The 461,373-nt window shown below is 42.4% G+C and carries 399 protein-coding genes, 7 tRNA genes, 1 other RNA gene and 2 pseudogenes (2 of these 409 only partly in view); 188 read left to right on the top strand and 221 right to left on the bottom strand.

Annotation, left to right across the window (positions count from 1 at the left end; translation table 11 throughout):
- From INP83_RS15400 to INP83_RS15420, 5 genes are all read left to right on the top strand, one after another.
- Positions 1-749, top strand: partial view of a sigma-54 dependent transcriptional regulator gene (locus INP83_RS15400; RefSeq protein ID WP_219124965.1) — the 3' portion only. Its footprint begins 607 nt before the window's first position; 749 of the gene's 1,356 nt are visible here — the last part of the coding sequence; the start codon falls outside the window, past its left edge; the stop codon is at positions 747-749.
- Positions 739-2,094 (top strand): PAS domain-containing sensor histidine kinase, encoded by a 1,356-nt coding sequence (locus tag INP83_RS15405; protein WP_219124966.1) that lies wholly within the window; start codon positions 739-741, stop codon positions 2,092-2,094. The genes INP83_RS15400 and INP83_RS15405 overlap by 11 nt, the downstream gene beginning before the upstream one ends.
- Before the next feature lie 110 nt (positions 2,095-2,204).
- Positions 2,205-4,088 (top strand): molecular chaperone HtpG, encoded by a 1,884-nt coding sequence (htpG, locus tag INP83_RS15410; RefSeq protein WP_219124967.1) that lies wholly within the window; start codon positions 2,205-2,207, stop codon positions 4,086-4,088.
- Positions 4,089-4,329: 241 nt separating this feature from the next.
- Positions 4,330-4,845, top strand: coding sequence for a DUF4251 domain-containing protein (locus INP83_RS15415; protein WP_146271097.1), 516 nt, complete (start codon positions 4,330-4,332; stop codon positions 4,843-4,845).
- 29 nt (positions 4,846-4,874) lie between these two features.
- Positions 4,875-5,150 carry a hypothetical protein gene (locus INP83_RS15420; protein ID WP_219124968.1) on the top strand — a complete coding sequence of 92 codons (276 nt, stop codon included), beginning with the start codon at positions 4,875-4,877 and terminating at the stop codon, positions 5,148-5,150.
- Between the two features lie 21 nt (positions 5,151-5,171).
- Here the strand turns inward: INP83_RS15420 and INP83_RS15425 are convergent, their stop codons facing one another.
- From INP83_RS15425 to INP83_RS15475, 11 genes are all read right to left on the bottom strand, one after another.
- On the bottom strand, positions 5,172-6,092 hold the full coding sequence (locus INP83_RS15425; RefSeq protein WP_219124969.1) for a sugar phosphate isomerase/epimerase: 921 nt from the start codon (positions 6,090-6,092) through the stop codon (positions 5,172-5,174).
- 109 nt (positions 6,093-6,201) lie between these two features.
- Positions 6,202-8,802 (bottom strand): glucosidase, encoded by a 2,601-nt coding sequence (locus INP83_RS15430; protein ID WP_219124970.1) that lies wholly within the window; start codon positions 8,800-8,802, stop codon positions 6,202-6,204.
- A gap of 6 nt (positions 8,803-8,808) precedes the next feature.
- On the bottom strand, positions 8,809-9,879 hold the full coding sequence (locus INP83_RS15435) for a dipeptidase (protein WP_219124971.1): 1,071 nt from the start codon (positions 9,877-9,879) through the stop codon (positions 8,809-8,811).
- 21 nt (positions 9,880-9,900) lie between these two features.
- On the bottom strand, positions 9,901-11,013 hold the full coding sequence (locus INP83_RS15440) for a D-TA family PLP-dependent enzyme (RefSeq protein WP_219124972.1): 1,113 nt from the start codon (positions 11,011-11,013) through the stop codon (positions 9,901-9,903).
- Between the two features lie 14 nt (positions 11,014-11,027).
- Positions 11,028-11,492, bottom strand: coding sequence for a RidA family protein (locus INP83_RS15445; protein WP_219124973.1), 465 nt, complete (start codon positions 11,490-11,492; stop codon positions 11,028-11,030).
- A gap of 88 nt (positions 11,493-11,580) precedes the next feature.
- The gene (locus INP83_RS15450) at positions 11,581-12,684 is read right to left on the bottom strand and encodes a hypothetical protein (protein ID WP_219124974.1); all 1,104 of its coding nucleotides are present in this window, start codon (positions 12,682-12,684) and stop codon (positions 11,581-11,583) included.
- 88 nt (positions 12,685-12,772) lie between these two features.
- Positions 12,773-13,561: a hypothetical protein gene (locus tag INP83_RS15455; protein ID WP_219124975.1), complete on the bottom strand. Its 789-nt coding sequence runs from the start codon at positions 13,559-13,561 to the stop codon at positions 12,773-12,775.
- Positions 13,562-13,581: 20 nt separating this feature from the next.
- On the bottom strand, positions 13,582-15,132 hold the full coding sequence (locus tag INP83_RS15460; RefSeq protein WP_219124976.1) for a phosphatase PAP2 family protein: 1,551 nt from the start codon (positions 15,130-15,132) through the stop codon (positions 13,582-13,584).
- 8 nt (positions 15,133-15,140) lie between these two features.
- On the bottom strand, positions 15,141-16,079 hold the full coding sequence (locus INP83_RS15465; RefSeq protein ID WP_219124977.1) for a transporter: 939 nt from the start codon (positions 16,077-16,079) through the stop codon (positions 15,141-15,143).
- A 182-nt stretch (positions 16,080-16,261) separates the two neighbouring features.
- Positions 16,262-16,819, bottom strand: coding sequence for a hypothetical protein (locus INP83_RS15470; protein ID WP_219124978.1), 558 nt, complete (start codon positions 16,817-16,819; stop codon positions 16,262-16,264).
- A gap of 112 nt (positions 16,820-16,931) precedes the next feature.
- A complete protein-coding gene (locus tag INP83_RS15475; protein WP_255563166.1) occupies positions 16,932-17,633 on the bottom strand; it encodes a bifunctional 2-polyprenyl-6-hydroxyphenol methylase/3-demethylubiquinol 3-O-methyltransferase UbiG in 702 nt (233 codons plus the stop codon).
- 35 nt (positions 17,634-17,668) lie between these two features.
- Here INP83_RS15475 and INP83_RS15480 point away from each other — a divergent pair, with 35 nt between their 5' ends.
- The 6 genes from INP83_RS15480 to smc all read left to right on the top strand — a co-directional run bounded on the left by INP83_RS15480 (position 17,669) and on the right by smc (position 25,742).
- Positions 17,669-18,508: an MBL fold metallo-hydrolase gene (locus INP83_RS15480; protein WP_219124979.1), complete on the top strand. Its 840-nt coding sequence runs from the start codon at positions 17,669-17,671 to the stop codon at positions 18,506-18,508.
- Between the two features lie 193 nt (positions 18,509-18,701).
- Positions 18,702-19,562 (top strand): RNA polymerase sigma factor RpoD/SigA, encoded by an 861-nt coding sequence (locus INP83_RS15485; RefSeq protein ID WP_078348167.1) that lies wholly within the window; start codon positions 18,702-18,704, stop codon positions 19,560-19,562.
- A 51-nt stretch (positions 19,563-19,613) separates the two neighbouring features.
- A complete protein-coding gene (nfi, locus tag INP83_RS15490; RefSeq protein ID WP_219124980.1) occupies positions 19,614-20,321 on the top strand; it encodes a deoxyribonuclease V in 708 nt (235 codons plus the stop codon).
- Positions 20,322-20,667: 346 nt separating this feature from the next.
- On the top strand, positions 20,668-21,306 hold the full coding sequence (locus INP83_RS15495) for an ATP-binding cassette domain-containing protein (protein WP_219124981.1): 639 nt from the start codon (positions 20,668-20,670) through the stop codon (positions 21,304-21,306).
- Positions 21,307-21,311: 5 nt separating this feature from the next.
- On the top strand, positions 21,312-22,097 hold the full coding sequence (locus INP83_RS15500; protein ID WP_219124982.1) for a PhzF family phenazine biosynthesis protein: 786 nt from the start codon (positions 21,312-21,314) through the stop codon (positions 22,095-22,097).
- A 99-nt stretch (positions 22,098-22,196) separates the two neighbouring features.
- Positions 22,197-25,742 carry a chromosome segregation protein SMC gene (gene smc, locus INP83_RS15505; RefSeq protein ID WP_219124983.1) on the top strand — a complete coding sequence of 1,182 codons (3,546 nt, stop codon included), beginning with the start codon at positions 22,197-22,199 and terminating at the stop codon, positions 25,740-25,742.
- Positions 25,743-25,796: 54 nt separating this feature from the next.
- On the opposite strand, the gene INP83_RS15510 is transcribed toward smc, so the two are convergent.
- From INP83_RS15510 to INP83_RS15525, 4 genes are read right to left on the bottom strand one after another with little or no spacing between them, the layout of a single operon-like run.
- Positions 25,797-27,341: a S41 family peptidase gene (locus INP83_RS15510; RefSeq protein WP_219124984.1), complete on the bottom strand. Its 1,545-nt coding sequence runs from the start codon at positions 27,339-27,341 to the stop codon at positions 25,797-25,799.
- 54 nt (positions 27,342-27,395) lie between these two features.
- Positions 27,396-28,013, bottom strand: a complete 618-nt coding sequence (locus INP83_RS15515; protein WP_219124985.1) for an HAD hydrolase-like protein — start codon at positions 28,011-28,013, stop codon at positions 27,396-27,398.
- Entirely contained in the window at positions 27,997-28,290 is a 294-nt protein-coding gene (locus INP83_RS15520; protein ID WP_219124986.1) for a hypothetical protein, read from the bottom strand. The genes INP83_RS15515 and INP83_RS15520 overlap by 17 nt, the downstream gene beginning before the upstream one ends.
- Positions 28,290-28,949 carry an ABC transporter ATP-binding protein gene (locus tag INP83_RS15525; RefSeq protein WP_219124987.1) on the bottom strand — a complete coding sequence of 220 codons (660 nt, stop codon included), beginning with the start codon at positions 28,947-28,949 and terminating at the stop codon, positions 28,290-28,292. Before INP83_RS15525 ends, INP83_RS15520 begins: the two co-directional genes overlap by 1 nt.
- Before the next feature lie 157 nt (positions 28,950-29,106).
- Between INP83_RS15525 and sucC the strand changes: the two genes are divergently transcribed.
- The 3 genes from sucC (at position 29,107) to INP83_RS15540 (ending at position 31,794) form a co-directional block, all read left to right on the top strand.
- Entirely contained in the window at positions 29,107-30,297 is a 1,191-nt protein-coding gene (gene sucC, locus INP83_RS15530) for an ADP-forming succinate--CoA ligase subunit beta (protein WP_146271055.1), read from the top strand.
- 221 nt (positions 30,298-30,518) lie between these two features.
- Positions 30,519-31,049 carry a YceI family protein gene (locus tag INP83_RS15535; RefSeq protein WP_219124988.1) on the top strand — a complete coding sequence of 177 codons (531 nt, stop codon included), beginning with the start codon at positions 30,519-30,521 and terminating at the stop codon, positions 31,047-31,049.
- Positions 31,050-31,173: 124 nt separating this feature from the next.
- Positions 31,174-31,794 (top strand): L-threonylcarbamoyladenylate synthase, encoded by a 621-nt coding sequence (locus INP83_RS15540; protein ID WP_146271051.1) that lies wholly within the window; start codon positions 31,174-31,176, stop codon positions 31,792-31,794.
- A 1-nt stretch (position 31,795) separates the two neighbouring features.
- Here the strand turns inward: INP83_RS15540 and trpA are convergent, their stop codons facing one another.
- Positions 31,796-32,566 (bottom strand): tryptophan synthase subunit alpha, encoded by a 771-nt coding sequence (gene trpA / locus INP83_RS15545; protein ID WP_146271049.1) that lies wholly within the window; start codon positions 32,564-32,566, stop codon positions 31,796-31,798.
- Between the two features lie 124 nt (positions 32,567-32,690).
- Here trpA and INP83_RS15550 point away from each other — a divergent pair, with 124 nt between their 5' ends.
- Together INP83_RS15550 and INP83_RS15555 are read left to right on the top strand one after the other, a co-directional pair.
- Complete coding sequence (locus INP83_RS15550; RefSeq protein ID WP_219124989.1) at positions 32,691-34,187, top strand: sodium:solute symporter; 1,497 nt, start codon at positions 32,691-32,693, stop codon at positions 34,185-34,187.
- Positions 34,188-34,281: 94 nt separating this feature from the next.
- Positions 34,282-34,989, top strand: a complete 708-nt coding sequence (locus INP83_RS15555) for a TIGR00730 family Rossman fold protein (RefSeq protein ID WP_219124990.1) — start codon at positions 34,282-34,284, stop codon at positions 34,987-34,989.
- A gap of 55 nt (positions 34,990-35,044) precedes the next feature.
- Here INP83_RS15555 and INP83_RS15560 read toward each other — a convergent pair whose 3' ends face one another.
- A complete protein-coding gene (locus INP83_RS15560) occupies positions 35,045-37,003 on the bottom strand; it encodes a redoxin domain-containing protein (protein WP_219124991.1) in 1,959 nt (652 codons plus the stop codon).
- Between the two features lie 106 nt (positions 37,004-37,109).
- Here INP83_RS15560 and INP83_RS15565 point away from each other — a divergent pair, with 106 nt between their 5' ends.
- Both INP83_RS15565 and INP83_RS15570 read left to right on the top strand, forming a co-directional pair.
- A complete protein-coding gene (locus INP83_RS15565) occupies positions 37,110-38,375 on the top strand; it encodes a TCR/Tet family MFS transporter (protein ID WP_219124992.1) in 1,266 nt (421 codons plus the stop codon).
- A gap of 5 nt (positions 38,376-38,380) precedes the next feature.
- A complete protein-coding gene (locus tag INP83_RS15570) occupies positions 38,381-39,640 on the top strand; it encodes a TCR/Tet family MFS transporter (protein ID WP_219124993.1) in 1,260 nt (419 codons plus the stop codon).
- On the opposite strand, the gene INP83_RS15575 is transcribed toward INP83_RS15570, so the two are convergent.
- The gene (locus INP83_RS15575; protein ID WP_219124994.1) at positions 39,637-40,230 is read right to left on the bottom strand and encodes a DUF502 domain-containing protein; all 594 of its coding nucleotides are present in this window, start codon (positions 40,228-40,230) and stop codon (positions 39,637-39,639) included. The two genes, INP83_RS15570 and INP83_RS15575, sit on opposite strands and share 4 nt — an antisense overlap.
- A gap of 13 nt (positions 40,231-40,243) precedes the next feature.
- Positions 40,244-42,703 carry a bifunctional UDP-N-acetylmuramoyl-tripeptide:D-alanyl-D-alanine ligase/alanine racemase gene (locus INP83_RS15580; RefSeq protein WP_219124995.1) on the bottom strand — a complete coding sequence of 820 codons (2,460 nt, stop codon included), beginning with the start codon at positions 42,701-42,703 and terminating at the stop codon, positions 40,244-40,246.
- Positions 42,704-42,760: 57 nt separating this feature from the next.
- Between INP83_RS15580 and INP83_RS15585 the strand changes: the two genes are divergently transcribed.
- The 3 genes from INP83_RS15585 to INP83_RS15595 all read left to right on the top strand — a co-directional run bounded on the left by INP83_RS15585 (position 42,761) and on the right by INP83_RS15595 (position 43,557).
- Positions 42,761-43,243, top strand: a complete 483-nt coding sequence (locus INP83_RS15585; protein ID WP_219124996.1) for a regulatory protein RecX — start codon at positions 42,761-42,763, stop codon at positions 43,241-43,243.
- A 108-nt stretch (positions 43,244-43,351) separates the two neighbouring features.
- Positions 43,352-43,424: transfer RNA gene (locus INP83_RS15590), tRNA-Gly, on the top strand.
- Between the two features lie 48 nt (positions 43,425-43,472).
- Positions 43,473-43,557, top strand: a tRNA-Leu gene (locus tag INP83_RS15595).
- A 78-nt stretch (positions 43,558-43,635) separates the two neighbouring features.
- On the opposite strand, the pseudogene INP83_RS15600 reads toward INP83_RS15595, so the two are convergent.
- The 10 genes and pseudogenes from INP83_RS15600 to INP83_RS15645 form a co-directional block, all read right to left on the bottom strand.
- Positions 43,636-44,748: pseudogene (locus tag INP83_RS15600) on the bottom strand (acyltransferase family protein).
- Positions 44,749-44,859: 111 nt separating this feature from the next.
- The gene (locus tag INP83_RS15605) at positions 44,860-46,311 is read right to left on the bottom strand and encodes a TolC family protein (RefSeq protein WP_146271029.1); all 1,452 of its coding nucleotides are present in this window, start codon (positions 46,309-46,311) and stop codon (positions 44,860-44,862) included.
- 5 nt (positions 46,312-46,316) lie between these two features.
- Positions 46,317-47,687 carry an HlyD family secretion protein gene (locus INP83_RS15610; protein ID WP_146271027.1) on the bottom strand — a complete coding sequence of 457 codons (1,371 nt, stop codon included), beginning with the start codon at positions 47,685-47,687 and terminating at the stop codon, positions 46,317-46,319.
- A complete protein-coding gene (locus INP83_RS15615) occupies positions 47,680-48,681 on the bottom strand; it encodes an ABC transporter transmembrane domain-containing protein (protein ID WP_146271025.1) in 1,002 nt (333 codons plus the stop codon). Before INP83_RS15615 ends, INP83_RS15610 begins: the two co-directional genes overlap by 8 nt.
- A gap of 137 nt (positions 48,682-48,818) precedes the next feature.
- Positions 48,819-49,169: a hypothetical protein gene (locus INP83_RS15620; protein WP_219124997.1), complete on the bottom strand. Its 351-nt coding sequence runs from the start codon at positions 49,167-49,169 to the stop codon at positions 48,819-48,821.
- 168 nt (positions 49,170-49,337) lie between these two features.
- Positions 49,338-49,916: a YdeI family protein gene (locus INP83_RS15625; RefSeq protein WP_219124998.1), complete on the bottom strand. Its 579-nt coding sequence runs from the start codon at positions 49,914-49,916 to the stop codon at positions 49,338-49,340.
- Between the two features lie 145 nt (positions 49,917-50,061).
- Positions 50,062-50,466, bottom strand: coding sequence for a TraR/DksA C4-type zinc finger protein (locus tag INP83_RS15630; RefSeq protein WP_146271019.1), 405 nt, complete (start codon positions 50,464-50,466; stop codon positions 50,062-50,064).
- Between the two features lie 91 nt (positions 50,467-50,557).
- Positions 50,558-51,382 carry a hypothetical protein gene (locus INP83_RS15635; protein WP_219124999.1) on the bottom strand — a complete coding sequence of 275 codons (825 nt, stop codon included), beginning with the start codon at positions 51,380-51,382 and terminating at the stop codon, positions 50,558-50,560.
- Positions 51,383-51,499: 117 nt separating this feature from the next.
- On the bottom strand, positions 51,500-52,606 hold the full coding sequence (locus INP83_RS15640; RefSeq protein WP_219125000.1) for a mechanosensitive ion channel family protein: 1,107 nt from the start codon (positions 52,604-52,606) through the stop codon (positions 51,500-51,502).
- Positions 52,606-54,390 (bottom strand): glycoside hydrolase family 15 protein, encoded by a 1,785-nt coding sequence (locus tag INP83_RS15645; RefSeq protein ID WP_146271013.1) that lies wholly within the window; start codon positions 54,388-54,390, stop codon positions 52,606-52,608. Before INP83_RS15645 ends, INP83_RS15640 begins: the two co-directional genes overlap by 1 nt.
- Before the next feature lie 171 nt (positions 54,391-54,561).
- Between INP83_RS15645 and glgX the strand changes: the two genes are divergently transcribed.
- From glgX to INP83_RS15665, 4 genes are all read left to right on the top strand, one after another.
- Positions 54,562-56,673, top strand: coding sequence for a glycogen debranching protein GlgX (gene glgX, locus INP83_RS15650; RefSeq protein WP_219125001.1), 2,112 nt, complete (start codon positions 54,562-54,564; stop codon positions 56,671-56,673).
- A 2-nt stretch (positions 56,674-56,675) separates the two neighbouring features.
- A complete protein-coding gene (treZ, locus tag INP83_RS15655; RefSeq protein WP_219125002.1) occupies positions 56,676-58,454 on the top strand; it encodes a malto-oligosyltrehalose trehalohydrolase in 1,779 nt (592 codons plus the stop codon).
- Positions 58,447-62,394 carry a malto-oligosyltrehalose synthase gene (gene treY / locus INP83_RS15660; protein ID WP_219125003.1) on the top strand — a complete coding sequence of 1,316 codons (3,948 nt, stop codon included), beginning with the start codon at positions 58,447-58,449 and terminating at the stop codon, positions 62,392-62,394. The genes treZ and treY overlap by 8 nt, the downstream gene beginning before the upstream one ends.
- An 85-nt stretch (positions 62,395-62,479) precedes the next feature.
- Positions 62,480-62,953 (top strand): VOC family protein, encoded by a 474-nt coding sequence (locus tag INP83_RS15665; RefSeq protein ID WP_219125004.1) that lies wholly within the window; start codon positions 62,480-62,482, stop codon positions 62,951-62,953.
- Between the two features lie 41 nt (positions 62,954-62,994).
- Here the strand turns inward: INP83_RS15665 and INP83_RS15670 are convergent, their stop codons facing one another.
- A complete protein-coding gene (locus INP83_RS15670; protein WP_146271003.1) occupies positions 62,995-63,297 on the bottom strand; it encodes a hypothetical protein in 303 nt (100 codons plus the stop codon).
- A 231-nt stretch (positions 63,298-63,528) separates the two neighbouring features.
- Between INP83_RS15670 and INP83_RS15675 the strand changes: the two genes are divergently transcribed.
- Positions 63,529-65,499: an ATP-binding protein gene (locus tag INP83_RS15675; RefSeq protein ID WP_219125005.1), complete on the top strand. Its 1,971-nt coding sequence runs from the start codon at positions 63,529-63,531 to the stop codon at positions 65,497-65,499.
- On the opposite strand, the gene INP83_RS15680 is transcribed toward INP83_RS15675, so the two are convergent.
- Positions 65,496-65,771, bottom strand: coding sequence for a DUF4342 domain-containing protein (locus tag INP83_RS15680; RefSeq protein WP_219125006.1), 276 nt, complete (start codon positions 65,769-65,771; stop codon positions 65,496-65,498). The two genes, INP83_RS15675 and INP83_RS15680, sit on opposite strands and share 4 nt — an antisense overlap.
- A gap of 108 nt (positions 65,772-65,879) precedes the next feature.
- On the opposite strand from INP83_RS15680, the gene INP83_RS15685 reads away from it, so the two are divergent.
- The gene (locus tag INP83_RS15685) at positions 65,880-66,302 is read left to right on the top strand and encodes a secondary thiamine-phosphate synthase enzyme YjbQ (RefSeq protein WP_219125007.1); all 423 of its coding nucleotides are present in this window, start codon (positions 65,880-65,882) and stop codon (positions 66,300-66,302) included.
- 69 nt (positions 66,303-66,371) lie between these two features.
- Here the strand turns inward: INP83_RS15685 and INP83_RS15690 are convergent, their stop codons facing one another.
- The 5 genes from INP83_RS15690 to INP83_RS15710 form a co-directional block, all read right to left on the bottom strand.
- Positions 66,372-67,550, bottom strand: a complete 1,179-nt coding sequence (locus INP83_RS15690) for an aldose epimerase family protein (protein ID WP_255563167.1) — start codon at positions 67,548-67,550, stop codon at positions 66,372-66,374.
- A gap of 24 nt (positions 67,551-67,574) precedes the next feature.
- Positions 67,575-68,609, bottom strand: a complete 1,035-nt coding sequence (locus INP83_RS15695) for a family 43 glycosylhydrolase (RefSeq protein WP_219125008.1) — start codon at positions 68,607-68,609, stop codon at positions 67,575-67,577.
- Between the two features lie 3 nt (positions 68,610-68,612).
- Positions 68,613-69,482, bottom strand: coding sequence for an HAD-IIA family hydrolase (locus INP83_RS15700; RefSeq protein ID WP_219125009.1), 870 nt, complete (start codon positions 69,480-69,482; stop codon positions 68,613-68,615).
- A 90-nt stretch (positions 69,483-69,572) separates the two neighbouring features.
- A complete protein-coding gene (locus INP83_RS15705) occupies positions 69,573-70,610 on the bottom strand; it encodes a hypothetical protein (protein WP_219125010.1) in 1,038 nt (345 codons plus the stop codon).
- Positions 70,611-70,716: 106 nt separating this feature from the next.
- Positions 70,717-72,075, bottom strand: coding sequence for a glutamine synthetase family protein (locus tag INP83_RS15710; protein WP_219125011.1), 1,359 nt, complete (start codon positions 72,073-72,075; stop codon positions 70,717-70,719).
- An 83-nt stretch (positions 72,076-72,158) separates the two neighbouring features.
- Between INP83_RS15710 and INP83_RS15715 the strand changes: the two genes are divergently transcribed.
- Positions 72,159-72,572: a gamma-glutamylcyclotransferase gene (locus INP83_RS15715; protein WP_219125012.1), complete on the top strand. Its 414-nt coding sequence runs from the start codon at positions 72,159-72,161 to the stop codon at positions 72,570-72,572.
- A 34-nt stretch (positions 72,573-72,606) separates the two neighbouring features.
- On the opposite strand, the gene INP83_RS15720 is transcribed toward INP83_RS15715, so the two are convergent.
- Together INP83_RS15720 and INP83_RS15725 are read right to left on the bottom strand one after the other, a co-directional pair.
- Positions 72,607-73,617, bottom strand: coding sequence for a glutamine synthetase beta-grasp domain-containing protein (locus INP83_RS15720; protein WP_146270985.1), 1,011 nt, complete (start codon positions 73,615-73,617; stop codon positions 72,607-72,609).
- Positions 73,618-73,858: 241 nt separating this feature from the next.
- Positions 73,859-74,380 (bottom strand): hypothetical protein, encoded by a 522-nt coding sequence (locus INP83_RS15725; protein WP_219125013.1) that lies wholly within the window; start codon positions 74,378-74,380, stop codon positions 73,859-73,861.
- Between the two features lie 285 nt (positions 74,381-74,665).
- Between INP83_RS15725 and INP83_RS15730 the strand changes: the two genes are divergently transcribed.
- The 7 genes from INP83_RS15730 (at position 74,666) to rseP (ending at position 83,099) form a co-directional block, all read left to right on the top strand.
- Positions 74,666-76,165, top strand: coding sequence for a malate:quinone oxidoreductase (locus INP83_RS15730; RefSeq protein ID WP_219125014.1), 1,500 nt, complete (start codon positions 74,666-74,668; stop codon positions 76,163-76,165).
- 100 nt (positions 76,166-76,265) lie between these two features.
- On the top strand, positions 76,266-77,216 hold the full coding sequence (locus tag INP83_RS15735) for a glycosyltransferase family 2 protein (RefSeq protein ID WP_219125015.1): 951 nt from the start codon (positions 76,266-76,268) through the stop codon (positions 77,214-77,216).
- Between the two features lie 97 nt (positions 77,217-77,313).
- A complete protein-coding gene (locus INP83_RS15740; protein ID WP_219125016.1) occupies positions 77,314-78,282 on the top strand; it encodes a glycosyltransferase family 2 protein in 969 nt (322 codons plus the stop codon).
- Between the two features lie 30 nt (positions 78,283-78,312).
- Positions 78,313-79,020, top strand: a complete 708-nt coding sequence (locus INP83_RS15745; RefSeq protein ID WP_146270975.1) for a hypothetical protein — start codon at positions 78,313-78,315, stop codon at positions 79,018-79,020.
- A gap of 7 nt (positions 79,021-79,027) precedes the next feature.
- Positions 79,028-80,530 (top strand): GH3 auxin-responsive promoter family protein, encoded by a 1,503-nt coding sequence (locus tag INP83_RS15750; RefSeq protein WP_219125017.1) that lies wholly within the window; start codon positions 79,028-79,030, stop codon positions 80,528-80,530.
- Between the two features lie 42 nt (positions 80,531-80,572).
- Positions 80,573-81,751: a 1-deoxy-D-xylulose-5-phosphate reductoisomerase gene (locus INP83_RS15755; protein WP_255563168.1), complete on the top strand. Its 1,179-nt coding sequence runs from the start codon at positions 80,573-80,575 to the stop codon at positions 81,749-81,751.
- A gap of 16 nt (positions 81,752-81,767) precedes the next feature.
- Positions 81,768-83,099, top strand: a complete 1,332-nt coding sequence (rseP, locus tag INP83_RS15760; RefSeq protein ID WP_219125018.1) for an RIP metalloprotease RseP — start codon at positions 81,768-81,770, stop codon at positions 83,097-83,099.
- Between the two features lie 116 nt (positions 83,100-83,215).
- On the opposite strand, the gene INP83_RS15765 is transcribed toward rseP, so the two are convergent.
- The 5 genes from INP83_RS15765 to INP83_RS15785 all read right to left on the bottom strand — a co-directional run bounded on the left by INP83_RS15765 (position 83,216) and on the right by INP83_RS15785 (position 89,024).
- Complete coding sequence (locus INP83_RS15765; RefSeq protein WP_219125019.1) at positions 83,216-84,010, bottom strand: inositol monophosphatase family protein; 795 nt, start codon at positions 84,008-84,010, stop codon at positions 83,216-83,218.
- A gap of 20 nt (positions 84,011-84,030) precedes the next feature.
- Positions 84,031-85,209, bottom strand: a complete 1,179-nt coding sequence (locus INP83_RS15770; RefSeq protein WP_219125020.1) for a prolipoprotein diacylglyceryl transferase — start codon at positions 85,207-85,209, stop codon at positions 84,031-84,033.
- 31 nt (positions 85,210-85,240) lie between these two features.
- On the bottom strand, positions 85,241-86,560 hold the full coding sequence (gene mtaB, locus INP83_RS15775; RefSeq protein ID WP_219125021.1) for a tRNA (N(6)-L-threonylcarbamoyladenosine(37)-C(2))-methylthiotransferase MtaB: 1,320 nt from the start codon (positions 86,558-86,560) through the stop codon (positions 85,241-85,243).
- Positions 86,561-86,668: 108 nt separating this feature from the next.
- Positions 86,669-87,547, bottom strand: a complete 879-nt coding sequence (locus tag INP83_RS15780; protein WP_146270963.1) for an SMP-30/gluconolactonase/LRE family protein — start codon at positions 87,545-87,547, stop codon at positions 86,669-86,671.
- A gap of 1 nt (position 87,548) precedes the next feature.
- Positions 87,549-89,024 carry an alpha-L-fucosidase gene (locus INP83_RS15785; protein ID WP_219125022.1) on the bottom strand — a complete coding sequence of 492 codons (1,476 nt, stop codon included), beginning with the start codon at positions 89,022-89,024 and terminating at the stop codon, positions 87,549-87,551.
- Positions 89,025-89,125: 101 nt separating this feature from the next.
- Here INP83_RS15785 and INP83_RS15790 point away from each other — a divergent pair, with 101 nt between their 5' ends.
- Positions 89,126-89,584, top strand: a complete 459-nt coding sequence (locus INP83_RS15790) for a DUF4268 domain-containing protein (RefSeq protein WP_219125023.1) — start codon at positions 89,126-89,128, stop codon at positions 89,582-89,584.
- A gap of 46 nt (positions 89,585-89,630) precedes the next feature.
- Here the strand turns inward: INP83_RS15790 and INP83_RS15795 are convergent, their stop codons facing one another.
- Together INP83_RS15795 and INP83_RS15800 are read right to left on the bottom strand one after the other, a co-directional pair.
- Positions 89,631-90,155, bottom strand: coding sequence for a DUF4142 domain-containing protein (locus INP83_RS15795; RefSeq protein ID WP_219125024.1), 525 nt, complete (start codon positions 90,153-90,155; stop codon positions 89,631-89,633).
- Positions 90,156-90,236: 81 nt separating this feature from the next.
- Entirely contained in the window at positions 90,237-92,810 is a 2,574-nt protein-coding gene (locus tag INP83_RS15800; RefSeq protein WP_219125025.1) for a phosphoenolpyruvate carboxylase, read from the bottom strand.
- Between the two features lie 188 nt (positions 92,811-92,998).
- Between INP83_RS15800 and INP83_RS15805 the strand changes: the two genes are divergently transcribed.
- Positions 92,999-95,161: an FUSC family membrane protein gene (locus INP83_RS15805; protein ID WP_219125026.1), complete on the top strand. Its 2,163-nt coding sequence runs from the start codon at positions 92,999-93,001 to the stop codon at positions 95,159-95,161.
- On the opposite strand, the gene INP83_RS15810 is transcribed toward INP83_RS15805, so the two are convergent.
- Both INP83_RS15810 and INP83_RS15815 read right to left on the bottom strand, forming a co-directional pair.
- Positions 95,153-95,626, bottom strand: a complete 474-nt coding sequence (locus INP83_RS15810) for a PRC-barrel domain-containing protein (RefSeq protein ID WP_219125027.1) — start codon at positions 95,624-95,626, stop codon at positions 95,153-95,155. The two genes, INP83_RS15805 and INP83_RS15810, sit on opposite strands and share 9 nt — an antisense overlap.
- A gap of 18 nt (positions 95,627-95,644) precedes the next feature.
- On the bottom strand, positions 95,645-96,295 hold the full coding sequence (locus INP83_RS15815; protein ID WP_219125028.1) for an OmpA family protein: 651 nt from the start codon (positions 96,293-96,295) through the stop codon (positions 95,645-95,647).
- A gap of 304 nt (positions 96,296-96,599) precedes the next feature.
- On the opposite strand from INP83_RS15815, the gene INP83_RS15820 reads away from it, so the two are divergent.
- On the top strand, positions 96,600-98,138 hold the full coding sequence (locus INP83_RS15820) for a M20/M25/M40 family metallo-hydrolase (protein ID WP_219125029.1): 1,539 nt from the start codon (positions 96,600-96,602) through the stop codon (positions 98,136-98,138).
- 72 nt (positions 98,139-98,210) lie between these two features.
- Here the strand turns inward: INP83_RS15820 and INP83_RS15825 are convergent, their stop codons facing one another.
- A complete protein-coding gene (locus tag INP83_RS15825; protein WP_255563169.1) occupies positions 98,211-98,858 on the bottom strand; it encodes a ThuA domain-containing protein in 648 nt (215 codons plus the stop codon).
- Between the two features lie 88 nt (positions 98,859-98,946).
- Positions 98,947-100,659, bottom strand: a complete 1,713-nt coding sequence (locus INP83_RS15830) for a GMC oxidoreductase (RefSeq protein ID WP_219125030.1) — start codon at positions 100,657-100,659, stop codon at positions 98,947-98,949.
- A 141-nt stretch (positions 100,660-100,800) separates the two neighbouring features.
- Between INP83_RS15830 and INP83_RS15835 the strand changes: the two genes are divergently transcribed.
- Positions 100,801-101,643 (top strand): MOSC domain-containing protein, encoded by an 843-nt coding sequence (locus INP83_RS15835; protein WP_219125031.1) that lies wholly within the window; start codon positions 100,801-100,803, stop codon positions 101,641-101,643.
- Here the strand turns inward: INP83_RS15835 and INP83_RS15840 are convergent.
- A complete protein-coding gene (locus INP83_RS15840) occupies positions 101,636-102,721 on the bottom strand; it encodes a major royal jelly family protein (RefSeq protein WP_255563170.1) in 1,086 nt (361 codons plus the stop codon). The two genes, INP83_RS15835 and INP83_RS15840, sit on opposite strands and share 8 nt — an antisense overlap.
- Positions 102,722-102,897: 176 nt before the next feature.
- Here INP83_RS15840 and INP83_RS15845 point away from each other — a divergent pair, with 176 nt between their 5' ends.
- Together INP83_RS15845 and INP83_RS15850 are read left to right on the top strand one after the other, a co-directional pair.
- Positions 102,898-105,228 carry a penicillin-binding protein 1A gene (locus INP83_RS15845; protein WP_219125032.1) on the top strand — a complete coding sequence of 777 codons (2,331 nt, stop codon included), beginning with the start codon at positions 102,898-102,900 and terminating at the stop codon, positions 105,226-105,228.
- A gap of 61 nt (positions 105,229-105,289) precedes the next feature.
- Complete coding sequence (locus tag INP83_RS15850) at positions 105,290-108,517, top strand: DPP IV N-terminal domain-containing protein (RefSeq protein ID WP_219125033.1); 3,228 nt, start codon at positions 105,290-105,292, stop codon at positions 108,515-108,517.
- An 85-nt stretch (positions 108,518-108,602) separates the two neighbouring features.
- On the opposite strand, the gene INP83_RS15855 is transcribed toward INP83_RS15850, so the two are convergent.
- Positions 108,603-108,962, bottom strand: a complete 360-nt coding sequence (locus INP83_RS15855; protein WP_255563171.1) for a GIY-YIG nuclease family protein — start codon at positions 108,960-108,962, stop codon at positions 108,603-108,605.
- Between the two features lie 85 nt (positions 108,963-109,047).
- On the opposite strand from INP83_RS15855, the gene INP83_RS15860 reads away from it, so the two are divergent.
- The 6 genes from INP83_RS15860 (at position 109,048) to INP83_RS15885 (ending at position 113,452) form a co-directional block, all read left to right on the top strand.
- Positions 109,048-109,827 carry a LexA family transcriptional regulator gene (locus tag INP83_RS15860; RefSeq protein WP_219125034.1) on the top strand — a complete coding sequence of 260 codons (780 nt, stop codon included), beginning with the start codon at positions 109,048-109,050 and terminating at the stop codon, positions 109,825-109,827.
- Between the two features lie 88 nt (positions 109,828-109,915).
- The gene (locus INP83_RS15865) at positions 109,916-110,266 is read left to right on the top strand and encodes a Spy/CpxP family protein refolding chaperone (RefSeq protein ID WP_219125035.1); all 351 of its coding nucleotides are present in this window, start codon (positions 109,916-109,918) and stop codon (positions 110,264-110,266) included.
- Between the two features lie 90 nt (positions 110,267-110,356).
- Entirely contained in the window at positions 110,357-111,454 is a 1,098-nt protein-coding gene (locus INP83_RS15870; protein ID WP_219125036.1) for an 8-amino-7-oxononanoate synthase, read from the top strand.
- Positions 111,444-112,055, top strand: coding sequence for a dethiobiotin synthase (bioD, locus tag INP83_RS15875; protein ID WP_219125037.1), 612 nt, complete (start codon positions 111,444-111,446; stop codon positions 112,053-112,055). Before INP83_RS15870 ends, bioD begins: the two co-directional genes overlap by 11 nt.
- 26 nt (positions 112,056-112,081) lie before the next feature.
- A complete protein-coding gene (locus INP83_RS15880; RefSeq protein ID WP_370630623.1) occupies positions 112,082-112,975 on the top strand; it encodes a 3-hydroxybutyryl-CoA dehydrogenase in 894 nt (297 codons plus the stop codon).
- A gap of 183 nt (positions 112,976-113,158) precedes the next feature.
- Positions 113,159-113,452: a YXWGXW repeat-containing protein gene (locus INP83_RS15885; protein WP_146271574.1), complete on the top strand. Its 294-nt coding sequence runs from the start codon at positions 113,159-113,161 to the stop codon at positions 113,450-113,452.
- Positions 113,453-113,559: 107 nt separating this feature from the next.
- On the opposite strand, the gene argS is transcribed toward INP83_RS15885, so the two are convergent.
- Complete coding sequence (gene argS, locus INP83_RS15890; protein WP_219125039.1) at positions 113,560-115,326, bottom strand: arginine--tRNA ligase; 1,767 nt, start codon at positions 115,324-115,326, stop codon at positions 113,560-113,562.
- Positions 115,327-115,483: 157 nt separating this feature from the next.
- On the opposite strand from argS, the gene INP83_RS15895 reads away from it, so the two are divergent.
- The 10 genes from INP83_RS15895 to INP83_RS15940 all read left to right on the top strand — a co-directional run bounded on the left by INP83_RS15895 (position 115,484) and on the right by INP83_RS15940 (position 128,267).
- Positions 115,484-116,926 carry an arginine deiminase family protein gene (locus INP83_RS15895; protein ID WP_219125040.1) on the top strand — a complete coding sequence of 481 codons (1,443 nt, stop codon included), beginning with the start codon at positions 115,484-115,486 and terminating at the stop codon, positions 116,924-116,926.
- Positions 116,927-117,005: 79 nt separating this feature from the next.
- The gene (gene ctlX, locus INP83_RS15900; protein WP_219125041.1) at positions 117,006-117,926 is read left to right on the top strand and encodes a citrulline utilization hydrolase CtlX; all 921 of its coding nucleotides are present in this window, start codon (positions 117,006-117,008) and stop codon (positions 117,924-117,926) included.
- 185 nt (positions 117,927-118,111) lie between these two features.
- Positions 118,112-119,506 (top strand): arginine decarboxylase, encoded by a 1,395-nt coding sequence (locus tag INP83_RS15905; protein WP_146270917.1) that lies wholly within the window; start codon positions 118,112-118,114, stop codon positions 119,504-119,506.
- Positions 119,507-119,646: 140 nt separating this feature from the next.
- Positions 119,647-121,035: a sigma-54 dependent transcriptional regulator gene (locus INP83_RS15910; RefSeq protein ID WP_146270915.1), complete on the top strand. Its 1,389-nt coding sequence runs from the start codon at positions 119,647-119,649 to the stop codon at positions 121,033-121,035.
- Positions 121,036-121,100: 65 nt separating this feature from the next.
- Positions 121,101-122,549, top strand: a complete 1,449-nt coding sequence (locus INP83_RS15915) for a TonB-dependent receptor (RefSeq protein ID WP_219125042.1) — start codon at positions 121,101-121,103, stop codon at positions 122,547-122,549.
- A 63-nt stretch (positions 122,550-122,612) separates the two neighbouring features.
- A complete protein-coding gene (locus tag INP83_RS15920) occupies positions 122,613-123,128 on the top strand; it encodes a DinB family protein (protein WP_219125043.1) in 516 nt (171 codons plus the stop codon).
- Positions 123,129-123,219: 91 nt separating this feature from the next.
- Entirely contained in the window at positions 123,220-124,851 is a 1,632-nt protein-coding gene (locus INP83_RS15925; protein ID WP_219125044.1) for a hypothetical protein, read from the top strand.
- Positions 124,852-124,905: 54 nt separating this feature from the next.
- On the top strand, positions 124,906-126,693 hold the full coding sequence (lepA, locus tag INP83_RS15930; RefSeq protein WP_219125045.1) for a translation elongation factor 4: 1,788 nt from the start codon (positions 124,906-124,908) through the stop codon (positions 126,691-126,693).
- 63 nt (positions 126,694-126,756) lie between these two features.
- Positions 126,757-127,638, top strand: coding sequence for a bifunctional 5,10-methylenetetrahydrofolate dehydrogenase/5,10-methenyltetrahydrofolate cyclohydrolase (locus INP83_RS15935; RefSeq protein ID WP_219125046.1), 882 nt, complete (start codon positions 126,757-126,759; stop codon positions 127,636-127,638).
- Positions 127,639-127,841: 203 nt separating this feature from the next.
- A complete protein-coding gene (locus tag INP83_RS15940; protein WP_219125047.1) occupies positions 127,842-128,267 on the top strand; it encodes a hypothetical protein in 426 nt (141 codons plus the stop codon).
- 17 nt (positions 128,268-128,284) lie between these two features.
- Here the strand turns inward: INP83_RS15940 and INP83_RS15945 are convergent, their stop codons facing one another.
- Positions 128,285-128,617: a Rieske 2Fe-2S domain-containing protein gene (locus tag INP83_RS15945; protein ID WP_219125048.1), complete on the bottom strand. Its 333-nt coding sequence runs from the start codon at positions 128,615-128,617 to the stop codon at positions 128,285-128,287.
- Between the two features lie 3 nt (positions 128,618-128,620).
- On the bottom strand, positions 128,621-129,394 hold the full coding sequence (locus INP83_RS15950) for a hypothetical protein (protein ID WP_219125049.1): 774 nt from the start codon (positions 129,392-129,394) through the stop codon (positions 128,621-128,623).
- Positions 129,395-129,544: 150 nt separating this feature from the next.
- Here INP83_RS15950 and INP83_RS15955 point away from each other — a divergent pair, with 150 nt between their 5' ends.
- Positions 129,545-130,168 carry a 7-carboxy-7-deazaguanine synthase QueE gene (locus INP83_RS15955; RefSeq protein ID WP_219125050.1) on the top strand — a complete coding sequence of 208 codons (624 nt, stop codon included), beginning with the start codon at positions 129,545-129,547 and terminating at the stop codon, positions 130,166-130,168.
- A gap of 39 nt (positions 130,169-130,207) precedes the next feature.
- Positions 130,208-132,115 (top strand): OmpA family protein, encoded by a 1,908-nt coding sequence (locus INP83_RS15960; RefSeq protein WP_255563172.1) that lies wholly within the window; start codon positions 130,208-130,210, stop codon positions 132,113-132,115.
- A 105-nt stretch (positions 132,116-132,220) separates the two neighbouring features.
- Here the strand turns inward: INP83_RS15960 and recQ are convergent, their stop codons facing one another.
- Positions 132,221-134,413: a DNA helicase RecQ gene (recQ, locus tag INP83_RS15965; protein ID WP_219127709.1), complete on the bottom strand. Its 2,193-nt coding sequence runs from the start codon at positions 134,411-134,413 to the stop codon at positions 132,221-132,223.
- A gap of 241 nt (positions 134,414-134,654) precedes the next feature.
- Here recQ and INP83_RS15970 point away from each other — a divergent pair, with 241 nt between their 5' ends.
- Positions 134,655-135,740: a mannose-1-phosphate guanylyltransferase gene (locus tag INP83_RS15970; RefSeq protein WP_219125051.1), complete on the top strand. Its 1,086-nt coding sequence runs from the start codon at positions 134,655-134,657 to the stop codon at positions 135,738-135,740.
- A 211-nt stretch (positions 135,741-135,951) separates the two neighbouring features.
- Here the strand turns inward: INP83_RS15970 and rlmB are convergent, their stop codons facing one another.
- Positions 135,952-136,725, bottom strand: a complete 774-nt coding sequence (gene rlmB, locus INP83_RS15975; protein ID WP_219125052.1) for a 23S rRNA (guanosine(2251)-2'-O)-methyltransferase RlmB — start codon at positions 136,723-136,725, stop codon at positions 135,952-135,954.
- A 284-nt stretch (positions 136,726-137,009) separates the two neighbouring features.
- On the opposite strand from rlmB, the gene dnaB reads away from it, so the two are divergent.
- The gene (dnaB, locus tag INP83_RS15980; RefSeq protein ID WP_219125053.1) at positions 137,010-138,566 is read left to right on the top strand and encodes a replicative DNA helicase; all 1,557 of its coding nucleotides are present in this window, start codon (positions 137,010-137,012) and stop codon (positions 138,564-138,566) included.
- A gap of 116 nt (positions 138,567-138,682) precedes the next feature.
- Here dnaB and INP83_RS15985 read toward each other — a convergent pair whose 3' ends face one another.
- Positions 138,683-139,024, bottom strand: coding sequence for a tetratricopeptide repeat protein (locus INP83_RS15985; protein ID WP_219125054.1), 342 nt, complete (start codon positions 139,022-139,024; stop codon positions 138,683-138,685).
- A gap of 73 nt (positions 139,025-139,097) precedes the next feature.
- Between INP83_RS15985 and INP83_RS15990 the strand changes: the two genes are divergently transcribed.
- The 4 genes from INP83_RS15990 (at position 139,098) to INP83_RS16005 (ending at position 142,903) form a co-directional block, all read left to right on the top strand.
- Positions 139,098-139,835: an electron transfer flavoprotein subunit beta/FixA family protein gene (locus INP83_RS15990; RefSeq protein WP_219125055.1), complete on the top strand. Its 738-nt coding sequence runs from the start codon at positions 139,098-139,100 to the stop codon at positions 139,833-139,835.
- Positions 139,836-139,862: 27 nt separating this feature from the next.
- Positions 139,863-140,840: an electron transfer flavoprotein subunit alpha/FixB family protein gene (locus INP83_RS15995; RefSeq protein WP_219125056.1), complete on the top strand. Its 978-nt coding sequence runs from the start codon at positions 139,863-139,865 to the stop codon at positions 140,838-140,840.
- A 29-nt stretch (positions 140,841-140,869) separates the two neighbouring features.
- A complete protein-coding gene (locus INP83_RS16000) occupies positions 140,870-141,472 on the top strand; it encodes a bifunctional nuclease family protein (protein WP_219125057.1) in 603 nt (200 codons plus the stop codon).
- A gap of 171 nt (positions 141,473-141,643) precedes the next feature.
- Positions 141,644-142,903 (top strand): nucleoside permease, encoded by a 1,260-nt coding sequence (locus tag INP83_RS16005; protein ID WP_219125058.1) that lies wholly within the window; start codon positions 141,644-141,646, stop codon positions 142,901-142,903.
- 66 nt (positions 142,904-142,969) lie between these two features.
- On the opposite strand, the gene INP83_RS16010 is transcribed toward INP83_RS16005, so the two are convergent.
- The 10 genes from INP83_RS16010 to trpD form a co-directional block, all read right to left on the bottom strand.
- A complete protein-coding gene (locus INP83_RS16010; RefSeq protein ID WP_219125059.1) occupies positions 142,970-143,572 on the bottom strand; it encodes a porin family protein in 603 nt (200 codons plus the stop codon).
- Positions 143,573-143,719: 147 nt separating this feature from the next.
- A complete protein-coding gene (locus INP83_RS16015) occupies positions 143,720-145,153 on the bottom strand; it encodes a TolC family protein (RefSeq protein WP_219125060.1) in 1,434 nt (477 codons plus the stop codon).
- A 13-nt stretch (positions 145,154-145,166) separates the two neighbouring features.
- Positions 145,167-145,844, bottom strand: a complete 678-nt coding sequence (locus tag INP83_RS16020; protein WP_146270875.1) for an ABC transporter ATP-binding protein — start codon at positions 145,842-145,844, stop codon at positions 145,167-145,169.
- Between the two features lie 308 nt (positions 145,845-146,152).
- A complete protein-coding gene (locus INP83_RS16025) occupies positions 146,153-148,537 on the bottom strand; it encodes an ABC transporter permease (protein WP_219125061.1) in 2,385 nt (794 codons plus the stop codon).
- A 4-nt stretch (positions 148,538-148,541) separates the two neighbouring features.
- Positions 148,542-150,938, bottom strand: coding sequence for an ABC transporter permease (locus tag INP83_RS16030; RefSeq protein WP_219125062.1), 2,397 nt, complete (start codon positions 150,936-150,938; stop codon positions 148,542-148,544).
- A gap of 69 nt (positions 150,939-151,007) precedes the next feature.
- A complete protein-coding gene (locus INP83_RS16035) occupies positions 151,008-153,425 on the bottom strand; it encodes an FtsX-like permease family protein (protein WP_219125063.1) in 2,418 nt (805 codons plus the stop codon).
- Positions 153,426-153,481: 56 nt separating this feature from the next.
- Complete coding sequence (locus INP83_RS16040; RefSeq protein WP_219125064.1) at positions 153,482-155,908, bottom strand: ABC transporter permease; 2,427 nt, start codon at positions 155,906-155,908, stop codon at positions 153,482-153,484.
- A gap of 215 nt (positions 155,909-156,123) precedes the next feature.
- Positions 156,124-157,305, bottom strand: a complete 1,182-nt coding sequence (trpB, locus tag INP83_RS16045; RefSeq protein WP_219125065.1) for a tryptophan synthase subunit beta — start codon at positions 157,303-157,305, stop codon at positions 156,124-156,126.
- Positions 157,306-157,337: 32 nt separating this feature from the next.
- Positions 157,338-157,961 carry a phosphoribosylanthranilate isomerase gene (locus INP83_RS16050; RefSeq protein WP_219125066.1) on the bottom strand — a complete coding sequence of 208 codons (624 nt, stop codon included), beginning with the start codon at positions 157,959-157,961 and terminating at the stop codon, positions 157,338-157,340.
- 1 nt (position 157,962) lies between these two features.
- The gene (trpD, locus tag INP83_RS16055) at positions 157,963-158,952 is read right to left on the bottom strand and encodes an anthranilate phosphoribosyltransferase (protein ID WP_219125067.1); all 990 of its coding nucleotides are present in this window, start codon (positions 158,950-158,952) and stop codon (positions 157,963-157,965) included.
- A 276-nt stretch (positions 158,953-159,228) separates the two neighbouring features.
- Between trpD and INP83_RS16060 the strand changes: the two genes are divergently transcribed.
- Positions 159,229-160,170, top strand: coding sequence for an ion channel (locus INP83_RS16060; protein ID WP_219125068.1), 942 nt, complete (start codon positions 159,229-159,231; stop codon positions 160,168-160,170).
- A gap of 41 nt (positions 160,171-160,211) precedes the next feature.
- Here the strand turns inward: INP83_RS16060 and INP83_RS16065 are convergent, their stop codons facing one another.
- A complete protein-coding gene (locus tag INP83_RS16065) occupies positions 160,212-160,940 on the bottom strand; it encodes a (Fe-S)-binding protein (protein ID WP_146270857.1) in 729 nt (242 codons plus the stop codon).
- 9 nt (positions 160,941-160,949) lie between these two features.
- Positions 160,950-162,272 carry an MFS transporter gene (locus tag INP83_RS16070; protein ID WP_219125069.1) on the bottom strand — a complete coding sequence of 441 codons (1,323 nt, stop codon included), beginning with the start codon at positions 162,270-162,272 and terminating at the stop codon, positions 160,950-160,952.
- 170 nt (positions 162,273-162,442) lie between these two features.
- Between INP83_RS16070 and rnr the strand changes: the two genes are divergently transcribed.
- From rnr to INP83_RS16085, 3 genes are all read left to right on the top strand, one after another.
- Positions 162,443-164,584, top strand: coding sequence for a ribonuclease R (gene rnr / locus INP83_RS16075; protein ID WP_219125070.1), 2,142 nt, complete (start codon positions 162,443-162,445; stop codon positions 164,582-164,584).
- Between the two features lie 75 nt (positions 164,585-164,659).
- Positions 164,660-165,634, top strand: coding sequence for a polyprenyl synthetase family protein (locus tag INP83_RS16080; protein ID WP_146270851.1), 975 nt, complete (start codon positions 164,660-164,662; stop codon positions 165,632-165,634).
- Between the two features lie 13 nt (positions 165,635-165,647).
- Positions 165,648-167,246, top strand: coding sequence for a M1 family metallopeptidase (locus tag INP83_RS16085; protein ID WP_219125071.1), 1,599 nt, complete (start codon positions 165,648-165,650; stop codon positions 167,244-167,246).
- 156 nt (positions 167,247-167,402) lie between these two features.
- On the opposite strand, the gene rpmA is transcribed toward INP83_RS16085, so the two are convergent.
- The 4 genes from rpmA to INP83_RS16105 all read right to left on the bottom strand — a co-directional run bounded on the left by rpmA (position 167,403) and on the right by INP83_RS16105 (position 170,210).
- The gene (gene rpmA / locus INP83_RS16090; RefSeq protein WP_146269582.1) at positions 167,403-167,825 is read right to left on the bottom strand and encodes a 50S ribosomal protein L27; all 423 of its coding nucleotides are present in this window, start codon (positions 167,823-167,825) and stop codon (positions 167,403-167,405) included.
- 49 nt (positions 167,826-167,874) lie between these two features.
- Entirely contained in the window at positions 167,875-168,183 is a 309-nt protein-coding gene (gene rplU, locus INP83_RS16095; protein WP_146269583.1) for a 50S ribosomal protein L21, read from the bottom strand.
- A 91-nt stretch (positions 168,184-168,274) separates the two neighbouring features.
- Complete coding sequence (locus INP83_RS16100) at positions 168,275-168,697, bottom strand: hypothetical protein (protein WP_255563173.1); 423 nt, start codon at positions 168,695-168,697, stop codon at positions 168,275-168,277.
- A 115-nt stretch (positions 168,698-168,812) separates the two neighbouring features.
- Positions 168,813-170,210 (bottom strand): dicarboxylate/amino acid:cation symporter, encoded by a 1,398-nt coding sequence (locus tag INP83_RS16105; protein ID WP_219125072.1) that lies wholly within the window; start codon positions 170,208-170,210, stop codon positions 168,813-168,815.
- A gap of 45 nt (positions 170,211-170,255) precedes the next feature.
- On the opposite strand from INP83_RS16105, the gene INP83_RS16110 reads away from it, so the two are divergent.
- The 6 genes from INP83_RS16110 to INP83_RS16135 all read left to right on the top strand — a co-directional run bounded on the left by INP83_RS16110 (position 170,256) and on the right by INP83_RS16135 (position 173,761).
- On the top strand, positions 170,256-170,783 hold the full coding sequence (locus tag INP83_RS16110) for a hypothetical protein (RefSeq protein ID WP_219125073.1): 528 nt from the start codon (positions 170,256-170,258) through the stop codon (positions 170,781-170,783).
- 42 nt (positions 170,784-170,825) lie between these two features.
- A complete protein-coding gene (locus tag INP83_RS16115; RefSeq protein WP_146269586.1) occupies positions 170,826-171,326 on the top strand; it encodes an RNA polymerase sigma factor in 501 nt (166 codons plus the stop codon).
- Positions 171,313-171,903, top strand: coding sequence for a hypothetical protein (locus INP83_RS16120; RefSeq protein WP_146269587.1), 591 nt, complete (start codon positions 171,313-171,315; stop codon positions 171,901-171,903). The genes INP83_RS16115 and INP83_RS16120 overlap by 14 nt, the downstream gene beginning before the upstream one ends.
- Positions 171,903-172,421, top strand: coding sequence for a GNAT family N-acetyltransferase (locus INP83_RS16125; protein WP_219125074.1), 519 nt, complete (start codon positions 171,903-171,905; stop codon positions 172,419-172,421). The genes INP83_RS16120 and INP83_RS16125 overlap by 1 nt, the downstream gene beginning before the upstream one ends.
- A 159-nt stretch (positions 172,422-172,580) precedes the next feature.
- A complete protein-coding gene (locus INP83_RS16130) occupies positions 172,581-172,796 on the top strand; it encodes a hypothetical protein (RefSeq protein WP_146269589.1) in 216 nt (71 codons plus the stop codon).
- A 14-nt stretch (positions 172,797-172,810) separates the two neighbouring features.
- The gene (locus INP83_RS16135) at positions 172,811-173,761 is read left to right on the top strand and encodes an aldo/keto reductase (protein WP_146269590.1); all 951 of its coding nucleotides are present in this window, start codon (positions 172,811-172,813) and stop codon (positions 173,759-173,761) included.
- Positions 173,762-173,841: 80 nt separating this feature from the next.
- Here the strand turns inward: INP83_RS16135 and INP83_RS16140 are convergent, their stop codons facing one another.
- Positions 173,842-174,678, bottom strand: coding sequence for a hypothetical protein (locus tag INP83_RS16140; protein ID WP_219125075.1), 837 nt, complete (start codon positions 174,676-174,678; stop codon positions 173,842-173,844).
- Positions 174,679-174,955: 277 nt separating this feature from the next.
- Here INP83_RS16140 and INP83_RS16145 point away from each other — a divergent pair, with 277 nt between their 5' ends.
- On the top strand, positions 174,956-176,263 hold the full coding sequence (locus tag INP83_RS16145; protein WP_219125076.1) for a sorbosone dehydrogenase family protein: 1,308 nt from the start codon (positions 174,956-174,958) through the stop codon (positions 176,261-176,263).
- A 32-nt stretch (positions 176,264-176,295) separates the two neighbouring features.
- Here INP83_RS16145 and INP83_RS16150 read toward each other — a convergent pair whose 3' ends face one another.
- The 5 genes from INP83_RS16150 to INP83_RS16170 all read right to left on the bottom strand — a co-directional run bounded on the left by INP83_RS16150 (position 176,296) and on the right by INP83_RS16170 (position 180,061).
- Positions 176,296-176,814: a hypothetical protein gene (locus INP83_RS16150; RefSeq protein WP_219125077.1), complete on the bottom strand. Its 519-nt coding sequence runs from the start codon at positions 176,812-176,814 to the stop codon at positions 176,296-176,298.
- A gap of 380 nt (positions 176,815-177,194) precedes the next feature.
- Positions 177,195-177,437 (bottom strand): hypothetical protein, encoded by a 243-nt coding sequence (locus INP83_RS16155; protein WP_219125078.1) that lies wholly within the window; start codon positions 177,435-177,437, stop codon positions 177,195-177,197.
- Between the two features lie 34 nt (positions 177,438-177,471).
- A complete protein-coding gene (locus INP83_RS16160; RefSeq protein ID WP_219125079.1) occupies positions 177,472-178,221 on the bottom strand; it encodes an ABC transporter ATP-binding protein in 750 nt (249 codons plus the stop codon).
- On the bottom strand, positions 178,218-179,087 hold the full coding sequence (locus INP83_RS16165; RefSeq protein ID WP_219125080.1) for an ABC transporter permease: 870 nt from the start codon (positions 179,085-179,087) through the stop codon (positions 178,218-178,220). The genes INP83_RS16160 and INP83_RS16165 overlap by 4 nt, the downstream gene beginning before the upstream one ends.
- 2 nt (positions 179,088-179,089) lie before the next feature.
- Entirely contained in the window at positions 179,090-180,061 is a 972-nt protein-coding gene (locus INP83_RS16170; RefSeq protein WP_219125081.1) for an ABC transporter substrate-binding protein, read from the bottom strand.
- Between the two features lie 151 nt (positions 180,062-180,212).
- On the opposite strand from INP83_RS16170, the gene INP83_RS16175 reads away from it, so the two are divergent.
- The 4 genes from INP83_RS16175 to rnhA all read left to right on the top strand — a co-directional run bounded on the left by INP83_RS16175 (position 180,213) and on the right by rnhA (position 181,949).
- Entirely contained in the window at positions 180,213-180,884 is a 672-nt protein-coding gene (locus INP83_RS16175) for a MarC family protein (protein ID WP_146269598.1), read from the top strand.
- Positions 180,885-180,979: 95 nt separating this feature from the next.
- Positions 180,980-181,053 (top strand) — tRNA-His (locus tag INP83_RS16180).
- Positions 181,054-181,175: 122 nt separating this feature from the next.
- Positions 181,176-181,424 carry a hypothetical protein gene (locus INP83_RS16185; RefSeq protein ID WP_219125082.1) on the top strand — a complete coding sequence of 83 codons (249 nt, stop codon included), beginning with the start codon at positions 181,176-181,178 and terminating at the stop codon, positions 181,422-181,424.
- 60 nt (positions 181,425-181,484) lie between these two features.
- Positions 181,485-181,949: a ribonuclease HI gene (rnhA, locus tag INP83_RS16190; protein WP_146269600.1), complete on the top strand. Its 465-nt coding sequence runs from the start codon at positions 181,485-181,487 to the stop codon at positions 181,947-181,949.
- A 61-nt stretch (positions 181,950-182,010) separates the two neighbouring features.
- Here rnhA and INP83_RS16195 read toward each other — a convergent pair whose 3' ends face one another.
- From INP83_RS16195 to INP83_RS16205, 3 genes are read right to left on the bottom strand one after another with little or no spacing between them, the layout of a single operon-like run.
- On the bottom strand, positions 182,011-182,505 hold the full coding sequence (locus INP83_RS16195; protein ID WP_219125083.1) for a metallophosphoesterase: 495 nt from the start codon (positions 182,503-182,505) through the stop codon (positions 182,011-182,013).
- A 2-nt stretch (positions 182,506-182,507) separates the two neighbouring features.
- Positions 182,508-183,206 (bottom strand): tRNA1(Val) (adenine(37)-N6)-methyltransferase, encoded by a 699-nt coding sequence (locus INP83_RS16200; protein WP_219125084.1) that lies wholly within the window; start codon positions 183,204-183,206, stop codon positions 182,508-182,510.
- Positions 183,207-183,932 (bottom strand): glycosyltransferase family 2 protein, encoded by a 726-nt coding sequence (locus INP83_RS16205; RefSeq protein WP_255563174.1) that lies wholly within the window; start codon positions 183,930-183,932, stop codon positions 183,207-183,209.
- A 26-nt stretch (positions 183,933-183,958) separates the two neighbouring features.
- On the opposite strand from INP83_RS16205, the gene pbpC reads away from it, so the two are divergent.
- The 3 genes from pbpC (at position 183,959) to INP83_RS16220 (ending at position 187,570) form a co-directional block, all read left to right on the top strand.
- Complete coding sequence (pbpC, locus tag INP83_RS16210) at positions 183,959-186,352, top strand: penicillin-binding protein 1C (RefSeq protein ID WP_219125085.1); 2,394 nt, start codon at positions 183,959-183,961, stop codon at positions 186,350-186,352.
- A gap of 154 nt (positions 186,353-186,506) precedes the next feature.
- A complete protein-coding gene (locus tag INP83_RS16215; RefSeq protein ID WP_219125086.1) occupies positions 186,507-186,839 on the top strand; it encodes a hypothetical protein in 333 nt (110 codons plus the stop codon).
- Between the two features lie 17 nt (positions 186,840-186,856).
- Positions 186,857-187,570 carry a 3'-5' exonuclease gene (locus INP83_RS16220; protein WP_219125087.1) on the top strand — a complete coding sequence of 238 codons (714 nt, stop codon included), beginning with the start codon at positions 186,857-186,859 and terminating at the stop codon, positions 187,568-187,570.
- 27 nt (positions 187,571-187,597) lie between these two features.
- Here the strand turns inward: INP83_RS16220 and INP83_RS16225 are convergent, their stop codons facing one another.
- The 5 genes from INP83_RS16225 to INP83_RS16245 all read right to left on the bottom strand — a co-directional run bounded on the left by INP83_RS16225 (position 187,598) and on the right by INP83_RS16245 (position 190,083).
- The gene (locus tag INP83_RS16225) at positions 187,598-188,086 is read right to left on the bottom strand and encodes a nucleotidyltransferase (protein ID WP_146269607.1); all 489 of its coding nucleotides are present in this window, start codon (positions 188,084-188,086) and stop codon (positions 187,598-187,600) included.
- Between the two features lie 4 nt (positions 188,087-188,090).
- Positions 188,091-188,252, bottom strand: coding sequence for a hypothetical protein (locus INP83_RS16230; RefSeq protein ID WP_186458695.1), 162 nt, complete (start codon positions 188,250-188,252; stop codon positions 188,091-188,093).
- 60 nt (positions 188,253-188,312) lie between these two features.
- Positions 188,313-189,038: an AAA family ATPase gene (locus INP83_RS16235; RefSeq protein ID WP_219125088.1), complete on the bottom strand. Its 726-nt coding sequence runs from the start codon at positions 189,036-189,038 to the stop codon at positions 188,313-188,315.
- A 93-nt stretch (positions 189,039-189,131) separates the two neighbouring features.
- Positions 189,132-189,213, bottom strand: a tRNA-Leu gene (locus INP83_RS16240).
- A gap of 60 nt (positions 189,214-189,273) precedes the next feature.
- Positions 189,274-190,083 carry a helical backbone metal receptor gene (locus tag INP83_RS16245; protein ID WP_219125089.1) on the bottom strand — a complete coding sequence of 270 codons (810 nt, stop codon included), beginning with the start codon at positions 190,081-190,083 and terminating at the stop codon, positions 189,274-189,276.
- 44 nt (positions 190,084-190,127) lie between these two features.
- Here INP83_RS16245 and hscB point away from each other — a divergent pair, with 44 nt between their 5' ends.
- The 3 genes from hscB to INP83_RS16260 all read left to right on the top strand — a co-directional run bounded on the left by hscB (position 190,128) and on the right by INP83_RS16260 (position 191,109).
- Complete coding sequence (gene hscB / locus INP83_RS16250; RefSeq protein WP_255563175.1) at positions 190,128-190,655, top strand: Fe-S protein assembly co-chaperone HscB; 528 nt, start codon at positions 190,128-190,130, stop codon at positions 190,653-190,655.
- 19 nt (positions 190,656-190,674) lie between these two features.
- Positions 190,675-190,754, top strand: a tRNA-Leu gene (locus tag INP83_RS16255).
- Between the two features lie 70 nt (positions 190,755-190,824).
- Positions 190,825-191,109, top strand: a complete 285-nt coding sequence (locus tag INP83_RS16260; protein WP_255563316.1) for a GIY-YIG nuclease family protein — start codon at positions 190,825-190,827, stop codon at positions 191,107-191,109.
- Between the two features lie 147 nt (positions 191,110-191,256).
- On the opposite strand, the gene INP83_RS16265 is transcribed toward INP83_RS16260, so the two are convergent.
- Positions 191,257-191,802, bottom strand: a complete 546-nt coding sequence (locus tag INP83_RS16265) for a hypothetical protein (protein ID WP_219125091.1) — start codon at positions 191,800-191,802, stop codon at positions 191,257-191,259.
- A gap of 210 nt (positions 191,803-192,012) precedes the next feature.
- Between INP83_RS16265 and INP83_RS16270 the strand changes: the two genes are divergently transcribed.
- Entirely contained in the window at positions 192,013-192,813 is an 801-nt protein-coding gene (locus INP83_RS16270) for a hypothetical protein (RefSeq protein ID WP_219125092.1), read from the top strand.
- A 12-nt stretch (positions 192,814-192,825) separates the two neighbouring features.
- Here the strand turns inward: INP83_RS16270 and INP83_RS16275 are convergent, their stop codons facing one another.
- Positions 192,826-193,578: a DUF481 domain-containing protein gene (locus INP83_RS16275; protein ID WP_219125093.1), complete on the bottom strand. Its 753-nt coding sequence runs from the start codon at positions 193,576-193,578 to the stop codon at positions 192,826-192,828.
- A gap of 81 nt (positions 193,579-193,659) precedes the next feature.
- Complete coding sequence (gene dinB / locus INP83_RS16280; RefSeq protein ID WP_219125094.1) at positions 193,660-194,844, bottom strand: DNA polymerase IV; 1,185 nt, start codon at positions 194,842-194,844, stop codon at positions 193,660-193,662.
- A 70-nt stretch (positions 194,845-194,914) separates the two neighbouring features.
- Between dinB and INP83_RS16285 the strand changes: the two genes are divergently transcribed.
- Positions 194,915-195,517, top strand: coding sequence for a 2'-5' RNA ligase family protein (locus tag INP83_RS16285; RefSeq protein ID WP_219125095.1), 603 nt, complete (start codon positions 194,915-194,917; stop codon positions 195,515-195,517).
- Between the two features lies 1 nt (position 195,518).
- Positions 195,519-196,085: a 2'-5' RNA ligase family protein gene (locus tag INP83_RS16290; protein ID WP_219125096.1), complete on the top strand. Its 567-nt coding sequence runs from the start codon at positions 195,519-195,521 to the stop codon at positions 196,083-196,085.
- 84 nt (positions 196,086-196,169) lie between these two features.
- Here INP83_RS16290 and INP83_RS16295 read toward each other — a convergent pair whose 3' ends face one another.
- The 3 genes from INP83_RS16295 to INP83_RS16305 all read right to left on the bottom strand — a co-directional run bounded on the left by INP83_RS16295 (position 196,170) and on the right by INP83_RS16305 (position 197,935).
- Positions 196,170-197,126: a YpdA family putative bacillithiol disulfide reductase gene (locus INP83_RS16295; protein WP_219127714.1), complete on the bottom strand. Its 957-nt coding sequence runs from the start codon at positions 197,124-197,126 to the stop codon at positions 196,170-196,172.
- Positions 197,127-197,237: 111 nt separating this feature from the next.
- Positions 197,238-197,336: signal recognition particle sRNA small type (gene ffs / locus INP83_RS16300), an RNA gene on the bottom strand.
- A gap of 92 nt (positions 197,337-197,428) precedes the next feature.
- Positions 197,429-197,935, bottom strand: coding sequence for a 2'-5' RNA ligase family protein (locus tag INP83_RS16305; RefSeq protein WP_219125097.1), 507 nt, complete (start codon positions 197,933-197,935; stop codon positions 197,429-197,431).
- A 435-nt stretch (positions 197,936-198,370) separates the two neighbouring features.
- Between INP83_RS16305 and INP83_RS16310 the strand changes: the two genes are divergently transcribed.
- From INP83_RS16310 to INP83_RS16340, 7 genes are all read left to right on the top strand, one after another.
- Entirely contained in the window at positions 198,371-199,024 is a 654-nt protein-coding gene (locus INP83_RS16310; protein WP_146269616.1) for a GNAT family N-acetyltransferase, read from the top strand.
- A 109-nt stretch (positions 199,025-199,133) separates the two neighbouring features.
- Positions 199,134-200,330, top strand: a complete 1,197-nt coding sequence (gene argG, locus INP83_RS16315; protein ID WP_146269617.1) for an argininosuccinate synthase — start codon at positions 199,134-199,136, stop codon at positions 200,328-200,330.
- A gap of 2 nt (positions 200,331-200,332) precedes the next feature.
- Positions 200,333-200,683, top strand: coding sequence for a cupin domain-containing protein (locus tag INP83_RS16320; RefSeq protein ID WP_219125098.1), 351 nt, complete (start codon positions 200,333-200,335; stop codon positions 200,681-200,683).
- Positions 200,664-201,677: an N-acetyl-gamma-glutamyl-phosphate reductase gene (argC, locus tag INP83_RS16325; RefSeq protein WP_219125099.1), complete on the top strand. Its 1,014-nt coding sequence runs from the start codon at positions 200,664-200,666 to the stop codon at positions 201,675-201,677. The genes INP83_RS16320 and argC overlap by 20 nt, the downstream gene beginning before the upstream one ends.
- 107 nt (positions 201,678-201,784) lie before the next feature.
- Entirely contained in the window at positions 201,785-202,915 is a 1,131-nt protein-coding gene (locus tag INP83_RS16330; RefSeq protein ID WP_219125100.1) for an aspartate aminotransferase family protein, read from the top strand.
- 64 nt (positions 202,916-202,979) lie between these two features.
- Positions 202,980-203,930 (top strand): acetylornithine carbamoyltransferase, encoded by a 951-nt coding sequence (locus INP83_RS16335; protein ID WP_219125101.1) that lies wholly within the window; start codon positions 202,980-202,982, stop codon positions 203,928-203,930.
- A 57-nt stretch (positions 203,931-203,987) separates the two neighbouring features.
- Positions 203,988-204,599, top strand: a complete 612-nt coding sequence (locus INP83_RS16340) for an FMN-binding negative transcriptional regulator (protein WP_219125102.1) — start codon at positions 203,988-203,990, stop codon at positions 204,597-204,599.
- Here the strand turns inward: INP83_RS16340 and INP83_RS16345 are convergent.
- Positions 204,596-205,846 (bottom strand): sodium:proton antiporter, encoded by a 1,251-nt coding sequence (locus INP83_RS16345; RefSeq protein WP_219125103.1) that lies wholly within the window; start codon positions 205,844-205,846, stop codon positions 204,596-204,598. The genes INP83_RS16340 and INP83_RS16345 overlap by 4 nt on opposite strands.
- A 36-nt stretch (positions 205,847-205,882) precedes the next feature.
- The gene (locus INP83_RS16350; RefSeq protein WP_219125104.1) at positions 205,883-207,181 is read right to left on the bottom strand and encodes an NAD(P)/FAD-dependent oxidoreductase; all 1,299 of its coding nucleotides are present in this window, start codon (positions 207,179-207,181) and stop codon (positions 205,883-205,885) included.
- A 163-nt stretch (positions 207,182-207,344) separates the two neighbouring features.
- Here INP83_RS16350 and argB point away from each other — a divergent pair, with 163 nt between their 5' ends.
- The 3 genes from argB to INP83_RS16365 are packed head-to-tail and all read left to right on the top strand — an operon-like array spanning position 207,345 to position 209,742.
- Positions 207,345-208,136 (top strand): acetylglutamate kinase, encoded by a 792-nt coding sequence (argB, locus tag INP83_RS16355; protein ID WP_219125105.1) that lies wholly within the window; start codon positions 207,345-207,347, stop codon positions 208,134-208,136.
- A gap of 7 nt (positions 208,137-208,143) precedes the next feature.
- Positions 208,144-208,959 (top strand): pyrroline-5-carboxylate reductase, encoded by an 816-nt coding sequence (proC, locus tag INP83_RS16360; RefSeq protein ID WP_219125106.1) that lies wholly within the window; start codon positions 208,144-208,146, stop codon positions 208,957-208,959.
- Between the two features lie 9 nt (positions 208,960-208,968).
- Entirely contained in the window at positions 208,969-209,742 is a 774-nt protein-coding gene (locus tag INP83_RS16365) for a GDSL-type esterase/lipase family protein (RefSeq protein WP_219125107.1), read from the top strand.
- Here the strand turns inward: INP83_RS16365 and INP83_RS16370 are convergent.
- Both INP83_RS16370 and INP83_RS16375 read right to left on the bottom strand, forming a co-directional pair.
- Positions 209,736-209,936: a hypothetical protein gene (locus INP83_RS16370; protein ID WP_146269628.1), complete on the bottom strand. Its 201-nt coding sequence runs from the start codon at positions 209,934-209,936 to the stop codon at positions 209,736-209,738. The genes INP83_RS16365 and INP83_RS16370 overlap by 7 nt on opposite strands.
- An 80-nt stretch (positions 209,937-210,016) precedes the next feature.
- Complete coding sequence (locus tag INP83_RS16375) at positions 210,017-210,211, bottom strand: cold-shock protein (protein WP_146269629.1); 195 nt, start codon at positions 210,209-210,211, stop codon at positions 210,017-210,019.
- Between the two features lie 389 nt (positions 210,212-210,600).
- On the opposite strand from INP83_RS16375, the gene INP83_RS16380 reads away from it, so the two are divergent.
- Positions 210,601-210,924, top strand: coding sequence for a hypothetical protein (locus INP83_RS16380; protein ID WP_146269630.1), 324 nt, complete (start codon positions 210,601-210,603; stop codon positions 210,922-210,924).
- Here INP83_RS16380 and INP83_RS16385 read toward each other — a convergent pair whose 3' ends face one another.
- Positions 210,925-212,274, bottom strand: a complete 1,350-nt coding sequence (locus INP83_RS16385) for a PhoH family protein (protein WP_146269631.1) — start codon at positions 212,272-212,274, stop codon at positions 210,925-210,927.
- 255 nt (positions 212,275-212,529) lie between these two features.
- Here INP83_RS16385 and INP83_RS16390 point away from each other — a divergent pair, with 255 nt between their 5' ends.
- Positions 212,530-212,793: a hypothetical protein gene (locus INP83_RS16390; protein ID WP_219125108.1), complete on the top strand. Its 264-nt coding sequence runs from the start codon at positions 212,530-212,532 to the stop codon at positions 212,791-212,793.
- A 484-nt stretch (positions 212,794-213,277) separates the two neighbouring features.
- Here INP83_RS16390 and INP83_RS16395 read toward each other — a convergent pair whose 3' ends face one another.
- Together INP83_RS16395 and INP83_RS16400 are read right to left on the bottom strand one after the other, a co-directional pair.
- Positions 213,278-214,036: a TIGR03915 family putative DNA repair protein gene (locus tag INP83_RS16395; RefSeq protein ID WP_219125109.1), complete on the bottom strand. Its 759-nt coding sequence runs from the start codon at positions 214,034-214,036 to the stop codon at positions 213,278-213,280.
- A complete protein-coding gene (locus INP83_RS16400) occupies positions 214,036-215,292 on the bottom strand; it encodes a putative DNA modification/repair radical SAM protein (protein WP_219125110.1) in 1,257 nt (418 codons plus the stop codon). Before INP83_RS16400 ends, INP83_RS16395 begins: the two co-directional genes overlap by 1 nt.
- A 118-nt stretch (positions 215,293-215,410) precedes the next feature.
- Here INP83_RS16400 and INP83_RS16405 point away from each other — a divergent pair, with 118 nt between their 5' ends.
- Both INP83_RS16405 and INP83_RS16410 read left to right on the top strand, forming a co-directional pair.
- Positions 215,411-215,767, top strand: coding sequence for a DUF3140 domain-containing protein (locus INP83_RS16405; RefSeq protein ID WP_219125111.1), 357 nt, complete (start codon positions 215,411-215,413; stop codon positions 215,765-215,767).
- Positions 215,768-215,813: 46 nt separating this feature from the next.
- On the top strand, positions 215,814-216,092 hold the full coding sequence (locus INP83_RS16410; RefSeq protein ID WP_219125112.1) for a UBP-type zinc finger domain-containing protein: 279 nt from the start codon (positions 215,814-215,816) through the stop codon (positions 216,090-216,092).
- 2 nt (positions 216,093-216,094) lie between these two features.
- Here the strand turns inward: INP83_RS16410 and INP83_RS16415 are convergent, their stop codons facing one another.
- From INP83_RS16415 to ribD, 7 genes are all read right to left on the bottom strand, one after another.
- Positions 216,095-216,409, bottom strand: coding sequence for a hypothetical protein (locus tag INP83_RS16415; RefSeq protein ID WP_146269637.1), 315 nt, complete (start codon positions 216,407-216,409; stop codon positions 216,095-216,097).
- 47 nt (positions 216,410-216,456) lie between these two features.
- Positions 216,457-217,146 (bottom strand): DUF6624 domain-containing protein, encoded by a 690-nt coding sequence (locus tag INP83_RS16420; protein WP_219125113.1) that lies wholly within the window; start codon positions 217,144-217,146, stop codon positions 216,457-216,459.
- A 51-nt stretch (positions 217,147-217,197) separates the two neighbouring features.
- Positions 217,198-218,214: a biotin synthase BioB gene (bioB, locus tag INP83_RS16425; protein WP_219125114.1), complete on the bottom strand. Its 1,017-nt coding sequence runs from the start codon at positions 218,212-218,214 to the stop codon at positions 217,198-217,200.
- Positions 218,215-218,329: 115 nt separating this feature from the next.
- The gene (gene mgtE, locus INP83_RS16430) at positions 218,330-219,679 is read right to left on the bottom strand and encodes a magnesium transporter (protein WP_219125115.1); all 1,350 of its coding nucleotides are present in this window, start codon (positions 219,677-219,679) and stop codon (positions 218,330-218,332) included.
- 77 nt (positions 219,680-219,756) lie between these two features.
- Positions 219,757-220,371 carry a YigZ family protein gene (locus INP83_RS16435; protein WP_219125116.1) on the bottom strand — a complete coding sequence of 205 codons (615 nt, stop codon included), beginning with the start codon at positions 220,369-220,371 and terminating at the stop codon, positions 219,757-219,759.
- A complete protein-coding gene (locus INP83_RS16440) occupies positions 220,372-221,250 on the bottom strand; it encodes a DMT family transporter (RefSeq protein ID WP_219125117.1) in 879 nt (292 codons plus the stop codon). It abuts the gene before it with no gap.
- A gap of 11 nt (positions 221,251-221,261) precedes the next feature.
- A complete protein-coding gene (gene ribD, locus INP83_RS16445) occupies positions 221,262-222,311 on the bottom strand; it encodes a bifunctional diaminohydroxyphosphoribosylaminopyrimidine deaminase/5-amino-6-(5-phosphoribosylamino)uracil reductase RibD (RefSeq protein ID WP_219125118.1) in 1,050 nt (349 codons plus the stop codon).
- A 33-nt stretch (positions 222,312-222,344) separates the two neighbouring features.
- Between ribD and prmC the strand changes: the two genes are divergently transcribed.
- Positions 222,345-223,217 carry a peptide chain release factor N(5)-glutamine methyltransferase gene (gene prmC, locus INP83_RS16450; protein ID WP_219125119.1) on the top strand — a complete coding sequence of 291 codons (873 nt, stop codon included), beginning with the start codon at positions 222,345-222,347 and terminating at the stop codon, positions 223,215-223,217.
- A 62-nt stretch (positions 223,218-223,279) separates the two neighbouring features.
- On the opposite strand, the gene INP83_RS16455 is transcribed toward prmC, so the two are convergent.
- The 5 genes from INP83_RS16455 to INP83_RS16475 all read right to left on the bottom strand — a co-directional run bounded on the left by INP83_RS16455 (position 223,280) and on the right by INP83_RS16475 (position 228,395).
- Entirely contained in the window at positions 223,280-223,645 is a 366-nt protein-coding gene (locus INP83_RS16455) for a YtxH domain-containing protein (protein ID WP_146269645.1), read from the bottom strand.
- Between the two features lie 461 nt (positions 223,646-224,106).
- Positions 224,107-224,301 (bottom strand): cold-shock protein, encoded by a 195-nt coding sequence (locus INP83_RS16460; RefSeq protein ID WP_146269647.1) that lies wholly within the window; start codon positions 224,299-224,301, stop codon positions 224,107-224,109.
- Positions 224,302-224,392: 91 nt separating this feature from the next.
- A complete protein-coding gene (locus tag INP83_RS16465) occupies positions 224,393-225,532 on the bottom strand; it encodes a GAF domain-containing protein (protein WP_219125120.1) in 1,140 nt (379 codons plus the stop codon).
- A gap of 298 nt (positions 225,533-225,830) precedes the next feature.
- Entirely contained in the window at positions 225,831-227,027 is a 1,197-nt protein-coding gene (gene lysA, locus INP83_RS16470) for a diaminopimelate decarboxylase (RefSeq protein WP_219125121.1), read from the bottom strand.
- A 57-nt stretch (positions 227,028-227,084) separates the two neighbouring features.
- Positions 227,085-228,395, bottom strand: a complete 1,311-nt coding sequence (locus INP83_RS16475; protein WP_219125122.1) for an aspartate kinase — start codon at positions 228,393-228,395, stop codon at positions 227,085-227,087.
- A 91-nt stretch (positions 228,396-228,486) separates the two neighbouring features.
- Between INP83_RS16475 and INP83_RS16480 the strand changes: the two genes are divergently transcribed.
- Positions 228,487-229,899 (top strand): phosphoglucomutase/phosphomannomutase family protein, encoded by a 1,413-nt coding sequence (locus INP83_RS16480; RefSeq protein ID WP_146269651.1) that lies wholly within the window; start codon positions 228,487-228,489, stop codon positions 229,897-229,899.
- 69 nt (positions 229,900-229,968) lie between these two features.
- Here INP83_RS16480 and xerD read toward each other — a convergent pair whose 3' ends face one another.
- Positions 229,969-230,874: a site-specific tyrosine recombinase XerD gene (xerD, locus tag INP83_RS16485; protein ID WP_219125123.1), complete on the bottom strand. Its 906-nt coding sequence runs from the start codon at positions 230,872-230,874 to the stop codon at positions 229,969-229,971.
- 42 nt (positions 230,875-230,916) lie between these two features.
- Between xerD and aroQ the strand changes: the two genes are divergently transcribed.
- Positions 230,917-231,339, top strand: coding sequence for a type II 3-dehydroquinate dehydratase (gene aroQ, locus INP83_RS16490; protein ID WP_219125124.1), 423 nt, complete (start codon positions 230,917-230,919; stop codon positions 231,337-231,339).
- A 92-nt stretch (positions 231,340-231,431) separates the two neighbouring features.
- Here aroQ and INP83_RS16495 read toward each other — a convergent pair whose 3' ends face one another.
- Complete coding sequence (locus INP83_RS16495) at positions 231,432-232,472, bottom strand: glycosyltransferase family 2 protein (RefSeq protein ID WP_370630574.1); 1,041 nt, start codon at positions 232,470-232,472, stop codon at positions 231,432-231,434.
- Entirely contained in the window at positions 232,469-233,353 is an 885-nt protein-coding gene (locus tag INP83_RS16500) for a lysophospholipid acyltransferase family protein (protein ID WP_219125125.1), read from the bottom strand. The genes INP83_RS16495 and INP83_RS16500 overlap by 4 nt, the downstream gene beginning before the upstream one ends.
- A 35-nt stretch (positions 233,354-233,388) precedes the next feature.
- Between INP83_RS16500 and INP83_RS16505 the strand changes: the two genes are divergently transcribed.
- Genes INP83_RS16505 through INP83_RS16515 form a run of 3 tightly spaced genes read left to right on the top strand, consistent with a single transcriptional unit; the run spans position 233,389 to position 235,598 of the window.
- Entirely contained in the window at positions 233,389-234,000 is a 612-nt protein-coding gene (locus INP83_RS16505) for a WbqC family protein (RefSeq protein ID WP_219125126.1), read from the top strand.
- A 16-nt stretch (positions 234,001-234,016) separates the two neighbouring features.
- Positions 234,017-235,141, top strand: a complete 1,125-nt coding sequence (gene corA / locus INP83_RS16510; RefSeq protein ID WP_219125127.1) for a magnesium/cobalt transporter CorA — start codon at positions 234,017-234,019, stop codon at positions 235,139-235,141.
- Positions 235,142-235,145: 4 nt separating this feature from the next.
- Positions 235,146-235,598 carry a type II toxin-antitoxin system RatA family toxin gene (locus tag INP83_RS16515; RefSeq protein ID WP_219125128.1) on the top strand — a complete coding sequence of 151 codons (453 nt, stop codon included), beginning with the start codon at positions 235,146-235,148 and terminating at the stop codon, positions 235,596-235,598.
- Position 235,599: 1 nt separating this feature from the next.
- Here INP83_RS16515 and INP83_RS16520 read toward each other — a convergent pair whose 3' ends face one another.
- From INP83_RS16520 to INP83_RS16570, 11 genes are all read right to left on the bottom strand, one after another.
- Positions 235,600-235,857: a helix-turn-helix domain-containing protein gene (locus INP83_RS16520; RefSeq protein ID WP_219125129.1), complete on the bottom strand. Its 258-nt coding sequence runs from the start codon at positions 235,855-235,857 to the stop codon at positions 235,600-235,602.
- 98 nt (positions 235,858-235,955) lie between these two features.
- Entirely contained in the window at positions 235,956-236,198 is a 243-nt protein-coding gene (locus tag INP83_RS16525; protein WP_255563176.1) for a DUF3820 family protein, read from the bottom strand.
- Between the two features lie 24 nt (positions 236,199-236,222).
- The gene (locus INP83_RS16530) at positions 236,223-237,143 is read right to left on the bottom strand and encodes an MBL fold metallo-hydrolase (RefSeq protein WP_219125130.1); all 921 of its coding nucleotides are present in this window, start codon (positions 237,141-237,143) and stop codon (positions 236,223-236,225) included.
- A 158-nt stretch (positions 237,144-237,301) separates the two neighbouring features.
- Positions 237,302-239,773, bottom strand: a complete 2,472-nt coding sequence (locus INP83_RS16535) for a glutaminase family protein (protein ID WP_219125131.1) — start codon at positions 239,771-239,773, stop codon at positions 237,302-237,304.
- Between the two features lie 59 nt (positions 239,774-239,832).
- On the bottom strand, positions 239,833-241,251 hold the full coding sequence (locus INP83_RS16540) for a glycoside hydrolase family 125 protein (protein ID WP_219125132.1): 1,419 nt from the start codon (positions 241,249-241,251) through the stop codon (positions 239,833-239,835).
- Between the two features lie 83 nt (positions 241,252-241,334).
- The gene (locus tag INP83_RS16545) at positions 241,335-242,501 is read right to left on the bottom strand and encodes a glycoside hydrolase family 76 protein (protein ID WP_219125133.1); all 1,167 of its coding nucleotides are present in this window, start codon (positions 242,499-242,501) and stop codon (positions 241,335-241,337) included.
- 51 nt (positions 242,502-242,552) lie between these two features.
- On the bottom strand, positions 242,553-243,695 hold the full coding sequence (locus tag INP83_RS16550; RefSeq protein ID WP_219125134.1) for a SusE domain-containing protein: 1,143 nt from the start codon (positions 243,693-243,695) through the stop codon (positions 242,553-242,555).
- Positions 243,696-243,737: 42 nt separating this feature from the next.
- Positions 243,738-245,384, bottom strand: a complete 1,647-nt coding sequence (locus INP83_RS16555; RefSeq protein ID WP_219125135.1) for a RagB/SusD family nutrient uptake outer membrane protein — start codon at positions 245,382-245,384, stop codon at positions 243,738-243,740.
- An 11-nt stretch (positions 245,385-245,395) separates the two neighbouring features.
- A complete protein-coding gene (locus tag INP83_RS16560) occupies positions 245,396-248,749 on the bottom strand; it encodes a TonB-dependent receptor (protein WP_219125136.1) in 3,354 nt (1,117 codons plus the stop codon).
- 263 nt (positions 248,750-249,012) lie between these two features.
- Positions 249,013-249,960: a FecR family protein gene (locus tag INP83_RS16565; RefSeq protein ID WP_219125137.1), complete on the bottom strand. Its 948-nt coding sequence runs from the start codon at positions 249,958-249,960 to the stop codon at positions 249,013-249,015.
- Positions 249,961-250,061: 101 nt separating this feature from the next.
- Positions 250,062-250,649, bottom strand: coding sequence for an RNA polymerase sigma-70 factor (locus tag INP83_RS16570; protein WP_219125138.1), 588 nt, complete (start codon positions 250,647-250,649; stop codon positions 250,062-250,064).
- A 115-nt stretch (positions 250,650-250,764) separates the two neighbouring features.
- Here INP83_RS16570 and INP83_RS16575 point away from each other — a divergent pair, with 115 nt between their 5' ends.
- Both INP83_RS16575 and INP83_RS16580 read left to right on the top strand, forming a co-directional pair.
- Positions 250,765-252,333, top strand: a complete 1,569-nt coding sequence (locus tag INP83_RS16575) for an MFS transporter (RefSeq protein WP_219125139.1) — start codon at positions 250,765-250,767, stop codon at positions 252,331-252,333.
- A gap of 66 nt (positions 252,334-252,399) precedes the next feature.
- A complete protein-coding gene (locus INP83_RS16580; protein ID WP_219125140.1) occupies positions 252,400-253,341 on the top strand; it encodes a hydroxypyruvate isomerase family protein in 942 nt (313 codons plus the stop codon).
- Here the strand turns inward: INP83_RS16580 and INP83_RS16585 are convergent, their stop codons facing one another.
- The 5 genes from INP83_RS16585 to INP83_RS16605 form a co-directional block, all read right to left on the bottom strand.
- Entirely contained in the window at positions 253,342-254,535 is a 1,194-nt protein-coding gene (locus tag INP83_RS16585) for a hypothetical protein (protein ID WP_255563177.1), read from the bottom strand.
- Between the two features lie 72 nt (positions 254,536-254,607).
- Positions 254,608-255,408: an AraC family transcriptional regulator gene (locus tag INP83_RS16590; RefSeq protein WP_219125141.1), complete on the bottom strand. Its 801-nt coding sequence runs from the start codon at positions 255,406-255,408 to the stop codon at positions 254,608-254,610.
- Positions 255,409-255,458: 50 nt separating this feature from the next.
- Positions 255,459-256,340 carry an oxidoreductase gene (locus INP83_RS16595; protein WP_219125142.1) on the bottom strand — a complete coding sequence of 294 codons (882 nt, stop codon included), beginning with the start codon at positions 256,338-256,340 and terminating at the stop codon, positions 255,459-255,461.
- A gap of 102 nt (positions 256,341-256,442) precedes the next feature.
- Entirely contained in the window at positions 256,443-256,868 is a 426-nt protein-coding gene (locus INP83_RS16600; protein ID WP_146269673.1) for a GNAT family N-acetyltransferase, read from the bottom strand.
- A 102-nt stretch (positions 256,869-256,970) separates the two neighbouring features.
- A complete protein-coding gene (locus tag INP83_RS16605) occupies positions 256,971-257,864 on the bottom strand; it encodes an NAD(P)/FAD-dependent oxidoreductase (protein WP_219125143.1) in 894 nt (297 codons plus the stop codon).
- A 131-nt stretch (positions 257,865-257,995) separates the two neighbouring features.
- Here INP83_RS16605 and INP83_RS16610 point away from each other — a divergent pair, with 131 nt between their 5' ends.
- Both INP83_RS16610 and INP83_RS16615 read left to right on the top strand, forming a co-directional pair.
- Entirely contained in the window at positions 257,996-258,919 is a 924-nt protein-coding gene (locus INP83_RS16610; protein WP_219125144.1) for a glycosyltransferase family 2 protein, read from the top strand.
- Positions 258,916-260,091: a glycosyltransferase family 2 protein gene (locus tag INP83_RS16615; protein WP_219125145.1), complete on the top strand. Its 1,176-nt coding sequence runs from the start codon at positions 258,916-258,918 to the stop codon at positions 260,089-260,091. Before INP83_RS16610 ends, INP83_RS16615 begins: the two co-directional genes overlap by 4 nt.
- A gap of 197 nt (positions 260,092-260,288) precedes the next feature.
- On the opposite strand, the gene INP83_RS16620 is transcribed toward INP83_RS16615, so the two are convergent.
- From INP83_RS16620 to INP83_RS16630, 3 genes are all read right to left on the bottom strand, one after another.
- Positions 260,289-260,864: a Crp/Fnr family transcriptional regulator gene (locus tag INP83_RS16620; RefSeq protein WP_219125146.1), complete on the bottom strand. Its 576-nt coding sequence runs from the start codon at positions 260,862-260,864 to the stop codon at positions 260,289-260,291.
- 16 nt (positions 260,865-260,880) lie between these two features.
- Complete coding sequence (locus tag INP83_RS16625; protein ID WP_219125147.1) at positions 260,881-261,237, bottom strand: DUF1330 domain-containing protein; 357 nt, start codon at positions 261,235-261,237, stop codon at positions 260,881-260,883.
- A 140-nt stretch (positions 261,238-261,377) separates the two neighbouring features.
- Positions 261,378-261,851 carry a DUF5655 domain-containing protein gene (locus tag INP83_RS16630; protein ID WP_219125148.1) on the bottom strand — a complete coding sequence of 158 codons (474 nt, stop codon included), beginning with the start codon at positions 261,849-261,851 and terminating at the stop codon, positions 261,378-261,380.
- Positions 261,852-261,955: 104 nt separating this feature from the next.
- Here INP83_RS16630 and INP83_RS16635 point away from each other — a divergent pair, with 104 nt between their 5' ends.
- Both INP83_RS16635 and INP83_RS16640 read left to right on the top strand, forming a co-directional pair.
- Positions 261,956-262,819: an AraC family transcriptional regulator gene (locus INP83_RS16635; RefSeq protein WP_219125149.1), complete on the top strand. Its 864-nt coding sequence runs from the start codon at positions 261,956-261,958 to the stop codon at positions 262,817-262,819.
- An 81-nt stretch (positions 262,820-262,900) separates the two neighbouring features.
- The gene (locus INP83_RS16640; protein WP_219125150.1) at positions 262,901-263,761 is read left to right on the top strand and encodes an NAD(P)-dependent oxidoreductase; all 861 of its coding nucleotides are present in this window, start codon (positions 262,901-262,903) and stop codon (positions 263,759-263,761) included.
- A gap of 27 nt (positions 263,762-263,788) precedes the next feature.
- On the opposite strand, the pseudogene INP83_RS16645 reads toward INP83_RS16640, so the two are convergent.
- Positions 263,789-264,005: pseudogene (locus tag INP83_RS16645) on the bottom strand (helix-turn-helix domain-containing protein); the annotation flags it as partial.
- Between the two features lie 48 nt (positions 264,006-264,053).
- Between INP83_RS16645 and INP83_RS16650 the strand changes: the two are divergent.
- From INP83_RS16650 to INP83_RS16670, 5 genes are all read left to right on the top strand, one after another.
- A complete protein-coding gene (locus tag INP83_RS16650; RefSeq protein ID WP_219125151.1) occupies positions 264,054-264,743 on the top strand; it encodes a response regulator transcription factor in 690 nt (229 codons plus the stop codon).
- The gene (locus INP83_RS16655) at positions 264,740-266,065 is read left to right on the top strand and encodes a HAMP domain-containing sensor histidine kinase (RefSeq protein ID WP_219125152.1); all 1,326 of its coding nucleotides are present in this window, start codon (positions 264,740-264,742) and stop codon (positions 266,063-266,065) included. Before INP83_RS16650 ends, INP83_RS16655 begins: the two co-directional genes overlap by 4 nt.
- 122 nt (positions 266,066-266,187) lie before the next feature.
- Positions 266,188-267,582 (top strand): TolC family protein, encoded by a 1,395-nt coding sequence (locus INP83_RS16660; protein ID WP_219125153.1) that lies wholly within the window; start codon positions 266,188-266,190, stop codon positions 267,580-267,582.
- A 9-nt stretch (positions 267,583-267,591) separates the two neighbouring features.
- Complete coding sequence (locus INP83_RS16665; RefSeq protein WP_219125154.1) at positions 267,592-270,876, top strand: efflux RND transporter permease subunit; 3,285 nt, start codon at positions 267,592-267,594, stop codon at positions 270,874-270,876.
- Position 270,877: 1 nt separating this feature from the next.
- Positions 270,878-271,990, top strand: coding sequence for an efflux RND transporter periplasmic adaptor subunit (locus INP83_RS16670; RefSeq protein ID WP_219125155.1), 1,113 nt, complete (start codon positions 270,878-270,880; stop codon positions 271,988-271,990).
- 295 nt (positions 271,991-272,285) lie between these two features.
- On the opposite strand, the gene INP83_RS16675 is transcribed toward INP83_RS16670, so the two are convergent.
- From INP83_RS16675 to INP83_RS16690, 4 genes are all read right to left on the bottom strand, one after another.
- The gene (locus INP83_RS16675; RefSeq protein WP_219125156.1) at positions 272,286-276,848 is read right to left on the bottom strand and encodes a DUF3320 domain-containing protein; all 4,563 of its coding nucleotides are present in this window, start codon (positions 276,846-276,848) and stop codon (positions 272,286-272,288) included.
- A gap of 130 nt (positions 276,849-276,978) precedes the next feature.
- Positions 276,979-277,464 (bottom strand): ankyrin repeat domain-containing protein, encoded by a 486-nt coding sequence (locus INP83_RS16680; protein ID WP_219125157.1) that lies wholly within the window; start codon positions 277,462-277,464, stop codon positions 276,979-276,981.
- A 14-nt stretch (positions 277,465-277,478) separates the two neighbouring features.
- Positions 277,479-279,689: a catalase gene (locus INP83_RS16685; RefSeq protein WP_219125158.1), complete on the bottom strand. Its 2,211-nt coding sequence runs from the start codon at positions 279,687-279,689 to the stop codon at positions 277,479-277,481.
- Position 279,690: 1 nt separating this feature from the next.
- Positions 279,691-280,239, bottom strand: coding sequence for a ferritin-like domain-containing protein (locus INP83_RS16690; protein ID WP_219125159.1), 549 nt, complete (start codon positions 280,237-280,239; stop codon positions 279,691-279,693).
- Between the two features lie 489 nt (positions 280,240-280,728).
- Here INP83_RS16690 and INP83_RS16695 point away from each other — a divergent pair, with 489 nt between their 5' ends.
- The gene (locus tag INP83_RS16695) at positions 280,729-280,971 is read left to right on the top strand and encodes a hypothetical protein (protein ID WP_219125160.1); all 243 of its coding nucleotides are present in this window, start codon (positions 280,729-280,731) and stop codon (positions 280,969-280,971) included.
- A gap of 208 nt (positions 280,972-281,179) precedes the next feature.
- Here INP83_RS16695 and INP83_RS16700 read toward each other — a convergent pair whose 3' ends face one another.
- The 14 genes from INP83_RS16700 to INP83_RS16765 form a co-directional block, all read right to left on the bottom strand.
- On the bottom strand, positions 281,180-283,288 hold the full coding sequence (locus INP83_RS16700) for an alpha-L-fucosidase (RefSeq protein WP_219125161.1): 2,109 nt from the start codon (positions 283,286-283,288) through the stop codon (positions 281,180-281,182).
- A 285-nt stretch (positions 283,289-283,573) separates the two neighbouring features.
- Positions 283,574-285,004, bottom strand: coding sequence for a BT_3987 domain-containing protein (locus INP83_RS16705; RefSeq protein WP_219125162.1), 1,431 nt, complete (start codon positions 285,002-285,004; stop codon positions 283,574-283,576).
- A 19-nt stretch (positions 285,005-285,023) separates the two neighbouring features.
- Entirely contained in the window at positions 285,024-286,190 is a 1,167-nt protein-coding gene (locus tag INP83_RS16710; protein ID WP_219125163.1) for a DUF1735 and LamG domain-containing protein, read from the bottom strand.
- A 3-nt stretch (positions 286,191-286,193) separates the two neighbouring features.
- On the bottom strand, positions 286,194-287,156 hold the full coding sequence (locus tag INP83_RS16715; RefSeq protein WP_219125164.1) for a glycoside hydrolase family 18: 963 nt from the start codon (positions 287,154-287,156) through the stop codon (positions 286,194-286,196).
- A gap of 30 nt (positions 287,157-287,186) precedes the next feature.
- A complete protein-coding gene (locus tag INP83_RS16720) occupies positions 287,187-288,809 on the bottom strand; it encodes a RagB/SusD family nutrient uptake outer membrane protein (protein ID WP_219125165.1) in 1,623 nt (540 codons plus the stop codon).
- Between the two features lie 20 nt (positions 288,810-288,829).
- Positions 288,830-292,135 carry a SusC/RagA family TonB-linked outer membrane protein gene (locus INP83_RS16725; RefSeq protein WP_219125166.1) on the bottom strand — a complete coding sequence of 1,102 codons (3,306 nt, stop codon included), beginning with the start codon at positions 292,133-292,135 and terminating at the stop codon, positions 288,830-288,832.
- A 183-nt stretch (positions 292,136-292,318) separates the two neighbouring features.
- On the bottom strand, positions 292,319-293,482 hold the full coding sequence (locus INP83_RS16730; RefSeq protein WP_219125167.1) for a FecR family protein: 1,164 nt from the start codon (positions 293,480-293,482) through the stop codon (positions 292,319-292,321).
- Positions 293,483-293,588: 106 nt separating this feature from the next.
- Entirely contained in the window at positions 293,589-294,188 is a 600-nt protein-coding gene (locus tag INP83_RS16735; RefSeq protein WP_219125168.1) for an RNA polymerase sigma factor, read from the bottom strand.
- Between the two features lie 390 nt (positions 294,189-294,578).
- A complete protein-coding gene (locus INP83_RS16740) occupies positions 294,579-296,285 on the bottom strand; it encodes a hypothetical protein (protein ID WP_219125169.1) in 1,707 nt (568 codons plus the stop codon).
- 20 nt (positions 296,286-296,305) lie between these two features.
- Positions 296,306-298,654 carry a hypothetical protein gene (locus INP83_RS16745; protein WP_219125170.1) on the bottom strand — a complete coding sequence of 783 codons (2,349 nt, stop codon included), beginning with the start codon at positions 298,652-298,654 and terminating at the stop codon, positions 296,306-296,308.
- Positions 298,655-298,665: 11 nt separating this feature from the next.
- A complete protein-coding gene (locus tag INP83_RS16750; protein WP_219125171.1) occupies positions 298,666-299,163 on the bottom strand; it encodes a hypothetical protein in 498 nt (165 codons plus the stop codon).
- Between the two features lie 10 nt (positions 299,164-299,173).
- Positions 299,174-301,144: a hypothetical protein gene (locus INP83_RS16755; RefSeq protein WP_219125172.1), complete on the bottom strand. Its 1,971-nt coding sequence runs from the start codon at positions 301,142-301,144 to the stop codon at positions 299,174-299,176.
- Positions 301,145-301,223: 79 nt separating this feature from the next.
- Positions 301,224-303,287: a hypothetical protein gene (locus INP83_RS16760; RefSeq protein WP_219125173.1), complete on the bottom strand. Its 2,064-nt coding sequence runs from the start codon at positions 303,285-303,287 to the stop codon at positions 301,224-301,226.
- Between the two features lie 60 nt (positions 303,288-303,347).
- Entirely contained in the window at positions 303,348-304,652 is a 1,305-nt protein-coding gene (locus INP83_RS16765; protein ID WP_219125174.1) for an LGFP repeat-containing protein, read from the bottom strand.
- Between the two features lie 251 nt (positions 304,653-304,903).
- Here INP83_RS16765 and INP83_RS16770 point away from each other — a divergent pair, with 251 nt between their 5' ends.
- The 5 genes from INP83_RS16770 to INP83_RS16790 all read left to right on the top strand — a co-directional run bounded on the left by INP83_RS16770 (position 304,904) and on the right by INP83_RS16790 (position 312,350).
- The gene (locus INP83_RS16770; protein ID WP_219125175.1) at positions 304,904-305,419 is read left to right on the top strand and encodes a hypothetical protein; all 516 of its coding nucleotides are present in this window, start codon (positions 304,904-304,906) and stop codon (positions 305,417-305,419) included.
- 688 nt (positions 305,420-306,107) lie between these two features.
- Complete coding sequence (locus INP83_RS16775) at positions 306,108-306,848, top strand: sensor histidine kinase (RefSeq protein ID WP_146269706.1); 741 nt, start codon at positions 306,108-306,110, stop codon at positions 306,846-306,848.
- Positions 306,849-306,982: 134 nt separating this feature from the next.
- Positions 306,983-307,585 carry a response regulator transcription factor gene (locus tag INP83_RS16780; protein ID WP_219125176.1) on the top strand — a complete coding sequence of 201 codons (603 nt, stop codon included), beginning with the start codon at positions 306,983-306,985 and terminating at the stop codon, positions 307,583-307,585.
- Positions 307,586-308,650: 1,065 nt separating this feature from the next.
- On the top strand, positions 308,651-310,255 hold the full coding sequence (locus tag INP83_RS16785) for a glycoside hydrolase 43 family protein (RefSeq protein ID WP_219125177.1): 1,605 nt from the start codon (positions 308,651-308,653) through the stop codon (positions 310,253-310,255).
- 22 nt (positions 310,256-310,277) lie between these two features.
- Positions 310,278-312,350, top strand: a complete 2,073-nt coding sequence (locus INP83_RS16790; RefSeq protein ID WP_219125178.1) for a glycoside hydrolase 43 family protein — start codon at positions 310,278-310,280, stop codon at positions 312,348-312,350.
- Positions 312,351-312,631: 281 nt separating this feature from the next.
- Here the strand turns inward: INP83_RS16790 and INP83_RS16795 are convergent, their stop codons facing one another.
- Together INP83_RS16795 and INP83_RS16800 are read right to left on the bottom strand one after the other, a co-directional pair.
- Positions 312,632-312,973, bottom strand: a complete 342-nt coding sequence (locus tag INP83_RS16795; protein WP_219125179.1) for a hypothetical protein — start codon at positions 312,971-312,973, stop codon at positions 312,632-312,634.
- A gap of 445 nt (positions 312,974-313,418) precedes the next feature.
- On the bottom strand, positions 313,419-314,030 hold the full coding sequence (locus INP83_RS16800; RefSeq protein WP_219125180.1) for a GDSL-type esterase/lipase family protein: 612 nt from the start codon (positions 314,028-314,030) through the stop codon (positions 313,419-313,421).
- Between the two features lie 631 nt (positions 314,031-314,661).
- Between INP83_RS16800 and INP83_RS16805 the strand changes: the two genes are divergently transcribed.
- From INP83_RS16805 to INP83_RS16815, 3 genes are all read left to right on the top strand, one after another.
- On the top strand, positions 314,662-315,627 hold the full coding sequence (locus INP83_RS16805) for a hypothetical protein (protein ID WP_255563178.1): 966 nt from the start codon (positions 314,662-314,664) through the stop codon (positions 315,625-315,627).
- A 1,177-nt stretch (positions 315,628-316,804) separates the two neighbouring features.
- Positions 316,805-317,689: an SDR family oxidoreductase gene (locus INP83_RS16810; RefSeq protein WP_219125182.1), complete on the top strand. Its 885-nt coding sequence runs from the start codon at positions 316,805-316,807 to the stop codon at positions 317,687-317,689.
- Positions 317,690-317,754: 65 nt separating this feature from the next.
- Positions 317,755-319,464, top strand: coding sequence for a glycoside hydrolase family 15 protein (locus tag INP83_RS16815; protein ID WP_219125183.1), 1,710 nt, complete (start codon positions 317,755-317,757; stop codon positions 319,462-319,464).
- A gap of 564 nt (positions 319,465-320,028) precedes the next feature.
- On the opposite strand, the gene tal is transcribed toward INP83_RS16815, so the two are convergent.
- The 4 genes from tal to mgtA all read right to left on the bottom strand — a co-directional run bounded on the left by tal (position 320,029) and on the right by mgtA (position 326,552).
- Positions 320,029-321,135, bottom strand: coding sequence for a transaldolase (tal, locus tag INP83_RS16820; RefSeq protein ID WP_219125184.1), 1,107 nt, complete (start codon positions 321,133-321,135; stop codon positions 320,029-320,031).
- 30 nt (positions 321,136-321,165) lie between these two features.
- The gene (locus tag INP83_RS16825) at positions 321,166-321,327 is read right to left on the bottom strand and encodes a hypothetical protein (protein ID WP_186458701.1); all 162 of its coding nucleotides are present in this window, start codon (positions 321,325-321,327) and stop codon (positions 321,166-321,168) included.
- A 1,035-nt stretch (positions 321,328-322,362) separates the two neighbouring features.
- The gene (locus INP83_RS16830) at positions 322,363-323,685 is read right to left on the bottom strand and encodes a carbohydrate porin (RefSeq protein ID WP_219125185.1); all 1,323 of its coding nucleotides are present in this window, start codon (positions 323,683-323,685) and stop codon (positions 322,363-322,365) included.
- 173 nt (positions 323,686-323,858) lie between these two features.
- Complete coding sequence (mgtA, locus tag INP83_RS16835) at positions 323,859-326,552, bottom strand: magnesium-translocating P-type ATPase (protein ID WP_219125186.1); 2,694 nt, start codon at positions 326,550-326,552, stop codon at positions 323,859-323,861.
- Positions 326,553-327,037: 485 nt separating this feature from the next.
- Here mgtA and INP83_RS16840 point away from each other — a divergent pair, with 485 nt between their 5' ends.
- Positions 327,038-327,727 (top strand): response regulator transcription factor, encoded by a 690-nt coding sequence (locus INP83_RS16840; protein ID WP_219125187.1) that lies wholly within the window; start codon positions 327,038-327,040, stop codon positions 327,725-327,727.
- Positions 327,724-329,091, top strand: a complete 1,368-nt coding sequence (locus INP83_RS16845) for a HAMP domain-containing sensor histidine kinase (protein WP_219125188.1) — start codon at positions 327,724-327,726, stop codon at positions 329,089-329,091. The genes INP83_RS16840 and INP83_RS16845 overlap by 4 nt, the downstream gene beginning before the upstream one ends.
- An 85-nt stretch (positions 329,092-329,176) precedes the next feature.
- Here INP83_RS16845 and INP83_RS16850 read toward each other — a convergent pair whose 3' ends face one another.
- From INP83_RS16850 to INP83_RS16900, 11 genes are all read right to left on the bottom strand, one after another.
- Complete coding sequence (locus INP83_RS16850; RefSeq protein WP_219125189.1) at positions 329,177-330,244, bottom strand: cell wall metabolism sensor histidine kinase WalK; 1,068 nt, start codon at positions 330,242-330,244, stop codon at positions 329,177-329,179.
- 75 nt (positions 330,245-330,319) lie between these two features.
- Positions 330,320-330,520 (bottom strand): cytochrome P450, encoded by a 201-nt coding sequence (locus tag INP83_RS16855; protein ID WP_219125190.1) that lies wholly within the window; start codon positions 330,518-330,520, stop codon positions 330,320-330,322.
- A 97-nt stretch (positions 330,521-330,617) separates the two neighbouring features.
- A complete protein-coding gene (locus INP83_RS16860; protein ID WP_219125191.1) occupies positions 330,618-332,612 on the bottom strand; it encodes an ATP-binding protein in 1,995 nt (664 codons plus the stop codon).
- A 519-nt stretch (positions 332,613-333,131) separates the two neighbouring features.
- A complete protein-coding gene (locus tag INP83_RS16865; protein WP_146269722.1) occupies positions 333,132-334,097 on the bottom strand; it encodes a sterol desaturase family protein in 966 nt (321 codons plus the stop codon).
- Positions 334,081-334,287, bottom strand: coding sequence for a hypothetical protein (locus INP83_RS16870; protein ID WP_146269723.1), 207 nt, complete (start codon positions 334,285-334,287; stop codon positions 334,081-334,083). The genes INP83_RS16865 and INP83_RS16870 overlap by 17 nt, the downstream gene beginning before the upstream one ends.
- 3 nt (positions 334,288-334,290) lie before the next feature.
- A complete protein-coding gene (locus tag INP83_RS16875; RefSeq protein ID WP_186458703.1) occupies positions 334,291-334,461 on the bottom strand; it encodes a hypothetical protein in 171 nt (56 codons plus the stop codon).
- Positions 334,462-334,485: 24 nt separating this feature from the next.
- A complete protein-coding gene (locus tag INP83_RS16880) occupies positions 334,486-335,964 on the bottom strand; it encodes a RagB/SusD family nutrient uptake outer membrane protein (RefSeq protein WP_219125192.1) in 1,479 nt (492 codons plus the stop codon).
- A 9-nt stretch (positions 335,965-335,973) separates the two neighbouring features.
- Complete coding sequence (locus tag INP83_RS16885) at positions 335,974-339,105, bottom strand: TonB-dependent receptor (protein WP_219125193.1); 3,132 nt, start codon at positions 339,103-339,105, stop codon at positions 335,974-335,976.
- Positions 339,106-339,637: 532 nt separating this feature from the next.
- Positions 339,638-339,886, bottom strand: a complete 249-nt coding sequence (locus INP83_RS16890) for an Arm DNA-binding domain-containing protein (RefSeq protein WP_219125194.1) — start codon at positions 339,884-339,886, stop codon at positions 339,638-339,640.
- Between the two features lie 249 nt (positions 339,887-340,135).
- A tRNA-Ser gene (locus INP83_RS16895) sits at positions 340,136-340,222 on the bottom strand.
- An 81-nt stretch (positions 340,223-340,303) separates the two neighbouring features.
- The gene (locus INP83_RS16900) at positions 340,304-342,370 is read right to left on the bottom strand and encodes an HD family phosphohydrolase (RefSeq protein ID WP_219125195.1); all 2,067 of its coding nucleotides are present in this window, start codon (positions 342,368-342,370) and stop codon (positions 340,304-340,306) included.
- Between the two features lie 111 nt (positions 342,371-342,481).
- Between INP83_RS16900 and INP83_RS16905 the strand changes: the two genes are divergently transcribed.
- The 16 genes from INP83_RS16905 to INP83_RS16980 all read left to right on the top strand — a co-directional run bounded on the left by INP83_RS16905 (position 342,482) and on the right by INP83_RS16980 (position 362,254).
- Positions 342,482-343,342 (top strand): SPFH domain-containing protein, encoded by an 861-nt coding sequence (locus INP83_RS16905; RefSeq protein WP_219125196.1) that lies wholly within the window; start codon positions 342,482-342,484, stop codon positions 343,340-343,342.
- 1 nt (position 343,343) lies between these two features.
- The gene (locus INP83_RS16910; protein WP_219125197.1) at positions 343,344-343,886 is read left to right on the top strand and encodes a hypothetical protein; all 543 of its coding nucleotides are present in this window, start codon (positions 343,344-343,346) and stop codon (positions 343,884-343,886) included.
- A 6-nt stretch (positions 343,887-343,892) separates the two neighbouring features.
- Complete coding sequence (locus tag INP83_RS16915; protein ID WP_219125198.1) at positions 343,893-344,057, top strand: Arc family DNA binding domain-containing protein; 165 nt, start codon at positions 343,893-343,895, stop codon at positions 344,055-344,057.
- Between the two features lie 75 nt (positions 344,058-344,132).
- Complete coding sequence (locus tag INP83_RS16920; RefSeq protein ID WP_219125199.1) at positions 344,133-345,311, top strand: acetyl-CoA C-acyltransferase; 1,179 nt, start codon at positions 344,133-344,135, stop codon at positions 345,309-345,311.
- A 60-nt stretch (positions 345,312-345,371) separates the two neighbouring features.
- Entirely contained in the window at positions 345,372-346,298 is a 927-nt protein-coding gene (locus tag INP83_RS16925) for a hypothetical protein (protein ID WP_219125200.1), read from the top strand.
- A gap of 102 nt (positions 346,299-346,400) precedes the next feature.
- Positions 346,401-347,897: an MFS transporter gene (locus tag INP83_RS16930; RefSeq protein ID WP_219125201.1), complete on the top strand. Its 1,497-nt coding sequence runs from the start codon at positions 346,401-346,403 to the stop codon at positions 347,895-347,897.
- Between the two features lie 118 nt (positions 347,898-348,015).
- Positions 348,016-348,747 (top strand): polyprenol monophosphomannose synthase, encoded by a 732-nt coding sequence (locus INP83_RS16935; RefSeq protein ID WP_146269902.1) that lies wholly within the window; start codon positions 348,016-348,018, stop codon positions 348,745-348,747.
- Positions 348,748-348,900: 153 nt separating this feature from the next.
- Positions 348,901-349,923, top strand: coding sequence for a Holliday junction branch migration DNA helicase RuvB (ruvB, locus tag INP83_RS16940; protein ID WP_219125202.1), 1,023 nt, complete (start codon positions 348,901-348,903; stop codon positions 349,921-349,923).
- A 170-nt stretch (positions 349,924-350,093) separates the two neighbouring features.
- Positions 350,094-350,681: an RNA polymerase sigma factor gene (locus INP83_RS16945; RefSeq protein ID WP_219125203.1), complete on the top strand. Its 588-nt coding sequence runs from the start codon at positions 350,094-350,096 to the stop codon at positions 350,679-350,681.
- A gap of 89 nt (positions 350,682-350,770) precedes the next feature.
- Complete coding sequence (locus INP83_RS16950; protein ID WP_219125204.1) at positions 350,771-351,961, top strand: FecR family protein; 1,191 nt, start codon at positions 350,771-350,773, stop codon at positions 351,959-351,961.
- Between the two features lie 222 nt (positions 351,962-352,183).
- Entirely contained in the window at positions 352,184-355,612 is a 3,429-nt protein-coding gene (locus tag INP83_RS16955; protein WP_219125205.1) for a TonB-dependent receptor, read from the top strand.
- Positions 355,613-355,634: 22 nt separating this feature from the next.
- Positions 355,635-357,134, top strand: coding sequence for a RagB/SusD family nutrient uptake outer membrane protein (locus INP83_RS16960; RefSeq protein ID WP_146269912.1), 1,500 nt, complete (start codon positions 355,635-355,637; stop codon positions 357,132-357,134).
- An 85-nt stretch (positions 357,135-357,219) separates the two neighbouring features.
- Positions 357,220-359,505 (top strand): GH92 family glycosyl hydrolase, encoded by a 2,286-nt coding sequence (locus INP83_RS16965; protein ID WP_219125206.1) that lies wholly within the window; start codon positions 357,220-357,222, stop codon positions 359,503-359,505.
- A 7-nt stretch (positions 359,506-359,512) separates the two neighbouring features.
- The gene (locus INP83_RS16970; protein ID WP_219125207.1) at positions 359,513-360,688 is read left to right on the top strand and encodes a Gfo/Idh/MocA family protein; all 1,176 of its coding nucleotides are present in this window, start codon (positions 359,513-359,515) and stop codon (positions 360,686-360,688) included.
- A gap of 145 nt (positions 360,689-360,833) precedes the next feature.
- Positions 360,834-361,703 (top strand): polysaccharide deacetylase family protein, encoded by an 870-nt coding sequence (locus tag INP83_RS16975; RefSeq protein ID WP_146269916.1) that lies wholly within the window; start codon positions 360,834-360,836, stop codon positions 361,701-361,703.
- Between the two features lie 80 nt (positions 361,704-361,783).
- Positions 361,784-362,254 carry a nuclear transport factor 2 family protein gene (locus tag INP83_RS16980; protein WP_146269918.1) on the top strand — a complete coding sequence of 157 codons (471 nt, stop codon included), beginning with the start codon at positions 361,784-361,786 and terminating at the stop codon, positions 362,252-362,254.
- Positions 362,255-362,294: 40 nt separating this feature from the next.
- On the opposite strand, the gene INP83_RS16985 is transcribed toward INP83_RS16980, so the two are convergent.
- Both INP83_RS16985 and INP83_RS16990 read right to left on the bottom strand, forming a co-directional pair.
- Positions 362,295-362,570, bottom strand: coding sequence for a hypothetical protein (locus INP83_RS16985; protein WP_146269920.1), 276 nt, complete (start codon positions 362,568-362,570; stop codon positions 362,295-362,297).
- A gap of 60 nt (positions 362,571-362,630) precedes the next feature.
- Entirely contained in the window at positions 362,631-362,999 is a 369-nt protein-coding gene (locus INP83_RS16990; RefSeq protein ID WP_219125208.1) for an STAS/SEC14 domain-containing protein, read from the bottom strand.
- Between the two features lie 90 nt (positions 363,000-363,089).
- Here INP83_RS16990 and queG point away from each other — a divergent pair, with 90 nt between their 5' ends.
- Positions 363,090-364,028 (top strand): tRNA epoxyqueuosine(34) reductase QueG, encoded by a 939-nt coding sequence (gene queG, locus INP83_RS16995; protein ID WP_219125209.1) that lies wholly within the window; start codon positions 363,090-363,092, stop codon positions 364,026-364,028.
- A 145-nt stretch (positions 364,029-364,173) separates the two neighbouring features.
- Here the strand turns inward: queG and INP83_RS17000 are convergent, their stop codons facing one another.
- A complete protein-coding gene (locus INP83_RS17000; RefSeq protein WP_219125210.1) occupies positions 364,174-365,199 on the bottom strand; it encodes a 3'-5' exonuclease in 1,026 nt (341 codons plus the stop codon).
- 103 nt (positions 365,200-365,302) lie between these two features.
- Here INP83_RS17000 and INP83_RS17005 point away from each other — a divergent pair, with 103 nt between their 5' ends.
- Together INP83_RS17005 and INP83_RS17010 are read left to right on the top strand one after the other, a co-directional pair.
- Positions 365,303-367,276 (top strand): DUF3857 and transglutaminase domain-containing protein, encoded by a 1,974-nt coding sequence (locus tag INP83_RS17005; RefSeq protein ID WP_219125211.1) that lies wholly within the window; start codon positions 365,303-365,305, stop codon positions 367,274-367,276.
- Entirely contained in the window at positions 367,273-369,183 is a 1,911-nt protein-coding gene (locus tag INP83_RS17010; protein ID WP_219125212.1) for a DUF3857 domain-containing transglutaminase family protein, read from the top strand. Before INP83_RS17005 ends, INP83_RS17010 begins: the two co-directional genes overlap by 4 nt.
- 4 nt (positions 369,184-369,187) lie before the next feature.
- On the opposite strand, the gene INP83_RS21255 is transcribed toward INP83_RS17010, so the two are convergent.
- The 7 genes from INP83_RS21255 to INP83_RS17040 all read right to left on the bottom strand — a co-directional run bounded on the left by INP83_RS21255 (position 369,188) and on the right by INP83_RS17040 (position 375,484).
- The gene (locus INP83_RS21255; protein WP_255563179.1) at positions 369,188-369,310 is read right to left on the bottom strand and encodes a hypothetical protein; all 123 of its coding nucleotides are present in this window, start codon (positions 369,308-369,310) and stop codon (positions 369,188-369,190) included.
- Between the two features lie 39 nt (positions 369,311-369,349).
- Complete coding sequence (locus tag INP83_RS17015; protein ID WP_219125213.1) at positions 369,350-369,958, bottom strand: C40 family peptidase; 609 nt, start codon at positions 369,956-369,958, stop codon at positions 369,350-369,352.
- Positions 369,959-370,027: 69 nt separating this feature from the next.
- Positions 370,028-370,417: a VOC family protein gene (locus INP83_RS17020; RefSeq protein ID WP_219125214.1), complete on the bottom strand. Its 390-nt coding sequence runs from the start codon at positions 370,415-370,417 to the stop codon at positions 370,028-370,030.
- A 1-nt stretch (position 370,418) separates the two neighbouring features.
- Positions 370,419-372,647: a phosphoribosylformylglycinamidine synthase subunit PurL gene (purL, locus tag INP83_RS17025; RefSeq protein WP_219125215.1), complete on the bottom strand. Its 2,229-nt coding sequence runs from the start codon at positions 372,645-372,647 to the stop codon at positions 370,419-370,421.
- A gap of 134 nt (positions 372,648-372,781) precedes the next feature.
- Positions 372,782-373,618: an energy transducer TonB gene (locus INP83_RS17030; RefSeq protein ID WP_219125216.1), complete on the bottom strand. Its 837-nt coding sequence runs from the start codon at positions 373,616-373,618 to the stop codon at positions 372,782-372,784.
- 153 nt (positions 373,619-373,771) lie between these two features.
- Positions 373,772-374,353, bottom strand: a complete 582-nt coding sequence (locus INP83_RS17035) for a DUF4468 domain-containing protein (RefSeq protein ID WP_219125217.1) — start codon at positions 374,351-374,353, stop codon at positions 373,772-373,774.
- Between the two features lie 72 nt (positions 374,354-374,425).
- The gene (locus tag INP83_RS17040; RefSeq protein WP_219125218.1) at positions 374,426-375,484 is read right to left on the bottom strand and encodes a porin; all 1,059 of its coding nucleotides are present in this window, start codon (positions 375,482-375,484) and stop codon (positions 374,426-374,428) included.
- 533 nt (positions 375,485-376,017) lie between these two features.
- Between INP83_RS17040 and INP83_RS17045 the strand changes: the two genes are divergently transcribed.
- The gene (locus tag INP83_RS17045) at positions 376,018-378,192 is read left to right on the top strand and encodes a glutamine synthetase III (protein WP_219125219.1); all 2,175 of its coding nucleotides are present in this window, start codon (positions 376,018-376,020) and stop codon (positions 378,190-378,192) included.
- 36 nt (positions 378,193-378,228) lie between these two features.
- Here INP83_RS17045 and INP83_RS17050 read toward each other — a convergent pair whose 3' ends face one another.
- Positions 378,229-380,007, bottom strand: a complete 1,779-nt coding sequence (locus tag INP83_RS17050; RefSeq protein WP_146269946.1) for a chloride channel protein — start codon at positions 380,005-380,007, stop codon at positions 378,229-378,231.
- Positions 380,008-380,077: 70 nt separating this feature from the next.
- Between INP83_RS17050 and INP83_RS17055 the strand changes: the two genes are divergently transcribed.
- Positions 380,078-381,259, top strand: coding sequence for an AIR synthase related protein (locus tag INP83_RS17055; protein ID WP_219125220.1), 1,182 nt, complete (start codon positions 380,078-380,080; stop codon positions 381,257-381,259).
- Between the two features lie 121 nt (positions 381,260-381,380).
- Here the strand turns inward: INP83_RS17055 and INP83_RS17060 are convergent, their stop codons facing one another.
- Both INP83_RS17060 and INP83_RS17065 read right to left on the bottom strand, forming a co-directional pair.
- A complete protein-coding gene (locus tag INP83_RS17060) occupies positions 381,381-382,475 on the bottom strand; it encodes an NHL repeat-containing protein (RefSeq protein WP_219125221.1) in 1,095 nt (364 codons plus the stop codon).
- Between the two features lie 35 nt (positions 382,476-382,510).
- Positions 382,511-385,801 carry a carboxypeptidase regulatory-like domain-containing protein gene (locus INP83_RS17065; protein ID WP_146269950.1) on the bottom strand — a complete coding sequence of 1,097 codons (3,291 nt, stop codon included), beginning with the start codon at positions 385,799-385,801 and terminating at the stop codon, positions 382,511-382,513.
- Between the two features lie 334 nt (positions 385,802-386,135).
- Here INP83_RS17065 and lpdA point away from each other — a divergent pair, with 334 nt between their 5' ends.
- On the top strand, positions 386,136-387,524 hold the full coding sequence (lpdA, locus tag INP83_RS17070; protein WP_219125222.1) for a dihydrolipoyl dehydrogenase: 1,389 nt from the start codon (positions 386,136-386,138) through the stop codon (positions 387,522-387,524).
- Between the two features lie 126 nt (positions 387,525-387,650).
- Here lpdA and INP83_RS17075 read toward each other — a convergent pair whose 3' ends face one another.
- The gene (locus tag INP83_RS17075) at positions 387,651-389,285 is read right to left on the bottom strand and encodes a carboxylesterase/lipase family protein (protein WP_219125223.1); all 1,635 of its coding nucleotides are present in this window, start codon (positions 389,283-389,285) and stop codon (positions 387,651-387,653) included.
- Positions 389,286-389,390: 105 nt separating this feature from the next.
- On the opposite strand from INP83_RS17075, the gene INP83_RS17080 reads away from it, so the two are divergent.
- Together INP83_RS17080 and INP83_RS17085 are read left to right on the top strand one after the other, a co-directional pair.
- A complete protein-coding gene (locus INP83_RS17080; protein ID WP_219125224.1) occupies positions 389,391-389,669 on the top strand; it encodes a SelT/SelW/SelH family protein in 279 nt (92 codons plus the stop codon).
- 69 nt (positions 389,670-389,738) lie between these two features.
- Positions 389,739-390,176, top strand: a complete 438-nt coding sequence (locus INP83_RS17085) for an Rrf2 family transcriptional regulator (protein ID WP_146269958.1) — start codon at positions 389,739-389,741, stop codon at positions 390,174-390,176.
- Between the two features lie 2 nt (positions 390,177-390,178).
- Here the strand turns inward: INP83_RS17085 and INP83_RS17090 are convergent, their stop codons facing one another.
- Positions 390,179-391,603: a lipopolysaccharide assembly protein LapB gene (locus INP83_RS17090; RefSeq protein ID WP_219125225.1), complete on the bottom strand. Its 1,425-nt coding sequence runs from the start codon at positions 391,601-391,603 to the stop codon at positions 390,179-390,181.
- Between the two features lie 219 nt (positions 391,604-391,822).
- Between INP83_RS17090 and INP83_RS17095 the strand changes: the two genes are divergently transcribed.
- The gene (locus INP83_RS17095; protein WP_146269962.1) at positions 391,823-392,071 is read left to right on the top strand and encodes a hypothetical protein; all 249 of its coding nucleotides are present in this window, start codon (positions 391,823-391,825) and stop codon (positions 392,069-392,071) included.
- 38 nt (positions 392,072-392,109) lie between these two features.
- On the opposite strand, the gene INP83_RS17100 is transcribed toward INP83_RS17095, so the two are convergent.
- Positions 392,110-392,829 carry an RluA family pseudouridine synthase gene (locus tag INP83_RS17100; protein ID WP_219125226.1) on the bottom strand — a complete coding sequence of 240 codons (720 nt, stop codon included), beginning with the start codon at positions 392,827-392,829 and terminating at the stop codon, positions 392,110-392,112.
- A gap of 134 nt (positions 392,830-392,963) precedes the next feature.
- Between INP83_RS17100 and INP83_RS17105 the strand changes: the two genes are divergently transcribed.
- A complete protein-coding gene (locus INP83_RS17105) occupies positions 392,964-393,518 on the top strand; it encodes a hypothetical protein (RefSeq protein ID WP_219125227.1) in 555 nt (184 codons plus the stop codon).
- 42 nt (positions 393,519-393,560) lie between these two features.
- Here INP83_RS17105 and INP83_RS17110 read toward each other — a convergent pair whose 3' ends face one another.
- The 3 genes from INP83_RS17110 to gatB all read right to left on the bottom strand — a co-directional run bounded on the left by INP83_RS17110 (position 393,561) and on the right by gatB (position 396,941).
- Positions 393,561-394,250 (bottom strand): response regulator transcription factor, encoded by a 690-nt coding sequence (locus INP83_RS17110; protein WP_095704744.1) that lies wholly within the window; start codon positions 394,248-394,250, stop codon positions 393,561-393,563.
- A gap of 104 nt (positions 394,251-394,354) precedes the next feature.
- Positions 394,355-395,467, bottom strand: a complete 1,113-nt coding sequence (locus INP83_RS21305) for a TlpA disulfide reductase family protein (protein WP_219125228.1) — start codon at positions 395,465-395,467, stop codon at positions 394,355-394,357.
- Positions 395,468-395,471: 4 nt separating this feature from the next.
- Positions 395,472-396,941 (bottom strand): Asp-tRNA(Asn)/Glu-tRNA(Gln) amidotransferase subunit GatB, encoded by a 1,470-nt coding sequence (gene gatB / locus INP83_RS17120; protein ID WP_219125229.1) that lies wholly within the window; start codon positions 396,939-396,941, stop codon positions 395,472-395,474.
- Positions 396,942-397,114: 173 nt separating this feature from the next.
- Here gatB and INP83_RS17125 point away from each other — a divergent pair, with 173 nt between their 5' ends.
- A complete protein-coding gene (locus INP83_RS17125; RefSeq protein ID WP_219125230.1) occupies positions 397,115-397,711 on the top strand; it encodes a hypothetical protein in 597 nt (198 codons plus the stop codon).
- A 31-nt stretch (positions 397,712-397,742) separates the two neighbouring features.
- Here the strand turns inward: INP83_RS17125 and alaS are convergent, their stop codons facing one another.
- Entirely contained in the window at positions 397,743-400,382 is a 2,640-nt protein-coding gene (gene alaS, locus INP83_RS17130) for an alanine--tRNA ligase (protein ID WP_219125231.1), read from the bottom strand.
- A gap of 130 nt (positions 400,383-400,512) precedes the next feature.
- Between alaS and INP83_RS17135 the strand changes: the two genes are divergently transcribed.
- The 3 genes from INP83_RS17135 to INP83_RS17145 all read left to right on the top strand — a co-directional run bounded on the left by INP83_RS17135 (position 400,513) and on the right by INP83_RS17145 (position 403,704).
- Positions 400,513-400,848 (top strand): MerR family transcriptional regulator, encoded by a 336-nt coding sequence (locus INP83_RS17135; protein ID WP_219125232.1) that lies wholly within the window; start codon positions 400,513-400,515, stop codon positions 400,846-400,848.
- Positions 400,849-400,908: 60 nt separating this feature from the next.
- Positions 400,909-402,978, top strand: coding sequence for a ComEC/Rec2 family competence protein (locus INP83_RS17140; protein WP_219125233.1), 2,070 nt, complete (start codon positions 400,909-400,911; stop codon positions 402,976-402,978).
- Between the two features lie 78 nt (positions 402,979-403,056).
- Positions 403,057-403,704 (top strand): DUF4412 domain-containing protein, encoded by a 648-nt coding sequence (locus tag INP83_RS17145; protein WP_219125234.1) that lies wholly within the window; start codon positions 403,057-403,059, stop codon positions 403,702-403,704.
- 94 nt (positions 403,705-403,798) lie between these two features.
- On the opposite strand, the gene INP83_RS17150 is transcribed toward INP83_RS17145, so the two are convergent.
- The 4 genes from INP83_RS17150 to INP83_RS17165 are packed head-to-tail and all read right to left on the bottom strand — an operon-like array spanning position 403,799 to position 407,089.
- Entirely contained in the window at positions 403,799-404,407 is a 609-nt protein-coding gene (locus INP83_RS17150; RefSeq protein WP_146270051.1) for a hypothetical protein, read from the bottom strand.
- A gap of 3 nt (positions 404,408-404,410) precedes the next feature.
- Entirely contained in the window at positions 404,411-405,676 is a 1,266-nt protein-coding gene (gene bioA / locus INP83_RS17155; RefSeq protein ID WP_219125235.1) for an adenosylmethionine--8-amino-7-oxononanoate transaminase, read from the bottom strand.
- A complete protein-coding gene (locus INP83_RS17160) occupies positions 405,673-406,122 on the bottom strand; it encodes an NUDIX domain-containing protein (RefSeq protein ID WP_219125236.1) in 450 nt (149 codons plus the stop codon). Before INP83_RS17160 ends, bioA begins: the two co-directional genes overlap by 4 nt.
- Entirely contained in the window at positions 406,112-407,089 is a 978-nt protein-coding gene (locus INP83_RS17165; protein ID WP_219125237.1) for a cation diffusion facilitator family transporter, read from the bottom strand. The genes INP83_RS17160 and INP83_RS17165 overlap by 11 nt, the downstream gene beginning before the upstream one ends.
- A 185-nt stretch (positions 407,090-407,274) precedes the next feature.
- On the opposite strand from INP83_RS17165, the gene INP83_RS17170 reads away from it, so the two are divergent.
- Positions 407,275-408,468 (top strand): pyridoxal phosphate-dependent aminotransferase, encoded by a 1,194-nt coding sequence (locus INP83_RS17170; protein WP_219125238.1) that lies wholly within the window; start codon positions 407,275-407,277, stop codon positions 408,466-408,468.
- 84 nt (positions 408,469-408,552) lie between these two features.
- Here the strand turns inward: INP83_RS17170 and INP83_RS17175 are convergent, their stop codons facing one another.
- The 4 genes from INP83_RS17175 to INP83_RS17190 form a co-directional block, all read right to left on the bottom strand.
- A complete protein-coding gene (locus INP83_RS17175; RefSeq protein WP_219125239.1) occupies positions 408,553-409,095 on the bottom strand; it encodes a hypothetical protein in 543 nt (180 codons plus the stop codon).
- A gap of 366 nt (positions 409,096-409,461) precedes the next feature.
- Complete coding sequence (locus tag INP83_RS17180; protein WP_219125240.1) at positions 409,462-412,650, bottom strand: efflux RND transporter permease subunit; 3,189 nt, start codon at positions 412,648-412,650, stop codon at positions 409,462-409,464.
- Between the two features lie 61 nt (positions 412,651-412,711).
- On the bottom strand, positions 412,712-413,866 hold the full coding sequence (locus INP83_RS17185; RefSeq protein WP_219125241.1) for an efflux RND transporter periplasmic adaptor subunit: 1,155 nt from the start codon (positions 413,864-413,866) through the stop codon (positions 412,712-412,714).
- A 43-nt stretch (positions 413,867-413,909) separates the two neighbouring features.
- Positions 413,910-415,364 (bottom strand): TolC family protein, encoded by a 1,455-nt coding sequence (locus INP83_RS17190; RefSeq protein ID WP_146270065.1) that lies wholly within the window; start codon positions 415,362-415,364, stop codon positions 413,910-413,912.
- A gap of 347 nt (positions 415,365-415,711) precedes the next feature.
- Here INP83_RS17190 and INP83_RS17195 point away from each other — a divergent pair, with 347 nt between their 5' ends.
- The 11 genes from INP83_RS17195 to INP83_RS17245 all read left to right on the top strand — a co-directional run bounded on the left by INP83_RS17195 (position 415,712) and on the right by INP83_RS17245 (position 427,444).
- A complete protein-coding gene (locus tag INP83_RS17195) occupies positions 415,712-416,920 on the top strand; it encodes a pyridoxal phosphate-dependent aminotransferase family protein (RefSeq protein WP_219125242.1) in 1,209 nt (402 codons plus the stop codon).
- A gap of 85 nt (positions 416,921-417,005) precedes the next feature.
- Entirely contained in the window at positions 417,006-418,124 is a 1,119-nt protein-coding gene (locus INP83_RS17200) for a hypothetical protein (RefSeq protein WP_219125243.1), read from the top strand.
- Positions 418,125-418,383: 259 nt separating this feature from the next.
- On the top strand, positions 418,384-419,712 hold the full coding sequence (locus INP83_RS17205; RefSeq protein WP_219125244.1) for an inositol-3-phosphate synthase: 1,329 nt from the start codon (positions 418,384-418,386) through the stop codon (positions 419,710-419,712).
- Between the two features lie 272 nt (positions 419,713-419,984).
- On the top strand, positions 419,985-420,359 hold the full coding sequence (locus INP83_RS17210) for a GtrA family protein (RefSeq protein WP_219125245.1): 375 nt from the start codon (positions 419,985-419,987) through the stop codon (positions 420,357-420,359).
- Positions 420,360-420,374: 15 nt separating this feature from the next.
- Complete coding sequence (locus INP83_RS17215) at positions 420,375-422,924, top strand: DUF5686 and carboxypeptidase-like regulatory domain-containing protein (protein WP_219125246.1); 2,550 nt, start codon at positions 420,375-420,377, stop codon at positions 422,922-422,924.
- Between the two features lie 42 nt (positions 422,925-422,966).
- Positions 422,967-423,680 carry a CDP-alcohol phosphatidyltransferase family protein gene (locus INP83_RS17220; protein ID WP_146270078.1) on the top strand — a complete coding sequence of 238 codons (714 nt, stop codon included), beginning with the start codon at positions 422,967-422,969 and terminating at the stop codon, positions 423,678-423,680.
- Entirely contained in the window at positions 423,677-424,282 is a 606-nt protein-coding gene (locus INP83_RS17225; protein WP_219125247.1) for a DUF4833 domain-containing protein, read from the top strand. The genes INP83_RS17220 and INP83_RS17225 overlap by 4 nt, the downstream gene beginning before the upstream one ends.
- A 5-nt stretch (positions 424,283-424,287) precedes the next feature.
- Positions 424,288-424,917: a sterol desaturase family protein gene (locus INP83_RS17230; RefSeq protein ID WP_255563181.1), complete on the top strand. Its 630-nt coding sequence runs from the start codon at positions 424,288-424,290 to the stop codon at positions 424,915-424,917.
- Entirely contained in the window at positions 424,910-425,848 is a 939-nt protein-coding gene (locus tag INP83_RS17235; RefSeq protein WP_219125248.1) for a phosphatase PAP2 family protein, read from the top strand. Before INP83_RS17230 ends, INP83_RS17235 begins: the two co-directional genes overlap by 8 nt.
- A 199-nt stretch (positions 425,849-426,047) precedes the next feature.
- The gene (locus INP83_RS17240; protein WP_219125249.1) at positions 426,048-426,815 is read left to right on the top strand and encodes a hypothetical protein; all 768 of its coding nucleotides are present in this window, start codon (positions 426,048-426,050) and stop codon (positions 426,813-426,815) included.
- A 65-nt stretch (positions 426,816-426,880) separates the two neighbouring features.
- Entirely contained in the window at positions 426,881-427,444 is a 564-nt protein-coding gene (locus tag INP83_RS17245) for a CAP domain-containing protein (RefSeq protein WP_219125250.1), read from the top strand.
- Between the two features lie 37 nt (positions 427,445-427,481).
- Here the strand turns inward: INP83_RS17245 and INP83_RS17250 are convergent, their stop codons facing one another.
- Genes INP83_RS17250 through INP83_RS17260 form a run of 3 tightly spaced genes read right to left on the bottom strand, consistent with a single transcriptional unit; the run spans position 427,482 to position 429,274 of the window.
- The gene (locus tag INP83_RS17250; protein ID WP_146270088.1) at positions 427,482-427,736 is read right to left on the bottom strand and encodes a DUF1456 family protein; all 255 of its coding nucleotides are present in this window, start codon (positions 427,734-427,736) and stop codon (positions 427,482-427,484) included.
- A 24-nt stretch (positions 427,737-427,760) separates the two neighbouring features.
- On the bottom strand, positions 427,761-428,441 hold the full coding sequence (locus INP83_RS17255; protein WP_219125251.1) for a pseudouridine synthase: 681 nt from the start codon (positions 428,439-428,441) through the stop codon (positions 427,761-427,763).
- A complete protein-coding gene (locus INP83_RS17260; RefSeq protein WP_219125252.1) occupies positions 428,441-429,274 on the bottom strand; it encodes an MBL fold metallo-hydrolase in 834 nt (277 codons plus the stop codon). Before INP83_RS17260 ends, INP83_RS17255 begins: the two co-directional genes overlap by 1 nt.
- Positions 429,275-429,420: 146 nt before the next feature.
- On the opposite strand from INP83_RS17260, the gene INP83_RS17265 reads away from it, so the two are divergent.
- Complete coding sequence (locus tag INP83_RS17265; RefSeq protein WP_219125253.1) at positions 429,421-430,563, top strand: putative sensor domain DACNV-containing protein; 1,143 nt, start codon at positions 429,421-429,423, stop codon at positions 430,561-430,563.
- A gap of 96 nt (positions 430,564-430,659) precedes the next feature.
- Here the strand turns inward: INP83_RS17265 and INP83_RS17270 are convergent, their stop codons facing one another.
- The 5 genes from INP83_RS17270 to fabF all read right to left on the bottom strand — a co-directional run bounded on the left by INP83_RS17270 (position 430,660) and on the right by fabF (position 434,447).
- On the bottom strand, positions 430,660-430,944 hold the full coding sequence (locus tag INP83_RS17270) for a GNAT family N-acetyltransferase (RefSeq protein WP_219125254.1): 285 nt from the start codon (positions 430,942-430,944) through the stop codon (positions 430,660-430,662).
- Positions 430,941-431,579, bottom strand: a complete 639-nt coding sequence (locus INP83_RS17275; protein ID WP_219125255.1) for an alpha/beta hydrolase — start codon at positions 431,577-431,579, stop codon at positions 430,941-430,943. The genes INP83_RS17270 and INP83_RS17275 overlap by 4 nt, the downstream gene beginning before the upstream one ends.
- The gene (locus tag INP83_RS17280) at positions 431,579-432,517 is read right to left on the bottom strand and encodes a ring-cleaving dioxygenase (protein WP_219125256.1); all 939 of its coding nucleotides are present in this window, start codon (positions 432,515-432,517) and stop codon (positions 431,579-431,581) included. Before INP83_RS17280 ends, INP83_RS17275 begins: the two co-directional genes overlap by 1 nt.
- Positions 432,518-432,610: 93 nt before the next feature.
- The gene (locus INP83_RS17285; protein WP_146270102.1) at positions 432,611-433,192 is read right to left on the bottom strand and encodes a Crp/Fnr family transcriptional regulator; all 582 of its coding nucleotides are present in this window, start codon (positions 433,190-433,192) and stop codon (positions 432,611-432,613) included.
- Between the two features lie 16 nt (positions 433,193-433,208).
- A complete protein-coding gene (gene fabF, locus INP83_RS17290; RefSeq protein ID WP_219125257.1) occupies positions 433,209-434,447 on the bottom strand; it encodes a beta-ketoacyl-ACP synthase II in 1,239 nt (412 codons plus the stop codon).
- 164 nt (positions 434,448-434,611) lie between these two features.
- Between fabF and INP83_RS17295 the strand changes: the two genes are divergently transcribed.
- Genes INP83_RS17295 through INP83_RS17305 form a run of 3 tightly spaced genes read left to right on the top strand, consistent with a single transcriptional unit; the run spans position 434,612 to position 436,730 of the window.
- Complete coding sequence (locus INP83_RS17295; RefSeq protein ID WP_219125258.1) at positions 434,612-434,869, top strand: hypothetical protein; 258 nt, start codon at positions 434,612-434,614, stop codon at positions 434,867-434,869.
- A 41-nt stretch (positions 434,870-434,910) separates the two neighbouring features.
- Positions 434,911-435,699, top strand: coding sequence for an NIPSNAP family protein (locus INP83_RS17300; protein ID WP_219125259.1), 789 nt, complete (start codon positions 434,911-434,913; stop codon positions 435,697-435,699).
- A gap of 53 nt (positions 435,700-435,752) precedes the next feature.
- Positions 435,753-436,730, top strand: coding sequence for an SDR family oxidoreductase (locus INP83_RS17305; protein WP_219125260.1), 978 nt, complete (start codon positions 435,753-435,755; stop codon positions 436,728-436,730).
- Positions 436,731-436,768: 38 nt separating this feature from the next.
- Here the strand turns inward: INP83_RS17305 and INP83_RS17310 are convergent, their stop codons facing one another.
- Positions 436,769-437,446 carry a GNAT family N-acetyltransferase gene (locus INP83_RS17310; protein WP_219125261.1) on the bottom strand — a complete coding sequence of 226 codons (678 nt, stop codon included), beginning with the start codon at positions 437,444-437,446 and terminating at the stop codon, positions 436,769-436,771.
- A gap of 69 nt (positions 437,447-437,515) precedes the next feature.
- Entirely contained in the window at positions 437,516-438,949 is a 1,434-nt protein-coding gene (locus INP83_RS17315) for a DUF3943 domain-containing protein (protein WP_219125262.1), read from the bottom strand.
- Positions 438,950-439,288: 339 nt separating this feature from the next.
- On the opposite strand from INP83_RS17315, the gene INP83_RS17320 reads away from it, so the two are divergent.
- The gene (locus INP83_RS17320) at positions 439,289-441,112 is read left to right on the top strand and encodes an ATP-binding protein (RefSeq protein ID WP_146270116.1); all 1,824 of its coding nucleotides are present in this window, start codon (positions 439,289-439,291) and stop codon (positions 441,110-441,112) included.
- On the opposite strand, the gene map is transcribed toward INP83_RS17320, so the two are convergent.
- Entirely contained in the window at positions 441,109-441,873 is a 765-nt protein-coding gene (gene map, locus INP83_RS17325; RefSeq protein WP_146270118.1) for a type I methionyl aminopeptidase, read from the bottom strand. The two genes, INP83_RS17320 and map, sit on opposite strands and share 4 nt — an antisense overlap.
- Positions 441,874-442,033: 160 nt before the next feature.
- On the opposite strand from map, the gene INP83_RS17330 reads away from it, so the two are divergent.
- On the top strand, positions 442,034-442,678 hold the full coding sequence (locus INP83_RS17330; protein WP_146270120.1) for an START domain-containing protein: 645 nt from the start codon (positions 442,034-442,036) through the stop codon (positions 442,676-442,678).
- On the opposite strand, the gene INP83_RS17335 is transcribed toward INP83_RS17330, so the two are convergent.
- The 7 genes from INP83_RS17335 to INP83_RS17365 form a co-directional block, all read right to left on the bottom strand.
- Positions 442,675-443,241, bottom strand: a complete 567-nt coding sequence (locus INP83_RS17335) for a sugar O-acetyltransferase (protein ID WP_146270122.1) — start codon at positions 443,239-443,241, stop codon at positions 442,675-442,677. The genes INP83_RS17330 and INP83_RS17335 overlap by 4 nt on opposite strands.
- 38 nt (positions 443,242-443,279) lie before the next feature.
- A complete protein-coding gene (locus INP83_RS17340; RefSeq protein WP_186458720.1) occupies positions 443,280-443,858 on the bottom strand; it encodes a C40 family peptidase in 579 nt (192 codons plus the stop codon).
- A gap of 103 nt (positions 443,859-443,961) precedes the next feature.
- Positions 443,962-445,005 carry an NAD(P)-dependent alcohol dehydrogenase gene (locus INP83_RS17345; protein ID WP_219125263.1) on the bottom strand — a complete coding sequence of 348 codons (1,044 nt, stop codon included), beginning with the start codon at positions 445,003-445,005 and terminating at the stop codon, positions 443,962-443,964.
- A gap of 106 nt (positions 445,006-445,111) precedes the next feature.
- A complete protein-coding gene (locus tag INP83_RS17350; protein ID WP_255563317.1) occupies positions 445,112-445,939 on the bottom strand; it encodes an oxidoreductase in 828 nt (275 codons plus the stop codon).
- 52 nt (positions 445,940-445,991) lie between these two features.
- Complete coding sequence (locus tag INP83_RS17355) at positions 445,992-446,831, bottom strand: SDR family NAD(P)-dependent oxidoreductase (protein WP_219125264.1); 840 nt, start codon at positions 446,829-446,831, stop codon at positions 445,992-445,994.
- Between the two features lie 84 nt (positions 446,832-446,915).
- Positions 446,916-447,818 carry an AraC family transcriptional regulator gene (locus tag INP83_RS17360; RefSeq protein ID WP_146270132.1) on the bottom strand — a complete coding sequence of 301 codons (903 nt, stop codon included), beginning with the start codon at positions 447,816-447,818 and terminating at the stop codon, positions 446,916-446,918.
- 74 nt (positions 447,819-447,892) lie between these two features.
- Complete coding sequence (locus INP83_RS17365) at positions 447,893-448,882, bottom strand: D-alanine--D-alanine ligase (RefSeq protein WP_219125265.1); 990 nt, start codon at positions 448,880-448,882, stop codon at positions 447,893-447,895.
- 135 nt (positions 448,883-449,017) lie between these two features.
- Between INP83_RS17365 and INP83_RS17370 the strand changes: the two genes are divergently transcribed.
- From INP83_RS17370 to INP83_RS17400, 7 genes are all read left to right on the top strand, one after another.
- Positions 449,018-449,809, top strand: coding sequence for a PASTA domain-containing protein (locus tag INP83_RS17370; RefSeq protein WP_219125266.1), 792 nt, complete (start codon positions 449,018-449,020; stop codon positions 449,807-449,809).
- Positions 449,796-450,098 carry a rhodanese-like domain-containing protein gene (locus tag INP83_RS17375; protein ID WP_219125267.1) on the top strand — a complete coding sequence of 101 codons (303 nt, stop codon included), beginning with the start codon at positions 449,796-449,798 and terminating at the stop codon, positions 450,096-450,098. Before INP83_RS17370 ends, INP83_RS17375 begins: the two co-directional genes overlap by 14 nt.
- 23 nt (positions 450,099-450,121) lie before the next feature.
- Positions 450,122-451,141 (top strand): endolytic transglycosylase MltG, encoded by a 1,020-nt coding sequence (mltG, locus tag INP83_RS17380; protein WP_219125268.1) that lies wholly within the window; start codon positions 450,122-450,124, stop codon positions 451,139-451,141.
- A complete protein-coding gene (locus tag INP83_RS17385; protein WP_219125269.1) occupies positions 451,141-451,548 on the top strand; it encodes a thioesterase family protein in 408 nt (135 codons plus the stop codon). Before mltG ends, INP83_RS17385 begins: the two co-directional genes overlap by 1 nt.
- A gap of 11 nt (positions 451,549-451,559) precedes the next feature.
- On the top strand, positions 451,560-452,540 hold the full coding sequence (locus tag INP83_RS17390) for a YihY/virulence factor BrkB family protein (protein ID WP_146270145.1): 981 nt from the start codon (positions 451,560-451,562) through the stop codon (positions 452,538-452,540).
- An 87-nt stretch (positions 452,541-452,627) separates the two neighbouring features.
- Positions 452,628-452,712 (top strand) — tRNA-Ser (locus INP83_RS17395).
- 196 nt (positions 452,713-452,908) lie between these two features.
- Positions 452,909-453,286, top strand: coding sequence for a hypothetical protein (locus INP83_RS17400; RefSeq protein WP_219125270.1), 378 nt, complete (start codon positions 452,909-452,911; stop codon positions 453,284-453,286).
- Positions 453,287-453,302: 16 nt separating this feature from the next.
- Here INP83_RS17400 and INP83_RS17405 read toward each other — a convergent pair whose 3' ends face one another.
- The 3 genes from INP83_RS17405 to INP83_RS17415 are packed head-to-tail and all read right to left on the bottom strand — an operon-like array spanning position 453,303 to position 458,438.
- On the bottom strand, positions 453,303-453,950 hold the full coding sequence (locus INP83_RS17405) for a response regulator transcription factor (RefSeq protein ID WP_219125271.1): 648 nt from the start codon (positions 453,948-453,950) through the stop codon (positions 453,303-453,305).
- Positions 453,947-455,503 carry a PAS domain-containing protein gene (locus tag INP83_RS17410; protein WP_219125272.1) on the bottom strand — a complete coding sequence of 519 codons (1,557 nt, stop codon included), beginning with the start codon at positions 455,501-455,503 and terminating at the stop codon, positions 453,947-453,949. The genes INP83_RS17405 and INP83_RS17410 overlap by 4 nt, the downstream gene beginning before the upstream one ends.
- On the bottom strand, positions 455,478-458,438 hold the full coding sequence (locus INP83_RS17415; RefSeq protein ID WP_219125273.1) for a CheR family methyltransferase: 2,961 nt from the start codon (positions 458,436-458,438) through the stop codon (positions 455,478-455,480). The genes INP83_RS17410 and INP83_RS17415 overlap by 26 nt, the downstream gene beginning before the upstream one ends.
- Positions 458,439-459,729: 1,291 nt before the next feature.
- On the opposite strand from INP83_RS17415, the gene INP83_RS17420 reads away from it, so the two are divergent.
- Together INP83_RS17420 and INP83_RS17425 are read left to right on the top strand one after the other, a co-directional pair.
- Positions 459,730-460,227, top strand: a complete 498-nt coding sequence (locus INP83_RS17420) for a UpxY family transcription antiterminator (RefSeq protein ID WP_255563318.1) — start codon at positions 459,730-459,732, stop codon at positions 460,225-460,227.
- Positions 460,228-460,283: 56 nt separating this feature from the next.
- Entirely contained in the window at positions 460,284-460,664 is a 381-nt protein-coding gene (locus INP83_RS17425) for a helix-turn-helix domain-containing protein (RefSeq protein ID WP_146270175.1), read from the top strand.
- A 30-nt stretch (positions 460,665-460,694) separates the two neighbouring features.
- On the opposite strand, the gene INP83_RS17430 is transcribed toward INP83_RS17425, so the two are convergent.
- Together INP83_RS17430 and INP83_RS17435 are read right to left on the bottom strand one after the other, a co-directional pair.
- Positions 460,695-460,973 (bottom strand): hypothetical protein, encoded by a 279-nt coding sequence (locus INP83_RS17430; RefSeq protein ID WP_219125275.1) that lies wholly within the window; start codon positions 460,971-460,973, stop codon positions 460,695-460,697.
- 199 nt (positions 460,974-461,172) lie between these two features.
- Positions 461,173-461,373, bottom strand: partial view of a UDP-glucuronic acid decarboxylase family protein gene (locus INP83_RS17435; protein ID WP_255563182.1) — the final stretch only. 828 nt of this gene lie beyond the right edge of the window; the window shows 201 of its 1,029 coding nt (coding positions 829-1,029); its start codon lies beyond the right edge, outside the window; it ends in the stop codon at positions 461,173-461,175.

The following is a 461,373-nucleotide window of genomic DNA, read 5'->3' on the forward strand; positions in this document are numbered from 1 at the left end:
TAGACGTAGGTGCCTTAACCGATTCGCTTTTTGAAAGCGAATTATTTGGCCATAAGAAAGGCGCCTTTACTGATGCCAGGGAAGACCGTATGGGTCGTTTTGAAGAAGCCGAGGGAGGTACTTTATTTTTAGATGAAATAGGTAATATCAGCCTGCAGCAACAAGCCAAACTCTTAACAGTTCTGCAAAACAGGCAGGTAACACGTTTAGGCACAAATAAAGCAGTAGATATCAATATTCGCCTGATATGCGCTACAAATGTGCCTTTGCAGGAGCTTGCTAATGAGAACAAATTCCGTAAGGATTTGATCTATCGTATCAACACGGTGGAGATCAACATGCCGCCTTTACGCAAACGCGCTGAAGATATAGTGGTATTAGCAAGGCACTTCGCTAAAATGTACAGCACCAAGTACATGAAGCCGGTAGCTGATTTTGATAATACCGCTACTAATAAATTACGCAGCTATAGTTATCCCGGTAATGTACGCGAACTGCAGTATACTATTGAGCGTGCAGTTATTATGGCTGATGATAGTTTGCTTAAAGCAGATGATCTGATATTTTCCGTTTTGGAATCGCCTACAGAAAGCATTATCGATGAGGATAATATCCAACTGAGTACATTAGAAAAAAATGCCATTCTAAAAGTAATAGATAAACATAATGGCAATATTACCCGTGCAGCAAAAGAGCTTGGCTTAACCCGCACTGCACTTTACCGCAGACTAAGCAAGTATGATATTTAACAGGTACGAATGGCGGCTGGTGCTGCGTGTTGCTTTACTTTTCCTCGCCATTACGTCTACCGTACTTGTGATATTTGAGCTGCGGCAATATCTGTTTATGGTGATAACTATACCATTGGTGGTTTATTCTATGCTTGATCTTATCCGGTTCAATAAGAAAGCCCAGGATGAGGTAAATCAATTTGTCGAATCAATACACTACCGCGATTTTTCGCGCCACTTTGATGTACGCAAAGCACCTACGGAATTAAAGCCTTTACGTAAAGGTTTTAATGATATCAATACGACCTTCAAGGTTATCAGCCGTGAGCGCGAAACGCAATATCAATATCTTCAGAAAATTTTGGAACTGGTGGATACAGGTATCGTTAGTTATGAGCAAGAGACCGGTGAGATCAGCTGGATAAATGAGGCTTTTAAAACCCTTATCGGCGTTCCGTATTTAAAAACTATTCATTCGCTTGAAAAACGCGAGGCTGTTTTATACCATGATGTGATGAAGCTTAAAGCCGGTGAGGGAAACATCATGACCATTACCCGCGATCAGCAGCAGGTAAAAATGCTGGTAACGGCCAGTGTGATGCGTAGCGAGGATAAGCTTTATAAGTTGATCGCCTTCCAGAACGTGAGCGAGGCATTGGATGAAACTGAATCTAAGGCATGGTCCAAACTATTGAATGTAATGACGCATGAGATCATGAATTCTGTTGCCCCTATTTCTTCGTTGGCCGATACGTTGAAAAACCGACTTGCAGATCCGGAACTGACCGATCGGTTACAAAATATTGATCTTGAAGATATTGGCTTAGGTATAGATACCATCAAACGCCGTAGCGATGGCTTGCTGAAATTTACTGAAAGTTACCGAAGCCTCAACAAGATAACCAAGCTTGATCTTACCCGTATGCTGGTGCGTGATATGTTTGAGAACCTGAACACGCTAATGACGCCGTCGCTGGAGAAAAAGAACATTGAGTTGGATATTATCCTTCGCGATCCTGCCCTTACTATAGAGGCCGACGTAAATCTTTTAGACCAAGTGCTAATCAATCTGCTGGTGAATGCCATAGAGGCCGTAAAAGACCGCGAAGAACCGCAGATAATCCTGCAGGCCGAACAACAAGGTGGCAAACTGTTGGTAAAGGTAATAGACAATGGTGTAGGTATGCCACCAGAACTGTTAGACAAGATCTTTATCCCATTTTTTAGTACCCGCAAAACCGGTACGGGTATCGGCTTAAGTTTATGTAAGCAAATTATGCTTTTGCATAAGGGCAACATCCAGGTTCAGTCTACCGAAGGAAAAGGTTCTGCGTTTATCATGACTTTTCCGGTAGCTTCTTAGGTCAGTACTTGAAGTTCTTATCTGCCAATTTGGCAATGATAAATCCTTTGGAACAGGCATTGATGCTGGGTTTGCATTACAATTAATCAAACTTAAAATTACTCAATACAATGCAAGAAAAAGGAACCATCTCGATACACACCGAGAACATTTTTCCCATCATTAAAAAATTCTTATACTCTGATACCGAGATATTTCTGCGCGAGCTGGTATCAAATGCGGTAGATGCAACACAAAAAATAAAACGGCTTGCCGCCCTTGGTCAGTACAACGGCGAACTTGGCGACCTGCGCGTTGAAGTTGCCTTTGATGCCGACAAAAAGACCATCACCATATCTGATAACGGTATTGGTATGACGGCCGAGGAGATCAAAAAGTACATCAACCAAATAGCTTTCTCAGGAGCTACCGAGTTTATGGAGAAATTCAAAGAAGCCAAAGACGCCAATGAGATCATCGGTCGTTTTGGTTTGGGCTTCTACTCTGCCTTTATGGTTGCTGATAAGGTTGAAATTGAAACTTTAAGTTACCAGGATGGTGCTACCCCTGCACACTGGGTTTGTGATGGCAGTACCGAGTTTGAAATAAGCGACGGTAACCTGGAAGAGCGCGGTACCGAAATTACGCTGCACATCAATGCAGAATCTGAGGAGTTCCTGAACGAACACAAGTTGCAAGAAATTCTTGACAAATACTGCAAATTCCTGCCTGTGCCTATTAAATTTGGCACTAAAGAAGACAGCGTTGAGGACGGTGTTGACGAAGAAGGTAAAACCAAATACACAACGGTTACTGTTGACAATATTATCAACGATACCAACCCTATCTGGACAAAATCTCCTAACGAGTTAAAGGACGAAGATTACCTTAAATTCTACAAAGAGCTTTATCCCTTCAGCGAAGATCCATTGTTCTGGATCCATCTAAATGTAGATTATCCGTTCAACCTTACTGGTGTTTTGTACTTCCCTAAGGTTAAAAACGACTTCGAATTTCAAAAAAACAAGATCAAGTTGTTCTCTCGCCAGGTATTCATCACCGAAGAGGTGAAAGATATTGTGCCTGAATTCCTGATGCTGTTGCATGGTGTTATCGATTCACCGGATATTCCGCTGAACGTATCGCGTAGCTTCTTACAAGCCGATAGCAACGTAAAGAAGATAAACAGCTACATCACCAAAAAAGTTGCTGACAAGCTTGCTGAGCTATTTAAAAACGACCGCAAAGCCTATGAAGATAAATGGAGCGATATTGGTTTATTTGTAAAATACGGCGCTATCAGCGATGAGAAATTTTATGATAAAGCCAAAGATTTCGTTCTGTTAACCAATACGGCTAAAGAAAATTTTACTTTGCCCGAGTACAAAGAAAAAGTTGAAGGTACACAAACAGATAAAGATGGACAGTTAGTTTACATCTACACTAACGATGCCGATAAGCAGGATTCGTTCATCCAATCGGCCAACAAAAAGGGTTACGATGTTTTACTGATGAACTCTCCTATCGATAACCACTTCATTAGTCAGTTAGAGCAAAAGCTGGAGAAAACTTCGCTTAAGCGGGTTGATGCTGATGTTGCCGATAAGCTGATCAAAAAAGATGATGCGCCTGAACACGTGTTAACAGAAGAACAAACCAAACAGGTGAAAGAGATATTCGACAAGGCCATTAACAAACCGGCTTACCGTGTTGAACTGGAAAGTCTGCACCCTGATGAGTTACCTGTCACCGTTACCATGGATGAGTTTATGCGCCGCATGAAAGATATGGCAGCTATGGGTGGTGGCATGGGCTTCTATGGCAACATGCCTGATAACTACAAAGTTATTGTAAATGGCAACCATAAACTGATCAGCCGCATTCTGAACAACGAAAACACTGACGAACAAGCTCAATTGGCTAAACAAGCGTTTGACTTAGCTTTACTATCACAGGGATTGCTTACAGGCGCCGAGCTAACCGAATTTGTTAATAGAAGCGTTAATTTGATATAATACTTTTCAGGATAATTAAGGAAAATTAGACACAAAAGCTACTCGTCGACCGGCGGGTAGCTTTTTTATTATTTATTATTTATGGAATTGCGATTCGGCCTGCATCTTGTAGTAAAAAAATGTACTAATTATGAACTGCAAAGTCGTTATAAACTCAGGTTAATTATCGGTTATTAATTTAAACCTAAACAGCCAACTATAGTCTAATAAATAATTAAGTCATCTTTATAAAGCATTTACAATGAAACGCTTATTAATCATATTCTCTGTCGTATTATCGGCGTTGTTCTGTATTACACAAGTTAATGCGCAAACAACAAAGCCAACCAAAAAGGAACTTAAGGCACAGGAAGTAAAAAATCTGGTAGAGTCGAAAAACTTTGTTTTTAAAGCAACCTTTATGTACCCCATGGGTGGTGGCCAACGTTACCTTGATCGCATCTACGATCTTACCATTGCACCGGATACAGTAACATCCTTTCTGCCCTTTTTCGGGGTAGCTTACATGAATACTGGTTATACTCCAAACGATGATGGCGGAATAAAATTTACATCAACTAAGTTTGATTATAAGGTAGATAATCTCAAAAAAGGTGGGTATCGCATTTTTATCAAGCCAAATGATATAACCAACAGAACGCAAATGTATTTGGAGGTTTATCCTACCGGTTACGCAAATCTTTCTGTTGTTAGCGTTAATAAACAAAGTATCCGTTATGATGGTATAGTTGCAGAAAGGCCAAAACCTAAAAGCTGATACAAGCGTTCAAATTAAAAAGGTTTATTATGTTAAAGATAGATATCCCGCAAACAGGAAGCCCGGCGTTTACAGCTGCAGCCTTTGACCAATTTGATTTACCGACCCCGCCGAATGGTACCGATGCTGAAATAAACGGTGACGTGGTTTTATTATTTGAGGACGAGGAAGAAGCTGTTGACTATTTGGATGAATTGGAAGATTACTCTGCAAGCCTTGATAACGATGCCGAAGCTAAACCATATTTAAATGCACTAATAAACACTATCAGAAATGATGAATTTGTACAGGCTTATCTTCGTTAAGCCTGTACAAATTGCATATTATTAAATTTTGATATTTTTATTAATGTATTGTATGCTTGCGGCTGCGCTGGCAAATGCATCTTTAGGCATATCATGCTCAACAAAAAAGCTTTGCATACCGGCAATTGAAGCAGCAGCAAAAACCGGTTTAAAATCAAGCGTACCACTACCAACAGGCATTATGTTTTCTCGGCTTGCATCAAGGTCTTTAACATGCCATAAAGGGAAACGGCCGGGATGAGCCTTAAATAATTCGACAGGATTTTTACCTGCCTTCATCGCCCAGGCAAGATCAAGTTCCATTTTAACTTTCTTAGGATCGGTTTCTGAAAGTAGCAGGTCATACGGCACGCTACCGTCTACCGCTTTAAACTCCATGTCATGATTATGATAAGCAAATTGCAAACCGGCTTTGGCCGCTGCTTCACCCGTCTTGTTTAAAACAGCGATAGATTGCTTTATCTCCTCGGTAGTACCGGTTGGCGTCATAGCACACACAAGATATTTCAACCCGCCTTCTGCTGCTTCGTCAACCAGCTGCTGCATATTATCGGTAAGGTTAAGCATTGGAGGTATCACCATTGGCTTACCATCGGGCCCTGAAGGCATTTTAGCACCCGCCGGTAATTTAAATGGCGCGCCAAGCACATGGTGCGATTTCCAGGTCAGGCCGAGGTCATTAGCTAATGTTTTAAACTCCTTCGGTTTAAAGCTATAGTAGCCACCCTTTTTGCTGAATGCCGATTCCAATTCTCCATAACCCATCGCTTTGATCTTAGTTAAGGTGCCTTTCACATCATCATCAATTACATTAAAAAATGTAAATAATTGTATGCCTATAGGATGTTTTGAAAATAACGAAGATGCGTTTGCTGATAATACGGCGCTACTAAGTGCAAGTGTACCTGCGCTTTGTAAAAACTTGCGTCTGTTTAAACTCATAATTGATTTAGTGTTTATTTATTACTTGGTAAGTAAATCTAAATCAATAATTTGAAGAAAAGAAATTTAATGTGTCCTTAATACACAATTATTTAGGCGCTAATTTATCCTATTGATACAAACAATTTGCGATCAAACCCGTCCATCCGGTTTGATGTGATGCACCTAAGCCACGCCCGGTGTCACCGTCGAAAAACTCGTAAAATAAAATATTGTCCTCAAAATTAGGATCTGTTTGTACCTTTTCGGTAGTACCGTTAGCAGGCCGGTGACCATCTGCATTGTTAAGGAACAAATTGGAAATACGTCTGTAGATCTCGTTTGCAACTTGATTCAAATTCATCATATTGCCTGATCCGGTTGGACATTCCACCTGAAAATCGTCGCCATAGAATTCATGGTAAGTGTTAAGGCTTTGGATCAACAGATAGTTGAGCGGCACCCACACAGGGCCGCGCCAGTTACTGTTGCCACCAAACATTGGCCCATCGCTATCGCCCGGAGTATATTTAATGCTAAAGAGGTTACCATCAATAGTAATGCTGAACGGATGTTCGAGATGATATTTAGACAATGAACGTATACCGTACGGACTCAAAAATTCATTCTCATCAAGCATGTAGCTTAATAAACCTTTCATCCTATGCCCTCGCAGTAAACTGATCAGGTGCTTGCCGTTTGCGCTTCGCTCGTCCCACCGGGAAACCAGTGCTGCCAGATCCGGCCGGTTATCTTTGAACCATTCCAGCCTGTCGGCAAAGATCGGATTGCTGCTAATGTCCGCATCATCTATCACTTCAGCAGCAAACATTGGTATTAAACCTACCATACTTCGAATACGCATTTTTAATGCGCTGCCATCAGGCATCCGCAACTGGTCGTAAAAGAAGTTGTCTCCTTCATCCCACAAACCTGCCTGCCCACCCTCTCCCAGGCTCGACATCGCTTCGGCTATGTAAATAAAGTGCTCGAAATATTTAGAAGCTATATCCCGGTAAGCTTTATTGGCCTGGGCAAGCTCCGCAGCAATGCTCAACAGGTTTAATGAATACATAGCCATCCAACTTGTGCCATCAACCTGCTCAAGGTGTGCACCGTTTGTAAACTTAGTATTGCGGTCAAACACGCCGATATTATCCATACCCAAAAAGCCCCCCTCAAATATGTTGTTGCCTACTTCATCTTTACGGTTAACCCACCAGGTAAAGTTTAGCATAAGCTTATGGAAGATGCGCTCTAAAAAGAAGGTATCGCCCACGCCGCCGTTAGCTTGTTTGTCCTGCAGATATATTTTCCAGGTAGCCATGGCATGTACCGGTGGATTAGCATCGCCAAAATCCCATTCGTACGCAGGTAACTGTCCGTTGGGGTGCATGTACCAATCTCTTATTAACAGGCTCAACTGATTTTTAGCAAAAGCCATATCAATTCCGGCCAAAGCAATGCAATGGAATGCAAGGTCCCACGCGGCAAACCAAGGATACTCCCATTTATCAGGCATGGAAATAATGTCGCCACGGTTGTTAAAGTGCTGCCATTTGCTGTTACGCGCGTGCAAACGGCTTTGAGGTGGAGCAGGTTCTCCGGGGTCGCCCTTCAACCATTGATGAACATCGTAATAATAAAATTGCTTGTTCCAAAGCAGACCAGCGTAGGCTTGCCGTCTTATCATCGCTTTTTCTGGAGCGTTTTTGGCAGGTAACAAGTTGTTGTAAAACTCATCCGCTTCCGCCTCGCGGGCGGTGAAGAGGTCGTCAAAATCTTTAAAATTAGCGCCTTCATTTGCTGTCAACCTTAGTCTGATCACTTTGCTTTCGCCGCCGACGACTTCAATATCGTAATTGTAAGCCGCACGCGTTCCAACTTTTGCTTTGTTAACTGTATAAGATTGGTTGACGATGTGATTATTTATTCCATCCTTGTAGTATTCCTGTTTGCTATTGATCCCACCAAAGCGGACGATGTTGGTTTCGTTTTCACAAAAGAGTGTTTCTGTGTTGCCTTCTGCTAAAAGACTGTGTATGTCAAGATCTTTATGTATGATGTTTATGCTACCATTACTATCACTTAATTGCGGCTTGTAATCATCATAGCCCCAATCCCATGTATTGCGAAACCAGATAGTTGGCAGCACATTTAGCCTGGCGGCTTGCTTGCCGCGATTGGTAACAATTATTTTGATCAGGATGTCGTCTATACCAGCTTTTGCGTACTCTACCTGCAGATCAAAATATTCATCGTTATCAAAAATACCGGTATCAATAATTTCAAATTCCGGTTTGTTGCGATCTCGTTTTCGGTTCTCTGCCACCAATTGATCGTACGGAAATGCCTGCTGGGGATACTTATACAGCATTTTCATATACGAGTGGGTAGGCGTGTTATCTAAATAATAGTATAGCTCCTTTACGTCTTCGCCGTGATTACCTTCGGCATTGCTTAACCCAAAAAAACGTTCTTTGATAATATGGTCTTGCTTGTTCCAAAACGCTACTGAGAAGCAAAGCAATTGCTTTAGATCACAAATACCTGCAATCCCCTCCTCTCCCCAACGGTATGCTTTACTGCGGGCCATATCATGAGTGATGTAGTTCCAGGCGTCGCCGTTAGCACTGTAATCTTCCCGCACGGTACCCCACTGGCGGTCGCTAACGTAAGGTCCCCAACGCTTCCATCCGGTAGTTTTTAATCGGTCGGCTTCTGCACCCATAATATCTTATTTCCAGGCGTTACGTAGAAAACGTAGCCAGTTGCCATACATCATATTTTCGATATCTGTTTGGCTGTATCCTCTTTTTAATAAAATACCAGGTACTTTTTGCAGGTCTGCGATGGTTTCCAAGTCGTATGGACATTGCTCCCTGCCAAAAGCACCATCCAAATCGGTGCCCATGCCTACATGCAAAGCGTTACCGGCAATCTGGCAAATGTGGTCTATGTGATCGGCCATCACTTCCAAATTACAATTCATTTGTTTAGGATCTGATTGTCCTCTAACCCATCCTGGTACCATCATCCAGGCATCTAAGGCTGCGCCTATAACAGCGCCGCGGTTTATCAATGCCCTTATCATTTCGTCGCTATACTGGCGGTTATGATTAACCAGTGCGCGGCAATTATTATGGCTTGCCCAAACATAGCCGCCAAAATTATCCAGCGCCTGCCAAAAAGCATCATCGCACAGATGAGTGGCATCTAAGATGATGTTCAGCCGCTCCATTTCTTTAAGTAGTTGCAGGCCGTTATCACCCATCACCCCCGTTGCATCGGTTCCGTTGGCATAACGCCCCGGCCCGTAATGCGCGGGGCCTAAAGCCCTAAGTCCATAATTGTATGCCGCTTGCAAGTAGGAAACATCCACGATGGAATCTGCCCCTTCTAAGCTTAAGATATAACCTATCGGCTTATTAGTACTGTCATTATCATTTTGCCACAGGCTTACATGCGACTCTAAAGATGCAAAATCATTTATCTGCACCATTTCGCCCGCATCCTCCATGGCTTTGTACCAAGCAAGTTGCCCCTGGGTTTGCGCCCATGCCTGTTGCGGCGAATGCCACCCGGGCAAATGATTATTAGGCGCAACGTAACGACCTAACTGCGTTGCAACCACCAACCCTATCTTTCCCTTCCTCAACTCCGGCAATGCCACAACGGCTTTAGCCCTGTCGGGTTTGTCAGTTAAACCAACTTCACGCGCATTGATGGCAGCAACCGGTTGCGTCAGGTCGCGGTTCCACTCAAGAGCGTTCATGCTTAGGTCTAAGTGTGCATCTATCGTGAACATATCTTTTGAATCGCTCGAATATTAAATGTTTATCTTTCTATCTCTTGCAATGGTTTTCCACTCACCTGAAATGATACTATCTTCGACGGTGAGAGCCCTTTCATACAGTGCTACCGAAGGGCAAGCATGAAAAGCCAGACCATACAACACATCGCCAACTTTATAGTTATGACCAGCGCCGGCATCAGCTACAAGATGCTCTTCGCTGTGGCTCACAAATTTCAGTTCTGGCGCGTTAAGGAAAAAAACGCGTTCGTTAAGCGGGCGCTCTGCAGACACGGATTTGTGGCCAAGATCAATACAGATCTTAGCTTCATCAGGTAATGAAATTACGCGTGCTATCAACAAAGCAGCCGGTTTAAAGGGCTGTTCGGGGTAGGCATCACCATAGCCTTTATCCCAATACACAAAAGTACCGGGACTAAGCTCTGCATCTTTAATTTCTTTTATAATGGGCATAGTTGGCGAACCTCCGGCTATTAGCAGTGGCTTTTCGAAGCCCTGTTTTTGCAAATCTTTAATTAATTGAAGAACAGGCTGCATCGCTTCATCCGAACGTTTCCGTCTTACCTCAAAATCACTATCATGGATGTGGCCGTCGTAAGCATGCAAGCCTTTCAAAGACAAACCAGGTAAGGCGTTACAACGCGAATATAACGCCAACGCATCTACAGACTTTATGCCTGTGCGGTTCATTCCTATATTCAGATCGATAAAAACCGGGATGATCAGATCATTAGCGATTGCCTGTTCAGAAATTTCAAGTGCGGATTGTTCATTATCCACTAAACAGGAATATTGAGTATCCGTATAAGTTTTTATCACCTCAATAAACCGCTTAAGCTTCGGTCCCGCCGGTTGGTAAGCTAAGAGTACATCCTTAGCTCCGGCCATGCCCAGCATTTCTGCTTCGGCAATAGTGGCGCATTTAAACTTGATTATACCTTTCCGGATCATCAATTTAGCAGCAGCAGCGCTTTTATGGCTTTTAGCATGCGGTCTCAAACGTGCTACATCATCAACCATCGCTTTCAAAAGATCAATATTGTAGCTCACCCTTTCAGGATACACAACAAGTGCAGGTGTATCTAATTCATCAACTTTATCAATGATATACCAATCAGGATTTTCCATAGGATATGCTACGTTTAAACCAGTTCAAACAGCGCTTCTATCTCAACAGGAATATTATCCGGTAATGATCCCATACCCACCGCACTGCGCACGCCAATACCATTTTCTTCGCCCCAAACTTTGGCAAACAACTCGCTCGCCCCGTTAATGATGTAAGGATGGCGTTCAAAATCCGGAGTGCAATTAACCATGCCTAAAACCTTAATTACGCGTTTAATCCTATCCAGGCTACCCAGGTTTTCTTTGATGGTAGCCAGCATGGCCAAACCCACCTGCCTTGCAGCAAGCTTACCATTTTCCATATCAATAGTATCGCCTATACGACCAATAATAAGTGACCCATCGTCCTGCACGGTGCCATGGCCCGACAGATATAGATATTTACCATCAATTAAACATGGTTTATAAACACCAAGCGGTTTTGGCGCCGGCGGAAGGCTTAAGCCTGTTTCTTTGAAGTTTTGTTCAGCAGAGTTCATGGCGGTAAAGCTATTATTTTTACCATCAAATACCAGTCATAAACAAAAAAAGCCGGGAACCACCCCGGCTTTTATAGAACCAATATAATTAAAACTTAAAGGACACACCGAAATTGATAGAGTAATCCGCAAAAGCAGCATCACCTATTACATAGGTGCCTGTTTTCACCGAGTTCTCTTTATCAGTTACACTTTGCTGGCGGTTTCTTTTCAAAGCAACAGGAACGCTCGCAAATAGGTTAACTCTCTTCAAACTGTAGTTCAATGAAGGCTCGACCGATATGATGTAGCCGGGACGACGGAAACCATCACTTTTCCCGATCAGGTCGCGCACCGGGATACCCTCCATACGGCCACCAACTGATGCGGTGAGTGCGCTGAACGAACCATTAAAGGTATAATTTACTCCTAATCGCGCCAGGTATTGATCCGGCACACTCATGATGCTTTCATTAGCAAGTAACGGGCTTAATGTTTCGCGGTAAGTACGTGTGCCGTTTGTGTTACGCGGGTTGGCCATATAATACAAATTGGTGTAACCGCTGAAACGCCCTCCCAGATGCAAAAAGCCATTTAACTCGGCTATGGCACCTACTCCGCCGTCGCCTAATTGGATAGATTGATCTACCGGACGGTTCGACGGTGTTACGTTGTAAAAATAACTGCGATAGTTATAGTCTCCGGTAGGCAATTTAATACCTAAGCCTACCTGAAGATTTCCGTTATGTGAGGTACGCGGATCAAACAACCAGCGATAAGCAACAACGCGGGCATCGCCAAAACCATGTGAGTACGACCTGTGGCGTTCTTTACCGCCGTGCTCATAAAGTGAGGATCGGATGTTTATAAGATACGGGATACCAACAGTAACAGACCAGAAGCGGTTAAAATTACGAGTAAGGCTCAGATCGATAGTATTTTGAAAGTTTACCACTTCGTTATGTAAGGTCTGGCGTTGCTTTTGTTCTTCCGTACCCTTAAAGTGCTTGTAAGAGTGAAAGTAGCGGTAAGCTGATGTAAATACCCAGCTGCTTTCTTTGCCGGGAGTGATACTGCTATCAAGCATAGGATGTTCCATTACAGTGAATGCGCCTTTGCCGCTGATAGCTACACAGCCTTGTGCGTTTGCTTTTACATTGTTAAATATTATAAATATGATAGTGCCCGCAAGCACCTTGTAAATAAATTTCATTTTGTGGGTTTTTAGGTAATAGAATGACAGGCAACCCTGAAGGATTGCAAAAAGGTGATTGGTTGGTTGAAAGTCCCCCTCTAAAAAATCAGAATTTTTTTGATAAGAACGGTATTGTGAGATTTGAAGAAACTTGTTTTAATGAGAGCCATAAAGCTATCAAAGTGCCGTAGCTACCACCGCGCTCTATCCACTCAAATATCTCGTACCTGGGATAAAATAGTTCGGTTGCAGCTTTCCATATAATAAAAATGAGGATCAGGTTGCGGATAGGCTTAAACAACACCAGCACAGCGGCCGTTATCTCGAAAACTCCTGCCATTTGCGCCACTTTTGCCGGTTCTGTAAAGCCGAGCGATGCATATTGCCCAAGCAGACTTTTCTTTTGCAAGAGATTAAGCCAGCCGTGTCCTATCAATAACAAAAAACCAACTGTTTTAAGGCAGTTATAAACCCGCGCCATGGTCTTGGCGTCAATTTCGGCCGCAGGATCTATAAGCTCAAACAAATTTTTAAAGCTCTTAATTCCTCCTGACAGGATAAGCATAGCCAGCGGTGCGCCGAAGTTGCCGGCCCTTTCAATGAACTCCGCAAAAGGCTCGCCTGATGCGGGGCGCAGAAATGCTGTTAACGTTCCCCATACAACCAGCCAAAGCGCAATTGCCCGCATCGGCCTGAAAAGCATGATCAAACCCAAAGCGATATCCGCAGCTCCTACCCACGGCATTAGGGCATAGGCCGCTTTCGTGCCTATGCCGAACACCGCAAAATAATTGCACCAAATCTGCTTAGTAATAATACCGAATGAACCATGGCCAATAAAACACATGGCTATGGCTATTCGTAATACGTAATGGATCTTTTGCTTAGTCTTCATCACCCTGCACTTATATTTTATTAGTTAGCACCATCTGTTTTAGCGCGAGCTATTGCATATTCGCCTACTTTGATACCGGTTTTTAAGCCAACTTCGCAGTCACTGCGGTAGTGAATAGCGCCGTATAATCTTGACATCGCAGCCTCGTTCGCCATTGCCATAAAGTCGTCTTTACGCTCCGGCACCAGGTAGCCTAAAATAGTGGCAGCTGCGCCGCTAAAGTTAGAGTGTCCAGATGTATATGACGGGAAGTTTGGCACGCCGGTAAGGGTCTTTATATCAAGCATATATTGGCAAGGGCGAGGATTAAAGTAGGCGTACTTGGCATCCCAGCATACTATTGCTGCATCCATTTCGGCCATGTTCAATAATGCAAAGTTACGTGCCCAGCGCACTTCGCTTAAATTATGTTTTACAAACTCCTCAGCAGCTATGGTGTTCCAGTGTCCCGGAGGTGTAACTGTACCTACGCCATCTGCCCAAAATGCTACAATGCGCTCGTGTTCGCGGCTGCGGTTCATGCTCATTTGCAACACTTCGTCCGCTTCTTTTTTGAACTCAGGCGAGCTTGTAGAGTATGGCGGAGCCGGGCGCAAAGCAACAACAGTCTCAGGAGCAAATAAGAATGGTGTAACTTTGGTGAACAATGGCAACATTGGCGGGCGTTTTGGCAACTCTAAACTTATCCATGGGATTTGGCCAGTTGCTTTTGTATCTGCTTCCAGTTTATCCCATATCTCTTTCGTACCAATAGCTGCACCGGCTTTATCTGTTCGAGCGCGGGCTAAGAACACATCAGCAACCTGGCGACCTAATGATTCACCTGCGTCCATATCAGAGCGGGCGTTCGCACCGGCCATAATACGGTATAATTTTTCTTCAGCAGCTTTCTGGCGAATAAAATCAAGATCACCCGGGAAAAGTAACTCCATCATCTTAGCAGTAACCCCTGACACCACTGCATCCTCACTTGGGTAAGAAGGCAGGTCAGATTTTGGCACTAAAGCATTAATTGTCGCATCAGTTTTGTAGGGCGCAGGGCGGTTATATTGTTTTTTAAATTTCCAGGCTTGTACCAGTGCGTCGTATTGAGCAGCACTTACATAAGCATAAGCACGGGCAGCGTAAGGCGGATTAGCAAAAGGAAATAATGGATAAGCTAAAGGGTTGGCAGCACTTGGAGCCGGGTAAGTACCATCATCTTTTTGATAAGGCGGTAAGTTGTGTTTAGCAACCAGATCGCGTAAAATCTCGTTCCAGCGAAGTACTGATCCTGCACTCCAGTAAGTAATAATGTCTCGCTGTTCCTTTGTTAAGTTGCGCTGATAGCTTTTAATTTCGTTTAGATCGGCAAGATAATTTGGCGACGTCACAGCATCGGGTGCAGTAACGGTAAATGTAGAAGAGCCGGTCAGAATAGGTTTCCAAGTATCAGCGTTCAGGTCTAAGTTAGCTGGTGCTAACGCCGGGAACTCCATGTTCCGCTCAACAATTTCTTTTTTACAAGATGATGTAAGTACCGATACCGCCGCAAACATCACTGGTAATATATGTAGTAAATTCTTTTTCATCTGTAATATTATTTATCTGATTTTTCTCCTTTGGTTGAGAATACGTAGTAAACACCGCCAAACACGCTTAAATTCTGTCCGTAGTTACGGCCGTGTAATACCCAACTACCGCCTGCCGTAAACTCAAGACCGGGTATAGACTGGAACATGTACTTAAAAATGCTGCCTACCGCCGTTGCCTGCATATTGTTGCTTGGGAATGGCATGTTGTTTTTAGTGATATCAAAGCCACCAATGGTATTCACGTGCGTTAGTGTTGCCTCGGCATTAAATTTTAAGCTGCGATAACCTGTACTGAATAAGAAATTGGTCATGTTTGGCATAGCCACCTGATTGGTGTAGTGCATCTCTGTTGTGAAGTAAGAATCACGATCAATAGTAATATTATCGCGGCGAACGTATTGGCCTGCACCGGCGACAAAGAACCTGCCTACCTGGTAATTTAATAAGCCTCTAACAGCAATGCTTTTGCTGCGCATACCTATAGAAAGCGGAAGGTAATCTGCCTGGTAATTGCCAACCGGAATATTGCCTGATACAATAGCATGCAAGCTAAGTAAACCCGTGCCAACCTCCTGCCTTACAGCCATCCATTTAAAGGCAAGGCTTATGTCCTGGAAACCCTGCTGTCCGCGTAGTGTACCCGCAGAAACATTGGTTTTAACATACGGTACCATAAAAAGTAAATTGATACGGTTGCTTAAACCGTAGTTACCGCCAAGGGCATATACGTTGCTGCTTACAGTACCAAGGTTAAGATTATCGCGTCTAAAGGTGCCTTCCCAGTAGTGGTTCCAGCTATTATGGGTGTAAATGCCGGCTGCACAAAAGTAATTTTTAGGTATCATCAACGCGTCTGACTCGGTTTGAGCCTTGGCAGTTTGGCTTAAAGCCATTACAGCAAACGCACTGATACAATACTTTATATATTGTAAAGTTTTATTCATAAGTGTTTAAAGTAATCGGGATAAAAAGTATCAATAAACACCGGCTGCCAAAAAATCTCACAAATTTGATGGCCGGTGCTTAATTGTATTCTGCGTTATGCATGTACATCTGACACGTTACGACAAAACGTGACGTAGCATTGTGCCTAAGCAGACAAAAAAAATCTTTATATAATTATTAATCAACCAATAAGGTAATTGGGCGGCTTGCCCGGAGATTCGATGTACGGATGGGTTAATACAGAAGATATAAGATTTTCCCTTTGCAGAGAAGGATCATTAAAATTCAGAAAATTGACCTGGGTGACCGGTACATTGTATTCTGATACCGGAGAACTTAGTTTTTTAGCTGATGGCTCCTGCCCTTTCTTAGTTAAAGGCGCATCACTTACATTTTTGGCTATAATGGTGTTAGCCTCAAATAATTTGTTCTTTACTTCGTTGGCCACACAAACAAGGTACATGGTATCCCTGGTCATCTTAACGCCAACATAATTGTAGAAACCGTTTTTTAATTGAACTTGTCCTTGAACTTTTTCATAATCCGGCCAGTCTTGAATGCCCGGCGTGTGAACAGGAACTTTTATTTGCACAAGTTGAGTAGCATCAACCTTGTTTTCGTAGATCTGTTTAACGATCTGCTGCTCGGATCGATGGATGAAATACTCGAAGATAACGGTATACCCACCTGCATTAAACAGATGTACGCTTAGTAGCAATATAGCCAGAAATCTTCTCAACTTTTAGTTATTATTTAGGGTATAACTCCGTAAAAATATCTATTTAAATGGATATAACAAATTTTTACATCTTTTTTCAAGGAAAGAAACTACTGAAACACAACCAACTAAACTATTCCTTATAGCTTACAGGTGTAAGCTTTACAAGATATTGGTCCATATCATCAGTATAAAATACCTCACTAATCCATTCTTCTTCTAAAGCTATTCGCTTTAGTGTCTCATTATCAACATAAAGCCATTTGAACCAATCTGTTTTCTTCCCTTTATAAACATATTGATAAGATATTTCGCCGTAATAATCATCGTTTTGTGGTGGTTGGCCATCATAAAGGTAGGCAACGTCAGATGAGTCGAACAGTAAACATCCGCTGGATTTAAGCAGCGTTTTGGCATGCCGTAAAAATCTACGTAAACCGTCTAAGGTTCCGCATAAGCCAATGCCATTCATCAGCAGCAACAAAGTGTCATATTGCTGATGGCTAAATTCGAAGATATCCCTTGCTAAGGCTTGTTTCACACCGCGTTGTTGCATAATGGCAACTGCCAGGGGTGAAATATCCAATGCCGTAACATCAATGCCTTTATCTTGAAGCATAAGGGCGTGGCTGCCCGCACCTGCACCAACGTCTAATACTGAACCCTTACATTTTTCCAAAGCAATCAATTCCAGATCAGGCATCTCGGCCTCATCCCGAAAATAAACATCAACCGGCATTTCCTCTTTAGGGCCATATTTGTTTTTTATCCAAAGTTTATGCTTGCGGTTATGTTTGTAATGGTCAAAAAGCGCTTGTCCGAAAATGTCATTCACGCTGCAAAGATATTTTTTCCTATAATTGGTACGCTATGAAACTACATACTATAGATACCGGTTTTTTTAAATTGGATGGCGGCGCGATGTTTGGCGTAGTACCAAAATCTCTTTGGCAGAAAACTAACCCTGCCGACGATAAGAACCTGTGCACCTGGGCCATGCGTTGTCTATTAGTTGAGGACGGAGACAGACTGATATTGATAGATACCGGTATAGGCAATAAACAGGACGAAAAGTTCTTTAGCCACTATTATCTGCATGGCGAAGATACAATGGACAGTTCGTTAGCAACCAAAGGTTTTAACCGGAATGACATAACAGATGTGATCTTAACTCACCTGCATTTTGACCACGTTGGTGGTGCTGTGGAGCGTATAAATGACAACCTCACTCCTGCTTTTAAAAATGCCACTTACTGGAGTAACGCACAGCATTGGGAATGGGCGGTTAATCCAAATGATCGTGAAAAAGCATCATTTCTTAAAGAGAATATTTTGCCAATAAAGGAAAGCGGACAGCTAAAGTTTATTGAAGCACAGGATTGTGTAACTTTCAACAACGATGTAAAGATACGTTTCGCTTATGGACATACTGATGCCATGATGTTGCCACAGATAAGCTACAAAGGAAAACAAATCTTATATATGGCAGATCTGCTTCCATCTGTAGGGCATATACCACTCCCATACGTAATGGCATACGATATGTTCCCGATGAAGACACTTGATGAGCGAAAACATTATTGGAAAGAAGCTGTGGACAATGAATATATATTGTATTTAGAGCACGACCCTGTAAATGAATGCTGCACTTTGCAGCAAACCGAAAAAGGAATTAAGTTGAAAGATACCTTTATGCTTAAAGATTTGTAACTTGTGCCTATAAACCGAAATAACGAGGATATCTTGTTAACCACAAAAATTATTCCAAATTCAACATACTAAAATACTTTCTCATTTTAGGGTAAAATACTGGTTTTCTTGTAGTAAAACTGGTTTTTTAACAAACAAATGCGTACTTTTGCACGTTCAATTCTAAATCAAAGAATCGAGGCTAATTAAATAGATGAGACAACTCAAAATAACTCAATCAATTACCAATCGTGAGTCACAATCCCTTGACAAATACTTACACGAAATTGGTAAAGTTGACCTGATAACTGCCGAAGAAGAAGTAATCTTAGCACAGAAAATTAGAGAAGGCGACCAGGCCGCATTAGAACGTTTAACCAAAACAAACCTTCGTTTTGTGGTATCGGTAGCTAAACAATATCAAAACCAGGGACTTACCCTGGGCGACCTTATTAATGAAGGTAACTTAGGCTTAATTAAAGCTGCAAAACGCTTTGACGAAACTAAAGGCTTCAAATTCATTTCCTACGCTGTATGGTGGATACGCCAGTCCATATTACAAGCTATTGCTGAGCAAAGCCGTATCGTACGTTTGCCATTGAACCAGGTTGGTTCGTTAAGCAAGATCAGTAAAGCCTTCTCTAAATTAGAGCAGGAATATGAGCGCGAGCCGTCACCAGAAGAACTGGCCGATATATTAGAGACTACCGTTGATAAAATATCTGATACGTTAAGTAATAGCGGCCGTCACGTATCTATGGATGCGCCATTTGTACAGGGTGAAGAAAATACACTGTTAGATGTATTGGAAAACCAGGAGCCAAATACCGACTCTATCCTGATCAACGAATCGTTGTCAGAAGAGATCAAACGCTCTTTATCTACTTTAACAGAGCGCGAGCGCGAGATAATTGTACTGTTTTTTGGTTTAGGTTCTAACCATCCATTATCTCTTGAAGAGATAGGTGAGAAATTCAACCTTACCCGTGAACGGGTTCGCCAGATAAAAGATAAAGCTTTACAACGCTTAAGGCATACATCGCGAAGCAAGATATTAAAATCATACTTAGGTTAACATAAAAAAGCCTCCCTTAAACAAGCGGAGGCTTTTTTATGTTAAATTGAAATGGAAGACCCAAGCGGTTACGAGCATTTCACTCCAGCCGAAGCAATTGCTCATCAGCAAGAGTTGCGTAAACAGATCAGCATTAAGGAACTGACGTCGCCTATCCGTACCATTGCGGGTGCTGATGTATCGTTCAACAAAAATTCAGAAGTTTTATATGCCGGTATTGTGGTTTTTACGTATCCCGAATTGAAAATTATAAGCACAGCAACTGCAATAGCGCACACAACTTTTCCTTACATATCCGGACTGCTGGCTTTCAGAGAAGTGCCCGCACTCTTTAATGCCTGGAATAATCTCGTTATCAAACCCGACCTGCTGGTGTTAGATGGCCAGGGTATAGCACATGAACGCGGTATGGGCATAGCCACGCATTTTGGATTAATAACTGCCATACCTACTATTGGCAGTGCTAAAAGCAGGCTCTACGGTAATTTTAATGAGCCTGCTGATAAACCCTTTGCCGAAAGCCCGATGTATCATAATAGTGAACAGGTTGGTGTGGCCTTACGAAGCAAAGTGCGTTGTAAACCCATTTATATTTCACCTGGACATAATATCAGTATTCAGCAAAGCGTTGATGTAATTAAAAACTGCATTCGCGGTTATCGCACACCAGAACCAACCAGGCAAGCGCACTTATTAGTGAATAAGATTAGGATAGAGCACGGCAACAGAGGTAATCCGCAATACAATTTATTTGATTGATTTACGTATTGTAAGCAATCAGCATGAAACGCCTAATCACACTCACATTACAGTATTATCGTACGCTGCTTGTTTATAACATAACCTTTACATTTTTATGCATGCTTTTAACAGGTTTTAGCGGCATAAACAATACAGTTTTATTACTTTTTTCAAAAATTATTGGTTTTACAGGTGCAGCAGCTTTGCATTACTATTCATCAGCAAAAACGTACTTCTATTATCGCAACGCTGGCTTACAGTTAAGGCGGTTGTACTGCTATGGTTACTTAACAGACCTCGCTGTGTTTATAATTTTCACTGTAACACTTACAATATGTAGCCATCTGTTTTAAAAGTCGACAGTGTGCAGCTGGCATTTAATGAACGCAAAATATTACAAGATGTACACCTTACTTGTAAACAGGGTGAAGTAATTGGATTGTTGGGTAGGAATGGAAGCGGTAAATCATCATTATTACAGATCATCTTTGGAACGTTAAAAGCATCTTACAAGTATGTAAGTATTGATGACATTTTTATACATAAAGGTTATCACAATAATCGTATAGCTTATTTGCCACAGCATGGTTATTTGCCCGGTAACATCAAAATCAATAAGCTTGCACCAATGTTGGTTGATAACGCTCTTTGGGACGATTTTACCGCTCTAAATATATATAGATTACATGCCCGTAAAACGCCGAACCAGCTCTCAGGTGGCGAGTTACGCCAACTGGAGATGCTGATGATCATCCACAGCAAAGCAGATTTTATTTTACTTGATGAGCCTTTTACTCATATTTCTCCTATTCAGGCCGATGAATTTAAGCCTGTAATACGCGCCTGCGCAAAACGAAAGGGAATTATTATTACCGATCACCAATATTACAATACTTTAGAAGTGAGCGACAAAGTAGTGTTGCTAAACAACGGTTGCACAAAACATATCACCGATAACGAGGAATTAGTTACTTACGGCTATCTTAGCTGTATTAACCGTTAAGCGCGATGACAATACCAATATACCAGGCCGATGCATTTACCGACAAGCTGTTTGGTGGCAATCCCGCAGCGATATGTCCACTTCAGGAATGGCTACCTGATGAGATAATGCAGAAGATAGCCATGGAGAATAACCTTGCAGAAACAGCTTTCTTTGTGAGGAACGAAAATGGTTATTTACTGCGTTGGTTTACCCCTGAATTAGAGATAGACCTTTGCGGCCATGCTACACTTGCCACGGCCCATATTCTATTTACTGAATTGGTTTATGTTGGTGATACCATTAACTTTGATACCGCTAAGGCAGGTACATTAGCGGTAACGCGCGTTGGTGATAAATATTCAATGGATTTCCCATCCCGACCACCTTTTGCAGCTGACATGCCGGATGGTTTGGTAACGGCCTTAGGTAGCACCCAACCTAAAGAAGTTCTACGCTCCCGCGATTACTTCCTGGTTTATGAAACAGAGGATGAGATCAGAAATATGGTGCCGGATCATTCACTGCTGGCCAAAATTGATACTTTGGGTATAATTGTAACTGCGCCTGGTAACAATGTTGATTTTGTATCACGCTTCTTTGCACCCGCTGCAGGTGTTCCCGAAGACCCGGTTACCGGTTCGGCGCACTGTAATCTTATACCGTATTGGGCTGGTAAATTGGGTAAGGATCAACTGCATGCATATCAGATATCGCCGCGTAAAGGCGAATTATGGTGCGAGCTAAACGGTGACAGAACGATGATGGCCGGAAAAGCAGTAACTTATTTGCGCGGCAGCATCGAAGTTTAGGACTTTTATCAATTTAGAACCATTTTGATTTCGCCTTTCAGCTTTAACCCTAAATAGTTACCTTAAGCTTTTGTTTTTTAGAAGTACTTGTCCTGATTAATGCAACTTACTCAATTAGAAATCAAGGGGTTTAAGAGTTTCGGCGATAAGATCACCATTCATTTTAATGAGGGTGTTACTGCTATTGCCGGCCCCAATGGTTGTGGCAAAAGCAACGTTGTCGACGCTATCCGCTGGGTTTTGGGTGAGCAAAGTACACGTATGCTACGGTCTGAAAAGATGGACAACGTTATTTTCAACGGTACCAAAACCCGTAAAGCCGCTAACCTTGCCGAGGTATCACTAACGTTTGATAATACAAAGAACATCCTCCCTACTGATTTTTCGCAGGTTACGCTCACACGCAGATTGTACCGTAGTGGCGAGAGTGAATATCGCCTCAACGATGTGCAGTGCCGCCTAAAGGATATTACAGACCTTTTTATGGATACCGGTGTTGGTGCCGACTCCTACTCTATCATCGAATTAAGAATGATAGACGAGATCATCAACAACAAAGAAGGATCGCGCCGTAATTTATTTGAAGAAGCTTCAGGTATCTCGAAATATAAGCTTCGCAAAAAACAAACCTTCAACAAATTAAAAGATACAGAGGCCGATCTTGAGCGTGTTGAGGATCTCTTGTTTGAGATAGAGAAAAACCTTAAAACGCTTGAAAACCAAGCCAAAAAAACCGAACGTTATTATCGCTTGAAAGAGCAGTACAAAACGCTGAGTATTTCCTTGGCTTCTTTTAGGATTGCCAATTTTAGTCGCTCGCTGGCCCAGATCGAGGAAAAAAAACAAATACAAAAAGTAGAAAAGACAGGTATCGTATCCCAAATAGATACACTGGAAGCCGAACTCCAAAAAAGCAAGGTTGAAAGCATTACCAAGGAGAAGAACCTTGCAGCCCAACAAAAAGCCAGCAATGAATACACGGCTAAAATACGTGCGTACGAAAGCGAAAAACGCATCAAGAACGAGCAACTCAAACATCAGCAGGATAAAGAATCTCGTTTAAAGGACGAGTTAGAGCGCGATAACACACAAAACAAACACGTACAATACAACATTAAGCGCCTTAACGAGGAAAAGCTGCAGGAAGATGAAAACCTACAGACCATTTCAGCGCGTGTGCAGGAACTTAAAGAAGCGGTTGACGAACTACGAGCGCAACAGGCTGAGGCCAGGAACGAACTGAATGAACTTAACGTGGTAAACAACCGTTTGCAAAGCCAGGTTTATAAAGCCGAAAAGGATGTTGACATCCTTAATATACAACAACAGGCACTTGAGCAGGAAAGCCAGCGCAACGTAGAAGATACCACCAATAGAGAAACCGAACTTTCACACTTCAATACTGTTGTTGCCGATCTCCAAAACAGGGTTGAAACCTTACAAAGCGAGTATGAGCTGGCTGTGGACGCGGAAAACAAACTACAGGAGCAAATTACCGAGACCGAAGCATCGCTTAAAATGGTAACTGAAAGCATTGCTGCGAATAGCCGTAAGCTGGATGCCAAACAGAACGAGTATAATTTGACCAAAAGTTTGGTTGACAATCTGGAAGGCTTCCCGGAATCTATCCGTTTTCTTAAGAAAACTACAGGATGGGCTAAAACAATTACCCTGTTCAGTGATATTCTTTTTTGTAAAGAAGAGTTCAGGGTCGCGATCGAGAATTACTTAGAATCGTTTATGAACCACTATGTGGTTAATAATTATGAGGAGGCAATCGCCGCCATCAACCTGTTAAGCAACGCCGCTAAGGGACGGGCGCAATTTTTCATCCTTGATAATTACGAAACCAACGCGCAATCCTCAGATACCAGCTTAATAGACTCTGCCGCTATTCCGGCACTATCAGTTGTTGAGGTAGACGAACGTTACAGACCGCTATGCACTAATCTGCTAAAAAATGTTTACCTCGTTAATGATCACAGCGAGCAGGATATTAACTCATTACCGTTGCCGGAAGGCGTTGTACTAATAGGAAAAAGCGGCAAATTCAATAAATCGCACCATACTATGGCTGGCGGCTCAGTTGGTTTGTTTGAAGGAAAACGTATAGGCAGGGCAAAAAATCTTGATAACCTACTTAAAGAGATCAAACAATCCGAAACACGCATACAGAAATTAAAAAGTGAGTCTGAAGAATTAAACAGCAGGCTGATAGCCTTAAAAGCATCAGGCAAGGCTAATGAGGTTCGCCAGAAACAATTTGAGCTTAATCAATTAAACACTGAGCTGGTTACAGTTAAAACCAAACAGGAACAATACCAAGCCTTTATTGAGAATAGCCTGAATCGTAAGCAAGCCATAGCAGATAAAATTGCCGGGATAAAAGATGAGATATTTAACCTTGGCCCTACCCTTTTAGATCTTAAAGAACAGAAGCAAACGCAAAATGAATTAATGCTGGAGAAACAGGCTTTGTTCAATGAACTCAACGAAGTTGTAACTGTCCGTTCCAACGCCTACAACCAGGAGAATATCCGTTTTCACCAACAGCAAAATAAGGTGTCGGGTTTAGCAAAAGACCTTGATTACCGCGAAACGCAATTAGAGCACCTGGATACGCGCATAAGGCAAAATACTGCCGAGCTGGAGAAAGTGAAAGCGTTTATATTGGAAAATCTGCAACAAACCGGGGATAGCGACGAGAACCTGCTCGAAATGTACGAACAGAAAGAGTCTCTTGAAAAAGGCACCGCAGAAACCGAACAGGAATATTACGCGTGGCGTAACTTAATCACCGAACGCGAGGCCGAAGTGACAAAACTTCGCCAGCAAAAGGATCGCACGGAAGCTGTAGAGAACGAACTTAAAGATGAGCGTAATAACCTAAAAATAGAACTGAATGCTCTTCGTGAACGTTTGTCTGTAGAGTTCAATATCGATATCAATGACCTGTTAGAAATTGAAGTAAATGAAGCCGATAACGAAGACGATATTCGTGAGAAGACTGAAAAAATGAAGCGCCAGCTCGATGATTTTGGTGCTATTAACCCTATGGCGGTTGAGGCATACAATGAGATGAACGAGCGCCATACTTTCATCCAAACGCAGAAGAAAGATCTCGCAGAAGCCAAAGCATCGTTACTGGCCACTATTCAGGAAATTGATGACACCGCCAAAGAGAAATTCATGAATGCCTTTGTATTGGTACGTGAGAACTTTATAAAAGTATTCCGCTCATTGTTCAATGAAGAAGACTCATGCGATCTTACACTTACCAATCCCGATAATCCGCTCGAGTCCGACATAGACATTATTGCACGGCCTAAAGGTAAGCGACCGCTATCAATCAACCAGTTATCGGGCGGGGAAAAAACGCTTACAGCTACAGCCATACTATTTTCGCTTTACCTGCTTAAGCCAGCACCCTTCTGTATTTTTGACGAGGTTGATGCTCCGCTTGATGACACAAACATTGATAAGTTTAACAACATCATCCGCAAGTTCTCTGCTGATTCGCAGTTTATCATTATTTCACACAATAAACGCACTATAGCTTGTACTGATATTGTTTACGGCGTAACTATGGTTGAGCAGGGTATATCCCGTGTTGTGCCGGTTGACCTGCGCGAATTTGCTGATTAACAAAAGAGGCCGAAGATTGATCTTCGGCCTCTTTTGTTAGTTTTACTTATACACTTATTTTTTAGACTGAGGGTGATCTACGACCATGCCTTTGAACTTACGTGCATCAAGTTTGATCCCAAGCGCGTGAGACTCATCTGCACTAAACAAACGTTGGGTAGACAAACTTTGTACTTTAGGACTTGCAACATCAAATGTACCCTGCTTAACATAATTAAGCGCGTACTTAAGTAATTGCTCATCAGGGTCGCCAAAATCTTTGCTTACGTCATCCGCGGCGTATTTACCGGCATAGTCTGCAGAACCCGGTTGCATACCTGCATAATAACCGCCGTTACCTGCCGAGTTTTTAGTCTCAAATTGCGGAATATAAAGTTGGTATTTATTAATATTCATAGCGAAGAAACCAACTGGTTTACCGTAAGTAGTGTTACCAATAAGTTTAACATTACGTTTTGGCAAAAGGTTGTTTATCGTCAACTCGCTTGCTGATGCAGTGCTACCTGTTACTATGAAGAAAATGTTATTTAAGGTAGCCAAGCTACCTAATGATTGCTTTTCAAAATTTTCTGTATTAGTTGCTGCGGTATAATCAAAGGCGTCGAAATAGTTATATAACCTTCCGCTGTTATCTTTTCTAACCTGGTTTTTCAAAATAGTTGCTTTGCCGGTTGCCATTGTTTGGTTAAATACATAGCTAAACATCGGCGTGCCAAAAGCTGACTCTGGCGCCATTAAATTGCTTAGGTATTGAGCTGTTTCAACAGCACCGCCTCCGTTATAACGCAAGTCGATAACAAGGTCTGTTATATTTGCTGCCTGGAAAGTACTGAATGCTGCATCTATCTTAGGCTGGGCATTGCTTAATTGCGTAAAGCTATTGAATACCATATAACCAACCTTTTTACCACCGCCTAAATCAAATACTTTACTGGTGATCACCGGGTTTACATTATAATTTGCTACAGATAAAGACACATCGAAAGTGGTGTTATCCGGCCTTCTCAACGTCATGTTAATGGTATTGCTGTACGCATAAGCTTGTATCAGGAAGCTCACGTTAGCATCGGTTGCCGCAAGATCTGTTTTATCATTTATCTTGATTATCTGGTATCCACGCTTGATACCTTGCGCATCAGCTGGTGAACCCGGATAAACATATTTTACGCGAAGATCATTTGTGCTTGGCCAAAAAGGTGCAAACCCGAAATCGCCGTTGGTGCCACCTATTGAGCCTGCTACAGCTCCCTGATCGATAAAAGAATATTTAGCTTGTCCCGGAGAATCCTCATCATACTCATAAGGTTTGTTCGTTTTCGGGTTTATGGCATACTGCGATAATGCATCAACTTCTTTGCTTAATGCGTTAGCGTCACTTGAGCCAGTGAACGAGCGTGGGTTAAATTTATCGTAAGTTGGTAATGACGTATTCCAATAATAGGTTTGCTGCGCATACAAATACACAGAGTCCTTGATCAGATCAAGTGTCGAGCCGGTCTTTGTCGGGCCGGTAGTGTCGTCCCCCGGGTTAACATTTTTTTTGGAACAAGATGCAAGTCCTATTGTTAGCGCTGCAATAAAGTAAAAGAATTTCCTCATACGTATTTAATGATATTTGAGTTAACGCGTTTGCTATTAGTATATTATCAGTATTTAAGATATAATTTCAGAAGCCGACAAATAGTCGATTCCGCTTGCCTCTGCGCATAATATATCTGTGTTTGATCCAGTGATCATTAACAGGTCCCGCCTCTCTAAATGGTGTTCCTTTAGTAGCAGATCGATTGAATCTGTGTCTGGCTTAGGCCGGGTTTCTTGCGCAAAATAACAAGTTAAATAAGATTCCAAACCGTGCCATTCAACCTGGCGTATTTTATTCAGCTGCATTTGAGGTGTGCCGTTGGTAACTACAAAAAGCTTCTTTCTGTCGGTTACCACCTCTTGCATAAAGCTAAGCATATTCTGGTACAGCAACAACTTAAGCGGCAGCTTTGATGTAAGCAACATGATCTCCAGTTTACTACGATATTTTTCATCAACATCTAACTCGCCAACCAAAGCATCGTAAACAGCATCCTCTCCTTTTGTATTATACGTTGCAATCATCAGCTCGGTTGTCTTCGATGCGTTATTTAATTCAGTATATTCTAAAAGATTGGCAAAAAGATAATAAATCTGGTAATAATAATCTTTGGCGGGGAAAAGCACATTATCTAACTCAAAAATAAACGCCTTTTTGCGGGGATCGATATCGTTATAATTTACAGCCATTAATTAGTTCAATATTGTATTCGCTAAACAATTGCTTTGATATTTGCAACACTTGCCATTCTCTATCATCTAACAGGTAAATGGATTCAACTGAATTATCAAGGCTTAACGTGAGCATTTCGTGTGCGTAGGTGTCGCTGGCTGGGTTTGGAAGTTTAATAATATTGGTGAATGCAGGAATCTCATTGTAATCTCCTAAAAGAATATCTTCCCCAATTAAACTGCCTTTAATTTTAAATGCTTCTGCCGATGTACCGGCGGTTATCAATACTTTCACTAAATGTTAGTTACAATTGAACCATCTTTCATTACTAATGTGCGGTCTGCCATATTTGCCAGGTCTTTGTTGTGTGTTACAATCACAAACGTTTGCTGGAAATCATCTCTTAATTTGATAAACAAGTGATGAAGTTCTAAAGCATTTTGGGAATCGAGGTTTCCGGACGGTTCATCAGCAAATATGAGGGCCGGTTTGTTGATCAAGGCCCGAGCTACTGCAACGCGTTGCTGCTCTCCACCAGAAAGTTCTGCCGGTTTATGGTTATAACGATCTTTCAGGCCAAGCATATCCAAAAGCTCTTTAGCCCTGCTCTCAGCATCAACCCGTGAAACCCCAGCTATAAAAGCCGGAATACAAACATTTTCAAGTGCACTAAACTCAACCAATAAGTGATGGAACTGAAATATAAAGCCTATATGCTTGTTTCTGAAAGCGCTAAGCGTTTTGTTATCATACTTGCTTATTTCTTCGCTATCTATAAAAAGTTGCCCGCTATCGGGAGTATCCAGTGTGCCTAAAATATTGAGTAAGGAACTTTTACCGGCACCGGATGCACCTACAATGGCAACAATTTCTCCTTTTTGTACTTCAAGGTCTACCCCTTTTAAAATATTAAGATTTCCGTATGATTTCTTTATAGCTTGTGCTTTTAGCATGTGCGAATTTAGCGATTAGAAAATAACGTAAAGCTTATAAATTATTAAAATGCAATTAAAGCCATTTGTTTATTAAAATAAATATTGCAAAACTGTAACCGGAGTAGGTTGATGTCTTAAAACAAAATTGTAGTTTTACCGCAAATACTTCGACAATATGAACATTCACGAATATCAGGGCAAAGCGATTTTAAAAAGCTTTGGCGTACGAGTACAGGAAGGCATACTTGCAGAAACAGCTGAAGAAGCAGTTGCAGCCGCACAGAAATTGAAGGAAGACTTTAACTCTGACTGGGTTGTTGTAAAAGCACAAATACATGCTGGTGGCCGCGGTAAAGGTGGTGGTGTTAAGCTGGCAAAAAATCATGATCAGGTTAAAGAATTAACCAACCAGATCATTGGCATGCAATTGGTTACCCCTCAAACCGGCCCAGAAGGTAAATTGGTAAGCAAGGTTTTAGTAGCACAGGATGTTTACTATCCTGGCGAAAGTGAAACCAAAGAATACTATATGAGCGTATTGCTTGATCGTGCTAAAGGCCGTAACATTATCATGTACTCTACCGAAGGTGGTATGGACATCGAAGAAGTTGCACACTCGACTCCTGATAAAATATTCAAAGAAGAGATAGATCCTAAAGTTGGTTTACAAGGCTTCCAGGCGCGTAAAATTGCGTTTAACCTGGGCACCAGCGGTGAGGCTTTTAAAGACATGGTGAAATTTATCACTGCACTTTACAAAGCTTACGATGCTACCGACTCTTCACAATTTGAGATAAACCCGGTATTAAAAACATCTGACAACAAAATTTTAGCAGTTGATGCTAAAGTTAACCTGGATGATAACGCTTTATACCGCCATCCGGATTACGCTGCCATGCGTGATACTGCTGAAGAAGACCCAACCGAGGTTGAGGCAAGCAAAAGCAATCTTAACTATGTAAAACTTGATGGCAACGTTGGTTGCATGGTTAACGGCGCCGGTTTGGCTATGGCTACAATGGATATTATCAAACTTGCCGGTGGCGAGCCTGCTAACTTCCTTGACGTAGGTGGTACTGCAAATGCGCAAACTGTAAAGGCTGGTTTTAACATCATCCTTTCAGACCCTAACGTTAAGGCTATTTTGATCAATATTTTTGGCGGTATAGTACGTTGTGACCGCGTTGCACAAGGCGTTATTGATGCCTACAACGAAATCGGTAACATCCCTGTACCTATCATTGTACGTTTACAAGGCACTAATGCGAAAGAAGCAAAAGAATTGATCGATAACTCTGGCTTGCAGGTATTCTCTGCTATTTTGTTGAAAGAGGCTGCAGAACGCGTTAAAGAAGTGTTAGCGTAGCTAAATATTAGTTACCTGCTTATGAATAGATTAGAAGGCTCCGAAACTCGGGGCCTTTTTTATTACTAAAATGTTAAATGATTGGTAGCGGAAAACATCGTGGCCGCCCTACCGTTTAAACATTGACATCATTGTCTGTTTAGCGTCATTAGATCAAAAACAAAATAGATGTTTAAACATTTAATTTCTATATTTGTCACACACAACAAATAATTACAATCATGACTACAACAAAATGGGTATTAGATCCAATGCACTCAGAGGTTCAGTTTAAAGTTAAACACCTTGTAATATCTACGGTAACAGGTTCTTTCAAAACATTTGAAGGTTCATTAGAAACCGAGAACGACGACTTTACAGATGCGAAAGTTGAGTTTTCTTTAAATGTTGACAGTATTGACACTAACCAAACCCAGCGTGATGAACACTTAAAGGGTGCTGATTTCTTTGATGCTGCCTCTCACCCTAAGATCAGCTTCAAATCAACTTCTTTTACAAAAGATGGAGATGATTATCAATTAAAAGGCGATCTAACTATAAAAGGCGTTACCAAACCGGTTACTCTTGATGTAGAACACGGTGGCGTTGCTACCGATTTTTACGGCAATAATAAAGCAGGCTTTGACGTAACAGGCAAAATCAACCGCAAAGAATTTGGCCTTACCTGGGATGGTATCACCGAAGCAGGATCGGTAGTAGTTGGTGAAGACATTAAATTGATCGCCAGCATCCAATTTGCTAAGCAAGCCTGAGTTGGTTAATTAGTGATTAGTTAATTGGAGATTAGTCTACCGTAAATATTCACAGAAAGCCATTCGTAAAAGCGGATGGCTTTCTCTTGTTAAAACCTTTGATAGTTATATTTGCTTTATAGTTATGCTTTTAAAGATCTATCCTGAAAATCCTAACGAACGCGCTATTGAACAGGTTGCAGATGTGCTGCGTAAAGGTGGCATAATCATCTACCCTACTGATACCGTTTATGGGATAGGGTGCGATATTACCAATCAGAAGGCTATTGAGAAGGTTGCCCGCATCAGGAACATCAAACCCGAAAAAGCCAACTTCTCATTTATCTGCTATGATCTTAGCCACATTTCTGATTATATTAAACCGATAGATAACACCACTTTTAGGCTGTTAAAGAAAGCCTTACCAGGTCCATTTACTTTTATTTTTAATGCAAGCCATGCTGTGCCTAAACTGCTTAGCTCTAACAAAAAAACAGTTGGTATACGCGTACCGGATAATAATATCGCCCGCTGCATTGTAAAGGTATTAGGCAACCCTATCCTATCTACATCTATCCACGATGATGATGAGATAATGGAATATTCTACTGACCCGGAATTGATCTATGAAAAATATCAAGACCTGGTTGATATCGTGATCGATGGCGGTTATGGTGAGAACATACCGTCAACCGTGGTTGACTGCACATCGGGTGACTTTGAGATCATCCGGGAAGGAAAAGGTGTTCTGGAAGATTACTTATAATTTATCCCTTTATAGATTTTATAAATCCAGGAATTTTTTCCAAATAATTCTCCTCTGCTAAAAGTTTTACAAAGGCACTGCCTAATATAGCACCATTGGCATACTCGCAAGCCTTGCTGAAAGACCTGTTATCTGAGATACCAAAACCAATAATAGCCGGATTGTTCAATTGCATATCTTTAATACGTTTATAATAGGCCTCAATGCTATCACTTAGCTTTAAACTACCTCCGGTGATGGATGAAGACGACAACAAATAAATAAAGCTGTTGCTTAAACCATCTATCTTACGAATACGCTCCTCTGAGGTTTGCGGGGTAACCAGGAATATATTGCTGAGGTTGTTGTCTTCGAAATGCTTACGGTATAGGGTTTCGTACTCATACATCGGCAGGTCGGGTACTATAACGCCGTCTACGCCGGCAGCTGCTGCATCTTGGCAAAAACGTTCTACACCGTATTGCACAATAGGGTTTACATAACCCATTAAAAGCACCGGTATGCTAATACTTTTACGCAGATCTTTCAACTGCTGAAACAATATATTTAAAGTCATTCCATTGTCCAAGGCAGTTTGCGAGCTGTGCTGTATGGTTGGACCGTCAGCAACCGGATCAGAATATGGAAAACCGATCTCTAAAAAATCGGCACCTGCTTTCTCAAGCGCTTCGGCAATATCAAGCGTGGTATTTAATTGCGGATAACCGGCTGTATAATAAATAGAAAGCAGATGTTTATTTTTCGAAGCAAAAAGCTGGTTAAGTCGGTTCATGTCCGTAATATCGTTAAAGCTAAATAACTGCTTGCAAAAGTATCTTTTTTGCTATACTGTACACATATTATTTTGCATTGCCAATTGTAAACCCCTACTTTAGGGCGTAACGTAAAACTAAATTATGTCACCCGGAATATTACTGTCATTCATTATCGGCTACTTTTTAGTGCTGATGGTTATATCATATTTCACATCACGTAAATCTTCAGATAACGATACCTTCTTTGTAGCCAACCGCAACTCTAAATGGTACCTGGTGGCTTTCGGTATGATAGGTACTGCCTTAAGCGGTGTAACTTTTATATCTGTGCCCGGTAAGGTTGGCGCACCAAGCGGCGATCAGTTTTCCTATTTCCAGTTTGTGTTAGGTAATGCTGCGGGCTTTATTATCATCGCTACGGTGTTACTACCGCTATATTACCGTATGAAGCTTACCTCGATCTATAGCTACATTGAACATGCTTTAGGTACCTGGAGCTACAAAACGGCTGCCGCTATATTTTTGCTGAGCCGAACCATTGGCTCCTCTTTCAGGCTGTACCTGGTTGTGATCGTTTTGCAGAAATTTATATTCGATAGTTACGGCGTGCCGTTTGGCGTAACGGTGCTTATATGTTTAGCACTAATATGGTCATATACCTTCAAAGGTGGGTTAAAAACCATCATCATCACCGATAGTCTGCAAACCCTTTTCCTGGTTTCATCGGTATTTTTATCTATTTACTTTATTTGCCGTAGCTTGGATATGAGCATTTTCCAGGCAGCTGAAGCTATCAAAAACAGTAGCTATTCAAAGATATTCTTCCTGGATGATTTTATGAGCAGTCATTTTCACCTAAGCAAGCAGTTCCTGGGTGGATTGTTCATTACCGTAGGTATGACTGGCCTTGATCAGGACCTGATGCAGAAAAACCTGAGTTTAAGCAATATCAAAGAAGCACAAAAAAATATGTTCAGCTTTACTGGGGTATTTGTTGTGATCAATATTTTCTTCCTCAGCGTTGGCGCTTTGCTCTATATGTATGCCGCTAAGAACGGTATAACAGTTGCCAAAACTGATTACTTATACCCTACCATTGCCCTAAATTACCTGGGGTTGGTGCCGGCTATGGTATTTATGCTCGGCTTAACAGCTGCGACATTTGCTACTACAGATTCGGCGCTTACTGCGCTTACGACATCATTTTGTGTAGATTTTTTAGGCTTTAATAAACGCAAAGATACTAACAGCAAAAAAATGGTGAACGTAAGGCATTGGGTGCATATCGCCTTTTCCGGCTTGATGTTTCTTACTATTATCGCCTTTAATGCATTAAATAATGATGCAGTGGTAACCGCTATATTCAAAGTGGCATCATACACTTATGGCCCACTACTTGGCTTATACAGCTTCGGTTTGTTTGTAAGTAAACGACAGGTGAATGATAAATTGGTTCCGTTTATTTGCTTGATATCTCCGGCGGTTTGCTACTTCCTGAGCAAGGATTCGAAAGAATTGCTTGGCGGTTACGTGTTTGACAACGAACTGATAATTGTAAACGGGTTAATTACATTTGCCGGGTTGTGGATCACATCGAAAAGAAAAGATGATAAAGCGTTGAGAGCAGAATTTGCTTAACCCCCTCCTTTTAAAACTTAAACAAAAATTTATTGTAATATCTATCTATTTACGGGCCTTGTTAATTGCAAGCTGCCTATACTAAATTTGTAACATGACTGGTGAAGAAAAAATAAGACAAGCGTTTGAGAACAAAAACTGGCAGGAAATTAAAGTAACCGACTCCTGGCAGATCTTTAAAATAATGGCCGAGTTTGTAGACGGCTTCGAAAAGCTGGCTAAAATAGGTCCTTGCGTATCCATATTTGGATCGGCACGTACGCATAATGATAATAAGTATTATAAACTGGCAGAGGACACTGCCCGCCTGCTTACCGAACGTGGTTATGGCGTAATAACCGGCGGTGGCCCAGGTATTATGGAAGCAGGTAACAAAGGCGCGTATGAGGCCGGCGGTAAATCTGTTGGGTTAAACATCGAGCTGCCTTTTGAACAGTTCCATAACAAATATATCGATCGGGATAAGATACTGGAGTTTGACTACTTCTTTATACGTAAGGTAATGTTTATGAAATACTCCCAGGGCTTTATAATCCTGCCTGGTGGCTTTGGAACCATGGATGAATCCTTTGAGGCGATGACGTTAATACAAACCGGTAAAATTGCCCGTTTCCCCATTATATTTGTTGGTAAAGAATATTGGGGCGGCCTGTTTAAATGGGTTGAAGACCGAATGCTGAATGATGAACACAACATCAGCCCAGACGACCTTAATTTGTACCGCGTTGTAGACACCGCGGAGGAAGCAGTAGAGCATGTATTCCGCTTCTACGATAAGTACGTACTAAAACCAAACTTTTAAACAAAAAGAAAGGCGACTCAATCCGGGCCGCCTTTCTTTTTGTTTTTTATCTCAACTATTTAAGCATCGTTACCTTAGATGCATTTGACACTGCTTCGGGGTCTGCAGCCAGATCAACCATGTTGGTTACCTCATCAAGTACAGCATCTGACGAGCCTGAATAACCCACATATTTGAAACGGATATTCCCGTTTTTGTCAATGATGAATTTTGTGGGGATACCCTCAACCTTAAACTGCGATACTACTTTTGATTGACGACCATCCTCTCCTTTTTCGTCCATCAATACATGGAAAGTATATTTGTTATCCGCAATAAACTTTTGAACGTTTAGTTGATAATTATCACCAGTTTCCCAGGTATCAATAAATAGGAATTTCACGTTTTCATTGTCTTTATATTTGTTTACCGCCATTTGCATTCCCGGGAAAGATGCTTTACAAGGGCCGCACCAAGTTGCCCAAAAATCGACAACTACAACTTTTCCTTTAAGGCTGGCCAATGACACTTCCTTGCCATCAAAATCTTTTAAAGCAAAAGCAGGTGCAGGTGTATTGATCATATCTTTAATAAACTTGGCTTTGGCCTTCATCATTTTTTGCTTTTCTAAACCGGCGAGATATTCCTGATAACCGGAGTCGCTGCCTTTAACTTTTTTATAGGCAACAGCTAATTGCTCTTTTAAAGCCACATTGGTTTTACCGGCAATCATTGATTTTTCAATCACTTCCTTAGCTTTAGCATACTGGCCATTGGCATTCAATATCAAAGCATAGTGCTCGTTAATTTCGGCATCTTCCGTTTTGCGGGCGTCATAAACAGCTTGTTGGTATTTTAAGGCCTCTTTGAACTTACCTTGTTTGTACAGTATAAAGGCATATGTATCAGCATACATATTGTAAGTTTCGCGGTTGTTCTCCCTGGCTTGTGCAGGAGACGTGTACATGGATGGCGCTTTATCATTTTTATAAAGATCATCAAGGATATCTAAAGATTGTTTAGATAACGAAGCTGCCTCTTCAAGTCGCTCGCCCTTTTCAACCCAGTTCCAGGCGGTATTATTAAGTGCGCCCGCTAACTGCGATTTATTTTTCACCTCCGTGGCCCATTTATCATACTTTGCAACATTACCGGCTGCAAGGTAAGCAGATGCTATCTGCAGCCTGAAGTTATCCTGTACAGTATTTTCATCATTACTTTCGGGATACTTGGCAATGTAGGCTTTGTATAGTTCCTCTTTCTTGGCCGGGTCGCGCTCGTTGTATACTGCCATACCTGCTTTTGTTTTAGCAACATCTCCGTTAGGGAATTTAGCAACGATGATATTACCTAAAGAATCAGCTTCTTTGGTTTTGCGGGTGCGTTGAAGCAGGTTGTAAGCAAGCGTCATATCTGTTTCTAAATTGCTTTTAGATAATTCGAGCATTTTAGCTATGTACGCTGCTTTATCGGCGTTATCTTTTGACGTACCCACCATTCCCCAATAGGCAGCTCCAAAGTCTTTCTGGCTTTGCGGATAAAGCGTAAACTCTTGTTTATAGAGTTCTTTAGCTGCCGCCTGATTGTTTTTTATTTTAGCAAAGTAGCCACCCATCCCGCTTCCTAACAAATAGGCTTTCATAGCATTGGCACCTTGTACAGGTTTATTGGCTTTGTCATAAACCATGTAAACATAACCGTTCTCTCCGTTGTCATCTACATCGGTGCCGCTGCTTAACTTCACAAATAGCGCTTTTGCATCTGATGGTACTGTAAAATTGCCTGTAAGGTCGTTTCCTTTCTTTTTCAGATCTACATCTGCCACCGGGAACTTTTTATTATCCAAAAAGTAAACCGCAGCTTTAATATCAGATTTGCCATCAAGCGATGTACCGGCAGGGTTGTAACTAAGGTTAATTGTTTCGCCAACAGACGGCGTTTCATCTGATAATGTAAGATGTTTTGATGATTGTGCAAAGGAGTTGTGAATAAACAACATACCAGGCACCGCTAATAACAGGTTTAGAGTTTTCATGGTAACTATATTTTTAGTCAATTTAAATATTTACCATAATATCATCCAAATATTATCCAATAATTAATATTGCCAACAAGAAAATTTATCGTTTCTTTACTTTTCAATGCAGCCAATTTTACAACCTAAAAAGAAACAAGCAGCGCTTAGTTTCATTTTTGTAACCCTGCTGATAGATGTTATAGGTTTTGCCATCATCATCCCGGTTTTTCCTAAGCTTATAGAGGGACTTATCCATAGCGGGCTAAGCGATGCAACCCGTTATTCCGGATATTTACTAATGGCGTATTCCGTAATGCAATTTCTGTTTTCGCCGTTGGTTGGTAACCTTAGTGATAAATATGGCCGCAGACCGGTTCTGCTTTTTTCTTTATTGGGTTTTGGTATCGACTATCTTTTTCTGGCTTTTGCCAAAACCATCTGGCTGTTATTTGTAGGCAGGATTATAGCGGGTATTACCGGCGCAAGCTTTACTACGGCATCAGCTTACATTGCAGATGTGAGCGAACCCGAAAAACGTGCGCAAAACTTTGGTATGATAGGTGTTGCATTTGGCCTTGGCTTTATTATAGGGCCTGTAATTGGCGGCATATTGGGTAAAATGGATACACATTATCCCTTTTATGCTGCTGCTGCGTTGGCGCTCTTAAATGCCGCTTACGGTTTCTTCATTCTGCCTGAATCATTGGATAAGGAACATCGCCGCGAGCTTGATCTGTCTCGCGCCAATCCATTAGGATCGTTAATACAATTAAAAAAATATCCGGCCATATTTGGCCTTGCAGCTTGTTTGTTCATCGTTTACTTTGCCGCCCACGCAGTACAAAGTGTTTGGACATTCTACACGATGGAGAAATTCAAATGGGATGAGGATACTGTTGGATACTCCCTTGGCTTTATAGGTTTGCTGATAGCAGCCGTTCAAGGTGGATTGATAAGGGTGGCCATCCCAAAGCTCGGTCAGGAACGCAGCGTTTGGATAGGTTTGGTACTTTACGGTATCGGAATGGCGCTATTTGGTATGGCAACTAAAAGCTGGATGATGTTTGCCTTTATGATACCATATTCCTTAGGCGGTATTTGCGGCCCAGCGCTGCAAGGCGTAATGAGCAACGAGGTGCCCAAAAACGAACAAGGCGAATTACAAGGCGGCTTAACCAGCTTGATGAGCTTAAGCTCTATCTTCGGGCCGGGCTTCATGACCTACACATTTTACTATTTCACTAACAAGAATGCACCTATGCAATTACCAGGGGCACCCTATTATATTGCATCAGTTTTAATGTTCCTGAGTGCCATCCTTGCAGTGCGTAGTTTTAAGAAAACGAAACAAAGCACGGATAAAAGCTATTATACCGGCAGCATAGACTAAGATACATGACCAAAACTGCTGAACACGGCAAAGCTGCATTAGGATTCATTTTTGTGACCATCTTTATAGATGTGCTCGGCTTGGGTATCATTATCCCTGTTTTACCTAATTTGTTAGAACAGCTTGGCCATGTTGACGTAAGCACTGCCAGCCAGTACAGCGGCTGGCTAACCTTCACTTATGCTACCATGCAGTTTATTTTTGCGCCTGTGCTGGGTAACTTAAGCGATAAAATAGGCCGAAGGCCTGTATTGCTTGTTTCGCTGGTAGGCTTCGGGCTCGATTATGCCCTAATGGCCTTTGCACCAACCATAGCGTGGCTTTTTGTGGGCCGTTTTATAGCAGGTATTGCCGGTGCAAGTACCACTACAGCAACCGCCTACATTGCCGATATTAGCAGTGGCGATAAGCGCGCAGCAAATTTTGGCTTAGTTGGCGCAGCAACAGGTTTGGGCTTCATTTTAGGTATTGGTTTGGGTGGCTTTTTAAGTGGAGTATGGATACGGTTACCCTTTATAGTTGCAGCTTCTCTAGCGCTCATCAACGCAGCCTATGGTTACTTTGTGTTGCCGGAGTCTCTTGCTGATAAAAACAGGAGAGAATTTAATTGGAAACGCGCCAACCCGATAGGATCGTTATTGAGGCTCCGAAAATATTCACGGGCAGTAAGCACGCTGATAACGGCTTACACAATTGTATACATTGCTCAAAAAGCAGTAGAGCATGTGCTACCATTCTACGTAATAGAGAAATTTCAATGGACAACCTACAGTATAGGTGCCTTGGGCATTTTTATTGGCGCTTTGATAGCCGGAATACAAGGCGGTTTGGTAAGATGGACGATACCCAAATTTGGTTTACAAAAGAACATCATGGCAGGCATTGCTTTTTATGGAATCGGACTGGTGATGATATCTGTAATCAACGTTGGCTGGATGATGTATCTCTGTATGATTCCCTATTGCCTTGGCGGCCTTGGTGGTACAGCCCTGCAGGGCTTTATATCAGACCACGTACCGGCCAATGAGCAGGGTGAATTACAGGGAGCCTTAACAAGTTTGGTAAGTGTAACAACTATTATCGGCCCGCTGATGATGACATCCATATTTCATCACTTTACTGCTAAAGGGGCTGCCATTTACTTTCCGGGAGCACCATATCTTTTAGCAGCAATAATGATGTTTATTGCAATTTTACTGGCTTACAGAAGTTTCAAAGGAAAACAAGACTCGCACACCGTTCCTAAAGCCAGTGCACACATTTAGTCCAGACCACTTACACCGCCGGATATAACGAATTTCATTACATCGGCAGCGTTTTTATCTAAAGGTTTTACTTTGTCCGAAGAGATGATCACTACCTGCCCCGCAAACGAATAAGAATAAGGAAAATAAACTGCCACCTCTCCCGGCAAATTAATTTTGGCGAGATCTTTTTGAACAAGAAATCCTATCTTTTTTAAACCAAATTCATTCACCTCAACAATAACCGGCTCATTAAATTTCTTCTCCTCACCCACGAAAGCCTCAGTAAGATCTTTAATGGATGAATAAAGGAATTTAAAAAGTGGCAATCTGTTAAGCCATCTACCGGCCCAGCGTTTAATAGGCTCTGTGATAACATTGGTAACCAATATACCCGCAACAACTACAACTACAATTACTGTTAAAATTCCCAGCCCCGGAATGTAGAGCGGGCGTCCTTTGCTGTCAACCCATAACTCACTGCTCAAATTAAGGGAAGTATCTATGCGCGAAATTATCCAGAAGATGAGAAAAAAAGCAGCCCCCAATGGCACAACTACCAACAGGCCTTTTACAAAATAATTAAGTAAAGCGCGGAAAATACGGGTCATTAGCACAAGTAAATTACTCGTAAAAGTACACTCTTTTTACTCGTTGCGAAATATTTGTAAGTATTTCGTAAGGGATAGTTCCTATCTGTGCAGCTAATTCTTCAATGCGTTGGTGCTCGTTAAACACAATTACCTCATCTCCTTCTTTTACCTCAACATTGCTGACATCAAGCATACACATATCCATAGTGATATTCCCAACAGTGGGCACTAAGGTTCCGTTTATCAGCATTTTACCAACACCGTTACCGAAAGCCCGCAAATAGCCATCGGCATAGCCAATGCGCACAGTAGCGATCTTGCCATCGGCATTAAGGCTTCCACTGCGCATGTAACTTATAGTTTCATTAGCCAACACCTTCTTTACTTGCGATACCGTTGTTTTTAGCGTAGCAATCGGTTGCAAAGCAGTACTCTCACGAGGCACTGCTGCATCAACGCCATATAAACCGATACCTAACCGTACCATATCATATTGTGCATTTGGCCAGCGCGTTATGCCGGATGTATTGCTAATGTGTTTGATAACCGTGTAGCCTAAAGCCTCTTCAATTGCTTTATAGATCTTCTCGAAAGTATTTATCTGATGCAAGGTAAAAAGGTCATGCTGCTCGGCATCACTTGCCACCATGTGAGAATACACAGATTCAACATGAATATAAGGGTTCACTTCCAGCAGGTCGCAAAGTGTCTCTATATCATACTCCTCAAAACCAACGCGGTGCATTCCCGTGTCTATTTTGATGTGTACAGGATAGTTAAGTATTTCTTCTTCCTGCGCAAATTTCACAAACTCGTCCAATAAACTAAAACTATAAATAGCAGGCTGTAATTTATTGGCTACGAGCTTATCATATGCCAATGGTTCAGGATTTAAAACCATTATCGGCAATGTTATTCCCGTTTCGCGCAGGGCAATACCCTCGTCAGTATAAGCCACTGCAAGGTAATCAACCTTGTTATACTGCAATATATTAGCCACCTCAAAAGTACCGCTACCGTATGAGAATGCTTTTACCATCACCATTATCTTAACGCCGGGATCAAGTTTAGCTTTGTAAAAGTTGAGGTTGTTTAAAAGTGTATTCAGGTTTATCTCCAAAACAGTTTCATGTGCTTTTTGTACCAAAGCACGGCTTATCTTCTCAAATTCAAAACTACGGGCCCCTTTTATAAGGATGGTTTCTTCCTGCAAATGCAAACGCGAAAGATCGTTTAACAAAGCCGCTGTGTCTGCATAAAAATGCAGTTGAGATTCACCGAAGAATGATCTGTATTGCCCTAAAGCCTTACCAACACCGATGAACCTATCTACCTGTGCGTTACTCACCAACTGCGACACACGCTTGTAAAGCTCCTCTTCCTGCAAACCGGATTGATAGATATCAGACAGTATTAACGTTTTTTTGTTATGCTGATTTTGTTGCTTTAAAAAGTTGAGAGCTATCTCCAATGATTGGATATCGGAGTTGTATGAATCATCAATGATCGAGCAGTCGTTTATACCGTGTTTAAGCTCCAGGCGCATACTTACTGGTGTAAGGCGCTCTATGCGATCATCGCAAACATCAGGCGAATAGCCTAAAGCCAGCATAGTTGCCCAACAGGTAATGGCATTTTCAACAGATGCTTCATCCCGGTACGGAACAAGGCATTCTATTTCTTCGCCTTTGTAAATAGCACGCATATAATAGCGACCGGATATTGTTGTCTCGCTGAAAACATACAAATTTGCGATATTAAATTTACGGCTCCAGGTAAAGCATTCGCGCCCCCGCATATGTTCCGGGAAGTCTATCAGCAGATCGTATTGATAAATAATTTGTCGGCAATCGTCAAACAAACGCAGTTTCTCTTCAAGTTTCTGCCTTGGGGATTCAAAGCCCTCATCATGCGCAGTGCCCATGTGTGTTAATATACCTATAGTAGGTTGTATTATAGCTTGTAAGCGCGGCATCTCTCCTATAGACGATATCCCGGCTTCGAAAATACCGAGATCATTGCCTTCTCCCATCTGCCAAACTGACAACGGTACACCAATCTGTGAGTTATAGCTTTTAGGGTTACGTACAATGTTATGCTCCGGGCACATCAGTTGATAAAGCCATTCTTTAACAATCGTTTTGCCATTACTACCGGTTATACCTATTACATCGAAACTAAATTGCCTGCGATGATGAGCAGCAAGTTTTTGCAAAGCCGTCAAAACATCGTTAACTAAAAGAAAATTAACGTCGGTAGCAATTATGTCTGGCTTGCGGGTGACTACGAAATTACGAACACCGTAGGTATAAGCTTCGGATATAAACTCATGGCCATCTCGCCTGCCGCTCAAAGCAAAAAAGAGAGTTGCTCCCGGATGATTGATGCGGCGGCTATCTGTCACTAAAAGGCTTATTTGTGAATCTTCAACAATTTCACCGGTAGCGTCAATGATCTGCTTTATCTCGCTAATAGGATAAGTAGCTTGCATGGTACTAAATTGCTTATATTTCTGTAAAGAGAAGAATTTTAACGAATTTTGACATTGATGGATGCTCCAAAAAAAACACGTATCACCAACGTAAACATAGCGAAAGCTAAAGCGGAGCATTATTGCGCTTACCAGGAGCGTTCCCAACAGGAGGTTCGGGATAAATTATATGACTGGGGGCTTTGGCCTGATGCTGTTGAACAGATCATAACCTACCTGATTGAAGAAAACTTCCTTAATGAAGAGCGCTTTGCCAAGGCTTATGTTAAGGGGAAATTCAATCAAAAACAGTGGGGCCGTATTAGGATAAAGCAGGGGCTTAAATTGAAACGGGTATCACCTAACCTGATAAGGAAGGCTATGCTGGTGATTGATGCCGATGATTATATAGCTGCACTTACCAGGCTTATTGAAAAGAAAGCGCCGACCATTTTTGAGAAGGACACCTTTAAAAGGCGCTACAAACTGCAGCAATACGCTATGGGCCGTGGTTACGAGGCCGATCTTATCAGCGATGTTTTGAAAGCCAACGACTTATGAAATACTTTAAAAAAAGTTAACTTTTTACTTGCAGAAACTTCATTTCTCGCTATATTTGCACCACGCAAAACAGAAACGAATTTAGTTTTTGTAGCGCGAGACACCAACGCGAAAGTAGCTCAGTTGGTAGAGCACGACCTTGCCAAGGTCGGGGTCGCGAGTTCGAATCTCGTCTTTCGCTCAAATCCCTCTTCTACAGAGGGATTTATTTTTAAAAGGTTAATCACCTGCTCAGATGGTGGAACTGGTAGACACGCAGGACTTAAAATCCTGTTCCCGTAAACGGAGTGCGGGTTCGATTCCCGCTCTGAGTACAAAACAGAATCGAACAAATAAAGCCTGATATTTGCATATCAGGCTTTATTGTTTTACGGGCGCAAAGTAACTACTGCTTAGAGTTTAACTGACCGTTTTCCCAAGCATCTCCTTACCGGCTCATCATACCATTTGAGCGCAGCATAAGCTAAAGCGATGCTGCCAAATAACATCAATGAGGCGTAAGGCCAGGCTTGCAACAGCGTAACGCCTTTATTATCGCTTATCCAGGCTACGTAAAAGTAAACAAGCGGATAATGCACCAAATAAAGTGGATAAGAAATATCCCCAAGAAATTTACATATCTGGTATTCCCGGCCGTTTTGCAAAACACCGCTTGCTCCCATATAAACTATGAGCGGGAATATGATGATAATACAGGTAGACTCGTAAACGCCATTCATCCAAAGGTGTGCAGCGCCACCGATGCGGGGCATGTAAAGCACTACAGCTAACAAGAAACTGCACATTAAAAATGCATTTTTGATGTAGGCAGGCTTCAAAATCCTGGACATCAGCAATCCCGCTAAAAACGGATAGATTGTCCGCGTAAGTCCCACACGTACTTGCTCTGCATTTAATGTCCAACCGCCGCTAACATCACCGTTGGTGATAGCCAATTGTGCAAGTGCTATTGCCGCTAAAACTACCAATACTGTTAATGCTGTATTAGAAAACTTTCTTATCCAAACGGCATAAAGAATATTGGCGATATATTCAAAAAACAGCGACCATCCTACGCTGTTAAGCGGATGCATCTCCTGCCAGCCGCGAATATCAAGCGGTAATGGTACCGGTAAAACGGTATATCCTATCAACATCACCAGCAGCATCTTTCAAACCGGCACGGTGTGGATCAATGGCCAGATGGTTGAATCTGTGAAATAAAAACCTATTGCACCCAAGGTCATACCCAGTACAACCATTGGTTGCAACCGCATAATGCGACGCTTAAAAAATTCAGTCACCGTCATTTGTCGCCAGCGATCATCGTAAGCATAACCTATCACAAATCCCGACAGTAGAAAGAAAAAGTCAACAGCCAAATAGCCGTGATTAACCAATATGTCCAAATGCCCGGTACCTAAAGGCTCTGTAAGGTGAAAAGTTACAACTATGATTGCTGAGACACCTCGAAGGCCGTCCAAAATGGGATAATGTGGCTTGGTTGATAAGTTTTGGCTACTCATTTATTACACAGTTTTACTGATGCGACTTTTCGCAAAATATAAAATATGGGCAAAAAATGCCGTTTAAAAACAAAAAAGGGCTATCCAGTTTGGATAACCCTTTAAACAAAACTATAAATTTTGCCGCGTTCCGGCCTTATAATACAGTTCAGCAAGGGTTTTCTGATAACCTGCTATCATGCTCTCGCGTTTGATTTTCATATCTAAGAGCTTGCTTTCCCGGCTGTTGATCAGGAAAAGGGTGCTTTCTCCCAGATCAAATTTTTGCAACTCACCGGTAAGCAATATTTGCTGGTTATTAATGCTCTGCACTTGTATACCCAATTGCGACCGGTATGCGTTCAAACTGTTGTAGGAGCCCAGGATGTTGTTATTTATTTCCCTGCCACTTTGCTGCAGATCGTAACCTAACTGTTGTTGTTTGATCTTCACTTCGCGCAGTTTACCACGCTCCTTTCGCAGGAATAAAGGAAATTCAAACTCTAAACCAACTTTATAATTGCGCCAGTTAAAATCGTAATAATCGGGTACGTAAGTGTTAAAATCGCGGCGTGATGAGATAAGTGCGCCCATAATATTGATCTTAGGTTTCATCACTTCCTGCCGGTAACGGCGCTCAATATCTAATTGGGTGCCCTTGGCCCTAAGCTTAACCAGTTCAGGGTGCTGATCTTTAGCTTGAGCAACTAAACTGTCCAGTATGGCATTACCAGGCAAAATAACCTTATCGCCCACTCGTTGCGGAATGGCATTTTGTGGCAACTCTAATGGTACCCCCTGCTCGTTCCATAAATTATTGGATAGCAGTAGTTTTGCGTTCTGTAGTTCTATTGCGCTTTTAGCAAGCTGTATCTCCCTGTCTTGTACGGTTATACTGGCCTCTACAGAATCTATTGGCGGCTTATCCCCTATTAAAGTTTGGTTCCTTACGGCAATAAATCGTTTTTGCGCAAGTTCTACGCCTTCTTTAAGCAAGATGTATTCCTGGTATTTATAATACCATTCCCAATAGTTTTTAACGGCATCATACCAAACGGAGTTGATCTGTTTTACCTTATCGGCTTCTGCATAAGCCACCATGGCTTTTGCCTGCCACAGTGTATTGCGGCGTGCATCAATGAGTAAGCCTTGCCCTAAAGGAATGCTAAGCCCAACGGCAGTAAGTCCGTCAAGACCGGTGCGTGTTTCAGGATTTGTGTATGTACCAACATTTCGGTCATAACCAATTTTTAGATCAGCACCGGCAACGTACAAAGGTATCTTAAGCTCGCTTCCCCAATTGTTGTAATATTCTGTATTCCCAAATAGTTTACGCCCAAAGTCTGCCTTAATTTTAGGATCGAAGTAACCTAAAGATTGCAGGACATTTGCTTTTGCTGCGTCGGTAAGTAATGCTGCCTGCTTCACTACAGGATGGTACTTGAAAACCAGGTCCTGCAGATCAGCCAATGCAAATACGTTCTCAGTATCTGCTTTTGGAGGCGACTGTGCGTGAGCTATACCCACCATCATCAACGCCGCGATAAAAACTGCAGCTATATGTTGTTTCACTTTCGTTGTCATGCTAATTATCCTTTCTTTCCGTCTGTAGCTTTTGCTGCAGGTTCTTTATCAAGGCTTGGTGGGAAACCATTTAACTGACGCCATATCTCATACCATAACGGCACAGAACGAAGGATTATCCGCCCATACACGCCCGATCCCTGGCGTAGCTGTACCGGCCATTCCTCATCATTCTTTGGTACGGGCGTCTCTGGCTTAACCAGCACACGATACTTACCATCACTACTGCTAACCCTGTCAATGGCCCATATTTTACCGGCAAATGTACCTACCGCAACTGATGGCCAGCCTGAAAACTGTACCGATGGCCAACCCTCAAATTGAAGACGCACATCGCTTGTATCTAATATCAAAGGCACATCCATAGCGTTAACATAAAGTTCTGCAGCTATCTTAGGATTTTTAGGTTGAAGTGTGGCAATGGACTCACCTTCTTTGATATTCTCGCCGATACCTGCCTTAAGTGTCTTTACTACATAGCCAGACTGCGGTGCACGCACTACGTAAAGCCCTCTGCGAATAGTAATGTTAGAAATATCATTACGCAATTTGGCTATTTCGCCTTGTACACTCGCTTTGCTTGATAATGCTGAACCCAGATCAGATTGTGCCTTAGCTAACGATTCCTGATACTTAGCGCGAATGTTATCCAGATCAATGCGGGCATTAAGCAGGTTTTGCTTGGAGTTGTTGAGCTTATTTTGCTGACCGATCACTTTGGCCATATCTTCCTGAAGCTTAAGTCTTCGAGTTTCAATATCGGTAAGAGAGAATAAACCATTCTTGTAACCGGCTTCGTACCGTGCCAATCGCGCCTTTGATGTTTCGTAAAAGTTTTGGATAGCCACAAGGTCGGCGCTATCGATCTTCACATAGTTGATAGATTGCTTAACCTTATTTTCAGCAGCTGAAAGCTGGAAACGAAGACCGCTACTTAGTGCAGCCATTTGTGCATTAGTAGCTTCTATTTTCTTCACAGCCGCTTGTTCGCTTCCAATTTTAGCGTTAAGCTGCTCGTCCAGGCGCTTAGGCAATTCAGGGTCAAAGTACGATTGGCTGGTCTCTGAGATCACCAGAATGGTATCACCTTTCTTAACCTCTTGTCCATCGCGCACCGCCCAGTGCTCAATACGGCCACCTATCTGGTTCTGTACGGTCTGCGGGCGGTCTTCGGGTCGTAAGGCTGTTACAGTACCCTTACCTTGTATCGTCTGTCTCCATGGCAACATCAATATAATGATGAATAACACCAGGCAAATGGTCATGATACGGCCCAGTAAACGCGAACCTTTCACATTTATCAACTCATCTTTTGATTGCACAGCAAGGTTTTCCATGTGCTGGTTATGCAATCCTTGTTCGGTAAGCTTAGCCATGTTGTGGTGCTCCTTCCATTTCAAGATCGGTAACTACGGCAAGTTTTTCGCTGCCGGTAACCATATCAAATACAGTGTTCATGTTTGTTAACAGTTTTTCAATTGCATAGCTTATTTGTACGATAATTACCTCTGCGGCTACAAACTGCCCAAACGTCATCTGGCGCTCTACAACAAAGAAAGACCCCAACAACAGCAGCGCGCCCATTAAGATTGTGCGTAGTGCGACAGAGCCCATTAAGTATTTTCTTAATACGCTAAAGTGACTATTACGTGCTGTAAGATATTTAGCGTTGATATCATCAGTAGTTTTTACAACCCTATCCATCATTTCCGGGTTATTACGGTAACTGTCCAGATCACCGGCTACGTCCTCTAAATGCGCAACAAGCTCGTATTTGTAATGAGATTCATCAAGGCTGGTTTCAACACCCTGCCTGTAGTAAAGCAATACGATTACCACTATGGCAATTATTGCCAACAGGCCTACAGCCATAAATACCGGATGATAAAAAGAAAGCAGAATAGCACTAAAAAATACCTGCACAGCAGCAGCCACTATATCTATCAAAAGTTTGGTTAAACCCTTTTGAATTGTAAGAATGTCAAAAAAACGATTAACCAACTCAGGCGGGTGCTCGCCTTCCCATTCTGATTTTTTTATCCGTGGCAAGCGATAGGCAAACTCCATTGAGGCTTTAGTGAAGATCTTCTGCTCAAGAAATTCCACCAAAGTATACTGGCCGATCAAAAGGCAACCGCCTATAACAATACCAATAAGAACAACCGCAATTAAAAGATATGTTGAGCTGTACATTGCACCATTAGATAACAAATTGAAAACAGCGGTTGTACCCAAAGGCAAAGTGAGGCCAATTAGCCCGATAAGTATGGCGTATACAAAAATGTAGTTAATGGTATTACGCTCGTAATGTAAAATGCGTACAAGCCTTTGCCAGGGTGTAACTACATCTACATGCTTATTTTTTTTCATAAAAGAGTTAAAAGCTATTAGTGTGTAAATAGTAAGGGCATCGTCGGTTTATTTGCCGACATTGTAACAAGGTTGTGACAATTTTGTGCGAAAAAATTGTTCACAATTTTGAAAATAATAAAGCTGTTTAAACGGAGCTAACAGACGTTAGGAGGAGGTGTCAGGACAACTTTTAATGGCTCTGTAAAAATGCCAAAGCTGTAAGGTTCCCAGGGAATAGACGAGGTAATGATCCTTGATAAGGAACTAAAGGTGATCTGATAGTTAAAATAAGAATAACTTTTTTTCGAACCTTTTTCAAAACCATCCTCGGCAGAAGACTTGCTATCGTTATTTAGCCTGTTATCACCATCCATCGATTTCTCAGATGCAAATGCACTGTGATGCGCTACACATTGCTCGATAAAAAGATCGCACGACTTAGCCAGGAACACTATAACGAGGAGTAATCCAAGCGAGCGAAAAATAAGCGACCTTTTTAAAAGCATTACTAATTGCATTTTGCGCAAAAGTAACCATTTAATACACTAAGTGTTTGCTCGAATAACTAAAAATATAGCAATATAGACACGAAAATGACCGATTTTACAATTTCTTAAAACACTAATTAAAAACAAATTAGAGACTTATTAGAAAGTGTTAAGAAACAAGTTTTCTCAATCGTCGATTCCTTTGCCTGCTAATATACGGGAGATGTGCTTGTCTATTCTCGCTTCGCGGGTTTTAGCTTGTTTAGCCGATGAGAAATGCAATAGATAGCCTCGCTGCCTACCAGGAGTTAATGATTCAAATGCCTTTTTTAAGTCAGGTAACTCTTTAAGCTTGGCCTCAAATTCATCGGGCATGGTAAATTCCTTGGTCTTCTTGAGCGCTATTTTAAGCCCGGCCTTTTCTACTTCTATCGCTTCGAATATATATGACTTAATTGTCTTTTCTAATTTTACAATATCATCAATGTTGGTAAATCGCATTTGCCTCGCCGATTGTACATTTTTCGTTTGCTGCACAAGCAAGCTATCGGCATCGTTCAGCAACGCGCCTTTAAAGAAAAGCAAAGCGCAGTATCCCTTAAAATCATGGATCAGTACAACATTAGCGCCGTTTAAAGTATAGCAAGGGTGCCCCCATTTCAACTCCTCATTAAGGCTGCTCTGTAAAACAATCGCACGCAGCTTATTTACTTCCTGTTTCCAGGCCTTATCTTTTTCAAAATAGAAATTAACTTTCGGGTTCATTTGGTTAAGTTGATACTCAAATTTAAAATCTTTAGAAGAGAAATGGCAGCTTTTATAACAAAGTTAATTCCTCTCGAAAAAATTTATAAAATAGAAAAGCCGACTTACATAAGCCGGCTTTCATGATAGCAGAATGACCTGATTCTTAGTTTTGTTTCAATTTAGCTTCCATGCTTAATGTGGTATGTGGCACAGCTTTTAAACGTTCTTTTTGTATCAACTTACCGGTAACACGGCAAACGCCGTAAGTTTTATTGGCAATACGCACCAATGCAGCGTCTAATTGCTCTATAAATTTTTTCTGACGACCGGCTAATTGATGTAAACTTTCTTTTTCTAAAGTAGCAGATCCATCTTCAAGAGTTGAGTAAGCAGCTGATGTATCGTCAGTTCCGTTTGGATTACTGCTACCTAAAGATGACGATAGTGCTTCTAACTCTTCCTGAGCTATAGCTTTTTTCTGCATAATTATATCTTTGAATTCCTCAAGCTCTTTGTCTGAGTACCTCGTTCTCTCGCGTGATTCGGTTTGATTTTCCATGATGTCCATAACAGCTGTTAATGTGTAAGGTTTTATAAATCTAAAATTATTAGTATGGTAAAAAACGTTGTATATCAATCACAAAAGCATTTATTATCAGTTAGTTTGGGTACAATAATAAAGGCACGTTTATCAGTTGCGGTTGATTCAAGCTAAGCTTTTTACCTATAAAATAACTATAATGTTGCGAGTGGTTGATCAGTACCAATGCATCGTTTTTCATTGCATGAACTAACACATCGGCCACGGTTGCAATATCATTTGATTTTATGTGATGGAAATTTAGTCTTTCGTAATTACCGCACCCTTTAGCAACCTCAAAAAACACCTGCTTCGCAAAGTCGGTACTCATGTCAGGTATTCCGGAAGCAGCAACGTGGCCAATAAACAGTTCCGTTTTATTAGGGTGTGTTAGCTTACTCAGATAACCTAAAACATCTGTACGGCACCACCGAAGATCTGTGATGTAAGTAAGCCTTTGTATGCTTTTGTAAGACCAATTTGCTGGCAAAACCAACATTGGTACTGATATTTTATTAAGGACAACTTGCAGATCGAGCTGTTTTGCCATAGCATTGGATGTCAGTTCGTGATCTGCCGGTACCATTACCATAGTAATGTTGTTTTGATTGATAAATGACGCAACCGAACTGCTGTCGAGATCCGTGATATCAACTTCACGTATTAACGTTTCATCGCCCTCCGTGTACTGGTTTAAAACATTTAGATAATGAAACAAGTGTTCATCAATGTGATGTTCGTCATCTTCGGTGCCCGAAACCAGGCTTAGTTCAACGCTTTCAGATCTGATAACCTTGCTCCCTATCAATAAACCGGCATTTATGCTTTTAGCAAACATCAATGCTGCCTCCGCTACACTCCTGGCTTCAACGCTATTATCGTTGATAACAAAAACTGATTTCATAAGTAGATAGATAAGTACTTATAAAAACAGCGTAAGTTATATTGGGTTTTAATTAGTAATTAATTTTTTAATATTGATTATCAATACTAAATGACCATTTGAAGACACAATGACGACTTACACATCAGAAGCAAAGCTTTTTTTGAACGCATCGCGAGCGGAATCGATTTGTATTCTATTTTTAGGCAAACTGGCCGGGTAGTTCTGCTGGAGGTATTTGATCAGGTTTTCCCGGATATAGCAACGCAGGTCAAAAGCTATCGATGAATTACGTGCACTAACCAAAGCGCGGAGTTCGATAGTACTTGGTTTAACATCTGTAACCTGTAATATACCAACACGCTTATCCCATAACGGCGTTTCGTTCAATAAGCGTGTCAGTTCGGTACGAAGCGAGTCAATCGGCACCTCATAATCTACATATAAAAATACGGTGCCTAATAGCTGTGATGTAGTACGCGTCCAGTTTTGAAATGGCTTTTCTATAAAATAGTTGATAGGTAGTATTAACCTGCGTTGGTCCCATATATTGAGCACTACGTAGGTAAGGGTTATATCTTCAACCCTGCCCCATTCGCCTTCAACTACCAGTACATCATCTATACGGATGGGCTGTGTAAAAGCTATCTGAAAACCTGCCAGCAAGTTGCCTAATGATTTTTGCGCAGCAAAACCAATAATGATACCGCCAATACCTACACCTGTAAGCAAACCTGCACCCAACTTGCGAACATTATCAAAGCTTAGCAGAATAAGCGCCAGTGTTATCAGGATGATAAGCACAGTAGTGAGTTTGCGCACAAACTGCAATTGCGTGCGCACTTTGCGTTCTTTTAAGTTGTCCTCTTTATTTAAATCGTATTTATAGTAAATAAAGTCTTCAAGAATTTTGATAGCATTGGTAAGCAGCGCTGCAAATGATATTAACAGCAAAATACCTAACCACTTTTTTACATCATCCGCATAATCATCCTTTAATGCAAAATAAGGCAACAGGATGTTAAGCGTTAAAAGCGGTATGAAATGATTAAGCGATCTGCTAAAATGCGTAACAAAAGACCGCAAGAATGAATACTCGGCTTCTTTCCTGTTTTTATAGTAATTCAGCAACAGCTTAACAACAAATTTTACTACGAAGCCTATAGCCAGTACCGCGGCTATGATAATGAGGTTCCATAGAAAATGTGGTACTTGTTTATACCACGCATTAAACTGCCTTTCCATTATAAAAATATTGGCCTGTCTAACTTAACTGCTATACGGTAAGCGGCGTTCATTAAACCTACATGGCTGTACGCCTGCGGGAAATTACCCCATTGGCTGCCGGTCTTTTCATCAACATCTTCACTAAACAGCAATAAGTGATTACAGTATTTCATCAATTTTTCAAATTCGCGCATGGCGTCGTCCATGCGGCCAACGCAGGCAAGTGCCTCTACATACCAAAAGGCACATATCAGGAAAGTTGTTTTGGGCTTGCCAAAGTCATCCTGGTGAATATATCTGAAGAATAACCCACCCTCTGTTTTCAATTCGTTTTCAAGCGCTATAAGGTGGTCTTTAGCTCTTTGCGATGAAGGATCGAGATAATTCATCATGATGAGTTGCAGCGTACTCGCATCAAGGTGCGGACTGCCTGCAGCATGCGTATACACTTTACGTACCGGATCGTAACAACTTTCTATATGCGCTGCTGCCCTGGCTTTTAGTGCCAGCGCACGTTCAACCAATTCTTCGTTGTTTATCGTGAGCGCAATTTTTTCTGCAGCACAACAACCAGCCCATTGGAACAGATTACTATAGCAATGTATGTGCGCTATGTTCCTAAACTCCCATATACCGGCATCCTTTTCATCGATGGTCCGTTCAATTTTATCCAGTATAGATGATATCCATTTATGAGAATCCTTGCGTTCGCTAAAAACAAAACGATGATCTGTGTATAGCGGCAACAAAGAGACCAGTACCTGCCCGTAAATGTCATTCTGGATATGCTCTGATGCCTGGTTACCAATACGTACCGGGCCGTTACCCAGGTAACCTTCAAGATGGTCCATTATCTCTTCAGTAAGATCTTTACGGCCGTCGATACCGTATAGCGGCTGGTACCTGAATGTACTTTCGCCGAAGGAGATATCTGTTACGTAACCAAAATAACGTTCCATCTCCTCAAAATGCCCGATGTGGTTTAATGAGGTAAGCACATAATATGTATCGCGCAGCCAACAATAGCGGTAATCCCAATTACGCCCACTACCCGGAAACTCGGGTAAACTGCTGGTGCTTGCCGCGATGATAGCGCCTGTATCCTCGTACTGATGGATCTTTAAAGCCAAAGCTGAGCGTATTACATATGGCTGAAAGTATCCGGCTATAGATGAGTGCTTGATCCATAGTCGCCAGTAATCAGTGGTTTCACGCAAATATTCCTCAGCAAGGCCAACTAATGAACGGTCTATCTCAACCCCATAATTTAACAGCAGGTAGCGGGTATCGTTAAGCGAAAAATATGCCTGCTCATCCAGGTAGGTTAGCGGGATATTTGAGGTAAGTGTCATGTGTTCATCGCAGCTGGTGTATGCTATTGAATCGCTGCCCAAAGCCCTTGTCCATTTCTTGCGGCCATAGTCGCAAACAGGATCGCAGATGACCCTGATGCGTGGATTACCCTCAAGCGGCTCAATTTTGCGTAGTAAAATAAGCGGCTTAAAATAACGATCATGCCTGCGAAAACGCGGGGCATAATCAGTGATACGATACTTCCCGTTCTCGCAGGTAACCTCTGTGCGTAATATGTTTGTGTTTTCTAAATAGTATTGCTTAGTGGTATATTCTCCCATTGGTTTAATGGAAAATTCGCCTCCTTTATTTCTGTCCAGCATACCACCAAAAATAAACTGACTATCAAAACGGGGCCAGCACATCCATTCAACATTTGTATCTGTACTGATGTGGGCTAAATAGGCACAATTGCCTATGATACCTGTTTGGTAGGTATGTTTTTCCATTTACTGCTTGTTATATCTTAAATATTTCCCTTGCAACAACCATTAGCATCATTTGTTATCAAAAAGCTTAAAGTTTTGATATAATGCAGCAAATGTCAATCGACAATTGTTTCGTAATAAGAAAATCACGATTGCAAAAAACATTTCAGGAATATTATCCTTTAAAAGAACATGAACAAAATCTATCCTGGAAAACCTTATCCTCTGGGTGCTACGTGGGACGGTAATGGCGTTAATTTCGCTTTGTATGCAGATAACGCAACCGGCGTTGAGCTTTGCCTTTTCAATGGTGATGCCCCTGAGGAGAAAATAAAAATAACCGAACGTACGCATCAGATATGGCATTGTTATTTACCTGGTATTAACCCTGGGCAGCTTTACGGCTACCGGGTTGACGGCCCTTACGATCCGCAGAATGGCCAAAGGTTTAATGTCAACAAATTACTTATCGACCCATATGCCAAAGCTTTATCAGGAACGATAGACTGGCATGATTCGCTTTTTGGCTATGAAGTTGGTAATGCTGATGAAGACTTAAGCTACAGTGATACTGACAGTGCTCCGTTTATCCCAAAATCTGTTGTTATTGATTCTGCATTCGATTGGGGGGACGATAAGTTCCCTCGTATTCCTTATTATCAATCTGTTATTTACGAGATGCACGTTAAGGGCTTTACGCAGATGCATCCTGATATCCCTGAAGAGATCCGCGGAACTTACGCGGCTATTGGTCACCCGGCATCAATTAAATATCTGAAAGAGCTGGGGGTTACTGCAGTAGAACTGATGCCTATTCATCAGTTTGTCAATGATCGTCACTTGCTTGAAAAAGGCTTGTCAAATTATTGGGGTTACAACTCTATAGGTTTCTTTGCTCCTGATATTCGTTATGCAGGCAACGTGCCATGCGGCGAACAAGTGCAGGAGTTTAAGCAAATGGTAAAAGAACTGCATAAGGCCGGCATCGAGGTAATATTGGACGTGGTATATAACCATACCGGAGAAGGTAACCAAATGGGGCCAACCCTATCATTTAAGGGTATTGACAATGCATCATATTACAGGTTAGTTGATGATAATAAACGCTACTATAACGACTACACCGGCACCGGCAATACCTTAAATGCCAACCTGCCTAATGTGCTGCGCTACATTATGGACAGCCTCCGTTACTGGATCACAGAGATGCATGTTGACGGATTTAGGTTTGACCTTGCCGCCACCCTTGCACGTGAGTTGCACGATGTGAATAAGTTAAGTGGTTTCTTTGAGATCATTTACCAGGACCCAATTATATCACAGGCTAAAATGATTGCCGAACCATGGGATATTGGTGAAGGTGGCTACCAGGTTGGTAACTTCCCGCCGGGATGGACAGAATGGAACGGCAAGTTCCGCGATTGTATCCGTGACTATTGGATAGGTGCTGATAGTATGCTTGGCGAGTTTGGCCAGCGCTTTACCGGCAGCCCCGATCTTTACCAGGATGATAACCGTCGCCCTACTGCAAGTATCAACTTTATCACCGCACATGACGGCTTTACCCTTAATGACCTCGTTACTTACAATGAAAAACACAACGAGGCCAACGGTGAGGATAACAACGATGGCGAAAGCCACAACAGATCATGGAACTGCGGTGCCGAAGGGCCTACCGATGACCCGGAAGTAAACAAACTCCGCGCCCGCCAAAAACGCAACCTGTTAACTACTTTATTCTTATCGCAAGGTGTACCCATGCTGGTTGCAGGCGATGAATTTGGCCGCACCCAAAACGGTAACAATAATGCCTATTGCCAGGATAACGAAATATCATGGTTAAACTGGGCTGCTGCTGATAAAGAACTGTTGGAGTTTACAAAGCGTTTGATCCAGTTACGTAAAGATCATCCTGCGTTCCGCCGCAGAAGATGGTTCCAAGGAAGGCCGGTTAAGGGCAAAGGCCTGGAAGATATCGCCTGGTTTTTACCTGAAGGTAACGAGATGGAGGAAGAAAACTGGAACCATGACTTTGCTAGATCGTTGGGTATTTTCTTAAATGGTATGGGTTTGCATACAGTAAACAATGTTGGCGAACCGGTTACCGATGATGATTTCTACGTGATCTTCAATGCGCATTATGAACAGTTAGAATATCACATCCCCAATGTATTAGTGAATAAAAAATGGGAGATCATTTTAGATACCAGCAACGATGAAACCACCGATCAGCCCTTAGCTAAAAAAGAAGTGATCACCGTTGAGGGGCGCTCGGTAATAGTACTGCGAAGCAAAGCTAACTGATTATGAAAAATAGGAAGGATCTGGTGCCGGGGATAAAATTTATCAATAACAGCGAAATTTCTGTAGTGCTTTGGGCGCCAAACGCTTCCAATGTTGAACTTGTTTTAGAAAGCGGTAAGTCCTTTGATCTTCAAAAACAAGCCAGAGGATACCATACGCTTATTACAGATGAACTTAAACCCGGCGACCTTTACAAATTCAGACTTGATGGTAAAAAGGAACTTCCAGACCCTGACTCTCGCTCCCAGCCGCAAGGCGTGCACGGATATTCTGAAATAGTAAAGTTAGAATTGCCTACTCAAGCACAGCCAGGCATACCCTTGGCAGATTATATAATTTATGAGTTGCACACTGGTACATTTACGCCCTGTGGGGATTTTAATGGTGTTGTCACCAAATTAAAATACCTGAAAGAACTTGGTGTTAACGCTATTGAAATTATGCCTGTTGCACAATTCCCCGGCGAACGTAATTGGGGATACGACGGAGTATTTCCGTATGCGGCGCAAAGTTCTTATGGAGGTCCACAGGGATTGGCCGACCTGGTAGATGCTTGCCACAAAGAAGGTCTTGCAGTTATATTGGATGTGGTTTACAACCACGTAGGACCTGAAGGAAACTACTTTAACGAATTTGGCCCTTACTTTACCGATAAATATCATACTCCATGGGGTAATGCCATTAACTTTGACGATGCCGGATCTGATGAGGTACGAAAGTATATCATAGAAAACGTTTTGATGTGGTTTAGTGATTTCAAGATAGATGCTTTACGGTTAGATGCTGTGCACGCCATAAAAGATTTCGGTCCTAAACACATCCTGCATGAAATACGTGAGCGTGTGGACGGATTGATGGCGGAAACAGGAAATAAGCATTACCTGATCATCGAATTTGATCTAAACGACAATCGTTTTATCAATCCGCTAATACAGAACGGTTTTGGGATGGATGCACAATGGATAGATGAATTTCACCATGCATTACGTGTAACCGCAGGTGGCGATAAAACCGGCTATTATGCCGAGTTTGAAGGCATTAAACATCTTGCAAAAGCTTACCAGGATGCTTATGTCTACGATGGTGTTTATTCGGAGGGCCGCCAGAAAACATTTGGTACCAAAGCAGATAACCCCGGCGAACAGTTTGTTGTTTTTACTCAAAACCACGACCACGTAGGTAACCGCATGCTCGGCGAGCGAACAAGCAATTTGTTCAGCGTTAATATGCAAAAGCTCATGGCTGCTGCGATAATGGTAAGCCCTTATTTGCCAATGGTGTTTATGGGAGAAGAATACGGCGAGCAAAATCCCTTCTTGTACTTTGTTAGCCATACGGACAAGGAACTCATCAAAGCTGTAAGAGATGGCCGCCGCAATGAGTTTAAAGCTTTCCATGCGGAAGGCGAAGCGCCGGATCCTCAATCGCCGGAGACGTTTGAAAGATCAAAACTAAATTGGGACAGTCTTGAGGAGGCGGATCACCAACAAATGCTTGGTTACTACAAACAGTTGATCGCTTTACGAAAGTCAACTCCGGCTTTAAAAAATAACAACAGAAAACAACTTGAGGTGAGCTGTGACGAGGAAAAACAGATCTTACAATTGCGCCGCTGGCAGGATGTGCAGCACGTTTACTGCTTCATGAATTTCTCCAAAACAGAGCAAACCTTTGAACCACCAGCCGGAGGCAAGATTATTTTCTCTTCCTCATCCGCCGGTCAGCAACCAAAAATAATCAAACCTGAATCAATAATTATTTACGCCAAAGATCATGTTTGACCCTATCTCTACCTACCGGATACAGTTTCATAAAGATTTTACATTTAAGAACCTTGAAGCCATCATTCCCTACCTGACAGATCTGGGTATAAAAACGCTTTATGCCTCCCCTATTTTCAGTGCGGTACCAGGTAGTAATCACGGTTATGATGGCACCGATCCGCTATCTATCAACCCCGAAATAGGGACGCTTGAGGAGTTGAGGGAAATCAGCTTTAAGCTTAAAGAAGCTGGTATAAGTTGGCTGCAGGATATCGTTCCCAACCACATGGCATTCCATTACGATAATAAGTGGTTGATGGATGTGTTAAAGAACGGTCCGCAATCAAAATATAAGGATTACTTCGACCAGAGCCTGGCAGATGGCGCATTCTTTAAAGGGCCTGTTATGGTCCCGTTTCTGGGTGATGATCTGCAAAATGTGATTGATAATGGCGACTTAAGCATAATTAACAAAAATGAGGAATTCTTTTTGGCTTATGCAGACCAGCGCTGGCCGTTGAATAACGCCGCTACGACTGGCTTACAAAAAGCCGATCTTGTCTCCATAAATAAAAATAAAACTCGTTTAGCGGAGCTTGCTTCACAGCAATATTACCGTTTATGCAGCTGGAAGGAAACTGATAACCAAATCAATTTCCGCCGGTTTTTCACGGTAAATAGTTTGATCTGTTTGAACATCCAAAAGCAGGAAGTATTTGATCATTTCCATCAGTTTATTGTTCAACTCATAAATGAAGGTATCATCCAGGGTTTGCGTATAGACCACATTGACGGTTTGTATGATCCCGAGCAATACACAGAACGTTTGCGCCAACTTGTTGGCGATGATGTTTACATTGTAGCTGAAAAGATATTAGAACATGGCGAAGAGCTATCGCAATGGCCTATACAAGGTACCAGTGGCTACGATTTTTTGGCGCAGGTGAATAATTTGTTTACCGATAAAAAAGCGGAAAAAGCTTTTAACAAACACTACCAAAAACTTATTGGGAATTCTACAGCGGTCGAAAATCAGATACACCGCAAAAAGAGGCTGATCCTAACAACCTATATGAATGGTGAACTGGATAACCTTACCAATTATTATTTTGAATTGGGTTTGGGAGATAGGTCGGGAGCCGAGAGGGTAAAAAATTCAATAGCCAATCTGTTGATAGATCTTCCCGTGTACCGTTTTTATGGTAATAAGTGGCCGTTAAATGATGATGAGCAGGACAAACTTGCATCCGTTTTAAAAGATCAAATTGGCTTGTTTGAGTCGGGTACTAATGAAAACTTACTACTGTTTTATCAACGCTGCATGCAATTCAGCGGGCCGTTGATGGCTAAGGGCGTTGAAGATACGCTGATGTATACTTACAACCGCTTTATTGCACATAACGAGGTTGGCGACGCACCAGACGCTTTTGGTGTAACAGCAGATCAGTTTCATCAATTGATGGAGGCACGGCAACAACAATGGCCGCTGGCTTTAAATGGAACATCTACCCATGACACCAAACGAGGCGAAGATGTACGCACCCGTTTAAATGTTTTAAGCCATCTTGGTGATGAGTGGTTTGATAAAGTGAACAAATGGCGTGAGATAAATGCCGGTTTAAAACAAGGTGACGCTCCTGATACCAACGACGAGTATTTTATATATCAAACATTTATCGGCACTTATGCAGGAGGCACTGAAGACCTCGAAACATATAAAGAGCGCTTAAGTGCTTATTTAGAGAAAGTTTTACGGGAAGCTAAAGTACATTCCAACTGGGCATCGCCAAACGAAGATTATGAAAACGCGACAAAAGCGTTTGCCTTGAATCTTCTGGATGATACAAGTCCATTTTGGAAAAGCTTTGAAGCATTCTATAAAAAAGTTGCGCAGTATGGTGCTATTAACTCGTATGCTCAGGTGGCACTTAAACTAACCTGCCCGGGAGTACCGGATCTATATCAGGGCTGTGAACTTTGGGACTTGAGCATGGTAGACCCGGATAACCGCAGACCGGTTGATTATGAGCTGAGACAAAATTTACTGCAGGAAGGCTTCGGCGCTAAAGCATGGATACAAAACGATGGCTCATTCAAACTACACTTACTTCAAAGACTATTGAAGCTAAGATCGTCGATAGGAAATTTCTCTAATGGCAACTATTTGCCACTACAAGTCAAAGGCAAACATGCTAACGACGTAATTGCATTTGCACGTGTTTTCAAAGACCAATGGATCATAACAATTGCACCGCTAACGTTAACCAACGTTGCTGAGAACGGCATTGATAAATATGATGCAAAGCATTGGGCCGACACCATTGTGTTGCTTCCGAATGAAGCGCCGCCACGCTGTAGTGATGCCATCACTGGTAAAGACATCTCGCTTAAAGCAGAGATCAAACTAAAGAAGATCCTGGTAGATCTGCCGCTGACCGTATTACATCTTAAACCGTCAGACAGTGCACGGAGTGCCGGTGTATTGCTGCATATTACGTCTTTGCCTTCTGCATTTGGCAACGGAGATTTTGGCAGCAATGCCTTTGCTTTTGCCAACCAACTAAAGGCTGCTAATCAGCGATACTGGCAAATACTACCGCTTAATGCCGTAAGCGAAACGGATGCCTTTTCACCTTATAGTGGCACGTCAAGTCAGGCTGGTAATTTATTGCTGATAAGCCCGGAGTTATTAGTAAAAGATGGTTTACTTACTGATAATGAGCTGCAGAAGTTTAAAATAATCCCGGGAAGCAAAGTTGATTTTATTGCTGCCGAAAGCGCGAGATTTCAATTACTTGAATTAGCCTGGAAGCATTTCAACACATCCGTTGAAAATAAAACTGCATTTGCTGAATTTTGTAAAAAGGAAGAATGGTGGCTGAACGATTTTGCACTCTATTCGCTTCTGAAAGAGATCAACGACGATGCGCCATGGCAAAAATGGGACAACAAATTTAAACTTCGCGATAGCAAAACACTCAACGAACTTTCGGTTGAACATGAGGAAAGATTGGCTGAATTAAAGTGGTATCAATTTATATTTACCACGCAATGGCACCAACTTAAGGCCTATTGCAATAATTTGGGCATCAAAATATTTGGTGACCTTCCATTTTACATCAGTCATGATTCTGCAGATGTTTGGGCAAATCCGGGGCTATTTGATCTTGACGAAGACCTGAACATGGCAAGCATTTGCGGCGTGCCACCGGATTACTTTAATGAGGAAGGACAACTTTGGGGCATGCCAACTTTTGATTGGCAAAACCTTAAGAAAACAGGTTATGATTGGTGGATAAAAAGGATAGCAAAAAACCTGGAATGGTATGATCTTTTGCGATTAGATCACTTTAGAGCATTCTCGGCCTACTGGAGCGTACCTGCCGAAGAAAAAACAGCTATCAATGGGACGTGGATGAAAGGGCCCGGCAGCGACTTTTTTGATGAGCTTAAAAAAGCGTTCCCTGCCACGCCTTTCGTCGCAGAGGATCTTGGTGAGATCGATGAACTTGTATATGAGCTTAAGGATCGCTACCATCTGCCGGGTATGAAAGTATTGCAATTTGCCTTCGGAGATGACATTGCAAGTTCCCCACATATCAGTCATCAGCATAAGCCTACTGATGTAGTATACACAGGTACGCATGACAATAACACCACCTTAGGCTGGTTTAATGAAGACGCCTATAAAACATCGCTGAAAAACCTGAAAAGATATACCGGCACAATACCAAAGAAGAGTAACATAACTAAAGTGCTTATAAAAGAAGCGTTATCATCTGTTTGTGACTTATCACTAATCCCCATACAAGACTGGCTCGATCTTGATGAAAGTGCGCGAATGAATACGCCAGCCAGTCAATCTGAAAACTGGACCTGGCAACTTACAAAAGACCAGCTTAATGCCCTTCCTTTGAATCGCATGCGCAAGTGGACCATATTTTTCGGCAGGATCTAACAGCCTGATCAGCATCTATTTTTGTCGCGTTCAGCCCCTACCCGGCGTTCGTTTACACCGTATCTTTGGATTATATATATGAATTATGAAAAAGATAATCCCTTTTCTTTGGTTTGATAACAACCTGCAGCAAGCGATGGACTTTTACAAGTCTGTTTTTGACGACTTCAGTATCACTTATACAAACAGCTATAGCAAAGAAGGCCCAGGGCCGGAAGGATGCCTGATGAGTGGACAATTCAGAATGCACAGCCAGGATTTTATGGGGCTTAACGGTGGGCCGCATTTTAAATTCAATGAGGCTGTATCGTTCTTTATCAATTGCGATACACAAGAAGAAATAGATTATTATTGGGAGAAACTCACCGCTGATGGTGGAAAAAAATCACGCTGCGGTTGGCTTAAAGACCCGTTTGGTTTATCCTGGCAGATCTGCACCCCAATATTAGGGAAACTTCTCGCTGATCCGGACAGAGAAAAAGCTGCAAGAGTGATGCAGGCCATGATGCAAATGGATAAGATAGATATCGCCAAGATCGAAGAGGCAGCACAAGGATAAAATAAAAAGAGGCGGGTTTTAAAACCGCCTCTTTTTGTATGCTAATACACCGCGTCCGGTGCTTTGTAATCAAATATGAAGTCTGCTATCTTCTTCAGTTCAGGTATTTTAAGCTTTGTGCCTTTGTACTCCCACTTTTCTTCGTCTTTATCGATACTGATCTCTCCCAAAAAATTAGGATCATTTTCGTCAGTTGGCTCGTTTAGCATGTCTTTATGGGTAAACTTACCCAGGAACCTTGAAGAAAAAATCTTATAGAGTCCGCTTCCCCACACCCCTCTTTCTGCAACAATTTCTACGTGTTTTTCAGTATCTGAATCGGTTTTAAGCTTTAAGATGACCATGTTGTTTAAGATTTATATATTAATGACAAACTATAGCAAATGTTGTTTTTAAACATTCAATTTTTAATGTAAAAATGTGAACATTCATGTTAACGCTGCATTAAATTACAAGATATATCTGTTCACAAATTACTTTAACTAATGTGTAATATGCTTTAAGGTTAGAACTTTACAACAGCAGATATTTTGTATATTTGAAGCCCTGTTGATTGATTCCCATTTAAACATACCGTGAATACTGCCGCGCGTATTTTTCTTCTTTGCGTTATAAGCATCCTCTTTGCGTTATCGGCAAATAAAGGTATTGCGGCTATTCAAAAAATCACCCCGGCTGCAGATACCAATAAGATCGAGCTTTACAATAAACTGGTTTCCAGATACCGATACGATAAGCCCGACTCAGCGGTATTTTACGCCAATCTTGGTTTACAATTAGCCAAAACTACCCACAACAAAAAGGGTCAAGCCGTTATGCTTAACCAGTTAGGCATGATAGATGATAACGTTGGCGAATTTGAGAGTTCCAGGAAAAAATATTTGCAAGCGCTTGAACTATACCGCATTATAGGTGACAGTAAAGGTATGGCTACAGAAAACATCCGGTTAGGTGTAGTAGAGCTGCGTAAAGGTCAGTACGATCGATCAACCGGATTTTTCTTAACTGCCTTAGAACTAAGCCAGCATATTGCCGACAAATTTGGCCAAATGGAAGCTTACATCACTTTAGGTGAAGCTTATGCCGGCCAGAAAAAACATGACCGTGCGTTACAGTACTACCATATAGCTGAGAAATTAAATGCCGGTTTACCGTTTTCTAATCTTTCCCTAAACCTTTTTAACGATATTGCTATCTCCTATCGTGAAACCGGCCGGTTAAACGAGGCTAAGCCTTATCTGCTTAAGGGATTGAAATTAAGTGAGGTACCTAAATACCAGGGGCTCAACATTACGCTGACCAATACTTTAGCATCTGTTTATGCAAAAGGAGGCGACACCATTACTTCTATTAAGCTGCAGCATATAGCCTTGGCCAAGGCCAGAAAGATAAATAACTACATCAGGCAGATACAGACGCTGATGGGGCTTGCAACCACGTATGGTAATATTAATCCGGCCAAATCATTGGCGTACTGGCAGCAAGCTTTAAAACTATCCGAAAGCCGTAAAGCTTACAAGGAACAGGTAGATGAGCTAAACGCCATTGCCAATATTTACGAATTGCAAAGGAATTACCCGGAGGCATATAAAGCTCGCAACAGGCAGTACCAAATAGCGAACGAGTTTTACTATAAAAAAATGAGCAGGCAGATCGTAAGCTTACAAAATGCCTACGAGTTAAACCAGTCTAAAGCGAGAGAGCAACAACTTCGCTTTGATAACAATAAGCGCGATCTGCAGCAGCGTATATCTTACGGCGTAATAGTAGCAGTTTTTATTATCCTGATGGTGCTGGTTTATTTTTACTTCCGCACACGCAAGCTTAATTATCTGCTCAACAAAACCAACGCAGAGCTAAAAGAGTCAAATATGGTTAAAGATAAGCTCTTCTCCATATTAGGCCATGATCTGAGGTCGCCCTTCATTTCGGTGATAAATCTACTCGATATTGTTGATGATGATGACCTGGAGCCGGGCCAGCGCAAAGAGTTATTAAATCAACTTAAAAACAACACCACGGTATCTTTAGAAACTTTGGATAGCCTGCTTCGTTGGGGGCAAAAGCAGATCAAGGGGATACCGATAAATCCATCTGCCTTTAACGGGCGCGACCTGGTGAATAAAGCAGCAACATTTTTAAGTGGCGTTGCAGGAAACAAAGACGTTGTTATTGAAAATAAGGTAAGGGATAACTTGAGCATTTTTGCAGATCCGGATCACTTTGAGTTTATCATCAGGAATCTTTTATCAAATGCTGTTAAGTTTAGCCCTCAAAACAGCAACGTAACCATCTCAGCAGAAAAGCATGACGACCATAAGGTTTCAATTACTGTTACAGACAATGGCATTGGCATTGCCTCCGATAAGTTAGATGAGATATTCGACTTGGGTAATATCAGCACAAGAGGTACCGGCAATGAAAAAGGCACCGGCCTTGGTCTTCTGCTTTGCAGGGAATTTGCCGAAGCAAATAATGGTTCAATTACCGTAAACAGCCGCATAGGTTCCGGATCTTCTTTTACAGTTAACCTTCCATCCGCTTAAAGCGGCTGTTCATTATCGTTGCCGGCAGCAGTCTCGCCTTCTCGTTCTACCGTTAGCGAACATTCACCAACCACTAAGGCTAACGCACCAACAGCAGCCAATATAGGTGCCAGCACGGCAGCTACAACACCTATCGCTAATGGGAAACTCAGTAGCTCTTTGCCTGCTTTATCATTAATAGTGATGCGGGTGATGTTACCCTCTTCTATCAATTCTTTTATTTTGTTAACCAGGTTTTTACCATTTAGGTTAAAGGTCTCTTTTGTTTTCATATTTGTTTGATTACGTCACAGTCAATATGTTACAGATACGTTGCTTATGTTATCCGTTAAGGATCGGTTTAATTTGAACATAATGCAAGATCAGTTTGTATTATTAATATGAAAATATTTCAGCAGATTATTCATTTACCGCAGGCAAGGCGTGGTTTCCATATTATCACAAAAGAAATTACTAACACTTTACCGCAGATAAGCCAGTTAAAAGCAGGAATTCTGCAGGTATTTATTCAGCATACGTCTGCATCGCTTTGTATAAACGAAAATGCCGACCCAACCGTGCGCCAGGATTTTGAAATGTACTTCAACAAGGCAGTCCCTGAGAACGACCCTGATTACCTGCATGATTATGAAGGTGCGGACGATATGCCCGCTCACCTAAAGGCTGCCATGTTAGGCAGCTCGGTAACCATTCCTATCACCAATGGCCGCCTGGCTTTAGGAACCTGGCAAGGCATCTACCTTTGTGAACATCGCGACCATGGTGGTAGTCGTTCCGTTGTTATCACAGCTTGGGGAGAGTGATGTTACCATAAACACAAAGAGACACGAAAATCGTGTCTCTTTGTGTTTATGGTAATCAGTAAAAGCGTATTATTTAACCACGCTGAACTTGTAAATAGATTGCGTTTTATAAGTTTGGCCGGGTTTCAACTCTGTTGAAGGAAAAGTTGGCTGGTTTGGAGAATCAGGATAATGCTGTGTCTCCAGGGCGAATGATGTACGATATTCATCTTTTTTGCCGTGTTTCATCGTATTTTGGCTCTGCATAAAGTTGCCACTGTAAAACTGCAGCCCGGGCTCTTCTGTAAACACTTCCATTTTGATACCGCTTTTGTCACCAATTACTGTAGCTATCGGCGTGCTGATGTCATGTTTGCTTAACACGAAGTTATGGTCATAACCTTTGCCGTTCTTTAACTGCTCGTTTTGCTGATTAATACGTTCGCCAATTTTTGTGGATTTCGTAAAATCAAACGGTGTGCCTGCTACGGCTTCAATTTTACCTGTAGGTATCAAAGTGCTATCTACCGGGGTATAATTATCTGCAGCCATTTGAACTGAGTGATCCAAGATAGTGCCGCTTCCCTCGCCGTTTAAATTAAAGAAGGCATGGTTGGTTAGGTTAACCACCGTGCTTTTATCTGTAGTAGCAGAATAGCTTACTTTCATGGCGTTATCATCAGTTATCTGGTAGGTAACTTTAACGTTTAAGTTGCCCGGAAAACCGCCTTCCATATCTTTAGCAAGGTAGCTTAACTCAAGTGTTGCACTATCTATCTGTTTTGCATCCCAAACCACTTCCTGGAAACCCGGATGACCACCGTGTAAAGTGTTTTGTCCGTTGTTGATAGCTAAGGTGTATTCCTTGCCATCCAGTTTAAATTTGCCTTTTGCAATACGGTTACCAAAACGGCCGATAGTTGCACCATAGTAAGGTTCTTTTGAATTGATAAAACCATCAACGTTCTCAAAACCTAAAACCACATCCGTTAGCTTACCATCTTTATCGGGCACTAACAAGCTTACAACACGCCCGCCATAATTGGTTACCGCAGCCTCCATCCCATTTTTATTTTTCAGGATGTAAAGGTGAGTTTGTTTGCCGTTAATGGTTTTCTCAAATGCTGAAGCCTGAGGTAGCTGTGGTTTGGTTTGGGTACTATCTGTCATGGTTGTTTCTGATTTTTTTGCAGCTTGGTTACAAGCCGTAAACGCTACGCTTGCTGCCAGCATTACTGCCAAAGTTGCTTTATTAAATGTGTTTGTCATAATATGAATTACTAATTTTCTGATTTACTTATCTGATGGTGCTTTCAAAACAGTCCCTTCAGCGACAGGTTCACCAAAGTTTGGTGTGCCATCTGCATTCCAGGTGAATTTTTGCATTCTTGGCGAACGAAAACCGCCACAGCCTTGCCCCGCCTTTGAATTGGCATGATAAATTATCCAATCCTCTTTCCCATCTGCCGATTTGAAGAACGAGTTGTGACCAGGCGCATACACGCTTTTTTCTATTGAACGCTGAAATACGGGCTTGTCAGATTTTTTCCAGGAATCGGCATCCAAAAGATCGCTACCGTAAGATGCGGTAAGCATACCTAATGCATAAAAATCAGTCCAGCAACCACTTGCAGAGTATATAAGGAAAACCTTATCGCCATGAATCAATATTACGGGGCCTTCGTTCACATTAACATGTGGTGGGTTACTTTTTTTACCTAAGTCGCCGTTTTTTTCCCAATCAAACAAGGGGCCCGATATTTTGGAACGCTTACTTTCTATAGTCCACGGATTTTTCATTTTTGCAATGTAAATATCCTGTTGACCGTTGAAATCGCCTTCCCAGCCAGACCAGATCATATATAACTGGCCCCTGTGTTCGAAAACCGATCCGTCTATAGCCCATTTATCAGTGGCATCTCCTACCCGCCCTTTAAAAGTCCACATATCTTTTGTTGGATCTTCAGATGAATTTTCAATTACGTACATCCGGTGATTATTGTTATCCCCATCGTCTGCAGCAAAGTAGATGTACCATTTACCGCTTAGATAATGTAATTCAGGAGCCCAAAGTTCCTTTGAATAGCTTTTACCGGCAGGCGGCGTCCAAACAACTTGCTTCTGCGCCTTTCCAAGATCGGCCATGTTCTTTGTTTTCCAAATAGTCAGGTTGCTGCCGGTAGAATTGGTATAGTAGTAATAATCACCGTGCCTTATTACCCAGGGATCGGCACCTGACGGCAGCAAGGGGTTTGTAAAAGTTTTTTGTTGCGCTGATGAAATTAGCGTGAAAAGCAACATAAAACAACCGATAACAACTCTTTTCATAGATTAAAAATTCAAATCCTCAGGCCCTAAAACTGCACTTTCACAAATATAGGTAGGCACAATGCCTGTGGCCTGTATACGGTTATCTGCATCTTGTGGCAAAGTATTGCCGGATAATACCAATACCGTATCTAAACCAAATTTATTACCGCCAATGATATCTGTTTGAAGCGTGTCGCCGACCATGACAATCTGCTTTTTGCTGATCGGACGGTAGTCTCTTATAAGGTCATAAGCAAACATAAACATTTGCGAATCAGGCTTACCAAACCGAATAAACCTTTTGCCCACTATAGTTTCTATCATTTGCGCTATACCACCAATGGCAATGCTCACATCGTGTTTTGATACCGGGTAAGCGTAATCAGTATTGGCAACAATAGCCGGTATGGTACGCTTGCGCAACAGGTTAACGGTTTTGTTGATATCATGAAACCAATCGAAACCCTCGTCATCCATAAATACCAGCGCATTTACTTTGTCAATATTGGTACTGTCCACATCGCGTACCGGTAGCGTTTTTAAGCCGGCACTTTCTATATAATGCGCAGACTCTTCTGTACCCAAATAAGCCACGTAACCATCATGTACCTTTAATTCCAGGTATTCTTTAGTAAGCTGTCCCGATGAGATTATCCTATCTGCTGATACGCAGTGAAGATCTTTTTTATGATAAGATTCCGCAAGCTGCGCAGGGCTGCGAGAGGCATCGTTTGTAACAATGTAATACTCTTTGCCCTGGGCTTCGAGATAGGCAAATGTTCTTTCTATACCCGGCAGCAAGCCACTATGGGTTTTCAGCACACCAAACGCATCAAAAAAAACAACGTCGTAACGGTCTATAATCGATTTGAAATCCTCAATGCGTTTCATGTTTTAGTTCAATTGTTCATTAGTTTATTGGTTCATTAGTTCATCGTGTAGGGTATTTTAACTACTCACTTAATTAACTTAATCAACCACTCATTCAAGCCCTAACGCCTTTATAATTTTTTCGGCATCGAAATCCCTATCTACTGATGGCAAATATATTTCCATTGCTTCTGCCTGTAATTTCTTTGCATATTGCTCGCTAAAAAAGTATTTACCATCTTTTATTACATAATTAAGAATAAAGAAACGGTAAGCTTCCTTCAAAAAGCGTATCTCATCTGCCGTTATTGGGTTAATTTTGTGATATTCCTGTAAGAACAGTATAAACCGGTCTTCCATCATTGGGCCTATCACGTAACTGAACACGGTACGGTCGCCGGCATCTGATACTACCCTGCTGAAAAAGTAAAAATCAAGCAAACGGTAACTCATCCTAAACCAATCGTAATCCCAGCGCGAAAACAACTCCAAGTCGGCCGTGACCGAGAAATTACCAATGTTCCAGTCGATAAAAACAGGTATGATCTCAAACGAGCTCATGTTATACCGCGACCGGTTTTTCAGGAATTGCTCGCAATGGTATTTCAAAAGATCTACCTGTGCACGGGTGCCAAATTTCTGCTCATCTTTATCTAACTGTCTTTGCAGGTCGTAAATATCTGTTCGAAGTGTTTTTGATGATTTGGGTACCACGTTCTTAACCCTTGAGCAGGCTTTATGGAATTTGCCTATCTGGCTACCCAGTTTTCTGATCATATCATCATCTAACCTGCGGGGCAAACGTTCTGCCATACGGGTTGGGTTGTAAAAAACCACCCAGGCATCATCTTTACCGCTTTTGTAGCGATAGATATAGACCCTGTTATTCTTAAGCAAGGACTTAGACAGCAGATTCTCGAACGGGTACAACAGGTTGTTTGATAGTGCTTGTATAATACGATGATCTTCTTTAAAATGCTCAAACTTGCCAAAGAATGATAGCTTGGCGATAACAATATCATCGTCATCAAAGGTGATGCGGTACACGTGATTTGTAGACACCATTGCACTGATATCATCAACGCTGCGGATCGTCTTAGATTTATCGTAACCCTCCCAGGCCGATCTTATAATTAGGTGAAAGTCCATTTTATGAACCGGGATCGAGCGACCTGATCCCAAGTAATACATTGGTTAATGAGGCTAATATACTATTGTTTACCGTTTTTAAATGTAGATACTACAAATAATCTGATCATATCCCTTCAAAATATCTTTTCAATTCCCAATCGCTCACACTTTTGGCATATTGCTTATGTTCCCACAAGCGGGTTTGAGTAAAGTGTTTTACAAATCCATCGCCAAATAATTCTTTAGCAACAGGAGAATTTTGCATTGCAGTAGCAGCATCAAATAAGTTATTGTGCAGCACACCGTTAGATTTATTCTCATAACCGTTACCCTTTGTTGCGGCAATGTCCAAGTTAAGTTTGTTTTTTATGCCATATAGGCCTGATGCCAGTGCTGCCGCAATAGCGAGATAGGGATTGGTATCTGAGCCGGGTATGCGGGTCTCTAACCGGGTGTTTTTCTCAACTGTATTAATAACCCTCAGCGCTGTTGTTCGGTTATCAATTGCCCAGGTGATGGTAGTTGGCGCCCAGGCACCTTCTACCAGGCGCTTATAGCTGTTAATGGTCGGGGCATACATTGGCAATAAGTGCGGCATACAATAAAGCTGGCCGGCCAGGTACTGTTTATGCAATTCGCTCATCTTGTTTAGGTCTGTACCATTGTAAAATAGGTTCTTACCACCATCCGCCGACCATAAACTTTGGTGGATGTGCCCACTGGAGCCAGGCAAATTTTCATTCCATTTTGCCATAAAGGTTGCAGTTAAGCCATGCTGCGATGCAATTTCTTTCACCGCAGTTTTAAAAAGCACCGCCCTGTCTGCAGCTTCTAAAGTTGGTGCGTGGTGTATAGCTGCTTCGTATACTCCCGGCCCTGTTTCTGTATGTAAGCCTTCAATTAGTATTTGGTATTGGGTAAGCTTATCAAACAAGTCGTTGTAGAATGACCTATTTTGAGAGGGCCTTAATATAGAGTAGCCGAACATACCCGGAGATAATGGTTCCAAATTCCTGAAACCTTTATGCTGAAGGCTCTGCGGTGTTTCATAAAAATTGAACCATTCAAATTCCTGTGCAAATTGCGCTACGTAGCCTAATTCATCGCACTCATTTATTATCTTTTTAAGCAAGCTTCTTGAACATACATCCAATGCCTTTTTATCAGGACCTGTATAATCAGCTATAAAAAAAGGCACATTATCTTCCCAGGGGATCATCCGAAAAGTCGACAGATCGATATAACACTGTTTATCAGGATAGCCGCTGTGCCAGCCGGTCACCTCAACATTATCATAGGGTGCATCGGTGCTATCCCAACCAAAAACCACATCACAAAATCCATAACCACCTTGCAAGCCATCCAGAAATTTTTGTTTGCTGATCACCTTACCACGCAAAATGCCATCTATATCAGCAAACGCAAATTTTATTTTTTGAACATTATTGTCTTTAATATGAGCTATAACCTGGTCTATATTCATTTCAGCTGTATAAAATGCCAATTTAAGATAATTTGGAATAAATTAGGGCTTAAAATCAGTATAAGCCTCATCAGAATTATACCATGACAGACCTTCTCTTTATATATGGCACCTTACTAAACTCTGATAACGAATTTGGATCATACCTTAAACAAAATTGTTCATTTGTAACTTTTGGTCATCTACAAGGACAACTTTACGATCTGGGCGAATATCCCGGCATAGTTATATCGTCAAAAGTCGATCAAGAGGTTTATGGAAGTGTGTTTGAAATGAGGGATCAGCCGGAGATACTCAGACGCCTGGACTACTATGAAAGCGTTGGCCCTGATGAAGAGCAGCCTAATCTCTATCGACGCGAAATACACCCTGTGAAAACCATCAGAGGCATTATGCAAGCCTGGGTATATGTTTACAATAGAAGCGTTGAGTATGCCATCGCTATTCCCGGCGGGGATTACCTAAAGTATTTAAACAAAAAATCCCCCGGTACATAAGCACCGGAGGATCTGTATATCCAGTTTGCAAAGATTAAATCTTGGCAGATTTTACTGTTTTAATTATAACTGCAGCTACTTTGTATGGATCTGCAGCAGAGTTAGGGCGACGGTCTTCAAGGTAACCGCTCCAGTTATGGTCTACAGCGTAAAGCGGGATGCGGATAGATGCACCACGGTCTGACACACCATAGCTAAAGTCGTGGATAGAAGCTGTTTCGTGTTTACCGGTTAAGCGTTGATCGTTATCAGCACCATAAACGGCAATACAATCAGCAACTGCCGGGCGGAATGCTTCACAAACTGCTTTGAATTTCTCTTCGCTGTTTGCGGTACGCAATAAAGTATTAGAGAAGTTAGCGTGCATACCAGAACCGTTCCAGTCTAACTGACCAAGCGGTTTACAATGCCAGTTGATCGATACTCCGTATTTCTCACCTATACGCTCCAATAAGTAACGTGCAACCCAAATTTGGTCGCCGGCTTCTCTTGCGCCTTTGGCAAAAATCTGGAACTCCCACTGACCGGCTGCAACCTCAGCATTGATACCTTCTACGTTAAGGCCTGCTTCTAAACAAGCATCTAAGTGTTCTTCAACAATCTCACGACCGTAAGCGTTGTTTGCACCTACTGAACAGTAGTAAGGGCCTTGCGGACCCGGATAACCACCAGCAGGGAAACCAAGTGGTTTGTTAGTTGCAGGATCCCATAGGAAATACTCCTGCTCAAAACCAAACCAAAAATCGTTATCATCATCCTCAATATGTGCACGGCCGTTTGACTCGTGTGGCTGACCTTTTGAGTCTAATACCTCACACATTACAAGATAAGCATCTTTTCTTTGTGGATCTGGAACTGTAAAAACCGGTTTCAAGATACAATCTGATGAGCCGCCCGGTGCCTGCTCGGTTGATGAACCATCAAAGCTCCAGTTATCCAGATCTTCAACCTTTCCACTGAAACTTTTAACAATTTTTGTTTTGCTGCGCAGGCTTTGAGTTGGTTTGTAGCCGTCAAGCCAGATGTACTCGAGTTTTGTTGCCATTTTTAATGATAAATTTGAATTTTTTAAGTTTAATTATAGTTCCTTATAAAATCAGTCAGTCTTTATGCCGCTAATTTAGAGTATTTTTATAAATCCAATAACTTTTTTGAAAAAATTTATAAAAATCGGAACTAAAAATCTCAAAAATTCAAAAATCATCATTTTGTATCAAAATACGTACATCTTACTATGCTAACATAGCATTTCAATTATTATCTAAATTCTTAACAACTGATTTTACTTATTTTGCAGATGCCACGCCCCAATAACACGTTCTTCGTATCGCTTTCAAGTCGTTAGCGTTCGCAGTAATCTCTTTTTTGCTGTTTTCTTCGAAAAAGTAAAGTTTTCCATTCGTGTTATCGTAAATAAAAGAGGCCAGTGCTTTACCTGATCTATTTTTATTCATAACATCCAGCCTCACCGCATTTGTTGGGCTGCGTTTACTGGTAGAATCGGCTGTGGTTTGGGCGGCCACCCAATTGATCTCATATTTCACATCAGAAGAGTTAGCAGCTAAGCCAGTCTTTTTAAATTCACCTGTTTTTTGTACAACTCCTATCAGGCATTTAATGCACGGGTCTGGTACAGTTGCAAGTTTGGAGTAATTCTTATCGGGATTATTGATTACCGCTACCTTTTTATTCTTGATGGCAAGCGTTGTTTGAGTAGTGTCTTTGTTAGTAGATGGTGATGTTTGCTGCTTACAGGCAAATATGCATGTGGTCATCAAAGCGGCAAAGAACAGCAATATGTTTTTCATGGGCTGCAATGGTTTCAACAATAAACGCTAATGGCCAGTAATTGTGTGTTTTAACCCTGTAGTGGTATTAATTGAAAAATCTTTCATATTTTTTAAAGAAACTATAAAATGAAGCCATTTTCATTAAAAAATTACAATCCTTAAGCGAAAAATTCTGTTAAATTTATTAAAATTGCCTGATTGTATTAAAAAGCTTAGCATAAATTACTTCTGTCATAAACTTTAATAAATACTATCCGTTTTTAAGATGCAGAGCCGAAATTTAGTCGGCATTTATAAACTATCATGAGTAACAGCAATATCGGATCAAATAGTACGGTTGATGTAGTTTTAATTGGCGCAGGTATTATGAGCGCTACGCTTGGCGTTATGCTTAAGCAGTTGCAGCCCGATCTGTCAATAGAAATATTTGAACGCCTTGACACCGTTGCTGCTGAAAGTTCTGATGCCATGAACAATGCGGGTACCGGCCACTCTGCTTTTTGTGAATTAAACTACACCCCCCAACTTAAAGACGGCTCGATAGAAATTACCAAAGCCATAAAAATTGCCGAGCAATTTGAACTGTCCAAAGAATTCTGGTCATTCCTCATAGAGCGGGGCTATGTGAGTAGTCCTGAGAGCTTTATCCGCAAAGTACCTCACATGAGCTTTGTTTGGGGCGACGAAAATGTTGAATATTTGAAAAAACGCCAGCAGGCTTTGGTAAAGCACCACTTTTTTAAAGGTATGGAGTACTCGGAAGACCATGCGCAGTTAGAAAAATGGATCCCCCTTGTAATGGATGGTCGCGACGAAATTCAGAAAGTATCTGCCACTTTTATGGATATAGGTACTGATGTAAACTTTGGCGCCCTAACCCGTAGCCTTATTAGCAAATTAGAACAAAAACCTGGTGTTAAGCTTAGCCTTAACCACGAAGTTGAAGACATAAAACGCAACAAAGACAATTCATGGCGCATTAAAGTGAGCGATCGTGTAAATGGCGGTCAGCGAAAACTTAACGCTAAATTTGTGTTTGTAGGCGCAGGCGGTGGTGCCTTAACACTGCTTCAAAAATCGGGCATACCAGAAAGTAAAGGCTTTGGCGGTTTCCCGGTAAGCGGGCAATGGCTTGTTTGCAACAAACCTGATGTTGTAGCCCGCCACAATGCTAAGGTATATGGAAAAGCATCAGTAGGTTCGCCGCCAATGTCGGTTCCGCATTTGGATACCAGGATGATAGATGGCAAAAAATCATTGCTATTTGGGCCCTACGCCGGTTTTTCAACCAGGTTCTTGAAAAAAGGATCCCTGCTTGATCTTTTCAAATCTATAAAGTTAAACAACATATTGCCGTTATTAGCCGTAGGGCGCGATAACATGGCACTTACCAAATATCTTATATCGCAGGTACTTCAATCTCCTGATGACCGCCTTAAAGCTTTACAGGAATATTTTCCTGAAGCTAAGAAGGAAGATTGGGATCTGGACATTGCCGGTCAGCGAGTACAGATCATCAAAAAAGACCCTAAGCGTACAGGCGTACTTGAGTTTGGTACTGAGGTAGTAACCAGTGCCGACGGTAGCATCTCCGCATTGTTGGGTGCATCGCCGGGTGCATCAACATCAGTACCTATTATGATAACTTTGATAAGTCGCTGCTTTAAAAACTTTATCAATACGCCGCAATGGCAGGATAAATTCAAGCAGATGATCCCGTCTTACGGGCAATCATTGGTTGATGACGAAGCTTTGGCTGATGCTACGAGGGAGCGCACGAGTAAAGTTTTGGGGTTGATCTGATTGAACAAAATATTTGTATATGGATAAAGAAGGCTGCCGTAAAGCAGCCTTCTTATTTTTTTATATTTTTGCAGCTAACCTTACCGCAAGGTTCTTTTAAATGGATATATCAGTAGTAATACCTTTATATAACGAAATTGAATCGTTACCGGAGCTTACCTCTTGGATAAGCAGCGTAATGACAGAAAATAGATTTACGTACGAGATCATACTTGTTGACGATGGAAGTACCGATGGTTCATGGGGAATGATCATGAAACTGCGTGATGGAAACCCGTTTATTAGGGGTTTCCGCTTCAGGCGCAATTATGGTAAATCTGCAGCTTTAAATATTGGCTTTGATGCAGCACTTGGCGATGTGGTAATTACCATGGATGCTGACCTGCAGGATAGCCCTGATGAGATCCCTGAACTTTACCGTCGGGTAAAAGAAGAAAACTACGACCTGATATCAGGCTGGAAAGCTAAACGCTACGACCCTATTTCTAAAACCATCCCAACCAAGCTTTTTAACGCGGCTACCCGCAAAATGAGTGGCATCAAAAACCTGCATGATTTTAATTGCGGACTTAAAGCTTATCGAAACACCGTTGTAAAAAACATTGAAGTGTATGGCGAAATGCACCGCTATATACCTGTATTAGCCAAATGGGCCGGGTTCACACAAATAGGCGAACAGGTAGTTGAACATCGCGCACGTAAATACGGTAAAACCAAATTTGGTTGGAGCAGGTTTATCAATGGTTTCTTAGACCTTTTGTCGATATTCTTTGTTGGTAAATTTGGCAAACGTCCTATGCACTTCTTCGGGGCTATGGGCACGCTTAGCTTTTTTGCAGGGATGATCATTGCCGTTTGGATGCTTGTGGAGAAGGTTTATCTTATAGCTCATCACCTGCCTTATCGCGATGTTACATCAAACCCATTGTTTTATATTGCTTTGGTAGCAATTATATTGGGGTCGCAACTTTTTCTTACCGGCTTTGTTGCCGAATTGGTATCCCGCAATTCAAACGACAGGAATAATTATCAAATAGCTGAAACGATATAGATATGAGATTTTAGATACCGATTATTTAGGTATCCTACATTAGACATTTCAATTAATTCTCATATCTCAAGTCTCGCATCTCACATCTATCTACGAAATGTTTTTTTCCATCATCATACCTTTATATAATCGCCCTCAGGAAATTGATGAATTACTGGAGACACTCACCCGCCAAACCTACAAGCAATTTGAAGTTTTGGTAATTGAGGATGGATCCGTTAATAAAGCTGACGAGATAGTAAAAAAATATACTGACAGGCTTGATCTGCGCTACTTTGAAAAACAGAACGAAGGCCAGGGATTTACCCGTAATTTTGGTTTTGAGCGTGCAAAGGGAGACTACTTTGTGATATTCGATTCAGATTGCCTGATACCCGAGAACTATCTTGAGATAGTAAACAATCACCTCAAAAATAATTGGCTTGATGCTTACGGCGGCCCTGATGGCGCACACGAGTCGTTCACCCCTACACAAAAAGCTATCAGCTACGCCATGACCTCGCCCTTTACCACTGGCGGTATACGCGGCAACAAAAAAGGAATTGGCCAGTTCCATCCGCGCAGTTTCAATATGGGGGTATCGCGCGCCGTATGGGAAAAAGTTGGAGGTTTTATTATTACCCGCCTGGGTGAAGATATTGAGTACAGCATCCGCATACACGCATCAGGTTATAAGATAGGCTTAATACCGGAGGCTGTAGTTTATCACAAACGCCGCACAGATTTTATAAAGTTTTACAAGCAGCTTCATTTCTTTGGTAGGGCACGGATCAATATTTATAAGTTCTTCCCTTCGCAGTTAAAACTGGTACATTTTTTTCCGTCTGTTGTAACACTTGGCATCGTATTTACGATAATAGCTAATGTATTCGCCTGGCGCATTGCCCTGCTGTGTAATACGCCGTTGGCATTTTACATTTTGTTAATATTTTTTCACTCTCTTATTAAGAATAAGTCGCTAAAAATCGCATTTTTGAGCATCATTGCTGCGTTAACTCAACTGGTAGCTTATGGCTTAGGTTTTATGCAGGATTTTTGGAAACGTGTAATTTTAAAAAGGTCGTAGTAGGTTAGTATGTATCACCCGTTTTCGGTTGTGGAGACCGTAAAATCTTCATGGGATATCTTTAGAAAGAATTTCGTTACTATTATCGTTTACTCGGTTATAGCTTTCTTCTTACTCGGTATATTAAGCCTCGTAGCTGGTTTTATTTACGATCCTAAAAATTATTGGGCAGCGATGGTGGTAACCTTTGTTTTAATATGGTTACAAGCATACACAACACTGGGGCTTTACAAGCTTATCTTCACTGTTATCGACAGTAAATATTACGATTTCGAATTTATGCAGGTTATACCAAAAGCTAAAATGGTTGTAAGTTACCTGGTTGTTGTATTCATATTTGCATTTTTAGTTACTAATCTTGGCATAGCTGTGGATTACCTTGATGATAAGCCTAACCTGCAGTTTGCAATCGAATTATTAGCAGGTATAGTTGGGCTTTATCTTGCCTTAAGGGTAATGTTCTTTAATACCTTTATTGTCGACGATGATTCTGGCCCGATCGAATCTATCAAACAAAGTTTTCAGTTGACAAAGGGTTATCTTTTCAAGGTTGTATTGATCTTATTGATCATAATTTTACTGATAGCACTACCGGCTAAACTGTCCCAGTACTATCCAATTATATCAATCTTTATCTTATTCACCTATCCATTTGTAAATATCATACTTGCCGTTACTTATCGCAAACTCATTTACAGCCACCAGGATGTTGATGATGAAATTAACGAAACTGATTAAGCTGTAAATGGGTATCAAAGCATCGTTAAGTAAGGTTTTTGCCTGGTATGTGAACCGGCGGCTTAATTACATGCGCGGAAATGCGCTTGCTTTGCAACAAAAAACATTTAGCCATTTAGTACATGAAGCTAAAAATACCGTCTTTGGTGCCGATCATCATTTTGACACAATTGCGAATTACGAAGATTTTAAAAAACACGTACCTATACGCGATTATGAAGAACTACGACCGTACATAGAACGTGTTGTAAACGGTGAAGAAAATGTAACATGGCCGGGTAAACCTGCATATTTGGCTAAAACATCGGGCACCACGTCCGGCGTTAAATACATTCCCATATCGAAAGAAAGCATGCCGGAGCACATCAAAGCTGCCCGCAACGCCTTACTTAGTTATATCCATGAGACCGGCGAGGCCGATTTTGTAGATGGCAAGATGATATTTCTACAGGGCAGCCCTGTATTGGACGAAAAGCACGGTATACAAACCGGCAGGTTATCAGGCATTGTAGCACACCATGTGCCAGGCTACTTACAAAAAAACAGACTTCCATCCTACCAAACCAATTGCATTGAAGATTGGGAAGAAAAAGTGGATGCCATTGTTGAGGAAACCAGGAATGAGGATATGCGCCTTATTTCGGGCATACCGCCCTGGTGCCAGATGTATTTTGACAGGTTATCTGGGGTATCAGGCGGAAAGAAGATCAAAGACATTTTCCCAAACTTTAAGTTGTATGTACATGGTGGTGTCAATTATCAGCCGTATCGTGCGCGAATGATCGAAAGCATTGGGTTTGATATCGATAGCATAGAAACCTACCCTGCTTCAGAAGGCTTTATCGCTTTCCAGGATTCGCAGAAAGAGAAAGGCTTGCTGCTAATGGTTGATGCTGGCATTTTTTATGAATTTATCCCAAGCGACGAATATTACAACGAAAGCCCAACGCGTATCAATTTAAAAGATGTGGAACTTGATAAAAACTATGCACTTATCCTAAACACAAGCGCCGGCCTTTGGGGTTACAGTATTGGTGATACGGTAAAATTTGTATCGAAGAACCCATACAAGATAGTGGTAACGGGTCGCATAAAGCATTATATCTCGGCTTTTGGAGAGCACGTTATTGGCGAAGAGGTAGAACAAGCTTTGTTAAGTGTTGCTGCCGAAGAAAGTATCGATATTATAGAATTCACGGTAGCGCCGCAAGTTGCCCCAAAGAGCGGTCAATTACCTTACCACGAGTGGTTTATCGAGTTCGGCACCAAGCCTAAAGATATTGCTGCTTTTGCAGTTAAAGTAGATAAGGCTTTACAACAGAAAAATATTTACTATTTTGACCTAATTGAGGGTAACATTTTACAGCCTTTAATAGTCAGAAGTTTAAAAAAAGACGCTTTCATTAATTACATGCGCAGTCAGGGTAAACTTGGCGGGCAAAATAAAGTACCAAGATTATCTAACGACAGAAAGATTGCGGACGAACTTAAAGCTTACATACAGGACTAAATGCGGCATTGCAAAACAGGCAATACGCAAACATGATATTAATTGGATAACAATATAAAAAACATAGCCATCCTTGGCTCTACAGGTAGCATCGGTACACAAACACTTGATGTGATACGTGATAACAAGCAGCTATTCAGAGCTTTTATGATAACTGCACATTCTAACGCTTACCTGCTTATACAGCAGGCTTTAGAGTTTGTGCCGGCTTATGCTATCATTTGCGACGAAAGTAAATATACCGAGGTAAAAGAAGCTTTAGCCCGCTTACCCATCACTGTGTTGGCCGGATATGAGGCAATTAAAGAACATGTTACCCACCCGGATATTGATGTGGTGCTAACCGCTATGGTCGGTTTTGCAGGTTTAGAACCAACAATCAATGCCATTAAAGCAGGCAAGGACATTGCCCTGGCTAATAAAGAGACTTTAGTTGTTGCGGGTGACATGGTAACTGCTTTAGCAAAGCAGCATAACGTAAAGATATTGCCTGTGGATAGCGAGCACTCGGCGATATTCCAGTGCCTTGGGGGGGAGCAGGATAACGCTATAGAAAAGATCATTCTTACCGCATCCGGTGGGCCTTTCCGCGGCAAGTCAGCAGCATTTTTGGCTGACGTAACCCGCGAACATGCCTTGAAACATCCCAACTGGGTAATGGGTGCAAAGATCACGATTGATTCAGCCTCGTTGATGAATAAGGGACTTGAAGTCATTGAAGCCAAATGGTTATTTGATCTGCGGCCTGATCAGATAGAAGTTGTGGTGCATCCGCAATCTATTATTCACTCCCTGGTTCAGTTTGAGGATGGTTCTATTAAGGCGCAAATGGGTTTACCGGACATGAAACTACCCATACAGTATGCGCTTACTTACCCGCAGCGCGTAAAAACTAATTTTAAACGCTTTAATTTCGCCGACTACAGCAGCTTAACATTTGAACAACCTGATATGGAAACATTCAGGAACTTAAAGTTGGCTTTTAAAGCAATGGAGAAAGGCGGTAATATGCCATGTATCATCAACGCTGCAAATGAAGTGGCCGTAGAGGCCTTTTTAAAGAACGAGACAGGTTTCCTGGCTATGAGCGAGCTTATAGAAACTTGCATGCAGCAATTACTTTTCGTAAAGGAGCCTACACTCCAGGACTATTTGAATACTGATAAAGAAACACGCATATTTGCGCAAAATTTAATACAAAGAATGCCGTTAAAGGCTTAACATTTAATAACTACGGATGAGCGTTTTGGTGATGGCAGGCCAACTTATATTGGGCCTTTCAATTTTAGTGATACTACACGAGTTCGGGCATTTTTTGGCAGCCCGTGCTTTCGGAATAAAAGTAGAGAAGTTTTACCTGTTCTTTGATGCCTGGGGTGTTAGCCTGTTCAAATTCAACTACAAAGGTGTTGAATATGGTATTGGCTGGTTGCCATTGGGTGGCTATGTAAAAATTGCCGGTATGATAGATGAGTCTATGGATACCGAACAAATGGCAGGGCCTCCTCAACCATGGGAATTTAGGGCTAAACCGGCATGGCAGCGTTTGATTGTGATGCTTGGCGGTATCATTGTTAACATTATCGTTGGTATCTTCATTTTCTGGATGCTTACCGTGCGTTACGGCGAAAGCTATACGCCAATGTCTACCGTTAAGTATGGTATTGTGCCGGGTAAGATAGGCCAGAAAATAGGGCTTAAAGCAGGTGATAAGATCACGGCGGTTAACGGTAAGCAACTGCAACGTTTTGAGGACTTGGTAAGCTCAAAAGTATTGCTGGACAATACTGTTTTTACAGTCAAACGTGGCGATTCTACTTTTGATGTTACCGTTCCTCCTACTATCCTCAATGAGATATCTGATTATGGAATAGAGGAGTTTATAAGCCTTGTGCCGCGCGGTAAGTTCAGCGTTGATTCGGTGATTGGAGAGGCAAAAAGTATCGGGCTTAAAAGAGGTGACAGCATTGTAGCTGTGAACAAAGTACCTACAGTATTCTACGATCAATTGCAAACGCAGTTAAGCGCCAACAAAGGTAAAACAGTCGATCTGTCTGTTAAGCGTGCAGATAGCGTTTTAGACCTTAAAGCCAATATTGACAAAGAAGGTCACCTGGGTTTCTTCCGTCCGCGTAAAGAGATACTGCCTGATTTAAAGACCATTAAATACGGTTTCTTTCAGGCATTCCCGGTTGGTGCTAAAAAGGCGTGGAGCATGTTTGCTGATAATGCCAAGGGCATCAAAAAGATATTTTCAGGCCAGGTTAAAGCTACCAAAGCTATCTCAAGTCCGCTGGGTATTGCCGAAAAATTTGGCGGTACGGTTGACTGGGTGAGGTTCTGGAGTTTGGTAGGCTTCCTGTCAATGGTACTGGCGTTAACCAACTTGTTGCCTATACCGGGCCTGGATGGTGGCCACACCGTTTTTCTATTGATAGAGATGGTCAAGGGTAAGCCGTTAAGCGATAAATTCCTGGAGCGGGCTCAGATAGTAGGTTTTGTACTACTGATCTCCTTGATGGTATTTGCTTTTGGTAATGATATCGTTAAAATAGTGATGAAGAAATAACGTAGTGAAAAACCTACTTAACAAAAAAGCCAGCTGTACAGCTGGCTTTTTTGTTAAGTAGTGTTCACGTTCACGCCATGAACACTTGTGAACACCGTGAACGCTAATTATTATAATTAAAGGTTAAAATACCTATCAATATAATCCAGCAATTCCTCGGTGATCTTACCATTCGTAGCCACTAATTCGCGCTTTTTCAATACCTCATTATCACCATGGAAGTTAACAACTTCGCCGCCGGCTTGCTGAACAATAACAATGCCTGCAGCTACGTCCCAGGCGTTTAAGTTGTACTCATAAAACGCTTCGAACCTGCCGCAGGCTGTGTAACAAAGGTCTACAGCAGCAGAGCCCAAACGGCGTAATCCGTGGCAGTTACGCATCAGTTCGGTAAATAGCCTGATGTAGCGTTCCTGGTAGCTAAAATCATAATATGGGAAACCGGTTGCTATCAGGCTGTCAGCAACTTTAGGTTTATTGCTCACCTTTATCTCGTTACCATTTAAATATGCAGGAGCGTCGCGATGGGCAGAGAAACATTCATCAAGGTTCACTTCGTAAACTACGCCTAAAACAGGAGTATCATATTCCTGCAAACCTATACTTACCGAAAAGCTTGGCAAGCCATGTATAAAGTTTGTTGTGCCATCAAGCGGATCTATTACCCAATTATAGCGCTCTCCTACCTTAGTTGTAGTTTTCTCTTCTGTAATAAAGCCGGCCTCTGGTAAAATTAATTCCAAGCCTGCAACAATCTTTTGTTCGGCGGTTTTATCTACATAGGATACAAGGTCGTTAAGCCCTTTATATTCTATACGGTCGGCGTCAAAAGTTTTGCGTTCATCACGTATAAACTGACCGGCTTCTTTAGAAACATCTATAACCCGATCAATAATTTGATTGAAGTTCATATGTTATGGTAAATGTAAAATTATGCGTTTGTTGCGCCGGTTTTCTCGTAGCGTTTATTACCAAAGTAAATAAGTAATAAGCCTCCCACAACCATAATTACTGATATCATCTCGGCCTGGGTAAATGAGATACCGGCAACTTTGTACTTGGTGTTAACGCGTATCAGCTCGATAAAGAAACGCTCAACACCAGCCATGATCATGTAAATACCGAAGAAAACTCCAGGTGCTTTTATCTTGTGGCGTATTCTCCAAAGGATTAAGAAAAGTATTAAGCAAACTAGTGTTTCATAAAATGGTGTAGGGAAAACAGGGAGCCTAAGCTCATTGCAATATTTGCCTATGCAGCCGGGGATACGGTTGTCATAATCAGATTGGTCTACATTATGGGGGTATTTAAAGCTCCAAATCCAATCGGGTGCCCAGCTTAACCAATTTGGTTTTGGCTTAAGGTTAGGTATACCCCAATCACCGTCACCAGCCATTTGGCAACCAATACGGCCAAGCCCGTATGATAACATCATACCAGCTGCGCCAATATCTAACATCGTAAATGGTTTTACACCATTCTTATTAGCTATGTAAAGTACGGCTGCACCGCCACATATCAGGCCTCCATAAAAGGTTAAACCACTAAAGCCAACCAGCATACCAATGGGATCTTTCATAAAGGCGTCCCAGTTCTCCAGGGCATTAAAAAGCTTGGCACCTGCAAAGCCGAAAATGGCCGCCCAAAGTAAAATGCTACCCATCAGCTCGTACGGATGTACAGTTACAGCACGTTGCTCGGGTTTTGGTAAAACCTGCTTCTTGTTCTCGTAATATGCCCAATAGGCAAATACAGCAGCACCTAAAACACCACCGATCAGGTTGCCACGTGTTGAAAGCAAAAACGCCTGAGGGTCGTTTACCGCCGCGCTAAAATTTAGCGCAACATCAAATATCTTGTAGAAAATAATAAAACCAAATATGGCGTTACTTATGAGCTCAAACGTAGTTATCCTGGCACCAACTGTGACTATTTTTTGGAATGGGTGAATATAATCCAAGGCTTCTTTACGTTTAAACTCCTGCGTAAAGGCCCAATAAGCTCCCATAAAGGCAATGGCAACAAAGAAACCAAAAGTTTGTACGATCTTCAGAAATTCGAGATGCCACCCTGTTAAATACTCAACAAGGAAATAAAGATTTGGGAACATAGGAGCTTAAGTTTGGAGGCGAATATAATAGTTAATGCACTAATATCTCTTCGCTTTCTGTTATTTCAACATCACCATCCGGTGAAATTGCTGTTAAGTGTACGGCCTTTATCTCATTAACCAACACAGGGTCGTACTTGGCTTTTACCTTAACGTAATTGCGCGTAAACCCGTGCATGTAGCCGTCTTTAATATCTCCCTCAAATAACACCATGTCAGTTTTTCCTAATTGGGTCTCATAAAAGGCACGGCGCTTTTTATTCGAGAGGATGTGCAGCATTTTACTTCTTTCCGCACGGGTTGAGCCCGGTACAGCTCCGCTCATTTCAGCAGCAGGTGTATTCTCGCGTTCAGAGTAGGTAAACACGTGCAGGTAAGAGATATCAAGATTGTTCAGGAAATTATAAGTATCGATAAAGTCATCACGCGTTTCGCCGGGAAAGCCTACTATAACGTCAACCCCAATGCAGCAATGCGGCATCAGCTCTTTTATTTTAGCAACGCGTTCTGCATACAACTCACGACGGTAGCGGCGGCGCATCAAGCCTAAAATTTTGTTGTTGCCAGATTGCAGCGGAATATGGAAATGCGGCACAAAACGCTTTGATGTAGAAACAAACTCGATGATGTCATCGCTAAGTAGATTTGGTTCAATAGACGAGATGCGGATGCGCTCGATACCTTCAACCTCATCCAAAGCTTTAACCAGGTCAAAAAACCTGTCTTCCCGCTGGCCATTACGGATGCCAAAATCGCCGAGGTTTACACCTGTCAACACAATTTCTTTAACACCCGATGCAGCAATTTCCCGGGCTTGTTCAACAGCATTTTCAATAGTGTCGCTTCTACTTGAACCACGGGCTAAAGGTATGGTGCAAAATGTGCACGAATAATCGCAGCCGTCCTGCACTTTTAAGAATGTACGTGTACGGTCACCGAAAGAGAATGATGGCACAAACTCATTTGCTTGAGTTACCGGCTGGTTATAAACAATAGCTTTAGGTTTCTTGGTTAGATCGGTAATATGATCTACCAATTGAAATTTCTCTGCAGCTCCCAGCACCATATCAACCCCCGGTATCTCGGCAATTTCCTGAGGCTTAAGCTGTGCATAGCAACCAACAATGGTAACGAATGCCGAAGGCGATATTTTAAGCGCCTCTTTTACTATTTTCTTACACTTTTTATCTGCATTCTCAGTGACCGAACAGGTGTTGATCACAAAAACGTCGGGCGTGTCAGTAAACTCAACCGTATCGTAACCAGCATTGGTAAATAACCTGCCGATAGACGAAGTCTCGGAGTAATTGAGCTTGCAGCCAAGTGTATAAAATGCGACTTTCTTATTCATTTGGAAGCCGCAAAGATAAGATTTTTAAAGATTAGTTGATCGCTGAGTAAATACTGCTTGTTAATAGAAGTGTAAAGATTTGTACAGGGTTGTTTCTCCAGGCTAAAACTACTCCACTCCTCTTACTTTCATTCTCATTATATAAATAGCCTTCGATGCGGTGATGAAAAGCGTTTTTCGGTCTTTGCCGCCGAAGCACAGGTTAGCAGTCCATGGCTCTGGGATATCAATATGACCTATCTGCTCACCTTTCGGGCTGATGATGGTTACACCCTTTCCTGCCAAATAGAGATTGCCAAGTTCGTCTAAAGTTATACCATCCGTTGTTTCGGAGCAAAAAAGCTGCCTGTTGGTAATGGTGCCATTTGCTTTGATTTCGTATTTATAGACCTTACCAGCACCAATATCTGCTACAAACAAATGTTTGCCATCCGGTGTGCCTACAATACCGTTAGGCTTTACCAAACTATCCAATACAATGGGCTTGCTTATTCCTTTACTCAAAAGAAATAATTTTTGTCCACTCATTTCTGACTTATTACGTGTCCAGTAATCGCGCTGAAAATATGGGTCGGTAAAATAAATGTTGTCGTTTTTATCTATCCAGAGATCGTTAGGCCCGTTAAATAATTTACCCTCGTAATTTCGCAACAGTACCTTTACTTTTTTCTTCGGATTGATCTGCCATAGCTGGTTATGCTCATCCGCGCAGGCTACAAGGTTGCCTTTACTATCGAAGTAGGTACCATTTGCCCGGCCGGCTTTATCCATAAAGAGAGATAGCTTGCCGTTGATGTCGTACTCCCAGATCTTGTTATTTGGCTGGTCAGTAAAAAAGATATTACCGCGCTTGTCAACAGAAGGGCCTTCGGTAAATTCAAATTGCCTGGATATCAACTGCGGTTTGGTGGTAACATCAAACAAATGGCTTGGTTGCGCAAATGCCTGCAGGCTTAGGCAGCAACACAACCAAATGAGCAAACGCATATTAAATTTTAGATGCTTCCTTATATAGCCCAAAATCGCTTAAAGCAATACTTGCTGCCGCCTTAGTTACTCTAACGCGTACCTTTTGGGCAGTAACTTTATTATCAAGCTTTATCAATCTGTTACCCCCGATGCTGGTTGCAGTGGCAATTTCTTTCCATTTCCCATCTTCCCAGGCATCTACTGCAATGGCATCAATACGCTGTCCAAGCTTGATATTTTCGCGCAGGCGTATCACGTCGAACGTTACGGGCTTATGCATATCGGCAACTATGTTACCGGTTTTTACGTTATCATCTGTAGCCCAATAGGTATACCGGTCGGCATCCGTTAAATTTTTTGAACCATATTTCGCAGCATTCTTACCGCGTACGTTACTTGCGGTAATGGTAGCACCTTGGGCCAGGTTTTTTGCAAAGGTATTTTTGATGATATTGCCGAATGTTTTTAGCGAAGCTACATCATTGGCGCTAAGCTGACCTGTTTTATCGGGCGACAAGCCCAAGTCAAATGCCGCGCCACGGCCATAGCTGCTGTAGAAAAGATCTAATAGCTTTTCGGGGGTTTTAACGGAATCATCCTGGCGTTTGTGATAAAACCATCCGGGACGAAGCGCTACGTCGCACTCAGCCGGCATCCAGTATTTACCATCGCGTTGGCCCTCTGTGCCTTCGGCATCTTTAACAAAACCATTTCCCGGCTTTTTACCGGGCTCAGGTGCATGGGGTGTGTAGGTAGCCCAGCAAGTTTCGCCGGCTTTACCTTCTTCGTTGCCAACCCAGCGTACATCAGGGCCAACATCGCCAAATATTACGGCGTTTGGCTGCAACTTACGGGCAATACCCCAGGTGGTATCCCATCCATAGTAATTAGAACGGTCTATCTTTCTTACTTCTCTTGCGCCGCCGTAGTAGCCGTCGCCGCCGTTAGCACCGTCATGCCAGGTAATAAACAGCGGGCCGTAATTGGTGTACAGCTCCTGTAATTGCTTGCGGTAAACTTCTGTAACGTATTCTGGTTTGCCGTAAAGGGCGCTATTTCGGTCCCATGGTGAGCAGTAAACGCCCATCTTCATGCCCAGTTTATCACAAGCCTGGCGATACTCGCGCACAATGTCGCCTTTACCGTTCTTGTACGGACTTTTTGAAATATTATGATCGGTAGTCTTTGTCGGCCATAAACAAAAGCCATCATGGTGTTTTGCTACAACTATGATACCCTTAAAACCGCCTGCTTTAGCTGCGGCTACAATTTGCATAGCAGAAAAATTTGACGGATTAACGATCTTTGGATCTTCATCGCCATAACCCCATTCTTTATCTGTATAAGTAGCTGTGCTCCAATGTACAATGCAATACATACCTATTTCTTGCCAGTTCAACTGCCCTTTTGAAGGCAACGGACCAAAAGGCTTGGGAGCAGGTTGGGCAAAAATCAACGAAGGCAGCAACAATAACAGCGCAAATAAAGATTTCATAGCAGGATATAAAAAATAAGGGTTGATGCGCTAAAGTAACATTTAAAGGCAAATAATTGGCATTACGGGCATTTTCTTTTATGTTAGCCGCCCTTTTAAACATGTATAGTAAAGAACAAGCATCTCAGTTAAGACAGGCATTCTGGACGGCTTTTGGGCAGTACATGTCGCCCATATTATCTGCCGAAGGGTTGCGTGCAAACTGGGTTAATTATAAAACAGGTGCAAAACATATCTACTTCAGGATGCAGGCCGATAATAAGAGCGCTTCTATTTCTATAGACATTACCCACCCTGATATAGAACTGCAGGAACTCTACTATGAGCAACTTGATAGTTACAAAGCTATATTGCATGGCACCCTCGGCGAGGACTGGAACTGGCAGTTGCATGATGTTGATGAATACGGTAAAACCGTAAGCAGAATTTTTAAAGAATTGTCGCCCACAAGTATCTACCAACAAGAAAACTGGCCCGAGTTGATATCCTTTTTTAAACCTCGTATTATAGCCTTGGATGATTTTTGGAGTGACGTTAAATATGCGTTCGAAGTATATTGAGGTTGGGCAAAAAAAACAGTCTACGTCAATATGACACCCAAGTGCATTATTTAAGATCAGTACAAATATTCTCCGCTTTTTGGAAATGGCTTTGCAGTTTAGGTAGTGTTTGCTTGGCTAAATCCTGCACGTCACCATCGGTGGTTTCGGCAGCGGCTTTAAATAACTTTATAGCCTTTTCGTTGTAATTAACTATAACCTGAGCGTATGCTTTATCAAAAGCCTTGCCCTTCTTAGCTGATAAACTTTTTACGGCATCGTTATGAATGCTGCTTAGCGTATCGCTCAAAGTGATCTTATCGGCTTTGGCCATTTTTTTTAGCTGGGCATCTGCATCTGTATGGTCGGCAATGATATGCTTAGCCAACGAAACTAACGAAGTATCTTTCGTATTCTTGAGGGCAAGCTGCGAGATTGCAATCTCTGAAAGGCCATCCTCATGAGCGGTTTGCATAAACACACGTTCATTATCATTGATAGCTTCTTTATTGTAATTTTTGCCCTTACGCTCATTACAAGCCAGAATTTGGAGGAGGGTAACCAAAACAAGTATAGCGCCTAATCTTCTCATGCAGGTTTTATTTACTACCTACCTAACAATAAAGGCGCTATACAGTTTCAGCGGTTGGCTATATATTTTATTGGAAAAGTTTTAAGCCAGGTTGCGGCCGGCATTAACTATACCATATACTGTACGAATAACCAGCTTGTTATATATGCCTATCAGTTCCTCATCATCAGTTTTATTGATGCATTGCAATGCATAATGCTGGATGATAACCAGCGGTAATACAATACGTTCGCGCACGGCAATAGAACGCCTGTCAACCGGGAACTCCTCCATCAGAACCTTCGTTTCGGTCAGTTCTAACAGCATTTGTTTAGTTAGTTCATATTCTGCTTTAAGGCCTTTCCAAAATTTGGCAAATTTCTTGTCCTGCTCCATATATGCTGTTACCCTGAAGTCTGACTTCGACATCGACATCATACAGTTATCCAGCATGGTTTTAAAGAAACCTGACTTATAATACAAATCGCGCACATCTTCCCAACTGCCGTTATCCTTCATCTTCTTTAAAGCGGTGCCTACGCCGTAAAAACCGGGAATATTTTGCTTTAACTGGCTCCATGATGTAACAAAGCTGATTGCGCGAAGGTCCTCCAGTTTTAATTTTGCACCCGCATTGCGTTTAGTTGGCCGGCTGCTGATATTGATTTGGGATAATAGTTTCAACGGACTATATTTTTCCAGATACTCGAGGAATAGCGGATGCTCCCGCAGATCTAAAAACAGCTTATGGCTGGTTTCTGCCATATCAGCTATCAGCGCCTTATGCTTGCTATCCAAAAGATCATGGTGATTTGGATGCAATGCTGATGTTATACCTGCGCTGATCAATTGCTCCGTATTAAATCTTGCCGTTTCAACAGAGCCATACTGTGAGCTTACGGTCTGGCCCTGTATGGTAAGTTGGATATGGTCATTAGCGATCTCCTTACCCATTGAAGCATAAAACTTGTGGGTTTTACCACCACCACGGGCAGGTGGGCCGCCTCTGCCATCAAAAAACGCCAGTTGAATGCCATGTTTGCGCGCCATTGCAGTAAGCTCTACTTTAGCTTTATAGATGCTCCAATTAGCCATCAGGTAGCCACCATCTTTAGTGCTATCGCTAAACCCAAGCATGATGATCTGCCTGTTGCCTCGTTTTTTCAGATGGCTTTTGTAGAACGGATGGGTATACAAGCGCTCCATTACTTCGCTGGCATGTTTAAGATCGTTAACGGTCTCAAACAATGGCATAAAATCAATGCTTAGCTTATCCTTTTCCCAGCCACTCCAAAGGTGAAGAGCGATCAGTTGAAGTATATCTGATGCTTGCTGGCAGTTACTGATGATGAAACGCTGGCAACCTTTTTCGCCGTTGCTGTGCTGAATCTGTTTCATCAGCCTGATGGTGTTCAGGGTATCCTGTATCAAAGGTTCAGCGTTATCCGGGCATTTAAAATCGGCCTGGTTAAATGGGAGGCTTTTCAGCTTGGCAACCTCGTCCATTTCGGCATAATTCTTTGGTACACCGGTGTAAACCTTCTCAGTGGTATATTTAAACACATCACGCAATACACGGCTATCCTGCCGTATATCTAAAGTGGCAAAGTATGATCCAAATAGCTTAACCTTTTCTATCATACTTTCAACAATGTTTACAAACAGCCCATCATGGTTGTTGATAAGCGTATCGCGCATTTCGCGCAGTGTTTGTAATAAATACGGTTGCAGGTTTTCGGGGTTTTCTTGTTGATTAAATGCATTGTCATAAAGCACCTTTTCCAACGAAGTAATGGTATCTGTTAGGCCCCTAAAAGTTATTCGGCGTTTAAGGTTTCTGAAATCACGATAATAACAACGGAAGATGATCTGCCTTAGCAAGGTGGCAACCTCACGGGTGGTATCCGTAGTTACATTGGGGTTACCATCGCGGTCGCCGCCCGGCCAAAAGCCAAGCTCAAGCACATTCGGGTTGCCCTCAATATCAAACTCATCTTCCAGTTTAGACTGGATCGATGATAAGGCATGATAAAATATGTTCTCAAGAAACCACACCAAACTGCGGGCTTCGTCAACCGGTGTGGGTGATTTTTTATTGAAGAAAGGTGTTTTACCCAATTGTTGTAACAGTACGTCTATGGTAGCTATATCATTACTTCTCAAAGCTTCTATCATATCCGTCATGATACCTAATACCGAATCCGGATAGAACTGCGTTGGGTGTGCGGTAAGCACCAACCGTAATGAAAAGTCCTGTAGCTGTTTGCTGATGTTTGCCCTTGCGTCTTCGCTTTGTGCGGCTTGCTGTATAAGGCTTTGCAGGCTGCCGGTATCATCCTTGTTAGTGATCTTACCAAAAGATGAATCTTCAATAGCATCAAACAAAACAACCTGTCTTTCAATATATTGTATAAATCGAAATAAACGATTTAATTCTTCCCCGTGATCTACACCCGGAACATATTTTTTAAAGAATGAGTCGATAATATCGCCCGGCGATTGCTGTTCAGCGGCGCCTTTTTCGCAATGGGCACTAAAAAACGGGAGCAACTGCCCTATCTCCTTCACCTGGTAGAAAGGCAGCGTTTGGAACAAACTGTTGTAAAGCTCAAATCGTTTTACAACTTCCTGGTTAAAAACGGATTCTTTCTGACTAAGCCTAAGCGTTGATGGCATAATGGTACAGGTTTATAGTGTTACTTGGTATTAACGGGGTCAATTTAATAATCCAAACTTAAATTATCTCAAAAACTGCAAAATTTATAATGTTAAGGTTATTTTAATGCAATATTGATTATTGCAAAACCTTAGCCGTTTTATTTGTTTAATTTTGCAGCATAAATATAGCGCCCAACAATAAGTAAATGAAAAGCCATCAGCGGGAAATAAAAAGCTTTTTCTACAGCCAGTATTTTTCTGATGGTCTCCGCATGTCAATAGGTATCCTGGCACCTGCCCTCCTGATGCTTAAGTTAGGGCATTTTGATGAAGGGCTTACCATGTCTTTAGGTGCCCTTTGTATATGCACCATAGATAGCCCCGGGCCTTTAGCACACAAGCGCAACGGAATGCTCATGGGGAATGCCATACTATTTGTGGTTGCCATGATAACCGGGTATGCCCGGCTAAACTTGATCGCCCTTGGTTTTGAAATAACATTCTTCGCATTCCTGTTTTCGCTGCTTACGGTTTATGGTAATAGAGCTGCCTCTGTTGGCACCTGCGGATTGCTCATTATGATATTTATGATGGACAGGCATGTGCCGCCACCGCAAGTGCCTGTTTATTGCCTTACGGTTTTAGCCGGCGGCGTTTGGTACATGTTGTTTGCAATAGTATTTTTTGGGATACGGCCCTACCGCGCCGCACAGCAGACACTCGGCGAGAGTATTGCTGATGTGGCCAATTTTTTGCGTATTAAAGCCGATTTCTATGATAGCCGCACAGATATTGATGAGAATTACCGCAAACTTGTGCTGAGCCAGATACAGGTAAGCAACCATCAGGATGCCGTACGAGAGATACTATTTAAAAGCCGTGTATTGGTAAGGGAATCTACCGCTGCAAGCCGTGTCTTGGTGATCACCTTTAATGATCTGGTAGACATGTTTGAGCAAATAATGGCTACCCATTACGACTACAATAAGATCCGTGAGAATTTTGAGAATACCGGTGTTTTAGCTGACATTAATGCGTTTTTGCATTTAGTTGCCGATGATCTTGACAATATCGGGTATGCCATATTAGCTAACACAAGACCCGAGAAACTGCATAATTTTGATCTACGCCTTGAGGTTTTAAAAAAGAAGATAGACGAGGTTGGCGCAGATGAAAATGTAAGCAGCAACCTGATCCTAAAAAAGATTCTGATCAATCTGCGCGATCTCAGTAAGACCATCACCAACATCTATAAATATTATCATTCAAAAGCATCAGACGGTTTGGTGCAAAAGATAAATGATGTTGAGTATTCAAAATTTGTAGCCCACCAGGATTTTGCGCCCCATATACTTTTCGATAATCTAACCTTAAGCTCCGGTGCATTTAAGCATGCTTTGAGGGTATCGTTGGTATGCCTTGTAGGTTTTATCACGGCAAAGAATTTTTCTCTTGGCGGCCATAGCTATTGGGTTTTGTTGACCATTATTGTGATATTAAAGCCCGGCTTCAGCTTATCTAAACAACGCAATTATCAAAGGCTGATCGGTACTATCGTAGGTGGGATAATAGGGATAGTTATCCTATACTTTGTGCCTGGTAAAACTGCACAATTCTGGATCTTGGTTGGCCTAATGATAGGCACTTACAGCTTCTTAAGGCTTAACTATGTTGTGTCGGTAATATTTATGACACCCTATGTGCTTATCCTGTTCAAATTCCTTGGCCTTGGGCACCTTAATATAGTACAAGAGCGTATTGTTGATACGCTGATAGGCTCCGGCATTGCTTTTATTGCCAGCTATCTTATTTTCCCGACATGGGAGTTTCAGTTGGTGCAGGAAAGTCTCGAGCATGTGCTTACCGCGAACATCAATTATTTGCGGAAGGTATCCGACAGTTTATCAGGCAGAGAGGTTTCTGTCACCGAGTATAAACTGGCCCGTAAAGACGTTTATGTAAATTCTGCCAACCTATCGGCGGTGTTTGAGCGAATGACCTCTGAACCAAAGCGCATGCAGCGAAACATCAAAGACCTGCACAAGTTTGTTGTACTTAATCACATTTTGGCATCATACACAGCAAACATAGCATCCGCATTGGTTATCAACCGCCCGCAAAACCTGCATCCTGATATGCAAAAGTCGGTAAAGAAAAGTATTGCAGTGTTACGGGAAGCTATCAACCGTATGGCCGGAAAAGTTGAAGAGATTAAACCCACAGATGAACCTATTAAACCTTTAAATCATCCGCAGGAAATTTTACCGCAGCCATTAACCGCTGATGAGAACCTAATGAAAGAGCAATTAGGATTCATCAATAAGGTAGCAGTTGATCTCGCCAAGATCACTGATAGCGTGTTAAGATAGATCGGGCTCTCGTTTAGAGAATATTTTAGTTTGAGAAACATTCAGTGAGCCGGGTTTTATAGGCGCGTCACGCTCAGGAATATCTAACGCCCGCCTGATGTCGTCATCAGTATGTTTATTTATTAAACGGCCACGCTCATACAAAGGCAAATATTCTAAAGTTGTGGTGCTCACGTCAGGTAGTTTTACAATATCTTTCTTCTCATCAAACACTGCAATATCTATAGGTACTATCACACGGCCGTTTTCAAGATCTACATCGTTACTTTCCATATCTAAGATGATATAACGCACCTTGCGGGTTTCTGAATTAAATAGCAAATCAGAAACTTCTCCAACTTTATTTTGATGAGTATCATGCACATCCCAGCCTAAAATATTTGGTTGGTTATCAGCTACCTCAAAATCGCTATTAGTTAATTCTTCAAGATAATCGTAATCATTTGTGTTGTCTGCAAAATCCATTTCTGTGATAATTAAATTTTACTGTAATGCTTTACCGGGAAAAGCAACAATTTCAACGCTACGGTTTAAAACCCCGCCTTTATTTGCTCCGTCAGTACCCAAGGGCTGTTGCTCGCCCACCGAATGTATTGAGATCTGGTCTTCAGGCAAACGGCCAACTTTTGTAAGCCAATCCTTTACCGCGAGAGTCCTTGCTGCACTAAGGCTTTTATCTGCTGCTGCGCCTCCGGTAGAATCGATGTGGCTATAAACACCAACGTTGGCATCCTTATATCGCTTTAGTATCGACTTAGACACCTCCCTCAACGTAGCTTCTGATGAAGGCATTATTTTACTTTCGCCTTTCTTAAAAAGCACATCCTCGCCAAGGCTATAAATAGTGTAGCGGTCGTTAGCCTTAACGACAATAGCTGTATCAGTCACCTCATCATAATTATATTTTGGAATATTAAAATCTATCGAATTCCAGTCCGGCGGGGTGGTTGCGATTGCGTTACTGTCAAGTTTTGTAGTATCAGTTTTTGTTGTGTCGCTTTGATCAGCCTTTAACGGTGAGCTTTTATTGCAACCTTTATATAGTAAAACTGCCGCACCTGCAGCAAGAATGATAAATATGATCAACAGCCAGGCAGAGCTCTGCTTTTTAGGCTGTACATCTAATTGTGCCATTGTTTGTGATTTAGTTTAAAACACCTTATCATAAACCACGCCAAAACACATGAGATGTGATGCTTAAGTTACATAACTAATTGATAAACATAATATTACGTTATTTTTTTATGTAAACACGTACTTTGTAAAATCATGATAATTAATTGATTTACAAATACTTAAATATATTCCTGATTTCAGGTGGACAGTGTTATACATCCGTGTTTTCTCTTTACGTCGTCTGGACTATAGTAATGTTACAACAATCATCGACTGTAATTTGCTACATTCGTAGCTATAACTAAGCCCTATATCAAACGATATGAAAAACTTTAACAAACTCTTTATTGCTGCAGCCCTCTGCATAAGCAGTTCTGCATTTGGGCAGACTAAGAATGCGGTGGTTGATAACATTGTAAAGGAAGCTACCGAAAACTCCCAACTTCAAACCCTTGCCCACGAGCTATTAGACGGCGTTGGCCCAAGGCTGGTTGGTACCCCTCAATTTGACCAGGCCGGCAAATGGGCGCTGGAAAAGTACAAAGCCTGGGGTATAACTGCCCGTCAGGAAAAATGGGGTGATTGGCGTGGTTGGGAACGCGGCATTTCACATATTGATATGGTATACCCGCGTGTTCATACCATTGAAGGCACACAACTGGCTTGGAGCCCCGGCATGAAAAAGCCTGTTACCGCCGAAATCATCCTGCTTGCCGATGTAGCCGACTCTACTGCATTTGCAAATTGGCTGCCTAAAGTAAAAGGAAAATTTGTAATGATCTCCATGAACCCGGTTAGCGGCCGCCCTGATGATAACTGGAAGGAATTTGCCTTAAGCGGCTCTTTCGACAAAATGAAGGCTGAACGCACCGCACAATCTGATGCATGGCGCAACCGCATTAAAAAAACAGGTTACACCAGCCGCACGTTACCACTTGCTTTAGAAAAAGCCGGTGCCGCAGGTATTATCACCAATTATTGGTCACAAGGTTTTGGTGTAGATAAGATCTTCGCTGCTTATACTAAAACCATTCCTACGGTTGACATAGCGCTTGAAGATTACGGTTTGCTTTATCGTTTAACGGAAAAAAATGAGAAACCACGCATTACCATCCATACAGAGTCGAAAGAGTTAGGTGCAAAACCAACCTTTAATGTTATTGGTGAAATAAAAGGTGCCGAGAAACCTAACGAATACGTGATGCTATCGGCACACTTCGATTCGTGGGATGGCGGTACAGGCGCCACCGATAACGGTACCGGCACTTTAACCATGATGGAGGCTATGCGTATTTTGAAGAAAGCCTATCCAAAGCCTAAACGTACCATTTTGGTTGGCCATTGGTCGAGCGAAGAGCAGGGACTTAATGGTTCACGTGCTTTTGTGGAAGATCACCCCGAGATAGTTGCTAACCTGCAGGCTTTGTTTAACCAGGATAATGGTACCGGCCGCGTAGTAAACATTAGCGGACAAGGTTTTGCCAAAGCAGCGGATTTTATAGGCAAGTGGCTTGATGTTGTTCCTGATACCATTCGTCACCAAATAAAAACGAATTTTCCTGGCGCACCGGGTGGTGGTGGTTCTGATTTTGCTTCTTTTGTTGCTGTAGGTGCTCCCGGTTTCTCTTTGGGTTCAAACAGCTGGTCGTATGGTAATTATACCTGGCATACCAACCGTGATACTTACGATAAGATAGTTTTTGATGATCTGCGCAGCAATGCCATCTTAACCGCCATATTGGTGTACATGGCATCGGAAGATCCGAACAAATTACCACGCGATAAAGCTACAGACAGCAGCGGCCAAACCATCAAATGGCCTGAGCCTGCTAAAGCTAACCGCCATGGTGGTTTTGAATAATGTAATTGAAACATCAACAAAAAGCCCGGGCCGTAATACGGCCCGGGCTTTTTATTTAAAGGGGTTTAATTGCTATTTTTCTCCTATTGCATATTTTATGCCGCCCAGCAAGTGCTGTAAAAACAGCGGCTCGCTATATGATGCATCTGTATGACCCAGCGCTGTATAAAAAGCCCGGCCACCATCATAACTATGATACCAGGCCATTGGGTGGTTATCCCCGTTTTCGCCACCGGTATAGCTTTTCTCATCTATCTTGATCAGCACATGCAAACCGTCAGCTATCCATTTGTAATTATACCATTCATCCAAACGTCGCCAGGTTGCTGGCAGATGTTCAGTCGCGATAAAATTCCTGTCTACAACTTCTAAGTTAGCCTCCTGCTGCTTGCTGGGATGGCTTTTAAAATAAGCGCCTACCAAATTGCCATACCATGGCCAGTCGTATTCGGTATCGCTTGCTGCGTGAACGCCCACAAAGCCACCACCTTGTTTGATGTACTGTTCAAAAGCTGTTTGCTGCTCGGGGTTTAAGACGTCCCCTGTTGTGCTTAAAAAAATAACTGCTTTATATTTTTTTAGATTGTTAAGCGTAAATAGTGCAGCATTTGTGGTGGTATCCACATCGAAATTGTTCTGTTGGCCCATTCTCATGATCGCTGGTATTCCAACCGCTATAGACTCATGATGGAAGCCTGCAGTTTTAGAAAATATAAGCACCCGTGGCTTAGCGAAACCAAATGTTACAGCAGTTATTAAAACAAGGGATATAGATACAACGATTTTTTCATGTTTTACAAATTGATAATTAACTGATTCCGCCTTTTTTCAGTTCCTGCACTGCAAAATTAGCAGCACGGGCGGTAAGTGCCATGTATGTGAGTGAAGGATTTTGGCAGGCAGATGAGGTCATGCAGGCGCCATCTGTAACAAATACGTTTTTAGCATCCCAAACCTGATTATGCATGTTTAACACGGAGGTTTTTGGATCGCGGCCCATACGAGCGGTACCCATCTCGTGGATGCCGTCACCAACGTTATGTCCGCTATCATGCGTTTCAACATTTTTTACACCTGCTGCCTCAAGCATTGCCTTTGCTTCCTGCACGATATCTATGCGCATCTTACGCTCGTTATCTTTGATCTCAGCATCCATTGAAAGCACCGGCAAACCCCATTTGTCTTTCACTTTAGGGTCAAGCGTTATCTTGTTCTCGTGGTATGGCAAAAGCTCGCCGAAGCCACCAATGCCCATTGTCCATGCGCCCGGTTCTGCAATGGCATCTTTGTATTTTGTGCCAATACCGTACTCGGCTATCTCTCTGCTCCAGCCCTGCCTGCCCGCCGAACCCTGGTAACCAAAACCACGCAGGTAATCGCGTTTATCGTTACCTATGTTGGCAAAACGGGCAACGTAAACACCGTTTGCCCTACGGCCGAAATAATATTTATCCTCATAGCCTTCCACCATTCCGCTGGCGCCAAGGTTATAATGGTGATCCATAATGTTATGCCCCAATTCGCCGCTACTACTGCCCAAACCTTGCGGCCAGATATCGGTAGCCGAATTCATGAGCACCCAGGCACTATTCAAAGCCGATGCATTAAGGAATACGATCTTAGCATAATACTCATAAGTTTTGTTTGTCTCGGTATCAAGCACCTCTACGCCCTTAGCTTTTTTGGTGTCTTTATCATACAAAACCCTGGTTACTATGGATTGCGGCCTAACCGTCAGGTTGCCGGTTTTCATAGCTGCGGGCAAAGTAGAAGCCTGCGTGCTGAAATATCCGCCAAATGGGCAACCTTCCCAGCACCTGTTACGGTACTGACAATTTGTACGGCCATTGTAAGGGACAGTAATATTTGCCGACCTACCGATGATCATGTGTCTGCCAAATTTCTTTTTAATGCTCGCTGCAACATCTTTTTCTACAACGTTAAGATCCATTGGCGGTAAGAAATGGCCATCGGGCAGGTTGGGTATGCCTTCCATGGAGCCGCTAACACCGATGAATTTCTCCACATGATCATACCATGGTGAAATATCTTTATAACGTATGGGCCAATCTATAGCCCAGCCGTCCTTTGCATTGGCTTCAAAATCTAAATCGCTCCAGCGGTAGCTTTGGCGGCCCCACAAAATAGACCGGCCACCCAAACGGTAAGAGCGCCACCAGTTAAATGGTTTCACCTCCGTGTAAGGTGCCTGCTTCTCGTCAACCCAGGCATCCATAATAGGTTCGTAAGCCCCCCAATTACGTGATATTACCGGGCGTTCTTTACGTTGAGCAAGAGTTACATTTCCACGATGTTCAAACTCCCACGGTGCCTTTTGCGCAGTTTTGTAGTCTTTGATGTGCTCGTAGTTTTGTCCGCGCTCAAGCATGATGGTTTTAAGGCCAAGTTCGGTAAGTTCTTTTGCAGCCCAGCCACCACTAATGCCCGATCCTACTACAATGGCATCATAAGTGTTATTGGCAGCAGCTTTTAAATTGAGGTTAGCAGAATTATTTTCCATTACTTAGGGTTTAAAACCGGCTTGCAGATACCGGTGTGTGAATTGGTTAAAACAATACTATCAATTAAAAGCCAATAAATCAATTGTTAAATAAACAATTATCGTTCTTGATGATATTGATGCCTTCTAGTAGTTTTGTTTATGCATCGCATTTCACAACTTATCATCTATCCAATTAAGTCATTAGGAGGCATTGAATTAACCAGTGCCAAAGTAACCGACCGCGGCCTGGAGCACGACCGCCGCTGGATGTTGATCGATGATGATAATCGTTTTCTTTCGCAACGTGAATATGCGCAACTTGCCCTGTGCCAAGTGAGTCTCGAACATCATGGTCTTAAAGTTACTTACACGCCCGACGAATCATTTATAACTATACCGCTTAAACCTTTAAAACAGGATACCCTTGAGGTAACTATTTGGGATGATACGTGTATCGGTCAGTTGGTTAGCGATGAGGTTGATGGTTGGTTTACAGAAAAATTGCGCAAGGGATGCAGGTTGGTTTATATGCCTGATGAAACCCACAGGCAGACCGACCTACGCTATACCAGTGAAGGTATGGTAACTTCATTTTCTGATGCCTATCCCCTCCTATTGATAGGCCAGTCTGGTTTAGATGACTTGAACACACGTTTAGAAGAACCGCTGCCAATGAACCGTTTTCGCCCAAATATCGTGTTTACCGGCGGTTCACCCTACAGCGAAGACTTGATGAACCACATCCAAATTAACAATTTGAATTTCTACGGAGTTAAACTTTGCGCACGCTGTATTATGACCACTATTGATCAGCAAACTTTAGCCAAAGGCAAAGAGCCGCTAAAAACCCTCGCTAAATATCGGCGTAAAGACAACAAAATCCTTTTCGGACAAAACATTGCCTTAACTGATACGGGTGTTATCCATGTTGGCGATGAACTTACGGTTTTATCGATGCATACCGAGGATCGTTTTATAATTAACGCCAACCCTGCTATTTAGGTAGCTTAACCTTGTAAACCCTAAAAGGATAGGATATCATATTTTTACCGGTATTGTACTTTGGCAAACGGTTCATCTGCGAAGCGCTCAGGTACAAATAACCATCGTTGCCTATACCGAAAGAATCCGGCCATATCAACCGGCTATCTGTTACCAGTGTCTTCACTTCGCCGTTCGGTTTAACATATTGGATGGACTTATCAACGGAGTTACTCAGGTAGATGTAACCCCTGCTATCAGCGATCATACCATGGCAAACGCCAGTCTCTGCAACCGTTTCAACCTTGCTGCTCAGATCGGCATCTGCAAGCGTAACGTTAGCCAGATATTCAGTAGCTATGCGATATAATTTGGTTTGGTTGATTGCCCTAAAATAAAACCACTTATTATCATGCGTCAGCGCAATCCCATTAACATTCGATACAAATGGCTTGCCGCTACCATCAACTACATCTTTTCCATCAAGGTGCAATTTAAATCCGGGCGTTGCAAGGGTACTTTTATCGTTGCGCAAAACTATGCGGCTTTTGCCGGTGTTAAGATCGAGCACTACAATAGCTTTCAAACCGGGATCAGACAGGTAAGCTAATTGCTTGCTGTTATCGATGCACATATCATTTAGCGCACTTTCGCTTTTTGGCAGATCACCAAAATCATATATTCGCTGCACTTTGTTATCATCAAGCGATATTTTGATCAGTTTGAATCTACCTTCCTTCTTTTTGTTATCGCCAATTACAGCTGCACTTCCGCCTGGTGCAGAATCAAGCACCCAAAGGTTATTCATATTGTCGGCATACAAATCCTGTACATTCACAAAATGCGTCTCGGTTTGTGCGGTATCAACCTTGTTCCATTCTTCATTTGGGAAAGGCACGCGTTGTCCGTTGACTATTTCCGTCAAGCCATACAAATACGGCTCGGAGTGAGGGAAAGAAACAAACAGCCTGTTACTTTTTGGAGCAACGGTAACGCCTATGGGCTGGTTTTTACCGAACTGGGCAACCTCGATCAATTGTTGGGCGTTAGCAGCTCCAATAGAGGCGGAAAGTATCATAGAGAGGATTGTACGTTTCATACTGATTAATACTTTTAAAATCAGCATTTGGTTTCGCCTTAATCGCAGTTGCTGAGCTCAAAACATTTTTTCCTTTCAAAATCCTTAACTTAAAATTTACTTGTTAAAATTGCGTTGTTTACTTTTGGCAGCCGCCCTGGCTATGAATTGGGCGTATTATTTTACATCTTTATCCAATGTTCAAAGAAATAAAGAACCGGTACTTAAGATATTTCGCAATCTTTGTTTACGCTATCATCATATTTTTCTGTGCTATTGAACTGAACTTTCTTTGGCTGTTTGGTTACTCGCCTGATATGAAGGACATCAAGCAACCTTCTATGTCGCTGGCTTCAGAAGTTTACACCGCCGACGGGAAATTGATCGGCCGCTTTTATAAAGAGAACCGTTCCCCTGTTGAATACAAAGCTATTTCACCCAATATCATCCACGCCCTTGTAGCTACTGAAGACGCGCGTTTTTACAAGCATAATGGTGTAGACTTTATTGGCTTTTTCGGCAGTTTACTATCAACTGCAAAAGGCGACCGCCGTGGTGGTAGTACTATTACACAGCAGTTAGCCAAAAACCTTTTTAGTACCCGCAAACGCAAATCACAGGGTATTATAAGGCACATACCTGTGCTTAAAACCATTGTTTTTAAATGTAAGGAATGGCTTACAGCGTTTAAGATAGAGCGCCAGTACAGCAAGGAAGAAATCTTAACGCTTTATTTGAATACCGTCCCTTTTGGTAACAATACGTTCGGGATTAAGACGGCTACTTTACGCTATTTCAATAAGATGCCGAATGCCGTTAACCCGGCAGAGGCTGCTACGCTTATAGGTATGCTTAAGGCTACATCAACCTATAACCCGCGTACCAACCCAGCGAGATCACTAGAACGCCGCAATGTGGTTTTAAGTCAGATGACCAAATATGGCTATTTAAAACCAGAGGATTACAAAGCCGAAGCAGCTAAACCTATCGGTCTTGATCTGAGTTATATTGACAACACAGGCGCAGGCGATTCTTATTTACGCCATGCTGTTGAAAAATGGCTGGACAAGTGGTGTAAAGACAATGGCTATGACCTCTACGAAGATGGATTGAAGATCTACACCACCATCGATTCTAAACTGCAGCAATACGCCGAAGAAGCTGTAGACCAGAAGATGAAGATGCTGCAAAAGCGTTTCAATAATCTTTGGGGCAACAAAAACCCATGGCGGGATAGTAAAGGCGTAGAAATAAAAGATTTTATATTGAAGAATGAACAGCGCCTACCTATTTACAAACTTTTAAACAAAAAATACAACGGCGATACTACCAAAATAAACGACTATTTTACTAAAAAGAAGCGGATGACAGTGTTTACCTGGAAAGGCGACCAGGACACTACTTTCTCAACTGTCGACTCGATAAAATATTACGCTAAAATACTGAATACCGGCATGATGACTATGGAACCATCAACCGGAAAAATTAAAGTTTGGGTGGGCGGTATTAACCATAAATACTTTAATTACGACCACGTTAATCAGGCTAAACGCCAGGCAGGTTCAACATTTAAGCCTTTCGCTTATGTAACCGCGCTTGATAACGGTTTTACACCTTGCGATAAATTTACCGACAAACCCGTCACCATCAAATTTAAGGATGAGGGCAAAGATGATGTATGGGAACCTAAAAATGCTGATTTCCACTTCTCCTACCGCGAAATGTCTTTACGTTGGGCAATGGGTAAATCTGTAAACTCTATTACCGCGCAGGTTACCGAACATGTGGGCTGGGATAAAATTGTGCAATATGCCCATAAGATAGGTATTGAGAGTTACCTTAAGTCGGTACCATCGGTTTCTTTGGGTTCAAACGATGTGTCTGTTTACGAAATGGTACGCGCTTACAGCACGTTCCTGAACAAAGGAGAAAAAGTAGACCCTATTCTTGTTGAAAAGATTACCGACCAGGATGGCGATGTGATAAAAGAATTTAAGCTTAAATCTGAGCGTGTGCTAAGCGAAGAAACGGCTTGGCTGATGCTTTACATGTTCCGCGGTGGTATGGAAGAACCGGGCGGTACTTCCCAAGCGCTTTGGGAATATCCGGGCCTTTGGAAGAAAAACAACCAGATAGGCGGTAAAACAGGTACATCATCAGATTATGTAGATGGCTGGTACATGGGTATCACAAAAGACCTGGTAACCGGTGTTTGGGTAGGTGCTGATGACCGAAGCGTGCACTTTACCTCATCAGAAACGGGCGAAGGTTCACATACCGCACTACCAATTTTTGGCGCCTTTATGGAGAAGGTATACGCTGATCCAAATTCGGGTTACACATACGGGCCGTTCCCAAAACCCTGGGTAAAGATAACTAAGCAGTATAATTGTCCTTCACCAATTATACGCGAGGAAGAAACAACAAGCGACAGTACGGAAATGCCTATGGACACAACAGCAGCACCTGTTACAACACCGGCTCCCGAAGAAACCGCACCTGAAAGCAATCCACCACAATCTAATTAGTAAGCAGGGTTTAATTATCAGTTGCGTTTTTAATAAATTTACCGGATCCTTAACTCACTGTATGAATAAACGTTACCTCTATCTGTTGAGCGTTAAACATATTATAGCATTGCTGTGCCTGTTTATGGCAGTAATTTTTTGCAACTCGGCAAAAGCCCAATACTTTGGACAAAACAAAGTCCGCTATAAAAACCTGGATTTCAAGGTTTATAAGACCCCGCACTTCGAGATCTATTATTACATGAAAAATGATAGCCTAATTAAGCGGTTTGCACAGGAAAGCGAGTTGTGGTACACTCTGCATCAACAAATATTCAGGGATACATTTAACAGGCCAAACCCTATCATTCTTTACGCTAATCACCCTGATTTTCAGCAGACCACTGCTATTGATGGGGAAATTGGTGTTGGTACCGGTGGCGTTACCGAAGGTTTAAAGAACCGTGTAGTAATGCCGATAATGGAAACCAACCAAACCACGCGGCATGTTTTAGGGCACGAGTTGGTGCACGCTTTTCAATACCATATCCTCTTAGGCCGCGACTCATCAAATGCAGAGAATATCGGCAACCTGCCGTTATGGATGGTTGAGGGTATGGCCGAATACCTGTCCATAGGTAAAAAGGATGCGTATACAGCCATGTGGATGCGCGATGCCTATCTTAACAATGATATCCCTACGGTAAAGGCCCTTACCGAGAGTAACAAGTATTTCCCGTATCGTTACGGCGAAGCTTTTTGGTCGTTCCTGGGTTCTACATATGGGGATACTATCATTGTTCCGTTTTTTAAGAATGTCGCACGCTTTGGTTTGCAATACGGTATACGCCGCACGTTTGGTTACGATGATAAAACGCTTTCTAAATTGTGGCAAAACTCCATTACCAATACCTACAAACCATTATTGAAAGATACAGTTCAAAAACCTGTTGGTTTAAGAATTATAGATGATAAAGTAGGCGGCGATCTTACCGTTGCGCCGTCTGTAAGTCCGGATGGAAAATACCTGGCCTTCCTGTCTTCAAAAAACCTGTTCAGTATTGATCTTTTCCTGGCAGATGCAAAAACAGGCCGCATAATAAAACAGCTCACCAGTAAAACATCAAACACGCATATTGATGAATTTAACTTTATAGAATCTGCCGGTACATGGTCTCCGGACGGACGTAAATTTGCGTTCAGTGTATTTGCCAAAGGCCGAAACAGGATGCTTGTGGTAAGTGTGCCTGATGTCCGCACAATTGATGATGTATCGATGGGGAAAGCCGAACAATTCAGTAACCTTTCATGGTCGCCGGACAGAAAGAGCGTAGTTTTCCAGGGTATGTCTGAAGGGCAGAGCGATCTTTATCTTTATAATTTCGATAGCAAACAGGTTAAACAGCTTACCAACGATAAATACTCTGATTATCAGCCCAATTTTTCTAAGGACGGAAAAAAGATAATTTTCAGCAGTGATAGAGCAACTTATGATAAGTCGTTATCGCAGGCTATAACGTTTGACTTAGCAGAACTGGATATTGCTACCGGCAAAGTGACCAACATCAAAGTATTTGATGGTGCCAACAATCTTAACCCGCAATACTCGTCTGATGGTTCGCAGGTATACTTTTTATCCAATCGCGATGGCTTCCGCAACCTTTACCGTTACACCTTCGCCAACGGCAAAGTTGAACAGCTTACTGAATTGTTTACCGGTATTTGCGGTATTACAGAGTTTTCGCCTGCGTTGAGTGTTTCTAATAACAATGATGTTGTTTATTCTTACTACCGGGCTCAAAAATATTCGGTTTACAACGCAAAGGTATCGGATTTTAAATCGGTAACGGTTGATCCCAACAGCATGGATTTCACGGCAGCTTTGCTTCCACCTCCCAAAGCTGTAGGTGTTGACCTGATAAACAGTAACCTGAATAATTATTTAGCTTACCGAAAGATCCCGGTGGATTCAATAAAGTCTATTCCTTACCGCCCTAAGTTTAAACTTGATGCCTTGGCCAGCAGTGGTGTTGGTGTGGGCGTAAACAGCGTTTACGGCGCCGGTTTATCAAGCGGCATACAAGGTGTGTTTAGTGACATTTTGGGGAGAAACAAGATCTACGCAGGTGCTGCCGTTAATGGTACTATATATGATTTTGGAGCTTCATTTTTATACTTACACCAAAAAGGCCGCTGGACATTTGGTGCAGGGGTGTCACATATTCCGTATCAATCCGGCTTTTACGGTTATGATTTTACAACCCGTTCCATAAATGGTAAGGACGTTCCTGTTTACGAAGAAAAGACGGATATCATTCGCACATTTGAAGATGCGGTGCAAGGTGTGGCCTCCTACCCTTTTTCAAGAACTTTACGCGCCGAATTTGGTGCAACCGCATCACGTTATTCATACCGTGTTGACAGGTACAGCAGTTACTACAGCTACGTGACCGGTCAGGATGCTAATGGCAATCAGTTCACCACCATCGGAAACCAGGTAGATTTCCAAAAGCGAAAAATATCCCGCGAAGAGTTTCTGTCAGAAAATGGGATTGATCTAAGGGCTTTCCAGATCTATGCTGCAAGTGCTGCATTAGTTGGCGATAATTCCTATTTCGGTATAGCCGCGCCGCTGGGTGGTCACCGTTTCCGGCTTGAGGCTGAATATAACGTAGGTACTTACAAGTTCTTCTCTCCAACCGTCGACCTGAGAGAATATGTGCGGGTAGCGCCGGTTACCTTTGCTGCCAGATTATATGGCTACGGGCGCTTTGGAAATACAAGTAACAACTTATATCCACTGTATTTAGGTTATCCTTTCCTGATACGTGGTTATGAGTCGCAGACATTTTATAACTCAAACAAACCAAACACTAACGGATTTACGATAGATCAGTTATCGGGTAGCAGAATTGCAGTTGCAAATTTCGAGATGCGTTTACCATTTACGGGCCCGGAGAAATTGGCGGCTATAAAGTCTAAATTTTTGTTTACCGACCTTAACCTGTTTTTTGATGCAGGCTTGGCGTGGAACGGCGGGAACGAGATCAAGTTTCAGCGCGGGCCAGATGCGATAGGTCAACAGCCGCTTACTGATCAAAATGGCAATCCGGTAAAAGACGCCAACGGTAATGTATTAACGCAGACTATATATAACACTAATCAGCGTGTGCCTGCGTTAAGCGCAGGTATCTCACTAAGGATGAATTTGTTTGGCGCAATAATACTTGAACCTTATTATGCCATACCATTTAACCGTAGTGATATTAAAGGTGGCGTATTTGGCTTAAACTTTACACCTGGTTGGTAGAAAGTTATGAAGCATTTTATACAGTTAAGGCGTTCATCATGATCGCCTTTTTTATTTTAGGTACCGTGTAGATCAATAAATTTAATTACGCTACCGCTCTTCTGCTGGGTTGTATGGAGGGACGGCTGTAAAGCGTTGGCCTTGTTCTTTGTCCGCTTTCGTATTTAAGGCCTGCAGTAAGATCTATCCAGTCAGTATTAACCGCGCGGATCATTTTCTCTTTTTGCGGGCGTGTAAAAGTACTTAGAACCTTAAAGCGCTCCATGGCCTGTTCTTCGGTGTTTATCTCTTCAAAATATACTAATCTATTTAGCTGTTGAGCACTGTCAAAAAACAAGGTTGGCATATCACCATAAAATTTAATGGTTTTTAAAAGATCTGTGCACATTCCTACGTGTAAATTCTTGCGGTTTCTGTCTGTGATGATATATACGAACCTCTTCATTTGGTAAAAAAATTTGCTGATTGTAAAATAATTGCTAACTTTATGAGCATAAAATTACTAAACATTTTAGCATTTCCAAATTTTTATGTCAAAAATTTCATCAAATATTAAATTTCTTAGGAAAAAGAAAGGGCTAACACAACAGCAATTTGCTGACCAGGTGGGTATAAAACGTTCATTAGTAGGTGCTTATGAAGAAGAGCGTGCAGAGCCTAAATATGAATTACTAAAACAGTTAGCAATATTTTTTGACATATCAATTGATGATTTTATCAACGAAACCATTGATGAGAAATGGGCGCCAAAACCAAAAGGCAATCCTGCAAACCTAAGAGTGCTAAGCATTTCTGTAGATAAAGATGACAATGAGAACATAGAACTTGTGCCTATGAAGGCGAGCGCCGGCTACCTTAATGGCTATGCTGATCCTGAATTTGTAGCGCAACTACCTAAGTTCTACCTGCCAATGTTTAAGCAAGGCACCTACCGTGCTTTTGAGATAAAAGGTGATTCAATGCTGCCTTTACAATCAGGCACTATTATCGTCGGCGAATACCAGGAGAATTGGTCTGATGTAAAGGTTGGCGAAACTTACGTATTCATTACTAAAAGTGATGGTGTGGTTTACAAACGTGCGGGTAATAAATATAAGGAAGGCCGCAAGCTAAAGCTGATATCAGATAACACTGTGTATGACCCTTACGAGATAGATGCAGAAGACCTGCTGGAGGTTTGGAAGGCCAAAGCCTATATCTCTACCCATTTGCCTCAGCCTACGCCGGAGCCAACAATGGAAAGCCTCACCAGCATGATGGCGCAGATGCAACGCTCAATAGCAAATCTTAACAATAAGGATGTTAACTAATTACAGCAACAATTAAGTTACATGGCTGCAGGTTAAACTAATGCCAGCTATCTTTATCATACTATCATTTAAAACAAAAAACATAGAGATGAAAAAGATTATGATGATCTGCTTGCTGGTATTAGGTGTATCGGCAGTTAGCCACGCTCAAGGCCGTATGAGAATGAGCCCTGAGGAGCGTGTTAAGCAAATGAAAGAAAAATTAAACCTTACTGACGACCAGACAACTAAAATTACCGCCATTTACCAGGCACAGGCAAAATCAATGGATAGCCTGCGAAATGCAGGTGGCGATATGCGCAGCCAGATGCGCCCAATGATGCAGTCCACTAATGATAAAGTGAAAGCCATTTTAACCCCGGAGCAAGCTGCAGCATGGCAAAAAGAAATGGATGAGCGCCGAGCCCGTATGCAAAATGCTGGCGGTCAGTCCAACTAATATTAAATTAGCTTATAAAGAGCGGCCTTAGTGCCGCTTTTTTTATTTTAGCACAAATTTTGAAAAGATTTGTCCAAAGCGTTAACATATATGCAGTCCAAATTGGAGCAGCGCGCTGCCATGGGTTCATTACGTTCGCTAAAGTCCGAAAGCAGTCTGATAGATTTTTGCTCTAATGATTACCTGGGTTTTGCACGCTCCATAGAATTAAAGGAGTTGATTAGAAAAGAAACAGACGGTAATCACGCTTTAAACGGTTCAACAGGTTCTCGTTTAATATCCGGTAATTTAAAATATACCAAAGAACTCGAAAAGCAGATCGCAGAATTTCACAACGCTGAAGCCGGCTTACTTTTTAATTCAGGTTATGATGCCAATATAGGGTTATTCTCTTCCCTGCCGCAAAAAGGTGATACCATTTTACATGACGAGCTTATCCACGCCTCTATAATTGATGGTGCCCGCTTAAGTTTAGCCAATCGGTACAGCTTTAAGCATAATGATGTTGGCAGCCTTGAAGCAAAGCTTAAGGTGGCCAAAGGAAATTGCTATGTTGTAGTCGAGAGCGTTTATTCTATGGATGGTAATGAGCCGCCTTTACAAGAGATCGTTGAATTGACAGCTAAATACCAAGCCAATTTAATTATTGATGAGGCACATGCTGTTGGCCTGTACCCTGCCGGTTTAATAAGCCATCTGGGTTTGGAGGATAAAGTTTTCGCACGTGTCGTAACATTTGGTAAAGCCATGGGTGTACACGGAGCCGTTGTATTAGGGACTGATCTGATGCGCAACTATTTGATCAACTTTGCACGATCTTTTATCTACACAACTGCCGCTTCTTTTAATCAAGTGGCGTCTATTAAGATGGCTTATGAGCTTTTAAATCAATCAGAAGAAACGGTGCAGCGTTTAAAAGCTAACATTGCTTTGTTTAAACAACATGTTTTTTCTTCGGCACTTATAGAAAGTAATAGTGCGATACAATGTATTGTTTTGTACAGTAACGATAAGGCAAAAGCGGCTGCAATGTCTTTACAACATGAAGGCTTTGACGTGAGGGCGATCATGAGCCCAACCGTACCATTAGGCGCAGAACGCATACGTATTTGTTTGCATGCCTTTAATACTGCAGAAGAAATAATCAAGGTAGCATCAGCTATAAATATTATTATAAATGAGCAATAAAATATTTGTGACCGGTATTGGCACCGGGATTGGTAAAACATTGATCTCTGCCATTTTAGTTGAGAAATTAAAGGCTGACTATTGGAAACCGATACAATCCGGCGATCTGCATGACTCAGACACGCTAAAAGTAAAAAGCCTGGTAAGTAATGATAAAACGATTTTTTATAACGAGGCTTATCGCTTAACGCAACCCTATTCACCGCATAAATCTGCGGCTTTGGATGGGATAACCATTGACGAAAAAACTATTATTGCCCCCCAAACTGAAAACACCTTGCTGATAGAAGGCGCGGGCGGTTTAATGGTGCCGCTAAATGGCCACGCCATGATCATTGATCTGATAAAACAATTGGATGCATCGGTTATACTGATTTCTCAAAATTATTTGGGCAGCATTAATCACACTTTATTGTCTGTCGAGGCATTGAAAAGCAGAAATATCAACATAAAAGGCATTATTTTTAATGGTGAAAAAAATGCATCTACGGAAGATTACATCATTGATTACACGGGTCTGCCCCATCTTGGTCGTGTGCCTTCGTTGGAAACCATCGATAAGCTTACAATAATTGATGCAGGGAACTACATTTCGTTATAAATTAAGGATGTTTGTGTAAACCAATGATGAGCATGAAAAACATTACAGTTATCGGATCGGGCACTATGGGTAACGGCATTGCGCATACATTTGCGCAAAATGGCTTCAGCGTGTCGCTTGTTGATATCAATGAAGCTGCACTGCAAAGAGCGCTGCAAACCATTGCCGGTAACCTTGATCGCCAGATTAAAAAAGGGACTATAGATGAACGAGTAAAAACCACTACACTCGCTAACATCAAAACCTATACTGATGTGGCAGAAGGCGCTGCTCATGCCGATCTGGTTGTTGAAGCTGCAACCGAAAATCGGGATATAAAACTCAAACTTTTTAAACAGCTTAGTGAAATTTGCAAGCCCGAATCTATCCTGGCATCAAATACATCATCCATATCAATTACTGAAATAGCCGCAGTTACCAGCAATCCTGCCAATGTGATTGGTATGCACTTTATGAACCCGGTGCCTGTGATGAAACTGGTAGAGGTGATACGTGGGTATGCTACAACTGATGCTGTGACCAAAACCATAATGGAATTATCGTGCCAACTGGGTAAAGACCCTGTTGAGGTGAATGATTATCCCGGCTTTGTGGCCAACCGGATATTAATGCCGATGATAAACGAGGCCATTTACACCTTATTTGAAGGCGTGGCCGGTGTAAATGAGATAGATACAGTAATGAAATTGGGTATGGCCCACCCTATGGGCCCGCTGCAACTGGCTGATTTTATTGGCCTTGATGTTTGCCTTGCCATATTGAAAGTGTTGCACAACGGCTTTGGCAATCCAAAGTATGCGCCTTGTCCGCTTCTTGTAAATATGGTTACCGCTGGCCACCTTGGCGTTAAAAGTGGAAGCGGTTTTTACCAGTATGCTGCAGGTAGTAAAGAACTTGTAGTAGCTGAGAAATTTGCATAAGTGGCATTAACCGCGCGGTGATAACAAAATTCAAAGTATCTTAAATCGATAATTGCCGTTTTAATGATGCCTCCCGTAACAAATTGCTGGCTATTTTTGATTCCTGCTTGTTAACTTTAAATCCCAGCTATCAATTTAAACCATTTTATTTCTTAAACGTCTTATATTCAAATTACATCACAGATGAAGACGATAGAAAAATTTGGATTTGTGGCAGCAATAGCGGGGTCGCTGTTCTTGTCATCATGTGCCAGCGACTATTATGTAGCCGATCAGCCTGTTGAGCCAGTTTATGTACGCCCCGCTCCACCTTATGCCGGTGCTTATTGGGTACCCGGAGAATGGGCATACCGCCGTAACAGGTATGTATACGTAAACGGTTACTACACCCGCCCACACCCTAACCGTGTTTATGTACAAGGCAGTTGGTACCGCAGCAATCGTGGTTATGCCTGGCGCAGAGGACACTGGAGATAATTTGTACGAGATAAAGAGTTAGAGTCAAAATTTTAACTTTTAAAAAAAAGTCCCTTGCTTACCGCAAAGGACTTTTTTATTGTCTTATTTTTCTTGAATCTATAAAATCACATTCGTTCTGGTACTTCTATTCCTAAAAGTTTCATACTTCGATTAATAACGTTTGCCGTTGCTGCAGATAATTGCATCCTAAATTGTTTAAGATCTTCTGTTTCGGCCTGGTTTATGGATTTTTCATGGTAAAACTTATTATAGTTTTTAGCCACCTCATAAACATAGTTAGCAATTACAGCCGGACTATGCCCCTTAGCTGCCTCTATTATAGTTTCCGGGAACTTTGTTAAGCTAACGATCAGATCACGCTCTACACCATCTAACTCGTTGGTTAGCGTAGGCGTTGCCCCGGTGTAACCTGCTTTAGCCAAAACAGACTTGATACGTGCGTGCGTATATTGGATAAATGGACCTGTATGACCTTGAAAATCTACAGACTCATTAGGATCAAATAACAGGCGCTTCTTGGGGTCTACCTTTAGCAGGAAATACTTTAGAGCACCCATACCGATGGTGTGGTACAAGGCATCTTTTTCACTGTCTGATAAACCTTCAACTTTGCCTGCTGCATCCGTTTGTTCTTTGGCCGTGCTGTACATATCAGCCATCAGGTCGTCTGCATCAACAACTGTTCCCTCCCTGGATTTCATTTTTCCCGACGGAAGATCGACCATGCCGTATGACAGATGGTTCAACCCTTTTGCCCAGCTCTTACCTAATTTATCAAGGATGAGGAACAGTACTTTAAAATGGTAATCCTGCTCGTTGCCCACCACGTAAATAGACTCATCCATGTGGAAGTCGTTGTATTTAAGTTGTGCGGTGCCCAGATCCTGGGTAATATAAACCGAAGTACCATCAGTACGAAGAACCAGCTTTTGATCAAGGCCATCCGCTGTAAGATCTATCCAAACAGAGCCATCTTCCTTTTTAAAGAAAACACCTTTTTGGAGGCCTTCTTCAACTATATCTTTACCTAAAAGGTAAGTATCGCTTTCGTAATAATATTTATCAAAGCTTACGCCTAAGGCTTTGTAGGTTTCAGCAAAACCATCGTAAACCCAGCCATTCATCGTTTTCCAAAGGCTGATCACTTCTTCGTCTCCAGCCTCCCATTTCTGCAACATTTCCTGCGCTTGCTTTATCAAAGGGGCATTTTTCTTAGCTTCCTCTTCAGTCTGCCCTTCTTCAATCAGCTCGATTATTTGTTGTTTATAAGCCTTATCGAACCATACGTAATATTTACCGGCAAGGTGGTCACCTTTTAAGCCAGAGCTTTGTGGTGTTTCACCATTCCCGAACTGCTGCCAGGCCAGCATACTTTTACAGATGTGGATACCCCTGTCATTAACCAGGTTAGCCTTTATTACCTCATAACCAGCCGCAGACAAAATCTCAGAAAGTGAAAAACCTAACAGGTTATTACGAATGTGCCCAAGGTGCAGCGGTTTGTTGGTATTTGGCGATGAATACTCAACCATCACTTTTTTGCCGTTCGGTTTCGCAACTGCAAAATCATCAGTAAGGATAGTATTATTTAGCTGCGCCACCCAATACTCATCGGCTATGGAAATATTAAGGAAGCCTTTTATAACGTTGCAAGATGCTACTTCGTTAACGTTAGCATTTAGATATTCACCTATCTCGGTACCGGTTTGCTCAGGTCCTTTGCGCGATACTTTTGTAAATGGAAACGTAACTACGGTTACCTGCCCTTCAAACTCCTTGCGGGTTTCCTGCAGGTTTACAGCATTAGCATCAATATCGGTTTGATACAGGTCCTTAACGGCTTTAATAACGGCCTCAATAATAAAATCCATCGCGCAAAATTAATAATTTGTTTGGTTCATGGTTCATGATAATAGTTCATGGTTAAGATAACGTGACAATGCATTGCTAAGAACAACTAACCATCAACTATGAACTGCTATCCTCTCGGCAAAATTTCCTAACTTTGTTAGTGAACATAACCTATTTATGCTGCCTGTAAACAACGATTTTAAACTTGATGTAACCTCTGAAATTGGTAACCTTAAAGCATTACTTGTACACAGCCCAGATAGCGGCCTTGGTAAAGTGGTGCCATCTAAAGCACAGGATTGGTTGTTTGAGGACATTGTTCACCTGGAAACCATGCGCCGCAAGGAGTACGATTATTACATTAAGTTATTGATGTATTTCCTTGATCCAGATAAGATTAAAGGCAAACTGAGCGAAATCGACAGCGCCGCAAGCGATCGGGCCTTTTTTAAACCGGACAATGCCGGTTTTCACAATTCTGATAAGGTGATCGAGATTCAAACCCTGCTAAGTGATATACTGAAGCAGGTTGATATTCGAAAGAAATTGGTGGCTTCGGTCTGCGCGATAGAGAATTGCACCTATCGTTTGCAATTGCAATTAATAGATACCGATCCCGTTGAATTGGCCAAGATATTTATCTCCGGTTCGTTAAACGATGATACCATGATCTTTGCGCCTATCCCTAACTTGATATTTACACGGGACATTGGCATTGCCATCAACAATTTTATGTTGCTGAACAAGCCGGCGAAAAAGGCCCGCTCACGAGAAACTTTGCTGGTACGCTATATTTTCTTTAACCACCCGTTGTTTGCAGCATATCGTGATAACATACTGGAAATACCTGACACCGTGCAGCATTTTTTACGCCCGGGCGAAGAACAAGAGCAAAAAACCACACTTGAGGGTGGCGACGTAATGATGGTTAGTCCGCAGCATTTGTTGATAGGCTGTAGCGAGCGTACCTCAATAAGCGGTGCCAATGAAGCTATAAAGCTGCTGTTTGCGAATAACGTGGTAAACAAGGTTACCGTTGTAAAAATACCGCACAAACGCGATTACATGCATATTGATACGGTGTTTACTCAGGTTAAACGTAACACATGGGTAATGCTAAAATCTTTATCTATTACTGAGCCTGCACAATCAGAACATGAACCCATCAATTGGTTTGCCGACAAAAAAGATAAAGATAAGCCGGAAATAGTGCAATTTGAGAACGGCCAAAAGCCACGCACTTTTGATAGTCTTGAAGACCTTTTAACAGACATAAGTAAAAATGACCTGGGCTGCGCCGGCGATGTGAAATTTATTTATTCTGGTAACAACGAGTTTCCTTTTGATGCCCGTGAGCAATGGACAGATAGCTGTAATTTGCTGGCGTTAAAAGACGGCGTTGTATTAGGCTACGATCGTAATAACAAAACTGTTGAAGCTTTTAAAAAGAATGGCTTTAAAGTGCTCAATGTAAAATCAGTTTTACAAAAGCTGGAGAACGATGAGCTTGATCCTACGACTATGAAAGACACGCTGATACTAATGCCCTCGGCGGAGCTTTCTCGCGCACGCGGTGGTTTCCATTGTATGAGTATGCCATTGACGAGAGAAGCAATTTAATAATTGGTTCACTGGTTCAATAGTTCATTGGTCTTTTCAAAATGCTATTAACCTAATACACCAATAAACAAATGAACTAATGAGCCAAAGTACATCCAATATATTGATGATCCGTCCGGTAGCATTCGGTTTTAATGCTCAAACGGCAGAAAGTAACGCCTTTCAGAATAAGGATGACGACCAACAAGCAGTACAGCGAAAAGCGATAGCTGAGTTTGACAACTTCGTACAGATACTTCGAGATAATGGCGTAAATGTTATCGTGATAAATGATACACCTGAACCGCATACACCTGATTCCATATTTCCCAACAACTGGGTTTCGTTTCACGATAATGGCGATATTATCCTTTACCCAATGCAAGCCGAAAATCGGAGGCTGGAGCGCCGTGAGGATATCATCGGGCAATTAGAGGAAAGCTTTGCGGCTAAACACGTGATAGATCTAAGTCGTTTTGAACAGAAGAATGAGTTTTTAGAAGGCACGGGGAGTATGGTGTTAGACAGGCCAAATAAAATTGCCTACGCCTGTTTATCGCCACGTACTAACGCGGAAGTGTTAAAAGCATATTGTGATTATACAGGCTATAAAGCGGTAACTTTTGACGCCTTTGACCAGAATGGACAAGCCATTTACCACACCAATGTGCTTATGGCCTTGGGCACCGCATTCGCAGTTATTTGTTTAGATAGCATCAGTGATACGTCTGAAAAAGAACTTGTTATAAAATCACTACAAGATGCGGGAAAGGAAATTATCAATATTACTTTCGACCAGATGAACCACTTTGCCGGTAATATGCTGGAAGTGAAAAACACATCCGGCAATACGCTTATCGTAATGTCAAAGGCTGCATTTGATTCGTTGACTTCGGGACAAAAAAGCGCTCTTGAAAAATATGGCAAGTTGGTTTATGCTGATATAAGCACCATTGAAACCAATGGTGGCGGCAGCGCCAGGTGTATGATGGCAGAAGTGCATTTGCCCTCAATTGACTAAGGGTATATAAGTCTTTGAAAAAAATTTGCGCCACTGCGTTCGCAATACCTTTATAAGGCGCCAGGTTGCTAAACTAATAACGTAAATTTCCATCACTAATAAATTACATTGTACCTATAATTTGCCGCAAATTTTTTGGCAAATAATCCGTTAAAAAATTACATTTTTGCCAAAAAAATCAGAGAATGCAGAGTTACCAGGAATTTCTTGATCTGAGCGTTGGTTTTCCACAGGAAGGTTTTGAGATAATAGAGGACGAATTATACTTTAACGACCTCAATTTGATGGAGATGATTGAAACGTATGGCACTCCCCTGCGCTTCACTTACCTGCCCATGATCAGCAAGAAGATACAGCAGGCTAAACTGCTTTTTCAGCAGGCTATCATAAAAAACAACTATCGCGGTAGCTATAAGTATTGCTACTGTACCAAAAGCTCGCACTTTAAGCATATCGTAGAAGAAGCGCTACGCAATGATATCCACCTGGAAACATCATCAGCTTTTGATATGCCGATGATAGATGCTTTGGAGAAGAAAGGCGCCTTAACAAAAGACATGACTGTTATTTGTAACGGCTTTAAAACTTTCCAATACAAGCAGTACATTATTGATATGCTCCACGATGGTTTCCATAACATTATACCTGTTTTGGACAACAAGGAAGAATTTAATCTCTACGATGATGAAGTCGAATTAGATACGCCATGTAACCTGGGTATACGCATAGCGGCTGAGGAACAACCTGACTCGCAGTTTTACACTTCGCGCCTTGGTGTGCGTATGGAAGATGTGATAGATTTCTATCACAACAAAATAGAAAACAACCCAAATTTCCAGGTTAAGTTGCTGCACTTCTTTATCAACTCAGGTATTTCAGATACACCTTATTACTGGAACGAGCTGGAGAAATATGTAACGCTTTACTGTAAATTCAAAAAGGTTAATCCGCATTTGGATACTTTGGATATTGGTGGCGGCATGCCTTTTAAAGACTCGCTGGTGTTTGATTTTGATTACGAGTACATGATCAACGAGATCGTGAGCCGTATTAAAGAGATCTGCGCCGAACATGACACTATTGAACCGGATATTATTACTGAGTTCGGTAAATATACTGTTGCAGAGGCTTCCGGCATTTTATATAAAGTGCTTGGTCGTAAACAACAGAACGACAGAGAGAAATGGCTGATGCTGGATGGCTCGTTCATTACCAACCTGCCTGATGTTTGGGCGTTAAATCAAAAATACATTCTGTTACCAATCAACAATTGGGATAGTGAATACGAGCGCGTTAACCTCGGTGGTATAACCTGCGACGGGCAGGATTATTATAACCAGGAAGCACATATGAACAGCGTGTACATGCCTAAGACACGTAAGGTGCAGTACCTTGGTTTCTTTAACACCGGTGCCTACCAGGAAGTATTGAGCGGTTATGGTGGTATACACCATTGCCTGCTGCCATCTCCTAAGCATGTAATTATACGCCGCAATCGTGATGAAACCTTTAATTTTGAGGTTTTTGGCGAAGAACAGAACAGTAAGCAAGTATTGAAGATATTAGGTTATACCACTTAAGATTTGCATAATCTTCATAAAAAGCACTGCATTTTGCGGTGCTTTTTTGTTTTTAAGCCGCAAAATAAACGGTGTTTAAAAAACTATACATTTTTTATATTAGTCGCAAAACATTACGCCTAAAAAACAGTTTACAACACATGGCTAAAATCTTAATCATCGATGATGAAAGGGCTATCCGCAGCACCCTTCGCGAGATACTTGAATACGAAGACTACACAGTTGAAGATATAGACAACGGGATTGATGGTCTTGAGCTGATCCGCAAGAATGACTACGACCTTGTACTGTGCGATATTAAAATGAACCGGATGGACGGCATGGAGGTATTGACCGAAGGCCTGCTCATTAAACCAGATCTGCCTTTTATAATGATATCAGGCCATGGCACGGTTGAAACTGCTGTTGAAGCCAGCAAAAAAGGTGCGTTTGACTTTATTTCTAAACCACCAGATCTTAACCGTCTTTTAATCACCGTACGCAATGCATTAGACCGCGGTAGTTTGGTTGTTGAGACCAAAACGTTAAAACGCCGTGTATCAAAGGTCCGCCCTATCCTTGGCGAATCTCAGGCTATATTACGCATCAAAGAAACTATTGAACGTGTTGGCCCTACAGATGCACGGGTACTGGTTACCGGTGCCAATGGTAGTGGTAAAGAGCTTGTAGCCCGTTGGCTGCACGAAAAATCGAACCGTTCAAACGGGCCTATCATCGAAGTAAATTGTGCTGCTATTCCATCAGAATTGATCGAGAGTGAATTATTTGGACACGAGAAAGGTTCGTTCACGTCAGCTATCAAGCAACGCATTGGTAAATTTGAATCTGCAAACGGTGGAACGCTATTCCTCGATGAAATTGGCGACATGAGCCAATCTGCACAGGCGAAAGTATTGCGCGCTTTGCAGGAAAGCAAAATAACCCGTGTGGGTGGCGAAAAAGAAATAGATGTAGATGTACGCGTTGTTGCGGCAACTAACAAAGACCTGCTTAAGGAGATTGAAGACGGTAATTTCCGTATGGACTTGTATCACCGTTTAAGCGTTATTCTTATACACGTACCGCCATTGGTGGAGCGTAAAGATGATATCCCATTGCTTACGCAAAGCTTCCTGGACGAAATATGTAACGAGTACGGCATGCCTACTAAAAAGATCTCGGAAGCTGCCCTTGAGGAGATGAAGAGATTGCCTTGGACAGGTAACATACGCGAGTTAAGGAACATGGTAGAGCGTTTAATCATCCTTAGCGATAAGACCATTACTGATGGCGACGTTAGGGCTTTTGCTAACCCTTCTGCCCCGGTCACCGCTTCTGCCGCTGCCGAATCTGCTGCAGCTGCACCGCAGACAGACTATGATAAATTCACTAACTTCCAGGAATATAAAGATTACGCAGAACGCGAATACATCAAATTTAAGCTGGAGAAAAACAACTGGAACGTATCCAAAACCGCTGATGATATTGATATACAGCGTAGCCACCTGTATAGCAAGATAGAGAAGTTTGGTTTAAAACGAGGCGAATAAATAAAACATTTGGCTGCGAAGCCCGGTAGTAATATCGGGCTTTTTTATTTTGGTAACTTTGCATTATGGCTACATCCGCTACAAACGATATCCACAGAAAAGACATCAGTACGAAGCAAAAAGCGCTAACCGTTAACCTCGACCCCAAAATATACGGCTCCTTTGCGGAGATAGGCGCCGGGCAGGACGTTGCTGCGCATTTTTTTAAAGCCGGTGCCGCTGCAGGTACTATCGCCAAAACCATGTCAGCTTATGACATGATATTTTCCGACTCCATTTATGGGGTTCAGCAGGCCCGCAGGTATGTAAGCGAATCTCGCCTGATATCAATGCTTAACCATGAATATAGCCTGGTGATGGAAAGGCTATCTGCCATGCGTGGCGAAACTACTACCTTTTTTGCCTTTGCGGCAACCTTTGCTGCGCTCAATTATCATAAAACTAATGATGGCCACGGGTGGATGGGTCTGCGCTTCCAGATGGAGCCAAATGGTGATTTTCATGATGTGATTATCCACGTTAATTTGTTAGATAACGACAACAACCTGCAGCAGCAGGCAGCCGGGATATTAGGCGTTAACTTAATGTACGCCTGCTTTTATTATAAAGACCACCCAACGGTTTTCCTTGAATCATTGATGGATGATCTGAGCAGGGATCGTATACAGATCGATATGATCCGCTTTGAGGGGCCCGGCTTTGATAAGATAGATAATCGCCTGATGAGCTTGCATTTAGTTACATTAGGTTATACTGATGCTGCATTGTTTGGCCCGGATGGGAAAAACCTGCAACCATCAGAAGTACTGTACAAAAAACATGTGGTAGTTGTTCGTGGCCGTTTCAGGCCTTTGATCAACGTGCATCTGGATATGATCAACACCGGAGTAGAAAAATTCATGTCAGAGCCGGACATAGACAGGGATAAAGTTACCTTGATAACTGAACTTACGCTGCAGGCCTTAAAAGAGCGCGACGCAGATGATACTGCTGAAATCGACGAAAAAGACTTTCTGGATCGTGTAGACATCCTTTGTTCTTTGGGACAAACGGTATTGATCTCCAACTTTCATCAATATTACAAGTTGGTGTCTTACCTATCGAAAATTACAAAGCTAAAGTTGGGCGTAGTTTTAGGTTACCCCAACCTTGAATATATCTTTTCAGAAAACCATTACAAAAACCTTCCGGGTGGTATTTTACAGGCATTCGCAACATTATTCAGTCGGGAGGTTAAGTTGTTCATCTATCCTACCCTTCGCGATGGCGAAATATGGAATAGTAAGAAATTCTCCTTGCCACCCCACCTCATCGATCTTTACGAATATCTGCTTGTCAACAATAAAATTGAGGACATTGAGAACTATAATAAGAATAATTTGCAGGTAGAAACAGATAGCGTATTGGAGATGGTTAAAGCCAATCAGGCCGGTTGGGAAGATCACATGCCGGTAGAAGTTTCGGCCATGATAAAAATGAGGAACCTGTTTGGCTACGGCACAAAAAACGAATAAGTTTCAGGGGATTGTTGTTATCTTAGTTAACGAAAACTAAATTCACCTAACAGACTAACAATCATGAAAAAATTATCACTTGTGCTGGTAATGCTATGCTTTGCCTGCACCTCGTTTGCACAAATGACCAAAGACCAGATAGTGGCCGAGTGGCAGCGCGCTAAAAAATACACCCAAGCCTATCTGGATGCTATGCCTGCAGATGGTTACACATTTAAACCAACGCCTGAAGTGCGCTCATTTGCAGGCCAGATGCTTCACCTGGCAAACGCCAATTACTTTTTCTTAAGCACTATTGCTGGTAAACCTGTAGATATGAAAAATGATCTTGAGAAAAACACCCCACCTACCAAAGAGGCAGTTACCAAAGCGGTTAATGATAGCTATGATTTTGCTATCAACGCTATACAGGGCATGACGGAGGATCAATTTAAACAAGAAGTTAGCATGGGTAAAATGAAAACGACAAAGGGTGTTTTACTGGCCAAAGCCTTTGAACACCAAACACACCACCGTGGCCAAACGACGCCTTATCTGCGTTTAAAGGGCGTTACTCCTCCTAACGAGATGTTGTTTTAAATTAAAGCATAAACTAATATTTGAAAGCCATGTTCTTAAACAGCACATGGCTTATTATTTGCATTTTCCGGCTAATAAACGAACACTTATAATGACATTTTCTGTTTGCTGCAAATATCTTTTCCCGCTTTCTGTTACGCTCATGAGCTTCTCGCGATGCCGATCGCAGCAGCCTGTTAAATTGGTAAAAGATACCGTTGCTGTTATCAAAGATAAACCGATTGCGGCATCAGATACTGCAGGTAAGCCACCGTTAAAAAACATGTTCGGCATTAACGCTTACGAATGGAATTTTGAGGAAAATCCCAAAGCGCCAAATGATCGTAACCATATTTACGAAGAGAACATGGCCATCATCAAGAGCTTTAGCGCTGTGCGCCATTACTTAAACTGGAACAAGTTAGAAAACACGATGGGCGATTACACCTACAATCCAACAAACAATGGCAGTTGGTATTACGATGTAATGTATGAGCGCTGCAAGAACGATGGGATATTGGTTTTGGCGGACCTTAAGAACCTGCCGGTTTGGGTGATGAATACATATCCCGAGGATGATCGCGACGATGAGAATGTACCAGCTTATTACAAGGCTGATCGAAGTAAGCCTGCGTCCTACATCGATCAGGCGCGCACAGCGTTTCAGTTTGCAGCAAGATATGGCTCAAACACAGCTATTGACCCTAAATTAGTTAAAGTTGATAGTAAGCCGCGCTGGACTAATGACGTAGTTAATACCGTTAAGATTGGGTTGGGCTTGATCAAATACATTGAATGCAACAACGAGCCCGACCGCTGGTGGAAAGGTGACAAAGCAACCCAAACACCGGAAGAGTATGCTGCTAACCTTTCAGCCTTTTACGATGGGCATAAACACACGCTTGGCGCAGATGCAGGCGTAAAGACCGCAGACCCTAACATGCGGGTGGTAATGGGCGGGCTTGCCACCGCAGACACTAATTACGTAAAGCGAATGATCGCCTGGTGCAAAAAGTTTCGTGGTGTAAAGTCGGATGGTAGCGTTGACCTTTGCTTAGATATAATTAACTATCACTTATATGCCAATAATGGGAGTGTTTTTACACACCAACGCGCAAGTAATGGTATGGCGCCCGAGCTTACAGAATCTGGCCGTGTGGCAGATGGATTTGTGAAACTGGGCAACAAAATGAAGCGCCCGGTTTGGTTAACCGAGACGGGGTATGATATAAATCCTGAAAGTTACCAGCACGCACCGGCAATTGGCAAAAAATCGGCTCTGCTTACTCAAGCCGATTGGACTTTACGCAGTGCATTACTTTACATGCGACATGGCATTGATCGTTTATTCTTTTACCAGCTATTTGATGCTGCACCGAATAACTCCGGCCAGTACATGACATCCGGCCTTGCAGAAAGCCTCAAACGTCGCCCTGCCGCAGATTACGTTTTGCAAGCGGGCAAGCTTATGGGCAATTACAAATACGTTAGTACAATTAACGCCGATCCTTTGGTAGATAAATATATATCAGATAAGAGCATTATTTATGTACTTACTGTGCCAGATCAAAAAGGCAGAACTGCTGATTATACCCTGCCTGTTGCAAAAGCTTCGAAAATCAACTTATATACACTAATGCCCGGCGCTGACAAAATGGACAGCAAGGAAATAAACGTTATTGATGGAAAGCTAAAGATTACGGTAACAGAAACGCCGCAGTTTGTTCAATTCAGCACCAATTAAATCTGCTTGGAGGTATGCCAATTTATCCGCTTAAAAACGTACTTTTGCGGCTGAATGAAGCACATCCGTAACTTTTGTATTATTGCACATATTGACCACGGTAAAAGTACCCTTGCCGATAGGTTGTTAGAATATACCAATACCATTACCCAGCGCGAAGCACAGGCCCAACTACTTGATGATATGGACCTTGAGCGCGAACGTGGTATAACCATTAAAAGCCACGCCATACAAATGGATTACGAGCTTGATGGGCAGAAATACGTTTTAAACTTAATTGATACACCCGGCCACGTAGACTTTTCTTACGAGGTATCACGCTCAATTGCAGCCTGCGAAGGTGCGCTGTTGATTGTTGATGCATCACAAGGTATACAGGCGCAAACCATATCTAACCTTTATCTTGCTTTAGAAAATGATCTTGAGATCATTCCTGTTCTCAATAAAATGGACCTTCCCGGTGCTATGCCCGAAGAAGTTAAAGACCAGATAGTTGATTTGATTGGTTGCAAACGCGAGGATATTCTTGCGGCATCTGGCAAAACAGGCATGGGTGTGCATGATATTCTGCGTGCCGTTGTTGAGCGTGTCCCTGCCCCTGTCGGCGACCCGGATGCGCCGCTGCAGGCCTTGATCTTTGATTCGGTTTTCAACTCATTCCGCGGCATAATTGCATACTTCAAAGTAGTTAATGGTAAGATCCGCAAAGGGGATAAAGTTAAATTTGTTGCTACCGAGCGCCAATATAACGCTGACGAGATCGGTACTTTAAAACTGAATCAACTTGCCAAAGATGTTATCAAAACCGGCGATGTAGGTTATATCATCTCAGGCATCAAAGAAGCCAAAGAAGTAAAAGTTGGTGATACCATTACCAATGTCGATCGCCCTTGCGCTGCCGGGATACAAGGTTTCGAGGAGGTAAAGCCGATGGTGTTCGCGGGCATTTACCCCGTTGATACAGAAGATTACGAAGAGCTTCGCGAGTCGATGGCGAAGTTGCAGCTTAATGATGCCTCACTGGTTTTTGAACCGGAATCATCTGCAGCCTTAGGCTTCGGTTTCCGATGCGGTTTCCTGGGTATGCTGCACATGGAGATCATCCAGGAGCGTTTAGAGCGCGAGTTTAACATGACGGTTATTACAACCGTTCCCAACGTATCTTACATTGCATATACCACTAAGGGTGAAGAACTGCTGGTAAACAACCCAAGTGACCTGCCAGATCCATCCAAAATGGATTTTGTAGAGGAACCTTACATTAAAGCTACTATTATCACTAAATCGGAGTTTGTTGGCCCGGTAATGTCATTGTGTATACAGAAACGTGGTATGATCATCAATCAGTCGTACCTGACCTCAGATAGGGTTGAGCTTGTTTTTGAGATGCCAATGGGCGAGATCGTATTTGATTTTTATGATAAATTGAAAACTATCTCAAAAGGTTATGCTTCGTTTGATTATCATCAGATAGGTTACCGCCAGAGTGACCTTGTGAAATTGGATATCCGTTTGAATGCCGAACCGGTTGATGCATTATCATCATTGATACACCGCAGTAACTCATATGATTTTGGTAAAAAGATCTGCGAAAAGTTAAAGGAGCTTTTGCCCCGCCAACAGTTCGAGATCATTATACAGGCATCTATCGGTGCAAAAATCATAGCCCGGGAAACGGTAAAAGCTATGCGTAAAGACGTAACTGCTAAATGTTACGGTGGTGATATCTCGCGTAAGCGTAAATTATTAGAGAAACAAAAAGCCGGTAAAAAACGAATGCGCCAGGTAGGTAACGTAGAGATACCACAAAGCGCGTTTATGGCGGTACTGAAATTGGATTAAGAACTTATCGACGAAGGACAAAGGATTTTCTTTTGTCCTTCATCTTTTATCAATATTCACAAAATGCAATTACTCGACGGAAAATACGTATCGGAAAAACTTAAGGGCGAAATTGCCGAAGAGGCAGCTAAAATTTTGCAGCGTACCGGCCGTAAGCCTCACTTGGTGGCGGTTTTAGTAGGCCATGATGGCGGAAGCGAAACCTACGTTGCCAGCAAAATGAAAAATTGCGAAAAAGTAGGTTTTAAATCTACTTTAGTACGTTACGAGGACACAGTATCTGAAGAAGAACTGCTTGCAAAAGTAGCAGAGCTAAACGCCGATGCCGATATCGACGGTATTATTGTTCAACTTCCGCTTCCAAAACATATCGATCCTGAGAAGGTAACCGAACGCATTGATCCGAAAAAGGATGTAGACGGTTTTCATCCTGTAAACCTTGGCCGTATGCAACGCAATCTGCCTTCGTTTATCCCCGCTACACCTTATGGCATTACCTTAATGCTTAAAGAATATGGTATTGAAACAGCGGGCAAGCACTGTGTGGTAGTTGGCCGCAGCAATATCGTAGGTTCGCCTATGAGCATTTTGATGGCGCGTAACACTACACCCGGTAATTGCACAGTAACCATTTGCCACAGCCGCACCCCTGATATTAAAAAGTTCACGCTTGATGCAGACATACTTATAGTTGCTATCGGTAAAAAGAATTTTATCACTGCCGATATGGTGAAAGATGGTGTTGTTGTTGTTGACGTAGGCATGAACCGAGAAACCTCAACCACTACAAAGTCAGGCTTTAAACTTTATGGCGACGTCGATTTTGAAAATGTAGCACCGAAAGCTTCATGGATCACCCCGGTTCCGGGCGGCGTTGGTTTAATGACGATCATCGGCCTGCTTAAGAACACATTGGCTTCTGCGAATAAGGAAGTTTATCAATAAATTATTGCCTGTAATAACCGGCTCGCGACTGTTGTAGTAGAAGTTATGCGTAAGTTGATAAACTTTTGATTTACTGATTTTTGGAAAAAAAAACCGCTTTGGTTGTATATAATCCGCTTTTTTTGTATCCGTTTAACTTGTTTTTTCGTAAAACGAAGTGATGATTTGACCTATCGGTCGATAATTCCCCATCAATTCGTTACATGAAAATTGTTCTTTCTTTTCTATTCGTTCTATTTGTTTATAATGCTTTCGCTCAAACTCCTCAGGGTTGCATCATCGTATACCCTTATGGCACAGTACCGGCTTATCCAAATGTTTATGGGACTTTGCTGACCGGTGTCTCTGTACCAACAACCCAAGCTGCTGATATACAAGGCAAGCCGGTCTACAATGGAAATATTTCAAGCCCACCCGGAAACTACGCATGTTATATTAATCCAAATCCTACTTCAAAAAGAGAATGCGCTGTTAGAGGTGGCACCTCTTCATCTAATTATGTTTGGTACGGTGGTGTATTCGCTCAGAATTATTACAAATGCCCTATAGACGATTATTTGTTTTTATTGATGTTGCCAATTATTGGTTTGGGTCTATATTTCCTAAGAAAAAGGCAAATTATTTTTTAAATTTCTTTTGAAAGGATTTATTTTCCGAATACTTTGTTCCAGAAAGATTCGATGCCAACGTATAGTTGACCATCTCTAACTTCAATAGGATAAGTTTCAATAAAATCATTCTGCCCTGGATTACCCCTGCCCGTTTGCAAATCATAACCATAGCGGTGAAACGGACAAATGATCTTGCCATCCTTACACCAGCCACCGCTTAGTTCAGCGCCGGCATGTGGGCAAATTGCGCCAACACCGTAAAGAGAATCTTGGTAATTGACGATACAAATATTTTTACCGCCAACTTTAACCTTCTTAATAAATGGCTCAGATGATTGTTTTATATCAGGAACTGCATACCATTTCATCCCCTAATAATCAACTTTAAGGTTCATCAATGAAGGGTCTTTCATGATGTCGTCCATGTTGGTTATAAGCGTTACCTGCTTCCGGTCGGCAGAGAGGATGGCTTTAGGATTGCTTACCTTTTTTACAGGATGTGCAAAATTCATCACCACCTTATAGGGCATATCAATTAGCATAGCCTTTGCAGCAGCGAATGTCGATTTAGTTTTCTGTAAAAACTTTCCAAATTTGATCTTATCTATTATGCGTGAGAAACTGTGCGGCGTAACTTCATAAACATAATAATCCTGCCCGGCAACAAAGCGCTGTACAGAAAAAGCATTGGTATTTTTAGATGCCTTTTTAGGATCTATCAGATCAACCGCCGGCGTATTTACGGAAACTGTAGAGATATGCTGAAGATAATATTGCAGTTCGGCAGGCGTTTTAGCAACGTGGCTCATACTAACCTGCATAACGCCTTTGTTTAGCTCCATCTTTACCGAAAGGTCGCTGCTTTTGGCCATAGCAGCCTCTTCCGCATTTAGCTTGGCTGCCGAGCTATCAGGCAGTGCATCATAAAAATTAAGCGTGGTATCTTTAGCAAGGCTGAACTGTGGTGTAGCCCTTACCGAATCAGTAACCAGGTTCATTAGGATAGAAACCGCTTTACTCATATCAAAGCCATAAACAACCTTGCATGATCCATCTGCCTGGAAATCGTAATGTTCCTCAATATCAACGCATGAGCTTAATCCTAACAACGCAACAAGCAACATTGGGATGTACAACTTTCTCATACGCAGTATTTTTTGTAATTATAAATATTTTAGCTGAAAGGTAAAAGCCCAAGTGTAAGCTTAAAATTATCTGCATAATATCATTTTAAAGCTTTTACCCTTCGCCTTTAACCTTTTACCTTCAAAAAACTTACCTTTGCACCCTTAATTATGGCACACCAGGTTCCGGAAGATGGCACATTGCTTCCTTTAATGGAAGAGTTTTACACGATACAGGGCGAAGGATACAACACCGGTAAGGCAGCGTATTTTATCCGCCTCGGCGGGTGCGATGTAGGTTGCCATTGGTGCGATGTTAAGGAAAGCTGGGATGCTGAGCTGCATCCGCTTACGCTCTCAGATACGATAGTTAAAAATGCCATGCAGCACCCATCCAAAGCTGTGGTGGTTACTGGCGGCGAGCCGCTGATATATAATCTTGATTATCTTACCGGCCAACTACAACAGAACGGCATCAAAACGTTTATAGAAACATCGGGTGCTTATCCCCTTTCAGGCAGTTGGGACTGGATCTGTCTTTCGCCTAAAAAGTTTAAGGCACCTACCCAACAGGTTGCCAACAAGGCCAATGAGCTAAAGGTCATCATCTTTAATAAATCTGATTTTGCTTTTGCAGAGCATCATGCCAGCCTGGTTGGGCCTGATTGTAAATTGTACCTGCAGTCTGAATGGTCAAAACACCAGGAAATGACGCCGTTGATCGTAGATTACGTAATGGCAAACCCCCAATGGGAAATTTCGTTGCAAACACATAAATACCTCAACATTCCATAGTCTTTTTGAAACATAGCGCATCAATTAACGTATAGGTTGATGATGCAAAAATTCTGCTTTCTTATATTCACTTTTTGCCTGGTTGCTGTTTCTGTTTTTGCGCAGGATAAACGTTATAGCACCAACAATCAGGAGGCCATTAAAAATTTTGCGCTTGCTAACCAAAGTATAGATGACCATCTGTACGATGAAGCTATCTCCTTACTACAAAAGGCCGTTGATGCCGATAGTAAATTTATTGAAGCACATGCGCAACTTGGAGATGTTCTGCGGATGCGAAGGATGTACAAACCGGCGGTAGAGCAATTCCAGAAAGTTATCACCCTTGATCCGGAGTTTAACAAAGGTATCTATCTAAAAATCGCTGATAGTGAGATTTCGCTTGCCATGTATGAGCCAGCCTTACATCACCTCGAAAAGTATGTAACCTATACCACTAATACTCCGCAAAATATTTCTTATGCACAAAAGCTAATTGCAGATTGCAAGTTCAGCATACAGGCCATTGCCCATCCGGTAGCTTTTAAGCCGATTAACATGGGGCCCGAGATCAATACTGCTGATGATGAGTACCTGCCCGTTGCCACTGCAGACGAAGCTGAATTGATATTTACCCGTAAAATCAACAACAACGAGGACTTTTACAAAAGCATGAAAGCTGACAATAAATGGCAAAAGGCCACTTATCTCAGCAATATTATCAATACGCCAATGTATAACGAGGGCGCGCAATCTATCTCGCAGGATGGTAAGTACCTTTTCTTTACAGGATGTAACCGCCCCGATGGTTTAGGCAGGTGTGATATCTATATTGCCCAAAAACGTGGTGACGATTGGGCCAAGCCTTTTAGTATTGGTGCGCCATTAAATACCAGCGGATGGGAAGCGCAGCCATCCATAAGTGCAGATGGACGAACCATGTATTTTGTAAGTAACCGCAAAGGCGGCTACGGGGGTTATGATATCTGGAAATCTCACCTTACAGATAAAGGCTGGAGCGAGCCTGAGAACATGGGCCCCGGGATCAATACGGCTTATGATGAGCAATCGCCATTTATTCACCCGGACGATAGCACGTTTTACTTTTGCAGCAGCGGCTGGCCGGGTTTGGGTGCTAAAGATCTTTTCGTTAGTAGATTAGGTAAAGACGGCAAATGGCAGAAGCCTGAGAACCTGGGCTATCCCATTAATTCGTCTGGTGATGAGAACGGTTTAACACTTACTGCAAATGGTAGTTACGCCTTCTTTGCCTCAAACGCGTTAAAAGGTTACGGTGGTTTCGATATCTATACCTTTGAAATGCCTGAGCGTATTCGCCCTAAAGTGGTCACTTACGTTAAAGGTACTGTACTGGACAAAAAAACAAAAGCGCCACTGGAAGCTGCCGTTGAGATCATTGATCTGCAAAAGGACTCTCCTGTTTACCAGGATTACAGCTCTGAAGATGCTGGCGAATTTTTGGCTACGTTGCCGACCGGTAAAAACTATGGTTTAAATATTTCGCGGGAAGGCTATTTGTTCTATTCGGATAATTTCTCGCTTATTGGTTTAAAGGATAAAAAAGCTTTTAACATAACCGTATCGTTATCTCCTATTGAAGTGGGCAATAAAGTGATCTTGAAGAACATTTTCTTTGATACAAATAAGTTTGATCTTAAACCGGAATCAAAGGCAGAACTTCAGAAGCTGGTAGAATTTATGGAAGTTAACCCTACCATCAAAATTGAGATCTCAGGTTTTACAGATAACGTGGGTAACAAAGACCCTAATCAAACCCTCTCAGAGAAACGAGCTAACTCAGTATACCAATATCTTGTCTCAGCAAAAATAAAGGCTGATCGTCTGGTTTATAAAGGTTATGGTGAAACACAGCCTATAGCAGATAATGCAACAGAAGAAAACCGTGCGTTAAATCGTAGAACAGAGTTTATGATAATTGCTAAATGAGGTAAAAGCTGAAAGGTAAAAGGTTTTAACTTACATTGGTTTAAACAAGAAAGGCCTGAGCATGTTGCTCAGGCCTTTCTTGTTTATCCTTTAACCTTGACAAGCTTAATTCCCTAACTCGCTCATGAACTTGATACGCATTAGTTGAACTTCTTCGCGGGTGTAGTCGTCAGAGCCTAACTCGGCAAGTGCAGAATCTATGGAATCGCACTCGGCAGTTTTAAAGTAATCAAATACTTCGTCCTGCTTGTCCTCATCTATCACTTCGTCTATATAATAGTTAAGGTTAAGCTTGGTACCCGAGTTTACGATGGTTTCAACCTCTTTCAATATCTCCTCATAAGTAAGGCCTTTTGAAGCAGCAATATCCTCAAGCGCCAAATGGCGGTCGATATTCTGAATGATAAACACCTTAAGTGCCGATTTATTAGCTGCACTCTTGATCACCATATCAACCGGGCGGTCAATATCATTATCCTCAACATATTTCTTGATAAGATCGATAAAAGGCGCGCCAAACTTCATGGCCTTACCGGCACCAACTCCTGATATTTGCTTCATCTCATCCGTACTGATAGGATAATGCGTACACATTTCCTCTAATGACGGATCCTGGAAAATAACAAATGGAGGTAAACCTTTTTGCTTAGCTACTTTTTTACGCAGATCTTTAAGCATCTGCAACAGCTGCGTATCAAGCGCTCCACCTCCGTGTTTAGGGCCTTCATCGCCTTCATCAGCATCCGTAGGGCCCATATCACGGTTAAGCAGGAACCTGATGCTGTAAGGATTTTCAATGAACGAATTGCCTGCTTTTGTTAAATGCAGCAACCCGTAATTATCTATGTCCTTAGAAACGAAATTATTCAATAAAGCTTGGCGGAGCAGTGAGTTCCAAAGGTTTTCGCCACGCTCTTTACCGCAACCAAAGGCCTGCAGTTTATCGTGCTCGTAACTTTTTACCTGTGCATCATCTTTGCCCATCAAGATGTTGATGATGTGCGCATCATCAAATTTTTCTCCTGTTGCTTTAATCAGGCTTAAAACACAATGTAAATGCTCTTCGCCGTCGAAATGAGTTTTAGGTGCACAGCAATTATCACACATGTTGTTGCAACCAGCTTCGTTAAAGTTTTCACCAAAATAATGCAGTAACTGCTTACGGCGGCATACTGATGATTCGGCATAGTCAATAACTTCCTTAAGTATCTGGGTGCCTATTTCACGTTCGGCTACAGGTTTATCTTTCATAAACTTCTGCAGCTTATCAATATCCTTTTCAGAGTAGAAAGCAACACAAACACCCTCGCCACCATCACGGCCGGCACGGCCGGTCTCCTGGTAATAACCTTCCATGCTCTTAGGCATATCGTGGTGTATTACGTATCTTACGTCGGGTTTATCTATACCCATACCAAAGGCTATGGTAGCTACAATAACCTCCACATCCTCCATCAGGAATTTGTCTTGCGTATCCGCACGCACCTTAGGGTCTAAACCGGCGTGGTACGGCAAAGCCCTAACGCCGTTAAGGTTAAGCGCCTCGGCAACTTCCTCCACCTTTTTACGGCTAAGGCAATATATAATGCCAGATTTACCTTGGTTTTGCTTTACAAACTTTACAATCTCTTTAAGTACCGTGCGTTTAGCCCTAACCTCGTAAAACAGATTTGAGCGGTTAAAAGATGATTTAAACACCGTGGCGTTATTCATCTGCAGGTTTTTCTGGATATCCTGCTGTACTTTAGGCGTTGCGGTAGCGGTTAAAGCGATGATTGGAATGTCATCGCCAATATTGCTGATCACCTGGCGTATCTTACGATACTCAGGCCTGAAGTCATGCCCCCATTCAGATATACAGTGAGCCTCGTCTACGGCAACGAAAGACACATGGTTTAATCTTAAGAAATCAATGTTCTCCTGCTTGGTTAAAGACTCCGGTGCAACATAAAGCAGTTTTGTTTTGCCGCTTAACACATCGTCTTTAACTTTTAATATATCTGATTTGGTTAATGAAGAGTTAAGGAAGTGTGCAATACTATCAGACCCGCCGAAAGCTCGTAGCTGGTCTACCTGGTTTTTCATTAGTGCTATTAGCGGAGAGATCACAATCGCTGTGCCCTCGCTCATAAGTGCGGGTAACTGGTAACACATAGATTTGCCACCACCGGTAGGCATAATCACAAATGTATCGTTCCCTGCTAAAATATTGGTGATTATCGCTTCTTGTTCTCCCTTAAAATTATCAAAACCGAAAAAATTTTGGAGATTATCAAAGAGCGACTTTTTTGTCTCGATCATTGCTTGATTGCGCGTTTTGGAAATACGGTTGAAAATACAAAATTCTAAGTATAAACGGCTGTTCATTTCAAAAAATTATACTGAAATGATTATTCTTTTTGAAAACAATTTACCGATTTAAACATTTAATGAAAAGTAAAAAAACGGCTGAAATTATTTAGTTTTTCGATGTTTTGAAATCTCAAATTAATGTACATCTTTAGCCCGGATTTTGCCAAATTAAAATCTATCGTTTAGAATGAATAACAACTACTACGCCATCATTATGGCAGGCGGCATCGGCAGCCGTTTTTGGCCTATAAGCCGCACCTCACACCCTAAGCAGTTTATTGATATTTTAGGTACAGGAAAAACCCTTATTCAAAATACCTACGAGCGCTTTTTAAAAGTTTGTCCGAAAGAGAACATCTACGTTGTTACCAACGAAAACTATACCGACCTGGTGAAACAACAATTGCCGGATATGGCAGATAACCAGATACTCACCGAACCTGTTATGCGTAACACCGCGCCCTGCGTAGCATACGGTTGTTTCAAAATTGAAAGCTTGAACCCTGATGCTGCCATTGTGGTAGCACCATCAGACCACCTGATATTGGATGAAGCAGCATTTATAACGGCGATAGAGAAATCGTTAAAGACAGCTTCAGAGAACGACCTGTTGATCACTTTGGGGATAAAGCCATCTCGCCCTGATACCGGTTATGGATATATCCAATACACAGATGAAACACTTAATGATGATTTCCATAAGGTGAAGACCTTTACAGAAAAGCCAACATTGGAACTGGCTAAAACCTTTATCCAAAGCGGCGACTTTTTATGGAACGCGGGTATCTTCGTATGGTCTGCTAAAGCCATTGTAGATTCTTTTAACCAGCACTTGCCGGAGATGCACGAGATATTTGCAGAGGCCCGTTCTGTTTACAATACCGATGAAGAAAAAACATTTGTGCACAAGGTTTACCAACGTTGCATCAATATTTCTATCGATTACGGAATTATGGAGAAAGCACCTAACGTTTACGTACTACCTTCAGAATTTGGTTGGAGCGACCTGGGTACCTGGGCATCTATCTATCAACTGGCCGAGAAAGATTATGTTGGCAACGCCGTTATCCCAGCTGATAAAGTGATCATGTATGACTCATCTAACTGTATGGTGAATGTTCCGGAAGGTAAATTGGTAATTATCAAAGGCCTGCATGATTTTATTGTAGTAGAGTCTGATAACATACTAATGATCAGCCCAAGATCTGAAGAACAAGGCGTAAAACAAGTAGTTGCTGACGTGAAACAGCAGTTTGGAACAAAATACGTTTGATAAGCGAATCACGACTTTTATAATCAAGAACCAAGATAAAGGCCCGACAATTTTTAATGATCGGGCCTTCTTATTTTATCTTGTTTCATAATTTTAATTCACTGTTTCTATTTAGCGACAAAGCGCTGCCTTATAGCTTTACATAAATAGTGATCAGAGATATGTGATTACAGATCAGTTAAAAATGCAACTGATCTCTTATCACAGATATCTAATTAGCTGCGGCGAAGCCGCGCTGCCTTATAGCCTCATATAAAATTATTCCCGTTGATACCGATACATTAAGAGATTCTATTTCGCCGTACATCGGTATTTTGGCAAGATGGTCGCTAATACGGATGATCTCATTTCGGATGCCGTCCTCCTCAGAACCCATTACGATAGCAGTTGGCGCGGTATAATCAGGCGTGTAAAGATAATCGGTAGTTTTCTCGGTACAGCAAACCAGTTGCAAGCCCGATTCTTGTATAAATTTTACCGTTTGTATAAAATTATCATGGCGGCAAACCGGAATTTTATACAATGCCCCTGCTGAAGTTTTGATAGCGTCGGGATTTATCTGCGCAGAACCACGTGCCGGCATTACAATGGCATGCACACCCGCACATTCTGCCGTACGTGCTATAGCACCCATGTTGCGCACATCAGTAATGCTGTCAAGTATAAGTAGCAGTGGCACCTCTCCTTTTTCAAATATCTGAGGAATTATGTCTTCTATCTTTTGATACGTTATCGGCGATATAAATGCAATAGCTCCCTGGTGGTTCTTCATGGTGATGCGGTTGAGTTTCTCTACCGGCACCTGCAGGGCTATAATGTGATGTTCCTGAAGTACTGCCTTAAGCTCGTTTAACAATGGCCCGCCAAGACCACGCTGTATGTAAAGCGACTCGATTTCTTTACCTGCATTTATGGCTTCAATTACGGCTCTGATGCCAAAAACCAATTGGTTACTTTCTCGTGCAGGTTTAGAATTATACGTCATTATCTGTAAAAAAATTTCGTCAAAAGTACTCATATTAACTGATTAAACCAGTACATTAATGAACCGTGCCTTTCCATAAGGTGCAGAGTTGTTAACATGATCCAACAATTATCAACACAATTAATAACCAGATACTTGCGGCGTTATTAACACGTTTTAAACATTTGGTGTTAACTATTAACCGCGAAAATTATAGCGCTGATAATGTTTCTGTTGAAACCTAAATACACTATGTGGATGAATTATGAGCATGCGCCAGTAAAATTTGTATATTTTTGTTTGCTATGATTTTTGAGAACGATTCCCCTAATTACAAAGCCAACACCGGCGAGCGCAGAGCACGTTTCACCAATGCGCTTCCGCAGAATAATATGGGCAAAATACCGCCGCAAGCCCTTGATTTGGAAGAGGCTGTGTTGGGTGCTTTGATGCTGGAGAAAGATGCCCTTTCATCAGTAATTGACGTTCTTAAACCCGAAGTGTTTTATGATATCAGGCACCAGAAGATATTTGCTGTAATAGCACACCTTTTCGAAAAAACTTCTCCCGTTGACATTCTTACGGTTACTGCACAGCTTCGCCAAACGGGTGAGTTGGAAATGGTAGGCGGAGCTTATTACATCACCGAATTAACCAACAGGGTTGCTTCTGCTGCAAATATTGAGTATCACTCGCGTATCATCATTCAAAAATTTATCCAGCGCGAACTGATACGTATATCAACTGACATTGTAACCAATGCTTACGAGGATACCAGCGACGTGTTCGACCTGCTTGACAAGGCTGAGAAAAACCTCTTTGAAATAGCGCAAAATAACCTGCGTCGCGATTCGCGCAAGATGGATGACCTGATGCAGGAAGCGCTACGCGACATCGAGGCGCTTAAAGACAAGCAAGATGGCCTTACCGGTGTTGCCTCTGGCTTTACGGAGCTTGACCGTATGACCTCTGGCTGGCAAAAATCCGACCTTGTGATCATTGCGGCCCGCCCTGCTATGGGTAAAACGGCTTTCGTACTTAGTTGTGCCCGTAACGCGGCGGTTGACTTTGATAAGCCTGTTGTAGTGTTTTCGCTCGAGATGTCGTCTGTACAGTTGGTGAATCGTTTAATTTCCGGAGAAACGGAAATTGAGCAGGAAAAGATCCGCAAGGGTACATTAGAAGAATGGGAATGGCAGCAACTGCACTCAAAGATAGGCAGGTTGGAGCAGGCCCCGCTTATCATAGATGATACCCCATCCCTTAACATATTTGAGTTCCGCGCTAAATGTCGTCGTTTAAAATCTCAGCATGATATCCAACTGATCATTATTGACTACCTGCAGCTGATGCATGGTAAAAGCGATGGTAAAGGTGGTAACCGCGAGCAGGAAATAGGTAGTATTTCGCGTGCGCTTAAAACCGTGGCAAAAGAGCTTAATGTGCCTGTAATTGCACTATCGCAGTTAAGCCGTGCCGTAGAGAGCCGCCCTGGTGGATCGAAACGCCCCATGTTGTCTGACTTACGTGAATCCGGTTCAATTGAACAGGATGCAGATATGGTATTGTTCCTTTACCGCCCAGAATATTATGGTTTGGATGTGGATGAAGATAACAATCCTACCCAAGGTGTTGGTGAAGTTATCATCGCAAAACACCGTAACGGCGAAACTGGTCGCGTAAGATTGAAGTTCGTTGGTAAATACGTTAAGTTTACCGACTTGGAAACAAACATGGACGGCTTCCCCCCTATGAATGCAGCTTTCTCGGGCTTAACACCAAACCAAGATTTTGATAAACCAAGCAACTTCATCATCCGCCCGTCACGCATGGACGATATGGAGGATGAGCCGCCGTTTTAATTTAGAATCAAGAACCAAGATACAAGACAAAAAGCCGCTAATGTTTTATAAGCGGCTTTCTTATTTATCTAATTTTAAAAATCCTGATTCTTGTGTCCTGACTCTTGATCTAAAAATCAATAATAATCGTCATCATCATCAAAGCCCACGAGATTATTATAAACCCCCTGTAGCTCTGATAATGCATGCATATCACGTTTAGCACGGGTCACCTCAATCCCTTTTTGGTAGATGGCTATCGCATCATCACGGCGGTTTAGCGCCTCATACAATTTGCCTAAATGATAGTACGTTCCTGTATAATTTGCGTGATTGTTTACCAGGTCTTCATAATAAGCCAGAGCCTTCTGCGTATCATTTAAACGCAGATATTCTGTTGCCAGTGCGTATTTCAAAAACTCATCATTCGGCTCATTTTCTATAAAGGCCAACAGCTTCTCTAATCTGCTTGTGTCCATTTCAAACTCGTTCTTTTTTAACTAAATTTGCCCGTAACCCTAATCAAATACCTATAAAAACCAATTATATATTATGAAAGTATTGGTATGTATCAGTAACGTTCCGGATACCACGACAAAAATAACCTTTACCGATAACAACACGCAATTTAATACCAACGGCGTTCAATTTATTCTTAACCCATACGATGAGATTGCGCTTGCGCGTGCTATTGAACTAACTGACGGCGGTAAAGGTTCGGTAACTGTGATAAACGTTGGTGATGCTTCAACCGAAGCCACTATTCGCAAAGCCCTGGCCATTGGCGCAACTGATGCCGTGCGGATCAACGCCAAACCGCATGATGCCTGGTACGTTGCTTACCAGATAGCTGAGTATGTTAAACAAAATCCTTTTGACCTGATCCTGACCGGCCGCGAATCCATTGACTACAATGGTTCTAAAGTTGCAGGTATGCTGGCCGAATTACTTGACATTCCATCAGTTTCCATCATTAAAAAATTGGATGCTACTGATAGCGAAGCCACCGTTGAGCGCGAAATAGAAGGTGGCAAAGAGGTAATAACCCTCCCCCTGCCTTTTGTAGCCGGCACAGCTGAAGGCGTTGCCGAGCCAAAGATTCCTAACATGCGCGGAATAATGAGTGCGCGCACCAAACCGCTTACCGTTGTTGAGCCGGTAGAAGTGCCTACAACTTCGGAGATCATCAGCTATGAAACGCCTGCGCCACGCGGACAGGTTACTTTGGTACCAGCCGATGATACAGCCAAACTGGTTGAGTTACTTCACAGCGAAGCCCGCGTTATTTAATTTATTTATAACTACCAACAGATCAATATGTCAGTTTTAATATATGCTGAAAATGCCGATGGCAAATTCAAAAAATCGATATTCGAGGCTGTGTCTTATGCCAAAGCCATTGCCGACCAAAAGAGGACCAACCTTGTAGCCATTTCCATTGGTGATGTTGCTGCCGATGAGCTGGCCGCACTTGGCAAATATGGCGCAGAAAAAGTGTTGAATGTAAGCAACGATAAACTTAAGAACTTTGTAAACCAGGCTTATGCATCGGTAATTGCAGAAGCAGCGAAAGCGCAAGGTGCAGACATAGTTGTTTTGTCAAACTCTTTTAGTGGCCGTGGCCTTGCTCCCCGGGTTGCTGTTAAACTACAAGCCGGTGTTGCCGATGGCGCTGTTGCCTTACCGGAGCAAAACGGTGGCAAGTTCACAATTAAAAAGACCGCTTTCTCCGGTAAAGCTTTTGCCGTGGTAGAACTTACCTCAGCCAATAAGGTTATTGCACTTACCCCAAACTCTTACAAGGTTGTAGAAACAGGTGGCACCGCGCAGGTTGAGGATTTTACCGTTGAAACTAAAGAATCCGATTTTAAGCAGATGCTTAAAGAGATCGTTCGATCTACAGATAAAGTTTCCTTACCTGATGCCGAAATTGTTGTTTCAGCCGGCCGTGGCTTAAAAGGCCCTGAGAACTGGGGCATGGTTGAAGAACTGGCTGATCTGCTTGGCGCAGCTACAGCATGTTCCAAACCTGTATCAGACGCAGGCTGGCGCCCCCACAGCGAACACGTTGGTCAAACGGGGATCGCTGTAAGCCCTAATCTTTATATTGCCATTGGTATCTCGGGGGCAATACAGCACTTGGCTGGTATCAGCTCGTCAAAAGTTATTGTTGCAATAAACAAAGATGCCGAAGCGCCGTTCTTCAAAGTAGCTGATTACGGCATTGTAGGCGATGCTTTTGATGTATTGCCCAAACTTATTGCTGCCGTAAAGGAGTATAAAGCATCAGCTTAAAGTGTATATTTGCAGTGATGGGTAACGACATGAAAAAGATCGAGCTGGACATTGTTGGGCTATCTTACAGCCAAACACAATCCGGCGCTTACGCTTTGGTTTTGGGCGAGGTAAACGGCCGCAGACGGTTACCAATTATTATAGGCAGTTTTGAGGCGCAAGCTATTGCTATTGAAATTGAGAAGATGACGCCAAGCCGTCCGCTTACACATGATCTTTTTAAAAGCTTTGGCCAGGCGTTTAACATCAACATACAGGAGATCATTATCTACAACCTGGTTGATGGTATCTTTTATGCTAAACTGGTTTGCTTTGATGGCAAAAAAACAGTTGAGATAGATGCCCGCACATCTGATGCCATCGCGGTATCTGTGCGGTTTGACTGTCCTATCTATACATACGAGTTTATCCTGTCAACGGCAGGCATTGTGATAGAGGGTAACGATTTTGTTTACCTTGAAAACATTAATGAAACACCGGAAGATAAGACCGCAACACACTCTGCAACAGGATCTTATACTACTTTAAGTGAAGAAGAACTTAAGATAAAGTTACAGGACGCACTGGCTGAGGAGGCTTATGAAAAAGCCGCAAAAATAAGGGACGAATTGAATAAGCGTAAAGCATCATAAATAAAAAAGGGAAGTGTAAACTTCCCTTTTTTATTGCGCTACATACTCATCTTAAATTATAACGTATCAGATCTGTAAATCGAAAATTAGTTAATTACAGTTTCATAATATTTCGTTAATTTTCGCCTTTGTTTAAACATTGATTATTACTGACTTTACCGCCTGAGCTCTATGAATATTAAGTTTCGCTTAATACTGATGAACTTTATGCAATTCTTTATTTGGGGAGCCTGGCTGCTAACCATTGGTGCATATTGGTTTCAAAATAAACAATGGTCTGGTGCGCAATTTGGCGCAATATTTTCTACTATGGGCATCTCCTCTATCCTGATGCCTACCCTTACCGGAATCCTTTCTGACAAATTCATAAATGCCGAAAAGTTATACGGCATCATGCACTTCTTAGGCGGTTTAACATTATGTATTCTGCCCATGATAACAAACCCGGTAACTTTTTTCTGGGTGATGCTGGTTAATATGGCTTTCTATATGCCTACACTATCTTTATCAATTACGGTCGGTTATTCGGCTTTAAAAAGCCAGGGTATTGATATCGTTAAAACCTTCCCGCCTATCCGTACATGGGGAACGGTTGGTTTTATTGTTGCATTGTGGACAGTAAGCCTAACCCATAACGAAACATCGGCTAATCAATTCTATATATCTGCAGCGGTGGCTTTTGCATTAGGGATCTATGCCTTCACTTTACCGAAGTGCCCGCCGCTTAACAAAAAAGCAGACAAAAAAACGCTGGTAGATGTATTAGGGTTAAACGCCTTCGCTTTATTTAAATCACCCCGTTTTGCTATTTTCTTTGCTTTCTCGCTTTTGTTAGGCGCTGCTTTACAATTAACCAATGCATATGGCGACACTTACATTCATGATTTTAAAAATGTACCGGCATATCAGAATACTATCGCTGTAAAGTATCCGGCAATTATCATGTCTATCAGCCAGATCTCTGAGACATTATTTATCCTGGCCATTCCTTTCTTCCTGCGCAAATTTGGTATTAAGTATGTAATGCTGTTCAGCATGCTGGCATGGGTGCTTCGCTTCGGTCTTTTTGCCTTCGGCGACCCTGCTAATGGCTTGTGGATGATCATCCTATCCTGTATCGTTTACGGTATGGCGTTCGATTTTTTCAATATATCCGGCTCCCTTTTCGTAGAAACACAAGCTTCACCTGAAATTCGCGGCAGCGCACAAGGGCTATTTATGATGATGGTGAATGGGTTCGGTGCACTGTTCGGCAGCTTTGCAAGTGGTGTTATCATAGACAAGTATTTTACACTTGCCAACAACACTAAAAACTGGCACGGCATCTGGATCACATTTGCGCTTTATGCCCTGGCCATTTCAGTAGTTTTTCCTTTTGTTTTTAAATACAAGCATAACGCAGCTTTAAAACATGCTATAGAGCATGCATAAATTTTATATAACAATAAAAAAGCCGGTGTATTTAAATACACCGGCTTTTTTGTGATTGTAAATGTCTTACAAAAACGCGTAACCTAAGCTCAGGTTAAATAAGCTTACACGGGTTTTATAGTTGGTAGAACCATCAAAATACTCTTGTTTAGTTAAACCAGCTTCATATCGTAAATCGATCGAGAACCTTCTGATATCAACACCTGCACCAGCAGTTAACGCGAAGTTTGAATCTTTATAACGGAAAGCAGTTGCCTGGCTTACAGCGGTACCAAAGTTATTGTCTTTATTAATAGCGAACGACAATAGCGGACCTGCGTAGAAACGGCCGCCTAAACCAAATGCGCCAACTTTGCCGCCTAACAATAAAGGCACATCTATACTGGTAAATTTGGCAGAACCAATTTTTACATTGCTGCTGTTAATATCAACGTTTTTGCTGGTGATGTATAACTCCGGTTGGAAGTTAAAACCAATAGCACCAAAACGAGCCCAGAAACCGGCAAGGTAACCTGCACGGTTATCAGAACTGAAAGTACCATTATTGTTTGATAGGCTCGATAAGTTAACACCGGCTTTGGCACCAAATTGCACCTTAGGTAGCAATTGTGCTTTGCTTATTGTGGTAAATGCAGCAAATAAGCTGAGGGTAAGTAATAATTTTTTCATCGGTTTTATGGATTTTAGGGTTTAACATAGTTTGCAACATTTTGTGTTGTTGCTGCAATTTTATTTATAAAATATTTTTGATAAATATAAAAAGTCCGGACAAGTGAATCTCTCATCCGGACGATATTGTTATAAGGTTATTTGAGTTTACAGTGATAATCGGCCCTGGTAATAATCTAATATCTTGTTGTAGATATAGCAATCGTAACGTGCATTTATCAAGTTAAAGTTTGCACGGTCAAGATAGTTTTTAGCTAATACATAGTCTACGGAGTTAAGCACACCGGCATTGAAACGTATCTCGGCAATACGGAAAGACTCTGCATAGGCCTTCACCTGCTCCTGCAAAGCATTAAACCTATTGTATGCTGATTCCATGTTCAGGTAAGCCTGTTCAACATCCTGCCTAAGTTTGATCCGTGTATTTTCCTCAACGGCTTTGTAAGTTTCAAGATCAAGTTTAGCCTTAGCTACTTTATTGCGATTTTGGAAATAATTTAAGATCGGGATCCTGACGCTTATTCCAACTTGAGTACTATAGTTGTTTTTAAACTGATCATAGTAGCCAATGCTGCGGTTATCAAAGTTTGCCTGCGTTGACAATACGGGTTGCTGACCGGCTGCCGTGTTAATATACTGTCCGGTGTTAACCACGCTGGAGTCTCTAAATACAGAGCGCTGTGCAGCGCTCGAATAATTAGTGTATATACCGCCAAATAACGATACTGTTGGATATAGAACACCTTTGGCAACACTAACTGCTTTTTCAGCGCTTTTACGTCGCAGTGTGGCTGCTTTAACCAAAGCCAGTTGATTTAAAGCTGTTGAATATATAGTCTCAGAACTTGCGTCGGTTTGTTTAGAGAGATTTTGCGCATCAACAGGTGCCAGCGTAATACCTCTTCGATATGGTATATTCAATATCTGCAGTAAATTAAGCTTCGAGGTTTCAAGGGTTGATACCGCATTTACATAAGATAGTTGGTTATCGCCATAAGTACCTTTAAGATCATAAAGATCTGATGGTGTTTTGTTAGCACCCTTCTTCTCCAATATCTCAAGGCGGTCTACCTGTTGTTTAGCTACCGCCAGTTGTTTTTTTGCTTGCGATAACAATTCATTATTATCCAACACCTGCAAATAAGCAGTAATAACATTGATGGTTACCAGATCTTTAGCCTGTTGGAAATCCATTTTACCGGCTTCGTAAGCTAAAGATGCCTGTTTGATACGGTTAAGGTTTTGCAAACCACTAAACAGGGTAAGATCACCGCTAAGGCTGTAGTTTCCGTAGGTTAACGATTGATTGACATATGTGTTGGTAAACGGGTTAATGTTACGACCATTGTTGATACCATGATCAACCTGTGCGTTTACTGATGGCAGTAAATATTCTTTTGCTTGGTTGTTATCAATTTTAGCTGATTGGGCCAGTATATTGCTTTTTTTAACATCAAGATTATTCTTGATAGCAATATCTATGCATTGCTGCAGGTTAAGTACGCTATCAGCAGTTTGCGCTTGTACAAACGCCGGCGAAAGTGCTATTAAGGAAACAAGTAAAAATTTAGAGTATCGCATTTTGTATTATAGTTCAGAGGTTTTTGATGGACTCTACCCTTCCATCCAGCAGGTTTATGATACGCGAGCCATATTCAGCGTTTTTTTCAGAGTGCGTAACCTGGATGATGGTAACGCCGTCTTCTTTATTCAGCTTACGGAACAATTCCATTATCTCCTCACCCTGTTTTGAGTTAAGGTTACCGGTAGGCTCATCAGCCAATATCAATTTCGGTTTAGCTATTAAAGCGCGGGCTATACCAACCAATTGTTGTTGGCCTCCTGAAAGCTGCGCCGGGAAGAGATCCTTTTTGCCTACTATTTGAAACCTGTCAAGCATATCGGCAACCATGGCTTTACGCTCACTGCCTTTTACATCCTGATAGATCAAAGGTGTTTCGATATTCTCGGCAACGGTAAGTTCGTCAATAAGATGGTATGCCTGGAATACAAAGCCGATGTATTGTTTGTATAAAGCCGAGCGTTGCTTCTCTTTAAGCTGATGTACGGGTTGTTCTACAAAGTAGTGGTAGCCGCCTGATGGCTCATCTAACATGCCTATGATGTTAAGCAATGTAGATTTGCCTGAGCCTGATGGGCCCATGATCGAAACAAACTCGCCCTCTTCAACATCAAGGCTGATGTCGTTAATAACGTAGTTTTTGTTTCCGCCTACCTGGTAATACTTTGAAATGTGCTGCAGTGATAACATTTTTGATTAATTGTGATTGATGAATTAATGGGTTGTTTGTCCCGCAATTTCTTAAACTGTTTTGGTATTGATAAGTGAATTATATACCAAAGTCATAATTAATTGTATTTCAATACTTTATATTGAATTTATCAACATCTAACTGTACGCTTATGTACATGATGCGTACGGTTATGATACAGTATTGCGCGCGTAGTGATCAGAGATTGCGTGATTAGAGATTAGTTGGGGCGCGTATAAATTAAAAGAGGTTAAACTTTTAAGTCTAACCTCTAATTAACTGATCTCTGATCTCTAATCAACAAGCTCTATTCAGAGCGCAAACTTTTCACCGGATTGGTTAACGCGGCGCGTATAGCCTGAAAACTGATGGTTGTTAATGCCACTACTACTGCGAGGGTACCGGCCAAAGCAAACACCCACCATTGTATCTCAATCCTGTAGGCGAAATCAGCCAGCCACTTATGCATAAAATACCATGCTATTGGCGTAGCAATTAAGAATGATATTATTACCAGCTTCATAAAATCTATCGATAGCATATTTACGATGCCAGTTGTAGATGCGCCTAAAACCTTGCGGATACCGATCTCTCGGGTACGCTGGTAGGTTGCATATGATGCCAGCCCTAATAAACCCAAACAAGATATTGCAATTGCTAAGATGGCAAAGTTGAAAAACAACTTCCCAAAACGTTGTTCGCTTCGGTACTGGCGGTCAAAAAATTCATCAAGGAAATAATAGGTATAAGGCTTGTTAGGTACGTATTGCTTCCACTTGGTCTCAATTTGAGATAAGGTTGAAGGTAGGTTAGCAGCGCTTAGTTTTACAGACACCTTGTTTAAGGCCTTCATCTCCACCCGCATAGTCAGCGGGTCAATTTTTTCCTGTAATGATCGATAGTGAAAATTCTTCATTACGCCCACTATCTTACCTTCACGGCCCCATTGTTTAAACCTGCGTCCGATCGCTTTTTCGGGCGTGGCATAGCCAAACAGCTTTGCTGCCTCCTCATTGATGATCATGGCCTGGGCAGTATCGGTATTCATAAAATCACGGGAGAAGGGCCTTCCGGCAAGTATTTTGATGCCGTAGTTTTTGATGTAATCAAAGTCAACAAAATAAAGTGCAAGGTTAGCTACCTGCAGGTCGCCTTTGCTATTCTCTATCTCGGAATAAGCACCGTTTTCACCACCACCAGGCACACTCGAGGACAACGTAGCTCCCTTTACGCCGGGCAAACCGCTGATTGCCTGCCTAAAAGCATCCTGGCCAGGGTCGTTATCGGTTTCCAATACCAGTGTCTGGTCTTTAGAAAAACCAAGATCCTGGTTGCGCATGTAATTCATTTGATCGTATACCACAATGGTGCCGATGATAAGTGCAATGGAAATACTGAACTGTGCAACCACAAGTGTTTTTCGCAGTATGTTACCCTTTGTGCCGGTAGAGAACCTCCCCTTAAGAACAGATACCGGCCTAAATGATGATAACACCAGCGCGGGATAAACTCCGGCTAATAAACCTATCACCACCGATAAGCCAAACAAACCGGCAATATATCCAGGTGTAGTAAAGATACCCTCACTTACAGTTTTACCCGCCAGCTGGTTAAATAAAGGCAGCAGCAATGCAGATAAGGCTATTGTTATGAAAAAGGCTATCATACACAGAGCCACAGATTCGCCGATAAATTGTGCGGCCAATTCGCCCTTTGCAGCACCCACAACCTTGCGTATACCCACCTCCTTAGCCCGCTCAACAGACCTCGCTGTAGTAAGGTTAATAAAGTTTATACAAGCTATCAATAAGATAAATACTGCAACAATGCTAAAAATATAAACGTTACTCATGCTACCTACTTCCTGCCCGCCGCGGGTGGTGTGTAAGTACACATCTTTCATCGGCTCTAATAAAAGCTTAGCAAACATCTTACTTTCACGTGCATCCTTACCGTTATGTTTTTCCATGAACGGTGGAAACTTTGCTTCCAATGCTTTATAATTAGAACCGGGCTTTAATAACAAGTAAGTATTTGCACCATAGTTCCCCCATTGTTTATCAATATCCGGACGAAATTTTTGGGTAAGTGAAGTCATGGAAATCAAAAGATCCGCATGAATTTGCGAATTGCCTGGCATATCTTTCATCACGCCGGTTACTACTGCCGGCACGGCATCACCAGACATCAAAACCGTTTTTCCGATCGGGTCAGCATCTCCAAAATACTTCTTAGCTGTAGTTTCACTGAATACAATACTGGCAGGCGCAGTTAAAGCAGTATTTACATCACCTTTCAAAAGCTTAAAATCGAATACTTTAAAAAAGTTAGAATCGGCCAGCATGGCGTTATCTTCCTGAAATTTAATATTATCCTTACGAATCAGATAACCGCTTCGTTGCACACGTACAAATGCCTCTATTTCTGGAAATTCAGGTTTAAGATTTGGGGCAAACGCCCATGATGTAGCATCGGTATTAATGGTTTCTGACGGGCTTTTAATATCCGTAACCAGGCGGTAGATATTATCTACCTTAGTATGGAACTTATCATAGCTCAATTCAAAAGCTACATACATAAAAATGAAGAAACAGGCGGTAATACCTACCGAAAGACCTGTAATATTGATAAATGAAAACACCTTGTGTTTCCAAAGATTGCGTAAGGCTATTTTAAAATGGTTCTTTAACATGTGATTATTCGTTTCTTAGGCTTTTAACAGGATTAACTATAGCTGCTTTTATGGATTGATAACTGATAGTTGCAACCGCGATAAACAGGGACGATAACGCTACAATTGCGAATGCGCCCCAAGTTACATTAATGCGGAATGCGAAGCTTTGCAACCAGTGATTTACGGTGTACCAGGCAAGCGGCCAGGCAATAAGATTAGCAATTAGCACCAGTTTTACAAAATGGCTGGTAAGTAATACCACAATACTTTTTACCGATGCCCCCAACACCTTACGCACGCCAATCTCCTTGATTCGTTTCTCGGCAGAGAACGATGCGAGGCCAAATAAGCCGAGGCAAGATATCATGATGGCTAACACGGCCAGTACGCCTACTATTTTGCTTACCTGTGTGTCGGCCTGGTAAACTTCAGCAAAGTGGTCGTCAAGAAACTGGTATTCAAAAGGGTAATCGGGATTGATCTTTTTCCAGGTGGCTTTGATATACTCAAGGGCTTCTTTTGATTTACCTGCTTTTAGCTTTACTGATACAGTATTAAATCCCCATTGATCCTGGTTAACTATAAAAAGATTCTCAACTTTATAATGCAACGAGTTAAAGTTAAAATCTTTGGCAATACCTGTTATCACGCCCAAAGAGTCATACCCAAACCGCTGCCCTATCAGAGATGATAAAGGTGCTTTAGAATGATCTTTCAGCAACTCTTTCGCCATCGATTCGTTCACAATGTATTGGTGGCCGTTGGCTGATTTTTCAGAAGAGAAGTTTTTACCTTCAACCATTTTGATGTTATAAGTGCGCAGATAATTATCATCGACAACCAATTGAGTGGCAGCCAATTCGCGCAAAGCGTCATTATTATATTTAAAGGAAACGCCATTTTGATCAAGGTGGCTACCTAACTGATCTTGCGAAGCCGTAACATCTGCTACAAGAGTATTACCCAGTAACTGCTGCTTAAATAATTCATAATTACGGCCGGAGATATTATCAAGCGGAATGTTCACGATCTGGTCGCGCGTGAAGCCGGGATCTTTATCCTGCATAAAGCGCAACTGCTTAACCACAAACACGGTGGCAATCATCAGAAATACGGCGCTTGTAAATTGGGCCACTACCAACACATTGCGCAGGGCGCCTTTATTTTTGCCGGTTTCAACAGAACCTTTTAAAACCTTTACCGGTTGAAAAGATGACAGGAAAACCGCAGGATATATCCCGGAAATAGTACCCACAAACAAGGCTCCTGCAATAAGCAAAAAGATAAAGCCGGGATTACCGGTGATATTAAGACTGAGGTCGCGCTGGCTTAAATTATTCACAAGCGGCAAAGAAATCTCTACAAGCACAATTGCTAAAACAAGTGCCAGCAATGATAGTAACACAGTCTCTGCTAAAAACTGGATAGCCAATTGCGGCCTGTTGGCACCTATTGATTTTCGGATTCCAACCTCCTTAGCCCTGTCAGCAGAACGGGCGGTGGATAAGTTCATGAAATTAACACATGCAATAGCCAGCACTATTAAAGCAATCAATGCAAACAGATTAGTAGCTTTTCTATCAAACTTCTGATAGTTGAGATAATCCAAACCAATATCTGCTGACGCAGCATGTATATCTTTTAACGGCAGGTAAAATAGTTCATAATATTTCCATCCGTCGCCCTTCATGTGTTTCTTTAAAAATGCCGGCATCTTTCCCTCAAAAACAGTAAGTTTGGTGCCGGGCGTTAATTTCAGGTAGGTATTTAACCAGTTACCTCCCCAGTTATCCATCCATTTCTGGTGTATACCTGCTAAAGAGTAAAGCGCATCAAATTGCAATTGAGAATTTTTAGGGCAGTTGGCCATAACAGCAGTTACCATAAAGTTTATGGTATCGCCGCCGTAGTGGTTAATAGTTTTCCCTAAAGGGTTTTCATTACCGAATAATTTTTGAGCGGTCTCTTGTGTAATAGCAATGCTATTTGGTTTTTCAATGGCGTCCTGCGCGTTCCCTTTCAATACTTTAAAATTGAATATTTTTAGAAACGAGGAATCAACCGCAAATACCTGTGGTAAAAACACCCGCTTGTCGCGGTTGGTCATCTGGTATTTTTTATCCCACTTTACCCTTGTGAATTGTTGCACTTCCGGGAAATCGGCTTTTAAAGATGGCCCCATCGGGAACATCGATAAGCCTACTTTCTGCGAGGCAGCCATACCCGGAAATTTTTGCACTTCACTAATCCTTACAATATTATCGCCATGAAAATTGTCAAAGCTTTTTTCATAGGCAACAAACAGCAATATCACAATGCAGGCAGCCATACCAACGGCCAGGCCAACAATGTTTATTACCGACGATACCTTGTTTTTCCAAAGGTTTCGCCAGGCGATCTTAAAGTAGTTTTTTATCATAAAGGTAAATCGTAAAATAATTAGATCCTAAAAGTGCGGTTACCAATTGCTATCTATAATTTATCATCTTTAATCAGCTCGTAAACTCTCAGCAGGATTAATAAAAGCTGCTCGTACTGACTTGAAACTAATGGTTATTAACGCAAGTACCACAATGCTTGCCCCGCCTAAGCCAAATGCCCATACCGGTATACTAACGCGGTATGCATAATTCTGCAGCCAGGCATTCATGGCGTACCAAGCTATCGGGGAAGCTATTAAAAACGCTACCAATACCAGCTTGATGAAGTCGACTGATATTAATGTAACGATGTCTTGTACGCTTGCACCCAACACCTTTCTTATCCCGATCTCTTTTATCCGCTGCTCGGTAGCGAAGGCAACAACACCAAACAAGCCTATGCAAGCCAGGAAAATGATGAGTAAGCTGAAACAAGTAAACAGTTGCTGTAATTTAAAATCAGCGCGGTATTGCCTGTCAATCAGATCGCTTACCCAATTATATTTGAAAGGTCTTGCAGGGTAATAACTTTTATAAAGTTTGTTCACAGCTTCCAGCACATGCTTGCCGTTACCCGGAATTGTTTTGATAAGCATTGCCCCGTAACGCTGATCCTTTATGGCCTGTATAACGGTCGGCTTGACCTTGTTGTGGAGCGATTCACTATAAAAATCAGAAACGACACCTACCGGCATACCTTCAAACTTGCCGGCAAGAGTATTGATCTTAAGGCCCATTAATTTGGCTGTATACGCTGTTGCTAAAATTGGTTGGCTGGTTATCAGCCTTTTGGTTTCAGGATCGGTAACACCCCCCATTAACGAATCCTGACTTAGCGCGTCGGCATTTGTATTTCTATCAAACAGTCGACCTTTCCGGAGCCTAAAGCCCATAATGTAAGGCAGATCGGCATCACCTTGAATAAAATACAGCGTTACGTTTTTTTTGTCAAGTTTTACACCACGCGACATTGAACCCGACCCTGATGAAGGATACCAATTAGTGATACTGGCACCCGTAACACCTGGTATTTGTTTTACCGTATTTTTAAAGCTTTCTCCTGTTTTGCCCCAGTCTGTAAAATCTATATTAACAAGGTTGCTTTTATCGAAACCCAGATCGCGCTGGCTCATAAAATCAACTTGATAACGTACCACAAGAGTGGCAATGATAATAGTAGCTGATATGGTAAATTGGCCAACTATCAATGATCTTTTAAGCAAGTTTAAACCACCGCTTGTTGGTAGCTTGTCTCTAAAAATCACAGTTGGCTTGGGTTTGGATAAATACCAGGCAGGATATAACCCGGTTAGCAAACTTACCATTGCAACACCAGCGATAGCGATAAATAGAAATGCCCCGTTGAAAAGATTGATGACCAAAGGATGACCGAGATAAACCTCAACGTATTTGATCAGTATAGGATATAGTATTACCGCAATTGCAAAAGATAACGCAAAAAACAGCACCGACTCTGCTAAAAAGCGGGCAATGATCTGAGCGGTACCCGCGCCAAGTGCTTTTCTAACACCTGTCTCCCGTGCACGTGTGAACACCCTTGAAATGGTCAGGTTGATAAAGTTAATGCAGGCTATAATTAATAATAAAGCAGCTATCACCGCAAAAATATAAACGTTACGGATGTTGCCATGCACTTCCTGCACCGCAGGAAAATCAGATCTTAAATAAATATCTTTTAAAGGCTGGAGTCTGAATAAATAGTCTAATACCTTTCCCTTGTAGTTCACCGCGTACCACTGATTAACTTTTTTAGTAAAAGCTTCAATGTTTGTTCCGCGCTTTAACAGCACATATTGCGGCTCAAACGTGTAACCTTCATTAATGCCCGGTATGCGATTATCCTGAGCCCGGTATTCGTTGAGCGTGATCACATCGGCCTGTAAATGTGAGTTTTGCGGTAAGTTTTCAATTACGCCGGTAACGAGGTATCTCTTCGGATCTCCGAACTCAGGAACGTTCTCGATCACTTTACCAACGGCTTCCTTATCCTTAAAATATTGCTTGCGCATCTTTTCGCTTATAACGATATTGGTATAACCCTTTATAAATTTTTTAGGATTTCCTTCAAGTACTTTTGTATCAAACATATTCCAAAAGGTAGGTTCGGCACGTAGCACCTTAAGGTTTATTCCTTCCTCATCAGTGGTAAGCTTAAGCCGGCTATGGATAACAGATATCCTGCAATAATCTTCCGTTTCAGGCAGGTCACGTTTCAATGAAGGCCCAAGCCCTGAGAAAGTAGCAGGTTGCGGGGCCTCGCCCTTGATAACATTACTTACGGATAGCACACGATAGATACGATCGCCTTTCGACCACTGTTTATCATATGATAACTCATCAATAACAACCGTGGAAACGATCAGACAAGCCGTTAGGCCTACACTCAAACCAATTACGTTGATAAGGGAGTAAGCCTTTTGCTTAGCGAGACTGCGCCAGGCGATCTTAAAGTAGTTTTTTATCATGAAGGTAATGTTAAATAAACAAGTCATTCCCGAATTTCAATATGACTTGTGCGTGATCACTCGCTTCTTAAACTTTTTACAGGATTTACCAATGCTGCTTTTGTTGCTTTATAACCAACCGTTAGCCATGCTATGAAAATAGATGTTGCCATTGCCAAGATGAATACCCCTGCAGTTAAAGGAATACGGTAAGCAAAGTTTTGCAGCCACTGGCTCATCATATACCAGGCAGTTGGCATTGCCAGCACAAAAGAGATACCTATCAGTATCATAAACTCTTTTGAGAATAGCAGCACTATATTGAACACTGACGCGCCAAGTACTTTACGCACGCCAACTTCTTTGGTGCGCTGTACGGCCATATACGATACCAAACCATACAAACCAAGGCATGAAATAAAAACAGCTATAAAGGCGAACAATTTATAAACCAGGGCCAACTGGTTTTCCTGCTTATAGAATTGCGCAATATTCTCGTCCAGGAAATAGCCGTTATAGGCATATTCAGGATAGGTTTTTTCCCAAAGGCTTTGGATTGTTTTAGCAGTGCTGCTTAAATTTTTCGTTTCTATCTTAACCGCAACTTGCGATAGTACCGATCTTTTTGATGAGATGGCTATCGGTTTCACCTCATCGCGCAGCGAATTGGTTTTAAAATCTTTAACCACACCTACTATTGGTGAGAAGGTTTTGGCGCTGCCCAATTTCATGGTTTTACCAATAGCATCCTCTGCCCTCTTTATACCAAGCTTGTGTATAAAAGTCTCATTTACAACAAACTGGTTTGTAGTATCGCTTTTATCAAACCCTTTGCCTGCAGCAAACTTTAACCCGAAAGTTTTAAAATAATCATTATCGCCAAACTTCAGGAAAGTATTGAAGTCGGGATCTTTCATAGAATTATTATAGTAAAAGTTCGATCCCGAGTTGTTTTCAGATGATGGTGCATCAGAAGCAAAACTTACCGATTTTACATTAGGATTTTGAAGCAAATTGGCTTTAAATGATTCCATCTTGCTCAAGCTGATGCTATCAGTATACCCCGGTAGCACCAATACCGCTTCTTTATTAAAACCGAGGTCGGCTTCATTCACAAAGTTCATCTGGTTAACGGCAACAATGGTACCTATGATCAACAATTGTGCAATGGCAAACTGGGCCACTACTAATGCCCTGCGCAACGGGATGCCCCCAATTGATGCTGCTGTGATCTTGTTTTTTAAAGCCAGCACCGGTTTAAAGCCCGATACCACCAACGCAGGATAAATACCTGAAAGCAGAACAACAACAATAAATGTTATAACCAAAAACAATACTGTGCCAGCGCTTAGCAAAGCAATATCATCAGGCACGCTGGCAATGTTTTTCAAGTGCGGTAAAGCAATTTTAGCCAATGCAAAAGCAAGTAATATGGAGAATAATATTACCAGCATAGTTTCGCCTAAAACCTGTGCTACTAGTTGTGAGCGTGTACTGCCTAATACCTTGCGGATACCAACCTCTTTTGAACGACCAACTGACTGCGCGGTAGACAAATTGATGAAGTTGATAGACGCCATTAAAATAATAAGGATACCAATAAAACCTAAGGTTTTAAGTGTTGCTTTACTGGTTAAATGATCGCCAAGGGTATTGCCTACTTTGGTATCAAAATGCAGTTCGCCAAGCGGCTGCGCTATGTGTATGCGGGTACTGTTTGTCTTTTTCTCTGTTGCTTTTTTTGTAAAAATGTCTATCTGTTTTTGAAAGGCATCCTGCGACATGGTTTGAGGTAGCAGCGCGAATATCTGGTGGTTGCTGCTCAGTGATCCCCATTCAGTTGTGTAGCCATAAAGGTCGCCTGCGTTTTTCCAGGTGATATAAGATACCAGGACTTTAAGCGGTATGTCCGTGTTACTTGGTACATCTTCAATAACGCCTGCCACACGCAAGGTTATCGAATTATCTATTTTGATCGATTTTCCGTTTGCCTCTTTCCAGTCGCCAAAATATTTATCGGCAGTAGCTTTTGATAATACTACCATATTTGGCTGCGATAAAACGTTTTTATCTCCGCTAAGCCATTTTGCAGTAAATATGTCGAAGAACTGCGGCTCAGTAAACATTACACCAATCGGCTCAATGAATTTTTTGTCGCTGGCAGACACGCCGCCGCCATTACCTAACACAGTGAATTGGCTGCCATTGCTTGAGTTTACCGCGGCGAATTTTACCTGCGGCATATCTAAACGAAAACCTTCTAAACCAGGCACCGATACACCTGGGTTATAATTTACATTACCTTCCTGCTTTTGCTCGGTTATAATGTGATAAATGTTCTTGTAACTGGTATTAAATTTATCGTAACTGGTTTCAAACTGCAGAATTACGAATATCATCAGGCAGGCAGCGATGCCTACTGTTAGACCTGAAATATTGATAAATGAGTAAGCCTTATGACCAAGGATGTTTCTCCACGCGATCTTGAAATAATTTTTCAGCATTGTGATGGTATTTGCTTAACAAAGTTAAAAGCCATACCAAAAGTTTAAATAATTGATTTACAGATACTTATAATGCATATACAATGTACGTGCTGTACGCAAGTGTAACAGCATGTGTACGGTTATGATACAATGGCAGCAATTAATCAAGGGTTTAAGATCAGAGATCAGGAACTTACCAATCTCTAATTAACTTATCTCCAATCCTTCAGCCTTTAAAATCCAAAATGCTTAATGTATGTGTTCAGGTCTTTATCACCGCGGCCGGAGATACAGATAACCACGTTATCATCTTTCTTAAAGGTCATCTTTTCCAGATGGGCCAAGGCATGGGCTGTTTCTATGGCCGGTATAATGCCTTCTAATTGGCAGCAAAGCAGCCCGGCATTTAATGATTCCTCATCGGTGATGCTAACGTATTGAGCGCGATTAACTTTATACAAATGCGCGTGCTGCGGGCCAATGCCGGGGTAATCCAAACCGGCTGATATAGAATAAGGCTCTATAACCTGGCCGTCGTCGCTTTGCATTAAAATAGTACGACTGCCGTGCAATACACCCTCTTTGCCAAGCGCAGTAGTAGCGGCAGAGTGCCCGCTGTTCACACCCTTGCCTGCAGCTTCTACAGCTACTAACTTAACATCATCGTCATCCAGAAAATTATAAAACATGCCCATTGCATTGCTGCCGCCACCAACACATGCCAGCACGTATTGTGGTAGTTCGCTGCCGGTGTGTTCTTTGAGCTGTACTTTAGTTTCAGCAGATATGATGGACTGAAATTTGGCTACCATCTCCGGATAAGGATATGGCCCCACCACTGAGCCGATGATGTAATGCGTATCCACAGGGTTGGCTATCCAATCGCGCAGAGCCTCGTTAGTTGCATCCTTCAGCGTCTTACTGCCGGATGTAGCAGGTACAACTGTTGCTCCTAACATTTTCATGCGGGCAACGTTTGGTGCCTGGCGCTCCATATCTATCTCGCCCATATACACAATGCACTCGATGCCCATTAAAGCGCAAACTGTCGCTGTTGCAACCCCGTGCTGGCCGGCACCTGTTTCAGCAATAATGCGTTTTTTGCCAAGGCGTTTAGCAAGCAATATTTGCCCAATAGCATTGTTTATTTTATGCGAGCCGGTATGGTTCAGATCTTCTCGCTTGAAGAAAATATTTGCACCATATTTTTCAGAGTAGCGTTTGGCGTGGTATAAAGGCGAAGGACGGCCAACGTAATCCTTCATCAATTGGTCAAACTCCGCTTTAAAATCAGGGTCATCCAATATTTTCAGGTATTCGCGGCGCAATTCTTCAACATTGGGATACAACATCTCAGGTATGTATGCTCCACCGAAATCTCCGTAATATCCTTGTTCGTTTACTCCGTACTTCATGTTTAATTGTTGAATTAGTGATTGAGTGAATGTTATCTTCTACTTTTCACCTCAATAAATGCTTGTTTTAGTTTATCAATATCTTTAAGTCCTGGCGATAGCTCGAACCTGCTGTTTAGATCTACGCCATAAAACGCCGGGTGCTTAATTTTTGCTACCTCGCCGATGTTCTCGAGGCTCAAGCCGCCTGATAAAAAGAAAGGCACATCCAATTTGTACTGAGTTAATATATCCCAATCGAATGTTTTACCTGAGCCACCATGGGAGGGTGTTTTAGTATCGAATAGAAAAAGATCGACACTTTCTTTGTATGCTTCCAACTGCCCAAAATCAAAGTCATTATCTATACCAAAAGCTTTGATAACCTCAACTTCGTGTTTGAACAAAGCACAAAAATCAGGCGATTCATTTCCGTGTAACTGTATAGCATCAAATTTATATTTGTAGATCAGTTTGCTTATCACATCAGCAGCCTCATTGACAAAAACACCGGTTTTAATTATATCTGCGGGTATGTGATATAAGGTCTCTTCGTTAAGGTCACCGATAAACCTGGGCGATCTATCATAACATATAAACCCCATGTAGTCGGGGTTTAAAGCGCCGACTGCTTTAATATTGTCTTCGAATTTTAAGCCACAAACCTTGATGTGCATTTTAATTAGCTAAAAGTGTTTTAAAACTGTTCAGCGCTTTTTTGCTTACCAATGATTCTTCGGCTTCGTAAAAACAATCAGCAAAGCTGGTATCAGGTTTAATGGTTTTGATGGCCATGGCCGCGTTGCTTAATACCACGCTGATTTGTGCACTCGTTGCTTCATCATTAAGTACTTTCATAAAAATATCAGCCGATTCGCCAACGGTATGCCCACCGGTTATCTGATCTTCTTTAAGCTTTTCGAAACCCAGCGATTCAACACTTGTAACTCTTTCACCTTCTGATGAAAAAGTTTTGAAATCACATGTTAATGATATCTCGTCATAACCGTCAAGCGCATTCAAAATGGTGTACTTTACGCCAGATTTTTGGTACAGATACGCATAGATACGGGCAAGCTCCAGGTTAAATACGCCTACCATCTGGTTTTGCGGCTTTGCCGGATTTGCCAGCGGGCCAAGCATATTAAAGAATGTTTTTACACCCAGCTCCCGGCGAATAGGTGCTACAGTTTTCATGGCCGGGTGAAAAAGCGGAGCGTGAAGGAAACAAATGTTCGCCTTGTCAATGCTTTGCTTAAGCTTGTCTCCATCATTAGTAAAAGTGTAGCCCAAATGCTCCATCACGTTTGATGAACCACACCCTGATGATACACCATAATTGCCATGCTTTGCCACTTTATAACCTGCGCCTGCAACTACAAATGATGCAAGTGTTGAGATATTAAAAGTGTCTTTACCGTCGCCACCTGTACCGCAAAGGTCAATCAATTCGCCATTTTGCAGGTCTACCGGCAAACAAAGCTCCAGCATGGCATCACGGAAACCTTCCAGCTCGTTAACGGTAATGCTGCGCATGCAATAGGCAGTCATAAAAGCAGCCATTTGCGAGTTGTTAAACTTGCCGGTAGCGATGTCTTTCAATATATCTCTCGACTGCTCACGGGTGAACGTCTTATGTTCGAATAAATGATTGAGTATCTGTTTCATTGGGTAATAAAAAAAGGGTTGCCATGTGGCAACCCTTCCTGAATATCTTTATAAAAAACAAAAAATGAGGTTGCCTTACGATAATTCGTTAAGCCACCACCAGTTATTGTTTAATTGTACTTTCATGTTGTTGTGAGGCAAATATGGAAATTGTTTTTACCAAATGCAAGAGGTATTTTACAATGTGTGAATGAGTGATATATCGGATGAGCGATTATCTTTATTATTGAGCTATTCATTCGCATCTTTGTAATCAGTCCTTCCATCAAATATTAAATGATTCGCGAACAAAAAATAAATCCTGAGAACGACCTTGGTTTTGGGCCGCAACCGGTTATCAAAAATCAGCCTTTGCTTAATAAGAATGGCACCGTGAATGTAAAACGCAAGGGCATGTCGCGGTTTAATACGGCTGATACTTATCATACGCTTATCACCATGAGCTGGACTAAATTCTGGTTGGTGGTACTCAGCGGCTATTTATTTACCAATCTCGTATTTGCAGGTATTTATGTGGCCATTGGCCACAGCAGCCTTGATGGTACTTCTGGAGGTAATGGCATGAGCCATTTTTTAGATGCATTCTTTTTTTCGGCACAAACCATTTCTACGGTGGGTTACGGGCATATCAGCCCGCAGGGTGTTGTTGCAAACAGTGTTGCTGCATTTGAATCGATGTTAGGTTTACTGGCATTTGCGCTGGCAACAGGTTTGCTTTACGGGCGCTTCTCCAGGCCTACTGCCAAGATAGTGTACAGCGAAAATCTTTTGGTGGCCCCTTATCATGGTGGCCGCCGCGGATTGATGTTCAGGCTTTGTAACATCCGTAAAAATGTACTGATAGATCTGGAGATTGAAGTGGTATTCTCCTATAATGAAATGGTAGACGGCAAACCATTGAGGCGATTTTTCCCGTTAAGCCTGGAACGTAAAAATGTAAGTATGCTCTCGCTTAACTGGACGGTGGTGCACCCATTGAATCAGGATAGCCCGCTGATAGATATTACCCGGGAAGATTTTGAAAGAGGCGAAGCAAGCTTTTCAGTTCTGCTTAAGGCGTTTGATGATACCTTTTCACAAACAGTACATTCGCGTACCGCCTACCAGGCTAACGAAATGGTCTGGGGCGCTAAATTTGTACCTATGTTTCAACGCGATGAAGAAGGCAGGATCGTTTTGGATATGAGCAAGATCAATACTTTTGAGGCGCTAAGTTAATGAGGGCTAATCTGTAAGCGATCAGCCGAGGTACAAATCTCTTATATGTTTCCCCAGCCGTTTGCCAATACATCTGCAATATGCATTGTTTTTAAGGCGATGTTATTCTTATCTATATAACCCTGCAAATGCAACAAGCAAGAGGCATCGGTTGATATAATGTAATCAGCACCAACAGATAGCGCATTATCTACTTTTTGCTGAGCCATAGCAGAAGCAATTGCGTCAAACTTTACAGAGAAGGTGCCACCGAAGCCACAGCAAGTTTCCCCGGCGGGCAGGTCAACTACTTCCAGTCCGTGTACCTTTTCCAGTAATTGACGCGGTTCTGCCTTAATGTGGCACTCGCGTAGGCCCGCGCAGCTATCGTGATATACTGCCCTGCCATCCAGTTCGGCACCAAAATAATCTACCTGCAGAATGTTAACCAGGAAATCGCTTAGCTCGTAAATATTACTTTGGATATTGCGGCATTTATTGTGTGATGTAGTGTTGGTGAACAGATCGTTATAATAATTACGAACCATCCCTGTACATGAGGCCGACGGTGATACGATAACACTATCTTCTTTAAAATCATTAAGGAATTTGCTGGCCACAGTTTTGGCATCGTCCCAAAAACCCGCATTAAAAGCAGGTTGACCGCAACAGGTTTGTTCGGGGTTATAATTTACCCGGCAACCCGCCTTCTCTAACACCTTAACAGTATTAAAAGCAGTTTCGGGGTACAACTGGTCTATAAAACACGGAATAAACAGATCAATGGTCATCGGCAGAAATTATCTCGCGCTAAAGTCCGTATTTTTCTTTAAAATCCTTTCAGTCTTTAACAACGAAAACAATATTAACAAACCTATAATAAAGAAAGTCCCTAATACCAGGGTTGAATTTCGCATGCTGCCGGTCATCTCTTCTATAAATCCAAAGCTGAACAAACCACCTACAATCGCCAGTTTTTCGGTAACATCATAAAAGCTGAAAAACGATGCTGTATCGCTGATGTTCTCAGGCAAGAACTTTGAATAAGTTGATCTGGAAAGTGATTGTATCCCTCCCATCACTAAACCCACCACTACGGCTACTACGTAAAATTGTGTTGAGCTCGTAGTAAAATAAGCGGCTACACAAACGCCTATCCATATGAAAACCACAAAGATCAATATCCGTACGTTGCCATATTTATCAGACAAGCTGGACATCAGTGTTGCACCAACAATAGCTACTAACTGGATAATAAGAATTATAGATATTAATGCAGAGGTTTCCATTTTCAATTCTTTAGCGGCAAAGCCTGTAGCAACCAGCATAATGGTTTGTACCCCCATCGAGTAAAAGAAAAACGCTGGCAAAAAGCGTTTTAGTAAAGGCATGGTTTTTACCTTTTGCCATACTTTACCTAACTCCTCAAATCCACCTTTGATAATATTTTTATGGTGTGATTGCGCGTTAGGACTACCCTTTGGCAGTATACTAAATGGAATAAGGGCAAAACCTATCCACCAGATACCAACCAATAAAAACGATATCCGGGCAGGTAACGATTTATCTGTTATACCAAAGATCTCGGGCTTTAATACAAAGGCGAAGCACACCAGTTGCAACAAGACGCTGCCAATGTACCCAAAGGTGAAACCCTTGGCACTTACCTTATCCTGCATATCGATGGTGGCTATCTCCGGCAGGTAGGAGTTATAAAAAACGAAACCGCCGCTATAGCCAATGGCCGCCAAGGCAAAGCAAATTACGCCTAACTCTAAAGTTGATGCCTTAAAAAAGAATAATCCGCAGCAAGCCAGGGAACCCAGCAAAGTGAAGAATTGCATAAATATCTTTTTGTTGCCCCGGTAGTCGGCAACTGCGCTTAAAACAGGCAGCAGGATAACCATTATCAGGTAAGCGGCAGCAAGGGCGTAATCAGTGAGGGCGGTGTTTACAAAGCTCAATCCAAAAAAATTGACTTTATTACCTGTGGCTTCATTTTGGGTGATAGCTACATAATACGCAGGGAAAATAGTTGATGTGATGACAAGATTATACGCCGAGTTGGCCCAATCAAACATGGCCCAGGCGCGGATGGTTTTAGGGTTATTTTTTGCTTCCATTGCTTTTTAAAAGTATGCAATTTTCGGCTTTTACAAAATATCAGTACTAACAGCATCTCGGCAAGTCAGATTAAGTTGCCTTTTCCGCTAACAATAGACATTTCAAAACTGTTATGTTTGCATTGTAATTTTTAGCGGATACGATTAGTATCTTAGCGCAACAACTATCTATGTCAAAAAAGAAAAAGAAAAATAAATCGTCTATAGACCAGGTGCTAACGCAAATGGTTTTAGACATATTTGAGCAGAACGGCAACACCCCACTTAACTATAAGCAGGTATCCGCAAAACTAAACGTCCGTGACCCCGAAGCACGGGCCGTTATCAATGATATCCTTGATGAAGAGACCTTTAAAGGTGTGCTTAAGGAAATATCTCCGGGCAAATTTCAATTACTTGAGCTTAAAACCTTTGTAGAGGGTAAAGTTGATCTTACCAACGACGGCTCTGCCTTTATTGTTACCGACGACGAGTTTGAAAGCGATATCTACGTTGCCCCTCGCAAATTGCGTAATGCATTAAATGGCGATAGGGTTAAGGTTTACGTTTATGCCAAAAGCCGTGGTAAACGTAAAGAGGGTGAGATCATAGAAATACTGAAGCGCCACAAAATGGAGTTTACCGGTGTGGTGCGTTTATCAGAACATTATGCCTTCTTCCTGGCAGACGACAGGAAGATGATGCACGATATCTTTATCCCGCTAAGCGAACTAAATGGTGCCAAGAATGGCATAAAGGCCGTTGCAGAGATAACCGACTGGCCTGCCGGTGCTAAGAACCCGGTTGGGCGCATTAAACATGTACTGGGCCAGCAGGGCGAGAACGATACCGAGATGAACGCCATATTGGCTGAGTACGGTTTTCCTTTGACTTTCCCTGCAGAGGTTGAGTATGAAGCAGAAGCAATAACCGATGTTATCTCAGAAGAAGAGATCGCCCGTCGCCGCGATTTTAGGGATGTACTTACCTTTACTATTGACCCGTTTGATGCCAAAGACTTTGATGACGCCTTATCTTTTAAAAAATTGGACAACGGCAATTACGAAGTTGGCGTGCACATTGCCGATGTAGCACACTATATTATCCCCGATTCTGCTTTGGATAAGGAAGCCTACGAGCGTGGTACATCCGTTTATCTGGTGGACCGCGTAATTCCTATGCTGCCCGAGCGGCTATCAAACGGATTATGCTCACTTCGCCCCAATGAAGATAAACTTTGTTTTGCAGCTGTTTTTGAGCTTGACGAAGAAGCGAATATTCACAACGAGTGGTTTGGCAAAACGGTTATACACTCTAACAGGCGTTTCACGTACGAGGAAGTACAGGATGTAATAGAAACCCAACAAGGCGACTATACTGAAGAAATATTAAAGCTGAATGCGTTGGCCCATAAACTTCGCGACCGCAAATTTAAAGCCGGCGCCATAAGTTTTGAAACTACGGAAGTTAAGTTTAAGCTGGATGAAAACAGCAAGCCCATTGGCGTTTATGTAAAGGAACGTAAAGATGCACACAAACTCATTGAAGACTTTATGCTATTGGCCAATCGTAAGGTTGCCGAACATGTGAGCAAAATGGGCAAGGGCAAAAATAAATACACTTTTGTTTACCGCGCACACGATTCGCCTAAGCCGGATGCATTGAATAACTTCGCGCAGTTTGCAGCAAGGTTCGGTTACAAGATCAATACCAAATCAGATAAAGAGATAGCGAAATCGCTTAATTTCCTGATGGAGGACGTTGAGGGTAAAATGGAACAGAATGTGCTTACACATCTAGCTATCAGGTCAATGGCTAAGGCCATCTACACAACTAAAACTACCAGCCATTACGGCCTGGCATTTTCTCACTACACCCATTTTACCTCGCCTATTAGGCGATACCCCGATGTGATGGTTCACAGGCTATTATTCCACTACCTTGATGGTGGCAAAAGCGCTAATGCCGACCATTACGAGGAGCTTTGTAAACATAGCTCGGCAATGGAGAAACGTGCTGCCGATGCAGAACGCGCATCTGTTAAATATAAACAGGCAGAATACCTGCGCGACCAGGTGGGCAATGTGTTTACCGGCATTATCTCGGGCGTAACAGAATGGGGTATGTATGTAGAATTGATTGAAAATAAGTGCGAGGGCATGATTCGCCTGCGAGATATTACAGACGATTTTTATACCTTAGACGAAAAGAATTACGCCATTATCGGCCAGCGTAAAAAGAAGATATACCAACTGGGCGATGAGGTAAAAATTAGGGTAAAAAATGTTGATCTGACCAAAAAGCAGATAGACTTTACCCTGTTAAACGAATAACATTTTATAATGATTTAGTGACTTAGCGGTGGAAGATCTATCTCCTCCGCTAACTACTCACCAATCACGCCCTGAATGAGACAACTCGACGAACTGCAATCGCTGATTGCCAATTCCGTAGCCGATCTTAAATTCCCCACATACCCGGCGGAGTTATATGAGCCTATCCAATACATACTTGCATTAGGCGGAAAGCGTATGCGCCCTGCCCTACTTTTAATGGCCTGTGACCTTTTTGGGGGCGATGTGAATGAAGCACTCCCTCCCGCCCTTGCCATCGAGGTGTTTCATAACTTCACGCTGATGCATGATGACATTATGGACAATGCTCCAAAACGCCGAGGTAAAACAACCGTACATGAAAAATGGAACAGTAATGTAGCCATTCTTTCGGGAGATGTGATGCTTATTGAAGGTTATAAGCTGATGATGCAGGTGCGCGAAAATATCCTGCGCACCGTCCTGGATATTTTTAATGACACAGCTGTTGGTGTTTGCGAAGGCCAGCAGTTGGACATGACATTCGAAACAAAGATAGATATCAGCATCAAGGAATACATCAACATGATCCGACTGAAAACGGCCGTTGTGCTGGGCGGAGCACTTAAAATTGGTGCTTTGATAGGCAATGCGGATGTTAGGGATGCGGAACTACTTTCGGATTTTGGCATTAATTTAGGTATCGCATTTCAGTTACAGGATGATATTCTTGACGTTTATGGCGACCCGGAGAAATTTGGCAAACAAGTGGGCGGCGATATTATCTCTAACAAAAAAACGTATCTATTGATCAAGGCGCTTGAACTGGTCGAAGGCACAGATGCCCAGGAACTCGATCAATGGGTTACTTACAAACAATTTGACGCCGCGGAGAAAGTTGCAGCAGTTACCGCTATCTACAACAAAGCCAACATACGCCACTATGCAGAAACTGAAATGCATGCTTATGCCGATAAAGCTTTTGCTGCTTTAGACAAATTAAACCTCCCCGAAGAAAACAAGCAATACCTGCGCGATTTTGCTGATGGGTTGTTGGTAAGGGAATATTGATATTATAATCACAATGAAAAAAAATCTGTTTACATACGCTTTTGCTTTATGCTTAAGCGTTTTTTGTTTTAAGGTAAACGCCCAAACCTCCGGCGGTAAACTAAAACCGGAGCAAGCTATCATGGATGTTCGCCATTACAACATAGCGATCAATTGCAACTTCCAGGAGAAATCTATCGATGGAAATACCACTGTTGATGTGATCATGAAACAGCCAACAAAAACGCTGGTACTTGATCTGCTGGACTCCCTCCGTGTAAGCGATGTAGCGGTTAATGGCAACAAAGAACCGTTTGAACATAAGAACGGCCTCATCACCATCAACCTTAATAAAGAACTTCCTGCAGGCAAAGCGGCTATAAAAGTAATTTACAGCGGCAAGCCACGCATTGCTAAAAGACCACCATGGGACGATGGTTTCACTTGGACTCAGGACTCAACCGGTCACCCCTGGTTGGCGGTTACGGCAGAGCAAACCGGCGGCAAAATCTACTTCCCTTGCAAAGATCATCCAAGCGATGAACCTAACGAAGGCGCTGATATGTACATAACCGTACCGGCAGACCTTGTAGTTGCCGGCCCGGGTTTGCTTAAAGGCGTAAGTAAAAAAGGTGGTACAGCTACCTATCATTGGCAAACCAAATATTCTATTAACAATTACAGCCTGGTTTTTAATGCAGGCGATTATACAGTCGCTAAAGGTTCATACAGATCTGTTGCAGGCAACACAGTACCTGTACAATTTTATGTCTTAAAAGAACATGCTGCACAAGGGCCTCACCTGGTTGAAATGGTGATAAAAGCGGCGCAGGCTAAAGAAAAGTATTTTGGCGAATATCCCTGGGCTAAAGAAAAACTGGGTATTGTTGAAACACCTCACTTGGGTATGGAACATCAGAGCATGAACGCTTACGGTAATAAATTCAGGTACACAAAAGTTGGTGGACAGGACTTTGACTGGCTGATGTTTCATGAATTTGGACACGAGTGGTGGGGCAATAAAGTTACCGCCCGAGACTGGGCCGATTACTGGATCCACGAGGGTATTGACACCTATGCTGATGCCCTGCCTATATTAGATCTGGAAGGCCGACAAGCGTATATAGATCGTTTTAAAAGGTCGGCCTATGGTATCCAAAATAAACAACCAATAGTCTTAGGTAAGGACATTGATGAAGCATCAGCTTACAATGGTGATATTTACAGCAAGGGCGGTTTCTTTATGCATACACTCCACTATGTAATGGGCGATACCTTATTCTTTAAAACGTTAAAAGGCCTGGCCACCGACCCGCAATTCACTTACGACCATCAGAACGTTACTGATGATGTTGAACAATACTTTAGCAAAGCCTACGGCCAATCATTAAAACCCTTGTTTGATATGTACCTGCGTACCACAGATAAGTTAGAAGTAGATGTGAAAGCCCGCCCCGGCGACAGCTACCTAATCAAGCTACAAAACATCAGCATGACTTTGCCGGTAGATGTGGTTACAGACAAAGGCAAACAACGCATGATGTTATCGCCGCAAGGCCAAACAGTTGCCAGTAAAACTATTCCGGTAATAGATCCTGATAGCTGGTATTTGAAGAAAGTGGTATTGGAGTAGCCACTTATTGTCAGTCTGAGCTCGTCGAAGACTAATCCTGTCGGTTAATGGTTCGACAAGCTCACCATGACAAATAATTCATCATCACGCCTTAAATAACAACAAAAAAGCCCCGATCATTTTTGACCGGGGCTTTTCTATATCTGTAATTGAAGATTACTCTGCAGCAGCTTCTTCAGCAGTATCAGCAGCTTCTTCTTTCTTTGCTTTTGGAGCAGCAGCTTTCTTAGCTTTTGGAGCCTCTTCAGCTACCGGAGCTTCGACAGCTTTTGCCTCTTTTTTTGCAGCCGCTTTAGGAGCAGCAACTTCAGCAACTGGTGCATCTTCTAAAGGAAGTACTGATACGTATGAACGGTTATCAGCTTTCTTTTTGAAAACAACTTTACCGTCGATAAGAGCGAATAAAGTATGGTCTTTACCGATACCTACATTAAGGCCCGGGTTGTGTTGTGTACCACGCTGGCGAACAATGATGTTACCTGCAATAGCCGGCTGACCACCAAAAATTTTGATACCTAAACGTTTGCTATGCGATTCGCGGCCGTTTCGTGAACTACCGGCCCCTTTTTTGTGTGCCATTTCTTAATATTTTTAACAGGAATTAAATTCCCGCAAGTTTAAAATCTAATTATAAAGTGATACCAGTGATCTCGATCTTGGTGAATTGCTGACGGTGACCGTTTTTCTTTTTGTAACCTTTTCTTCTTTTCTTTTTGAAAACGATTACTTTATCACCTTTTAAATGAGACACGATCTTAGCTGATACCTTAGCGCCTTTTAAATCAGAACCTAATTTAAATTTACCTTCGTTCTCTGCTAACAACACGTTGTCAAATTCAATATTAGCGCCTTCGTCTCCTTGTAAACGGTGTACAAAGATCTGCTGGTCTTTCGCAACTTTAAACTGTTGCCCGGCTATACTTACTATTGCGTACATTGTTGATTAATTATTGTTTTAAATTTTGAGGTGCAAATATATGCATTAATATGTAAATAAGAAACCTTAATTTATTTTTACTTCCAGGGCTTTATTTGATATTTCTGAGCCTTGCTTCATTCTCATCAAGTTTCTTTTGTATTTCCTTTATCAGGCGCTCGTTGGCATCTTTCAGCTTCTCATTACCATCATAGGCCTCATCATAAACTACACGTTTGGTTTTGCGCTTGTACTTATACTCTATAATGTAACGCATTGAGCGTTCTTTGGGGTCTTTCTTGATTTCGTTTGCGGGGAAATCCCAGAAACCAAGCTCAGCAGCTTTGCGGTGCAGATAAAGCAGATCATCTTTGCTCAGGTTCATGTGCATTTTCACCACAGAATCTTTACGGTTCACAAACTGGTAATCGCCGGTTGCAGAATTGTACTTGTTTAGCAAACTGTCATTAAAACCATATTCCAGTTTCAAGCTTTCAAATTCGGCAAATTTATAGGGTGCGTTCTTAACCATCATACCGTAATAGTAAACACAATACAGCATAAACGGCACAACAACACTTAGAAGAAGAAATATTTTTTTAGCGCGATTAGACATCGTTATTTAATTATCGAATCATTGATTTAGTGGATTATAATTCAGCGGCATCCTCAGATTGCGGGCCCAGCTCTCCTTCCCATTTGCTTACTACTGCCGTGGCCATTGCGTTACCCAATACGTTAGTAGCAGAGCGTCCCATGTCGAGTAAAGGATCAATACCTATTAATAAAGCCAAACCCGCCTCGGGGATGTTGAACATGGAAACGGTACCTGCGATCACTACTAATGATGCACGCGGCACACCTGCAATTCCTTTACTGGTGAGCATAAGTACTAATAGCATAGATAGCTGATGCTGAAACGAAAGATGGATATTGTATGATTGTGCTAAGAACAATGAAGCGAAGGTCATGTACATCATAGAGCCATCGAGGTTGAACGAGTAGCCAAGGGGCAATACAAAGCTTACAATTTTGTCTTTACAGCCAAAGCGCTCAAGCTCTAACAACACTTTAGGATAAGCGGCCTCGCTGGTTGATGTACTAAAGGCGATAAGTATAGCATCCTTTATCCTGCTTACCAGGTTAAATACCCTACCCTTCAATACAAAGAATCCGGCTAACACGATCACCAGCCATAATAATAGCAACGAGAAATAAAACTCGCCTATAAATATGGCGTAAGTAGATAAAATACCTAACCCCTGTTTAGCGATGATCGCTGTAATAGCACCAAATACCGCAAGCGGTGCCAGTTGCATTACATAGCCGGTTATTTTCAATATCACATGCGCAATGGCATCCAACGCTTTAACTACAACATCACCTTTTTCACCAATGGCAGCGGTTGCCACGCCAAAGAATAGCGCAAAGACCACTATCTGCAGAATCTCATTATTCGCCATTGATTCCACAAAACTTCTTGGGAACACGTGGCTAATGAAATCGCGCAGCGAAAGAGCCGTTTTTTGAATACCAGTTGATAAATGGCTATCAGGCAATGGTAAATGCATAGCCTCGCCGGGGCGGAAGAAGTTTACCAGCATCATACCTAACAGTAGTGATACCAGCGTAGCGCTTAAAAACCAAAGCAAGGTCTTACCGCCTATCCTGCCAACAGCTTTTATATCACCTACCTTGGCAACGCCCACAACCAACGTTGTAAATACCAAAGGCGCAACGATCATTTTTATCAGGCGAAGAAAAACATCACTCAGGATAGTAAAAATCTCCAGTTTATCCTCACGAGCTTTGTCGGCATCCTTGCGTACGGTAGCCTGGGCAGCGCGTTCTTTCTTTAGCGCTTTGAAGCTTATTGCTGTGGTATCGGTACTAACGGCAATTTGCTCGTCTAATGTTTTTATCTTTACTTCGGCGGCGCTTATAGTGGTATTAATATTGTTAATAACCGTAGCGTTGTAAGTATAGCCGGCAATTACGCCAAGCACCAAAGCAATAAAAATGTAAAGGGTAAGTTTGCTCTTCTGCATTTTAAGTATGGCGCAAAAATAGGAAAATAAAGCTAAGGTTAACGGATGAGTATTACTACCTACGGATTACAGCAAATAAAGAAAGAATTACAGCACCTACCTGCCGAGCATTTGGCCGAGTTATGCCTGCGCCTTACCCGCTACAAAAAAGAGAACAAAGAGCTGCTGGCTTATCTGTTATTTGAATCGCACAACGAGCAGGATTTCATAGAGTCGGTAAAGGCCGAGGCCGGTTTTATGTTTAGTCAGCTGCCCGTACAACCATATTTCACAGCTAAAGGCCTGCGCAAGATCTTAAAGATGCTTACCAAATACATCAAATTTACAGGCAACAAAACAGCCGAAGTTGAATTGCTTATAAACTTTTGCCAAAATTATATGCAGTATGTTGTTAAGCAAACTTCGCATAAACCCATCAGGCTCATCCTAACGCGCCAGATAGATAAAATTAAAGGGGTGTTGAGCAAACTGCACGAGGATCTGCAGTATGATTACATTAACGACTATGAGCAGTTGATTGCCGACGCCGACGGCAAATACGCCTGGTTCAGTAAAAAAAGTTACGAGTTGTAACTTTTAGTGCTTTACTTTGTCAAACCTATAAATTATTAACAAGTGGCGGATAACAACGAAGAAGCTTTCAGGCGAATATATGAGGCCAATTCAAAAAAGATCTTCCATTTGTGCTATGGTTACACAGGTGACGACGATGCGGCTAACGACCTTTTGCAGGAGACCTTCCTGAAGGTTTGGCAAAATCTACACAAATTTCGTAATCAGGCACTTATCTCAACCTGGATTTATCGTATTGCAGTAAATACTTGTTTAACTTATTTGCGATCAGAAAAACGGCAGGCTAAGGACGAGCTTACACCGCAGATAGCCGAAACCAAACGCGAGGAATTTTCTGAAAAAAATGAGCAGGTTGCTTTGCTATACAAGTGTATATCAAAACTTGAGGAATCGGAAAGAATTATTATAACATTGGTACTTGATGAAGTGCCGTATCCCGAGATCGCAGAGGTTTCGGGCATATCAGAAGGAAATTTGAGAGTAAAGATCCACCGTATTAAACAAAAACTGACAGAGTTATACAATCATCATGAAGGACTTTGATCACTTAATGTCGGTTTGGCAGGCACAGCCGCCTAAAGAGCACTTATCTGTTGACGACGTAGTCAAACAGGTTAAGAAGGGGATCCGTGCGTTCACTACACGCCTGTATTGGGGTATTGTGGCGATGATAGGCACCGTTGCGGCAGCATTTATCCTGATGTTTTTTATGGCGTTTAAATCGCCGGCCACTACGTTCGGTATCCTTATAATTTTATTTGCAATGGCTATCTATCTGTATTTTATGATACGCCATTACCATATGCTTAACAAGCACGATCTTACTCAAAATCCTTCAGACTATTTGGATAGCCTGAAGCAGTACCAAAAAGACCGTTCACGTACGGTGGGCTGGTTTTATTATCTGTACATATTGTTGCTTAGTGCCGGGTTGGCTTTATATTTTGTTGAGGTGTTGGAAAATGCCTCGGTAGGTTTTAAAGTTGCCACTTACGGACTAACTGCCATTTGGTTCCTATTCACCACATTCTATATCAAGCCACGCATGATGCGCAGCGAGGAAGAAAAGCTTAACCTGATGATAGACCGTTTAGAGCGCCTGCAACAACAATTTGATTAATGAAGATTACACTGAGGCGTGTTGATTTAAACGAAGCTGATCTATTGCTTAACATAAGGCAGCAAACTTTTTTTGATGCTTTTGCCTCAAAGAACGATCCTGCCCACATGCAGGCCTATGCAAAAGAAGCATTCACTATAGCAAATACAATCGCTGAGCTTTCCAACCCCGAATCTGAAATTTACTTTGCCTTGGGAGATAACGAAGTTGCAGGTTATCTCAAGCTAAACTTTAACAATGCCCAAACAGAACAACAAGGTAATGATGCATTGGAACTGGAGCGCATCTATGTGTTAGAAAAATTCCAGGGGCAAAAAGTTGGTAAATATTTGATGGATTATGCCATTAATAAAGCCATGGAAACCGGAAAAAAATTTATCTGGTTGGGCGTTTGGGAACATAACGAAAAGGCGCTTGCATTCTATCAAAGCAAAGGTTTTGTTGTGTTCGGCAGCCATCCGTTCAAATTGGGTGCCGATAACCAGTTAGACCTATTAATGAAGAAAGATCTAATTTAAACAAGTTTATCATTGGCGCACGCGTGCCGCGTGAGCCCTCATTCGCCAACATGTCAAATTGATCTCGTGAGATCTTTGACTACCTATTGAAAACTTCTATCCAACTTATTTCAAACCGTATCCAAGAAGGCTTGTTAGATTTTAAAACAAAGAACTAACATGGAACAATTTGATGCAGTACTCACCGGTACAGATACAGATGTCAACGGCGTAGTTACCGCTAACGCCGGTGTATATACCTTTAAAGCTATTGATGATAGTATTGAACTAAGCATTGCCAAGGATGCCGAAGGCAATTGGGAGCGCATTGCAGGTTCAGAACCATATTTATCCGGCTGGATAGATGAACTTGCCGAACAGATACAAACCAAATAAAGCAACGTGATATAATGGAAAAACGTGAATTAGGAAAATCAGGCATTGAGGTGCTTCCACTATGTTTTGGGGGCAATGTTTTTGGTTGGACGGCAGATGAAAAAACATCTTTTGAACTGCTGGACGCCTTTGTTGACAAAGGCTTCAATTTTGTCGATACGGCCGATGTGTATTCGCGCTGGGCTCATGATGGTGTTGGCGGTCAGTCGGAGACCATTATAGGTAACTGGTTTAAACAAGGTGGTAAGCGTGATAAGATCATCCTGGCAACCAAAGTTGGCAAGCCGATGGGTGATGATAAAAAAGGGCTGTCAAAAGCATATATCACACAGGCCGTTGAAGACTCGTTACGCAGGTTGCAAACTGATTATGTCGATCTTTACCAGGCGCATGACGATGATCAGGAAACGCCTTTGGAAGAAACGCTTGAGGCATTTACCGATCTGATAAAACAGGGCAAGGTAAGGGCCATAGGTGCAAGCAATTACGGTCACCAGCGTCTGCGCCAAGCGCTGCAGGTAAGTCAGGATAACGGCTTCGCCCGCTACGAAACCCTGCAACCCGAATACAATTTTTACGACCGGGAAGATTACGAGCGCCAATACGAAGCACTTTGTCATGAAGCTGGTTTAGGCGTTATTACCTACTACTCGCTGGCAAGCGGTTTCCTTACAGGTAAATACCGTTCAGAGAACGACCTTAATAAAAGCAAACGTGGCGGTGGTATCAAAAAATATTTGAACAGCCGGGGGTTTACTATTTTGCGTGCGCTTGATGAAGTTGCCCAAGAGTACAATACAACGCCTGCAAGCGTAGCTATAGCCTGGCTTATAGCAAGGCAGGGTATTACCGCTCCTATTGCCAGCGCTACAAGTGTTAAACAATTAGATGATCTGGCCAACGCAGCACAACTGGAGCTAAGCCGCGAAACTATTGAGCAGCTAACCAAAGCCAGCAGCTATTAATAACTGCAGATAGCCAAGAAATAAAGCCTTCGGTGGATTACCCGCCGAAGGCTTAATTGTTATATATAGAGGAGGTAAGTTTAAAAGCGTGGTTGTCTCGCGTTTATACCACCATTAGTTTGTGCAAATTGTCCGGCAAAACCACGTCCGCCACGGTCGCCTCTGTTGCCACCATCATTATCACGTCCTCTGCCGCCCCAGCCTCCGCCGTTACCACGATCTTGTTGTTGCTGGCCACCACCCCAACCGCCGCCGTTATTGCGTGGTTGGCCCCAACCGCCATTATTACCGCGGTTATCATTGTTGGGTTGTTGGCCTCTGCCCCAGCCGCCGTTGTTATTACGGTCCGGGCGGTTCCAGTTGCCGTTATCAGGCCTGCCACCGCCCCAGTTATTATCCCGGTCCCGGTTACCTTTGTTCCATCCTCCATTGTTATCAGGGCGGTTGTAACCACCGTTCCAACGGTTATTGCCACCGTATGATCCACCTGCATAAACGTTGCCTCTTCTGGTCCAGTCGCGGCCACGGTTAAAATCTCCACCCCAACGATTACGGTAAACATCGTGGTTAAAATACGGACGGCTTGCCCTTATTTCGTAGTGGCGGAAAGAACGCCAGTCGTAATTGCGGTAGGCACCTGGGAGGTAAGCTGCAGACACCCATTGACCGCTATTCATGTAGTAATAGCAATGGCGCGGCACACTGTAATAAGCTTCAACCTCCGGAAGATAGTAGTAGTCGTCGCTGTCGTCAAAATCGTCGTCGTCATAAACGTCAACGGGTTGAGGCGGTGGTGCGGGTGCGTACACCGGCCTCGCAGGAATGTTGAACCCGAAATGGATAGAAACCTGTGCTTTGGCGCTGTTATAAAATAAACTGCCAAATATTATTGCTGAAAGTAAGACTGACCTTTTCATTTTATTTAATGTTTGTATTGATAGGACGGCTATCGATAATGAAAGTTTAATGTCTTACATGATATATTTCACCATCGCGCAGCTGATTAAAATTATATTTGTTATATTATATTTTTAAAATATTTAATTCTGAAATTAAGTTGATATAGCAGATCTTGGCTTTAAAAATTCTGTGATCTTACTGTTTAAGTTGAAACAGATTTCGTAATCAACTGTATTATAAGTTAATTTGAGAAAACGGGGATAAAACTCCCTATCTGCTTAAAACTCTCACAAAATGAAAAAGACACTTAAATTAACGTTACCTGCTTTGGCGGTTGCCGGCGCGCTTTTTTTTAACGCCTGTAACAGCGATAGCAAAAAAACCGCTGCTACCGACACGCTGACCGCCGGCGGTGACACTACCAAAACCGAAGCCGGTATTGCGGTACCTGAGGGGTTTAACGCAACAATTATTGCTAAAGACCTTGGAGGCGCACGGCATATTGCAGTATCGCCCAAAGGTGTTATCTATGTTAAATTGGGTAAACCAAATAAGGATGGCAAAGGAATTTTGATGCTGATTGAGAAAGATGGTAAAGCCGAAGTCAAGGCAGCATTTGGCGGATATGGAGGTACAGGTATCACTATTAAAAATGGCTATCTATATGCTTCATCAAATACAGAGATATTCCGTTATAAACTAAACGATGCCGACGAGGTTGCCGACACTGCTAAAGTGGAGAAGATTGTGACCGGCCTTATTGACCGCCACCAGCATGAATCTAAATCAATCGTTTTGGATGACGCTGGTAACTTATATACGAACATCGGCGCTTATTCTAACTCGTGCCAGATCAAAGATCGCGAGAAGGGATCATTAGGTAAAAAAGATTGCCCTATACTTGATTCTGCAGGTGGTATATGGCAATTTAAAGCTGATAAGCCTAACCAAACCTATAAAGATGGGCAACGTTACGCAACGGGATTACGCAACGTGGTTGGTTTAGACTGGAACAAACAAGATAACCAGCTTTTTGTAATGCAGCACGGTCGTGATGGTTTACATGACCTGTTTCCTGATCTGTACACTGTACAACAGCAGGCAGAATTACCGGCGGAGTGTATGTATGCTTTGAAAAAAGGTGATAATGCTGGCTGGCCTTATATTTACTATGATCAGCAACAAAACAAAAAAATAGTTGCACCAGAATACGGCGGCGATGGCAAAAAAGAAGGAGACGCTAAATTTATCGATCCGGTTGCAGCGTACCCTGGCCACCTTGCGCCTAATGCATTGTTATTTTATACTGCAAGCCTATTCCCGGCTGAGTATAAAGATGGTGCTTTTATCGCCTTCCACGGATCATGGAACCGTGCACCCGAGCCACAAGCCGGTTACTACGTAGTTTTCCAACCGTTTAAGGATGGTAAGCCAAATGGCGAAGGAAAAGTATTTGCTGATGGTTTTTCCGGTTCGGCAGAGAATACTGCTAAAGGTTCCGCGGTACACCGCCCATGTGGCCTGGCACAAGGCCCGGATGGCTCCCTATATGTAAGTGAAGATTCTAAAGGGTACATTTATAAAATATCGTACAAAAAATAAAAAGAAAAACGGGGCTCAAAAGGCCCCGTTTTTTATTCGCTTTGATATTGATACTTCAGCACCGATTGCATTTTAGCTTTAACGCGTTTAATGCTCTCCTCTATCTCCTCCATTTCTTCTTTATCAATAGCATCCATAAAAGCATTGTGGTAAGCTTTAAGGGCTTCGCCAAAGCTGCGGCGCTTCTTTTCATGTAAGCCCAGCTGCTTGTAGATCAAAGCGGTATCGACTCCCGGCACTTTTAAAGCAGCTGCGGCAACGGCCTTAACCTGCTTATCCATTTGCAGGAAAACCAACAATTCCAGGTAACGTGTATAATTATCCGGGAATGACGGCTCAAGTGCCATACAAGTTTTAAAATGATATCCTGCGGTTTGATAATCCTTCAAGTCCTCAAAATTCAACTTACCTAATAAATGATGAGCGCGCGCGTATCCAGCATTATTGGCAATGATCTCGTTGAGCAATTGCAATGCCTTTGCCGACTCGCCATACCTATATTCCTCTGCCGCCTGCGCATATTTCTCATCAATGGTATAATATATATCCATAAAAATTCTGTCAAAAAAATTAACTACGCAACTGATAAGTTACGCCTGTAAAATTAAAATTGTGTGTGATGGTAAACGGGTTTTTAAAACCTTATCGTTGTGAGAAAAGTGCCGTAATTGAGGCAATACCTTTCCCTTGCAGCACCATGGGCTGTTTCTGTAATTGGGAAAGTTTGTTAAATAGCATTGTAGTAATTATTAATCTGGTGGCGAAGTTAATAATTAAGGAGAAGAAAGTCAAACGTTTATAAAACGTTAAAGTAGTAGTGATAAAAAAAGGCGCCATTACCGGCCAGCTTTTATTGCGGCTGATAAGGCATTACAGCACCTGTAAAGTGCACTCCGCAAAAAAGTTTGGTAACGACGCCACCTGTAGCTGCTTATGCAGCTATGCTAACTTTTACTTTCTCTATCTGGTAGTTATTCATCAATTCATTTTCTGAGATGATGACGCTAAAATCCTCAAATTTGATCCCGTTTTCGAATGCATAAAGCGTATAACCACGTTTATTGCCATCGTACGCACCGAGCTCAAAAATTTCGTCCTGGTTTTTTGCCTTTATTTTGGCACCGCTTACCAACTGGTAGGCGTCAAATATATTTTCAAAAGTTGTGTTTTTCATAATACAAATGGCAATACAATTTCTTTGCCATTTGTTATGCAAACCATTCAAATAGTTGGTTTTGTTGTAGATGAGTTTTTTCTGCACCAGAAATATCCTTTAAGATCTGCCCTTCGTGCATCTGAATGATACGACTGCCGTATACAGCGGCATCCCGCAAGTTATGTGTAACCAGTAAAGCGGTCAGTTTGTATTGCTTTATCAGGTCATCGGCAATCTTTAAAACATTGTTTGCCGAGCGCGGGTCTAAAGCCGCCGTGGGCTCATCAAGCAATAATATCTTGCACTCATCCATCACGCTCATTAACAAGGTAAGTGCCTGCCGTTGCCCGCCGGAAAGGGTGCCTATCGGCTGGTCCAGTTTATTCTCCAAACCCATGTTAAGCGCAGCGATACGTTCTTTCACAAGTTGTTTAAATTGCTCAGTTTTACCGATGATCAGGTTTTTACTCTTTGTACGGAGCGCAGCTAACCTGAAGTTGTCTATGATGCTCAGATCGGCTGCCGTGCCCGATAATGGATTTTGAAATATCCGTGCTATCCATTTACTGCGTTGGTATTCTGCCAGTTTGGATACATCGTTCCCTTCTATATTAACACTACCCCCTGTTGGCAACATACTACCTGCAATAAGATTTAAAAGCGTAGATTTTCCTGAACCGTTGGAACCAATAACAACCACGTATTCGCCTTGTTTAATTTCAAGGTCAACTGCTTGTAAGGCAATAACTTCGTTAGGTTTGCCTGCATTAAATGTTTTGTTTAAACCTGTTATCGATATCATGCTGCCCTCCCTGTTAAACGTGGTAAGCCAACAATAACCAGCACAAAAGCTGCAGTGACAAGCTTCAATAAATTGGCATCTACACCGATGCTTAAAGTAAAGGCCAGTACCAGTTGAAAAACTATCGCTCCTGCCAATACCAGTACCAGGCTCAGCCAAACGGAGGTGATCTGCAGCCAATTGATCACCGTTTCGCCAATAATAACAGAACCCAGGCCCGTGATCACAATTCCTATCCCCATGCTGATATCCGCAAAACCCTGCTGTTGCGCCACCAGATAGCCGCTTAGCGCTGTTAAAGCGTTTGCCACCGCCAAACCGATTATCTTCATCCTATCAGTATTTACACCAAGCGCACGAACCATTGCTTCGCTGTTACCGGTGGCGCGCATGGCAATACCAAAGTCGGTTTTAAGCATATAACCGATGGCCAATGTAATGGCCGCAACAAATATTAATGATATAAGAAGCGCATTTTGATTAGGATTATCAGCAATAAAATTGATGGACATAAACAAGCCAGGCAAACCCAGCAAAGGCAGGTTTGAGCGGCCAAGTATGGTTAGGTTAACAGAGTAAAGCGCCGTCATGACCAGGATACCGGCAAGCAAGGCGTTGATTTTTAATTTGGTGTGGATGATACCTGTTAATGCCCCGGCAATAGCTCCGGAAACAATAACTGCCAGCGCAATAACAAACCCCGATTGATGATGAGTCATCAGCGAGCCGGTCACTACTCCGCCCAAGGTATAGCTTCCGTCTGTAGTGATGTCCGGAATGTTAAATATTTTCATGGACAGGTAAATGCCCAGGGCAATTCCCCCGAAACAAAGTCCCTGTATAAGCGCGGTGATGTAGAAATCCATTATTATTTTACAGTTTCAAAACCTGCTGGTATGGTGATGTTGTATTTTTTTACTGCAGCAGGATTGTACACATGCTTACGCACCTTCACCATCTCCAGCTTTAAGCCATCGGTTTTATGCATTTTTAAATATTGAGCTGCCTGTAAGCCCGATTGGTAGCCCCATTGATAAATATCTGCACCAAAAGCCGCTACAGCCCCGCGCTGAACCAGGCCGGCTTCGCTGGTAAAAATAGGTATGTTCTTATCGTTGCAACTTTTAAGTATAGTTTCGAAAGCGGCGAACACCGTATTATCCGGATTAGCAAAAAATGCATCGATGCCTTTGCTTAATAAGCTTTGTGTAACCAGTTGAGCATCGGCAGAGGAGTTGAGCGGCAAGGCGACCACTTTGATGTTCATTTTACCAGCCAGCGTTTGTATACGTTGCAGCGCATCTGCAGACTGCGGTTCAGACTGATTGTAGATCATCCCAACAGTTATTTGTCCGCTTTTAGGTTTAAGTAATTTAGGTATCAGTGCAAAAGAAGTGTCAATGTAATTAAGGTCTTCCATCGTCCCGAACAAATTTGCAGGCCCCTTGCCTGATGCATCTGCAACCTTCATACGCTCGGGCGTGGGCGACACCATCTGGAAAATGGGGATAGTTTTAGTTTTTTGGATAGCAGCCACCGTAGCCAACGTTGTTGATGTAGCCAGCAGATCAACTTTATCTGAAACAAACTGGTTAACTATCTGCGTTAGCGTTGGGATACTCCCCTGTGCGTTATTGTACTTAATGGTAATATTACCTTTCTCCTCGCTGAAACCGTTTTGCTTAAGGGCATCAATAAAACCGGTTTTGGCTTGCGATATGGTGGCATCTTCAAACGCATCAATAAAGCCTACAACCGGCACCCCATCTTTCTTTGGTGGGCTGCAGGCAGCAATAGCGATAATAGCGGCAAATAACGTAGCTAAACGTACAATTTTCATATTACTAAAGTAGATAATCAGCGGCAAAGCAAAAACATTTTAATCAATCGAATCCATAACAGTTAACCCTTAATGGCCCGCTTGGTTTGGGCTTTTATTATAGCACATAATTCTTCTATATTTGGTAGCCGCGCAACTATGCGCTTATCACATGCCATCGTTCGAGTCGTTTATACATTTGGTATTCATGGGTATCATAGCCCTTTTCCCGGTAGTTAACCCTGTGGGGTCGGCGTTTATTGTAAGTCCATACTTTGAGCACCTTTCGCGGGCAGAGAAGCGTAAGGCAGTACGCCGAATTGCGTTTTATGGTTTTTGCGTTTGCACCGTGGCGCTATTTGCCGGCCACTGGATACTGGAACTGTTCGGTATTTCTATACCCGTGGTACAGCTTGCCGGTGGTATCATGATCTGTAAAATAGGTTGGGAATTCCTTTCGTCAGACCAAGTATCAGATACCTCAGATGAAACTGTTGAGATAAAAACACCTATATCTGCTTACGAGCAGCTTACCCGAAAACTATTTTACCCTATCACCTTCCCGATGACAACCGGTGCAGGAACCATATCTGTATTATTTACCCTTAGCGCCCATGGCGAAAAATTTGGGAGCAAAGAATATTATATCAGCCTGCTTGCTGTGATGATAGCTATCATTGTAATGTGCGTGTTGATCTACATCCTTTATCTCAACACAAAAACTTTGATAAACTACCTGGGCAGCAATGGCGAAAACATTGTGAACCGCATTTCGGCCTTCCTGATATTTTGCGTGGGTTTGCAGATAGCCATCTCCGGGCTACGGGCCATTTTTAAGTTTTAAAAAATACAACAAGCTCATTCTGAATGAAAGATGCGATATTTTTAAAAAATTATTGCAAATAGCACGCAATTTTCTATTTTTGCAATCCCAACACGGTAGATGTAGCTCAGTTGGTTAGAGCATCGGTTTGTGGTACCGAGGGTCGTGGGTTCGAGCCCCATCATTTACCCAAAAGCCTCTCATGAAAATGAGAGGCTTTTTTTGTTTTACCACCAATTATACACTGGATAGCTTATATCCCTTATAGCTCAAAATATTTTTATAGATTTATTGCTTAAACTATATCATGATATGAGATACACTTACATTACTTTAACGTTTTTACTTGCATTAACGGCCTGTAGTTCGGCAACAAAGAAAGAAAATGCAGACACTACATCGGATACGCTGAAAAGTAAGACCGAAATTACAGACAGTGCAAAAGTACAGGAGCGAAAAGATACTACAACTAAAGATGGTACAAAAACAGCCGATTCAACAGCAGTTAAGCGCGACTCAGTAATCAAACCTCTTGGAAAATCTGGCAAGAAAGGTGGTTGAAATTAACAACCACCAAAATTAACACCTATACGGTAAGCGCCTAATTCTTACCTTTGCCGCATGATCGAGATCTTTACTGATGGTGCTTCGAGTGGTAATCCCGGGCCGGGAGGTTATGGTGTTATTTTGCGTTCGGGACAACATTATAAGGAATTATCAGCGGGTTTCCGCAAGACAACCAATAACCGCATGGAACTGCTGGCTGTAATCACAGCATTAGAAGCACTTAAATCTCCTAATCAAAACGTCACCATTTACTCCGACTCTAAATACGTGATCGATGCTATTGAAAAGCGTTGGGTTAACGGCTGGGTTGCCAAAGGTTTTGCCGGTAAAAAAAATAAGGATCTTTGGATGCGTTATCTGAATATAGCCAAATTACACAAGGTTAAATTTGTTTGGGTGCGTGGCCATAACGGCCACCCGGAGAACGAGCGCTGCGACCAGCTTGCCGTTGCCGCAGGCAAACAGAAGGATCTGCTTATCGATTCGGTTTTTGAAGCAGAAGCAGCGTCGCAAGCTTAAAATCAAAAGTCGTTAGCCCGAAGTCACTTCAAACTTTTGACTTAACACTTTCGACTTTAAACTACCTTCCGCCCAATTCAATCACTTCCAGGTCATGTATTTTATCAGCTGTAATGCTGAAACGCATCAGCGTGCGTACTTTATGCCAGCCGTGTTTACCTGCCGCACCGGGGTTAAGGTGCAGGCAACTTATCTTTTTATCGTAAATAGCTTTGAGGATATGAGAATGTCCTGCAATGAAAAGTTGCGGCGGTTTGTTATAGATCTCCGGCTTTACCAGCGGACTATACCTATCCGGGTAGCCGCCTATGTGGGTCATCCATACATCTACTTCTTCACATTTGAAGCGCAAATGTTCAGGATAGACAAGCCTTATATCAGCGCCATCGATGTTACCATATACGCCGCGAATAGGTTTAAACGCAGCAAGCTGGTCGGCCAGTTCAAGGGTGCCAAGATCCCCGGCATGCCATATCTCGTCGCATTTATCAAAATGCTTAAAAACGGCATCATCAAGGTAACCGTGGGTATCAGATATAAGGCCTATGCGGGTCATGCTCAAAATATCGTCAAAAAATCTTTTAAAAGCGAGGAGTATTGTGTTGTGTAAACTTTTGGTGATTCATAGATAACCACCTCGGTCACCTCATTCGTTACGTTATCTTTACCAAATGTTATTACCTCACGGTGTGGATCATCGGTAGCAAATGATCTGATATTGATAACGCTTTGTAAATACAAGGAGTTTGCAGCTAACATACCTATAACTAGTTCTGACGTTGCCACAGGCAGTATTAGTTGGCATATTCCTTCAGCACTCAAATTCTCAGCAGCAAAACTCACCAATCGTTCAAAAAATGAGCTATCCGTATGGCGCGCGAGTGCCTTATTATCTTTTACAGATCTAAGGGAATCGATAAAGAACGGTGGATTGGAAATTATCAGGTCGTATTCCATACGCTCCAGATTGGCGAAGTCGCCCTTAAAAAGTCTCAAGCGTTCAGCAAATTTTGAATTGGTAAAATTTTTTGTCGCAGTATCGGCGGCATGGTCATCGATCTCAACTGCATCTATGTAAGTCTGCGGAAAACGCTGCGCAAGCATTAAAGCCACTACACCCGTACCGGCACCAACATCCAGTATTGTTTTTGCATCATGTCCTTTAGCTAAAGCAGCTAATAGCACGCCGTCTGTGTTCACCTTCATGGCGCAGCCGGTTTGGTCAACATCAAACTGCTTAAACTTAAAAAAGCTCATCTATTTACCGGTGAACAAACCGTACTTGAGTATACAATAGATAGCGCGGAAGCCATCCTTCCATCCTATTTTTTTGCCTTCTTCATACGTACGGCCATAGTAAGAAATCCCTACCTCGTAAATACGGATCTGCGGAATGCGCGACATCTTGATGGTTACCTCAGGCTCAAAACCAAAACGTTTTTCCCGCAAGTTAAGCGACTGTAAAAGCTTGGTATCAAACAATTTATAGCACGTTTCCATATCCGTTAGGTTTAAATTACTAAGCATATTGCTCAAAAACGTAAGCCAGCGGTTACCTATGGTATGCCAAAAGAAAAGTATGCGATGTGGATTGCTGCCCATAAAGCGCGAACCGTAAACCACATCGGCAAAGCCCTTGCAAATGGGTTTAAGCAGGTCGTTATATTCTTCGGGGTCGTACTCCAGGTCGGCATCTTGTATAATCGTATAATCACCTGTTGCCTGGGCAATGCCGGTATGAAGCGCGGCACCTTTGCCCTTATTTACAGGGTGTTTAAAGTACCGGATATTAAGGTCCGGGTTTTCGTTGCGATAAGCAGCAACGGCTTGTTCGGTATTATCGCGCGAGCAATCGTCAACTATTATGATTTCCTTTTGAATATTATCCATTAATTCAACTGCTTTTATCTTGTTTAAAATGAGGTGGATGGTTCCGCCCTCGTTATAAGCAGGGATAATTATTGATAATTTATTTATTTTCATTCGGTGATATCTATGCCAGCTAAATAATGCGGATCAGCAAAAAAAATTTAAAACAGTACGTTAAACGGCCAAAAGTAATTATTACTACCGCTATTTTACTGGCTTTGTTGATTTGGTTTGCATTTTGCCTGCCAAAACCATTATTTAAAAGCTCCACATCCTATGTTATAGATGATGATAAAGGTCAACTGCTTGGGGCTTCTATTGCGGCAGACGGGCAGTGGCGCTTTCCGTACAACGCTAATATCCCCGAAAAATTCAGCAAATGCATTATCGCGTTTGAGGATAAGCGCTTTAACAGCCACTGGGGGTTTGATCCACTGGCATTTGGCAGGGCCGTTAGGCAAAACCTACGCAATAAGCGCGTAACCAGCGGCGGCAGCACCATTACCATGCAGGTGATCCGCTTAGCCACTCACCACAACCGTACTATTTGGAATAAGATCGCCGAAATAATTATGGCTACCCGGCTGGAGGTTGGTTACAGTAAAAAAGAAATAATGGCTATGTACGCAAGCAATGCCCCTTTTGGCAGCAATGTAATTGGGCTGGATGCTGCTGCCTGGCGCTACTATGGGCGAAGCGCAGATAAATTATCCTGGGGAGAGATGGCTGCATTGGCAGTGCTGCCCAACTCACCATCGCTGGTACACCCTGGCAAGAACCGACAAATTTTATTAAAGAAACGCAACCTGCTGCTCGCCCGTTTGCAGCAGCAAGGTACTATTGACAGCACCACCGCTGCCCTGGCCCGTTTTGAGCCCGTGCCTGATAAGCCCATGCCATTGCCGCAACTCGCCCCTCACCTGCTGCAGCGCTTTAAAGCGGATGCAAAAGCGGCCCATTTAACCGACACCCGTATCACAACATCCATTAAAAGCAATTTGCAGCAACAAGTGGCAGATGTGGTAGAAGAGCACCACCAGGTTTTAAAGGCTAACGATATCAATAACCTGGCGGCGGTAGTACTTGATGTGGAAACGGGTACTACGCTGGCTTACGTTGGTAATGTATCGCACCGTGAAGATCCTGAAACGGAAAGCGATGTAGATGTAATAGGCGCACCCCGCAGCCCGGGTAGTACGTTGAAACCTTTGCTTTATGCCAGTATGCTGCATGATGGTTTAATTCTTCCAAATAGTTTAATACCTGATGTACCTACGCAGATCGCTGGCTACCACCCTGAAAATTTTGACTTGGGATATGATGGTGCCGTACCCGCATCGAACGCGCTATCGAGATCATTAAATGTGCCCGCGGTAAAAATGCTGCAGCAGTATAAGTATGAGCGTTTTTATGATATGCTGAAACGCACAGGCATCACTACCTTGAATCAACCTGCCGACCACTATGGGCTTGCCCTGATCCTGGGCGGGGGCGAAAACACATTGTGGGAATTAACCGGCGCTTATGCGGATATGGCACGCGTGCTTAACCATTACAACAAAAATGGTGGTAAGTACAATGCTAACGATTACCATCACCCGCAATACTTTTACGCCGCCGCAAAAGAACCTGATCTGCAAAACAACGGCCTGTTGGATGCCGGTTCTATTTACTACACCCTGCAGGCCATGGAAGAAGTAATGCGACCGGGTGAAGAAATGCTTTGGCAGCAATTTAGCTCCAGCCAGCGGGTAGCCTGGAAAACCGGCACCAGCTTTGGCTTTAGAGATGGCTGGGCAATTGGCGTTACGCCAAAATACGTGGTTGGCGTTTGGGTTGGCAATACCGACGGCGAGGGCCGTCCGGGATTGACCGGTATTAACACTGCCGCACCAGTTTTATTCGAGATCTTTCGTTTGTTGCCAGCTGCACGCGAATGGTTCGATGTGCCATCAGGCGAATTGGTGAAGATCAATATATGTAGGGAAAGCGGTTACCGTGCCGGTCAGTATTGTACTGATCCTGTTGAGCGATATGTACCCAAAACTTGCTTAAAAGCACCGGTTTGTCCATGGCATAAAATGGTGCACTTGTCGGCAGATAGAAAGTACCAGGTAACGGCCAACTGTGTTTCGCCTGATAAGATGGTGAACCAGCCCTGGTTTGTGCTGCCGCCATCTATGGAGTATTATTACAAAACAAAAAATTACCAGTACCACGTGCTGCCACCTTTTGCGCCGGGGTGCGAACAAAATGACGCTAACCCTATGGAACTAATATACCCCAAAGATGGTGCAAAGGTTTACGTACCGCTTGAAGCAGATGGCAAACGCGGCAGGATGATCTGCAATGCAGCGCACCGCGTTGCCGACAGTAAAATATTCTGGCACCTGGATGGCGAATATGTAGGGCAAAGCAGCGCATTTCAGCAAATGGCTCTAAACCCTAAGCCGGGCAAACATAAGCTTACCCTTGTTGACGGCGAGGGTAACACTATCAACATAAATTTTGAAGTACTGGATAAGAATAAATAAAACAGTCATGATAGTTTCCAGACATACATTTCGATATCGAATATTTAAATACCCGTCTATTTTGTTGGTTTTTTCTACTGCATGGTTAGGATGGAGTTTCTTTACGGAAAGGCAATTTGTTTTCGCCACATTTTGCTTTATCGGTGCGGCCTGTATGCCTTATTTCATCTATAATGAATTTAAACAAATCTTTATCGATACTGAGAAAAGAATAGTCACATTCGAAGCTTTTCCATTTAGAACAATTAAAAAGTATTCATTTGATTATTTTGAGGGATACGTTGAATCAACAGTTGATAGCAAGGGTAACCCAGACGGATTTAGCGAAGACTACAGATGTTACTATCTAATAAAAAACCGCAGGGTGAAATACAAACTTACAGGTGTTGAATATGACAACATCGATGAAGTAGAAGAAGGTATAGCTCATTCCCTATTTGGGATATCAGGAAAATACGTTTTCGCTATCTTTGAAAATAAGACTTAACCGGAGAATAGTTTAACATGCTTGAACAATACGACCTTGGCAACCTGATGGTGCTGGATATTGAGACCGTTCCGCAATACCCTTTGTATGCCAATATGCCCGAGATGTTACAAGAACTTTGGGCGCACAAAACCCGCAACATGCGTGGTGAAGCAACAGCTGAAGAATTTTACGAGCGCGCGGGTATCTGGGCCGAATTTGGTAAGATCGTTTGTATCTCTGTGGGTATTTTCATGAACAGCAGTGGCAAGCGGCCGGGGTTAAGGATTAAATCCTTTGCGGGACACGACGAGAAAGAACTGCTGAAAGAGTTTTCAAGGATGCTGAGCGGACAACCATTGAGCGTTATCCTATGCGCCCACAACGGCAAAGAATTTGATTTCCCATACATCTGCCGCAGGATGCTTATACACGGCATACCTTTCCCACCGCACTTGCAAATGCAGGGCAAAAAACCATGGGAGATACAGCACCTGGACACTATGGAGCTTTGGAAATTTGGTGATTATAAGAGCTATACTTCGCTGAATTTGCTAACGGCGATATTTGATATACCAACACCCAAGGATGATATAGATGGCAGTCAGGTAGGCCACGTTTACTGGGTTGAGGAAGCTTTAGAACGTATTTGTACCTATTGCCAAAAAGATGTTGTTGCTACGGCACAGCTCATACGCCGTTACCGCGGAGAAAGTTTGATCGAGGATGAATGTGTTACGGTGGTGGAGTGAGGAATACTCCCGGTAACGGGCTCTACCTTATATAGAGCCATCATTATTCCTTAAGTTGCGTATTTGTTCTAAGGCGAGCACATCGCTTCGGTCCTTAGGCCGATCAATTACCTTTTTATTTTCGATTAGCTGATTGATGTGCAGAAAAGGAACCTGCACGCCATCGATTTCTGCAATTGAAGCCATTGACATACATTCATCAAATGAATAGGTTTCCAGACCTTTCATCTCAGTCATGATGTCTAATTCTAAACCATTGTTCAAGCGAAACGATGTCCAACCGGCAATAAATTGCATTGTTTCTATCATAGAATAATCGGGCATACCATAATCTAAAAATGCCTGACGGAGACTTTTACGATTTTCAAGTGTATCTTTAAGCCAAATATCCATATCTCCTGTAAAGCGCTGATAACCATGTAAATTTAAAGCGTATCCGCCCACCATTATATATTTTACCTGATTATTCTCAAGTGCTCCCCAAAACGCCAATATTTCTTCATCAAAAATATCCATTGGCTTATTTTGCTATAGATGATTTATGAGTAATCTTGGCCTTTTGCATGGTAAGCTGGGTTTTATATAGCATGGTACAAAAAAGAAAACGGTCCTTGTAAGTCCGTTTTAAGCCTTCTTTCAATTGGGAAATTTCAGCTTCAGTAAGTGTTGCTTTTTCAGTCATGACCGTTGTTAATTACAAATTTACGCAAAAACAATACCCTAACAAATTCATTGATCATCATTACATCAAATGCCGCAGGTATAACTCCGGGTTATTTAAAAAGGATTTGGTAAGCGTGAAATGTTCAGTGTCAGTGTAACTCACTTCAGTTATTCCACTATCATCAAATTGCAGCACCGTGGCACTCGGATAACAAAGTAATATGGGCGAGTGTGTTGCTATCAGGAATTGCGCCCGGCCTCCTTTTTCCAATTCGCTGATCACCGACATAAACGCCAATACTCTTGCAGGCGACAAAGCAGCTTCCGGTTCATCAAGTATATAAACTCCACTCTCGAACTGGTTGTTAAATAAAGCTAAGAAAGATTCGCCGTGAGATTGTTGATGCAGCGAACGCCCGCCATATGCGTTTAAAATCCGACTGTCTTCTTTAGCGATCTCATCAATATAAGAAGCAAAATTAAAGAAGCTTTCCGCCCGCATAAAGAAACCTTCTGTTACCCGCCTGGGCGACCAGATCAATTTTAGGTACTCTGCCAGTGCCGATTCATAGCCTTCAAACCTGTGACCGGTATTTAAGTTATGGTTCCGGTTACCTCCCCGCAAATTAAAGCCACATTGTTCTGCTATACCCTCCAGCAAAGTAGATTTTCCGGAACCGTTCTCGCCCACAAAGAACGTGACGTTACTTTTCAACTCGAGATTTATGCCATTGCTTAGACTGGAAATCTGTTGCAAGTAGCTGTTCTCAATTGGCGGGCATAATATTTTATTTAAAGCAGGCATCGCTTTGGTAAATATATCAAATGGACTAATGTAAACCTGCGGGATGCTAAACAAAAAAGCCCCGATATTGCTATCAGGGCTTTAAAATTACTGTGCGGAAGAAGGGACTCGAACCCCCACGCCTCGCGGCGCCAGATCCTAAGTCTGGTGCGGCTACCAATTACGCCACTTCCGCGTTTGGTTTTTAAGAGACCGCAAAGATAGCGTTTCTCTGTAAACTATAAAATCAAAATATTCAATTTTGCGTATCTGCCTCATTATTTGGCGATAAATTTTCAATTAGCGTATTAAAGTATCCCGGCGAATGCAGCAAACGGCTGCCATACCATGAGAAAAGCTCACCGTCAACCAGTTTTATTTGGGCGTTCGGTAGCGTTGTTTTAAACTCTATCATGTGCTTTTCGGCAAAGGGATATGGTTCTGAAGATAAAAGCACTGCATCAGGGTTCAAATCTTTAAGGGCATCATCTGTGAGTTGAGGGTAACGGCCTTCCGTCACCAGGTTTTTAAAACCGCAGCGTTGGAGCAAATCATTGATAAAGGTACCCGAACCGGCGGCCATGTAGGGGTTCTTCCAAATGAAGTAAACGCAGCTAAGGTTTGTGTGTAAACCGTCAAGCGCGTCAAATCCTGATCTGATATTGTTTACCATCTGCACGGCCTTTTCGGCTGTGTCTGTAATCTGGCCTACGCGTTCGATCATTTCAAGCGCAGTATGCAGGTCGTTGATGTCGCTTGTCCAAACCGGGTAATGCTGCATCAACGCTTCTACCTGGCATTGCTCATTCTCCTCCTTGTTGGCAATGATCAGGTCGGGCTTTAGGGAATGGATCGCCTCCATGTTCAGTTGCTTTGTACCGCCGACTTTGCTCACCCGTTTCACCTGGTGTGCCGGGTGGATGCAGAATTTAGTGATGCCCACTACCCTGTCCGCAAGGCCAAGATCAAAAAGCAGCTCGGTTTGCGAAGGTACCAGCGAGATGATGCGTTTTGGTCTATCAGGCATCTCTACATTACGGTTCATCTGATCAACAAATAGCGGCATGTTTTTGGCTTGATTTGTACAACAGTAAAATTAGTAGTTTTGCGATGATGAATTATTTTGAATTTTACGACATTCCGGAGAGCTTTCAACCGGATGCCGCCCATATAAAGAAACAGTTTTACGCTTTAAGCAAGCAGTACCACCCGGATTTTCATGCCAATGCCGACGATGAAAAGCAACAGGAAATACTGGAACTTTCTACGTTAAACAACAAGGCCTACCAAACTTTGAGCGACCCAAATAAGGTGCTCGAGTACGTTTTAAAGCTTCACGATTTGGTTAGCGAGGGTGCAAAACCACAATTGCCTGCAGATTTTTTAATGGAAATGATGGACATTAACGAGCGCCTCATGGAAATTGAAAATGGAGAGCAGTTTGGCGAGATAAGCGCAGAAGTTGCTGCCATTGAGGGCGATATGAACGAAGAACTGAACAGCCTTACCCGCGATTACGAGACTTTGAACGATACGGCCAAGGAAAACCGGCTTAACGAAATTGCAAATATTTACTACAGACAAAAATATCTTTTGCGAATTAAAGAGAGTTTAGATACATTTGCAGCCCGCTTATAAGCAAACACGCTTAGCAAATGCCCAGATGGCGGAATTGGTAGACGCGCTGGTCTCAAACACCTGTGGGAAACCGTGCCGGTTCGACTCCGGCTCTGGGTACAAAGCCTGATACGAAAGTATCGGGCTTTGCTGTTTTATGATTTTACATGGAGATGCTTATCTTCGAAACATGGCTTTTGTTTATATACTATACTCCAAAACACTCAAAAAATTTTACGTTGGGAGTTGCAAAGACCTATTAAATAGATTGGACCAACATTTAAGCAAAGAATTTGAAAAAAGCTTCACTACAAAGGCTACCGATTGGAAATTGTATTGGTCTATCAATGAGCTTAACTACGAGCAGGCACGTTCAATAGAATTGCATATAAAGCGAATGAAAAGCAGAATTTACATAGAGAATCTTAAAAAGTATTCTGAGATTACTGAAAAGCTGAAAGTAAAGTACAAATAAAACGAATTATTTTTTATTGTGGACCAAGTCCGGCTATAAGTACGACAGACGTCGATTGATCCTTGTAAATTAATGAGTTACGGGGATTTTATTTTGCATGGGAATGAACCAGAATAAATAATTTGTTGATTTTCGGAAATAATACGCTCAATTAGCTTTCTGTAGCAATTTTGAATTACTTATCACTAATATTTTACTGGTATCAGGCTCGATTCCTAGCCTATCTCTAATTTCGTTTCTCAACGAGTTACTTATATTATCAAAGCTTTTCACCCCTCCAAGTTTAGAATCTTTAACATCTCTCACATCATTAATAAACATTTCAATCTGTTCATGACTACCAAAAAAAGTTAAATACATATTTGCTTCTTGTAAATATTCAATACTTTGATCCTCCCTCCCTTCCTGTCGAGCAGCCACGGCCCTTTCTATAGATAAAAAAGCATTTCCCAAATATTGGTTTTTAAGCTCTACCAATTTATTTTGTCTATTTGCGTAGCTGGTGCTAACGCTACTTACAACCCAACCGATTACTACAATTATAAGCGGAAGCGAGAGTTTTACCAAATCGGACAATTCATGCTTCTTTTTTGGATCCAAATTATCGTTACTCAGATTTTCGTTCAATTTATCGCTAGATTGACCGCTGTTGGCAGCGGATGATAGACTTCTTTTCCTGTTTTTATTATTCATCAAATTTTTGTGATAAGTTTAAGATTAAAGATAAAGTTTTATCATCCATTGATTTGTAAAAAGATTTTCATTATTCCATATTGTTTAAAAAGTTCAAGATTACAGTAAAAAAGCTTGTTTAAATTCAAACCTAACAATTAGGCAACGCCCAAATAATTCTTGACAAACCAACGTCGATTAAACTCCGAAAATTCCATATCATTGTTAACAATGAACACCTTACACAATGAAAAAACTGATTGGCTTCCGGGTAAAAGTTGGATAGCTTTCATTTTTGCAACCCTTGCTATTCTTTGGTTTGCGCACGCGGTTGCTTTTTTTCCGCACGAATATGCGCATGCCTTTACTGCCTGGATACTCGGCTGGAAAAGTAATCCCCTGGCTTTAAACTACGGAAACGCTGATCTGGCTAACGTGCTTATCCAGATCCAAATGGATGAGAATGTAAACTACGCGCCTATCTTCTCAAGCGGCCACGGGCACCAGGCCGGCTTTATTGCGCTCGCTGGGCTGCTCATCGGGAACCTTATAATTACTTACCCGCTTAGTCTGTGGTCTTTTTATTATGGCAAGCGACGTAACCGAAAATACCTTTTATATTTCAGCTATTGGCTATGTGTAGCCAGCGTAGGTAATTTGATCGATTACGTTCCGGTGCGAACGTTTGGGAAGTCGGGCGATATGTATACACTTGCCAAAGGATTCAATATCTCGCCCTGGGGCATCTGTTCAACGCTTGGTGTTCTGTTCATTCTCATTCTGCTACATTTCCTTATACTTTTCGCGCCTGAAGCGCTTCAAATTATTTCCCCGCAATCAGCTGCCCGACGTGTTGTTACGGCTATACTTACCAGCGGCGCCTTGTTCGGTTTTTACGGAGCTGTAGGTTTGCTCCAGGACAGTGAAACCTCACACATCATATCCAAGGTATCTATATTCCTCTTGATACCGGTAAGCCTTGCATTGGGAGTATGGCTAACCGAAAGGAAACGAAAGTCACAGCTTAGCTGATAAAACTTCTCATTAAAACCACTTCTCCAAAGTCAATCCATAAGTAAACAGCAAATTTTCGCTTAGCGTTCGGTTTACGCGGTTGTAGTTGAGCGAGGTGGTTAGCGCCAGCCAGCTTTGTAGTTTAAAGGACAGGTTGGTGGTTGAGCGGATATTGAAGTCGCTGCCACGGTCAAAGGAGTTTTGTAGAAAGTTAGAACCATCGAGCACGACCCTATCCCCTATGTTAAACCTGAACTGCAGCCGCAGCGAGTTGCGGAAGGTTGTGTACTCATCGCGTGTGTTATCGGGCAGGATCAGGTCGCTGGTGTCAAAAAGCACGCCTTCGCTCAGGTTAAGGTAGTTATTTTTGCTGTCTAAAAAGTTATAGGCTATACCGGCACCGGTAAGCAACTGGTTGTTTATCTTAAGCGAGTAGCTGGTATTGTAATTGGCTAATCCCCAATAGTAAAAATGCGAGATTCCTTTATACAGGTTAAAGTCTAAAGACGACGAAAAATCATTATTGCTTAAAATGCCGTTCTGCTTGCCATACACCCAACTGTTATTAAAGTTGAGCGAAATATCCTTACGCTTTACATTAAACTTTAAGCCATTGTTGAGCAGGTAAGCACTGCCATCGCGGGTTTTATTGATAGAGCCGGTAGACTGGAAAGCGGTGTGGTAAAATGTGCTGTCGTTAAACTGCGCAAAGGTTTTGTTGCCAAGCAGCAAACAAACGGCAGCTGCGATAAGGGTTATTAAATACGGCCTTTTTATTCCCATAAGCTTTAAAGGCAACAATATTTTTAGCGGGATGGTTTGCGGAAATGTCTATCAGATATGATGAGGAACAAATTACATCGCCTATTTCGCCAGGAACGGGTTAAACGTTCGCGCCCCTATTTCCATGCCCGATGCGCGGCAAATGGTTTTATCGCCAAACCTGAAATTGATATCATCCATGGCCTGGTAAAGCCGTATGCGCTCCTCGTTATCCTCAAATAAATTGATCTGGTAGCTACCGCTGCACAGGTTGCTTAATCGTACGCCTATCAGCCTGATGGGCCGGTGGTGGTTCCAGGCTTTATGCAGCAGGTTTTTTATGCCGGGTATTAGGATATGTTCTGCGGCCGTAAAAGCAATCTTTTGCTGCTGGGTATGGGTCTCAAAATTAGCATAACGGATCTTGATGGCCAGGCATGATGCCAGCTTGTTCTCGCGGCGCAGTTTGCCTGCCAGTTCTTCCGTCATGGCTATCAGGATATTCTCCAGCGTACGCTGATCTTTAATGTCGCTTTCAAAGGTATGTTCAGTAGAGATGGATTTCCTGTCGCCGTGCGGTGCAACCTCGCTATCGTCAATCCCGTTGGCCTTGTTGTAAATAAACAAACCCATTTTCCCAAAAACGGCTTCTAAAAACTTAAGGTTTACGCGCTGCAGGTCGCCTATTTTCTCCAGTCCGTACTGGTATAGTTTCTGACAAGTGCTTTCGCCCAGTCCGGGTATTTTTCGAATATTCAGCGGCGCTAAAAACTCTTTCTCTTTACCATGCGGTATCCAAAGCTGTCCGTTAGGCTTAGCACTGTTAGTAGCCATTTTTGCCAGTGTTTTGCTTGATGCCATACCGAATGAGATTGGCAGGCCGGTATCTCGGATAACTTTTTGCCGTAGCTCGGTAGCCAGTTTATAGGGATCGTAGAACCTGTCCATCCCGGTAAGGTCGATATAGAACTCATCTACCGACGATTTTTGGTACAGCGGCACCATATCATGGATGATCTGCGTTACCTCACGCGAGGCATCTGAATAGCGCCCATGCGTGCCGCGCACTACAATAGCATGCGGACAAAGCTTAAGCGCCTGCCTGGTAGGCATTGCCGAATGGATGCCATAAGCGCGGGCCTCATAACTTGCAGATGCTACCACTCCCCTGTCCTTTGAACCGCCGATAATTACCGGCTTGCCAATAAGCGAAGGATCAAACTTTCGCTCAACGGAAACAAAGAAAGAGTCGAGATCAATGTGGACGATGTAGCGCTTTGCATCCATACACAAATATGAAAATTTATTTTTATTTGCTAAAATAATTAGCAAAATTTGTCTACCAATTCACATCAAAATGACAGGTTACGCCGACTATCTTTTCTTATTATCGCCACCGCAACCTGTTATTGACGAAGTTGCGCGCTACAAAAAAGCCTCGGCTAAACACATTGGCGATTTCAGCAGCATGAACTCTAATGCGCATATCAGCGTTATGACAGCCGAACGCCAGAAACCTTATTTTGCAGAGAATACTTTAAATCGTTTAGAGCAGCGCCTGGCCATTATGCCGCCCATATTGTTGCATATTGATGGATTTAAATACTTTGAGCACCTGCACAATAAAAAAACAATTTATGCAGCCATAAGGAACACGCCTGCCGTTGATGATTGGTTTGAATTGATGAGGAAGAACCTGGGTATCAAAAAAGTTTTTTTGCCGCATGTAACGGTTTGCCGCAACATTTCAAATGAACAGTTTAATACGTTGTGGCCCCATTTTAGGCACAAACGCTGGATGGAACCGTTTTGGGCCAATGAGCTTGTTATAACGCGGCGAGAAACCTTTGAGCCTTTCGCTAAACCGCAAACGGTGAAGCGTATTGTTTTTAGAAGCAACAAAGGGTTTGTGGATACGACTGATAAGGCCGATAGTAACGAACAGATGAATTTGTTTTAAGATGACGGACGTGCGGCAAATGATGTTTATGAACCTGATCTCGTTACCGGACGAGAGCAACGCGCACATTATGCGTTTTAAACGCGCATGTGCCAAACACATCGGCCAGTTTGCAAGCATGAACTCGAGGGCGCATATCTCGTTCCCAGCTTTGGTATTTGATGAAAATACCTCTGCCACTTCCTTTAATTATGATGATTACTACCGCGTGATACAAAGCATTTTGGGAAACGTGCCTGCAATCAGTTTAAAAGTAAAGGGTTTCGAGTACCTGCAGCACGGCGACCAGCACCGTACCATATGCGCCGCACTCGAGCTTGATCCGGTAACCATGCGCTGGTTCAGCTTTTTTGAAAAGATCTTCCCAACGAAGCAAAAATTAAAGCCGCATATCACCATTGCCCGCAAAATACCAACCGCGTCCTTCAACATCCTTTGGCCGCATTTTCAGAAGATCGACTTTAAAGACCGCTTCACTGTAAGGAACATAACCGTACTGCATAAACCCAGCAACCAGGCCGGGCCATATCAGCTGTATAAAGATATTTCACTTAGAAAAGGCAATTAGCTTTAAATACCGACTGACAAAATTCTGTCAGCGTTCACAGGCGTTCACGATGTTCACAAGTGTTCATGCCGTGAACGTGAACACCTACTTTTTCGCCAAAATATCGTTAATTATCATGTCTGCATGTATGCGCGAGTTCTCTATGAACCACAAATGGGTATCCAACCCACCACATACTACGCCCGCAAGGTATAAGCCCGGCTGGTTTGTCTCCATCGTTTGCGGGTTGTATTCGGGTATGAACTTATCGGCAGTGAGATTGATGCCAAGCTTAGCTAAAAACTCAAAATTGGGCTTGTAACCGGTCATGGCCATCACAAAATCATTGGGGATGGTGACACGGCCATCGGGGGTATCAATGTCTACCTCCGTTTCGCGGATAGCTGCAAGGTTGCTGTTAAAGTAAGCCTTAACGGTTCCTTCCTTAATGCGGTTAATGATATCCGGCCTCACCCAATACTTAACCCGGTGACTGATCTCGCTATCGCGTACTACCAGGGTAACATTAGCCCCCTTGCGGTAGGTTTCCAGGGCCACATCAATGGCAGAGTTGCTGCTGCCCACTACCACAATGTTCTGCATGGCATAGTAGTGCGGGTCTTTGTAGTAATGTTTAACCTTTGGCAGGTCTTCGCCAGGGATATCAAGGTTAACCGCAATATCATAAAACCCGGTAGAAAGAATTACCTTTTTTGCCTGGTAAGTTTGCTTAGCTGATGTGATCTCATACCCACCGTCTACGGGCTTAACGCCGGTTATCTCTTCAAACAAATTAATAGGCAACTGATTAGATACGGCAACGCGGCGGTAATATTCCAAAGCTTCGGCACGTGTAGGCTTGTTGTTGATGGTAACAAACGGGATTCCTCCTATCTCCAGCTTTTCTGATGTGGAGAAGAAGGTCATGGTAGACGGGTAATTGTACAGCGAATTAACCAGGCAACCCTTTTCAACAATTACAAAGCTTAGTCCGGCTTTTTGAGCCACCAAACCGCAAGCAATACCAATAGGGCCACCACCAATGATCAATATATCAAGCATGGCAGCTAATATAAGCAGCACATCCGAGGAATGCTTAGTAAAGGGTGCTTAATTTACAATTATGAATTTGAGGAGACTATTACGGCCCAAACCGAATTTTTGGGCATAAAAAATGGGTAAGCTACTTTTATCGCGCCGCTCAACTCTCTACCCTTGCTGCGTTCCCACCCTGGGGGAGTTCAAGAGGAGCTGGCCGTAAAAGACTTACCCGGGGCAAAGATAGAAAAAGATGCGTTTTTGATTAAGAAAATGTTAAAAAAGGCCAATCTTAACGTTACTCACCTGATTATGAGAATCTTTATTTAGCCTTTGAAAAGCCATTCGTCTACAAATTCCCATGGACCACCCTTGTATTCCCAAAGGGTTAAGCCTTGGGTTACCGCTTTAAACGGCTCAAAGTGATCAGAAACTTTAAGTAATGTTGATTGTGCAACTACAGGATCTACCTTGTTTTGTATCGTAATATGTGGCCAAAGGGTATGCTTATCCTGCGGGATAAGCCATTGTTCCCAAAGTGCCTGCATGTGTTTGTGCATCATCAGCAGTTGTGGTGATTCTATCTTATAGGCCACGCCCCTGCCGATGTGTTTGGGGCTGGTGATATCCATTTCAAAAACGGATGTAGATGCGGCGATATCAGCAATATCGCCTAATATTTGCTGTTCACCCGCAGGCAATTGATGAAAAAGCATAACATGAGCATCAAGCCAGTTGCGATCGGAAGGGAAATACTGCTTGCGCAGGGCATCAAAATATTCTTGTGTTTTGTTGTCTATCTTTAATGTTAATAATAATGGATCGGCATGCATATTTCACCAAGAAACAATACTCGTGCCGAACGTTTCTACCACCAATCAATGCTTACACGCATTTTGTGAGTTATATTAATATTTCCGTATTGTAATGTTTTAAGTTGAGGTGTAAATTATCGAAGTTTTTCTTGCATAAATAAAATTTAATGCAATAATTTGCACAAATTTTAAAAAGCAACCCATCTTTTAATTAAAATGAAAAAACAAAACATAAACAGAATGAATATCAGGTCAGTAATTGCGCCTGCTATCACTGCTTTAATGTCTGTTGTTTTGTTCTTCCCTCCTAACCGACGACGATTGTTTATACCAAGGGTTTGAATTGATATTTAATCATCAATCAACCGGAAAGAAGATCAAACTTCTTTAAACAATGTTTCTCTAATTATAAGGCTAAAAAGGCCAATAATTTAACGGTATTTCCCTATAATAATGACCATACAAGATTTTGATATAATTGTAGCATCTGCACAGCACGCAGACTATGCCGCTATGATATGTGATGAAATGGCCGAGTCTGCAAAGGCACGCGGTACCGGTATTGCACAGCGTTCGCCAGAGTATGTTGCCAATAAGATGCTGGAAGGCAAAGCTGTTATCGCTTTGCACAAAGATGGCACATGGGCAGGTTTTTGCTACATCGAAACCTGGAGCCACGGCGATTTTGTTGCCAACTCCGGCCTGGTTGTAAGTCCGATATTTCGCAAGGTAGGTTTGGCTAAAGCTATCAAAAAAGAAATATTTAAGTTATCACGCAAAAAATATCCCAATGCAAAAATATTCGGTTTGACTACCGGTTTGGCTGTAATGAAGATCAATTCAGATTTGGGTTATGAGCCTGTCACCTATTCTGAACTAACCCAAGACGAAGATTTCTGGAAAGGTTGCAAAAGCTGCGTTAACTACGATATCTTAATGAGCAAGAACCGAAAGAATTGCATGTGCACGGCCATGCTTTTTGACCCGGAAGAAGTGCAAAAGCAATACGAAGAGAAGATGAAAAAGATAACGCACAAAGCGACGCTTTTAGAGCGCATAGAAGCAGCAATTAAGCGGAGAATGGAGAAACTGGTAACCGTGCATTAATAAGAGCTGCGTCGCTTCGCTTCTCCCCCAAAAAAGAATACAACACGCGGTGACCGCGTTTTAGATAACATCAGATGCCACGCGGCATCTGTACCATGAGAAAACAACAATGGACAAACAAAAAGTAGTATTGGCATACAGCGGCGGATTAGATACATCTTTCTGCTGTATTTATTTAACACGCGACCTGGGTTATGAAGTGCACTCAGTAATTGTTAATACCGGTGGTTTTAGCGAAGAAGAGCTGAAAAACGTTGAAGAACGTGCTTACCAGATGGGTGTTACATCACACCACGTGGTTGATGAGACCGAAAACTTTTACAATACCTGCGTACGTTACCTTATTTACGGTAACGTGCTAAAGAATAATACTTACCCGCTATCGGTTAGTGCCGAGCGCGTGAGTCAGGCTACAGCCATTGCCAACTATGCAAAAGAAATTGGCGCCGTTGCGGTCGCCCACGGCAGTACCGGTGCGGGTAACGATCAGGTAAGGTTTGATATGATCTTTAACATCCTTGTTCCCGAGGTGCAGATCATTACACCTATACGCGACTTGAAACTTAGCCGCGAGGAGGAAATAGAATACCTGAAAAAACATGGTGTAGAGATGAATTTTGAAAAAGCAAAGTACTCCATCAATAAAGGTATTTGGGGAACATCTGTGGGTGGTAAGGAAACCCTTACATCACATCTTGGCCTGCCCGAGGATGCGTGGCCAACACAAGTTACCAGTTCAGAGCCAAAAACGCTCGAGTTAGTTTTTGAGAAAGGCGAATTGAAAGCTATTGACGGGACGCATTATGATCATCCAACTAAAGCCATACAAATTTTGCAAGCCATTGCACAGCCCTACGGTATAGGCAGGGATATCCACGTTGGTGACACTATCATCGGCATTAAAGGCCGCGTTGGTTTTGAAGCCGCTGCTCCAATGGTGATCATTAAAGCGCACCACACCCTGGAAAAACATGTTCTTACTAAATGGCAGTTATCATGGAAAGACCAGTTATCTTCTTTTTATGGCAACTGGTTGCATGAAGGTCAGTTTCATGATCCAATCATGCGTAACATTGAGGCTTTTCTAACGGATACCCAAAAACAGGTTAGTGGTAAAGTATTTGTTGAGTTACATCCGTATCGCTTCCAGGTTGTTGGTATCGAATCAGATCATGACCTGATGAGCAATAAATTTGGCAGCTATGGCGAAATGAACAACGCATGGAGCGGCGAAGATGTAAAAGGCTTCAGCAAGATATTTGGCAACCAGGTGATGATATATCACAAAGTAAACGGACAGGACTAATTATGGCAAACCCCATTTTTTCGAGAAGCGAATGCTTAAGCACCTACAAATGGGGTGATGACTGCTATGGCTGGAACTACGTTGACACAGATGCGCTATCAATAAAACAAGAATTGATGCCTCCTGATACATCTGAGCAACTGCATTATCACGAGAAGGCTTCACAGTTTTTCTTTGTGCTGAAAGGCAGAGCAACTTTTACCATTAACGGCGAGATAAGCATTTTGAAACCGGAGCAAGGTATCGAGATAAAACCAGGTCAGCAGCATTTTATTAGTAATAGAGAAAGCAGCGACCTTGAGTTTATCCTTTATTCCTCACCATCTACTAAAAATGACAGAATTAACCTCTAATATAAAAGCAGGCATTATTGGCGGTGCCGGTTACACCGGTGGCGAAATGCTGCGGATATTGATCAATCACCCCAACGTTGACATCATTTTTGTTCACAGCAACAGCAATGCGGGCAACTATGTTTATGATGTTCATAAAGACCTGTTTGGGGATACCGACCTTAAGTTTTCGGCTGAACTATCAAACAACGTTGATGTGCTGTTCCTTTGTGTTGGCCATGGCGATGCGCGTAAGTTTTTAGAGGCAAATCAAATTCCCGATCACATTAAGGTTATAGATCTAAGTCAGGATTTCAGGCTGAATCAAAATTCAACAATCAAAAGCAAAAACTTTACATACGGCTTGCCCGAGTTGAATAGAGATGCCATAAAATCAGCTGATAACATCGCTAATCCTGGTTGCTTTGCTACCTGTTTACAATTAGGCCTGCTGCCTTTAGCATCAAAAGGTTTACTAAAAAACGAGGTACATATCACCGCTACAACTGGTTCAACCGGTGCCGGTCAAGGCTTGTCACCTACTTCACACTTTACATGGAGAAACGATAACCTATCTGTTTACAAGGCTTTTACTCACCAACACCTAAACGAGATCGGCCAATCGCTTAATCAGGCTGCAAATACTTTTACTCCCCCTTCAGGGGGTTGGGGGACTCTAAATTTTATACCATATCGTGGCGATTTTACCCGTGGCATTATTGCATCCATGTATACGGAAAGCAACCTTACCGAAGCAGAAGCATTAAAGCTTTACCATGATTACTATGCGGAGCACCCGTTTACACATGTAACTAACAAAGATATTGACCTTAAGCAGATCGTAAACACAAACAAATGCTTTATACAGGTTAAGGTATTTGATAATAAGGTATTTATTATCAGTATTATGGACAACTTACTTAAAGGCGCATCCGGCCAGGCAGTACAAAACATGAACTTAATGTTTGGCCTGAACGAGAGCGCCGGATTACGACTGAAGGGGGTGGCATTTTAATTAGGATGAACGGATAAAGGTCAAAGGCGAAAGGTGACCCCATTCCAATCATCAACAAGGAAGACAAAACCTTTATTCTTTCGCCGTTAACCTTTTACCTCAGTATAATGAAATTATTCGACGTATATCCAATCAATCCGATCAATATAATTAAAGGCCAGGGAAGCCTGGTTTATGATGATAAAGGCACAGAATACCTTGACCTTTATGGCGGCCATGCGGTAATATCAATCGGTCACACTAATCCACATTACGTAAAACGTTTGGAGGATCAACTGCACCAGATAGGCTTTTATTCAAACTCAATTGAGATACCGTTGCAAAAGCAACTTGCAGAGAAACTTGGCCGTGTTTCTGGCAAAGAAGATTATCAGCTATTCCTTTGTAATTCGGGCGCTGAAGCAAATGAGAACGCTCTAAAACTTGCATCATTTTACAATGGTAAAAAGAAAATAATTGCGTTTAAAAAAGCTTTCCACGGCCGCACATCGTTGGCGGTGGCTGCCACCGATAACCCCAAAATTGTTGCACCGGTAAATGAAACCGATAACGTGGTTTTTCTTCCGTGGAACGATGAGGCAGCTCTTGAGCAAGCTTTTAAAGAACACGAGGTATCTTCAGTTATCATTGAAGGCATACAAGGTGTTGGCGGCATACAAGTTGCCGCGGTTAACTTCCTTCAAAAAATAAGATCACTTTGTGACGAACATAACGCTGTTTTCATAGCTGATTCCGTGCAATGTGGTTATGGCCGTACAGGTAAATTTTTCTCACACGATTTTGCCGGTGTCAACGCTGACATTTATTCAATGGCTAAAGGCATGGGTAATGGCTTCCCGGTCGGCGGTATCATTATTTCGCCAAAGATAGCGCCTGCCTATGGTATGTTAGGTACTACGTTCGGTGGTAATCACCTGGCTTGTGCAGCAGGCTTAGCCGTTCTTGAAGTTATTGAACAAGATAACCTGATGCAAAACGCCGCAGAGATCGGCGATTATCTGATAACAGAGCTTAAGAAATTTGATCAGGTGAAAGAGGTGCGCGGCAGGGGTTTAATGATAGGCATTGATCTTCCGGAAGAATTATCTAATGTGAAAAAAGATCTGTTGTTTAAGCACCATATCTTTACCGGAGAGGCTAAACCAAACGTTATCAGGCTCTTACCTGCACTTAATTTAACTAAAACTTACGCAGATAGGTTCCTGGAGGCATTTGACGCAACTTTAAATAACGCATAATAAATTATACGCTATTCAAGCCCTCTTCTTTTAAGGAGGATTTGAATAACGCAAAACAAGGCTCATGAAACTCTTCTCTTCTGTAAATGATGTTACTGATCTACAGGCACTGGTAAAACAGGCTTTAGCGGCAAAAAAAGATCCGTTTGCTAACCAGCATTTGGGCAAAAACAAAACCATAAGCCTGGTTTTTCTTAATCCCAGCCTGCGTACACGCATGAGCACCCAAAAGGCAGCCATGAATTTGGGTATGAACGTTATAGTACTTAACATCGATAAAGAAGGATGGGCTTTAGAATTGCGTGATAATGTAATTATGAATGGTACTACCGTAGAGCACATCCGCGAGGCTGCGGCAGTGATGGGTGAATATTCTGACATCATTGGAGTGCGCTCGTTTCCAGGTTTACAAGACCGTGATGAAGATTACAGCGAAAGCATATTTAATAAGTTTGTTGAGTTTTGTAAGGTACCTGTTGTTAGCCTGGAGTCTGCTACACGCCACCCGCTGCAAAGCCTTGCCGACCTGGTTACCATCGAGGAATTAAAAACCAGGTCACGCCCAAAAGTGGTGTTGACATGGGCCCCACACATCAAAGCACTTCCGCAGGCAGTGCCTAACTCATTTGCAGAATGGATGTGCAAAGCAGATGTTGATTTTGTGGTAACACATCCCGAAGGATATGCCCTTTCAGAACAATTTACTGAGGGAGCAACTATAACAATTAATCAGGAAGAAGCATTAAAAGATGCAGATTTCATCTATGTAAAAAACTGGTCGGCTTATGAACCTTATGGCGCTGTTACCAACGGCAATAAAGATTGGATGCTAACCAACGCCAAATTGGATGAGCTTGCCCCCCAATCAATGGTAATGCATTGCCTTCCCGTTCGCCGGGATCTGGAGCTCTCATCAGAGATATTAGATGGCCCGCGTTCTATCGTAGTACATGAAGCTGGCAACCGTGTTTGGGCCGCGCAGGCAGTATTAAAACAGATGTTGGAAGCTTTATAGTAAGCGTCCACGACTGTCTTCACTTCTGACTCTTATATTTCCCGATTATTTGCAAAAATGTATATACCTAAACACTTCCAAATAACTGAAAAGCAGCAAGCTATCCACTTTATGCGAAAGTATGCCTTTGCTCCAATAGTGACGGTATTGAACCGCATACCAGAGGCAACACACCTGCCTTTTGCGATTGAAGAGCGTGGTGATGAGGTTGTATTGCTCTCACATTTTGCGAAAGCAAATACGCAGGTTAACGCAATTGAGCAGGGACCATCTTTAGTGATATTCACCGAGCCACATGCTTACATTTCGCCAAAGAATTACGAGAAAGAAACAAATGTACCTACCTGGAACTATATAGCTATACATGCTTACGGCAAAGCCAAACTGATAAAAGACGAAACGGCTGTAGGCGCCCTGCTGGCTAAAACCATCAGCACTTATGAGCAGGATTATTTAAAACAGTGGAACAGATTGCCAGGCGATTATAAGCACAAAATGATGAATGGCATTGTAGCTTTTGAGCTTGTGGTGACGGATCTGCAAGCCAAATATAAACTAAGCCAAAACCGCAGTGCGATTGAGCAGCAAAACATAATCAATAATTTAGACAGCTCAGAAACCGACAATGAAAAAGAAATTGCGGATTACATGAAGCAATTAAAACATTAACTCTCTGGGCCATTTTTGTAAATGGCATTGATAACCTTATTAAGTGTTAATCCCTGGACGATGATTGAGAATATCACAATAAAATAAGTTCCGGCGAGTATAAAATGTTTGTATTCAGATGTTGGCAGGGAAAGCGCCAAAGCTATGGAGATACCACCACGCAAACCCGCCCATGTTAATATATTGATGCTGCCATAATTAACGTTAAGACTTCTGCGCAAAAAGGTTAAAGGTAACATAATGCTTCCCCAGCGTGCTATCAGGATAAGGGCTATACCCAAGGCCCCCGATAGCCAGTAATGCTGTAAAAATGGAAAATTCACCATTTGCAAGCCTATCATAACAAACAGCATAGTATTCAGCAGTTCGTCTATCAAGGTCCAGAATTTTTCAAGCGCCTGGTGCGAGCGGTCAGTCTTATCAACATTGATAGAACGACCACCTGCAAACAGCCCGGCAGTAACCACAGCCAAAGGAATAGACAGGTGCAGGTAAGTAGCTATCAAAGAATTAGCCATAACCAAAGCGAACGAAACTAATACCACGGTTTGAAAATCATCTATCGATTTCATCAGCCTGTGTGCTAAAAATCCGGTGATTGCACCCAAAGCAATACCTCCAAATACTTCCTGCACAAAAAGTATTACTGCTTTACCAAAATCAACATTGTTAACGCCTGATTGCGTGATCTCCAATAGCGTAATAAAAAGTACCAGCCCTATACCGTCATTAAACAATGATTCGCCTGATATAATCGTTTCCAGATTGTTTGGCAGCTTAGACCCGGTGATAATAGCACTTACTGCAACCGGATCAGTTGGTGAAATAAGTGCTCCGAATAGCAGGCAGTATATGTAAGGCATATCTATCTTAAGCAGATCGGTTATGAAATACAGTAACGAACCAAATATTGCAGTAGATATGATAACGCCTATAGTACTCAACACAAAAACCGGCCTCATCTCCTTTTTCAGACGCTTTTTATCCAGGTTAAAAGCGCTTGCAAACAACAAAAACCCCAGCAAAATATTTAATACCGTTCTGGAGAAGTTGATATTTTTAGCCAGCATGGTAAGATAGTCTGCAATGTTTGGGTCTAACTTGTCTATTACGATGGTAATTAGCGACCCAATGATAGCTAAGGACATAATGCCGATAGTACCGGGCAGCTTAAGCCAACGGGCATTTATATATGAGTACAGGGCGCTTAAAATTACGAGTAGCGCAATTATAAAGAAGAGATGCATTTACGTGGTTTGAAGATACCTTCACTGAAAGCCATCCTAACGAGGGACGGGATCCACGGTCATGGTATCGGTTTTAAAGTATCGGATCACTAACCTGTTATCACTGTTGCGGGTTAGATAGTTTATAGCCCAATTTAAGAAAACAATCGCTTTATTGCTAAATCCGGCTAACGATAACAAGTGTACAAACATCCACAACAACCATGCAAAAAAGCCCTGAAACTTAAATTTCTTAAGGTCGGCTACCGCTTTATTACGGCCAATGGTGGCCATGGTACCCAGATCGTGATATGCAAATGGCGTTGTCGGTTTACCCTCGATAATGTTCCGGAGGTTTTTTGCCAAATGCTTACCCTGCTGCAGGGCCACCTGCGCTACCCCGGGGTAGCCGGCCGGATTAGCATCCGTTTGTACAAATGAAACATCACCTATCGCAAAAATATTGCTGTAGCCTTTTACGCGGTTAATGTCGTCGGTGATCAACCTGCCACCTTTTGCAACTGTTTCTTCGGGCATACCGTTGGGTACTTCGCCTTTTACACCGGCAGCCCACAAAACATTGCGAGTTTGAATAACCGTACCGTCGTCTATTTTTAAAATAGACCCGTTGTAACTTGATACGTGAACACCGGTATGTATGCTCACATCCATCTCTTTTAAAAATTGCTTTGCCTTTAACGAAGCTTCTGATGACATAGCGGCTAACAATTCTGGCTTGCCCTCTACCAAATAAACCTTCATATCAGCATTGCACAAGCCAGGATAGTCTTTGCAAAGAATGTATTTTCGCAGCTCTGATATCGCTCCGGCAAGCTCCACCCCGGTTGGCCCTCCGCCAACTATTACGAAAGTAAGCAAGGCATCACGTTCCGCTTTATCTGAAGTTACCAGTGCCTTCTCTAGGTTTTGCAACATCAAACTGCGGATGTTTAAAGCTTCTGCAATATTTTTCATGGGCATCGCATAATGCTCAAGTTCCTGGTTGCCAAAGAAATTAGTGTTAGCCCCCGTAGCTATTACCAGGTAATCATAAGTGTAATTACCGGCATCGGTTTCTACTGTATTGGTTTTGGTATCGATATTGTTAACGCTGGCCAAATGAAAAGTAAAGTTCTTTTGCCTGCTGAAAATTCGCCTGATTGGAAAACCTATAGAATCGGCCTCAATTGCACCTGTGGCCACCTGGTATAAAAGTGGCTGAAAGGTGTGATAATTATGTTTATCTAAGAGCAGCACATCTACAGGTGCATCTTTTAATTTTTTTGCTAATTGTACCCCGCCAAATCCTCCGCCTATAATTATAACTCGTGGTTGTTTGTTTTCCTGTTTATTCATAGCAACAATGGCCTTGTGCATCTAAGCTACAAACCCTGATGAATATTGCTAACATGCTAAGCAGTTATGTGTTTTAAATGAAGGTATTTTTACAATAGCAAGTAAATTATTCTTACAACCATAAAATAGCTATTATTGCTACCGAACTCCTATAGTAAATAATATGCAAGCGCTTCATGTAATTAAAATTGGTGGTAACGTAATTGATAATTCTGAAAACCTGCACAGGTTTCTAAAGGATTTTACCGCACTTGATGGCCATAAGATCTTGATACACGGTGGCGGCAAAGTTGCTACCCAGATCTCTGAAAGTATGGGTATTGAAGCTAAAATGATTGATGGCCGCCGCATAACTGATATTGATACCTTGCGCATTGTAACCATGGTTTACGGCGGTTTGATCAACAAAAACATTGTAGCCCAATTGCAGCGATACGGCAATAATGCTATTGGCCTTACCGGTGCCGATGGTAACATGATACACGCACAAAAGCGCCCGGTAAAAACCATTGATTATGGCTTTGTGGGTGATCTTAAAGAAGATTCTGTTAATGCTGACAATATCGCCAAATTGCTTGATGGAGGCTTTACCCCTGTTTTTTGTGCCTTAACGCACGATGGCGAAGGCCAATTGCTTAATACAAATGCAGATACTATTGCCTCAGCACTGGCTGTAGCGCTTGCGGAGAAGTATGAAACCACGCTCATCTATTGTTTTGAAAAGAAAGGCGTATTGCACGATGTTAACGACGATGAATCATTGATCAGGGAGATCAACCCTGAACGTTATCATAAACTCAAACAAGAACAGGTAATACACAGCGGCATGATCCCTAAGCTGGATAATGCCTTTGCAGCCATATCTTGCGGGGTTAAGGCTGTAGTCATCGGCCATTCTGACGACCTGGGGCAATTGAAAGGCAAACATGCCTTTGGTACACGTTTAAGCGAATAAAACACACATGGAAACAAAAAAACACATAGCTATCTTAGGCAGCGGTAATATTGGTTTGGCTTTAGCCAAGGGGTTGGTAAAAGCGGGCATTTTTGCGCCGTCGCAAATTACGCTAACGCGCCGCAACGTGGCGGCTTTAGATCATATTGCTATTGAGGGTTATAACGTTACAGCCAATAATGCTGAAGCCGTTACCAAAGCTAATATTGTTGTCCTGGCCATATTGCCGCAACAACTAAATAAGTTGCTTGATGAGATAAAACCAGCTGTTACTTATGGTAAGCATTTGCTCATCTCTGTGGTATCTGGGGTAAGTTGCCAGGATATCCGCAATCAACTGGGGCTTGATGTTGAGGTGATACGCGCTATGCCCAATACCGCTATCGCTATTGGCCATAGCATGACCTGTATTGCTACAGACACTGCTTCTGCAGAGAATATCAGTTTGGTAAAATCACTTTTCGATACTGTAGGTGTCAGCATCCAGATAAACGAGGAGTTGATGACATCAGCAACGGCCTTATGTGCTTGCGGTATTGCCTTTTTCCTGCGTTCTATACGTGCGGCATCGCAAGGCGGCACCGAAATTGGTTTTCATGCACATGATGCGCTTAAAATGGCTGCACAGACGGCAAAAGGTGCTGCAGATCTATTACTGCAACTGGCATCACATCCCGAGCAGGAAATAGACAAGGTTACCTCTCCAAAGGGTTGCACCATAGCCGGACTGAACGAGATGGAACATAACGGTTTCAGTTCGGCACTAATTAAGGGCATCAAAACTTCAGCCGAAAAAGCAGGTGCGCTTTACAAAAGCGAATAAAGCATAGTTATGAAAACATATCTTAAAAGAGCCGCGATCACCATATTTTCATTAGGATTACTTGCTTTTACGGTAACCCGACCATCTAAAGTTAATATTGTTTTTATCGGCGATAGCATCACTTACGGCCAAAATAATGCCGGGTTGCAGCCTTCGGTTTATGCGCTGAATTTCCTGAAAGAGAAATTTCAAGGAATTCAATTCATACAGGCCAACCGAGGGGTGAGCGGATACACCACTAAAAATTTCTTACCGGGTGAACCTGACTTTGAAAAGGTGGTGAAAGATGCCGATGTTTATTACAGAGACAACTCTGCACAGTTGATATTCTCAGTTATGCTGGGCACTAATGATAGCGCTATTAATGGACCTTATGGAGCGCCGGTCTCTCCTGAACAATATCTCAAAAACCTAAGCACAATTGCCGATAGCATTTTAAAACTTTACCCCAATAGCAAAATAGTTTTCAACTCCCCTATTTATTACAGCCCCAATACCTATAACGGTGCGATGTATTTGCAGGAGGGTTTGGATCGTTTGCAGCTTTACTATCCTCAGATAGATGCTTTAGTAAAGCATTACAACACAGCCAACCCCAACCATGTATATTTGGGTTACACAAATGGCTTTGCTGATTTTAAAAAGGACTATCTACACCTTTTTATACCCGAACAAGGCCATCAGGGTGTATTTTACCTGCATCCCAATAAAGAGGGTGCAAAAATATTAGGCCAAAACTGGGGAAAGGCTTTGGCTAAGGTTATCGGTAATCAGCTCTACTGATCTTCGTCGGCAGATTTTTGTTTTTGAGTGGGTGGTGTAGAGGTTAGGTTACCAAATTCATCAACGTAAGCTATATCATCTGCGCCAGTACCATTTTCTTTGCGTTCTTGCTTGCGCTGTGCTTTATCTTCTTTCTTTTTCTGGCGATTTTTTTCCAGTTGTTTCTTCATAAATGTTGCTTGTGATTTAGCCATATTTTATATATCGGGTTTAAATGAAATAAAAAGCACCTGCCGGTTAGACAGGTGCTACGATTAAATTTTATAGTGATTTTTTAAATTACTTTTACATTTACCGCGGTAAGGCCTTTTTTGCCTTCTTCTACATCAAACGTTACTTTATCGTTTTCACGAATTTCGTCAATGAGGCCAGTCGAGTGTACAAAAACATCGCTTCTGCTTTCACTCTGAGAAATGAATCCAAAACCTTTAGTGGCATTGAAAAACTTTACTGTTCCTTCTTTTTGCATTATTATTTTTAATTAAGTACGCAATGTAGTCAATAAAATCCGCCTTTTACTTAAAATAAAATTATTTAACGTTGTTTTAAATATTTACAGAAGCTATATTACTGAATGGTAACAACTTATCCGCAAGCGTTAATTCTTAAAAATGAAATGCACTGATTTTCAATATATAAAGACTACCTTTAAAAACCTCCTTAGTTGCATTTCGCTGCAAAACGAAGCGGTTGAATATTTTCTGCCGTTTAAAATTTAACTTATATATAATGAGTAAAGAGAAAAAAGTTCAAAAGAGAACAAGAAAGCGCCATCTGTTAACGTCAATAAAAAACAGTCTGATTATCAGTCCGGAAAAAATTCAGTGTCCGCAGTTATACCTGTTAAAAAGAAATAACATGACTGATAAAGATATAATATTTGAAACCAGCAGGTATGTATATGACCTGACAAATCTTGCAAAAGAACACGGCTTTAAACCAGAGGAGAACTGGGAATTAAGTATGCAAAGTACTGTAGGCAAAACCAGGATCCAGCGTGATTTTTATCCCAATAATGTAGCAAAAATTTCGCCGGATATACTGCTTCAGGTATTACACTCTATAAAAACCAAGCTAAACCTGCCGCTTACGCAGGAAGAAGAGGCAGCGAATAAACAAACCATCAATTTAGATGAACTGCAGTATTTGGTTGCCTATAATCCCAAGCGCCCGCGTAATTAACTATAAAAGTTCGTTCGCAAGATTTGCAAGTTCACTGCGTTCACCTTTTTGCAGGGTAATGTGCGCGTAAAGCGGATGTCCCTTTGCTTTATCAATAAGATATGACAGGCCGTTACTTTCGGCATCAAGGTATGGGGTATCTATCTGGTAAATATCGCCCGTAAAAACAAATTTACTGTTCTCCCCTGCCCTTGAGATAATGGTTTTAACTTCATGCGGTGTAAGATTTTGAGCCTCATCTACTATGAAGAAGATCTTACTTAGCGTACGCCCTCTTATAAAGGCCAGCGGAGTAATGGATATTTTATCATTAGTGACCAATTCATCCAATTTAGCCTGCATTTTGGCATCCTCTACAAACTGGTCTTTTATAAATTTAAGATTGTCCCATATCGGTGCCATATAGGGGTCTATCTTTGAAGATACATCGCCCGGTAAAAAACCTATATCCCGGTTGCTAAGCGGGATGGTTGGGCGGGTAACAAATATTTGCCGGTAGTTTTTGCGTTGCTCCAAAGCGCTGGCAAGGGCCAGCAAGGTTTTGCCTGTGCCTGCGTTACCCTGTATGGTAACCAGTTTAATATCCGGGTGAAGCAAAGCATGTATGGCAAAGGCCTGTTCAAGGTTACGGGGCTCTATATTCAATACAGGCTGCTCATTAACTTTCTCGACCGTTTTACTCTGCGAATTATAGAACGCCGCTGTGGTGCCGTTTTTACCGTTAAGTATAATAAAATGATTACCCGCATTTTCGGGTATGTTAACGACCTCTGCACCAATAGATTCTTGTTTGTTAAGCTTACTTAAAACTTTCTCTGTGATTTTATTGAGAGTGGTTTTACCACTATACAACTCTTCCAGGTTTTTAACCTTACCTGTTTCGTAATCCTCTGCGAACAAGTTTAACGCCTTTGCTTTGAGGCGCAAGCAAATATCTTTTGATACCAAAATCACTTTCCTGTCGGGATGTTCAAATTGTACGCCGAGGGCAGCATTAAGTATGCGGTGGTCCGTTTTATCCGAGCCGAAAACCAGTTCGGCATCGGCGCTGGTATTTTTGGTATCTAAAACTACTTTAAACTGGCCATGACTTTTACCATTTAGTGGCAACCATTGATTGATGAGACGGTTCTTAGCCAGATCATCCATGATGCGGATAAAACTACGCGCCTCAAAGTTGCGCGTGTCGTTTCCGGTTTTCATGTTGTCCAGCTCTTCCAGCACTTGGATAGGGATAGCAACGTCATGTTCCTGGAAATTTTCGAAGGCGTTATGGTCGTACAGGATAACCGAGGTATCCAGCACAAATATTTTCTTTTTTCCGTCTGTTTTTCCTGTAGATTCCTTCATAGAAGGCTAAAATAACGAAATAGTTGTGAGATGTTTAAATGTTGTGCTGCTAAATGTTTGATTGGAATCAGTAACTACAACAGGTATATAAAATGGAAAACGGAAGCCTCTCTTGCGAAACGACCTCCGTTTTTCCTTCCCTCATATTGGCCATAGCCGCTATGAAGCATCAAGTTTTGTGTGATCTTTAACCGACCCGCTCTCCTCGTTGTTATACTCCGAACGCTGATCTATCTTTTATCCCTGCGAATACCGATGGATCACTTTGTTGGTACGTATACAATGCACATTGTCTGTTACCTTGCGGAGGTGCTTTATCATACCCTGCCAAACCTTCGCTATGTCCCTGCTCTTGCGAGCCTGGCAGCCTTAATGTTTGCGGATGCTGATCTGCCCTATCCTCCCGAGGGGAAGTCGACCCTGCCATCATTCCGTGCAACACTGATCATCTTTTTCTGTAGTGAATACCGATTTCTCGTTGTTACGCTAACGCCGATTCCTGGTGCGATCATTATCTAAGCCATTTTTTCCGTAGAATTGTTTGGCTATTTGATAATACCCCGCTAATTACCTTCCAGGTAAAGTGCCGTAGCTCTTTGCTCCTTTTCGTAATTCAGGCACGTCCCTGATCTTTAGTTCGCCCAAAAGTTCACCCGATTCAGTTTGTGTTATCCTGTGAGGCTGTCAAAGTACGTCGTTCTTGATATTTACAATATCGGAACTTTTTGGTACCCCTGTCAAGTGTTTTATTTAAACACTTTATTAACATTTATTCAATGGTTATCAACAGGAGATTTAAGGTAATTTGGCAATTTTAATTAGTTTGTTAACACCTACGATTACTAACACTATGGTTGAATTTGTCACTTTGAACGAGCAATTAATCAGCGTTATTGCGAGCAAATATGAAGTTTCCGAACCGTACATAGCTGCTCTTGTCCTTAAGGGAGATTGTTTCGTTCCTCGAAATGACGCGTGAGAAAGCCTTTCCAATGTTGAGTAACTATATCTTCTCCGTAAGATGTTTCCAGTATCGTTTGGGGATATGCCTCACATGCAGCTTGGTGTTTTTGCGCGAAGCGATGTTAACGCTCTTGAAATAATTTTTCCAAAGGTTTTGGTACATGCCTTCATCTTCAGTATAAGCGGCGACTATGTCTGTATGGCGATTGTTTTCGGTAAAATCAAGCGTTATAAATTGTGTATCATGCAGATCGTAATAAATACCATACTTACGTCGAAGGTCATAGATCATCCACTTCATATCGGCGTAACGGCTTCTAAAATGTTTTATTAGTAATGGCAACACATTAAAATCCGGCTCAATAGCAGCGTAGAAAGATCCGTCGCGCAGTTTTTGAAAACGAATAAAGGCTTCCATACGATGTTTTTCGCGCCTTACCATACGCACCATTTCTGATACCCGCATCACGTATCTATTTCCGTAATCTTCTTCTATGTTTTCATCCGTATCAATCGCGTAACGAATAAAGCCAAGCAAATTATTATCCTCTCCGGCCATTTCAGCTAAATGCGCTGCATATAAACGTTGAACGCCAAGGGTTGATAACTTAAGCTTAAGGGCTTTAAGCACACGGGCCGCGCGATTTTCGTCAGTAATAACCTGCATCTTTTCGTCAAATAGTGCCCCCTCTAACCCCTCACCCTGATGCAATCTAACTACATTCAGTTTATGTGCATAAACATCAAAAACTGCTGTTAACAATCCTTCAAAAGTACCGTCGTAAATAAGCGTGGTCATTAAAATAGGTTAAGCTGGGTGTGAACATTTTTGATGTATTTGCTGTGCGATGTAGCCAGAATAAATTGTTTGATGGCGTTACCGGTTAAGTCCCGGCGCTCAAACTCCTTGCTTTGGCAGGTAATAAAATACTTAGCCCGATTAACACTTACGCCCATTCTTTTCAAATGTTCCCAGTTCAGTTTTCCGAACTTGCGCGCGCTCACGATCTTCTGAGCAGATAATACGCCAATGCCCGGTACACGCAATATCATTTTGAGGTCGGCGCGATTGACATCTATCGGAAATTCATGCATATTCCTGATGGCCCAACTTAATTTAGGATCAATGTCCAAATCAAGGTGCGGCTGATGATTGTTAACAATTTCGCTTACATGAAAGCCATAATTGCGCATCAGCCAATCTGCCTGGTAAAGCCTGTTCTCGCGTACCATGGGTACGCTGGTATTAAGTGCAGGTAATCGGCTATCTTCCAATACAGGCACATAACCTGAATAGTAAACCCGTTTTAGCTTAAAGTTCTTATAAAAATAATTAGCAGAGTGCAGTATTTGGTTGTCATCTTCAGGCGTTGCACCAATAATTACTTGAGTGCTTTGCCCGGCAGGCGCAAATACTGGCGCTTTCTTAAACAGCTTTTTCTCTTCGGTATGTTTAATTATGGCGTTTTTAAGATAACCCATCGGCTTTATCATTTCCAGATGACTCTTATCGGGTGCCAGCAACTTTAAACCGGCCTCTGTAGGCATTTCCAAATTAACGCTTAATCTGTCGGCATAAAGCCCCGCCTCGTTCATCAGTTCGTCACTGGCACCAGGTATAGATTTAAGGTGGATATAACCATGAAAGTTATGCTCCAACCTTAGTTTCTTCGCCACGCGCACCAAACGCTCCATGGTAAAATCAGCATCTTTAAAAATACCTGAACTTAGAAATAAACCTTCGATGTAATTACGCCTATAAAAATTAATGGTAAGGTCTACCACTTCCTGAACGGTAAACGCAGCACGTTTTATATCGTTACTCTTCCGAGAAACGCAATACGCACAATCAAAAATGCAATGATTGGTGAGCAGGATCTTCAAGAGTGAAACGCAACGGCCATCCTCCGTGTAGGAATGGCAAATACCGTTACTGGCATTGCCAAGGCCCTTATTTTCGTTTTTACGCTTGCTGCCGCTGCTCGAGCACGATACATCATACTTAGCTGCATCAGCTAAAATATTCAGTTTTTCGGTTATCCTGTCTGCATCCATATCAAACCAAAAATACTAATATTTTTAGCATTATTAAAAAGAAATATTATTAATCTTTTTAGGAGTATAGCGTTACCGATGGTATGATGTTGGTTACGCATCTATAAATTGTACGATTATGAAAACTGCAGAAAAAAACGATAAGCAAAAAGCGGAAGACGAAAGGACCTACAAAGAATTTAAGGATGTTGTTAACATGAGCGCCTCGGCACTCGAAAAGTGGCTAAAAAGCGATGAGTCAAAAAAGGTTGGATGGGACAGCGGCGACGGCGAATCTATTGGTCATAAATCCGGTGAAAGGATAATAGATATACTGCACAAAAAGAAAAGTGAGCTAACGGCGGCCGATTATAAACACATGGCCAAGGTGCACAGTTATATTTCTCGACATTTAGCTCAAAAGCCAAAGGATGCAATAGATTCTAATTGGGATTACTCGCTGAAAAATTGGGGCCATGATTTTTCTAAAAAGTAAAGCTCAATATTTTGAGCTTTACTATATTTAGGCAAACATTATCTATATGCCCGATTTAGATCCCGGCTTTTGCCAGCACCTGCAAGCTATCAGCGAAATAAAATTAAGCGACGAACACGTTTGCGTAGAATGCATAAAACAAGGTACTACCTGGTTTCATTTACGTACCTGTCAAACTTGCGGGGTTACACGCTGCTGCGATCAATCGCCGGAACAACACATGACCAAGCATTACAATGCCAGCAGTCACCCTGTTATTGCCTCTGCGCAACCCGGTGAGCGTTGGCTTTGGTGCTATCCGGATGAACAATTTGCAGAATATTGATTTTATTCTGAAGCTTCCTCGCCTTTTTCGCCAAGCTCCACTATATCGCCTTGCTTAAACAAAATGGCTTCGAGTGTTTTACGCCAAACAGGTTTTTTACGTAGCAAAAATTCCAGGTCCATACCAAAATGCTTAAATTCTTCGTGCTGAGCGTTTTGCATAATGGCTTTGGCTTGTTCATCTGTTTCAACAGATATACGTTGCTCGTACCAGTTAATGGCTTCAGCCTCTTCGCCTAATGATACGATCATGCGGGCGAAAGTGCGTGTTTCTGCAGAAAGTTCTTCTGGTGGTTCGTGATATTGGTCAAATCCCATGGCGTTTATATTTTTAGTATAAAAGCAATGCTATGAGATTTTGTTTTTTAATTTACATCGCCTTTAAGCGCTTGCTCAAGCGTGTAGGGTTTATAACTAACACCAAGGCGTTTAGCATTTTCCTCAACAGTTTGCGGGAAGCCTGCAGCTTTTCGGCGTTCGTTCACATTAGCCGCATCTTGTATAGGCCACACATACATTTTAAACTCAAGCTTGCCGGTTTGCTTGTTAGTTAAGCGCATGCCCTTAACCTGCGTACCCAAAATTTGTTCTTTATTGTTATACATCAACGAACGGTCTTTCATCATAGCATATAAATAGAACGGCAATTCCTTTTCGTTTGCAGCTTTTTCTACAATGGGAAGATACTTGTCTATTACCGTTGAATGCTGCAAAACAAAAAAAGCAGCCTCATTAGTTGGTTCACCTACAAGCGACTTTCCCGGATAACCATATTGCGCTATGATTGCTTGTACCCTTTTTGTGTTTGATGAATCGGTATTATCAGATATTTTATTTATCTGTGAAAAAAAATCTCCATCCTTAAGATTTAATGCCTTCTTTATGGAATCTATCTGTTTGTTAGTAAACTTCTCTGACATCATTGCCCGATAATGTTGATCAAGTGCATACAAACTGTCGAGCTGATGTCTGAGGGGAAGATTGATCTTACGCTGTGCTTTAACTTGAATAAAACACAGCGTAAGAATTATAAAGAAGAATACTTTGCGGTTCATAGCAGGTTTACTATTTACGTAAAACTACAAACCGAACTTTGCATTAGGAAATTAGAAAACTTCGTTAATGCTCATCTCGCGCAATTCTTTGGGCTCGTTAGGGCGGCCATTCTTAAATGCCTGGCGTGGTTTTAATCCTAATAGTTCAAACATGAACATGTCCTCATCAAATGTAGGGTTTGGTGTGGTTAGCAATTTCTCACCTGCAAATATCGAGTTGGCTCCCGCCATAAAGCATAAGGCCTGTTCAACCGTACTCATTTCGGTACGGCCAGCTGATAACCTCACCACCGTTTTAGGCATAATGATACGCGTTGTGGCGATCATCCTAACCATATCCCAAACAGACACGCGGGGTTGCTCTGCCAGTGGCGTTCCTTTAACAGGTACCAATGCGTTAATAGGTACTGATTCTGGGTGTTTAGGCAGATTTGAAAGCGTTTTAAGCATCGAGATCCTATCAGCTGTAGTTTCACCCAAACCAATGATACCACCGCTGCACACAGATATTTTCGCTTTGCGAACGTGCTCAAGTGTGGTTAAACGCTCATCATAGGTACGGGTAGTAATAATACGTTTATAATCATCCTCAGAGGTATCCAGGTTGTGGTTGTAAGCATATAAACCGGCATCAGCCAGGCGTTGTGCCTGGTTTTCGGTAAGCATACCCAGGGTGCAGCAAACTTCCATATCCAATTCGTTTACAGCTGTAACCATATCCAACACTTTGTCAAAATCACGGTTATCGCGTACCTCGCGCCATGCAGCGCCCATACATAACCTTGATGCACCACCTTCTTTAGCACGCTTTGCAGCAGCTATTACCTCTTCTTTAGGCATTAAGGCATGCACATCAACACCGGTACTATAACGTGCTGCCTGGGGGCAATAAGCACAATCCTCGGGACAACCGCCTGTTTTTATAGAGATCAGCGAACTGATCTGCACTTCTGCATAGTCTTTATTTTCGCGATGAATAGTAGCTGCGCGGTAAATTAAATCCAATAAAGGTGAGTGGTATATTTTTGAGATCTCTTCCTGGGTCCAGTCGTATCTTACTTCAGTCATATGTGTGATTACGTTAACAGTAATAAAAGCGTGGCTTAACAATGCAAATATTCAAAGATTATTTTCTATTTCAACAAATGCAAATCACTTTAATGATATTGATTTGAAAATCAAGCTACAATAAAAGTTTGCTCGCCAACCATAAGGGTAGCAAAAATCCTATACAATCTGTAAAAGTAGTAATGATGATGGACGATGCCACTGCCGGGTCTATGCCCAGCCGTTTTAATATGAGCGGGATGCCTGCGCCTGTTAAACCTGCCACAATGAGATTACCAGTCATAGCCAGGAAAAGCACCAAACCGAGCATTGGGTTTTTATCATACAGCAAAGCAAACAACAATACGATCAGTCCATTGGCCATACCGTTGATCAAGCCCACTGAAATTTCCTTAATCACCGTGCGATAAGTTTGCCTGTCTGTAAGGTCACTTAATGAGATACGCCTTACTGTAACCGCCAGTGCTTGCGTTGCAGCGTTACCGCCCATACCACCAATAATGGTTACGTAGGCAACTATAATGGGCAACTCCTCTTCTACGTGCGTAAACTGCCTGATAACCGCCGCAGCCAGAAATGCTGTGCCCAGGTTAATAACGAGCCAGGGCAAACGGCTCTTTACTGCATCTTTCCAGTTACCGCTCAGTTCCTCATCTTCAGATACACCGGAAATCTTCAAGATATCCTCTGTGTTCTCCTCCTCCATTACGTCGATTATGTCATCAACCATAATGCGGCCCAGCAGTTTCATATGGTCGTCAACAACGGGGATACTGGTGAGGTTATATTGAGATATCAATTTAGCAACTTCTTCCTGGTCAAGATCAGCTTTTACAAACACCGGATCGTGCTGGTATATATCACGGATCTTAACCTCACTACGCGCTTTGATGATATCTTTGATGGAAACAATACCTTGCAATATCTTGTCATCATTCACCACGTAAATGGTATAAAACTCCTCCATCTCTTCAGACTGGCGGATGATCTCGTCTAAAGCATCTTTCTTGTCGGAGTTGATGTTGACGCAGATAACCTGCGAGTTCATTAAACCACCCGCAGTATCTTCATCGTAGTTTAACAGTGCACGAATGCTGATAGCATCTTCCTGATCGATCTCCTGTAGGATTTCCTGCTGATCCTCCTCGTCCATCTGGCTGATGATGTCGGTAGCCACATGGTAATCCAGTTCCTCAACAATTTCGGTGCGCTTCTCGGGGTCAAGATTTACCAGTAAGTCCTCGGGATGGCTTTCTTCGTCCATCTCGGTAATAACTTCTGATGCTTCTTCGGCAGGCAGGATGTTGATGATACGTTCGCGGGCTTCGTGCGGCAGGCGCTCAAATAAAATAGCGATCTCTGAGGCATGGTAGTCCTTCAGAACCAACTCTAATTCAGCATCATCACCCTCAAGCGCGGTTTTGATGCGGAGCAGATCTGATTTATCTATCTCAAATGATTGCATATGCAGGCAATTTAGGCATTTTTAAGCAAAAAATGAGCCTGCAAAGCGTGTAGTTTCAGGAAGAATTTAGCAAAATATCAGCCGCTGTAATCGTATCTGACATTAGCGCCGGTAAGCTTATTGAGCTTACTCATTACAACTTCTACCTGTGTTTTACGAACGGAGAATTGGATAGTGCAATTTAATTCCGAGCGTTGCTCTAAAACCTGTAGCTGTTCATCTTTAATGATGCGCATTACATCATTCATTTGCGGATAATCAAAGCTTATGGTGTAAATATCGTTAATGGTTTTCTCAATAACCCTTACTTCGGCAAGTGCCATTTCCGTTGCCGTTTTATAGGCGTTTATTAAGCCCGGCACACCCAATAGCGTACCTCCAAAATAGCGCACAACGACCACCAGTGTATTGGTAATATCTTTAGATAGCAGTGTATTTAATATCGGTCTTCCTGCTGTACCGGACGGTTCGCCATCATCATTAACGCGGAATACAGAGCGATCTATACTAAGCCTGATAGCCCAGCAATGATGATTTGCCTTTGGATGCTCTGCCTTTAGTTTTGCGACTATGGGCTTAATATCGCTATCGCTGCTAACCGGGTAAGCATAAGCCAAAAATTTGCTGCCCCTATCGCGAAAAATAGCTTCGACAGGTTCGGAAATTGTTTTGTAAGTATCTTGAAAAAGCATTTACCAGTGCATAATATTCACCGTAGTGATCATAATAATTGAGATGATGGCAAGTGCCAAACCTAACTTGTTGAGCTTGCTGAGCCGCTCATGGAATACTACTAAACCCACCAGGGCGCCAACCGAAATTACCCCAATGTTCATTGCAGAAAACACAAGCGAAGGGCTTGTTGACAAGGCTTTATGCGCTTTTAAATAAAATAAAATGTTACCAAAATTGGCTACTCCCAATATTAACCCAAACATAATGTGCGCCCAATGTATACGTGTTTTACCTGAAATAACTTTTACTGCAAGGCTTATGAGCGCAATAACAAAAGACAAAGCATATATGAAAAATAAAGAAGTGGTATAGGGCACAGCCGTAAAAGCTGCAACTTTCTTAAACAGGATATCAATGGCACCGAAGCCAATGAAAACGCATATCAGGTATAGCCATGCATTACTTAAAACCTTGCGGTTAGCCGTTTGCTTTTGCCATGGAATAGAGCACAATATTGCTGCAAAACCTACTGAAAAACAAGCTAATCTTGCAAGGTTAAACTGATCACCAAATAGCAGGAAAGCTGCAAAAAGTGATATAAATAACGAAAGCCGCTGCGCAACATCCGTACGCACTATGCCGGCAAGTCGTACTGATTTGGCCATTATCCAGAATATCAGCGGCAATAAAATACCAACGGCAATATATACGCCAAGCGGTGCTTGCTTTATTTCAAAAGTGCCGAAATTGGGTTTAAAGAAAAACCATGTAAGTAGGATAGCCATCCCGTAGTTCCAGGTTATGGCCTGAAAAACGTCAATGCTGTAGCGCCGTGCAACTTTTAATAGCACCGATACAATTACACTGCAGCAAACGCTTAGGAAAACGTATAACATTAAATAAGCTTTTAAGGTTGATTGGTAAATATCTGTAAAATATCACTGCCAATTGTTTGGCTACCTTCATTTTTACCGCTTAAGCGTGGCGCTGGTATCCCTGCACGTAAAGTGGCCTGGCCGGTGAAGATCCTTGCTTCGTCCCACAACCCGGCATCGATAAAATGCTGCAATGTTTTTGCACCACCCTCTATGATAACCGATTGTATATCCTGCAGATATAACTGGTACATGATGTATTGTGGTACATAATTGTCAAAATCTTCCAGCTGAATGTATTTGATATTATCATCAACATCAAACTTTTCTGCGTTGAAAACAAGCGTTTCTACTGTTTTATCAAAGACATTAAAAGTCTTATCAAGTTGCAATTGCCGGTCAATGACCACCCGCCTGGGCGAACGGCCTTCTGCATAGCGCACATTCAATTGCGGGTTATCCGCTAAAACAGTGTTTTTGCCCACCAATATGGCATCTTCTTCCGCGCGCCACTGATGAACCAGTTTACGGCTTTCGACGCCTGTTATCCAAAATTGTGAACCGTCCGCCGGGGCAAAAAAGCCGTTGGCTGTTTGCGCCCATTTAAGAATGATGTAAGGGCGGTGCTTTTGCACCCGTGAAAAAAATCTCCGGTTTAACCAACGGCATTCTTGTTCCAAAACCCCGGTAGTTACACCCAGCGCGGCAGCCAGTAACTTTTCAATGCCCTTGCCATCTACCTGCGAAAAAGGATCGCGGCACCCAACAACCACGCGCGGTATCTGATGTTTAATGATCAAATCAGCACAGGGTGGGGTTTTACCGTAATGTGCACAGGGCTCAAGTGATACGTAAATGGTAGCCTCTTGTAGTAATTGCGCGGCATCGGTATAGCGATCGATCACCATGTTAACGGCGTTTACCTCGGCATGGGCTTCGCCATATTTGCGGTGATAGCCCTCACCTATTATCCTGTCGTTATGAACGATCACAGCGCCAACCATCGGATTCGGACTTACGTAACCTGCTCCTAATGCCGCCAGCTCTAAACAACGCTGCATGTATATTACTGCTGATGCCATTGTGCAAAAGTAGCTTTTATGTTACTTTGTTGCATGAAAACTATTAAGGATGCCGTATTATCCTTCAAAAATCAACTGAATGATCTCTACGGTCCTCAAGAGGCAGAGGCGATTGCAATGCTGGTGCTACAGGAGCTCACTGGCATGTCTCGTGCGAAGCTAAAGGCATTTGAGGATGATGACCTGCCGTCGGAAACAGTAGATAAATTACCGCAAATATTGCAGGAGCTCTCAACCGGCAAACCTGTTCAGTACATTTTGGGAAGTACTGAATTTTATGGACTCCAATTTTTGGTAAATGCTGCAACGCTAATTCCCCGACCGGAAACGGAAGAATTGGTTGCGTGGATATTGGAAAGTCAAAAGTTAAAAGTGCAAGATCAAAGATCTTTGCAAATTTTGGACATCGGTACAGGCACCGGTTGTATCGCTATTACTTTGAGTAAAAATATTACTAATGCCCATGTGAGCGCTGTAGATATTTCGATGGAGGCTCTAAGGACAGCAGAAAGAAACGCCATGATCAACGAGGCAAAAGTTGATTTCCATAACGTGGATATTTTGGACAAAAACAATTATCAGGTAATTGATAACAGATATGATATTATTGTCAGCAATCCTCCTTACGTTACGCCGGCAGACAAATTGAAGATGCATGCCAATGTTACTGATTTCGAACCTCACACGGCCTTGTTTGTACCGGAAGAAGAACCACTAAAATTTTATATCGCTATAGCCGATTTTGCTAATACACAACTGGATAAAGATGGCCTGCTGTTCTTTGAGATCAATGAAGCCTTCGGAAAAGAAACCAGCGAGATGTTAATTGCGAAAGGTTTTGATAAGATTGAACTTCGGCAAGATATGAGCGGCCGAGACAGGATGATCAAAGCCCTTAAAGCATAGCCTCTAAAAATAGAAGAGCCCGGAAATTCCGGGCTCTTCTATTTTTTTGTTTAATTATACCTTCAGGCGTTTTGGATTGAATTATTCCAATCATTCGCTGTGCTTTTTACTTTGGATTTTGCATCATCGTAACCGTTTTCGGCATAGCTTTGAGCTTTATCTTTAGCATCTTCATAGGCGTCTTTTGCATCGCCCACTACACCGTTAAATTTTTTTTTAACGTTATCAACAACATTGCTGCTGTAATCTTTAACATTTTCGGCAGTGTGTTGCGCTTTGTCCTTGGCTTTATTTACAAGGTCGTTTACGTAATCAGCAATGTCGCCGCGTAAATCCTCACCTTTTTCCGGAGCCAATAATAAACCTAAAGCGGCGCCCGCTGCAGCACCAACTAATAATGCTGCTATTACTTTTGCTTGATCTTTCATAATTGTTACGTTTTGTTGTAGACGATTTTGTACTTAAGTAACAAATACCATACCGCTGTGTTTATATAATTACAAAATTAACGCTTGCATAAAGTCTGCATTTACTGCTGTCCACACAAAATCAATAGAATGGTTGTTGCCTTAAGCAATGAATTGGAGCAATTTTATAGCGGATATGCAGGACCTTCATTTTAGAAAGGTCTTCTTCCTGGTAGTGTTTATAGCAGCGGGTATTTTGCTTTTATTAAAATACCGTTTTTTACGTCATTTTGATCGGCGTGAAAACCTTGTACATCGTATACTAAGGCGTACACTTGACGTTTTAATTCTACTTGTTTTTGCACTGATTGCTATATCATCAGTAGCATTTTGGATAAGCGGTAACAACTGATATAAAACAAGAACATCCGCCCTTTTGGAGCGGATGTTCTTTTGGTAATCTTAGTTATATGATGATATAATTAAACTACTTTTACGTTAACGGCATTTAAGCCTTTGCGACCATTTTCAACGTCGTATTCAACTTTATCGTTTTCACGAATTTCGTCGATAAGGCCTGTTGAATGAACAAAAATCTCTTGGCCACCATCTTGTGGTACGATAAAACCAAAACCTTTTGTTTCGTTGAAAAATTTAACTGTTCCTTGTTTTTGCATTATAATATTTATTAAAGTGCGCAAGGTATGCATAATAATCGGGATTACAACTATTTCATGTAATAGCTTATCAGCTGTACAACAATGTACATTAAGCTACTACAGATAGTTGCCTGCCTCCTAAGGTATTTTCAGAATCTTTAACAATGGTTTTGATCTTCTCGTCGAGCTCATTAATGGTCACTTCCATCAGGTCGAAATAATCAAAATTGATCTTTTCCATCTTGATAAGGTCCATAATACCCAATAAAGAAGCAACAGGACGACGCAGTTCGTGTGATTGAATAAGGGCTATTCTTCTTAATGCTTCGTTTTGAACGTTTATGTAAGCCTCCTGCCTTTTATGACGTGTTATATCTGCTGAACTTAGCGCAACACCTATAATATCACCATTATTATTTTTTACAGGGATAAAAGTGGTTATCTTCCAGCATGCATTGATAGTTCCTGCCATCATCATCCATTCCCGTTTTATCGCACGCCCCGATAAAGCCATTTTAAAACATTTTTTAAACTGACTCAATATATCGGTATCGGTGTAATCTAATATGTTATCCCGATATGCCAGGGTGTGCTTATAATTCTGTTTAACAAAATTTTCGGCTGATTTATTGAAAGCGATGACCTCAAAGTTGCTGTCAACCAACAGGTGCATATCGGTAGAACTGTCAAATATAGCCTTCAGCTTTATCTCAGATTCGCTTATAGCGAGTATTTGGGCCTGCTCTATCTCATGTTTATGTTCAAGAGTTTTTAAGCTCCAGTTCAGTTCCATCAGGTGTACTACCTGTTTTGCCATTACCAGTAACGTAGTTTTTTGGTGCTCAGTTAATACACGCGGCTTGGTATCAATTATACAAAGGCTGCCCACCGCAAATCCGTCTTTAGTGATTAATGGTGCACCGGCATAAAAGCGCACGAAGGGGGCCCCTGTAACAAGTGGGTTACTTTTAAAATGTTCGCTTAAATGAGTGTCAGCTATAACGTTAAGTCCGGTATGTTTAATAGTATCGTTACAGAATGCCACCTGCCTGTCTGTACAAGTAAGGTCGGTTCCTACAAAGGCTTTAAACCATTGGGTGTCTTCATCAAGCAGGGTCACGAGGGCAACCGGCGCGTCACATATTACGGCCACAAGATTTACAAGTTCGTTCAGGTCGGTAGTTATATTAGCGTCGAGCTGTTTAAATCTTTCAACAGCTTTAAGCCTTTCTTCCTCCGTATAATTCATGCAGTTAGGTATTGCTGTTTACATAGTGCAAATTGCACCTATTATACATTAAATGCCTTTAAATGTTTGTTATACCAATTTGTGGTGCAACACATTCATACAACTTTATACATAAAAATTTTAGCTAACGTTGGCTTCAAGCCTAAGATTTTCGAAATTTTTTTAACAAAAACGACAACCTAAAGGAATATCACGTTTACGCAGGTTAATATATTGCTTGACTGTAAAAATCAGAGTAATGTAACTTTTTAGTGATAATCACCTAAAAACGTTACAACAATAGAAACAAGGCGCAAAATTATTCAGAGTAAACGCTTTCCACTTTATCGCGAAGATTATAATTTGAGGCCATCACTTCGCCATAAGCACCTGCCGTACGTATAGCGATCAGATCGCCACGGAAAGATTGCGGCAGATCTACATCTTTTCTGAAACAATCCGTGCTTTCGCAAATAGGGCCAACAACGTCGTATTTTGTCGGCGAAGAGTATGCAGCATTACCAGAAATATCTTCGGCCCCTTCGCTCCTCGCTCCCTCTCCTCTACTCACATTTTCTATCTCATGATAAGCCTGGTATAGCATAGGGCGCATCAGCTCGGTCATACCGGCATCAAGGATTAGAAAGTTTTTCTTTTGACCGTTCTTCACATAAAGCACTCTGGAGATCAGCGACGAAGACTGTGCTACCAATGCACGGCCTAATTCAAAATGCACTTCCTGACCAGGTTTAACATTCAGGAACTTGCTGAATACCTCGAAATAGCTTGCAAAGTCCGGTATGTTTGTATCAGGATTATAATAGTCGACCCCTAAACCGCCGCCCGCGTTCAAAACCTTTATCGGGAAACCTCGGTCTTCAAACCACTCGGCTATTTCGTTGATACGTGTGCAAAGATTTCTGAATACTTCCATATCCGTTATTTGTGACCCGACATGGAAGTGTATGCCTAAGAATTTGATGTTCTTAAGGTTGCGTAATGCTTCGGCAACATCGTTTAATTGCCAGGTATTTATACCGAACTTATTTTCGTCAAGACCGGTAGTTATAAAATGATGCGTATGCGCATCAACATTGGGGTTAATGCGGATAGCAACGCTTGCAACTTTTCCTTTGGTCTGTGCAAGCTCATTGATGATCTCCAATTCCTGAACGGACTCTACATTGAAACAAAAAATATCGGCCTCTAAAGCGTAATTGATCTCTTTGTCAGATTTACCAACACCGGCAAAAACAACTTTGCCTTTATTAAAACCATGTTCAATGGCAGCTTTAACTTCGTTGCCGCTAACGCAATCCGCACCAAAGCCGTATGATTGCACCATATCAACCACCTTACTATTAAAATTTGCCTTCATGGCGTAATGCACATGGAAATCGTATTTCGCTGAAGCATCGCGACAAGCATCAAGCGTATTTTTTAACACGCCAAGGTCGTAATAGTAAAAGGGTGTTTCGATATTGTTGAAACGCTGAATGGTATTATTGTTGAACATGATTGTAAGTCAAAATTAAAAAGTCAAAAATACAAATGACTTCCCCGTAATGAGTGCTTAAAACAACCTGCTGTGCAGACTTCTTAAAACCTCTGTTTTTTGTTCTGTTTTAACCAGCAATGATAGGTTATGATCGCTGCCGCCATATGATATCATTCGCACAGGAACATGCTTAATGGCATCAAGTACCCTCGCTGCGTACCCGTTCTTTTCAGCAGCAAAATCGCCTACCACACAAATTATAGTGTGGTTTACATCGACTTCAACAGTACCGAATTTACCCAGTTCTTTATTGATCTCATCCAAATAAGTAATGTCATCTATTGTTAATGATACTGCCACTTCTGATGTGGTGATCATATCTATCGACGTACGATAACGCTCAAATACCTCAAATACCCGGCGTAGGAAACCGTGGGCCAGCAACATTCTGCTGCTTTGTATCTTAATAGCCGTAATACCATCTTTCGCCGCTATGGATTTTATTTTGTCCTTTTCGCTGGTATTGGTAATTAAAGTACCGGCAGCCTGCGGATCCATGGTATTAAGTAAACGAACGGGAATCTTGTATTTCTGTGCCGGAAAAACGCTTTGAGGGTGCAATATCTTGGCACCAAAGTAAGCAAGCTCGGCAGCCTCATCAAACGAAAGCTGCGCAATAGGTTTTGTATTGTTAACTATCCGCGGATCATTGTTATGCATACCGTCGATGTCCGTCCATATCTGCACTTCCTCTGCATGGATACCTGCACCGATGAGTGACGCAGTGTAATCGCTGCCGCCGCGACGAAGGTTATCTATTTCGCCAAATGCATTACGGCAAATAAAGCCCTGCGTTATAAAAAGATTCACATCCGCATGCTTATCCAGCATAGGCTGTAAATGCGTGGTGATATGGTCAACCACCGGCTCATTATCCTCATCTATACGCATAAAATCAAGTGCCGGTAATAGCACTGATGGCACACCGATTTCTTTAAGGTAGATATGGTACAGCGTGGTAGATAGCAGTTCGCCCTGCGCCAGGATAATTTTATCTTCAATAGATGTAAACAGATCATTAGCAAAGCCGCTTAACAAACCAAAGTGATGATAGATAACCTCCTTCGCTTGCCCCTGATACTCCGGGTTACTGAAAAGTTGTTTTACTACAGCTTCATATTGCTGTTTTAAAGCAGCTATCAGCGAAGCTGCTTTGGCCTTGTCAGAGGTGAGGTATGCCTGCCCTATCTCAACCAGGCTATTAGTAGTGCCAGACATGGCCGATAGCACTACAATTTGCCGTTCATTCGGGTTTATAATATCCAGCAGTTTTTGCATACGGGCGGCACTACCGACCGATGTTCCGCCAAATTTTAAAACTTTCATTGTTTATTTCCGTTTACCACAAATGATTGATATTCTTGTATCAATATTTGAGGCGCTAAAAATAGGATTTTAAACCACTTATCTTCTTAAAATGATTAAAATAAAATTCGGAACGGATGGCTGGAGAGCTATCATTGCCGACGACTTTACCTTGGAAAACGTTAAACGCGTAGCTTATGCTACTGCGCTGTGGCTTAAAGACAATTTTGAAAATCCATCGGCCCTGGTTGGCTGTGATCCCCGCTTTGCGGGCCCTATGTTTGCCGATGCAACTACTTGTGTACTGGCATCGCAAGGTATAAAGGTACACCGTGCCGAAAACCTTTTTGTTTCAACCCCGATGATCTCTTTGGGTACAGTACGTACCGGTTCATCGGCGGGTATAATCATTACTGCCAGCCATAACCCGCCTGCTTATAACGGTTATAAAATTAAAGCGTTTTATGGCGGCCCTGCTACACCGGATGATATTGAAAAAGTAGAAAGCCAGATACCTGATACCATTGACCTGCAATTAAAAACCGTTGCAGATTATGTTACTGAAGGGCTTGTTGAATATATCAACCTGGAGGATATGTATGTTGAGCATGCAGAAAAAAGCTTTGATATAGCTGCAATTCGCGATAGCGGATTACAATGGGCTTATGATGCCATGTACGGTGCAGGCCAAAACGTAATGCGCCGCTTGTTCCCGGATATTACCTTCCTGCATGCAGATTACAATCCAGGTTTTGATGGCCAGGCACCTGAACCTATCCAACGTAACCTGCAAGAGTTTGAGCAACTGATCAAATTATCGGAAGGCGAAATTGCATCGGGTTTGGTTACCGATGGTGATGCAGACCGTATTGGTTTGTATGATGCTGATGGCAACTTTGTAGATTCGCACCACATTCTTTTGTTGCTAATTCACTACATGTACAAAGTGAAGGGCGAACGCGGCGAAGTTTACTCAACCTTCTCTTGTACGAGCAAAATACAGAAATTGTGTGATGCTTACGGCCTTAACAATACCGTTACCAAAATCGGTTTCAAATACATCTGCGACCTTATCGTAAACTCAGGCAAACAATTTATGGTTGGTGGTGAAGAGTCTGGTGGTATTGCTGTTAACGGCCATATCCCGGAACGCGACGGCGTTTGGATAGGTTTGATGATATGGGAGTTTATGGCAAAAAGCGGCCGTTCGCTTAAAGAACTTGTTCAGGAGATCTATGATGTTGTTGGCAAATTTGCTGTTGAGCGTTATGACCTTCACGTTACCGAAGAAAAGAAACAAGAGATCATTAGCAATTGCAAAAGCGGTAAATACCAATCCTTTGGTAACCTTAAAGTTGATCGTACTGAAGACCTGGATGGCTTCAAATTCTTCTTTGAGAATGAAAGCTGGGTAATGGTACGCCCATCTGGTACCGAGCCTGTATTACGTGTTTACGCCGAGGCACCAACTACTGCCGAATCATTTAAAATATTAGATACTGTAAAAGCTGATCTTTTGAAATAAAAATCAGAATTTACAGTATCTAAGAATTCATAGAACAAGAAAAGGCTTGCCTCGGCAGGCCTTTTCTATTTAACTTCTTGGATGATATTCAGTGATAACGCTTTTAAGATACTGCCTGTCCAGGTGGGCGTAGATCTCGGTGGTTGTGATGCTTTCGTGGCCCAGCATCTCCTGCACTGCACGTAGGTCGGCGCCGCCTTCAACCAAGTGCGTGGCAAACGAATGCCTGAAGGTATGCGGACTTATGGTTTTCTTTAACCCTATTTTCTCTGCCAGTTCCTTAATAAGTAGAAACACATAAACTCGCGTAAGCCTTTTACCCCTTCTATTTAGGAAAACAATATGCTCCTCTCCTTTCTGTACCGGGGTGTGCACACGTATCTGTTCTATCCATATCTGCAACGCTTTTATGGCTTGCCTTGCAATAGGCACCAACCGCTCTTTGCTGCCTTTGCCTTTTACTTTAATAAACTCATCGTCAGCATGCAGGGAGAGATTAGATAAACGCAGTTCCGTTAACTCTGATACCCGCAAACCGCAGGCATATAAAACTTCCAGCATGGCTTTATTACGGCCGCCTTCAGGTTTTGAGAGATCGATAGCTGTTATCATGCTTTGGATATCATCGTAACTCAGCGTATCCGGCAGTTTGCGCACGATGCGCGGCATCTCCAATAGTTCCGAAGGGTCACTTTGGATAACATCATCAAGCAACAAAAATTTATAAAAAGATTTAATGCCTGATAGGATACGCGCCTGCGACGTAGCGGTCATTCCTAATTCACTTATCCAATTGATAAAATCTCGCAGGTTTTGAAGCGTAAATTTATCAGGTTGCAGACCAGTCAATTCGGCATCAGCAAACTGGCGCAGTTTCTCGATATCGCGTGTGTAGGCCTCGATGGAGTTGCCTGCAAGCGACCTCTCCAGCTTTAGATAGGTCTTAAATCCTTTTATTGCCGATGCCCAATCCAAATTATTTTAGTTTTGATGCTTTATAGCTAAGTTTGAAAACAAATGAATATACAAATAATCAACGGGCCAAACTTAAACCTGCTTGGCGTACGCGAGAAATCCATTTACGGCAGTGCCGATTTTGAAAGCTACTTAGCCGAATTAAAAGCAAATTTTCCTGATGTTAATATCAGCTACTTTCAAAGTAACGTTGAGGGCGAAATTATAAATAAACTGCATGAAGTTGGCTTTAATTTTGATGGCATAGTGCTTAACGCAGGTGCCTACACCCACACCTCCATCGCTATCGCTGATGCCATTGCAGCCATTAATACACCCGTGATTGAAGTGCATATATCAAACGTTTACAAACGCGAAGAGTTTCGTCACCATTCTATGCTGGCCGCAAGTTGCAAGGGTGTTATTGCCGGTTTTGGAATGCACTCTTACAGGTTAGGAATTGAAAGTTTGCTACTGAAATATTAATCCGGTGAGGTGTTCACGTTCACGCACGTGAACACCGTGAACATTCGTGAACGCTCGTGAACACCTTACTACACGTTAATAGCGCTAAGCCTTTAACTTTTGACTTTCTCCGCTTCAAGCTCGGTAAACTTGTGCTTTTTATCAAAAAAGAAATCCCAAACAATACTTCGGTAATACATGCCGGTCTGGCTCTTACCCCATGCAACTTTAGACTTTTGACTTTTAACATTTGACTTAAACAACTGCCTGACAAAGTTTTGATGCGCCCGACTTACCGCCCAGGCATCTTTGCGTTTACCTTCCATCATAAAACGCACCAGGGCAAGGAGGTCCATCCAAAAACGCAGATTGATCACCCAAAAGGCACGCCATGCAGGCAGATTATTCTTTAACAGCAACAGGTTATTACGGAAATTAAGGTAAGTTTTAAACGGGTTTTCGGAATTAAGCGTGCCGCCACCTACATGGTATACGGTTGATTCGGCGCAGTACATCACCTTATACCCCATGTTTTTTAAGCGCCAGCAAAGGTCTATCTCTTCCATATGCGCAAAAAAGCTTTCGTCGAAACCACCGGCTTCGTCCCAATACTTTTTCTTTACAAACATGGCCGCACCTGTAGCCCAAAAAACCTCGCAAGTATTATCGTATTGCCCTTTATCTTCTTCTATCTCATAAAAAATTCGGCCTCTACAAAACGGATAACCAAATTTATCTATAAAGCCACCAGCGGCACCGGCATGCTCAAAATGCGTTTTTTGATGATATGCCAATATCTTCGGCGCAGCAGCAGCAATAGCATCATCACTTTCCATTAAGGCTATAACCGGTTCTATCCATCCGGGCTGTACCTCTACGTCGGAGTTCAGCAAAATGTAATAGTCAGCCTCAACCTGCGCCAATACCCGGTTATAACCACCTGTAAAGCCATAGTTCTCTTTATTCTCAATGATGCGTATCTGCGGGTACATACCCTGCAAAAATGCTACAGACCCATCGGTTGAGGCGTTATCGCCAACAACGATATCCAGGTTAGGCCAGGTAGATGCAAGCACATAGGGCAAAAAATCGCGGAGGAATTTGATGCCGTTCCAGTTCAATATCACCACGGCAACTTTGGGGGTGTTCATCATAAGTTCAGGTCCTCCGGCTTGTATTTCCACCGGCGATGGCTCCACAGCCAGTATTGCGGTTTTTCCTGTATTAATTTATCTAAGTATTGTACGTGCGCTTCGGTAATTTCGTGTCCCTCAGTTTTCTTAGGCTCTTCAATCAAAGGTACCAGGGTGTAGGTATAATAGCCCCGTTTAACCCTATCTATGCGGTAAAATAGTACAACCGCATCAAGTAGTTTGGCTAATTTCTCGATCCCTAAAAAAACCGCAGTTGGCTGGTTCAAAAACGTAGTGAAATAATTTATCTCGTGCATATTAGGCGTTTGGTCGCTCACCAGAACGCTAAAACTCAACTCATTTTTAATGGCGATCATCGTCCGCAACGTTTGCTTCATAGACACAAGTATGGCCCCGAAACGTGCGCGCACTTTGTTAAACAGATCGTCGAACTGCGGATTTTTAAGCGGCTTATAAACTATCACCCTTTTCTCTTTGGTAAGCAAACCAAATGCAAGTGCGGCCATTTCCCAATTGCAGTAATGCCCGGCGGCGGCTATAATGCTTCGGCCCCGGCTAAAGTAATGTTCTACCATCTCCGGGTTAGTAGGCTTCATGCGCTTGCGTAATTGGGCCTCACTAACCGTTATCATCTTAACGGTTTCAACCATCAGGTCTGCAAGGTAGTGGTAGTACTGTTTTTCAATTTTTCTGCGTTCGGCCTCACTCCTCTCCGGGAACGCGTTCTTCAGGTTCTCGCGTACCACGGGCACGCGATACTTCACCAGGCTATACAAAACAAGGTAAATAACATCGGCAATGGCATAAAGCAGCCAAAAGGGCAATAGCGAGATAAGGTATAAAAAAAATATACCCGCACCCGAAGCCGCTTTTCTTAACATTTTTACCAATTTTGCCACAAACATAAAAAATATATATGATTGCCAACGGTGCTGTTTTACCGATGTTTTACCTGCCCCCGGTTGAGTATTTTACAAAGCTGAATGCCTTTAAGCCTGATGTGGTTTTTGATGTGGAAGAACATTTTCCAAAACAAACCTATCGTAACAGGGCCAACATTTACTCGCCAGATGGTTTGTTAAGCCTGGTAGTGCCCGTAGTAAAGGGATCAAAAAACCACACCAAAACTAAAGATGTTAAGATAAGCTACGATTTTAGATGGCAGCGTTTACACTGGATGAGCCTGCAGGCATGCTACCGCCGCTCTGCTTACTTTGAATATTATGAGGCCGATTTTGCTCCTTTCTACGAAAAACGTTACGATTACCTTTTAGATTATAACCGCGAACTGTTTGAGCTGCTGCTTCGCCTCACCAAGAATAAACTGGAGGTCAGTTTTACCGATACGTACGAGACCGAATATCCCGGCCTGACGGATCTGCGGAATGCTTTTAACGCAAAAGCAACCCTCGCCACAGAACAAAAGCAATACTTTCAGGTTTTTGAAGAGCGGAACGGCTTTTTGCCCAACCTCAGCATTGTAGACCTGCTGTTTAACCAGGGCCCGCAGGCTGCAAACTACTTGTAAGCATCACAGTAAAAACATGAAGTCATACTCAGGCAGGGTACATTATAAGCATAAACGGCGCAAGTACGAGGTTGGTTCGCAACCCGGCACTATTGACATACCTGAGGATGCTAAAAAACCTAAAATTGAGGTTTATTCATTTAACGATAAAGACCTGCAAACCAGCAAGGGCACTAACATGGAAACCATCACCAAGCAGATGGCCAAATGTAAAGACCATACCCACTGGATAAAAATAAACGGCCTGGGCGATGTGCAGTTGATGGAAGACATTGGCACATTTTTAGGCATCAACCATTTGGTGTTAGAGGATATTGTAAATACACACCAGCGACCTAAGTTTGACGAGTATGAGGGTTATGTATTTGCTACCAGTCGAATTTTATACCTCGACAAGAATAACGAGCTAACCAATTGTCAGTTCAGTGGGATTGTTAAGGATAATATATTCATAAGCTTTGAGGAAGATTACAGCGATTACTTTGCGGCTGTTAAAACCCGCCTTAAAGCCGGCAAAGGACTAATTCGCACCGGCGGACCAGGTTTTATCCTCTACTCGCTAACCGATACCATACTGGATAACTACTTTGTGCTACTTGCGCAACTCGGCGACCGTATTGATGAAACTGAGGATCTGCTATATGACCACCCTGACAAGCGCATTATGTTTGATGCGCAGCAATTGAAACGCACGCTTATCGTGATCCGCCGTGCGTGCTGGCCCGAGCGTGATAAGATCAACGACATGATCCGTAGTGAAAACCCGGAGATAAATAAAGATACCAAAATTTACCTTCGCGATGCTTACGACCACTGTATACAAGCCATGGATATGGTGGAAAGCTACAAGGAGGTTACCAGCAGTATCATTGATCTTTATCTGAGCATGGTAAGTAACCGCATGAACGAGATCATGAAGGTGCTAACCATCATTTCGGTTATATTTATACCACTTACCTTTATTGCCGGTATCTACGGGATGAATTTTAGCAGGGAAGATGCTCACGGCCGCCTTATACCCGATAATATGCCAGAGCTGTACGCTCATCATGGCTACGTTTACGCCCTTATCGGGATGCTTGCCCTCGCTATAGTACAACTATTTGTATTTTGGAGGAAGGGCTGGTTTAATAAGTTATAGATCTATGGAATCCCTGAAGTTTGCAGAAAAGATCATCATCAACCAAGCACCATCTCTGATTTTCGATTACACTCAGGATTATAATAATAGGCTAAAATGGGATACCTTCCTTAAAGAAGCAAGGCTTATCAATGGCGCTACCGAAGCGGGCAAAGGTGTACGGGCGTGGTGTGTTGCACATAATGGCTTGGGAATGGAGACTGAATACGTATCTTACAACCGCCCAAAGGTTACCGCCATTAAAATGACCAAAGGGCCTTACTTGTTCAGATCTTTCTCAGGATCATGGAATTTTAAGGAGCTTGAAGCTAACGAAACTGAAGTTTTGTTCACGTACTCTTTCCAATTACGTTTTCCTTTCAATCTCTTTAAAAGTCAAATAAAGAGAAACTTGCAGAACAATGTTAAGCAACGCCTCAATGACCTTAAACGAGCCGTTGAGGCACTGCCTTTATAAATTAACCACGGTTTGAAAACCCATGGGCAATAGCCCGCTGCGGGTTAACCAGCTCTGCCACGGTTACATCTAAAACCTCGGCAACCTGCAGCAATTTTTCAACAGTTAATTTTGAGTAACCTAACTCTAACTTTGAGTATGCATTTTGCGAGCATTGCATCTTTGCCGCCATATACTCCTGGGTGTAATTCCGTTTTTCGCGGATCAACCTTATATTAAAAACGATATCTTCAATCTTTTTATCAAACTCCGACTTCATAGTTTAAACCTGTGTACTTAACAGACTTACGAAGCAGATTAACGCTTGGATTTATCGACTGGTTTAATTTTTTAGTTTAGAATTAATAATTGAGTTTATTATATACGGCCGTACCTTGACTTTATCTCCCGCAGTATCTTATCAACCCCATTTGTTTTGATCTCGAAAACAGTGCTCAGCATCATGCCCAATTTGCCCGGCGGGAAACCACCACGGCTGTGCATCCACTCCAGATAGTGTACCGGTATATCGCAAAGCAACTGATTTTGGTACTTTCCGTAAGGCATACGGGTGTTTACGATATCGATCAATATCTGCGGGTTTGGCGTAACGTTATCCACGCAGTAAAAGTAACACAATATAGCTTACCAAAGCTGCTTAACTAACCAAAATGCTGCCACCGAAGCCGCTAATGCCAAGCCGACAGTTTGTTTTCTATTAGTTGTTTGCGGAGGGATATACCGCACCCCGTTTTCATCGGCTAGAGCGCTGCTGCGCACATAACGGCCCTCTTTAGGTACAGCCATAGTTTCAAACCGATTTGCCAGAAAACTTAGTGAAGTAAGCAATTCGCGGCCACGCATTACAGGCCCGTGGCCCGTAGCAACAATACGTGGTTGCAGCGCTGCCAGCTTACGTACAGAGCGCGCCGCAGCGTACCAATCTGTAGTCAAATATTTTGGCGGACCGCTTATTTTTTTCATGTAACTGAGTGCATAAACTGCAGATTCTGTACGCGTTGTTGTAAACGCATCGCCAGCTATCAGTGTTGTATTCAGCGGAAAAAACAGTGATATATGGCCCGGCGTGTGGCCAGGTGTGTGGATAACTTTCCATTCGGGCAGTTCAGGGATACCATCATACGGATCAATTTCGCGCAGGTTGCGGCTAACGTTGATGGGCGTTGTGCGCCACATCCACGAGATAAGCGTCATGAATCCCCCGCCTACACTGGTATCAGCCGGCGGGTATGATGAACGGCCTGTTAAATAAGGAACTTCAAGCGGATGAACGTAAACCGGAACATTCCAATGTTTGAGCAGTGCCTTTAGCGAACCCGAATGATCTGCATGGCCATGAGTTAACACGATAGCTGTAGGCTTGGTACCCAAGCCAAACAGACTCTCCGCTATTTCGATGATCTTATCTTCCGAACCCTTAACGCCTGTATCAACAAGAACCCAGCCTTTGCCTACACCGCGACGATTTGCGATCATGTAAATGTTTACGAATAACAAGCGCAAGCCCCACACACCCTGCCCTACTTGGAAATATTTAGAACTCATTACGTTAACTTGATTTTAATTGGTTATGATTTTAACACAAGCATTCGGCCAAAGTTTCCGCACCAACTAAAATTGTTAGTAACAGTATTGTTGTGAAAAATTTTGTAAAACAAAAAAGGCGATAGTTGCCTACCGCCTTTCCAAGTCATAATTAAAAACTATTTCTTTTTATCCCATTTCTTTTCAAGCACTTTCATCCAGTAACCACCTACTACGCTGCGCGCCTGGAAACCTACCTGCCTGCCGTTGGTAGTTTCGTGCCAGTCACTTAGTGGTACGCGGGTTGGCGTTTCTGTAGCGTATTTATAAATAGGGCCTACCAACGCCTTAAAATCATTGGCATCACTTGTTAAAGAGCCTGTCCACATGATCCAGTCTGATTTAGTATATGTTTTACGGCTATCGAGCGGTAAACCAAACTCATTTTGCTTGGTGAGGTAATATTTTATCTCACGATCATATACACTCTGCGGGAACAGATTTAGCTTAAGCATTTTATCCCAAACCAGGTTATATTTCTGGCTCCAGGTATCAGGCTTTTCAAACACCAGTGAGTAGTGGTCACCAGCATCAGCCATTTTCATCCAGCGGCCAACGTAATCTTTTGCAATAGCGCGGTATTTTGTGGCAGTTGCTTTGTCGCCAAGCATGTCGGCCATCATAGCATAGGCACCTATACCATTAATAGCCTTTAAGGATAAGTTTGCATTACGCGCCAAGTGGCCGGCAAAGTCATCGGTACATAATTGGTTGGCAGGGTCTAAACCATCCTTTACCAGGAAGTTAACCCAGGTAGTTAGTGTTTTCCAGTGTTTTTTTGCATAAGCAGCATTACCCTCAGCCTTTGCAATTGCGGCGGCAGATAAAACCATATTACCTGATTCTTCAACCGGCATATCCTCACCGTAGGTTTGGCCGTTGGCTTGCGGGTAAGTACCCAGGTCATGGGCTGCCCATGGCTTAGAAAATTTGCCGCTCTCGCTGTAGTAGAATATACCGTTCATCATGCCCTTAAGCAGATCGGGATTATGAACCAGGAACAGCGGCGCCGATGGATAGGTAATATCCACCGTATTGATAGAACCATTACTGAAGTTTTCTTTAGAAAGGAACAACAATTCGCCCTGCGGACTACGTACCAAAGCGTGTGCAGCAATGGTTTGGCGGTATGCAATAGCACAAAGCTTAGCATACTCAGCACCACCGGCAGCAGCCGCTTCGTTGTAGATCTTGGTATCAAAAGCCTTGCATTTAGCAACTGTGGCTTTGTAATCTGCCGCGGCTTGTTTTAATTGGCCAACAATGGTTTGATTGCCGTTCTGGTTCCACCATGGGCGAAGGTTTTTACCGAAATATTGAATGGAATAAACATCATCGTATCCCAATTCAACAAATTTTTCTACCGGTGCTGCACCTACCTTACCGAACGGAATAACCGTATTAAGAAAAACACTTGTACCTTCTTCTATTGGGCCGGTTTTAACATTGCCGGCAAATGAACCAACTGCCTGGTTATCATTGGTGATGTATTGCGATGCTTTTTCTGTAACCGGTGCAGCCACGTAGAAGTAACCCCAATCAATACGCACATCATCTCCGCGTTTTTTAAGGATAGGTTGTTCTTTAGTACCTGTTTTTAAGATGCTTAAACCGTTGCTAATGGTTTTTGAAGCCGTTACTTCCTGCGTAGGTTTGTTACGGGCCAGATCGGCAGACGCGCCTACGTAAACCTGCACATTATGCGTTTTACCGTCATTAGCTTTCACATTGTAAGTGATATAGCTAACAGGCCTTGCCATAAGGCTTAGGTTGTCCATTAGCAATGGCGAAGTAAAAGTTAACTCCAGATCGGTTTTACCAGCTTTAAATTTGTAGATGGTACGGGTAGCAGTAATTACTACCGAGGTTTGCTTTGCGTCTTTAAGACCTTCATATTCTGCAGGTTCTACTTCTTCGGCAAAACCGGCATCAAGCCAGGCACCGCCGCCGGTATTCACACAATGCATAGCAAGAACGTTCTCACCATCTCGTAATTTGTTTATGGCACTTTTGCCTAATTCGATAGCTTGCAGATCGCCGTTGGCACCGTCGCTATGGTTTATTTTTTCACCGTTAAGGTAAACATCCGCCTCATCATCGTGGCGAAGGCGAAGTATCAGTTTATTAATATCTGTCTTGGTGAATGTAAAAGTACGGCGTATCCACAGGTCGCGGCCAGTCCAAACTGTTTTTGCCTGGTTAGCATCATCACCAAATGGTGCCATGCCGGTTTTCCAGTTTTTATCATTAAAGCCGGTTTCCTCCCAGCCTTTGCCCGGGTCGGTTTCTGTGTATTTAACGGAGTGAGGTTGTTCTTCACCGGCAGGTACCAAAGTACGATAGCTTACGGGTTGTTTACCCATAAAACGATAAGTTTCGCCATCAACTTTGATCAAACCTAAAAGCGACTGATGCTTACCTGTCCAATGGTTGGTGGTAGATTCATTCAACTCATCCGTAAAAGACCATACGCTAAAATACGGGGTATGGGTTATCAATGGATAGGCGGGCGCTTTGGTTGCCTGCGCCCCCGCAAATTTGCATGCGAATAGCGCAGCCGCCGTTAAGGCGTACTTGAAAGTGCTTTTCATAAATAGATGTATGTTTAACAGTTATTAATTGATATCGCTAAGATAGTCAATTAATCGGTTTAGCCTAATAATTGTGGCTTAGTTGTATAAGTTTCCCAAAGCAACTCGCCAAATAAGGTATTTGCCCACGCAAACCAGCTGCGGGTAAATTTAGTTGGATCATTTTTATGGAACGACTCGTGCATAAAACCTGTACCGCCATGCGTTTTGCGTAACATCTCAATACATTCCTTTATCTCTGTGTCGTTGTTGCTAGTAAGTGCGCGAATAATGATACTGATTGGCCAAACCATATCCTTACCAATATGCGGGCCGCCTATGCCCTCACCTGCCGTACCTTTAAAAAAGAACGGGTTGTTTAGCGATAGAAGCATTTTGCGGGTGTTGAGATATACCGGATCAGTATTTTTGATCGCATCAAGATAAGGTAAGCCCAGTAAACTCGGTACGTTGGCATCATCCATTAAGTTGAAGCTTCCGAAGCCGTTCACCTCGTAAGCATATATCTTTCCATAATCCGGGTGGTCTATCACGGCGTGTTTCTGCAGGGCGGCATTTACCTCGTTGGCCAAAGCCGTTAACTGGCCGGCAAGGGCTGTATCTTTTAAGATCGTGCTTACCATCTCCGCAGCTTGATTTAAGCTCACTACTGCAAAGAAATTTGAAGGGATAAGAAACGAATAGATAGTAGCATCATCGCTCGGGCGGAATGATGAACAGATCAAACCAACTGGTTTAACAGGGTAACCAAAACCATTCATCGGCACACCGTCTGTAGCCCATGCTGTTTTACGCTGGAAAGAGTATGGGCCGTCGTTTTCCTTACGCTGTTGCTCTTTAAAAGTTTTCAGTACGCTTTGTATAGCCGATTTCCAGCGGGCATCAAATGGCGAAGTATCTCCGGTTAATTTCCAGTATTTGTAACCCAAACGGATGGGGTAACATAATGAATCTATCTCCCATTTACGCTCATGCAAGCCCGGTTTCATATCGGTTACATCATCCTTCCACTCGCCTACTTTGTTAGGGTCATCATAGAAAGCATTTGCATAGGGGTCGCGCAGTATATTGGTAACCTGACGGTTGATAACACCCGCAACCAGGTTCTTCAATTCTTTATCTTTATTAATGAAAGCAAGGTACGGCCAAACCTGTGCACTGCTATCACGCAGCCACATGGCATCAATATCTCCTGTAATTACATAGGTGTCAGGTTTGCCATCAACCAGTTTATAGGTAACGGTAGTATCAAGCGTATTTGGGAAACAGTTTTCAAAAAGCCAGCCCAGTTCAGGGTTTTTAACCTTTGATTTAAACTCACTTATCGCTTTCTCAACAGAGGTACTTTTAAAGTGGCGTTTAGCCGCAGGTACCCTCACAACCGGAAAAGCAGCCGAAGAAGCTGCCAACGAAAACTTATTCATTAAAACGCCTGCACCAAGTAAGGTGGTACTGCCTATAAATTGCCTTCTCTTCATTATTCTATTTTGGTAGTGAAAATTTTTTGAAGTAAAAATAAAAAATCTTCCGGCTTTGCAGCCGGAAGATCGTTCTCAATTGTTTAAAGTTTGCCCGCGGCCTTTAATACCGCAGCAGCCTCCATTGTAGTAACACCACTTATCTGGGTGGTTAGGTCTGTTGTAGTTGTTGCGTCGGGTTTCGTTTTCCAGTCAGATCCTACGAAGAAATCCGGCCTGCTGATACCCTTTGCAAAAAGCGTTTCAGAATTATACTTTAAAAACGCAATGTATGCATCCCTGCTTGCCGATGGCACATCCTGCTTAAGCGCTACCAGCGTTAGGTAACGTACCAGTATGCCTTTGAACAAACCGCCATCGCCCTGGCCTTCGTTCCTTAGCAAGCCGCCGGGTGCAATATCAAGGTCTTTGATAGTTGCAGTGGCGTTAGTGGCTGCATCATTCAGGTAGCTTGCATCGCCGGTTGCGTTGTAAAGCTCAAGGGCAGCTCCCATAAACACACCCTGGTTGTAGGTGAATTTATTTTTGTCGATGGCGCCGTCGCCTTTAGAGTTTACGCCATCCCAAACTATACCACTTGCATCAAATAGCTTACCCTTTAACCAAGAGTAAAGTTCTTTAGCCAGGTCAAGATCGGCCTGATTTTTCTCTAATTGATATAAACGTGCGGCAAAAATTATCGCCGGTGCGTTAGCAGGTGTATTTTTATAACCTAACTGCGATTTTCGCCAGGCTATGCCGCCACCCTGCTGATCATTCTTACCTTTTTTTATGTCAGTCCAAAGTGTTTTGGCTGCGGTTAGGTAATCAGCGTCATTAGTAGCCTGATAAGCGCGCAAACTCGCTAAAGCCAGCCACTCCATATCGTCATAGTAATCATTCTCATAACGGTTACCATTAGCTTTGTAAGTACCCGTTAATAACGATTTCATGCGTTGTTTGTAAACATCGCTTTTGGTACGCAGGTAGGCATCGGTAAAGGCATCAAGCGTATGTGCCTGTGGCCAGTAATTGTAAGTTGTATTACCCTGGTTATTGGCAACAAAGTAATTACCGTTTGCAGAAAGGAACGTTGAATATGTTTTATCCTGCAGTGTATCTGCTGTTTTGCTGTAGGTAAAATCAAATTTTTGAGACACTGCCTTATCGCCGTAAAGCGGAAAAGGTTTGTCTTTTAAGCAGGATGTGAGTAACAGCGTTGCTGTACACATCATTGCAAACCGCTTTATATTTTTGATATCGATTATCATATTAAATTGGGTTTATAATGTACGGCAGGTATGCCTGCCATACGGTTAAACTTATTTAGATGCTGTAACGGTGTGCGTGTAAGCCGCTACATCTGCATTAAAGATCACCTTAACATCGCCTGTCTTGTTATCCAGATCGTGATTAAATTTGAAGGTGTAATCGTAAACCGAATTATCAACCGGCACCATGTAGAAATAAGATGGTGCAGTTGCGGCTGTTGCAGCGCTGTTATCCCTGTTAGAGCTACCGAAGTATTGATCTGTTGTTGTATTATCAGCATTCTTATAGGTGAACCTGAACTTATAACGTTCATCGCGACCCCAGCTTTCCTGGTGGAATACAATAGACTTGTTCTTAGCTTCCCAGGTTCCGTTGCCTGTGTAATCAAGATCGAACCAGATTTTGCTATCGGCAGAGAACCACAAGCCTAACCTGGTTACTTCGGTTGCTTTAAACAACGCATCGTTAAAGCTCACTTCTATTTTGTAGATCTTAGTAGCGCCTGTCACTGCAGTTTCGCCTTGTTCAACCAACCTGGTACCGTTGTATGAGTATTTGTTGATGATACCTGTTTTAGCATCAACAAATTGGTAGCTACCGGCTTTTAAAGAAGTGTAAGCTTCAAATTTACCTTCGCCCACTTTTTTCATTTTAATGGCGTTGGCAATATCTGCACCGCCTTCGGTTGCCGAACCGGTTAGGTAAACCGCATCCGGACTTTCAAAACCAACCGGGCGCTGTACCGAGATGGTACGTTTTGATGACGCTACCGAAAGATTGATACCTCTTGATGAACGCACAGTCCATATCAATTTTGCGATCTCTTCCGGCTTTGCACCTGCAAGTGAAGCTATCTTGTTCAGATCGCTGTATGATACGGTAAGCTTGTTGTACAAACCGTTGCCATCTGATGGAACAGAATAAAGTGGTTTTGAGAAATCGCCGCCCTCTTTATCAAAAGCCACTTCGTACTGAACTAAACCGTTGTCTGAGGCGCGTGATTGCTCCCACTCAAAGGATACCGAACCCGATGCCCCCGAAGGGATTTTCACAGCCTTTGCATCTTCCGGTGCGAACAAAGTGTTAACAGGTGTAACAGTGGCTTTATCTAATGATTTATCTTCTTTTTTGCAGCCTGCCATAACCAGCAGCGCCGCGAAACCTGCAACAATGCAGTAAAAAATATTTTTCATGATCTTGTTTGATTATAAAATTTTTCTAATGATGATTTTTGATTACCAGCCCGGGTTTTGAGTGAGGTTAGGATTAATAGCCCGCTCATCGCGCGGTATTGGCCACAGGTAGTTCTTGTTCTTATCAAACGTGCGCAGGTTAGCGCGTATATAACCGTTATCTACGCCGGCAGCACCGTACTTAGCACCGTGTGCCCAACCGTTTAAAACATTCTCGGCAATTCTCCAACGACGGATATCAAATACCCTTAAGCCTTCCAGGGCAAATTCAACGCGACGTTCGTTACGAACGATCTCGCGCATATCGCTTTGGCCTACCGCCGGATAATTTAATGCATTTGCATCGGTAAAGCCAGCACGCGAACGCAGCGCTCCTACGGTTTGCGACCATATTGAAGCGTTCATTTGGCCAAGTTCTGTTTTTGCTTCAGCATACATCATCAGCACATCTGCATAGCGGATCAGGATAAGGTTTACACCCGAGCCAAAATCATCAACTTTTGAAGTACGGTCATAGTATTTGTGCACGTAATAACCCGTTGGTGACACCGTTGAACCTGGTACATATTCATCCAAACCTGGTTGGTTAGGATCAGTGCCCGGTTTAATATAAATGGTCTTTAAACTACCATCACGCAGATCCCATTGATAGTTGTGGTAAACAATGGTGTAGGTTAAACGAGGGTCACGGTTTACATACGGGTTGTTTTCGTTATAACCTGAACCAGCGTCGCGTGGTTTTTTACCATTGGTCATCAGGTAGCTGTCAACAAGCTCCTGAGTTGGGGCAAGCGCATTTAAACGACCACCTACGGAAATTGGCACCATATCCCTCAGATCGGTATAATACCTGTTGTTGCCGCTTACTGTTGTCGGCATGTATTCCAGGTCAAATATCACTTCACTATTGTACTCGTTCTGCGGCGCAAAGATGCCACCGTAAGTAGAGAACAAAGCGTAAGTACCATTATCAGTTTTGCCTATCAGCTTTTCGCACTCTGTAGCTACATCTGCCCAGCGGCTTTGATACAATAATACCCTCGCCTTAAGTGCAATAGCAGCACCTTTTGTAACCCGGCCACGATCTGTCTGCGCGTAGGTGGTATTCGTAGGCAGAGCTGCAGAGGCATCATCCAGTTCTTTTAGAATAAATGATACTACATCCGCTTTAGGCGTACGGGTAATGGTTTTAGATTCATCTATAGTAATGTCTTTCTGGATCAGCGGCACATCGCCCCACCAGGTCTCCAACATAAAGTAATGCCATGCCCGTAAAAAACGCGCTTCGGCTTTCATCCGTGCTTTGAGAGTAGCATCCATATTCGGAACTCTGTCAACATTCTCCAGGAAAATGTTTGAGGTTTTGATAGCGCCATAATGAGCGCCCCACTCCCCTTTGAAACGACCTAACGACGGATCATAAGTTCCGGCTGCGATTGAAGCAACACCGTTATTATCTCCCCTTCCGTTGAACGCGTTATCAGACATTGCTTCGTTAAAGAAGAAATCGCCGCTGCTCATGATCTGCGAGTATGCAGTGTTAAGCACGTTGTTGGCCTTGTCTGCAGTTGTCCAGTAGTTGGCGTCAGTAAACCTGTCTTGCGGCAACAGGTCCAATTTTTTACATGCTGATAATACCGTAACCAGCACCAGCACCAACCCTATTTTATTGATATTATATCTCTTCATGTTAATGTTGATTAAAGTGTGATATCCAAACCAAAACCGTAATAAACCGGCAGCGGATATGAGCGCGCACTGTTGGCACCATTAGCAGTAATGTTACCGCCCAACTCTGTTATTTCCGGGTCAATGAATTTTACCGGTGAGAATGTAAGCAGGTTTTGGCCTGTTAAGTAAGCCCTCACTTTTCTCATACCAATGTGTTTGGCGACGCCAACCGGCAGTGTATAACCAATTTGTACGTTCTTAACGCGTAAATACTTACCGTCAAAAATGTACATATCAGAACCACGGCGGAAGTTGTTCTCGTTAGACTGGCTGCCGCTTGCTGCAAGGCGCGGGAAACGTGCATCGGGGTTTTGAGGTGTCCAGTAATCTAATTGGTGCTGGTAAATTACCTGCGAGTAGTTTACGTGGAAAGGCTCAACCTGCTCACCTCTGATGAACATGTTACGCTTACCAACACCTTGTAAGAACAGGTTGAAATCAAAGTTTTTAACAGCAAGGTTGTAAGTAAAACCAAATGTTAAACGAGGGAAACCGTTACCAAAAACAAACTTGTCATTATCATCGATAACACCGTCTTTGTTAACATCTACATAGCGGTTATCGCCGGGAGAAAGCGTTAAACCAGCCGGTTTTGGGCCTGCATTTACTTCATCGATGTTTTGGAAATAACCATCGCGTTTAAGTGCAACATACGAACCAATTGGCAAACCCACTTTGTTAAGCAATTGCATCTCATCGTAGCTGCGCAACTGGTCGCCGCCTTCAAGTTTTAATATCTTGTTCTTGGTGTCGCCTACGTTAAAGGCAAAGCTGTGGTTAAATGCACCGGTTTTTACACGGTAGTTAATGTTAAGCTCCCAACCGCGGTTTTGTACTTCGCCGGCGTTATAATCAGGTAAGCCTGCACCAAAAACACCCGGTACTACCGGTGGCAGCAAAATATCTTTTGTCCTTTTGTTAAAGTAGTCTGCAGAAACGGTTAAAGCGCTATTAAAGAAAGTTGCATCAACACCTAAGTCAAAGGTTGCTGCGCGCTCCCAACGGATATCCGGGTTGGCAAATGAAATACCTGCACCACCTACCGGCGTGCCGTTAAAACCGTAAACAGAATTGTTGATGGTGCCATCACCGTTTCTGATAGGGCCAATAGTGCTCAAGTATTGATAGTTATTTACATTTTGGTTACCCAGGATACCGTATGAGCCTCTCAATTTCAGATCACCCACATTGCTGCGATAATCCTGCATAAAGTCTTCCTCGGTTAAACGGTAACCTGCAGTTACTGAAGGGAAGAAGGCATTACGATGGTTAGAAGCAAACTTAGAAGATGCGTCAACCCTGAAGTCAAACTCCGCATAATATTTATTCTTGTAAGAGTAAGACGCCCGACCGAATACAGAGTTAAGGCTGGTTTCGCTGGTATTAAGGTTAGATGGAGATGCATCTATCGTAGTACCTGTAATTGGCGTACCCAATTCAGGGTCGGTAAATTTAAGGCGGATGTAATTTGAGCGATCTGTAGTCGACTCGTTAGCCACACCTACTAAAACATCCACATTATGATCTTTTGCAATAGTTTTGGTGTATTGCGCCAAAAACTGTGCGTTAGTGAACAGGTTTTTGTTGTTATCATCATTGGTATTCCTGTCTGCCCCGTAAGTACCTTTAGGAAGGAAATTTACCTGCGTAACGCGCGCAAACATGTGGTTAGAAAGCAAAGTACCACCAAAAACACCTTTCAATTTAAAGTCTTTGGTAACGTTCAGTTCTGCGGTTAAATTACCAAATACGTTATCGTTATCGCGTTTACGGTAACCACCCTTTTCAAGAATACCCAGCGGATTAAACTCCGCCAATACATCATTGGTTAAGTAATTTCCGTTGGCATCTTTAATTGGATAGTAGGTTGGTGTACGACCGGCATCAACGATCAGTGTACCGGTGTTAAAAGAATGCTCTTTGATTTCGGTGCGAGAATATGACAGGATACCGGTTACCTTAAGTTTACCGAACTCCGAAGTCAGGTTCATGCGATAATTATACCTGCGTAAACCATAACCCGGACCAACCAGGTTGTTACGCTGATCCAATACACCGGCAGAGATCAAGTATGATGAATTTGCATTACCGCCAGACAGGCTCAAATTATGACTTTGTTGCGGCGCATTCTGCAAAATCTCATCCAAAAACCATTTCTGATCGCCTGTTTGTTGAAACTGGCGGATCTGCTCTGGTGTGTAAATGGGTGTCAATCCGGCATTTACTACTGCCTGGTTACGCAATACAGCATTTTCCCAAGCGTGTACCGGTTTGTAACCAACGCGTGGTACCTGCACACCAGCCTGCCCATTGTAGGTAAGCGATGCTGCAGTGTTTTTGCTGCCTTTTTTGGTGGTAACTAAAATTACACCGTTTGATGAACGTGAACCGTAGATAGCAGCACTACCAGCATCCTTTAATACCGAAACGCTTTCGATGTCATTAGGGTTTAATAGGTTAAGATCGCCGCCGGTGATGCCATCGATAACAATGAGCGGGTTATTATTACCAAATGTACTAACACCACGTATGTTAATGGTTTGGTAAGCGCCCGGCTCATTGCTTGTTTGCTGTATGATAAGGTTTGGGGATGTTCCTTGTAAGGCCTGCGTTAAGTTCACCGCAGGTTTACCTTCTATGGCCTTGGCAGTAACCTGGTCAACAGCGCCAATAACGTTTACACGTTTTTGTGTGCCGTAACCAACAACTACAACCTCGTTCAACGAGTTTTGCGATGCCTTAAGCTGTACTTTGAAATTAGTTTGATTACCCACAGGAATTTCCTGGGTATCAAAACCAACAAAGCTGAAAACCAGTACAGCATCAGGCCCCGGTGCGTCTAATGCAAACCTGCCGCTTACATCAGTAACCGTACCTGTACCGGTACCTTTTACTTTTACGCTTACACCAGGTAAGGCAAGGCCGGTGTCATCTACCACGGTACCTTGTACGCGTACTGCGTTAGGTGCACCAATTGCCGAACCTGCGATGGTTTGCACCTCGCTCCTGTCTGATATAACAATTACATCGTCAATTACTTTATAGGCCAGGTTAAACGGAGTTAAAACCTGGTTGAGCACTTCTTTTACGCTCTTGTTGTTTACGTTGATATTTACCCTGTACGACTGCTTTAACAAGTTATCTGCGTAAGCAAACTTAACTTGATTATTAGATGCGATCTTATCCAGCACATCCGTAAGCTTTTGGTTTTTAACCTGCAGCGTTACGTTTTGCTCTAAAAATCTTTGTCCGTAAGATGTATCTGCAATTGCAGTTAAACACATCAAACAAACTACAAAGCAGGCAAGCGAGGTATATTTCATTAATATTAATACATAACGAACCACTCCATTTGATAATAGAGATATATTCATAGATTTGAATAAATTAAAGTGTTTGAAATTCAAGTGCTACGTTAAGAATTCGACCCTCTGTTACGTACACTTAATAATAACCCGGCATTTTAATCGCCCTGTTCAAATGCCCATTTGACAGGGTTTTTTTATGTATTTATGTCCTCATGCAGTATTAATTTAGGTGTTAATGGATATTTATCTATTAATTACAATTGGTTTCTCTTTAAAACTCAGCAGCCTTTGCCCTTTAGTTGGTAGCTACTGCCATCTGCGCCCTGTATAGCCCTGCCTTTTACCAGTTTTGAAATGATCTTCATCACATTTTGTAAAGACACATTAGTAAAATTGGCGGTTATTGAACATTGCGAGAGGTTGTTATCGGCTTTTATCAGCACACCAAAGCGGCGCTGTATCACGTTCAAAACTTCTGCAAGCGGCATATTTTTCACGATAAAGCTGCCGTCTCTCCAGCCCGTTAATGCATTCACATCCACGTTAGCAGCTGTGGTAACTTTGCCGTTTTTATTATCAAGTACCGCTTCTTGCTGAGGTGTTAAGAACACCGTTTTTTGTGCAGGAGCCATAACACCTACTTTACCTGTTGCTACATCAACCTTAACAAAGTTTTCGTTAGGATAAGCCTTTATGTTAAAGCTTGTGCCTAACACCTGTGTGCGTACCTTACCGCTATGCACTATGAAAGGCATTTTATCGTTGTGGGTCACCTCTAAAAATGCTTCACCGGTAATAGTTACCTCACGTTTATCTCCTCTAAACGTTTCGGGATAACTCAGTTTGCTGCCGCCGTTAAGCCATACTTTGGTACCATCAGACAACGTCAAGTTTGCCACCTGGCTGCCCGCTGTAACCAGTTGCTTTTGCGCAATTGGCGATACCACATCCATTACCTGGTTTTTCTTTTGGTACAAAACGCCTGCTGTTGCCAGTACTGCAATAACCGATGCTGCGGCTATCCACTTTTTCTTATTGTTGCTTTTCTCTGCCGGCATGGCATCAATTTGTTGGGTGATGCGGTTGTAAACAGCATCATTATCAAAGCCGGTAGCATCCGTTTGCTTGGTTAGGTCAAGCTCGTCAAAATATTTTTGTACGAGATTTTCCTGCAAAGCACGGTCTTTGGCTTCAATTTTTTTTCTAAGAAAAGTGAACTTTCTCATTCGGTTTATAGATGTAAGATGCTATGCGAAAGGCTACCCCCTAAGCCAGCGTAAAATATTTTTAAAAAAATAAAACAATTGGATTTTTCCGGCAGATGAATTTAAAATAACTGCAACAGAAGTGCAGCTATTACCGCAGGCAGGTAATCTGTAAGGCCGGTGCGCAGGTGGCGCAGGGCAATGGTCATTTGGTTCTCCACAGTTTTAACCGAAATATTCAAACGCAGTGCGATCTCCTTATTTGACAGGTACTCTTTACGACTAAGTGTAAAGATCTCCCGGCAACGCTCGGGCAGGCGGCCAACATTTTCGTCTAAAATAGCTGAGATGTCTTTTTGGAGTACTTTGCTATCCGTGCTGTATTTCTCTGTGAGCATGGCAATAGCTGATATATCTAAGGTTGCTTTTTTAGATCGGATATACATCAGTACCCTATTTTTTATGGCTACCTTTAAATACCACTCTAATGACGTTATCCTAAGTGTCGATCGTTTTGCCCAAAGATCAACAAACAGCTCTTGTACAAGATCTTCGCAAACATCCTTATCCCTAAATAGGTTATACGCGACAGCATATACCTTTGAGGAATACTTGTTATACAGCACCTCAAACGCAATTCGGTCGTCGTCCCGCAGCATCGTAAGCAAATCTGCATCGGGCCACATCTGATATTCCTTCAGTGGATACATAGCGAAAAGAAAGCGGTTTTTTGATTAAAATTGGTAACGCATAATTACAAAGTTTATTTGAAAATTAAAATACCTTAGTGTAAATGGTTGAAAAAATAGCACAGGCACAATTTGCATGGCAACAGTAGCATTAAACAGTAAAGCAGGTAAATGGACCATGGTCTCTTGCATAATGGCATCGGCCATGGCATTTATAGATGGCACCGCACTTAACGTTGTATTGCCTGCCCTACAGCAAAGCCTTAATGCCAGCGCGGCAGATCTTTTTTGGCTACTTAATGCCTATCTGTTAGTACTCGCCGCGCTCATACTGGTTGGCGGATCCTTAGGCGATAAGCTCGGCCGTAAAAAAGTATTTATGGCAGGCATATTTGTATTTATCTGCGGTTCTGCCTTGTGCGGGCTGGCCAATAATATTACTTGGCTTATCATCTTCCGGGTATTACAAGGCCTTGGCGGCGCGTTTATGATACCGGGGAGCCTTTCACTTATTTCATCTACCATTAATCCGAAGGAACGAGGTAAAGCTATTGGTACCTGGTCGGCCTTTACCACTGTAGTGACCATGGGCGGTCCTATATTGGGCGGTGCCTTTGCCGATGCAGGTTTATGGCGTTATATCTTCTTTATCAACATACCCATCGGGATTGTAGCATTGCTAATTCTTTGGAATAATGTAGCCGAAAGCCGCGAAGTTGACGAAAACCCTTCCATTGATATTTGGGGGGCTTTTACCATCGCCCTTGGCTTAGCAATGCTCACTTTTGGCTTTTTGCGAATGCCAGCTCTTGGCTTGCAACACTGGCAAACGGCAGGTTCAATAACCATGGGAATAGCTTTTTTAATCGTTTTTGTATTGATAGAGAAGACAAGCAAATATCCCATGATGCCATTAAATCTATTTAAGAACATGACCTTTACCGGCGCTAACTTACTAACGCTATTTTTATATGCAGGGCTTGGGGCTGCCATGCTTTTTATGGGGCTTAATATGGTGCAGGCACAAGGCTACAGTCAACTGCAATCGGGCCTATCGTTTTTGCCTTTTACTTTACTTATGGTTGGTGTAGCGCGCTTTGCCGGCGCTTTAGCATACAAGTATGGCCCACGCCTATTTTTAACAGGCGGCCCTGCCCTTGCAGCCGTTGGCTTACTAATACTATCATTTGTTAAACAAACCAGCGGCCCGGCGGCCTACTGGACAAGTTTTTTCCCGGGAATACTGTTGTTTGGCCTTGGTATGTCTTTCACAGTTTCTCCTCTTACAGCAACTGTAATGGGCTCGGTAAGCGAACATTTCTCCGGTGTGGCATCGGGGGTGAACAACGCTATTAGCCGGGTGGCAAGCGTTTTTGCAAATGCCATAATGGGTGCACTGGCGGTGGTGTTGTTCTCTGCTGCACTGCAAACTCAACTTAAGGATGCAAAAGTACCAGCACAATTAAAAGAACAGATCATACAACAAAGCGCGAACCTCGGCAATGCCAAACCTCCAAAAAGCACGTCGAAGCAGCTTACAAAAACGGTCGAGATCGCCTACAGGCAAAGCTTTATAAACGCTTATGGCAATGTAATGCGTATTTCGGCTGCTTTGGCGCTCATGGGTGCTTTTATGGCTTTGCTGCTTGTTAAAAACGAAGCGGTAAAATCATCAGATCAGAGTACATCTGCAGAAAATTCATAAATCAGGTTTTATCATCATAAAAAAATGAGATATTACCATCTCGTAAGAACCTATTTTACATGTATTATGAACAGAGGAAGTTTTATAAAGAACAGCGCACTTGCTGCAGGAGCGGTTTTAACAGGCAATGCCGTTTTAGGCAGCACTGCCGCAAGCTGTAATAACGGTGAAACGGCAGCAACAGTGGCTGGCAAAACATTTAACCTTAATTATGCTCCACACGATGGTATGTTTAAAAATTCCGTAGGGAGCAACTTTCTTGATCAGATCAAATTCATGTACGACCAGGGTTTCCGGGCGATAGAAGATAACGGAATGGCTGGCCGTACGCCCGAGGAACAAGAGAAAATAGGTAACCTGCTATCAAAACTGGGCATGCAAATGGGTGTTTTTGTGGTAGACAAAGGCGGTAACGGTGCAAACACATTAGCGGCTGGTAAACAAGAGTACGTAGATATATTTTTAAAAGGTTGCCGGCAGGCAGTTGAAGTTTCAAAACGTTGCGGTGGTAAACTGGCTACAGTAGTTCCGGGTGACTTTCAGCGAAATTTACCACTCGATATTCAGAACGCCAACGTGATAACGGCGCTGCGCAAAGGAGCTGAAATTTTAGAACCACATGGAATTGTAATGGTGCTGGAACCTTTGAGCGACACGCCCGATCTTTACCTGCGCACATCCGCGCAAACCTATATGATATGCAAGGGCGTTAACAGCCCATCATGTAAAATATTATATGATATGTACCATATGGCCAAAAATGAGGGTAACCTTATCAACAATATTAAATTAACCTGGGATGAGATAGGTTACTTTCAAATAGGTGATAACCCCGGCCGCAACGAGCCTACTACCGGTGAGGTGAATTACAAAAACATCTTTAAATTTTTGCATGAAAAAGGCTACAAGGGCGTTTTAGGAATGGAACACGGGAATTCGCGGCCAGGCAAAGAGGGAGAACAACGTGTTATACAAGCTTATCGTGAAAGCGATAGTTTACTGGGATAATTATCTTGGCTCATAAGCATAGACTACCTTAAATGGAACGCTTTTTAGCTTCGCGGATAGCTGCCCGATGCTTAGATCCTCTGCCTGTGGTGTTGGCTCGCAAACAGAATATGCCTTGCCGTTATAGATAACTGGGTCCCCTACCGGCTTGTTAAAACCTACCGCCATGGTTATATGCGTTGGGTAAAGCATAGCTATCATGGGCAAGTTGTAGATCTCTTTTACCAAATAAAAAAACAGTGCTGCCCTATCATCACAATCGCTGTAATCAGAAGCAAGTGTTTCACCTGGCGACAAGCGTTTTTCCCTGCCATAGTTCTGTTCATCATTTTCATACAGAAACGCGTAACGTGTAAAGCGCATCAGGTAGTCAACACCCGTTTTTTCGTCCATTCCATCAACGTTTTTCTTAAGAATAGGAATGAGCGAACTGTAAGTTTCTTTACTTAGTGGTATATTAAAATAAGTTTCAAAATCAACACCCGGATAGTTGATAAAAGCCTTTTGCTGATCGGCATTTACTTTTACTTTAAAGTGGTAGGTTTTATGGGCATACTGAAAGGAAAGGTCTTTTTCAACATCCATATCCGGCCTGAAATCGGGCATCAGGTTCACTTTGTAAGAAAAAGATCTTGCCACACCCGGAACAGGCAGCGGCACCGGTTTTGGCGGATCATCATTTAAATTGATATTGGCGTAATCATGAATATTTAAGCAAACAAATTGCTTATTATCCACCATAAAGTATGGGATATCCCTTACCTCTTCATTATTGTAAACGTAGAAGATAACCTTGTTGTGAGAGAGCGCCAACCGTGCATCGTACCCGGAGCCATTTAACATAAACCACTTATAGAAAGTGTATTTTGCATAATTTATGTCTTTAGGAGCTATCTGCTGCGCAACCCTTCTGATCAGTTGATAATACATCCAATCGTTCAATTTATGCTCGTTCTTGTACGCCAGCAGTGACTCTATCAGTGGCTTGGTGTTAGTTATCTGTAATTGCTGTTGTGCGGCCTGCAGGTTTTTGGCCGTTGGATTATCAGGTAAGTCGACATTTAAAGACTGACCGACGTTAATCACAAATGGATCTTTGTAGAAATCAACACGTATGATATTGCCTTGCGCGTGCAATACATCCGCCAACAACATAAGGCTGGCAATCAAGGCATATCTAACAAATGCACGCATTGGCTTAACAATTGGATAACATTAAAGCTACGATAAATTAACGTTTATTTAATGCGATCAATTGTTGATTTTTTAAGCAATCTTAGAAGGCGGCTTACCAAACTTATTCTTGAACGCAAAAGAAAAGTGTGAGAGATCTTCGAAACCAACGTCGAGATAAACCTCAGAAACAGGACGACCTTTTTCTTTTATTTGAAAATATGCTTCCTTAAGTCGCCTGTTTAATAGCCATTTACCTGGAGTAGTATTAAATTTTTTTTCAAAATCGCGCTTAAAGGTTGCCAAACTTCGTCCTGTCAAATAGGCAAAACGCTTCATCTGCACATTAAAATGGAAGTTCTTTTCCATAAAACTTTCCAGATCTATCTTTCCGGGCTCGTTAAAATCGAAGAGGATATCGGCCAGTTCAGGTTTGGTTTGCAGCAGGATCAATATGGCCTCATTAACTTTAAGCTTCTGAAGTTGCGGGAGTACTTCAGTCCCGGCATCCCTGTATGGACTTAGAGAATCCATAAAACTTTTATACAGGTTATTAGACTGAAGCGTTATGATCGATGGCGTACCCAACTGATGGGTTGATGCATAGCCATTAGCAATACAAAAGCTCCGCAATGCTTCCTGGGTAAGGTAAATGGAAACAGACTTAAATTCGCCCCCCGTTGTAGGCGGCTGTTTTATATATTTTACAAGGCTATTTCTTTTAACAAACCTAAAGTCACCCTCGTTAAAAACACTTGTAGCTGTTGCATCAGTTATGGTAAGCGTACCTGATATTTGATAACTAAAGGTATGTTCGGGCACAAACTGCTCCCCTTCGCGACTTCGTGTAAAGTAGCAGGAATAAGAGATCATAGGTTTTTCAATTTGTGACATAAATCAAAATAACAAAAAGGCAAGGCCTTAACAGCCTTGCCACGATAATTTTATTTTTTCAAGCTTAGAAAACGCTTTCCAACTTCTGATTCAAAAAAGTTTTCTGCATCATCAGCATCTGTAGACATACTCACCTGCTCCCACTTTTCCAACTCTCTCAATTTAGCGGCTTCAGAATGTTTTGCAATCCCTACCGCATCACTACCTAACAGCAAGTGTAACGGGGGCTCCGATTCGTTGACAATGTTTATGATCATTTTTGCTGCCTTATCTGGGTCACCTGTGGGCTTAAAATTGCCACTTTTAAAATGTGCTATTCTTTTGTTAACCGTGCTGTAGCCTTCAATTTCTGGAGCATAGGTCATTGAATCACCCGCCCAATCTGTACGGAATCCACCAGGTTCTATGCAAGTAACTTTAATGCCAACGTCAGCAACTTCAATTGCTAAGCCTTCACTAAAACCACTTAAGCCGAATTTAGCTGCCTGATAAACAGATACGCCGCCACTGCCAACGCGCCCACCAATTGAACTGACCTGCAAAATATGCCCTGATCTTCTTTTGCGCATGTGCGGAAGAACGGCACGCGTTATTTCTATAGGTGCATATAAATTAGTTTCCAACTGGCTGCGGACCTGCTCATCGGTGTAAGCTTCTACAGCGCCGGTGATCCCGAACCCGGCATTGTTAACCAACACATCTATACAGCCAAATTTTTCGACGGTAGTTGCAATCGCGCTGTGCACTTCCTCTTTGTTGTTCACGTCTAACTGCAAGGGTAATATTGAGTCTCCGTATCTTTCAACAAAGTGCTCTAAATTTTTATTATCACGCGCTGTTGCAGCCACTTTATCACCGGATGCTAAAACTGCTTCTGTAAGACTGCGTCCTAAACCTCGAGACGCGCCTGTTATAAACCAAATCTTTGCCATAATTATCTTGTTTTGATAAAGCAAAGGTAGCCTGTGCGAGAAAAAACCACTTTGTTTTAAAGCTCAAATTAATTTGTTTTAAAGCTCAATTGCAGCTTTGGCTTACTTAACCTTCAGATCATTGATATCATCGAGCAGAAAACAGTGACTAAAGCTTGTCATTCCGGTTTTTGGATAATAGTTGACTGCTTTGGGTGCAGCTAATAAGATCAATTTTGCCTTTACAGAGTGTTTTTTTGTTTCGTAGATGAGCCTGGCACCTATACCCTGCTTCTGATAACTTTCGTCAACAGCCAGATCTGATAGATAGGTACAGAAGGCGAAATCCGTTAGCGAACGTGATACGCCTATCAACTTACCATTGTGGCGGGCGGTGATCATAAGGTTTGCATTTTGCAACATCGCTTCAATGCGTTCGGCGTCATCAACCGGCCTGCGCTCTGCAAGCGTGCTACGTTTTAATACATCAACAAACTCTTCAGAACTGAGCGTTAACTCACGTTGATAAACTATTAAAGGTACAGCCATCGTCTTTAATTTAGATTGTTCGTATCCGACTTAGGATTCAGAAATGCTTAGCCGAAAAGCTAATCTACAAAAAGCACCTGTGGCTTGCTCAATATTCTGTTATTAAAAATCTTCTTCTATCAAAAGCTTATTAACGTATGCACTTGTAAAGTTTCCTGCGGCCACAGCGTTGGCAACGCTGCGCATGGGCGACGCACAATCCCCTATTGCAAAAACACCGGGAACTGAAGTTTCACCAAACATATTGACCTGGATATGTCCGGCTTTAGTTAAATCGCAACCAAGTTGCTTTGGCACGTCACTTTTTTGACCAAAAGCAGGCTTGTAAAATATAAAATCAACAGGTAGTGCACCGCCGTTTGTCAAAGTAACGTGACTAACCTGCCCATTATGATGTATCAATGAAGCAATGGGCGATTCAATAATTGCAATGTTATTATTCTCTAACTTAGCCCGCTGTAACTGGGTAAACGTGGCTGGCCCATTGGTAAATACCGTTAAATATTTACTCCAATTATGGATAAGCCGGGCGTACTCAAAACCCTCATCGCCGTTGGCAATAACCGCCAGCATTTTGCCCCGCTCTTCATAACCATGGCAATAAGGGCAATGAATGATGGATGTTGGCCAGCAAGCAGCAAATCCATCTATATCGGGCAAAATATCATCAACGCCGCCTGCAATTATCAATGTTCGGGCAGTAAATAAATTACCGGATGCAGTCCTCACATCAAAATGGGTATTGTTGGGTTTTGCTTCAACAACCGTATCGTTCAATATACTTACCGACGGATATTTTAACACCTGTTGCCGCGCCGAAAGAGCTATTTGTGCAGGTGAGGCCCCATCATGTGTAATAAAGTTATGCGAATGCGCTACCTTTTTATTACATGGGTCGTTATTGTCTATAACCATCACGTTCTTTAACGATCTGCCTAACCCCATCGCTGCCGATAAGCCTGCAAAACTTCCACCTATTATAATTACATCAACCATGCTCAATATTTTTATTGCATCAAAGTTGCATTTAAAATATTTTCAACGAAAATTTCTTTTGTAAAACTTGTGTCAGCCTTTGAACGTAGATGAGAATGTTTTTTAGTAATATTAGGTCATATTATATACGCATGAAAAAGGTATCAGTTGTTACCATTAATTTTAATCAGGATAAAATAACCGAAGAGCTTTTAGTATCTATTGCCGAAACCAATACCTACCCCGAACTGGAAGTGATCGTAGTGGACAATGGCAGCACCGTAAACCCGGTACCGCTGTGGACCACTAAGTTTCCGGATGTAAAGTTTATCCGGTCTGAAACCAATGAGGGCTTCTCAGGCGGTAACAACATCGGTATTGCACAGGCAAACGGCGACTATTATTTTCTGGTGAATAACGATACCGAGTTTACGCCTGGACTCGTGCAAAAACTGGTAGAGATATTAGACACTCACCCTCAAGTAGGCATCATCTCTCCAAAACTGGTTTACGATTTTGACAGAAGCATTATTCAGTATGTTGGGTTTACCCTGGTTGATTACTACACCTGTCGCAACCGCGCGGTAGGCAAAGGCGAAAAAGACCTCGGGCAGTATGATAACCTGCTTGGCCAAACCGGTTACTGCCATGGTGGTGCCATGATGGTAAAGAAAGAAACCTGCGAAAAAGCAGGCTTAATGGCCGATAATTTCTTCATCTATTATGAAGAGGTTGATTGGGGCGAACGTATCAATAAATCTGGCTACCAGGCCTGGGTGCGTGGCGACGCTACCATATACCACAAAGAATCGATGACAGTAGGTAAAAAAAGTGCCTTTAAAGAGTACTTTATGAACCGCAATCGAATACTCTTTATCAGGAGAAATGCGCCTGCCTTTAAAGCGCTGATATTTTATGTCTACTTCGTTTTATTGGTTGTTCCCCGTAATATCATCAACTACACAAAGGAGAAAAAATACAACTTCATCAGTATCCTTTTCAGGGCTTTGTGGTGGAATGTTACCAATAGTAAAGACAGTACTAAACTTGGTTTTACGGTTAACAAGGTATCATGATTGCGGTACTGTGGATCAGTCTTTTTATAGTTGCCTATACTTTTGTGGGCTACGGATTTCTGCTTTACTTTATAATCAAAGCCAAACGGGCGGCTAAAGGTAAACCTATCTTGCCTGTTGTTGCCGATGATGAGTTACCAACCTGCACGCTTGTTGTCGCTGCTTACAACGAATCTCATTTCATTGCAGAGAAGATCAGAAACAGCCTGGAGCTGCAATACCCGACAGGCAAGCTAAAATATGTTTTTGTTACCGATGGCTCATCAGACAATACGCCGGAGATCATTGCTCAATTTCCGGAGATAACTTTATTGCACAGACCGGAGCGTGCCGGTAAAATTGCGGCGGTACACCGTGCAATGGAATATGTAGATACGGAAACCGTGGTTTTTACCGACGCCAATACCTTTTTGAACCCAGAGGCCATAGTGCGCATTTGCCGCCATTACAGCGACCGCTCGGTTGGTGCGGTTGCAGGTGAAAAACGCGTACATGTTGACACTAATGCAGATGCCAGTGCCGCTGGTGAAGGTTTCTACTGGAAATATGAATCAACATTAAAAAAATGGGATTCTGAATTGTACTCTGTTGTTGGTGCCGCAGGCGAATTATTCAGCGTACGACGGGACCTTTACCAGGATGTGCCGGCTGATACCGTGTTGGACGATTTTATGATCTCGATGCTAATAGCTGAACAAGGCTATCGTATCATTTACGAGCCGGATGCTTATGCAGTAGAAACGGCATCAGAAAACGTTGCTGAAGAATTAAAACGCAAAATACGTATAGCTGCAGGTGGCATACAATCTATCCTGCGTTTAAAGAGCCTTTTGTTTTCATTTAAATACCCTATCCTGTCGTTTCAGTATGTAAGTCATCGCGTTTTACGCTGGACCGTTACACCTATCTTTTTGATACTGGCATTTGTAATTAACATGGCCTTGGTTATTAATGGCACAACTTGGTTTTACACAGCCTTGTTTGCAGCACAAGTATTATTTTACTGCCTTGCATTTTTAGGTTTCGTAATGGAGAAGCGACAGATAAGGATAAAAGCCTTGTTTATCCCTTACTATTTCTGCGTAATGAATTACGCTGTATTAGCAGGCATCATCCGTTATTTCACAAAAAAGCAAAGTTCTGTTTGGGAGAAGGCGCAACGGAAAATGTAAGATATTTGCCTATATAATCTTATTCTGTATTCAATCCTTTACATATCTAAACACTACCATCAAATTATCGGTAATTGGGCTTGCTCCATAACTGCAGTTACCAGCCAACGAAACTAAGATCTTTTACTGCCTAAATGAATGGTTAGACTAACTCGCCTTCATAATTAGTTATTTCTTTACAGAAGGCTGTACATTATCTAAAGGTCTTTTTCCTTCCGCATCATACTAAGGAAGGCCGCTGTGATGCCCAAATAGCTGGCAATGTGTTTTTGATTGATACGCTGCTCAAGACCGGGATAATGCCGCCGAAACTCCAGGTATCGTTGTTCGGAAGTTAAGGAAAGGTTTGAGGTAACCCGTCGTTGGTACATGTCAAATCCGTTCTGGATCAGGATTCGGAAGAACCGCTCCAGTTTTGGAACACTATTAAAAAGATTTTCCAGATCCGTCAGGGTGAAACAACACAGCTCAGAATCTTCAAGCGCTTGTATAGTATGAGTTGCAGGCTTTTTCTTAAAAAAACTAACATTATCACAAGCCCACCAATTTTCAGTATAAAAGCAAAGATTATGTTCCTGCCCATCAGTATCAGTATGATACATCCGCAAACAGCCTTCTTCAACAAAGTAGATATGCCTTTCTGTTTCACCAGGTGTCACCAATAACTCCCGCTTCTTAAAGCTTTTACAATGCATTAATGTAAGTACCTGCTCCTCTTCATCAGGAGCAAGTAACACATGTAAAGCAAAATTGCGCAAAATAAGTTGAGACATTAGGCAAGTATAACCTTTAAAAGTCAATTTGTCGGGTCATGATCAGTTTAAGCTCCGCTGTCCCGGCTATGCGGAGCGGGTTAGCTATTGTCTGATAAATCTCGCTTTGCGCAATGGTCATAAAGGCCTCTGCACTTGGGTACTCTACAAGTACAATCTCGTCCCATTGTTCGTTTTCATCGGCAACTATGTTTGCCACCACTTCGCTTACAAACCTTACCTTAACACCTTCAATAGCCAGTTGCTTTACCACTTGCTCAAAAGCCGGGATATACTCATCCAAATAAACCTTTTTGTCTTTAAACTTTATCAGGTTCAGCATTACTACAGGTCCTTGACCTTGTTTGATATCGGGAAAATTGATCTCTACCATGCCACAAAGGTCGTAGGCGTTTGCCGAAAAAAAGTTCAGGTAGTTGAAGAGTTTAAATCGATAATAGCTTCTGTTATTAACTTGATTCCAGTTTGCCTGCTGAGTTTTATCAACTTAAATATTGGAGATATAAAAGCTTTTTAGGACGATTGATTCCCTGCCGATCGCTCAGCTTCATTAAGATGAACTATATCCGAGTTCAACCGCTTCCTTCGCATCAACTCGTAAGACTGTCTGATGTAAACGAACAAACCGGGTCTGATATCATCGGCAGTATCTACACGGATATGATTTTCAAATTTGTTTCCAACCGCTTTGCTTTTGATGACAGGCTTTTCGGGATGTGGCCCAGCTGAATAAAATTTAATATCGAGCCATTTTTTCATCGGCCGGATAATTAAAAAGCCCATCCTTCGCGTAAAAACGATACAGTTTGGCGTTACACCTATTAGCACTTTTTCCCAGTCGGCTACCTCCGCAAGTATCTTATCAAAAGCCGGCACTAAATCAGGTGATCGTCCTTCGGACAGGGTATCAAGACTAACCCGTTGGCAATAGTGCCGGTAATCCTTCCAGGGCAGTTCACGATCGCAACTTGGGCAAGTCCAGCTCATATCTGATATACGAGCTAAAATAATGCCGAAGATGAGCAAACCGAATCAACGATATGAACTTTGAGTGACCTACAATTAAGGTTTGATTTTATTAATTTTGGCACATGTCAAACGAAGAAACTACCGGCATCCCCGGGTTGGACTTAACGGAGTTAAAACTGACAGGGTTTAAGGTGCATGCGCTGTCGCATTCGGAAGCTGTACCGGTTAGCGCCGGCCGCCGCGACTTTTATAAAATGGGCCTTGTGAACGGTGACATGACCATCAATTATGGCGGGGAATTATTGGAGATCAAAGGAACAGTATTGTTCTTCATCAACCCTAAAGTAGCGCATACACTCGTCCGGCGCGTACACCGCACCAGCGGCTATGCTTGTATTTTTACTGAAAATTTCATCAGTGCCCGTGAACTAAAGGATTCTCCCCTTTTCAGGATTGGCGAAAATCCGGTTATTAAGCTCGATGAGGCTCAAACAGCTTTCATGACTGGCATTTTCAAAAAGATCTTATCCGTGTATGACGGAGATTATCCTCATAAAAGTGACCTGATCAAAAACTGCATCTCCCTTATTATACACGAAGCTTTGCGCATCCAACCACCAAAAAATCTTTCACATTCCAGAAATGGCGCAACTCGTGTTGCTCGGTTATTTATGGATCTGCTTGAAAAGCAATTCCCCATAGAACGGAGTAGCGAACCGCTTAGTTTACGTACGCCCCATGATTATGCCGAACAATTATCGCTGCATGTAAATTATTTGAACCGGGCCGTAAAGGAGGTAACCGGCCACCCGACTTCGGCTCATATCGCCAAACGCATTATAGCTGAAGCCAAAGCCCTTTTGCATCACAGCGATTGGAGCGTTGCCGAGATAGCATACGCGCTGGGTTTTGAGTACCCCGCATACTTTAATAATTATTTTAAACGTGCTACCGGCACCACGCCTAACGGTTTTAGGAAGGTTTGATAATTATAGTTATTGGTTTGGTAGTGATTGGCAATCTATCCCGCCAAAAAGGAGCTTTGTAGTACATTAAATTTATGAACTATGAAGATTCTTGTAACCGGGGCAACCGGAAAAGTAGGAAGCAGATTTGTGCCAAGACTAATCGCTAAAGGACATGATGTAACCATATTGGTAAGGGATGCTGATAGAGCCGCCGAACTAATTACAATTGGTGCAAAACCTATTATTGGCGACCTTTACGCCCCCGCAACTTTGCCGCCTGCAGTGGCAGGTATGGATGCGGTGATTCACCTCGCTGCATTATTCCGCACCTTTACAGACAACGAAGGTATTATTAAAACCAACCGCGAAGGCAGTATTGCCCTTGCGCAAGCAGCTATGGATGCTGGTGTAAAGCGATTTGTTTTTACCAGCACCAGCAACGTATATGGTTCGGGATATGGCCGCCCTGCCACGGAAGATGAGCAGGTAGATATCAATGACCCGAGAGCATATTCTTCCAGCAAGATAGCCGCCGAACAAGAACTGCTCAATTTGCAACGAGAAAACGGCTTCGATGTAAGGGTGCTGCGACTGGGTTTCGTGTACGGCGACAAAGACCCGCACATTGCAGAGATCATTCCGTACATTAAACAACTGAAGATGCAATCGGGTTCGCGTATGCATATGGTGCATCACCTTGATGTAGCGCAGGCATTAATGATTTTAATGACTACTGAAGGATTGGACGGTGAGATATTTAATTTGGCCGATGATGCGCCGATCACTCTTTATGAATTGGCAGAATCGGTTGGCCAGTTAGATGAAACTTTCAACGAAAATGAAGGCCCGCTAAATGATCCATTCAAAGGCATTCAGGATGTTACAAAGTTGCGAAGCCGAACAAGTTTTCGACCACTGGTGCCAAGTTACCATGTTGCCAAAGATCTTGACATTTTGTAAAAAGAAAAAGAGAGTGACTGAATCGCCTTAATTGAATTTTGCCCTAAATTCCAGTGGCGAAAATTGGTTTTTTCTTAAATAGTGTGATAAAGGATTGTGCATGCTCAAAACCAAGCGCGTAAGCGATCTCACTTACCGAGAGGCTGGTCGTGGAAAGCCATTGCTTGGCTTTCCCGATCAATTTTTCATGGATGTGTTGCTGCGTGTTCTGGCCTGTATGTACCCTCAGCAAACTTACTTTATATAAGCGCATTTCAAATTTACTTCAAAATTGCACCATATATTTGTGGTTATGACAGTACTTGTGCTTGAAGACAATCAACGACTTGGAGCCAGCATCGAGGATTTCCTGGTGCGAGAAGGCTACATTTGTGATGTGGTTGATACCTATCTTAAAGCGCGTGACAAATTGCTGTCGGTTGATTACGATTGCGTACTGCTTGACATTATGTTGCCTGATGGGAACGGCCTTGATCTGCTGAAACTTATTAAGCAGGAGAACATCCAAAGCGCTGTACTCATTATATCTGCAAAGGAAGCTCTTGACGATAAGATCAGAGGCCTTGAGGGCGGAGCTGATGATTACATTACCAAACCCTTTCATCTTAGCGAACTGCATGCCCGTCTGCGTGCCATCTACCGGCGTAAAAACCAAATGGCAACAAATGCCAACGTTGTTAGCTTTAATGAAATAAACCTGAATACCGATACCTTACAAGCTTTTATCAATGGTGAGTTGCTTGATATAACCCGTAAGGAATTTGACCTGCTGATGTATTTTATAGTAAATAAAAACAGGGTATTGTCAAAACAAGCTATTGCCACCCATCTTTGGGGCGACTATACCGACAATTTAGATAATTTAGACTTTGTTTATCAGCACGTTAAAAATCTGAGACGTAAAATATCGCAGTTAAATGGTACTGATTATATTGATACTGTATACGGGTTGGGCTATCGTTTTAAAGAAGCAGGGGTATGAAATTAATTAATAAGCTTACTTATTGGATAATGGGCGTTGTGTTCCTGGTAACGCCGTTCACCATGATCATATCGTATCGCAGCATAAAAAGCAACATCAATAATGCAGAGATCAGAAGACTTAAAGATGTTACCGACAAGGTTGCCGAACAATTAAAAGCAGGCCAGCCGCCTCACCAGTACATTTTAGACAGGCCTATAACTGTTAAGCAAGTTGCTGCTTTGCCTGCCGTTAAATTGCAAACTAAAAACTATAGCTTTTACAATGCTGAATTGAAACGGGATGAGTGCCGTATGGATGTTACTTCATACTACAAGATCAATAATAAGGTCTACGCGGTATCAACCTACAATTACATTACCCAGGGCAAGCAGATCATTATGGGGATGGTTTATGCCTTGGCCTGGAAGATTGGTTTGATCACCCTAAGCGTACTCATCAGTGGCAGGCTGGTATCAAAGTATATACTATCGTCTTTCAAACAAACTTTGAAGAGCATAGAACAATTTACACTCGGCAATAAAGAAAAACTGGTTTTACCGGCCACCTCTACCGCTGAATTTAAAGAGTTGAACAGCTTTCTGCAAAACATGACAGACAGAGCTTTAAAAGAATATAATGCTGTAAAAGAGTTCAGCGAAAATGCATCGCACGAAGTGCAAACACCACTGGCTGTTATGCGTACCAAGCTTGAACTTTTATCGGAAACCGAAATAAATGCTGAGCAAGCTCAATTGATAGGTGATATGCAATATTCTATCGAGAAGCTTGTGAAAATCAATCGCTCGCTTCTATTGCTTACAAAGCTTAACAATTCAGAATATCAAACTACTGAAAAGGTAAAATTCTGCCGTATTGCAAAAGATATGGTAAGAGCTTTAGCGCCACATCTTGATATAAAAGGCATTGAGCTGCGAAATCATATTGGCAGTAACATTCCGCTGCAGATACACCCTGTATTGGCAGAGATACTATTGAACAACTTATTGGGTAATGCTATCCGCTATAACAACCCGAATGGTTATATTGATATTACCCTCACTCAACACCACCTCACTATAAAAAACCCGGGCTTAGCACCAGAGGTTGATCCGGCAAGTTTATTTCAGCGGTTCAAAAAATCCAATCAATGCGAAGATAGCGTTGGCCTTGGTTTATCCATTGTTCAGCAAATATGTGCTGTGAACAATTTTGAAGTTAACTATAGCTACGAAAACGAAGAGCATATTATTTGTGTGAACTTTGATAACGAGGCTGTTTTACAGCAACCAACCACAACTGTGGAAGAGACATTTGTTGCAAAAGAATCGATTTTAGCGTAATTTTTTTGTCATAAACATTACAACTTATTCAGATTTGTAGCAATACTTCAAAATTACTTCAAAAAGTAGCGGTACTCTTGCTATGCGTTAATCAATCGATTAACAGCGCTTTTTTGAAGTACATGAAAAGACTTTCCTTATTAGTTTTATCCTCTGCTTTACTACTTGCAAATAGTTCAAAAGCACAACAACATCTTAGTTTAAAAGAGGCCCTACAAATGGCCTCAGATAACTATGGTACAGTTAAAGCCAAGGCAAACTATGCCAACGCATCAAAAGCAAGTGTTGATCAGGCTAAGCGCGAATACCTGCCGAATCTGAATTTGGGTGTGGAACAAGCCTACGGCACCATTAACGGAACAAACGGACCGCTGTATGCGTTTGGTGGAGCAATTGCTTCGTCGGGCCCGGCTTTGGGCAGGCAAAACTGGAACGCCGCATTCGGTGCGCTTTACCTGGCTAACATGAACTGGGATTTCTTTGCCTTTGGCCGGGCGCGCGACCGCGTGCGCGCTGCGGTGGCCGTTGCCCAACGCGATAACAATGATTATCGACAAGAGACATTTCAGCAAAGGATCAAAGTAGCAGCAGCATATCTTAATCTGGTAGCGGCCCAGCGCATCACTGCATCATACCGTAAAAATCTTTTACGTGCCGATACTTCACGCTTAGTAGTAATTGCACGGGCTAAAGGCGGTTTAATAGCCGGCGTGGATTCGTCTCAAGCTAATGCGGAGATCTCCGGGGCAAAAATATTATTGATTCAGGCGCTGAACGCCGAGCAGGAACAGGCAAAAAATTTGGCAGTGCTGATAGGCTCGCCAAATGCTGACTTTATTTTAGATACGATATTTACTTCCAGGATACCAGCAGATGTCGCCGCAGCGTCGTCAGTGGATAGCATCTCTGCTAAACATCCTGTATTAGATTATTACAAGAGCCGCATCACGGTTAGTGACAAACAGGCGGATTACTACCGCACATTCAGCTACCCAACCTTCTCCTTACAAGGTGTATTCCAATCAAGGGGGTCAGGGTTTAGCAGTAACTATATAGCAGACCAAACCGCTTACAGCGGCAATTACTGGGACGGCATTAATCCTACCCGTTCAAACTACCTGGTAGGTGTTGGTATTAGCTGGAATTTCACGCAGCCTTTCCGGGTGGCCAAACAGGTAAAAGCGCAACGCCTGATCAGCGCAGGGTTAACGGATGAATACAACCTTGCCCGCCAGGAACTTACCGCTCAGATAAACCTGTCTGATAAGAAAATTCTGAATGCCCTTACCAGTTACCGCGAGGTACCTGTCCAAATTAAAGCCGCAGGCGATGCCTGGATCCAGAAATCGGTATTGTATAAGAATGGGCTAACCAACCTGGTTGATGTTACCCAGGCGCGTTACGCCCTTATTCGTGCCGAAACCGACCGCGATATTGCATACAATAACGTATGGCAGGCTCTGTTGCTCAAAGCTGCCGCCACCGGTGACCTGAACCTTTTTGTAAATGAACTATAATATATACTGATGAATTTAATTCGTTTTGCGCTGCGTAAACCTATCACCATTATGGTGCTGGTTGCCGGTATGCTCTTCTTCGGCATCAAATCGGCCACTACTATAAAGGTTGATATTTTCCCCAAGCTTGATCTGCCCGTTATTTACCTTTCACACCCCTTTTCGGGTTACACGCCATCACAAATGGAAGCCATGTTCGGTAAGCAGTACGTTAACGTATTGTTGTTTGTGAACGGTGTAAAAAGCATCGAGACCAAAAACATCCAGGGCCTTACCCTTATGAAGATCAGCTTTTACCCCGGCACCAACATGGCCCAGGCCGCTGCCGAGGTAAGTGCATTTTCCAATCGTGCGCAGGCCATCTTCCCCCCCGGCTCAAACCCGCCATTCATCATCAGGTTTGATGCTTCTACCCTGCCTGTAGGCCAGATAGTGTTAAGCAGTAATAAGCGCAGCAACAACGAATTGGCCGATCTGGCTAACGTATACGTGCGTGCGTCCTTCACTCAAATACCAGGTTTGGTTGGTCCGCCTCCTTCAGGTGGTAACGTACGGACCGTTGTTATTAAGGTTGATCCGCAGCAATTAAGGTCACACAATTTAACGCCCGACCAGTTAGTTGAAGCTCTGCGTGTAAACAACTTAACCGCACCATCAGGTAACGTACGTGTGGGCGACAAAAACTATATCACCCCAACAAACACTACCGAGCATAATATTAAAGATTTCGAAGACATTCCGCTGTTTAAAGGTGGTGTACAGAACCTTTACCTAAAAGATGTAGCTACAGTTGAAGATGGTGCCGACGTAACATCTGGCTATGCATTGGTTAACGGGCGCCGTTCGGTTTACCTTAATATTGCCAAAAGTGCCGACGCATCAACCTGGGAAGTAGTACAAAAGTTAAAAGCATCTCTTCCTAAAATGCAAGCCCAATTGCCTGAGGATGTAAAACTGAGCTATGAGTTTGACCAATCTACGTATGTGATCAACTCCGTAAAAAGCTTATTAACTGAGGGGGGCATTGGTGCACTACTAACCGGGTTAATGGTACTCCTGTTCCTTGGCGATGTACGTGGTGCTTGTATTGTAATCTTAACCATACCCATCGCTATCATTTCGGCAGTGCTATTCTTAAGCCTATTTGGACAGACCATCAACATCATGACCTTAAGTGGACTTGCGTTAGCTATCGGGATATTGGTAGATGAGAGTACGGTAACCATTGAGAATATTCACCAGCACTTTGACATGGGCAAGCCAAAGGCACTGGCAATTTGGGATGCCTGTAAGGAGATAGCTTTCCCTAAATTATTGATCCTGTTTTGTATACTGGCGGTATTTGCGCCTGCATTTAGTATGGGTGGCATCCCCGGCTCATTGTTCCTGCCGCTGGCATTGGCCATTGGTTTCAGCATGATCGTATCTTATTTCCTGGCGCAGACATTTGTGCCGGTAATGGCAAATTGGTTGATGAAGATCAAACATCACCACAAACCAAATGGCCAAGAAATGACCGATGCCGAAGAATTTGCAGCAGCTGGATTAGCAGATGAAGGGGAGCACGATACCTGGGCGCAAAAAGGCCAATTGGTTGAACATACCGACAGCAACCATGACGGTAAAATCAGTCGTTTTGAGCGCATCCGCATGAGCTATATGCGATTTATTGATAAGATGGTACCCTTTCGCAAGCCTATTGTTTTAGGCTATTTACTGATAGCTGTGATAGCTGCAGGTTTTATGATGAGCACTATTGGCCGCGATGTGTTACCAAAGGTAAACGGCGGGCAGTTCCAGTTGCGTATCCGTGCTGCTGAAGGTACCCGTATCGAAAGCACAGAAAAGAAAACTTTAGAAACCATCAAAGCAATTGGCAGCATCACCGGCCCTGAGAATGTGGCCATTAGTTCTGCCTACGTAGGTACGCATCCGGCATTGTTCTCTATCAGCCCTATTTTCCTTTGGATGGCACAACCGCATGAAGCTATTATACAGGTGGCTTTAAAAGAAGATTACCACGCCAATTTGGATGAACTAAAAGAAAAGATCCGCGCCAAAGTGGCTAAAGAGATACCTGATATTAAACTTTCTTTTGAACCGATAGAACTAACGGACAAGATCCTTAGCCAAGGTTCCCCTACCCCGGTTGAGGTAAGGATCTCGGGTCGTAACAAACAACTGAATGAAGAATATGCCAATAAACTGATCACTAAGTTACAAAAAATAGATTACCTGCGCGATGTACAATTAGGCCAGTCTACCAAGTACCCGGCTATCAAAGTAGAGGTCGATCGCCAAAGGGCTGCGCAATTAGGCGTAGATATGAACGATATATCCCGCTCTTTGATCGCATCAACTTCATCATCCCGCTACACGGAGAAAAACATCTGGATAGATGAAAAATCAGGTTACAGCTACAGTGTGCAGATACAAGTGCCTGAAGCGAAAATGAGCAGCATAAACGATATTGGAGAAACCCCTATCCTGCGCAATTCAGATCGCCCGGTGTTAAGCGATGTTGCAACTTTAACGCCAGGCACAACCTACGGCGAAAATGATAACTTAGGTGCCATGCCCGTGCTATCTGTAACAGCCAACCTAAACAACCACGATCTGGGTTCGGCATCAAAAGATGTACAAAAAGCAATTAATTCCCTTGGCGAACTGCCACGCGGTTTAAATGTGGAGATGATAGGCTTAACCCAAACCCTTGGCGATACCATGAGCAGTTTAGAGAACGGTTTGATCGTGGCCATCGTAGTGATATTTCTGATGCTTGCGGCTAACTTCCAATCGTTTAAAGTATCGGGTGTGGTTTTGGTCACCGTGCCGGCAGTTATATTGGGTTCACTATTGTTGCTCATTATATGCGGCTCTACACTTAACCTGCAATCGTACATGGGTATGATCATGTCTGTGGGTGTATCCATCTCCAATGCCGTATTATTAATCACCAATGCCGAGCAGTTACGTAAACACAATGGTAACGCTTTGCAATCGGCAAAAGAGGCTGCTGCGCTGCGTATGCGCCCTATTGTAATGACCGCCCTGGCAATGGTTGTAGGTATGATACCGATGGCAAGCGGTTTAGGTGAAGCCGGCGACCAATCATCACCACTTGGCCGCGCTGTTGTGGGTGGCTTGATAGCATCTACCTTTGCAGCGTTATTTATTTTGCCGCTGGCATTTGCATGGGGTCAGGAAAAGGCGACTACTCAAAGCGTATCCCTTGATCCTGAAGACGAAGAAAGTAAATTTTATATCAACACAAATAATCCTGTCACTCACTAATATGAACAAGTCATCCATCATAAATTTATTAAAGGTATCTGCCGTGGCGCTGGCCTTGCAGGCCTGCGGTTCGTCTGAGTCAAAAGATAAAAAAACAGAACCTACCGAAGCTCCTGCAATTGAAGTAGTAAGCGTGCAAAAAGGTTCAATCAGCACATCATTCAATGTTCCAGGCGAACTAATAGCCTACCAACAGGTTGATCTTTACGCCAAGGTGAATAGCTTTATTAAAAAGCTATATGCCGATATAGGTACGCAGGTTAAGGCAGGCCAGCTATTGGCCACCATGGAAGCACCGGAAGTAAACTCACAGCTATCAGGAGCACAATCAAGGCTACAATCACAAGAAGCGTTGTACCAGGCCAGCAAAGCCACTTACAAACGTTTGTTAGAAACAAGCAAAACCCCAGGCACGGTATCGCCAAACGAATTAGATCTTGCTTTGGCCAAACAAAACTCAGACCTGGCGCAGCTACAAGCTGCTCGTGCTGCTTACAAAGAGAGCGGTGCAAACCGCGATTACCTTACCATTCGTGCACCATTTGATGGTATCATCACAGCACGTAATGTAAGCGCGGGCGCGTATGTAGGCCCATCAGGTAAAGGCTCTGAAATGCCTGTATTTACTTTGCAAGAGCAAAAGAAATTGCGCCTTGCCGTAAGTGTACCGGAAAACTATACCGGTGCCTTGAGCAATAGAAGCGAAGTAAGTTTCACGGTAAAGGCATTCCCCGGAGAAACCTTTAATGCTAAAGTGAACCGTTTGGCGGGTGCATTAGATTCTAAATTGCGTGCACAACGTATTGAGATGGACGTAACAAATACCGGTAAAAAATTATTACCGGGCATGGTGGCAGAGGTACACATACCGGTTGCAGGTGATGGCGGTGCTTTTGTAGTACCAGCCAAAGCGGTGCTTAACTCCACCCTTGGTGTTTATTTAATTGCTATTGAGGATGGCAAAGCTAAATGGGTATCCGTAACTGCAGGTCGCCAGGCTGATGATAAGATCGAGGTATTTGGCCAGCTTAATCCCGGCCAGCAAATTGTTAAAGTGGCCAGCGAAGAAATAAGAAATGGTAGTGAAGTAAAAACCACACCTACGAAAGATTGATACTCCGTAAGGTTTATTTGTTTAGTTGAAAAGGCCGCCTGTTATAGTCGGCCTTTTTTGTAAAGTTCTAACAACTTCTGGAAACAAGAATTGAAATTTGAACTGCCGTTGTTTTGTGTCATATATAGAATACTTTGCAGATGCCTGGTAATTCCATGAATCGTGCTTGACCTCATCACCTTCATTATGAAGGTGTTGATATTCGCGCACCCTTTTTTGCGTAAATATGGTCTGGTATCACCAAATTCCGGAACTTTTAAGCTTATCGGTTTACCGTGGCGCGCATCTCAAATCTTCATTCAGGCATTTTAAGTTGCAGCCCTTCAAAACTTATGACACCTTCCTGGATTGCCTTGCCAACAGCCTCGGTCAACTGTTGTTTCATTTCCTCGGTGATCCTGGCAAACCCTAATGACTTAACGATCAAAGGCAACGCCTCCTGCTCTGTAATACGAATTGAATCGTTAACGACTTGCTGTATTGCACGCTGCAATTCTTGTGGTGATATCAAAGAAAGTTTCTTGTACGCTGGCGGCAGCTTATTTCGGTCACGGACTTCAACAGGCTGCCCGGGCAGCAACAAAAAGTTTTCCTGAATAACTACTTTGCCTGCCTGAATAGCCTGTTCTAACGCTTGCGAGAGCGTATATCGAATTTTTGAGCCCAACTTTGAGATACCTGCCGCTTCGGTGATCCTTTTGGCCACCTCATCAAAATGTACAGGTCCTTCAATTGCCACTACTTCAGTTATCCAATTACCCAATTCCTTAAAAGTGTATAGATGGAATTCAGGGCGGATATTTTCAATATGTATTTCGGCAAGACGATATTCATTGATCTCTGCAACAATTTGATTGTTTTCTTCGCGCGTCAACTCCAGCTCGTGTATATCATGATCACGATCATTTTCGACAACAAGATTCTTTGCTTGTTCAACGGCCTTGAGCAAACGCTGTAATTCTCTGGATGGATTACGGTACCAGTCGGTGCTCCATACGCGATATAAATTCCAGCCAAACAATTCCAGTACCTGGTTTCGAAGCCGATCTCGGTCTGTAGCTGAGGTGGCGCTGGCATAGGCATTACCATCACATTCTATACCCAATAGGTAACGACCAGGATTTTCCGGATCGACGACTGCCTGATCGATATAAAATCCAAGTGAGCCTACTTTGCTGCGAACGGTGTGACCTGCTTTTTCCAGTTGCGCGGCTACTTCCTCTTCAAATGGCCGAACATCATTCGAAATGACAGGTTCAGATTGATCGAACTTAGCATGTTGTGCAAAGTACAGAAAGCTTTTCAGCGTCCGCAGACCAAACCGGGCGGACTCTCCTACTTTGATGTCTTCTGAGGTAATATTTGTAAACACTTCGCACCGCATTTTGGCCCGCGTTATCAATACATTTAAACGGCGCTCGCCGCCTTCATTATTGAGTGGCCCGAAATTCATTGGAATTTTTCCATCTTCTGTCCGGCCGTAACCTATACTTATCAGGATCACATCGCGTTCGTCTCCCTGTACGTTCTCCAGGTTTTTGATAAAGAACGGTTCATCTGCACGGCTATAAAAAAACGGCTCGGTAGCTGGATTGGCTTTGCGTTCTATCTCCAGGGCGGCCTGGATGGCTTGCGCTTGTGCCGTACTGAAGGCAACAACGCCGAGGCTTCGGGATGGATACTTAGCGGCATGCTCTATCACCGCTTTAGCAACGGTAACTGCTTCAATAGGGTTTGTCCGGGTTTTACCGCGGTCATAAACCGCATTTGGTAGATAATGAAAGCGCAGGCCCAGATCCTGCCTTGAGCCCGGACTCGGGAAGATAACCAGCTTATCTTCATAAAACTCATGATTGGACAAAGTGATCAGGGATTCGTGCTGACTTCGGTAATGCCATTGCAGCATGCGCTTAGGTGCACCTTGTCCATCACACATACCTAAAATGCTTTGCATATCCGCGGTTACGTTATCTTCTTCTTCGATATCCGTATTTAACTTATCAAAGAAACTTGTTGGAGGCAATTGACGGGTGTCGCCTACAACCACCAATTGCCTGCCTCTGCTAATTGCACCAATAGCGTCAACCGGTCGCACCTGGCTCGCCTCATCGAAAATGACAAGGTCAAAATCTATCGCTCCTGCAGGCAGAAAATTAGCAATAGACATCGGGCTCATCATCCATACAGGTTTCACAGCCTGCATGGCTTGCCCCGCCTCTTCTACCAGTTTGCGGATGGGTAGATGACGGGTTTTTTTATTGAATTCGGTTTTTAAAATATTTACCTGGCCGCCTGCATTTGCTTTAGGCAGATCCTCCCAATGTTTAAGCGCAACCCGTGCCCGGTTGTAGTATAAATTTACCTGGTCCAGTCTACGAAACTTAGCTATTGCCTCTTCATGGCTGGCCCGCTCAAATTTGGAAAGTTCCGGGCTAAGCTGGAAAGCTTTTGTAATTAAATACTCATACCAGGTCTTTTGGAGACTGATCTTCAATAATTCACTTGCGCCCTCCCAGTCAGTTGCTGCTTGCACAAGATAGCCAAAACCGTTCTTTTCAGCTTGTGATGCCAGTTGATTCCAGTCGATAACTATTTGAAGGTCATCAAAATTATTTATCCAGGTTGCCCATTGGCCCGTTTGTTCATTGAACATTTCCGGAAAAACACCCATCTGTAACGCGTTGAGCGCCTGCTGTTTTTCCTGTTCGACTAAATTAATAAGTTTGTCTAACGCATTCAGGTAACTGCCGGCAGTCCCGGCCGGTTTATGCATTGCCAAATAGGCAGACAAGGTTGGATCGCTAACACCAGCTAAATAAACCGCAGCAGCGCTAAGCGACGCCCAATCAGAGCGTTGTTTTTGCCAGCGTGTATCAAACAAATTAGAAGCAAACTGATCATACTGGTTAAGCAGCCCTTCCAGTCGCCTTGCTTCAGAAAGCACATCGATCAGTTTTAATTTTTCGTTAGCTTCTGATGGTAACGTAATTTTTAACAAAGCCGCCAGTTGCTGCTTACTTTTACGGTAGCTACTGTTGAGGTTACGATACCACTTATCACCATAGGTAACGATGTTCCGGCGTATTTCCAGGATATCCTGGGTCCATGCCTCAACCACAAAGGTATCCTTATGATCCCGGTACAGTACAGCGAGTTCTGCCCCGGCCTCAATTAATTCTTTGATATCTTCCGCTTTGGTTGACCAGGCAGCATCGGCTAAGTTTAAGCCAGTCAGATCTGGCGCGGCTGCAGCTTGTGCCAAAAAATCTTTAAGCAAAGGCAAGTCCGACGCCTGTTCCGGCATTGTAAAGCCCGTAGTTTCGCTTATGGCAGTTAGTAAGGTAAGTAATTCCGCTAAGGAGTTTTGAGCGGTTTGCAGCCGCTGTAGAAGGGTGGCCTTATCATGTTGTAAAAGGAAGAGCAAACCGCTGCCGTAGAACAACAACCCGGACGGTGTTCCGACATCTTTCAAACGCGCCTGAATTCGGTCTGCAGTTTCTTCTGCCAGCCTGATCTTACTGAGATCCCATTGCTCAATATCGGGAATATTTAGCTTCATCAGGTTTTTACCATCTGTCAGCTCATCAATCTGCAATAAATATCCAATGACCTGCTGTGCACTCAATCCGCTTCCCGAGAGCTGGTGATTTACAGCACGGCAGTATGCATTAAGCTCTGCTCTGTAAATTTCCAACATTTGGATCTCCAACTCCAGCTTTGCGGTCTGAGGTTTACCGAGGTCCATCACCCTTTTGATCTCCTGCAGTACCTCTCGCTTATTGGTCTTATGGCTATGAAGTTCCAGGCAGGCCACACCTAATTCAATTTGATCAAGCCTACGTTTAACTACGTCAAGTGCCGCCATTTTCTCAGCTACAAAAAGCACTTTTTTTCCGTGGCCAACGGCATTAGCGATAATATTAGTGATCGTCTGAGATTTGCCTGTGCCGGGCGGCCCTTGTATAACCAGGTTGCTACCGTCTTGTACAGCCAGCATAGCTAATAATTGTGAACTATCAGCATCTACAACCCTAAATAACTCATTTGCTTTGGTATCCGTATCCAGATCCTCTTCTTCGTCCAAACTGTCTTCATGAAAACCCGTTGCCAATAATGCCTTAACGTTAGGGTGTGCTTCAGGCTTAATAGGGTCCGGCCACTTCGATGTATCCAGATCATTATATATCAAAAATTTACCGAAAGAAAAAAAGCCAAGCTCTATTGCGTTGTCATCCACTGTCCAGCCCGTTTGCATTTTGATATGCAGACGAACAGTGGCCATATATGCTTCAAGATCGAACTCTTCGGCTTCGGGAATATCAGGAATATTGATATTGAAGTCGGTTTTCATTTTTGCCTGTAGAGACAGGTTGGCACCTATTTCGCTCCCTGTGTAGCGCAGACGAAAACGTTCCTGGGCACTTGAGCGTTCCAGACTAACCGGTATCAAAATCAATGGTGCTGAGCGTTGCGTATCGGCATCGGCGCTATCATGCCAGCACAGCATACCCAAGGCAAGGTAAAGCAGGTTAACGCCCTGTTCTTCGATACTTGTCCGTGCAAAATAGTAAGTATTGAGTAACCTGGACTGTAGTTTTAATTCATCTTCTTCTGTTTGTAGCTTAGTATCGTGATATTTTTCTTCACCTTCAAGAAATAAACCACCTTCTTTTAAAGCCAGAAAGGTCATGGACTTTTGCTGGCGTACCAGAATATCATATACTGCGGAAGAGCGCTCGTCGGCTATGTGCAAGCCTTTACCCTTAGTGATTTTATAATTAAGTAACGGATTACGAAGCCCCAGATCAAGGAGTTCTTTCCTTGATGATTCTAACCGCGAATGAATAGTTTCGTCCATAGCCAAAACTAATGATTCTCTATGATTTTTGAAGTAACCTTAGAGCCGGGCTAAACTGTAATCCATAAGCATGATAATATCATCTATACCAACAACGCCTGCAGGTGGCGTATATGGCAAATTAAATTCATTAAGCTGATTGATACTTTTCCAGTATCACAATTCCGTCTTCATTGCCTTGCTGCGCTGCAAGGTCAAACACCGACATGCCACGATTATCCACCAAGGTTATATCAGCATTATGTTCCAGCAATAATTCAATCAATTGATTTCGACCAAACATTGCAGCAAACATAAGTGCCGTTCCACCATTTCCATGCTGCCGGTTAAGGTCTGCACCATTTTCTATAAGTAGTTCAGCGATCTCCGGATACCCTTTAAAGCAGGCACCCATTAGCGCGGTGTTACCGCCAAGGTCGGCAGCATCGGGGTCTGCACCGGCTTGCAATAGGTACTTGGCTGCATCCAGGCGGTTATTGTAACAGGCTATAATGAGTGGTGTATAACCTTTTTCGTCAGTCGCGTTTAGGTCAATGTCGGCAGTAATCAGGCCTTTTAAGGTATCAACTTCGCCCATCCGGGCGGCGTTGATAATAGGTTGAATATCATTGTTCATAGATGCAATGTAAATTAAGCAGGTATCAGTCTTGGTTTTTCACGTTCCCAAAAACGGTGTTGCCCAATCATTTTGATCAGCAGGTTGGTAAAGTTCTTGTCGGCTTTCCCAACCAGTATACCTTCGCGTAACACGGATGCTTCAGAAAAATCAGAAGGCAGCTTTTTACTGAAATAAGTAGCATCGATCACTTGTAAAGCGTCGTCGGCAACAGCGATAGGTTTGCAATGCTTAAATGCTTCGTTTAAAAAGTGAACGGCATTAGCTTCTGCTTCCAGCGTAGCTACTGCGTTGGTGCCGCCGGCAACATAAACGGCATCGAATAGTACTGAGGCAGCGGTGAGAAAGCTTTGGTCTATAATGATCTGTGTGTCATCCGCTGCAGTTATGTAGCTCTGTCGCGGTGCGATCAGTTCAACGGTAGCTCCCTCGGCAACCAGGGCATCCTTGACAACTTTAATCGAGGCTGCGTCTGCACCATCAGCTGTCAGCAAGGCAATTTTTCGGCTTTTAATGGTGTCCTTCACCGTATTAGCCATACTAAGTGCCTCTGATTTTGCTAATGCACCTTCCGCCTGCACGGACTGGTAATCGGCCGGATCTCCATCCGCCGGGATACTTTGATTAGTAGATGGAACTTCAGGTAAATGTAACCTCAGCCCGTAGGCCACCTGGGCAGCTAACCCCTTGTCGATCTGCAGCAAAATGCCCAGCATCCGCTCACGGATAGCTATAGTTTTAACTTTACCCAACTCAAAGGTGAGTGCGTCAACGATGTGATTTCTCTCCGGGTCTGACTGGCTATTAAGAAACAACCTGGCCTGGCTAAAATGATCAAAGAAGCTTCTATTACGCAGGCGCTCCTTACGGGCCTCAATGCGCTCGCGGTAACTTACAAATCCACCTGCCGATTCTTTGACCTGCTGAGGATCGTTATTGCCTATCAAATTAGGATTATAGCTCACTTTACCACGGTTGATAGTTTGGCGCATAAAGCCATCACGCTGGTTATTGTGTACCGGAACAATTGGCCGGTTGATAGGAATTTCCTGGAAATTGGGCCCGCCTAAACGGGTCAACTGTGTATCGGTGTACGAGAACAAACGTCCTTGTAACAGCGGGTCATTCGTAAAATCTATACCCGGCACTACATGCCCAATGTGATAGGCGACCTGTTCTGTCTCCGCGAAAAAGTTGTCGGGGTTGCGGTTCAGTGTCAATTTACCAACACGCTGTACGGGCACCAATTCTTCCGGTACAAGTTTAGTCGAATCCAGGAGATCGAAGTCATATTTGAATTCGTCTTCTTCCGGTATGATCTGTAAGCCCAATTCGTATTCAGGAAAATTACCGCTTTCGATGGCGTCCCACAGATCCCGGCGATGAAAGTCAGGGTCTTTACCAGAGATGTTCTGCGCTTCATCCCAGGCAACTGAATGGACTCCCAATAATGGTTTCCAATGGAATTTTACAAAACTTGATTTACCTTCAGCGTTGATGAGGCGAAAGGTGTGAACGCCAAAACCTTCCATCATTCTTAAACTACGAGGGAGAGCACGGTCACTCATTGCCCACATAATCATATGCGCCGATTCAGGCATCAGCGATATAAAATCCCAAAAGGTATCGTGCGCTGAAGCAGCCTGCGGAATTTCATTATCAGGCTCGGGCTTAACAGCGTGAATCAGGTCGGGGAATTTGATAGCGTCCTGAATAAAGAAAACCGGCATATTATTTCCTACGAGGTCAAAGTTTCCTTCTGTCGTATAAAATTTGGTTGCGAAACCGCGCACATCACGTGCAAGGTCTGAAGACCCTCTTGAACCCGCAACTGTGGAAAAGCGTACAAACACCGGTGTTTCGGTCTCAGTATCATTCAGAAAGGCAGCTTTGGTATATTCACCTAACGGTTTATATAATTTAAACACACCATGCGCGCCAGACCCACGGGCATGTACCACTCTTTCTGGGATACGCTCGTGATCAAAATGAGTCATCTTTTCCCTAAAAAGAAAATCTTCAAGCAATGAGGGGCCACGATCTCCTACCTTTAATGAGTTTTGGTCATCATTTATCGGTAGTCCGGTGTTGGTATTCATCTGCTCGCCTGCAGCGTCAGCAGTGTGCTGAGCAAGACTTTGGGTCTTCGCGTTTTCGGGTTGAGGTGCCAGTTGTTTGTCAATAGCCGCCTCGGTACCCATTTTTGGTGATGGTGTCTTTGCCATGTTATGCTTCGTTTGCTGCTGTGTAGTTTATATCGTTCTCTGCTACCTGTGTTAATTTCTCATCTGCTGCTTTCTCTTCCGCCAAAGTTTCTGCAAGCAATGCTGCGATGTTATCCAAGCCAAGCGTAATGGCCAGTTGATGCAATCCGCCGTAAGTGGCGATCTCGTAATGTTCAACCTTTTGTGAGGCTAAAATAATTCCCACATCCCGTGTCGCCGTTCCTGACTCGGTGCTTTCAATGATGCTTTCGCCTTCCTTGGTCAGGCCCTCCATTGCATCGCATTTTTGCGCCTGCACTTTTTCACCCAGTAGTTCGAACACTTGCTCCAGGCGATATACGTGATTTTTTGTTTCTTCCAGGTGATCTGTTATACCATTCGCAAGCGATTTTGATGTTGCCGATTCGATCATTTTTGGCAGGTTTTTAACCAAATGGTTCTCTGCCCAATAAATGTCTTTAATGCCGTCTACAAATAACCCCAGCAAGGCCGGCTGATCTGTGGGCGATGTTTTAGTGCTGAATTTCGGTTCTCCTGATTCTTTTTTCATAAATATGCTACGAGTAGATGATTTGTTAGATTGCGTATGCTGGTCTGAACTGCAAAAACAATAAGATGATGCGGCACGGCAATGAGTAGTTCTGATTAAACCATCAGCTTAGATAATTGTTCTGCTTTTTTATTCAATATTTAAATATTTGAATTATTACTCAAAATCAAGTTCGGTAAGGTGAAAGCTCGTAGTATGTGCTCTGGGTGTATTTAGCCCTATAAAAAGGATAATCGAATTTTTCAAAACAACATTGGTTATATTAATATACAACGACTTCAGGTGATGATTTATACTGTCGCACCAGTGCGTTGGCCAGATATAAACAAATGCCGGTACCAGTAATTCATTGCAGTATAATGTTAACTTTTTAAATAAAAACATTATGTCGTGCAATGCTGTATTATACATAACCTCTCTCTTAGCGATTCGTTCCCAAACGGTCAACCCATCGCTTTCCCAGCAGGCGTACATTTAACTAAAATTATTATGAAAAAGTTAAGTATTTTTATGATCGCAGCAGGGCTGCTCTTGATCATCTGTGGTAATGTATTTTACAAACATCATCAAAACCCGGATGATAGCGGAGGTTCCGCCTCAATAACCACTTTAAATGGCAATTGGTCAGTTAAGATTCCTGCATTTATGGGTGGCGTCGTATTCCTTTTTGGTGCAATATTTTTATATGTTGATGCAGATATAAAAAGAAAAAACAAGGGTCTCGCGCAATAATACAACACGACTATGCTGTCGCAACCCATCGCTTCAGCCATTTATATCCGGCTGCGCCAATAGATCTGTCCTATTGGTGCCGGATGCATTTTACCGCTAATAAGGTGAAACGGCTTTTAGTCGAGGGCGAAATCGGAGGTTATAAGCTTAATACATGCTTTTGTTGCGCACTTGTTATCAGGGAAAACAATAAAGCATAACCCTGATATTATCTTATCCCAATCTCTGCAATTGCAGGGTTGCGGTTATTGATTATTCGTTTAGCGGCAAGTTTAAAGTATCTTGCAGTAATTGGTTTACCAAGTGATACAACTTGCTTTATAGGATTTGAAATGATATTGGCAAATTCTCCAATTGAATTGGCAGACCATGTTTTACCGTCATCACTGGTATAAAATTCATAACTGTTGATGATACCCTCAGGCTTTTTGTCTTGCCTTGGGAGATAAGTGAATGCGGTGATTAATTTGGGTTTACCCATATCAACAATGATCTCGCGAATATCAGACTCTTGCTCATTTTTTTCATCGAACCAAAAAGTTTGCTCATTGTCGTCAATAGCACGATTTAAAGCCTCCGGAATAGATGGTAAAGATGACGAAACGCTCCAACCGTTTTTATCCTGATCAAAAGTGGTTACTGCTACTGCACTTTGTTTTTGGGAATTAGAAAAACTCAAAGCTTTGACCGTACCTCCGTCTACTAACGAAAATGGGCCATTATAGACTTTTGAGAGAATACCTGGTGACTTGCCGTCAATAGTGTAGCGTAATGCCCTTACCGGCGCATCAGTAGTTATTTCAATTTTACCGTCTTTGGTTTTACGGATGATCGGTGGGCTCAGATGATCTGGTTCTTTGAAAAGGCCAAAATCACTCAAGGCTATACAAACCGGAGCGAAAACACTTAACCTGATTTTTTGAGCCAAAATATTTGTTTTAAGCCGAATAAGCCGGTTGGCTCCAATAGAGGTCACACCAGCTATTTTCACCCAATTATTGTCAATAAAAGCATCGATCCTAACGGAATCAATACGCTGCCCGAGTTTGATGTTTTCCCGGAGTCTTATCACATTAAAGACTTCCGGTCTTTTGAGATCGATCATTAATTGTGGATGGGCGACGTTGTCATTTGTTGCCCAGTAGCTATATCGGTCAGGATCAGTTAAATGCTGTGGTCCAAATAATCCTGCATTTTTTCCACGAACATCTGAGGCTGTAAATTTAGCTTGTTTGGCAAGGTTCACGGCAAATGTTGACCGGATGATCGCACCAAAGTCTTTCAGGTTTTTGGTGTCTTCCATTGTTAACAATCCGCTTTTATCAGGTGAAAGGCCCAGATCCAGGCATGCTCCTCTACCTACACTTTCATAATAAAGCTTAACCAATTGATATGGTGTCTTGGACTGCCCATCTTCCGACTGGTGATAGAACCAGCCGGGTCGCAACGGCACATCGCACTCCGCAGGTATCCAATACTTGCCATCACGGGTTCCGTTCACGCTTTCCCAGTATTTAACGTTTCCATTGGTGGGGTTGTCGCCCTCAACTGCATGAGGCGTAAAGGTCTCCCAGCAAGGTTCGCCGGCAACACCCTCCTCATTACCTATCCATCTCACATCTGGCCCCGCGTCTCCGAATATTGCGGCGCCCGATTGCAATTTCCTTGTTATCCTAAACGTGCTGTCCCAACCGTAATAATTGGATTTATCGATCTTACGTTGTGATCTGGCACCTCCGTAAAAGCCATCCCCCCCGTTCGCACCATCATGCCATGACATAAAAAGATCACCATAGTTCAGGTACAGTTCTGTCAACTGTTTCCGGTAAACTTCCGTTACGTATTTACGATCACCGTACAGTTGATTATTTCGGTCCCATGGAGAACAATAGATACCCATTTTTAAGCCCAGTTTTTTACAAGCCAATTGGTATTCTTTAACGATATCGCCTTTACCGTTTTTGTAAGGGGTATTGCTAATATTATGACTGGTTGTTTTGGTAGGCCATAAACAAAATCCGTCGTGATGTTTGGCAACAACTACAATACCCTTAATACCTGCTGCTTTAACGGTAGCAAGGATTTTTGAGGCATCAAAATGCGAGGGAGCGAACGATGAAAGCGGTTCATCACCATATCCCCACTCTTTGTCACTGAACGTTGCCATGCTAAAATGAATTATGCTATACATTTCTGTTTCCTGCCAGTGTAATTGCCGTTCGCTGGGCAAGCGGCCATAAGGCTTCGGAGCAGATTGGGCAAATAAAATTACAGGGATAAATAAGAATGAGGTGATAATCAGGGTTGAAAATCTCATTTTGTAATCAGTTATGTTCAGTAAAAATCATTTTAAGAATGCACTTAGCTATATCATGTCATCGGTCTTTAAAAGTAATAAACCTTAATAAAACAATGAATATCAAAAGAACAGGTATCACCCAATAAATCATCAAGAATATCATATGTTCCAAAAGCTTACACATCATTAGTAACATTTAACAAAAAAGTGCCGCCCGCACTTGCGACACTTTTTAACGATTTTTGGACGGAAATAAGAACTTCGTGCGTAACATTAAATCAACTAAACATTAACAAAACTTAATTATTCGTACACATTTATCTCTGTAAATGATTTGTAATATCCCACCTGTAACCGGACATACCTGGCGTTTATCGCATTAAAGAAATTAATGTAGTTATTGACCGGAGCAGCCGCTGAACCTCCGGTGTTAGCTACGGGTTGATATGTACCTTGTGACGTCCAATCTGTGCCGTTGGTACTGGTGTATACTTTTACTGATGACGGGTAATCGTCAATACCAAATTGAGGAAGGATATTGTTGAAGGCATTACTGTAAGCGATTGTTTTCACCTGATGAGAAGTGCCCATATCAATCGTAATTGATTCATTACCATTTTGGTAGTTGGATACCCAGTCCGTGCTGTTGTCTCCATCAATTGCGTTAGCCGGTACGTAATTGGACGCGCCGTAAAAAGACCCATCGAATGAGGCTGTCGCATTAGTCACCCAACCTTGCCTGTTCAATAATTTAGAACCTACAGCACTGGTATTATTAGTGTTGTTCAGGTTATTGAATGACAGCTGGACGTAAACAATCTTATTGGCATTTAACACGTATTCATCGCCATTGATCTTTGTGATCATTAGAGGGAGCAGGTAAGATTTTGTTCCATCAAATTTTGACAGATCAGGAATGTTAACGTTGAAAGAAGCTGATTGACCGGAACCTATGGTTATACTTGTTGCAGAAAGCGAATATGAACCATCCGGAAAGGCAGTAAACCCATTACCATAACTTGCGATCTTTGTATTGTCCGTAGCAACGCCGATGGTTAAATTATTAGGTGACGCCGGGCTCACATTGATCGTGATCGGCGTAACTGCTGCAGCACCTTTAGCACCTACAGGATAGGTAAGGGATACCAAATTACCGGAAGTTGTGGTAAGCGTAGCAACCGGTTGTTTTACGTCACTAAGGGTAAGATTGATATATACCGTTCTTACCGAGTCGCTTAAAATCGCCGATTTATCACCTGAGACACTTAAAATGGTCACAGGTAATAAATAATTGCTTGCTCTCAGGCCTTTCAAATTCTTAAAATTCACTTTTACAGAATCGGTAGAAAATAAATTTCCAGCCTTAATGGTTACACCATTTTTAGGTGCCTGCAAATCATAGTAAGCAGCCGGCAATAACCGAAACTGCGTACCGTTGACCGCATTATAGTTTGCAACTTTATTAGTATCTACACCAATGGATGCTGTAATATCTACCCTCGCTGCCTTGGTCAGGTTTAAACCAACTGCAGCAGTGCCACCAGTAGTACTTAGCGTCGTCAGATTTTGCGTACGATTCAAGTTCCCGGTTCCGGAAATTGACAGGAACAGATTATTTGAGGCAGGCCTTTGACTATATTTGATATCGCCGTTATCCTTTTTACAGGCGAAAAGCATTATCATGCAGAAAGCTGTTAGACCTGCCGCTATTGTAAACGCATTGTATTTTTTCATGTTACTTATAATTGAATAGTTAGTTAGGACATCTGATACCTGCCGCCCAATTAGCGTCAGCATCTAATGAAAAGGTATAACCATGGCCTGAATAGTCATTTATAATTTTTCCTTTTCCTTCGTTGAATCTCCAGTAGGCAACCAAACCCGGTGACGAGGGGTCTACTCCACAAAAGCCATTTTGCATTTCACCTGTCGTTAACGCCTTCGACCAAAGTCGAACTTCACTCACATATCCGGGTAGCGGTTGACCGTCAAACAGCAAGTCTAATTCATTAAAATTAAATTTGGCCCCGGCGGCTGGGAATGATCCATCTGCCACACCATTTACATACATGGTGCAAGTGTTGCCATCAAACACACATGAAACCGTATACCATGTATTGGTGGCAAATCGTGTTTTTGAGGATATTTTACCGGCCGTGTTAATCCATTGCAATTGGTTTATATCGTCAGATAGTTCACCAAACCTGAAAAGATTAAAGGAATGCCCGCTGTTATCAGCTAAAGTGTCCTGAAAAACCCCTAACCTGCTGATATGAAAGCCGGAACCGAATTGGGAAACATTTATTCGAAACTCAAACGTGAAATTTGGAAGACTTAAAACTTTGGGGAAAGTTTTCACAAAACTTCTCCCGTTTGTGGTATTGAAAACGCTTGTTACTACCACTTTATTCAATTTCACAAAAGCGGTTTTTGAGGTTTCCAAAACCTCCAAACTCTGTTGCGGAACACTTATAGATACGGGGATCATGTAGTTACGTCCGTCAACAAAATTGTCCGTGTTTACTATTTTCAATGACACGGCGCCAGACACATTTGTACCTGCTTTGATAGTACCTTCATTTCCTATCAATGTGAAGCTACCCGCTGGTGGAACGCGGAAATTCGTTCCGTTTTTTTGGTTATAGGCTGCCAGTAAGGTAGTGTCTATTTTGAACGTAACGTTTACATCCTGGTTAACAATACCACTGGCTGTAGCCGTGATAGCAGTACTCGATCCTGCACCGTCAACAGTAAAATTCACGGTGTTGTTCACATCAGTGCCTGTAACGAGCACCTTATCCTGATAAGCGGGTTCTTTTTTGCAACCTACAACTGCGACACCGGCAACCAGCGCGATCAAACCCAAAAAGAATATTGAAAGGCTGAAATATTGTGTATGTATGATTTTTTGATTTTTCATGATTTATTTTTTTGCAGGATTACAAGCCTGTATGGCTTGCCTGATGTAACCATAAGGAGCAGGATTATAATAATCACGCTGGCCGTAGAATACCCCAAAGCCCCCCTTGCGGCCTTGTGTAGGGTTCCACTGACCGAAACCCAACAAAGAGGTCACCGTGTTACCATTTACGTCTCTGAACTGAACACCGCCGGTCGAATAATAGTCGCCGAAAGTTTCGGCAGGATAATATTGACCTGGTTTGTAACCGCCGCTTATGCTATTATAAGCGCTCTGTAAACCTGCTGCAGATCCATTACCGTAAGCTTGCTGTACAACAAAGTCAACGTAGGGTGCTAACACATTGGGCGGGGTATCGCCATAATAATCGATATCCAGGATTTTTCCGGTTCCGGATTTTGGCCCAAGAAATTGAGAAAGCCTCAACATCAATTTGATAAAATTATCCTGATTCTGATAAAATCCGCCGTTAGGTTCATAGTCCACATCCAATCCGTCCAAATCGTGGTCATAGGTATCTTTAACAAGTGCGTCTGCAAAATCCCTGATGCCTTTATCATCCTGTGTATATTTGGTTAAGCGGTCTTGTGTTATCAGTGTTACGTTGAGCATCTTTGTCCCTTTAACCCGCTGCGAAAATCTCATTTCCTTGTAATCGTTCGGATTATTTACAGAGTCCGGCATCCCGCCCCAAAGACTGATGATATCAACGCTGTCCGGCACACCGGCAAAACGTTCCCCAAGTGATGCTGTAGTGGCGCCTTTTACGTTATAATCTGCCAGCCAAAGAAAGAATTTAGCGTGGTCCGAATTTTTATAGGCACGTAATTTAATATAGTAGTCGTCGCTGTAAACGGTAGGTTTTTGCAGGTCCAGCGGTGCCGGTATATTCTGTTTTTTGCACGCAGCTATCGAACATGCACATACAAGCAAAAAGCCCAGTTGAATGCATCTTTTAAATTTCATTTTCATAATCTATTAGTAAATGCCCAAACGTTATTTTTTATCCCACCAAAGCTTTGTCCCGCCATTATCCGGACCGCCAAGCAATGCCACGCCCGAGGCAACACCTGCAGGATTGGTGCTATATTGGTTTTGGGTGAAGGGTAGCCTCCGAATTTGTGTAGTGGTGTTGATAGTACCGGAACTGTTGTTGACCAGCACCGGCAGAATTTTTGGATACCCGGTCCTTCTGAATTCGCTCCAAGCCTCCTGTCCGTCAGGAAAAACAGCGATCCATTTCTGCGTTATGATGCGTTCCAGGCTTTTCTCAAATGAAGCGTTGTCATCCCATTTGATTGTAATGTTGCTGGGGTTGCTGTTGAAGCTATTGCTGCTGTTTACTGGATCCGTGTAACTTGTTGGCGTGCTGGTAGCATCACTTAGATAACCCGATGCATCACCTGCATTGTTTTGGGCAAAAGATGCGGTTACACCCTGGGCGTAAAGAATGCCTGCACCGCCGCCACCCATGTTCCAGCCTCGTAATGCGCCTTCGGCACGCAGAAAAAGCACCTCAGGGTAACTCATCCAGGGTATTGATGTGGTTTGATTCACATTTATTGCCGAACACTTGATGTAACCGCTACGATCAACATTAATACCTGTACGAACGCCATGGTAGCCTCCAAAATCAGACGCCTTAAAATACGAGGAGATACGAGGGTCATTATAGCCTTTCAGGTAGCACTCCATCGTGGCACCCATCCTTACATCCCCAAAACTGTTGGTTATCACTTCCAGTGGGTTGTGATAGTTGTAATTCGTATAAGTGCCCAAAGCAGCGTTATCTCCATTTGCCGTAAATACACCATAAGAATCATTGACTGCATCTTCTGCGTTTGTTTTGGCCAAAGCAGCATCAGCGTAAACAATACGCATAGCCATCCGCAGCCTGAGGGAATTAGCAAATCTTATCCATTTGGCATAGTCACCCGCATAAACCGCGTCGTAATTTACCAGTGGCTTTCCTGAAGGGTTTTTCACGAGGTAATCCTTAAGTACAGTTCTTGCGGAGTCTAACTCTTTAAAGAAACTCTGGTAGATCACCTGCTGACTATCGTAGTTAATTGTCGCATCTGAACTACCTGCACGTGTGTAAGGCATAGGGCCGTACATATCTGTAGCACGCTGGAAGGCCGCAACTTTCAAAATTTGTGCTAAGGCGTAAACATCAGGCGCCTGGGTTTTAACCGTTTGCTGTATGGTTTTATATGCGGCAAAAACCCCGATATAGGCGCGGTCAAAATAGGCACCGGTCCAGCTGGGTATCAGATTGTAAGTTGTATTATTTGAACCACCAAACCACGTACCTGTTGCCCCTTGTTGTCCTGAAAATATATCCCCAGCCAGATTTTGCGTGATCTGATACATTTCGTCCCCGAAGTTGTTCGGCCCGGTACCCTGGTTGGAAATGGGAAAAACGTTTTTCTCCATTTGCACGATAAATACCCCAATGTAACGGTTATCCGCCTTGAGCATTTCCGGTGTGACCTGGGTAGGGTCGGTGTTAATGGCATCAAAATTCTTCGTACATGAGACGAGGACACTGATGGCAATTAGGCTACACGCCAGCATCGCTCTTTTGATGCTTAAGCAGCGATAAATATTTTTGATCATTTGCGTATGAATTGATGTTATTAAAATTGAACCGATACGTTAAAACCTATGCTGCGGTAACTCGGCTGTCTGAACATATCGATACCCTGATAAAAAGTTCCGGTAGAGGCGGTTGACTCAGGATCAAACGGTGCTTTATTGTAGAACATAAACAGGTTTTTCCCGGTCAGGCCAAGCGTTGCTCCTTTCAATTTATTGCTGAAAAAAGAAGCCGGAAAATGGTAGCTCAACATTGCCTCCCTTAGACGCACGTTTGTTGCACTATACACATAAGGAGCGCCAATACCAGTAGCGCCGCCGCCGGTTACGGCATAATAATCTTTCGCAGGAACGAGCCCCCCGTTGATAAATACGCCACCGGCTGCGCGCGCATCGGCAGAAGCCTCGGAAACACCATACCTATCCATAAGGGCCTGGGTGGCAGATACGCCTACTCCACCTATTCGTGCGTCAACTAAAAAGCCCAGCGAAACTCCCTTGTAGGTAAAGTTGTTACGCATCGCAATATTATAACGGGGATCGGCAGTTCCGGCATAGATGTACTTGTTGTTATCAGCAAAAACCTGCCTGGTACGCGGATCAACTACGATATAACCATATTCATCCGTTTTTAATGTGTTAACATAAATATCACCCGTTGTACCCCCAACTGTTGGCCTTTGCTGATAGTTGCCGAGTGTTGCAGCTACTACCGAATCTTGCGGAATAAGTTTTCCCTGCGAATTCGGAATGCTGTAAAGCTCCCTAATCTTGTTCCTGTTGAATGAAAAAACCACATTAGAAACCCATTTAACAGGGCCAATAACAGTATTGACACCCAGGTTTACTTCCATACCTTTATTATCTACCCTACCCGCGTTGACACGCTGTTTTCCCGAACTGTTTTGACCGGCTGTATTTGCCTGGTAATCAAATATTTGGTTATAGGTTGATGATTTATAACCGGTTACGTCCAGGGTGATAACGTTATTAAAGAAGCGTGCATTGATACCGGCTTCGTATGATTTTGTACGTTCTGGTTGTAATGTACTGACAACGAATATCCCTTCGGTATTTACCGTGTAATTACTGAAAGGATAATTTGGATTGGTCAGGTATGGATCCGGTGGTGTACCCACTTCGCTGTATGATCCTCGTGCTTTGAGATAAGATAAAGTATTGGAGTTTATTTTAAGCAGATCGGTAATAATTCCAGATAAACCTACCGACGGATAAAACAATGATACGTTAGTTGAACGCGATAGCCCTGAATTCCAGTCGTTACGCCCGGTTACATCTAAAAACAAACTGTTTTTGTAAGCAAATTGAGTAGTACCATATACAGCCTGGTTTTGCGTACGGTTAAAGCCGGGAATTATTTTAGTTCTGGGGCTACCAAGATCGACATTTGATGTGATAAAGAAATTTGGAATTGTGGCTAAGTCGCCACCGAAATAATTTGAAGTTCTCTGCCTATTGTCATAACTGGCACCTAAAAATGCATTAACGCTAAAATCTTTTATTTTGTGAGTAGCATTTAAAAGAACATCAACATAAGTTTGATATTGACTGGTATTATTTATCGCGTATAGCCCATTAACGCCTGCTAATTCTGTGGTAGTGGAAGCACTATTTTTAGTTTCATTGACCAATTGTGTATTATCATACTTAGCGCGCGATACGACATTTAGCCAATTGTTGATCGTATATTTAGCTGTTGCATTAAGTAGATAGCGGCTGGTTTGGTTAGTATTAATATCTCTGTTCACTATCCAATAGGGATTTTGCATGGCATAACCCTGACTACCATAAGGCCAGAACTGCGTTTTGAAATTCCGGGTGGCATCATAACGCTCATAAAGCTGATATTTCGCTATGTCCTCATCTCTGGGCAATAGATATGCGCTTACCAGCGGATTGTTGTATAAACCCTGTGTAATCAGATTTTGATCGTTCTGCTTTACATACATCACCCCGAGGTCCATCTGCAACTTATCGTTGAAAAAATTTGCGGTATTGCGCAAGGTTAGGTTCAGGCGGTCTAACTTATTATTAGGGATAATTCCGCTACCATTTGTTTTTGCAGCCGAAATATAAGTTTGGTTTTTCTCAGTACCGGTTGATAAGCTCACACTATTATCCAGGTACATACCGGTTTGAAAAAAGTCTTTCGGGTTGTACGTAGAGGGTGTAGACAATTTAGCGCCCCAGCTATCAAATGCGCCAGGACTTGAAGCGCCGTACGTATTTTGAAATCTTGGTAACACGAAGGGACTAAAAAAGCTGGTACTGCTTGAAAGGCTGACATTGGTTTTGTTAGCTATACCTTTTTTGGTCGTGATCAGGATAACACCGCCTGAGGCGTTGCTCCCGTACAACGCGGCTGCTGCGGGGCCTGTCAAAACAGATAATGATTCGATGTCGTCAGGATTTAGCTGCGAAATACCATCGGAACTTGCATTTGCACCATCAAATACACCGGGAACACCTGTACCGGCACCATTGAAATTGAAAAGTGGCACTCCATCAACAACATAAAGTGCGTTATTTTTGCTGTCGTTCAGCGACTTTGTACCTCTTAAAACAACTCTCGCTGAACCACCAATTCCGGTAGCACTGGTATTAATAGTCGCACCTGCGACCTTACCAATCAAGTTATTAACAAAGTTACCGTCGTTCTGTGCGTTGATGTCGTTACCCTTAAGTTCCTGAACATTGTATGTAAGAGCTTTTGCTGACCTTTTAATACCCAAGGCGGTAACCACAACTGCGTTAAGTTCATTTTTAGCTTCCTGGAGTATAATATTTACAGGGCTCTGGTCTTTAATGGTATACTCCGTTGCTACGAAGCCAACATAAGATACCACAAGCACGTCACCAATTGTAGCATCTATTATAAAATGACCATTTACATCACTTACAGCACCTTTCGTTGTGTTCTTGACTTTTATGGTAACACCTACAAGGGGTAAGCCCTTTTCATCTGTGATTTTACCTGTGATTTTTTGCTGTCTTAACTGTGTCTTCTGTAACTGAGCTGCAGAATTGTCTGGTTGTTCAACACTCAGCACAATTATCTTATCCTGCAACTGGTATCTGATAGGCTGATCTTTAAATATCATGTTCAGCACTTCAGGCAATTCAGTGTTCTTAACCATTATGGTTACAGGTTTGGATTGTTTGTAAACACTTCCGCTGATAATAAAGGAATAGCCGGTTTGCAAACTGATGTTTTTGCAAACTTTTTTCAGTGATGATCCCTTTTCGGTAAGGCTTATTTTTTGCGCCAGTGAAGCTGCACTGACATGGATAAAAGATGCAATTAGCATCAAGGTGGTCAATCTCATAATTTGCAGCACTTTGTTTACGCACCGATTGGGCAAAGCACACTTAGGCGTATAATTTTTATACATTTGTATAACTGGTTTAAAAGTTAATAGGAATAGGAAATTGTTAACGTAATCCAGCCTTGGCTATTAGTGTTCGAGCACTAATAGCTTTTTTTGTGATTACGACCATGTAGAGCGTAATTATTCTTTGATCATAATCCTCCTTCCCGTAGTAACAATGTGAATCTTGGGTGATTTTACAAGTGTCAAAACCTGATTCAGATCCAGAAATTTAGATACCCTGCCCGTAAAAGTTTCTGAAGGTATTTTTCCTTCAAAAACAACTTCGACGTCATACCACCTGGACAGTTCTCGCATTACCGTTTGTATATCTGCATCGCTAAACTCGAAATAACCTTCCTTCCAGGCAACTACTTCCTTTGTATCGACTTCTGAAACAGTCGTCCCGACCACACTGGCAGCAGCTTGCTGACCAGGTTTTAGGATATTTTTAATGCCATAAGCGGTTACCTTCACCGAGCCTTGGAGCAAGGTTGTTTTAATGTCCGGCTCATTGGCGTAAGCATTTACATTGAAATGCGTTCCCAATACTTCAATCGTTTGCCCTTTAGAGACAACTTTGAAAGGTTTAGCAATATCATGTGCAACTTCAAAATAAGCTTCCCCTGATACCTCTACAATTCTTTCCTTTCCAGGGAACGAAGTTGGGTACCTTATGGATGATGCTGCATTTAACCATACGTTTGTTCCATCAGCTAAGACCAGGTGATATTCGCCGCCGCGCAAAGTAGCCATCGTGTTATATTCCACTTTACTGCTCAGTGATGTCCCGGTGTTATAAACGATGTTATTATTACTATTTTTCGTGATTATTGCGTCACCCTGATTTGCCAACACGCCCGCTTTCGCGTCATTCAAGACGATCTGCCGACCATTACTCAAGGTTAATAATGTCTTTGAAGAAGCAGGTTTGATCAAAGCGGCAGAAGTCAAAGGCTGAACCGAATCATGTTTAAGGTAAGTTTGGAGTAATATAAATCCCGCTCCGAGAGCAACCAATACAATTGCTGCAATAGCAAAAACAGTACGGATAAACTTTTTGGAATTGAGTTGTGGTTGCTTAGCAGTGCGCTTGCTAATCTCATCATAGATATTTTCAAGTAACCTGCTTCTCTTTTTAGCCTTGGTAAACTCTGACATACCGTCCGCGTACTTTTCTGATGACGGCGGATTATCGTACCAAAAATCTATTTGCCTTATTTCATCTTCGGTGGCTATCCCCTCCTGATATTTAGCAATCAGCGTCAGTATATGCTCATCGTAGTTACCTTGCTTTTTGTTCATATAAGTATACTCGAACAAGATGCGCCAAGGTTCTATTCAAAAAACAAAAAAGAACTAAAAAATATGTAAATACTTGATATACAGTCAATTATTTTATTGAAAATAATTATCTCTTGGTTGACAAGAAAATCAGCAGCAAAAACAGCAAATCTGCCTCGTTCTTGTTCATTTCCTTGCGGATTAATGCGGTTGCTTTGCAGATGTGCTTTTTAACTGTGCTTACAGATATACCCATGCTTTCGGCAATCAGCTGATGCGAAAGGTGTTCGAAACGGCTTTTCACAAAAACTTCCCTGCACTTAACCGGTAACTTTTCAACTATTTCCATAACATCACGTTGCATTTCTTTCAAAGACATTTTCTGATCGGGGGCGTCATAATTAGTAGACGTTTCAGAAAGGATATTGCTGATGTGCCTTATATGCATTTGTTGCGAGCGGTAAGCATCGATCACCTTATACTTTAAGGCTGCCCTGAGGTAAATTGTAAGCGAAGTTCGAAGTGAAATTTCCTGCTTTCGTAAGAATAGACTTACAAATACCTCCTGAACCACCTCTTCTGCATCCTCACGGGACCCGAGACGACGGTAAGCGATGTTCAGCATTTCTTCCCAGTGCCTATTATAAATTTCCGTGAATACGGCATCGTCCCCTCGTTTTAAATTAAGGAGCAATTGTTCTTCATCTAATTTTTCGTAACCAGGCACGGGGTTAATTGGCTTATAATCTGCTAAGTTAATTAAACGATAGAAGATTATTACTTTATTCTTGAGACATTTGTAATTGCATTAATTTTGGTTTGAGGTCGCCGTCAGCTGGTGCATGGGGACTCTTTTAAAATTTGGCCAAACCATACATCAACCTGATGCCATTCACCCAATTGATCAAACCCCAACTAATTAAAACTGACTCCAAAAGAAACAACCCCGTAGCTGACTTGATGGGGTATTGATAGCAAACGACATGCAATAAGTCAGCGATAAAGGTAACTTTTCAAAATCTCGAAGCAGCCACAGTAACACAATACAATAAAAAAGGGGAAGTAATTATTTACTTCCCCCTTAGATCAGTTGGTTATGTGTTTTTGGATCTTATAACTAAAGCTTAGGGAAATAATAGGTTTTCCCTGCATCCTCAAACACTATATGCTCGCCTGATGGTTGCGTTTCGTATTCCAGTTTTGCTACGTATTTGCTAAAGGCATTGCCTGCAAATTTCTTTAGATAACCTACCAACACGGCGTTCTTATTAAGGTTACCGGCAAAAATGTAGATGATCTTGTGTACGTCGCCGCCGGTATCCTTGTAATTTTGCGGATGGCCATTCCAGGCATAGGCCGGCAACCACCAGTTAAAATGAAACATCAGTTGTACAGCATCTTTACTCCAATTACTTGCATTTACATGGGCAAATAAAGTTGAGTTAAAAGTTTTAACAAAGCTCCATTGTGCATCTAAGAAAACTTCCTTGTACTTATCATTTAACGAGATGTCGACAAGGAAATCAAGAAGCTTTTTATCGGCTTTAATTGTTTGCAATGCAAAACTTGCTTCTTTAACACAGTTCTGGGTTGTATCAACCACCTGCAGTATGGCGTTGGTGTTTAAGGCTATACCAACGTTGTTAAACTCTGTTTGTATATCACTATGAGCGCTGAATACACTTTTAAGCACTTTGGCAATATTGGCACCTGCTACCCCCCTTCCCCAGGTAACCACCATATTATCATAAGTGTTAATTGAGGTGTAACTGCCCTCGCTCCGTAGCTCTTCCCATATCCAGGCATCTACAGTGTTGGGCTGTATAGATGCGGGCTGTGGCTGTGATTTGCCTGAGAATGGATCGTACATATACCCATTCTTCACCTTATTTTTATCGGTAAGATGCTCGGGTACGTTGGCCCGGTTAGCTTTAATGGCTGTTATAAAAGCAGCCAGTTCATCACCCGGAGAACTAACAGGCGACTGGCTTAAATTGCCGGGCCATGCTACAGCAACCGGCGGGGCAGACACCAAATTGTTCTCTTTTGGCGCTTCTGCCTCATTAGATGACTGCTGGCCGCCGCCATTGTTGTTTTTGGGAAACTCTTCTTCAACAAGGGGTTCTTTTTCTTCGTTATTACTCTCTTCAGGTTGCTCCTCTTCAGGTGTTTCCTCTCCGTTGTTTGATGTTTCTCCTTCTTCAGTACTACCCTCTCTTGGCGTTTCCTCTTCTTTGGTTGATGTTTGTCCTTCCTCAGTATTACCTTCTTCTGGCGTTTCCTCTTCGTTGGTTGATGTTTCTCCTTCCTCTGCATTACCTTCTTCAGGCGTTTCCTCTTCGTTGGTTGATGTTTCGCTCTCTTCAGTATTACCATCTTCAGAAGTTTCTTCTTCGTTGGTTGATGTTTCTCCCTCTTCAGTATTACCCTTTTCAGGCGTTTCCTCTTCGTTGGTTGATGTTTCTCCCTCTTCAGTATTACCCTCTTCAGGCGTTTCCTCTTCGTTGGTTGATGTTTCTCCCTCTTCGGTATTGTTTCCGTCGGTTGCGCCGTCTTCGCTGGTGTTCTCGTCAGCTAACTCTGTGTTATCCTCATCAGTTGCGCCATCTTCAGAACCGGTTTCTTCGTCTGAGGTAGCGTCCTCGTCAATTGCGTCGTCTTCAGATGTGGTTTCTTCGCCTAAGGTTGTATCTCCATCGGTTGCGCCTTCTTCGCTGCTGGTTTCTTCGGCCGAGTCTATTGATGTCTCATTAACAGGTTGTTCATCGTCACCACCCCCGTTTCCGTTTATATCGGGGCTTCTGTAAAAGAATTGCTTTTTCATGGTTTGTATTTAGTGTTTGTTTAGTTAAATCCTAATGATATTGCCGTAAGGTTAATCACCTTGCCTATTCTGTTTATATCATCAATCAGCACCGGGTCTGTTGCTAACTGAGCTGTACCATCGGCAAATGTTATTACCGTGTAGTAAATGGCCGACCAGTTGCTCAGATAATTAGCTACAGGTAGAATAAAAGAGATATGATTGATAACCCCGTCTTCGGTGATGCTCTTTGTTGCTGACGTAAGCACGTTGGCCGGGTCTGTATCGCCGGATCTGGTAATGCTTATGTTAAAATCTATCTGCTTAATGTTGTGCTTAGCAAATAAGCCGGTATTGTTGGTCACAATAATGCTGTCATCAACCTCGTCGGCGTTAAAACGGAGTTCTTTAAGCACTTGATTTACATAGTCATCATCAGCTTTGTAGGCATAGTTAAGATCGCTAACATTGCTGATAGCCGCGCCAAAATCTAATGATGAGGTGGCTACTGTATTGTTACCGCCTATAAGCGCGGGAGGGGTAACATCCGTAGTTGCCCCACTATTGCTGTAGCTGTTTATGGCAACATCGTATAAACTATTGTTCGATAGATATTTAGTATCATCCGCCACATTTACGCTGTAACTCAAAGCATCGCCTGTAACAGCAAACAGCGAGAGTTTAACTGCCGATTGCACAACAATATCTGCAGGGGTATCAACTTTCCACACAAATTTGTCTACAATGCCGCCGGCTGTTGATTTTAACAATCCTGCTAAAGTTGCAGCCGTACCATCATGGATAGGCACTTGTTTAAATTCAATATGGAATAAGTTTAAGCTATTGGCCTTGCTGGTAGTTGCACCCAGGTATACTGCCTCGGCCACCGGGATGTTGTGCCCGTTAAATAATTGCTGGCTCTGCGCAGCATCTAAAACCTGCGGATATTCTATGTAGATATCATTGACGGTTTTACCCAGGTTTTGGGGCAGGTTTTTTACTATCAGCTCCTTTATTTTACGAACCTGCCACGCCGATAAATTGGGCGCAACATTGAACTTAAAGTTGGCGGTTGATTTGCCAACGCCATCCGCATCATTGAGATCTATAGTTGTATTCAGATATGCCGATGGTACAAGCTGTTTGGTATCAGACGGATCTTCTAAAACAATAAGGTATTGCTCGGGCACAATAAGGTAGTTGTTATTGAGCTGATTGCGGTAGATGGCGTTTATACCATAATGTTCGTCTGACAACGAGCCCGTTAAGATAGAAAATTGCGCATACGCATGTTTACTTGTTATACTGGTGTCAAAGGGTGGGTTACATCCAAAAACTGTTTGGCTATCGCCATCTACAACAACATAATTATTGGGATAAGTTGCGCAATCGAAACTCACAGGTATAATTGTAATGTAAGGTACATTATCTACTTGCTCGTACTTTGGCGCATCATCTTGTGGTACTTCTTCCGGTGCAGTTTCAGGCACCTCAGTGATCTGTGGGTCTTCAACCGGTGGGGGTTCTTCTGGAGGATTTTCCGGCGCGACGTAGGGATCCGGAAGATCAGTATTCTCAGACACCTCGTCAACCCCAAGGGTTCTGAAAATGCGGCGATTTACGGAAAAGGCGGGCTGAACCTCAAGCGGTTTTAAACGTTGGCTAAAAGCCACAGCTTGGTTAAGCTTAACAAAATTGCGAAACTTGATCAGTTTCTGCGGTTCTTGTTTTTTTCTGAAACCCCAGTAAGTACCCTGGATAACAAGTGAACAAAAAGGTAGTGATGTAGGGTCTGACAGGATCTTGTAGAGGTTAGTTAAAACGCCAAGATCATCTGCATTAAAAGTTAAGGTACAAACGGTGCCTGCCATGGCAACAACCGGCTGGTAAGTAAGCACCTGGCCATTAGCCAGTTTAAAATTTAAAACTGCCGTTATGTTGTTTAAGGGCAATACTTTGTCCCCTGCTATAGTAACATCCTGATCGGGGGCCGGCAGATTGGTATCCAGGTTAATAGTAATGGTCCCAGTGTGGTTATCAATGATATTGCCGGTGCTATCGCTTGTTTTGCCATTTTTTGTGCACGCAAAACTAAAGCCACCTTGTAACGGGGCTTTTTTAGTGAAAGTAGGGAGCAACCACTGACCGTTGCCATGTACATCCTGAAACACCGTTGTAGAACCATCATCAATGATAGGCCCTGTAACAGCTACCTCTGCCGGCATAATGTAATTTACCAGCGGCACATCAGCAAATTCCTGAAACCGCATGCGGGTATTTAGCCTTGATATTGCAGCGGTAACCGTAGCAGTATCCGGCGGTGTCATTGCTATAGGTTGTACCCGGGTAAAAAGCGCCGGGTTAATTTTGTTGAACTTAATATTTGTCATTTTGCTATCCCTCAATTGATTAAGATGGTTACCAGGTGACTGGTAGTGTCATCCTTACTTACTTTAATTTCTATCGCCGACGAAAAGGAATCAGACAGGCCCAACGCCTTTGCTTTTTGCAGGTTAAGCTGTATCTCATATTTCACCAACACGGTATTGTTACTGTTACTGGCAAAAACTGTTTTTAATATGCTGCCGCTATTACCTGCCACCCATATCATAGGTTGCAGGGTTTGCTTATCGCTATTGAGTAAGGTGCCCGAGTTTTTAAAAGTTATATAGTTACTACTATCGGGGTAACCGGTTTGCATGACTATTTTGTCAATCAGTGTCCCGTCAAGAACAGCACTACTATCCTGCTTTATGTATACCGATGCGGTAAATGATATTTTGCCAAAAACATCACCGCTTTGCTTTAGCCTAAGGTCAAGCCGGGCTATAACACCCGGAATGGATGGCCACTCCAGGTGTTGCTTGTTAGCCGCTTCTATTGTTTTTATCTGTGGCATTGCTTGGGTATTAAAAGTCTACGAGGTTCTCTGCTGCTTTTTTGAGCTTTTCTATTTGCTCTTTTAAATCAGCTGGAGGGAACGGTGTTTTTGCAATAAGCGGTACGCTGCCAGCCAATTCGATCTCGTCGCCGGTGTAGGTAACCGATGGGATGCCAGCTACACGGCTTTCTATGATCATAGTTACCTGGTAACTCCATTTTACAGCATCCTTAGGGTCTGCAGTCCAAGCTTCAAAAAATTGTGGGTTGGCAAGTGTGTCGGCAGTAAACCTTAAAGTTACCGGGTCGCGATCTGCCCTTCTAAAGGTGATCATCATTTTGGTGCGGTCATCAAGCGTGGTATCCAGTTCAATGGGCCCAACACGTAAAGTACCCAGCACCTCGGCTTTTACTTCAATGCTGTGTTCGGTAGTTTTCTCTTCGCTGATCTTGAGCGTATGATCCGGCACTTCTACATTTGGTTTTTCCAGAAAACGGATCTCGCGTTTAACGTAGATTACGCTTTGCTGATCGGCAGGCAGGTTGTCCTGGCGCTCGAAATCAAATATGATAATGCGATCTTTAAACTTGCGTGTCCATACGGCGGGTGCCAGCGCTGTAGATTTTTCGGCACCCACACTATCCATGAATAAACCTGAATTTTTATATACAATGGCCCCCGTACTATCAGGATAACCTACCTGTAGTAATAGCTGATCTATCGGGTCTCCCCCGTTACCATTCTCGTCCGGCCAGAAAGCACGGGCAGATGCAATAACATGTATCTTGCGGAAGCCTCCGGCCAGGTGTACAGTATCAAAATATTTTGCCTCGTTTGCCGGATCGTCTTTTAAGGTCTCGTAGAAGCCCATTAAGTGGGCAGATATGGTGTTATCTTTTATGTACGTTTCGTTGATCTCTTCCTGAAAATCAAGTTGCAGATGGGTCTCATTGTGCTCAAATTTCAGTGCAAAACTTACACCTATTGCGCCCGTATCAGCAGCTTTTGCGTTCTCTACCTTTGGCGGTTGCGGGTCAAAGATCACCTTTTGGGCAACTTCCATAAACTTATCGAAGGTTTTATCAACCTGGGCTTCGTACAATTTCTCGCGTTCGGGTGTCAGTACCTCGTTATCGATCGTGATCGATTTCTTGATGATACCTTTTTGAACAGCGCTGTTAAACGCAGCCTGGATCTCTCCTTTTACAAACAGGTAAGAGGCCTTCACATCTGCAGAAAAGTGATTATAAATTGCGCTCCAATCGCCGTGGATAGATGCGTTGAAAGAGCCTGTATAAAATTTGTGCTTTAATGTGTTGTGCACAAAAATGGGGCTTGATGCGCCATGGAAACCCGCTTCTAACAATTGCGCAGGGTACTGGCCCACCATAGCGGTGTAAGCGTTGTTACCCACCGGGTTAATGGTGCCCTTACCTTCGCCCTGCATTTTCCATAACCATGGGTTATCAGGTCTTTCTGTATTAGGGTCGGCAACATTTTCAGGTGATAGCGATGAAATAAAAACGTCGTTATCGATAATTGGCACAACACCGAGGTCAACCAATTGGGTATCACTGCCGGCTTTAAATAACCTATCGGCGCTGTACCTTGGGTTGTCGGTAATGTCCTTTTTAAGCTCGGCAATCGTGTTAGTAATAACGCTATCAGGTATTTTTAATGTTGAGGTAAACGCCAATATACCACCTGCTACTTCAAGCTGCCCGGGCGAAGCCACCGCGATATTATCGTCGGCAGTTAAGACACCTGCAAATTTTGTAAAATGGAACATGTAATCGCCATTCTCAAAGCGGGCCATGCGAGGAGAATCAGGCAGGTACCAGAACTGAAGCGGCCTGCCCGCTGCCCGCAGCTGCTCGTTGAACAGATCGGGAAAAATGTTAAGCTGATATGTATTTCCTTCTTCGTCGTTTTTTACTACCAGCATCCTGTTTGCGCCATAGTAAGGCCCAATTGGCGTTCCTGTAAATTCGTAAGCCATGATCTTTATATTTTATGGGTAAGTATTTTTGTTTGATAAACCTGCACGCTCTGCCCGTGCAGGTTTATTTTATGAAAGGTTAGGCATCAAGCTCGTCCAGCTGTTTAGATTTTTGTTTGTATTCCGTTAAACGGTCAAGCAGATCATCCGGCATCTTGGGCAGGTTAATAGAGATACCGTTAGGGTAACTGCCAGACATAGGCACTTCATCGCCTTCGTAAACGATGGCATCAAGCGGGCCATAGCTTTTGTAAGTCACCTTCACTTTGTATGACCATTTCATTACCTGGCCGGCATCGGCTGTCCAAACCTCAAAAGAAGGTTTCTCTGTTGCATTGTCGGTATTGAACATGATGGTTGAAGGCGAAAAGCCGTCTTTGTTAAAAGTCACCTCAACCTGCATGTGTTTATTCAGATCTGCCGCCAGGTAAATAGGTGCTACCTTCAGGTGCCCTACCAGGTCTGCTTTGATCTCTACCTGTGTGTTGGTGGTTGTTTCTTCGGGTATTTCAACAGTGTTATCGTCGTCTATTTTAACGCGCTCATCTTCTTTATAAGTGATGGTACGTTTAACCGATATCTGGTTACGTTTATCGGCAGGTACATTATCATCAACTGCAAAATCAAATACGTATACCCTGTCTTTGTTATCTTTCGTCCAGATAGCCGGAGCAAAATCTTCAGAAAGTTTGCCAGCCAGGGTATCATAATATCTGCCCGAGTTACGGTACTGCACAACGCCGTTTGAATCGGGGTATCCTACTGATAGCAACAGCTTATCTAAAGGCTGCTCGCTGGTTTCAGTTGGCCAGTTAGCCCTGGAGGTTGCTATAACGTGGATCTTTTTAAAGGCATCGCCCATGTTCACAAAGCTGAAATACTCGTCTTTTGCCTTGGGGTCTTTGCTTAGCTCCTGGAAAAATCCGCGCATATTGCCGCTTACTACAGTAGTTTTAAAATAAGGGCCCTGTATAGTAGTGCTGTCTTCCATGTGGGCGGTATCGGCAGAAAAGTTTTTGTTAAGCGCATAGCTGTAACCGTTGTCGCTGTCTTTCCAGCTATAGGTGGTGCTGCTTGATCTTACCAGGCCAAACCATGATGACGACCTGTGCGACTGTATCTCCAACTGCTTTGATTTGGTATCGGCAGCCTCGGCAGGAGCCAATTGAACCGGCTGGCGATCGAAAATGAACTTTTTAACATTTTCCATTATCAGCGCTTTAGCCTGGTTGGCCATATCGTTATAAAGCTCTTTGTCCTTGTCGGTCAGTTCCGCATCGCCATAAGTAATAGTAGTTTTGCAAAACCCCGAAAGGTTATTTTCCTCAAACATGCTGTGAATGTTGCTTTGGGTCCAGTTGTCTTTATACTTGGTATTTTCGGCATAAGCGTTATGGATCTTCGAATAATCGGCAACAACCTTGATCTCTACAGACGGGATATAAAAGCGGAGTTTAAGTGCGTTCTGCACGAACAACGGCCCGCTATCTCCTTTAAAGCCGGCTTCAACCAAGGCAGCAGGGAACTGACCCATCATTGCAGTACATGCATTTTTGCCGTTAGGATCAAGTGAACCTCTTCCGTCGCCCTGCATTTCCCAAAGCCATTTATCAGTATTATCCTGCGGCGTAGCAGGGTCATTAATTTCACCAAGCGTAGCGGTTGATATGGCCAATATGTTCTCTTCTACCGGTACAAAGCCTAATTCAAACGCAGGCGCATCAGGGTTTTTAAACATAAACAGCGGGTTGCTATTTAGGCTGGCATTCTTTTTTATTTGTTGGGCAATTTGGTCTTTAAGGCTGTCTATAACACCCGGCGGTAATTCCAACGTTGAGGTAAACGATACCATACCGCCTGCTACCTCTTCCTGACCTTTGGTGCCAATGTTGCTGTCTTCAGTTAACACACCTGAAAACTTTGTAAAGTGAAACTGGTATTTGCCATCATCATTCCTGGCCATCCGTACGGAGTTTGGCATAATATAGAAATGCATAGGTTTACCTGAGTTTTTTAGATCATCATTACAGATATCGGGGAAGATTTGTAAAGTATAGGTTTCGCCTGCATCTGAGTAAGCTACCTGAACGGTATTTACGCCCCAAAGAGGGCCTTTTGCCGAGCCATTAAATTCTACATACATGGTAAAAAAGATTAGTGGTTATTAATTTTTTGATTGAATGTTTGTGCGATAAGTATGAACCTACAGCGGCGGGTTTGCCTCATAGTTGGTTGCCCCTATTTGCACATGATAGTGGTTAGCATGTGCTTTTCTAAGCGATGCATCGGGGTGGTCCGGGTGGCAAATAAAGGACGAGACCGTAGGTCGATTGTATTCAAGCATCCTGTCGGCTTGTTCGCTGTCGCTCAGCAGGTCGTCCTGGTTTTGTGATTTATCCTGGCAGTGCTGCATGGCGTAGCCATAATAGTCGCGGGCCAGGTTATAAATAAGCCCGTCGCTTTCCTGTAACCTGAAACAGGTTTTGCCGCCGCTGGTAACCTCGGGCTTTTTGCCCCAATCGTTCAGGATGTTAAGCGTAAATGTTGAACCGTCTGACAAAGTGCCTGCAAGACCACCGAAATCAATTGCCCTGCCGGTATTATGGCAATCAAAAAGATGGTTTGGATTACCATGGCCAATGCCAATGTGATGCACTTCGGTGACGGTACAGTTGTTATTTGGCCCCCAAAAATCCCTGAACCAGGCGGTCATTTTGTAAAGGAACACTATCATACGTGGATCGATGTTGTCCATAAACCCTATCACCTTGGCGGTAGTGCCGGTTAAGTATTTAAACTGAATGCCGTTTACCACATCAGGCTTAATGCGATAGGCACGCACAACCGCTTTTGTTTCGCCATTGCCGCTTATCACGGTAGTAACGTTGGTTTGATTAACAGCCCCGCCATTTATCTGCAACTGTGCATCTGGTTCGTTTATTAAATGATCGACTATTTGTAATGCCTGCCCAACAGTAATTTTGCGGGTTGGATAATCGTTACTTAACCAGGTATCAATTTCAGATGGTTCAGTCGGCGTCTCTTCTTCAGTATTATTGCTTTCTTCCGCTGTCGTATTCTCCTCTTCAGTGGTGTTATTTTCCTCTTCGGATTTATTTTCGTCTTCAGTAGTGTTATTTCCTTCTTCTGATGTATTAGAGCTATTATCGTAATAAGCTTCTATAGCACCGTCAGTAGTTGTCCAGGTTATTACACCATTTACAAATTCACTTTTACGGCCGATGGTTGCATTGTCGGTTGTGTCATCCTGCTCATCGCTCAACGGGTAGCCCAAAGAACTTTGCTCTGCGCCAAGGTCAATGTAACGCGCCAGTATGTCGCCGTTTACCTCAAAAGCGCCGTAATCAGGGTGGTAGTAAATGGTACCATTATCGTAAGACCGGCTGGAGCCAACGCCATCAGCTAATAGTATTTCATCGGTTGTTGCCGCTCCAAGATCCACTCCCTGCGAGAACAGATCATCGTATTTTTCATCAATTGCAGACATAGTAAAAAGTATTTATCTTTAGTTAATTATTTTCGTTACCGCTTATCATTCTCATAAGCGAACAATCCAAAGTTGAGGCAAATTCAATTGGAGGTAAACAGTACGTATACTGAAAGTTATGCGTATAACTACGGAGATATTTTGCGTATAACTACGCAATGGCGCTGCTGATTCTTTATCTATTTTTGTTTGGTATAATTAACTATAGATAAATCGTACAAATAAACCCGTAACCCACATAAGCTAATCATATGATCACTTTTAAATCTTCTTTTAACCTGCTGGTGCAGGGAGTTTTAACTGCTACTTTGTTAACCGCCTGCCAGGAAAAAAACCACGGTAACGGAAAAATACCTTATGACCAGAGGAACGCGCAACGGCATGTTATATCTGTTAGCAAAGCAGAAGAATTAACTACACGTTACAGGCAAGGAAAAAATGAGTTAATGAGGCAACTCAGAAGCCCCGATTATCTTGACAAAAGCTTTAGCATGCCCGACGCGGAGATGTTTAACCGCGACGCGATTGCATTACTGCTAAACCAAAAAGGAGCAAAAGGTATGCGTATTTATGTGGGGCAGGATGATAAAGGCCTTATCCGCTTTGTATTAGTAGGTGTAGATGCAAAGGGAGAAGATATATTAGGTAAACGCGATACTTTGGCAGCAACAGCCGCATACTCCGCTGCATCTGCAAGTTCCGCGCCTATAATATTGGAAGTGGGCCAGCGATGCCCTACATTGTGCAGTACCCTGAGCCGGAAATAATAAGCTTGCTTAGCATGAAAACTGTATTTACCTTTCTTTTAAGCGAGTCTATTTTGCTGCCTATTATAGTGGGATTACTTGCAATAAAAAAGTTAAAGGATTGCTGGCTGCCGTTTTTTTGCGTGCTACTGCTTTCATTTGCGGCAGAGTTGCTTAGCTATTACGATATCGAATATCTAAGAACGAGCAATGCTGTTGTAATTAACACCTACAGTTTGTGTGAATGCTGTTTAATAATCTACCAACTTTATATTTTAAATAACAGGCGCTCGCCTGTTATTTTCTTTGGGCTGATGGCTTTGTGTACCGCATTTTGGCTCACCGAAAATATAGCTTTTAAAAATCTCAATAATTTCAGTCCATATTTTAGAGTATTCTACGCTTTCCTGATTGTTTTACTAAGCATAAATTTGATAAACCGTTCCATGGTAGATCAGCGGAACAGCTTATTAAAAAATCCTGTTTTTGTGCTATCCCTATCATTTATCATTTTCTTTATTTATCAAATAATTTATGAGGCATCTTTTTTCATAGGATCAGATAAATCCATGGTTGCCAATAAGATAATTGTTTTATTTGCATATGTAAATGCTATTACTAACATAATGTATGCCTGCACAATAGGGCTTATTGCCAGGTATAATTACATTGCTTGCCGTAACAAGAAATATAACTTTCGCAGTTATTAATGGAGGATAAATTATTTTATACCGTTGTTAGTACTTCGGTTATCATTGCGCTTATCATTATGTTCTTTGTGATATCGGTTATCAGATATCACAGGCGTTACATACGCTTGCAAAAAGATATGATACGCGCGGAGATAACCATGCAGGAACTGGAACGTAAACGCATTGCAAACGACTTGCACGATAGCCTTGGCCCATTGCTTTCATCGGTTAAGTTATACATGCAAAGTATTGAGAACATCAGTGCCGACAACAGGGCATTGCTCAATATAGCAAACTCGCATATCGATGAAACAATTACCGGGTTAAGGCAGATCTCTTATAATCTCTCGCCCGAAAGCCTAAGCAGGAACGGTTTGGTCAAAGCAATTGAAGAATATCTTTTCAGGATAAATAGTTCGAAGGTTATAGAGATTGATTTTGATGCTAAAAAAGACATCAAATTACCCGAAAATATCGAGATCCACTTGTTTCGTATCATCCAGGAAGTAGTTAATAATACCATGAAACATGCGCAAGCCACAAGTTTACGGTTAATTATAGCTGTTGTGGGCAATCAAGTTACCGTAATGTCAATTGACAACGGCATTGGCTTTAACCCTAACGAAATGGGAAAGATGGCAAGAGGATTAGGCTTAAGCAGTATCAGGAGCAGATGCGAGATCTTGAATGCCAGTCTAACAATCACATCAGCCATAGATCAGGGCTGCAATTATGTAATAAAAGTACCTCTTTCTTAGGTTTTTATCTTTTAAATTTTTTAATTTTAGCTTAATTTGAAGATACGCTTTAAGTAAATAGAAAAAATCATGCATCACAACATTGATATTGTAATAGCAGATGATCATGAAATTTTTTGGATGGGCTATCTCTAATGTTATCCCGCCAGCATGGTTTCAAAGTAGTTGGCCGTGCAAGCAATGGAGCGCAATTATTAGACATAGTAGATAAGGCAAAACCAGATGTTGTTTTAACAGATATTAAAATGCCGGTTTTAGATGGTATAGCAAGCACCAAACAGATGTTACAAACATGGCCTGATCTTAAGGTGATAGCACTATCAATGTTTAATGAAGAGAACCTGATCGTAGAAATGCTTGAAGCAGGCGCAAAAGGCTATCTGCTAAAAAACGCACACAAAAACGAAATAGCTGAAGCAGTAACAAGTGTTTACGAAGGTAAAAATTATTACTGTGCCAAAACGTCAAGCGCCCTTGCAGGCATGATCGTACGCAGCAAATTTAAATCAACAACTTCAGACCATACTATTGAACTAAGCGAACGAGAAAGAACCATTATACAAATGATCTGTCGCCAGCAAACCGCGCAGGAAATAGCCGATACCGTATATTTAAGCAAACGAACAGTTGAGGGTTGTAGAATTAAGATTTTTGAAAAAGTAAAAGTTAAAAATTTAGGTGGGCTTATCATATTTGCACTGAAACATAAACTGGTGCACGAGAACGAACTGATTTAATATAGAAAACAAAAAAGCCGCCAAATCATACGATTTAGCGGCTTTTTATTTGTAGCATGTTTCTCAGCGGTGTGAGAGGGATTCGAACCGCCTCACGCAATAAACTATAAATCAATTATTTATAAACACCAAAAAATCTGTAACAACGAATGTCACACTGTTTTAATACACCTATCTATGCACCGTTCATTGCCTAATATAGAAAGTATGTGCAGATTCAATAAACTTAAATGTGCATTTCTCGAAGCCTGTGTATATTGAATCAAGCAGGCATTGACATTCTTGTTAATAAAGTTTCAATCGAGTTTAAGCCAAGGTTATCATTAAATTCATCTACGTTACAACAGCTATTCCGATGTTTATAAATTGTACTTATTAAAGCGACGTACTAACGCTTTCTAACTTTTAATCATCTTTTCCATAATAATGTGTTTTGTTGATACAAATGTAAGGGTCGGAAGAGACGAATGTTAGTTGCAGACGTTCAGTTGTTATCGCAAGACAATCAACTGCTTCTGAGAATAACCGCTGTCCTTTATTGAACTTTAGGTCCACATATAAATGGCCTATGGTTTAATTATTTGATATTGTTCGGAATCATTTATATGGAATATAGGAAACCACTTAAAATGAATTGTAAATCAAAGATTGCCAGTGTAATTTCCAGTTGAATTGGCACAATAGAGGTGTAAAATTGTGTATCGTTGTCTATTATATATAACTGACCAATGATGTATTAAACCTCATTTACTTCCATTATGTTTAGGGGAATTTGAAAGTTATGATTTCGAAAACAGTAGGCGCTGGGTCAAAAAGCTAATTCATTATTATCGCGAAATGGCGTGGAATTAGCTATTGTAAATTAGTTTGAAGCCATAAATCATTTCGATAGAAATAAAATTTTAAATTATCTTCCATGCATTTTGACTTTTTTCACTTGTTGATGGTCGGTTTTGTATAAAAAAAAGTCCTAAATTGCTAATACCTCAATTTTTACATCTACTAATTTTAGTTCATCCGTATCTGTAACGGTAACTGCTATTTATAAAGCACCTAAATTGAGGAATGATGTACTGTAGAGTTATGGCTATTTGCGCGTTGTATGCGTGCTTTTTTCTAAACAATTGTTTCGGCCAACCCACAACTACCAGCCAGGTTTGGGGTAACTGGACCGAATGGGGCGACCAGGGGAACGGCACCTACCGCAACCCTGTTTTACCTGGCGATTACAGCGACGTGGACTGCATACGCGTAGGTACTGAATATTACGCTGTTTCATCTACCTTTCAATATTCTCCGGGTTTTGTTATTCTAAATTCAAAGGACCTGGTAAACTGGAAGATCCTGGGCCATGCGGTTAACGATATCGCATCCATATCTCCGGCCATGACCTATAAACAAATGGACCGATACGGCAAAGGTATCTGGGCCGGAGCTATACGATATCATAACAATCGTTTTTGGGTATATTTTGGCGACCCTGATGAGGGTTATTTCATGACATCCGCCGAAAAAGCCGAAGGACCCTGGGCGCCTTTGACACGCGTATTGGCAGAAAAAGGTTGGGATGATTGCTGCCCTTTCTGGGACGAAGACGGCCAGGCATACCTCATCGGGACGCATTTTGCAGATGGATACAAGATACACTTGTTTAAAATGAGTGCTGATGGCAAATCGCTTATAAAGGGTTCTGATAAAGTTATTTACCAATCAGATGGCAGCGAGGCTAATAAACTTTACAAGATAAAAGGCTACTATTATCATTTGTTCAGCGAGGTTAGGAATAATGTACGCGTGCTAATGATGGAGCGTGCTAAAAACATATGGGGACCTTACGAAGGCCCAAGGCAACTTAGTGAAGGCCAACCGCAATATAATGAACCTAACCAGGGTGGTTTGGTAGAAACCCGATCAGGGCACTGGTATTTTTTAACGCACCATGGATCCGGAGATTGGTCTGGCCGTATCTTGAGTTTACTACCGGTAACCTGGCTTGATGGCTGGCCGGTGATAGGCCAACCCAACCAGGCAGCTATTGGTGAAATGGTTTGGGAAGCCAAAAAACCAGTAGCGGGCCAACCAAGGGTAACTCCGCAAAGCAGTGATGAGTTTGCAGGCGCTTCAATTAAACCGCAATGGGAGTGGAATTATCAGCCGAAGCAAGATAAGTGGTCGTTAACAGAGCGAAAAGGCTGGTTAAGGTTACATGCTTTTACGCCGCTAAAAGATGATCTGCTTTATGCAGGCAACACGCTAACCCAGCGTACATACCGCACAACCAGCAATGAAGTAACCGTAAAAATAGATATCAGCGGAATGGCTGATGGGCAAAAAGCAGGCTTATCTCATTTTGGCGCGCCATATTATTCAACCTTAGGTGTGATATGCACCGGTACAGAAAAGAAACTGACCTTTAGCACCAAAGATAAAACCACAGAAGGCCCTGTAATTAACGGCGAATATCTGTTGCTACGTTCTGTCTGGGGCTTAGATGGCTTAAGCACATATAGCTACAGCACCGACGGCAAAGATTTTAAAACCTTTGGTGAAAGCTACCAGCTAAGATGGGCCTCATACCGCGGCGACCGCTTAGCTATTTACTGCTACAACACCAAAGCTGATGGCGGTTACATAGATGTTGACTTTTTCCACTATAAATATACCAATTAAGTAAAAGCCCATTGCCCTGTTGATGAAACGATTGTTTACACTTATAATAGGCTGCATATTAGCTAGCCCTACTCTTAATGCGCAATCATGGACTGCCGATAACGGGAACGGAACCTACACCAATCCGCTTTTTTACGATGAATTTTCTGATCCGGACATCATCCGTGTAGGTAACGACTTTTACATGACGGGTACCACCATGCATAGCGTTCCGGGTTTGCCCGTGCTACACTCAAAGGACTTGGTGAACTGGCAAGTGGTTAGCTACGCGCTTACACGTTTTAACCTGGGGAAAGAGTTTGATCTGACTGATGGTAGAGAAGCTTACGGGCAAGGCATATGGGCACCTTGTATCCGGTACCATAAGGGTACTTTTTACGTTTTTTCTAACATAAACAAACATGGGCTGCAGGTTTTTACAGCAACAAATGCTGCCGGCCCATGGAAACAGCATAACCTTGGCCGCAATATTTACGACCTTTCCGTTTTGTTTGAGAACAATAAGCTTTACATCGTTTTTGGCGTTGGCGAGATAAAAATGATAGAGATGAAACCCGACCTAAGCGGTTTTGTAGCTTACAGCGAAAGGGTGATCATCCCTGAAGGTAACGCCTTGGGCGAGGGTAACCATTTTTACAAAATAAACGGCAAATATTATATAACCAATGCAGATGCAGGCCGCTTACAGTGCGCACGCGCTACAAATATCTACGGCCCTTATGAAACCACGGTAATAAGCGCTAAAGAAACCATGGGCACCGCTTTAGGCTGGTTTGCAAAAGATGTTTGGCTTGATACCCCCTTGCCTTCCGACACAGATAAGCTAACCATTGTTAAACAGAACGACAGGGTATTCGGTTCGGTGCCCATGCACCAGGGCGGTATAGTAGACTTGCCAAACGGCGATTGGTGGGGATTCTCCATGATGGATTTTCGGTCGGTAGGCAGAACAACGTTTCTATCGCCGGTTACCTGGAAAAATGGCTGGCCTTTCTTTGGCATTGAGGGAAACCTGGGCCGATCGCCACGTACATGGTTTAAGCCTAAAGTAAGCATACCTGAGAAGCCTCACCCACCCTACCAGCGAAGCGATGATTTCAAATCGGGTAAATTGGCTTCGGCATGGCAATGGAACCATAACCCTGTCGACAGTAAATGGCAGCTAAAGGCAGGTTCGCTACAATTAAATACCATGCCGGCTAAAGATTTTCTTTGGGCCCGCAACACGCTTACGCAAAGAGGTATTGGCCCGGAATCATACGCAACAGTTCAACTAAATGCCAAAAACCTCAAAGACGGCGACGTTGCCGGCCTTGGTTTAATGAACATCCCATTCGCATGGGTAGGCGTGTTACGCGACGGAAATCGATACATGTTGCGCATGTTTGATCAGTATAAGCAACAAACAATTGATAAGCCTTTAAACTCCCCTCTTGTGTATTTCCGTGCATCCGGGAATTTTGACGATGATATAGCACAGTTAAGTTACAGTGCAGATGGCAACGATTTCGAGAACATTGGTGATAGCATCCGCCTGCCCTATCAGCTAAAGACCTTCCAGGGAACCAGGTTCGCACTTTTTCCATACAACACCAAGGGGCAAGATGGTGGTTACGCAGCCTTTAGCCGCTTTACCGTTACCGAGCCCATGGCTGGCAGAACCAATAACCTGCCTATCGGTAAAACCATTATGCTTACCAACCGTGCTAATAACCGCATGGTTTGGGCCAATCCGCATGGGATGCTTTGCCCGGGGCAAACCTACAAACCCGGAAAAAAAATTGAAGCCTGCTCGTTTAAAGTGCTTGACCGTGGGAACGGAAAAGTTGCTTTACAGGCCGTTAAAGGAAACTGCTTTGTTACCGTAACCGGACTTGGCTTAGCTGCTGATGTGCGCTTGCTACCGCAAGAATCTGAGGCCAGTTTATTTGTTTGGCAGGATATGCTGCGAGGCCAATGTATGCTGCTATCGTTAAAAACAAACCGCTTTGTTGGCCTTGACCCTAACACGGGCGAAGTATATTCCGCGGATTGGCCAGGCACACTGCCAGGCCGTAAAGACGGTACCGTTTTTATGTGGCAACAAGTAAACTGAACTATTTAAATATGTTCTTGATCATTTTCTCATCGGCAAAAATCACCGATCCATATCGATTCGTTAGTCCGTGTTTTCCCATTTCGGCTAAAATATGCTTTAATTTTCTTGGATAGTTTTAATCGGGTCAGCAAGCTTGCTAACACGCTTTTAGAAAAATCCGACGTTCGAACTATAATAACTTTTGAGTATATCCCTCTGACAAATATTATAGCTGGTAAGCTTCAGAGAAACGAATATGGCTAACTGCATTAACAGCGAACTAACGTAAGGTAAGCGCGCTATTTGAATTTGATTACATCCACTTTGATGGTATAATCATCCGTAGTGTGTTGATTTACCTGTCGGTTGATCTCCGCAAAGATGACACCGTCCCCTCCTACTTCCTTTGTCTTTTCGATTGCTGATTCCCTGGTTTTATTTTGACTAGACGCTGAACGACCGGTGGCAATGTTCATATGACCAATGACTTCATACGACTGTTTGACGTCGGAGGCAGAATAAAAAGATTGAACATTCTTTGTTGCGGGATACTTAGATCCGAAGTAAGTTGGGGAATACATGGAACAAGCCGAAAGGCACAGGGTCAGGATTGATACAATAATGGAATGTGATAACTTCATAATTGATGGTAATGGTTAATGCTTACTAAATTTTTTAGATATAGGATAGCCTTAAATAGTTTAACCAGTTGAGAAATTTAATGATCAATATTTTTCTTAAAGAATACTTTGAATTCTTATCAGGCTTTGCGAAATACCAAGAGTGCTTTAGCGGAAATCTAAACGCATATTATACAACGATAGACTTGACGTAAAAGGGGCGCGGTACTGCGACCTTTTTTGATCATCTGTTACAAGGCCGATCAACATTTAAAATTATAACGGTTATGTTTTTTAAGATATATAGATGAAAACATATTGTAGAATTCGTATCATCTCCATGGTAGGCTAGTTTCTGACAATCCTCCGGATTAGGTATGGTCGTTCAGTTGTTTACAGTGTTTCAGCTTGTATCCAACACATTGTGCTGTAAATGATCGCTATGTATGTTACAATGTCGGTGTAATTACCGGTGAATATTGCCTTCCGCAAGACCAATGTCATTTTTTAAGACGCTGGTCCAGAGTTGATAGCCTTTACGGCTAAGATGAAGACCGTCGGCAACAAAATATTCCGGATCCGGTCGATCACCGTCGGCCAGCATAGGTGTGAATATATCTACCCAATGCCAGTTGACATGCTTGCTCTCTATAGCTGCAGATATCAATTCGTTGGCATATTTAAACTGTTCAATCAGTCCCCATCTTGCGAGACTTGGCTTCAGGGAAATAAAATAACAAGGTATGGAACCATATTTTTCCGCTACCCTTTTTGTTAAATATTCAAAAGATATGGCGATCTCTTGCGGGTGACGTCCATCAGCGAGATCATTATCACCTGCGTAGACAACAATTCTATTCGGCGTGTAATCAGTGAGAATACGTTCAAAAAACCAAGCACAGGCAGCCAGCGTGCTACCACCGAAACCAAGATTAACCGGGTTCATATCCTTGAAATCTTCAGCCAGTTCTGTCCACTGCCTTATAGAAGAACTTCCATAAAACACAGTTTCAGGCTGGTAATTCAATGATGCGCGCTGCATTTCTAAAAGTTGAATTTCATCTTCGTACCAAAGCATATGAATCCGGTTAAATTCCAAACCTAATTAAATGATTTCTAAAATCTGCATTTGAGACCGATTCTCATGCAAAGGATTTATGAACACCCATTGTGAACGACCAGCAGTTGTCAAACAGCAATGCCTATATTTTAGCTTTTGTATAAGGAGTCCTTTCAAGCAATTAATTTTTACAAATTGTAAAAATATTAAAGTTTTAATTTATTTTAGATGTGTCAGAAATCCTCTGTCCAAGTCACCATTTTCCTCTTATAATATTTATATATGATTGATCAGGTCGTAACCGTAATTATGTTTTGCCAGGCCGAATTATCAGCGTGTTCATTGTATTGATCGGTTTGGATATCACCTTAACCATCGATCAGTTGAGAAATTGTTTAATATTCAAATAATAAAGGCTATCAACACACTCAATTATCAAAATTGCATGCAGCAAGTAACGTGTACGCGCGAAACGGCAGAAGCTGCCAATTGTAATTTCAATCTCGAAGTGCAAAGCTTCCTTCGGAAATGGGTTATTCGTTATCAAACTGAAATGCCGCTCCGGTTCGATCAGTCGCTGGAGGAGTACTTGTCAAATAATGCCTTACGAGATTTTTTCTTACATTCAGCTCATCCACTAAAGCAATTGTTGCAAGAGGGATGTATAGCACGTCATTTGGTTAGAGGTATAGACCATGTCCATTTTGATCCGGTGAGTGGGGATCCACTATTTGCGACGGCCGAACAGCGGATCTACAACCTTGCTCACCGGATAGACAGTGAAAACATGCACGTGCCGTTCCGTTCTGTACAACCTGCAAAGCAGACCGAGGCCGGGGACATTGCAGATATTTCCACCTATCCGCCTGAATCAGACCGCTTACGATATAATAGCGGCAACCACTTTGCAAGCCGTCCGGCTAATAACAACGTATTCGAAGAGAACAGTAAAAGATGCGTTGTCAAGTCTGCCGGTAATGTGCACGTCGTTTTTGAAAAGGGTTACCTGAAAGAACGCCTGCATGAAGTGAAACAGTGGATGGTAGAGATAAATCACACGGGTGTCGATACCTGCCAGTATTTTGTGATCTGTAGCCGCCATTCGCCTAAAGAGGGTCATTTCGGTGCTTCGTTGCTCATCATGGATTCGGTAAACCCTCATTTCCCGGTACGCGTATATGTTTGTGACACCTTGCTTAAGGATCTGCCCCATCATCCCCGATGGTGGAACCATTTCATAACCGAGTACTCCAATGTTTTTGGGGATGCAATTGGTGAAGTTATAGAAGACCTTTCACACCCTTTACAGAAAGTGAATGTCAAAAGTGATATGCCGTACAGACACGATTGGGATTGCCCCTATTATGTCACGAGCATGACAGAAGCCTTGGCTGATCTGTCGCTTTCCGATCCTTACCTGTTGGCGAGCGGAAGCTTGAAGGAAGTACACGATGCGATGAAAATTTTGATGCCGGATTATTACCTGGCTGACCAAAGCATCAAAGAACGCGGGGAAATTAAATTTGTCAATCTTATGAAACGCTGGAATAGTGGAGTAAAAGTGATCAGAGATCTGTTGACAGATGTCAGGGACAACCTATCTCTCGAGTTGTAACATTTAATTAATTAAAATCATACTTATTATTAATTAAGCGTTTTAATGGGTCGTTGATATCACAGCTGAATCTCTTACTATATTGTTAGAAGCAGAGCTGTCATCTCATTTCGCAGATTGATAATTGTAGGCGATTAAAGATTTAGGTCGTTTCATCAAATCAGCATTTGGCCGCGGAATATATTCTGTGAAAATCAATGCCTTGTTAGAATAAGTTACGCAAAAATCATCTCCGCAATGTGATCCCAAGCTGTTATCCATATAATTCACAAGATTTCGAAATAAGATTATTAGGCGTCATTCACCACTGCGTATGAGTTGACATGAGTTCGCTGGTAAGGCGCTTCTTATCCTGAATTCTCTTAATCAGTTATTAGGAAAGCCCGTTGATAGTATTTACTTGACTCGGAATCGGGTAAACCTAAAACAAATGAACACCATTGTCACGACATTAGTCATTTTGCATATACAATAAAATTATATAACAGGTTAATATTTTAGTGACATTAATTGTAGAAAAGACAATAATCAATACCCTATATTGGTGGCATTATTAATCAAATGAAAACTAACCCCTATAGCGTTCAGGCATGCCGTTGCGGCGCAGCCAAGGCAGATGTCGTCAGAGTAAAAAGAAATTTTATAATGCGATTTTTGCTGTTTTGGTTGCCACTAAAAAGGTACAGATGCATGCGTTGTCTTAAATATTCCTGGAAAGTTGACTAATTGCTGATACCTGTATATCGCTAAGCAGTTGGTAAATTCATCACTTTTTGCTTTAAAATCATAGTCAGTGAGTACAGCTCACTGACTGTAATGTGCATCCTGCTATATCATTACCACTCCAGCGCCTTCTTGGTAAGCGTATCAAAATATATATCCAATAATGTGCACCAAGCGTATTGCCATTGAAAGTGTCTCTATTTTTAATTTAATGCCATTCTATAACTTACATTAAACTCAAAGCTGTCATCCACCCTATCTGACACTTTATAAATTGAGTAACATCCACTACAAGCTCGATACGGTAACGGATAGCATTTTTTCAAAACCCTCGAAAAATGGCCAATCTTGGCATTTGACAAACAATCTCAAAATTTCTCCTAACAAATCCACATTTAAAAGCGTTTCGTTATGGTAATAAAATTTACCTATTTAGAAATTCATCGCAGCAAAAATGAAAAAACTGGAAAACCCGGCCGGCAAGTATCCTGCCCCTCCGTTTGATAGACAACCTCAGGAAGTACCTGGCCTCGCTTCTAAAATGAAACCGTTGCCGGATCATGGCGAAAAAAGTTATAAAGGATCCGGCAGACTTGAGGGTCGCAAAGCGCTGATCACCGGCGGCGACTCAGGCATTGGCCGTGCCGCAGCAATAGCTTACGCCCGCGAAGGTGCCGACGTAGCCATCAACTACTTGCCTGAAGAACAAAGCGATGCCGACGAGGTGATTGCTCTGATCAAAGCGGCAGGGCGCATCGGTGTCGCAATCCCTGGAAACATAACCGATCCTAAATTCTGTAAAATATTGGTATCAACAGCGGTCGCTGAATTAGGCGGGCTGGACATACTGGTTAACAACGCAGGCAGGCAACAGGCAAAAGATTCTATTCTGGACATTACTGAAGAAGGGTTTGATGCCACCATAAAAACCAATATTTATGCACCGTTCTGGATCACCAAGGCAGCTTTGCCACACTTACCGGAGGGATCGGCAATTATCGCTACCACCTCTGTACAGGCATATGATCCATCAGAAAACCTTTTCGACTATGCACAAACAAAAGCTGCCAATGTGGCCTATGTTAAGTCGCTGGCTAAGCAATTAGGCCCCAAGGGTATCCGCGTGAATGGGGTAGCTCCTGGTCCGGTGTGGACACCATTACAAGTTAGCGGAGGCCAACCTCAGGATGCTATAGAAAAGTTTGGAGCAGTTACGCCTTTGGGTCGTCCCGGCCAACCCGCCGAATTAGCTTCTATTTTTGTTCAGCTGGCTGACGCTGAAGCAAGCTTTGCCACAGGCCAGGTTTACGGAGCAGCAGGCGGTAACGGCCATCCGTAAATAAGAAATAGACAGCATTTAACCGGGCCGGATTCCGGCCCGGTACTTTTAGCCGATAACGTTGTATGAAACAACCCCCTATCTCTTCACTGGCAGTGATCAGTGATCGAAACGCGTGTGCATTACTTGACCGTGAAGGGACGATCAGCTGGTATTGCCCGGGTGCGTTTGACCACGAAGCTGTTTTTTCAAGCCTTATCGATCAAGACAAGGGGGGTTACTGGCAGATCAACTTTTCCAATAGTATCTTCCTCAACAGGGCATTTGAGAAAAGAAGCAGTATTTTATACACCTGTCTTCAGGTGAATAGCCAACAAGTTAAATTTATCGACTTTATGCCGATGAATTCATCATTTAAAGGCATCTGCAGAAAGATTTCCAGATCACCCGTGGCGTTTTCCGGAGAACTTTCCCTGAGATCTGACTATGGTTTACAGGCCATGGACGCAATACAAACCCATGCTGAAGTGATACATTTTCCGTCAAAAAATCTTTGGCTGCATAGCTCGCACCCTATCACTTTAGAAAATGATGTCATTCATTATCACGTTACAGCGGGGGAAAGCTCATGGGCTGCGCTTACGGACTGCGAGCAACTGAACGAGCCAGACATTGATGAAGCGTTGCAGCTAACGCGTGAAGCGTGGATAAATATTGAAGCACACATAAATTACGAAGGTCCTTTTGAGCGCGAGGTACAAAATTCGCTCCGGGCACTGCAGCAAATGGTTTACGAACCTACAGGTGGTATCATCGCTGCCCCTACCACCGGCCTCCCTGAAGTAATTGGTGGTAAAAGAAATTATGATTACCGTTTTGTTTGGATGAGAGACGCTGCACTGATCACATCATCCTTGGTTGGATTGCAAACAGACGGCAAGGTTGAAAGGTCCTTTATGTCATTCGTGTCCGGTGCGATGCGAAAAAATCACCAATCACATGTTTCCTGTTTTTATGGTATCGACCAATCGTTCCGAAAAAACTTCAAATATCTTTCTTTGGCGGGTTATCAGGACAGTCGACCTTTAATGACCGGCAACACGGCAGCAGATCAGTTCCAGCTTGATGCGGAGGCGAGCATCCTGCTCGCTTGCGGAGCCATCTATGCAAAGACGGATGAAAGGCCTGAATGGGAAATTGTCGAATCTATTGCGGATTACATTTGCAGAAACTGGGAACGCAAGGACAACGGGATTTGGGAAGAAGAACAAGCGCAGCATTATACATCAAGCAAAGCGCTTGCAGCACGGGCACTTGAGGTGATGGCTCCCTATCAGAATAACCAGGAAACTGCAGAACGTTGGCGATACAACGCAGGTCTGATCAGAAAATTCATTAACGAAAATTGCCTCACGAGCTATGGCGCACTTGCGGTTCATGCAGGTTCGGAGGACGTAGATATTGCTTGTGCCTTACTTGCTCCTTTTGGCTTTGCTAAAGCAGACGACAAATATTTAAAAGCAACGATTAATGCTATTGAAAAACATTACAGCGACGGCAATTTGTACCGCCGCCATTTACAGGAGTTTGACTCGAATAAAGAGGGTGTATTTCTTGCAGCAAGCTGCTGGATGGCCCATCACTATGTACTGGCAGGCAACCTTGATAAAGCGAACGCCATACTTACCGCGGTACAAAACTGCGCAAATGACCTCGGTTATTTCAGTGAGGAGTATGACACCGAAAACAAAATCATGCTCGGTAACTTCCCGCAGACCTTTGTCCATTCATCTTTCATCTGTGCGGTTAATGCGCTTGAAAACACCGTGGGGTAATGATCGTGACGGTCTATTATTCTTATTAGCGGCGTAAACCGGTGAGTTCTATGCGAACAGCTTTGTTAACTGAAAGTTATTTTATTACCGACATACTGCACCTCAATTAATTATTAGCTACTAACCAATAATTTTATATTTTCAACCAATTTACACTGCCGACAGCAAAGGAATGGTAATTTTTTCTCAATGGGATGCTATAGACCTGATTTTTTCTGCAGTAAGCTTACTACATCTCATATCTAATAGAAGCTATAAATGGTTCGCAAATTCAAATTTACGGCTGTACATTACGTAGTAACTTTTATTATATTATTTTTTTCCTGAATATATCTTATGAAAAATAGCTTAAATAACAAAAGCTATGTCATGATTTGTGTAATGTGACTGCTAGTTTTCGTCATGAAAAGGCCTTTTACTTACTTACGCTTGTACAACGCTAAATCTTCCATTTCTTGAGGTAGAAATAAATCACTTTAGGTAGCTATCGATATTGTCTTATGTGATAGATTATGTAATATGATAAGTCCAATTCGTCAAAGTGTAATTGTCATCAATATCAAATCACTTTTTGTTCACTTTTTCAGTGATGGATAAAAGAAGCTGTTTGTATGGGGTTTCAAATTTTATTATTCCCTCCGTTTCCAATTGCAAAGACACTTCTTCCATATCAATTCCAGCCTGCGCTATTGACTCCAAAATAGCCAGGGCATGTTCAGGTTGCTGTTCAAGCCTGTTTGCAGGCAGACCATGATCCTTAAAGGCGTCTATTGTCGACAACGGGACCGTATTGACGGTATCTGGGCCAATTAGTTCTTCGACATAAACTGTGTCTTTAGTCTCTGGATTTTTGTTGCCAGTACTTGCCCAAAGCAGCCGCTGCGGTTTTGCTCCGGCTGCCGCTAGTTTCTCCCAGCGTTCGCCGCTGAAGATTGTTCGATAAAGGCCATATGCTGTTTTAGCCGAAGCTATAGCAGCTTTGCCTTTGAATTCAACCAAGCCTTTTTCTTCAAGCAAAGGGTCGACAAAAAGATCGATGCGGCTTAGAAAAAAGCTGGCCACAGAAGCAATCCTGTTGATCTTCTGTCCGGCAGCAAGTCCAAGTTCCAATCCCTCGATATATGCATAGGCGATTTCTTCATACCGTTCCAGGCCAAAAATGAGAGTGACATTTATATTAATCCCCTCACTAATTGCTTTTTTGATAGCAGGGAGACAAGGCAGCGTACCAGGAATTTTGATCATCACGTTCTTGCGGTCAACAGCCTGCCATAATTCCCTGGCCTGGGCAATCGTATTTTTTTCATCCAATGCAAGCAATGGCGATACCTCAAGACTGACGTATCCGTCTGCTCCATCAACTTCCTCGTTGTACACCGGCATAAAAAGGTCAGCCGCCGCTTGTATGTCTTTGATGGCTAGTTGATAGAAAATATTCTCTGGATCAGCGTCAAATTTTGCGAATTCTTCAATATCTTCATCGTAATCAGAATTCGCACTGATCGCCTGCTCAAAGATTGCAGGATTGGACGTGCCCCCCCGGATGCCATCTTCATCAATGAGGTTTTTGAGCTTGCCTGTACGCATGATCGCCCGGTCTATAAAGTCCAGCCAGATACTTTGTTTGAAATCAGTATGGATCATTTTGACCCGATTCAAAGTTGTTGTCATCGTTATATTCTTTATCCTTAATTAAGCGTTTCAGCCGGCATTGCTATCATCCGTCAGCTCCGTCGATGGGAAAAGAAGGCTTGTCCCGTCATCCATTTTTATCGTGATCGAGTCGCCTGTCGCATCGACAACTTCACCCTTGCCATCTGGCGTGATCACACCCTGACCTTTTAAAAAAAAGTGTTCATTCATAATTAAACGTTGATCAACCACCTGTTAATGGTATTCCGAATGCGGAGAGGGGTCTGCGTTATGTAGCAGTATATTACCCAATACTCAAGACGTTACTATTACAACTTAAAGGAATGTATAGAGTTTGCTAATTGGAATTTTTTATGATTGAAGGTCGACTATCATTCCAGTTGATTTCTAACCTAAAGTGATATTTGCAGTCATGAATTTTACACTCGGGGTGAAAATGGATTAATCAAAATAAACTTCCCCTGATAATAGAAGGATAATAGTACATCAAGCTTGTATATTGACTCACATTGTTCAGCCATATCAAACAATGTCGATCTCAAAAGCATACCATTTGAATCAACCATTTTCTGATAACAAAAGTTGTTTCGGTCTAACTTAAAAAATACGTTTCAAGTTATAATACTTTATATTTATCGCTTTTCGATTAATTTCAAGCATTCTCGGTCAGTCTCTTCACCGTTGTCAAAAAGTGAATAAGATCAAACGGTTTGGATATGAACGCATCGCAGTCGTAATCTAAAGTTCTAACAGCGCATTACTATCTGCTGAAAAAAGCATGATCGGTATATTATTAAGTTGAGCATTTGTCTTGATCTCTCTGTACAGTTCTCCGCCGTTGCCATCTCCTAACCGATAATCCAGGATCATAAGATGAGGTCAATACTGTTCTGCAAGTTGCATGAAACCGGGTGTAATTGTCCGCATTTTTAACATCTTAGTTTTGTATTTTAAAACACTTTCTGCTACTTCAAGTGAATCTGGGTTATCTACCAGCGGCGACAGACTGATTGTTCAAATTCATGAATTTAACCTTAGTTATACGAAAATAAAGCCTGCTTACTATTTGTCGAATTAGTGATCCACAACCTTTGGCTATACCAGTGCGGGCATTCATACACTCATCTTTTTCATATCATCCATGGATCTCTGGAGTCAAATATTTCGGCTACCGCAGGGAGAATCTCTCGCTATCATTGAATTGCCTGATAGCGTCCTTAAATCAGACCTTACTTAATTATTAATTTAAATTATAATATGCGCTCTGACGGAGAAAACGTTCACAGGGCCACGATCAGCGTTATAGGCAGGGTTTTGAATGAACTGATAACCGAGGGATATCTTTAATGATGTATTGATCAGGGCGCTGTAATATGTTTCCAGGACGTTTTCAGTTTTGAAATCGGTTAGTTTCCCATCACCTATTATGAACCCGTAACCACCCGCAGCCAAATATGCTCTGTGCGAAGAAGAAATACCATTAACAACAGCTGCAATGCCAAATGTGTCATTTGGACGATGCCAGGAACGGCCGGACAAGTTGATGCCTAAACTGCCGCTTCGATCGATCTCCGTAAAAGCCCAGGTGGCAGTTTGACCATCATTCCAGCTACCACGAAAGAAAAATCCCAGGTCATTAGTCAGTTCCTGATCGCAATTGATAGCAAACCCATATTTAACCCCGCCGTATTTTTGACCGTTGATAACATTAAGTGAATCACTATGGTTGATGTAACCATCAATAACTTCTTTATAATTAGTAGCTTTGGAAACATTCCGGAACGCTAAAACACGCAGACTCCCTTTCCTTTTTCCAAAAACCATATTCTTTTGTACCTCTACCACATGGCCATGTGCCCTGCCATAATGGTAATCAAGATCAGGCCCGTTTGCATAGGTGGGTACTAACACAGTGCCAATACGTACCGCCCAAGCCGGCGTAATGTATTCGATCACGATACCATCGGTATAACCTCTGGTGTTTGCGGGATAATCCCAGGCACCGGCACTCATTAATGACCAGTTCATGAACTGCGTGCGTGGATCATGGCTAAAACTGTTGTTATCAAACATATCTGTTATAGCGAACTTTCCGGCGGTGACCGTTATCCGCTTTAGTGGAACCAATTCTGTTATCTGATTAGCATCATCGCCGGCAGTATCCACTTCTTTACTCAACGCAATATGTTGCCTGTAAAAAAGACGCGCAAGATAAAGTGCCGGTGCTGAACTGCCGATACGAAAGGTTTCTCCGTTTGGAAAACCCGCTACCCCGACCGCGCTGCTGAATCCCCTGCCACCAGAAATTTCCGGGTTGAAATATATCGATGCTCCCTTCCACAACCTTGCTCCGATAAACATGGTTGATGTTAACGATAATGCCTCCTCAGCACCAGGTTGCAAACTGTTTCGGCCGCTGTATGGCGCGTGAAAAGCGGGATGACTTTGGTTTATCGCCGTCAGCTGGAAATGAAAATTGATGCGCTTTTTCAAGGTATCTGTCTGCTGAGCTGATACTGCAGTAACTGAAAAAAACAATATTGTTAGAAGTGATAATAATCTTTTCATTCTTTAAAAATTTGGGCAAAGCAGATCCATCATTCTTATTTAAGAACTTGCTTTACAGGTTAAATGATCTGTTAATTAATGCTGACGCTGCAAAAAGAAATGGTCTACCAAAACATTAAGGATCACCAGGATGATCATGGCTAACAACCACCAGCGCCACTTCGACTTTTTCTTTACAGCCATTGGTTAAATTTGCTAATAAACCAGTTTTTAATAACTTGAGTAAGTACACAATAGCTTAGTAAAATACCGATGAGCCAAGGGAAATAACTCAGTGGCAAGGCCTGTAATTTTAAAGCCGGCGCCAGAGGTGAAAATGGCAGCGCAATTCCAATAATCATGATCAGGCTTGTTAAAGCCACTACCGGGGCTGCGGCCCAGCTTTGAACAAAGGGGATCTTGCGTGTCCGGATCATGTGCACGATCAATGTTTGCGACAATAAACCTTCGATAAACCAACCGCTTTGAAACAAACTTTGATGCGACGGTGAATTGGCTTTAAAAAAGAAAAACATTACAAAGAACGTGGCATAATCAAAAGTTGAGCTTATTGGGCCGATATATAACATGAATTTGCTGATACCCCGGGCGTCCCATTTTTGCGGCTTCTCAATAAAATCCTCATCCATACTATCCCATGGAATTGATATCTGCGACAGATCGTATAAAAGGTTCTGTACAAGTAACTGGATGGGCAGCATAGGCAGGAAAGGTAAGAATGCGCTCGCGCCAAGCATGCTGAACATGTTGCCGTAATTGCTGCTGGCAGTCATCTTTATATATTTAATGATATTGCCAAAAGTTCGGCGGCCGTAGATCACACCCTTACGTAAAACCATCAGGTCTTTCTCCAGCAGGATAATGTCAGCGCTTTCTTTAGCAATATCCACCGCTGTATCTACCGAAATGCCTACATCTGCATCACGCAATGCAGCAGCATCATTAATACCATCTCCCATAAAACCTACGGTATGGCCTTTGGCCTGCAGCAGTTTCACTATTCGTGATTTTTGGATCGGGCTCAGCTTGGCTAATATGCTCGTCTTATCCAGTTGTTCAGTGAGTTCACCATCACTCAAGAATTCAATATCCTTACCTAAAAGGATACTTTGTACGGGGATACCTACATCTTTGCAGATCTTGCGGGTGACAATTTCGTTATCCCCGGTAAGCACCTTAATTTCTACACCCAGTTTATGCAAACCTTCAATGGCTGGCTTGGCGGATGGTTTAGCAGGGTCTAAAAATCCGATGAACCCGGTCAATACCATATTGCTTTCATTGGCAACCGAATAGGTTAACGGACGTTTGTCATCCTCTTTGATCGCGATAAGCAGTACACGCAAACCCTCTTCATTCAATTTGCGGGAGGTATCTAAGATGATCTTCCGCATAGCTGCATCCATCGGCACAATCTTATCGTTTTCGATGTGCAGCTGTTTGTCTTCACCCGGATCAAAAGCGTGCGAGCACAGTTCCAGCATTTCCTCAACTGCGCCTTTGCAGATCAATAAATGCTTACCATTTTTTTCTTCCAGGATCACGCTCATTCGCCTGCGCTGAAAATCAAAAGGGATCTCATCTATTTTTTTGAAGTGTTCATCTGCATTTACACAACTATGGATTTCGGCGTGTTCCAGCACAGCAACATCTAACAAGTTTTTCAAGCCGGTTTGATGAAAACTGTTCAGGTACGCCCATTTCATCACTTCATCATCCTCATCGCCAAAAACATTCAGGTGCCTTTCCAGCACGATCTTGTCCATGGTGAGTGTCCCGGTCTTATCAGTGCAAAGAATATCCATCGCGCCTATATTCTGGATGGCGTTAAGGCGCTTCACGATCACTTTGCGCTTACTCATATTTTTGGCCCCTTTAGCCAGGTTAGCGGTAACAATCATTGGCAGCATTTCGGGCGTAAGGCCAACCGCTACTGAGATACCGAATAACAGGGCTTCAAACCAGTTACCTTTGGTGAATCCGTTAACCAAGAATACCAACGGAACCATTACCAGCATAAAACGAATAAGCAACCAGCTTACTTTATTTACGCCTTTATCAAAACTGGTTTCAGTACGTTTCCCGGTAATGGCTTTACCGATACTACCAAAATAAGTGGCGTTGCCCGTATTTACAACGATGGCGCTGGCCGTGCCGCTCACAACATTAGTACCCATAAAACAAATGTTCTCCAGCTCAAGAGGCGATCTATCAGTTGCATCTCCTATAGGATGCTCACGTTTCTCAAGTGGTAACGATTCGCCGGTCAACATCGCCTGGCTAACAAAAAGGTCCTTAGATTGGATAACCCGGCAATCTGCCGGAATCATATCACCGGCACTTAAATGAACAATATCTCCAGGAACAAGTTGCCTGATGTCGATTTCTTTTATTTCCCCCTCATTACGCAGCACGGTTGCAGTGGTTTTAACCATACTTTTAAGTTCTTCCGCCGCCTTATTGCTGGTAAACTCCTGCCAGAAGCGAAGTAATGAACTCAGGCTGATCATTACGCCGACGACGATAACGGTTTTATAGCTTTTGTCTGCCGGGGCAGCGATCATTACATCGGTAATGAAGGAAACGATAGCCAAAATTATCAATACGGCTATGAATGGATTTAGAAATGCCTGGAAGAGCTGCACATACCAGGCTGGTGCTTTTTCATGTTGGATCTCATTCAGCCCGAATTGTTTTCTTTTTTCCGTAACGTTGGCTGCGGAAAGGCCTTTTCCCCTACTATCCAGCATAGCCATGATGTTATCGGCCTCACTTGCCGAAAAATTCTGTAATTTATTGACAGCCAGTTTATCCATCTCACTGGCGGATCTGCCGTTTATTTTAGGGGTGATATTTTCAATGGTCATGATGTTGAACGTTGGTGATAGATGAATAAATTAAATTGGAAAAAGAAGCTGATTACCTTTCTTCAAAAACTTCACTGATGAGATGATCCGGTATTTGCAGGGCAAAGCTGACACTATCCCGAAAGCAGAAGGTGGGAGGAAAACGGCGGTCAGGTAATAAAGTAGAATTGGCGGTTTTAGACTTTTTGATTTAAACCTAACAAGAAGTGCTTTGGTTCTTTTCTCATTTTTGCGCATAACATTCGTTTTGTCCCGGTAAACCGGGACTGCGTCGAAAGAGCGGTCCGGGTTTACCGGGAGGTTTTTGTATTGATTTTTGTATAACTCGGACCTGTATCCATTTAATTGATGTTAACTGCAAATTTTCTGATTTGCGCTGCAAAGGTATTTGCCTCAGTTTTCAATCACTGTTAGAGCTCCGTTATAATTTTATTATAAATCCATTAGAGCGAATGATCTTTCCCTGAACATGGCTAATTTTGGGGATGCTTAAGTTATTGATCATAGAGGACGATGAACGTGTTGCCACAGTGATCCGCCGTGGCCTTTTGGAAGCAGGCCATCATGTAAGCGTGGCCTATGATGGTAAGATGGGGCTTAAACTGGCTGTTCAGGAAGATTATGATGTGGTCATCATGGATATAATTCTACCTCAGATCAACGGCCTGGAGCTTTGCAAGATGATCAAAAAAGAACGCCCGCAGGTTCCGGTGATCATGTTGACAGCCTTAGGCACCACCGACGATAAAGTAGAAGGTTTTGACGCAGGAGCAGATGACTACCTGGTTAAACCTTTTGATTTTCGGGAACTGGAAGTTCGTGTCCGCGTGTTAGCTAAAAGAAATAACATCGCTTTAAGATCAGAAACGGCCATTATCCTGCAAACAGGCGATCTGGAAATGAATACAAAAACTAAAACCGTGCGCCGCAACGGTTTAGAAATAAATCTGACACCGAAAGAGTTCAAGCTGCTCGAATACTTGATGCGAAACAGTGAGCGTGTACTGTCAAGGTCTGAGATCAGTGAAAACGTGTGGGAAACCACATTTGACACCGGCACAAACTTCATTGATGTCTATATGAACTATCTCCGCAAGAAGGTAGACCGTGATCACGCGGTCAAACTTATTCACACTAAACCGGGTATGGGGTTTATATTTAAAGCAGAATCATGACCATCCGTAAACGCCTTTCGCTCTTATTCACTTCTATCATAGCGCTGCTGCTTCTGGCGTTTGCACTGGTCATTTACTTCTCCTTTTCTCAAAACCGTGAAGAGGAATACTACAGCTTGTTGCATCATACTGCAACTACAAAAGCCAACCTGCTATTAGATGCCAAAGTACAACCCGATGTTTTACAACTCATTTATAGAAATGCCGAGAATTCGTTATTTCAGGAGGAAGTTGCCATCTATGATACTTCTTTCCATTTGCTTTACCATGATGCGGTTGATATAGATAAAGTCAAGGAAACGAAAGAAATGATCGATGAGATCGTGAACAAAAAACAGATCCGCTTTTACCAGGGCAGTTTACAAGTGGTCGGGTTTTTATATCATCATAAACAAAAAGATTATGTGATCACGGCCGCAGCCAATGATGCATCAGGTTACAGCAAACTAAACAATCTGAAATTAACCCTGATCTTTGCATTTTTTGCGGCGATCGGTTTCGTTTACATGGCGGGCGAGTTTTTGGCCAGCAAAGCGCTCCAACCAGTATCGGACCTGATCAATGAGGTGGAAGAGATCACGGCAACTAATCTTGACCTACGTGTTGGCGAAGGAAATGGTAAAGACGAGATCGCCGAACTTGCGATCACGTTCAACGCCATGCTTAACCGGCTGGAAAGATCTTTTGACGCACAAAAGGAGTTTGTTTCCAATATCTCGCACGAACTACGAACGCCACTTACGGCAATGCTTACCGAATTGCAGGTAACAGTTGAAAAGGGAAGAGATAATCAATTCTACAAAGATTCAATCAACCATGCCATTACGGATGCGCAGAAACTGGTTAGGCTTTCCAATAGTTTACTTGATCTGGCTAAGGCCAATTATGACCATACTGAAATCTCATTTAAAGAGATCAGATTGGATGAAGTGTTGTTGGATGCACGTAATGACGTGCTGCACAATCATTCGGGCTATAAGATCAATATCGTTTTTGAACAGGAAATAGAGGATGATGATTTCATTTCGGTAAAAGGCAATGAATACCTGCTTAGAGTAGCTTTCATGAATTTGATCGAAAACGGTTGTAAATTTTCTGAAAAACATGAATCGTCAGTTGCGATCAGTTATCTGCCCGACAAAACGATTCTTCGTTTTCAGGATCATGGGATAGGCATAGGTGAAGAAGAGCTGGGTAAAATCTTCACAGCGTTTTACCGTGGGCAAAACAAAAAATTTACTGAAGGTAATGGCATAGGCCTTTCGCTAACTCAAAAGATCATCGAATTGCATCAGGGAAACATAGCGGTATATTCACAACTCCATCAAGGTACAACTTTCACTATCGAGCTTCCGCACGTATAAATTACCATCAAACATACCCCTTTAATAATATCAGCAAAGTCGCTTGTAAACACCTAACAACCGCCAATAGCGTTATTGTAACAAGTTATACTTTTGGTAAGGTAAATATAAATTTGCTGCCGATTTTGTCTTCAGGTTGTTCCACCCAGATCCGCCCTCCATGCCGGGTAATGATCTCACTGGAAAGATATAGTCCTATGCCAGAGCCTTCCACTTTACTCTTTATTTGATCAGACCGGTAATATTTCTGAAATATTTTGGCATACTCGTTTTCTGATAAACCGATTCCCCGGTCACGTATGCTAATCTTTATCTGATCTTCAAACTGATCGACCACCATGACGATTTCCGAAGAATCTGGTGCGAACTTAATTGCATTATTTAATAGATTGATGAGAACCTGTCCGATCCGGTCTCGATCTGCCATAACTAAGGCAGAATTTGAAGCATGCAGCCTAAATTGCGTTTGAGGGCTGACCATATTAATACTGGCAATGGTATCTGCTAAAAGCGTACAAACGTCAAACTGCTGTTTTTGCAAAATAATCTGATCTCCCTTTCTGTATTCTGGGTCTGCAATCTCCTTTAAAAGCCTGGTCATCCTTTCAGTTGCATCCAAGCTTTTTTTTGAAATATCAGCGAACCTGGTGTTACCAGTCTTTTCTATGAATGTATAAAGTATTTGAAGATAGCCTCTGATGACCGTCACCGGGGTCTTCAATTCATGTGTAGTAAAACTAAGCAACTCATCCTTGAGCATTTCCATGTCCTTTTTAGCTGTAATGTCGAGGGTAGTGCCAACCATTCGGTATGGTTTTTCATTCTGGTAAAGCACCTTCCCATTTGCTTCGATCCAGTGCAGGCTTCCGTCAGGATGTATGACCCTATATTGAGAGTTGTAGGTTCCTCCGCCCGGCAATAATGCAAGTGCCACATCAGCTTGCATTTTTTCCCTATCCTCAGGAATGATGGCATTGATCAAGTCTTCGTAACTTACTGTTGGCTTTTCACCTGCACCTATATTGATCTTACACTGAGGAGTGCAAATCATTCTCGGGTTCTCCAGTTCCAATTCCCAAAAGCCAAGTTTAGTGTGGTTCAATGCAATGTCAAGATGTTCCTGAGAAACATATAAGGTTTGATCATGTCCCATAGAGAAAATTTCAGTAAAGATGCTATAACATTAGTAATTCAGATGCTATGCCTTTTATAGGTGAATATCATTCTTTTACGTACCAGTAGTGACCATATAGCCTTTTAACACCTGGTCATGTATGGTTACGATGGTATCCGGGATGGTCGGACGTAAAACATCGTTACAGAACGAGATCACGCCTTGCGGGCCGCTGCCCATACCAGCCGGAACCGGGCGATTCATAAACGCCTGATTTATAAGTCCTTTAAAGCTGTCTATGTTTCCCTTTTTCAATCACTTCTTTAGTAAAGCGATGTACTGATGCTTTACCAAAATGGTTACGGAATACCCCGAAAAGTTGAAATGATTTTGATAGAAGACTTTCAGGTTTTTAACTGATGGGTACAGTAAAATAAAATTTACTACCAAGCCCTGGAATGCTTTCAACCCCTATTTTACCCCCATGGCGTTTAATGATCTCTGCGCTTAGATAAAGCCCTATCCCAAACCCAGAAACTGTTTTTACAGCTGAATCCTGAACCCGGTAATACCTGTCAAATAGTTTTTCTACATCCTCGGAACGGATTCCAATCCCGGTATCTTCGATAGTAACCAGTATGTCGTCTTGCTGCAAAATGCAGTTTACATTTATATCTGTACCCTTAGGGGAATATTTAATGGCATTTCCCAGTAAGTTTGTAATCACAGAGGCTATTTTATCTTTATCTGCACGGACAACCACTTTATCACATGCGTTTAATGTGATGTTGTAGGTCAAATCTGTAAGTCTGGCTTCTTCTATTGATTCTCGAAGCAGATCGCCGAAAATAAACGGCTGCTTGTCGATTTGCAGCTGACCGGACTCAAGTCTTGAAATATTCAAAAATCCGTTAATTAGCCTGGCCATTTTTTTCGTTTGGGATGTTGCCTTATCCATGGCGCCCGCCAACCAGGGATCTTCAGACTTTTTAAGTTTCAACGCTGCCACCTGAACAATACTATTTAAGGATGTGAGTGGTGTTTTGAGCTCATGACTTACCATACCAATAAAGCTATTTTTACGCTGCTCTTCTTCCTGCTGTTGCGTTACATCCTGCACGACCCCGGAAAACGAAATTTCGCCCGAAAGCCGGTCTTTAGATACTTGACCGGTAGAGCGCAGCCATATCACCTTACCATCATTAAACCGTTTTTGTTGATAAAGTGCGTTATAATATCCTCCATTCTCAATTGCGATATTTATTTGTTCCAGAAGTTTGTCCTTAAAACCAGGAAGCACCTGCCCTATCGCCTGCTCATAAGTCATGGGTTTTGAACCTTCATAACCAAATATCTTCGCAAGAACATTGTTATATTTCAGATCTTTAGACGAAGGTTCAATCTGCCAGGTTCCTATTTTTGCTGCAGTAGTGGCAGTTTCCAATTGTCTGTTAACATTTCGCAAAGCATCATTTAAATTAGAAATAAGCTGCTTTGCCTTAACAGCTTCCGTAACTTCAACTGCCATATTCAAGATACCATCCACTTTGCCATTGTCGTCTAACCACGGTAAATAATTAAAAGTAAAGTAACGGTCTACTGTCGGTCCGCCTTCGTAATCGGCAAGCGCGACCAAAGATTCTGAGAAGCTATAAGGGGTGCCTTTGTGGTAAACATCGTGCAGCACCTGTTCAAGCGGCGTACCTTTAAGTTCAGCTACCGCATCGAAAAAACCCCTGCCTGTCAGCTTTCTCTCGGGAAGGATTGCCTGATAAGTTGCATTGTGAATGGTGTAAATGTATTCAGGCCCTCGCATTAACGCAAGGCCTGCCGGGGCCTCCATGATGAACCTGTTCAAAAATTGCTCATTGCGTGAAAGTTGCTCTATCTTGTTGCGTAATTCAATGTTGATCGACTGAAGGCGGTGCTGTGTATCAATCAGCTCATCATTTGATTTTTCCAGGTCTTTTATAAGCTCAAATTCTTTTACCTCCTTCTCTGTCAATGCTTGCTTCGCAAATAGTCTATCGTTTACATTCCTCGCAGTACAAATGATAGCTGTTATACTGCCATCGTCACTCTTAACCGGATGATATTCTATGTCAAAGTAATTAGTTACCAGATTGCCGTTAAAGTCAATATCTGCAGGTGATTCTTTGAGAATAAGATTCTCTCCCTTATCCCATAATGCTTTGAGTATCGAAAAATAAGGCTCCAGTTCGGGAGCAAAATCTTCTAAACGCTGGCTTTCCACGCTTTCTGGTTTGTTGAGAATGCGAAGCATGGCAGCATTAATGTAACCCACATGCAATTCACGGCTCGTGTATACCAACGTTGCGTCTTGCGAATGTCTTAAGATGTTTAGTATTTCCGAACTTAAAATACCAGTAGATGCGTTGCTTGACAAATGGACTATATTTTTTAATAAAGGTAATGCAACATCAGAACACATCATAGATAATTATCGATATTCTTCGACGAGAAGTACGACTATTTTTAACACGCTGAAAGGCCGGTATTATTGGCGCCGACCTGCTTTTACCACTAAACGTAATTAATTAAGTGTTTTTACTACCTGATCAATTTCTAATTATATAGAACAAGTAGATAATAAATCTCTGAAAAATACAGGTCATCATGCCCGCGTTGTGAGTGTGACGGCACTAGTCTGAGCAGGTCAAAGCGATCAGGCACTTCAGTTCTGGTAGGCCTGTATCGCCGTGAGCTCTCGCCCTTTATTGACTTCGGAAATGCATAAACCATTTTTATCCCATATTGAATTGATCTTTGTGCCGGTCGGGCCTGATATCTTTACCCAAGACAACCTGGTCACACCCCGCAATCGAATAATATTGGTAAATTCATTATTTTCTAACTACTGAACAAGTTAATCCCCATACGTCCTGCGCATGGGGATTTTAATAATCTAACGCCCGGCCAGTACCGGACCAGAATCATATTCATCAGCGGTTTTAGTGTCTTGAAATGATTTATCGCCTGCAGGCGTACTTTCAAAATCATCCAATCTTACCACTGGACCGTCCTTAGCCAGTTCACTGCCTTCCACTTTTGATTTAAATATAGGCCAAAGCAATTGTGCATACCATTGGTCGCCCTCGTAATGGGAGATACCGTAAGCTTTTGGATATTGGCGCGAAATAAGTGCCGTGCCGAAAATGATATCCCAGATAAAGAACATATTACCGAAGTTGCCTTTGTAGTAACCCACGCCATCATCTGTTGTGGCAGCATGGTGCGCATGGTGCGTGGCCGGGGTTGATATCACCCTTTCTAACACCCAAGCTATTGGATGCAGCACTTTATATTTATAGAATGGCTTGTCCCATGGGATGCTGGAGTGGGCCAGCGTGGTGATAGTGCCTTTGATGCCGCGTACCACCAGCGCCGGTACGCCCAGACCCATGTAAACCAGTGCGGTGGTTAAATAGGTTTGCGAAAAGAACAGCGTATAAATAGCATTTTGCCTGCTGGCCATAGCCATACCCATGTACGATGCCGAGTGGTGCGTGCGGTGAAAACGCCACAACCATGGCACTTCGTGGTGCAACCGGTGATACCAGTATTGGGTAAGGTCGTCCGCTACTGCTATAATGGCGGCTCCCCACCAAAATGGCACCCAGCTAAATTCGTTCTTCAATCCTGGCAATACTTTTGGTAACAGTTCCAGACCAAAATACGCTACTGCCGGCCTGATGATCAGTCGTGGCAGAGTAAAGCAGGCAATATCGACCCAACGTTCGTTCTTTGGCCATTTACCGCGGTAAAGGCCGAAAGAAAATTCCGCCACGCCTATAAAAAATACCAGGAACGGAAACCCGAAACCATTCAGGTTATCTATCAATTTTTTAAAAAACTCAATCGTTGCTTCCATCTTGTTTATTGTTTTTGGTGTTTATTGAGGTGTCAGTTTCAGTTTTGTGTTGCTGTTTCTTTGTTTCCCATGGGCGCTCGCCGGTAAAATAAAACGTGGTGAACATTGCCGCGATGGGCAGCAGGAAAATAAACAGGCTTAAGAACACATTGCGCACAATGCGGTCTTTGGTGGCTTTCTCCATTTTCATAGTTTATGGCTTTGGTATCTGTTTAATAATGGTATCGGGTTGTTTGGGTTTGTGGCTGCTGAGGAGTTTGGGCGTAAACCACAATCCGGTGAAAATAATGGCGAAGGGCACTATGGTAACAATGATGCCCACCAATATCTTCTTTACTAAAATGTTTACATCTGATAATGTCATAGCGTTAGTTTTTATGGTGATGAATTAATATCCGGGGTTTTGAGTAAGCTTTGGATTTTGCTGCAGCTCTATCAGCGGTATAGGATACAGTTTATTTTTATCGCTCGCTGCCGATTTTGCAGGGAGTGTGTGCAAAGCATCAACCAGGTAGGTACCGCCGCGCCTCACCAGATCAAACCAGCGGTGGCCTTCCTGTATAAACTCTTTGCGGCGCTCCAGAAAAACTGAATCGCGGAAAGCCGATTGGCTTAGGCCTTTGGTTAAGCCGCCAATCTGCGCACGATTTCGTACCTGGTCAATAGCATTGTAAGCATCTGTTAATGGTGCCCCATCTATCTCATTGCGTACTTCGGCATAAAGCAGCAGAATATCGGCATAGCGTATTATGGGATAGTTGATACCGCTTTGGCTTTGCGTGGTTAATGGCGTAAGGCTGTAATCAACAAACTTGTTAAAGTAAGGCGTGTAAGCGTTGCTGTACACCACCGTTTTGCCGGTTGCAGCGTTGTACACCTCGCTGTAGAAAGTAACTGCACGGCGGGTATCATTTGTGCTGAAAAGCTTAACCAGGTTCTGATCTGCCGGAATATCTATCGGCAGCGTACCGGGGTTAAACGAACTAAAACTCTGGCTCAGGTTCTGCACACTGTTGGCGGCACCAAGATTACTCTCAAACTGTGCTGAGAAAATATGCTCCACACCATTCTTTGTCGGCTTTTGAAACACATCGCGGTAGTTGGTGAATAACGAATAACCATAACCACCGTTTATTACCTGATTAAGCTCGGTTAATGCCGCCGGCCATTGCTGACGGGTTACGTAAACTTTTGCAAGCAGCGCATGTGCCGCGCCGGATGTTGCCCTGCCTTTGTCAGACCCGCTGTAGGTTTTCGGCAAAGAGGTTGCATCTTTCAGGTCGGCTACTATTTGCAGGTAAACGCTGTCTACAGGCGTGCGCGGTTGTTGCAGGTCTTTCAGTTGGATAGATGTAGGATCATGCAGTACAAGCGGCACCGCGCCATATAGCCTTACCAGGTTAAAGTAAAGCAAGCCGCGCAGGAATTTAGCCTCGCGCACCAGCCTGTTCAGTACTACAGTATCGGCCTGTATGGCCGGTATTTTATCTATAGCGATGTTTGCACGGTTGATACCGTAATAAAGCTGTTGCCATACTTTTTGTACGCGGCTATTGGCTGATATATAGGTTTCGGTACCTAATGCCCTTACATCGGGGTTGGTGTTGCTGGGACTGTAGATCTGGTTATCGCTGCCGTTCTCTGTCAACAAATTTAACTGACGACCATACAGCGGAAAGTCTCCTGCAGGATCGCTGTTTAAACTACTGTAGGCTGCATTTACGGCAGATACAGCGTCCGACTGTGTTTTATAAAACTGATCGGCAATGATCACCGAACTTGGGTTTTCCGTCAGTTTATTGCACGATGCAAACAGCAATGCAGCGCCGGTAATAATTAATGTTATATATGGTATGTTCTGTTTCATGGTGATGCATTAAAAGGTAACATTTAAACCCAGCAGAAAGGTGCGCACGGCGGGGTAGCTGCCATAATCGATACCTTGCTTGGCATTGTCGTTGTCATAAAAATTCACTTCGGGATCAAGGCCGGTGTATTTGGTTATAGTGGCCAGGTTTTGGGCCGATGCATAAATGCGCAGTTGTTTGGCATGTACCTTAGCCAGCAAATCGCTGCTGAAGTTGTAGCCAAAGGACAGGTTCTTTAAGCGCAGGTATGATCCGTTCTCCACATACCTGTCGGTTATTTGTGGTACCGGCGCATTAGTTGCGCGGGCTACCGTACCGTTAGGGTTGCTTTTGCTCCAGCGGTTCAGCAAAGTTGCCGATGCATTGAGCGACAGCGTAGGGCGCTCAAGCGTTTGCTGCAAGAGGTTAAAGATCTTGTTGCCATAAGAGCCAGTAAAGTAAACCGACAAATCAAAATGGCCAAGGGTAAAGGTGTTAGTAATACTGCCTGTAAACTTAGGCTGTGCACTACCCAGACTGTGGCGGTCATCAGTGGTTACTACGCCGTCGCCGTTGGTATCAACATATTTAGTATCGCCTACCTGTTGCGGCAAGCCGGTAAGCACAGGCACGTGGTTAGCTATGTCGGCAGCGGTTAGCAAACCGTTGGTTTTGTATCCCCAAAAAGTTCCTACCGGCTCACCCACCTTCACAATAACCGGCGACTGGCGGCCTGTTGGTGCCAGCGGGAAATAACTGTTTACACCTGACCCAAGGCTAAGCACCTTATTACGGTTAATGGCAAATACCAGGTTAGTTTTCCAGCTAAACGAACTGGATTTGATATTCTCGGTATTCAAACCCAGCTCAATACCCTTGTTCTCCACACTACCAACGTTTTCCAGCGCGCTGGCATAACCGGTATAAAGCGGAAGCGGCACATTCAGCAACAGATCGGTAGTTTTCTTGTAGTAGGCATCAAACACCAGGTTTACGCGGTCGTTAAATAAGCCAAGGTCAAAACCGGCATCATATTGCGTTGTGGTTTCCCATTTCAGGTCGGGGTTAGCTAATTGCAATGGGGCAATACCCGTAACCAGCGTGCTGTTGAAATAGTAATTGGTTGGTGCCAAAGTAACCAGCGAACTGTATGCCGGCACTTCAGAGTTACCTGTCTGGCCGGCACTCAAGCGCAGTTTAAGGTTGTTAACGGTTTTGTTGTTCTCCAGGAAAGCTTCCTTATTTACATTCCACGAAAGGCCTACCGACGGGAACGAACCCCATTTGTGATTAGCCCCGAGTTTTGACGAACCATCCAGCCTTTCAGATAAAGTAACATTGTATTTATGCTGATAAGAGTAATTCACCCTCGCCAGGTACGAGTTCAACGAAGCACTACGACCTGTTGATTGCGGCAGGTTGGCCACACCTGCGTATGATAAATTGTTAAAGGAGGTCAGGTCATTAGGGAACTTTTGCGCGCTGGCTACTGATGATGCCACCTGCTCGTGCTGGGTGGTATAACCGCCTAATATGGTTACAAAATGATCTTTGTTAAAAGTATGGCTCCAGGTAAGTGTGTTCTCGTTAAGCCAGCTGTTGGCATAGCCCGAGCCTATTGAAGCGTACCCCTGCGCCGCATAACCGTTAGAGCTGCCCGCCGGAGAGCCTGTGTATGATGGTGCATAGTAGTTTTGTGTGGTGTTCAAGAGGTCGGCACCTACGGTTACTTTTAGCACCAATTCATCCAACAGTTTGTAATCGGCGGCAATGTTGCCCAGCGTGCGGGTAAGCAGCGAAGTATTGGTGGTTGAGGCTATATCCTGCAGCGGGTTGGTTGGCGTTGCATTGAACGGGTTAGCCGTGTTATAACTGCCATTCTCGTTATATATCGGTGCAATTGGCGAGGTGTTTACCAAGTTGGCAAAAGCACTGTTAAAGTTGATGCTGTTGTAACCGCTGCCATAAAGCTTATTTTGTTTTGAACGGCTGGAGAAGACATTGGCCGATACGGTAAATTTATTGTTAATGTTGCGCTCAATGTTCACCCTGCCGCTGTAGCGTTCAAACCCGGTATTCAGCAAAGTGCCATCCTGTTTAAAGTAATTACCGGAGATGAGATAGCGTGAGCGCTCGTCTCCGCCTGATACCGATAGCTCGCCATTGTATTGCGGCGCATTGCGGATGGCTGCACTTTGCCAGTCGGATCCATTGCCAAAAGCCGCTACCTGCGCATCGGTGTAGGTTTTGGCTACGTTGTCGCTCACGTTTACATCGTTTATCAGCGATGCCCACTGCGAGCCGTTCAGCAGCTCTAATTTTTTAGATACCCTTTGCTGGCCCGCATAAGTGCTAAAGCTTACGTTGTTGGTTCCTTTTTTACCGCGGCGGGTAGTAATGATAACCACACCGTTTGCACCACGCGAACCATATATGGCCGTAGCCGATGCATCTTTTAGCACCTCTATGGATTCGATATCGCTCGGGTTGATGGTCGACAGTGCGTTTACACTCGGCCCGTTGGAGCCGATGTTCACGTTATCATTATTGTTATAGATAATAAATCCATCAATAACATAAAGCGGCGCGTTACCGAATGAGATGGAGTTACCGCCCCTGATACGTATAGTTGCAGAACCGCCCGGCTGCCCCGAGTTTTGTGTAACTGCCACGCCCGATACCGATCCTTGCAAAAGGTTATCGAAAGATGCCGCCGGTTGTTTTAAAAGGTTTTTTGATACCGATGCAACAGAGCCGGTGATATCTGTCCGTTTCTGGGTGCCGTATCCCACTACAACTACATCGTTAAGCTGATTAACATTCTCTATTAATTTAATGGTTACGGGGCTGCCTTTGGCTACCAGTTCTTTGGTTTTATAACCTATAAATGATACAGCAAGTATATACGGAAAACTTTGGCCGGTAACCAGTTGAAAGCGGCCGTTAACATCTGATGTTGCCGCGTTCGTAGTCCCTTTTATACGAATAACCGCGCCCGGTACAGGCTGGCTGGTGAGTGAATCAAGTACAGTGCCTTCTAAACGCGAGTTGATGGTAGGCTTAGGCTCATTTTGCCCAAATGCTACCACCGGAGCTAAGATCAGAAGGAGTATTCTGAGAAACTTTATAGGTAGATTTTTATCATGGATATAATATTCCATATCTTTAAAAATGTTTATGTGATGATTGGGTTCATTAGTAAGCAGAGGATGAAGATCAGTGAGTGATTGCCGTTACAGAGCTGATCTCACATCCGCACACCGGCAAGGCTACCTTGCCGGTTTTTTTATATCCGGACAAATTATTTCATGGTGGTAAAATGGTGTAAATAATAATGACTACAGTCCTCGCTGCAGATCATTAGATGTTTGACTATGGAAAGAGTATTAGCAGCAACAACAGCAGGTACACGCAAACATGGGCAGAGATACCATGTTAAGCAGAAACTTTGATCCTTGTGTTGGATGAAAAATATTCATTTTGCGTGTTGTGTTACACCGCAAATGTAAAAATTAAATCAATATCTACAAATTCTATAGATTTTATATTTTATTTATTTTTTTTCCTATCAATCTGTTTTTTAATATTGTGCTTACTGGATGGACAGAAATTAGTATATCAGACAAATATTTACGGGACACCCTCTCAAATTTACTTAAGCACAAAAGCCATCATAGTAGACCTGATGTGATCTTATTGCCTGGCATCATATACCTTTGACTGCACGCTGTCAAGATAATCGTTCAGCTGTTTGGCGTCCTCTCTTGTTCCGGTGAAACGATTAGCGTGAGCATTCCAACTTGAATACGCCCATTTACGCTTTACAGACATTTCCTTTTGTTGTCCATCAACCGTAACTCTAAGAATGATGTACATCAATCCTGTTTCTTCATTGCGCTGTTTTCTGAGGTAAAACAATAACCCAAAGCTTTTCTCTAACATAAAGTCACATTTAAAAGGGTGAATAAATATCGAAAAGTGGCATTTAGGAGTCAAGATGTTTATTTATTTAAAATGTTGTATGTCAGTAACTTACAAGCTTTTCAGTGTGACTTTTCTTTCAAAAAAAGTCACACTGAATGTTACACTAAAACTTTGCGAAACAGGACATGTTTTGAGTATTTTCGTAAAACAAAAAAGCCTGTAATCGTATGATTTACAGGCTTTGAGTGTTTTTGATATATATCTAAGCGGTGAGGGAGGGATTCGAACCCTCGGTACAGTTTCCCGTACGTCAGTTTAGCAAACTGATCCTTTCGGCCTCTCAGGCACCTCACCGTATTTTTAAAGAAACATCCCTTTTTCAGGGACTGCAAATATAGTAATTCAACTATGCTGACAAAAAAATTTATCAGATTTTTAGTAATCAATTCGCACGTGATAAATACTTGCCAGCATACGTTTAAATATCTGTTTTATCGTTTCCAGATCTTTTAAAGTTATATCGCTGTCGCTCAATTGGTTTTGATCAAGCTTATATTTCATTATCCGGTCAACAAGTATGCTGATAGATTCTTCATCCGGCTCCTTAAGTGAGCGCGAAGCCGCCTCAATTGAGTCGGCAAGCATTAAAACCCCAGCCTCTTTGGTGAACGGAATAGGCCCCGGGTAGCGGAAAATATTCTCGTTAATGAATTTTTCGGGGAAGTTTTTCAAAAACGACTGATAAAAATAGTCGACCCGGGTGTTACCATGATGGGTACGGATGAAATCGATAACGATCTCCGGCAGGTTGGCTTTCCTTGCCATCTCAATCCCCTTGCTTACGTGCCTGATGATGATCTGCGCACTCTCCTCATAAGGTAATTTATCATGCGGATTAAAACCCGAGATCTGGTTTTCAATAAAGAACAAGGGGTTCTCCATCTTACCGATATCATGGTACAAAGCCCCTGCCCTGACCAACAACGCATTGCCGCCTATGGCAAATATGGCATTCTCAGCCAGGTTAGCAACCTGCAAAGAGTGTTGGAACGTTCCCGGTGCGCTGAAAGCCATCTCGCGCAACAACGGCGCGTTGGTGTTGGTAAGTTCTATTAGCGTTAGTTCTGATGTAATGGCAAATATCTTCTCGAATAAGTATATCAACGGATAAGCCAATAAAGTGAGAAGTACACTTACGGCAAAAGGCACAAATTCCGCCCAATCTATTGTGAGGAAAGACCCTTCACGAATAAGTGATATACCAATGAAGGAAACAAAGTACGTAAATGTGATGATGACTGCCGATATCAGGAATTGCTCACGGCGTATCAGGTTCTTGATGCTATAAATAGATACCATACCCGCTGTTATCTCATAAAAGGCAAACTCAAAGCTATTGGGCACAAAAAAACCGGCTATCAACACCACCAGCAAATGAATATTTAGTGCCAAGCGCGTATCAAACAATATACGAATGATGATAGGCACTATACAATAAGGTATATAATAAAAGTTAGGTAGCTCCAGCTTTATAGCTAAAGACAACGTTGCCAACATTGCGGTAATAACCAGCAATATCAAACTCACTAAGCGGTTATCCTGGTAAATATCTCTTCTGAATAGATACAGGAATATCATCAACAAAGAAATAGTGATGCCCGTTAACAGGAACTGCCCTAACAGCACCAATCCCCTATTGCCGTTATTGCGCGAGTTATCTTCAAAGGCTTTTTTGTAAGAAGCGAGTTTTTGGTAAGCCTCATCATTGATAACAGAACCTTTAGTAATTATAGTCTCCCCTTTTTGCACCATGCCACGGGTTATCGAAAGGTTTTCAGTAACGTCGTGTTCTAACCGGGCGGTGAGCTTAGCATCAAATGAGAGATTGGTTTGCAGGCGGTCTTGCACCAGGTTAAGTAAAAAGGCTTTATCAAGCGCTTTTTGTTTGCTTATCTCAACATCAGCATATTCAACGGCTCGCTCACGGGTAAACAGATCTGACGTGCTTTTGTCTGTTGCAACGTTATCACTCAGGATCGTAGTACCGTAATCCTTTCCCCCTATCTGATATTTCGGGTTGAGCTTGAGCACGCCCTTGTCATAAACCGACTGAAGCACGTTAATACCTGTTTGCAGATATAACGGCTTTAACCTATCGGGGAAACCTGCGTTATGCCATTTAATTTCCAGGTCATTCCTAAAACCCTCCAGCTGCTGCACAGGCATATCGTTATTACGCTGATAAACCGGTGTGATGGTGGAAAGTGCGGCTTTCTTATCGGCCTCTATCTCTGCATCTGTTTTAAGGATAGCAAAGCTATACGGCGATACTAAGTCGCGCTGATTCCAAATACGGCCTTTTTCAAATTCATATCCAAATTTGGCTTGTTTTGGCAGCGTATAAACAATCAGAACAACGCTCACCAACGTCATTAAAAATTTAACGTTAAGCGCATATTTGCGTAGCAAAGCCTTCTGTCGTGATGTGGTGAGTTTCGCCATATATCTGTTTAACCAATCAAAATTAGCATAAGTTTCTGTTTTACGAATTGTTCTTGCTTTTATCAAATCAAATTTGATATCTTTATGATATCATTTTAAATCTATACCATTATGAATACCGAACGAGTTATCACAGCACCATCAGGCTACCTGGCCTTTGTTTTAGTTTTAATCTTAACCGGCGTTGCCGCATTTTGCTTTTGGGGGCAACAGCACGTAATTGGGACAATTATCTGTGTTATTAACTACTTTTTGATACTACCGGGACTCACCATCGTCAACCCAAACGATTCAAAGGTGCTCACTCTATTTGGTAAATACACGGGCACCGTAAAGCAGGACGGCTTCTTTTGGGTGAATCCTTTTACAGTAAAAAAGAAGGTATCATTAAAGGCTTATAACTTGAACGGGCAGCAATTAAAAGTGAATGACAGTGCTGGCAATCCTATAGAGATCGCTGCGGTTATCGTTTGGCAGATAAAGGACACCGCTAAAGCTGTTTTTGCGGTAGAAAATTACCTGCAGTACGTTAACATCCAAAGCGAGGCGGCAGTACGCCACCTGGCCAATACATTTCCTTATGACCATATTAATGAAGATGATACTGCCAGTATTACCCTGCGTGGTGGTGCCGAGCAGGTAAGTGCGATGTTGGAGACCGAACTAAATGAACGACTTGAACGCGCAGGCATTGAAGTATTGGAAGCACGTATATCTCATTTGGCGTACGCCCCTGAAATTGCACATGCCATGCTGCAGCGCCAGCAGGCCGCAGCCATTATATCAGCCCGTAAGCTGATAGTTGAAGGTGCGGTAGGTATGGTAGAAATGGCTCTGCAAAAAATGGAAGAGAAAAATATCATTGAGTTAGATGAGGAACGCAAAGCAGCTATGGTTAGCAACCTGCTGGTAGTATTATGTGGCGATAAAAGTGTTAACCCGATTGTAAATACCGGCACCTTATATCACTAAGATGATGGAGCAGACAAATGATTTCAGAAATGTAGCGCAATTACGAACTAGCGAGCTTTTCATCAATCGCATTGGTTGGTGGCACCCTTATTACGAACTAAGTGACGGGCAATTTACTTACGCCCGGTTGAGCTACAAAGGCGTATTTAAGCGTTATGATATTATTGAATGTGCCGAAGGGATGTTTACCATTAAGCGGAAATCATTGATAGGTCGAACTATGCTGCTTAACCGTGGCGAGGACGAATTGATTGGCGAAATTGAGCCGTCTGTGTGGAAACGGGATGTAAAATTACGTATGGCGAACGGCTTTGAAGCTAACTATATGTTTAAAAAGCTGTTTGGCAAATCATTCAGTTTGGTAAATGAAAATTACGGCGACATTTTGGAGATAAAACAAATTATATGGGGATTTAAAAAACCATTTTGTGTTACTCTTGCCCCTGATAACCAGCAACCGGGCAAGCCCGATGTAGCGCTTTTAGCTATGATAGGTGTGCATTATATTTTAGTTAGACAAGCACAAGCGGCAGCGACAACCTAATTTACAATGGCGGAGAAAAAAGCATTTGTTTTACGCATAAATCCCGATATGCTTAGAGAAGTTGAGCTATGGGCTGCCGATGAATTTAGGAGTACCAACGGTCAAATTGAGTTTCTACTGCAAGAAGCCTTAAAAACGCGTAAAAGGCTTAATAAGAAAAAAAAGGAATAGCTATTTATTATGCATGCATAGTAATTTTAAAATCCTAAATTTGCCATATATCAATTATCAAACGCAATTTCTACAATGAAAGAAGTATATATCGTTTCGGCTACGCGTACTCCCATAGGCAGCTTCGGTGGCTCGCTGGCATCATTATCGGCAACGCAATTAGGTGCAACTGTAATAAAAGCAGCTGTTGAAAAAGCAGGTTTGCAACCATCAGACATACAGGAAGTTTTTATGGGCAATGTACTTTCGGCAAATCTTGGTCAGGCCCCTGCTACACAGGCCGCTATTTTTGCAGGTTTGCCGCATATTCCCGCTACAACTGTTAATAAAGTATGTGCATCTGGTATGAAAGCCATTATGTTTGGCGCACAAAGTATTGCCAACGGTGATGCTGATATAGTTGTTGCAGGTGGTTTCGAGAGCATGAGCAACGCACCGTATTATCTTGATAAGGCACGTAACGGCTATCGTTTAGGTAATGGGCAAATAACGGACGGTTTGGTAAAAGATGGCCTTTGGGATGTGTATAACGATTTCCACATGGGTTCTGCTGCCGAGCTTTGCGCTGTAGACTGCAATGTTACCCGCGAAGATCAGGATGCTTTTGCTGTTGAATCATATAAACGCGCTCAGCAGGCACAAGCTGATGGCAAATTTAAAAACGAGATCACTCCGGTTGAGTTGAAAGATAAAAAAGGTGAGGTAACGCTATTCAGCGAGGATGAAGAACCCGGTACTGTTAAGTTTGATAAGATACCATCACTCAAACCTGTATTTAAAAAAGATGGTACCGTTACCGCTGCTAATGCCTCTACCCTTAATGATGGTGCTGCTGCAGTAGTTTTAATGAGCAAAGAGAAAGTCGAATCGATGGGTATTAAACCGCTTGCCAGGATAATTTCGTTTGCCGATGCACAGCAGGCGCCTGAGCATTTTACAACTGCGCCCTCAAAAGCTATTCCGCTGGCTTTGCACAAAGCAGGCATAACCGGCGAGCAGATAGATTTCTACGAAATAAACGAAGCATTTTCGGTGGTTTCGGTTGCCAATAATAAAATATTGGGACTTGATCCTGGTAAGGTAAACGTTAACGGTGGTGCAGTAGCTATAGGGCACCCGCTGGGTGCATCCGGTGCACGTATTATTGTAACACTGGTGAACGTTTTGCAACAGAACAAAGGCAAATACGGTGCAGCCGGTATTTGTAATGGTGGCGGCGGCGCAAGCGCAATGGTTATCGAGAATCTTGCTTAAACGGCAATTTAATGTAATTTAGGAAGCGATTTGTCGTTTATAAGTATCGTTTAAATTTTGATGAAAGGTTTTCTATTAGCGCTTGTATTTTCATGCGGGTTAACAACGGCTTTTGCGCAGCATTCTAACGAGGCCACAAACTTAAAAAACTTAAGGATGTACCAGGATAGCCTGCGCATGCTTGGTAAAAAGTTTGTGAACAATGCAGATGATATGGAACGCAAAAATGCCAACTACCAATTCATTCGCACATTTGTTAGGGCTTTAAGAGTTCCGCACTCATTTAATTTCACGTTTGATTCGCTTAAGATGGTGAGTATACTTAACTCACCTGATAGCCGTTTCAGAATATTTACCTGGCCTGTGATGAATCAGGATGGCAGCTATCGGTATTTCGGAACGATACAAATGAATACCGGCGACCGCCTGCTTATGTTTCCGCTGGAAGATTACACGCCCCTTATTAAAAATCCACAAGATACTGTAACCGATAACCGTAAATGGTATGGGGCACAATATTATAAAATAGTGCGCGTGCCTGCTTCGAGGCCTTATTACGTGTTACTTGGCTGGAAGGGAAATAATGTAAAATCGACCAAAAAAGTAATTGAGGTACTTTCATTTGACCGCGACGACAAACCGGTGTTAGGTATGCCGGTTTTTGCTGGGGATAAACAACGCAAAAATGCTAAACGCATTATTTTCGAATATACTCGCCAGGCATCTATGTTATTGCGTTATGTTCCTGATGAGAACCTGATCGTATTTGACCACCTTGCTCCGCCGGATGAGAAAATGAAAGACCGGCCTGAGACTTTCGGTCCTGATCTTTCTTATGACGGGTTCAGATTGCAGAACGGCCAATGGCAATTTGTAGAGAACCTGGATATGCGCAATATTCCACAGGCTGCAGATGAGGGTTTTGTTGACCCTAAGATACAATCAAGGTTAGACAAAAAAGCAGTGCCGTTGCGTAAGCATAATTAATCCCAATTAGCCAAACATTCCCCTACTTGGTGTAATAATTTCGGTATAAAATTTCGATTAACTTTATTTATACTATTTTTAGCCCCTGATATTTAAACAATAATGCAAGAAAACCAAGCAACGGCTCTTAAAACAGAGAAGCCAAAGTCCCGATTTCCGAAGAGTGTACCCTACATTATTGGTAACGAAGCCGCAGAGCGTTTTAGCTTTTACGGCATGCGTTCTGTCCTCACACTATTTTTAGTAAATCAATTTTTTAATCCTACAGATAATCCCGCCTTAACCGATCAGGCTAATGCACATGCCAACAAGCTGCACCATTTATTTGTAATGGTAGCGTATGCCTTACCCTTCGTAGGTGGCATGATAGCCGACTGGTTTACAGGCAAATACAAGCTTATCTTATACGTATCTATCATTTACTGCATTGGTCACGTAATGCTGGCTACCTTTGACGGCGGCCTTACAGGCTTTGAGTTTGGCCTTTTGGTAGTAGCAATAGGCGCCGGGGGTATAAAATCATGTGTTTCAGCCAACGTAGGCGACCAATTCGATGCTACTAACCAGGATCTGCTTTCAAAAGTGTACGGTTGGTTCTACTTCAGTATCAATGCCGGCTCAATGTTATCCACGGTAGCCATTCCCTGGACTTATGAGCACTTTGGGCCTAAGTGGGCATTCGGTATCCCGGGTATATTAATGGCATTGGCTACCATTATCTTTTTTGCCGGCCGCAAAATGTACGTAAAAGTACCGCCGCAGGGTGTTAACCGTAATAACCTGGTTTTTATAACCTGGTATGCCCTAACTAACCAAAGCAAACGTAAAAAAGGAGAATCCTTCCTTGATGTTTCTAAAAATAACTTTGATCCGGAACGTGTTGAAGGTATCAAAGCCGTATACCGCGTAATGACTGTATTCTTCTTTGCCCTTGCATTTTGGGCAGTTTGGGATCAGTGCTTATCTGAGTGGACCTTATATGCTGAGAAAATGGACCGCGTGATCAATCTTGGTTTCGCCAAGTTCACAATATATCCAGGGCAATTATCAACATTCAACACAGTGTTTCTGCTGATGTTTATTCCATTGTTTAACTATGTGATATATCCATGGCTTGATAAACGCGGATTAAAAACTACGCCGTTACGCCGTTTAGGAGCAGGCTTATTTCTAACCATTTTATCATTTGTGGTTATTGGCGTAATACACACAAATTTAGATCACGGCGGCTCACCCTCTATATGGTGGCAAGTACTGGCATTCTTAATTCTTTCTGCGGCAGAGGTTTTGGTTTCTATAACCGGTTTAGAATATGCTTATACCCACTCACCAAAATCTATGAAAAGCACAATGACGGGCATCTGGTTCCTTGTCGTTTCATTCGGCAACCTGATAACCGCAGTTGTAAACGGCCTCATAGAAGGTGGCGGCTGGTGGGCAACCACCCTTAAAGGCGCAAACTACGAGTGGTTCTTTGTAGGCTTTATCGCAATATTCCTTATCATTTTTATCATTGTATCGCCTAAGATGAAAGAGCGTAACTACATCACCAACCCTGTTGTTGATGGCGAAGTAGCAGCAAATTCCAACCAACCGTAAGTAAAAAATTTAACACAAAAGCAGGGATGGGTATAATTCCCTGCTTTTATGTTATGCAGGTGCATCAAAATAAATTAATTTAGCGGCCGCATTAATTTAATACAGACAATATCTAACTGTGCCAGATAGTATCGTTATAATCCCCACCTATAACGAGAAGGAAAACATTGAGCGGATGATACGCAAAGTGTTTAGCCTTCCGCATGATTTTCACCTGCTCATTATTGATGACGGGTCGCCAGATGGTACAGCAAACATTGTGAAGAATCTTCAACCAGAATTTTCGGAAAGACTTTACATTGAAGAGCGTGCCGGAAAACAAGGCCTCGGCACGGCTTATATCCACGGTTTTAAATGGGCCATTAAAAATCATTACGATTTTATCTTTGAGATGGATGCCGATTTCTCTCACAACCCTGATGATCTGCTTCGCCTGCGTGATGCCTGTATTGAGGGTGCTGATGCAGCTATCGGTTCCAGATATATCAAAGGCGTTAACGTAGTCAACTGGCCGATGAGCCGTGTGCTGATGAGCTTTTTTGCATCTGTGTATGTTAGGTTTATTACTGGCATAGACATACAGGATTCAACAGCGGGCTTTATGTGCTACAAGCGCAAAGTTTTAGAAACCCTAAACCTGGATAAGATAAAATTTGTAGGTTACGCATTTCAAATAGAGATGAAGTACACAACCTTGAAACACAATTTTAAGATTGTTGAGGTACCTATCATCTTTACCGACCGCACAGCCGGTGCATCAAAAATGTCTAAAGGCATATTCAGAGAAGCTTTCTTCGGGGTGATACAAATGAAGATCAACAGCATTTTTCGAAAGTATCCGGAGGGGTGATTTTGAAGGCAAAAGGTTAAAGTCAAAGTAATTAGCAGCTAGTTAACTCGCAATTAGTTAATTGAATATTGGTGCTAAAATTTGTAGTATTTTACATAGCTTTGAACTATTCATTGATAACAAACTCACTGAGCAACTAATCTCAGCAACTGCATGAACGAGCATCTTGATCCTGATGGCGAACGCCTTACTAATACTGATCGTGATATTGAAAAAGTATTACGCCCGGCTGCTTTTGAGGACTTTACCGGTCAGCATAGCATATTAGCTAACCTGAGGATATTTGTACAAGCTGCGCGCCTTCGCGGTGAGGCGCTTGATCATGTGCTTCTACATGGCCCGCCGGGACTTGGTAAAACCACCTTATCTCATATCATTGCTAATGAAATGGGTGTAGGTATTAAGATCACATCCGGCCCTGTACTTGACAAGCCCGGCGACCTTGCCGGCTTGCTTACCAACCTGGAGACAGGCGACATCCTTTTTATTGACGAGATACACCGGTTAAGTCCGCTGGTTGAGGAATACCTATATTCAGCAATGGAGGATTTTAAAATAGATATTATGCTCGAAAGTGGCCCAAATGCCCGCTCGGTGCAGATTTCACTTAATCCTTTTACGCTCGTTGGTGCCACTACCCGCTCGGGTCTCTTAACTGCCCCTCTACGGGCAAGGTTTGGTATAAACAGCAGATTAGAGTATTACGACGCCAAACTGCTTACCACCATTGTGCTCCGTTCATCGTCTATTTTACGCACGCCAATTACTGATGAAGGCGCCTACGAAATTGCGCGCCGCAGTCGTGGCACACCCCGGATAGCAAATGCCCTGCTTCGCCGCACACGCGATTTTGCACAGATCAAGGGAAATGGCCAGATAGATACAGAGATTGCCAAATATGCGCTGAATGCGCTAAATGTTGATGAGCATGGCCTGGATGAGATGGACAACAAAATACTCGCAACCATCATTAATAAATTTAAAGGCGGGCCGGTTGGCCTTAAAACTATAGCCACCGCCGTGGGCGAAGACGAAGGCACTATTGAGGAGGTTTATGAACCATTCCTGATACAAGAAGGTTTTCTGATGCGTACAGCACGCGGCCGCGAAGTTACCGAGAGCGCCTACCGCCATTTGGGCAAAATCAAGCCCAACAGTGCTCCTTCCCTATTCTGAAAGTCAATTACATCTCAAAGCATTATTGCGTTATCGTAAACAATTCTTAATCAAAAGATTATCAACACCAACCTTTTGCACATTGCGATAAAATATTAACATTTAAGCATAATAAAGTTGCTTTTATGATTTTTATTTAATTATTTGCCCTACCAATTCTACCTGCATAAATGACTTTACTTAACGAAAAAGATCTTCTGTTAGAGGTGGCTCGCGGAAGCGAGCATGCTTTTAGCATGCTTTTCACCGCATACAGCGGCCGTTTGGGTAATCATATCTATCGGATAACAGAATCTATTGAACTGGCCGAAGAAGTTGTGCAGGATGTTTTCTTAAAGATCTGGCTTAACCGCGAGGCGCTTATAGGTATAGATAGCTTTAAGAGTTATTTGTATGTGCTCTCAAAAAATCATGCGCTTAATTGTCTTCGCAAAGTTGCCAAGGAACGGATTCAACAAAAAGCACTTGAAGTTAACGCGATAGATTTAGTTTCTGAAGATAATGCAGATAAGAACAGCTACTACGAATTGCTTGACAAGGCCATAGACCACTTGCCGCCTCAACAACAAAAAGTTTATCTACTAAGCCGCCACAAGCGCCTTAAATATGATGAGATAGCAGCCCAAATGGGCTTATCGCGGGAAACTGTAAAAAAATACCTGCAAGGTGCAACGCATTCTATCACCAGTTTTGTACAGTCATGCGGCAACATTTCCGCTGTTTTGGCGATACTTTGGACTTTTTTAGAAAATTCCTAAAAATCCATACCCCCTTTTTTTCCTTGCTTTGTGTCTTACTATAAAAGCGACCCCTGCTTTTAACACTACCAATTATAGAAAAACTTTTAATGAGTACTTCAAGGCTTAGGTTGCAATACCTTTTTGAGCGCTATTACAGCAAAACAGCCACGCCACAAGAGCGTGCTGAACTGTTTGCAGTAATAAACGCAAGCAACAACGATGAAGAACTGTCTGCTCTCATTAAAAAATCCTGGGATGATCTCGACGCCAGTAATGATATTTTCGGCAACGAAAAATCAGAGCGTATGCTTCAAAATGTTTTACGGGCAGAGCAAGCTACACCTGTAAAACCAATCAAAAACAAATTCAGAAAGTGGATGCCTTTGCTGGCGGCTGCCATTTTACTTATCACGGGAGTTGCGCTCTATCAGCGCGATAAATCTGTTGAGAAACCAAAACCGCTCGCTACCAAAAAGAAACAACCACTAAATGATGCGCTTCCTGGTGGCAACAAAGCAATTCTCACTCTGGCTAACGGCAAAATTATTACACTTGATGATGCCGCTGATGGAACAATTGCAGAGCAGGGAAATACGCTTGTTAAAAAAACGGCTGAAGGACAGATTATCTACAACACTGCAGCACTTGACGATGTAAAATCGCCCCCCGTATTGAACACTATAACCACTCCGCGAGGCGGGCAGTACCAGATTGCATTGCCTGATGGTACACAGGCCTGGTTAAATTCTGCATCTTCTATAACATTTCCTACGCGTTTTACCGGCAACAATCGAGAGATCAGCATTACCGGTGAGGTCTATTTTGAAGTTACCAAAAACAAACATTTACCTTTCGAAGTAAAAACGCACCGGGCAACGATTGAAGTTTTGGGCACCCATTTCAACGTAATGGCTTATGACGACGAGCAGGTTATGAAAACCACATTACTTGAGGGAGCAGTGAAAATAAGCAACGGCAACTTTACAGCGCAACTTAAGCCCGGCCAGCAAGCACAGACCACATCTAAGGGCGATAACAAGGTCTTAGGTGATGTAGATCTTGATGATGAGATAGCCTGGAAGAATGGCATTTTCCAATTCAGGGATGCTAAAATAGATGTAATACTACGCCAGGCAGCGCGCTGGTATGATGTAGATATTAAATACAATCATCAAATACCTAACAAAGAATTTAACGGACGGATATCGAGAAATGTAAAGGCCTCACAACTGCTTGAGATGCTTAAATATGCGGGCTTAGATATCAGCATTAAAGGAAACAGTATAATAGTAAACTAAGCGCAAAAAAATTTTTTATAAATCAACAAAACCAACAAACAAATTATGATGCAAAAAATACCACCCTCAAGTTAAAATTAAAGGGATACCCGCTGGCCGCTAAAGGTTGGCTATAAAAAAACCGGAAAGTGTTTCGACCCACTTCCCGGCGTAATGCCTGGGTTCCCACTACATCGCAATCGACGAATTGAAACTTTATGTTTAACCCAAACACACAAACTTATGAATTTTAATTCTAAGGCCATGCCTTCGGCGTGGTCTAAACTGTCCAAAGTACTATTGGTCATGAAACTAACTGCAATTTTAATAATCGCAGCCCTCACCAACGTAACCGCAAAAACTGTTGCACAAACAGTTTCTTTGCGTCAAAAAAACGCGTCGGTTGAGAAGATCCTCCGTTTGATCGAGAAGCAAACAGGATACCACTTTATGTATGATAAGAAAGATGTTGCACAAGCAGGCAACATTAATATCGACGTAGAGCAGGTAAGCATAGATCAGGCGCTTACCAAAGCGTTTGCTAATCAACCGCTTACGTATAAAATTTTCCAGGAAACAATCGTAGTAAAAAAACGCGACGATGCTACTCCCAATGCAGAGATCAAAGCAGTTGACATCAACGGTACCGTTAGCGATGCAAAAGGCCCCCTGCCCGGCGTTAACGTTAAACTTAAAGGTACTGATGTTGGCACCACTACTGATGCTAATGGTAAGTTTAAACTTAATGTACCTGATGCTAATGGCACATTAATATTCAGCTTTTTAGGATACACCACGCAGGAAGTTCCTATTGCCGGTAAAACAGTTGTTAACGTTTCACTTGCAGAAGAGTCAAAGGCCTTGAACGAGGTTGTAGTGGTTGGTTACGGTACTCAAAAACGCGTAGACCTAACCGGTTCTGTAGGTAGTGTTAACTCAAAAGCCTTACAAGAGCGCCCGCAAACCAATCTTGAGCAAGAGCTGGCCGGTAAAATTGCCGGTGTTAACGTATCACAAAACTCTGGTGAGCCTGGTGGTAATACTCGTATCCGCATCCGCGGTTACAGCTCTATCAACACCAGTACCGATCCGCTTTATGTTGTAGACGGTATCATTTGGACAGAGGGTGGTAACTCCATCAACCCTAATGACGTGGCTTCTATCGATGTACTAAAAGATGCATCATCAACTGCTATTTACGGTACTCGTGGTGCAAACGGTGTAATTTTGATCACCACCAAACGTGGTGCAAAAAATCGCCCAAGTACTGTTAGCTATGATGGCTATGTGAGCGTTGGCCATATTGCCAAAAAACTTGATGTGTTAAACGCAAAAGAGTTTTTAGCGCTTGAGGATAAAGCTTACGCAAACATAAAAAAGTACGACCCGCAAGGTTGGGCTGATGGTAAATATGTTGACCAGGATCCTGTTAAACTACGTACACCATTAATAGGCAAATTATTTGACGCCAATCTTAACCCGCTTTATGATGTTGACTGGCAGGATGCGGTAACACGCAACGCAGTTAGTCAAAACCATAACGTATCGGTAACCGGTGGTTCTGAGAACATCAATTATGGTTTATTCTTAAACTATGCAGATGATGAGGGTATCATTCTTAATAGTTATTTAAAACGCTACAACGCCCGTTTAACTGTTGATAACCAGGTAAAACCATGGTTGAAAATCGGGGCTACATTAAACTACAACTCGCAAGATCAGCGTTCTGCAAGCTACGGCCAGGGTGGTAACAATATCCCTCGTATGTTGGTTGAAATGATCCCTATCATCCCTATCAAATACCCTGATGGTACCTATGGTAAACGCACAGACTATCCTAACATGGAAGGCGGCGACAACCCTGTTGCACAGGCAAATGAGATACAGGAGCTTGCCCGTGTGCGTGTGTTTAGCGGTAATGGTTATGCTAACATAAACCTTTTCAAAGGTTTAGAGTTCCGTTCCGTATTAGGTGTAACTACCGCGGCTAATTACATACCACGCTTTTCAAGCGGATTAGTAGGTGGCCCAACTGCAGATCAAAAATATAGTTCCGCATCTATAGATGAGTATAACCGTACATTCTGGCAATGGCAAAACTACTTTACTTACAACAAAACGTTCAATAAGATCCATTCGTTAAACGTTGTGGTAGGTACAGAGCAACAAAACTTCCAGCAGCTAAGATTAAACGGTGCTACATCAGGTTTATCTGATAACTATTACCAGTTTTATAACCTTGGTGCAGGTGCAATACCAGCGGTACCAATTTCAGACTACACAGCATGGCAGATGCAATCATTCTATGGCAGGATCAACTATAACCTGATGGAGAAATACCTGTTCACCTTAACCGGCCGTGCAGATGGTACATCAAGGGTTGCAGCAAACAAAAAATATGGTTTCTTCCCTTCTGCCGCATTTGCATGGAGAGTATCGCAGGAAGATTTTATGCAGGATGTTAAGGCTATATCTGATCTTAAGTTCCGTTTAAGCTACGGTGTTACCGGTAACTCTGAAATTGGCCAGTATGGTTCACTTGCACGTATCAATACCAGCAACTATGTAATTGGTGGTGCACAAGCTATTGGTACAACATTGACCAGTATAGGCAACCCGCTTTTAACATGGGAAAAAACAAACGAATATAACATCGGTGTGTCATTCGGATTATTTAACAACCGCGTAACAGTTGATGCTGACGCATATTTGAAGAAAACACAGGCTTTATTACTAAATACGCCACTACCAGAGACCAGCGGTTTCCAAAACGTACTTAAGAACAATGGTAAACTGGAAAATAAAGGTTTAGAGTTATCTATTAACAGCCAGAACATCAAATCAAATGATTTCAGCTGGACAACCTCATTCAATATCTCTTTCTTAAAGAACAAGATCATTCAATTGGGCGAGTCAAATGATGATATATTCCTTGACCCTACTTTCTTATCACAATTTAACCTGATGCGTGTAGGCCAGCCTGCAGGTAGCTTCTACGGTTACAAAGTTTTAGGTACATGGGGCACAGCAGAAGCAGCTCAAGCAGCTTCTTACGGTTTGCTTCCGGGCGATTTGAAAATACAGGACACTAACGGTGATGGTAAAGTGACCTCTGCTGATAAAGTTATCTTGGGTAAATCTATCCCTGATGGCTACGGTACCTTAACCAACAACTTTGCCTACAAAAACTTTGATCTTGGCATTGAGTTACAGTTTAACTACGGTAACCAGATCATGAACCTGACCAAACACTCAGGCCAGGACCGTACCGGCCAGGCTAACAGCTATGCAACAGTATTGAATGCATGGACACCGGAGAATCAAAACACAGACATCGCCGAAACGAGGCCGGCTTACGTACGCTACCAAACCGAGATCTACTCAACCAAGGTAGAGAGCGGCAATTTCATCCGTGGCCGTGCGGTAACCTTGGGATATACTTTCGGAAAATCAGTTTTAGATAAAATAAAACTCACCAGGTTAAGAGTATATGCACAGGCGCAAAACCTGTTTGTAATTACCAAGTACACCGGTTACGACCCAGAGGTATCAACCTATAACGGTAATGCCAACTTTAACCAGGGTGCATCAAGTAACTTTACTCAAAACATCCAGTTTTACGATTATCCAAAACCAAGAACATTTATCCTTGGTGTAAATGCAAGCTTTTAATTAAATCAAATCTATATCGATCATGAAAATAAAAATCAAAAAATATAGTATAGGTTTGTTAGTTGTATTAAGTATAACAGCAACCAGCTGTAAGAAATATCTTGATGAGAAAAATTACAGCAACTTTGATAAATCGAACTATTTTCAAAATGCAGGCCAGGCGCAAGCTTTTGTAAAGGGCATATACACTTTCCTGTACATGTTCCAAAATGGTGATGCGTACGGCGAAAGCCCATTTATCACCATTGAGCTATTTGCAGGGCATGCAACCTCGTTAGGGCAAAGCGTTAACAATGGTAATGTAATTAACCAACGTACTGACGCTGTTAACCCCGGATTTGAAACCGTTTGGAGAAACAGCTACAGCGCAATTGCAAATGCCAACCTGGCAATTGAGCGCATCCCGGCAATGACCATAGATGAAAGCTTAAAGAAAAACCTGTTAGGTCAGGCTTATTTTTTAAGGGCCTTCTTTTACTATCACCTTGTAAGATTATATGGCGACGTGCCTTTAATTGTAAAACCGGTTGAAATTAGCGACCCTGATCTTTACGCATCAAGAGCGCCACAAGCCGATGTTTACAAACTGATCATCGCGGATCTTGAAGCTGCAAAGACTTCCGGTCTATCAAATACAGATCAAACAGGTTTAGTATCATTAGGTGCTGTTAAGACATTGTTAGCGAGCGTTTATCTTACAACTGCTGGTTATCCGTTAAAACAAACAGAAAATTATGCTAAAGCTGCATCTGAAGCAAAGGATGTATTGCCTTTATATACCCTATTTACAGATTATGCCTATCTGCATGATAACGCACACAAAAATCAGGGTGAGCTGATATTCCAGATCAACTATTTAGTTGGTATACGTGAGAACGCTATACCGCAATTAACTTTACCGTTCAACCTTTTGGTAGGTGGCTACGGAGATCACTTAGGGGCGATGATACCTACTAATGATTTCTTTAATAGCTATGAAACCGGTGACTTACGTACGCAGGAACGCCAGTTTTATTTCTCAAGCTATCCTAAATACAAGGATCCTTCAACAATTATAAACTTTGGTTCACATGCCTTATACAAGTACTTCCATGTTGAAAGTGCTGCGGACAACGGTAATGCCAAAAGCGATGAAAACTGGACATTGTTACGCTTACCTGAGGCACAGTTAATTTATGCTGAAGCCAGTAACGAGGTTAACGGCCCTACCCAGGATGCTTACGACGCTGTGAATGCTATTCGTACACGCGCAAAACTGGCTAATCTAAGCGGATTAACAAAAGACCAGTTCAGGATAGCGATCTGGAAAGAGCGTTACCACGAATTGGCTTACGAGAACAAGGCATACTTTGATGTGCAGCGCACGCACCAAACTTACAACCCTAAAACCAACACCTTCGGCGAGGCTACCTCTACGCCAACCGAACAGGGTGTTACTTTTAAAGAACAATACTATTTATGGCCTATACCGCAACGCGAGATAGCAACCAATAAAAATTTGACTCAAAACCCAGGTTGGTAAGCTAAAAATTACAATATAAAAGACCGGCTTTAACAGCCGGTCTTTTATATTTACAGCCACTAACAATCAGCTTTAACTAACACAAATGAAAAAAGGACTACTTTTCATAAGTTCATTCTTATTAACGGCTAACATTTTTGCCCAACAGGTCACCAAAGTTACCGACCCTGTAGAGTGGATAAACCCACTAATGGGCACGCAATCAAAATATGATCTGAGTAATGGTAACACCTACCCTGCCGTTGCCGTGCCATGGGGCATGAATTTTTGGACCCCGCAGACCGGTAAAATGGGCGACGGCTGGCAGTACACCTATGACTCATATAAAATAAACGGCTTTAAACAAACCCACCAGCCATCGCCATGGATGAACGACTACGGGCAGTTTGCCATTATGCCGGTAACAGGTGCTTTAAAGGTATCGCAAAACGGCCGCGCAAGTTGGTTCTCTCACAAGGCAGAAATATCTAAACCGTACTACTACAGCGTTTACCTTGCCGACCATGATGTTACAGCAGAGATTGCTCCAACCGAGCGTGCCGCGCAATTCAGGTTCACGTTTCCTAAAACAGATAGCTCATACATTATTGTTGATGCATTTGACAGAGGATCTTACATAAAAGTATCGCCCGGCCAGAAAAAAATAGTTGGCTACTCAACCAAATATGCGCGTGGCCCGCTTAAGAACTTTAAAAACTACTTTGTTATTTACGTTGATAAACCGATTACCACATCACAAGTGTATTCGGATAGCACGCTAAAAGAAGGCAACGAGCTAAAGGATAAACACGTAATGGCTGTAATTGGCTTTAAAACTGCTAAAGGCGAAAAGGTTAACCTGCGCGTGGCCTCATCTTTCATCAGCGAAGAGCAGGCCGAGCTGAATCTGAAGCGCGAGCTGGCTAACGATAGCTTTGATGCTACCAAGCAAAAAGCAAAAGCTGTGTGGAACAACACCTTAAGCCGCGTTGCTGTTGAAGGCGGTACTGTAGACCAGATGCGCACCTTTTACTCTTGCTTGTACCGCATGCTATTCTTTCCCAATAAGATGTACGAGCTTGATGCAAAAGGCAGTCCGGTGCACTGGAGTGCGCAAAACGGCGAGATACTACCAGGTTATAAATTTGCAGGCACAGGTTTTTGGGACACTTTCCGCGCCTTATATCCTTTCTTAAACCTTCTATATCCATCTATTAACAAAGAGATGCAGCAAGGTCTGATAAACGACTACAAAGAAGGTGGCTGGCTGCCAGAATGGAGCAGTCCCGGTTACTCGGCAGTAATGATAGGCAATAACTCCGCGTCAGTAGTATCAGATGCTTATATGAAAGGCCTGCGCGGATATGATATCAACACTTTGTACCAGGCGTTACTTCATGGCGCTAACAATGCAGGCCCTGCGGCTACCGGCCGCGAGGGTGTAGAATACTATAACAAACTGGGATATGTGCCTTATGATGTTAAGATCAACGAGAATGCAGCCCGTACTTTAGAATACGCTTACGATGATTTTACAATCTATCAGTTAGGTAAAGCGCTTGGTCGCCCAACGTCTGAAACTGATGTATATCGTAAGCGAGCCCTGAATTATAAAAACCTGTTTGATCCATCAACCCGCTTTATGCGTGGCAAAAACAAAGATGGTAAATTCCAGTCGCCATTTAACCCAACAAAATGGGGTGATGCCTTTACCGAGGGTAACAGCTGGCATTACACCTGGAGCGTTTTCCAGGATGTACAAGGCCTTATAGACCTGATGGGTGGCAAACAAAACTTCAATGCAAAATTAGATTCGGTATTTACGATGCCACCTGTTTTTGATGATAGTTATTACGGCGAGGTAATCCATGAGATCCGCGAAATGCAGATTGCTGGGATGGGTCAGTATGCGCATGGCAACCAGCCTATTCAACACATGATTTATTTGTACAACTACGCAGGCGAACCATGGAAAACACAACTGCATGTACGAGACGTGATGAACAAAATGTACAAGGCTACGCCTGATGGTTATTGCGGAGATGAAGATAACGGCCAAACATCTGCGTGGTACGTTTTCTCTGCCATGGGCTTCTACCCTGTTACACCAGCTACAGACCAGTATGTTTTAGGCGCTCCGTTGTTCAAAAAAATTACTTTAAAACTGGAGAATGGCAAAACCGTTACCATCAATGCTGCAAACAACAGCGCCGATAACAGATATGTAACAGCGTTAACTGTAAACGGCAAGCCATACAGTAACAACTGGCTTAGTCACAAAGCTTTGCTGCAAGGCCAAACGCTCAACTTCAACATGTCTGCAACGCCTAATAAAGTGAGGGGTTCTAAGCCAGCCGACGTACCATATTCATTATCTACCGATAAAAAATAACTAAAACATGAGGGTTGCGAAAACACTTCTGGGGCTTACTATTGCTGTTTGTGCATTTGCAAATACATCAACTGCTCAGGTAGGCAAACCGTTGCCGCTGCCGGTACCGCCGCCTGCGGTAAAACAATCACCAGGAACTTTGGCGGTGGCCAAGCCCGTGATTCTAAGTACTATGCGGTTGGGTGTTGCGGGCTTGTCGCACGATCATGTTCACCTTATCCTGAGCGACTACCGCGACGGCAAGGTAAATATTGTAGGCATCGCAGAAGCAAACAAAGATCTGCGAGCCCGTATGCAAAAGCAATACAATATCCCGGACTCTTTGATGTTCGACGACCTGAAGAAAATGATATTGGCCAAAAAGCCGCAAGTTGTATTAGGTTATAACCCTGTTGCCAAGCATGTTGATATTGTTGAAACCTGCGCCCCTTTGGGCATATCTGTAATGGTAGAGAAGCCCCTTGCTGCAACTTTGCAACAGGCCAGGCGGATGGAGTTTTTGGCGCTTAAATATTACATAAGGCTGCTTACGAATTATGAAACTACCTGGTACCCTTCTTTCAATAAAGTACGCGAAGTTGCCAATAAAGACAGTATAGGGCAAATTCGCAGAATGGTGGTACACGATGGGCACGAAGGGCCTAAGGAAATTAATTGCAGTAAGGACTTTACTGATTGGCTTACCGACCCGGACATGAACGGTGCAGGGGCTTTAAACGATTTTGGCTGTTATGGTGCTAATTTAATGACCTGGTTATTAAATGGCCAGCGCCCAACCGCAGTAACGGCCATAGCCCGCCATTACAAGCCACAGACCTATCCAAAAGTTGAGGACGATGCTACAATCATTGTTGAGTACCCAACAGCAACAGGTATCATTGAAGCATCATGGAATTGGCCATACTCCATTAAAGACCTCGAGGTTTTTGGCGACGAAGGTTACATGCATGCTTTTGACAAAGACAACATCCTTACACATATTGACAAACAACCGCCGATAACTTCCGTTGCGCCGCCAATAGCTGCTCCTTATGACAATCCCATAACCTACCTGGAGGCGGTGGTAAAAAACCCGATGATCGGTATTACCGACAGGTCTTCATTGAGAAATAATATGATCGTAATGCAAATACTTGACGCTGCCAAACGCTCCATAGCAGAAGGTAAAAGAATAGTTTTATAACCATTTTTAACTTAACAAAGTTCCGCTTACAGTGGAACTTTGTTGTTTATACCAACTATTAAAATCGTATTAAATTTATTAACACTTAATACTGCGCCATCAAAATATTTTATTTTAGCGCTTCAAAATCATCACCATCTATATTATGATCAAACAACTTTCGGCATTGTTGCCTTTCTGCGTTGTAGGTATGCTCTCATGCCAGTCTAAACCGGCAAATTCTGATAGTTCTGTTAAAGCAGACAGTGCTTCGCGTACTGCTGCAGCTACTGAAAATACTAAATCGCCTGTAGCGCAAGTGGCTAAGGGAGCCATTGATAAAGCTGCAATAATGGCCAAAAAACAAGTGCCTGTAATTTGCTACCACCAGATACGTGATTGGAAACCAACAGATTCCAAGGGTGCTAAAGATTACATAGTACAGATCGCTGCATTTAAAGATCATATGAAAATGCTGGCTGATAGCGGCTACCATACTATTCTTCCGGATGAGTATTACAACTATCTGGTAAATGGTGCAAAACTACCTTCTAAACCCATTATACTTACTTTTGATGATACTGACCTGGATCAGTTCACTATCGCAGCACCGGAGATGAAAAAGTATGGTTTTAAAGGTGTGTTCTTTGTGATGACGGTATCTATCGGTCGCCCGCATTACATGACAAAGGAGATGATCAAACAACTGAGCGATGCAGGCCACATTATTGGTTCACATACCTGGGATCACCACAACTTTAAAAAATTCCAGGGTAAAGATTGGGAGATCCAATTAGATAAACCAACCAAGAAGTTAGAAGAGATCACCGGCAAAAAGATCACCTGGTTTGCTTATCCATTCGGTTTATGGAATGCACAAGGTATCCCCGAGCTTAAGAAACGCGGTTTCATAGGCGCCTTCCAATTAGCTGAGAAACGCGACCCCAATGAGCCTTTATTCACCCTACGCCGTATCTTAGATAGCGGTTACTGGAGTACCAAAACTTTAAGCAATAGCATTAAAAACAGCTTCTAAGTTTAGAACAAAAATATTGAAGCCCTTTCCTAACAGGAGGGGCTTTTGTTTTTAATTTTTGTTGGTTACTTTTAGCCATCATGACCAATACGCTTCGTGCCATAATTACTTTTATATCTATTGCTTTAATTGCTTCTTGTAACCAGGAACCTGAAAAGCCGGTTACCGTACCCGGCGAGCAGTCGCGTAAATTGATAGATCTTCATTTTCAATACCTGAATGATCATAACCTAACGGACCTGGTTAACCAATACGCGGAAAAGGCAAAGATCACAACATCCGATTGGGATGGTGAAAGCTATGGCCGGCAAGGTGCTGATCAAATGTTCCATCAGGTTTTTTACGTGTCGCCTGATGCGAAATACCTTGTTGACAATGTGATCAACAATGATAGCACTATGATAGTTGAGTATGATGTAATTGGCCTCAGAGACAAGGCAAATAGCCCCATAAGGTATGACCTGCGTAACTGCAGCATTTTTAAATTAAAAAATGACAAGATCGTAAGTGAGGCGACATATTCAAACTCCCGCCTCTATCATGCCAAATAACAACGAAATGCCCCTCAAATGATAAGGGGCATTTTGTTATTTACAAATTTTCTCCCGAAGGCCCCTGGCCTTTATTTGACGCTGTCTGGTCTGTGGGTTTTTCCAATTCCGGTGTATCGTTTGGCACGTCAGGTTCTGTTTCTGGTGTCACCGTGGGGATCTCTTTCGCAAGATCTGGGTTGTCAACTTTCTCATTAGCCTGAGTATCGTCATCCTGTTTCAAGGTGTCGTTATCTACATTTTCGATATTCCCTTTTATGTCGTGGTTTTGGCCCTGGTCATTGGCCCTGTCAAATCCGCCCGAATAATTTTCCATGATGGTAATTTAGATGTGTGTTAATTAGATTATAAACTATTTAGTAATGCTTTCAAATTTTCAATCTTTTGCCGATACCCATTTAACGGCATCATCAAGTTCGTTCAACGCAAAACCCTTTGATTTTCCCGGAACAAAGAATCTGAAAAGATCAGAGAACCATTGTACGCCTTTCTGGTCGGTTACCACTGCGATCTTATTCCATTTGGTAAAGTTCTTCAGGCCCATTTTAATGTCGTTCCACCACGCACCCGCTGTCCAATTCTGTACATCGGTTTCTAACACCAATAGATAATTTATCTCACCTTGCTTGTCAACAAGTTCATTTATTCTTGGCATCAGCACGTTTTCTACGTCCTCTTTACTCACCTCGTCTATCGCATGTATCCCTACCACATGAGGTTCCAGATCGTTAATAAATTGCAGCATTTTTAATTTTAAATTAAATCAACCAAAAGCCATACCACAATCAGTGTAGTAAATACCATTATGCTCTTTATCTGTATCTTTGCGGGCAGAATGAACAGCAAGCTTTCGCAATATTCGCAACTGATAAAAACTGAGGCTAAAAACCTTGGCTTTTTATTCTGCGGTATCTCTAAAGCAGAATTTTTAGAAGAGGAAGCTCCCCGCCTCGAAGCCTGGTTAAATAAGGGCATGCATGGCGAAATGAAGTACATGGAAAACTACTTCGACAAACGCTTAGACCCGCGTTTACTGGTTGATGGAGCAAAATCTGTTATCTCATTGGGATTAAATTACCACACTGACGTTTTACAGGATGACCCTACCGCCCCAAAAATATCCAAATACGCTTACGGAACTGATTACCATACAGTTATAAAAGATAAATTAAAGCAACTTTTAACCTTTATCAATGATAAAATTGGAGAGGTTGGTGGCCGTGCATTTGTAGACTCGGCGCCTGTGTTGGATAAAGCCTGGGCAAAAAAAGCAGGTTTGGGCTGGATAGGAAAGAACACAAACCTCATCAGTAAAAAAACAGGTTCATTTTTCTTTTTGGCCGAATTGATAGTAGATATTGAACTTAGTTATGACATTGCCCCAACCGCTGATCATTGCGGCGACTGCACACGCTGTATAGACGCCTGCCCTACCGACGCCATTGTAGGCCCATATATAGTTGATGGTAGCCGATGCATCTCCTACCTCACTATCGAGCTTAAGAACGAACTACCGCAAGAATTTAAAGGCAAGATGGATAACTGGATGTTCGGCTGTGATGTTTGCCAGGACGTTTGCCCCTGGAACCGTTTTTCAGTACTACATCAGGAACCTGCATTTGCTCCCCACCCCGATCTGCACGGCCTGAAAAAGCAGGATTGGGAAGACATTACGCAGGAAGTTTTCCAGAAAGTTTTCAAAAACTCAGCTGTTAAACGCACCAAATTTGAGGGGCTAAAAAGGAATATCACCTTTTTGAAGAAAAGTAATTAGAGATCACGCGACTATGAAATACAGAGTCAGCAATGACATGATTTAATTCATCGCTTCAAAGATTCTTCACTATCGCTCAGAACTCCAGTTTTTATTTAATGGATCAGTTAACTAATCCCTGATCGCCAATCACTAATCTCTGACACTACCCCTTTTTAAATTTCATAGCTAATTGTGCCAGCATATCGTCATCAACAGGTTTTGCCGGTTCTTCTTTCTTTTTAAAGGGCTTATTATATTGCTGGTTGCCCTGATTAACATTAGGGCTGCTTTTAGGTGCATTGTTTTGAAATGCAGGTCGGCTCTGTTGTTGCCCCTCAGTCGCCGGCGTTTGCTGGGCCCGGTTCTGATGACGTTCGGCTGCCTTCTTGGCGTTCCAACGCTTGTATATTTCTTCTAACTTACGCTTGGTGTATAAAGGAAAATCGCCCTGCATCATCCATGAATAATAGCTTGGCTCAACATTTAAAACATCTTCAACGCGTTTGCCTTTGTGCTTACCAAAATTTATTAGTTCTTCACCATCCTCGTTGTAAACCATGCGGCCGGCAAAATCAACCGGGCGGCTAAGGTTGGTAAATTTATGCAGCGCCTCAACATCCCCTACAACTGGTTTGCTTCTGTTACCTTTTTTATCTTCCCATTCTACATCTGCGTACTTTTCAAGTTGCGCCAGTAAAACTTCCATGGTTGCGCGAGTATCTGCCTCTGCAGAGTGTGCATTGATAATCTCTTTCTGGCAATAAAACTGGTAAGCTGCCTTTAGTGTGCGCTGCTCCATCTGGTGGAAAATATTCTGCACATCAACAAAGTGACGGTTATCGAGGTCAAAATCAACGCCTGCGCGCAGAAACTCTTCCATCAGCATTGGTATGTCAAATTTGTTGGAGTTGTATCCGGCAAGGTCGCTCTCTTGTATAAAATCAGCTATTTCCTTGCCTAATTCTTTAAATTGCTTTTCGCTTTGGATATGTTCATCATAAATACCATGCACTAATGACGACTCCAGCGGGATTGGAATTCCCGGATGTACGCGCCATGTACAAGCCTCGTCAGTTCCATCAGGATGAAGTTTGATAACAGATATCTCTACTATTCGGTCGGCACCAATGTTGGTACCGGTAGTTTCCAGATCAAAAAATGCAAGCGGACGCTTTAACTGTAGTTTCATATAAGTTGTAAGTATACAAAGGTGCCAAAATCACCATCATTTTTGTTATTTAATTTTAAGTAATTTTTAATATTTTCAGGCTAATAATTGATCCCTAAACTATATGTACAAATTTCTGTTTAACCTGCTGGTAATCATATGCATGGCTACCTTTTCTCAAGCGCAGGATTTCCCATTCGGTTCGTTCACCGTTGACGAACTACAACAAACAAATTATAAAAACGATACTTCGGCCCACGCATACGTCATAAAGGAGTTTGGTTCGACCAAGCTTGATATGGGTAATAATGACCGCATCAATATGTTTTACAAGTACCACGTAAAGATCAAAATACTTGATGCAAAAGCTTTTGATAAAGGTACTATCAGCATTCCGTTCCGTAGCTATGATGATGTTATTGAAGATGTAAGTGACATTAAAGCGCTGACTACCTATATGGAAGATGGAGGTGCCGTAAAAAAAACCGAATTAGATAAAAGCAAGATTTACACAACAACCATAAATAAGTATTGGAAAGAAATAAAATTTGCAATGCCTAATCTGCGCAAGGGCTGTATTATCGAGTATTCTTATACCAAGATTATACCTGGCTTTTATAGTTTCCCATCATGGGAGTTTCAAAGCGATATACCTAAAATGTATTCTGAGTATGAAGCGCATATTCCTGCCTTCTGGACCTACACCGCAATGATGCGGGGCTCGCTTAAACTTACCAAAAGCAAAGCAGATATTGAAAAGGAATGCTTTAGCTCAAGAGGCTCAAAATGCGACTGTTCATTCCTGTCATATGGCATGGCAGATATACCTGCGATGGTGGAGGAAGATTACATGACCGCACCCAAAAACTTCTTATCTGCTGTTTATTTTAACCTTCAGGAATGGGTGAATCCTTACACCGGGGTTAAACAACGCGAAACAAAAGAGTGGGCGGATATAGATTACAACCTTAAACACGCAGATTATTTTGGTTCGCAAATTAAAAAGAACCTGCTAAAGCCGTATTTACTACCGGTTATTGCAGGTGCTAAAGACGATCTCTCAAAAGCGATAGCTGTTTACCAATACATTCAAAAAAACATCAAGTGGAACCAGATCAGATCTACCGGAAGTGAGAGTGTTAAAAAGGCTTTGGAAAGCCACAGCGGGGATGTTGCTGATATAAATCTTGCACTTGTAGCTGCACTAAATTCGGCGGGTATCAAAACCGATGCTGTATTGGTATCAACGCGCGATAACGGCATTGTTAACAGGCTTTACCCCGTTGAGCGTGAGTTTAATTATGTGATAGCAAAAGCCACTATTGGCTCAGATGATTACCTGCTGGATGCCACTGATCCGATGCTACCATTCGGCACTTTACCAATGCGTTGCCTTAACGACCAGGGCCGTGTGATATCATTTGATAAACCATCTTACTGGATGGACCTGAACAACAAACAACGCAAGGCCACCACCAGTTCGCTGGATTTAACCCTGGAAAGTAACGGCAAATTAAAAGGAACAATCACCACCTACTCAAGCGGATATGATGGCTATCTTAAACGTTTAGCCATCAAAAAGTTCAACAGCACCGATGAATATGTTGAAAATCTTGATGAGCGGTTAACGCATGTTAAAATATTAAAATCGGATTTTACAAACCTGGACAGTCTGGATAAGCCTTTGGCAGAAAAATACGATGTTGAGATCGACCTTTACAATGGCTTAAACCATGATAGAATGGCTTTTAACCCAATGTTATTGGACAGGATGGTTGTTAACCCGTTCAAATTAACAGAACGCGCTTACCCTGTTGACCGTGGCATGCCATCAAGCGACCGTTATACCATTACTATGCACCTGCCGGCCGGATACAGCATTGAAAGCGCTCCGCAACAGGCTAACATCGGCTTGCCAAACAAAGGCGGTCGCTTTATGACCGACTTTAGCGGTGAGGGAAATAACTTCGTCTACTCAAATGTTATCCAGTTTGATAAAGCCATCTATGCCCCGGAAGAATATCCGTTTCTAAAGGAGCTGTATAATAAGATAATTGCCTCAGAGAAAGCAGAAATAGTGTTTAAGAAAAAATCATGAGGCGTATCTTAACTTTTCTTTTCTGCCTTTTATTCGCAGGCGTTGCAATGGCGCAGGCTAATCACGCCGTATCGGCAATACCTAAAGATCTTCTACCTTATGCCAGCGCCGTGGTGCGCAACCAAAACGTAGTTACGGAGATAAAAGATCCCGCTAATACTATTTACCGGTTAAAAAAGGCGGTTACCATTTTTAACGAAAATGGCGATGATATTGCGCGAATAGTGTTGTTCTACGACAAGAGCCGCGCTATAAAAAGTATAAAAGGTGCAACTTATGACGAGTTTGGCAAACTGGTGAGTAAATTCTCAGAAAAAAACTTCAATGATGAAGGCACCAGCGATGGCTTTTCTTTATACCAAGATTCGCGGGTTAAACATTATCTGCCAACCATCGGATCATACCCATACACTATTGAATATGAGGTGGAAATGCGTTTTAAACAAACCCTGGTACTGCCCGACTGGAACCCTGTCTATGAACCCGGCGTTGCTATTGAAAAAAGCACTTATACCTTTGTCTGTAAACCCGATTTTAAGATAGCTTACAAAGAGATTAACCTACCTGCTAAAATGGTAAGCGGCTCTACCAAAGAGGGCTTGGTTACTTACAATTGGGAGGTAAATAATCTAAAAGCTTATCGCAATGAACCATATAGTCCTATTGCCGAAAACTATTTTGCCCGCCTAAAAATTGCCCCTAAAACATTTACTTATGGCGGCATCCCCGGCAGTAGCAGTAATTGGAATGAATTGGGTAAGTGGACTTTCGATAATTTACTAAAGGGCCGCCGCGATCTGTTATCCGCTACCAAAGACATGGTTAAACAGCTAACTGCCAACATTACCAACCCCAAAGAAAAGGCGAAAAAGATATACGAATATATGCAAGGCAAAACCCGGTACATTAGCGTGCAGATCGGTATTGGCGGTTTTCAGCCCTACCCTGCATCTGAGGTGGACCGATTAAATTATGGTGACTGCAAGGGCCTGGTGAATTACACACAAGCTTTATTAGAGGCTGCTAATATACCCTCGTGGTATTGTGTTGTTGAGGCCGGCGCCGGTAAGAAAGTAAGCATGCTGCCTGATTTTGCAACAATGGATCAAGGCAATCACATTATACTTTGCCTGCCTTTTAAAAACGACACCACTTTTCTGGAATGCACCAGTCAAAAAATACCTTTTGGCTTTTTAAGTGACTTTACTGATGACCGCACTGTGCTGGCTTGCACGCCGGAAGGTGGCAAGCTGTTGCATACGCCTAAATACACGGCAACCCAGAACCTGCAAACACGTACTGCGCAGTTCAGCATTACTGACAGCGGCGACCTTACAGGTGAAATGACCACCATATATAAAGGTACCCAGTACGATAATCCCGAAGAATTGGTTGATGAGCCATTTACCGAGCAGGTTAAAACCCTGCGCAAGCAGTACAATTATTTACCCAACCTGGAGATAGAAAAACTGAGCTTGAAGCAGGATAAATTGCAAATGCCGGTATCTACAGAAACAATTAAGCTTAGTGCCGGAGAATTTGCATCAACGGATAACGGCAAGATCTACTTCTCGCTTAACCCTTTAAACCGCAGCCGGTCTTTAAAAGATATTAGGAACCGTATTAACCCGGTTTATATTAACCGTGGTTATACTGACGAAGATGAGATCACTTATATTTTGCCTAAAGGATATCATCCGGAAACAGATGGCTGGCACGTAAACATGGATGAGCCTTTTGGCAAATACCATGCGAGTGTTAAGATTGCCGACGGTAAACTGACCTATAAACGCAGCCTAAAGGTTATTGATGGCACCTACGACAAAGAAACTTATAGCAAGCTGGTTGAGTTTTACCAAAAGATAGCAGATAACGATGCATACACTGTATCGCTGGTAAAAAACTGATCTATTAACTAAAGATAATGATGCCGAGTATGATACCGACGATCATGATCACATAGAGCATGATCTCGGTGCCGGCAAAGCGCTTGTATTTTGTCCAGAAAGAGTAATCTTGTTTTTCCTTAGCCATTTCAACAAAAATAAACCTTTTAAATGGGTGATAGCTAATTTACTGACCGTCTGTTTGGGCAGTAGCCGTATCATTTACAATTATTGAGCCTGCACGTGAGAAATATTTGTAGATGCCAATGTCATGCAAACGTGCTATCATTACACCTTTGCGGGTGCTGGCATGCACAAAATAGCCGTTTTGTAAATAAACACCCACATGGCTAAACTGCTTACCATCAAAGTCGAAGAATACCAGGTCGCCTTCCTGTAGTTCCTCTTCATATTTACGTTTGATGATGCCAACCTGGGTAGCACAAGTGCGTGGAACAGATTGGTCATAAACCTGCAGTTGTAGTAAAAACACCAGACCAGAACAGTCTACACCATCTTTATCCATCCCACCAAAACGGTAGGGTGTGCCGTACCATTCATCAATAAAGCTATACAAACGGCCATTTTGGATATCGTTACGCTTGATACCCATCAGTGAGGAATATTTATCAGCAAGTTCCTTATCTGGCTTTACCATCACATACGGTCCGCGCTTAACGGGGATAGCGCCAGCAGCATAATCAGCAGGTTTACGTGGTGTCAGCTTATGCGAACACGATGATAAAACTGCAATGGCAGCTGCAAATAAAATAAGCCTGTAGTAGCGTATTGACATAATTACTTAAAGTTACTCCGAAAGCTAAAAATGTTACAAGAGATGTTATAAACATTTTAACATTGAAAATTATACTTCGTATAATTCAAGCGGCAAACCATCGGGGTCGTTAAAGAAGGTGAAGCGTTTACCGGTAGTTTCATCTCTACGTATCGGCTCGGTGATAACCCGGTACTCGTTTAAATGAAAAATCGCTTCTTCAAGGTTGTTTACTTCAAATGCTAAATGCCGCAAACCCAAAGCCTCAGGTCGGGAAGGGCGAGGCGGCGGCCCCGGAAAAGAAAAAAGCTCGATCTGGTAGAGTCCGTTGACTTCCAGATCAAGCTTATATGATCTACGTTCTTCACGATACACTTCCTGAAGCACAGTAAAACCTAAAATTTCAGTATAAAACCTTTTAGATTGCTCATAATCTGAACAAATGATAGCGATGTGGTGTATCCTGTTCAGCTTTAGCATCTTATTCGTCGCCTAAAATTACGTGCAGCACATTGTCGTGCACCATTTTAATATCGGTAATGTTGCCGAACGGCTCACCGTCAACAGTAGCGTTACCTAAACCGTTTACTGTACCTAATAAGCTAAACTCGGTTTCACTGGTAGCCATCATCTCAATAAAGCGCTCCTGGTCATCAGGTGCTACAGTAACTACTACCCTGCCCTGCGCTTCACCAAACAGGAAAGCATCTTTACGTATGCCGCTATCGCTCTCAATGTCAAAACCTAAACGGTTAGGCATAGCTGCTTCAGTTAACGCAATGTACAAGCCACCATCCGCAACATCATGCGCAGATTGAATAACTTTATGTTTGATCAATTGCTTAACAACCTGGTGCATTGCATACTCTTTTTCAAGATCAAAATACGGAGCCGGAGCTTTTAATATTTTGTGGTACGATGCCAGGTATTGTGATGATGCTATATCATTTTGCGATTCGCCGATCAGATAGATCAGATCCCCCGGTTGTTTAAAATCTAAGGTCATCAGGTTATCCAGCTCATCCATCACACCTAACATACCAATGGTTGGCGTAGGGAAAACAGGGCCTTCATCTGATGATTGATTGTAGAAACTTACGTTACCACCGGTAACGGGGGTTTCAAATTTAGTACAAGCCTCGCCCATACCTTTAATAGCACCAACAAACTGCCAGTAAACTTCGGGCACGTAAGGGTTACCAAAGTTTAAGCAATTGGTAATAGCTACAGGTTCGCCGCCTGCACAAGTAATGTTACGCGCAGCTTCGGCAACGGCAATTGCAGTACCTTTCTGCGGATCAGCATATACATACCGTGAGTTACAATCACAGGTTAGTACAATAGCTTTATCGGTATTCTTTACAGCAACCACAGCCGCATCGCTTGGGCGATTGGTGGTCATGGTTGATGTGCCTATCATGGAATCATACTGATCGGTAACCCAACGTTTTGATGCCAGGTTGGCATGGCCTATCAAATGTTCTGCTACCTCTACCAAATTTTCAGGTTCGGCAACATCTTCAATCTTAAATTTCTGATTTTCAGAATAGTAAGCAGGCTCGCGATATTCGCGTTGGTAAACCGGTGCACCGCCACCCAATACCAGGTCATCAGCAGGCACATCAGCAACCTTTTCACCGTTCATAAAATACTCAAGGCGTTGGGTATCGGTTACTTCACCAATAATGGCGCAGTTCAGGTCCCATTTATCAAAAACAGCCTCAACAAGGGCTTCTTTACCTTTCTCGACCACAATAAGCATACGCTCCTGTGATTCAGATAACAGGATCTCGTATGGTTTCATGTTTTCCTGGCGCATCGGTACACGATCAAGGTGAATGATCATGCCGTGCTCGCCTTTAGCACTCATTTCACAATTTGAGCAGATAATACCAGCTGCACCCATATCCTGCATGCCAATTACAGCACCGGTCTTAATTACCTCAAGCGTAGCTTCCAGTAACAATTTTTCCTGGAAAGGGTCACCTACCTGTACGGCAGGTAAATCATTAACAGAATCTTCAGTAATATCTTTTGATGCGAAAGCCGCACCATGTATACCGTCCTTACCGGTAGCCGAGCCTACAATATACACCGGGTTACCTACACCGTAAGAAGTTGCAGAAACGGTTTCGCCGGCTTTAACTATACCGGCAGAAAAAGCGTTAACAAGCGGATTGATGTTATAGCATTCGTCAAAGAAAAGCTCGCCACCAACAGTTGGGATACCAAAGGCGTTACCGTAATGACTGATACCTTTCACTACGCCCTTAACCAGCCACTTGGTTTTATCAAGGCTTAGGTCGCCAAAACGCAAAGAGTTCATCTGAGCGATTGGTCGTGCGCCCATGGTAAAAATATCTCGGTTGATACCGCCTACACCTGTTGCTGCGCCCTGGTAAGGCTCAAGCGCTGATGGGTGGTTATGCGATTCGATCTTGAAAGCGCAGCCAATACCATCACCAAGATCAACTAAGCCAGCGTTTTCTTCCCCTGCTTTAGCAAGCATACGAGGGCCATCTTTCGGAAGGGTTTTAAGCCATGTGATAGAGTTTTTGTAAGAGCAGTGTTCGCTCCACATTACCGCGAAGATAGAAAGCTCGGTAAAATTGGGTACGCGGCCTAATATCTCTTGTATGCGGTCAAATTCTTCAGGTAAAAGTCCCAGATCGCGGGCGGTTTCAACGGTTGTTAATTCCTGGTTCTCCAATGTAGTGTCTTTTATGTTGAAAGGATGCGCGAAATTAAGAAAAAAGTCCGTAAGACCGAAGTCCGAAAGCTAAAGATGATGTTCTCTTCTTCAGACCTCCGGACTTCGAACTTCTTAACCTACGACTTGAAAAATCACTCACTCAACTGAAAATTCATGGGGATGCTGTATCTCACCCTTACTGCACGACCGTTCTGTATGCCGGGTTTCCAGGGTTTAGCCAGTTTTAGCACTCTAACGGCTTCTTCATCCATTCCGTAACCTGCCTTGCCGGTAACGGTAATGTCTGTTAGGCGGCCATCCCGCTCTACTACAAAACTAACCATCACCCGGCCACTTTTACCTTCCTCTTGTGCTTGTGACGGGTAACGAAGATTTTTGCTTAAAAATTTTGACCAGCCGGCTGCACCACCATCAGGTTCGGGCATCACTTCTATTGTACTAAAATCTTTAATTTCATCAGTGTTAATTTCAGTTCCATCCCCACCGCTACCTAAAGCCGGCGCGGGCTCGGCTATTTGTGGTATGCCGCCATCACCTTTTGTAGTTTCAGCACCAACCTCTGTTTTTGCCAACTCATTGATCGTTGGCATATCGGTATCAACCTCGTTAGGCGTAATATGCGGTACTGTAAATTTTGTTGTTGCCGCAGCAGGTAAAGGCTTTTCCGGGGCGGCCGGTGCTGCTGCCTTTTTTGGCTGCTCGATAATTTTGTCTTCCTGTTTGGGCGGCGGAGGAAGATCCGGAATAGTTAGAGTTGTGGTATGTTCTACTGGCTCTATATGCTTACTTTTAGCGTAGGTGTAAGCACCTGTAACGATGATGATAGACCCGAAAGCGATAGCCATCGATTTTAAAATGGTTGCACCATAAGTTTTCCTTAGTTCATAAGCGCCATAGGCCTTATTGCGATTGTGAAATACAAGCTCGAGCCACTCGGGGTTGTAAAGGTTTAATTTTTCGTTTAGCATAGCGTTTAAAATTTTATTTTACTAATTAACGCATTTGCCAAATAAAATGTTGAATTTATTTGAACTTTTACAAAATATTTATTTGAATATTTATTTTTTTAAGATTTTTATATCGTATAAGCAGTTAAAGTAAAAATTTTATTTGGTATTAAACTACCAATTACCTGTATGTACCTTCTTAACCTCGGGCCGCTTCATAACCGGTGGATCGTTGTCAATGGATTGCTTAAGTCTCAATTCCGTAGTAATACATCCAGTTGCTACCTGGTTATAAATGTCATCAGCGTCTTTTTGGCTATATTTTGAAGTTAAGTTTTTCAGATCGATGTGGACACCTTGCACAGCTACCATATTTCCGTACCTGTCGCGTTTATACGGGGTGTAAACAAAATCACCAAATTTATACCTGTATTTTCCATCCGCTGCCTGAAAATTCAGGGTATAACTTACCTCACCGCTTTCTTTTCGCACCAGTGAAGTGCCGCTGTAATTAATAAACTTACCCGCTACGTTAAACGCTTTATCAGCTTTACCCTTTTTGGGTTTTGTATCTTTGCTTAGCGCCGCAGCAAATTTCCACGCGCGTGCGTAAACACTGTCAGCAGAAAGCTCCGGCTTAGATACTACTTTATAATACACATACTCGTTATTCTCATCAAGCTGCAAAGAATCTTTCTGCGCGTAAAGCTCCGCAGTAGCAAACAATAGCGTAACTAATAACAATGCTTTTTTCATACTTATAAAGATAAGCCATCCGCGGTTAACCGGGATGGCTTAAAAGTTAAATTAAATCGTATTTATTATCCTTTAGAAAGCGTAAACAGCTGCCAGTACAAACTGCGATGCTGTTTTGGTTAAACCACCACTTTTTGTAGTAAAGCCGTCAGTATCGTTCTTGTTGCTATCCAATCTGAACTCCGGTATTAAAGTTAGCGGCCCGGCTTTCACGTTTGCAGTTAAGGTAGCAGCAAACACCGAACTGCCCGGCGGCGGACCTAAAGTTGCATAAGAACCGCTTTTAGTTTTAAAGTATTCACCACGAAGACCCAAAGTAACATCTTTAGATACACCTACCTGCGGATAAAGCGCAACACCGGTAAAACCACCCGTGCCAACAACAGCGGCAGGTTTAAAATCAGCTGCATTTAAGCCCAATTTAAATATATCTGTGATCTGGTAAGATGTAGTAAGGTCAAACTCGGTACCTGATAATCTGCCTGTAAGCACATTTAAATATGCAGTCCAACCGGTAACAGGCGAAATCATAAACTGAGCGCCAAAAGTGTTCACCTTATTAACGGAGGTGTACAAATTCCATGAATCGTTGAAGATACCGGCCATTAAACTAACCTTACTGCTAAAGGCATAAGTTGCCTTAAAGCCAGGGTTTTGGAATGGCCCATTAGTGAACAGGTAAGATGTTGAATAGTTAAAGTTACCCACCGGGCTTATAACTTCGTAACCCACAAACGTTGCCATATAACCACCCGTTAAGTTTAACTTATCAGTCACGTCATATGATACATAGAGGTTTTGTATATGAAAGCTATTTGTTTTTTCGTCATATACCCCGGCCGCATTTGGAATAGATTGCGCTTGCCCGCGCGGACCAAATGATAACTCCCCAACAAATGATGCTTTACCAACTTTTTTCTTTAGCGCAAGGTCAACCATACCTATCGAAACTGAATTTTGATCTGAAGCGAAGCTGGTTGGAATGTTGTTGTGTTTAGAGAAGTCGTATTTATAATATGTATCAACAGAACCGGATATGGTTAAGGGCGGATCTGTCTTGGTTGTGTCCTGCGCTTTCGCGGCAAACACTGCTAAAATTGAAAATGATAAAAGTAAAAGTCTTTTTTTCATGATAATGGATTAAATTTCAAAGTGATTAGTTAATTGTTTAGTTTATTTGTTAGTTGTCAGTAAAAACCGTAGCAAAAAAAAACAGATCACCTCACAAATCCATTCTACAATTAAGGCAATTGAAATAAAATACCTTGCCATTTTTATATGAAAAGCTAAATAATTAGCTAATCATTATAAAAAAAACCCATCTGTTTTATATTTTTTCTAAAATCAATAATAAAATCAATATTAACAAGGATTTTATGAACAATTTTTAATATATATTAAATTAAACAATGTTTTTGTTACCATCTTTTTAGATAAATCGCATTATAAATCATAATTCAATTAAAATATAACCAAAAAATCACATTTACATCACCTAAAATTTTTAATATTTAAATCAGACGGTTTTTTCAGCAATTACCTCTACTGTTTTATGGATTTATTTTTGTTAGGAATGACATTGCCGCAATCCCTAAACTTTGAAACAACTATTCATCGTTTATAAAAGGATTTTCTAATTTTGGACGCAACCAATTAGAAAAATTATGGCAAACACCCGTTTTCAGGCACTGCAAGCTGTATCAAATCGCGAAATCCCTGAAATAAAGCTTCCTTCATCAAAAATCTCTGATTATTTCGGCGTAAATGTTTTTGATAAGCAAAAGATGAAAGAGTTTTTGTCAAAAGACGCTTACGCTGTGATTGTTGATTCGATAGACAACGGCGTTCCTATCCCTCGCGATATGGCAGAACAGGTAGCGTCGTCGATGAAAGCATGGGCAATGGCCAAGGGCGCTACGCATTATACGCACTGGTTTCAGCCGCTTACGGGCTCTACAGCCGAAAAGCACGACGCTTTTTTTGAGCCGACAGCGGATGGTGGCGCCATCGAACGTTTTAGCGGTGATGCACTATCGCAACAAGAACCAGATGCATCCAGCTTTCCAAGCGGAGGTATACGCAATACCTTCGAGGCACGCGGTTATACGGCATGGGATCCGTCATCGCCAGCTTTTATCATAGGCCGTACATTATGCATACCTACGGTATTTGTATCATATACCGGAGAGGCGCTTGATTATAAAGTACCTTTATTAAAGGCGTTAAGCGCACTTGATAAAGCTGCGGTTGATGTTTGCCATTACTTTGATAAAAGCATAGAGAAAGTGAACGCCTCATTGGGTATTGAGCAGGAATATTTCCTGGTTGATACCGCTTTATTTAACGCCCGCCCCGATCTTTCGTTAACCGGCCGTGCCTTATTTGGCCATATGTCTGCCAAAAACCAACAGCTGGAAGATCATTATTTCGGTGCTATCCCAAGTCGTGTTTATGCCTTTATGCAAGACATGGAAACGGAGGCGCTGAAGTTGGGTATACCTTTAAAGACCCGCCACAACGAAGTTGCACCATCGCAATTTGAGTGCGCCCCTATTTATGAGGAGATAAACCTGGCCATAGACCATAACCAATTGCTTATGGATATTATGGACCGCGTTGCGCAACGCCACCACTTTAAAGTATTATTGCATGAGAAACCTTATGCAGGTATCAATGGCTCGGGTAAACACAATAACTGGTCATTAATTACCAACACCGGAAAAAACCTGTTGTCACCAGGCAAAACGCCGAAGAACAACCTAATGTTCCTCACCTTTTTTGTTAACACCATTAAAGCTGTACATGACCATGCCGATCTGCTTCGTGCATCTATTGCATCAGTAAACAATGATCACCGACTGGGCGCAAACGAAGCGCCGCCTGCTATTATCTCTATTTTCCTGGGCAGCCAGTTAACGGAGGTGTTGGATGATATAGACAGCTCGCGCCTTAGCAAAAAAATAAAAGAGGAGAACTCCCTATGGCAGGGTATTCCTAAAATACCACAGATCCTAAAAGATAATACCGACCGTAACCGTACTTCTCCCTTTGCCTTTACCGGTAATAAATTTGAGTTACGTGCCGTAGGCTCATCAGCCAATTCTGCCAGCCCTATGACCATTCTTAACCTGATCATGGCAGATCAGCTTAAGCGGTTCAAATACGATGTAGATAAACTGATAAAAAAAGGGGAAAAGAAAGACGTTGCCTTAATGACCATTATTAAGCGTTATATCAAAGAGTCGCGCGCCATTAGGTTTGAAGGCAATGGATACAGCGAAGAATGGGAAAAAGAAGCAGAAGCCCGTGGCTTAGCCAATGTAAAAACAACACCAAAAGCCCTTGATGCTTTAATAACCGATAAAGCAGAAATATTATTTGAAGAGACCGGCGTATTTACCAAACGCGAGGCCCTGGCCCGCCACGAGATTTTGCTGGACAACTTTTATAAAAAATTACAGATAGAAGCACGGGTAATAGGTGAATTAGCTATCAATATACTTATACCGGCGGCGCTCACCTACCAATCAAGATTGATTGAAAACGTTAGGGGTTTGAAAGATATAGGTTTGGATAAAAGTACTTATGTGGCTCAGCTTGATATCATCAATAAAATTGCAGAACACGTTAACGGCCTTAAACAAAATGTTGACGATATGATAAATGAGCGCAAAAAAGCCAACAAAATTGAAGACCTGCGTGAGCGCGCTATTGACTATGATGAAAAGGTGAAAAGCTATTTTGCTCCGATAAGATTCCATGCTGATAAACTGGAAACTTTAGTGGATGATAGCCTGTGGCCGCTACCGAAATTCAGAGAGTTGTTGTTTATTAAATAAAACAAAAGCCCTTCAAAAATTTGAAGGGCTTTTGTTTTAGCGTGCAAAAAGATCTGCCTGCTGGTTTTTGTGGATAATTACCTCCCGGTACTTATTAAGAACTGCAGACTTCGATATAAAGCCGATAAATACACCGTCTTTGACTACGGGCAGCTGCCAAACTTCCAATCCATCGAAAGCTTCCATTACCTCACTCATTGGTTCATCATGGTCAATTATCGCGGGCGGGGCTACCATAATATCTTCAACCGTATGGCCTTCCTGCACTGCAGTGAAAAGGCTTTTTCTTATCTCGTCCAGCCATATCACGCCCTCTAAAGAGCCTTCTATATTTAACACCGCAAATATGTTAGCTTTGGTTTCGGCAAGTATCTTGTAAAAATCAGCCACAGGCATATTTTTATTGATAGCCTTGTAATCATAATTGATCACGCTATCCAGCCGCATGGCATTCAGTAAACTAAAGTCTTCATCGGGCTGTATGTTATCATCATGTATCAAATGACTCCAATACATATTGTGTTTATTAAACATCCTGGCAATGATGTATGACATAGCAGATACGATCATCAGCGGAATAAACAACACGTACCCACCGGTTATCTCTGCAATAAGGAATATTGCCGTTAGCGGTGCATGCAATACACCACTCAGCGCGCCCGCCATACCTACAGCCACAAAATTACTGGTGCTTAACTCTATCAACCCGGTCTGATTGACCGCATAAGCAACAAATAGTCCTAAGAATGCACCGGTGAACATGGTAGGTGCAAAACTCCCGCCGTTACCGCCGGAGCCTATGGTAATCCCGGCAGCAATTATCTTTGCGAATACGAGCGCTGCAATAAACAGCAGCATTACCCACGGATTATCAAGCCAACTGCCAAAAATGATATCCTCTTTAAGCACATCAACATTGCCATTAAGTATTTGCTGCAGATAATGATAGCCTTCACCAAATAAAGTTGGTAAAATCATCAGCATTAACCCCAGAAGTAACCCGCCTGCAATAGCCCTTACATAACGGTTTTGCTTCAAAAATATCCCCTTTTCCAATTGTCCGCCAACTTTGGCGATGTATACAGATATCCAACCGCTTAAAACACCTAAAATAACATAAAACGGCAGGGCGCTCATGTGCCAGCCAACCGTTACCAAATGAAACAGATCTTGTGAGTAAAGCATCTTGGCAACAACCACACCCGTTGCCGAGGCAATGAGTAATGGAATAAACGTGGGAATGGTGATTTCCCCTATCAGGATCTCCAAAGAGAACAAAACACCGGCTATCGGGCTATTAAATACAGCAGCAATACCAGCTGATGTACCTGCCGCCAATAAAACCGTTTTTTCGTATGGGCTAAGATTGAAGAATTTACCCACATTAGAACCAATTGCCGCTCCTGTACATACGATTGGCGCTTCCAAACCTGATGATCCACCAAATCCTACAGTAAGTGAACTTGTAATTAGATGAGAGTAAAGATTATTGGAACGAATGTTTGAACGGTTCTTTTTGATGTTATATAATATCTTTCCTATCCCCTTTTGCATCTTATCACGGTTAACAATATGCTGCCAAGCTACCGTAAGGAAAATACCGAGCGCAGGTAAAAACACATAAATGACATGGAAAGGCAGATGCGATGATATGTTACGGCTCAACTCTTCCATCAAATGGACCAAAAATTTAAGGGTAACAGCGGCTAAGCCACCTATGAGGCCAACAAATACACTGCAATAGATAAGAAAGTTACGTTGGGCATTACGTTTAAGGCGCCAGCGGTTAACTTTATGAGTAAACGTTTTGAACATAGTAGTGATGGGGAGTTCGGCAATGTAACAAATTTACAGCGTACAATACGATTAAGCAGTATATTTGCCCATGACTTCTCCGCAAAGATACGATCAGCGTGGCGTTTCAGCATCAAAAGATGATGTGCACAATGCCATTAAAAATATTGATAAAGGGATTTTTCCGAAAGCATTCTGCAAGATAATCCCCGATATACTAACTAATGATCCGGCTTACTGTAATATTATGCATGCAGATGGCGCAGGGACTAAATCTTCATTAGCATACACCTACTGGAAAGAAACAGGCGATATTTCTGTTTGGCGCGGCATTGCACAGGATGCCATTATCATGAACATTGATGACCTGCTTTGCGTAGGTGCTACCGACAACATTTTACTGTCATCAACAATCGGTCGTAATAAAAATCTGATCCCGGGCGAAGTTATTGCTGCTATAATTAACGGTACAGAAGAAGTACTGGCAGAGCTGCGAGATGCGGGCATTGGCATTTACTCTACCGGTGGCGAAACTGCCGATGTAGGCGACCTGGTGCGCACCATCATTGTTGATTCTACCGTTACCTGCCGCATGAAGCGCGAAGATGTGATCTCTAACGACAGGATAAAACCCGACGATGTAATCGTTGGCTTAGCGTCATACGGTAAAGCAACCTATGAAACTGAGTATAATGGTGGTATGGGCTCAAACGGCTTAACATCTGCGCGCCATGATGTGTTCAATAAATCGATAGCCGAAAAATATAGCGAAAGCTATGACCCCGCCGTTCCGTACGATCTTGTATTCAGCGGGAGTAAGACCCTAACTCATAAAATTGATATAGGCAATGGCGAAACTGTTACCGCAGGGAAACTGGTGTTATCAGCAACACGTACCTATGCGCCTATTATTAAAGCCATTTTGGAAAAATACCGCAGCCGGATCAATGGGATGGTACATTGCAGCGGCGGTGCACAAACCAAAGTATTACATTTTATTGAGAATTTGCACATCATCAAGGATAACCTGTTCCCTATCCCACCCCTATTTAAACTGATCCAGGAAGAGTCGAACACCTCATGGCAGGAAATGTACAAGGTATTTAATATGGGCCACCGTATGGAGCTTTATGTGCCGAAAGAAATTGCAGAAGATATTATTGCTATCTCTAAAAGCTTCAACGTAGATGCGCAGATAGTTGGCCGCGTTGAAGCCGCCGATAAAAAACAGGTAACAGTTACGTCACCCTATGGCGAGTTTGTTTATAATTAAATTTACTATGTAAACAAAAAAGGGCTGCCAATTGGCAGCCCTTTTTTTTATGTTAGGATTTTATCAATAAAAAAGCCCTTCGAAATTTCGAAGGGCTTTTGAGTTATCAAATGATCGATAATTATTGAGTTATCTTTTGAATTACGTTACCCAATGAACTTGCTACGTAAATTGTACCTGTTGCATCTACAGCAACCGCTACCGGCGAGTTAAAAGGAGTTATCAAATTTAAATAACCACTGCCTGCAACTGAAGTTACAGTACCGGCAGGTGTAATTTTACGAACAAGGTTATTGTTTGTATCAGCAACGTAAACATTACCGGCTGCATCAACGGCAACACCTGTTGGGCGGTTGAATGACGCTGCAGTACCTGCACCATCAGCATTACCCATATTACCACTACCTGCAAATGTAGTTACAACACCTGCCGAAGTTACCTTGCGGATCACATTGTTAAGTGCATCTGCTACGTAGATATCACCTGTAGCGGTATTCAAAGCGATACCACGCGGGCCGTTAAATTTCGCAGAAGTACCAGTTGCGTCTACTTTTCCAGCACCGTTACCTGCCACAGTTGTTACAACACCGGCTGAAGTTACTTTGCGTATAGTATGGTTATTATATTCAGCAACATAAACATCTCCTGTTAAAGGGTTTACCGCTACGCTTGCTGGTCCGTTGAACCTTGCTGTAGTACCGGTTGCATCTACTTTACCAGAACTTGTTGAACCAGCCAAAGTACTTACAACGCCTGCGCTTGTAATTTTGCGGATCTGGTTATTGGCAAAATCAGCAACGTAAGTGTTACCTGTAGCATCAACAGCTACACCGCTTGGATTATTATAAGCTGCAACTACACCAGCCGCTGACGCATTAGTACTTCCCTGTACAGTTGAACCAGAGAATGTAGTGGTAGCACCAGAACTGATCACGATCTTGCGGATCTGGTTATTCGCCTGATCGGCAACCAGAAGGTTGTTACCGGAAGCATCGATTGTGATACCTGTTGGGTAGCTGAATACTGCTGAACCAGCAGTACCGTTAGCAAAACCAGCAGCACCTGAACCCGCTACGGCAGATACTTTACCCGTTGTAGTAACAGGTGTTGGATCTGGAGTAACAGCATCTTTTTTCTTGCAAGACGACATAACCATTGCAGGTATTGCTGCAATAACCGCCATTTTTGCTATAGTGATGAAATTATTTCTTTTCATGATTTGTATTATCTATTTCTTAAGCAAAGGTTTGATTAATTAAAGATGTACCTGATACCGATCTGAGCTTGCCATCTTGACGCTTGAGACACACCGTTACCAAATGAGTTGGTAAGAGGGATCTGGTTAGTGTTGTCAAAGTAAGGGAAAGAGTAAGTAGGTCTGCCGGTTGCAGCATCAACACCTTTGTAAGTTAACAAGGTAGTACGGTTTACAAATTTGAAGTTACCCCATGCTGAGTTTAGGAAGTTACCTAAGTTGATGATGTTGAATTCAAACTGTAGTGTGTTTTTAACCTTGCCGGTTGTTTGATAAAGATCCTGAGTGAAGTTAAAGTTTACCAAATGGAAGTAAGGTAACACTAAACCATTACGCTCAGCATATTTACCTCTGCGTTTGCTTAAGTATGGATCTTGATTTATGTAAGCATCTAACTGACCGTAAGTTTGAGCAATGGTACGGGTATCTGATGCATTATCTTTCACCAATACAATATCATTAGCATTCTTAGGAACGTAGATCAGGTCATTGCTGGTTTGTCCGTCGCCGTTAACATCACCGCTGTATACGTAAGAAGCAACACCATTGTTAGCAGCTTCGTAAGTTAAACCAACAGAAGTTGTTAAGTGGTTTAAGTATTGCTTGCGGTATGATGCTGATGCAATGATACGGTTTGGCTGATAGAAGTTAGAATAAGAAGTAACATCAGCGTTAGGGTCACCTGATACTGAACGGTCTCTCCAGGTTGATTGTGCAATAGAACCACCATCATTAACCGAACGGCTATCAGAGTAGGTATAAGCTAAGCTGAAGTAGAATTCTTTAAAGGTGCGTTGTAACTGACCTGTAATACTATAAGTATAACCTTTATTGGTATTCTTAAGCAAAATAGCGTCAGTAATGTTAGGGTTGGCAGCAGTGTTACCGTTGGCACCATTAGCAAGTGTAATTGCAGGGTAAACAGTTGTATTGCTGTAACGCACACGGTTATCGCTACCAACAAACGCAGTACCGGTTGATGGCAATGCAACGTTTTGGTAATAAACCGCATTGATATCTTTAGAGTAAATACCCTCTAAAGTACCGATGAAACCGAAAGGTAATTTTTGGTCGACCGCTACGTTTGCTCTGAAGTTTGATGGGAACTTGAAGTTCTTATCGCTGATAGCCAGGTTGTACTGAGTGTTTGCAGCAGCGCCCTGTGGCCTGTTTGCATTAACATCAGGATTGAAGGCTAAACGAGGATCTGTGGCAGTAACACCAGCCTGGCCAGGAACCAAAGTGTATGAACCAAATTGAACACCGTTGTTGCTGGCCTGGTTAGAGATGTATACATAAGGTACCGGACCGGTAAATATACCAACACCACCACGTAATTGAGTGGTACCTTGTCCGTTAACATCCCAGTTATAACCAACACGTGGAGAAAGCTGAACACGGGTTTTAGGATACTGAGAGGTATTAACCTGGTAGCCATCTCTAAAGCCTGTTAAAGCTGCAGCATTTGAATTGAAATCGCTTTGGGTGTTATAAACCGGAAGATCTGCACGTAAACCGTAAGTCAACTTAAAGTTGTCGTTTACCTGCCATTTATCCTGCACATATAAACCAATAGTATAAGCTTTTACATAAGCAAACGGAAATGAGCCATCAGCCAAAGCAGAATATTGATATGCATAACGTGCTGCATTTGTAGCACCAGTATTAGCAGACGCATAGAAATCTGCTAAGCTGTTAAAGCGATATAAACCGTTGTAGTTAGGTGCAAAGCCGTTTTTAAATTTGTTGAACTCGTTTTGTGTACCAATGTTGATCTCGTGTTTACCGGCAAATATGGTAAAGTTATCACTCAATTGGTAAGTATCGGTATTTAACAAGTTATTAGCAGTGAAAGGCTCATAACCAAATGAGGTTAATGTACCTGTACCCTGTGGGTTCAAGATATCAACCAACGGGAAAGCGCCGCCACCTGGTGATTGACGGAAATCGCGTAGCGCCTGGTAACCTAAAGTTAGTTTGTTGGCAAACTTGTCGCTAATGCGGGTATTTAACTCTACTATACCAATATTAAAGTTGTTATTGATAGTATAGTAAGAAGAGAAGAACGGCAAGCCGGTAAGGCCAGGGCTACGACTACCTTGAGCACCAGAGCTGCTTGGAGGTACATCACGGAAAGATTTCAGATAAAAATACTTCACTGATAAAGTGTTGTTTTTATCGATGTTCCAATCCAATTTAGCGGTGATCTTATCTGATTGTGTACGCAATTGGTAATTTTCAAAAGCTCCCGGATCATAATTGTACTTAGTTTTTAAGAAGTTGCTAAGTGTAGTAAGATCATCATAAGATGCTTGCGAGATACTACCGCCAGAGTTTTGACCTGCACGTGCTGCTGTATAGGCCGTTGCAGGGTCTTTAATACGCTCTTGCTCACCAGAGATAAAGAAGAACAATTTATTTTTGATAATAGGGCCACCTAAACTGATACCGCGTTGGTTGTAGCTGATCTGTGGCTTAGCAACCTCGGCAGTCATAGCTTTTAAACCAACCAAGCCTGCAGAACGGATGTAGGTGTAAGCAGTACCTTTAAACTCGTTAGTACCTGATTTGGTTACGGTGTTGATACCTGTACCTGCGAAACGACCCTGGGTTACGTCAAACGGAGACACAGAAACCTGGATCTGCTCAATCGCGTCAAGTGAAATAGGCTGTGAGTTTGCCTGGCCACCTAATGTGTTCGATAGACCGAAAGAGTTGTTAAACAATGCACCGTCAACAGTTAAGTTGTTACCATTACCGTTACGACCGCCAAAGCTGTTACCTGCACCGTTAGTATTAGCGGTTGGTGTTAATTTGGTGTAATCGTAAATAGACCTGCTGATGGTTGGTAAACGATCGATCTGTGCGCGTGTAACGATCTCTTGGGAACCGGTACGTGAGTTGTTTATTACCTTGTTTTGCGTGCTGGTTACAGTAACCTCGCTTAGCTGTGTGCTGGTTGGTAATAATTTAACATCGATCTTAAACTCCTGACCCAAAGAAAGCGTAATGTTTTGCTGGGTGTTTGGGTTGAAACCGATGAATTTAAAACTTACTGTGTACGGACCACCAACACGTAGGTTGGGTAAGTTGTACCTACCATCGGCACGTGTAACAGTTCCGTAATTAGTACCTGTAGGGCCATGAAGAGCCTGTACAGTTACTCCGGGAAGTGGAAGGCCTTTTTCGTCTACCACCGTGCCCGACATGCTACTTGTTGTTACCTGTGCAAAAGTGGCAACAGTAGCAAACAAGAACATAATTGCGAGAAGTAAATGTTTTCTCATACTTTGTTTTTTGTGTTTAACCGTTAAGTGAATTAATCAATATGTGATTTAATGCCGCAAAGATAAATAACAAAGGACGTTAGTATATTAAGTTAATGTTAAGAATACAAGGATATTTTTCAACACTTTACGCCCAATTTTAATAGAAAATGAAAATTTAATGAACTTTTAGAATGAGGTTTGCATTGCTAAAGTCATTTTGTTCAGTAAATATTAATCATTTACTCAATTGGTCCTATATTTTCGCCGCCAATTAGCTAAGCAGTGCAATTTTTCAATTACGCAGGTTTTATTTAGCTTTGGCATTCCAAAATCATAAAAGATACATACTAATATGGATTACGATTTAATTGTTGTTGGTTCGGGCCCGGGCGGTTATGTTGCTGCTATTCGCGCATCTCAACTGGGTTTAAAAACCGCTATTGTAGAAAAAGAATCACTTGGGGGAATTTGCCTTAACTGGGGTTGTATCCCTACCAAGGCTTTGTTAAAAAGTGCCCAGGTTTTTGAATATTTAAATCATGCCTCCGATTATGGTATAAAAACCAATGGCGGCGAAGTTGATTTTGAAGCCGTTATTAAACGTAGTCGTGGTGTTGCCGATGGCATGAGCAAAGGTGTTCAGTTCCTGATGAAAAAGAACAAGATCGATGTGATCATGGGTTTTGGCACACTTAAAGCAAAAGACACCGTTTCTGTAAAAAGCAATGATGGAGCTACTAAAGACTTTAAAGCCAAAAACATCATCATAGCTACAGGCGGACGCTCTCGCGAATTACCTAACCTGAAACAGGATGGTAAAAAAGTAATCGGTTACCGTCAGGCGATGGTATTGCCACAACAGCCTAAATCAATGGTTGTAGTAGGTTCAGGTGCAATTGGTATCGAGTTCGCATATTTCTACAACTCAATAGGTACTAAAGTTACCGTAGTTGAGTACCTTGATAATATCGTTCCGTTAGAGGATGAAGAAGTGTCTAAAGCACTTTTGCGTTCACTAAAGAAACAAGGCGTTAACGTAATGACAGGCTCTACCGTAGAGTCTGTTGACACGAATGGTGAAGGTTGCCGCGTAAATGTAAAAACCGCTAATGGTAACGAGGTTCTTGAAACAGAGATCGTATTATCGGCAGTTGGTATTTCTACAAACATTGAAGGTATAGGGCTTGAGCAGGCTGGTGTTAAAACCGATAAAGGCAAGGTTTTGGTTGACGACTTCTACAAAACCAACATCGATGGTGTTTACGCTATCGGTGATATTGTAAAAGGCCAGGCTTTGGCACACGTAGCATCCGCAGAAGGTATCATCTGCGTTGAGAAAATAGCCGGTCAACACCCGGAACCTTTAGATTATAATAACATCCCTGGCTGCACTTACTGCTCTCCTGAAGTTGCTTCTGTCGGCTACACCGAAAAAGCTGCTAAAGAAGCGGGTTACGAGATAAAAGTAGGTAAATTCCCATTCTCTGCATCTGGTAAAGCAAGCGCAGCTGGCGCTAAAGATGGCTTTGTAAAAGTTATCTTCGATGCTAAATACGGTGAATTCCTTGGTGCACACATGATAGGTTACAACGTTACTGAAATGATCGCTGAGGTTGTTACAGCCCGCAAACTGGAAACTACTGGTCACGAGATCATCAAATCAGTACACCCTCACCCTACAATGAGCGAAGCCGTAATGGAAGCTGCGGCCGATGCATACGGAGAAGTTATCCACTTGTAATCAGAAACTATGATATATTAAAGCCACCGTGTTTGACATGGTGGCTTTTTTTTCAAAGGGATTGCATCAAAAAAGCAGGCAATGCGAATAATACAATGCCTGCTTTAAAACTTTATATTCCTAACGTTACTTTGTATATTCCTTATCTAAAAATGTGTAACGGGCTTTTTCCTGCGTGCTTTCTTTAACAGGTTTTGTTATCACGTTGATGTCAATAAATGATGCCGGGCTGCCTTTGGTGTTGGCATCCCATTTAGGCAAGCCTTTGCCGTTAGGATTGCCGGTTTTGATGAAATTAGCAAAATAGCTTTCCATTGTTTCTGATACTTTGTAGTCTTCCGGTGTCCAGGCGTAAGTTTTATTGGTAGCAAGGTTCCCCATCGCGTACTCTATTTCTGAAGCGTGTGCGGCACCGTTGTACGGAGCAGGCTGTTTGAGCGCTTCAGGCTTTTTGTCATCACCTTCTTTGATAATACCACCTGCAAGCCCTTGTTTTGCATTACCCATTGCAGCAGTCATTGGTGGGCGCGGTTTAGAGAATAGATAATGATAAACAGGTTTACCGCCAGTTTCTGCATGAGCATCAGCCCATTTCCAGGTACTGTAAGATATAAAGCGGTCGCTGGCCAGTTCTGTGGCCGATTTAATTACTTCCTCTTGTGTATTGCCGGGATATAGTTTCAAAACCTTATCCGCTTTTTCACCGTACAGGCTTTTAACTTTTTTAGCATAATTTTCCGGCGTAGGTGCTTCACCCCACATCAATGCCTGGTACGGTATTTCTGCGTTATTCCAACCTACCAAAAGCGGCACTTTAGCTTGCTCACCCGCGTTTAGGATCTCGATTGGTTTCTTAGTGAAAAAATATCCGTCGATGGCAGCTGCTACAACATTTTGTACACCAGGTTTTGATGCCATTTCAAGTAACTGATCGGCAGGTATTGCGCGCAGATCTGAAAGCGATTTAGCGCCAACTTGTCCCATAAATTTAACACCGTTCTCTTCGGCAACTTTAAGTGGCACGCCAGGTAATGTTGGTGCTATCATGGCGCCGCTTTCACCGATGGCTCCGTTGATCAGATCTTTTGATAAAGGAGAAACCATTTGTGCCGATACCGATATAGAGCCAGCCGACTCACCTGCTATAGTAACGCGTTTAGGATCGCCGCCAAATGCTGCAATGTTAGCCTGTACCCAACGCAGCGCTGCGTTTTGATCTAAAAGTCCGTAGTTCCCAGAGGCATTATGTTTTGATTCTTTGGTCAGCTCAGTATGTGCCAAAAAGCCAAACACACCTAATCGGTAGTTTACGGTGAGTGCTATTATACCGCGTTTGGCCATGCTTTCACCATCGTATCTCGCCTCTGAACCATCTCCCGCAACAAAACCACCACCGTAGAAATAAACTAACACAGGCAGCTTGGCTTTTGGCTTGCCTGCAGGCACCCAAACGTTGAGGTAGAGACAATCTTCGCTCATACCAGCCGAGCGAAAACCCATATCACCGAATACCTTTTTCTGCATGCCGTTATAGCCAAATGCGTCACATTTTCTTACGCCTGTCCAGTTATTTACGGGTTGAGGTTCTTTCCAGCGTAATTCACCTATCGGCGGCTGCGCAAACGGTATTCCTTTAAAACTGCTCACCCCTGATTTTTCGGTTACGCCCTCAACTGTGCCGTTAACCGTTTTAACCTGCATTTGTGCATAAGCCCCAATGCAGGCGCTTTGCAGCAGCAGCAGATACAATAGTTTTTTCATGGTTTTATGTTATAATTGGTTATTGTTGGATTGCTGAATGTAGCTAAAATATATCTAGCATCAAACATCATTATGTCTTTGTGACACAATTTATTTAAAACAGCTATGAAACCAACGATAGTGATCGAATATTGCCCAAAGTGTAATTGGATGTTGAGAGCTGCATACATGGCCCAGGAACTTCTAACCACTTTTACAGATGATGTATACGGAGTAACGCTGCAACCGAGCGAAACATCAGGCAAGTACAATATCAGGATTAACGAGAATGTAATTTTTGATCGTAAAGAACAGGGCCGTTTCCCGGAGATAAAAGAATTGAAGCAATTGGTGCGTGATGTAGTGGCGCCTGAAAAGGGCCTTGGACATAGTGATAGAGGGTAATAAATTACTATGCCTGCATATTATGTCGTCCAAATTTGTTTGTTTACATTTGTGCTGTATATTTATTAAATGCTATCCAAAAAGACTAAATACGCCATTAAAGCTTTAGTGGTGATGGGCAAGAACATCGATAAACCACCTATGCAGATCTCTAAGATCGCAGAAATGGAGCGCATACCTAAAAAATTTCTTGAACAGATCCTGCTCGATTTAAGAAACGCTGGTTACTTATATAGCAAAAAAGGCGCCGGTGGCGGTTACAGTCTCAATAAATCTCCTAAAGACATCTTTCTTGTAAGTATCATGCGTATTACCGACGGCCCTATTGCCATGGTGCCTTGCGCAAGTTTAAACTTTTACCACAAATGTGATGAGTGTCACCAGGAGCATACATGCGGTATACGTGATGTGTTTATCGATGTACGAGATGCCACTTTGAAGATCCTCTCTGAAACCAGCATTGCCGATATTATTGATCGCGAAAATTCGCTTATCGTAAAAATGTAATATCAATCATTCAGCTTATCTGATATATTCTTGATAGCTTCATCCAGTTTAGCTGCCGATTCCTGCAGGTACGGTTCAACCTGTTCGTAATCCTCCGGTTTGTTCGCGCTGTTCTTCAGGATATCGATGATACCCAGAATATTGGTCAAGTGCTTACGTACTTCGTGCGAGTTGATAAAGGCTAATTCTTCTTTTTTAGCGGCAAATAACAATTTTTCGTAATGGCGCTTTTGTTTTACCGTGCGGTATATTAACGCAATGGCAATTATAACTAACGCCGCAACAACAACTATAAATATCAGCCAAAGTCGCTCTCTTTCATAAATGGCAGCACGCTGGTTATAAGAGCTTTCAGTCTCATCCAGCTTTATCTGTGATGATATACTGCCCACTTGCGTTAAACGGGTATTGTATTCACGTGCTTCGGCAAGGGCTTTTTTAAAGTTCTCGGAAGCAAAACTTGCACCTTCCTGCTTCTCTGCAATTTGTCCCAGCAGTTCGTAAAGATGCTGCTTTATCTCCGGGTGGTTGTTTTCCCCGTTTGCCTCTAATAAACGTTGAACTATAGTGCGAGACGAATCTAATTGCCCGGCTTGGTAATAAGCGTCAGCAAGGCGCTGATCTTCCAGGTCACTGTTAGTGTATTGTTTATTTGCCTTAAGATCTTTGATCTGCTTTATGGCAATATCATACCGATGTTGTAGCAGCGATACGTAATATTCTACACGCTTACGGTAAGTAAATATTTTGTAATTTCTATTTTCAGGAGCAAGGAGCTTTTTATAATAAGCTTTTAAAGAATCAAGCTTATTCATTCTAAAATAATTCTCAGAGATATTATATAAGATAACACTCGAGAGCATCTTTCTGCCAAGTGTATCACCTTGTATAAGCAACCAGGCCTTATTAAGATAATTGAGCGATTCCGGATACAAGCCTGATTTATAATAAAGATCTGAGATGTTTATATTTAGTGATGCCTCCCTCCTGTTATCCTTAAACGTAGTTCTCAGTTTACGTACCCGTATGGTTGCTAAGCGATAATTATAGATAGCGCCAATGTAATCACCTTCATCTGTTTGTATAAAACCAAGATGGCTTAGCAGTTGAAACATCAGGTAATCTTGTTTCTTGGTTTCTGCCTCCTGTACCGCTTTGGTCATCGCCAGCTCCGCCTGTTTAAGGTTATGGAGTTTATTGTAGGCCATGCTTTTTGCGAATAATAAGAAAATGTTTTTTTCGGGAAAGTTAAAGCGGTCAAAATACTGGCTTAAGGTATCCTGTACATCATTTAGTTTGGCAGGTTCTGATTGTTGTATGCTTGATTTAACAAAAGCAATCAGTCGCTTTTGCTGGGGTAATACATCTTGCTGATTTAGAATATCAGTTAGTGTATCCTTATTTATAGCCCTTTGGCGTATAGGCATGGCATTATCCTGCCGCCCGCTTGCAGTTATAATTAAAAAGGGGAAAGTGCAAAAACTGATAAGAAGAATAAGCCTTTTAAGCATCAACTATAATTTCAATAAAAATACGTTTGCCTTTTGTAAAAACAAATAAACTAAGCAAAAGGCAACCTATAATTTTGAATTTTCGTATAACGAAGAAATAATTTAATTTTGCGTTTATAACACAACCATATCAACATGAAAAAAATTTTTTACCTTGTTTTAGCCGTTGTTGTAGTTGGCATTTATTCTTGCCAAAAAGACAACATGGCACCTGCCAAGCAGGGCTTTAACAGTGGTATTGCTTCTAAAAAGAAGGATACTACGCCACCAGATCCAACCTTTACAACATCAAGGTTGATCAAAAAAGACACTACGCCACCAGATCCAAGGTTTACTACTTCTTCTGCTAAGAGGGATACTACGCCACCAGATCCAAGACGATAATCTTTAAATAAGCCCCATAAAAATATGGGGCTTATTTTTTAGCTGTCGAATTTATCAAGCAGCTTTAATAGTGTCTCAAAATCTTTGGGATAAGGGGCGTGTATATTCACATCTGCGCCAGAAGGTAGTTTAAAAGCCACCTCATAAGCATGCAGGGCAAAACGCTTCATAATCGGTTGTTCTTCCTGGTCTTTACCTAAAGTATATTTGCGTTTTAATTTAGAAAGAAACACCGGCTGGCCCTTGTACATGTCGTCACCGGCTATTGAGGCGCGTTGAGTGGCCAGGTGTATGCGTATCTGGTGCATACGGCCTGTTACAGGGCGGCACTCTACTAAAGTATAGTGTTTAAAATATCGTAATGATTTGAACCAGGTTTCGGCACGTTTACCATCTTGCCTGCTAATGGTAACGCTGCTTTTACCCACATTCAATATCGGCAGATCAACCAAAAGGTCATCAAATACATGCGTTCCGTCGATAACAGCGTGGTAAACCTTTTTTACCTTACGACGCTCAAACTGCATGGATACTGTACGATATGCTTCAGGATTTTTAGCAATGATAAGCGCTCCCGAGGTTTCCTTATCCAAACGATGGCATATTTGTGCATCATCGGTATACTGTTTAGCAAGCCGCAGCATATTGATTTCCCCCCCTTCGCGCTCATCTAACGATGCTATAAAAGGCGGTTTATTAACCACTATCAGATCGTCATCCTCAAACAATACCAGGTCTGCAAACTTTGGAACTTTCATTGCCGCAAAGGTACACTTTTGTAGGTTAAACTCCTTAGGGTTTTAAGTAGTGCAGCAACCTGCACAATCAGCTGAAAACAAAACTTATACAGCAATGTTAAAAAGGCATCTATCACACCTAAAAGAGAAACGTTATGAGCACATCAAAAACACAGCCTGAAGAAAAAGGCTTCTTCGAAAAGATAAAAGAAACCATCGAAGAATTTTGGGACGGCACAAAAGAAACAGCTGAGGATGTAAAAGAAGCTGCGGCAGATAAAGTTGATGATCTTAAAGCTAAGGTTGTTGCCAAAAAAACAGCTACTAAGCGTAAAGCCAGCCCTGCTAAGGCCATAGCTTCGGCAACCAAAACAACCATTGCAAAAAAAGCTTCAGCTACTACTGCTGCTGCTAAAAAAGAAGCCGGTGAGATCAAAGAGAAGGCAACTGAAAAAGCTAAAGAGGTAACCTCAAAAGCAAAAACAGCTGCTGCAAATGTTAAAAAATCTGCAAATGACACTGCATCTGAAGTTGCAGCCAAAGCGAAGGACGTTTCTGATAAAGCTAAGAAAGAAGCTACCGCAGTAAAAGCAAAAGCTACTACTAAAGCTAAAGCGGCTGGTTATACAGCCAAGAAAGAAACTACAGCGGCCAAAAAATCCGTAGCTGCAAAAACAACAGCTACAAAACGCGCTTCAAAAAGTGCATAATCATTAAAAGATAAAGGCCCCAGTTATTGGGGCCTTTATCTTTTATGCTTCAAATTTATAACCTACTCCTTTAACCGTAGATACACAATCATCTCCTAACTTTTCGCGGAGTTTGCGTACGTGCACATCTATGGTACGGTTGGTAACTACTACAGAATCTTCCCAAATATTTTTCAGGATCACCTCTCTGGTGTAAACCTTGCCCGGTTTTGATGCTAAAAGGTATAATAGTTCAAACTCCTTTTTGGCCAATACTACCTTTTCGCCTTTTTTGTAAACCAGGTAAGCTTCGCGGTCTATAACCAGGTCGCCTATTTCCAGTTTGTTGTCGGTAACTTCCTCTGGCGGTGCGTTACGGCGCAGTATAGCGTTTATGCGGCTTACTAATGCACGTGGCTTAATTGGCTTGGCTATATAGTCATCAGCACCTACGTTAAAGCCTGCAATTTCTGAATACTCTTCACTGCGAGCAGTTAAGAATACCATAAATGTATTTTTAAACTCCGGCATGGTACGCATAATACGGCAAGCCTCAATGCCATCCATTTTAGGCATCATTATATCCAATACAATCAGATCGGGTTGGGTTCGTTTAGCTTCGGCAACGGCCTCCTGGCCGTTACGGGCAGAATATACCTGATAACCTTCTTTTTTAAGGTTATATTCTATCAGCTCTAAAATATCCGGTTCGTCGTCAACAATTAAGATCTTCTGTTTGCTTGAACTGCTCATGTATATTTAATTTTGGTATAAAAGTATAACCTTAATTAAAGATAATGGTTAATCCTATGTTAACAAATTGTAAACAGCAACACTTAGTTAATCTTATGTTGAGACTATTTGAATGTTTTCTTTAAAAAATCTTCAAGATCGGAGCCTGTTATATTCTTAGCGACGATAACGCCATTAGGGTCGATGATGAAGTTTGATGGTATGGCTTCAATGCGATACAGGTGCTCTGTGGGGCCATCAAACCGCTGAAGGTCTGAACCGTGAGACCAGGTAAGTTTATCTGCTTTGATAGCTGCTTCCCATGGGGCTTTTTCAGTGTCTAAAGATATCCCAAGTATGTTAAAGCCCTTTTGATGAAAAGCTGCATGTTGCTTCACAACATTAGGATTTTCATGGCGGCAAGGCACACACCATGATGCCCAGAAATCAAGCATTACGTATTTTCCTTTGTAGTCGCTTAACTTGATATCTTTCCCATCTATACTTTTGATAGTAAATTCAGGTGCTTTATGGCCTATTGAAATAGGCTTTATTTGATCCATCTGCTTGATAAAGGCCTGAACCGTTGGATTGTCTTTAAATTTATCTTTTATCTCATCAGCATAAGAAACCATTTGCTGCTCGTACTTGTAACGGTCTAAAGATGCAGCCGCAAAAAATCCGGCAAGGTTATCTTTGTTGGCTTCCACAAATTTCATCACCTCTGCACTGTAATCGGCAATGTTTTTTTGAAATAGCGGGCGGTAAACATTTATAAGTGAATCAGACTCTTTTCCCAATGCCTCAGCCTTAGCACTATATTCATCTGCCAGCTTGCTGTTCTTTGCACCATAGGTGCTGCTGATGTTGTTGAAATCTTTGATCTTTTCAGATACATCCGAACCCTTTACATCATATTTGTGCAGGGAATCGGCCAAATCGGTTTTAAACTTAATGTCGTCACCGTTTTTAACAACAATATCAAAGATATCGCCATTCATACGCAGTTTATATAAATTCTCATAAGGTGCGCTGCCTTTGAACTTAAACTGGCCGCCGCTTAAAGTTGTAGAATCGATAACACTCATTCCGGTGGTATCGGTCTTAAGCAGGTAAACGTATTTAACCTTATCAGCGTGTTCAACATTACCCTCAATGTTAAATGACTTATTATCTTTACAAGCGGCCATCAATAGTACCACGGCCGAGGCTGCACAGGCAGCAAATATTTTCTTCATACAGTTATTTTGATTCTAATTCTTTGATCAACAATTGATTGGTTTTTTGAGGATCGATCTTACCCTTTGAGCTTTTCATTATCTCACCCATAAACAAGCCTAAAACGCCTTTCTTACCCTTTTGGTATTCTTTCACTTTATCGGGATATTTTGCCACTGCCGCTTTTATAAAAGCCTCAACCTCATTGCTATCATTACTGATTAACAGGTTAAGCGCACTTGCTATCTCTGCTGCCGATTTATCTTCTCCTTTTAACAACTGAGGGAAGATCTTTTGAGAAGCAATAGTGTTATTTACCTTACCCTCATCAACCAAGGCGATCAACCCGGCAAGGGCAGCAGGTTTAAGTTGCAGTTTGTCTGCAGAAAGGTTGTTTTCATTTAAATACGAGCGCACTGCACCCATCATCCAGTTAGCAGCAGATTTATAATTTGATGTGTGCTTTATCAATTCTTCAAAATAATCTGCAGACTCCTTTTCGGCGGTGAGTACGCCTGCATCGTAATCAGAAAGGCCTAAGACGTTTGTATAGTTTTCAAACAACTGATTAGGCAATGCCGGCATACCTGCACGGATATTAGCAAGTTGCTCTTTCGTTATTTGAATTGGCAGCAGATCCGGTTCCGGGAAATAGCGGTAATCATTTGCCGTTTCTTTGGAGCGAAGTACTGATGTTTCGCCAGTATTGGCATCAAAATTCAAAGTATTTTGATCAATATGACCACCCGCTTCAATCACATTGATCTGTCTGATAAACTCGTGTTCGATAGCACGCTGAACATTGCGTATCGAGTTGAGGTTTTTTACCTCGCAACGGTTGCCATATTGTGTAGCGCCTTTTAAACGGACCGAAATATTGGCATCACAACGCATGCTGCCTTCTTCCATATTGCCATCACATATTTGCAGGAAGCGCAGCAAACGGCGCACCTCTGTAAGGAATTGCCCTGCTTCTTCGGCACTGCGGATATCAGGCTGCGACACGATCTCTAAAAGTGGCACCCCTGCCCTGTTCAGGTCTATTAAGGAATATTCATCATGTTGATCGTGAGAACTTTTACCCGCATCATCTTCCATATGGATGTGGTGGATAGCGATATTTTTTGTGCTGCCATCAGCCAGTTTTACCTTTATAAAACCACCCAAACAAATTGGCTGCTGGTCTTGCGTGGTTTGGAACCCTTTAGGAAGATCAGCATAAAAATAATTTTTACGGGCAAAGGTGTTGTTAAGGTTGATGCTGCAATTACAAGCCAGGCCCATTTTAACCGCATACTCCACCATACGTTTGTTTATACGGGGTAGAGTGCCAGGATGACCTAATGAAATGGCACTTATATGATGGTTTGGGTCGGCACCAAATGCTGCTGAGTCCCAAGAAAAAGCTTTACTTAAAGTGGATAGTTGCGCATGTACTTCTAAACCGACAACCAGTTCATACTTATCGCTTACGCTGCTTTCAGAAACTGTCATATACTCTTTTAAACTGTATTCGGGCGTTGATGAAGCCTGCCAAATATAGTTTAATTTATATTTTTCGGTTGAATTTTTTGAAATGATGACGGCTTAGGCAAACAATTTTTTAAACCTTTTATTTAATGAGATGTCCATTTCATAACACAACGATTAAAGAAGATCCAATTGATATGACGAAGATCAAATTTTTAGGAGTGCTTGCCGGGGTAATAGGCCTCGCTTCACTCGCCACACAAACAAAGGCGCAGGTAAGCCTTAACGTTAATATTGGCACCTGGAACCCGCCAGCTACATACGCTGATGCCAGCTATTATTACCTGCCGGATGTAAACAGCTATTATTACGTGCCAACACATCAATACATTTACATGGATGGCGGCAATTGGGTTTGGAGACGAAGCCTTCCTGCTCAGTATAATTACTATAACATTAATAATGGCTACAAAGTGGCAATGTACCGCGACAGGCCATATCGCTATTTTGCAACTGACCGTGTAAGATATGCACGTTACCGTGGAGTAAAAAACGTTATTGTTAGAGACCGTTTTTACCGCCCAGGCAGAGTAGTGAACAATGTAACTTATATAGATAGAGGCCCGCGTGGCCGCGGCCCTAAAGGCTGGGGTCCGGGTGGCCCCGGCAGAGGCCCTAAAAGTTGGGGCCCGGGACACGGACCTGGTGGACCGGGACACGGACATGGTGGACCGGGTCATGGTCCGGGCGGACCGGGACATGGTGGCCCAGGCCACGGCAGAGGACATCACTAATAAAAAATGGGCTGCAATTGCAGCCCATTTTTTATGGTATAAAGTTTTTAGCTTTTTCTAAAGCGTTATTCAAACCGGTTGCGTCACTACCTCCGGCAGTGGCGAAGAACGGCTGGCCGCCCCCACCCCCTTTTACTTCTTTGGCAAGCTCTTTAACAATGTTGCCGGCATGTAAGCCCTTTTCCTTAACCAAGTTGTCGGCTATCATTACCGTTATGTTCGGCTTTCCGTTTATCTCGGCTGCTAAAACAAGGTAAAGGTTTGGCACAATATCTTTAAGGTTATAGGCGAGATTTTTTATTGCATCAGCATTTGGCAGCTCCACATGCTCAGCTATAAAATTGACACCATTTATTTCTTGTGCTTTTTTAGCCAACTCATCTTTTAAACCTGATGATTTTTCGAGGATGGATTTTTCGATCTCCTTTTTTAGTTTAGCATTTTCCTCAAGCAGGCTTTCGATGCTTTTGGCAATGTCCTTAGGATTTTTAAGAAGCTCTTTTACCTGGTTAAGCAACTGGCTTTGCTGATTGATGTAAGCATCTGCAGCGGCGCCGGTAATCGCTTCAATACGGCGTACACCAGCGGCAACAGCACTCTCGGCAATAATTTTAAAATAAGCGATCTGCCCGGTTGCTTTAACGTGCGTACCACCGCAAAGCTCTTTGCTGAAATTATCATCAAAAGTTATCACACGCACATACTCACCATATTTTTCACCAAACAAAGCAGTAACACCAGTTTGGATTGCTTCAGCATAAAGTACGCTGCGTTCTTCTTTTAATGCGATATTCTCACGTATCTTCTCGTTAACGATTGATTCGATCTTAGCGATCTCTTCGTCGGTAACCTTTGTAAAATGCGAAAAGTCGAAACGCAGGTAATCTTTATTAACTAACGAACCCTTTTGGTTTACGTGCGTACCCAAAACCTGTTTCATGGCAGCGTGCATCAGGTGGGTAGCCGTATGGTTACTTTCGATACTGTGCCTGCGCTGCGTATCAACAATTGCTGTTAAAGCATCGGCGGGATTAGCCGGGATCTTATCCGTAAAGTGAACGATCAAACCGTTCTCCTTTTTTGTGTCGGTTACATCAATGATCTCACCATCCGGGAAAACCAGCTCACCCTTGTCACCTACCTGGCCGCCGCTCTCCGCATAAAATGGCGTTTTATCCAATACGATCTGATATTGATCTTTACCTTTTGCAGATACCTTACGGTACTTCACAATATGCGCAACCGTTTCAGTTTCGTCATATCCGGTAAACTCCACCGATTCGTCGTCTTTGATCACCACCCAATCGCCGGTATCAATGGCGGTAGCAGCACGTGAACGTGTTTTTTGTTCCTGTAAAGCGGCTTCAAAGCCAGTAGTATCAACCGTCCAGCCCTTTTCACGAGCCATAAGCTCGGTCAAATCAATTGGGAAACCGAATGTGTCTGAAAGCTCAAAGGCAGCTTGACCACCAATTACATTGTCAGCACTTACGTTTAAAACTTCATTAAATTTTTGGATCCCCGCAGACAATGTACGTAGGAAAGCCGTCTCCTCTTCCAGAACCACCTTCTGCACAAAATCTTTCTGCGAATACAATTCGTCAAACACGCCTTTAAATTGTTCGGCCAATAAAGGCACCAGTTGGTTAAAAAATGGCTCCTTAAAACCCAAAGTTTGATAGCTGTAACGCACGGCACGGCGTAAGATCCTGCGGACAACGTAACCGGCCTTGTTACTTGCCGGTAACTGCCCATCTACGATGGTGAAACTTACCGCGCGCACGTGATCTGCCAGCACTCGCATCGCTACTGCTGCAGCCCAGTCTTCGTCGCCGGGTTTGGCAGCGCTATTATATTTCTTGCCGCTTTTTTCAGCAATAAAATCAATCAATGGTAGGAAAACATCGGTATCGTAATTAGATGTTTTGCCTTGTAGAACGCGTACCAGACGCTCAAAGCCCATACCGGTATCCACGTGCTTGGCAGGTAACTGATGTAGCGAACCGTCTTTAACGCGGTTAAACTGCATAAACACGTTGTTCCATATCTCAATAACCTGGTCATGGCCGGCGTTTACTAATGTAGCACCATCAACCTCTGCGCGCTCACTATCCGGGCGACTATCAAAGTGGATCTCGGAACAAGGGCCACAAGGACCGGTCTCGCCCATTTCCCAAAAGTTATCTTTTTTGTTTCCGGGGAGGATATGACTTTCATCTACAAACTGTTTCCACAGGTCGTAGGTTTCGGTATCTTTTTCAAGCCCTTCTTTTTGGTCGCCTTCAAAATAGGTAACATATAGGCGGTCTTTAGGCAATTTATAAACTTCAGTGAGTAATTCCCAACTCCAGGCAATGGCATCCTTTTTAAAGTAGTTGCCAAAGCTCCAGTTACCGAGCATCTCAAACATGGTATGGTGATAGGTGTCAACACCCACCTCTTCCAGGTCGTTGTGTTTACCGCTAACGCGCAGGCAGCGTTGCGTGTCTGCTACACGTGGGGACTTGGCTGGTGCTTCGCCTAAAAAAACATCCTTAAACTGGTTCATACCTGCGTTGGTGAACATCAGTGTGGGGTCGTTTTTAACAACAATAGGTGCGCTGGGCACAATAACGTGGCCTTTTGACACGAAAAAATCAAGAAAAGCTTTGCGTATTTCAGAAGCGGTCATAGTGGTGCAAATGTAGTCCGAAAGTCGGAAAGTCAGAAGACCGAAAGTAACAAAAACTTTTACAGAGCGACTTCCCGACTTTCGGTCTCCTAATCTTTCGGACTTCATCTGCAAAATATTACATTTGCGTATGCCATACAAAGAACGTGACATCACTAAAATGTACTATACCATGGGCGAGGTATCGGCCATGTTTGATGTTAATCAATCACTCATCCGTTTTTACGAGAAAGAGTTTGATGTTCTTACCCCCAAGAAAAACAAGAAAGGCAACCGCTACTTTACGCCCGAGGATATTGAGAACCTGAAAATCATTTTCCATCTTATCCGCGATAAAGGTTACACTTTGCAGGGCGCCAAAGACCACCTTAAAAATGATAATGGCAACGTACGCGATAACCAGCGCGTTATAGATTCGCTTGAAAACCTTAAAAAGTTTTTGCTGGAAGTCCGCAACGAATTGTAATCACCAGCAGAACGCTTATTTTTATTGCGGCGATACCTTATCATATTGTCCGCACAGTAAATGATTGCCAGCCATAAAGGCCAGATCCCATTTCTAATATTGTTATTGCCATTTATCGCGGGGATAAGTTGTGCTATCATTTTTCCGCAAGTTGATATTAACTGGCTTTTATACAGCGGCATATTTATAAGCTTGCTTTTTGCTGCGCTGAACGTCTTTTATAAAAAGCTGAAGGTTTACAAATATAATTGGATAGGCGGTTTGCTTATCGTGCCTATGTTGTTAGCTGCAGGTTGGTACTTAACAATCCAACACAATGAATTGCGCGGCCAAAACCACTTTAGCAAGCAAAAGGCTTCGTTCTTATTAGTGAATATTGCATCAGAGCACGTGGTTAAAAATGATATTGTTCGGTTTACGGCGAATGTAATATCTACCGTTAATGGCAAAGAACATCATCCGGCAAGCGGAACGCTGCTGATCAGTATCAAGGATGAACTGGCAAAAAATCTTTTCTATGGTGAACAGTTGTTGGTTCCTGCAAATTACATTGCGGTTGAGCCGCCTTATAATCCCGGTGAGTTTAATTACAAGCAATACCTGGCCAATAAGAACATCTGTTACGAAGCTTATCTATATCCTAAGCAATACCGAATTGTAGATGCTGGTAAAGGTAACCCGATTATCGCAAAAGCATTGGATATCCGCCAGCAACTGGTACGGAAACTTGCGTTAAATATGCGCGACACCACAGCCATTGCCGTAGCTTCAACGTTGGTACTTGGTTACAAAGCCGACCTGAGTAACGAGGTGATGCAGGCATATTCCAAAACCGGCACTATACATATTTTATCGGTGTCGGGCGGGCACGTTGCAATTTTATATGGATTGCTTGTTTACATATTCGGTTTCTTATATCGCCCTCGGGAAAAGATATTGAGAGCGACAATTATCATCTTTGCGATTTGGCTCTATGCATTACTAACAGGATTTTCCCCTGCTGTCTGTCGCGCTGCCTTGATGATCACTTTTGTTATTGCTGGCAGAACCTATAGCAGGCATGTGAGCAATTTGAATATCCTGGCAGTATCGGCTTTTGTGCTTTTACTTTACAACCCATACTGGCTTGCTGATGTGGGATTTCAGTTATCATACGTCGCCGTCGCCGGTTTGGTCGTTTTTCAGCCGATCATTTACAATTGGTTAAGCTTTAAAAATAACATTGCAAATAAGCTTTGGCTGGCGTGCTCGGTGTCTGTAGCTGCCCAAGTTGCCACATTTCCGCTAAGCGCTTATTATTTTCATCAGTTCCCGGTTTACTTTCTTATCAGCAACTTGCTCATTATCGTCCCCGTAGCTCTGATCATGTATGCGGGATTAGCCTTGCTTCTACTTCCACAAATGGCGGTGATATCATCTGCCTTTGGCTATGTATTGGAAAAATCTATCATTCTGATGAACAAGATGCTCAACGTGATTGAACTAACGCCGTATGCCAGCATCGGTAAAATTTGGATAACAAAACCAGAGCTTATTCTTTTTAATATCCTTATTTTAATTGCCTTTTACTTTTTCTATTATAAAATTAAAAGACTGTTATTCGCTTCGTTAGCCTGCCTGCTTATATTATGCTGCAGCTTTTCATTTAAAAAGATCATTGCAGATAAAACAAACCTTGTTGCGTTTCTTAATCTCAGAAAACACCAAGGAATTGTTTTTAAACATGGACGGAAAGGTATTGTGCTAACAGATCTGTTGGAGAACGATAAGAGCTTTCAGTACGCCATACAACCGGGTTTGGACAGTATGAAGATAACTGATTACCAAGTAATAGGGTTTAATAAAGATTTAGCCAACAGTTTTCTTCTGAAGAAAGACGGCTTGGTTTGGTTCCTCGATAAAAAGTTGCTGTTGTTAAACGATAGCATGAGTTTTAAGTCTATTTCAAATAATATGCGTTTAAATGGCGTTTATGTAAGTAACAATACGCCAGTTGATAGCAGCTTGATTGATATACCGCTTATTATTGATGGAAGTAATAGTAGCCGATACATGGACCTTTTAAACAATAGTGGCAAAAAATATACTACGTTAAAGCGTAACAAAGCGTTATTATTGCTCTCTAATTGAAAATGATAATTAATTATTATCATAAAAAAATTTGCACTCAGTTAATTACACACTAAATTGTATTCTCAAATTAAAAGTATGAAAGGTAAATTATTTACTGCAGCATTGGGCCTTGTGCTTTCTGCAACCGCAATGAACGCCAGTGCCCAAAAGGTATATAAAGAAGGCGTTATCACAATTGGCGCCAGCATGCAAGGCCAGTCTGTTGATATTAAATCTTACTTCAGGGCCGATTCAAGCGCTACTGCTTTCAACGCGGGTCCTGCGTCTATTAAGGTTTTAACCGATAAGGATGCTAAATCAATGGCTATTTTGGTTGACGTACCTGTAGCGAGTATTAAAAAGGCAGCTATTGCCACCCCGGCGGAAGTTGAGGAAGAGCAAGCTAAATTGCCTGTTTTCGATTTTACTCCAGGTACCGAAAAGAAAGTTATCAACGGTTTTAATTGCAAAAAAGTGGTAGCCAAGGATATCAAAAGCGGAAAAACTTATGATATATGGGTAACTAACGATGTTACTATCCCACAAACTGGCGGTTCAAAAATTTATGCTAAAGCAGGTGGTGTACCAATCCAGTATTCTACTTTCCAAAACGGACAATCTGCAGAAGTAACCGTTAAAAGCATTGTAGAGCAAAAAGTGCCTGCAGGTACATTTGCTATTCCTTCTGATTTCGAGAAGATCTCTCTTGATGATCTGAAATCAATGGGTGGCGGCGGTAATTAATCGCAAAGCCTACCTATAAATAAAAAAGCCACCGATATATCGGTGGCTTTCTTGTTTTAATGTTCTCCGCTCTTCTGGTAAAAATTCAGATAGCTTAATTCACTTCCTTCGCCAATCCCTTCACCCACTTATCAAATAAAGCGCTTTCCATATCCACTGCTTTTTGGGCGTGAAGCTGCCATTGCGGCGAAAAATGTTGTAACTGGTTGATCATCTCTTCAAGGTGACCTTCCTCTTCCAGGATAATTGATTTAACGTTTACTTTGCTGCCTGCTTCATCAAGCGCATCCTGGTAAACCGGGTAAAGCTCATCGGCACGGACCTCAATGGCGTAGGTAACCAATAAGTAAGCTGCAAAGCGAAGTTCTGCGCCATTAAGGCTTAATTCTTTTTTAAGATACCGGCACACATCTATATCCAACTGGTGCAGGTAATGTTTACTATCTGCAGGTGCTATCAAATACTCCAACGCATAAGTAGGGCAAAGTCCTTGTCCCGCCTTTTCAATCTGTTTTTTCAAATAAAAAGCATGGCGGTGTTCTTCAGCAGCATGTTTTAAAATAATGTAGGTAACTGTAACCGGGTCTTCGCTTGCTGATATTTTCCGTGCACCGGTATTTTCCATTAATGATAGGGTGTTTAACCAGCGTGCATGTAATTGGTTATCGGCAATTATTTTAGGTAGTATAGTAGCTAATTCCATAATTTAAATAGTATCGAGCGCCTCTTCAATAGCGGCGTAAATGTAGTCCAGTTCATCATCAGTTATGCAATACGGAGGTAAAATATAAATGATGTTCCCCAACGGACGAAGGATGATGCCCTTATCCAAAAAGAAATGATATAGCCGGTCGCGCAGGTTGCTAAAGTAAGATGTATTGCCACCCGTTTCCCACTCCAAAGCCAGTATCGTTCCGGTTTGGCGGTAGTTGGCAATGTGTGGGTGGGCATTAATTCTATCAGCAAATGCCCGATGCTTTTCTACAATCCTGTCTATGTTCTTTTGCGTAGCCGGATCAAGGAACAGATCTAAACTTGCCAGCGATGCAGCACAGGCAACCGGGTTAGCCGTATAGGAATGCCCGTGAAAAAGCGTCTTCATTTTATCATCAGACAAAAAAGCATCGTATATCTGCTGTGTACAGGTTGTCAGTCCGAACGCCATGGTGCCGCCGGTAAGTCCTTTAGAGAAGCACATGATATCCGGCTGCGTTTGTACGTAGTTACATGCAAACGGCTTACCTGTACGGCCAAACCCTGTAAACACCTCATCATCTATCAGCAGTACCCCTTCTGCTTTGCAATGTGCCATTAACGCCTCAAGATGGCGGGCTTCATACATGATCATACCTGCTGATCCCTGCACCAACGGTTCAAAGATGAAACAAGCTAAGTCAGATTTGAGATTTGAGATGTAAACTTTAAGATCATCAATATTATTATCATCCGGCAGCTCGATAAATTCTACCTCAAACAACAAACTATCAAAAGCAGCGGTAAAAGCACTCCTGCCGCTAACAGACATCGCACCGAAGGTATCGCCGTGATAGGCATTTTTAAATGCCAAAATCTTCGTCCGCTGCTGTCCCTTATTATTCCAGTACTGGAGACACATTTTAACAGCTACCTCAATTGCTGTAGATCCGTTATCTGAATAAAATGCTTTTTTTTGGTTATCAGGAAGGATGGCTAATAAACGTTCGGCAAGTTCTATTGCACCGGGATGTGTAAAGCCGGCAAATATCACGTGTTCCAGCTTTAATAATTGATCGGCAACCTTTTTGGCAATGTAAGGATGCGAATGACCGTGAATATTTACCCACCAGGATGATACTGCATCAATATAACGTTTACCATCCTCATCAAAAACACAAGTTCCTTCACCACGAATTATAGGTATAGGTGGCAAGGCAGTTTTCATTTGCGTATAAGGATGCCAGATTACCGCAAGGTCGCGTTCTGCTAAATTCATAGGCTTTTAATTAACAACTCGGCAACGTACTGATCTATCGGAAAGGTAAAATCCTCAATCCGTAGATCGCTGAGTTTTATCCAGCGGAAAGATTGTAAAACGTCACCTGCACCGTCAAAGTCAAAAATATTAGTTTTAATGCTGAAGTGGAGATCGGAGACTGCTTTGACCATGTAGTAAACACTGATGATCTGCGAATCGTTAAATGCTGATTTTACAAAAAAATCAGTTGTATAGAAATGATCAATTACTTCTATTTCGGTATTACATTCCTCAACAAATTCGCGCTTAAGGCCTTCAATAAGTCCTTCTCCATATTCTAAACCTCCGCCGGGCAATTTTGTAAAACGCATGCCTTGCTCCTGCTCATCACTTATCAGTAACTCATTGTTATCGTTAATCAGCAGGCCATAAACCCTTACGTTAAAAAATCCTTTACTGCTCATAATGTTTTTTGTTTCGCATTACGTTCTCTAACGTCCACGGGATATCTTCGCGCTTTGCCTCTGTGCGTATTGGGCAATTGGGCATGCTACAATAGTGGCAGCAATAAGGCAGGCAGGGGTCGGTATGGATAAAGAACTCCGTACGTATACCAGCCTTTTCATTTATCATTTTATCTACCAATTTAACTTCGTCATGAACACGATTAAGGTCAAAATAGTTAGGTAAAGTTAAATGACAATCTATGTGCAGTTCATGTCCGTACTTTTGCGCACGCAGGTTATGGATGTCTATCCATTCTTCATGGCGTTGTTCGCTAAGCACTTTTATCACTTCGCTCACCACATCAAAATCGGTCTCATCCATTAATCCCGCAACTGAACGGCGCACCAGTTTGTACCCGGTGAAAACAATGTAGCCGCCTACCAAAACTGATAGTGCACTATCAAGCCAAAGTATCCTGGTAAAATAAATAAGCAATAAGCCTACAACCAAACCTGCGCTGGTAACAGTATCGGTAAGCAAGTGTCGGCCATCAGCCTCTATGGTAATAGATGGGATTGATTTACCCTTTTGTATCATATAGTACCCCAGTAAACCGTTGATAAGGCCGGTACTACCAATTATAATAGCACCAAGTAACAGATCGTGTATCTCTTCGGGGTTAAAAAAGCTGTATACTGATTTTAGGATAATGATGATCCCTGCAATGCCTATTAAGGCACCTTCTATAAATACGGAGAAAAACTCCACTTTACCGTGCCCGTACGGATGGTTCTCGTCACGGGGAATAGAAGCAAGGTAAATACTATAAAAAGCAAAACCGCTGGCCACAACGTTTACAACACTCTCGGCTGCATCCGTTAAAACAAAATTTGAGTTGGTAAGTAAATAGGCGCTGAACTTTAAGGCCATCAACACAATGCCGGTGATCAAAGAGACGAGGATGATGCGTTTTTGCTGTTTCAAAACCTGCTTTTAAAATAGAGGGCAAACTTAAGCAAAATAGTGCCCTGCTCTTTCTATAATTTTAAAATTGGCTAAATGTTTTCAGTGGGCGCCATTAGCAAATTAATTATGAATTTGATAATAATAACCCCGCTTTGATTGCGGGCAAAGTAATTTTTTATATTTGCCGCACTAACATAAATAATATGAGCGCATTAAGTAACAGGATAAACAACCTGTCAGAATCTCAAACCATTAAAATGGCAAAGATGGGCCGCGAACTGGCCGCTAAAGGTGTAGACGTGATCAGCCTTAGCTTTGGTGAACCCGATTTTCATACTCCTGAGTATGTTAAGGATGCTGCCAAAACCGCCATGGATAAAAACTTTACATACTATACACCGGTTGCCGGTTACCCAGACCTGCGCAAGGCTGTTGTAAAGAAGCTTAAGGATGAGAACAACCTGGATTACACTGATACGCAAATTGTAGTTTCAACAGGTGCTAAACAGGCTATAGCTAATGCTGTGCTTTGCCTGGTAAACCCCGGCGAAGAAGTTATTATACCTACGCCTTACTGGGTATCATACTCAGAGGTAGTTAAACTTGCAGAAGGTGTGAGTGTATTTATTGATACTACCGTTAAAACCAACTTTAAAATAACCCCTGAGCAATTAGAGGCTGCCATAACACCCAAAACTAAACTATTCATGTTCTCATCGCCGTGTAACCCTACCGGTAGTGTTTACAGCAAAGATGAATTGGAAGGTTTAGCCAAAGTATTCGAGAAAAACCCTCATGTTTATATTTTAAGCGATGAGATCTACGAGCATATCAACTTTATTGGCGGCCATGAATCTATCGCACAGTTTGACAGCGTAAAAGACCGTGTGGTGATCATCAACGGATGGTCTAAGGCTTTTGCCATGACGGGCTGGAGAATTGGCTACACCGCATCAAACAGTGAATTTGCAGCTGCTTTTGATAAGATGCAAGGGCAGATCACCTCAGGTACCTGCTCAATCACACAAAAAGCCGGCGTTGCAGCTTACGAAGGAGGTTTAGAGACTGTGCACCAAATGCGCGATGAGTTCCAGAAACGCCGCGATCTTGTTTACGGCTTGCTAAAAGAAATTCCGGGTGTTGAAGTTAACTTACCGGATGGAGCATTTTACTTCTTCCCTAACGTTACTTCTTTCTTCGGTAAAAGCCACAATGGCAAAGTTATTAATGATGCAGATGAGCTATCTATCTTCCTGTTAGAAGAAGCACACGTTGCAACCGTGGGTGGTGATTCTTTTGGTGATAAAAAATCTATACGTATATCTTATGCCGCGGCTGAAGATAAATTGGTAGAAGCAATAAGAAGAATTAAGGCTGCACTTGCTAAATTGGCGTAAACGATTCGAAAAAGCCGTAACATTAAATAAAGAAAGCCTTTCCATTTGGAAAGGCTTCTTTTGTTGTGATTCTTGCTGTTTTAGTTACAATGCGAAACCGTATGCTACGCGTAAACCGATTGTGCCATAGTTATTGCTTTGGCCAGAGAAGTTTTCGTAACGTGCGCCGATGTCCCAGCTGTTGCTTGCCCAGCCGATACCCGGCGATGCAATCAATTTAGTGTTACCATTCTCGCGGGTTTCAAAACCGGCACCTATTTCTGCACCTACGTAAATGTTATTGGAAACAAATGCTTTGATACCTGCTTTAACTGGTACGATTCCAAGATCATCACCTTTAACATCGCCTAAGCCAGGAACGTTAACTGTTTTAGCAAAGAAATTGTAATAACCGGATGTTAATGTTAAAGCCACGTTTGAACCTAAGCCATATTGCAAACGTGCAGTACCACCCAAACCAAAGTTTGATCCGTCATGCAGATTACCTACTGGTGCCAAACCTTCTACACCAATACCAAGTCGCCATGCGCTTTTAGGTGTAGTTTGTGCATTTACGTTAGTTCCGATAAATAGAGCTGCTGCTGTAAAAGCTGCGGCTATAATTTTGGTCATTTTTTTCATTGTCATGTGTTTTAGATTAACATTTTTCAATTGTGATATTGCCCCTTTTGCAAATAGTTTGCCAATATCATCTCAATTAATGTTTTTAAAAACACCGCACACAGTGCATTTAATCTATTTATACAGCTTAAAACAAGGCAATATATACTGATTATCAATTTGGTTCATGTTAATTGTATATTAATTACAGGCTCTTAAGACATTGTAAAGAACCATAAAAATTTACACCAAATTCGTTTATGAAAATAGACAGGCAGTGTATACTCTAATCTATTACAGTCGCTAACAGGGTGGCTATTTTCATCTGTTTTTCATGCCATTATCGTTAAACTAATAAAAAAGCCTCCCTTTTTGGGGAGGCTTTGATTAAAGTTATTCATGCTGGCCTTCGTGATCCAGTTTTGCATCCGGCTTGTAGTTTTTCTCAAGTTCGGCAAGCTTCTCCTTACCATAAGCAAACTTGGTGATGATGTAGTATAACACCGGCACAAAGAATATTGCCAATGATGTTGCGGTAAGCATCCCGCCGAATACCGTCCAGCCGATAGTCTTACGTGATTCCGCACCCGCACCTGATGCAAACAACAACGGCACAACACCAAGTATGAACGCAAGTGACGTCATCACGATAGGGCGTAAACGAAGCCTTACAGCCTCCAAGGTGGCTTTTTCAAGTTCCATACCTCTATCCACACGTTCTTTAGCAAACTCTACAATCAGGATCGCGTTCTTTGCTGCCAAACCTATCAGCGTGATCAAACCTATCTGTGCGTAAACGTTGTTAGTTAGCTTTGGCCAAAATGATAGGAATAGAATCGCACCGAATGCGCCAAGTGGTACGGCCAACAGAACCGAGAATGGTACCGACCAACTCTCATATAAAGCAGCCAGGAATAAGAACACGAATACTATTGACAGTATAAAGATGTAAACCGTCTTAGACCCTGATAACAATTCCTCGCGGCTTAAGCCTGAAAATTCGTAGCCATAACCTTGCGGCAGGGTTTGCGCGGCAACTTCCTGCAAGGCCTTAATAGCGTCACCGCTACTGTAACCCGGCGCCGCGTTACCGTTTATCTCCGCAGAGCGGAAAAGGTTATAGTGCGATATTAATGGTGCATTCTCTATCACCTTATAAGAAGTAAGGGTGCTTAAAGGAACCATCGCCCCTGCGTTATTGCGCACAAAATATTGACCAATGTTACCAATATTTGTCCTGTAGTTGGTATCTGCCTGTGTTACCACCCTAAAATTACGGCCGTAAATGGTAAAGTCGTTAACGTAGGCACTACCCATATAAGTTTGCAATGCGTTGTTTACGTCAGAAAGTTGAACACCTAACTTTTTGGTCTTCTCGCGGTCGATAGTTAACTGATAGGCAGGCGTATGAGCAGTAAAGAACGAGAATGCTTTTGATATTTCGGGGCGTTTATTGATTTCGCCAATAAAGTTCTGCAATACCTTTTCAAAGTTAGTGATCTCACCTCCGGCCTCTTTTTCCTGCAAAATGAACGAAAAGCCACCGGTGTTACCCAAACCGGGAATGGCCGGCGGAGATATTACTACCACGCTGGCTTCCTTAGTTTGCGAAAGCTTTTTTTGCATGATACTTATCAGCGAATCCTTTTGCGTTTCCGGTGTTTTACGCTCGTCCCATGGTTTCAACTGAACAAATATGGTGGCACTGTTTGATTTTGTTGCAAAGTTAACCGCATTTAAACCGCCCAATGCCGCATAGTGATTGATACCGGGAATACTATCCAGCTGTTTCATCATACGGTGCAACACGTCTACTGTACGTTCCGTAGAAGAACCTTCAGGAAGGTCATAAGTTATAATGATACGTCCCTCATCTTCCAAAGGAATAAAGCCCGAAGATTTACCTCTGAATAAAAGTACAGTGCCAACAATAATACATATCAACACAATGACGATGTATTTAGATCCTTTAATGCTTTTATCAACCGCATTACGGTAACGGCCTGTAACCCTGTCAAACCACTTGTTAAATTTATAGAATAATTTATTCAGGCCACCTGAATTTTCATCGATCTTGTGCGGGCGAAGCAACAAAGTACATAAAGCCGGCGTAAGTGATAACGCCACAAAAGCCGAGATCAACACGGAAATAGCGATAGTGATCGCAAACTGTTGATAAAGCCTGCCCACAATGCCCGGTACAAAACCTACCGGTACAAACACCGCAGCTAAGATCAATGCGATAGCAATAACCGGTGCGGAGATCTCCTTCATAGCTTCATGAGTAGCATCCTTAGGGTTCATGCCGTTCTCATCCATATTATGCTGCACCGCTTCTACCACCACAATGGCATCATCCACCACAATACCAATGGCGAGCACGAAACCAAAAAGCGTTAGCGTATTGATTGTAAAGCCTAATGGTATAAAAAATATGAAAGTACCTATAATTGATACCGGGATAGCCAGTACCGGGATGAGTGTTGTACGCCAGTTTTGCAGGAATAAGAACACTACCACGATCACCAAACCTAATGCGATCACTAACGTCTCAATTACCTCGTGCAAGGAAACCCTTACCACAGTAACCGACTCAAAAGGTACCACATAAGCAATATCAGCCGGGAAAGCTTTTTTAAGCTGCTCCATGGTAGCGGTTACATTATCCGCCGTTTCAATGGCATTACTGCCTGGTGCCTGGTATATCAAAAGGTATGATGCCCTTTTGCCATCAATAAATGAGTTACCTGCGTAATTAAACTTACCCAATTGCACACGGGCAACATCTTTTAGGTAAACAAGGGCCCCTGTACTTGGCACTGTTTTAACTACTATATTTTCAAACTCCTCGGGTTTCACCAAACGACCTTTTACCAATACGGTGTATTCGAAGGTTTGCCCTTTAGTTTGCGGGGTTGCACCAACGGTACCTGCAGCTACTTGCGCATTTTGCTCTTGCAATGCGTTAGTAACATCTGCGGCCGTCATGCCCAAAGCAGCAAGTTTATCGGGCTTTAGCCAAATACGCATACTGAAGTCATCGGCACGTGTAAACACGTCACCCACGCCTTTGGTACGCAAGAGCGCATCTTTTACAAATATGTTGGCATAGTTATCCGTAAAAGTAACATCATGCGTTCCGTTAGGAGAATATAGCGCCACAAGCAATAAGATACTCGGGTTACGTTTACGCACCGTTAATCCTAAACGCTGCACCTCTTGTGGTAAGGTGGGCTGCGCAATACCAACTCGATTCTGCACATCAAGCGCTGCAATGTTAATATCCGTACCTACTTCAAAGTTTACGGTCATGCTCATTTGGCCGTTACCGGTACTATTACTTTGCAGGTAGGTCATGCCGGGTGTACCGTTCACCTGCACCTCTACGGGTGTGGCAACGGTTTGCTCAACGGTTAACGCATCTGCACCGGTGTAGTTACCGGTTACCTGTACAGTTGGCGGCGTAATTTCCGGGTATTGCCCAATAGGCAAGCTCAATATGGCCAGCACCCCTACTATCAGGATAACCAGTGATATTACGATTGCTGTTACCGGGCGTCGTATGAAAGTATCTGCGATCATTGTTATGTCTTTTGCTTAAGCCGCCGGATAAAATCCTTTGTCTTATAATGTAAGCTATTCTTTATTTACCTTGTGCGCCGCCTTTATCTCCGCCCGCACCTTGTCCCTGTGAAGCACCAGCCGGTTTACCCAATGTTATTTTACCGCCGTCTCGTAAGCGTTGGAAACCTTCCGTAATTATCTTTTGGCCTGGTTTAATACCCTCCATGATCACCACGTTAGATTGTATACGGGGGCCTAATTTTACCTTCACCTGTTTAGCTATGGTATCTTGGGATAAGAAAACAAAGAACTCGCCCATCTGCTCAGTAACAGCCTTGTAAGGAATTTGCACACGGTCTCCGGAGTCATCATTAAGCACTTTAAGCACACCGCTCATTCCATCTTTCAACTGATCTGATGGGTTAGGGAATTGAACACGTACCTTAATTGCACCTGTTTGGTCGTTAACACCCCTGTCTATAGCGAAGATCTTTCCGCTTTCACCAAAATTGCTGCCATCTGGTAATTGCAGCCTAAATGTCGTGTCGGTATAAGATTTCTGCAGTTTGTAGAATCTGTTGATATCTTGTTCATTGATCACCACATCAAAACCCACAGGATTTTCACTTGAGATGGTATTTAATAAAGTAGTGCCTGCGCTAACCTGAGCACCTAACTTTACCTGCGAGATACCGATGCGGCCTGTAAATGGTGCCTTTATGGTGGCATAAGAAAGATCGGTTGCTGCAGACTCAACACCAGCTTTTGCCACATCAACCTGGCTCTTGGCAGTTTCATAAGTTGCTGATGCCTGATCAACTGTTTGGCGCGCCACAGCATCATTCTTTAACAACATGTTATAACGGTCTATATCTTTTTGAGCCTTGTTGAGGTTAGCCCTCGCGCTTACAAGATTTGCTTTAGCCTGCTGATAAGCCGCTTCATATTTACGTCTGTCTATTTCATATAAAGGCGTACCCTTTTTCACAACAGTACCCTCTTTAAAGAATATACCGGTTATAAAACCTGATACCTGGCTGCGCAGCTCAACATTGTTAAGCGCAGCAACTGTACCCTGATAACTATCATAGTAAAGCGCATCTGATTTTTTTGCCTCGATAACATTTACAGGAGTAGGCGGCATTGCAGCACCCTGCTTCTGAGACTTGCTTTTGCAGGCAGATACCGACAATAGCGCGAGTGCGGCAATGCAGTAGTAGTATGTGTTTTTCATTTTATTTAGTGTCTCTTGAGTGATGTTGAGTGTATCTTTTTATTTATTGAACCGGTAATGTGCCTAATGAACGTTGCAGGTCTATCTTGCTTGAAAGTAATTGAAACAATGCATTTAAATAATTAAGCTGAGCGGTTCGCAGATCCGTTTGTGCAACAATCACGTCCAGATAAGTTTTAATACCTTCACGATATTGCAGGTCAACTACTTTGTAAACGTCACTCGCCAGCGATACGTTTTCGTTAAGTGCTACCCAATTGGTATAAGCGCTCTTATAATTGGCCAGCGCCTGTGCGTATTCGGTACCTATGGAGTTGCGGCTATTAATGAGATCAAGATCCGTACGCTCTACCTGAAGTTTTGCCTTGGCGAGGTTTTGCAAACGCCTGCCTCCCTGGAAAATAGGTATACTAACCGATAAACCGGCAAACGAGGTTGGGAAGGCATCGTTGTAAAGCTTTGAAAAATTATCATTGAAGTAAGCCAAACTGTAACCACCAACCGCTGATACAGATGGTAAAAAGCCCCATTTGTAGTAGGATACGTTTACGTTATCGAGGTTCTTTTGCGTCTGCAGCATACGATATTCAATACGATTAGTATAATTCAATACCTGGTTTGTATCGATCATCGCATCTGTATTTAACGCAGTTGAATCATATGCCAGGCTTATCTTACGATCGGGATTTAAACCCATTACCTGTTTTAAATATGCTGATTTACTTTTGATAGATTCCTCCGTTTGCTTAAGCGATGCAAGGGAATTGTTTAAAGCTATAGTAGCCTGTTTGTAGTCAGTTTTATCAACTACTCCTGCCTGGTAACGTGCATAAGCATCTTTTAAACTACGGCGCAGCCTAACGATATCTTGCTTGATAATATCCAGTTGGCGTTGCGATAACAACACGTCATAAAAGGCTTTACTTACATTTGATACCAAGTCTATTTTAGCACCTTCTGTATTTTGCTTGTAGTATTGCCTGCTATATTTTGAAGCCTTTGAGGCCTGCAACACTTCGTTATTGTAAATAACCTGGCTGGCCGAAACGCCCAGCGTTGAAGTATTATGAGCAATTGCTAAATTTTGCTGCGTTGTGCCTGTACTACCTGTACCAGCACCTGTTCCGGTTCCTGTACCACCAGTGCCAGTACCTGTTCCAACGCCTGTACCGGTTCCGGTTCCTCCGGTGCCGGTACTGCCCCCAACTCCGGTAGCTACACCACCAGCTATAAAGGCCGGGCGCTGAAAATAATGCTGATATTGGTTACTTGATGTAATTTGCGGTAACCAGCTTGCCAAAGCAATTTTAATATCACGTTCATTTATCTGCTCGTCAATGTTTGCTTGTTTTAATTGCGGTTGGTTGCGAAGTGCAAATGCTATACTTTGCTGCAGTGTGACAACTGCCGTGCCTGTATCTTGCCGCGTTTGAGCAAACAATGTTACGGGCAATGTTAGCGTTATAGTGGAAATAATAAAGTATCCAATTTTTTTCATAAATGCTTAGATGCAAAGCTTTAAAACGAATACGGCATACAAAGGTTTGTAGCCTATAAATTAAAAACAGATTAGAAGCCGCGAATATGATATTATTCTAAACTAATTAAAAAACGGCAACAGAAATATTACGGTTTTAGGAGATTACGATGATAATTGGCATAATTTTTAAACTTTTTAGAAGATTTTTAAAAATTGTGGTGGCGAATAACCAAAAATTTTAATTAATTTGCCTGATGAAATTGTGTTAACTCTGTATTAACGGCATGTGCAAAAAATTACATTGATAATGCAAGACATGAAATTATTCATGGTATTTTTACAAAAAATTTAAGCAGTGTTTATAAATGGTTAAAAAATTACACGAGAAGATCGCCCAGTTCCAGGATGCAAATATGATCAGGGCACAGGGACTGTATCCTTTTTTCAGGCCTATTGAGTCTGGACAGGATACTGAGGTGATAATCAATAATCAACGTGTGTTAATGTTTGGTTCAAACTCTTATCTGGGTTTAACCAATCATCCGAAAATAAAAGAGGCAACCAAAAAAGCTATTGACAAATATGGCTCTGGCTGTGCCGGGTCACGATTCCTTAACGGTACGCTTGACATCCACATCGAATTAGAAAATCGCCTTGCCCAATATGTAGGCAAGGAAGCGGCTGTATTATTCAGCACCGGCTTTCAGGTTAACATTGGTGTTTTATCGTGCATTACCGGCAGAAATGATTATTTGATACTGGACGAATATGACCACGCCTCTATTATTGACGGCACCCGTCTTTCGTTCTCCAAAGTTATCAAGTACGCCCACAATGACATGGCTGACCTTGAACGCAAACTGAGCATATTGCCGGAAGAAGCTGTTAAGGTTATTGTGGTTGATGGTATCTTTAGCATGGAAGGTGATATCGTTAAACTACCTGAAATTGTTGAGCTTGCTGATAAATATGGTGTTAACATCATGGTTGACGATGCACACAGTTTGGGTGTTATTGGCCACAATGGTGCAGGTACATCATCGCACTTTGGTTTAACTGATAAGGTTGACCTTATCATGAGCACTTTCAGCAAATCATTAGCATCATTAGGTGGTTTTATTGCCAGCGATGCTGAAACTATAGATTACATTAAACACCGCGCACGATCATTAATGTTCAGCGCAAGCATGACCCCGGGTTCTGTTGCCAGCGTAATTGCTGCATTAGATATTATAGAAAGCGAACCTGAGCGCATTCAAAAGCTTTGGGATAATACCAATTACGCCATGAAGCTTTTAACAGATGAAGGCTTTGACATAGGCGCTACCGAAAGCCCTATCCTACCAATATACATCCGCGACAACGCTAAAACCTTCCAGGTAACTAATTACCTGCAAAAAGCCGGGGTTTTTGTTAACCCGGTAGTATCTCCGGCTGTTCCGTCAGATTCATCGCTGCTGCGTTTCTCATTAATGGCAACGCACACCTTTGCACAAATTGATGAAGCAATTGAAAAGCTGATAGATGCATTTAAAGCGGTAGGTGTAAATACCATCAAAGAAAAAATGCAGTAAAGAAATAAAGTACTATTCAACAGCGCCAGTTTTTAAACTGGCGTTGCTGTTTAACCCCTATTATTAAACCCACACCCACAAAACAATGAAAAGAATTATCCCGGTACAGTCGAAAAAAGAACTGGGCGCGTTTATCGACTTTCCGCACGAGCTTCACAAGAACGACCCTTATTATGTACCGGAATTATTTATTGCCCAACGCGATTTGTTAACTACACATCCGTTTCACAAGCATTCATCATTACAGACTTTCTTAGCATACGATGGCGATAAAATTGTAGGCCGTATTGCTGCTATTTACAACACCAACCACAACAGCTTTAACAACGTTAACGAAGGCTTTTTTGGTTTTTTTGATGTAATTAACGACCAGGAAACAGCAAACCTTTTGCTTAATGAAGCTACAAAATGGGTTAAGGCAAAAGGTGCAAACAACTTGGTGGGCCCTGTTAACCCTTCTACAAACGAGGTTGCAGGTTTATTAGTGAAAGGTTTTGACAGCTCACCAATGGTGATGATGCCTTACAATCCTGAATATTACGTTACGCTGTTTGAGAACTATGGGCTTGCTAAGCTAACAGACATGCTTGCGTGGCATTGGGATGGCAGCAACTATAACGATAAGTCGTTACAGATGTTGGATAAATTACAGGAGCGTTTGAAACGCAATAGCAATGTAGTTATCCGCAAAATAGATATGAAGAACTTTAAGCAGGAAGCTAACACCTTACGCGATGTATACAACAGCGCCTGGGATAAAAACCTTGGATTCTTCCCGATGACCAACGAGGAATTTGATTACACTGCTAAAGACCTTAAAATGATCATCGATCCTGATTTTGCTTTATTGGCAGAACAGGATGGTAAAGTTGTTGGTTTTGGTGTTGCTATACCAGATATTAACCCTATCCTGAAAACTATAAAAAAAGGTCGTTTATTACCGACAGGTATCTTCAAGCTACTTTTCAGCAAAAAGAAGATCAAAGGTATACGTATCATGCTTTTAGGTGTTATTGATGGCTACCGCAAACTGGGCATAGAGGCATGTTTATACGGCTCGATCATAAAAGCTTATAAAGCAAAAGGTTTGGAATATGCCGAAGCCAGCTGGACGCTTGAGAAAAATGATATGGTTAACCGTGCTATTGAGGCCATCGGCGGCGATCAGTACAAAACCTATCGTATCTACCAAAAAGCCATTTAAAACCTTTTTTCATCTGCCTGTAATCTTTATAAATTTTATAAATATTACCACTTGAATTTTGGTTATTTGCCCGGCGTTTGACTAATGCCCCTACATGGTCAAACAACAATAAAATTTGATAGTTAAAGCGGCTTGCGCCATGCCGGCCGCTTCACTATATAACAAGTAATGAAAAACTGATGTACTATTTATCCGGCTGTACTCTCCCTGGGTAAGCTGAATTTACGGCTACATTGCCTTTAAAAACAAACAATAAATAATGAAAATTAACATTAAACCTGCTGAAGGTAAATTAGGTATTTTAATCCCTGGTTTAGGTGCAGTAGCTACTACTTTAATTGCCGGTGTTGAGGCTGTAAAAAAAGGGATTGCCCAACCGGTTGGCTCTTTAACTCAAATGGGCAGCATCCGCTTAGGTAAACGTACCGAAAACCGCAACCCAAAGATCAAAGATTTTGTTCCGTTGGCTAACCTAAACGATATCGTTTTTGGTGGCTGGGATGTTTATGAAGATAACGTGTATGAAGCTGCGGTTAATGCTGCAGTACTTGAGCGTAGCCTGTTAGACCAGGTAAAAGACGGCTTGGAAAAAATTAAACCAATGAAAGCCGCCTTTGATAAAAACTATGCAAAAAACCTTGATGGCTCACACGTAAAAACCGGCACACGTTACGAACTTGCGCAGCAAGTAATGGAAGACATCAAAAACTTCCAAACCGAGAATGGCCTTGACCGCGTTGTTTTAGTATGGTGCGGTTCAACAGAGGTTTACTTTGAAGGCTCTGAGATCCACGAAACACTTGAGGCTTTTGAGCAGGCTTTAAAGGACGATGACAAGCGTATTGCTCCAAGCATGATCTACGCTTACGCAGCTTTAAAATTAGGTGTACCTTTTGCTAATGGCGCTCCTAACTTAACAGTTGATATTCCTGCAATGATAGAACTGGCAAAACAAACCGGTACCCCAATTGCAGGTAAAGACTTTAAAACAGGCCAAACCTTAATGAAAACCATCCTTGCGCCGGGCCTTGCAGCTCGTTCGTTAGGTGTACATGGCTGGTTCTCTACAAACATTTTGGGTAACCGCGATGGTTTGGTATTGGATGATCCGGATAACTTTAAAACTAAAGAAGTTTCTAAACTTGGAGTATTAGAAGATATCCTCAAACCGGAAGACAATCCTGAATTGTACGGCGAGATCTTCCACAAGATCCGTATCAACTACTATCCTCCTCACGGTGATAATAAAGAGAGCTGGGATAACATTGACATTTTTGGCTGGTTAGGCTACAAAATGCAGATTAAGATCAATTTCCTTTGCCGCGACTCTATCCTTGCTGCCCCTATCGCTTTAGACTTAGCTATCTTCTGTGATATGGCAAAACGTGCTAACATGAGCGGTATACAGGAATGGTTATCATTCTACCTTAAATCGCCGCAAACTGCGCCGGGTTTACATGCAGAAAATGATATATTTAAACAACTGATCAAGTTAGAGAACACGCTTCGTTACCTGATGGGCGAAGACCTTATCACTCACTTAGGTTTAGATTACTATGATGATATGTTTGCCGGCCACCAGGCATAAGCAAAGCATATAATATTACTTTTAAACGGGGCTTTCCGCAATAGGAAATGCCCCGTTTTTATTTTGGGCTTATTTTGCGATATTCGCAGAGGCAAAGATATTTAGCTAAAAACCCCTGTTTTTCACGCTTCCGGCATAATAATCGGGCTTAAATTTCGTAGATTGTAACAGTTGCTTTACAAATACGTCTACAGAGTGGGATAGCTATGACAGTTGAAATTTATCCATACAGATAAAACGTCAACGATATTAGGAGCCGTATTTAAAACATAATGGCAACATTTGTAAAAGCGCAAGCCTCTTCATTTGTGGCTTCTGTAGTTGATTTTGGCCTCACCATCTTCTGTAAAGAAGTGCTTGGCGTTTGGTACGTTGCCGCCAGTTTTATAGGCACGGTAAGTGGCGGTGTTACCAATTTTTTGTTGGGTCGAAAATGGGTGTTTAAAAAGAAAAAAGAAAAGACCGTACCCGTGCAAGCCGCAAAATATGTTTTGGTTTGGTGTGGTAATTTGGCTTTAAATACTGGAGGTGTGTTCCTGGTAACGCATTTTTTAAAATTAGATTACAAGATATCAAAGGTAATAGTATCGCTTTTGGTTGGCATATTTTATAATTACTTTCTTCAGAAGAAGTTTGTATTTGCTTAATTTTTAAACTTTTAAATGATTTTTAGCTACCCGTATAAGCATCTGTTACTTATACTTTTTTTATTTACCGGCGTTAGTGCTTTTGCACAAAACACCATAGTGACCGGTACGGTTACAGATGCTGCAAACAAGCAGCCACTCCCTTTTGTAAGCGTTGCTTTTACAGGTACAACAGTAGGTACCAATACAGATAACAACGGTAAATTTGCAATCAGCACATCGCGCACCGTTACTGAGCTAAAGATCAGCTATTTGGGTTACCAGGAAACCGTTATTAAAATACAACCCGGTAAAGAGCAGGTAATTAACATCAGGCTTAAGCCAACCTCACAAAGCCTTAAAGAGGTTACAGTGCAATCAAAAAAGCGCGCTAAATACGACAACGAGAACCCTGCAGTAAAACTGATAAGACAAGTTATCGCCAACAAGCCTAAAAACAGGCCGGAGGCTTATAACTATGTTGAATACAAGGAGTACGATAAAATGCAGTTCTCGCTGAGCAATATTTCTGAGAAAACTAAAGAACGTAAGCTCTTTAGAAAATACAAGTTCATTTTTGAAAATAAGGACAGCACTACCTACCCTGGCAAAACGCTTTTACCCATCTATTTAAAAGAGCGCTTAACGCAGGTTTTCTATCGTAAGAACCCTGAAGCCACCCGCAACAAGGTCCTGGGTGAAAAGTCGGTGGATTTTGGGCCCGGATTTGACACCGAAGGCATTGGCCAATACTTTCAGCACCTCTACGTGAAGGTTGATATATACGATAATGATATTCTTTTGTTGGGCCGCCAGTTTTTAAGCCCTATCTCGGATAACGCGCCAACGTTTTATAAATACTTTATAACCGATACCATTACTTTGGAGACCGGTAAAAAATTGGTGCAGTTAAGTTTTACGCCGCGCAACACAAACAACATTTTGTTTGAGGGTGATATTTTCATAACACTTGATGGTAACTACGCGGTACAAAAAGCAGCGTTGATCGTAAACAGCAACATCAACGTTAACTTCGTTCGTAGCATGAATATCGATCAGGACTTTGAATTAAGTCCTGATGGGCGTTACCATTTAAGTCGCAGCAATACTTTTGCAGACTTTGGTATATCCTCCAAGCGCAAAAGCGGATTATTTGGTTCGCGCACTATTGCACGGCGGGATTTTGTGATCAACAAACCCCGGCCTGATACCACATACCTGACCCCGCCTGAGGTAGATGATGAAGAACTTCGCAACAGGCCCGATAGCTTTTGGGTAAAGGCACGCTATGACACCTTAAGTACCGCCGAATCTAAAGTGTATAAAAACATTGATAGCCTGGTGCATATGCCATCTTTCAGAAGAACCGCTGACATTGTTAACCTACTGTTTGCCGGTTTTAAAAACTTCGGCAAATTTGAGGTTGGCCCCGCCAGCACTTTCTACAGCTTTAACCCGGTTGAAGGCTTCCGTCTTCGCTTAGGAGGTCGTACTACCGCAGATTTTAGCAAGAAGATATTTTTTGAAGGCTATGGCGCATATGGCTTTAAGGATGAACGTTGGAAATACTTTTTTGCAACTACCTACTCGTTAAATGGCAAAAGTATCTATCGTTTTCCGCAGCATTATATCAGGGCAAGTATCCAGCGCGAAACAAAAATACCGGGCCAGGAACTTCAGTTTATTCAGGAAGATAACGTATTGTTATCCTTTAAACGTGGCCGTAACGATAAGTATTATTACAACGACCAGTACCGATTAGAGTATGTGAGTGAATATGCCAATCACTTTTCTTATAAGATCGGTCTTCGTAACCTTATCCAAAGACCGGCGGGTAGTTTAATACCATTCATAAATACCGCAGGTACGCAAACATTTGATAAGCTTACCACATCAGAAGCAACTATCGGCTTCCGTTATGCTCCTAATGAACAGTTTTACCAGGGTAAACTTTTTAGGGCACCCATTATTAATCAATATCCTAAACTGTCTTTAGAATATACCGCCGGTTTAAAGGTATTAGATGGCCAATACAAATATCACAAGCTTGATTTTAGGGGCGAAAAACGTTTCTATGTAGCGCCATTTGGTTTTTCTGATGTAATACTTGAAGCTTCTAAAACCTACGGGCAGGTGCCGTATCCATTGCTGAATATATCACGTGGTAACCAAACGTTTGCTTACGTAATAGATCAATATAACTTGATGAACTTTTTGGAGTTTGTGAGCGATAAATCAGCCAGTATCATTATCGACCATCACTTTGGTGGCTTTTTCTTCAATAAAATACCTTTGTTTAAAAAGCTTAAATGGCGCGAAACTGCATCATTCAAATCGCTATGGGGCGGCTTAAGCAATGAGAATACACCAGCCTTAAATCCAAACCTTTACAGGTTCCCGGCAGATAACAATGGTGTACCAATTACATACGCTTTACAAGGTAACAGGCCCTATACAGAAGTAAGTGCGGGCATCGAAAACATTTTTAAATTTATCAGGTTAGATTACGTTAGACGATTAACATATCTGGAAAACCCTGATGTTGCTAAATGGGGTATCCGTGTGAAAATCAAATTTGACTTTTAATCAATAATAGTTAACTTAGGTTTATCTACTTTTACCTTTGAAATGGCACAACAAACATCTATCCGCACAAGCGTACAATTAGGAATCTATAAGGTCATAGATCCTTTTGTTAAGTTATTGATAAAATTAGGTTTAACACCTAATGCGGTCACTTCAATAGGTTTTGTGTTAAATGTGGGGGTAGCAGCAATTTTCATCATTGGTTCCGAGCACGGTAATCGCGGCGATCTCAGCTACGTTGGTTGGGCAGGCGCCCTTATATTGTTTGCAGGTTTGTTTGATATGCTTGATGGACAAGTTGCCCGTTTGGGTAATATGAAATCTGTATTTGGTGCCCTTTATGATTCAGTACTGGATAGATACAGCGAATTGATCATGTTCTTGGGCATATGCTATTATCTTGTGGCACATCATTACTTTTTAAGCTCAATATTTGCCTTTATAGCGCTTATTGGTTCAATGATGGTTAGTTATGTGCGCGCACGTGCAGAGGGCCTTGGTGTAGAAACTAAAGGTGGTTTAATGCAGCGCCCCGAGCGGGTAATTACCATTGGCGTATTTGCAATTGCATGTGGTATCAGTTCATCTTACATTGGCGGCGATTATAAGCTATTTATTCCGGGCATCAAATATCACGTGTTCGAGACCATGTCAATCTTCACTATTCCTATCGCAATACTGGCTGTATTAACCAACTTAACCGCGTTTGGCAGGTTGATGGATGCGAAAAAGGCATTGTCTGATAACGAAGAATGATCAAAACCCTGCTTAAAGTTTTCTTTGCACTATCTTTCTTAAACGTTGGCCTTAACGCAAAAGCGAACAAGCTGATGCGTTGCGACACGCTTGCCGCGGATACTATCCCTCAACGTGTTGCTGCTGATGGCCGCCCATTCCCTACTCCGCCAGACAATCCGCATCGTCTTTTTTATTTGCAACGCACGCCTAACATCAACGCATTATGTTACGACGTAAATATTGATAAAAAAACAGGCCTGGCAGACGAAGACTCGCCGATACACGTTTATTGGTTACAGTACGCAAAACATAATGGCGAACCTGAGGAATTGAATTTTATACAGCGAAGATTTGCGTATGGATATTCGTCAAAAGCCCTGGGTAATGGCAAGTATGATATCAGGCTTGTGTCATACAAGAAAATTCCGTTTACTTTGATGAAGGGAGCCGACGGAAAATATCATATCTTCGCAACTATTGCAAAAAAACACCTACAACTTAAAAGTATTTTTATTCAAATCAATGGTGGGTCTATGTGGTCGCCAAATGTTATTTTTGTAGAAATGAAGGGTACTGATCCTGCGAATGGCAAAGAGGTGACCGAACGTTTTAAACCCTGATTACTATGGCTAAGAAAAATTTTGTTTCCAACTCTACAGAGTCGGTAAGGATGTTCAAGAGTAACTTCCTTGAGAGTTTATCAAAAGTGCACTATTTCGTGCCGCTTATCATATTTGTCCCTGTTATTTTAGTTTGCAGTTATTTTGCATACGATAGAAATATCGGCGTGATCAACTATATCTGGCTTTTTTTAGCCGGCCTTTTTGTGTGGACGCTTACAGAATATATCATGCATCGTTTTGTATTCCATTTTGTGCCAAAAGCTAAATGGGCCTTACGCTTGCATTTTATCTTTCATGGTGTTCATCACGATTACCCAAGTGATGCCATGCGGTTGGTGATGCCACCATCTGCAAGTATACCTTTGGCTACAGGATTTTATCTAATGTTCAACGCATTACTACCTGCCAATTACATCTTTGGCTTTTTCCCTGGGTTTATCCTTGGTTACCTGGTTTATGATATATCACATTATGCCATCCACCACTTTAACTTTAAAGGCGCATTCTGGAAAAAAATCAAACAACACCACATGCTTCACCATTACCAGGACCCGTCAAAGGGTTATGGCGTAAGCTCACCAATGTGGGACAAGGTATTTAATTCAGATTTCATTAAAAAACAGAATGACTAATGTTTATGGCAATGAGGTACATATCAATGCAAAAACTGTAAGCATTGTAACTGCGTTCTCCATTTCTTACTTAATTCTGTCGTTTTTACTGGTTGGCTTTAAAACTGATCAATTGGTGCTGCTTGGCATTTTTAATGTGCTGTTTTATGCATCAGCTATTACACGCAAATTTATCCTGGGTTTTACCATCTTCATAGTATACTGGATCATATTTGATTATATGAAGGCTTTCCCTAACTACAATTTTAAAGATGTAGCAATAGGCAGCCTTTACAATGCCGAGAAGAGTTTGTTTGGTATAAACATTAATGGAAAGATCCTAACACCCAACGAGTACTTGCGTTTGAGAAGTACTGATGTAATTGACGCCCTTGCAGGTTTCTTCTACCTCTGTTGGATACCGGTACCACTGGGTTTTGCAGCTTATCTGTTCTTTAAAAATAAGCGTCAGTTTTTATACTTCTCGTTAACCTTTGTGCTGGTTAACCTGTTAGGCTTTGTTGTTTATTATGCCTACCCAGCTGCCCCACCCTGGTACATTCAATTCCACGGTTTTAACTTTCATCCGCTAACGCAGGGTAACACTGCCGGTTTGGCAAGGTTTGATAAGCTATTCAACATCCACCTTTTCAAATCTATCTACGAGAAAGGTTCAAACGTATTTGCAGCTATGCCATCGTTGCACTCATCCTACCCGGTAATAGTGCTGTATTACGGTATAAAAAATAGACTTGGTTGGGTCAATGTGTTTTTCGCATTGGTAACCATAGGTATCTGGTTTACGGCCGTTTATGCCAGCCATCACTATGTGCTTGACGTTTTAGCGGGAATTTTTACCGCAGTTTCGGGGATAGTACTCTTCAATTGGCTAACAGCATCTTCTAAAAAATTTCAACACTTTCTATCAAATTACGAAGCGGTTATCCGCTAATTGTATAGAAAAACCTACTGCAAAAAAATATGATTACTTACTGTAAAGCCGTTTTTGCAGTGTGTTGATAAATTGCTAATAATCAAAGTTGTTAGGTATTTCTATTGGTTTATTGTAATTTGCAAGCCCCCGCCGTTCTGGAGTTGTTATCGGGGCACGCATTTTGAATAGATAATTGCGTACTTATTTGGATAACCAGATGAAGAAGATATTTATACTTATTGCAATTTTAGCCGCTACTACTTCCTTACGTGCGAGTAATGATACTTTGGACAGCCTTAAACAAAAGCTCCAAAGCACTAAAAACGACACCCTTAAAGGTGGCATCTGCACTAAAATAGCTGGCGAATATTTAAAGTTTGATACTATAGTCAACCGAAATGTCCGTAACTATTATCAAACGGAAGCTATCCACTGGACTTTAACAGCTTTACAGAACTATTCTTTTTACGAGGACACTTTAGGGATGCGCCGCAGCTTTGATGACTTGGCGCGGGTTTATATTGCACAGCACAAATACAGTCAGGCAAAATGGTTCTTGCTGCAGTCTACAAAAATTTCACGGAAATACAAAGATGCGCCTGCTTTGATCAATTCACTGGTAAAGCTTGCCAATGTTAAAATGGATAACAAGGAAACTAAACTTGCTATGCGTGACCTTAACGAAGCGCTTAATTTGTCTATCAAATATAAATTGCCCGCAATGGAAGCAATAGTGCAGCAAAACTATGCTTATCTCTATAATCGACTTAATGATAATGAGAAAGGTGATATTGCGGCCAAACGTGTGGCAGAAATAAACGAACAGATCAAAAAAGATCAGGAAGTTAAAGATTTAGCTGCAGCCATGCCTAAGGATTCCATCACCGTTAAAAAGCCTGACTCTATCAAAAAGAAAAGGGTATTTACCGATAGAAAGAGCAACAAAACCGTAGCTTCCACAGCCAAAAAATTCGCTTCATTGTAAGCACAAAAATCTCCGGCACATATATCGGTTTTAAACCTGCAAGCGTTTAAGATGTCAATAACAGCATGAAGAAATACTTTTTGTTTTTGACGTTTTGCCTGGGTACAGTAGTTTTTTGCTCCTTTGTTAAACAGGATGGCGGTGATGACGTTGCGTCATTTAAACAGAGATTTTTAATGCTCATCAATCAAAAACGCGCTACAGGTTGTAATTGCGGTGGAAAGTGGTATCCGCCAGCACCCCCGCTAACCTGGAACGACGAACTGGAGGATGCCGCCCGCGGCCACGCAAAAGATATGGCCCGCCAAAACTACTTTAGCCATAATAGTAGAGACGGCCGGAGCATGAGCACCCGCATAGTACAAGCTGGTTACGAATTTAAGGGATGGAAAAACTTTATGACCGGCGAGAACATTGCCTTTGGACAGCAAAATATTGAGGAAGTGCAGGCTGGTTGGTTTAAAAGCGAAGGCCACTGCAAAAACCTGATGAATCCTGGCTTTAAAGAAGTTGGCGTCGCTGAAAAAGACCGCTTTTGGGTTCAGGATTTTGGAGGCCGCGTTCCATTTAGCCCTGAGCAGCAAAGGCTAATGAAAGAAGGCAAAATGCGTTTGATACAGAAGTATTAAGTAAAGTCTAAAGTCAGTACAAATAGTTTTTTGCAACTTAAGATTCAGAACTTGGTACTTTTTTCTCTTTAGCCGGCATGGGGCCACGTAAGTGTATAACCAATCCGTTTAAGAAATTGCGCAACAATTGGTCTTTACATTTCACAAAGTTAGGATGATCTTCGGCGCGAAAAATAGCACTTAGCTCTGTTTTAGTAGTACGAAAGTTTACCAGTGCCAATATGTTAATGATATCCTCATCGCGAAGCTTTAAGGCCACCCGCAACTTTTTCATGATCTCGTTATTGCTCATAGCACAAATATAATCTAATATTATCTAAGCCCAACCCATCACCTGCATTACCGATCGGAACTCGGGCTGCAAGTTGGCGCTTATTATGATCTCCTGGCCGCTAACAGGATGAGCGAACCGCAATTGTTTAGCATGTAGCAGCATGGTTTCCATTTTCCACTTATCTTTAAACATTTTATTTTGCTTGTTGCAACCATGCGTTCGGTCGCCGATGATGGGATGGAAAACATGCGCAAAGTGTTTACGCAGTTGGTGCATACGGCCAGTTTCTGGTTCTGCCAAAACCAACGAATATCTTGAGGTTGGATGTTTGCCTAACGGAATATCCAACTCGGCCTGTTCAAGGGTTTTGTATTTAGTTAACGCATCCTGCAAGGCCCCATTCTCTTTTCGCAACGGATAATCAATTATTTCTTCATCAGGTGTGAAGCCTCTCACTATGGCCAGGTATTGCTTTTTAACCCGGTTTTCCATAAAGGCCTGTTGCATGCTTATCTCACTCTCTTTATCCAAAGCAAACAGCAATACGCCTGCCGTTTTACGATCGATACGGTGTGCCGGATAAACCTTTTGACCTATTTGATCTCGTAACAATTGGATTGCAAATTCAGAAACATCAGCAGCAATGGATGAGCGGTGTACCAATAAACCGTGCGGCTTATTGATGGCGATAAGGTGCTCGTCGCGGTAAATGATCTCCAGCATTAGCTTAAGGCAAACTGAAACTGGCCTGTTACCTGGTTAAGCACATGGCTTTCGCCGGGTGCAAGCGGTTGCGGATCTATTACAACAACCTCGCTCTCAAAGTACCTTGATGCAATGCTTATTTTGGTCTCACCGGCGTGCTCGGCAAAAAATTGCAGCGCAAGTTCGGGATCATTATTGTCTTTAGATAGGTGCGACAACAGCACATGGCTCATGTAAGGCGGCCGATGCTCGATGAACATCTCCAAAGCCTGACGGTTTGAAAGGTGACCCTTGCCACCGCAGATACGTTTTTTTAAGAAATAAGGATACCTACCCTGCTCAAGCATTTGCTCATCATAATTAGCTTCCAGAAAAACCGCATGGCATTGAGCAAAATGGCGGACGAGGTGTTCGCAAGGAGCACCGATATCTGTAAACACTCCTATCCGCGTGTCACCGTTAGTGATCATAAAACTATGAGGTTCCACGGCATCATGATGCTTAGGAAACGGCATCACCTGCAAGTTACCTATCTGTACCACTTCGTATGAGCGTAAACTGAAACAAAGTTCTCGTGGCACCTCACCGCAATGATGCACGGTACCATCGGTAACATAAACAGGCAACTGGTATTTTTTTGCCAGCACGGCCAAGCCACGTATATGGTCGCTATGCTCATGAGAAATAAAAATGGCCTTCACTTTTTTTAGCGAAAGGCCAAGTCGAAGCATTCGCTTTTCCGTTTCGCGGCAAGAGATGCCAGCATCTATCAATACTGCTTCATGCTCATTACCAACATAATAACAGTTGCCGTTACTCCCCGAATTCAATGACGCTATAAACACCGGCATAAGCTGCAATTTAATGGTTTATACGGAAATACTAAAAGTTTTAGTTGAGAGATTTTCAACACTTGATTATCAAATAAATCTCACTTTAATGCTACCAAATACGTTGACGGCATATTATGATTATTATTGTGTAGAAAAACATACCTATGCTATCAGAACCTACGTACCTGCCCGCCCGTATCGTGGCACCTGAGATTGAGGAGCACTTTAAAAAATACCAGTTAGCGGCCAAAGGCGAAAATAATAACAGCGTGGCTTCAGCTCCTGACCTACACATCATAGAAGCGGTTATAGACGTAGCATTTTGGGCCAGTATGCGCCGCGAGGAAGGGCATTCGCCTAATATTTCGCTGGCTTTATTGCAGCCTTACCAATCTGAGAAGCCTTTGATATTTGGAGAGAAATTACGACTAACGCCACAAAACCTGATCAAGCTGGCACCGGCAGTTGAGCAACCCGGTATTCACCTGGGCGTTTGGCTTGATGGCGACGACCTTTTTATATGGGGTACAACGCATTACGTACCCGCTTTATGTTTTGTATTGGAGGTGATAGAGCCGGGACTGCTGGTGATCAAACACCGGCGGGTAGATGGTTTTGGCAAATATGTTAATGTTGCCGTACTACAAGGCGACCAAATAAAGGTACTTGATGAGACCACCATGGGTATAGCTGACTGCCCGGCGCTGATAAAATCATTACAAGCCATGCCTTTGCCTGCTTACATGGGCGAATCGTTTAGTATACTGGTGCAACTGGCGGCATCAATGCGTTTACATAAGCGGGGCGGCCTGGTGTTCATCGTACCGGCGGGAACGGAAACCTGGCGCGACTCTATCGTTCAGCCTGTTAAATATCCTGTTGTACCGCCTTATACGGCAATAAATGACCTAATGAAGCAAAAATACCAGGCAATAGATAAACTGGAGTGGAGAGAGTCGTTGTTAGAAGCTATCGATCTGATAGGCGGGTTCACAGCTGTTGATGGTGCAACTATCATTACTGATAAATATGACCTGCTGGCATTTGGTGCAAAAGCTGCAAGGGCAGAACATAGTTTACCCGTTGGCGAGATCATCATGACGGAACCTGTTGCAGATGGCCGGGCGCGAAGAGTGCACCCCGCTCAAAACGGCGGTAGCAGGCATTTGGCAGCAGCACAGTTTGTAAGCGATCAGCACGATGCTATTGCGTTAGTAGCCTCTCAGGATGGGCAGTTTACGGTTTTTGCGTGGTCGCCGCAGGTTGGTTTGGTGCATGCGCACAGGATAGATGTGTTATTGTTATGATCTATTAAGATGTACTCAAGAAGATATATAAAGTGAAAAGTCGCATAGATTCTTTCTCTGCGACTTTTGTTTGTATACTCGTTGTTTAATACAATTTTATGCAACTATTCTGTTCCATTCCGGATGTTTCTTTAAAAAGATCTGCACATACGCACAAAGCGGAACCACTTTCTGGCCTTTGTTCTCAATATGTATAAGCGCCTTTTCAACCAATGCTTCTGCCACACCCTGGCCTTGCAAAGCCTCAGGTACTTCGGTATGGATTAGATAGATCTTCTCACCACGCACCTGGTAGTCGATAAACGAGCGTTGACCGTCTATCGTTAATTCAAAGTTGTGAATAGCTTCATTATCTACAAGTTCAATATCATCAAATTTCATGTTTCATTTTTTGATTTAAATACCAAATCGTTAGCCAGTTTAACTTCATCATAGGTTACTGTATGTGGCCTGCTCGGATAAACTTTTAAAGTCACTTGTGCTCCCAAGCCTTTCAAAACTTCAACGCTTTCCTCAACCCGACTTAGCGGGACATGCTGATCAGGATCACCAGTAGAAATTAAAACCGGCGTGTTTTTGAAATCGCCTTTGTAATTGCTAACATCCAATTCCTCTCCTATTAATCCACCGGTAAAAGCAATTACGCCTCCATATTGTTTGGCATTGCGGGCAACATACTCTAAGGAAAGACAAGCTCCTTGTGAAAAACCTGAAAAATAAATGTTCTCTGTGGCAACACCATCGGCGATAGCCCGCTTAACCGTTTCATCTATTAAGGCTAAAGCCGAAGATAGCGCAGGTTCGTTCTGTACAACAGGCGCCAGGAAACTGTAAGGATACCAGCTGTTGTTTGTAGCCTGCGGCGCGTAAATGGCTGCATTCTCTATCTTAAATTCTTTGACTAAACGCATAATATCATTTGCGCTTGCACCTCTGCCATGTATGGCTATTATGGCAGCATTTGCACCGGCAGCAGCTGCGCCACCGGTGATTATTTGCTTGCTATGTGTGTACATCAGTCTAATTTTGGTAAAGTGGTTTCTAAACTTGCCCTGTACTCTTCGTATTGCACCGGCAATTTTAAGTGCGTACCTAATTCTTCCACGCTTTCATCAACGGCAAAGCCAGGGTTATCGGTAGCTATCTCAAACAAAACACCACCCGGTTCGCGGAAGTATAACGAGTAAAAATAGTTTCGATCAATCTTTTCAGTAATGTGCAATCCTAAAGCGGCTATTTTATCACGATACTGCATCAATACCTCATCATTTTTCACTCTGAAGGCTACGTGATGAACAGACCCTCCGGCAACGTGACCGGCAACTTCTCCCGCCACCTCAACCAGGTCAACTATATTTGCATTGTCCACCGCATCGGTTACAAAGCGGTAACGGTTAACGTGCTGCTCCAACAATTTATACCCAAATATATTTGTCAATATATCTGCAGTTGGCTGCATTTTATTAGTAGTGATGGTAATGTTGTGAAAGCCTTTTGTAGCGTTTTCTGCCTTTATCTCGTCAGTCTCCCAAGGCAGGCGTTTATCAAGTGTTTTAGAAACGATCAGCTCCAGTTTTAGGCCATCAGGATCTAAAAAAGTAAGATACTGCTCACCAAATTTCTCGGCCGGCTTGTTGTAAATCACATTGTGCTTTTCAAAACGGTTAAGCCAAAAATCCAGGCTTCCCTCTGGTACAGAGTAACCAATTTCACTGGCTTGTCTGGCACCTCTCCTACCTGCGCTAATTCCTTCCCAGGGGAAGAATGTTAATATAGTGCCCGGCGTACCTTCTTTATCGCCATAATACAAGTGGTAAGTTTCAGGGTCATCAAAATTGACGGTCTTTTTAACCATCCTTAAGCCCAAAACTTTTGTGTAAAAATCGTGATTTCGTTTTGCGTTGCCGGCTATCGCTGTGATGTGATGAAGGCCGTTTATAGTTGTGTTTTCCATGATCTTTCGTTTTGTATGATACAAAGATAGCGGCAAAGCACAAGCCCCCTAATAATGTAAATTAAGGCGAAAAGTTAATGTAGATTAAGCTGATTATTTAACCAAAGTGGTATTCAGCATCTTGCTTAAAAACTCCGGCGTTACACCGATGTAGGATGCAACTTGTTTTTGCGGAAGCGAGCGTATCAAAGATGGATAAAGCTCGCAAAAGTTGGCGTAGCGTTCCATAGCAGCCAACACAGAATTATCAACCTGCCTGTGCTGGTAGGTTGCCAGCGCCTTTTGGGCAAGCACCCGGTTAAAATGTTCAAATTTGGGGATGCGGGTATTAAGCTCCTCAAAGTCGTTTTTAGTAACGTAAAGAACCTCGGTTTCGTCAATAGCGTCAATGTTTAAACGGGCCGGTTCGCCGGTAAGGTAGCTGCGCATGTCTGTTATCCACCAACCTGCAGGAGCAAATTGCAGCACATGCTCCGTCCCGTTCTTATCCACGGCATAACTACGTAAACAACCCGAAATTACAAAGATGGAACGGTTGCTAACGTCACCCGCCTCAAGCAAAAACTGCTTCTTTTTTATTTTTTTATAGTGAAAGCGGGAAATGATCTCCTGCTGTTCATCCGCGGAAAGCAATACGTAGTTGGCAATATTATCTAACAGAAGCTGGTGCTGCATTTACGAATATACGTATTTAAGCCTTTTTAAATACTGCTATGCCGTTATGGCCGCCAAAACCGAAGGTGTTGCTCAACGCAACATTAACCTGCTTGTCTATCGCCTCCTTAGTAACAATATGTAAGCCGGCCGGTACTTCAGGGTCTATAGTTTGTGTGTTGATGGTTGGTGGAATAATATTATCTTGGATAGCCTTAATAGCAACTATTGCTTCGATGGCACCGGCAGCACCAAGCAAGTGACCAGTCATCGATTTAGTTGCACTTATAGCGAAATTTTTATTATCGCCAAACACTGCGTGGATAGCTTTCGACTCGCTTAGATCGCCTACCGGGGTTGATGTAGCATGTGCATTTACATAGTTTACTTCATCAGCATTAAGGCCGCCATCTTCAAGGGCGAGTTTCATGCCACGGATAGCGCCCTTGCCTTCAGGATGAGTGGCGGTAATATGGTAGGCATCTGATGTCATGGCTGCACCTGCAACCTCGGCGTATATTTTAGCGCCACGGGCTTTTGCGTGTTCGTATTCCTCAAAAATCAATACGCCGGCGCCTTCGCCCATCACAAAACCATCGCGCTCCACATCAAACGGACGAGATGCCGCCAACGGAGAATCATTACGCGTTGATAAGGCCTTAAGTGCATTATACCCGCCAATTGAACCTTCGCTGATGGGCGCATCGGCACCACCGGTTACTATAATCTTGGCTTTACTCCAACGGATGTAATTGAACGCATCCATAATTGCAGTATTAGCTGAGGCGCATGCAGAAACTGCAGAAAAATTTACGCCCATAAACCCGTATTTTATGGATATGAGGCCTGATGCCATGTTCACCAATGTTTTTGGGATAAAGAACGGGTTAAAGTGCGGGGCATGATCTGTTGCAGCATATTCTTTCATTTGCTGCTCAAAGGTTTCAAAACCACCTTGTGCAGAACCCATTATAACGCCTATATCAAAAGGATCAACGCTATTGGTGTCGAAGCCTGAATCTTCTACAGCTTGTTTAGCAGCAGCCAGGGCATATTGAGTGTAGAGGTCGCTGCGTTTAATTTCGTTACGGTCAAGGTGGTCGGCAGACCTGAAATCTTTCACCTCACAAGCAAAATGTGTTTTAAAATGCTCAGCATTAAAATGCGTAATGGCGGCTGCATTGCTACGGCCATTAACTATGTTAGTCCAAAAACTTTTGATATCGTTGCCCGCCGGGGATACAACACCCAAGCCCGTAATAACCACTCTCTTCATAAAAATTAGCTTGCTAAAAGTCGGCCAAAGTAAAGGCAGCCGCAGCAATTGCGGCGCAAATGTAAATAAGTATGTAAATAAATTCACATCCTTATTGCTAACTTTATTTACAAGTTAAACTCGGTTAACTTAAAATGATATTTTTGCGCACAAATAATAAAATCATGCAAGAACCATTTGACGTACTGGTTGGCGGGGTTGTTTACTCCGTTTTTCCTGAAGAAGATAATGTATATACCATATTTAAGGCTGGCGAAGAATTTGGTAAAATTGAAAAAGACACTGATAACGTGTGGATAATGCTTAACCCTGAAACAGAAACACCCATGTTTGGCGATATACCGGAGGTTGACGCCATTGGCCAGGCCATTAGCAATTACGTTCCCGAAGAGGACGAAGAAGAAGATGAGGAAGCTGAATAAACATTTGTATATTTAAGCAACCTCTAAAACCCCCGATATTAATGAAAAGACGCTCGTTTGTTAAACAATCTATAATTGGCGGGGCTGTGGCTGCCATTACACCATCCGTTGCTATGTCTCATGCTAAAACTGCTGCTACTGAATATTACGAGTTGCGCGTTTACACCTTTAAGGATGAGCGCCAGCAGAAACTTACCGAAGATTTTTACCGTGATGTATTTGTCCCGGTTGTAAAAAAGCTTACCAACGAGCCGGTTGGAGTATTTACGGAGTTTAGCCCTGCGGGGCAGAGCAAATTCTTTGTATTGATACCTTACGCCAATTTCGCACAGGTGGACCATCTTTTTGACCAGCTGGAAAGTGATAAGGATTATTGGGCTAAAGGTGCGGCATATCTTAACGCGCCGGCAAATGATCCGGCTTTTGAACAGTTAGATACATCTCTTTTAAAAGCATTTAAAAATTCTCCGGTTAAGGAGCTGCCCGCAAAAGAAGAAAGGATTTTTGAACTTCGCCAATATAAAAGCGCCAGTGAGGCTGCGGGCAAAAAGAAAGTAGGGATGTTTAACGACAAAGGCGAAATAGACATTTTTAAACGCCTTGGCTTTAAACCCGTTTTTTTCGGCGAGACTGTGATCGGTGATAACCGCCCTAATCTTACCTATATGGTTACCTTTAAAAACATGGACGATAAGGCCGCTCACTGGAAATCATTTGTAGATGATGCCGAGTGGAAAAGGATAAGCGCGCCGGCAGATTATGCCGATGCCCTGCTGGTTTCCAAGATCACATCAACCATGCTTAAGCCAACCTCATATTCGTTAATATAGATCTTTACAAACACTTCCATGCTCCAAAGGTTACTTAATAAATAACCTTGAGGATGAAAGAGCTAAGATTAAAAGGGAAAACCATAGTTATAACCGGCGCATCAAGTGGTGCCGGGCGTGCCGCGGCTGTTGAATTTGCACAACATCAACCCAATTTAGTACTGGCCTCGCGCAATATTGATGCACTTGATGAAGTTGCAGAAGAATGCCGCGAGTTTGGTGCAGATGTACTTACCGTTGAAACAGACGTAACAGACCCCAAAGCGGTGATAGCTTTAGCCAATGTGGCTAATGATTGGCGCAACCGCATTGACGTATGGATAAATAATGCAGGTGTATTAGCTGCCGGTGATTTTGACAGTACGCCTATGGAAGTTCACGAGCAGGTTATAAAAACCAACCTGCTGGGCTACATGAACGGGGCACATGCCGTAATGCCTTTTTTTAAATCGCAGCATTACGGTACCCTTATTAATAATATTTCTGTTGGAGGCTTTACTGCGGTACCCTATGGTGCAGGCTACTCTGCTAGCAAATTCGGACTAACCGGTTTTTCAGAAGCTTTAAGGGGCGAACTTACCAAATGGCCACACATTCACGTTTGTGACCTGTATCCCGCTTTTTTAGATACTCCCGGCATACAACATGCTGGTAATTACACTGGCAAGCAGCTTAAACCCGCCCCGCCGGTGTATGATCCTAAACGCCTTGCAGAGGCCATGGTGAACGTGGCTGATGACCCGAGAACAAGTACCTACATAGGCAGTACCTCTTTGTTGCTTAAAGTATCACACGCTTTATTCCCCGAGCTAACAACGAAATTAACCGGCTCTATCATGCGCAGGTACTTTAAAGGCGCAGCGCCGATATCACCAACGAGCGGTAATTTATTCAATACTGTTAAATATGGTATGGCACCGTATGGTGGGTTTGGCATTCCGGGTAAGCCAAAGGCACATCGAAAATATATAGCGGCTGGCTTAGCCACAGGCTTGGTGGCCGGATTTTGTTTAACGCTATTTAGAAAATAATAAAATAGATAGAGCGGCTGGGGCTCTCTCAGCCGTTTTTATTTACTCAATACATAGCCCAATATCGGTACGCGTGTTTTGAAACCAATACGTTCGTAAACTTTTATAGCGCCTGTATTTTCCTGCAAAACATGCAAAAAAGGTGTCTTGCCTGCGGCGATAATGCGTCGGGCTTGCTCCAACAGTAGTTTAGCTGCATGCCCTTTTCCGGTATGTTCCGGGTGAGTACAAACGGCGCTTATTTCTACATAGGGCAAGGGCTGCATACGATGCCCGGCCATGGCAATCAAATTACCATCGGTGAAAACGCCTGTATAATTACTGAAATCGATAGTGCGCTGCAGGAATGGACCAGGATTAGTTAACCTGGTTAACGCCAGCATTTCCTCAACATGCTCATCTTCGAGACTGGTTATAGAACTTTCCATTTCAGTTGGAGGAGTATCTGCCTCATAAACCATCTGGAACATCTTGAAGTCCCTCAACACCTTAAAATAATCAGGTACATGCAATTGTTCAGGAGTAAAAATTACAAATACCCTATCGTCAGGTGCGTTTTTAAGGAGCGCTTCAAAATCAGCAGCAGAATTGTTTTTCAGGCCCGCAAACGGTGCTACATCATCTTTAAAATAAAAAGCGCCGCCGGCCTCAACTGCTAAATGTTTATTACCTGTTGTTAAAGCGTTGTAGATGGGATTATCGAGTACGTGTGCCATGGTGAGGCCAAACTTAAAATATCCCGCACGTAATGGCAACCAGTTAACTGATTATTACCCTAACATGGCTTAAAAATCTACTGAATACCGGGTTGAAACCCGCAGGTATGGGTAGCGCTTGTTAACATCAGGGTGTTCATCGTACTTACCGCGTAGAAACAGGTAACCCGGTTCGGCAGCAAGCGACAGCTTTTTGCTAAATGCGTATCGTGCCTCACTTGTTACGGTATGTAAATAATAGTGTGATTTGTTGCCATTGATGGTATACAGCCATCCGCCGCGGTAATCAATACTCAAAAAGAATTTATCCATTAGGTTAAGCCCCGCCCCGCCATTGATCCCAAAGCCCGAGGTATAATCGTAATTTCGACCATTAGCATTATAAGTATTTGGCACTGCCGCCAACAGCGTTGGGCCTAAGCCTGCATTGGTGTTAAATGTTAGTTTTTTGCTTGCCTGGAAAGTTGAAAACAGATTTGCTTTTACGCTTTGCCCTCCATAAAAGAATGCCTCATTGCTGATATAATCATAGTTTGCAGATAGGATGATGAGATGCTGCAAGTCGCGATTAGATTTGATTTCCCAACCTGCCAAAGAACCTGAAACACTAAGCAGGTTAACCAAAGAGCTGTCATCCTGACCCATCTCCACATTGATCATGATATTACTGAAAGGCGTGCGGTAATCCTTATAACGATTACCATAGATCAATTTAGCCCTGCCAAAAATACCTGTTTTGCCTTTACCGCTTCCGTTGCCCGTAATACTGCTAAACCTGCGTACACCCAGGTCGAATTCTGCGGACACCTGTGTGGAATCGCGATCAGCGGGGTTACCGTACACCTTGCCCCATTTGCCATCAAGCAGGCGGTTTAAGCCGTTCATGGGGTTTGCCAGGAATGCTGCAACCTCCTCCATTTGCCTGCCAAAACCGGTATGGCGGTTATTTACGATCTTGTTTGATAAGCGGTAACTCATCTCCCCCAACACAATACCACCGAAACTGGTATTGATAAAGTCGTTTGGCGAAGGCCGTTCATTCTCACCAAAAGTTTCCCAAAAATAACTACCTGCTACCGCTGCCGGCGCCGACTGCCAAAAGTTATATCCGTTGCTTCTGAAGGCACTAAAGTATAAACTCCCCTGGTACGGATGCCCAAACTGGTTGGTGCGAAAAATATCTTTATCCCACTGCCAGCTTCCAGGGTTCAGATTTCGCCATATGGTTGCCGTAGTTACATTAGAGTAAGGTGCATGCGCAATAAATTTACCATAACTAAACGGTATCACCTGCGCTAAGCCCCATTCGGCTGCTGCCCTGCCAAAGCGTTTAGTAGTATCGGGCACGGTACCAAAAAAGGGTGTACGTTTTCTGGCTGCCCTGGGCACTGTATCAGTTATAAGTTTCTGTGCGTCCTGGGCGCGTTGTGCGTAACTATTTACCGGGCAACAAAACCCTGCTGCTATCACTAAAGTAAGGATTGGCTTGTGTAAAAATTTCAATATCAATGGCTTTAAGGTAAAGTAATTGGCAACCCTGTGTTAAAAAATCACCAATAAATGCTATAAGCAGTTAATAAGGAAAATAGTTTTATTTTTTTAGCGCTTACAACAACTGGTGGTAAGGTGTATGAGTACAACTATACCCTTCTACGCTAAAGGTTTATCGTCATTTGTCAAAAATTCAAAGTTCAAAAGCTCAACTCATTGACTATCAGATAATCCATTCATAGCTTCGCGTTATCAAGACTAAGAAATTTTTTATATTCATAAGATAAAAGCACTTGCCAAATTGCGGGGATTTTTTATATTTGAATGGGTAATTAAACTATTGAAGATCACTTGGAGCCAGCAGAATACACCTTTAGGGAATTGGTGAACTTATCGCCGTTTCCTGTATATTTATGTACCGGCGAAGACTTGGTGATCACAGTAGCTAACAGCGCCACATTAAAAGCCTGGGGGCGGGATTCTTCCGTAATTGGCAAACCCATAGCCGTTGCCCTTCCCGAGCTTAACAGTCAACCATTTTTAGGTTATTTGCAAAACGTTTTTCTTACGGGCAAGCCGCATCAAACCGATATTTCGCGAATTGATCTTATGCGCAACGGCACAATGCAAACCTTTTATTACAAATTCAATTACCTGCCAATGCGCAACTCCGAAGGCAAGATCTTTGGTGTTGCAGCATTTAATACTGAAGTGACCGAATTAGAGCGTGCGAAGCAGGAAGTAGAAGAAAGCCGGATGGCACTTTACAATCTGATAAGGCAGGCCCCCATTGGTATCTGCATCATCCGCGCGGCTGATGTGGTAATTGACGTGGTAAATGAGTCATACCTTGAACTTATTGGCAAAAAGCGGCGCGAGGTAGAAGGCCAAAACATGTGGGATGCAGTGCCTGAGGCCAAAGATATTTATGCGCCGATAATGGATGGCGTAATAAAAACCGGCAGGCCATTTGAAGCCAAAGAGGCGGAAATTACGCTGATACGCAACGGTGTGCCTGAAAAGGTGTTTATTGATTTTGTATACGAGCCGGTAGATCATTTTGATGGTACAATAAACGCTATAATGGTTATTGCTTTTGAGGTTACCGATAAAGTAATGGCACGGCGGGCTATTGAGGATATTGAGGAGCGCAACCGTTTGGCTATTGATGCTGCCGAAATTGGCACGTTTGATTTTGATATAGTTAATACCACGGCCATCACTTCTGACAGGTTTAACCAGATCTTTGGTCACGATGCGCCGGTAAGTCACTTCCGTTTGTTAGACGCTTTTCATCCTGAAGATAAGCACATACGGGAACGAGCACATCAGGAAGCGATCCGCACTGGGTCTCTATTTTATGAAGCCAGGATTTTGCACCCCGATGACTCCCTGCATTGGATACGGGTGCAAGGTAAGATCTATTACGATAAAGCTCAAAAACCTGTACGTATATTGGGAACGGTACTGGATATTACCGAATTTAAACGCTTGCAGCAACAGAAGGACGATTTTATAAGTGTAGCCAGCCACGAACTGAAAACACCTATGACATCCATCAAAGCATCCATACAGATATTGGATAAGTTGATCAGGACTGGAAATAATCCCGAAAAGATCTCAACCTTTATTGATAAGGCCAGCACCAGTCTTAACAAAATGCAGCACCTGGTAGAGAGCCTGCTTAATGTATCGCGTATAAGTGCCGGGCAGTTGGAACTAACCAAAAGCAGGTTCAATGTGGCCGAGATGATAAATGAAAGTTGCGATTACGTGCGGCTTGCCGGCGACCACGAGGTTAAGATAAACGGTGACAAAGGGCTTGAGGTTGTTGCCGATAAACAAAAAATTGAGCAGGTATTAGTAAACCTGATAAACAACGCTGTTAAATATGCGCCATGCTCAAAGCAGATCATCATTGAGTTTGCCCAACGAAAATCAACCGTAAAAATTTCTGTGCAAGATTTTGGAGAGGGCATTTTATCTGACAAGATCCCGCACCTGTTCGAGCGTTATTATCGTGTCGAGTCCTCCGGTGTTCAGTATTCAGGGCTGGGTTTGGGTTTATATATCAGCGCTGAGATTGTTGAACGACATGGCGGCAAAATTGGCGCAACCAGCGAAACCGGGCAAGGCAGCACCTTTTGGTTTACGCTGCCCGTAGTTGAAGATTAATCCCAAATACCGTTTTTATCTGTGAAAATAAATGGTTCGCCCCCTGTAACCATAATGGTATGCTCGTGCTGTGCCACAAATCCGCCTTTGTTACCTATAAGCGTCCAGCCATCATCCTGCGTCTCTGCAATGGTAGATCTCGTTGAGATAAATGTTTCAATAGCCACAACGGAGTTCTTTTTGAAACGGGTTGTATTAAACCGATCGCAATAATTTGCGATCTCGTGCGGCTCCTCATGCAAACCACGGCCTATGCCATGGCCGGTTAGATTCTTGATTACTGTGTAACCCATTTTTTTAGCTTCAGTCTCTATCAATTTACCAATTTCAGAAATCCTTACACCGCCTTTTATATTGCTGATGGCTCTTTTCAATATTTCTTTAGATGCATTAACTAATTTGCCGTGGCCGTAAATGTCATCACCCAAAATAAATGAACCGCCGTTATCAGCCCAAAACCCATTTAGTTCCGCAGAAACATCGATGTTAACCAGATCACCTTCTTGTAAGATCCGATTTTCAGATGGTATACCATGTGCAACCTCTTCATTTACACTGATGCAGGTAAATCCCGGAAATTTGTAGGTAAGATGAGGTGCCGAATTAGCGCCCATTTCTTCCAACAATTTGCGGCCAAGATCATCAAGTTCTTTGGTAGATATGCCTGGCTTGGCATGTTCGCGCATTTTCCTGAGCGTTATAGCTACTGCATCGCTTATTTTCTGTATACCGGCTTTTTCTTCGTCAGTTGATATTAACATCGTTAACTTTTGTGGAATGCAAATTTAACAATAAATACATTTTTTAAGGTTTACCGACAGTCAGATTACTTTTTTGTCATTTAAACCTACAGCGAATATGGAGCAGTTGTGACATTTGTTTTATAGTACCTGTGTATTTTTGATCGTTAATTTTGTTACAATGTTAAAGAACGTTCTAAGCCTTGCAATTGCTATCAGTATTTCTTTTTCTGCGTTTGCTCAAACCGACTGGCTGCTAAGATCAAACACAAATGGAATAAAGGTTTACACAGGCAGCATTACCAATTCAAAATTTAAAGCCATAAAGGTTGAGTGCACGTTTAATGCCAGCCCCGCTCAAATAACTGCGGTGCTGCTTGACGTAAACACCTGTACAGAATGGGTTTACCACACCAAATCAATTAAACTACTAAAGCAACCTGCAGCTAACGAGTTATACTATTATTCGGAAGTTAGCTTGCCTTGGCCGGCTTCAAACCGTGATTTTACAGCGCATTTGACTGCGACACAAAATCCCGAAACCAAAGTAGTTACTGTGAACGGCCCCGCTGTTGACGGACTTGTACCTGTTAAAGAAGATATCGTTAGGGTTACTGAATCAACCGGGAAATGGGTTATCGCACCCGTAGAGGGCGGTCGATCAAAGGTTGAGTATACCTTGCACGTAAATCCTGCAGGTGCATTACCTGCCTGGCTGGTAAACCTGTTTGCTACCGAAGGCCCAACCAAAAGCTTTGAAGGCTTGCGCAGGCAATTGCAGAAACCGCAGTTTAAAAATAGTACTCTCGCGTTTATTAAAAATTAGTTCTCATCGCTGTGCTCCAGCTTTCTGATAATTGTGGCGGGGTTACCTACTGCTAAGGAGTCATCAGGAATATCCTTTGTAACTACCGCCCCTGCCCCTATCACGCAGCGGTTTCCTATGGTAACACCAGGGCAGATAATGGCGCCTCCGCCGATCCAGCAATCGTTACCGATAGTAACTGGTTTGCCGCTTTCCTGGCTCCGCCTCAATACAGCATCCAAGGGATGGGTTGCTGTGTAAACCTGCACCGCAGGAGCAAAAAACACATTGTTGCCAATGGTTACTTTACAAACATCAAGCACCACACAGCTAACGTTAAAGTATACATTGTCGCCTGTCACTATGTTGTATCCGTAGTCGGCATGGAAAGGTGGTTCTATGTACAGGTTTTTACCGGCGTTGGGTATCAACTCGGCCAGTATATCATCGGTAGCCTCGTCAACGACAAACTCATCAATGTTTAATTTTTTTAAAAGTTGCTTGCAACGTTTACGCTCTTCGGCCAGTTCGGGGTCATTGGCGATGTAGGGTTGCCCGGCTATCATTTTTTCTTTCTCGGTCATTTGGATATGGCTTGTCTATCTGCAAGATATATAAATTATTAATCAGCAAATAGCCGTACTGTTTTAACGTAACGTTTTTTGTAGTATTCGTTTAATGGTGTTTCTACAACGCCCTTATTGTTGTGGCCGGATGTTGAATGGATAAAAATCGTAGAATCCGGAGAATGAAAAGCAATAATACCCATGTGGCCAACATCCCTGTCTGTTTCATCGGTGCCGGTGAATAGTATCAGGTCGCCGGGTTTGGCTGCGTTGATATCAACATCACGTTTTACGTGCAAAAAATCAAATGAACGCCTCGGCACAATAATGCCGAAGTGATTGAACACATAAGTAATGAAGCCGGAACAATCAAAACCTTGCGTTGGATCTGTTGAGGCATATTTGTATGGTATTCCCTTTAATTTCTGTGCGAAAGAGACTAATTCTAAGGGCTTTAAATTGCCTACATCAACTTTGGTGAACAGCCCCGCGCTATCCGGCAAAGCCGACGGCAGGGTATCTCTCCTGTTATTAGCAACGGTGTCGCCGCCCGCAGTTATTACGTAGGTAGGTTCGGGGTTATGGCAGGCTGCCAAACCAAAGATCAGTAACAGATAAGGAATTACGCGTTGCACATGAACAATACAGTTGATTTGCCAATAAGTTCATGGACAAATAAATAAGGCGAACAACCAAACGGTTATTCGCCTTTAATGAATTTATTAAACCGATAAGCGCCTACAGCGTAGCCATATCTATCACAAAACGGTAACGTACATCGCCTTTTACCATGCGCTCATAAGCTGCGGTAATATCTTTAATATCGATCATCTCGATATCAGACACTATATTGTTAGCAGCGCAGAAATCAAGCATTTCCTGGGTTTCTTTAATACCGCCAATACCTGAACCTGCCACGCTTTTACGGCCGCCCAATAATGAGAACGGCTGGATAGAGTATGGTTTTGATGGTACGCCCACGCACATCATTACACCATTTGTTCTTAGCAACTTAAGGTAAGCATCCATATCGTGCTCTGCAGAAACGGTATCCAATATAAAATCAAATGTACCTGCAGCAGCTTTCATTTGCTCAGCATCTTTAGTAATTACGAAATGGTGAGCGCCTAATTTTTTAGCATCTTCTTCCTTATTTGCAGAAGTACTCAATACAGTAACCTCAGCTCCAAAGGCTACACCAAATTTAACGCCCATGTGGCCTAAACCACCAAGGCCTAAAACGGCTAATTTATGGCCTTTGCCAACGCCCCAGTGACGCAACGGCGAATAGGTGGTGATACCTGCACAAAGCAAAGGTGCAGTTGCAGCCAAATCAACATCTTCTGAAATATGCAGCACAAACTCCTCGCGCACAACAATAGTGTTAGAGTAACCACCGTACGTTGGGCGAGAGCCATCGCGCTCCATGCTGTTATAAGTTTGGGTGTTGCCCTCTAAGCAGTATTGCTCAAGATCTTGCTTGCAGTTCTCACAAACCTGGCAAGAGTCTACCATACAACCGGTACCGGCAAGGTCACCAACCTTGAAATTTTTAACGTGATCGCCCACTTTCACCACACGGCCAACAATCTCATGGCCCGGCACCATCGGGAATATTCCCGGAAACCAGTCGTTTTTGATCTGGTGAAGATCTGAGTGGCACACGCCACAGTAAAGAATATCGAATTGTATGTCGTGAGGGCCAACTTCGCGGCGCTCAAAATCCCATGGAGCAAGATCTGTTTCAGGGGTTTGTGCGGCGTAACTTTTTGCTGAAATCATAATGATATTTATTTTTATAAGTTAGTTTTTCGTTTGGCTACAACAGCAGCCGATAGATATAAACAGCAATAACACCGTGTTTGTTCGGTGCCATTGCCCTATTTATTTAAGCTGTAATTTCATCAAAGGCGGTGGTTGTACCAACAACACGCCAGCACTCCAAATCCTTTGTTAGCCTGCCCATTTTTTGATAGGCAAGGTCATAGGCATCCTGCCCTAAAAACAAGTGCAAAGGCGGATTTGCAGACTCTGCCACGGCAATAATCGCGTGCGCAGCTTTTACCGGATCGCCAGGCTGGTTCCCGTTGATCTGATGCTGATGTGCCGACTGGACTTCTCTTACTTCGTGGTACTCCGCGATTTCATTTTTAGGCGTCACCAGTGAATCAGCTTCTAAAAAGTTAGTGCGGAAATATCCCGGAGATACTACCGTTGCGTTGATACCGAATGGCTTCACTTCTGCATGCAAAGATTCGGTAAAGCCTTGAACGGCAAACTTAGTTGCGCAATAAATACCAAAGCCTGGATAGTTACCGGTAAAACCGCCGATGGAAGATATATTAAAAATGTGACCAGCGCCTTGTTGCCTGAAGAATGGCATCACGGTACGGATAACATTTAACGAACCGAATACATTAATGTTAAAGTTTTCGCGAGCTTCCGCATCTGTCAATTCCTCAAGACTACCGGTAAGTCCGTAACCGGCGTTGTTAACCACAACGTCTACCCTGCCAAAATGTGCTATAGCTTTTGCAATGGCTTCTGCGACACTTTTTTCATTAGTTACATCCATTTGCAGTGGTAAAAAATGCGGGTGATTAGTAACACCCTGCTCCAACGCGTTTAAATTACGAGATGTTGCTGCAACTTTATGCCCGGCTTGCAGCGCCTGGGTAACCAATGCCAGCCCAAGGCCCTTAGAGGCACCGGTTATAAATTATATTTTCTTGTTTTGCATGTTGATTAAGTTTGAGTGATTTTAATAATTAAGCGTTGTAAGCCATTGCGCGGCTCAGTTCTTCGTTAAGCTTAAATTCCTTTTCAAGTTTATCGAGCTTGCTCATGGCGCGATCATATGCGTCTGAACCTAACAGAAGGTAAAGCGGCGGGTTTTCTCCCCCGGCAATATCGATTATCGCCTTTGCTGCTTTTTCGGGGTCGCCAGCCTGGCTACCGTTCATATCGAGATAGCGGGTGTGCATTTCGCGTACCTCGCGGTAAGCATCTATCGGATGCTCGGCTATCACTAAAGATTCGTTCGTAAGGAAACTGGTGCGAAATGCACCGGGCGCAACCACTGTTACTTTTACACCGAATGAGCGCACATCATCTGCCAGTACTTCTGAAAGACCAACTACAGAGAATTTGGTTGCTGCGTACACTGCCCAGCCCGTTACACCTGTTATACCCGCTATTGAAGCAATATTAATGATGTGGCCTGACTGCTGTTGACGTAGAACAGGCATTACCTTACGGATAACGTTGATGGTACCAAAAACGTTAACATCAAAGCTATCGCGGGTTTCGCGGTCCGTAAGTTCTTCAATACTGCCGCCTATACCGTAGCCTGCGTTATTAATAACTACATCAATGGTCTTAAATTTTGTATGTGCTGATTCGATTGCAGCTGCAACGCTGCTTTCATTGGTAAGATCTACCTGTAATGGTAAAAAGTTTTCGCCGGCTTTACCAGCTGCATCAACCAATTCGGTTAAGTTCCTGGAGGTAGCAACTACACGCTGACCTGCAGCCAGCAACTGCTTCACCAGGCTTAAACCAAAACCTTTTGAGGCCCCTGTAATAAACCATGTTCTTTTGCTTTCCATAAATTTCTGTGATTTTTAATATCACAAATTTATATCTGCAAAGGGCGGAAGCGTTTGCGCTATTCAAACCATTACTTACAAAAATCAAACAATCCTGAAATTAGAGGGGGTAGTATTGGTCTGCTTTTTAAAAAAGTTATTGAAATGGGCCGGTTCATCAAAACCCAAGGTGTAACTAATTTCAGATACGTTCCAATTGGTATGGCGCAGCAAAGCTTTGGCCTCAGCTACTAATCGATCAGCAATGTGACTTGTGGTAGTTTTACCTGTTGTTTGTCTGATAGCACGGTTTAGATGATTAACATGCACCGACAACTGATCTGCAAAATCCTTAGCCGACCGCAGGCCAAAGCGCTGAGATGGTGTTTCTATAGGAAACTGGCGTTCTAATAATTCAGTAAATACTGCAGTTATCCGCGAATTGGCATCAGGGTGTTTATAAAGCGTTTCCGCAGGTTGCACCTTTAAAGCGTAGTGTATCAGCTCGGTAACGTAGTTACGGAGCAGGTCATATTTAAAACGGTAATCAGAATTAATCTCGGCAAGCATTTTTTCAAATATGCCGGCCGCGTTATTAAACTGATCTACGCCCAATTCATAAGCAGGATGACCGCCAATAGCAAACATAGGCAGGTCATGCGCGCTGCTACGCAAACTTTCAGTAAAAAAGGCTTCAGTAAATATGCAAAAATAGCCCTGGCGGTTTTCGCCAAACATTTCAATAGTATAAGGCACATTAGGGCTAAAGAATAATAGCGTGTTCCCATCTACCTCAATGCTTTTATCGGCGTGGTGTACAATGCTACGCCCCGTTGAGAGGCTGATCTTATAAAACTCGCGGCGGCTGTATTGGACAGGTGCTGCACCAGGTTTTAAGCATTCCTCTATCCTAAAAACATTAAAATGCCCAATATCCCTGCTCAGGTTATCGGGCAACCAATTGAATTTATTTTGATAAAATTCTTCGAGTGTTTCTGTAGATGCCATACTCTAAGTTACATAATTCAAACTAAATGCAAACTTTGAGCACTAATCTTACCCACTTTTACATTTAAATGAAATTAACCTTTGATGGTGCCTTCAATCAAATGACCATAAAAATCAGTAACGTTCATACCGGCGGCCCTCACCTGTTGCGGTATCAAGCTATTGGCCGATTGGCCTGGTGTGGTATTGATCTCGATGAAATAAAAATCCTCAGAATCTTCTAACAATATAAAATCCACGCGGGTCATTCCACGGCAATTCAAACGCAAATAAACCTGAGTCACTATTTCGGCTATTTGGCTGTTCTTTTCGGCAGATATATCAGCCGGAGTTACTTCGTTAGTAACACCGGGTGTGTACTTCGCTTCATAATCGAAGAAGTCTTTCGAGCTGATGATCTCTGTGGCAGGCAACACGATTACCTTCCCGTTGAGTCTGGCAATACCGATGCTAAATTCTCGGCCCTTTATAAATTCCTCTATCAGGATCTGATCGTCTTCCTTAAAAGCTTTTTCAATAGCTTCATGCAGGCCGCTCACATTATAAACTTTACTCATCCCAACGCTGCTGCCACCATTGTTAGGCTTTATAAACAGCGGAAATTTTAACGTGGCAGCAATTGCAGCAATATCATGATCATCTTTCTGGTGCAATTGAACCGACTTAGCCGTATGCAAGCCATGTATGCCGTTAACAATAGCCTTGGTGTATGCCTTGTTCATAGTAATGGCTGATGTTGTGGCATCGCAGGTATTATAGGGGATGCCTATCATATCCAGATAACCCTGCAGTTTACCGTCCTCGCCGGGGGTACCGTGCACGGTAATAAAGGCGTATTCAAATTTCACCTTTTCGCCATCAACAGTGATGGAAAAATCGTTTTTATCAACGTGTATCTTTTCGCCTCCACCCTCATATATCCACTTATGGCGGCCAATCAAAATCGTATATACCTTATACTTTGATGCATCCAGGCTGGCTGCGATATTTTTAGCGCTATTTATCGAAACTTCGTACTCGCCGGTATAACCGCCGGCCAAAAGGGCTACGTTGATGGTATTCATGATAGCCAAAGATATGGTATTAGCCCGAAGTGTAAAACGTAAGTTTAATGTACTGTAACAGATAGCTATAGTTTAAGCAATTAAAATTTGCCAAATCAAATTGTTATGTTTGACGGTAAATTCTGAATAAGAGGTATGAGTAATTTTGGGGCTTATTTAAAAACCAGGCAATTTCGAAACACCATATTATTAGTTGTAGCAACAACTATTGGCATTGTACTTATTGCATTTTTTAGCCTTAGTTACTATACCCGCCACGGCCAGGGCATACCTGTTCCATCCTTAAAAGGCATTAACGTAGACAAAGCCATGCAGGTGTTAAAAGACCAGGGCTTTAATTACAAGATAGATTCTGTTTTTGTATTAGACCAGGCGCCGGGTACTATTGTAGAACAAGACCCTGATGCAGGCACCAATGTAAAAGAAAACCGTACCATCTATCTTACCATGGTAACGCAGCAGGCACCCAATGTATCATTACCGGATATTATTACTGAACAAAGCATATATCGCGAGGCCGTTGCCGTTCTATCAAATTACGGCATTAAAGTAGGCGATACTTCTTATGTATCAGATATTGCCCGCGACCGCGTTCTGGAAGTACGCATGGGCGGCCAGGTTATAAAGCCGGGCACCAAAATACCGAAAGGCTCAAAGGTTGACCTGGTATTGGGCAACGGCGAAGGCGCCAGCGAAGTTGAGATACCTGAACTGGTTAACTTAGACCTTGATGCTGCTAAATTTGCCATTCGCGGGGCTAAACTCACAGTGGGTTCTATTATCTACCAGGGTGCCATCACAGATTCGGCAAACGTAGTAGTAGTATCGCAATCGCCTGCTAAAACCGATTCTTTGAGCACTACCAGCATTGGCACCCGCATTAATCTTACTGTTACGCAAGGCAAACCCTCTGATGTTCCAAATTGATGCTAAACACTTGTACGAGCTTCTAACAAATGGCGCGGTTTTGCAAATACTTGATGTAAGGGAGCCAATAGAATTTCATAGTTTTAATATAGGTGGCCAAAATATCCCGGTAAATAAATTTCGCAATAACCTTGATGCTGTTAAGTACAACAAAAATGATGAGATCATCGTTATTTGCAGTGCAGGCATACGCAGTGAGGCAGCCTGCGAAATACTGGAGGCTAACGGCTTTAAAAATGTCACAAACTTAAAGGGCGGTTTAATAGCTTTGCAGAGAACAAAAAATTAAATTTAAGATCTACCTTAATACACATGAAAAAATTTTGGATCGCACTGATTATCATCGTTGTGCTATCGCTTATCGGTACTGGCGTATTTTATTACCTGCGCTTTTTTGGGCCAAATGTAACTGGTAACCAAAAATACCTTTACATTAAAACAGGCTCAAACATTGATGATGTTTATAAAACTGTTGTGAAAGAAGGGATAGTGAATGATACCACATCCTTTTTGCAGGCTGCCCATAGCATGAAATACCGTAATGTAAAACCCGGTAAGTATCGCTTGAAGGAAGGGATGAGCAACCGCAACTTGATCAATATGCTTAAGGCCGGTAACCAGGAACCGGTTAATTTTTCTTTCCATAACTTTAGATTAAAGGAACAATTTGCTGCCTACGTGGGCAAAAATCTGGAACCTGATTCTGCCGCCATGATGCAATTGCTCGATTCGGCAAAATTTGCGCAGCAGTACGGGCTTACCACTGATAATATTTACACCGTATTTATCCCAAACACCTACCAGATCTATTGGAATACTACTCCCGAGAAATTATTTAAACGCCTTTACGCTAATTATGAGAAATTCTGGACGCCGGAGCGCAAGCAAAAAGCGGCTGCAATAAATCTTAGCCCGCAAGAAGTTTACACACTGGCTTCTATAGTAGATTCTGAGGCTTTGTTTGACAGTGAGATGCCAACCATTGCAGGTTTATATCTTAACCGCTTAAGGAAAGGCCAAAAGCTGGAATCAGACCCTACGGTAATTTTCGCGTTGAAAGATTTTACTATTAAGCGTGTGCTTAAACGCGATCTGCTTACCAATTCGCCCTACAACACTTATTTGTATAAAGGTTTGCCACCTGGGCCAATCATGATGCCGTCTATTGCAGCGATCGATGCGGTGCTGAACTACGAGCACAACGATTACATTTATATGGTTGCAAAAGAAGACTTCTCGGGTCATCACAATTTCGCAAAGGATGAGGCCGGACATCGCGAGAACGCCCGCAAATACCATGAAGCCCTGAACGAAAGGAATATTAAACGCTAATGTTCCAAAACGCAACAAAAATAAGGGTACGCTATGGCGAAACCGACCAAATGGGCTACATGTACTATGGCAACTATGCCGAGTTTTTTGAGGTTGGCCGTGTAGAAATGCTACGCAGCCTGGGGCTAACTTATAGCGGGATGGAAGCTTCTGGAATAATGATGCCTGTACTCGAGATGAAGTGTAAATACCTAAAACCGGCCCGTTATGACGAGGAGATAACCGTAAACGTAATAATGGATAAAATGCCCGGCGTTAAGATTCATTTCCGTTATGATCTGTTTAACGAGCGTGATGAATTGATACATATTGGCGAAACGTTATTGGCTTTCATTAACATGAAAACCAATCGCCCTTGCCTGCCCCCTACCGAATTTCTTGAAAAATTAAAGCCATTTTTTGAGTAATTTTAAGGCTGATGAAATGGCTGCATCGCTTTTTACTGCATTTTAGATTTTACCAATACTTTACCGACTGGACCAAAACCGTTTACATACCCGGTTTTAGGCCTCTGCCGCTGCATACGGTCCTGGTATTCTTTGCATCAGAGATACAGAAGTCGTCGCTTAATAACCGTGCGGCTGCCTTAGCATACAACTTTATGCTGGCGCTATTCCCAGCTATCATCTTTTTGTTTACGCTGATAGCGTACATACCTATTAATAATTTCCAGACCTATCTGCTTAACCTTATCGCCTTGATATTACCTCATAACGCATTTGAGGCCTTTAAAACAACCCTTGTTGATATTATCAAGATACAACACGGACAATTGTTGTCCATTGGTGTGATAACAGCCTTATATTTTGCAACAAATGGCGTAAGTAATCTGATGCAGGCTTTTAATAAGTCATCATTGGTTTTGGAAACCCGCAGCTGGATAAAAAGGAGGCTGGTAGCCATTGTACTTACTGTGGTTATAAGTATTGCTTTGCTTATCGCTATTGTTATAATGATAGCGGGACAAGCTGCCATACACTACGTGCAATTAAAACTGGATGGCAAAGGTTATTTTTGGGGATTGTTGATCGCTTTACTACGATGGCTGATCATACTGGCAATATTCTTCGTTAGTATAAGTATCCTTTACCGCTACGGGCCTGCTAATAAGAACCGTTGGAAGTTTGTTAACCCTGGGTCTATATTAGCCACCTCACTGGCTATTCTAACATCTATCGGGTTTACTTATTATACCAATAACTTCTCATCGTATAATAGCGTGTATGGCGCAATAGGCACCCTCATTGTGGTAATGATATGGTTATATCTAAACTCAATGGTTTTGCTTATCGGTTTCGAATTAAATGCATCTGTAGACCTTTCTAAACGCACAATTCGGATCGCGAAACCGCGTTTTAACACGTTCAAATCGAAAAAATCCAACCCGGATAAGCAATAATAATTTGGCTATCAATAGCTTACAATTATTTTAAAAAAAGTTAACATCGAATTTGGCAATTCGCGCCGGATTTGTACTTTTGTCCCCGGAGAGCTGGCAGAGTGGTCGATTGCGGCAGTCTTGAAAACTGTTGACTGTAACAGGTCCTGGGGTTCGAATCCCTAGCTCTCCGCAAGAAATTATAAGCCTCTAAATCGTATGATTTAGAGGCTTTTTGTTTTTAAATTAAATTGAACTTTTCAATAAATCGGTTTCTTCTGATACGTCAACTACAAGAAAACAGAGTAGTTATACAGCATCCCGAGCGTAATTTTACTACAGAACGAAAAACCGAAAGGCCTATTTTTAGTCTTGCTAACAGACTGAGTATGGAAAAACATCATGGGCAATTAGTAGAATATCGAATCAGACGGTGCGGTTACAGTATCAGTACACTGGCTTCAGAACTTAAGATAAACAGAAGATCGTTGTATAATTTTTTTCAAAGGCGGGAGCTAAACAAAAGTCAGATCATTAAAATAGGGAATCTGATAAGGTATGATTTCTCAAAAGACCTACCGGAATTACTCAGCACAGAGGATTTCAATTTCTCATCAGACTCAGTCAGATCATTTTCAGATAATGATCATTCCTTTAACGAAAGCCGAGGATTCACCTGGAAAGATAAATATGTGGAATTACTGGAAAAGCACCACAACCTGCTAAAGCTTTATTGCAAACAGGCAAATGAGCAAAATGCTAAATAAAATTTGTTCCCTGAGTTTAAATGATAGCATTAAGCATGGCAAACCTTACAAGTGCAATGGTGTTGCGAGTGCCGCTTTTATCAATCATCGCCTGCCGCTGATTTTCAATAGTTCGTTTGCTGGTAAATAATTTATCTGCAATTTCCTGGTTAGTAAAACCCTCTCCCAATAACGATATTATTTCAATTTCCCGGTTCGAAAAATCGATGTTCTGAACGTTTTTATGCGTTACAGGGTCAGGAAGGGCAAGCAATCTGTTGAGGAACCGTCTTGAAAGATCTGAACAGATATACTGGGTGAAATGGTGCGTATGTTTAATGGCAAACACCAATTCATCAGGGCTTACGCTTTTTAACAAATACCCTTTAGCGCCGGCTTTAAATGCTTTAAGCACATACTTCTCATTATCCATAGCGCTGAGAATAATTACCTTTACGTTAGGATAGTTTAGTTTAAGATTTTCAGCAAGCTCTATCCCACCTATTTGTGGCATATTCATATCTGCCAGAACAATATTTGCTTTAACGCCTCTTTCAAGTAAATTTAGCACGTCTTCGCCATTTGATGCTTCACCTGTAATTGAAAAGTTTTTTTCTTTTTCAAGCAAGGAACGTATCCCTCCCCTAACAATGTGGTGGTCTTCTGCCAGTATAATATGTATCATATGCTATCTGCTTTATCAGTTCTCAAATAACTTAACGTCGCGGTCACTGATGTACCGCTGCCGGCGTTCGATTCAATTTTTAATGTACCATTATAAAGATTTACACGATTCCGAATGCTTGTAAGCCCTGCACCGGTTGGTACTTGCTGGGGGGCCGTACGGGGGAAACCTCTTCCGTTATCAGTAACATTGATCTCGATAAGTTTATTCTTATGTACGTCGATAGCAATTCTTGAGGCGCCTGAATGCTTCATAGCATTGTTTACCAATTCCTGTATAATACGAAAGATACATATTTCAATATCAAGTGAAAACCTTCTGGCAAAACCGCTGAGTTTGCCTGTTATGGTCATGTGCTCAGTAGACAGCCGCGTGCAAAGTTCTTCAAGAGTTGCTCCCAATCCAAAATCTGTGAGGATAGCGGGTGCCAGTTGAAAGGATAAATTCCTGGTTTCATCAATAACGGCGTCTAATAACGCATTAACCCCGTTCACCTCAGGTAAATTATCTTCAGTCTGTAAAGCCGACAGGCGGATACGAATGCCGTATAGCAACTGGCTTACCCCGTCGTGCAGGGCATCACTTATCCTTTTTCGCTCGTTTTCTTCGGCTGCCAATGTGGCCAGTGCAATAGCCGTTTGTTGATCATGTTTTAATTGGGCGGATTCTTGCTCAATGCGTCTTTTCTCAGTAATATCCATCATGATACCGATAAATCGGTCTGGCTGGTTCTCCTCGTGAATGATGTGGCCGCGAATACTTGCAAAACATTCGCTCCCGGCATAGTTTAAAAATCTGCAGACCACATCGATTTCGCTTTGCTGATTTAATGATTTCCGAAAGTGCTGATCAACCCTTGTACGGTCATCCGGGTGAACCATATTGATAAAGGTTTGATACTTATCGTCAAATTCGTTGTTTTCGATAGCAAATATTTGAAAGTTAGTATCATCCAGATGAAAGGTCATGGTATCAGGTTCCAGTTCCCATGTGCCAGAGGCAGAAGCTTCGAGCGCGAGTTCGAGCCGCTCTTTAGTTTTAATCAGGTTTTTGTCGGCATTTACGCGTTCAGTAACATCGATCATGGCTATGTCGCACTGAAGCGGCATGGCGTCCGCGGGAGATATAGCAATACCTTCTACCTGTACGTAAACTTCCGAAGCATTTTCTGTAAGTAATTTAAGCAGGCAACTTTGCTTAGTCTTGGTCCTGATTAGATCCCGAAAAAAAAAGTGATAGCGATCAGCGTATTCCGGCGACAAAAATGAGTGCAGCCGCTTGTTCAGAATCCTGTGTTTGGTTGTCCCCAACATGTTCATGCCGGCATTGTTTACCTCATTTACTATTCCTTCAGGATCTAAAATAAAATATCCTATCGGGGCCAGGTCGTAGATAACTGCAAATTTCAACTGCTGCAGTTCCAACTGTTCGTTAGCTAACCTCAGTTCATCGTTCTGCATTTCCAGCTCAGCCTGGTGAAGTTGCAGTTGCTGGAGAAGGTAAACATCACCCGATGATTTATCCCCTTTATGGTTGGCTGATTGTTTCGTCATCGATCGTAAACAACATTAATGAAATGTCACTTTTGAGTTCGGCATCAAAAAGACGAGACCTGATAATTATTTCTTTGTCCCTCCCGGGTATCAAAATAGCCGCTTCTTGCGGCATTCCCGTCGATATGCATTTATTTAAGGTATCGGTAGCTGCATCTGTTTGCCAGCGCTGGCGAAGAAAAGCGGGCAGCGGTTTTCCAAGCACATCCGTCCTAAGCACTTCAAAAAAATTAAAAAATGCCCGGTTTGCGTATGTGACAGACAATGATTTGTCTAACCTGCACATTGCCTGGGTAAATTGTTCGGCCATCGCATCTGCATACTCTTTAAGTGTGTTTAGTTGCGACTGCATTAATTTAAAGTCTGTTATCAACGTAAAGGTGATCACAGCCCCTGAAATAAAATTATCAGACGTACGGTAAGGCATAATCCTGACACGGTACCATTCCTTGTCATATGTACTCATGTCTATTTCCTTGATCGTAAGCTTCTCAATTACTTCTCTGATATCATCTTCCTTAAGTGATTGTTCAAAATTATCTACCACATGCATAATAGGCCGCCCTACATCAGTTGAGATGAGGTTAAATAACTTTTTAACCTGTGGCGTATATCGAAGAATAATTAAGTTGTTGTCAAGGAAGATGGTGCCGATCTCGGTAACGTCGAGCAGGTTTTTCATGTCGTTGTTAAGCCGTGTAAGCTCTTCTGCCTTCGATTGATATTGCACATTTATCGTCATCAGCTCTTCATTTAACGATTGCATTTCCTCTTTCGTGGTCAACGATTCTTCATTAGTACTCTGCAATTCCTCATTTGTGCTCTGCAATTCTTCGTTTGTTGATTTAAGTTCTTCCATTGATGATTCCATTTGCTCAATGGTATTATTTAATCTTTGCCTTGTAAACAGGAGTTCACGTTCAATCTCAGACACCCTGGAAGATTCGTCCGCAGTTGCAGCCTTTATCCGGGCGCCACGCTTTACAGGAGCCATCAATTTTTCAAAAATCAACAACACAGAATCTTGCATTCCTTCTTGTTCAACTCTAACAGCACGCAGGTTTATCAACTGGTTAGATTTTTCACCTTTTAGCTTTACATCGCGCACAGCCACATTCTTTTCGTCAGCCAAAGTTTGACTTATGCAATAATCTACCGGGTAGCGTAACTCTTCCCGTATCATTTTATGAATATTCATGGTTGCCTGGCCGCTTGGAAAGGATAATAATTCATCGGTTTTTCCATTTGTAAATAAAATGGTTCCTTTTCTATCTACCAATATTGCAGCAGGTGCAAGGTGTTCTATCAAAACTTGATTAAAAAAATCATTTGCCGACTTTACCGGGTTTAACATAGGAGCTTTTTTATCTATTTTATTTTCTGGCAATGGTACAGGAGCAACATTAAAAGGGAAATCGGCCAGTCTGGTTACCTGTACATTACCTTTCATCCGTTCAAATAATTTCCATTTATGGTCTACCGATAAGAACATATCAGTAAAGCCCCCGATCGTTTCGGCAGGCCCCATTAATAATAAACCACCTGGATTAACTGCGTAATAGAACAGCGGAATAATCCTTTTTTGAAGTTCAGCGGTAAAATAGATCAGCATATTACGGCAGCAAACCAGATCAAGACGTATAAAAGGCGCATCCTTGATGATGTTTTGCTGAGCAAACACGATCATCTCCCGCATGTGCTTGTTCACAATGTATTCGTTTCCCCTTTTGGTAAAAAACCTCTTCAGCCGCTCTGGTGATACGTAAGCAGCAATATTACTGTGATAAACACCAGCCCGCGCATACTCCAAGGCATCCTGATCCAGGTCAGTAGCGTAGATCTGTATTTTACGCTGAATATGATTAGGTTCCTGGTCCTGGCATTCCATGACGATCATGGCAATAGAATAAGCTTCTTCCCCGGTGGAGCATCCTGCGATCCAAACACGTATTGGATCGTCTGCGCTTTTATTTTTCAGCAGGTTATATACTTTTAACTTTAACCTGTCAAAAGCTTCCTCATCTCTGAAAAACTTGGTAACCCCTATTAATAGTTCGTTAAAAAGTGTTTTTATTTCCTGGGGGTTCTCGTTAAGCAGATCTACGTAACTATCGTAATCTTTTAACTGATAATAAGCTATCCGCCTGTCAATTCTTCTGGTAATGGTGCTCATCTTATATTGAGAAAAATCATTACCGGTGTATGACCGTAGCAACATCAAAACTTTTTGCACGGCATTACCCGTTTGCATGGCAAACCGCTCCTGATCTGAATCCAGTGCGAGCGCAGGATGGTTCATGTAACGGATCAGGGTATTTGGCATCTCCTCCGGCGCAAGCACAAAATCAACCAGGCCCGTTCCAATGGCAGCCCTGGGCATGCTATCGTATTCTGCAGTCATGGGGTCCTGAACTAAAGTTACGCCAAGCTTTTCTTTAAGCATACGTATACCGGTTTCACCGTCAGAACCCATGCCGGAGAAAATAACCCCCGCCCCTTTCCCCCATTGGTCGTCAGCAAGGCTTTGCAGAAAAAAATCAATCGGCTGGCGTACACCTTTATTTTCAGATGCGGGCATTAATAATAACCGCCTGTTATGTATACCCATATCTTTGTTACGGGGTATGAGGTACACTTTATTGGGTTCGATAACCACACCGTCAACGGCTTCAGATACCGGCATGCCAGTAAAACGCTGAAACACTTCATCAAGATGACTGCGGTAATTTGGATCAAGATGCATGATAACCACAAAAGACATCCCGCTATCTGTCGGCATTTTAGAAAAAAATTTTTCAAAAGACAGAAAAGAACCTGCCGATCCGCCAAGCCCTATCACAGGAAAAGATTCAGACGATGCATTCCTCGGGTCGGCTTCAACCGTTACTTCTTCTGCTTGTTCTGCAAATTCGTTCTTCTTGGGTGTCTCAGGCATCGGTTGCGCTTAATAGGTAGGTGATAAAAGTAACCATAAAATTAGACTTGTAATACGGTTAAAAAAAGTGAAGTATTTAACCGTGTAATTTGGTGTTATTTACCCGCATAGTAAAAATACATGATGGTATTTTTGTTATACATCAATAGTGCAAAACTGACCTATGACTTTCTATACTCAATTTTCAGGGTATCTAAATCAACTCTATTGTGCAGAATCGCATCTTGTAGAGCGATTATCTGAAATATGCACACATCCCGATTTTGAAGATTCTAGAAGCCTTATTGATAACTTTTACCAAAATGCAGAGGGACGGTGTTCAGTACTCGAATCAATTTACGCATTGACAGACTTGGATTATTCTTTTATGTGCTGTAAGGATCTGATCGGCTTTATGGAAAATGCCTTCGATAACATTTTGAATACCCGTGATAATATTATTGAGCGGAACCTTGCACTACTGTATTATCTCAATATAACAAATGCCGTGGCCGTTTCCTCACTCAAGAGCATCGAATTGTTAATGACCGGGTTGAATGACGATCGCATTATCAATTTATTAAATATCTATCAAAGCGAAAATAAAACAGACTTACATCTTTCGCTACTATGTGAGCAAATACGCTCGCATCAAGGTTTAGTTAGTGTAAAAACCACTTAGTCTACTTACCTAATCTGCCAAACGTGTCAATTGCTAATACGTAAAATCCAAAGTCTCAACTTTGAGTAAATACGGCAATTCGAATTCAAACAGATAACTCAATAGTCTACCTATCATGCATATAAATACCGGAACCAATTCTGGCGTTTTATTATGAAAAAATTAACAACGTAGCCGAACAAGGCGAAATTAATTTACTGGATATAATTGAACAGATGCAAAACACAAAAGGCCAAACCAAATTTCTTGCAACTTTTCCTTAGATTTATCTGAATCAGAGATTGAAATTTAAGTTTCCAGTATAATACGGCAACCTACCAGCCGCAATTGGATTTAAAAAGTAAATATTATTGGGCTATTATCTACACTTAATAATGGATGTTTTTAACAGCAGCCCAATCTTTATTCACTAAATCGAATAATCAACCACACCAAGTTTTACAGATTTTCACACTTAATTACAAATCGTTATACAGAATTTGAAATTAATATTAACACGCTTAGTTAATACTTAAATTTAGTCATTATTGCAATTCAACAATAAACAAAACGCTAAACTTTAACATTATGCTTGCTTCTAAATTACCGTTAGTTATAAAAAAAAATTTGATGCCGGCATCGAAAAACTGGATGGTTGTATACACTCGTTCCAACTGGGAAAAAAAAGCCGGTCAACTTTTAACTGACAATGATTTGGTTAGCTATTGCCCGATTATAAAGGTTAAAAAAAAGTGGGCAGATCGTTATAAAACAGTGGAAATACCCCTATTTAAGTCATACCTTTTTGTGCAAGTTACGCCGTCAGAACAGAACAGAGTATTACAAGTACCGGGTATTATCAGCTTTGTAAAACATTGCGGTTTACCGGTGCAGATACGGCAAGATGAGATGGAAAGGGTAAAGAATATCATAACCGTGAACGACACCAATCTTGAAGTTATTAATTACAAACAATTTGGTGTGGGCGATAGGATTTATATCAACCACGGGCCTTTTATAAATCAGGAAGGCCACATAGCCGATATCAACGGTTCATCAATACTAATGGTACTTGAGCAACTGGGCTGCGCATTAGTTGTGAAGGTGAGCCAAAATCATATTACTCATATTTCGACGTGCCTTTCGTAGTAACAGCCAGACAAATCATCTGTGTTTTACCGCGGTCGCCTAAACATAATTTAGCAATGGATCATTTTGGTCAAATAGTAGAAAAAGTAATAAGGAGGGATGGGTATAGTATAAGCGAACTTGCCAAATTAACAAACGTTAATCGCAGATCGGTATATAACTGGTTCAAGCAAAAACGGCTAAAACCGGAAATTATTTACCGTATAGGCCTTGCACTTAATTATGATTTTTCAAAAGACTTTCCGTCGCTGTTTAGCGCAGATGATTTTCAACACATCCAAAACAAGGCTCGAACAAGTGATTGGTTGCCGGTTAAGGAAGAAAAAGACGAAAATTATTGGAAAGACCGATATATAACACTGTTGGAGAAATATAACGAGCTTTTAAGGAGCAGTGTGCAAGAGTTATCGCAAAGCGCTAAAATCAATGAAGGTTAAATTGATTATCAACAGGAAATCTAACAGCGGTCACTCACCCATATTTGAGACAAATCCATTTAAAAGATAACCCACTTCACGCAGAAATTTGAGTTGCGGGCGCAAACTTTCCATGGTGAGCTTATCACTGCAATTATCGATAATGGTATCTGTAATAGTCTGTGTCATTATCTCAAACTCGTTGCCGCGTATGGCCATAAACGCCTCACAAGCGGTTAGAAAATCGGCTATATCGCTTGAATTTACGGTATAGGTATACCCAGCCACTTCTATGTTCATACTTTTTAAGATGCCTGGTTCAGAACTCATAACTGTACTCATATTGGTTAAAGAATTAGTGTATGCGGTCCATTTTCTTAAAGGGCAGCAGTACGTTAATTAACTCTTTTTGCACCTTGTTTATAGAACAAAGCGTAAGCTATATCAACTACACTCTTTTACGAAAAACCAATATAGGAAGTTTCATTTTTTAAGCAAAAATTCAGTGTTTTTAATAGTAGAGATCAACCTATAAACTTTTATTGTACCAGGTAAAATCCTTGTGTTTTATCTCGTGTTCCGGTAAAGACTTAAAATAATTGTAAGTGATCTTCAAACCTTCCGCACGGGATACTTTTGGCTCCCAGCCTAAAATTGCTCTTGCTTTGGTAATATCCGGCCTGCGTTGCTTTGGATCATCGGTTGGCAAGGGCAGGCTTATCAACTCCTG

The sequence above is a fragment of the Mucilaginibacter sp. 21P genome (genome assembly GCF_019331605.1).
GTDB classification, from domain to species: Bacteria; Bacteroidota; Bacteroidia; order Sphingobacteriales; family Sphingobacteriaceae; genus Mucilaginibacter; species Mucilaginibacter achroorhodeus.

What these genes read in the sequence shown, in the direction of transcription:
- INP83_RS15405 (WP_219124966.1), top strand. Translation starts at nt 739, where the DNA reads ATGATATTTAACAGGTACGAATGGCGGCTGGTGCTGCGTGTTGCTTTA.
- htpG (WP_219124967.1), top strand. Translation starts at nt 2,205, where the DNA reads ATGCAAGAAAAAGGAACCATCTCGATACACACCGAGAACATTTTTCCC.
- INP83_RS15415 (WP_146271097.1), top strand. Translation starts at nt 4,330, where the DNA reads ATGAAACGCTTATTAATCATATTCTCTGTCGTATTATCGGCGTTGTTC.
- INP83_RS15420 (WP_219124968.1), top strand. Translation starts at nt 4,875, where the DNA reads ATGTTAAAGATAGATATCCCGCAAACAGGAAGCCCGGCGTTTACAGCT.
- INP83_RS15425 (WP_219124969.1), bottom strand. Translation starts at nt 6,092, where the DNA reads ATGAGTTTAAACAGACGCAAGTTTTTACAAAGCGCAGGTACACTTGCA.
- INP83_RS15430 (WP_219124970.1), bottom strand. Translation starts at nt 8,802, where the DNA reads ATGGGTGCAGAAGCCGACCGATTAAAAACTACCGGATGGAAGCGTTGG.
- INP83_RS15435 (WP_219124971.1), bottom strand. Translation starts at nt 9,879, where the DNA reads ATGTTCACGATAGATGCACACTTAGACCTAAGCATGAACGCTCTTGAG.
- INP83_RS15440 (WP_219124972.1), bottom strand. Translation starts at nt 11,013, where the DNA reads ATGGAAAATCCTGATTGGTATATCATTGATAAAGTTGATGAATTAGAT.
- INP83_RS15445 (WP_219124973.1), bottom strand. Translation starts at nt 11,492, where the DNA reads ATGAACTCTGCTGAACAAAACTTCAAAGAAACAGGCTTAAGCCTTCCG.
- INP83_RS15450 (WP_219124974.1), bottom strand. Translation starts at nt 12,684, where the DNA reads ATGAAATTTATTTACAAGGTGCTTGCGGGCACTATCATATTTATAATA.
- INP83_RS15455 (WP_219124975.1), bottom strand. Translation starts at nt 13,561, where the DNA reads ATGAAGACTAAGCAAAAGATCCATTACGTATTACGAATAGCCATAGCC.
- INP83_RS15460 (WP_219124976.1), bottom strand. Translation starts at nt 15,132, where the DNA reads ATGAAAAAGAATTTACTACATATATTACCAGTGATGTTTGCGGCGGTA.
- INP83_RS15465 (WP_219124977.1), bottom strand. Translation starts at nt 16,079, where the DNA reads ATGAATAAAACTTTACAATATATAAAGTATTGTATCAGTGCGTTTGCT.
- INP83_RS15480 (WP_219124979.1), top strand. Translation starts at nt 17,669, where the DNA reads ATGAAACTACATACTATAGATACCGGTTTTTTTAAATTGGATGGCGGC.
- INP83_RS15485 (WP_078348167.1), top strand. Translation starts at nt 18,702, where the DNA reads ATGAGACAACTCAAAATAACTCAATCAATTACCAATCGTGAGTCACAA.
- nfi (WP_219124980.1), top strand. Translation starts at nt 19,614, where the DNA reads ATGGAAGACCCAAGCGGTTACGAGCATTTCACTCCAGCCGAAGCAATT.
- INP83_RS15500 (WP_219124982.1), top strand. Translation starts at nt 21,312, where the DNA reads ATGACAATACCAATATACCAGGCCGATGCATTTACCGACAAGCTGTTT.
- smc (WP_219124983.1), top strand. Translation starts at nt 22,197, where the DNA reads ATGCAACTTACTCAATTAGAAATCAAGGGGTTTAAGAGTTTCGGCGAT.
- INP83_RS15510 (WP_219124984.1), bottom strand. Translation starts at nt 27,341, where the DNA reads ATGAGGAAATTCTTTTACTTTATTGCAGCGCTAACAATAGGACTTGCA.
- INP83_RS15515 (WP_219124985.1), bottom strand. Translation starts at nt 28,013, where the DNA reads ATGGCTGTAAATTATAACGATATCGATCCCCGCAAAAAGGCGTTTATT.
- INP83_RS15525 (WP_219124987.1), bottom strand. Translation starts at nt 28,949, where the DNA reads ATGCTAAAAGCACAAGCTATAAAGAAATCATACGGAAATCTTAATATT.
- sucC (WP_146271055.1), top strand. Translation starts at nt 29,107, where the DNA reads ATGAACATTCACGAATATCAGGGCAAAGCGATTTTAAAAAGCTTTGGC.
- INP83_RS15535 (WP_219124988.1), top strand. Translation starts at nt 30,519, where the DNA reads ATGACTACAACAAAATGGGTATTAGATCCAATGCACTCAGAGGTTCAG.
- INP83_RS15540 (WP_146271051.1), top strand. Translation starts at nt 31,174, where the DNA reads ATGCTTTTAAAGATCTATCCTGAAAATCCTAACGAACGCGCTATTGAA.
- trpA (WP_146271049.1), bottom strand. Translation starts at nt 32,566, where the DNA reads ATGAACCGACTTAACCAGCTTTTTGCTTCGAAAAATAAACATCTGCTT.
- INP83_RS15550 (WP_219124989.1), top strand. Translation starts at nt 32,691, where the DNA reads ATGTCACCCGGAATATTACTGTCATTCATTATCGGCTACTTTTTAGTG.
- INP83_RS15555 (WP_219124990.1), top strand. Translation starts at nt 34,282, where the DNA reads ATGACTGGTGAAGAAAAAATAAGACAAGCGTTTGAGAACAAAAACTGG.
- INP83_RS15560 (WP_219124991.1), bottom strand. Translation starts at nt 37,003, where the DNA reads ATGAAAACTCTAAACCTGTTATTAGCGGTGCCTGGTATGTTGTTTATT.
- INP83_RS15565 (WP_219124992.1), top strand. Translation starts at nt 37,110, where the DNA reads ATGCAGCCAATTTTACAACCTAAAAAGAAACAAGCAGCGCTTAGTTTC.
- INP83_RS15570 (WP_219124993.1), top strand. Translation starts at nt 38,381, where the DNA reads ATGACCAAAACTGCTGAACACGGCAAAGCTGCATTAGGATTCATTTTT.
- INP83_RS15575 (WP_219124994.1), bottom strand. Translation starts at nt 40,230, where the DNA reads ATGACCCGTATTTTCCGCGCTTTACTTAATTATTTTGTAAAAGGCCTG.
- INP83_RS15580 (WP_219124995.1), bottom strand. Translation starts at nt 42,703, where the DNA reads ATGCAAGCTACTTATCCTATTAGCGAGATAAAGCAGATCATTGACGCT.
- INP83_RS15585 (WP_219124996.1), top strand. Translation starts at nt 42,761, where the DNA reads ATGGATGCTCCAAAAAAAACACGTATCACCAACGTAAACATAGCGAAA.
- INP83_RS15605 (WP_146271029.1), bottom strand. Translation starts at nt 46,311, where the DNA reads ATGACAACGAAAGTGAAACAACATATAGCTGCAGTTTTTATCGCGGCG.
- INP83_RS15610 (WP_146271027.1), bottom strand. Translation starts at nt 47,687, where the DNA reads ATGGCTAAGCTTACCGAACAAGGATTGCATAACCAGCACATGGAAAAC.
- INP83_RS15615 (WP_146271025.1), bottom strand. Translation starts at nt 48,681, where the DNA reads ATGAAAAAAAATAAGCATGTAGATGTAGTTACACCCTGGCAAAGGCTT.
- INP83_RS15620 (WP_219124997.1), bottom strand. Translation starts at nt 49,169, where the DNA reads ATGCTTTTAAAAAGGTCGCTTATTTTTCGCTCGCTTGGATTACTCCTC.
- INP83_RS15625 (WP_219124998.1), bottom strand. Translation starts at nt 49,916, where the DNA reads ATGAACCCGAAAGTTAATTTCTATTTTGAAAAAGATAAGGCCTGGAAA.
- INP83_RS15630 (WP_146271019.1), bottom strand. Translation starts at nt 50,466, where the DNA reads ATGGACATCATGGAAAATCAAACCGAATCACGCGAGAGAACGAGGTAC.
- INP83_RS15635 (WP_219124999.1), bottom strand. Translation starts at nt 51,382, where the DNA reads ATGAAATCAGTTTTTGTTATCAACGATAATAGCGTTGAAGCCAGGAGT.
- INP83_RS15640 (WP_219125000.1), bottom strand. Translation starts at nt 52,606, where the DNA reads ATGGAAAGGCAGTTTAATGCGTGGTATAAACAAGTACCACATTTTCTA.
- INP83_RS15645 (WP_146271013.1), bottom strand. Translation starts at nt 54,390, where the DNA reads ATGGAAAAACATACCTACCAAACAGGTATCATAGGCAATTGTGCCTAT.
- glgX (WP_219125001.1), top strand. Translation starts at nt 54,562, where the DNA reads ATGAACAAAATCTATCCTGGAAAACCTTATCCTCTGGGTGCTACGTGG.
- treZ (WP_219125002.1), top strand. Translation starts at nt 56,676, where the DNA reads ATGAAAAATAGGAAGGATCTGGTGCCGGGGATAAAATTTATCAATAAC.
- treY (WP_219125003.1), top strand. Translation starts at nt 58,447, where the DNA reads ATGTTTGACCCTATCTCTACCTACCGGATACAGTTTCATAAAGATTTT.
- INP83_RS15665 (WP_219125004.1), top strand. Translation starts at nt 62,480, where the DNA reads ATGAAAAAGATAATCCCTTTTCTTTGGTTTGATAACAACCTGCAGCAA.
- INP83_RS15670 (WP_146271003.1), bottom strand. Translation starts at nt 63,297, where the DNA reads ATGGTCATCTTAAAGCTTAAAACCGATTCAGATACTGAAAAACACGTA.
- INP83_RS15680 (WP_219125006.1), bottom strand. Translation starts at nt 65,771, where the DNA reads ATGAAAACAAAAGAGACCTTTAACCTAAATGGTAAAAACCTGGTTAAC.
- INP83_RS15685 (WP_219125007.1), top strand. Translation starts at nt 65,880, where the DNA reads ATGAAAATATTTCAGCAGATTATTCATTTACCGCAGGCAAGGCGTGGT.
- INP83_RS15690 (WP_255563167.1), bottom strand. Translation starts at nt 67,550, where the DNA reads ATGACAAACACATTTAATAAAGCAACTTTGGCAGTAATGCTGGCAGCA.
- INP83_RS15695 (WP_219125008.1), bottom strand. Translation starts at nt 68,609, where the DNA reads ATGAAAAGAGTTGTTATCGGTTGTTTTATGTTGCTTTTCACGCTAATT.
- INP83_RS15700 (WP_219125009.1), bottom strand. Translation starts at nt 69,482, where the DNA reads ATGAAACGCATTGAGGATTTCAAATCGATTATAGACCGTTACGACGTT.
- INP83_RS15705 (WP_219125010.1), bottom strand. Translation starts at nt 70,610, where the DNA reads ATGGACTTTCACCTAATTATAAGATCGGCCTGGGAGGGTTACGATAAA.
- INP83_RS15710 (WP_219125011.1), bottom strand. Translation starts at nt 72,075, where the DNA reads ATGAATATAGACCAGGTTATAGCTCATATTAAAGACAATAATGTTCAA.
- INP83_RS15715 (WP_219125012.1), top strand. Translation starts at nt 72,159, where the DNA reads ATGACAGACCTTCTCTTTATATATGGCACCTTACTAAACTCTGATAAC.
- INP83_RS15720 (WP_146270985.1), bottom strand. Translation starts at nt 73,617, where the DNA reads ATGGCAACAAAACTCGAGTACATCTGGCTTGACGGCTACAAACCAACT.
- INP83_RS15725 (WP_219125013.1), bottom strand. Translation starts at nt 74,380, where the DNA reads ATGAAAAACATATTGCTGTTCTTTGCCGCTTTGATGACCACATGCATA.
- INP83_RS15730 (WP_219125014.1), top strand. Translation starts at nt 74,666, where the DNA reads ATGAGTAACAGCAATATCGGATCAAATAGTACGGTTGATGTAGTTTTA.
- INP83_RS15735 (WP_219125015.1), top strand. Translation starts at nt 76,266, where the DNA reads ATGGATATATCAGTAGTAATACCTTTATATAACGAAATTGAATCGTTA.
- INP83_RS15740 (WP_219125016.1), top strand. Translation starts at nt 77,314, where the DNA reads ATGTTTTTTTCCATCATCATACCTTTATATAATCGCCCTCAGGAAATT.
- INP83_RS15750 (WP_219125017.1), top strand. Translation starts at nt 79,028, where the DNA reads ATGGGTATCAAAGCATCGTTAAGTAAGGTTTTTGCCTGGTATGTGAAC.
- rseP (WP_219125018.1), top strand. Translation starts at nt 81,768, where the DNA reads ATGAGCGTTTTGGTGATGGCAGGCCAACTTATATTGGGCCTTTCAATT.
- INP83_RS15765 (WP_219125019.1), bottom strand. Translation starts at nt 84,010, where the DNA reads ATGAACTTCAATCAAATTATTGATCGGGTTATAGATGTTTCTAAAGAA.
- INP83_RS15770 (WP_219125020.1), bottom strand. Translation starts at nt 85,209, where the DNA reads ATGTTCCCAAATCTTTATTTCCTTGTTGAGTATTTAACAGGGTGGCAT.
- mtaB (WP_219125021.1), bottom strand. Translation starts at nt 86,560, where the DNA reads ATGAATAAGAAAGTCGCATTTTATACACTTGGCTGCAAGCTCAATTAC.
- INP83_RS15780 (WP_146270963.1), bottom strand. Translation starts at nt 87,547, where the DNA reads ATGCGTTTGCTCATTTGGTTGTGTTGCTGCCTAAGCCTGCAGGCATTT.
- INP83_RS15785 (WP_219125022.1), bottom strand. Translation starts at nt 89,024, where the DNA reads ATGAAATCTTTATTTGCGCTGTTATTGTTGCTGCCTTCGTTGATTTTT.
- INP83_RS15790 (WP_219125023.1), top strand. Translation starts at nt 89,126, where the DNA reads ATGTATAGTAAAGAACAAGCATCTCAGTTAAGACAGGCATTCTGGACG.
- INP83_RS15795 (WP_219125024.1), bottom strand. Translation starts at nt 90,155, where the DNA reads ATGAGAAGATTAGGCGCTATACTTGTTTTGGTTACCCTCCTCCAAATT.
- INP83_RS15800 (WP_219125025.1), bottom strand. Translation starts at nt 92,810, where the DNA reads ATGCCATCAACGCTTAGGCTTAGTCAGAAAGAATCCGTTTTTAACCAG.
- INP83_RS15805 (WP_219125026.1), top strand. Translation starts at nt 92,999, where the DNA reads ATGAAAAGCCATCAGCGGGAAATAAAAAGCTTTTTCTACAGCCAGTAT.
- INP83_RS15810 (WP_219125027.1), bottom strand. Translation starts at nt 95,626, where the DNA reads ATGGATTTTGCAGACAACACAAATGATTACGATTATCTTGAAGAATTA.
- INP83_RS15815 (WP_219125028.1), bottom strand. Translation starts at nt 96,295, where the DNA reads ATGGCACAATTAGATGTACAGCCTAAAAAGCAGAGCTCTGCCTGGCTG.
- INP83_RS15820 (WP_219125029.1), top strand. Translation starts at nt 96,600, where the DNA reads ATGAAAAACTTTAACAAACTCTTTATTGCTGCAGCCCTCTGCATAAGC.
- INP83_RS15830 (WP_219125030.1), bottom strand. Translation starts at nt 100,659, where the DNA reads ATGGAAAATAATTCTGCTAACCTCAATTTAAAAGCTGCTGCCAATAAC.
- INP83_RS15835 (WP_219125031.1), top strand. Translation starts at nt 100,801, where the DNA reads ATGCATCGCATTTCACAACTTATCATCTATCCAATTAAGTCATTAGGA.
- INP83_RS15840 (WP_255563170.1), bottom strand. Translation starts at nt 102,721, where the DNA reads ATGAAACGTACAATCCTCTCTATGATACTTTCCGCCTCTATTGGAGCT.
- INP83_RS15845 (WP_219125032.1), top strand. Translation starts at nt 102,898, where the DNA reads ATGTTCAAAGAAATAAAGAACCGGTACTTAAGATATTTCGCAATCTTT.
- INP83_RS15850 (WP_219125033.1), top strand. Translation starts at nt 105,290, where the DNA reads ATGAATAAACGTTACCTCTATCTGTTGAGCGTTAAACATATTATAGCA.
- INP83_RS15855 (WP_255563171.1), bottom strand. Translation starts at nt 108,962, where the DNA reads ATGAAGAGGTTCGTATATATCATCACAGACAGAAACCGCAAGAATTTA.
- INP83_RS15860 (WP_219125034.1), top strand. Translation starts at nt 109,048, where the DNA reads ATGTCAAAAATTTCATCAAATATTAAATTTCTTAGGAAAAAGAAAGGG.
- INP83_RS15865 (WP_219125035.1), top strand. Translation starts at nt 109,916, where the DNA reads ATGAAAAAGATTATGATGATCTGCTTGCTGGTATTAGGTGTATCGGCA.
- INP83_RS15870 (WP_219125036.1), top strand. Translation starts at nt 110,357, where the DNA reads ATGCAGTCCAAATTGGAGCAGCGCGCTGCCATGGGTTCATTACGTTCG.
- bioD (WP_219125037.1), top strand. Translation starts at nt 111,444, where the DNA reads ATGAGCAATAAAATATTTGTGACCGGTATTGGCACCGGGATTGGTAAA.
- INP83_RS15880 (WP_370630623.1), top strand. Translation starts at nt 112,082, where the DNA reads ATGAGCATGAAAAACATTACAGTTATCGGATCGGGCACTATGGGTAAC.
- INP83_RS15885 (WP_146271574.1), top strand. Translation starts at nt 113,159, where the DNA reads ATGAAGACGATAGAAAAATTTGGATTTGTGGCAGCAATAGCGGGGTCG.
- argS (WP_219125039.1), bottom strand. Translation starts at nt 115,326, where the DNA reads ATGGATTTTATTATTGAGGCCGTTATTAAAGCCGTTAAGGACCTGTAT.
- INP83_RS15895 (WP_219125040.1), top strand. Translation starts at nt 115,484, where the DNA reads ATGCTGCCTGTAAACAACGATTTTAAACTTGATGTAACCTCTGAAATT.
- ctlX (WP_219125041.1), top strand. Translation starts at nt 117,006, where the DNA reads ATGAGCCAAAGTACATCCAATATATTGATGATCCGTCCGGTAGCATTC.
- INP83_RS15905 (WP_146270917.1), top strand. Translation starts at nt 118,112, where the DNA reads ATGCAGAGTTACCAGGAATTTCTTGATCTGAGCGTTGGTTTTCCACAG.
- INP83_RS15910 (WP_146270915.1), top strand. Translation starts at nt 119,647, where the DNA reads ATGGCTAAAATCTTAATCATCGATGATGAAAGGGCTATCCGCAGCACC.
- INP83_RS15915 (WP_219125042.1), top strand. Translation starts at nt 121,101, where the DNA reads ATGGCTACATCCGCTACAAACGATATCCACAGAAAAGACATCAGTACG.
- INP83_RS15920 (WP_219125043.1), top strand. Translation starts at nt 122,613, where the DNA reads ATGAAAAAATTATCACTTGTGCTGGTAATGCTATGCTTTGCCTGCACC.
- INP83_RS15925 (WP_219125044.1), top strand. Translation starts at nt 123,220, where the DNA reads ATGACATTTTCTGTTTGCTGCAAATATCTTTTCCCGCTTTCTGTTACG.
- lepA (WP_219125045.1), top strand. Translation starts at nt 124,906, where the DNA reads ATGAAGCACATCCGTAACTTTTGTATTATTGCACATATTGACCACGGT.
- INP83_RS15935 (WP_219125046.1), top strand. Translation starts at nt 126,757, where the DNA reads ATGCAATTACTCGACGGAAAATACGTATCGGAAAAACTTAAGGGCGAA.
- INP83_RS15940 (WP_219125047.1), top strand. Translation starts at nt 127,842, where the DNA reads ATGAAAATTGTTCTTTCTTTTCTATTCGTTCTATTTGTTTATAATGCT.
- INP83_RS15945 (WP_219125048.1), bottom strand. Translation starts at nt 128,617, where the DNA reads ATGAAATGGTATGCAGTTCCTGATATAAAACAATCATCTGAGCCATTT.
- INP83_RS15950 (WP_219125049.1), bottom strand. Translation starts at nt 129,394, where the DNA reads ATGAGAAAGTTGTACATCCCAATGTTGCTTGTTGCGTTGTTAGGATTA.
- INP83_RS15955 (WP_219125050.1), top strand. Translation starts at nt 129,545, where the DNA reads ATGGCACACCAGGTTCCGGAAGATGGCACATTGCTTCCTTTAATGGAA.
- INP83_RS15960 (WP_255563172.1), top strand. Translation starts at nt 130,208, where the DNA reads ATGATGCAAAAATTCTGCTTTCTTATATTCACTTTTTGCCTGGTTGCT.
- INP83_RS15970 (WP_219125051.1), top strand. Translation starts at nt 134,655, where the DNA reads ATGAATAACAACTACTACGCCATCATTATGGCAGGCGGCATCGGCAGC.
- rlmB (WP_219125052.1), bottom strand. Translation starts at nt 136,725, where the DNA reads ATGACGTATAATTCTAAACCTGCACGAGAAAGTAACCAATTGGTTTTT.
- dnaB (WP_219125053.1), top strand. Translation starts at nt 137,010, where the DNA reads ATGATTTTTGAGAACGATTCCCCTAATTACAAAGCCAACACCGGCGAG.
- INP83_RS15985 (WP_219125054.1), bottom strand. Translation starts at nt 139,024, where the DNA reads ATGGACACAAGCAGATTAGAGAAGCTGTTGGCCTTTATAGAAAATGAG.
- INP83_RS15990 (WP_219125055.1), top strand. Translation starts at nt 139,098, where the DNA reads ATGAAAGTATTGGTATGTATCAGTAACGTTCCGGATACCACGACAAAA.
- INP83_RS15995 (WP_219125056.1), top strand. Translation starts at nt 139,863, where the DNA reads ATGTCAGTTTTAATATATGCTGAAAATGCCGATGGCAAATTCAAAAAA.
- INP83_RS16000 (WP_219125057.1), top strand. Translation starts at nt 140,870, where the DNA reads ATGAAAAAGATCGAGCTGGACATTGTTGGGCTATCTTACAGCCAAACA.
- INP83_RS16005 (WP_219125058.1), top strand. Translation starts at nt 141,644, where the DNA reads ATGAATATTAAGTTTCGCTTAATACTGATGAACTTTATGCAATTCTTT.
- INP83_RS16010 (WP_219125059.1), bottom strand. Translation starts at nt 143,572, where the DNA reads ATGAAAAAATTATTACTTACCCTCAGCTTATTTGCTGCATTTACCACA.
- INP83_RS16015 (WP_219125060.1), bottom strand. Translation starts at nt 145,153, where the DNA reads ATGCGATACTCTAAATTTTTACTTGTTTCCTTAATAGCACTTTCGCCG.
- INP83_RS16020 (WP_146270875.1), bottom strand. Translation starts at nt 145,844, where the DNA reads ATGTTATCACTGCAGCACATTTCAAAGTATTACCAGGTAGGCGGAAAC.
- INP83_RS16025 (WP_219125061.1), bottom strand. Translation starts at nt 148,537, where the DNA reads ATGTTAAAGAACCATTTTAAAATAGCCTTACGCAATCTTTGGAAACAC.
- INP83_RS16030 (WP_219125062.1), bottom strand. Translation starts at nt 150,938, where the DNA reads ATGATAAAAAACTACTTTAAGATCGCCTGGCGAAACCTTTGGAAAAAC.
- INP83_RS16035 (WP_219125063.1), bottom strand. Translation starts at nt 153,425, where the DNA reads ATGATAAAAAACTACTTTAAGATCGCCTGGCGCAGTCTCGCTAAGCAA.
- INP83_RS16040 (WP_219125064.1), bottom strand. Translation starts at nt 155,908, where the DNA reads ATGCTGAAAAATTATTTCAAGATCGCGTGGAGAAACATCCTTGGTCAT.
- trpB (WP_219125065.1), bottom strand. Translation starts at nt 157,305, where the DNA reads ATGAAGTACGGAGTAAACGAACAAGGATATTACGGAGATTTCGGTGGA.
- INP83_RS16050 (WP_219125066.1), bottom strand. Translation starts at nt 157,961, where the DNA reads ATGCACATCAAGGTTTGTGGCTTAAAATTCGAAGACAATATTAAAGCA.
- trpD (WP_219125067.1), bottom strand. Translation starts at nt 158,952, where the DNA reads ATGAAACAGATACTCAATCATTTATTCGAACATAAGACGTTCACCCGT.
- INP83_RS16060 (WP_219125068.1), top strand. Translation starts at nt 159,229, where the DNA reads ATGATTCGCGAACAAAAAATAAATCCTGAGAACGACCTTGGTTTTGGG.
- INP83_RS16065 (WP_146270857.1), bottom strand. Translation starts at nt 160,940, where the DNA reads ATGACCATTGATCTGTTTATTCCGTGTTTTATAGACCAGTTGTACCCC.
- INP83_RS16070 (WP_219125069.1), bottom strand. Translation starts at nt 162,272, where the DNA reads ATGGAAGCAAAAAATAACCCTAAAACCATCCGCGCCTGGGCCATGTTT.
- rnr (WP_219125070.1), top strand. Translation starts at nt 162,443, where the DNA reads ATGTCAAAAAAGAAAAAGAAAAATAAATCGTCTATAGACCAGGTGCTA.
- INP83_RS16080 (WP_146270851.1), top strand. Translation starts at nt 164,660, where the DNA reads ATGAGACAACTCGACGAACTGCAATCGCTGATTGCCAATTCCGTAGCC.
- INP83_RS16085 (WP_219125071.1), top strand. Translation starts at nt 165,648, where the DNA reads ATGAAAAAAAATCTGTTTACATACGCTTTTGCTTTATGCTTAAGCGTT.
- rpmA (WP_146269582.1), bottom strand. Translation starts at nt 167,825, where the DNA reads ATGGCACACAAAAAAGGGGCCGGTAGTTCACGAAACGGCCGCGAATCG.
- rplU (WP_146269583.1), bottom strand. Translation starts at nt 168,183, where the DNA reads ATGTACGCAATAGTAAGTATAGCCGGGCAACAGTTTAAAGTTGCGAAA.
- INP83_RS16100 (WP_255563173.1), bottom strand. Translation starts at nt 168,697, where the DNA reads ATGATGGTTAAGAACGCACCCTATAAATTTGCCGAATTTGAAAGCTTG.
- INP83_RS16105 (WP_219125072.1), bottom strand. Translation starts at nt 170,210, where the DNA reads ATGCAGAAGAGCAAACTTACCCTTTACATTTTTATTGCTTTGGTGCTT.
- INP83_RS16110 (WP_219125073.1), top strand. Translation starts at nt 170,256, where the DNA reads ATGAGTATTACTACCTACGGATTACAGCAAATAAAGAAAGAATTACAG.
- INP83_RS16120 (WP_146269587.1), top strand. Translation starts at nt 171,313, where the DNA reads ATGAAGGACTTTGATCACTTAATGTCGGTTTGGCAGGCACAGCCGCCT.
- INP83_RS16125 (WP_219125074.1), top strand. Translation starts at nt 171,903, where the DNA reads ATGAAGATTACACTGAGGCGTGTTGATTTAAACGAAGCTGATCTATTG.
- INP83_RS16130 (WP_146269589.1), top strand. Translation starts at nt 172,581, where the DNA reads ATGGAACAATTTGATGCAGTACTCACCGGTACAGATACAGATGTCAAC.
- INP83_RS16135 (WP_146269590.1), top strand. Translation starts at nt 172,811, where the DNA reads ATGGAAAAACGTGAATTAGGAAAATCAGGCATTGAGGTGCTTCCACTA.
- INP83_RS16140 (WP_219125075.1), bottom strand. Translation starts at nt 174,678, where the DNA reads ATGAAAAGGTCAGTCTTACTTTCAGCAATAATATTTGGCAGTTTATTT.
- INP83_RS16145 (WP_219125076.1), top strand. Translation starts at nt 174,956, where the DNA reads ATGAAAAAGACACTTAAATTAACGTTACCTGCTTTGGCGGTTGCCGGC.
- INP83_RS16150 (WP_219125077.1), bottom strand. Translation starts at nt 176,814, where the DNA reads ATGGATATATATTATACCATTGATGAGAAATATGCGCAGGCGGCAGAG.
- INP83_RS16155 (WP_219125078.1), bottom strand. Translation starts at nt 177,437, where the DNA reads ATGAAAAACACAACTTTTGAAAATATATTTGACGCCTACCAGTTGGTA.
- INP83_RS16160 (WP_219125079.1), bottom strand. Translation starts at nt 178,221, where the DNA reads ATGATATCGATAACAGGTTTAAACAAAACATTTAATGCAGGCAAACCT.
- INP83_RS16165 (WP_219125080.1), bottom strand. Translation starts at nt 179,087, where the DNA reads ATGGATTTCTACATCACCGCGCTTATACAGGGACTTTGTTTCGGGGGA.
- INP83_RS16170 (WP_219125081.1), bottom strand. Translation starts at nt 180,061, where the DNA reads ATGAAAATTGTACGTTTAGCTACGTTATTTGCCGCTATTATCGCTATT.
- INP83_RS16175 (WP_146269598.1), top strand. Translation starts at nt 180,213, where the DNA reads ATGCCATCGTTCGAGTCGTTTATACATTTGGTATTCATGGGTATCATA.
- INP83_RS16185 (WP_219125082.1), top strand. Translation starts at nt 181,176, where the DNA reads ATGAGATACACTTACATTACTTTAACGTTTTTACTTGCATTAACGGCC.
- rnhA (WP_146269600.1), top strand. Translation starts at nt 181,485, where the DNA reads ATGATCGAGATCTTTACTGATGGTGCTTCGAGTGGTAATCCCGGGCCG.
- INP83_RS16195 (WP_219125083.1), bottom strand. Translation starts at nt 182,505, where the DNA reads ATGACCCGCATAGGCCTTATATCTGATACCCACGGTTACCTTGATGAT.
- INP83_RS16200 (WP_219125084.1), bottom strand. Translation starts at nt 183,206, where the DNA reads ATGAGCTTTTTTAAGTTTAAGCAGTTTGATGTTGACCAAACCGGCTGC.
- INP83_RS16205 (WP_255563174.1), bottom strand. Translation starts at nt 183,932, where the DNA reads ATGAAAATAAATAAATTATCAATAATTATCCCTGCTTATAACGAGGGC.
- pbpC (WP_219125085.1), top strand. Translation starts at nt 183,959, where the DNA reads ATGCGGATCAGCAAAAAAAATTTAAAACAGTACGTTAAACGGCCAAAA.
- INP83_RS16215 (WP_219125086.1), top strand. Translation starts at nt 186,507, where the DNA reads ATGCCTTATTTCATCTATAATGAATTTAAACAAATCTTTATCGATACT.
- INP83_RS16220 (WP_219125087.1), top strand. Translation starts at nt 186,857, where the DNA reads ATGCTTGAACAATACGACCTTGGCAACCTGATGGTGCTGGATATTGAG.
- INP83_RS16225 (WP_146269607.1), bottom strand. Translation starts at nt 188,086, where the DNA reads ATGGATATTTTTGATGAAGAAATATTGGCGTTTTGGGGAGCACTTGAG.
- INP83_RS16230 (WP_186458695.1), bottom strand. Translation starts at nt 188,252, where the DNA reads ATGACTGAAAAAGCAACACTTACTGAAGCTGAAATTTCCCAATTGAAA.
- INP83_RS16235 (WP_219125088.1), bottom strand. Translation starts at nt 189,038, where the DNA reads ATGCCTGCTTTAAATAAAATATTATGCCCGCCAATTGAGAACAGCTAC.
- INP83_RS16245 (WP_219125089.1), bottom strand. Translation starts at nt 190,083, where the DNA reads ATGCCGCTATTTGTTGATCAGATGAACCGTAATGTAGAGATGCCTGAT.
- hscB (WP_255563175.1), top strand. Translation starts at nt 190,128, where the DNA reads ATGATGAATTATTTTGAATTTTACGACATTCCGGAGAGCTTTCAACCG.
- INP83_RS16260 (WP_255563316.1), top strand. Translation starts at nt 190,825, where the DNA reads ATGGCTTTTGTTTATATACTATACTCCAAAACACTCAAAAAATTTTAC.
- INP83_RS16265 (WP_219125091.1), bottom strand. Translation starts at nt 191,802, where the DNA reads ATGAATAATAAAAACAGGAAAAGAAGTCTATCATCCGCTGCCAACAGC.
- INP83_RS16270 (WP_219125092.1), top strand. Translation starts at nt 192,013, where the DNA reads ATGAACACCTTACACAATGAAAAAACTGATTGGCTTCCGGGTAAAAGT.
- INP83_RS16275 (WP_219125093.1), bottom strand. Translation starts at nt 193,578, where the DNA reads ATGGGAATAAAAAGGCCGTATTTAATAACCCTTATCGCAGCTGCCGTT.
- dinB (WP_219125094.1), bottom strand. Translation starts at nt 194,844, where the DNA reads ATGGATGCAAAGCGCTACATCGTCCACATTGATCTCGACTCTTTCTTT.
- INP83_RS16285 (WP_219125095.1), top strand. Translation starts at nt 194,915, where the DNA reads ATGACAGGTTACGCCGACTATCTTTTCTTATTATCGCCACCGCAACCT.
- INP83_RS16290 (WP_219125096.1), top strand. Translation starts at nt 195,519, where the DNA reads ATGACGGACGTGCGGCAAATGATGTTTATGAACCTGATCTCGTTACCG.
- INP83_RS16295 (WP_219127714.1), bottom strand. Translation starts at nt 197,126, where the DNA reads ATGCTTGATATATTGATCATTGGTGGTGGCCCTATTGGTATTGCTTGC.
- INP83_RS16305 (WP_219125097.1), bottom strand. Translation starts at nt 197,935, where the DNA reads ATGCATGCCGATCCATTATTATTAACATTAAAGATAGACAACAAAACA.
- INP83_RS16310 (WP_146269616.1), top strand. Translation starts at nt 198,371, where the DNA reads ATGACCATACAAGATTTTGATATAATTGTAGCATCTGCACAGCACGCA.
- argG (WP_146269617.1), top strand. Translation starts at nt 199,134, where the DNA reads ATGGACAAACAAAAAGTAGTATTGGCATACAGCGGCGGATTAGATACA.
- INP83_RS16320 (WP_219125098.1), top strand. Translation starts at nt 200,333, where the DNA reads ATGGCAAACCCCATTTTTTCGAGAAGCGAATGCTTAAGCACCTACAAA.
- argC (WP_219125099.1), top strand. Translation starts at nt 200,664, where the DNA reads ATGACAGAATTAACCTCTAATATAAAAGCAGGCATTATTGGCGGTGCC.
- INP83_RS16330 (WP_219125100.1), top strand. Translation starts at nt 201,785, where the DNA reads ATGAAATTATTCGACGTATATCCAATCAATCCGATCAATATAATTAAA.
- INP83_RS16335 (WP_219125101.1), top strand. Translation starts at nt 202,980, where the DNA reads ATGAAACTCTTCTCTTCTGTAAATGATGTTACTGATCTACAGGCACTG.
- INP83_RS16340 (WP_219125102.1), top strand. Translation starts at nt 203,988, where the DNA reads ATGTATATACCTAAACACTTCCAAATAACTGAAAAGCAGCAAGCTATC.
- INP83_RS16345 (WP_219125103.1), bottom strand. Translation starts at nt 205,846, where the DNA reads ATGCATCTCTTCTTTATAATTGCGCTACTCGTAATTTTAAGCGCCCTG.
- INP83_RS16350 (WP_219125104.1), bottom strand. Translation starts at nt 207,181, where the DNA reads ATGAATAAACAGGAAAACAAACAACCACGAGTTATAATTATAGGCGGA.
- argB (WP_219125105.1), top strand. Translation starts at nt 207,345, where the DNA reads ATGCAAGCGCTTCATGTAATTAAAATTGGTGGTAACGTAATTGATAAT.
- proC (WP_219125106.1), top strand. Translation starts at nt 208,144, where the DNA reads ATGGAAACAAAAAAACACATAGCTATCTTAGGCAGCGGTAATATTGGT.
- INP83_RS16365 (WP_219125107.1), top strand. Translation starts at nt 208,969, where the DNA reads ATGAAAACATATCTTAAAAGAGCCGCGATCACCATATTTTCATTAGGA.
- INP83_RS16370 (WP_146269628.1), bottom strand. Translation starts at nt 209,936, where the DNA reads ATGGCTAAATCACAAGCAACATTTATGAAGAAACAACTGGAAAAAAAT.
- INP83_RS16375 (WP_146269629.1), bottom strand. Translation starts at nt 210,211, where the DNA reads ATGCAAAAAGAAGGAACAGTAAAGTTTTTCAATGCCACTAAAGGTTTT.
- INP83_RS16380 (WP_146269630.1), top strand. Translation starts at nt 210,601, where the DNA reads ATGACTGATAAAGATATAATATTTGAAACCAGCAGGTATGTATATGAC.
- INP83_RS16385 (WP_146269631.1), bottom strand. Translation starts at nt 212,274, where the DNA reads ATGAAGGAATCTACAGGAAAAACAGACGGAAAAAAGAAAATATTTGTG.
- INP83_RS16390 (WP_219125108.1), top strand. Translation starts at nt 212,530, where the DNA reads ATGGATCACTTTGTTGGTACGTATACAATGCACATTGTCTGTTACCTT.
- INP83_RS16395 (WP_219125109.1), bottom strand. Translation starts at nt 214,036, where the DNA reads ATGACCACGCTTATTTACGACGGTACTTTTGAAGGATTGTTAACAGCA.
- INP83_RS16400 (WP_219125110.1), bottom strand. Translation starts at nt 215,292, where the DNA reads ATGGATGCAGACAGGATAACCGAAAAACTGAATATTTTAGCTGATGCA.
- INP83_RS16405 (WP_219125111.1), top strand. Translation starts at nt 215,411, where the DNA reads ATGAAAACTGCAGAAAAAAACGATAAGCAAAAAGCGGAAGACGAAAGG.
- INP83_RS16410 (WP_219125112.1), top strand. Translation starts at nt 215,814, where the DNA reads ATGCCCGATTTAGATCCCGGCTTTTGCCAGCACCTGCAAGCTATCAGC.
- INP83_RS16415 (WP_146269637.1), bottom strand. Translation starts at nt 216,409, where the DNA reads ATGGGATTTGACCAATATCACGAACCACCAGAAGAACTTTCTGCAGAA.
- INP83_RS16420 (WP_219125113.1), bottom strand. Translation starts at nt 217,146, where the DNA reads ATGAACCGCAAAGTATTCTTCTTTATAATTCTTACGCTGTGTTTTATT.
- bioB (WP_219125114.1), bottom strand. Translation starts at nt 218,214, where the DNA reads ATGACTGAAGTAAGATACGACTGGACCCAGGAAGAGATCTCAAAAATA.
- mgtE (WP_219125115.1), bottom strand. Translation starts at nt 219,679, where the DNA reads ATGCAATCATTTGAGATAGATAAATCAGATCTGCTCCGCATCAAAACC.
- INP83_RS16435 (WP_219125116.1), bottom strand. Translation starts at nt 220,371, where the DNA reads ATGCTTTTTCAAGATACTTACAAAACAATTTCCGAACCTGTCGAAGCT.
- INP83_RS16440 (WP_219125117.1), bottom strand. Translation starts at nt 221,250, where the DNA reads ATGTTATACGTTTTCCTAAGCGTTTGCTGCAGTGTAATTGTATCGGTG.
- ribD (WP_219125118.1), bottom strand. Translation starts at nt 222,311, where the DNA reads ATGGCATCAGCAGTAATATACATGCAGCGTTGTTTAGAGCTGGCGGCA.
- prmC (WP_219125119.1), top strand. Translation starts at nt 222,345, where the DNA reads ATGAAAACTATTAAGGATGCCGTATTATCCTTCAAAAATCAACTGAAT.
- INP83_RS16455 (WP_146269645.1), bottom strand. Translation starts at nt 223,645, where the DNA reads ATGAAAGATCAAGCAAAAGTAATAGCAGCATTATTAGTTGGTGCTGCA.
- INP83_RS16460 (WP_146269647.1), bottom strand. Translation starts at nt 224,301, where the DNA reads ATGCAAAAACAAGGAACAGTTAAATTTTTCAACGAAACAAAAGGTTTT.
- INP83_RS16465 (WP_219125120.1), bottom strand. Translation starts at nt 225,532, where the DNA reads ATGAATTATACGGAGGAAGAAAGGCTTAAAGCTGTTGAAAGATTTAAA.
- lysA (WP_219125121.1), bottom strand. Translation starts at nt 227,027, where the DNA reads ATGTTCAACAATAATACCATTCAGCGTTTCAACAATATCGAAACACCC.
- INP83_RS16475 (WP_219125122.1), bottom strand. Translation starts at nt 228,395, where the DNA reads ATGAAAGTTTTAAAATTTGGCGGAACATCGGTCGGTAGTGCCGCCCGT.
- INP83_RS16480 (WP_146269651.1), top strand. Translation starts at nt 228,487, where the DNA reads ATGATTAAAATAAAATTCGGAACGGATGGCTGGAGAGCTATCATTGCC.
- aroQ (WP_219125124.1), top strand. Translation starts at nt 230,917, where the DNA reads ATGAATATACAAATAATCAACGGGCCAAACTTAAACCTGCTTGGCGTA.
- INP83_RS16495 (WP_370630574.1), bottom strand. Translation starts at nt 232,472, where the DNA reads ATGATGAACACCCCCAAAGTTGCCGTGGTGATATTGAACTGGAACGGC.
- INP83_RS16500 (WP_219125125.1), bottom strand. Translation starts at nt 233,353, where the DNA reads ATGTTAAGAAAAGCGGCTTCGGGTGCGGGTATATTTTTTTTATACCTT.
- INP83_RS16505 (WP_219125126.1), top strand. Translation starts at nt 233,389, where the DNA reads ATGATTGCCAACGGTGCTGTTTTACCGATGTTTTACCTGCCCCCGGTT.
- corA (WP_219125127.1), top strand. Translation starts at nt 234,017, where the DNA reads ATGAAGTCATACTCAGGCAGGGTACATTATAAGCATAAACGGCGCAAG.
- INP83_RS16515 (WP_219125128.1), top strand. Translation starts at nt 235,146, where the DNA reads ATGGAATCCCTGAAGTTTGCAGAAAAGATCATCATCAACCAAGCACCA.
- INP83_RS16520 (WP_219125129.1), bottom strand. Translation starts at nt 235,857, where the DNA reads ATGAAGTCGGAGTTTGATAAAAAGATTGAAGATATCGTTTTTAATATA.
- INP83_RS16530 (WP_219125130.1), bottom strand. Translation starts at nt 237,143, where the DNA reads ATGAGTTCTAAATATTTCCAAGTAGGGCAGGGTGTGTGGGGCTTGCGC.
- INP83_RS16535 (WP_219125131.1), bottom strand. Translation starts at nt 239,773, where the DNA reads ATGAAAAGCACTTTCAAGTACGCCTTAACGGCGGCTGCGCTATTCGCA.
- INP83_RS16540 (WP_219125132.1), bottom strand. Translation starts at nt 241,251, where the DNA reads ATGAAGAGAAGGCAATTTATAGGCAGTACCACCTTACTTGGTGCAGGC.
- INP83_RS16545 (WP_219125133.1), bottom strand. Translation starts at nt 242,501, where the DNA reads ATGATAATCGATATCAAAAATATAAAGCGGTTTGCAATGATGTGTACA.
- INP83_RS16550 (WP_219125134.1), bottom strand. Translation starts at nt 243,695, where the DNA reads ATGAAAAATATTTTTTACTGCATTGTTGCAGGTTTCGCGGCGCTGCTG.
- INP83_RS16555 (WP_219125135.1), bottom strand. Translation starts at nt 245,384, where the DNA reads ATGAAGAGATATAATATCAATAAAATAGGGTTGGTGCTGGTGCTGGTT.
- INP83_RS16560 (WP_219125136.1), bottom strand. Translation starts at nt 248,749, where the DNA reads ATGAAATATACCTCGCTTGCCTGCTTTGTAGTTTGTTTGATGTGTTTA.
- INP83_RS16565 (WP_219125137.1), bottom strand. Translation starts at nt 249,960, where the DNA reads ATGAGAAAGTTCACTTTTCTTAGAAAAAAAATTGAAGCCAAAGACCGT.
- INP83_RS16570 (WP_219125138.1), bottom strand. Translation starts at nt 250,649, where the DNA reads ATGTATCCACTGAAGGAATATCAGATGTGGCCCGATGCAGATTTGCTT.
- INP83_RS16575 (WP_219125139.1), top strand. Translation starts at nt 250,765, where the DNA reads ATGGCAACAGTAGCATTAAACAGTAAAGCAGGTAAATGGACCATGGTC.
- INP83_RS16580 (WP_219125140.1), top strand. Translation starts at nt 252,400, where the DNA reads ATGAACAGAGGAAGTTTTATAAAGAACAGCGCACTTGCTGCAGGAGCG.
- INP83_RS16585 (WP_255563177.1), bottom strand. Translation starts at nt 254,535, where the DNA reads ATGCGTGCATTTGTTAGATATGCCTTGATTGCCAGCCTTATGTTGTTG.
- INP83_RS16590 (WP_219125141.1), bottom strand. Translation starts at nt 255,408, where the DNA reads ATGTCACAAATTGAAAAACCTATGATCTCTTATTCCTGCTACTTTACA.
- INP83_RS16595 (WP_219125142.1), bottom strand. Translation starts at nt 256,340, where the DNA reads ATGGCAAAGATTTGGTTTATAACAGGCGCGTCTCGAGGTTTAGGACGC.
- INP83_RS16600 (WP_146269673.1), bottom strand. Translation starts at nt 256,868, where the DNA reads ATGGCTGTACCTTTAATAGTTTATCAACGTGAGTTAACGCTCAGTTCT.
- INP83_RS16605 (WP_219125143.1), bottom strand. Translation starts at nt 257,864, where the DNA reads ATGGTTGATGTAATTATAATAGGTGGAAGTTTTGCAGGCTTATCGGCA.
- INP83_RS16610 (WP_219125144.1), top strand. Translation starts at nt 257,996, where the DNA reads ATGAAAAAGGTATCAGTTGTTACCATTAATTTTAATCAGGATAAAATA.
- INP83_RS16615 (WP_219125145.1), top strand. Translation starts at nt 258,916, where the DNA reads ATGATTGCGGTACTGTGGATCAGTCTTTTTATAGTTGCCTATACTTTT.
- INP83_RS16620 (WP_219125146.1), bottom strand. Translation starts at nt 260,864, where the DNA reads ATGTCTCAACTTATTTTGCGCAATTTTGCTTTACATGTGTTACTTGCT.
- INP83_RS16625 (WP_219125147.1), bottom strand. Translation starts at nt 261,237, where the DNA reads ATGGTAGAGATCAATTTTCCCGATATCAAACAAGGTCAAGGACCTGTA.
- INP83_RS16630 (WP_219125148.1), bottom strand. Translation starts at nt 261,851, where the DNA reads ATGAGCTGGACTTGCCCAAGTTGCGATCGTGAACTGCCCTGGAAGGAT.
- INP83_RS16635 (WP_219125149.1), top strand. Translation starts at nt 261,956, where the DNA reads ATGTCAAACGAAGAAACTACCGGCATCCCCGGGTTGGACTTAACGGAG.
- INP83_RS16640 (WP_219125150.1), top strand. Translation starts at nt 262,901, where the DNA reads ATGAAGATTCTTGTAACCGGGGCAACCGGAAAAGTAGGAAGCAGATTT.
- INP83_RS16650 (WP_219125151.1), top strand. Translation starts at nt 264,054, where the DNA reads ATGACAGTACTTGTGCTTGAAGACAATCAACGACTTGGAGCCAGCATC.
- INP83_RS16655 (WP_219125152.1), top strand. Translation starts at nt 264,740, where the DNA reads ATGAAATTAATTAATAAGCTTACTTATTGGATAATGGGCGTTGTGTTC.
- INP83_RS16660 (WP_219125153.1), top strand. Translation starts at nt 266,188, where the DNA reads ATGAAAAGACTTTCCTTATTAGTTTTATCCTCTGCTTTACTACTTGCA.
- INP83_RS16665 (WP_219125154.1), top strand. Translation starts at nt 267,592, where the DNA reads ATGAATTTAATTCGTTTTGCGCTGCGTAAACCTATCACCATTATGGTG.
- INP83_RS16670 (WP_219125155.1), top strand. Translation starts at nt 270,878, where the DNA reads ATGAACAAGTCATCCATCATAAATTTATTAAAGGTATCTGCCGTGGCG.
- INP83_RS16675 (WP_219125156.1), bottom strand. Translation starts at nt 276,848, where the DNA reads ATGGACGAAACTATTCATTCGCGGTTAGAATCATCAAGGAAAGAACTC.
- INP83_RS16680 (WP_219125157.1), bottom strand. Translation starts at nt 277,464, where the DNA reads ATGAACAATGATATTCAACCTATTATCAACGCCGCCCGGATGGGCGAA.
- INP83_RS16685 (WP_219125158.1), bottom strand. Translation starts at nt 279,689, where the DNA reads ATGGCAAAGACACCATCACCAAAAATGGGTACCGAGGCGGCTATTGAC.
- INP83_RS16690 (WP_219125159.1), bottom strand. Translation starts at nt 280,239, where the DNA reads ATGAAAAAAGAATCAGGAGAACCGAAATTCAGCACTAAAACATCGCCC.
- INP83_RS16695 (WP_219125160.1), top strand. Translation starts at nt 280,729, where the DNA reads ATGAAAAAGTTAAGTATTTTTATGATCGCAGCAGGGCTGCTCTTGATC.
- INP83_RS16700 (WP_219125161.1), bottom strand. Translation starts at nt 283,288, where the DNA reads ATGAGATTTTCAACCCTGATTATCACCTCATTCTTATTTATCCCTGTA.
- INP83_RS16705 (WP_219125162.1), bottom strand. Translation starts at nt 285,004, where the DNA reads ATGAAAAAATACAATGCGTTTACAATAGCGGCAGGTCTAACAGCTTTC.
- INP83_RS16710 (WP_219125163.1), bottom strand. Translation starts at nt 286,190, where the DNA reads ATGAAAAATCAAAAAATCATACATACACAATATTTCAGCCTTTCAATA.
- INP83_RS16715 (WP_219125164.1), bottom strand. Translation starts at nt 287,156, where the DNA reads ATGAAATTTAAAAGATGCATTCAACTGGGCTTTTTGCTTGTATGTGCA.
- INP83_RS16720 (WP_219125165.1), bottom strand. Translation starts at nt 288,809, where the DNA reads ATGATCAAAAATATTTATCGCTGCTTAAGCATCAAAAGAGCGATGCTG.
- INP83_RS16725 (WP_219125166.1), bottom strand. Translation starts at nt 292,135, where the DNA reads ATGAGATTGACCACCTTGATGCTAATTGCATCTTTTATCCATGTCAGT.
- INP83_RS16730 (WP_219125167.1), bottom strand. Translation starts at nt 293,482, where the DNA reads ATGAACAAAAAGCAAGGTAACTACGATGAGCATATACTGACGCTGATT.
- INP83_RS16740 (WP_219125169.1), bottom strand. Translation starts at nt 296,285, where the DNA reads ATGAAAAAGCAATTCTTTTACAGAAGCCCCGATATAAACGGAAACGGG.
- INP83_RS16745 (WP_219125170.1), bottom strand. Translation starts at nt 298,654, where the DNA reads ATGACAAATATTAAGTTCAACAAAATTAACCCGGCGCTTTTTACCCGG.
- INP83_RS16750 (WP_219125171.1), bottom strand. Translation starts at nt 299,163, where the DNA reads ATGCCACAGATAAAAACAATAGAAGCGGCTAACAAGCAACACCTGGAG.
- INP83_RS16755 (WP_219125172.1), bottom strand. Translation starts at nt 301,144, where the DNA reads ATGGCTTACGAATTTACAGGAACGCCAATTGGGCCTTACTATGGCGCA.
- INP83_RS16760 (WP_219125173.1), bottom strand. Translation starts at nt 303,287, where the DNA reads ATGTATGTAGAATTTAATGGCTCGGCAAAAGGCCCTCTTTGGGGCGTA.
- INP83_RS16765 (WP_219125174.1), bottom strand. Translation starts at nt 304,652, where the DNA reads ATGTCTGCAATTGATGAAAAATACGATGATCTGTTCTCGCAGGGAGTG.
- INP83_RS16770 (WP_219125175.1), top strand. Translation starts at nt 304,904, where the DNA reads ATGATCACTTTTAAATCTTCTTTTAACCTGCTGGTGCAGGGAGTTTTA.
- INP83_RS16775 (WP_146269706.1), top strand. Translation starts at nt 306,108, where the DNA reads ATGGAGGATAAATTATTTTATACCGTTGTTAGTACTTCGGTTATCATT.
- INP83_RS16780 (WP_219125176.1), top strand. Translation starts at nt 306,983, where the DNA reads ATGTTATCCCGCCAGCATGGTTTCAAAGTAGTTGGCCGTGCAAGCAAT.
- INP83_RS16785 (WP_219125177.1), top strand. Translation starts at nt 308,651, where the DNA reads ATGATGTACTGTAGAGTTATGGCTATTTGCGCGTTGTATGCGTGCTTT.
- INP83_RS16790 (WP_219125178.1), top strand. Translation starts at nt 310,278, where the DNA reads ATGAAACGATTGTTTACACTTATAATAGGCTGCATATTAGCTAGCCCT.
- INP83_RS16795 (WP_219125179.1), bottom strand. Translation starts at nt 312,973, where the DNA reads ATGAAGTTATCACATTCCATTATTGTATCAATCCTGACCCTGTGCCTT.
- INP83_RS16800 (WP_219125180.1), bottom strand. Translation starts at nt 314,030, where the DNA reads ATGCTTTGGTACGAAGATGAAATTCAACTTTTAGAAATGCAGCGCGCA.
- INP83_RS16810 (WP_219125182.1), top strand. Translation starts at nt 316,805, where the DNA reads ATGAAAAAACTGGAAAACCCGGCCGGCAAGTATCCTGCCCCTCCGTTT.
- INP83_RS16815 (WP_219125183.1), top strand. Translation starts at nt 317,755, where the DNA reads ATGAAACAACCCCCTATCTCTTCACTGGCAGTGATCAGTGATCGAAAC.
- tal (WP_219125184.1), bottom strand. Translation starts at nt 321,135, where the DNA reads ATGACAACAACTTTGAATCGGGTCAAAATGATCCATACTGATTTCAAA.
- INP83_RS16825 (WP_186458701.1), bottom strand. Translation starts at nt 321,327, where the DNA reads ATGAATGAACACTTTTTTTTAAAAGGTCAGGGTGTGATCACGCCAGAT.
- INP83_RS16830 (WP_219125185.1), bottom strand. Translation starts at nt 323,685, where the DNA reads ATGAAAAGATTATTATCACTTCTAACAATATTGTTTTTTTCAGTTACT.
- mgtA (WP_219125186.1), bottom strand. Translation starts at nt 326,552, where the DNA reads ATGACCATTGAAAATATCACCCCTAAAATAAACGGCAGATCCGCCAGT.
- INP83_RS16840 (WP_219125187.1), top strand. Translation starts at nt 327,038, where the DNA reads ATGCTTAAGTTATTGATCATAGAGGACGATGAACGTGTTGCCACAGTG.
- INP83_RS16845 (WP_219125188.1), top strand. Translation starts at nt 327,724, where the DNA reads ATGACCATCCGTAAACGCCTTTCGCTCTTATTCACTTCTATCATAGCG.
- INP83_RS16850 (WP_219125189.1), bottom strand. Translation starts at nt 330,244, where the DNA reads ATGGGACATGATCAAACCTTATATGTTTCTCAGGAACATCTTGACATT.
- INP83_RS16865 (WP_146269722.1), bottom strand. Translation starts at nt 334,097, where the DNA reads ATGGAAGCAACGATTGAGTTTTTTAAAAAATTGATAGATAACCTGAAT.
- INP83_RS16870 (WP_146269723.1), bottom strand. Translation starts at nt 334,287, where the DNA reads ATGAAAATGGAGAAAGCCACCAAAGACCGCATTGTGCGCAATGTGTTC.
- INP83_RS16875 (WP_186458703.1), bottom strand. Translation starts at nt 334,461, where the DNA reads ATGACATTATCAGATGTAAACATTTTAGTAAAGAAGATATTGGTGGGC.
- INP83_RS16880 (WP_219125192.1), bottom strand. Translation starts at nt 335,964, where the DNA reads ATGAAACAGAACATACCATATATAACATTAATTATTACCGGCGCTGCA.
- INP83_RS16885 (WP_219125193.1), bottom strand. Translation starts at nt 339,105, where the DNA reads ATGGAATATTATATCCATGATAAAAATCTACCTATAAAGTTTCTCAGA.
- INP83_RS16890 (WP_219125194.1), bottom strand. Translation starts at nt 339,886, where the DNA reads ATGTTAGAGAAAAGCTTTGGGTTATTGTTTTACCTCAGAAAACAGCGC.
- INP83_RS16900 (WP_219125195.1), bottom strand. Translation starts at nt 342,370, where the DNA reads ATGGCGAAACTCACCACATCACGACAGAAGGCTTTGCTACGCAAATAT.
- INP83_RS16905 (WP_219125196.1), top strand. Translation starts at nt 342,482, where the DNA reads ATGAATACCGAACGAGTTATCACAGCACCATCAGGCTACCTGGCCTTT.
- INP83_RS16910 (WP_219125197.1), top strand. Translation starts at nt 343,344, where the DNA reads ATGATGGAGCAGACAAATGATTTCAGAAATGTAGCGCAATTACGAACT.
- INP83_RS16915 (WP_219125198.1), top strand. Translation starts at nt 343,893, where the DNA reads ATGGCGGAGAAAAAAGCATTTGTTTTACGCATAAATCCCGATATGCTT.
- INP83_RS16920 (WP_219125199.1), top strand. Translation starts at nt 344,133, where the DNA reads ATGAAAGAAGTATATATCGTTTCGGCTACGCGTACTCCCATAGGCAGC.
- INP83_RS16925 (WP_219125200.1), top strand. Translation starts at nt 345,372, where the DNA reads ATGAAAGGTTTTCTATTAGCGCTTGTATTTTCATGCGGGTTAACAACG.
- INP83_RS16930 (WP_219125201.1), top strand. Translation starts at nt 346,401, where the DNA reads ATGCAAGAAAACCAAGCAACGGCTCTTAAAACAGAGAAGCCAAAGTCC.
- ruvB (WP_219125202.1), top strand. Translation starts at nt 348,901, where the DNA reads ATGAACGAGCATCTTGATCCTGATGGCGAACGCCTTACTAATACTGAT.
- INP83_RS16945 (WP_219125203.1), top strand. Translation starts at nt 350,094, where the DNA reads ATGACTTTACTTAACGAAAAAGATCTTCTGTTAGAGGTGGCTCGCGGA.
- INP83_RS16950 (WP_219125204.1), top strand. Translation starts at nt 350,771, where the DNA reads ATGAGTACTTCAAGGCTTAGGTTGCAATACCTTTTTGAGCGCTATTAC.
- INP83_RS16955 (WP_219125205.1), top strand. Translation starts at nt 352,184, where the DNA reads ATGAATTTTAATTCTAAGGCCATGCCTTCGGCGTGGTCTAAACTGTCC.
- INP83_RS16960 (WP_146269912.1), top strand. Translation starts at nt 355,635, where the DNA reads ATGAAAATAAAAATCAAAAAATATAGTATAGGTTTGTTAGTTGTATTA.
- INP83_RS16965 (WP_219125206.1), top strand. Translation starts at nt 357,220, where the DNA reads ATGAAAAAAGGACTACTTTTCATAAGTTCATTCTTATTAACGGCTAAC.
- INP83_RS16970 (WP_219125207.1), top strand. Translation starts at nt 359,513, where the DNA reads ATGAGGGTTGCGAAAACACTTCTGGGGCTTACTATTGCTGTTTGTGCA.
- INP83_RS16975 (WP_146269916.1), top strand. Translation starts at nt 360,834, where the DNA reads ATGATCAAACAACTTTCGGCATTGTTGCCTTTCTGCGTTGTAGGTATG.
- INP83_RS16980 (WP_146269918.1), top strand. Translation starts at nt 361,784, where the DNA reads ATGACCAATACGCTTCGTGCCATAATTACTTTTATATCTATTGCTTTA.
- INP83_RS16985 (WP_146269920.1), bottom strand. Translation starts at nt 362,570, where the DNA reads ATGGAAAATTATTCGGGCGGATTTGACAGGGCCAATGACCAGGGCCAA.
- INP83_RS16990 (WP_219125208.1), bottom strand. Translation starts at nt 362,999, where the DNA reads ATGCTGCAATTTATTAACGATCTGGAACCTCATGTGGTAGGGATACAT.
- queG (WP_219125209.1), top strand. Translation starts at nt 363,090, where the DNA reads ATGAACAGCAAGCTTTCGCAATATTCGCAACTGATAAAAACTGAGGCT.
- INP83_RS17000 (WP_219125210.1), bottom strand. Translation starts at nt 365,199, where the DNA reads ATGAAACTACAGTTAAAGCGTCCGCTTGCATTTTTTGATCTGGAAACT.
- INP83_RS17005 (WP_219125211.1), top strand. Translation starts at nt 365,303, where the DNA reads ATGTACAAATTTCTGTTTAACCTGCTGGTAATCATATGCATGGCTACC.
- INP83_RS17010 (WP_219125212.1), top strand. Translation starts at nt 367,273, where the DNA reads ATGAGGCGTATCTTAACTTTTCTTTTCTGCCTTTTATTCGCAGGCGTT.
- INP83_RS21255 (WP_255563179.1), bottom strand. Translation starts at nt 369,310, where the DNA reads ATGGCTAAGGAAAAACAAGATTACTCTTTCTGGACAAAATACAAGCGC.
- INP83_RS17015 (WP_219125213.1), bottom strand. Translation starts at nt 369,958, where the DNA reads ATGTCAATACGCTACTACAGGCTTATTTTATTTGCAGCTGCCATTGCA.
- INP83_RS17020 (WP_219125214.1), bottom strand. Translation starts at nt 370,417, where the DNA reads ATGCTAAAGCTGAACAGGATACACCACATCGCTATCATTTGTTCAGAT.
- INP83_RS17030 (WP_219125216.1), bottom strand. Translation starts at nt 373,618, where the DNA reads ATGCTAAACGAAAAATTAAACCTTTACAACCCCGAGTGGCTCGAGCTT.
- INP83_RS17035 (WP_219125217.1), bottom strand. Translation starts at nt 374,353, where the DNA reads ATGAAAAAAGCATTGTTATTAGTTACGCTATTGTTTGCTACTGCGGAG.
- INP83_RS17040 (WP_219125218.1), bottom strand. Translation starts at nt 375,484, where the DNA reads ATGAAAAAAAGACTTTTACTTTTATCATTTTCAATTTTAGCAGTGTTT.
- INP83_RS17045 (WP_219125219.1), top strand. Translation starts at nt 376,018, where the DNA reads ATGGCAAACACCCGTTTTCAGGCACTGCAAGCTGTATCAAATCGCGAA.
- INP83_RS17050 (WP_146269946.1), bottom strand. Translation starts at nt 380,007, where the DNA reads ATGTTCAAAACGTTTACTCATAAAGTTAACCGCTGGCGCCTTAAACGT.
- INP83_RS17055 (WP_219125220.1), top strand. Translation starts at nt 380,078, where the DNA reads ATGACTTCTCCGCAAAGATACGATCAGCGTGGCGTTTCAGCATCAAAA.
- INP83_RS17060 (WP_219125221.1), bottom strand. Translation starts at nt 382,475, where the DNA reads ATGAAAAGAAATAATTTCATCACTATAGCAAAAATGGCGGTTATTGCA.
- INP83_RS17065 (WP_146269950.1), bottom strand. Translation starts at nt 385,801, where the DNA reads ATGAGAAAACATTTACTTCTCGCAATTATGTTCTTGTTTGCTACTGTT.
- lpdA (WP_219125222.1), top strand. Translation starts at nt 386,136, where the DNA reads ATGGATTACGATTTAATTGTTGTTGGTTCGGGCCCGGGCGGTTATGTT.
- INP83_RS17075 (WP_219125223.1), bottom strand. Translation starts at nt 389,285, where the DNA reads ATGAAAAAACTATTGTATCTGCTGCTGCTGCAAAGCGCCTGCATTGGG.
- INP83_RS17080 (WP_219125224.1), top strand. Translation starts at nt 389,391, where the DNA reads ATGAAACCAACGATAGTGATCGAATATTGCCCAAAGTGTAATTGGATG.
- INP83_RS17085 (WP_146269958.1), top strand. Translation starts at nt 389,739, where the DNA reads ATGCTATCCAAAAAGACTAAATACGCCATTAAAGCTTTAGTGGTGATG.
- INP83_RS17090 (WP_219125225.1), bottom strand. Translation starts at nt 391,603, where the DNA reads ATGCCTATACGCCAAAGGGCTATAAATAAGGATACACTAACTGATATT.
- INP83_RS17095 (WP_146269962.1), top strand. Translation starts at nt 391,823, where the DNA reads ATGAAAAAAATTTTTTACCTTGTTTTAGCCGTTGTTGTAGTTGGCATT.
- INP83_RS17100 (WP_219125226.1), bottom strand. Translation starts at nt 392,829, where the DNA reads ATGAAAGTTCCAAAGTTTGCAGACCTGGTATTGTTTGAGGATGACGAT.
- INP83_RS17105 (WP_219125227.1), top strand. Translation starts at nt 392,964, where the DNA reads ATGAGCACATCAAAAACACAGCCTGAAGAAAAAGGCTTCTTCGAAAAG.
- INP83_RS17110 (WP_095704744.1), bottom strand. Translation starts at nt 394,250, where the DNA reads ATGAGCAGTTCAAGCAAACAGAAGATCTTAATTGTTGACGACGAACCG.
- INP83_RS21305 (WP_219125228.1), bottom strand. Translation starts at nt 395,467, where the DNA reads ATGAAGAAAATATTTGCTGCCTGTGCAGCCTCGGCCGTGGTACTATTG.
- gatB (WP_219125229.1), bottom strand. Translation starts at nt 396,941, where the DNA reads ATGACAGTTTCTGAAAGCAGCGTAAGCGATAAGTATGAACTGGTTGTC.
- INP83_RS17125 (WP_219125230.1), top strand. Translation starts at nt 397,115, where the DNA reads ATGACGAAGATCAAATTTTTAGGAGTGCTTGCCGGGGTAATAGGCCTC.
- alaS (WP_219125231.1), bottom strand. Translation starts at nt 400,382, where the DNA reads ATGACCGCTTCTGAAATACGCAAAGCTTTTCTTGATTTTTTCGTGTCA.
- INP83_RS17135 (WP_219125232.1), top strand. Translation starts at nt 400,513, where the DNA reads ATGCCATACAAAGAACGTGACATCACTAAAATGTACTATACCATGGGC.
- INP83_RS17140 (WP_219125233.1), top strand. Translation starts at nt 400,909, where the DNA reads ATGATTGCCAGCCATAAAGGCCAGATCCCATTTCTAATATTGTTATTG.
- INP83_RS17145 (WP_219125234.1), top strand. Translation starts at nt 403,057, where the DNA reads ATGAAAGGTAAATTATTTACTGCAGCATTGGGCCTTGTGCTTTCTGCA.
- INP83_RS17150 (WP_146270051.1), bottom strand. Translation starts at nt 404,407, where the DNA reads ATGGAATTAGCTACTATACTACCTAAAATAATTGCCGATAACCAATTA.
- bioA (WP_219125235.1), bottom strand. Translation starts at nt 405,676, where the DNA reads ATGAATTTAGCAGAACGCGACCTTGCGGTAATCTGGCATCCTTATACG.
- INP83_RS17160 (WP_219125236.1), bottom strand. Translation starts at nt 406,122, where the DNA reads ATGAGCAGTAAAGGATTTTTTAACGTAAGGGTTTATGGCCTGCTGATT.
- INP83_RS17170 (WP_219125238.1), top strand. Translation starts at nt 407,275, where the DNA reads ATGAGCGCATTAAGTAACAGGATAAACAACCTGTCAGAATCTCAAACC.
- INP83_RS17175 (WP_219125239.1), bottom strand. Translation starts at nt 409,095, where the DNA reads ATGACAATGAAAAAAATGACCAAAATTATAGCCGCAGCTTTTACAGCA.
- INP83_RS17180 (WP_219125240.1), bottom strand. Translation starts at nt 412,650, where the DNA reads ATGATCGCAGATACTTTCATACGACGCCCGGTAACAGCAATCGTAATA.
- INP83_RS17185 (WP_219125241.1), bottom strand. Translation starts at nt 413,866, where the DNA reads ATGAAAAACACATACTACTACTGCATTGCCGCACTCGCGCTATTGTCG.
- INP83_RS17190 (WP_146270065.1), bottom strand. Translation starts at nt 415,364, where the DNA reads ATGAAAAAAATTGGATACTTTATTATTTCCACTATAACGCTAACATTG.
- INP83_RS17195 (WP_219125242.1), top strand. Translation starts at nt 415,712, where the DNA reads ATGGTTAAAAAATTACACGAGAAGATCGCCCAGTTCCAGGATGCAAAT.
- INP83_RS17200 (WP_219125243.1), top strand. Translation starts at nt 417,006, where the DNA reads ATGAAAAGAATTATCCCGGTACAGTCGAAAAAAGAACTGGGCGCGTTT.
- INP83_RS17205 (WP_219125244.1), top strand. Translation starts at nt 418,384, where the DNA reads ATGAAAATTAACATTAAACCTGCTGAAGGTAAATTAGGTATTTTAATC.
- INP83_RS17210 (WP_219125245.1), top strand. Translation starts at nt 419,985, where the DNA reads ATGGCAACATTTGTAAAAGCGCAAGCCTCTTCATTTGTGGCTTCTGTA.
- INP83_RS17215 (WP_219125246.1), top strand. Translation starts at nt 420,375, where the DNA reads ATGATTTTTAGCTACCCGTATAAGCATCTGTTACTTATACTTTTTTTA.
- INP83_RS17220 (WP_146270078.1), top strand. Translation starts at nt 422,967, where the DNA reads ATGGCACAACAAACATCTATCCGCACAAGCGTACAATTAGGAATCTAT.
- INP83_RS17225 (WP_219125247.1), top strand. Translation starts at nt 423,677, where the DNA reads ATGATCAAAACCCTGCTTAAAGTTTTCTTTGCACTATCTTTCTTAAAC.
- INP83_RS17230 (WP_255563181.1), top strand. Translation starts at nt 424,288, where the DNA reads ATGGCTAAGAAAAATTTTGTTTCCAACTCTACAGAGTCGGTAAGGATG.
- INP83_RS17235 (WP_219125248.1), top strand. Translation starts at nt 424,910, where the DNA reads ATGACTAATGTTTATGGCAATGAGGTACATATCAATGCAAAAACTGTA.
- INP83_RS17240 (WP_219125249.1), top strand. Translation starts at nt 426,048, where the DNA reads ATGAAGAAGATATTTATACTTATTGCAATTTTAGCCGCTACTACTTCC.
- INP83_RS17245 (WP_219125250.1), top strand. Translation starts at nt 426,881, where the DNA reads ATGAAGAAATACTTTTTGTTTTTGACGTTTTGCCTGGGTACAGTAGTT.
- INP83_RS17250 (WP_146270088.1), bottom strand. Translation starts at nt 427,736, where the DNA reads ATGAGCAATAACGAGATCATGAAAAAGTTGCGGGTGGCCTTAAAGCTT.
- INP83_RS17255 (WP_219125251.1), bottom strand. Translation starts at nt 428,441, where the DNA reads ATGCTGGAGATCATTTACCGCGACGAGCACCTTATCGCCATCAATAAG.
- INP83_RS17260 (WP_219125252.1), bottom strand. Translation starts at nt 429,274, where the DNA reads ATGCCGGTGTTTATAGCGTCATTGAATTCGGGGAGTAACGGCAACTGT.
- INP83_RS17265 (WP_219125253.1), top strand. Translation starts at nt 429,421, where the DNA reads ATGCTATCAGAACCTACGTACCTGCCCGCCCGTATCGTGGCACCTGAG.
- INP83_RS17270 (WP_219125254.1), bottom strand. Translation starts at nt 430,944, where the DNA reads ATGAAATTTGATGATATTGAACTTGTAGATAATGAAGCTATTCACAAC.
- INP83_RS17275 (WP_219125255.1), bottom strand. Translation starts at nt 431,579, where the DNA reads ATGTACACACATAGCAAGCAAATAATCACCGGTGGCGCAGCTGCTGCC.
- INP83_RS17280 (WP_219125256.1), bottom strand. Translation starts at nt 432,517, where the DNA reads ATGGAAAACACAACTATAAACGGCCTTCATCACATCACAGCGATAGCC.
- INP83_RS17285 (WP_146270102.1), bottom strand. Translation starts at nt 433,192, where the DNA reads ATGCAGCACCAGCTTCTGTTAGATAATATTGCCAACTACGTATTGCTT.
- fabF (WP_219125257.1), bottom strand. Translation starts at nt 434,447, where the DNA reads ATGAAGAGAGTGGTTATTACGGGCTTGGGTGTTGTATCCCCGGCGGGC.
- INP83_RS17295 (WP_219125258.1), top strand. Translation starts at nt 434,612, where the DNA reads ATGCAAGAACCATTTGACGTACTGGTTGGCGGGGTTGTTTACTCCGTT.
- INP83_RS17300 (WP_219125259.1), top strand. Translation starts at nt 434,911, where the DNA reads ATGAAAAGACGCTCGTTTGTTAAACAATCTATAATTGGCGGGGCTGTG.
- INP83_RS17305 (WP_219125260.1), top strand. Translation starts at nt 435,753, where the DNA reads ATGAAAGAGCTAAGATTAAAAGGGAAAACCATAGTTATAACCGGCGCA.
- INP83_RS17310 (WP_219125261.1), bottom strand. Translation starts at nt 437,446, where the DNA reads ATGGCACACGTACTCGATAATCCCATCTACAACGCTTTAACAACAGGT.
- map (WP_146270118.1), bottom strand. Translation starts at nt 441,873, where the DNA reads ATGTTAATATCAACTGACGAAGAAAAAGCCGGTATACAGAAAATAAGC.
- INP83_RS17330 (WP_146270120.1), top strand. Translation starts at nt 442,034, where the DNA reads ATGTTAAAGAACGTTCTAAGCCTTGCAATTGCTATCAGTATTTCTTTT.
- INP83_RS17335 (WP_146270122.1), bottom strand. Translation starts at nt 443,241, where the DNA reads ATGACCGAGAAAGAAAAAATGATAGCCGGGCAACCCTACATCGCCAAT.
- INP83_RS17345 (WP_219125263.1), bottom strand. Translation starts at nt 445,005, where the DNA reads ATGATTTCAGCAAAAAGTTACGCCGCACAAACCCCTGAAACAGATCTT.
- INP83_RS17355 (WP_219125264.1), bottom strand. Translation starts at nt 446,831, where the DNA reads ATGGAAAGCAAAAGAACATGGTTTATTACAGGGGCCTCAAAAGGTTTT.
- INP83_RS17360 (WP_146270132.1), bottom strand. Translation starts at nt 447,818, where the DNA reads ATGGCATCTACAGAAACACTCGAAGAATTTTATCAAAATAAATTCAAT.
- INP83_RS17365 (WP_219125265.1), bottom strand. Translation starts at nt 448,882, where the DNA reads ATGAATACCATCAACGTAGCCCTTTTGGCCGGCGGTTATACCGGCGAG.
- INP83_RS17370 (WP_219125266.1), top strand. Translation starts at nt 449,018, where the DNA reads ATGAGTAATTTTGGGGCTTATTTAAAAACCAGGCAATTTCGAAACACC.
- INP83_RS17375 (WP_219125267.1), top strand. Translation starts at nt 449,796, where the DNA reads ATGTTCCAAATTGATGCTAAACACTTGTACGAGCTTCTAACAAATGGC.
- mltG (WP_219125268.1), top strand. Translation starts at nt 450,122, where the DNA reads ATGAAAAAATTTTGGATCGCACTGATTATCATCGTTGTGCTATCGCTT.
- INP83_RS17385 (WP_219125269.1), top strand. Translation starts at nt 451,141, where the DNA reads ATGTTCCAAAACGCAACAAAAATAAGGGTACGCTATGGCGAAACCGAC.
- INP83_RS17390 (WP_146270145.1), top strand. Translation starts at nt 451,560, where the DNA reads ATGAAATGGCTGCATCGCTTTTTACTGCATTTTAGATTTTACCAATAC.
- INP83_RS17400 (WP_219125270.1), top strand. Translation starts at nt 452,909, where the DNA reads ATGGAAAAACATCATGGGCAATTAGTAGAATATCGAATCAGACGGTGC.
- INP83_RS17405 (WP_219125271.1), bottom strand. Translation starts at nt 453,950, where the DNA reads ATGATACATATTATACTGGCAGAAGACCACCACATTGTTAGGGGAGGG.
- INP83_RS17410 (WP_219125272.1), bottom strand. Translation starts at nt 455,503, where the DNA reads ATGACGAAACAATCAGCCAACCATAAAGGGGATAAATCATCGGGTGAT.
- INP83_RS17415 (WP_219125273.1), bottom strand. Translation starts at nt 458,438, where the DNA reads ATGCCTGAGACACCCAAGAAGAACGAATTTGCAGAACAAGCAGAAGAA.
- INP83_RS17420 (WP_255563318.1), top strand. Translation starts at nt 459,730, where the DNA reads ATGGTTGTATACACTCGTTCCAACTGGGAAAAAAAAGCCGGTCAACTT.
- INP83_RS17425 (WP_146270175.1), top strand. Translation starts at nt 460,284, where the DNA reads ATGGATCATTTTGGTCAAATAGTAGAAAAAGTAATAAGGAGGGATGGG.
- INP83_RS17430 (WP_219125275.1), bottom strand. Translation starts at nt 460,973, where the DNA reads ATGAGTTCTGAACCAGGCATCTTAAAAAGTATGAACATAGAAGTGGCT.